This is a genomic window from Massilia sp. S19_KUP03_FR1 (assembly GCF_036688685.1).
GTDB lineage: Bacteria > Pseudomonadota > Gammaproteobacteria > Burkholderiales > Burkholderiaceae_D > JALYUM01.
In genome coordinates, this window is record NZ_JAQQPS010000004.1 from 1 (window position 1) to 326,390 (window position 326,390).

Here is a 326,390-nt window from a genome sequence, read left to right on the forward strand (position 1 = left end):
CGGACAGGCCAGAGTCCTTGATTTCCTGTCGGATTTTTGGCGTCGTGCGGGCTTGGGGATGAATGCGTGAGCTCATGAAATGAAGTTTATGCGATCTGCTGTAGCCGGTGGAACGACCGCGGCGGCAAGCCGGCGATCAACTCGTCAAGCACGGCTTTGGCGCGGAACAACGCCATGCTGCGACGAGGAATATGATCACACGAAACTAAACACATAGACAGCCATCAGCTTCTGCGCGGTTGAATGATCCATTTTTTCAGGAAATTTTCATCGTAGAGTCATTGAATTGATCCGATTAGCCAACGGCCCCTCCCGGACAAAATCGGCCGGCCGCTGCCAGGCCGGTTTCGACCCGACGCGCATTCAGCCGCACGCGTCAACATGTTGAAATTTTTGGGATAAGGTCCAGCCGCTTTTACCAGTTTTGTTTCGTACCTGTTTCCACCAAACCATCTTGGCGCCGCGGCCATCGACACCCGGCATACCGGCAAGGTTGTTTCCGCTTCGATACACCTTTCCCTCGTACCAAAAGAGGTAAGATCCTTCACCCACTGGTGCAAGCATGTACACCACGTCACCGGCACTGAGGGAAAGCTGTGGCTGGTCGCTTCCGTCAATATAGCCATCATGTAGTTCCCGGTTAATCGTGACGGCACCAGCCTTTTCCGTCACGACCGCACCGTTGATGCCATCGACAGCGTCGCCACGATGCAAGCGAAATATCACCGCTGATTTTTCGCTGCGGTCTTTATGTACCGGGACGTCTCCGAGGGCCGTCCACTCGCGATAGGTGCAGCATTCAAACGGACACACGCCCCAACTTTCATAATGACGCGGCGGTGCTTTCTGAGCGAAAGATGGTGCGTTGCTAAATAACAGCACCGCAAACATGACGAAGCTTTTGATAACGTTCCCCTTATTTATGGACTTTGTTAATAACTGGAAGTTCAGAAATACCAGATTTGCAGAACTGGCCTGGCACTTGCGCCACGCATTTCACCCAACTTACGGTGACTCGTTAGCAGATGCTGGTATGGGATTGAATTCCTGCGACGACACCACTCCCGCGATCTTCCAACCATCGGCTGCGCGAACGACCAGCTAGCTCTCCTTGCCCCACATTTTCTTGTAGCTACCATTGACGACGGCATAGTCGAACCATACCTGCCCGACGTCACCATCGCTTTCGATGCGTACGTTCGACACAATCTCGTCGACCTTTGCCTCGGCCTTGGCAATCGCAGTGATAAATTTACGTGGGGTGGTGGAGTAGAGCTTGGAAGGCCGCTTCATTTGCGGTTGGGGCCGGTTTGCATACAGCCTTTCAATACTGGCATCGGTGGTGACGCCAGCAAAGGTAACGTCCTCTTTTACGAAAAGTTTTAGAAATGCTTCTTCGTCCTTGTTGACGATGGCGGAACGGAAGTTTTCAATCACACGCTCAATTTGCGCCTTGCTGTCCGCGACCTGCGCCAGCGCATGGTGTGGCGCTATGGCCAATCCGCCCAGCATCAAAGCGACCGATAAAAATCGGCTCATATATTCCCTGAGTTCATTGATCGTGCCCTCGCGGGGCAGGTTTGGGGGAGGGCAGGGCAAATGCCCGCTTTTGGCCGAATACCGTCGCTCGGCTTAGCATAACAGCAAGCTAAGCGTAAATCCAGCGGCCGCTACGACAGGCCGGCAAAGACCCAAATCGGATTGTTTTTACAGCTGCACGATCTGCTGTCGGAGGAATGTAAAGCTTGTTTCGCCAGCTGTCGATTCAATAGATCGCGTCCGAAGTAAAGCAGGCCCGGCAGGCAGGAAGCAGTGACGACGGCGCTCGCGCTCAGCCTGCGCAAGGAGCTTTCGCTAGCATCGGGATGCAGGGTAGTCGCGCAATCCACCAACCGCCGCTGAAAAAGTGGCGTAGAAGCAACTCAAACGCTGCGCTGCGGCGTGCCTGTGAGCGGCGTCGCACACAATGGCGTAAAACTGGCGCAGCCGGATGTGCCGGCCTACCTTGACCGGCTGCGCCACCTTGAACGGCCACCTTCATAGGCGCGCGCGGCAGCGATCGACAGCGTGACACTGGTTCCTGCGCCGGCCGCGCTGGTCACTGCCAGCGTGGCGCCGATCGTTTTGGCGCGCTCGCGCATGCCCAGCAGCCCCCAATGGCCGCTGCGGTAACCCAGCCGGCGTACCTCGTCGTCAAGGCCCTTGCCGTCATCCACCACGGCAACCGTGAATGTGTCGGCGTAATCGATCCGCACTGCGATGTGGGTGGCCCCTGCATGAATGAAGGCATTGCGCAGCGCCTCGGCCGCGACCTGGCCCGCTTCCATCAGCACGGCCGGCGCGAGTGTGCGCGCCGTGCCACGCACTTCCATGGCATAGGCAACGTCCGGATAGCATTGGCGCAGCGGTCCGGCGCTGCGTGCCAGCAGGCGCTCCAGCGTCTCGGCGCTCGCGCCACCGGCGCGCAGTTGCTCGACCTGATCGCGGCCTTCGACCAGCGCGTTGCTGGCGTCGACCAGCACGGTTTCGAGCCGCGCCCGGGTCGCGCTGTCGCCAGGCAGCGACTGCGCCATGGTGCGCACCCGCAGCATCAGCGCATTGACACTTTGCAGATAGGTGTCGTGCAAGGTGCGCGCGATGCGCTCGCGTTCGCTGGCGCGCACCTGCAACTGCGCGGACAGGCGCGCCGTCAGCAGCGCGATCCGGTAGCGGTACAGCCCCACGCCTGCCAGCAGCAGTAACAGAGCGCACAGCGCTTTGAACCAGGCGCTTTGCACGAGCGTCGGGGCGATGACGATTGCCTGGCTGATTTCGGCGGCGCTCGCGACGCCATCTTCATTGGTGGCGCGCAGGTGGAACCGGTAACTGCCCGGGGCGACATGCGTGTAGCTGACGCTTCTGCGGGTGCCGCCATCGACCCAGCCGCGGTCGACGCCCTCCAGCCACCAGGCAAAGCGGAGCGCTTCCGGACGGCGCAGCGCCGGCGCGGTGAAGGCGATATTGAAGTCCTGCGCAGCGGGCGGCAGCTGCACCGGCGCGCCGGCCAGTAGCGGCCAGGTGGCGGCGCCGCTGCTCACTTGGGCGATCTGCACGACCGGCGCGACCGGATTGCGCTGCATGCCACGCGTGTCGAGCTGCACCACGCCCTCGGTTGCGCCGATCCATAGCTGGCCGCCGGGCGCCTGCACCAGCGACGGCAGGCGACTGGCGGTGCTGGCCTGGCCCGGGTAGCCGTCGCGCGCGTCGAGCAGGGTATAACGCAGCACCTCGCGCCCTTGCGCCAGTGCGCGCGCCCAGTCGGCCGCGCGCACGTGGACCAGCCCGGCCGCGCCGTTGAACCAGCGGTCGCCGTCCGGCGTGATGGCCATCCCGGAGATATTGCGCAACACATCGGGCCGGTCGGTTCGCAGCAGCCGCAGCGCGCCCTGTTGCAGTACGGCCAGGCCATGTTCGCCGGCCACCATCACCTGCGGGCCGGCGAACACGGCGCTGGCGATGCCGGCGACGAGCGCGTCGTACCGGGTCAGTTTGCCGTCGTCGTACAGCGACAGGCCACCATCGCCATCGGCCAGCCACAACTGGGCGCGCGCGCCCGCCGCCGAGATGACGATTTTCGCGGGCAGGTTGAAGGCGCTGCGCGGTCGCCACTGGCCGTCCACGTAACCCATCAGGCCGGTCTCGTAGGCCGCCATCCACAGTACCTTGCCGTCGTCGAGCAGGCCGAGCACGTGGAGGTCCGCCGCCTGGCCGTCGCGGCCCGGCGGCAGCGCGATCTGCGTGACCGCGCCGTGCAGGCGCCGTTCGATGCTGCGCTTGCCTGCCAGCAGCAGGGCGCCGTCTGTCGCCGTACCGACCACGCGGGCATAGCGTCCCGGCTGCAGGACCGGCGCGCCGCCGGCAGTCAGACGGAACAAGGCGCCGCTGCCCGCGAAGGCGGCCCACACCGCGCCGTCGGCATCGGCGGCCAGGCTGACCGGCCCGCCGTTGTCCGGCAGGCCGCTGTGGAGGAGGCGGTTGGCCTGGTAGCGATCCAGGCCACGATCAGTGGCGATCCAGACATTGCCCTCGCGGTCTTCCAGAACCTGCTCGGTGTTCGCACTGGAGATGTCCGGCGGCGCGGCAAGGTGCTGGCCGCGGCCGATCGTCTCGATCACGGCAGCTTGCGCGCTGGCCGCCGGCAGCACGCAAGCGCCGGTCGGGCAGTGCAGCTGCCATAGATTGCCGTGGCGGTCGAACTGGCCGCCCCAGCGCGCTTCGGACTGGTTGGCGCGCGGGGCGCGCGCGCGCACGGCACCGCTCGACACCTGCACCAGCGCGCCGGCCCGCGTGGCCCAGACGCGGCCGTCCGGCGACTGCAGCAGCGCGCCGGACACACCTGGCGGCGCCACGGCGGCAAAACGATTATTCTGGCGGTCGAGGCGCCACGTTTGTCCGGCAAACGTGGCCCACAGGGTACCGTCCTGGTCGCGCAGCAGGCTGCGCACACGCTCGACCGGCCAGGGGGCGCCATCGACCACGCGCTGCCAGGCGCCGTCGACCAGGTGAAACACGCCCACATTGCTGGCTGCCCACAGGCTGCCATCGCTGTCGCTGGCCATGGCGTTCACGGTGCCGACCGGAAGCTGGGTCGAGTCGGCGATATCGTCGAAGCGGCCGCCCGCGCGCAGTACCGACACGCCACCGAATACGTGGGCGATCCACAGCTCGCCGTTGTCGGCCACGTGCATGGTGTTGATCTGGCGCCGCGCCAGCATGCCGCGCGTCGGCATGGCCACGTGCTCGAACGCGACGCCGTCGAAGCGGTACAGGTCATCGGCTGTGCCCAGCCACAGCCAGCCGTCCGGGGTTTGCGCCAGCGCCGAGATCTGGGCCGGTAGCCCTTCGCTGGCGCCCCAGCTGGTGTGGCGATAATCGCGCAGCGGGGCGGCCCCTGCGCAGCCGACCGCCATCAGCAGCCCCAGCCCCGGCAGAACCAGTGCCAGCAGCCTGCGCAAGCGCGGGATGCTCACAGCGTGATGTACCCGCGCTGCACCGCAATGGCCACGGCGTGCGTGCGGTCGTTGGCGCCCAGCTTGGCCAGGATCGTGCTCATATGCGTCTTGACGGTCGCTTCGCGGATCGCCAGCGCGGCGCCGATGGCGCGGTTCGAGTGGCCGCACGCGGCCAGGCGCAGGACGTCCAGTTCACGGGCCGAGAGGGTGTCGCTGATGGCGTGTGCCGCCAGTTCGCGCGTGAGCGCCGGCGAGATGACCTGGCGGCCCGCGCAGACGGCACGGATGGTCGTCAGCAGTTCGGTGCCCAGCACATCCTTGAGCAGGTAGGCGGCTGCGCCGGCGCGCAGGGCGGCGCTGACGCGCGCATCGCCGCCGAAGGTGGTCAGCACGATGATGCGGGCGTCGGCCTGCAGCTTGCGAATGGCGCCGATCGCCGCGACGCCATCGCTGCCCGGCATTTGCAGGTCGAGCAGGCACAGGTCGGGGCGCTGCTGTGCATATTGCGCCACCGCCTCGATGCCGTCTGCGGCCAGGGCGACGACAGTGATGTCATCCTGGCTGGACACGAGTGCGGCGATGCCCTCGCGCATGAGCGGATGGTCGTCGGCGATCAGGACGCGGATGGCAGGTGCTGTCATTGAGGTGTGCATGGGCGAAAAGCGCAAGGATACCCGAATGGCGCGCACCGTGTCCAAGGGCCTTGCCAGCTATTTTCTGGACAAAAAAACGCCGCGTGAACCACCGCGGCGCAAGGCTTGGAGAGAGACAGGTTTTACAGCATGCTTATTTGCGCAGGAACGCCAGCAAGTCTTCGTTCAGCTGGTCCTTGTGCGTGGCCGGAATGGCGTGCGGCGCGCCCGGATAGACATGCAGGGTACCCTGGGGCAGGAAGGTCATCGCGCGCTCGCCGGCAGTCTTGATCGGCACGATCTGGTCGTCGTCGCCGTGCACCACGAGGGTGGGAATGGTCATCTTTTTCAGGTCGTCCGTGAAATCGGTCTCGGAGAACTGCTTGATGCAGGCATAGGCGCTGTGGATGCTGCACTGCATGCCTTGCAGCCAGAACGTTTCGCGCATGCCTTCCGAGATCTTGGCGCCGTCCCGGTTGTAGCCGAAGAACGGGATGGTCAGGTCACGGAAGAATTGCGCGCGGTCGGCCTTGACGCCGGCACGGATGCCGTCGAACACCGCCATCGGCAGGCCGTCCGGGTTGGTGGGCGATTGCACCATTTGCGGCGGCACAGCTGCCACCAGCACGGCCTTCGCGACGCGCCCCACGCCATGGCGGCCGATGTAGCGCGCCACTTCGCCGCCGCCGGTCGAGTGACCGACCAGCATGACGTCGTTCAGGTCAAGCGCCTCGAGCAACTGGCCCAGGTCGTCCGCGTAGGTGTCCATGTCATTGCCGTGCCAGGGTTTGCTGGACAGCCCGTGGCCGCGGCGGTCGTGCGCGATGACGCGGTAACCGTGCTGGGCCAGGAACATCATCTGGTCTTCCCAGGCGTCGCCCTGCAGCGGCCAGCCGTGGCTGAATACGACGGCGGGACCGTGGCCCCAGTCGGTGAAGTGGATCAGGGTGCCGTCGCGAACGGTAATGCTGTTGATGGTGTGGTTGCTCATGGGATTTCCTTTCAAGAAAAAAGTAAATGGCGGCGCGATGCCGCGTGAAGAGGCAAGCGATTCTCGCGCGCTCGCCTGGCCCGGCCTAGCTATACAAAAGGATACAACCTAGAACGCAAAGCAACTGCACCCGAGCGCGCCCCAGAAGCCGCCATGGCTGGCCACCGGCACGTTCGACTTGCGCGCCACGTCGTGCGCGTGCGCGTGCACGCCGCAGGCGCCCCGGCACTGGTGCGGCAGTCTGGCCAGCGCCTGGGGCGGGGCGGCCCGGTAGTGTCCCGGCACCTGGGCCACGGGCGACCAGTCGGGCAGCACGGGAATCGGCGGCGGTCCCAGCGAAGAAAACTCCGCCTGCCCGTACACCACCCTGCCGCCGACGATGGTCAGCACCGATTCGATGTCGCGGATGGCTTCTTCGGGAATGCTGAAAAAATCGGCCGACAGGACCGCGACATCGGCCAGCATGCCCTCGGCAATGCGGCCCTTTTTACCCTGCTCGCTGGAGAACCACGCGCTGCCGCTGGTCCACAGTTCGATGGCCGTCGCGCGTGACAGCCGGCCGGCTGCGTCAGCCAGGCGCAGACCGCCGACGGTCTTGCCGGATACCAGCCAGTACAGCGCCGTCCACGGGTTGTAGCTGGCCACGCGCGTGGCGTCGGTGCCGCCGCCCACCGGAATGCCGGCGTCGAGCATGCGTGCGATCGGCGGTGTGGCCTTGGCCGCCTCGGCGCCATAGCGGTCCACGAATGCTTCGCCCTGGAACGCCATCCGGTGCTGGATGGCGATGCCGCCGCCCAGCGCTTTTACCCGGTCGATGTTCTTGTGGGAGATTGTTTCGGCGTGGTCGAACATCCACGTCAGGCCATTGAACGGGATCTCGCGGTTGACCTTCTCGAACACGTTCAGCATGCGCTCGATCGACTCGTCGTAGGTGGCGTGCAGGCGGAACGGCCAGCGTTTTTCGACCAGGTGGCGCACCACTTTTTCCAGCTCGTCTTCCATGCCGGGCGCCAGGTCGGGACGCGGTTCGACGAAATCCTCGAAATCAGCCGCCGAGAACACCAGCATTTCGCCGGCCCCATTGTGGCGGTAGTAATCGCTGCCCTGGCCTGGCGTCACCATTGCCGTCCACTTTTTAAAATCGTCCAGTTCCTGGCCCTTGTTCTGGGTGAACAGGTTGTAGGCGATGCGGATGGTCAACTGGTCGTCGCGCGCCAGTTGATCGACGACGGCATAATCGTCCGGATAATTCTGAAAGCCGCCGCCGGCGTCGATGGCGCTGGTCAGGCCCAGGCGATTGAGTTCACGCATGAATTGCCGTGTCGAGTTCACCTGCAGCTCGCGCGGCAGGGTCGGGCCCTTGGCGAGCGTGGCATATAAAATCATCGCGTTCGGGCGGGCGATCAGCATGCCAGTCGGGTTGCCGGCGCTGTCGCGCACGATTTCGCCGCCCGGTGGATTGGGCGTGTCCTTGGTGTAGCCGATCACGCGCAATGCAGCGCGGTTGAGCAGGGCGCGGTCGTACAGGTGCAGCACGAAGACCGGGGTGTCGGGCGCCGCGCTGTTGAGGTCGTCGAGCGTGGGCATGCGCTTCTCGGCAAACTGGAAGCTGTTCCAGCCGCCCACCACGCGCACCCATTGCGGGTGCGGCGTGCGCTCGGCCTGGTGTTTCAGCATGCGCAGGGCGTCGGCCAGCGAGGGCACGCCTTCCCAGCGCAATTCGAGGTTGTACATCAGGCCGCCACGGATGACGTGAATGTGCGAGTCGTTCAGGCCAGGAATCACGGTGCGCCCGTTCAGGTCGATCACCCGGGTGGCCGGGCCGCGGTGGCGCATGACTTCGTCGGCGTCGCCGACGGCGGCAAACTTGCCGTCCCGGATGGCGAGCGCGGACGCTTGCGGATTGGTCCTGTCGACGGTGTGAAAGCAGCCGTTGATGAGGATCAGCTGCGCCGGGGGGATGGTGGATGGCTGCATGTTCTCTCCATTAGTAAGGGTGGACCAGGCCGCGCTTGACAGCCACGCTGGCGGCTTCGGTGCGGCACGAAACGTTCAGCTTCGAGAGGATGTTGTTGACGTGATACTTGACGGTGCCGACACCGATGCCGGCCACGCGGGCGATGACCTTGTTGCTCTTGCCGGCACTGAGGTAGTGCAAGATTTCCAGCTCGCGCGGCGACAGCTGGTTGCCTTTGATGCGCCCGGCCAATTTTGCCGCCAGCGCTGGCGGCAGGTAGTTGCGCCCGGAAACCACCTGCGCAATGCACATGGCAATCTGCTCGAAGTCGGCGGTTTTCAGCAGGTAGCCGGACGCGCCGGCCAGCAGCGCGCGGTACACATCTTCTTCGGCCTCGCTGGCGGTAATGACGATGATGCGGGCCGCGGGATGCAGGGCGCGCACGCGGGTGATCGCCTGCAGGCCGCCGCCGGGAATATGCAGGTCGACCAGCAGGATGGCGGGACGCAGCTGGTCAAAAGCGGCCAGTGCGCTGTCGGCGTCGACGGCCTGGCCGGCCAGCGCCAGCGAAGGTTCGGATTCGATCAGGGCGACCAGGCCGGCCAGGACCAGCGGGTGGTCGTCGACCACCAGCACCGAGATAGGAGTGTCGGGTGGATGCATGTGCAGCGCCTCATTTCCTTAAAAGTAGCAGAAATGGCCGAATGACGGACCAAAAGCATGCTGTCATTCTGCGCAGGCGCTGCGCTTGCGTCCAGCTATACAAACAGATACCGGGGCGCGCGTTACGCTTTCAGGAAGGCCAGCAGGTCGGCGTTGAGCTTGTCCTTGTGCGTGGCCGGCAAGCCGTGCGGCGCGCCCTCGTAGATAATCAATTTGGCGTTCTTGACGATCTTTGCCGACGTCCTGGCGGACGCGTCGATCGGTACGATCTGGTCATCGCTGCCGTGCACAATGAGGGTCGGCACGTCGATTTTCTTCAGGTCGGCCGTGAAATCGGTCTCGGAAAACTGTTTGATGCAGTCATACGCGTTTTTCAGGCCGCACTGCATGCCTTGCGCCCAGAAGGTGTCGATCAGGCCTTGCGACGGCTTGGCGCCGGCGCGGTTAAAGCCGTAAAACGGCACGGCCAGGTCGAGGAAAAACTGGCCGCGGTTGGCTTGCACGCCGGCGCGGATGCCGTCGAACACGCTCATCGGCAAGCCGTTCGGGTTGGTCGGCGATTTCACCATCTGCGGCGGGACGGCGCCCACCAGCACGGCCTTCGCCACGCGCCTGGTGCCATGGCGGCCGATGTAGCGCGCCACTTCGCCACCACCAGTCGAGTGGCCGACCAGCATGGCGTTCTTGATGTCGAGCGTGTTCAACAGCGTGGCCAGGTCGTCGGCGTAGGTATCCATGTCGTTGCCGTTCCAGGGCTGGCTGGACAGGCCGTGGCCGCGCCGGTCGTGCGCGATGACACGGTAGCCTTGCGAGGCCAGATAAAACATCTGGTCTTCCCAGGCGTCGGCCTGCAAGGGCCAGCCGTGGCTGAACACGACCGGCTGGCCGGCGCCCATGTCCTTGTAGTGGATGCGGGTGCCGTCGGCGACGACGACATAGCCGCCGCCGGTACCGACGACCGAGCCCTTGCCGGCCCTTGCCGGCACAGCTGCACTGGCGCTGGCCTGCACTGCGGCCAGGCCGGCGCCGGCGGCGCCGAGGGCGGTCTTGACGAGCATGCTGCGGCGCGAGGATGGTTGATCTTGACGGTTCATATTGCTACCTTTCGGGAGGAGGGTGGGGGAGGATTTCAACGCCAGCATAGGGGCCGGCGCGCCATCTGCCACTAGCCAAAAGGGAGGGGTCGAAGGTCCACAGATCCGTTAGCATCAAGGTTCACAAGGAGGCACCTATGGCAGCAAACCGCAGCCGCACGCAGGGCATCGCCCTGAGCTTTTTGGCGGGCTATGTCGATACGCTCGGGTTCATTGCCCTGTTCGGCCTGTTCACCGCCCACGTTACCGGCAACTTTATTTTGATCGGCGCAGCGATGGCCGATCCTGGCCACACATCGCTCCTGTTCAAATTCCTGGCGTTTCCGGCGTTTATTCTCGGCGTCGCCGTGATGCCCGTGCTGGTGGCGTGGACCAGGCGGCGCGCGGTGCGCGCCTTGCCGCTCGCTTACGGCTTGCAACTGCTCTTGCTGGCCTCGTTCATGCTGTTCGGCATGGCGGCGATGCCGCTGGGCGACGCGCCCTCGCACCTGGCGATGGCGGCCGGCCTGTGCGGCGCCGCGGCCATGGGCGTGCACAGCGGCACCAGCCGCCTGTTGCTCAGCGAGCTGGCGCCGACGTCGATGATGACCGGGAACGTCACGCAGGTCGTCATCGACACGGTCGACTACCTGCGCGGCGAACGCGGGCCTGGCATCGGGGCGCGCTGCGCCAAGTTCGTCTGGCCGGTGCTCGCGTTCGGCGTCGGCGCGATCATCGCGGCGTTTGCGTGGCACGCGATCGGCTTCATCGCCCTGGCGGCGCCGCTGCTCATCCTGGCGGTCCTGATCTGGAAGGAACTGGCGGCACCTGCCGTGGTCTCACCAGGATAAGCCTATACCTACGGATACTGGCGCCGTGACGGCGCCGCTTTTACCATGCATTTCATCCTCCACCATCACGAAAGGGAACTACCGTGAACAACCCGAAACTCGACGTGCTCACCCCCACCAATTGCCAGATGATTTTCATCGACCAGCAGCCGCAGATGGCCTTCGGCGTGCAGTCGATGGACCGCCAGGCGCTGAAAAACAATGTCGTGGGCCTGGCCAAGGCTGCCAAAGTTTTCAATATTCCGACCACCATCACGACCGTCGAATCCGAGAGCTTTTCCGGCTTCACCTATCCCGAACTGCTCGATGTATTCCCGGGTCAGGAAACCCTGGAACGCAGCTCGATGAATTCGTGGGACGACCAGAAGGTGCGCGATGCGCTGGCCAAAAACGGCAAGAAAAAAGTCGTCGTGTCCGGCCTCTGGACCGAAGTGTGCAACAACAGTTTTGCACTGTGCGCGATGGCAGAGGGCGACTACGAAATCTACATGGTGGCCGATGCCTCCGGCGGCACGTCAAAGGAAGCGCACGACTACGCCATGGCGCGCATGATCCAGGCCGGCGTGGTCCCGGTGACGTGGCAACAGGTGCTGCTCGAATGGCAGCGCGACTGGGCCAACAAGGACACCTACAACGCCGTCATGGCCATCGTGCGCGAACACTCCGGCGCCTACGGCATGGGCGTCGACTACGCCTACACGATGGTGCACAAGGCTGCCCAGCGCGCGGTCGGCGCGCACGCCATGCTGGCGCCGGTACCGGCGCCGCTGGCCTGATCATCCACCAGGCGCAAGGGGAGAACACATGAAGCTGTACATCGTATCGCTGGCCGCGGGCCTGCTGGTCGGCATCATCTATGCCTTGTTGCAGGTGCGCTCCCCGGCGCCGCCCGCGATCGCCCTGATCGGCTTGCTGGGCATCCTGGCGGGTGAACAGCTGGTCCCGATCGCAAAGCGCCTGATCGCCGGCGAGCCGGTTACCGTCGCCTGGCTGCGCCACGAGTGCGTCGCGAAGATCACCGGCGTGGACACTGCGCCGCCCGACCAGACGGGCAAGGAGAACGCGTGAATCTGGGCCTGGCCCTGGTTTGCGTGGTCGACGACGACGATGGCGTGCGTGACGGCATGTGTAATTTGCTGGCGTCGGCTGGCTACGACACGGTCGCCTTCGCATCGGCCGAGACATGCCTCGATTTCGCCCGCCTGGCGAACGTGAAGCTCGCCTTGTTCGACGTGCGCCTGCCGGGCATGGATGGCTTCGCACTGCATCACGCGCTGCTGCAGCGCGGCTTCCAGGTGGCCGTGCTGTTCGTCAGCGGCCATGCCGACGCCGACATGGCGACCCGCGCGCTGCAAGCCGGCGCCATCGCGCTGCTGCAAAAACCGGTCGATGCGGACACGCTGCTGTGCATCGTCGAGCGCGCACTGGGAACCGGCGCGGTATAGTGGCGCCACCATGCATCCCGTTCCCCTGGTTTTTGTCGTCGACGACGACGCCGCCGTGCGCGCCTCACTGGTCAGCCTGCTCGAGTCAGACGGCTACCAGGTGCAGGCGTTCGCCTGCGCGCGCGACTTTCTTGCCACGCCCTTGCCGCTGGCGCCCACCTGCCTGATCCTCGACATGCACATGCCGGCCCTGGACGGCATGGAGGTGGTGGCCGAACTGGCGCGTGTGGAGGCCGGTATCCCGGTCATCTTCCTCACCGGCTTCGGGTCGATTCCCATGTCGGTGCAGGCCATCAAGGCCGGCGCCACCGAATTTCTCACCAAGCCGGTCCAGCCCGAGCAACTACTCGATGCGGTGCGCATGGCCCTCGAGGCCGATCTGGCGGCGCTGGCGCAGCGCAGCGAACTGGCCGCCTTGCGCCAGCGCCACGCCAGCCTGACACCGCGCGAGCGCGAAACACTGGCGCTGGTCATCGGCGGCCTGCTCAACAAGCAGGTGGCCGACGCCATGGGCATCAGCGAAATCATGGCCAAGACACACAAGCGCAAGGTCATGGAGAAGATGGCGGCCCGCTCGCTGCCAGACCTGGTGCGTTCTTGCGAGCGGCTGCAAATTGTCAGCAGCCGGCACCGGTGAAGCCGTCGGCTAAAATGGTGCCATGACGAATCCCACACCCGCATTACCCAAGCTGCCGTTTCGCGCCACACTCGACGAAAGCTGTGCTTGGATGCTTGAACAAACCGGCTCGCCCTGGACGCTGGCGCGCCTGGTCGAGCATGACATCACCCCCTACGTCTGGCTTGACTACGACGCCGCCTTGCCGGAACTGTTCGGCGAAGCGAACGGCGGTTATGCCGCGCCGATCTTTTTTGAGGGCGATATCGCGCGCCTGCTGGCGGGCAGCGACGACGTGCTCATTACCATCACCAAGGATGCGTACAAGATCGTCGCGCGCCTGCCCGCGCCGGGTTTTACGCGCCAGCGGCATGAACTGCGCTTCCTCGGAAAAGAACTGGAACGCCTCGTGGGCCGCCTGAAACATGCGGCCGCGGCGCCGCCGCCGAAAGTGGCGACGGCGCAGGAATCGAAGGCAGGGATCAACGCCGCCCAGGTGATGACGGCGTTTGCGGGGCTGGTCAAGATCGACCTGCAACAGGCTTTGCTGGAAGCGTGCGGCGTGTTCGGCGACGAGGGCGCGCGCGTCAAAGCCAGCGTGAAGAAGGGTAAGGCAAATACGGTGTGGAATCCGATTACGCTGGCACTGGGACTGAATGATCTCTACCGCGTGCCGCTAGGGCGCCTGGCCCGGGCGTTTGTCGCGCATGACTTCCTGCACGAATGGAAGTACGAATGGGATCAAACGCTCGCCTTGCTCGGCAAGTAGTCAAGCGCGGTAGCGATTCTCAGGCGCAGTTTGCGCAGTCCGCGCGCGCATGGTTCAGTTGGCAGCGCCGCCGTACCGGTTCGCCTTGCCATCCTGCACCCAAAACACCACCAGCACGATCCAGCCGATGACCGGAATAAACCACAGCAGCTGCAGCCAGCCGCTGCGGTCCGTGTCATGCAGGCGGCGGCAGCCGACGGCAATGGCAGGCAGCATAATCGCCAGTGAAACGAGGAGGTTCAGGTTGCTGCCGAGCATGCGGGCAAGCAGGCTGACGATGACCTGAAACAGGAAAAACCACCAGAATTCGGACACGCTCGCAGTGCCATCGAAGGTGGCGTATTTTTTGAAACAGGTCGAAATCGAATCAGTGACCGTCATGGTTTAACCCTGGTGATGGCGCTGCTTGCGTTGGAATCGCGCGCATAGAGCCAGCGCGGAAAAAAAGAAAACTGCCGCGCAAACGGCGACCGCAATCGGGTGCAGATTTTGCTGCGTCAACACGCAAAAGCTCAGCGGAAAGAGAATACCGAAAACGACCGTGGCGGCCAGGGCAGCTACATATTTGTTCAGCATGGCGCGTCTCGGCGAGGGCGGTGTAAAGCGATATATTAGCGTTAGGAAACTTTTAAACGCAAGTTAAACTGTACCGGCAGTCGTTTTATGGGGAATTGCCGGCAGCGGGCGGCGCCAGTCGCCCTTGCCGATCTGCCAAGCTTGCACGGAACGTGGTTTAATCGCGTCTGGCGGGTCGTGCGCACCGCCGTTGAAGAATAACAGTATCGATTTCCGCTCAAGCGGGGACGACCATAACAGAGACAAGCATGAAAACCACCCTACGCACTTCCCTGGCGCTCGCCTGTGCAATCGCATTTCCTGCCTGCGCCGCCGCGGCGCCCGCCTGGCCCGCCATCCGCAGCACGATCCCGCACGACGCGGCGCACGACGCGGCGCTCGACGCGCGCGTGCGCGCCATCGTGGCGGGCATGACCCTGGCCCAGAAGATCGGCCAGATGACCCAGGCCGAAATCAAGAGCGTCACGCCGGACGACGTGCGCAAGTATTACCTCGGCTCGGTCCTGAACGGCGGCGGCAGCTGGCCAAACAATAACAAGCGCGCCAGCGCCGCCGACTGGGTCGCGCTGGCCGACCAGTATTACCACGCCTCGATGGCCACCGATATGACGGTCAAGGTGCCGGTGGTCTGGGGGATCGACGCCATCCACGGCCACAGCAATGTCTACGGCGCCACGCTGTACCCGCACAATATCGGCTTGGGCGCCGCGCGCGACCCGCAACTGGCGCACGCCATCGGCGCCGCCACCGCCAGGGCGGTACGCGCCACCGGCATCGCCTGGGTGTTCGGCCCGACCATCGCCGTGGTCCGCGACGACCGCTGGGGCCGCACCTACGAGAGCTTTTCGGAAAATCCGCTGCTGGTCGCATCCTATGCCGGCCCGTACGTCGCCGGCTTGCAGGGTAAGCTTGCCGGCGACGGGTTTGTGCTGGCCACCGCCAAGCACTTCATGGGCGATGGCGGTACCGACCAGGGCCGTGACCGCGGCGTAACGAAAGCGTCGCAGGCGCAGATGATGCAGATCCACGCGCAGGGTTATTACACGGCGCTGGGCGCGGGCGCGCAGACGGTCATGGCCTCATTTAATAGCTGGAACGATGTGGGCGCCGGCGTCGATTACGGCAAGGTGCACGGCAGCCGCGCCGTGCTGACCGACATCCTGAAAACCAGGCTGGGATTCGACGGCTTCGTGGTGAGCGACTGGAATGGCATCGGCGAAGTCCCCGGCTGCAAGGACGACAGCTGCGCGCAGGCCATCAACGCCGGCATCGACATGGCCATGGTGCCGGAGCAGTGGAAGTCCTTCATTGCCAACACCATCGCGCAGGTGGAAAGCGGCGACATTCCGATGGCGCGCATCGATGACGCGGTGAGCCGCATCGTGCGCGTCAAACTGCGCGCGGGCCTGTTCGACAAGCGGCCGTCGCAGAACGCCTGGGCCGGCCGCCAGGACGCGCTGGAGGACCGCGCGCTGGCGCGGCGCGCCGTGCGGGAATCGCTGGTGCTGCTGAAGAACCAGGGGCCGACCCTGCCGTTGAAAGCCGGCACGCGCATCCTGGTGGTCGGCAAAAGCGCGGCCAGTCTGTCGAACCAGACCGGCGGCTGGTCGCTGACCTGGCAGGGCACCGAGAATACGAATGCCGACTTTGCGCATGCCGACACGATTCTGGCCGGGATCGAACAGGCCGCCGGCGCGGGCAAGGTCACCTATAGCCTGGATGCGGCCGACGTCGACGTGCGCAACTACGACGTCGTGATCGCTATCGTCGGCGAGCGCCCCTACGCGGAAGGCGAGGGCGACATCGGCTTGATGGGCACCCTGCGCCACAGCAGCCGCTATCCCGAGGACCTGGCCGTGCTGCAGGCAGTCGCGGGCCGTGGCAAGCCGGTTATCACGGTGTTGGTCGCCGGCCGGCCGCTGTACGTCAACGATTTGCTGAATCTGTCGGACGTGTTTGTCGCCGCCTGGCTGCCCGGCACCGAAGGGCGCGGCGTGGCCGATTTGCTGCTGGCAGGTGGACAAGGCCATGGGTTTACCGGCAAACTGTCGTTCTCCTGGCCGGCGTCCGCCTGCCAGGCGAGCCTGAACGTGGGCGATGCCGGCTATGCGCCGCTGTTCGCCTACGGTTATGGCTTGTCCACGTCCACCCGATCGAAACTCGCGCAATTGACTACATCCTTCCCCGCTGCCGGCTGCGGCGCCAGCAATAGTTCATCCATCAACCATCCTGTCAGCCTGGTGCAGCCATGAGCGCACCACGCCTGCTGGCCGATATCGGCGGCACCAACGCGCGTTTCGCACTCCAGGTCGACGGTAATTTGCAGGCGATCGGCGTGCTGGCCTGCGCCGCCTATCCGACACTGGGGGCTGCCATCGATGCCTACCTGGCGTCGGCCGCCGCGCAGGGATACGCCACCGCGGCCATCCGCCACGCGGCCATTGCGATTGCCAATCCGGTCGAGGATGACCTGGTGCGCATGACCAACCACCACTGGAGTTTTTCGGTGGCGCGCTTGCGCATGGAGCGCGAGTTGCACACGCTGCTGGTGGTCAACGATTTCGCCGCGCTGGCCATGGCGCTGCCGTTTTTGCAGCCCGGGCAACGCGAACGGATCGGCACCGGCCCGGGCGGCGGCGCCGGCTTGTCGGGACGGCCGATCGGTTTGATCGGGCCGGGCACCGGGCTCGGTGTGGCCGGCGTGGTGCAGGCCGGCGCACGCTGGACCGCGCTGGCGGGCGAGGGCGGCCACGCCAGTTTTGCACCCGGCACCGACGACGAGATCGTTTTGCTGCAGGCCTTGCGGCGCGAGTTCGGCCACGTCTCGGCCGAACGCCTGCTGTCAGGCATGGGGCTCGAGCTGATCCACCGCACCCTGGCCGGCGAGTCCTTGCCGGCAGCGAGCATCAGCGGGCGGGCACTGGGCAGCAACGACGCCGCGTGCGTGCGCAGCATCGCCTGTTTTTGCGGGGTGCTGGGCAGCGTGGCCGGCAACGTCGCCCTGACGCTGGGCGCCACCGGCGGTATGTACATCGCTGGCGGCATCGTGCCGCGACTCGGCAAACTGTTTTTCCAGTCGTCGTTTCGCCAGCGCTTCGAAGACAAGGGCCGGCTGGCACCGTACCTGGCGCGCATTCCCACCTGGCTGATCACCGACCAACACCCGGCGCTGATCGGCGTGGCCGCCATGCTGGCCGAAAAAATCGACGGGGCCGCGTGAACACCACCGAGATCTTCCTGCTGGCGATGCTGCTGATCTTTGCGCTTCCTTACCTGATCTGGCGGCTGGGGAACCTCGATTATTGGGCGCCGCTGGTAGTGGTGCAGATTTTGACGGGCATCCTGCTCGGTCCCGGTGTGCTGGGGCGGGCCTATCCCGAGTACTACCAGTTCGTGTTCAACCCACCCGTCATCGGCGCCTTGAACGGCATCGCGTGGTGGGCGGTGATGCTGTTCGTGATGATCGCCGGGATCGAACTCGATTTGAAATCGGCCTGGCGGCACCGGCGCGAAAGCACCATCACGGCCTCGCTGGCACTGGGCGTACCGCTGCTGTTCGGCAGTGGCGCCGGCCTGGGCCTGCTGGGCTACGCCGGCTGGATGGGGCCGCAGGCGATGTCATGGCAATTCGTACTCGGCATCGGCATGGCCTGCGCCGTGACAGCGCTGCCGATCCTGGTGCTGCTGCTGGAAAAACTGGCCATCCTGCGCCAGCCGATCGGTCAGCGCATCCTGCGCTATGCCAGCCTGGACGACATCGCCATCTGGGCCGTGCTGGCGCTGATTCTGCTCGACTGGCAACGGGTCGGACGCCAGGCCGGCTTCCTGCTGGCGTTCGCCGTGGCCACCTGGCTGTTGCGGATCATGATGCGGCGCTTGCCGGCGCGCGACCGCTGGTACGTGGCGCTGATCTGGCTGGCCATGTGCGCCTTCGGCGCCGACTGGTCTGGCCTGCACTTCATGGTCGGGGCCTTCCTGGCCGGCGTGGTGATCGACGCCGAGTGGTTCGAGCAAGCGCAGATGGATCTGCTGCGCAGTCACGTGCTGCTGGCGCTGATGCCGGTGTTTTTCCTCTCCACCGGACTGCGCACAAAGTTTGGCATCGACGGCGCCGTGGGCGGCTACGCCGTGTTCGCGGCGGCCGGCGTCTTGCTGGTGGCGTCGGTCGGCGGCAAGCTGATCGGTGTGCAGATCGCCGGCAAGATTCTCAAGTGGGAACCTGGCGAAGCGGGCATCATTGGCTGGCTGCTGCAAACCAAGGCGCTGATCATGATCATCTTTGCCAACATCCTGTTGGACAAGCAGATCATCACGGCCGCAAGCTTCACGGCGCTGCTGTTGATGGCCGTGGCCAGCACCATGCTGACGGTGCCCATGGTGTATCCGCGCTTGCACCAACTGCGCGCGCTGTTGTGCAAAGCGGCCTGATGACGTGATATCCAGTATTGTCGGCGTTTCGTCTTCGCTGCTTGCGCATGGATGACGCGCAATTGCAGGGACGACAGGAAAGGCTGCGACTGTATTCCGCAATTAATAATGGCATCGCGCGTAAATCAGGCTGTGCTTAATCGGTGGAGTAAAATGCGAGAAGTAAGTCGCGCATGCGCCGCAGTGGATCGCCGTTGACGTGTCCTTGCAGTATTTGCTGCTCACTTATTTTTTGTAAAAGCGTGTAAAGGCCAGTCGCGCGGGCGCGCTGTTTTTTATCATCGTGGCAGGAAGTTGACGCGAGCATCGGTCAAAACTGCACTCGACTATCCGAATCGGGTATGATTCGCGCTATCGGGTTTCCCCTGTTTTTTTATTCACCGACGTTCAACTCTTTCTGAAGGCCTAACCATGCAAGACCTGTCAACTTATTCTCTTTCCAAATTGCGCGCCCTTGAGGTCCAGGTGGTCGAGGAGTTGAAAACGCGACATTTCCTGAGTGTCAGCAAAGCCCGCGAGCAAATTCTTCACATCGCGCAGGGCGCTGGCATTTCGGTTAAGGAATTGATGTCTGGCAAATCGGCACCACGCGCCAAATCGGCACCGGCGGGCGCCAAGTTCCGCAATCCAAACGATGCGTCGCAGGAATGGAGCGGCCGCGGCCGCCAGCCAAACTGGATCAAGGCCTGGACCGCGTCGGGAAAAAGTATTGACGACGCTAAAATTTGAGCCATAAAAACCATTGCAAGCCTGCTGGTTTGCAGTGAGTTGAATTGCCGTTGCGCGGGTTTCCCACGCAGCGGCTTTTTTTCGCCTTGCTATTTTGTTATCTCGGCGATATCGCTATTTCCGTTTTTCTATTTCACACCGGTTCGCGTTTTAGCAGCAGCGTCGCCTTCGCGCCATTGCCCTGGTCAATATGCGCAAACGCCGGTTTGACCACATCGCGGGTTTTGCTGGCTGCGGCCGACAGGATGAATACGCCCACCGCGTCGGACAATTGGATGGCCTGTTCCTGCATCGATCCAGCCGCCGCTGCCGCTTGTTCCGTCATGGCCGCATTGCGCTGAGTCGATTCATCCATTTCATTGACGCTGGCATTCAAGGTTTCCAGTCCGGTGCTCTGGTGCCGGCTCGACTCGCTGATTTCGCGAATCAGGCTGGTTACCTGCTGCACTGCACCGACCACTTCATTGATGGTTTTGCCGGCATCCTGCACCAGCGCAGAGCCGGTGGCAACCTTGTTGACCGAATCGACAATCAGACCCTTGATTTCTTTGGCTGCGCCGGCGCTGCGCTGGGCCAGGTTACGCACCTCGCTGGCGACGACGGCAAAGCCGCGCCCTTGTTCGCCGGCGCGGGCCGCTTCCACAGCCGCGTTCAGGGCCAGGATATTGGTCTGGAACGCGATGCCGTCGATCACGGCGATGATCTCCACGATCTTCCTGGCCGAGGCGCTGATGTCGTCCATGGTGCTGACCACCTGTCCGACCGCGGCGCCGCCGCGCACGGCCACGTCACAGGCGCGGTTGGCCTGGTCGGTGGCGTGGCGTGCGCTCTGGGCGTTTTGCTGGACCGCGCCGGTCATTTCCGTCATCGAGTGGGCGGCATGGCCCAGGTTCAGCGCCTGTGCTTCGGTGCGTGAGGACAGCTCCGCATTGCCGCTGGCAATTTCGGCCGACGCATGGCGGATTTCCTCGGCGGACATCTTGATCTCGCCGACGATGCCCTCCAGGCGCAGGCGCATCTCGGACAGGGCCGCGAGCAGGCTGTTCGGCTGACGCTGATCGAACACGATCTGCATCGACAGGTCGCCGGCGGCAACCGCACGTGCGATCCCGGCCGCATACTCGGGCTCACCGCCCAGTTGCTGCCAGATGGCGCGGATCACAAAGTGGGCGACGATGGCCAGCGCCAGGATCACCAGCACGGCTGCGCCAATACTGACCAGCTGCACCATGCGTACGCTGGCGGCGCTGGCACTGATGCCGGCGGCAAACTGCTGCTTGCCGGCAGCAATCGTGCGGTCCAGGTCGGCGGCGATGGTGTTGAATGTTTTTTGCATGCCGGCGATCTCGACGGCGGTGTCGCCGGTGTCGATTTCCAGCATGATGCGCGCGGTGCGTTTGCCTTGCACGGCATAGGCCTTGAAATCCCTGGCCAGAATGGCGCCGCTGTCCTGGTTGCCTGGCAGTGCGCTGAACAGCGCAAATTTGGCGTCCAGTTTGGCGACGTTGTCGTCGACGCTGTCGAGGCGCTTCTTGTCGCCTTCCATGACGGCGTTTTTGAGGTCGTCAGCCAGCGCCTGCACGTCGGTGCGCAGGATTTGCGACTGGGACAGTATGGCGTAGTCGACCTTGCCGGTGCGTTCGATGGTCGCCTGCGCCGTGTTGGCGAAGTAGGAGGACACGGCGATGCCAATGCCGAAAATGACGACGGATATAACTGGCAGCGACCAGATCCTGCTCTTGATGTTCATGATAACTTTCCTTGTGCTAAACGGGCGCGGGCGACAGCCTGCATGGCGGACCGGACTTCCGGCCCGCCATGCAGGCTGCTTTAGCGCGCTGTTACTTGATCGTCAGCAGTGGTTTGACGGTTGCGTCGAGGGCCGCCTTGTCGATGTAAGCGACCATGTTGGGATTGCTGGCCAGCTGCGCTTTCACGGCGGCGCTGTCGGCCACTGCTTTCGGTGGCTGCCCCTTGCCGGAAAAAATCTGCTTGGACCAGTAGGCCTTCAGCTGGGCGCCGCTCTTGCCGGCCGTTTTCTGGTAAAACTCGTCGCGAACTGCGGCGCCTTCGGCCTGGTCGATCGGAACCGCGGCGCCGGCGCCCGGCAGCGTGGTGCTGCGGCCCAGGAAGATGTCGGCAGCTTGCTCCTGGGTCAGGGCGGTGGCAGGGCTTTTGGCTGAGACGACGACGAGCACTTCAGCCGAGGCGGCCAGGCAAGCTGAGGCGAGCAATGCAACTGCCACTGTGGTGCGATAGAAGGTAAATGTGGGCATGGTGTCGTCTCTCAATTAGTAGATGAAGTCGAGGGCCAGGGTGGCGATATTGCCGCTGCTGCCGGCCAGGCCAGGCTTGGCGTTGACAAAGAATCCGGCGCTTTTTGCACCCAGCGCCACGTGCTCGAGCTGGAGCTTCAAGTCCATGTTTTTGTAGAAGTCCCAGCGCACGCCGGCTGCGGTGGTGCGCTGGGCGCGCGAGGCGGCCATGGTGCTGTTGCCGACCCGCGAGTACGCCAGGTAGGGCGTGAATGCGTTATAGCGATAGCCGCCGATGGCGTTGAACGCGCGCTCCGAGCCCGGCGGCATGCCGAACAGCGGCGCGGAAATCCAGCGCTTGAGCAGTGCCACTTCGCCCTGCACGAACCAGGTGCCGGGGTCGTAGATCGCGCCCAGGCTGTAGTTTTTATAGCCGATCAGCAGGTCGCTGCCGTAGCTGGCAGGCAGCTCGAAGACCAGTTGCGAAATGTGGGCGCTGGCGCGGATGGTCAGCGCGCCCTTTTCAACGGTATCCGAGATGCCGCGCATTTTGCGCATCGAGAACTCGGTGGTGGTGCCGCCGGCGCTCGGGGCCTTGATGCCCTTGGCGCGGCCGAACCAGGCCTGCACGGTATTGCGGAAGCCGCCAAACGACTGGCTCCATTTGCCGTCGATGCCGTCGGAATTGGTCAGGCCATACAGGCTGTAGGTTTCCTGTGGCGCGCGGGCCCAGGTATTGGCGTAACCGACCAGGCGGGTGTCAGACACCAGGAACGATGGCAGGGCGATGCGGCCGACGCGCACGCTCAGGTCCGGTGTGAACGCGTACTTGATGTTGGCCCATTCGATATGCGGCTCGAAGCTGTTTTCTGCCGTCATCGAACTGACCACCTGCAGCACGCCCGACCAGTGCTCGTCGATCTTCGCATCGACCTGCATGGCCGCCAGGGTGTCGGTGGTGGCCGACCATTGCTTTTTCGTGCCGGCGCCAGTGGGCTGGAATGGGTTGACGGCGAAGTCGCCATTGTCGAAGGACGACGTGTTCACGCCGAGCGTGCCGAAGCCGCCCACGGTAAAAATCTTGTTGCTGTCATCGGCCAGCGCGGCACCCGGCAGGGCGGCCAACGCAAGCGGCAGGGCGAGTTGGCGCAGACGGCGCGTGGTGCGGGGAAATTGGGCGTGCAAGGTGTTCATAATATTCCTGGTCAAATCAAAGAGATGTTGCAGTTAAAATTGCTTCCTATGCAACATCGGGGTTTCTATAACAGTTCATACGGCAGCGACCGATGCCAGTGAGTCTCGTTCAATCTGCGGTGCCCGCTCACTGCAATCATCACCAATACTCACATCACCAAAGCGAAAGCTGACGCCATCCGAGCGCAGTCGAACGAATCGTGGCGTGTGGTGCAAGGTAGGCGCAGTGCGGCGGAACGGTTTTGCAGCATGCTTGCGCATGCAGGCGGCACCTGTCCCTGCCTATGTCAGAGGCAGGCCTGGATATCACCGTTCAACTCCCCGGAAAGGGGGCGCGAAGGGAGGATAATTACTCTCAAGATAACTACTAGTCAGGCGATATCGAGAGTATATAGTTGATTCGCGACAATATACACACTTTGTTACAGCTTCGTTGTTTCCTTGCAACTTGTCTTGCTTTGAAGGTTGCAAGCGGAACACCTGCTGCGCTTGTGCCGGTGATGTCATGTGGGGGGCGGAAACGGTCGGATTGCGCATGGCGCGCAAAACGCGATGACAGATTCTTGATTTGATTGGTTCCCGGCTTCTCCTGCAAGTTCATCCTGGCGCTGGGCGCTGCGTACGCGCTGACGGCTGCTGGGCTCGCTTGGTTTGGGTGGCCTGCGCACGGTTGAGAAAATCATGGGCGTCGTATAGCCGGCAGGGATACGCCACCAAGCTGGAGGTGGCGATGGCCGGCTGCCGGTGCTCTACTTCAACGGCCAGAACCACGCCCCTTTACTTGTCCAGTAGCAGTCAGTCGTACACGCGAGTACGCCGCCGTACAGGGACGAGACAACGTCAATATAGCCGTGGTCATCAACGCCCGGGATCAGCCGAAAAAATGACACTACCCGGCTCCGCTGGCCGATCTGATCAGCCATCCCGCTACCGCCGAATTTCTCCGGCTTGCCCAGCATTAACGGCCGCGCCAGGATCAGCGACAGCCGGGCCTGTCCGGGCTCGATCAAGGACTCAGCCGGGGAAGAAGCTATAGCCAAAATTACGAACTAAACTATTTATATAAAATGCCTCAAATAGTTTGACACTTTCCGAACCTGCTGGCCCACAGCGACACGTATGGCAAATGGACTGAACAACGCGTCGATCTCGTGCACGGCGAAGCACGTCAGCATGTAAGGCTCCGCGCAAACATTCATGCCACATCTCTTCCCCGGGCATGAAGGAAGAGAAGCATCCGCCGAAAGTCACGCTGAAGCCGTTTTGGTGCCGTTGCCACCGGCGGGGAGCCGACCAGGCAGGACATCATCGACGCGCACGGCCGGCTTGCGCAGATGCAGATCGATCTGGATAACCGCGAGAAGGACTTGACTATGCGCGACGTAAAGTTCGACAAGGACCGCGCCGAGTTCGACGCCAAGGTAGCAGGCGCTGCTCGACGCAGCGCCATAAAACGGGGGCGCTAGTTACGCCTCCTTGGAACGGCGACGCGCCGCTACGAGTCCGAATGCACCCAAACCCAGGAGTGCCAGACTCGCCGGCTCGGGAATATCGCGATCTAAATTTGACGAACCAGCAATCTCAGGTATTCGAGTGTTGCTACCTGGAAGCGCGACGAACGTAATATTGTCAAGACGATCAGTATTGAAGAAAACCTGTGTTTCGGCGCCGTTCGAATAGAACGAGTAGCTTCCCATTTGGCTTGGATGAATATATCGATAACCTCTATCGATGCAGGACGCTTCTGTGCTGCAAAAAGGATTTAGATTGGATGTAATATATTGACTATCGGAAATTCCTCCGTAATTAATGTAGGAGTACGAGCCATCCAGTTCTGTATTTTCAGCAGCGTTAAACTTAATCAAGTACGCGACGCCTTCACCGAACAGGTTCGCTGCGATCGTCATGCCCGCTCCGCCTTTTACATACGCGCCTGCTTCATTCAAAGCAGCGATCGCATTGAAGTGAATTCCATAGTTGTAGCCGAGCGAGTAGCCAAGGCTGTCCGTCCCGCCGTTGTAGAAGTCGGCGACGTTTGCCGTGTTGCCGACACCCTGAAAAGTGATCACTGGGATCGCTTGAGCGGTGCCGGTTGCGCCAAGAGCAGCAAGCAAGACAGCGGCAAGGGTATCTTTAGTCATTCGTTTCTCATGGTTGTTTTTATGGAATTGACTTAAGAGCAATTGTTGTGCCAGAGTCGATTCGTTATAAAAATCAAAGGCTTAAAATTCCTGCGATCTCCCAGTGTAAAAAATTCTGACTAGCAATCACCCGTATTGCATAAGTTTCAGCGAATTATTAACGATATCTTCAAAGGCTCACACGATGATTACCCGATCCCGCATCACACTGCTCCTGGCCGCCGCGCTGCTGGCCGCCCGCGCAGCCGCAGCCGGCGCCATCACCGATGTGCGCTTCCAGAATACCGGCGCCGCCCAATTGAACGTGCCCGTCACCTTCGGCCAGATATTCGCCGCCGGCGACATGAAGAAGTCCGACGTCCTGGTCGGCAAGCTGGCCGGCGCCACCGTGCCGCTGCAGGTCGACGTCAAGGCCACGCACGCCGATGGCAGCGTGCGCCACGCGATCATTTCCGCCATCGTCCCGACGCTGGCCGCCGGTGCCACCGGCGCGATGACGCTGAACACTGGCGGCACGGCGGCGGCAAGCCGCGCCACGCCCGCCGATCTGCTGGCCGCTGGCTTCACCGCCTCTGCCGCCGCCACTATTGCCGGCGTCAAGTACACCGCATCGGCTGACCAGCTGCTGAAAGTCGGCGCCAAGGCCACCTAGCTGGCCGGCGCCGTCGCCAACGAATGGCAGGTTGTGGCGCCGCTGACCACCTCTGCTGGCGTGGCACACCCGCACCTTGCCGCGCGCTTTGCCGTGCGCTACTACAGCGCCATAAAAAAGGCCCGCGTCGACGTCACCATCGAAAACAACTGGGCCTACGAGCCGGGCCCGCAGAACTTCACCTATGACGCCGAGATCCTGGTGGGCGCCAGGTCCGTCTACAACAAAGCCGGCTTGAAACACTTGCACCACGCGCGCTGGCGCAAACTGTTCTGGTGGGGCGACGCGCCGGCCTTGAATGTGCAATCGAACGTGCCTTACTTGATTTCCCCCCGCGCGGTACCGAACTACGACCAGACGGTGATGCCATCCGAGGGTTTGCTGCAGTCGCTGGCGGCCCGGATGAACGGCAAGGGCGGCCCGATGCAAATCGGTCTGGCCGTGGCTTACATGCCGACAACCGGTGGCCGTGATGATATTGGCATTCTGCCGATGTGGTCTCCCGCCTACCTGCTCAGCATGGACAGTCGCGCGCGGGATGCAACGTTGGCGACCGCTGACGGTTCTGGTAGTTTCTCGATGCACTACCGCGACCGCGCCACAGATCGCCCGGTCAGCATCCTGGATCACCCCGCCATGACGCTGCTGGGCGCGAGACGGACACCAACAACCCATATACCGGGGTGAAAGAAGCCTTCCCCGCACTCGTGGTTGACGGTGCCACGCCTTACACGTCGGATACCGCGCACCAGGCTGGATTCGCGTATCTACCGTACCTGCTGACCGGCGATTTCTACTACCTCGAAGAGTTGCAATTCTGGGCAATGTACAACGCACTGATCGACAACCCGGGCTACCGCAAATACGAAAAGGGGCTGTTCCAGAACGACCAATTGCGCGGGCAGGGCTGGAGCATGCGCACGCTGGGTGAAGCGGCCTACATCACGCCGGACAACGACAAATTCAAGGCGCAGTTTCTCGGCTTCCTGAATGCAAACCTTGATTGGTACAACGCCACCTACACAAACGGCACGAATAACAACCTCGGCATGATCACAAATGGCTACGGCATCACTTATCAGAACAATACCGCTGGTGCGCCGTGGCAGGACGACCATTTCACGTCCGCTATCGGGCACGTCGCCGAACTCGGTTTCGCGAAGGCCGGGCCGCTACTGGCATGGAAGGCAAAGTTCCAGATTGGCCGCATGATGGACCCGGCGTTCTGCTGGATCGACGCCGCGCTGTACAACGTGAAAATCCGCGACGGGCTGTACGCGCCTTTTTACGCGACGCTGGGTCAGGTCTATTCAGCCACGGTTGACGCAAGAATTTCCGCGCAGAAGTGCAACACCCCCGAGCAGCTGGCGTTCCGCACGAGTGCCATTGTCGGCAGCGAGTTTGCGTCCACAGTCTTGGGCGATATGGTGGGCAACTCGAACAGCACAGTCGGCTACGCGTCGAACTTCCAGCCGGCGCACGCCCTGACCGTCGATTCTGGCGCGCCGGGCGGCGCCGCCGCATGGAAGAAGTTCATCGGTCGTGCCGTGAAGACCGACTACCGCAACGGTCCGCAGTTCGCCATCCTGCCGCGCGCGGCCGGATCCAAGGCGGCATGTGGCGCCCGTCGCCATCCCGATCGCCGGTGCGCCAACGGTTGCCGGCACCTGGAAGAAAGTCGCTGATGAGGGTCATGGCTTCACCGTCGGCGTCGGCGCCGGCGTCACCGTGCGTTATGGCGCAGGAAACGCCTGGATCTACAAGAAGTTCCCAGGCACTGCGTCCAATGCATGGTTCGGTAAAGATCCAGCCGTCAACGTCGTCAAGACAGTCGAGGCATTCACGCCTGCCGGAACCGCGCCAGTCGCCACCCCTCCTGTGAAGCTGCCGCCGGCCGCCGGCGGCGGAAAGGTCACGACGCCCGGCAACGCCAGGCTGAAAAAAGTGGTTGGCCTGACCCGCACGTTCTTCGATGCCGCGACGTTCACGCCAGTGTAAGTGCTGACCGGGCTGAACCCAAATGCTGCCGGCGCCATCCAAGGCGCGCGCGTCACCGATGCCAGCGGCAACCCGACCGGCAAGAGTCTGTCGCTGCTGGCCGAAAAAGGGTGGATCAATGCGGTCAGTGTGGCAGTCAACGGTGGCAAGCTGGGCCTGCTCGGCGGCGTGCCGCAAACGTCATAGCCCGCTCCCTCTGGTGCGTGCGGCAGCATAAAGAAGCCGCAGTCGTCTTTCGGTGGTGTGCGTTGTTGCGGTTCAACAGCTGGCGTACGCCAGCAGCAACTGGAAATTACAGAATTGCGGAACTCGCTGATAATTGCGGAACTTTTCACGCAGCGCGTTGTACGCTAACTCCTGTGTAAGTCCTTGATTTGATTGGTGCCCGGAACCGGAATCGAATTCACGAATGAAGAAGGCTAGGAAACTGGCCTAAATGGATGCAACCATGGACGCAAAATTCTGTGTGTCATCGGTTCGGTTCAGCATAGCGCCGCCCGCCCTTATGCCTTGCTGGCGAGTCGAGCATGAAATCTCACAACGAAAATATTTTTGGCTTGCAACATTAACCATCCCCCACCAAGGGGGGCGGGCGCGCTTTGCTTCAAATTATTTGCCAATTCTGCGATTTAAATTTTCCCGAAATCGGTGAGCAGACAACCTATCAGCTTGCGAAAAGCTTCAGCAGCGCAACAGCCGGGGTGGCAGCGCCAATCCTGCGATTTGCTTGCGCCGCTTCCAAAACCTCGACTAACTCATCATATTTGTCAGCTTGACGGTCGTTCAAATTGGTCATGTTCATACTCCAGCGTGGGAACGTACGATACTTGGCCGGCTCGTTGTAGAGGACTCGCGAATTTTTGTGTCGGGGGTCGAGTTCGATCTTGTTGTAGAGTTGGTCGAGCGTATCTGCGGGGCCTTCCAAAACTTGTAGGAACCACCCGCCGTTGTAAAACAGACTCCCAGTGACGTCGAGTGGAGCGTTGTTGGTCTTGGCCTTTGCTTGAATTTCGGCCAAATCTGCGGGAGACATCTTACGTGTTGCTTGACTAACGTACACCAGTTGATTGATTGACATATCAGTATTCTTTCTTTGTGGAAACCATTAAACTATAGCCATAAGGCAAAATTTTGTCGAGAAAATAGTTTCCTAAATACGCAAGTGTCTCAAGGAAGTAACACAGGTAGTTTTTATTGAAATTTAACCAATAGGGTGCGAGCCTGAATACATTCCGCTCGCCGCACCTACACTATTGAATGACCGGTGGTTGACGTTTGAGAATTAGATCGAGCCGCGCGCTGACTTCATCTTTCCCACCACGGGACGTTGACATAAGCTGGGCGGCTGCGCGAAGGTGTCGCTCGATGGCGTTCTCGACCGGGTCCGTTGGCTGGCGCTTGTTCACCACTATTTGCCGCCCACTAATCGCACACGTATTCGGCGTGCGGGCGCACCCGCCACGCGCGGCCGATCTTCACCGGCTGCGGATGGATGCGGCCGTCGCGGACCCATGCAATGAGCGTGTTGTAGTGGGGAGGGCGCGAGAACTGGCTGGCGGCCCACTCGTCGAGCGTGATGTAGCGTGGTAACGCCTTCGGACTGCTGGTGGTCGCTGGCGGCTCGGGTGGTTTCGGCTTTGGCTTCGGGGTGCGCCTTGCCCGGGCTGCCGGCGGCATATCGTCGGGATGAAGTTGCTTCACCCATTCTGCGAGCGACTGCTTTGGCTTGGGCGACGTGCTGAATTCGTCAGGTCCATCATGCGGCGGTAGCGGCGTGCGGGGACCGACAATACCCGCCTTCAAGTTGGCGAAATGGTCCGCCGGCGGCAATGGGATCGCCATCTTTTTACACATCGCACGCAGCCTGGTGGCGGTCTCATTGAGTCGGCGAGACAGAGCTCCCATAGGCTCTAGCCATACAGCAGCGTGCAGTTCTTGGCGCTTAAAAATTGGCATGAAGGCTTTCGGTGTTGAGGGCGACGGCGCCGCGGTGGCCGCGTTAGGTTGGGGCGCCAAGACGGCGTAGGAGCCTAGACGGCACCTATCCTAATCTCAAATCGACTCGATCAGCGCCTTAATTTCGTCGACACGCCACACCGTCACGCCCGGCGAAAGTTTGACGCCCGCAGGGTAGCGACCGGCTTTGACGCCGTTCCACCAAGCGCTGCGGCAGACCGGGATTAGTGGCGGGATGCCTGCCTTCTTGTCGCCGATGATCTGGCGGATTCGTAGGAACCCAGTCTCGGGAAGCTTGTTCATTCGATTTCCTTCGTGCTAGTGTTTTGCCGACGCTCCAGCAGCGCCTGCAGCTGCTTGATCTGCGTCCTGTCGATATGGGCGGAGAACTCGGCGACGATGACCTGGCGCCGAGCCTCCTTCAAACTGCACTCCAGTTCGATGATCCGCCAGCGCAGGCTGGCGCCTTCCTCGACAGATGGCCGGATCCAGACGGATGCCGGCGGCTGGGCCCGGCTGTAAATCGTGGGCTCGACCCGGCACGGCGGCGCGGTGGGCGCCAGTCCCGAGCGAAATGCTTGCATGATCGTTCGCATCATCAATTTTTCCTCTCTTCCCAATGCGGTGTTATGCCTGTCTGGCGCTGGCGCTCGATTTCCGCCATCACGATTTCATTGAACCGCGCCGACACCAGGTTTAGCGTTTCCGGTCCGGCCGCGCCGGCACATCTCATCAGGCCGGCCTGCAGTGCTTGAATCATCACTTCGCAGTCCTTCAAGCGCTGAGCATCATTGGTGGACATCGGCGGCTGCACAGCAGCTCGACGCTTGATGTGCAAGCGATCCAGCAGCGTGGCAACCCCGACAAGGACGCCGCCCATGCTGGCGCCAGCGGCGCAGTAGGCGACCAGCCCGGCCACTCCCTGCGACTCAGTGCACGCGAGAATGGCGATCATCGGTGCGCTAACCGCGCTGCCCATGATGAAGCCCTGGCCCGCAGCCCGCATGTTTGCGTACGGCGAAAGCGGGCTCATGCCAGCCGCTCCTCGTCGTAGCACGTTTGCCGCGGGGCGCCCGGTTCGAGCCGATCCAAATCGATCATTGCCACCAAGCTGCTGATGACGTCCATGGCAAAGTGGGCGACGTTCGTAATCCCAGTCGCATAACTGATCGCCTCCAGCTGCTCCAGCACGTCAATGACGTCACGGCAGGTTGGTGGCGCGGCTGCCGCCGTCAAAAGTTCCGGATACAGCGGCAAAAGGGACGGGTGAAGCTGGCCGCGCAGCTGGTGCAGCGCCTGGCTGTTGGCGGCGCTCATGCCTCCACCCCGAAGCCCGCGTGCGGTATCAGCCCATTGATGACGGAACTTGCGAGAGTGCAGGTCTGGCCCAGCACCGAGTCCGCGCCGGCGCCGTCACCGAGCACTTGCAGCCGTGCCAGCACTTCGGCGATGTCATCGACAGGAACCTTCGGCGCCATCGCGGAAAGCTCGACCCACTGCTTTTGATAAGCGACCTCTTTATCCCCGCCAGCGCCAGCCGAGAGAGTGCCCACCACCGCGACGATGCAATCCTCGACCGCTTCGTTGTATTGCCCCGCCTCCTCGATCAGCTCACCCCGCAGCGCGCCGACCAGCACGCGCGCCAGGCCGGCCGGCGTCGTCATCCAGTTATCGAGCGCCGCTGGCAGTGCGTTGATGGCCACTTGCTCATGGACCGCGTCCCACAGGTCGCCTGTCGCACAGCGCAGGTCGCCGGCGGCTTCAACGTGCTGAGGGCTTCCCATTGCTTCGAGCAGATCGCATGCGCGGCGCTGCCTTGTGACCAGCCTGGACATTTTCTCCGCCAACAGGCCGCTGTCGGGCGCGCCTACCTCTGGTGCTGCAGGTGATGCAGGTGATGCATGTGCGGTGGCCAGCCCCCAGGATTGGCTGGCGCTGGTTACCGCTTTAGCGGGGACTGCTGGCGCTGGAACGATCACCGCGTTGTCGCCTACCTCGCCGAGGTTTTCGTTCGCCACGTCACCGATGGAGATCCGGCGCACGCCGCGCGCACGCATTTCGTCGTATGGTTCGGTGAAGTCGAAATACCCGGCCACGAAGCATGAATGCGATTCGTGATCGTCACCTTCGAATTTGACCTTTTCTTTCGTCCAGTAGGCGTCAGTTTCGAATGTCGCGGTCCCCAGGAGCTTTTCCAACATCAGCATTTCGCATTGGCTTGGGAGGTCGCCGCCGGCAGCATTTAAGATCGCAAGCGCCTGTTCGCGGGTTACATCCTCGAGCCTCCCCGGCATCAGCATCAGGTCATAAACGACGCCGGTTTCAATATCGAGCACCGTGCCGGCCTTGCGCTCGCCGACGCGCATGGCTGGCCAGGACACATCGCTCAGCACCAGGCCGTGATTGCGATGCGCGGGGGTGGGCCGCTGGTAGCCGTCCTGCCATTCTGGAAGCGCCTCGATGACCGACATGCACATCGTCGTGACGCCGGTCTTGAACCCTGCGCGCATCCATTCCTGATTTTTGCTGATGTTGTTGCCGCCGTGCTGGTTGTCGATCAGCTCGTGAGCAATCTTGACCAGGCCGCCGGCGGTGATTGGCGCTGCAATTTTCATTTCGTTGTTCATGCTGATTCCTTCTCTGTGCGTTTTGTTGTGCGGCGCGCTGGCGCCGGTGTGGTAGTGGGTGCTGCAACGGCGTGGCGAGACTGGTCGACCTGGCCCGGGCCCACGCCGAAATAGCGTTCGATCCCGGCGCGCAGGCGGTGCTGGTCCTGCAGGTGAAACTGGTCGATGCGGAAGAGCGCCTGCTCGAGCGTCAACCCGAAGAAGCCGAACGGGCTGCGGACGTGCACCGTGACCGGTCCGAACTGGTCCAGGCCGTCATGGACGAGCCAGAACCGGGCGGCCGCCGAGGGCGTGGCGCTGGCGCGGCGGCGACGGATGACGATGTCGCCGGTCCAGTCCAGGCGCTCCATGAGCGTCTCGGCCTTCATCGCGGCGCCGGCGGCATCGACGCCGACCGCCAGGGCCTGGCCGTTCTGGTCGAAGATGTCGAACAGCTGGTCGGCGCCGATGGTGCGCGCGCTCACTTGGCGCCGCCTTTCTGTGCCTTCGCGGCGATGGCCTCCCGGTCGTGCATTTCGATGCGGGTATGCATGTCGCTCTGGACGTCGCTCAAATACTGCAATTCGACAGCGAGGTGCGTGATCAGGGTTCCCAGTGCGCCGACGGTGCGTCCGCCGAGCGGCCAGTCGGCGTTTGAGCCCGCCGAAAACATTGCTGCGCCGATCGCCTCAATACCGTCCAAGATGGTCTGCGTAGCATTGATCGCGTGTGTTTCGATGGCGTCCGCCTTATCGCGCTGTTCTTCGGTCATCTCATCGTGGCGCGCCGTCTGTGCGTTGAAATCTTTTAGCAGATTCGGCAGCTCGTAAGCTGGGCGCTCGATAAATTTGAGTGGCGGCTTTTTCATTTTTTCGTTCCTTTCGACGCAGCTGCTTCTGCTGCGTCAGCGGCGTCGCTGAGGCGGTCGATTTGATCTTCCGCGGCGATGTGCAGTGTTTCGAGCGAGAAGATCAGCAGCCCGACGAGGTAGTCGAGGTCGTTGCCGGACAAGAGTGGTGCGAGGCCGCTGTCAGGCGCCATCGCGTTTCTGCGAACGATGTTCGCGACGGTCATGCCGCCGAGTGCCACCGTTTTCGCGTCAGCGGCCAGACGAGCGTTTGCGTCAGTTGCAACGTTGTTTGAAAGCCACGAAAAAGATTGATGTATTGGCGGCAGGGTTATTGCGCTTGCCTGTTCATTGGTGGTACATTCACGATTCGCCATTTTCTTTCTCCAAAAGGTTGAGGGCGTAAGGGGTCATCCGGTGCGCTAACACCGGGTGGCCTTTGTTCTTTGTGCTGCTGGTTTACTGCAAGATGAGGGTGTGTTGTTGCGGCGGTGCGTGCTGCTGGGTACCAAGCAGTTCGCCGATCTTGGCGACACCGGCCGGGTTGTAGCGGAAGCTCGGCATTTGCTTATCTGAGGTCTGCGACTTGTCCATCATGAATTCGCCGTACTGCGCGATCTTCAGCCCGTGAGCGTTGGCTATTTTGCCGACGGCATTTTTGGTGATGCCGTAGAGTTTTCCAACTTCGGTTGCCGAGATCATCTTCTCAATCGTTGGCAGCGGCATTACCTCTTCGCCAGCCCCCTGGTTGACGAGCTTGGCAAAAATTGTTTGCTGAGCAGGTAAGCCAAGGCCGGGAAAACGAGCGCACAGCAATTCGGCAGTTTTCGTGTTTTCCTTGATGGCACGTGCGCGGCGCGCAGCCGACAGCGCCGGATCGACGCCAACATGGCGTGGTGCTGGCGCTGGAAGTGCACCAGATTCCAGCGCGGCCAGGCGGTCATAGACCTTCGTCTGGACGACGAGCGATTCGCTCATCACCATCAGCTCGCACTCGCGTTTCGGCAGGTAGTAGCACGGATAAGTGCGACCGCGGCTGTCTTTGTAATCTCCTAAAAATTTAGGAGATTGAATCCCTGGGTGCTTCTCGATCTTCGCCATGAAATTGTCGTGGCGGAGTTCGGCGCTGCCGGGCTCGCGGTCTTCGTTGATTACGTCGACCAGCTCGACGCTGGACATCGTGGGGGCTTCGGCGGCGAGGAGCAGCTCGTGTTTGACTCGATCATTCATTTGATTTCAACTCCTTCTTCAAACTTTCTTCCAGGCGCATCACCAACTCACTGTTGAGGCTGCGATGGTTATTTCTGGCCTGCTCAGTCAGCTGCTTTTTCAGCTCTTCCGGCATGCGGATCCCAAATGGGGCTATCGAACGAGTCATTGATTTATCTCCATGACTACATCGTGAAGCTATGGTTACACGGTGTAGCTATCGCGTCAAGAAATTTTTGATTACACTGTGTAGCTATGGCTACCAACAAAACTATTCGCCCTCCTACCGGGCACATCGCGCCGTTTGGACTTCGCCTCCAGCCGGATTTGAAAGCACAAGCCGAGCAGTCGGCAGCGCGCGCCGGACGCAGCCTGAATTCTGAAATTGTTCATGTACTGTCGGATCACTACCAGCGCCAAGCGATAAGCGATCGGCTGGTGGATTCGGAGCTCGGCTATCTTGGAGAAAATCCCAGCGCCGAATATGAATCCTCGTCCTCGCCGGAGCTGCCTGAGCTCAGGCTTACCCTTGACGCGGGCGATGAGCCTATCTGCTGGGATGAAATTCATGAGTACATCCGCGCAATTCGTAAGACTATGAACGTCAATGACGTTCGGCTCTCGATAACCGTGAACGCTGGCGCGCACGTTTCGAGCAATGAGCGCGAGTCGCAGACGGATACCCTTGCAAAAAAATTGCGAAGCAAGAAATTGCGCTGACCTTTGCAGAACATCCGGCTCAGCCAGCACGCGCAGTTTTTTGCACGCCACCGGCGGTTTGAAGGGGGCGCAAGATTTGCACCCCCTTGCAGTGACTGCGCATTGCCGTCGTAGAGTCGACGTAAGCCAGCGCGTCGCAGGCGTCTTTGCCGACTAACAGGGGTTCGCCGAGTTCGTCGATGACTACGCGAACCTGATGCTTGTCGAAGTTGAAGATAGTTGGAGCGGTGGTGCGGAGCGGTGCGTTCATCACATTTTCCTAAGCAGCGTCATCGAATGGCTCAATAATAGGTAAATCTATTAAGTGTGTCAATAGGTTTATCTATAATTTTGCCTGCATGGCTAAACTCTCCGATGCAGCGCTGGTTTAGGCTCATCGGAGTGGATGGATAGCTACATGATTGCTGAGACTGGAAAGTGTGTTAAGTGCGGCTAGCTGCCACATGACACAGAGAGGCCGCTTGACGTATGCCCCGGCCTGCTAAACGTGTTTTTTAACCCGCCAGGCGTACCCGTCAAGCCGCTAGACGTATATCATTTCTTGCGCAGCCATCCCGCGATGGTCCGCTGCGCGTTCTGCTCGGTGAGCACTGCACCTAGTTTTCGGCCGTGATCTATGACTGCATCTTTCAGCTCATGAGCTGCTCTGTTGGCCGAAGGCCATGCACCGGCCGCGTATTTTGCCCTGGTCCAGCTTTCAAGTTCCCGAAGTGGAGCCAGTTTTTTCGCCGCACCGGCTTTGCCAATTTTAGAAGCGTGCGCTTTGATCGCGCATGGGGCGCACATACCATCGAACAATTCTATTTTTGTCATGGATACCAGTACCCCGACAAGCCAGTTGCCGAGGCATAACGCGTCGATAATTTCAGTTTCATCTCTATTTCCTGAAATTATAAGATGCTGGAAATATGCCATCTCAAGGAAGCGTTCGGCATACTCCTTATTATCCAAATCGCGTAAGTCTGATCTAGATTCTTTCTCAAACCTTTTCAAAAATTTTTTCTGGACCTGTTCATCTCGAACATCTACATTTATTCGAAGGCCTGCTTGTATAAGCTTCTCTTGATACCATTCGGCCTGTGCGTCAAGGGTCTTTAGTCTTCGCTCCCTCTCAAATCTAGATGATATCGGCCACGATCGACCATCTCTACGCTTCGTCATCGGTATAAATCCCTTGTTTATCTTGGTATAATTGCAAATATTTTAGACTCACGGATAATTTCTGTACTAGGCAAAGTGAGTGAGTCCGCAGTTCTATTCAGTGGGTCATAGCACGTTTCCGAGTCTCTAATAAATCTAAGTCGAAAAATCCCGGCTCTGCCGTCCTTTAATTCCGAATAAACAATGTCGCCTGCCAAAGTTTTTGCATTAGGATTTATAATTAAGGTATCGCCGGAAAGTATTCTATCGCCAAATCCATCGCCTTTTATTTTTAAGAAATATGACTGATCGGGCAAGCCGAGGCCAGGAAATTCCGCGCTGATATTTTCTTGCATAATTTCAATCCAGCCGCTTACCGACGCTTGCACCACTTGTGTAAGAGGTGCTCCGGTGACCTCTGAACGTGCCCCGTCATAAGAGTCGTCTAAAGTAGGCGCCCCACGTCCCGTCTCCAACCACAATGGGCGCACCTTCAGCGCTGTAGCGATGCTGGCGATACGAGCAGTGCCCTTCGACTTGTCATTCTCAAGATCGCTAAGGGTTGCCTGTGTCAGTCCAACTTTCTGTGCGAGCTCGCTCTGCGATAGGCGTTGCGCTCTTCTTGACTCTTTGATGCGTTGTCCAATAGACATGTATTTCCCCCAAATAGGTTTATATAGGTATTCTTATATAGATCTTAATAGATTTACCTATTGACGCGCAACATAGATATACCTATAATTTTTCACATGGATATCCAACACATCGTGAAGTCGCTCATCGACAGCGGCATGACCCAATCGGAAATTGCACATGAAGTGCAGTGCAGCCAACCGACGATTTCTGGCATCGCCACTGGCCAGGTTGGCAAGACGAGGCCTTCTTACAAGGTTGTCACTGGCCTGAAGAGGTTGGCGGAGAGCCGGCAGATCCTTTGCCGATTATGAAGGCCGAGGCGCACTAAAACTATCGCATGCTTGGCGACCAGAACAGGTCGTCTGCGCAGGCCCCTTTACGCCCAAATTTTGGAGAGCACCATGCAAGAGATCGTAAATTACTTAATGACAGAGCGTCCGAAGTGCACTCGCTCAGTGTTTTTCGCTATGCGCCTGGGCGTACGCAGGCTGCACGCGAAACTCGAACAGGATTACGCGCAGATTCGCAGCCTGGGCCGGAAAAAAGCGATCCTTGCCTCTGGCGCGTCGCCGTTCAACCAAGACCGTATTGCCAAAATCGACAGTGAAATAGCTGATGTACGGGTGCACAGTACTGCGCTGCGCGATGTGCTGCGGGATGCAGGAAAAGTCTTGATCCAAGTGGGCGACCAGATCGACTCAGAGACGACGCTTGAACAGCGCTTCGAACTGATGAACTGCAACGTCGCAGACCGCCCGACCATCGACGACGAGCACAGCGGCATGGTCTACCTGATGGGCGTGTACTGCGTCGAGGACTCTGCCCAGCATCGCTGCGACCAGTTCAACGACCGTCCGCTGCACGCTGCAGTCAATGCGCACATCCACCACCAAATGTTCAGCACTCCGGAGGGGCGCAAGGTTGCCGACGAAATCTTTGACGAAATGTTGGCGCCTGGTGGCCTTCTCGAAAAAGTATCCACTTATACCCGGAGCAGCGATGGCCCGATGCATCGCAATCCTCCGCGGCTGGTCTGCGTGGAAGGCGGTGCCGCATGAAAAACCGCAACAAACGCAAGTTCGCGCGACAGTCTCAAATACCAGCCAAAACGGTATTTGGCACAAACGCCATGGCGGCCATGTACGCGCCAGTCGACCCGGACCGCTTCCTGGCGATGACGCAGGTGTTCAACGAGGGCGCCCTGGTGCCGATCAAGCCTCGCCCAGGCAAGGGCTGGCACCTGACCGATATTCCAATCAACCGCGCCATGATGGCGGTCTGCGGCGCCTGCAAAGAAGCGAACCTGCCTGACGGCGAATTCGAGGCCATCGTGACGCGCCTTATGCTGACAGCGCATATCGTTCAAGCCCGGCACATGTTCGGACACTACATTCGCAGCAGTGCCGATGGACTTTCTACCGAGCTGGGCGGCCCGTTGCTGAAGGCTGCCGCTGTGGCCAAAATCGAACTACATGGAGAGCATGACCGGTTCGACCTCGCTGATGTTCTTTTACATGCGCAACGCTTCGAATCCATCGAAGAGGCGGCGGGAAAATGAAGCGGCCGTCGTTCCAGTTTTACCCTGCCGACTTTCGCAATAATTCGAAGCTCCGCCGCTGCTCGCCGGCCGCCCGCGGCGCGTGGGTCGACATCATGTGCGTGCTGCACGATTCCGATGAATACGGTGTCTGCCGCTGGCCGCTGGTCGAGCTGGCGCAATCGGCCGGCGTGCCGATCAAGCTGGCGCGCGAGTTGTCGGCCAAGGACGTGCTCAAGGGCGCCGACCAGGCCGCGCTCGACTACGTATTCACCCCTCGACACGCGAACAAAGACGGCGATCCTGTCACCTTGGTAGTGGCTGGTGATGGTCCATGTTGGTACTGCAGCCGCTTCGTGCGGGACGAATACGTACGGCAGCGTCGTGGCCAAAGTACCCGATATACAAGCGACAATCAGCCACCAAAGCATGCACCTGATGGCGTACCAATGTCCTCACCAATGCCCCCCTTTGGTGAGCCGCAGGGTGACGGCGCTTCATCTCCATCTTCATCTACATCTAAAAGCAAAGGTCAACTGCCTATGTCGTCTGGCGACGACGTGCGGGAGTGCCCATACGGCACGTTGGCAAACCTGTACCACGACCTAATGCCACTGAACCCCAAGATGAAAGTGCTGAACGCTGCCCGCAAGAGCGCCATGAAGGCACGGTGGAACGAAGCAGCCAAGCTCGACTGCGAGCCGTTCGGCTACACCACGCAAGCCGCCGGTCTAGAGGCCTGGCGCCAGTTCTTCGCCGTTTGCTCCGAGTCCAAGTTCCTGACCGGCCTGGCGCCAGCTGCGCCCGGTAAGCCCGCCTTCGTGGCCGACATCGATTTTCTGTTCTCACCGAGCGGTTTCGCCAAGACGCTCGAAAACAAATACCACCGGGATGCACCATGACCGAAGCACCAACCGAAACACAAACGATGTCCATGCGCGCCGAACAGGCCGTGCTGGGTGGGCTCATCATCAGCAACGACGCCATGGACCGCATCGTCGATCTGGACGCTGGCCACTTCCAGCACCAGGATCACAAGCTGATCTTTAGCGAGATGCGTCGGCAGATCCTGGCGAATCAGACGGCGGATGCAATCACCGTTGCTGCGGCCCTGGGCTCGAAAGTCCCCGACTGCCTGCGGTACATCACCCAACTGCGTAGTTCGGCTGTCAGCGCGGTCAACATCCGGCGCCATGCCGACATGGTCATCGAGAAAGCGACAAAACGCGCGCTGCTGGCTTTGAGCATCGAGATGGGGGAGTTGGCAGGGTCGCCCCAGTCGGCGGCTTCCTGTGTCGATCTGGTGGCGTCCAAGCTCGATCTGCTGGCCCAGGCAAAGGTAACGCAGGAGCCCGAGCGAATCGAGGACATGATGGCCGACTATATCGCCGTTCTCGAGGCGCGCATGAGCGGCGCCATCAAGCCAGTGCGCACCGGCTATACCGACCTGGATGCGAAGCTCGACGGCGGGCTGGAGCGCGGCACGCTGACCGTGTTGGCGGCGCGCCCGGGCATGGGAAAGACCGCGTTCGGGCTGGGGGTCGCGCGCAACGCGTCATACGAGGGCGTGGGCATGTTTTTCTCGATGGAGATGTCGCGCATGCAGGTGGCCGACCGCAACACGTCGGCGATCGGCAAGATCCCGCTGAAGTGGCTGCGCAAGCCTACCGAATCCGACGGCGATGTTGTGCACTGGACGGCAATCACACACGCGATCGCCAAGACGCGTGAAATGAACCTGATCATCGATTCGCAGACCGGCCTGAACACGATCGAGATTCGCGCAAAGGCTCGCAAGGTGAAGCGCCAGGCTGGCGCGCTCGACGTCATTGTCATCGACCAGTTGAGCTTCATCACCGGCGGCCGCTCGGACAAATCGTATGAGGCAGTCGGCGAGCACACCCGCGCGCTGGTGGCGCTGGCCAAGGAGCTGGACTGCGCCGTCATCCTGCTGTGCCAGCTGAACCGCGAGTGCGAGAAGCGGCCCAATAAGCGCCCGATCATGGCCGACCTGGCGATGTCTGGATCGATCGAGCAGGACGCCGCCAACATCCTGTTCCTGTATCGCGACGAGGTCTACAACCCCGATACATCGGACCGCGGTATGTGCGAAGTCAACTGCGAGAAGCTGCGCCAAGGCGAGCCAGGGCCGGTGGCGCTCGCGTATATCGGCAACCAGACGCGCTTCGAGGATTTGGGGCATCGGTGGCAGCCGCACCAGGCCGAGAAGAAGGAACTGCCGCCGCGCCGCGGATTCGGAGTGCGGCCATGAAATCGCCAGTAAAACGTGTTTCGTGCGGCGCGAAAGTGGCGGTGACCTCCAAACGCAGCCCGTACCTACGACATCTGCAAATGATTAGTGATCATCGGTATGAGGCATGGCGACCATCACCGAGGCCCAGTCAAATGCTTGCATCGCGAGGCCTCGAGAACCTCGAATCGGGGGTGTCGAGCATACCGTCGAATAGGTGGTTAAGGTCTGAGGCCTGCAATGAAAATTCGACCAATTCGCTCAGCCTCCTCGAGCGGTCCATAGAGGTCGTTCGAGTAAAGATGGCTCTCCGAAATGAACAATGGAGGCTTGTTAGTTGTAAGGGCATCGCCCTCGAAGACCTTTGCGCAAGCCTCAACAACATCGCGGCGCCTTGTGTCCGCGTGGCGGAGAAATTTCGCGGTTACCCTCATTAAATATTTTCCATCGAGGAACCACGTATCACGGGTTATTCCATGTATGGAATTCATGTCTTAGCCAAGCTGTTCTGATTGTTTAGTATGCGCCGCCGTTTCTTGTTCTCGACGACTGTTGCGGAAATATTACAGAGAATTTTTGTGAGGGATTTTATGATCGAATACATCAACAAACGAATGATCGACTGGGCCACCTGGTGCAAGCGGCGCGACGACGGCGGCCTGGGCTACCCCGGCAAATCGAACTACTGCAGCCTGGTCCAGACGCATGGCGACCGCGCGGCCGGGCCCATCACCGAGTCGGCGCCGGCCATGGAAATCGAGGGCATCATCATCGCCATTCGTGCCAAGGCACCAGCCCAGTACGCGGTCGCCAACTGGTTCTACCTGAAGGGTTCGCACACCGTGAAGCGCATCGCGCAGGAACTGGGCTGCGGCGAAACGACGGCTTATACGCGGCTGCACGCGCTGCACCTAGCTGTCATGGACGCGCTGAACGAGATCGATATCGCGGCGCAGGATCGGGCATACGAAAATCGTGTTGCGGCTGAGGCGAAATCAAAATTAAGAGCTTGACGTAACCGGACCATATTGGTTATATTGTGCTACGCTTTTCCATTCGTACGGAAGAATAAAAACCCGCTCTGCAATGAGGCGGGTTTTTGCGTTCTGAACCGGACCAGTCAGTGGCAAAACGTAGGATAGCAGGCCTTGACGTCGCGCGCTTTGAGCGTACCTTCAACTAAGTCTCCCCCGGGTTGTTTGCTGCTTCCCGGTATCCGCCCGGTTACGAAATCGAGTGGTTTCCCCGCCGCTGGCGCATTGCGTTGGCGGTTTTTTTGTGAGCGAGACGCGCCGACGCCAGATCATCGAAGCCCGCACCGAAAGGTCAGCGGGCTTTTTTCATTGTTCATCGGAAATTTATCGACGAGTCTTCGCGAGCTTTGGCCTCTGCAGCAGCGACATACTTCGAAACTGGGTTCGCTAGATCCCAGGCCTTCCTGACATCTCGCGCCACTAAACTGTCGCTTTGAACAGCAGCTCTGATGCCAGCCGCATTAACGAATTTGTTCCACTGTACTTCCCTCAATACTAGAGCTACATCGTGCAAGGTATTGCCATAAACAAGCTCCATTGCTATCTCCGCTGTATAGTTTTTGTCACGCTATCACGATCTGAAGCTGGCTCGATTCATTGTGGAAAAAATATTCCGCGTTCCCGCTCTGCGCAAGCATCGGGATAGAGTCCTCGCAAGAGGCCTGTCCGGAAGATAGTCGCCGGGCTGACAGTAGTACGGGCCACTTGGCGCTGATGCGACCCGTCATCGAACGAGCCGACCATAACACGCATGAAGGATGCCTCGGCACTGGCCGGATCAGTCGAGCGAAAGCGCACGACGCCGGACGCTCTAACCGGACGCCTCACTGGCGCAACCAGTGCCACACGACAAGCGAATTATTCCCTTCACGCTGGACGCCACGCACCTGGGCCAGCCGCTTGTCGTGTGGACAAACGCGTGTCGTCGCGTAGGGTTGGGAGTTCTCGGCCGCCACAACAATCAAGGGTCGCCGTGAGCGAGCGAGCAGACCGTCGACACCAGGTTGCCAGGATGAAGAAAAAGCGCCGCATTCATTTGGACTGGTGGCGCGACCTCTCTGGATCGCCAGCCGATCTCGGCAAGGCTGTAAAGACGCCGCGCCCTTGCTCATGCTGGGCATGCGGTAACGAACGCAGGTACTTCGGCCTCGAACCGATTCAAGAGCGCCGACTGAAACAGGCGCTCGACTGAGTTCCCGCTCTGCGCAAGCATCGGGCTGAAGTCCTCGCAAGAGGCCTGCCCGGCAGATAGTTGCCGGGCTGACAGAAAGTGCATGGAACCGAAACCTGGACTGCAAAGAGGCGGGTTTTTCGTTTTACGGCAAGGTGATTTTCGATGCCGTGATAACTGCGTCGTCGACCCGAAGTTCTTCGATCAACTTCGCAACCGAGATTTCACCGAAAGCAAAGGTGGCCAATAATTCATTTTGTTCAGCGTTTGGGAACCCGCCCATCGCTATTATGTTTTCACTCCACCTTAAGCAAATCGCCCATCTTGCGGGGTCCACACCTTTCGGTGACGAGTCGGCAAGCCTCTCACAATCCTCAAGGAATTGTTGAGTCTGAAAATACGGAGTGGTTTTGGTCGGTTCCATACGATCTCCGAGGTGAATGATAGTGACATTGTACTTTGTCAACATTCGTCTTTCAAAGAAATCTGCAAGCTCCAGCGCCACTTCCCCGTGGCGCCTTCCCGCCGGCCTGTGCTGGCGGTCTTTTATTCCGAGGTCGATATGGTTACGGATGTCGCGCCAGAACAGATGGTGACGGCCTGGTCCTCATCGGATTGTGTGGACCGAATCGCGCTGCAAATGGCCCGCGACTGGGTCGCCTCCTGCGACGCGAGCCGGTCCTACGGGGCTAAGGCGCCTTCGCCGGCGAAGCTGATTGAGGCTTTAAAAAATCTTGAAGCCGCTCTATAGCATTCTCGATTGATTTCCTGTGCAATCCGGGCAGTGTGACCTCGTCATCACGCGGAAGGTGCAGCGTGAAGCTCATTGTGCTGCCGTCGGCGAAGCTGATGGTCCTGGTCACCACCGGGTGCATGTCCTTCAGTTCAATTTTCAGATCTGCCGAAGTAAATGTATTTGCCATAATTTTCTTTCGAAGTTGAGGGATGCGCCCGGCGCCGGGAAGCAATCGAGCGCATCCATTGTAAAGAGGTCCGCACTGCAAAGATGCGGACTTTTTTCATTTATGAGGTCTGCATGAAGCGTCGAAATTACCTGGCTCGGCTCTGGTTGAGCTACAAGGGCTGGCGCAAGTACCTGCCGCCTCTAGCCGCCCTGCGTGCCGCCCTACTGGTATCGGCATGAGAGAACACCTCTGGCGCGCCCATATCACCCGCGCCGTCCACAGCAACGACCCTGCCCAGATCAACGCGCTGGCATCGCGCCTCGCTGCTGACGAACGCCTGGCCATCGCACTGCAGGCGCACGGCTACCAACTGAACGGCCAGCCCATCGACGTGGTGGTATGCCGCGCACTGAACGTGAAGGCTTGCGATGAATAACGCTACCGCACTGGACTGCTTCCTGTGCGGCGCCCTGATTGGTGCTGGCATTCTCGCCACTGGCGGGCTGTGCTGGGCGCTGGCTTATCGGGGGCGCAAGCGGTGGAGTGCGGAGCGCCGCAATGGTTAAGCGTGTCGTACCCGCGCCACCGGCCCCACCACCGGGCCGCATTATCGGCGACGTTGGAATGTGTGGATTTTGCCCTGTATGCGGCAGCTCGACCGCTCGCCGCTTCTGGCTATTCGGCTGCCGTACCTGCATCCAGCCGGACTGCCCGACAAACCTCAAACTGATAAGGCATGACATGGATACCGCAACGAACGGCAGCAACAGCAAGCAATTCGCCGTCGATGAAGTCTGCAAACACTTCGGCGTCCGGCCGTGTGATCTGACAGGCGTGCCATCGCCTGCCTACAGCATCCTGCCGATGATCGAGCAGCGCATCCGTGCGTCGATCCGCGATGAGGTGGATCAAACGCGCAAGCATCTCGAATCAATGGTCGGCGCTGAGTTGGTGAAGCTCGGCTTCGGCGCCGAGCTCAACAAGTCATGGCAGTTCGCATCCGAAGTGGCGGCCGAGTATGGCGAGATGCTGGTACGTCGGCGCATCAATGCAATCGTGGATGGCCTGGTCAGCGAGAACCCGGCCAAGCCAGCCGACCCTGATGTGCGCAGCTACACCTACAGCAAGGCGCCCGCTGATGCGGCAGAGGCCCCGCCCAGCATCATCACCGTCAACATGCCGCCGAACATGACGCAAGAGCAGCGCGACAAGGTCATTGCAGACCTGAAGGCTCACCTGCCTGATGCGCACCTGGTGCCGGTGGTTGGTGGCGCACAGCTGGGCCGCATCTAGATCGATGGCCTGATGGCGCCGCGTCCAAAAACGATCTGCCGCAAGGCTGCCTGTGGTGCCCTGATCGATGCGCCGGGATACTGCGCCAAGCATGCGCAGTTAAAGGTGGGCTGGACAGCCTCGCACGAAGGCAAGACAGCAGCGCAACGAGGACTTGATTACGCTTGGCAGCAGCTCCGCAAGCGGATACTGAGTCGGGACGGTGGCCTTTGCCGCATCAAGGGCAGTGGATGCGAATACGTCGCACGCGAGGTCGATCACATCATCGGCAGAGCGAAGGCTAGTTCGATGGGATGGACCAGGGCGGAGATGGATGTGGAAACGAACCTCCAAAGTGCATGCAAACCGTGTCACAAGGCCAAATCCGATGCCGAAGCAGCCGCTGCAAGGGTAGGGGGAGGGTAATTCTTTGGGCCAATCACAATCTAGACCGTATGTCCAGCTTCATTTTTACATCCACAAATCAAACTTTGGAGTTCTGAATGCCAAAACCTCGCACACCCTCGGCAGTTCTTGAGGCGCGGGGAGCGTTCGCCCAAAATCCTGATCGCAAGCGCGAAGACTTTGAGTCCGGCGAATTCGATGCGGTTGCACCTGAATATTTCACGGCGGCGCAAACAGTTGTGTGGACTGAGCTGATCCGCCTTTTGCCTCCATCGGTTTTGCAGGCCACGGATCGCATGGCCGTGGAACTGGTCGCGCGGTTGGTCGCCCGGTTCCGCTCGATCGATGATGCCGATGTGACCATGGCCCAGGTTGCGCAAATCCGGACCGCGCTCGCGACGCTTGGCATGACTCCAGCGGATCGCTCTCGCGTCAGCGCCAAGAAGGTGGTCGCTGCCAATCCATTCTTGGCTCTGGTGGCGAAGACCAAGGCTTGACGTGTCGGCCGATTTTGTCGGCATTGCGCATGAGTATGCGCAGGCTGTAGTCGGTCGCAAGATCGTCGCATGCAAGTGGGTGCGGTTGGCTTGCAAGCGGCACCTTGACGATCTGAAAGCCGCGAAAAAACGGAAGGCGAAATACTATTTCGATGAGGCGGCAGCCAACAAGGTCTGCCAGTTCTTGTCGCTGATGCCGCACACGAAAGGCCAGTGGGCGCGCAAGCGTGAATTGATCGTGCTGCAGCCCTGGCAGTGCTTTGCATTCAGCACGCTGTTTGGCTGGAAGCAGACGAAGGACGACCGGCGTCGGTACCGGAAAGCCTACTTCGCGGTGCCGCGGAAGAACGGTAAATCGATCATCGGGTCCGGCATCGGCCTCTACATGTTCGCTGCTGACGGTGAATTCGGCGCCGAAGTATATGCCGGCGCTGGTACCGAAAAGCAGGCATGGGAAGTATTCCGCCCTGCAAAGCAGATGCTTGAGCGCACGCCTGAATTGCGCGAGGCGTTGGGCGCGGAGGTGATGGCGAAGTCGCTATTCAATCCTGATGACGGCTCGCGCTTCGAGCCAGTCATCGGAAAGCCTGGCGATGGGTCAAGTCCTTCCTGCGCAATCGTCGATGAGTACCACGAGCACGACACCAGCGACCTGGTCGACACGATGGAAACCGGCATGGGGTCGCGTGAGCAGCCCTTGATGCTGATGATCACTACGGCCGGATTCAATATCGCCGGGCCGTGCTACGACCAGGAGACCGAAGCCAAGAAGGTACTGGACGGCGTCCTTGATAACGACGAGCTGTTCGCGCTGATCTACACGATCGACGACAACGATAAGTGGAACGACCCGAAGGCGCTGTACAAGGCAAACCCGAACATGGGCGTGTCGGTCGACGAGGACTTCCTATTAAGTCAGCAGCGGCAGGCCGTCCAGAGTGCATCGAAACAGACTCGTTTCAAGACGAAGCACCTGAACATCTGGTGCTCAGCAAAATCGGCATGGCTGAATATCCTGGAATGGAACAAGTGCGCTGATGCGAAGTTGACGCCGGCGCAGTTTAAAGGCGAGCGCTGCTATGTAACGCTTGACCTGGCCAGCCGTTCCGACGTCTGCGTGATCATGCTGATGTTCGTCAAGGAGATCGAAGGCAAGCAGCATTTCTTTCTGTTCGGTAAGTATTACCTGCCGGAAGACGCCATCGAGAACGATCCGAAAAACAGCGGCGCGTACAAAAAATGGGTTATTGAAGGCTACCTGCAGCAGCACGATGGCGCCGAAATTGACTTCGATCTAATCGAAGAAGACGCCCTGGCGATGATCGCCGAGTACGGGCCCGACGAAACAGTGTTCGACCCGTACCGCGCTGCCCAGTTGGAGCAACGCCTGACCAAAAACGGAATCCTGGCGGTCGAGTTGGGGCAGACGGTCAAGAACCTGTCGCTGCCAATGAAAGAGTTTGAGAGCGCGGTGAAAGCGGGGCGTGTTCACCATGACGGCAATCCGGTGCTGACCTGGATGGCGTCGAACGTGGTGGCCAAGCTCGACGCGAAAGATAACATCTACCCACGCAAGGAAAAGCCTGAGCAAAAGATCGACGGCATCGTTGCCGGGATCATGGGTGTGGCGCGAGCCATCAGCGGCGCACCATCCGGCGACATCATGCAAGGTTTTGTGGAGATTTAATGGAAATATTTGACGCTCTTGCCGCAACCGAACACTGGCGGCAGGAATCGTCACGTCCACAGGTTTCTAATCAGTCGCAGTACAGCACGGATGTGATGGAAGCTTTTGGCGTGCAGACGTTCGGCACGACCGTGTCAGCGGCGTCGGCAATGCGCGTCGCCGCGGTGGCAGCGTGTGTGCAAAAGATCGCCGGTACGATCTCGACGCTGCGCCTGGACATTCTCAAGGTCGACGGCGAGGACGAGTCGAAGCTACCGCGCGACGACCTTTGGTATAAGTTGAACGAGTCGCCAAGTCCACAGTTCACCGCCACCAGCCATTGGGAGGGCGCTGTCGCGTGCCAGTTGCTGCGCGGCGACGGATTCTCGTGGATCCGCCGCAGCATGAACGGCACGATTCGTGAAATCCTGCCGTTGCCATGGGGATCCGTCAGCCCGATGCGCATGCCCGGCGGCGCGGTGCGCTACTACATCAATCTGCCAGAGCTGAATATCACCACTTGGCTGGAGCCATCCGAGGTGCTGCACTTCCCGGGCTTCGGTTTTGATGGAGTCCGGTCCATGAGCGTCATCCAGCACCACGCGCGCAACGCGATCGGAAACGCGCTGGCGATGGATGCCTACAGCGGCAAGTTCTTCGAAGGCGGCGCGCACCCTTCGATCATCCTTGCGTCCGATAAGGTCATGAGCCCAGAACAAATTACCGGGCTGCAGCGCGCCTTCGTGAACAAATACGCCGGTATGGCGAATGCTCATGCGCTGCCACTGGTGCTTACCGAGGGTCTAAAAGCACAGGAAATTAGCCTCACTGCCGCCGATGCGCAGCTGCTGGAGGGTCGCAAGTACCAGGTCACCGACATCGCGCGCGCGTTCGGCGTGCCCCCGCACATGATTGGCGAGACCTCCGGCGGCTCTGCAGTCGGCGCCGGGTACGAGCAGCAGGCGCGCGACTTCGTGATGCACACCCTGCGCCTACACCTAAAGCGAATGGAGCAGGAGCTGAACCGCAAGATGTACCCCCGCGAAACCGGCCGCTTCGTGCGGTTTGATCTTGGCGACCTGATCGAAGGCGACAGCAAGTCTCAGGCCGACTACAACCGCGCCGCGCTCGGCGGGCCCGGCACCGGCCCCGGCTGGAAAACCATCGATGAAGTCCGCAAGGAGAAGGGGCTCCCAGCCCTGGGCGGCGATGCCGCGAAAGTCTACGACCCGCGATCCATCGTACCCCCGACGGCAGCTCAACCAAACCCTGAAAGCACGCCTCCCGCATGAACAAAATCCTGCAGCTTCACTTCGACAACGCCAAGCGCGAGAAGAAGATTTTCAATATGGCGCGCAACGGCGCCGAGGCGACAATCTACATCTACGACATCATTGACCCATACTGGGGCGTGAGCGCGGCCGGCGTCATGGCTGACATTGCGGCCGCTGGAGACGCGGCGGTTCTGCATGTGCGCGTCAACTCCCCCGGTGGCGACGTATTTGAGTCGCGCGCCATCATCGAGGCGATCAAGCGCTTCGCCGGCAAGACCATCGCGCACATCGACAGCTTGGCCGCCAGCGCCGCCACCAGTATCTCGCTGGCCTGCGACGAGGTCGAGATGTCGGATGGTGGATTCTTCATGATCCACAACGCATCCGGCATTGCATGGGGCGACAAGGCCGACATGCGCAAGACCGCGGACCTGCTGGAAAAGGTGGAGGGCGTTATCGCCAGCGAGTATGCCGCCGAAACTGGCCAGGACATCACCCAGGTCGTCAGCTGGATGGACGATGAAACCTGGTTCACCTGCGCAGAAGCGATTGCCGCAGGCTTCGTCGACCGCAGCGCGACCGTGGTTGAAAAAACTTCGAATGCCTGGAACCTCGCCGCCTACTCCAAGGTGCCGAAGGAGCTGGCGAATGTCGCGCCGATGGTTGAGTCGGCACCTGTCGTGCCGCCACCTGCAGAGCCACCGGCCTCCGATCAGCCTCCCGTCGCCAATTCTATGACAACAGCGAATCGAAATCGCCTGACCCTCGCGCTCGCGCAGTAACTCCTTTCCGCAAACGCCTCTCGCGTAAGCCCGCCGAGGTCGGACACCTCAACCCAATAGGGCGCCATACGGCGCCTTTTTTCATTGAAAGAGCATAAATGGACACTATCCAAATCCTGCGCGAGAAGATCTCCAATTTCGCACGCCAAGCCAATCAACTGGTCGCCGACAAGGGTGATCAGGTCTGGACCCCGGAAGAGCAAGCCAAGTTCGACGGCTTCGCGAATGAAATCAATGGCGCCAAGGCCGCGATCAAGAACATCGAAACCATGCGCGAGCTGGAAGCCGACAAGTTCTTCAACGCCGCGCCTCCGAAGAAAGACGCGGATACCCCGATCGAATCCCTGGTCGCCGTCGCCCTGTATATGCGCTACGGCACGAACGTGAACGCCGATCAGGCGGCGGCCATCCACAATGCCATGTCCACCACGACCCCAGTCGAAGGCGGGTACACCGTACCGGCCGAAGTGGCCTCCATGGTCATCGACCGCCTCAAGGCTTTCGGCGGCATGCGCGACGTGGCCACGATCCTGACCACTGCAACCGGTCATGCGATGAACTTCCCGACCAGCGATGGCACGAGCGAAATCGGTGAAATCGTCGCGGAAAACATCGTCGCTACCGGTGGCGACATCACCTTTGGCACCGTAGGCTTGCCGGTGTTCAAGTATTCGTCGAAGCAAATTGCGCTCCCACTGGAATTGATCCAGGACAGCGCGATCGACGTGATTGCCTTCGTTGTCAACCGCCTGGCCACGCGTATCGCACGCATCCAAAACTTGCACTACACGGTCGGGACTGGTACTGCGCAGCCAACGGGCATCATCACTGCATCGACGGTGGGCAAGATCGGCGCAACCGGCTCGGTCGCATCCGTTGCATACATCGACCTGGTCGACCTGAAGCACTCGGTCAATCGCGCGTACCGCAGCAACGCTCAGTTCATGATGAACGACCTGACCGTCGCATCGCTGTCGAAGCTGGTTGATACCGTCGGCCGTCCGATCTGGATCCCGGCAATCACCGAAGGCGCGCCCGACCTGCTGCTGGGCAAACCAATCGCGGTCAACGACGATGTTGCCGTCATGGCTGCCAACGCCAAGTCGATCGCATTCGGCGACCTGTCGCAGTACAACATCCGGGACGTGTCCAACACTACCACGATGCGCCGCTTCGACGATTCAGCATTTGCGCTGAAAGGCCAGGTCGGTTTCTGCGGCTGGACTCGTTCTGGCGGCAACTTGCTCGACACCGCCGCCGTGCGCCTGTACCAGAACTCGGCGACCTAAGCCGATCCGCGGCGGGTTCGCGCCCGCCGCTTTCCTCGACTAAGAAAGAAAATCATGGCAAATGAAAAACATATCAAGGCCCGCGTACTGGTCGCATGCGATCTGGGCTCCCCGAATGACGTGATCGAGATCAACCCAGCCACAGCGAAGGCGCTGGCCGACAAGGTCGATGTCGACCCATCCGCCGTAAAATACGCAGAATCCCTGCAATAACCCCGAGCGCACACGATGACCACCCGATCCAGCATCACACTGCTCCTGGCCGCAGCTCTGCTGGCCGCCAGCGCAGCCGCCGCCGGCGCCATCACCGATGTGCGCTTCCAAATTACTGGCGCCACCCAGTCGAACGTGCCCGTCACCTTCGGCCAAGTGTTCGCCGCTGGCGACATGAAGAAGTCCGACGTCCTGGTCGGCAAGCTGGCTGGCGCCACCGTGCCGCTGCAGGTCGACGTCAAGGCCACCCATGCCGACGGCAGCGTGCGCCACGCGATCATTTCGGCCATCATCCCGAAGCTGGCGGCCGGCGCCACCGGCACGATGACGTTGAACGCAGGGGGTGTCGACGCAGCCTCGACACACCGCGCCACGCCCGCCGATCTGCTGGCTGCCGGCTTCACCGCCTCGGCCTCCGCGACCATTGCCGGCGTCAAGTACTCGGCATCCGCTGACCAGTTGCTGAAAGCCGGCGCCAAGGCAACCTGGCTGGCCGGCGCAGTGGTCAACGAATGGCAGGTTGTCGCGCCGCTGACTACCACTGCCGGGGTGGCACACCCGCACTTGACCGCGCGCTTCGCCGTCCGCTACTACAGCGCCCTGAATAAAGCCCGCGTCGACGTCACCATCGAAAACGCATGGGCATACGAGCCGGGCCCGCAAAACTTCACCTACGACGCCGAGATCCTGGTGGGTGGCAAGGCCGTCTATAGCAAGACCGGCCTGACGCACTATCACCACGCGCGCTGGCGTAAACTGTTCTGGTGGGGCGGCGACGCCCCTGCCGTGAACGTGCAGTCGAATGTGCAATACCTGATTTCCACGCGGGCCGTGCCGAACTACGACCAGGCGCCGGGTGTTTCGCCAAGCCTGCTCGCGTCCTACGCCAAAAACACCGCCGTGGCAGCCGAGCCGATGACGCTCGTCTACGCGTCGCCGTACATGCCGACGACTGGTGCGAATGAGGGCATCGGCCTGATGCCAGCGTGGGCCGCCGCCTACGTCCTTTCGATGGACAAAGCCGCGCGCGACGTGACACTCAGCACCGGTGACCTGGCCGGCAGCTACTCCATGCACTACCGCGACCGCGTGACGGATCGCCCGGTCAGCCTCGCCAACTACCCGTACATGACCACGGTTGGCCGCCCGACCGACACGTTCAACCCGACCACCAAGGCCTACGAGTCGTTTCCGGCCTGCGCTGGCGACTGCGCCACGCCATTCACGCACGACACGCCGCACCAGCCGAGCCTGGCCTACGTGCCATACCTGATGACCGGCGATTATTACTATCTGGAGGAGCTGCAGTTCTGGGCCGCCTACAACACGCTTTCGTCCAATCCCGGGTATCGCCAGTACGGCAAGGGCCTGTTCGCCTCCGACCAGGTGCGCGGCCAGTCTTGGTCGATGCGCACGCTGGCCGAGGTCGCTGCCATCACGCCGGACGCCGATCCGCTGAAATCTTCCTTCGTCTCGATCCTGAACAGCAACGTCGATTGGTACATCAGCACCTACGTTTCGCCGGGCGATCCTGCCTATGCCAACAAACTGGGCGTGATCACGAACGGTTACGCGCTCGGCTACCTCAACAACACCGCGCTCGCGCCGTGGCAGGACGACTTCTTCACGTCGGCAATCGGCCACATGGTCGATCTCGGCTTCGCGCAGGCCAAGCCGCTGCTTGACTGGAAATCGAAATTCCCGGTCGGCAGAATGACGGCTCCGGGCGTTTGCTGGATCGACGCGGTGGTGTACGCAATGGTCGTGCGCGACAAGGATTCAAGCCCGATTTACGACACCTACGCGAAGGCGCAAGCAGCCACGCGCGGCGCGGACTTCATGAAGATGCCGTGCGGCGGCGCGGCCATGGCCTCCTTCATTGGCGGGAAGATCGGTGACATGGGCGGCATTTCGAACGGCTACATGGGCTATCCGTCGAACATGCAGCCGGCATTAGCCTACTCGGTTGATGCTGGCCTGCCCGACGCCAAGCGCGCCTGGGACCTTTTCCAGAGCCGCACCGTCAAGCCTGATTGCAGCATGGGCCCGCAGTTCTGCGTGGTGCCGCGCAGCTACGCGGCCGCCACGGTCGCGCCGATTGTCGACAACACGCCACAGCAGACGTGGAAGCAGATCGGTAAAGAGGGTGACACCGTGACCGTCCCGGCCGGGACGACCGTGCGCTACGGCGCCAACGGGTACTACGTGACGAAGACTGTCGGCGGCGCTGTCACGGCAAGCAATGCCTTCTTCGGCAAAGACCCGGCTGTCAACGCGGCCAAGGTTCTGGAACAGCTGTCGACTGACGCTGCCGCGCCGGTTGTGGCACCACCAGCCGTCACGCCAGCACCTTCGCCAGCCGCCAAGCCAGGCAAGGTCACCACGCCTACCAACACGAAGCTCAAATCGCTCAAGGGCCTGACCGCCGCGTTCTTCGACCCTGCGAAGCTGGCCCAGGTCAAGGTATTCGCCGGCGCCACCTCCACATCGAAAGGCGCGCTCACGTTCACCGATGCAGCCCTGCTGCCGGGCGTGCCCTACGCAGTGATCGTCAGCGATGCCGGCGGCAAGGTGCTGGACGTGATGTACCCGATCAACGCCAACTGAAAAATTAATGACCACTCTTCTGCAAACATCTTTCGAATCGGACGCTACAGGCGCATTGCCAACCGGATGGGCTAGCATCAGCGGGACATGGGTCGTTGCCGCCGTTGATCCTGTCACGGGCGCAAATGGGATGGTATGCAGTACTAATGGCCTTGGGCATTTCCTTGTGTATAGCGGAACGGCGGTACAGGCATATCAGAAGCTGACCGTCTCGCAAAAATTGGTAGTTACGCCAAGTAGTTCCGTCGATAACTACAAGGGGTTTGCTGTACGCTGTGCCGCCAATGGCTCGTCTGGTTACTTGCTGCTGCCGAAGTCAACCGGCGCAGGAACCATTGGAATTCTAGCGTACAAGATCTCAGGTCCAGGGTCTTACACGCAGAATCCTGCCACAACAGCAACCGTCACCGGTTTTGCTTCCGGCGACGTGCTTATTCAAGAAATTATTGCCAACGGCACGACGATTGAATGCCGCATCTGGAAAAGCACGGGCGCACGACCAACGAGTCCGACCTTAACGTTTACCGACGCTTCATATGCGTCCGGCCATATCGGCGTGTATAACTCGCTCGCATCGTCAACAGCAGTAGGCGCATTTGATGATGTCGTATATGAAAACGATGCAACAGTAACGCCAGCCGCGAATATAACAATCACGGGCCCTTCGTCTGGAATGGCAGGCGCACCATCGAATAATTTCACGGTCGGGGCAGATGGCGCTATTTCGGGTACGGTCGTAGTAACGCCATCTGATTCCGGCGCCGGAGGAACCTTCTCTCCTACTAGTGCCAGCATCAGCTCAAGTTCGGCCACTGCCACATTCACCTATTTGGCATTGAGCGCCGGCGCAAAAAGCATTTCCGTCACCAACAATGCGGGGCTGGGAAACCCATCCTCGTTGGCATATACGGCAGCAAGTGCGGGCGCGGGCAGTTCGGTATTTCTCCCAACGAACGCCAATATCTTTTTCTCACCCTATAACTGGTACAGCGACGGCGCGGGCGCGCTGCAGGCCAACAATATCCGAGCATCCAGCACGGTGGTGTGGGCCAACATGCGTGGGGCCTACCTGAAATTCAAAGCGACCGGAACAACTGCGATTGCTTTGGCGATCAACACCGCCACGCTGGCCGCCGTGAACGCGGCTGGATGCCCACAAATTGCATGGAGCGTGAACGGCAGCGCTCCGCAATCCCAACTGCTGGCCAGTGGCGCGACCAGTTTGGCGCTCGCTGCTGGACTAACCTCCAGCCTGACCTATGAAGTTTTTGTATGGTTCCGGGGCGTGTACATCACGCAGGATGGCGACACAAGTGCCAACTACACCACGCCAAACAATCGGGTCCAGATCACATCGGTGAATCTGGACGCGGGTGGTACGCTGAGCATGCCGAACGTGAAGCCCTACCGGCAGGCATCGTTCGGCGACTCCATCACCGAGGGCGACCTGAGTAATGGAGGCCCGCGCAGTGCCACCAGCCAAGACGCAAACCTTGTATATCCATGGTATTTGGCAGAGGCCCTAAATGCAGAGGTGGGCATTATCGGGTTCTATGGCAAGACGTTCAGCTGGTTCACCAGTAGCTGGTCGAGCTATGCAAATGGCGTTTCGCGGCTTATCGGCGGCGCTCTGTCGCCCGCACCCGATTACATCACAATCAACTATGGTGAGAATGATGGCAATCCGGGGCCTGCATCCTCGACCGTGGCCTCTACACTGGCAGCGGTAAGCGCGGCTGCACCAACAGCCAAAATGTTCCTGTTTGTCCCATTCAGCGGCAAGGCGCGAACCAATCTGTCGGCGGCCTCGTTGCCATCGAACGCCCGCCTGATCGACTTGGCCCGGTATGAAATGACTCCTGGAAACACGCAGTGGAGTTATGACGGCCAGCACCCGAACGCAAAGGGCCATGCGAACTTGGGCGCGCTTGCCGCAGGCGCAATCGTTCCGCTGCTATCCGGGTTTGGAACGACACTCGCCGCGCGAACCGTGACCATGACGCTACGAGGCGCTGATGGCGCGCTGGCGGCCAACCTGAATGGAATTCAAGTCTCGGTAGTCGACAATCCGGCGCGCCCCGTTGGTGAGGTTGTCCGGTACCAGTCCACCACGGCGTCGACGAACAGTGCCGGCGTGCTGGCTTTTAACTATCCGTCGTCGCTGGCCTCTGGCGGAACGTGCGGAGTCGACATTGTCATACCATCCGACAAGCGCAACATGGCCGTATCCGTCGTGGTGGCGTAATGGCCGAATATTTCCTGCACCCGGAGAAGATCGGCAGCGATTTCTACCTTGCACCGATTGATGCGCCCACCGGCGGCGACACCACCGCGCCGACACTGACCGCCACCAGCGCCACGGCAACCGGACAGACAACCGCCACCGGCACCGTCACGACGAACGAGGCGGGCGGCACGCTGTACGGCACCGCAACAAGTAGCGCGACGGCGACCGCGACCCAAGTCCAAGCGGGAATTTCGAAAGCCGTGACGGCTGCTGGCGCGCAGTCGATGAGCTTCACCGGACTGGCAGCTGGCGCCACGCTTTACCCGCATTACGTGCATGTCGACGCCGCCGGCAATGTCTCCGCCGTTGCCAACGGCGCTAGCTTCACGACGCAGGCAGCAGGCGACACCACCGGACCGGTCATGCAGGGCGAACTCATCGCCAGCAAGACGTCGACCACGACCACGATCACGGTCCCGGTCGCAACGGACGCCAGCGGCATCGGCGAATACTTCTTTGCCTTTGATGGCGGCGCTCCGATCAGCAACGGCACCAGCCGCACGAAGACCTTCACCGGGCTGGCGCCGCTGACGCCGCATCTGTACGAGGTAACGGCAGCCGACACGCTGGGCAACCGCTCTGGCAACTCGCTGTCGATCACGGTCGTGACGGACGCGGCGGGTGATGATCCGGCGCTGGTGCAGAAAAACATCGTCGTGACGCTGAAAGGCCGGGATCTCTCCATTCGGGCGAATGCAGCAGGCATCAATTGGGAGTGGTCCGATGCGCGCGGAGTGGTTACGTCATCAGGAACCGGACTTGTCGGCAGCGCCACTGGCGTGCTGACCATTCCGATTCGAACGCGCCTGCTGTCGGATGGGGTAGGGCGACTCAGCCTGGACAACTATACCGGCGGCAACATCCTGACGTACCTCGCCACCCAGGTGTGGGTGCGGGTGCCGTGATCCGCGTGATCGTCGACCTGCAGCAGGACGGCGACGGCTTGATATTCGACGTTCCTGTACAGCCGGTCACATCGACGCCGCCCGGCAGCAGCCCACCGCGCGCAGCACCGCACCAGCAACGCCCCGAGCAGCAACTAGTACATCGAAACGAGGAATGCACATGCCGCACAAAGTAATCACACCGCCGGCGACCATGGCGGTATCGCTGGCTGCCGCCCGCACCGCCGCGCGCGTGAACGGCACGGCGCTGGACGACGAGATCAAAATCGCCGTCGGCAACGCCACGACCGAGGCCGAGCACTACACCGGCCGCGCGTTCATCAACCGCACCTACCAGATCACGCTGGACCGGTTCTGTGGCGACATCGAGATTCCGGCGTCGCCAGTGGTCAGCATCGTGAACTTCGTCTACACCGACGGCGACGGCGCGCCGCAGGAACTGAACCCGGCCGACTTCCGCTTCGACACCACGCGCGAGCCGGGCTTCATCGTGCCAGCGTTCGGCAAGGCCTGGCCAGCGACCGGCGGTGACATTGAATCGGTCAAGGTCGATGTGATCTGCGGCTACGGTCCGGACGACACGAAGGTCCCGGATGCGGTCAAGGCCTATGTCCTGGCGCGCGTGCGCGAGCAGTATGCGCCTCCGGGTACGCCGCAGTCGCCGTGGCTGCTGTCGGGCCTGCAAGCGCTCAAGGTGTATTGATGGCCGCGCCTTTCACCTGCGACGACCAGGTCAGCATCGAGTATTTGACCGGTACGAAGCACCCGATATACGGGACGGACACGGGCAAGACTTGGGTGCCACTTCACTCCTATTTCTGGGCGAATGTGCAGGACGTGCTGCCGAGTCGGGCCGAAGCGACCGGCAACGGCCTGGCCATCGGTACGCGGCGCGCGCGGCTCCGCATCCGTGACGCCGCCGGCACCGTCATGACGATGCGGGTCCGACTTCACAGCCGCGGCGACGAGGTGATGCAGATCGTGGCCGGCCCGGCGCGCGTCGAGGGCACCGACTATGACGAATTCGCAATCGAAAGCTATTCCAGTGATCGACCAACCTGAGGACAACATGAAAATCAAGATGACCGAAACAGTGCAGGGATCGCTCGACGGAGAGAGCGTGCAGGAGCTTACTAAGGGCCACAAGTACGACACGGTCGATTCGCCGCGCGGCGACCGCCTGGCGCAGTACCACATCGCCCAGGGCGTGGCGGTCGCTGTTGAAGCCGATCCGGTCGCCGCGACCGATGCGCCGGCGCCGAAGAAAGCCAAATAATGGATGGCGTCGCCGTCATGCGCGCGCTGCTGCTGGCGCACGAGCCATTGACCGCGCTGGTCGGTGACAACGTCGTAGCCGGCACGATCCCAGCCGACACCGCGCTGCCGGCTGTCGGCATCAAGGAAATCGGCCGGTATGGCATGGACACGGTGGCCCGCGCTGGCGCCACAACGCTCGTTACGGCGCGCATCCAAGTAACCGCCACCTCTGGCGACTATCCGCAAATGAAAGCGGTCCTGGCCGCCACGAAGCTCGGCGCAGGAACCTTCACCGGCATGACTGCCGGCGCGTACGTGTGCAGCGTGCTGGAGGATGGCGTTGGGCCCGAGCTGACGGACGACGCGCCAGGCCTCAACCAGCAATCGCGCGACTACAAGGTCACGTACCGCGAACCGAATTAGAACCATCCAATCCAGCGCGCCGCCTCGAGCGGCTTTTTTTACGCCCAAAGCTTTTATCAGCCCGCCCGTTTCGCATCCGCGAGCGGGCTTTTTTACAGGAGCCTCAAATGGCAACAGCAGCAAATGATTTCGACACCGTCGCGAACACGAAATTGTTCGTATCCGTCGCAGCACCTACCACCTTCGATGCAGCCGGCTATGGCGCGTTGACCTGGGTTGAGGTCGGCGTGATTACCAAATTCGGCAACGTCACTGGCCGCGAATACAACAAGGCCACGCTGGAAACCGTCAGCGACGCGCAGATCCGCAGCAAGAAGGGCAATTACTCGCTGCCGGATGTGGAAATGGAATGCGGCTGGGCCGAGACCGATGCGGGCCAGATCATCATCGCCGCCGCCTCGGAAGACTACTCGATCCCGTCGTTCAAGGTCGTCAAGCAAGGCGGCGCGCTGCGCTTTTTCACGGCGCAGGTAGCGAAGTTCGTGGAAAACCTGGGCACCTCGAACGACGCCGTCAAAGGCTCGTTCACCCTGCTGCGCCAGCGCAACACCGTCAAGGCTTAAACCCTCACGGCCATTCGGCCAAAACCGGCACCGGCGGGTCGCTGTCTCCTTTCGCGGGGAGCGGCGGCGCGCGCGGGCATTTATCTCACCGCGAATAGGAAAACACCATGGATAACCAAAACACCGCAGTAACCCCATTCAACATCGCCGACTTCGAAGCCAAAGACACCGCCTGGCTGGACGTGCAAAACATCAAGGACGACGGCCCGCTGCTGGTCAACGGCGGGGCAGTGCGCATCGAGCTGTCCAGCCCGGGCACGCGCGAATACCTGGGAGCCCAGCACGCCATTGCAACCGCAGAGCAGGCCAAAACCTTCGCCGCTCTGCGAAACAAGCCGATCAAAGAAACGGTCGAGACGCGCATCAAAGATGGCTCGATCAAGCCCATCGCCTGCACCCGCACCATCGAAAACTTCCCGGTCAGCGCGCAAGAGCTGTTCACCAATCCGAAACTGGGCTGGATCACCGCACAGGTCAACACCTTCCTGAGCGACTGGTCAAATTTTTAACCGCCGGCGGCGATAGCCTCGCCCTCTACGTTCGGCACCTGGCTTGGCTCAATGCAACGCCGGAGGTTGAGCAGAAGGGTGAGGCGAAACGCGAAACGAAGTCCCGCCAGAAGCAGCTAGCCGACGTGGACATCGAGCCGGAAATGCCGGATCTGGCGTGGGGCAGGCACCTCATTGATTACCTGCTGGAAGTCGGCCCCGTCATGGCAGCCGGCATGGGTAGCGCCCCAATCACGTTCACCGAATTGAGCAACTGGCAGGCGCAGCTCGGCCTGCGGCTCAGTCCATGGGAGGTACGCACGCTGCGCCGCCTATCCCTTGAATACAACTCCGAATCGCAGCTGGCCACCAAGCCGGACCGCGAGCCCCCATTCGCAACACTCGATGCCGTTCGGCTGCGCAACGCGCAAGTCGAAAGCGACCTCGACGAACTCCTGGATTGATATGGCAGACGACAGCGTTACAGGTATGGGCGACTTCCTGAAGTACTTGGCCGACGCTCCGGCTGAAATGGTGGCCGGCGCCGGCGTCGGCATCGCCGCCGGCGCCGCGCTGATCGAGGCAACGGCCAAGGCTAATTGCCCGGTCCACCTGGGCGAGCTGCAGTCGAGCATTCACGCCGTCGTCACCGAGAGCGCGAAGGGCGTCTATGCGTCGGTCAAGGCCGGCGGCGCCGCCCCCGACGGGACGGTCATCAATTACGCGCACTTGGTCGAGTTCAGTGGCGCGGCGCCGCACGTCATCAAGGCGAAGAACGGCAAGGACCTGGCGTTCGGCGGCCATGCCTACCCCGAAGTGCATCACCCCGGCATGAAGGCGCATCCGTTCCTGCGCCCGGCGCTGGACGCGAACGAGCTGGCCGCCGTTGGCCTGGTCGACCAAGCAATCGGCTCGCTGCTGAAATAATTTAAGGAAGCCATGGCGCACGCAATTGAAGTCCACCTGTCGGCAAACGTCGAAAAATTCAATCAGGGCATGGCCGCGGCCAAAAAAACGACCACGGAGAACGTCGGCTTCATCGCGTCCATTTTCAACACGGTGAAGTCGTATTTCGCTGGGATGTGGGATTCGGCGAAGTCGTTTTTCTCGAACCTGGGCGATAAGGCCGGCGCCGCATGGGGTTCGTTCAAAGACTCCGCATCTGGTGCGCTCGAAAAGGTTTTGAGCATGCTACCCGGGGTGGGCAAGGCGACAAAGGATATTGGCGATGAGGCCGAGCAGTCCGACAAGAAAACTGATAGCTGGCTGTCCAAGCTGGGCTCTGCGCTGACCGCCGTAATCGGTATCGCCGTGGCTGCCGCCGCTGCAATCGGTGCCCTGGCTGCCAAGGGGCTGCTGATCGACGCGGCATTCGCGAAAATCTCCGTCTCGACCGACATGGGCGCCGGCTCCCTGAGTAAGTTTCAGGACGCGGCGAAGCGGTCTGGCATGAGCGTGGGCGACCTTGGCACGTCAGTGAAGGCCTTTCAGGACGCCATGAAGGAAGCTGCAGCTGGCACCGGTGGCAAGGTCTTCGCAGATCTCGGCGTCAGTGTCAAAAACAGCGGCAACGAACTGCTGGCGACTGACTCGACGTTGATCGACTTCGCGCGCCACATTGCCGCCATGTCCTCCGAAACCGAGAAATACGACGCCGCAGCCAAGGCTGGCTTTGGCGGCAAAGTCCAGTTGCTCGAAGATATCGCGCACGCTGGCGCCCTTGTTTCTGGCACCACCGATGACCAAGCTGCAGCCGTAGTGCGTCTGCAAAAAATCTGGCACGAGGTTCTGCCTGGCGGCAAGTCGATGTGGGAGGACATCAGCACGTCGCTGTCGAACAAGTTGACGCCGGCGCTCACCACGGCATCGGTGTCGATCCTTGAAGCCAAGAACAAGATCATGGATGCGTTCGCCCAGATTTATGGCGGCGGTTCGCTGTTCGACAAGCTGACCGACAAAATCGCCGGATGGGCGAACAGCATGGCCGGTTATTTTTCAGACGTCGTCAAAAAAGCAACCGAAGCAGGCGTCGGGCTGGCTGGGTATATCGCCAAAGCAACCGGGCTGGGCGGCGCACTCAAGACCGCGCCATCAGCAGGTTACGTGCCCGGCGCAACGCCGCTCACCAGTGGCACGAAGGCAACCGTCACGGATGCGGCAATGCAAAAGCAGATCGACGCCTACAACGCCACCAGCTTGGCGATCAAGGCCCAGAACGACGCCACGCGAGAAGAAATCGCCACCGGCCAGGCGCTTACGGCCGCGCGCCGCGAGCAGATCGTACTTGCGGCTGGTGTGCGCGATGGCACGGTGAAGCTTTCGATGGCGCAATACTGGAATCGCATGGAGGAATTGGCGGGTCAAGATGCCTTGCAGAAAGCCGCCGCCGCAGCGAAGGATGCGCGATCGACGTCCGAAGCCGCTGCCAAGAAAGAGGCTGACCAGTATGCCGCGGTGAGCGCGGCTATCGCCAGCAAGATCGCCGAGAACAAACTCGAGCTGCTAACCGGCGCCGCCGTCACCGAGAGCCAGAAGCTGGCCATCAAGATTGACGCTGACCAGGCGTCAGGCAAGAAAGCGCTATCTGCTGCGCACTTGGCGACAGCAAAGGCGGCATTGGTTGAACTCGATGCGTCGGAAAAGCTCGTTGCCCAGGCCAAGGCGCAGAAGGAAGTAGCCAAGTACGTCGATGAAGGCACGACAGCGCGATCAGCTTCGCGAAACGCACTCGAGGCGGAGTACCAATCCTATGGCAAGAGCGCAGACGCTGTGGCGCGGCTCATGGTCGCCGTGAATGCCGAGACCGATATGCAGAAGGAATTGGACAAGTTGCGCCAGGCGAATCTGCCAATCTCAGGCCAGACCATTAAGCAACTCGAGGCCGAGCGCGACCTGCGCACGGAGGTTGGCCAGGCCACGCTCGGGCAAAGCAACGCGCTGAAATATGCAACCCAGCTCGCCGACGAAAACAAGAAATTCGCCGCTGAATCGATTTACGACGAGAAGGGCCGCGCTGCCGCGCTGCTGGCCATCGACGCCAAAATCTGGCAGGACCGCATCAAGCTGGCGGGCGACGGTACCGAGGCCCAGAAGGCGCTGAAAACTCAGTACGACATCTGGTACTCGAACCAGTCGCTGAAACCGCAGATCGACGAGCAGCGGAAAATGTGGGATTCGATCGAATCGACCGCCCACGACACCTTCGTCAGCATCTTCGACAGCGGCAAGTCGGCATTCGATCGACTGCGCGACACGCTAAAAAACGGCCTGCTCGACCTGTTGTACCAGATGGTCATCAAAAAGTGGGTACTGAACATCGGCGCGTCTGTCGGCTTGACGAGCGCGTCTGGCCTGGCCGAAGCTGCTGGCGCGGCCGGCGGCACCGGCACGACTGGCGCCACCGGCCTGATCGGCATCGCGCAGACCGCGTCGAATATGTACAAGGCAATCACCGGCGGCTTCGAAGCGCTGGGCGACGGTGTGGCCGGCTACGTACAGCAGGGGCTGAGCGCCGCCGGATACACGCCCACAGCAGCATCCGGCCTGTCGACCGCCGGCGGCCAGGCGCTCACGCCGTTCGCATCGCAAGTCGGTCAAGTTGCCGGCGCGGCCGCCGCATATGCCGCCGGCTCCGCGCTGAACAAGGCAATCTCGGGCCAGTACTCGACCGGCAGCGGCTTCATGACTGCGCAAAAGGTCGCCACCGCCGTGGCCAGCTACGTCAACCCGGTACTGGGCGTGGCCGTGGGCGCCATCTCGGGCCTGATCAACCGCGCCTTCGGCATGGGCAGCACAGAGGTGAAGTCGCAGGGCTTGAGTGGAACCCTGTCGGCCAGCGGCGTCAGCGGCAACACGTACCAGAACCTGCACCAGGATGGCGGCTGGTTCCGCAGCGACAAGAACTGGACCGACAAGACCGCGCTGACGCCAGAGGTAACAGCGCAGTTCACGCAGGGCTTCGAGGCGATCAAAACGGCGTCGGCCGGCTTCGCCACGTCGGTCGGCGCGTCGGTTGACAACCTTTCGGCGTACAGCAAGACGTTCGACATCAAGCTGACCAGCGACGCCACGGCAAACGAAAAAGCCATCAGCGACTTCTTCCTGGGCGTGGGCGACGAGATCGCGCTGCGCCTGGTGCCGGGCCTGGCCCAGTTCAACAAGTCCGGCGAGACGATGGCCACAACGCTGCAGCGCCTGGCTGGCGACTTCGACGCGACCAATCAGGTCGCCATGCTGCTGGGCAAAAACGGCACCAGCATGTTCGGCTCGCTGACGATCTCGTCTGCGGCGGCGCGCGAGCGCCTGATCGAGCTGGCCGGCGGCGTGTCCAACCTGACTTCGCAGGCCACGGCATTCGCACAAAACTACCTGACCGAGGCCGAGCGCCTGAAACCGGTTGCTGATGCAGTTGCCGCGGCAATGGCTTCGCTCGGGCTGGCCAGCGTCACCACGCGCGAGCAGTTCAAGACGGTGGTGCAAGGCCTGGACGTCACTACTGCCGCCGGCGCGCAGCAGTTCGCGTCGATGATGGCGCTGTCGGATGCGTTCGCCCAGGTCCACCCGGCCATTGAAGCGACGACCGCCGCGCTGCGCACCGAGGCTGACGTGCTGAACGAGCGCAAGGACCTGCAGAAGCAGTTGGACCAGTTGACCCTGACGTCGTTGCAGTTGCGCGCGAAAGAACGCACCGCGATCGACGCCAGCAACGTCGCCCTGTTCGACCAGATCACTGCGCTGCAAAACGCGGCCTCGCTTTCCGATACGCTGAAAACGTCGGTCACCAGCCTGGACGCATTCCGCAAGAGCATCAAGTCGTTCAGCGATTCGCAGCTGCTGGGCAGCCTGTCGCCCCTCACGGCGATGCAGAAGGATGCCGAGGCCAAGAGCCAGTACGAAGCGATGCTTGCCAAGGCCAAGGCCGGCGACGAGACTGCGCGATCCGGCATCACCGGGGCTGCCACGGCATTCCTGACTGCAGACCAGATCGTCAACGCCAGCAGCGCGGCATACATCGCCAATTTCGCTAAGGTGCAGTCCGACCTGGCGGCGCTGGACGCCATTGCCGGCGCGCAGATGACCGACGCGCAGCAGCAGCTTGCCGCCCTCGACCAGCAGGTCAGCCAGTTGGCGTCGCTGAATGCCACGGCCAGCAGCATCGAGGCAGCGCTGACGATGCCGACGCCGGTGCTGAACTGGAGCGAAGTCGGCACCACCAACATGGCGCCGCTGACTGAGGAAATCAAAGGCCTGCGCGCTGACAACGACGAACTGCGGGCCGACAACGCTGCGCTGCTCGCCGCCATCAACCGCCAGACTGATGCCGTGGTGCAAGCCACGCTGACGGCTGCAGCGAACAATGCCCAGGCAGTCACGGCCGGCGCCGAGCAAGCGCAGCGATCGGGCAACTGGGCGCAGAACCTGATCGCAGAAGTGACGGCGGCACGATGATCGATCTCATCTTCGACGCGCCGGCAGCAGACGCCGGCGTGGTTTTCGACGCCCAGACGCCTGCTGTCCCGATGCCGGTCATCGTGCCGATTTCGGATCCTGAATACGAGGCCTGGCTGTCGTCCCCCGACGCCATCCCGGTGACGCTGTTCGAATCCGACGTGCTGGTCGATGGTGCGGAAGTCACGCGCTACACGTGCAACGGCTCATTCCCCATCACCGGTCCGCTTGACTCGCCGGCGAACACGTTCTACGACCCGATCGCATCGGCTGGCGTGCAGTTCACTGAGCAAGTGTCGCTCACCAGCGCGGCGACGATGGCCGTCGGCGATGTTGAATTCGACAACGGCGACTTCGTGCGCGACGACTGGTATCTGGACGATATCTGGGCCAGCAGGGGGCAACGCGCGTACTTCGGCGATGCGCGCTGGGCGGCCAGCAACTTCCGCATGATCCTCAACGGCATGGCGTCCGGCATCGCGCGCAAAAGCCGGTTCTTGCTGGCCGTCAAGCTGCGGGACCAGTTGCAGCGCCTGGACACTCCGATTTCGGACCGTACCTTCGGCGGCACGTCGCTCATGGCCGGAACGTTGTACCCGTCGTGCTTTGGCGAGTGTTTCAACATCACACCAGTGTACGACCCCGGAACGGATCGGTACTACGTGCACTTCGGCCCGGTCGAATGGATCTTCGAAGTGCGCATGAATGGCATGGTGATCGACGAGTCGCTGTACACCGTGAACCACGCGGAAGGCTATTTCACTCTCGCCGTCGATGATTTCGGAACGGTCACATGCTCGGTTCAGGGCGACAAGTTCGGCGGCGTCTACCGCAACACGGTGGCCGCGCTGGTGCGGCGCATCGCCACCGGCTATGGCAAGGAGGACGGCCGCTACATCGATGCCGATCTCGACCTGGCGAATCTGGACGCGTTCGAGGCCTCGCACCCGCAGAAGGCCGGCATCTATATCACCGACAACACGACCGTCAAAAATGCGATCGACCAGCTGGCCAGCAGCCTGGGCGCACAGGCGATCCCGTCGCGGCTGGGCAAGCTGCGCCTGATCCAGATCGGCATCGCGGGCGCAAGCACATTCGATATCCGCGTGCACCACATGAAGAACGGCACGCTCGAGCCGGTGACCAGCATCCCGCCGGTGGCCGCCGCGTCGATCGGCTACGACAGGAACTGGACGAAGCAAGACAACCTTGTCACAGCCATTTCCGACGCGAATAAGCAGCTTTTCGTTGACGACTACCTCTACGCCACGACCACCAACGACGACGTTGCCGACGACTACAAGATGTCGACCGCCGTGACTGCCAAGCCGACGCTGCTGAAGATCAAAGCCGAGGCGCAGGCTGAAGCCGATCGCCTTGTTGACCTCGGCGCCGTGCCGCGCAGCATCTATAAATTTACCGGGACGCCTGAAATGCTTCAAATTGTGCTGGGCCAGCAGGTCACAATCTACCACCACGAAAACAGCATGGCCGCCGGCGTGCGCGCGCAGGTCATCATGCTGGCGCCCGAGTGGAAGCAGGGCAGTTGCGACGTCGGGGTGCTGGTTTGAGCGCCGTTGTCGGCGAGCGCGACCGGCTGCTTCGCGGGACGGTGCCGCGCAACATCAATCCGACCGCCGGGAAATCGCTGCTGCTCGACGTCGACCCGCCAGCGTTCCACCAGAATTCCGCCGGCACGCCCACGATCACGTCGGCGAAATTCACCGCGACGCCGGTCGGCTTCGCCGGCACGGTCATGTGGTCGATCACGTCCGGCGGCAAGCTGACCGGCACTACGCCGAACGAACGCACACTGCTGTTCTCGGACATGACCGCCGATACTGTCAAGGTGACTGTGACATTCGTCTATCAGGGTGAGGCGTTCATCCGTGTCCGAACGTTCTACAAAATCATCGACGGGGCGAGGGGTCAGGACGGCACGCCGGCGGATCTGTCGCCTGCGAACTTGGTTGCCGCCCTGGAGGGCCGCATCACCGATTCGATGCTATATACCGACCTGCGCACGCGTATTGACTTGGTTGATGGTCCCTCGTCCAACCCATCAACCGTGCAGGGGCGAATCAAGAAGGAAACGGACGCGCGCGTTATCGCTCTCGGGGCCGAGGCGCAAGCCCGCGCCGATGCCATCGACAAGGAAGTCGCAGACCGCATTGCTGCCGTGCTGGCCGAGGCTGGCGCGCGCGCCACGTACGTCCAGACTTACACGTTCAGCCAGCAGCAAATCAATTCTGCGCTGTCGATCCAAGCGACGCAGATCGCTGCCGCTTACACAGCATACGCTGACACTGCTCGCACTCAAGCTGTGACGACTGCCGACGCGAACATGCGGGCATACGGCTACTCGTTCGCCGACGCTAACGGGGCAATCGCCGCTGCCGAAAATAGGCTGCGCGCCGAGTTCGTGTCAAGTAGTGGCGCGACCGAGGCCTACGTTCAAGGCTGGTCTTTCAGCAAGGCAGACAGCTTGGCTGCAGAGGCAAATCAAACAAGCACCCTGACAGCAAGCCTACAAAGCTATGCTGACCAGAAAAAGTCTGAGGCAAAGGCGGATGCCGCCGCCGACGTGCGGAGCTATGCGCTTGGCAAGGTTGATGCCACCCAGGCGGAAGCAGCCCAGACGAACACGATCACGGCAAATTACAAAGGCTACGCAGACTCCGCGCGCGACCAAGCAGTCTCGACGTCAAACGCGTTCGTGCAAACCTACGCGTACGGCAAAACAACTATCGATAATTCGCTGAGTACGCTGGCCAACACACTGCGCTCGGAATTTGCCGCAACCAACGGCGTCACAACCGGCTACCTCAACCAGTATTACTACACCAGCGCGCAGACAAACACGGCGATCTCGAACGCCACGCAGACGCTCAGCACGACAGTCGGCCAGCACACGACGACGTTGCAAACGCAATCCCAGTCGCTCGATGGCTTGAGTGGCCAACTCACCTGGAAGATCGACAACAACGGCCACGTGAGCGGCTTCGGGCTGGCCAGTACCCCTATCAACGGAGTTCCCTACAGCACAATGATTTTCAACGTGGACGTGCTGGGGGTCGCACTGCCGGGCGGCGCTGGCAAGCCGATTTTCACCGTCGGGCAGGTCAACGGCCAGTCACAGGCGGTGTTCCGTTCAGATCTGTTTGTCGACGGCGCAATCACCGCGCGCATGCTCAAGATCGGCACCAGCGACAACATCATCCCCGACCCGGCATTCCGCGATCTGGCATGGTGGGGCCGGCTCGGATTTACGGTCGACGATTACTCCGCAGGCGGCACTTTCTGGAAATCCGGATACGCCCTGAAAATTCAGGCCGCGAATGGCAATGGCGCACCGCTTGACACCCTGACGGGATGGTTCCCAATGACGCCCGGCGCCACGTACTTGGTCGAGTTTCAGGCATTCGTGTCGGGCGACTTTGTCGGCAGCGTCACGCCTTTCTGGCACATTCCGAATGTCCAGTTTCATCTCATGGGCGGCCCGACGCGCGGTTACAACTGGGGCGATGGCCTGCCGGTCGGGTTTGACCAGAACTCGGCTAAGGGGCTGCAGTCCTTCACAGCCACGTACACCGTGCCGATCAACGGCTACACGTCCCGGTCACAGATTCGCATCAAGAGCCAGTGTTCGGCAGGGTCGTTGCAGCTTGGCGGGTTTAGCATCACGCGCGTCTCCGATAGCGTGCTCATTGCCGATGGCGCCGTCACCGCCAACAAGCTTAATGTCGGCCGTGTTGGCAACGTCGGCGCAGGGGTAGAAATTGACAAAGATGGCGAACGGGTTTATGACGCCAACAACCTCAAGCGATTCCAGTCGGGGAACCTTGACGTATGACTTATGGGATGCGCGCGTGGGACGCTCAAGGAAATCTCACATTTGATAGCACGGTCGATTTAACGCTATTTCCAAAAACGGAGCAGTTCATTTCCGGAAATAATCAAGTTGGGAGCGGCGCCGGCTTGACGCTCTCTTATCCGCAATTCCAGGGAAAGAAAATCATGCCATTCTTGACGTCGCCATATGGAGATTACGACCCTTACCCATCAGCAGTTTTGAGTTGCCGAGTTAGCTATCCGAATGGCACGCCGACAGTGCGAATTTTCGTTGATAACAATGCGGTCGGGCTGCCGATCTTGGATGGATATCTAGTCGTCATGCTGACCGGAGCCAATCAATGAGCTATGGCTTCAGGGCGATCAACGACAGTGGGATCGTATCGGTCGACGAGGACTCGTTCAGCTACGTCTACCTGGGCAAGTACTCGATCAACGTACTCCAGTCGGGAGGCGATATTTCCTTTCACTGTGTCGGCTATCCGCTGGTATTTTTCGGTCTGCCATATGGGACAGTCAACGGCAGTGAAAACGACGGATCAGGTCAGGGGCATGGGCTTCTCCAGTTGCGAGCGGGTGTTGTGATGTCCGGCCTCAGGCAAGCCCCGGGCGACCCCAATACATGGATTGCCAGCATCTTTTGCAACTTTGTCAACGGAGGTAACCCCGGGCCGCTTTATATCCGCGTCTTCGGGCTATTGCACCTGAACTTTCCCTATGGTGCAGGCCAGCAGTACGGCGCGCGCGCGTGGGATTCCCAAGGTCGATTGATTTTCGACACTGGCTGCCGGCAACTGCGGTTGGCCGGCAATACTTATGACGCCGAATTGGCATTGGCCAGCTCGTGGCCGACCGATAGCGAGCGCATAGACGCAAAGGACGCGTCAATCACCCTGCCTTTCAGCATGGCGGGTAAGTCGATCATGGCGAATAGCCGTGGCTCAGTCACTGTTCCGTATTACATCGGCTCCTATATCGACTTCGATACCGGTCAGACTATAGACCAGTACGACGACACGACAATCAGCAATATTTTCTGGTCCAACGGAAATACGCTTTACTCGCGCAAGTACGGCTACAGCGTCCGCGTAGACCGCAATGGCTTCTTCAGCGTGACCGACACGACGCAAGTGGTCTATACCCGCGTCGCCGTCATCGACAACAACCTCTACCCCTGAGGAATCAATGATTCAAATACCACTCACGACGGCAAATGGGCCGACGGATTTCCACGTTCTGAAAAATGTGGGATGCATGGAGCCTTTCGACTTGCTCATGCTTACGATTGACAGTTATGCCAATGCCGCGGTGTACCAGAACCGGGGCGGACTGATGATGCGGCACATGATTCCCATGCCATCGCCCGTCACGGCCGGGCACCTGATCGTCGATATCAAAGCATGGCTGGTCTCAGACGATACAAGCCCATTTCAAGGTGGGCAACTTGTTGATGTAAAGATTGAGCCTGACTCGCCGCAGCAGCCAGCACCTCTCGCATCTTAATAGGACTCGGTATGGCTAAATTCATCTTCAAGAACGTGGCACGGCTGGCGGTCATCGTCGCCTCGTCGACCGCGCTGGGCACGCAGGTGCCGTACATGCTCACCGACGTCAAGACGCAGGTGCACCGATCGGTCGGCACGTCGGCCAGCTACTCGCTCACGTTCGCCAGCCCGCAGCTGGTGGGCGGCGTGCACCGCCCATGGACGAACGAGTCGCCGACATCGACCATCCGGGTGCGCTGCTATTCAGACGCCGCCGGTACGGCGCTGGTCTACGACACCGGGACAGTTTTAGCGTGCCCGGCAAAAGCAATCGAACTGGCGCCGCCATGGACCGCAGCGCAGGCGGCCAGCGCGTATGCCTACGGTGGCGGTGCGCACTCGCGTGTGTGGTTCGATAACATCATGGTGCGTCGAATGGTGATCGACATCGTGGACACGGCCAACCTGCAGGGCTACATCGAAACCGGCCGCATCGTGGTGGGCACCCAGTGGTCGCCAGCCGAGACGGCAGACTACGGCGCGCCGGTGACACAGGAGGACGCCAGCACCTCGTACCGCGACGACGGCAGCAACTTGCGCCACTACCGCAGCTTCAAGAGCCGGAAGGCGTCCATCGACCTGTCGCACCTGACGGCGGCGGACCGCTACACCGTCGAGGCCGCGCGCGTGGCGAACGGCACAACTGAGCCGTTTATTTTCAGCCTGTACCCGGGCGACGCCGATCGCGAACTGGAGCGCTTCAATCAGGGCTGGTACTGCTTCACCGCGTCGGCCGCACTCAGCACGCCCGGGTTCGAACGGCACGCAACCACATTCGATATGGAGACGGTGTGATGGCCGCCGCCACGTGCGCCGGCTCGGCTCTCAGCATCCATGTGGCGCGGGTGCAACTATGAGCTGCGACGCCATGATCTTGGGATGCCGAATGCTCGAGCGCCCAGTTATACAAATTAAAACCGAGGAAACAATGACGCCACCACGTCCACCGCCAGCACCCGTAGTTGACCCTGTACCGAACCGCCGCCGCCTGATCGATGTTTCCATGCCCCTGCCATGGATCATTGGGATGTTTTTTTCCGTCGTCAGCGGCCTGTTCTACATAGGTTGGATGGCCGCAAACCAGAACAACAAGCTGACACAGATCGTGGAATCCCAGACGAAAATGGAAGCGAAGCAGGAAGCAATCTCGACGCGCGCCGACGTGATGCGCGACCAGTTTGCTGAACTGAAGCAGTCGCAGGCGATCCTGGCGATCCGCGTCGGCGCGCTTGAGCGAGATGGGGTGAAAAAATGACCCCTGAACTGCTACTGAAAACGGCCATCGTGCCAGCGCTGGCGTACCTTCACGAACGCGGCATCGAAGACAAGCTGCCAGCGCGCCGGTTGATGCTGGCCATCGCGCTGCAGGAATCCGGCCTGCGCCACCGGCGCCAGGTTGTATCGGACGGTAGCGAGTCCGGCCCGGCTTCATCGTTCTGGCAGTTCGAAGCCGGCGGCGGCTGCAATGGCATGCTGACGCATCGCACTTCTGCGCCGATCATGCGGCAGGCATGCGCTGACTTTAATGTCGCGCCGACGCCAGCCGGATTGTGGGAGGCGATGCGCTACAACGATGTTCTGGCGGCGATCGCCGCGCGGCTGATGATCTACGTGTTGCCGAGCATGCTGCCCGAACGGGTCGAGCTTGGCTACCAGCAGTACATCAACGCTTGGCGCCCGGGCAAACCGAAGCCTGCTACCTGGTCGGCCAACTGGTCGACTGCTGACAATCTCTTGAAAGGAGCCGCATAATGGCGCTCGACCCAGTAACAGCAATGCTCGACATCGGTGGCAAGGTCATCGACCGCCTGTTTCCAGATCCGTCCCAAGCGGCCACGGCCAAGCTCGAGCTGATCCGCTTGCAGCAGACCGGCGAACTGGCGCAGCTGTCGGCTGATCTGGATATGGCAAAAGGCCAGTTGGCGATCAATCAGGCCGAAGCGTCCAGCACAAGCCTGTTCGTCGCCGGTCCGCGCCCGTTCATCATGTGGGTGTGCGGCTTCGCCTTCGCTTACAAGTTCATCCTGGCGCCAGCCGCGGCATTCGCGCTGACTGCCGCTGGCCATCCGATTGCGCTGCCGGTGCTGGACTTCACGGAAATGTCGACGGTGCTGCTGGGCCTGCTTGGCTTGGGCGGCCTGCGCACGGTGGAGAAGATTAAGGGCGTGGCGTAGCCGGTAGCAGGGCTACGCCACGAAGCTGGAGGTGGTGGTGGCCGGCTGCCGGTGATCCTATTTGCGATGGGCTGGGGTGCTACTATTTCTGTCGGTCAAGTGCAGTGATCTATCCCCATCTTTCGACGCGGTCCATATCCATGGCGGTCCGTGCGGGTCCGTGTACTCCTCAAGAATTTCGATGCGGCCACAAAGCGTGCATTCGCGACGGTAGGTAGTCGCCTGCCACTTATGAGGAACAAATAAACTAGCGATGTAAGTCAGCATAGCGTCTCCAACGTTTTCATAAAAATAACACGAAGAGAAGCTCCCGGCGGAATTAATTGGCGACTCGATGCAACGTACATAAGCAGCTAAAAATTTGTGGTCGGTTTGCCGCTATACTGGCCACATGAAAGTCTCCGTCAAGCCCATCCGCCAGCACGGCGCGCGCCTCAAAGACCAGCAGATCGCCGTGGTTCCGACGACCGAAGGCTACCTGTCCTTCTACGGCGTCGGCACCACGCTGCAACTGAGCCTGTGAGTCAGGTATGCCGCCTTGGCGATCTGTACCCACTAGCGGCAAAATGCGCTTCTGAGAAAACTGCCTGGCTCTGCTTGCTCCGATACTTCGCCATACTGTTCAAAGTAATGGGTGCCGCCCACGGATTACAACTAGGTTATCCAACGCCGCTTACAAGCCCAACGCCACTGAGGTTAGATTGGCGCGTCCTGTTTTTAGGGCGCAGCATGAAGTGCGCTGGCAATCGCCCAAGCGACATTCACGTCGCGCACGTTGCCATGAGACGCAATAAATCGGCTGCTCTCTAGGTTATGAAACACCCCCGGGCTCAGTGTGTATGGCTGGCCGTTTGCTAGCATCTGCAGGCTCGCCGACTCGCCCTCCTGCATGTGCAGCGCGCCATTTGCTCCCAGTCCGCCGAACTGGTCATTTGGACCGCCGTCGATGGCCTTGGAATTAGTCCCCGACAGGCGCGATGCAATTGCATACGCTGTGCCAACCGCAGAATCGTGAGTGCTGAAGGTGACCATGATCGGCCCCTTAATTCGCTTAGCGCTGACCACATCCCGGAAATACCCGGTGATTTTGCCAACAGCAAACCCGTTATGTGAAAATGCGGCCTGCAGCAAGCTCATCGTGCTGAGCTTGCCCGTTTGCGTCCCCATCGCAGCCGCAGTGACCAGCCTCGCGCCAAAACTGTGCCCGATCAGGTGAACGCGTTTCAAACTAAGAGCTTCCGCCCAATGGTCAATGCAAGGCGCTAGGCCCGCCGCCCCCACGATAGAGGCCCGCTCTTTCATCGTGTAGTAGGAGCCAACATTGAGCAGGTTGGCAAATCCGCTTTCAATCTTGTTGAGCACATTGCCAATGCTCTTGGCAACGATACGGTCACCGTCGCCTCCGGCGCCGACTGTCTTGAGCGTGCGATCTATTGGTTGTTGGGCCTTTTCGTAAAGCAGGCCTTTGTCCTTGTTAAAAAAGGCTTTGGACCCATCGAGCTCAGACTGTTCCACGCCTGCCAGCAGATCCCGCAGCGCCCCTACCAGCAACACTCCCGCGTGGTTGTCGTCCAGTTTGCGGCTTTCTACGAGGGCCTGTATGGCGGATAGTTTGCCCTGATCGGCGGGCTTGTTGTATAAAGCAGAAAGCTGCTTCATCGCGTTGTCGACAACTGGCGAGGCTATGCTATTCGCGCTGGCAGCGCGCATAACACCATTCTCCACGCCACCCTTCGCGGCTTCCTTGTTATCGTAGCCCGATGGAGGCTGTCCGCGTCCGTCGAAGTCGAATTTCTTGGATGGCCAGTACACTCCGATTGCTGCGAAGGTGCGCCCGTTTGGTCCTCCTGCCGCCTCCAATGACGACGACAGGTTCGTTAGAAGCTCTTCGTAAAGGCCTGTTGCCTCGTCCGCATCATTGTTCCAGCCGTGCGAAATGATGATCAGATCCGTCACGTCTGGAGGCGAGGGCCGCGCTTCTTTCAGCTTGCCATCTTCATCAAAAATAACGGACTGAAAAGGAATGCTGCCATAGGTCGTCATGTTCCGCTCCTGGTTGGTGGCACAGGTGTCATACGGACTGGATGGCACGTAGAAGATCTAGCACGCCAGCACCCTGGAAAGACCGGTCCCGGCCAACGTCGGTCGCGGTCGAAGTGAAAATTTGTTTAACGCGTTCCGGCTCGCCGATAAACTCGTTCCGGATAGACAGGAAAGCAGCCACAGCGCCGCTCATATGAGGCGCTGCTTGGCTCGTCCCACTCTGCTCCATGTATGCAAAGACAGTTTTCCGTTCGTCTTGGTAATCATGCACAAGCTTGCTGTCGGCTGCCGCCGCTGACACGATCCGTTCGCCCGGGGCAAGCAGGTCCGGCTTGCTTCTGCCGTCGCCGGTCGGCCCCTTTGATGAAAAATACGACACACCATATTTGTGCGGCTGATCGCGATGAGTGGCGCCTACCGTGATGGCAAGCTCGGCGTTGCCGGGATCGTTGATGCTCATGTCAAGCGAGCCGTTGATACCGTCGGAATCGAGCAGCGAATTGATGACGCCATAGCCGCTGTTACCCGCAGCCACCACCACGACAACCCCGGACTTGACCATACGGTTCACTTCAACGCAAAGTGGGCTGTGGCCACAGGCAAACCACTCCGCATTAAAGCCGTGTCCAAGCGACAGATTAATCCCGTGAATTTTCAGGTTGCGCCCAAAACTATTAATTGTTTGAATGTGTTCGAGAGCTAACAGGACCCAGCTAGCTCGCCCTGCGCCATCCTTGTCCAGCACCCGCAAGCTGACAAGCTTGCACTTGGGCGCAATGCCGGCAATGGCGTCGAGCTTACGAGTGATGTTTTTGATTCGAAGTGAATCTAGATCGTTCAAGGGATCCAATTCGCGCGAGGCAGCCATCATCGTTGACTCCCTCGGGTAACGGATCGACTCCTCGGTGCTACGCTGCATACTGCTCTTGCTACCATCACCGTCCGAGGCTCGCCGCGTTGCAGGTTGCAGTTGCTGGCCGGCGATGATGCCGGCCACATGGGTACCGTGGCCGTACTCGTCAGAGAGGGCAGAGTTTGGTTCGCCTAGCTTTTGCTCCCTCGTAAAATCTTTGCAGTAACGCCCGTCGCGAATGATATTGTCGTGCATCTGGAAATGTGGGTGCTCCGCGTCTACCCCCGAGTCAAGCACCGCCCACCAGATGCCGTCGCCAAAGGCACTGAACGAGTTTTGCGCCGCATCTGCCTTGACAGTACGCAGTGAGCGATACACGCAGCTGCTAATCTCGAAGTCAGGCCATATCTGGTGAATCGCCAAGAAGTTTTCAGTGCTGACCGATTCGTCCTTTTGGCGCAGTCCCTTGTTTAAGTTCCGATCCTCCGCGCGGCTGGACACGCTTCGGGCGTCGTATTCGGCTTGTAGAGCGGCGCGCCTCCGGTCTAGCCGCAATAGCTCGATCAGCATCAAATAGTTCAGCTGAGCAAACACGTATTGGGAACTTGCCCGCGGTGCCCAATCAATGGTGGACTCAGTTTGGCGATCTACCGACTCCGCGATCGTCGCGTTGATATCTTCGATGATGTATCCCTTGGCCTCGTCGCGGGGATCGGGAATAATGCTGCGCGGACTTTGCGAATCATGTGTCGCGCGAGCTGGCCTGTATTTCAAGTTAACGTCGATAACGACATACCATAAGCGTGGCCACACTTTTTCGATAGGGTTTATCGTATCGAATGGAAAGCGTTGCAGAGCATCGAGCTCCGCATAGCTGAGCGTAAGCATAATCACGCTGGTCTTAATTGGCAAGGGAAAGGCAGGCAGCGCCGCAATCTTGCGATCCTTGTGAAGAGCCTCTAGCGCACCTTGGACCTTGTTCGCAGCCTTTCGGCGGCCGCCAGGGTAACCGGCTTTAAGGAATACGGCCTTAAGCCCTTGGGTGTCGCGTTTGTCCAACGTGTTCGCAAAGGCGCGGTCTTCAACTACCAGTTCTAGTAGCGGCTTAGCAATGGCCGACTTGAGCAGGTTGTCTGCCAAAGGCGTGGCGCCAACGGCACGAATATTTTGAAAAATCGGCATGATGCGGCTCATCGTTGCGCGGGCAAACGCGCCCGTATCTCACCTGGTTTTAACGTTCACATCACGAGATATCTTAGTCTTATAAGAAACGCCGATCCATCAAAATCCTGGTATTTGATAGATAAGATTACTGCGGGAAGCTAAGCTGTGATGTTAACGCAACAACAACGTTGTTCCAGCTTTCGGATACGTCCAATGCAGCCTCAGCGCGCGGATTATCTCCCAAAAACGGTTCTCGTCGGTTTGTTGTACTCTTAGCGTTCTGCCGAAATTCGAAAACGCCAAATAAGCTCTGGCCCTTCTGCGCGGCGCCGGTGAATGTATTAAGAGAAAGTTCCATCCACCTGGCGGCGTAAATCGCGGTATTACTCGATGACGATCTTGCAGGCGTCTTGCTACGCTTGCCTACTCGTGACCCTTGCCTCTTCGGCTCTGGTTTGGTTGTTATGGAGATCTTACTGGTTGCTTGGCGGATGTCTTGGCCCGCAGGCGGAGAGCTTGAGCTGGGCTCCCTTTGGGAATGTACGAAGCGAGACCGGCAACGTCGATGCGTCGCATGCGTGTCGCCAAATTGGTGTGACGCTGCACTTTTCTGAGAAATCCAAAATTCAGCCAGACGATGTATCAACTCGTCTGTCAGCCCGTTCCAGTCTTGGCTCGGAATTTTGTAGAGCGCGCTCATGGCCCTGAAAAGCCTCGGGCCTGAAGGTCCCCCGGCGCATCACGCGGAGTGATGTAAGCGTATGTATGAATGAAGACTAGGACGTTTGGATGTTGGGCTCTGCTGCGCTCGGACAGTAGATGCAACCACACGGCCTGAAGACTAGCCGTGAACGTACTCCAGCCGGGCTCGCTGATCTACCGTGCAGTACCGCTTGTGGCCAGCCACTCATCCGGGCGGCGGAGCAGGCGCAGAGAAAGATCGCTCGTGGGAGGAGAGAGTGCGGCGTCGATCATGTCGTTTCCTCCGCCCGAAAGAAGGACAGCGTCCCATTTTTTAGAATAAATACCGGTGAACCATTCGACAAAGACGGAATCGGTAATGCGCTCTGTCATGTGTTGCCAGGTCGTGCCAGGCCGGGCCCAGTTGACCGCTATGGACGACGCCTTCAGCGAAATCTGCTGGAGTGTATTTGACGCACCCCAGGGAGGGAATGATCCGATGGAAAACCAGGAAGCTCATTGGGCAAGGTAACGCTTGCTGAACTGGCTTAGATCTGGGCCTCCATCGACACGGCTCCGAAGAATATAGGGAGTAGTCAGTATAAGTTTTTGAATCCCACCCTCTGTATTTGCGAACAAATGACTTCGACACGCTTGCGCAGGAGATGACAAATATTACTCTCCCGAACGGGCGTCTCGTGAGGAGGTGTCGTCGTTGTAGCCATTACTATTGGCGGCGGCTGCAAGGCCGCGTTCGTCGAATCGGATCTGCTGCGGGCTATGCTCGGCGCCTAGCCGATCATCCAGCAGCCGGAGCGAATGCGCACAGGGCACGCCGTTATCTTCCAACAGCGCAGCAGCGAACGCTGCGCCGTGTCGGCGCTGTAGGAAGTACGCGGCCGCGAGAAGTTGAGGCGCCACGCCATTGATCATCGGCCAAATCATGAGCTCGATATTGACCTGGATCAGACTGCCAAGCGACGGACGTTGATCTTGCGCAAACACGTGGCCCAGACGTGCCGGGTTTCTCTATATGTGTCGTATAGGCTCGCGTAACTGACGCGGTGCTATCGTTGGCCATGACAAAACACACCAATGCGACAGTGACCTCTACCCCCGCCGCGATCTACCTGCGGATGTCGACCGAGAGCCAGAACTATTCCAACCATCACCAGCGAGCCGCAATCGCCCAGTACGCGCGCGAGAACGCGATGGAGATAGTTCGGGAATATGCGGATGACGGAAAGAGCGGTCTCGACATCAGGCGCCGCGCCGGTTTGAGTCAGTTGATCAGCGACGTGCAGGCCGGCGCCGCCGTCTTCAAGGTGATCATTGTTTATGACGTGAGCCGTTGGGGCCGCTTCCAGGATGTCGACGAGGCCGCATATCACGAGCATACCTGCCGGCGCGCAGGGATCGCTGTCGTGTACTGCGCGGAAGCGTTCCAGAACGATGGTAGTCCGCTGGCCTCGCTGTTGAAAAGCATTAAGCGCACGATGGCAGCGGAGTACAGCCGCGAGCTGTCCTCGAAGGTCTTCGGCGCGCAGTGTCGCTTCATTGGGCTTGGCTACAAACAGGGTGGCCACGCCGGCTATGGCTTGCGCCGAGTCTCACTAGCCGCTGACGGCACACCTCGGCGCGCGCTGCAGTACGGCGAAGCCAAAGGGACGCTCACCGATCGCGTTGTCTTTGCGCTGGGACCAGCCGATGAGATTGCCACGGTGCGTCGTATATATCGGCTCTACATTGAGCAGCGGGCCAGTGAACCTGAAATCGTCAGGCTACTGAACCGCGAAGGCATCGAGAGCGAATTTGGTCGGCCCTGGACGCACTGCATGATCAAGTCGATTCTCACTAACGTGAAGTATATCGGAACACTTGCCTATAACCGGCGCTCGGGGAAACTGTCTAATCCGCGGGAGCGTAACTTGGCGACAGAGTGGGTCGTCAAGGAGGGGGCGATACCGACGGTGGTTTCAAAGGCGCTTTTCAAAAAAGCCCAGGCCGAACGCGCGCGCCGAACCAGGAGATATGCGCCATCCGAACTTTTAGACTTGCTGAGGGACTGCTATGACCGACATGGCAAGGTCACGGCGCCGATCATCGCCGCCGATGTGATGCTGCCCGACCCTCAACTCTTTGTTCGCACGTTCGGTTCGCTGGTCAGCGCGTACGATGCGGCCGGGCTGTCAAGGACTAGTCTCAATGATTTCGTCGATGCCAAGCGGACTTTACGTAAGCTGCGTCAGATGCTGTTCAACGAAGTTTGCGCGCTAGCCAAAGAGGCCGGCGCATTGGTTGAAGTTGGGAGCTCACCCTGGACACTGATCATCAACGGAAAAATCGCGACGTGTGTGGATGTAGTGCCGTTTCGCCAGCCTGCGCGCGGACTGCCAAGTTGGCGGATTTGCCGGAAGGCAGAGGTGGATTTTGTTATCGCGGCACGACACAATCACGGCACGGACAATATTCTTGATTTCTTCCTACTACCCAAACAAGCGTTCTCCGGAAGACCTATTTTCATCAAAACGTGCACTGCAGTCCGATTCGACAGCATGCGATATCTCTCGGTACGTGAGATGTTTTTTGATGGCAATGTTTAGCTGACCCCGACCCCTTCGCTCCAACAATTTGGCTATCAATTTGCAGAAAACAGTAGCGAGTTTTTGATTGTAATTACGTCTTTAGCCGGTATAGGATCGAATTTCGCAAGCGCGCTTGCTATCCTAATTTCAATGGAGGAATCGATGAATGCATGGCCTCATCAAAGCGACGTTGATAAATTTTATGGAAATCCTCGCGGCATGGATGGAGAGCCTAGCGCCTCCTGGGAAGCTGAAAATATTGTACGAGTAATCCCTCCCTGGCCACTCGTTACATCATGGGATCATGCTCCGGTAACGAAAGGTGCTCGAATGCATCGAAAATGTGCCGAAAGCCTAGAGCGCGTCTTTGACCGTATTTGGTTGGCTGCCGGGAAACAGCCAGCCAAAATACAGGAATGGGGCATGCACCTCTACGGAGGCGGTTATAATTTTCGCTTGATGCGAGAAGGTGCCAGACTGTCGATGCACAGTTGGGGATGCGCAATTGACTTAGATACGGCTCGAAACGCTTTTGGAGATACTACTCCTAACTTTGCGCTTATCCCAGCCGTACTTGATGCTTTTCATGCGGAAAATTGGGTTTGGGGTGGAAGTTGGAACAAGCCAGACGGAATGCATTTTCAGGCAGCGATCATCTAGTACCAATCTGTCATTGGCACCTTAAAAACGTCACGATTTCTCCGACCGACTTGATTTTGCCAGGGGCCTCGATTCTTTCTGCCTAATTAGGAAGGGAGCACCAAAGGGAGCACAATGAGCGCTTTATTCTCCGTGCCCCTTCGATATATACGCGATCCCTTCAGGCGGTTGCCACCGGCAGGAACTACATCTAGGCGCCGCCCATGCTAAGCTCCGAGCACTCGATACCTATAGATTTTTTCAGTCGGGGCAGCAAGGTCAAGAGCGCTCCTTTGGTGAATGCAGCTCCGGTCGGTGGGATAAAGTAGAGCGCACTGCAGCGCGAAGCTGCATGTCGATAGCACCGAATTACCACCGCTTTTTTTTGGTATCGAGAATCTCCAGACAGACTTTCGCAAATTCGATCATGTCGGCTGGTTCCATTTCGTCGAACAGGAACGCTGTTTGCAAAGTCACCCCTAGTGGCGTCGGCGGTCCCACGACTGCATTCATGTTGCCGACCAGCTCGACGCGGTTTTTCTTCGACGTGAATCGCGCGAAATCCTGAGGCGTCCGAGAGTCATACAGCGGCATATTCGATGCGGTTTCCATTGCGGCTCCTTGGTGGTGAAGTCGTAATGATTGCGCTCCTGTTCGCCAGCGTATTGACGTGGATCAGACTACGGTGACGGCCTTGGTTGGGAGGAATATGGGCCATAAGCGCCGCTCTTGACGTGGCGGCGTCTCGGAGCTGATCAAGACCTGGCTACCAGCTCGTGCGCTCAACCCGTGAGCGCTCTGGACGGACTGAGCGGCGCGCCTCCCGCGCGGCATAGGTCTACCCTTGGTGCCGCGACGAAGCTGGAGGTGGGACGCTTAGCCGCTGGTGGCGTTTGGACTTGCAGTTGCAGTGAGGCCACGACCGCACGATGTTTTAATGCTGATATGTCTGTCGTGGCCAGTTTTTCCGTTAGCGCTGCGCGACAGATGAGGAAATCACTACCATTTCTGCAAACCGCGGGTCTGGCGCGTAACTCATCACCATTTCGTCCCCCATGTCGCCCCGGTTAAACTCCATGGTAACTCGTCCGTCTCTAGAGGAGAATTTATACGGCGATACCGCGAACAAGCGCATTGGTTTTTGCTTGTCGATTGTCGCCGCGATGGCATGCGATGACGGATTTACTTTTAGGCGCCATCCATTGGACAACGCGTACGTTCCGGCGATTTGTTGTGCCTGATCGTCGTAAATGCGAACCGGCTTTAGTGCCCCGGTGACACGTACAGTTGCGTCTGGTTCGGCGTCGGCTTGTGGATACGGCATGGATTGCGCCCCAGCACTGGACGCTAGTAAAAACAGTGCTGTTGGAAGCAAAACGGATGAGATACGCATGATATTTCCTTTAACGAAGCAGAGAGGTAACAGCCTGTTCGGCCCTCGCGCAAGATTGGCGTGATGCCGGACTGTAGGGATAGCGCTAACGAGTCAGGTGTCTGCCGTGAGCGAAATTTAGTGTAGGTTGGCGGCTTTTAACCGCAAGCGTAAATACCCAATGACGATTAAATTGGCTACCTGCGTCAGAAATTAGATCAATCCGAAATGACACATCCACGCAGACGTCGATCTGGTTTTCGTATCAAGTTGGTAGCTCTTTGGTTACCTACCTACGCGGAGGCCGTGGTACCAAACGGGTGCTGATAAATGTAGTTTGGAAACTCAGCGGGTATCAAGTTGATCGCCAGATTCGGATGCTCGAATCCATTAGTCAACTTCTAGAAAGGTCTCAAACTGAGTTTGTATGGGGGCGTCACCATCGTCAAGACACCGTAAAGCTGGTCGAGTCGGACCAAATACGAACCGCGCCCATGTAGCGTTTCGAACCCACATAAGTCGTTCTTAACTGATCCAGTAGGGACCCAGGCCAGCGTTTCTGCTTGCCGAGTTAGCACGGCAGCGGGGTGCCAGTAGGATTCTCAGAATCGCCATCCAAGAACAAGCGACGCGAGCGTTACAAATACCCAGATCATGGAAGCATGCCGATTGCATTGTGTAAAAGCAATTTTAACGCCAGCCTTGATTGAAAGATATCGAATATGACTGCGCTATGCGAAACGGGTTGAAATGCGTTGATGAAGATCAAAGACAGCAATAGCAACACTGGTATTCTGTTCATACCAATTGCCTAAGGAGGCTGCATGGACAGGGTGAGGGCAGTGATCCGCCAAGCAGAGAGAGATTCTCTGTTAGCTGATGCAGTAGTGCGCGCTCTCGCGACACTTCGGCTGATTCACCTAGGGCGCCTTGAAGTCGAGGAAAGTGGCTTCATAATCGATCTTCGCGCCGATATTCAGCGACTGGCCGCCGCACTAACTTTGCTCGGGTACCCGACCGACGAATGAGGTCCTCTACTACGATTCAGCGTTTCGGCTTCGTTTTCGTTTTCGTCTTCATTCGATACTCCTGAATAAATTTTTCCGGATCCGACACCTTAAGCTTTACCGTTGGCCTTCCGAAAGCAGCGCCGCGCATCGACGGCATCTGCACTTGCGTTTGGCGACATGCTTCGATGTGCGCCTGGATGTCCTGCCGATTGAAGCGAATGCAGCGGCGCCCGAAGCGCACGCAGGGGATCGGCCCCTTCGGCGCGGCCAGATCGTAGACGGCGCCGCGGCTGATGCCAAGCATTTCGGCGACCTCGTCTGCCGCGATCATCCGGGCCGTTTCGCCTTCGGTTCCTTGCCGTAGTTCAGCGCCGCGCGCGCCGGTTTTATTTGGTCCCATTTTTCTATCCACTCCTCAACGGCAGGAAGATTAATCCACAGACGGCCATCCACAATTTTGCACTGCACCCCGTCGATCCACTTCCCGACGTGGCGCCGCGATTGCACGGCGTCCACTGAATCCCCGGAAAGCTCCACGTATCGATCGAGCTTCACCCAGGTCAGCGGGTAAGTCTTTGACGCTGCTTTTGCCGCGCCAACCCGGGCGTTCTTCTCAATCGTTGCCACCAGCTTGGCGACCATGTCAATGTCATCCTGAGTCACGCCGTGGCTCGCTTCGTCTTGCCGGCCTCGCTACTTTTCAATTCCTGCAAATAGTCCGCCCAGCGCTGCATCATCACGCGCCGAGCCGGGAGATGCGCCGTACGATTGTAGGCCCGACCGTTCACATCTTTCACCTGGTGCGCCAGTTGGTGCTCAATCAGGTCGACGCGCTCGCCCAGGACCTCATCGAGTACCGTGCGCGCCATCGCCCTGAATCCGTGGCCTGTCATCACTTCCTTTGAATACCCCATGCTGCGCAGTGCTGCGTTGATTGTGTTCTCGGACATGCAGCGCTCGTCTGACCTGACGCTGGGGAAAACATATTTCCCGTGACCAGAAACGGGATGCAGCGCACGAAGCAGGTCGACCACTTGTGTTGCCAGCGGCACCAGGTGATCGTTTCGCATTTTCATCTTCGCGCCCGGGATGCGCCACTCGGCGGCGTCCAGGTCAACCTCGACCCACTCCATTGACCGGAGTTCGCCCGGGCGCTGGAACAGCATCGGCGACACTTTCAGCGCTGTCATGGCAAAAGGATGCCCTTGGTACACCTCAATCGAGCGCAGGAGCGCCGCAATCTGTTTTGGCTCAGTTATTGCCGCGAAGTGCGCTTCGGGCACTGCCGAGAGTGCGTTGCGTAAATCCGACGTCACGTCCCGCTCCGCCAGATCGGCCGCCACGGCATAGCGGAACACCTGGCCGCACAGCTGCTTTATTTTGTGGGCGGATTCGACCGCGCCGCGAGCCTCAATCTTCTGTAGGGCGGCCAGCACGTCCCGTGGCTTCAGTTCGGCGATCGGCACCGCCCCGATGACAGGGAAAATATTCCGCTCGAGCCAATTGGTATTCTTGCGCTGCGTCGACTCGGCGCGCTCGGCAGCCGTCTTGCTGAGCCATTCGCGCGCCACGGCTTCGAAGGTCTGCGCGGACGACGCATGACCTTTTGATTTAGCATCGCGCTTTGCCGCGCCAGGGTCTATTTCATCGGATAACAGCTTTCGCGCGGCGGCGCGCTGGGCCCGCGCATCGAGCAGCGACACCTCGGGATATGTCCCGAAGGTCAGCCGATTCGACTTACCGTTTTTCTGTCGGTATGCCAAGCGCCAAACCTTCAAGCCTGTCGGCGCCACCTCGAGATACATGCCACCACCATCGGCCATGGTGTACGTCTTCTCACGAGCTTTGGCCGCGCGGACCTTCGTGTCGGTGAGGGGAGTGGCGAGTCGCGGCATTTTGCATCCATGAAAAGGCACGTTTTAGAGCCATGGATGCAAGTATGGACGCAAGGGGATCGGATTGCAATGATCTGTATTGGACTGATACGGACAAGAATTTGCCGTTACGCAGAGGGGAGGGGTGTTGCTGGTGTACTGCTTTGAATCAATTTGAACTACTTAGTGGTGCCCGGAACCGGAATCGAACCGGTACGCCCTTGCGAGCACGAGATTTTAAGTCTCGGGTGTCTACCAGTTTCACCATCCGGGCAACGGCCCGAATTCTAGCACAGCGTCGGCCTTCTCAGGATCATCCTGGCAACATTTGTCGGGCGCGGCGTTTGGTGTAGCATGCTTGCCGGTGCGCCGCTGCCAGGCGTGCAACATTGCAAGGACACGTTTTGAATACTGCCAACATTACCATCAACGAGGAACTGCGTTCCTTCATCGATCCCCTCGCCGACATCGAATACGCCGCACTCGAGCGCAGCCTGCGCCTCGAAGGTTGCCGCGACGCGCTGGTGCTGTGGAACGATATCCTGATCGACGGCCATAACCGTTACGCCATTTGCCGCAAGCTCGGCATCCCTTTCAACACGGTGCAGAATACCTCGTTCTCGTCGATCGAAGACGTGCAGCTGTGGGTCATCGAAAACAATCTGGCCCGCCGCAGCGTGTCGGATTACCAGCGCGGCGTGCTGGCGCTGCGCAAGAAAGACATCGTCGCCGCCCGCAGCGCCCAGCGCGCCGGCGAACCCGACAAAGGCGCTGAAAACGACGAGGCTGCCGGCCCGCCATGGAGCACGCGCGAAGACGTGGCCAAGGCCGCGCGGGTGTCGTCGAACACCATCAGCCAGATCGAGCGCATCCAGCGCGCCGCCACCCCGCAACTGGTGGAAGCCGTGCGCGCCGGGACCATCTCGATCAATGCTGCCGCGAATGTCGCCTCGCTGCCGGAAGCGCAGCAGCGCGCGGCCGTCGCGGGCGGACGCAAGGAACTCCAGCAGGCCGCCAAGCAGGTGCGCGAACAGAAGGCAGCAGGGCGCCCGAAGCGCGAGGTGCTGGCCGACGCCGACGTGGAAGCGGCCGGCGACGACCTGGCCAAACTGCGCGCCCAGATCGGCGCGCTGAAAGACCGGGTCGCCTCGCTGACCACGGAGAACACAGTCCTGAAGCAGCGCATCGGCCGCCTCGACGGCAGCCTCACCGAGTAATCTTTTTAACACCACCGGAGCCACCGCATGCATCTGCCCCGCCTGATCGCGCCTTTCATCCTTGGCGCCGCGTGCTTTGTGGTCACGGCGCCGGCTAGCAGCGCGCCGGTGGCGAAGGCCGAGTTGAAACGCTGGCAAGCGACCGCCATGCGCGTCACGATTTTGCGCGACAAGTGGGGCATCCCGCACGTGTTCGGCAAATCCGACGCGGACGCCGTGTTCGGCTTGCTGTATGCACAGGCAGAGGACGATTTCAATCGCGTCGAACTGAACTACATTAATGCGCTCGGACGGCTCGCTGAAGTGGAAGGAGAGAAGGAAGTCTGGCGCGACCTGCGCATGAAACTGACGATCCAGCCGGCCGCCATGCAGGCGAAATACGCCGCCTCGCCCGCCTGGCTGCAAAAGCTGATGGTCGGTTTTGCCGACGGCCTGAATTTTTACCTGCACAGGCATCCAGGCGTGCGGCCAAAACTGATCACCCATTTCGAGCCGTGGATGGCGCTGGCGTTTTCCGAAGGCAGTATCGGCGGCGATATCGAAGACATCGACCTGAAAGCGCTGCAGGCGTTTTACGAACAGCCGACCCGGCCGCTGATTACCCCGTTGGCCAGCCGCCTGCAAGCCGACCTCGATGCCGAACCGCGCGGCTCGAACGGCATCGCCATCGCACCGAAGCTGACGCAGGCCGGCCATGCGCTGCTCCTGATCAACCCGCACACCTCGTTCTACTTCCGCCCCGAAGTGCACATGGTCAGTCAGGACGGCCTGAACGCGTATGGCGCCGTGACCTGGGGCCAGTTTTTCGTCTACCAGGGGTTTAATGAACGCGCCGGCTGGATGCACACCTCCGGTGGCGCCGACGTCATCGACTACTACCTGGAAACCGTCAAGGAACGCGACGGCACATTTTTTTACCAGTACGGCGGCGCCGAGCGGCCGCTGCGCGCCGTACCCATCACGGTGCCCTATAAAACCGCCACCGGCATGGCCAGTAAAACCATCACCGCTTACTTCAGTCACCGCGGCCCGGTGGTGCGCCACCAGGACGGCAAATGGGTGACGGTGCGCATGATGGACGAGCCGATCAAGGCGCTGATGCAGTCGTACGGGCGCACCAAGGCGAAAAATTACGCGGCCTTCCTTGACGTGCTGCAGCTGCGCACCAATTCGTCGAACAATACGGTGTACGCCGACGGCGACGGCAATATCGCCTACTTCCATGGCAACTTCGTGCCGAAGCGCGAACCGCGCTTCGATTTCACCCACCCGGTCGACGGCAGCAATCCGGACACCGACTGGCAAGGCTTGCACGAGGTGAAGGACACCATCACGCTGTTCAATCCGGCCAGCGGCTATATCGCCAACACCAACAACTGGCCTTTCAGCGGCTCCGGCGCCAGCAGTCCGCGCGTGGGCGATTACCCGAAATACATGTGGGCGCTGCCGGAGAATGCGCGCGGCGTCCACGCCGACCGCGTGCTGCGCGGGCAAAAAAACTGGACGCTGGACAGTCTGATTGCCGGCGCCTACGACCCCTTGCTGACGGCGTTCGAGCCGCTGGTGCCGCAACTGGTGCAGGCGTGGGACGCGCTGCCGGCATCCGATCCGCAGAAACCAGCACTGGCAGCGCAGGTGGCCGCCTTGCGCGGCTGGGACCTGCGCGCATCGACCGCGTCAACGCCGACGTCGCTGGCCATTTACTGGGCCCAGGACCTGGTGGCAGCGAACAAGGACAAGGCGAAGGCAGCGCAAGTGCCGGCGGTCGATTTCATCACCACGCGGCTGAGCCCTAGCGACTACCTCGACGCACTCGCGCGCGCGTCCTCAAAGCTCGACAACGACTTCGGCAACTGGCAAACCCCGTGGGGTGAGATCAACCGGTTTCAACGCCTGTCCGGCGCCGTCGAGCAGCAATATGACGACAGCGCGCCGAGCTACCCGGTCGGCTTCGCGTCGGCCAACTGGGGCGCGCTGGCGTCGTTCGGCATGGTGGCCAAGCAGACTACAAAACGCCTCTACGGCGACCGCGGCAACAGTTTTGTCGCGGTCGTCGAATTCGGACCGCGCCTGCGCGCAAAAAGCATCCTGGCCGGCGGCCAGAGCGCCGACCCGCGCTCCCCGCATTTCAACGACCAGGCCGCCATGTACAGTCGCGGCGAATTCAAGGATGTGCTGTTTTACAAGGAAGACATCCTGCGCCACCTGGAACGCACTTACCATCCGGGGCAATGATGCGGCGGCTGCTGGTCATTGCGCTGGTGGCGGCCTTGATGGCGCTGGCAGTTGGCTGGGTCCGCAAAGAGCTGGCCATCGACCGCTGCCTCGACCATGGCGGCCGCTGGAATGCGGCGCGGTCGGTATGCGAAGGGACCCACAGCGTATCGGGCGCCCTTGCTATAATCGCGGCCTTTCAAGCAAGACATTCGACCCCACGTGGCTAAACTTTATTTCCGCTATTCGGCCATGAACGCCGGCAAATCGACAGCCCTGTTGCAGGTCGCGCACAATTATGAAGAGCAGGGCCAGCACGTAAAATTATTTACGGCTGCCATCGACGACCGCTACGGCGTCGGCCAGGTGACCTCGCGCCTGGGGCCGCATCGCCAGGTCGACGTGTTCGACGCCAGCACCGATTTTCTGGCGATCAGCGCGCCCGATGGGACCAAGATCGCCTGCGTGCTGGTCGACGAAGCCCAGTTCCTGACCACGCTGCAGGTGCAGCAATTGCACCAGCTGGCGCAGGTGCGCGGCGTGCCGGTGATCTGTTACGGCCTGCGCAGCGACTTCCGCGGCGAACCGTTTCCCGGCTCGGCGTTTTTGCTGGCGCTGGCCGACGATATCGAAGAGATCAAGAACATCTGCAGTTGCGGCAAGAAGGCGACGATGAATATCCGCGTCGATGAAAACGGCAAGCGCATCCGCGAGGGCGAGCAGGTCAGCATCGGCGGCAACGAGCGCTATCGCCAGGCCTGCGGGCGCTGTTTTTACTCAGGCAACCACTAGCGGCCATGCCACAGTGCAGCGCGCTGTTTCCGGTCGTTCTGTGCGGACATGGTTCCGAGGCCGTTGCAATGGCGATCTACCTGGTGCCGGTGGCGGCGCTGGCGCTGCTGCTGCGCATTGCCACCAGCGCCCACCCGCTGTTTTTCCTGTTCACCGTGGCTGGCACGCTGTGCCACGAGCTGGCGCATTTCTTTGCCGGCCTGGTCACCAATGCGCGCCCGGTCGGCCTGACGGTGTTGCCGCGCTGGATAGGGCGCGGCAAGCCGAATACCGGCAACGGCCACTGGGAACTCGGCTCCGTCACCTTTGCCAACCTGCGCTGGTATAACGCGGCGCCAGCGGCGCTGGCGCCCTTGCTCATTCTCGCGATCCCCTTGGCCGTGGCATGGTGGCGCACGCATTCCGGCACGCGCTACGGTCCGCCCGACCTGGCACTGGCCTTCCTGCTGGCGCCGCAGTTGCTGTCGTTCTGGCCATCGCCGGTCGACTGGCGCCTGGCCGCGCGCTCGTGGCCGTGGCCGCTGATCGCCCTGGCATGCGGGCTGGTCTGGTGGGGCTGGCGCGCAAATTGGCCGGCGTACTGGCTCACTTTGTTAAATCCGTGACAAATCCGGCTTAGGGCAGGCTTATAGCAGGTGAGAAATCACGCGCGGCCAGAGATGTGCGCGTATGCTTCCTGTAGAATTACCCGATACTGAACCACCCGGAGACGCACGCATGAAGAAGCAGATGTTGATCGCCGCGCTGGCATGCACCATGTCGGCCCATCTGGCAGTTGCCCAGCCTGAAAAAGCTGTTGCAGTCGCCGCTCCCATTACCACGCCCCAGTTGAAACCCCTGGCCGCACAGACGCAGGCTGCGCTGTGGGCCTCGCGCGTGCTGGCGCGCTACCACTACAAGGCCACGCCGCTCGACGACGCACTGTCCGAAAAAATCTTCGACCGTTACTTCAAATCGCTCGACAGCGAAAAGCTGTACTTCGTGCAAAGCGACATCGACCAGTTCGCGCCGATGCGCTCGAAGCTGGACGACGCCATCAACAACGAAAACCTGACGCTGCCGTTCGCCGTCTACAACCTGTACACGCAGCGCTTCGGCGAACGCATGGCCTACGCCCGCCAGCTGTTGAAAGGTAAGTTCGACTTCACGTCCGACGAAACCGTCCAGCTCGATCGCGAAAAGGCCGAATGGCCGAAGACCGACGACGAGGTCAAGGACCTCTGGAGGAAGCGCGTCAAGAACGACTGGCTGCGTCTGAAACTGGCCGGCAAGGACGACAAGGCAATCCGCGAAACGCTCGATAAACGCTACGACAACTACGTCACCCGGATTCGCAAGCTGAACAACGAAGACGTGTTCCAGATGTTCATGAACGCGTACGCGATGGCCATCGAGCCGCACACCAATTACCTGGGCCCGCGTTCGGCCGAGAATTTCGATATCGCCATGCGCCTGTCGCTCGAAGGCATCGGCGCCACGCTGCAGTCGCGCGACGAATACACGGTGCTGCGCGAACTGGTGCCGGGCAGCCCGGCTGCCTTGTCGGGCAAGCTGAAGCCGGGCGACCGCGTGGTCGGCGTCGCGCAGGGCACCAGCGGACCGATGGTTGAAGTGCTGGGCTGGCGCATCGACGACGTGGTTGCGCTGATCCGCGGTGACAAGGATTCCACCGTGCGCCTCGACGTGCTGCCGGCTGACGCCGGCACCGATGGCAAGCACATCACGGTGGCGCTGGTGCGCAAGAAAATCAGCATGGAAGAGCAGTCTGCCAAGAAGTCGATCATCGAAGTCAAGGACAATGGCGTCAAGCGCCGCATCGGCGTCATCTCGCTGCCGACCTTCTATCAGGATTTCGAGGCGCGGCGCAAAGGCGACAAAGATTTCAAGAGTGCCACGCGCGACGTGGCCCGCATCCTGGCCGAGCTCAAGAAAGAGAAGGTCGACAATGTCCTGATCGACTTGCGCAACAACGGCGGCGGTTCGCTGACCGAGGCGGTTGAACTGACCGGCCTGTTCATCGACAAGGGCCCGGTGGTGCAGCAACGCACGGCCGACGGCAAGGTCGACGTCGAGAGCGACACCAATGCCGGCCTGGCCTGGGATGGCCCGGTGGGCGTGCTGATCAACCGTGGTTCGGCCTCGGCGTCGGAAATTTTCGCCGCCGCCATCCAGGATTACGGCCGCGGCCTGATCATCGGCGAGCCGAGCTTCGGCAAGGGCACCGTGCAGACCATGCTGGCGCTTGACCGCTTCGCGCCAAGCGAGAAGGTGCATTACGGCGAGCTGAAAATGACCATCGCCCAGTTCTTCCGCATCAATGGCGGCACCACCCAGTTGCGCGGCGTGACGCCCGACATCAAGCTGCCGGTCACGGCCGATACCGAGAACTTCGGCGAATCGAGCTACGACAATGCCTTGCCGTGGGTGTCGATCAAGGCGGCCAATTTTGTGCCGGCAGGCGACTTGAAGGAACTGTTTGCACCGCTGCAGAAGCGCCACGAGGCGCGCATCGCCAAGGACAAGGACTTCCAGTACTTGCAGGAAGATATTGCCGAAGTGACCAAGCTGCGCAAGGACAACATCATCTCGCTGAACGAAACCGTGCGGCGCAAGGAGCGCGATGCGCAGGATGCCCGTACCCGCCTGCGTGAAGCGAGAAATGTGCAGAACGACGACGGCATGGCGCCTGACAGCAAGGAAGCGCGCGGCAAGGTGCCGGCGCCGACGAAACCGGGCAAGACTGGCATCAACCTGAAATCGGCCGGCCGCAACCAGGATGACGGCCTGCAGGCGGACGAGCGCAACCTGGCATCGGAACTGGCGGCCGAAAAAGCGGCGAAAAATGCCAGGGATGTGTTGTTGCAGGAAACCGCGCACATCCTGGCTGACGAGACGGCACTGTTGAAAACCGACACACGCCTGGCAAGCCGCACGATGCCGTATATGGCGGTGGTGAAGCCGGCAGGAAACTGATCGATAAGTTTCCTTCTTGAAAACTTTAATGAAGTAAATTTATTGTTGTAAATCCAAGGCAACTGCAGTGTGGCGAACTGCAAGGTTCGGACAAAAAAGGGAGGTTCTCACAGGAGAGACCTCCCTTTTTTTTGTTCAAAGGGGTAGTCTTTGACGGCGTTCAATCGAACATGCTTGTTTTTATTATCATGCTAGGATTCAAGCATATTGTAAAAAAATTAACCAATATTGGGAGCGCCGCATGTCCACTCGTCACCTGATCGCCGCCGCAGCACTGTTGGCCACCACGTTCGCCGCCCAGGCCGACGTTGTCACGCTGTCGAGTTCGTCGACGCCGAGCGCCAACATGCCGATCGGCGACTTCGCCTCAAGCCTGTCAGGCGCCAGCCTCGCCGAGCAGTTGGCGGCGTCGAACAGTAGCGTCCAGCTGTACCTGGTGCGTGGCGTCGAAGGCCTGTACATGGTGGCGTCGCGCAGGATCAACGCGGCGGTGGACGCCGAACTGGATGACGTCCCGCTGCCAGGGCTGGGCGATGCTGCGCCGGACGTGCTCCCTGACACCCCGATCCCGACCGGAACCGTCCCGAGTGCCAATCTCGACGCTGATCCTGTCGTCAGCGCGGCTGAAGTGCCTGAGCCGTCCAGCATCGCTCTGCTGCTGGCAGGCATGCTGGGCGCGGTCGGTTTTACGCGCGGGCGCAAGCAGGGCTGATGCACTGTACTGATGGGAAGGCATGCGCGGATGGCCCCGGTTGAACCGGCGCCATCCGTGATACGTTTACGCGCGCGGATGCGGCGCCGATTTCGGGTACCATTCCCGGGTTCGTTCGAGCACCTTTTTTCACAGGGACAGGCATGAGGCAACACTGGTATTTCGAAGATTTCGTCCCGGGGCAAGAGATTGCCCTTGGCAGCTGCACGGTGACCGAAGAGGAGATTATTGCCTTCGCCACCCGCTTCGACCCGCAGCCGTTCCACGTCGACCCGCAAGCCGCGGCAGACTCGATTTATGGCGGCGTCATCGCCAGTGGCTGGCATACCTGCGCCATGATGATGCGCCTCGTCGTCGACGGCCTGATGTGCGACGCCTCGAGCATGGGTTCGCCCGGCGTGGATGCGGTGCGCTGGCTGCTGCCGGTGCGCGCCGGCGACACGCTGACCGTCAGCTACCGCACCACGGGCGTAAAAGCGTCCACTTCGAAGCCCGATCGGGGCGTCGTGCGCTCGATCTGGATCGCCACCAACCAGCACGGCCAGCAAGTGTGCACGATCGAAGGCATGGGCATGTTCGCCCGCCGTCCCAATGCGTGAGATCGCATCGCTCGATGCCTTGAAGGCGCTGGTGGGGCAGGAAGTGGCGGTTTCCGGCTGGTTCGGCATCCCCCAGGCGCGCATCGACCTGTTTGCCGAGGCCACCGACGACGACCAGTGGATCCACGTCGACGCCGAGCGCGCGCGCCGCGAATCGCCCTACGGCGACACAGTGGCCCACGGCTTTCTGACCTTGTCCCTGCTGCCGGCCATGCTGGCCAGCGCGCTGACGATGGTCGACATGAAGATGGGTGTCAACTACGGCCTGAACCGCGTGCGCTTTCCAGGGCCGGTGCCGGTCAATAGCCGGGTGCGCGGACGGTTGACCTTGTCGAGCGTGCAGGACCTGGCCGATGGCGGGGCGCAGCTCGTGTGGGATGTGGTGGTGGAGAGGGAGGGGAGCGATAAGCCTGTATGCGTCGCGGCGTTTTTAATGCGGCGGTACAGCTAGAGCGCCGTATGCAACTGCATTTCCCTCGGTGGTGAGTGTTCTTTTTTGGCGTGCCAACCTGCTATGCTCGGCGAAACAAGCGTGGAAGGTGCCATGCCGGATCCACCACATCGATGACGTGGTGCAAGTGGCTACATCATCTCCTTTTCCTGTTAGGGACACCGCATAAAGGAGATAGCGTCGCGGCGCTGGCTGATCTGGCGGGCGAGACTGGCGTTTGCCTTATCTGCACGACCCGCTCCTGGTACCTGGACACAACTGCGGTTTCTTTCGAGATCGCGTCAAGTGCTACTCACTTGGGTCTCGCAAACGATCAGGAATTTACCGAGTTCAGGTTCATCTTTACCGAGGTTGGTCTGCAGAATATGGCGATCGCCTCATTGGGTGCGTGCTGTGACTAGCGCCAAGCTCTGCGTTCCCACGCTGAAAAACTGCACCTAGAACAGTGCGTTATCGCCCTGGTCGGCCCAGCCGCCGAGCCACCCGCTCAGCTTGCAGGAAATGTTCTGCGTCATCGGATTGCGCAAGTCCAGGGTCTGATAACCAACGGCATGCTGCCCGAGGCCGGCAAACATTCTGGTGCCGCGATCGAACGGACCAGCCTGGGTGGAACGCACCCAGTTGCTGCCATAGTCCACCGATATGATCCGCTGCCAGTTGCCAGCTGAGCGCCCCCGGACACGTGCTAATCATGGTACAACAACGGGTTCGCACAACCTCGACCCGAGCCTCCCATGCATCTGCGCGATTTGCTTGTTGGTGCCCTGATGGGCGCCACCGGTCTGGCCTGCGCCCAGGCCGATCTTCAAACAGCTGGCGTGCATGACAACATGCCCGTGTTTGCGCCTGCACTCAAGGGCCGGCTGGCGTTTCCGATGGCATGGACACCGCAGGTGGCGGATCTGCCAGCGTGGCGCGCTGCGGGGCGTAAAAAAGTGTGGGAGCTGACCTTGCAGTCTGCCGACACGACGCCCTTTATGCCACGCGTGATCGCCGAACTCGACCGCGGCTCGTATGTTGCACGCAAGGTTGCCTTCAATCTCAGCGCCGACAGCCGGGTGCTGGGCCTGCTGCTGGTGCCGAAAGGGACAGGGCCGTTTCCGGCCGCGCTGATGTTGCACGATCACGGCGCCCGCTTCGACATCGGCAAGGAAAAACTGATCGAGCCCTGGGGTGACCCGGCCAGGCAGGCGACGGCACAGGCCTGGTCAAAAAAATATTTTTCCGGCCGCTTTCCCGGCGACGCGCTGGCGCAGCGCGGCTACGTCGTACTCGCCGTCGATGCGCTCGGCTGGGGCGACCGCGGGCCGCTGACGGCCGACGCCCAGCAGGCGCTGGCAGCGAACAGCTTGAATCTGGGCACTTCGCTGGCAGGCATCATGGCGCTGGAAGACACGCGCGCGGCAGAATTTCTGGCCGCGCAGCCGGAGGTGGCACCTGGCAAGGTGGCCGCGGTCGGCTTTTCGATGGGGGGCTTGCGTGCCTGGCAGGTGGCGGCGCTGTCGAACGCCATCTCGGCATTCGTGGTGGTGAACGCGATGGCGACGACGGACGGCTTGATGGTGGCCGGGAACAACCAGCTCAAGGGCAGCTCGGCGTGGCAGACGCTGCATCCGGGCCTGGTGCGTTACCTCGATTTCCCCGATGTGGCCAGTCTTGCAGCGCCCAAGCCGGCCTTGTTCTTTGCCGGCGAACAAGACCGCCTGTTTCCGGCAGCCTCTGCGCAGACCGCATTTGCCCGCATGGGCAAGGTGTGGGCGGCCTGGAAGGCGGCCGACCGTTTCGAGGCACGCATGCTGCCGGGCGGCCACGAGTTCACGCAGCCGGCCCAGGAAGCGGCCTACGACTGGCTGGACCGACAGCGCGGGCGTTAAGTGCAGCGGCCACGCCGACGCCCGCGTCGGCCTGGCGTCAGGCTTGCGCCAGTTCGCCGTCGCGCAGGCGCCACAGGCCGAGCGGATTGTCATCCTGCAGCGCCGCCGGCAACAAGAATGCCGGCAAATCCTGGTAGCTGACCGGGCGCAGGAAGCGCTCGATCGCGCCAGCGCCCACCGACGTGCTGCGGCTGTCGGACGTGGCCGGGAACGGCCCGCCATGCACCATCGCGTACGCCACTTCGACTCCGGTCGGAAAGCCGTTGATCAGGATGCGGCCGGCTTTTCGCTCGAGCACGGGCAGCAGGGCCAGCGCAGCGTCGCGGTCATTTTCCGTCAAGAACATGGTGGCGGTCAGCTGACCGTCGAGGTATTCGGCGATTTGCCTGAACTGGTCGAGGTCGCGGCAGGCGACGATCAGCGAGGCGGCGCCAAAAATCTCGTCTTCGAGTGCCGGGTTGGCAAGGAAGTGGGCGGCATCGGTCTGGAACAGGGCGGCCTGGCCGGCGCAGGCGGTGCTGCCGGCCTGACCGCGCGCGAGCAGCGTGACGCCGTTCTGCTTGCCGAGTTTTTCGACGCCATCGGTGAAGGCGCTGTGGATGCCGGGCGTGAGCATGGTGGTGCCGGTCTTGCCCTGCAGGGCGGTGACGGCGGCGGCGCGGAACTGCTCGAGCGCGGCGCCTTCGAGGGCGATCACCAGGCCGGGGTTGGTGCAGAACTGGCCGGCGCCGAGCGTGAGCGAATCGATGAAGCCGCTGCCGATCTTGGCGGCGCCTTGCGCGAGCGCGTCGGGCAGCAGGAACATCGGGTTGATGCTGCTCATTTCCGCATACACCGGGATCGGTTCGGCGCGCGCGGCGGCGGCACGCACCAGTGCCATGCCGCCCTGGCGCGAGCCGGTGAAGCCGACCGCCTTGATGGCCGCATGGCTGACCAGGGCCTGGCCGATGGTGCGGCCGTCGCCATGCAGCATCGAAAACACCCCTTCAGGCAAACCGCAGCTGGCCACTGCCGCCTGCACGGCACGGCCGACCAGTTCGGAGGTGCCGGGATGGGCGCCGTGGGCCTTGACCACCACCGGGCAGCCGGCCGCCAGCGCGGAGGCGGTGTCGCCACCGGCCACCGAAAACGCCAGCGGGAAATTGCTCGCGCCGAAAACGACGACCGGGCCAAGGGCGATTTTGCGCAGGCGCAGGTCGGGACGCGGGGGCGCGCGCTCGGGCAGGGCTGAATCGAGCGTGGCAGCGAGCCAGCGGCCGTCGCGCACGACCTTGGCGAACAGGCGCAGCTGGCCGACGGTGCGGCCGCGCTCGCCTTCGAGTCGCGCCTGCGGCAAGCCCGACTCGTGCATCGCGCGCTCAATCAGCACGGGGCCCAGATCGAGGATGTTCTGTGCGACCTGTTCGAGGAAGGCGGCGCGCACTTGCGGCGTGGTGTCGCGGTAGCTGTCGAAGGCCTGCTGCGCCAGCGTGCAGGCGCGCTCGACGTCGTCCAGCGTGGCGCTGCCGAAGGCTGGTTCAATGTGCGCGCCGGTGGCAGGGTCGATGGCTTTAAATGATGCGGCGCTGCCGAAGGGGGCGGTCGCGCCGATCAGCAGTTGGCCGTTGAGGGTCATGGTCAAAATAATTCTCCTGTTGCAGATATGAAGACGGCGCGCCGGCGAAATTGCCTGGCGCGCCGTGTTGAGGGCAGCTGAATTTATTGCGGGCCGAGCGACTTGATCAGCACATCGAGCTGCTCGCATTCCTGCTCGGTCAGGTCGATCAGCGGCGTGCGCACCGGTCCGGCGGTGTGGCCCACCAGGGTGGCGCCGGCCTTCACGATGCTCACGGCGTAGCCGGCTTTCTTGTTACGGATATCCAGGTAAGGCAGGAAGAAATCGTCGATCAGGCGGTTGGTCGTCGCGTGGTCGTCGGTGCGAATCGCTTCGTAAAATTCGATCGCGGTTTTTGGAATGAAGTTGAAGACAGCCGACGAATACACCGGCACGCCGAGCGCCTTGTAGGCGGCCGCATACACCTCCGCCGTTGGCAGGCCGCCCAGGTAGGTGAAGCGGTCGCCCAGTTTGCGGCGGATCGTGACCATGGTTTCGATCTCGCCCACGCCATCTTTAAAACCGATCAGGTTGGGGCAGCGGTCGGCCAGTTGCAGCAGCGAGGCGGCGTTGAGCTTGCAGACGTTGCGGTTGTAGATGACAACGCCGAACTGGACCGATTTGCAGACCGCGACGATATGCTCGACCAGGCCGTCCTGGCTTGCTTCGGTCAGGTAGTGCGGCATCAACAGGATGCCGTGGGCGCCGAGGCGTTCGGCTTCCTGGGCATACTTGATGGCCATGCGGGTCGGGCCACCGGCGCCGGCCAGGATCGGCACCTTGCCGCGGCAGGTTTCGACGGCCACCTTGACCACCTGGGTGTAATCCTCGGGCGTGAGCGAGAAGAACTCGCCGGTGCCGCCAGCGACGAACAGGGCGGTGGCGCCATAAGGGGCCAGCCACTCGAGGCGGTCGGCGTAGGTGCTGGCGACAAAATCACCCTGGGCATCGAAATCGGTGATCGGAAAGGACAGCAGGCCGGAGGAGAGGATCTGTTTCAGGTCTTGGGGCGTAAACATAGGAGCAGTCACCATTGGGTTGTGGGGGAGAGCGAAGGGGCCCAGTTGGTCACACCTCGCTGTTATCAGTCATCGTATAACATGGTATGCAGATACGCAAGTCTTACGGCGCTGCGTGCCCCATGCAGCCAAGCTGAATAAATTAAGATTGACCGATTGCTATTTCTAAAAACCGTCTTTATACTCGGCTCACACGTTGTAGGATGACCGATGACGATTGCGATCGTTTCTGTCTCACGCAGCGAAAAAATAAAAGCTCAACGGAGATAGACAAGATGAATCCTCAACAGATCGGCAAGTACCGATGGACAGTGTGCGCCATGCTGTTTTTTGCCACCACCGTCAACTACCTGGACCGACAGGTGCTCAGCCTGCTCGCACCGGACTTGTCCAAGCAATTTGGCTGGACCAACACCGACTACGCCAACATTACCGCAGTATTCCAGTTCGTCTACGCCATCTCGATGCTGTTCGCCGGCCGCATTGTTGACCGCCTCGGCACCAAGCAGGCTTTCATTCTGGCCATTTCGGTGTGGTCGGTGGGCGCCGTCCTGCATGCCTTCGCGATCCCGATGGGCGCCGGGCTGAATACCATACTCGGCGCCGTCGGCATCGCGGCGGTGCCGGTCTCGGTGGCCGGCTTCATGATTGCCCGCGCCATCCTGGCGATCGGCGAGGCGGGTAACTTCCCGGCCGCCATCAAGGCCACTGCCGAATACTTTCCGAAACGGGAGCGCTCTTTTGCCACCGGCATTTTCAATTCCGGCGCCAACGTCGGCGCCGTGCTGGCGCCGATCAGCGTGCCATGGATTGCCGCGCAGTGGGGCTGGCAAATGGCCTTCATCGCGATCGGTGCGATCGGCTTCGTCTGGATGGCGATGTGGCACTTCCTCTACGAAAAGCCGGAACAGCAAAAGCGCCTGAGCAGCGCCGAACTGGCCCACATCAACAGCGACGTCGTCGCGCCGCTGGCCTCCGAACAGGTCGCCGCGCAGTCGGCAAGGCGCCTGAGCTGGATCGAGCTGCTCGGTTATCGCCAGACCTGGGCCTTCGCTTTCGGCAAGTTCATGACCGACGGGGTCTGGTGGTTCTTCCTGTTCTGGCTGCCGAAGTACCTGTCCGCCCAATATGGCATGGAAAAAACCGCCATCATGGTGCCGCTGGCCGTGTTGTACAGCATGACCATGATCGGCAGCATCGGCGGCGGCTGGTTGCCAACCTGGTTCATCAACAAGGGCGCGAGTGCCTACGATGGCCGCATGAAGGCGATGCTGCTCATTGCCGTGTGCCCGCTGGTGGTGCTGCTGGCCCAGCCGCTCGGTTATATCAGCGTATGGGTGCCGGTGGTTCTGATCGGCATCGGTGCATCGGCCCACCAGGCCTGGTCGTGCAACCTGTTCACCACTGTGTCGGACATGTTCCCTAAAAATTCGGTCGCGTCGGTGGTGGGCATCGGTGGCATGGCAGGCGGCCTGGGCGGTGTGCTGATCTCGAAGACCGGCGGCTGGGTGTTTGACTATTATGGCGCGCTCGGCAAGATCCAGACTGGCTACACCATCATGTTCGCGGTGTGCGCGGTGGCCTACCTGGTGGCATGGTGCGTCATGAAAGCGCTGGTGCCGGCGCACGCGGAGATCCTGGCCCCGGGGCCACAATTGACGCTGCCTGCCGGCGCCCGGTAGACGGGCAGCCCCAGTGCGAAACAAGCCGTTCAGCGATTCGCTGAACGGCTTTTTTTTATTCTTTTTGCGCCTTTCTGGTTCGTTATTTGTAGCGGCTTGCGTTTGAAACGGGCCCTGCGCGCATTCGACGCTTTTCCCATCGCAGACTAAGTGCAAATGACGGATGGCTCGTGCTTGCGCTAACTGCAAATGAAATTACGCCTGCGCCGACAGACTGCTTCCAATGGGATGGACGCCCCCATCCGAAACGGCATCGATGTGCCAAAGTGGATGTGTCATACACCACTAACCGAGGATGGCGTCACCAATGGCGCCAGAGCGGTTATTTATGCAGCGCAGCGCAAACTTGCCAGTACAGGATGGCTAGCAAGTCTCTTGGCGCGACGCGACAAAAACGGCGTTGTGGTTGCGTTGGCGAACAAGAACGCGAGAACCGTGTGGGCACGCCTGGCACACGATCGAGAGTTCCGGTCTGATTACGCCAGGGCGTATTCAGACCGGTTAACACGAAACAAAAGGCAGGTAGCCAAAGTCGTTTCACCACCGATTGCTTAGGCAAACATGAAGTGATGGCAAGACAGGTAAGACCGTAGTCGGCAAAGCCCGTTTGCGTCGGAGCATGAAAAATGCGCGCCTTCGATTGGGACGTCGACTAGCAAATGCCATCAGGGACAGCGGCATCAAAGTCCGGATGATCAGTGCTGCGAGGTACCCTGATCCGGGTAAGCTTTGTCGATCGCCGCGATGATCGCCTCGTCTTCGACAGCCAGATTCTGCGCCCGCTCATAAAACTGCGGATTGGTCGCCATGTGCTTGAGCAATAGCTTGCCGCGGCTGCTGGTGAGCGCGCGGTAGCGGGTAGCAAGGCTATCGTCGTCTGCCGTGGCTTTCTCCGAGAAGTCAGTGAGGCGGCGGTGCTCACTAAGCCAACCTCCCGAAGACAGCGCCAGTTTCGGCGCCATGTATTCGTAGCGCTCGATGATCTGTTCGAGCAATGTGTCGTTCTCGATATTGGTCAACTTACCGGCTGATTTGAAGCCTTCGTACCGGCCTTGACGGACAACCAGGAAATTGTTGCTATTCAGGAGGGCCCACGCCTCCTCGAAAGTCTTTTCGTCAGGCGCAGCATTTTGATCGAGTGCGGCAACGGAAGCATAGCGCTGGTCGGCCGCATGATGAAAACGCACCACTTCCTTTAGTTGCGCGTGGTCCCGTTGCAAGTCGCTCTTAAGGCCCAGCAGGAAGCTACGGACCTGCGCCTGCTCATGGCGGTGTTCGCCCAGCGAGTGGAACCAGATGCTGATGCTAACGGCGAATACAATTATCAGCATCTCCAGCAGGATTTCACGCAGTTTGTGGACCCAGCTGTGGCTGCTGATCGCAGTCTTGAGCAGATTCTTCGTGTGTTTAGTTATTTCCTGTTCAGCCATAGTTCCCCACTGCGTCAGACGTTCTGATCAAACTTCTAAATATGGATTGCATCATTGATTTCTATAAATATCCTAGCAGCAATGCTATCACTGTGCGAAGAATATTTGTTGGCCTTCTTGCAATGTAAACTTCGGCGGATCGCTGTGTATGAAAAGATTGTGCACGCGCCGATAAAAGTTAACTCGTTGAGTGTGTCAATGGCCCCAGCTCTGCTGTACAAGATTGCGTGAATTGGGTATCTTGCTCGACGGCCGGGTTCGGCCAAAAGCGTCCGTTGAAATACAATTTGCTTCATCATGTACTTCTTATGACAATCTCAGACAGCGCCAGTGTAAGGGGCCTTGAGCGGGAGTTGGTGCAGATCTACTCCGTCCTCGATTACGCGATGCACGAGTTACCAGCCGGTGTGCTTTGGAGCCCGAACGCAGCGAGCGACTCGCAATGTGCAGAGTTACTGGTCAATTTAAACCGTTTTGAAGCGCTATCAAAACAACTGACTATTCCGACACAGGATTTCGTCGATGCTTGTCGTTGGCATCTGGACCACTACCCTCATTACCGTTCGAGACAGCGACACTTTGTCGACTACGCGTCGTACTGCACTGGTCGAGGCGGACCGTTGCGAGTGCCGTCACTCAACGCTGTTGAAAAATTCCCGCGGTAACGCCGGCTTCGGAGCTGAAGCGGCCTGTCGGCGTGGGCGTAATTTTACTTTCAGCTAGTCCGAGCACGCGCCGTCTTTCATTTGCAATTAATCTGAGCCGCGAAACGCGTCGAATGCGAACATGGTGGCGCGACTTTGCAACCCCATTCTGCGCCAATGCGCTGATCGTTTGCCGGCCACCGGCATGGCAAAAAAGGCTGTCACCGGCGCTGCGAAGAATAAGCTGAAACACCTGATTGACGGCGTTATCCGAACTTGCAGGCCCTTCGACGCAAAGTATTTAAGAAAAGGGATTGGAATCGAGGACGGTATTTGATTCTTACGCCCTTATTTTTGTGTCAAGCTGCGACACCCGGCGGGAACGGGAGCGGCCGATTTAAACAGCGCTTCCCTCAGATTCCCTTGAATGCCACCGTCAGCATGTGCTGCACGATGGCGTCGTCGCTCATCTTGCTGAATTTGCTCAGGAATTCCACGGCCGGATCGCAGGTGCGCGCATAATAGCTAAATAGGATAACGTCGCTGGGCAAAGCTGCGTTCAGGTCGCCATCCTTTTGCGCCTGCTTAACCAGCGCTTCCAGCTGGCGGTTCAGCTTTACCAGGCGCAGCATGTATTTTACGTTGCGCATCAACATGTCGCGCACATGCGGACTGGTCGACGGCAGGAACGGCAGGCCGCCCCCCAGCCGCACCCGCAACGCCCACGCCAGCAGCGCAGACAGTTTCTGCACGGGCGTCAACGCCGCATCCATCGCCGCCATCTGCTCGATGGCGCCATCGAGCAGTCGGATCAACGCCTCACCCACCAGTTCTTCCTTGGACTTGAAGTGCTTATACAAGCTGGGCTTGGAGATGCCAACCGCGCCGGCCACGTCGTCCATGGTCATCAGGTCATAGCCCTTGGTGCCCAGCACCGAGGTGGTCGCGTCCAGGATGGCGCTTTCGCGCAATTTGAAGGCCTGGTCCTTGAAACTGAATTTGGGAAGAATACTCATTGGTACGTTTCGCTACTAATTAGTAGCGTTTCTTATTTATTAGTAGTAATATTACCACATAGATACAAAAAACAGGCGCTCGGACGCTTGACGCAACCATGCAAACGCAACGCAAACAACGTATTGCCATCGTCGGCGCCGGTATTTCCGGTCTGGCCGCCGCTTACTTCCTGCAACGCCGCCATGACGTGGTGCTGTTTGAAGCAGGCAGCTATCTGGGCGGCCATGCCAATACGGTGGACATCGAGGTCGAAGGCCGGCACGCCGCGGTTGATACCGGTTTTCTGGTCTACAACGAAAAAACCTATCCCAACCTGATTGCGCTGCTCGATGAACTGGGCGTGGAGAGCATCGCCAGCGATATGTCGTTTGGCGTTTCCATGGACGACGGCGCGCTGGAATGGGCCGGCACCAATCTCGACACCGTGTTCGCCCAACGCCGCAACGTGCTCTCGCCGTCGTTCCTCGGCATGCTGCGCGACATACTGCATTTTAACGGACATGCAGAACAATTCCTGTTGCGTAGCGCGGCTGATGGCGCCACATTGGGCGATCTCATCATGCGTCAGGGCTACGGCCGCCTGTTCCGTGACGGCTACCTGATGCCGATGGCGGCCGCCATCTGGTCCAGCTCGCCAAGCGACATACTGGCTTTTCCGGCCGCTACCTTCCTGCGCTTTTGCCTGAATCATGCGCTATTGCAGGTCAACGGCCGGCCGCAATGGCGCACCGTGCGCGGCGGCTCGCGCAACTACGTGCAGGCGATTGCCGCCACGCTGGCCGATTACCGTCTGAACACGCCGGTGCAGTCGCTGCGCCGCAGCAATGGCCAGGTGATGCTCGACAGTGGCGCACAAACCGAAGTCTTCGACGCGGTGGTACTGGCCACCCATGCGCCGGCCACGCTGGCCATGCTGGCCGACGCCAGCGCCGACGAGCGCGCCATCCTCGGCGCAGTGCGCTATCAGCCCAACACCGCCTGGCTGCATACTGATGCGCGCCTGATGCCGAGGCGGCGCAAGGTCTGGTCGGCGTGGAACTACCTGTCGACGCAAGAGGCCAATGGCAGCCGCCCGGTCTGCGTCAGCTACTGGTTGAATCAGCTGCAAAGCCTGCCATTCACCACCCCGGTGGTGGTCACCCTCAATCCGCCAACGCCACCGGCGGCCGAGTCCGTTCTGGCGCGTTTTGAATACGATCATCCGATCATGGACCAGCCGGCCATCGACGCCCAGCAAGCGCTGACGCGCATCCAGGGCGTCAGTGGCCTGTGGTATGCCGGCGCCTGGACCGGTTACGGCTTCCATGAAGACGGCCTGAAGTCGGCGCTGCGCATCGCCGCCGCCTTCGATGCCGCACCGGCGTGGGCGACGCTGCCGTGAGCGCACCCGCGGCCCAGCTGGTCCACGCCAGCGTCATGCATGCGCGCTTGCGGCCGGTCTTTCATCGCTTTGTCTACCCGGTGTTCTATGTGCGGATCAATCTGGCAAGGCTCGATGACTGCCAGTGGCCATGGTTCGGCATCAACCGCCGCCGCCCACTGTCGATCCGCACCCGCGACTACGGCCCACGCGACGGCAGCGATCTGCAACAGTGGATGCGCGCGCTGCTGGCCACGCACGGCATCACGGCCGACGGCGAGATCTGGCTGCAGACGTTTCCCCGCGTATTCGGTTACGTGTTCAATCCGATTAGCTTCTGGCATTGCCATGACGCCAGCGGCCGCCTGTGTGCGGTGCTGGCCGAGGTCAACAATACCTTCGGCGAAACCCATCGCTATCTATTGCAACTGGACGGCAGCGCCCGCGCCGCCTGCCAGAAGCAGATGCATGTGTCGCCGTTCTGCGAGACCCGCGGCAGTTACCGCTTCCGCTTCCGCTTTCATTCCGGGCGGGCCCATACCGCCATCGACTACCACGACGCGCAGGGCCTGCTGATTCGCACCACGCTGTCGGGCCAGGCGCAGCCGATGAGCAGCGCCGCCGCGCTCGCCGCGCTGGTGCGCTATCCGCTGCTTGGACTGGGCATCGTTTTCCGCATTCATTGGCAAGCGCTGCGCCTGGCGCTAAAGGGCGTGCCTTTCTTCGGCAAGCCGCCGCGTTCCCTTCCCCATATTACCGTCCACGAGGAGCCGCTCCCATGAGCCAAACGCTGACGACCACCAAGCAGGCCGCTCCCGCCGCCGCGCGGGTGTTCCTGAACCTGCTGGGGCGCATTCGCCACGGCCACCTGGAGCTCATTACGCCCGATCACACCCGCATGGTGTTTGGCGACGCCCATGGCGGCCCCGGCGCCACGCTGGCCGTGCACGACTGGCGCGCCTGTGGCCGCATCCTGCGTTCTGGCGACATCGGCCTGGCCGAGGCGTGGGCTGCCGGCTGGGTCAGCAGCCCCGATCTGGTGGCCGTGCTGCGCCTGGCATTGCGCAACGAGGCAGCGCTGGAGCCGGCGCTGTTCGGCGGCGTGCTGGCGCGTTGCTGGTATCGCGTGCGACACTGGCTGCGGCCCAACACCCGCAGCGGCAGCCGTCGCAACATTCACAGCCATTACGATATCGGCAACGACTTTTACCAGCTTTGGCTCGATCCGAGCTGGACCTATTCAGCCGCCATCTTCGACGGCGACTACAAGCAGGCGCTTGAGCAAGCCCAGCACCGCAAGTACCAACGCATCATCGACACGCTGGGCCTGCGCGCCGGCGATCGGGTGCTGGAAGTCGGCTGCGGCTGGGGCGGCTTCGCAGAACAAGCGGCGCGCCAGGGCATCCATGTGCATGGCTTGACGATCTCGCCGTCGCAGCTGGCGATCGCGCGTCGCCGCATCGACGCCGCCGGCCTCGGCCAGCTGGCGCAGCTGGAACTGCGTGATTACCGCGACATCGACGGCACCTATGACGCGGTGGTGTCAATTGAGATGTTTGAAGCGGTGGGCGAACGCTACTGGCCGGAATATTTCACGACGCTGGCGGCGCGCCTGAAAGCGGGCGGGCAGGCAATGGTGCAGTCGATCACCATAGCCGAGCGCCACTTCGAGCGCTATCGCAGCACGGCCGACTTTATCCAGGAGTACATCTTCCCCGGCGGTATGCTGCCGAGCGTGGAGCGCTTTGAACGCCACGCCGCGGTCGCCGGTCTGCGTTGCTCGGAACATTTTGCCTTCGGCCCCGATTACGCCGAAACGCTGCGTCGCTGGCGCGCGGGCTTTCACGCCACCGACGCGCAAGCGAGCGCGCTCGGCCTCGATACCCATTTCATGCGCATCTGGGACCTGTATTTTGCCTACTGCGAAGCGGCATTCGACGAGGGCCGCACCGATGTCGTCCAATTCCATCTGCACAAGGCCTGAGCGCCGGCGCCTGATGGAACCCACACTATGAGAAACGCCGCCTACGGCCTGCTCGGCGCGCCGCTGGCCATGGCCGCGCTGCCACTGTTCGTGCAGCTGCCGGCCTACTACGCCACGCACCTCGGCATGGCGCTGGCGCCGCTGGGCGGCGTGCTGTTTATCGCGCGCCTGATCGATATGCTGCAAGACCCACTGCTCGGTCACCTGCTCGACCGCGCGCCCGAGCGCCGCCGGCGCGCGATGGCGCTCGGCGCCCTGGTACTGACGCTGGCGTTTGGCGCGCTGTGGCTGCCCCCGGCCGGCCTGCCGGCCGGGGCCTGGCTGGCGCTGATGCTGGTGATTGCCTATGGCGCGCACAGCCTGGTCAACATCGCCTATCTGGCCTGGGGCGCGCAATTGACCAGCGCGCTCGGCGCGGTGGCGTGGCGCGAAGGACTGGGGCTGGCCGGCATGCTGACCGCCAGCCTGGTGCCAGCCGCCATTCTGGCCGGCGACAGCGCCCAGATCCGCCCGCGCCTGGCGGCCTACAGCGTCGGCTTCGCGCTGCTGATTGGCCTGGCCATGCTGGCCCTGCTGCGCCATGCACCAGCCGCACCGCAACGCGTCGCCTCGACCGGCTGGCGCGACACCTGGCGCGCGTTGGCCGCCAACCGTCCGCTGCGCGCGCTGTTGCTGCCATATTTTCTCAACGCGCTGTCGGTGGCCATACCGGCAACGCTGGCATTGTTTTACATCGCCGATCAACTCGGGGCGCCACAACTATCGGGCATGTTCCTGGCCTGCTATTTCGGCGCCGCCGCCTGCGGCCTGCCGGCCTGGACCGCGTTGGCCCGCAAATGGGGACCGCTGCGCTGCTGGCGGCTGGGCATGCTGCTATCGGTGGCCGGATTCTGCGGCGCCGCCGTGCTCGGCAACGGCGACCTGATTCCCTACGCGGTGGTGTGCCTCGCCGCCGGCGCGGCGCTGGGCGCCGACCTGGCGCTGCCGCCGGTGCTGCTGGCGCAGGTGCTGGGCGAGCGCCTGGGCGCCGGCTTCGGGCTGTTCACCCTGGTCGGCAAACTGGCGCTGGCGCTCGCCGGGCTGACCTTGCCGTTGCTGGCATGGCTGGACTACCGCCCCGGCCAAGGCGGCGGCAGTGCCCTGGTGGTGGCGTACGCCGTCTTGCCCTGCCTGTTCAAACTGCTGGCCATGGCCACACTCGGCCGTTATAGCGCATCCCTCACCACCACCGAAAGCACAGCATGAAACGCACGATTCCAACCTTGCTGGCCATCCTGCTCGCAGGCTGCGCCGGTCGTGATGTTCAGCAATACCAGGCGAATACGCCGGTGCTCGACCCGGCCGAATACTTCACCGGCGTCACCGATGCATGGGGCATGTTCCAACAGCGCGACGGCAAGGTGACCAAGCGCTTCCACGTTGAAATTACCGGCAGCCAGCAGCAGGGCGCGCTGCTGCTGGATGAACGCTTCCGCTACGATGACGGCACCACGCAACAGCGGGTCTGGCGTCTGGTGCGCGATGGCAAGGATGACGGCGGCCAGCACTGGCGCGGCACCGCGGCCGACGTCAAGGGCGAGGCGCGCGGTAGCGCCGCCGGCAATGCGCTGCGCTGGCAATACACGCTGCTGCTGCCGGTCGACGGCACCACCTACGCCATGCAGTTTGACGACTGGATGTTCCTGGTCGACCGCTGCACCATGATCAACCGCGCCAGCATGCGCAAGTTTGGCATCGAGTTTGGCCAGGTGACGTTGACCTTCCGGAGGCGCGCATGCAGCCCTTGAACACCCCCATCCGCAACTGGGACGGCTTGCGTGTGTGGATCATTGGCGCTTCCAGCGGCATCGGCGCGGCGCTGGCCACCGAAGCGCTGCAAGCCGGCGCGCGCGTGGCGCTGTCCGCCCGCCGCGCAGAGCGCTTGCAGGCCGTCGCCGGCGCGCATCCGCAAGCGCTGGTGGTGCCGATCGACATTCTGGACCGGGATGCCTGGGGTGCGCGCCATGCGCACATCTGCGCTGCCTTCGGCGGTGTCGACCTGATCATCTTCTGCGCCGCCGACTATCGCCCGGAACGCAGCTGGGACGTCGACCCGGTGCGCGCCTCGCAGACGCTGGAAACCAATCTGGGCAGCGTGTATACCGGCCTGGCCACCGTCTTGCCGGCGATGCTGGCGCGCGGCAGCGGCGGCATTGCCCTGGTGGCAAGCGTGGCGGGCTATTTCGGTCTGCCCAACGCCAGCGTGTACGGCCCCACCAAGGCCGCGCTGATCAACCTGGCCGAGCTGCTGTATGTCGACCTGCGGCCGCGCGGGCTGAGCGTCTACCTGATCAATCCCGGCTTTGTGCAGACGCCGCTGACGGCGAAGAACGAATTTTCCATGCCGGCGCTGCAAACCCCGGCCGAAGCGGCGCGCGCGATCCGACATGGCATCAGCGCCGGACGCTTTGAGATCCACTTCCCGCGCCGCTTCACGCTGGCAATGAAGCTGGTGCGCTGGCTGCCTTACCGCTTGCGATTCGCGCTGATAGCGCGCCTGGTGCGCCCATGATCAGCCGACTGGAGCTGCTGCTCGCATGGTACGCCGCGCTGGCGCCGGATAACCTGCACCGGACGCGGGAGTTTTATGCGGTCGACGCCCACTTCCGCGACCCGTTCAATGACGTGCGCGGGGTGGCGTCGGTGGAAACGATCCTGCGCCATATGTTCGCCAATAGTGACAATCCGCACTTCCTGATCGGCGAACGCATCGTGCAGGCAGAGCGGGCTTTTGTGACGTGGACGTTTGTCTTCACGCTGCGCGGCAAAACCCATGAGATCGCCGGCGGCACGCACTTTCACTTCAATGCCCACGGCCTGGTCACGCTGCACCGCGACTATTGGGACGCCGCCGAAGAACTGCTACAGAAGTTGCCGCTGGTCGGTGGGCCGATCCGCTGGCTGCGGCGGCGCTTTGCCGCCAACGTAATTTAAGCCCAGCGGTCGGCCACGAACCAGCCGCCGGTCGCCGCGGCAGCACTCAAAAAGCCGCCCCAGGCGATATCGGCCAGCGACAAGCCCAGCGGCCAGGCCCTGAGGATCGCGTAATTGGTCAGGTCGTAGGTAGCGTAAGCCACCAGGCCCAGCACCAATCCGTGCAGCGCCGCTGTCTGCCAGCCGGACGCCCGCAGGCCGGGCGCCACCGCCAGGAACACCACGCCGGCAGCGTAGGCCAGGTAGAACACCGATGCCGCAGCAATGCGCGGCTGCGGCAGCATCAGCTCGCCCAGCGCCTCCTTGTAGGCGAGCGCCATGTACAGCCCAATCCATAACGCGTCGAGTACCAGCAGCGCCAACAACACGCCGCCATAAGCAAACAACCATTGCTGCACACTCAGTGCCTGAACTTGCGCGGATGCCGACATTGAAGATCCTCGGTGGTAGATGGATGAAGCCCATAGTAGCGGATACCAATCTCGGCGTTCCGTCTGCCAACACACCTTTCGGTGCCGTCAGCGCGAGCCCGGGTCCGCTCAGGCGACGGTCATGGCACGCAGCGCCGACGTGACGTCGTGCAAGCGCGCCACTTCGCAGGTCGGCCGCGCGTGGGTATCGTTCGTCAGCTTGCCGGGATTGAACCAGCAACTGTCGATCCCGAACCGGTTGGCGCCGAGTATGTCTGCATCGAGGCGGTCGCCGATGATGATGGTCTCCCCGGGCGAGAAGGCGCGCGCCAGCTTCACGGTGTAATCGAAAAAACGAACGTCCGGCTTGGCGTGGCCGGATGCCTCGGACGTGGCAACGAAGGACACGTGCGCGTGCAGTCCCGAGTTGGTGATGCGCCGGTGCTGGATCGATTCGATGCCGTTCGTGATGATGCCCACCTCGCCAATGGCGGCCAGGGTCGCGCACAGCTGCAGCGCACCGTCAATCAACACGACCGTATCCGGCAGTGACGCCTGGTACAGGTGGCTGGCGGCCTCCGGATCCAGCGCCAAGTGGTGCGAGGCAAACGTGCGCCGAAACCGTTCCACCTTCAAGAAATCTTTTGAGACGGTACCGTGCTCGAATGCCTTCCAGAGTGCGATGTTAATCGCCTGGTATTGCGTAAATAATCCCTCCGGAATCGCGTGCAGCCCGAGTTCACGCATCGTCATCGCGAACGACAGGCGTTCGGATGCCTTGAAGTCGAGAAGCGTGTCGTCCAGGTCGAGAAGGAAGAGTCTGTAATTCATTTCATCGGCGCCACCATGCGTGGCAATTGGCTGGACTTGAACGCAGTCCGGAACCAACGATCATACTCGACCATGGGTGAGCCTGGGGAGGTGAACAGCGCCATTGGCGACGAGAGGTCGCGTCTATCCCTTGACCAGCTGCACGACAAACAGCCGCCCACCCGGCGCGCGTGAAGCGAGCAGCTGCACGCCATCTTCCAGCTTGACCTTGCCGCCAATCGGAACCGCCTCCTTGCTGGCCGCGTTCAACAAATCCGGCATCGCTTCATTGATCAGGTACCACGCTTCCTGGTGCAGCAAAAAGTATCCCACGCGCTTTTTATTGGCGGCGTCCAGCCGCTCGTTCGGCACGATATTGCGGTCGATATGCCAGGCGAACAGCGACTGGCCCGAATACACCATCAGGCGATGCTGCTCGGGCCGGAAGCTGCCTTCCTGGCGCGACGAGTACAAATTCAATACCGGCAGCACGCCACGAAAACGGGTCGCACAAAACGGGCATACCGGTTTGGTGGTGTTGTCAAACACAAACCACTTCTGTTCGCATGCCGGGTTCTGGCACGGTTGCAGCAGGTCGACCGTCTTGACCAGCGCATTTTCCCATTCGTCGGCGGTCGGGCGCGCCTGCGGGTTGTGCAGGCCGTCGATGAAGGCGCGTTTGAACAGCTCCGCCAAGTAGGGGCCGGTGACGGTGTAGGGCAGCTTGTCGGTGTCCTTCCACGGCAGCTCGGACGCTTTCACGTTGACCAGCTTGATGCGGTTCGAAGCGTCGTCCGGATGCTCGACGAACAGCGCCTTTTCTCCCATCGACATTTCTTCGTCACGGCCCGGGTCGTCGAGGTCGTGCACCTTGTCGCCGCGCAGCGGGTGGCGCAGCAGCAAATACATATAGATCAGCACGGCCAGCGCGTGGCGGTCGGTGGCGATCGACGGCAATTTGCGGTTCGGGTCGGCGCGCGGCAGGTGCGCCGTGATCACGCATTCGGGTGCGATGAAGTCGGGCGTGCCGACCACGTCCGGCGGGAATTTGCCCGGCACCACCAGGCCATCGATGTCGATCAGGCAGGCGCGTCCCGTGGTCGGGTCGATCAGCACGTTCTTGTAGCTGAGGTCGGAGTGCGCCAGGCCGGCCGCGTGGATGCGGCGCACGGCGCGTGCGATCATCAGGCACAGTTGCACCTGGCGGCGCCAGTCGCCCAGTTCGCGCGGGTCGAGGTATTTGTTGCGGTTCGATGGCGAGGCGAACCATTTGCCTTCCTTGTCGCGGCCCTTGATACCCAGCATGTCATTGTTGCGCGAGCCGAATTCAAAAAAGAAATCGGCGTCGTAGAACGGCGCGACGATGCCAATGCGCCCTTCATGCTCGACGGTGGTGGTGGGCCAGCAAAACAGCTTTTTCCAGTAGTCTCCGCCGGCCTGGTTGAAAATGCGCTCGCGGTAGGTGCCGGTGATCATCGCTACCCGCTCGCGCGTGGCGGCGTTGTTGGCCTCGCCGCGAAAGAAACCGACCACGTAATCCTTGTTCGGCGAAAAATAGATATCTTTCATGCCGCCCGAGGCCTTGATCTCATCGACGAATTCGACCACGGAACCGTCCGCGCCGGTCAAGCGTACTGTCTTAGTCATGCGGACCCTGGGCTGGAGAGATGCGAGGCGTGATGAGAGCGATCGTGCGATCGTCGTGGTTGCCGGGCGACCAGAAATCGAGCCAGTCGAGCAGGCCCTGTTCCTTGCCGGGCACGGTATCGGCGAGGTGCAGCGTTTCTGCCAGTTCTGACCACAGCGCGTGCCAGTCGGCCGGGCGCGCCAGGCGCGCTTCGGTTTCGAAGCGCGGGTCGGAGACGCCGTCGGTCATCAATACCAGCGCCGTCATGTTGTTGCTGAGGACGAAGCGCGTGCGCCGCAGCAGCGCTTCCTGCGCCACTTCGGCCGCTTCCAGGAAGCGCGTCTGGCCGGAAAATTCGCCGCTGTCGACGTCGCCCAGCAGGGTGATGCCGTCCTCCACGCTATACACGCCCACTGCGCCATCGCCGACCCAGTAGGCGGCCGACAAGATGCCAAACGGGTAGCGCTTGCAGATGGCGATCAGGGCCGTACTGGCGTAATCGCGCGGCACCGCTTGCAGGGTATCCTTGACGGCGGCGCACTCGTCCATGATGCCCTTGGCGGCGTAGTAGGCGGCGTTGCCGACCACGCCGGACAACACGGTGCGCAGGGCCAGGGCCGCTTCTTCGCTGCGGTCCTGGTCATACGACGCCACCGCTTCGTCAAGCATGGCGCCGCGCTCGCCGGACAAGGCGGCCGTCAGGCGCGCCGTGGCTTGCTCGCAGATGATGGCCGCTCCCTGGCGCGAATATTTGGCGCTGCCAGCGCCGTCGGCCAGCACGGCGATTTGCCAGCCTGAGCCGGCCAGCTGGGCGATCCGGAAATCGTCGTCGCGAAAACTGCCGACGTGGGCATGCGAGCGCCCGCGCTTGCTGGCGGCGAGGATGCGGAAATGTTCGTCGGTCAACGCGGCGCAGTCGGTGTCGGTACGCGGGTAGGGCGCATCGACCGGGGGCGGCAGGTTCTGCCACATCTTTTTGGGATCGGGATTGACGGTCAGTTTCACGTTCGCAACCCGCAGCTGGCCCGGCTCGCTGGCGTAGTGATAGGTGACGCCAAGCAGCACCTCGCCGGGCGTCTGCGGCGTGCCGCTGACGATGCCGGACGCCGGCTCGACGGTCAGGCCGGTGTCGGGCGCCAGCGGCAGGAAGATGACTTTGTCTTCGGAGGGCGGGACGGCTTCGAGCGGCTGGCGGTAGGCGTCGCCGGCGCGGGCGTTGGGCAGGCGAAAGCCGATGTCGCGCAACAGCAGGGCCGGCGCCGGCGCCGGCGTGATGGCGGGCACCGGTGCGTCCGCTTCATCGGGCTGCGACAAGTCTTTCAGCGGTAAGGGAATCGGTTCGGCTGCGGCTGCTTGCGGCATGGGTGTCGGGTCCGGTGGGGTCGTAAAATCGTGCATCGTTTTCTCCAGACGCGCGTGAAACACGCCAATCAAGGCCCGAAATGGTGCGCTGTGCAGGAAGTCCTCGAGCTGCGCGCGGTCAGCTGCCGCAGAGGTTCCCAGCAGGTGGCGGCGCGCATAGGCGCGCAGGTTCTCGTCGATATCCATGCAGACGCTATCCGCGCGCACGTGCCACGTCGAAGCCGGGGCCGTCCCCGCCGACGAAATTGCACGGGTTGTGGCAGGTCGGGCAGGTGGCCGGGCCATCGCCCTTGATGCACATGAGGGCGCCGCACGAACACATGGCGAAGGCAATCGGGTTGCCGCAGTGCGGGCAGCCGGGGCTGCCGATCAGTGCATCGGTGTTCACCGTGCGGGCGATCGCGCGCGGGTCGGACAGTTCGTCGTAATCGGCTTCCAGCGCAAACACGCCACGCAGGTGGTACAGGTCGACGCGCATGTTGAGGGCTTGTTCGTCGAGGCCGTGGCGCACCTTTTCGTATTTCATCAGGTAGGGCAGGCGCAGATTCTGGCAGCGGCCGGTGACCACGACCAGGTCTTCGTCGACGGTGGTGGCCTGGGCCATGTCGCCGATTTTTGCCATGATGTCGTTGTCGAGCTTGGCCAGGCTGACGCGCCCGCCGGACGTGTCGGAGACGGCGCGGCTTTGTGCCACCACCGACATCGTCACCCAGTCGACGAAGCGTTTGAAATCCTGCTCGGTGGTGGCGTCCAGGGCCAGCACGTTCTCGGTAAAGCGCAGCAGCGCAGAGGTGGAGGCATGGGCGCCGATGGCAATGGCGACCAGCGTCACGCGCGCCGCGTACTGCGCCTGCCAGCGCGCGACCGCGGCATCGATGTCGTCGGTTGGTTTGCCGTCGGTCATCAGGTACACCACGGGGCGCCAGTCTCCCTTGCGCTCGGGCGTGCTGCCGACCACGTTGCGGTCGATCTCGTCCATCAGGTGGCCCATGCCGGCGCCCAGCGAGGTGCCCGAGCCGAGCGGCAGGCGCGGCGGATAAAAGCTGGCCAGTTCGGTCAGCGGCGCCAGCGTGCGCGCGCGGCCGGCAAAGGCGATGGCCGATAAAAACACCGATTCGAGCGCGTGCGGGTCGCGGCGCAGGCCGGCCACCAGGCGCTCGATGCCTTGCTGCAGCTGGCGCAGGCCGTCGCCGGCCATCGATTCGGACACGTCCAGCAGCAGGAAAATGGGCAGGCGGCGCATGCTTACAGTACCAGGTTGACTTCGGCCGGTGGCGGCGGCAGCGCCATGCCGGCCGCGCCCACGCTGGCGCTGCCGGCCGTCACGGCTGAACTGACCCACTGGAAGAAGCTGGCAAAGCCGCTGCTGTCCATGGTGTCCAGGCTGACCACGATATGGGTGAGCAGTTTCAGCTGGTCGGGCACGCTTTTCGGGCCGGCCGCGCAGGCGATGATGGCCGCGAACTGGGCCGCCTTCACGCGCGGAATCGCTTCCTCGAAGGCGAGCGTGTCGGACGGTTTGCCGTCGGTCATGATGAACAGCATCGGCCGCCAGTCGCCGCGTTCATCGGCGGTCGATTTGCGCACGTCGCGCGCGACCTTGTCGCAGATGTCGTGCAGGGCAGCGCCGAGGAAGGTGGGGCCGGATTCCGGGCAGACGATCTCGGGCAGGGTAACCTGGTCGAGTGGCGTCATGGGCAGCACTTCGATCACTTCGCGGTCGAAGGTGATCACGGACAGGCTCACGCTCTCCAGGGCGAATGGATTCTGGCGCAGCGAGGCGAGCAGAGCGTGCAGGCCGACATTGACGGCAGCGATCGGCTCGCCGCGCATCGAGCCGGAGGTGTCCAGGGCCAGGTAGACCGGCAAACGACGATTGCTCATGTGTGATTCTCTTTTACTTGGTATAGGCTTGCATCACTTCCACAAACCGGTCGGTCTGATGTGGCGTGCCGATTGCGTTGAAGGACCACGTGCCATTCGATCGTACCAGTTCCGCGAAGGTCAGCGAACACTGGCCATCGAGGGCGCTGTTGCCGCTGATGTTGTAGCGCGCGATTTCCTGGTTCTTGCCGTCGACGGCGCGGATGTAGGCATTCGCGACCTTGCCGAAATGCTGCTGCTTTTTCTTGCCTTCGTAGATCGAGACGACAAACAGGATGCGCGCGTACTGGCTGCCCACCTGGTCGAGTTTGACGATGATCTGCTCGTCGTCGCCGTCGCCTTCGCCGGTACGGTTGTCGCCGGTCAGCCAGATGGCCCCGCCCGGGTGCTGCTTGGCATTGTAGAAGATGGCGTCCTGCGGGCCGGTCATCTTTCCGTCCGCGCCCAGCACCAGGGCGATGGCGTCGAGGTCATATTCTTCTGGCTGCTTGCCGAACAGGCTGCCGAAGAAGCCGCCCTTGGCTTCGGCCACGTCCCAGCCCAGACCGATTGTCACCTGGCTCAAATCGTTGTCCGCCTTGCGCAGGCTGACGCCCTGGCCCTTGTTCAAACTGACTGCCATCGCTGTTCTCCTTGTTGGTTTTAGACGACTACATTGATTTCCGGCGGTGGCGGCGGCAGGTCGAGCAGGCCGGCCGCTTCTTTCTTGTTCAGGTCGACTTTCTGGCTGGTCGTGGCAATCGATGCGCTGACCCATTTGAAGAAGGCGCGGATGGTGTTGCTGTCGGTGGTGTCGAGTTTTACCACTGAATCGGTGATGCGCTGCAGTTCGGTGGTGTCGGCGGCCGGGCCGGCGGCGCAGGCGATCAGGGCGCCGATTTTGGCGGCCTTGATGGCGGCGATGCCGGCGCTCAAGTCGTCGGTCGACGCGCCGTCGGTCATCATGAACACGATCGGCTTCCAGTCGCCTTTCTGGTCAACCGTGGTCTTGGCGACTTCCTGCTGCACCCGCTCGGCCAGCAGCAGCAGGGCGGCGCCCATCGAGGTGGTGCCGGAGGCGTTCAGGGCCGGCATCTGGAATTGCGCCAGCTCGGTGAGCGGCACCACCTGGGCGGCGGTTTCGGCGAAGGTAATCACGGACAGGTAGGCTGATTCGAGCGCGTGCGGATCCTGGCGCAGGGCCGACACCAGCGTTTGAATGCCATTTCGCACCGCTTCGATCGGTTCGCCGTGCATCGAGCCGGAGGTGTCCAGCAAAAGGTAGACGGGCAGTTTTCTCATCACGCTTCCTCGCAAAAAAGTGGTCGTTCGGTTTATATTACACGCAAGCTTGCGGGAATTGAAACCGCCACTCATCAGCAATACCTCCGTGACACAATAACAGGAAAACCATGGCAATCACTTTGCAAAAAGGCGGCAATATCAGCCTGTCGAAAACCGATCCGAACCTGCGCGCCGTGCTGGTCGGCCTTGGCTGGGCCGCACGCTCGTCCGATGGCGCTGACTTCGACCTCGATGCCAGCCTGTTCATGGTGCAGGACAATGGCAAGGTGCGCGGCGACGCCGACTTCATTTTTTACAACCAGCTGACCTCGACCTGCGGCGCCATCACCCACACGGGCGACAATAAAACCGGCGCCGGCGACGGCGACGATGAAGCGCTGACCATCACGCTGGCGCAGGTGCCGGCCGCCATCACGCGCCTGGTCATTGCTGTCACCATCCACGGCGCCGCCGCGCGCAAGCAGAACTTCGGCATGGTGCAGGATGCGTTCGTGCGCATCGTCAACCTGGAAACCAATACCGAGATCGCCCGCTTCGACCTGTCGGAAGATTATTCGACCGAAACGGCGATGGTATTCGCCGAGGTGTACCGCCACCGCGACGAGTGGAAATTCAAGGCTGTCGGCCAGGGCTATGCGGGCGGGCTGGCCGCGCTGGCGACGCAGCATGGCGTGGAGGTGGCGTGACAACGGTCCAGCTGCTGCGCGGCCAGCGCCTGCCGCTGGCGCCAGACCTGTCGAGCGCGCCGCTGCAGGCCGGCCTGAGCGCGCAAGGCGTGGTGCTTGACGTGGTCTGCTTCGGTGTTGACGCGGCCGGCAAGCTGGCGGGCGAACCGTGGATGATATTCTTTAACCAGCCGGCGAGCCCGTGCGGCGGCATCAAGCTGGCCGCGCCGGGCAGCGACGGTCACGGCTTCGTGTTCGATCTGGCGCGCGTGGCGGCGCCGGTCGAGCGCATCGTGATCACGGCCAGCATCGATGGCGCGGGGACCATGGCCCAATTGGGTAGCGGCTACCTGCGCCTGTTCAACGGCGCGGGCGAGATCGCCCGCTTCTCGTTTGCCGGCCAGGATTTTACGACCGAAAAATCGCTGATGCTGGGTGAATTGTACCGGCGCGACGGTCAGTGGCGCTTCCTCGCCAACGGCCAGGGCTTCGGCGGCGGCCTCGATGCGCTGGTGCGCCATTTTGGCGCCGATGTGGCAAGCGTGGAGACGGCGCCGAAAATCGACCTGGAAAAACGCATCGCGAAGCAAGCACCGCAGCTGGTCAGCCTGGTCAAGTCGGCCGGCGTGTCGCTGGCAAAGGTAGGCCTGGCGACGCACCGTGCGCAGGTGTGCCTGGTGCTCGATATCTCCGCGTCGATGAGCAAGCTGTACCGCAGCGGCCAGGTGCAGGCCTTCGCCGAGCGCATCCTGGCGCTGGGCTGCAAATTCGACGACGACGGCCAGATCGACGTGTTCCTGTTCGGGCGCAAGGTGCACCACGTGCAGCCGATGGGACTGGCGAATCTGGCGGGATATGTCGACGGCCTGATCGCGCGCCATCCGCTCGAAGGCGACACCCGTTACGGGGCGGCCGTCGAAGCGGTGCGCCAGCATTACTTTCCTGACGGCGGGGGCGCGGCGCGCACGGCGCCGGTGAAAGCCGCGTTGCCGGTGTACGTGATGTTCGTGACCGACGGCGGCACGTCGGACCAGCCGTTCACCGAGCGCCAGTTACGCTGGGCCAGTCACGAGCCGATCTTCTGGCAATTCATGGGCATCGGCAAGGGCCGCAAATCGAAAGCGAAAGCGCTGGCGCGGTTTGCCGATTCCGATTTCCCCTTCCTCGAAAAACTTGATGAGCTTGACGGCCGCCTGGTCGACAACGCCAACTATTTTTCGGTGGCCACACCCGACGAGCATCCCGACCATGTGCTGTACGACTTGTTGATGGGAGAATATCCGGACTGGCTGAAACTGGCGCGGCAGCGCGGCATGCTCAATTGACCAGCGCATAAATGTCTGGCGTCCCGACCGGCGGCCATGGTTTAATAGTTTCCAAGAGGCATCAACCGAGGAGCAATCTGTGACGCGTTTTCGCACCAATACCGACCGGCTGCTGGAAGTGAACCTGCAAAACGAAAAGGTCTACGCCATCGCCGGCGCGATGGTCGCCTACACCGGGGCCATCAAGTTTGAAAAGTCGCTGCTGGGCGGCGAAGGCATCTTCGGCGCGCTCAAGCGCAAGGCCACCAATGAGGGCATGCAGATCATGCAGGCGTCCGGCACCGGCAATGTGTTCTTTGCCCACAACGCGGCCGAGATATCCGTGATTCCCCTGAACGGTGAAAAGCTGACCATTGAAAGCTCCAGCCTGCTGGCCTACGACACGGCGCTGAAAACCGGCACCAGCTTTTCGGGCCTGCGCGGCGCGGCGTCGGGCCAGGGTCTGTTCAGCACCACGGTCGAAGGGACCGGCAATATAGCCGTCATCTCGCGCGGCAATCTGATCATGCTGGAAGTGACGCCGAACACGCCGCTGCACGTCGACCCGGACGCCTTCGTCGGCTTCAAGGGCGCTATTCGCCAGGAATTCGTGTTCGACGTCAACTGGCGCACGATGGTCGGGGAAGCCTCCGGCGAATCGTACCAGCACAAATTCACGGGCCAGGGCGTGGTGTTCATCCAGCCTGCCGAGCGCTAACCGAGATCGAGGAATTCCATGCCCGTCTACCGGCAAATCAACGAAAAAATGATCGAGGTCGAACTCGTCAATGAAGAAGTGCTGGCCATGAAGGGCGCCATGATCGCCTACCAGGGCCAGGTCAATTTCAGTCGCGCCTTTCTGGCCGGCGAAGGCGTGCAGGGCCTGGCCATGCGCGCCGCCACCGGCGAAGGCCACACGCTGATGAAGGCGGCCGGCAGCGGCAAGGTCTGCTACGCGCATGCAGGGCATTTCGTGACCATCATCCCGGTCGCCGGCGACACGCTGTACGTGGAAGCGGACAACCTGCTGGCCTACGATGCGCGCCTCCAATCCGGCACCATGTTCCTGGGTAACCAGGGCGGCGTGTCGGGCGTGCTGCGTGGCGCCGTGTCGGGCCAGGGCCTGTTCACCACCACGCTCAGCGGCAAGGGCGAAGCGGCCATCCTGTCGGATGGTAACGCAATCGGCTTGCCGGTCACACCCGAGGTGCCGCTGTGCGTCGACCCGCAGGCCTATCTCGCGCATAGCGGCCAGTTGACGTCGACCATCGTCACCGACGTCAACTGGAAGACCTTCGTCGGCCAGGCATCCGGCGAGTCTTACCAGATCAAGTTCAGCGGCACCGGCACCGTCTACATCCAGGCCAGCGAAAGGTAAGCCCATGACCATCTACAATCCGGCTTCGCTGCCGAAGAACGACAATTTGAACCGCTTTTCCTTCGTGATCGATGTGCAGGAGCACATGTTCATTCGCAAGGGAAAGATGATCGCCTACTACGGCGCGCTGCGCTTCGAGGCGATGGGCCGCAGCCTGCTCGACATCCTCGTGCAGCACGCGTTCAACGCACCGAAATACATCCACGATTTTGTCGTGGTCAACGGCCAGGGCCAGCTGATTTTGGGCGACAACGGTTTTGATATTGCCTGCTACGACCTGGACAACGCGAATATGACGTTGCGCGTCGAAAACCTGCTGGGGTTTACCAAATCGGTGACCTTGCAGGAATCGACGTTGCCGGGGTTCGTGACCTTGCTGGGTACCGGCAAAGTGATCGCGTCGTCAAACGGCCCGGTGCACTTTCTGGACTTGCCATGCTGCGTCGATGAAGACGCGGTGCTGGGCTGGGCCGACTGCCCGACGCCATCCTACCGCTACGATTACGAGCACGTGAAAGGGTTTGTGGCGGCGGTCGGCGCACTGACAGGATTGACGTTGTCGGGCGAAGAAAAGCAGGTCAATTTCACGGGCGCCGGCACGGTGCTGGTGCAGTCGTCCGAACGCGGCATGGCGCGCGGTGGGGCGCTGCAACATTTGCTGGCCCAGTTACCGGGATTTTCGAAAAGCGAGCTGGCGCAACTCGGCTCAACCGCGCAACAACTGAGCCGCGACGGGCGCGGCTAAATCAAAAGACCCGGCGCAGCTGACGCGCGCCGGGTCTTTTTTAAAACCATCTCAGGTCGACGACGCTTCACCCTGGACCTGGCCTGCGCCTTGCTCCAGGAACGCGCGCAGCATCCACGCATTTTTTTCATGCACTTCCATGCGCGTCGAGAGCATGTCGGCAGTCGGGAAATCGTCGATCTGGTCGGCGATGCGCACGGCGGCGCGCGCGCTGCGGATGACCGCTTCCTGGCCTTCGACCAGCTGGCGGATCATTTCTTTTGCCTGTGGCACGTCGATTTCTTCAGTGATGCTCGACAGTTCGGCATAGCGCTTGTAGGTGCCCGGCGCGAAGTGCCCCAGCGCGCGGATGCGCTCGGCGATGTTGTCGAGCGCGTTCCACAGCTCCGTGTACTGCGTCTCGAACATCAGGTGCAGGGCCGAAAACATCGGGCCGGTCACGTTCCAGTGGAAGTTGTGGGTCTTCAGGTAGAGCATGTAGCTGTCCGCCAGGACAACTGAGAGCGACTCGACGATTTTTGCGCGGTCTTCGGTGCTGATGCCAATATCCATATTCATCGTAGGTTTCTCCGTTGGGTTCAGTGAGGTGCAGTGAGCTGCAAGGGTGTTGTCGCAATCGAGCTTAGCACTTTGGCGGCAAACGTGGCGGCGCGTGACCCGGTTCACGCTGACCCGCATGTGCAGCGTCGTGTCGGCAGCAGCTGCGCACGGTTGAGTAGTGCAAACGATGCCAAATTGGAAAGTACAGTACGATACTTCGGCATCGCGGCTGCCGCTATGGCCCGCGAATTTCCCACTGATCAGGAGTTACCGAAGATGAATTTGCGCAGCCTGCTTCCATCCATGTTGATTGGCGCCGTCGCCAGTGCCCGTTCCATGACGCCCATGGCCACGCTCGCTGCAGCCCGCGTCGCCGGGCGCGGCACGACCGGTGAACTGGTCCTGCTGGACCGTCCCTTGTTCAAATACGGGGCGCTCGCGATGGGTGTCGGGGAATTGTTTGGCGACAAGATGAAATCGGCGCCGGACCGCACGGTGTTCCTCGGTTTGCTGGCGCGCGTCGCGAGTGCTGGCATTGCCGGTGCCGCGCTGGCGCCAAAGGGTCGCGAAACGACCGGCGCAGCCGTGGCGGTGGCCACCGCCGTGCCGCTGGCCTACCTGACGCTGGCCGGCCGCAAGGAGGCTATGGCGAAAATAGGCCAGACCCGCAGCGGGCTGATTGAAGATGCGCTGGTGGTCGCCGCCGGTGCGGCGGTGGTCGCCTGGGCGACGCGCAACTAAGGCAACGACAAGTCAGCCGGCCAGGAAATGGGCCAGGCTGGCCAGATCGATATTCCCGCCGCTGATCAGGATCCCGACGCGCTTGCCGCGCAGTTGCTCCTGCATATTGCGCGCCGCCGCGAAACCCAGGCAGCCGGTTGGCTCGACCACGATTTTCATGCGCTCGGCAAAAAAGCGCATGGCTTGCACCAGGTCGTCGTCGCTGACAGTGAGGATGTCATCGACATCGCGCCGGATGATGGGAAAGGTCAGCTGGCCCAGGTGCTGGGTTTGGGCGCCGTCGGCAATCGTCACCGGGGTGTCGATGTGGACGATGGCGCCCGAGCGGAACGATTGCTGGCCGTCGTTGCCCGCGGCCGGTTCCACGCCGTACAGCTTGCAATCGGGCGCCAGCGCCCGCGTCGACAGCGCCGAACCGGCCAGCAGGCCGCCACCGCCCAGGCAGACAAAGAAGGCGTCCAGCGGCCCGGTTTCCTCGAACAGTTCCTTGGCCGCCGTGCCCTGGCCGGCGATGACATCCGGGTGGTCGTAGGGCGGGATCAAGGTCAGGCCGTGGCGTGCCGCCAGGTCGCGCCCGATCTGTTCGCGGTCCTCGGTGTAGCGGTCGTAACCGACTACCGTGGCGCCATAGCCCTTGGTGGCGGCCACTTTTGCGGCCGGGGCGTCATGCGGCATGACGATCGTGGCGGGCATCTCCAGCAAACGGGCCGCCAGGGCTATGGCCTGGGCATGGTTGCCCGAACTGAAAGCGACCACGCCGGCGCGGCGTTGTTCCGGCGTGAATTTGGACAAGGCGTTGCAGGCGCCGCGAAATTTGAAGGCGCCCATGCGTTGCAGGTTCTCGGCCTTGAAAAACAGCTCGGCGCCGAACAGTTCATTCGCGGTGCGCGAGGTCAGCACCGGCGTGCGGTTGGCCACGCCGGCGATGCGCGCGGCAGCTTGTACGACGTCGTCGTAGGTGGGCAAAACGAGGGTATTCATGCGGCTCCTTGCAGATAATTGTTTTTGACGCGCACGTAATGTTCGGCCGAATAGCGCAGCCATTCGATCTCGGCTGGCGTCAGGGCGCGGATTTTTTCGGCGGGCCGGCCCATATACAGAAAACCACTTTCCAGGGTTTTGCCGGGCGGGACCAGGCTGCCGGCGCCCAGCATGACGTGGTCCTGGACGACGACATCGTCCATCACGATGCTGCCCATGCCGATCAGGCAGTCGTTGCCGATGCTGCAGCCATGCAGCAGGACGCCGTGGCCGACCGTGACATAGTCGCCCACCGTCAAGGGCGAGCCGCCCGGTTTATCCGGCGTGCGATGGGCCACGTGGCCCATGGTCAGATCCTGGATATTGGTGCAGCGCCCGATGACGATGTCGTTGACGTCGCCGCGCAGAATGGCATTGCACCACACCGAGCTGTCTGCGCCGAGCGTGACGCTGCCGATGACTTGCGCGGACGGGTGCAGGTAGACGCCCCCGGCGAGCCGGGGGATTGCATCGAGGTAGGGGGAAAGCGGCATGTGGGCTCCGGTTGCAGTCTGTAGCCCACTAGTTTGACGGGCGATTGAACCAGACGCAAGCCATCCATGCCGCGCGCGCGTGATTTACCCTGCGATGAGCTTGCGGTTTGCCGCGCCAGGCAGCATGCGCAGCGTTTTGCCGACCACTGCCTTGTAGGTTTTCGCCTTGATGGTGTCGACGTAGCGGTACTCGGCGCGCGTTTCCGTTGGGGTGACGGTCAGCACGACGAAGCCGCGCGAGATCGTCTCCGCATACTGGAGCGGCCCGATCAGCTGTTCCATGCCGCCGGCGACAGTGGCCGGGGCGATGGTCGGGAAGTAGGTTTCGAAGCCGGGCGAGGTCACCGACGGCACGCCGATTTCCACGCCGACCGCCACGCCGTTGATGTCCTGCAGGTCGCTGGCCCAGGCATTGTGGGTGTCGCCGGCCAGCACCACCAGGTTCTTGTTGAGCGTGCGGGCCATGTCCAGCACGGTTTCACGCGCGGCCTGGTAGCCGTCCCAGGCGTCCAGGTTGTACGGGATCGGCGAGGCCGTCAATTGCTGCTGTTCGGTGGCGGTCAGCGCCGTGCCGGCCTGCAGCTTGGCCGCGATGCCGAAGTAGGTGGGGTAGCCGACCGTGCCAAGCACCATCGGGGCCGGCAGGTTCATGCGCGCCATCAGTACCTGCTGGCCGAGGATTTGCCAGGTGGCGCTCGACTTGCTCATCTGGCCCTGCAGCCAGGTGGTTTGCTCGGCGCCCATCAGCTGGCGCGTGGGCTTGTACGCGTCGGCGACGAAAGCGGCGGTGTTGAAGCCGCCCGCGCTGACGTAACTGGCGTAGGCCAGTTGCTTCTCGCGCCCGATCACGCGCGTGTCGAGCATGTGCAGCGAGAGCAGGTTGCCGAAGTCGAAAGAGCGGTAGATTTTATCCGGGCGGGTGGCGTCCGGCTGGCGGATCGGCATCCATTCGTGGTACGCCTGGATCGCCATCATGCGGCGCGCGGCCCACAGGCCTTCGGTGACCGGATCGTGGTTTTCCGCGCCGCCGGTCCAGGTGTCGTTCGACAGTTCATGGTCGTCCCAGACGGTGATGAACGGCAGGCGCGCGTGCAGGGCTTGCAGGTCGGGGTCGGTGCGGTATTGCTGGTAGCGGCGGCGGTAGTCGGTCAGCGTGATGATTTCGTTGGCCGGCAGCGAGACGCGGCCCAGGCTGGCGGCGTCCTGCGAGGCGTAGCCGCTGGCGGCGTATTCGTAGATGTAGTCGCCCAGGTGCAGTGCGGCGTCGATGTCGTCGAATTTGGCGGCGTCGTTATACACATTGAAAAAGCCGGTCGGGTAGTTGGTGCAGCTGAAGACGGCAAAGCGCGCACGCGAGACAGTGCCAGTCGGGAGCGTTTTGGTGCGGCCGGTAGGCGAGGTCACGCCGCGGCAGCTGAAACGGTAGTAATAGGCGCGGTTGGCGGCCAGGCCGGTGGCGTCGACCTTGACGGTGAAATCGGTGGCGGCGCCGATGCGCACGGTGCCGGACACCACGGTCTTGGTAAACGCGCTGTCGTCGGCCACCGTCCAGTCCACTTCCACATCTTCGGTGCCGAGCGCGGAGATGCGTGTCCACAGGATCACGCGGTCGGACAGCGGGTCGCCGCTGGCCACGCCGTGCGCGTAGTTGATCTGGCGGTCGGCCGCGCCTTCGCCGCCACAGGCGGTCAGGGGCAGGGTGGATACGGCGACGGTGCCGATGGAAAAGTTGCGGATGAAGCTGCGGCGTGAAGACGACTGGGTCATGAACTGTCCTGGTTGGAGTGTAAAAGTCGGTCCATAATAGACAGTGAGCGTGACCCGTTGATGACATCACCAGTAGCCGAGAACCTTCCACCAGGCACCGCCGACGACGGCAAATATCGCCAGTTCCAGCACGCACATCACGAAGCCGACGCGCCACCACAGTCCCATCGTCACGTAGCCGCTTCCGAAGATGATCGGCGAGGTGCCGGTGGCGTAGTGGGTCAGCGTCATCATGATCGAGGAGCCGGCCGTCATCATCAACAGGAACGGCACCAGCCAGGCGGCCGGCAGCAGCTGCGCGCCGACCAGTAAAAACGCCAGCATCATCGCGCTGATGTGGGCCGTGGTGCTGGCGAACAGGTAGTGCGAGAACACGAACGCCAGCAACAGCACGCTGCCCACGGCGAACCAGCCCATGCCACTGGCGACGATGGCGTCGTTCATGGCCAGCGAGGCCCACCCGATAACGCCCAGTTTGTTGAGCTGCTCGGCCAGCATCACCAGCGCGCCGAACCAGATCAGCGTGTCCCAGGCGCTCTTTTCCGAGAGGACGTCGTCCCAGTCCAGCGTGCCGGTAATGATCAGTACGAACAGGCCGATAAACGCCACCACGGTCGGGTCGAGCGTGAACGCGGGACCAAAGGCCAGCGCCGGCAGGTTGGCCCACAGCACCAGCAGCAAGCCGAAGGTGCCCAGCATGACTTTTTCTTTCGGCGCCAGCGGCCCCATACGTGCCAGTTCGGCTTTCGCGTAGTCGACCGCGTCCGGGGTGGCTTTCAGTTCAGGCGGCGCCAGCAGGTAGATCACCAGCGGCATCACCAGCAGGCAGACCAGGCCGGGCAGCACCATGCACAGCGCCCAGGTGGTCCAGCTCAGGTGTAAGGTTTGCCCGCTGGCCCGGGCCACGAAGTCGACCACCAGCGGATTGGGCGCGGTAGCGGTCAGGAACATGGCCGAGGTAATCGGATTGGCGTGGTAGTTCACCAGCGCCAGGTAGGTGCCGACCTTGCCCTCACTGTGGTCGGCCGGATCGGAGTGAAAGGCGTTGGCGATCGACTTCATGATCGGATGGACGATGCCGCCGCCGCGCGCGGTATTACTGGGCGTAAAAGGTGCGAGCACCAGCTCACACACGGCCAGGCCGTAGCCGATGCCGATCGTCCGTTTGCCCAGCCAGGCGATGAACAGCAGACCGATACGGTTACCCAGCCCGGTCTTTTTGAGACCGCGCGCAATCAGGATGGCGACCACGATCAGCCAGATCAGCGGGCTGGAAAAACTGCCCAGCGCATCGGCGATGGCGCCTTTCGACGAGGTGGCCGTGACTTGCGTCAGCGCCACGATGACGATCGCCATCATGGCCATGACCCCGATCGGCATCACTTTCAGGATGATGGCCACGATGGTGGTCAGGAAAATGGCGACCAGGGTCCATGCCTTGGGGGTGAGCCCGGCTGGACACGGTAGCAACAGCAGCACCAGTACGGCAGTGGTGATCAGCGCCGGGACGAGGCGAAACGGGACCGCGGCGTTGAAGTAGGCAAAGGCGGCGCGCAGTTTGGCGAAGATGGGCATCGGGTCAGTGACTGAAATTGACGCTGACGCACTGCGTGGTGGCGGCCGCGCCAAGCACGAAGCTGCGCACCTCGGCGCGGGCGCACGATTTGTCCGACCACAGCAGGAAGTGGGCGCCGCCGGTTGCCGTGAACAGCTTGACCTTGCCTGCACGGCGCAACGCGGCGATGTGGCGCAGCGCCGCCTCGTACGGCGTCTTGGCGTCCTGGGTGCCATGGATGACCAGCGTTGGTGGCAACTGCGCGGGCAGGCGGGCAAACCAGGCGTCGTGCGCGTACAGCGGAAACGGCGGGTCGACCAGGTAGCCAGGCAGGGGGCTGGCAAACAGCAGGCCGGCTTCCTCGCTGGCGACCTGCGGCGCCGTGCGGCCCGGCTGCAGGTTGTTTTCGCTGCCGCTGATCAGGATGACCAGCGGCAGCGACGGGGCCGATTGTGCAAACGTGCCGAACCCCGCCATTTCTTGCTGCACCGATGCGATCACGGCCTGCATGCGCGTTGCGCCGCCGGTGTCGAGTTCCTTGATCAGATATGGAATCTGCACGGCGGCGTCGGGCATGTCGAGCAAGGACCCGAAGAAGCGTTTGGGGTTCTTGCCCGGGACGGTATCGAACAGTTGCGGCTCGGTGGCGGCGCGCGCCAGCAGCTTGCGGTATAGCTGCTCGGTGGGCTCGCCCATGGCGCGGCTGCAGCGTGGGCTGGCGTCGCACCCGGCCAGGATGCGCCGTCCCACCGCGTCGACCAACAGCGAGCGCCGGCTCAGGTCGGCCGACGCGTCGTCCTGCAGCGGCACCAGCGAATCGAGGATGATGCCGTCGATGCCGGGCGTACCCAGCGCCACCGTGCGCAGCACCAGTTGGGTGCCGTACGAGACGCCGTAGACAAACGTCTTGCCCGCATGCGGCGCGCGCGCGAGCAAGGTTTGCAGGTCGTAGGCGGCATTGGTTTGCGAGAACTGGCGCGTGGTTGCCGGATTGGCGTTCAGGCTGGCGAAGCAGCTGCCCCATTCGGCGCCGGCCAGACTGGTGCCACCCGGCGAGGCGACGGCTTCTTCGGGCGCGCACATGCGGGTCGAGGCACCGGTGCCGCGGTGGTCGGGAATGACCAGGTCGAAGCCAGGGAAGGTGTCGCGCAAGTTGGGCAGCAGGCCGTAGAACGCCGCGCCCGATTCGCCGGGACCGCCGGCCACCAGCCAGACGCTGCCACGCCGCGTGCCGAGCGCCGGTAACATCCGGACGAATAGTGCGACCTCTCCCCTGGCGCCCGCCGGGCCGGACGGATTGGCCGCCACGATCTCGATCGCACAGCGGCTGCCGGCGAGGGCGGGATCGGTAGCGGCGTCACTGCATGGTGTGAAATCGGCCGCGTGGGCACTCGAAAGGATGGAGAACAGGGTGAAGGCGAGGGCGCAGGTGCGCAGTGTCATGGGGAAATCCTGGTCGGCGTGAAGCGTCCAGAGTAACTGCCCAGCAACTAATTGTCGATTAATAAAAACCAGCTGGCGCCGGTGTCGCGCGAACGACGCTTAGTCCGGCATCTTGTGGCGCGGCAGCGCGATGGTGAACACGCAGCCCTGGTGCGGCAGGTTGCGCACGGTGAGCGCGCCGCCATTCACGGCCACGCTCTGGCGCGCGATGGTCAGGCCCAGTCCCATGCCGCTGCGGTCGATGCCGGACTGTGCGAACGGCTTGAACATTGCCTGCACCACGCCATCGGCCAGACCGCCGCACTGGTCCTGCACATCGATGTGGATTTCGTCGCCGGCGGCGTAGGCGGTGAGCACGACTTCGGTGCCTGGGCGGGTGAATTTGAAGGCATTTTGCAGCAGGTTGGCCACGGCGGCGAGCAGCAGGTCGCGGTTGCCGGCCACGGCCAGGTCGGCATTTACCACGGGCAGGCGCAAGGTGCAGTTGTGCATTTTGGCCGAGAGCAGGGCGGCATGGTAGATTTCGGCGATGAACGCTGCCAGCGAAAAGCTGCCCAGCACGACATCGGTGTTGCCAAGCGCGCGCACGTCGTCGAGCGATGCCGCAATCAATTTTTCCAGGCCCGCCAGGCTGCGTTCCAAAATTGCCCCGGTGGCGCCGCCCAGGGGCAGATGGCCCGCCTTGACGGCCGCGAACGCGAGCGACGCGGTACCCAGCAAATTGCGCAGCTCATGGGCGAAATAGCCCATTTGTTCGCGCGCTGCGGAGGCACTCGCGTCGGCCGCCAGCGCGTCCTTCTGGAAGCTGAACTCGGTCACGGCGTCGGAAATGGCATTGTCCAGGCAGCGGTTCAGCGTGCGGAATTCGTCTACTTCAAACGGGGCGTTGCGTTCGACGGCAAGGTCGGTAATGGCCTGGCACAGGTCGCCATAGTCGTGCACGACCTGGTCGACACTCAGGCCCATGGCCAGCAAGTCTTTGCCATGCTGGGCCGCGGAAACGCTCAGTTCGGACAGGGCCGGGGCGCCGCCGGCCGGGCCGGAAATGCGGCGGCTGTCCATCGGCTGGTCGGTCTGCTCGATCTCGAGCGTGCGAATCAGCTGGCTCAGGAACAGCGGTACGCCGTTGGTCAGCTGGATTTCAGTGGCCGAGCGACCGGCACGGGCAGCGACCTTGATGCGGCAGCGGCGTTCCAGTTCAGCGCGATTCTCGGTCAAAAAAGTGTGCATCATAAAAAATCCGGGTAGCCATGCCGCCTTGGCGGGAAACACGCAGATGTGCTAAGCAATCTTGACGCCCCACCAGTCTACACCCTGCGATCCATCGTCTTGGGTTCGCTTCGGCAAAGCGTGGCCAGCCCGGTTCAGGCCGTGCTGTAGCCCGGCCAGGTGATTTCGAGTTCATAGCCGATCGAGCGCGCCAGGCCGTCCAGGTCGGGGAACAGTGTGGCGTGCGTGATGTTCATCCGGTACAGCGCCAGCATGGCTTCTTCGCGGATCGAGGGAGGCAGCACGATTTTTTTGAGCAGCGTGTTACCCGCTTCGTAGCAGCCGATGATGTCGTCGAGCGGCTTGTCGAGCACGCCCGGGACGACGAAGGTACCGGACTGGGCCACCAGGCGGCGGTCCATCTGCTCCGGCTCGCCCACCCACAGCAAGTCCTTGCTGTTGCTGGCGAAGTAACGCTCGAAGTTGCCCTTGATGCGCGGGTCGATCAGTTCGCGCCGCAGGGTCAGGTCGTTCGACGGCGCGGCGCGCCACAGCGTGGGTGTGTCCAGCGCGAAGACGGCCGAGCTGCGGGTGGTGCGGTACAGCGCGAAAAACGCGGCGACGAAGGGCGACTTGGTGAAGTCGAGCATGCGCGTGGGGGCGCCGTGGTGCTGCATCAGTGCCAGGCAGCGGATGTCATCGTCCAGTACGGCGGCGTCGAGCAGATAGTTATGCGCCTTGCGCCGGAAGATGCGCAAGGCGCGCTCTTCGCGCTGGCGCCAGGTCGACATGTCCGGCACAAAACTTTGCAGGTAGCGTGACAGGGAGCTGCGCAGCTGCCAGTCGGCGTCGGGCAGGCCGCGGAACGCCCAGCCGTTGTATTCGGAGGTGAGCGAAACGAAGGCGTTCCAGTTGGCGATGTGGATGGTTTCCATTGGGGGCAGATAGTTGACGGCCCCGCCAGTATCCCTCTTTATTGTTGCGCCGTCATGTCGGCACGCTGCATCAGGAACCGTGCCAGCGCATCGTCGAGTGTCGGCAGCAAGTTGGCGCGCCCGCTGTCGAGTGCGCTATTGGTCGGACGGGGCGCAATAAAATGGCAGTCGCCCGCGGTATTTTCTACCAGCCCGGCCGGATCGAGCCCGGCCCGCGTCGCCGCCAGGCGCGCCAGTTCGATCCACGATACGGCCGCGCCATTGGTGAGGTGCCAGACACCGCATTCGCCGTCGACGATCAGGTTCAGGCAGGTGTCGACCAGGTCGGGCACATACGTCGGCGTGATGATCAGGTCGCCGGGCGCGGCAAAGGCCTGGCCGGCGTCCAGCGCGCCGAGTGCATGGTGGACGAAGTTGTACTGATCCCACGGCCCGAAAAAACTGCTGGTACGGATCACCAGTGCATGCGACATGCGCCCCAGCACGGCCTGTTCGCCTTGCGCCTTGCTGCGCCCGTAGACGTTGATGGGCGAGACGTCGTCGGTCTCGACATACGGGCTGTCGGCGCGGCCATTGAAGACCAGGTCGCTGGAAAAGGTGGTGAGGTGGATACCATGGCGGGCGCAGGCCATGGCCAGCACTGCGGGACCGACACTGTTTTCGCGAAAGCACCGTTCGGCGTCCTGTTCGGCATCGTCGACGCGCACATACCCGCTGGCGTTGATCAGCGCCCACGGCTGCCAGGTGGCCAACGCGCGCTCGACCGAATCGGGATCGGTGATGTCCATCTCGGCGCGGCTTACCAGGCGATACGCCAGGTTGCGCTGGGCGCAGATGCGGGCGAAGGCGCGCCCGAGCGTGCCGCTGGCGCCGGAAATGAGCAGCGGCGGGCGCGCGCCATCCGCGCTGGGATCGGTGATGATGGTCGTTGGCTGGTCGGCGGCGCCGGGCGCCGCGTGGTAGCGCGTGGGGCGGCGCCACCAGCCATGTCCCAGGGCGGCGGGGTGCGCTTGTGCTTGCCCGGTTGCGATCTGGCGCAGCAGGCCGGCCACGGCCGTAGGGCGGGGGGTACCGCCGCGAATGTCGAAGGCGCCCGATTCGTAATGGCCGGCCTGGCGCGTGACCAGGCTGTCCCAGTCGAACGAGCCGAGCAGGGCCCAGGCCGTGACCGCGCGCACGTCGGCGCCCGCCGCGCGGGCAGCCTGGGCCGCGTCCCAGATTTCGGCCAGCCAGCGCAACTGGTCTTCGCGGCCGGCGTGGATATGCGCTTCGGTGACGGCAATCGGCAGTCGATAGCGCTCCCATACTTCCAGTAACAGCGGCGTCAGGCTGGTGGCCGGCGCCTCGGGCACCCGCGCCGATTCGGTGTCGATGCACGCGACGCCGCCCAGCAGGCCCGGCGTCAGGAAGGGATACTGGTCGACCCGGTGATCGAGCCAGCGTTCGCTGGTGACGTAATAATTCACGCCGACGATGTCGGGCGGGCACGGATGGTCGCGGAACCACAGCACCTCGTCGGCCTGCGCGCCATGCTCGAGCAGGTAGGTCCACAGGGCGTGGGTCGTGTCAACCTTGCCGCACAGCAGGTCCCAGGCCAGCCAGCGCCGTTCGTTGTAAAAGGCGGCCACGTGCGCCATCTCGGGTGTGCCCCAGGTTTTGCCCAGGTCGTCGGTTTGTACCAGCCTGGCTGCCGGGTTGTGCACCCGCACGGCCTGCATGGCCAGCACGGTGGCGCGGCACTGATTTAATACGGCAGCGACGAATGCGCGGTCGCTATGCTCGTGTGGGTACCAGAAACCATACAGGGCCGAAAAACGCGCCGTGGTCAGCGGTTCGTTGACCGGTGTGTAGTGTTCGATCCAGGGATAGCGTGCCGCCACCGCGCCGGCATACGCCGCCAGACCGGGCGCAAACGACGGCTCGACCAGGCTGGTGGTACGCGGTCCGCTGCCATGGTGCACCAGGCCGGCGATGACGGTAATGCCGCGCACGCGGCACTGCGCCAGCTGGGCATCGGCGACCCGCCAGTCGGCCTGCGCCAGGCCGTCGGGCGCGACGCGCTCCCACAGCACCGGATAACGCATGGTGCTCACGCCCAGCGACTGCAGCTGGCCGATGTCGTCGGGGCGCGATTCGTGACCGCTTTGCGTTGCTTGATTGAAGTACCGATCGCCGACGCGATTGACGGTGCACTCGATGCCGCCCCAGAGCGCGAGGGAGCCGGCGGGCGTGCTCGACGAATTTTGGCTCATGCGTGGTTTCTTTCGCAACAAGGAGATTAATGGTAACTGTTTGACCCGCATGTCGTGTCAGCGGGCCGCGCTTGATCAGGTAAGAGAACGCTTACGCGGGCAAGCAGATTTTGACTGAACATACGGCCTGAAAGTTCGCGAACGCCTATGACGCCCCACTCGCTTACGCAAATATCGCGGCGCCGGGAAGCGCCGAGTTGCAGCGCGGAATTGAAGACGAAAGGTTGCCGTCCTGTTACGATTGTTACAACTACTGCTGACGGAGAGTTGGTTGTGTCTACCTTTATCGAGGTGCACGGCCTGACGACGCGACAACATGTGACACTATAACCATGCCCCTCGGGCCGAAAGGATTACCCATGCCAGCGCCAACGATCGTCGTCTTTTGCCACCTGCGGTGGGACTTCGTGTTTCAACGACCGCAGCACCTGCTGACCAGGCTGGCGCGGCATTTCAATATCATCGTGGTCGAAGAGCCGGTGCGCCATGAAGGCGGCGACTATCTGAAGCGGACCATGGTGGCGGACAACATCACCATCTGCCAGCCGCACACCGCCTGTCCTGAATGGGGTTTCCACGACGACCAGATTTCGCACCTGCGCCCGCTGCTGGCTGACCTGGTGCCGGACGGCGTACGCCCGATCGTCTGGTTTTATACGCCGATGGCGCTGCCGCTGCTGCAGGGCCTGGACCCGTCGCTGATCGTCTACGACTGCATGGATGAATTGTCGGCCTTTAAAAATCCGCCCAAGCAATTACTCCAGCGCGAATCGGCATTGCTGGCCATGGCGGACGTGGTGTTCACCGGCGGCCCCAGCCTGTACGAAGCGAAGCGTACGCGCCACCACAATGCGTTCTGCTTTCCGAGCAGCGTCGACGCGGCGCACTTTGGCCAGGCGCTGGACCGCTCGATCAGCGCCGTGCAGCAAGCCAGCTTCAAGGGCCCGCGCCTTGGTTTCTATGGTGTCATCGATGAGCGCTTCGACATCGACATGCTGCGCGCGATGGCCGACGCCCGACCAGAATGGCAGCTGGTCATGGTTGGCCCGGTCGTCAAGATCGACCCCGCCCATTTGCCGCGCAACGAAAACATCCACTACATGGGCCAGGCCAGCTACGCCGAGTTGCCGCCTTACCTGGCTGGCTGGGATGTCTGCCTGATGCCGTTCGCCATGAACGAGTCGACCAAATTCATCAGCCCGACCAAGGTGCTGGAGTACATGGCGGCCGAACTGCCAATCGTCAGCACGCCGGTCAACGACGTCAAGGTGCCGTATGGCCACGTGGTGGCGATTGCCGACACGGCCGAAGCCTTCATCGCCGCCTGCGATGCTGCGCTGGCGATGACGCCTGCGCAAACCGCGCGCATGGTGCAGATCGAGCGCGACATCGTCGCCAATACCTCGTGGGACGCCACCGCCAGCGCGATGCAGGAGATCCTCCTGAGCACGAAGCGCGCCGGCAGTGGCAAGCGCCTTGCCGCCAACGAAACGCCGATCAACCTCGGCGCCGTGGTGAATGCCTTGCCGACGCATGTCGAGTTGCAGCCGGTGGCAGTGCCCGCGGGTGGCGTGTCGGCGGCGCAGTTGCAGTCGGCCGATAAAGTGAAGGTGCCGGCCAAGGCTTGATGGCGGAATTTGGTATCATCGGCATCCGTTTGACTGGATGCCCTGATGACTTCAACCCGCGAATTGCGCGCGCTTGCCCTTGACTGCCTGCTAGAAACTGACCCTGTCGTCAAGATGGCGGCGATTGCCGCCATGCGCGCGTGCGGCGCTGCCGATCCGCTGGCGCTGCTGACCGAGCAGGGTGCCATTCCCGGCCGTCCCGAGCGACCAGAACTGGTGCCCCCGCGCCTGGTCGGGCGCCGTTCGATGGTGACGGTGGAGGGCCGCGCGATGCTGGTCCACGCGCTGGCGCACATCGAATTCAATGCGGTGAACCTGGCGCTGGACGCGATCTGGCGCTTTCCCGGGCTGCCGCCCGATTACTACGCCGACTGGCTTGGCGTGGCCTTCGAAGAATCGACCCACTACACCATGCTGGCTGCGCACCTGCGCGTGCTGGGCTACGCGTATGGCGATTTCCCGGCCCACGACAGTTTATGGGAAATGGTCGCGAAAACCACCGGCGACGTGCTGGCCCGCATGGCGCTGGTGCCGCGCACCCTGGAGGCGCGCGGCCTCGATGCGATTCCACCGCTGCGCGCAAAGTTGGCGCAAGCCGGCGACATGGACGCTGCGCACATCCTCGACATCATCCTGCGCGACGAAGTCGGGCACGTCGAAATCGGCAATCGCTGGTACAACTATCTGTGCGAACAGCGCGCTCTGGAGCCGTACGAGACCTACGCCCTGCTGGCGCTGGAATACGCAGCGCCCGTGCTGCGCGGGCCATTCAACCTGGAGGCGCGCCGGCGCGCCGGCTTCACCGAGGCGGAACTGGCGGCGTTGCCGGGCTAGCGGCGCGCAGCAGCGGATACGGATTGATCGCGCCACCCACGTCATACACGCCGTAGTGCAGGTGCGGCGGGGTGCCTTTGGCGTTGCCGGTGTCACCCACGTAACCGAGTACCCGGCCTGCGGCGATGCGCATGCCCGCTTCCACGTCCGCGTGGCGTTCGAGGTGGGCGTAGTAGTGACGTTGCCCGCCCGGACCCATCACCCACACCACCAGGCCGCCCAGGCCGCTGCTGCCGACCTGCGTGACGATGCCTTCGGTGCTGGCGCGCACGGGGGTGTCGCGTTTGGCGAAGATGTCGATGCCTTCATGCTTGCGGCCCGCGCTGCGCGCGCCACCCCAGGTGTCGGCCAGGGCGCGCGCACGCACACCTTCAACCGGCACCGGCAGCGCCGCCGGCTTGTCCATGGCGACCAGGCGCGCCGCGTACAGCGCCCGTTCGATGGTCGGCTGCAGGAAGTACCAGGCCGCACAGAGGAGGACGGCGACCACAAGGGAGCGGAGCAGGATGCGCATGTCGGTAAGTGATGGCCAGTTGAATCGATCAGATGGGGGCGAAACGTCAAAATCCCAGACGCCGACAGCGCCGGTGCGCAATTCAAGGCGCGCGCTGCGTATTGCACAGCGAGCGAGCTGGCTTGCCTTTGTTGGGTGGCATCGAGAAGGTTCAGGAGCTGCAAGCGATTTTTGATCGCCTGCGGATCGCCGGCCTGTGCCGGCATATCGATCCAGGCATACGCTTGAACGTAGTCGAGCGGCACACCGTGCCCTTGCGCAAACAGCAAGCCGTATTCGTTCTGGGCTGACAGCAAGCCGGCTTCGGCTGCCTTGCGGTACCAGAGCGCAGCCTGCGCAACATCGGCGCCAACACCGTCTCCCTTTCGCAAGGACTGGGCCAGGTTGAACTGCGCTTGCGGGTCGCCCGCTTCTGCCGCCTTGACCATGTAATGCAGCGCTATCGTTGCATCTTTGGGTACGCCGTCGCCATGCGCATGCATTAGTGCCAGGTTGGCCAGCGCGGGCACATGGTTCGCCTCTGCCGCTTCGGTGAACAGTGCGGCTGCGCGCGCCCGGTCACGCTCGACGCCGTGGCCTTCGTAGTACAGGCTGGCGAGCATGTGCTTTGCCTCGGCGCTGCCTTGCCCGGCTGCGGCCGTAAACGCAGCCAGGGCTGCGCTGTAGTTCCCGTCGTTGTAGTACGCGATGCCTTCCTTGGTGGATGCGCATGCCGGAGACGACAACGCGATGGCAAGCAGGAGCGTGAAAGTTCGACGCATGGCGGCCCTTATCGCTCGGTGAGCTTGACGACGGTCGGCGCGGGGAACGCCAGGCCGATGCCGGCGCCTTCGAGCGCTGCAAAAATGCCGTGCAACAGTTCGGCACGCACGTCGTTGCTGGCGTCGCCATCCTGCAGCGCGATATACGCATTCGTCTCGATATTGAAGCCGCGTTCGGTAATATTCGCGAAACGTGCGCGCGCGCCGGCGGCGACATGCTGGTGACCCGTCAGCACGCCTTCGATCAAGCCGACCGCCTCCTGCAATTGTGCCGCCGTGACCGCGGGGCTGACCGGAATGACAGGATTGAACTGGAAGCGGTCGCGGTCTGTCAAATTTTCGATTTGCCGGGCCGAGAAGTCGCCGTTGGGAATGGTCACGATGGTGCGCTCGCCGGTGCGGATGCGGGTTGAGCGGATGCCGATGTCTTCCACCGTGCCGGTCACCGTGCCGACCTTGATCGCGTCACCAATCTGCGCTGGCCGGTCGGCGATGACCGTCACGCTGCCGACCAGGTTTTCCACGGTTTTCTGTGCACCGAGTGCCAGCGCGATGCCGCCCACGCCCAGCGCCGCAATCCCGGTGGTGACGTTGATGCCGAAGGTATCGAGAATGCCGACGGCGGAAAACGCCAGCAGCAGGACTTTGACGGTGCGCCGCAGCAGGGTCACCACCGAGATGACCTGGCGCCGCTGGCGCCGTTCCATGCGCGAGATGGCAAGATCGGAGATGGCGTCGACCAGGCGCAGGCCGAACCAGACAAAGGCGACGGCAGTGACCACGCCAGAGTAGCGCAGGAAGGTTTGCCGGGCGACGATGCCGACCGGCAGCTCCTCGACCCAGGCATAAAACACGCCGATCGCAAACAGCAGGCTGAACGGTGGCAGCGATGCCTGCAGGAACAGGTACAGGCCATTTGTTTCGGGATCGCGCACCAGCTTGCGCAGCGCCAGCAGCACGATGCTGGCCAGGAACCACAGGCCGGCAAAGCTGGCCGCCGCAAGACCGACCAGCAACAGCCAGTCCTGCACCGGAGCGCCCGCGAGCATGAAGCCCATGCCGGTGCCGCTGCCGGCCTTGGCCACGGTATCGGCATTGGCCAGCGCCAGCTGGCTGGCGGTCTCTCTGGCGATTTTCCAGATCGCCTGGTCACCGCTACCCGAGCGGGCCAGCAGCACCGGCACTTCCTTGCCCTGGATGGTGATCGAGCCGACGTCTTCGCGGTCGACATCGAGGTCGTCGTTGGTACGCCCCACGGGGTCGTTCGACAGGGCGACGAAGGGCTCCAGCGAGCCGCCGCGGTCGAGCAGCACCTGCAGGCGCCGCGCCAGTTCGGTGCCGGAGGTGCGCTGGCGGCCGCCGCGTTCGGCTGGCACGTCGATATAGTTGCCGGCCTGTTCGTAGTCGTGCCTGGCCAAGGCTTCGATCAGCGCGGTGATGGTCGAGCGCGGCGTCTGGCGGTCGAAGCGGTCGGCGACGGCCGCCGTGGCGGCAGGGACAGCCGCCGTGGCCTGGGCCGCCGCAGTCATGGCGAACGGGAGCGGCAAGGTGAGGGCGATCAACAACGCGCCCAGGTAATGTTTCATATGCTTCATGCTGCCCTTATTGCCAATGCATCAAACAGGCCGGCACCAGCATCGCCAGCGACAGCACCACGTAAATCAGTTGCAGCGGAATCATCCATTTGGCCCATGTTGCCCAGGGAATCCGGGCCAGCGCCAGTACGCCGATGGTGATGCCGGAGGTCGGCAGCATCGGCGTGGAAAACTCGCTGAACTGGTAAGCCAGAATGGCAGTCTGGCGCGTCACGCCTACCAGGTCGGCCAGCGGCGCCATGATCGGCATGGTCAGCGCGGCCTGGCCGGTGCCGGAGTGGATGAAGAAATTGATCACGCTCTGGATGCCGTACATTTTCCAGGCGGCGAAGATCGGGCTGGACGACTGCACCAGTGGCAGCAGGCTGTGCAGCATGGTGTCGATGATGTGGGCGTCGCGCGCCAGAATCACCGTGCCGCGCGCCAGCGCAATGACCAGCGCGGTATTGACCAGGTCCTTGGCGCCGCTCGAGAAGGCGAACACGAAGCGGTCGGCGTCGAGCCGGCCCACCAGGCCGATCACGATGGCCATCGACAGAAACAGCGCCGCGATTTCCGCCACGCCCCAGCCGCCATGCACCACGCCGAACACCATGCCGATCAGCGAGCCGGCGAAAATCGACAGGATCGCGATGTGGGTGCGTGTCATGCCCGTGAAGGCGGTCTCGCCCGGCTTGTGCGCCGCGCGCAATTCCTGGTCAAGCGCGAAGGTCGGGCTGCGCGTCGGGTCGGCTTTTACGCGCGCGGCGTACCACATCAGGAACAGCACGGTAGCCAGCGTCGCGATGGCCCAGCAAATGAGCCGGTAGCCAATGCCGGAAAACGGCTGTACCCCGGCGATCTTTTGCGCGATGCCGACATTGAACGGGTTCAGGAAGGCGGCGCCAAAGCCGACCTGCGAGCCGAGGAAGGGAATCGAGACGCCCGTGATCGAGTCGTAACCCAGCGCGAGCGCCAGCGGCACGAAGATCAGCACGAAGGGAATTGCTTCCTCACTCATGCCAAAGGTGGCACCACCGAGGGAAAACAGCGTCACAAACAAGGGGATCAGCGCGGCCCGCACGAACGCGGAGCGGGTGTGGGCGCGCGCGATGGTCTTGATCATCGATTCGACCGCCTCGGTGGCGGCCAGCACGGCGAACGCGCCGCCGACAATCAAAATGAAGCCGATGATCTCGGCCGCTTCCACGAAGCCCTTGATTGGCGCCATCATCAGCGCCACCAGTCCCTGCGGGTTGCTGGCAATATAGTGGAAGGTGGCCGGATCGACGACCGACTTGCCGCCCACTATTTGCATCTCGTACTTGCCGCCCGGGACCAGCCAGGTGGACACGGCAATCATGGCGAGGATGGCAAACAGCAAAACAAAGGTATTGGGGAGACGCAGTTTTCTCATGGCGGGTTGATCCGTGGAATGAATGGCGATCTTACACAATTGATATGGCTGTGCGGCAAAATACGGGTGCGGGCGGGAAAAATAGTCCGTTTCGGGTAAGCTTCGGCCTGATTTTTCGACATATGGATAACAAGATGACCTACCTGTTTCGCCCCTTGCTGTGCCTCGTCCTCACGCTCGTCACTCTGGGCGCACGCGCCGAAGGGTCGCTCGTCATTGTCGGCGGCGCGCTGCGGGCCGACAACGCTGCCGTGTGGCAGCGCATCGTCGACCTGGCTGGCGGCAAGGGTGCGCGCATCGCCGTCGTGCCGGCTGCAGCCGGGAATCCGACCGGCTCGGGCGGACGCGTGGTCCAGCACCTGAACCAGTACGGTGCGCAGGCCTTCCTGCTGCCGCTGGCGCCGCGCCTGCCGGGCGACGTGCACGTCGCCGCCAACGATCCCGCCAATGTCGCCGCGCTCCAGGCGTCGGGCGGCGTGTATTTCATTGGCGGCGACCAGGCCCGCATCACCGCTTCGCTGCGCAATGTCGATGGCGCCAACTCGAAAGTGCTGGACGCGATCTGGGCCTTGTACCACCGTGGCGGCGTGGTGGCCGGGGCCAGCGCCGGTGCGGCCATCATGAGCAGCACCATGTTCGACAATGCGGGCACCACCTTGTCCTTGCTGCAGAACGGCGTGAGCGACGGCACTGAACTGGCACCCGGCCTCGGTTTCATTGGCAAGGACGTGTTCGTCGACCAGCACCTGATCATCCGCGGCCGCTTCGCGCGCATGCTGCCGGCGATGCTGAAAAAATCGTACAAGCGCGGCCTGGGCATCGACGAGAACACCGCCGTGGTGGTGGGGCCTGGTCGCGACGCCGAAGTGATCGGCTACAAGGGCGCAATCTGGTTCGATCTGACCAACGCCACGGTCGACCCGAACCTGCAAGCCTTCAATATTGCCAACGCCAGCATCAGCTACCTCGACCACGGCGACCGCATCAATCTCGACACCGGCGCCATGACGCCCTCGGCCGACAAGGTCGGGGGCAAGGTCGATCCGGCCAAGCCCGGCAACCGCTCGCCACTGTTTTCGGCCGATATCCTCGGCAACACCACGCTGGTCGACCTGATGAGCAAACTGGTCGACAGTTCCCAGCCGCAGGCGACCGGCCTGGCGTTTGGCGGGCCCGATGCGAATCCGGCCTTGCCCGGGTTTTCGTTCCAGTTGCGCCGGACGGACGCTACCGTTGGTTACGAATCGGCGACCTCGGAAGCGTACTCGGTGTATCGCATGCGCCTTGACGTAAAACCGGTGAAAGTGCGCTGGCCCGCGATCGGCGAATACCGCAAGTAATTGCGTGCCACTGATGAACGGCAGGCATAAGAGCATGCCTTTCAACCGTGTTAATCGTCTTGCCAGAATCCTTTAAGATGCGTGCTGATTACATTGACACCGTCAGCCCATTGACCGACAAGGACTAAGCACATGAACGACACGAACCCACTGCGCCAGCTTGGCGACATCAAATTGACCAGGAGAGACGTGCTCATTGCCGGCGCCGTCTCGACTGCGGCCGCCTCGGTGCCGGGCCTGGCCACCGCCCAGACCGCCGCTTTGCCAACGCCGGCCGCTGCCGCGCAGCCACCCGTCATGGCAAAATTTTCGCTCAAAGTCAATGGCAAGACCCAGCAAATGGACGTCGACACGCGCACCACCTTGCTCGATGTGCTGCGCGAAAACCTGCACATGACTGGCACCAAGAAGGGTTGCGACCATGGTCAGTGCGGCGCCTGCACCGTCATCGTCGACGGCCGCCGCATCAATTCCTGCCTGTCGCTGGCCGTGATGCACGACGGCGCGTCGGTCACCACCATCGAAGGCCTCGGCACGCCCGATAAACTGCATCCGATGCAGGCAGCCTTCGTGAAACACGACGGTTTCCAGTGCGGATACTGCACGCCTGGCCAGATCTGTTCGGCCGTGGCCGCGCTCGACGAAATCAAGCAGGGCATCCCGAGCCACGTTACCGGCAGCCTGCTGGAGAAACCGCTGTTGTCGGTCGCCGAACTGCGCGAACGCATGAGCGGCAACATTTGCCGCTGCGGCGCTTACTCGAACATCATCGACGCCATTTCGGAAGTCGCCGGGAGCCGCGCATGAGAGCCTTTACTTACCAGAAAGCGAAGACGGTCGCCGAGGCCGCCACGCTGGTGGCGCGCACCCCGAACGCCAAATTCATCGCCGGCGGCACCAATCTGCTCGACCTGATGAAGCTGGAAATCGAAGCGCCAGTCGCGCTGATCGACGTGAATCACCTGGGCCTGAACAAGATCGAGGCCACGCAGGACGGCGGCTTGCGCATCGGCGCCATGGTCACCAATACCGACCTGGCGTCTGACGCCCGTGTGCGCAAGGACTACGGCGTGCTCGCGCGCGCCATCCTGTCCGGCGCCTCGGCCCAGCTGCGCAACAAGGCGACCACCGCCGGCAACCTGCTGCAGCGCACCCGTTGCCCGTACTTCTATGACACCAACATGGCGTGCAATAAGCGCGTCCCGGGCAGCGGCTGTTCGGCCATTGGCGGCTATACGCGCCAGCTCGCCGTCATCGGCGTGAGCGAATCGTGCATCGCCACCTATCCGGGCGACATGGCCGTGGCAATGCGCCTGCTCGACGCCTCAGTGGAAACCGTGGCATCGAACGGCGCCAAACGCGTGATTCCGATTGCCGACTTTCACCGCCTGCCGGGCAACACGCCGCACATCGAGACGGCGCTGGCCCCGGGCGAGTTGATCACGGCCGTGACCTTGCCGAAACCAATTGGCGGCGTGCACATCTACCAGAAGGTGCGCGACCGGTCGTCGTATGCGTTTGCGCTGGTATCGGTGGCGGCAGTGATCCAGAAAGACGGCAGCGGGCGCGTGGCCCTGGGTGGCATGTCCCACAAGCCGTGGCGCGTGGAAGCTGCCGAGGCGAATCTGCCGCGCGGCGCCAAGGCCGTCACCGACGTGTTGCTGGCCGGCGCCAAGCCGACCTCCGAGAATGCATTCAAGGTCATCCTGGCCCAGCGCACGCTGGCCGCTGTAATTGCCGAAGCATCGAGGAGCCAAGCATGAAATTCGATACCCCTGCTACCACCAATCCGATCGACCAGTTAAAGGTCATCGGCAAGCCGCTCGATCGCGTCGACGGCCCCCTCAAAACAGCCGGCCTGGCGCCGTATGCGTACGAACGCCACCTGGATGCGCCGAATGCCGCCTACGGTTACATCGTGCACGCCGCCATTGCGAAGGGCAAGATCACGGCGATTGACAGCGCCGCCGCGCGCGGCGCGCCCGGCGTGATTGCGATCGTTACCTACGAAAATGCTGGCAAGCTCGCCAAGGGCAATTTCAATACCGCGTGGCTGCTGGCTGGTCCGAACGTCGAGCACTACCACCAGGCGGTGGCGGTGGTGGTCGCCGAGACCTTCGAGCAGGCGCGCGCAGCCGCCAGCCTGGTCAAGGTGTCGTATGCGAAAGAGAAGGGTGCGTATGACCTGAAAGCGGCCAAAGCCTCGGCCATCAAGCCGGGCAAGGGCGAGAAACCCGATACCGCTGTGGGCGACTTCGCCAAAGGCTACGCCGGCGCGCCAGTCAAGCTCGACATGCAGTACACCACGCCCGACCACTCGCACGCCATGATGGAGCCGCATGCGTCGACCGCGTCGTGGCAAGGCGATAAATTAACGCTGTGGACCTCGAACCAGATGGTGGCGTGGGGCCATGGCGACGTCGCCAAAACGCTCGGCATCCCGAAGGAAAATGTGCATCTGATGTCGCCCTATCTGGGGGGCGGCTTCGGTGGCAAACTGTTCGTGCGTGCTGACGCCATCATGGCTGCCCTGGCAGCGAAAGAAGCAAAGCGTCCGGTGAAAGTGACGCTGGCGCGCCCGGTGGTGTTCAATAACACCACGCACCGCCCGGCTACCATCCAGCGCCTGCGCATCGGCGCCACGCGCGACGGCAAGATCAGCGCCATCGGTCATGAAAGCTGGTCGGGGGACTTGCCGGGCGGCTCGCTGGAAACAGCGGTATTGCAAACGCGCTTGTTGTACGCGGGCCCCAACCGCATGACGGCGATGCGCCTGGCGGTGCTGAACCTGCCTGAAGGCAATGCCATGCGCGCACCAGGCGAAGCGCCGGGTCTGATGGCGCTCGAAATGGCCATGGACGAGATGGCCGAAAAGCTGAAAATGGACCCGATCGCCTTCCGTGTCATCAACGATACCAAGGTCGACCCTGAAAAGCCGAACCGTCCCTTTTCGCAGCGCAAGCTGATCGAATGCATGCGCACCGGTGCCGACAAATTCGGCTGGAGCAAGCGCTCGGTCGAGCCGGGCAAGGTGCGCGACGGCCGCTGGCTGATCGGCATGGGCGTGGCTGCCGCGTTCCGTAACAACATGGTGATGAAGTCGGGCGCGCGCGTGCGCCTCGACAGCAAGGGCACCGTGACGGTTGAAACCGACATGACCGATATCGGTACCGGTTCCTACACCATCATCGCGCAGACCGCGGCCGAGATGATGGGCGTGACGATCGACAAGGTGGTGGTGAAACTGGGTGACTCCAGCTACCCGGTGTCGTCCGGTTCGGGCGGGCAGTGGGGCGCCAACAGTTCCACCGCCGGCGTCTATGCGGCGTGCGTGAAACTGCGCGAAGCAGTGGCGCAAAAGCTGAATCTGACCGGCGACGTGCAGTTCGTGGGCGGCATGGTGTCGGCCGGCTCGAATAAATTCGCGCTGGCCAAGGCCGCAGAGGGCGGTGAAGTGGTGGCGGAAGACACCATGGAATACGGCGAACTGGACAAGAAATACCAGGAATCGACCTTCGGCGCCCACTTCGTCGAAGTGGCGGTCGATGCAGCCACCGGCGAAACCCGCATCCGGCGCATGCTGGCCGTGTGCGCGGCCGGCCGGATCCTGAATCCGAAGACGGCGCGCAGCCAGGTCATCGGCGCGATGACGATGGGTGCCGGCGCTGCCTTGATGGAAGACCTGGCGGTCGATCACCGCCACGGCTTTTTCGTGAACCACGACCTGGCCGGGTACGAAGTGCCGGTGCATGCCGACATCCCGCACCAGGACGTCATCTTCCTCGATGAAACCGATCCGATCTCCTCGCCGATGAAGGCCAAGGGCGTGGGCGAGCTGGGCATCTGCGGCGTGGCAGCGGCGGTGGCCAATGCCATCTACAATGCCACCGGGGTGCGGGTGCGCGACTATCCGGTCACGCTCGACAAACTCCTTGCCAAGATGCCTGACTACGCATGAAAACCTGTGTTGCATTGATCGTGTCGCTGCTTGTGCTGGGGCAGTCCGCCCCTGTGCGGGCCGACGACGCGAATCCGGACCGGCCCGGCATTGCCGACGGCAGCAGTGTGGTTGGTGCCAGCCGGTTCCAGGTTGAATCCGGGCTGCAGCGCGAGTGGCGCCGTGACGGCGACGCGCGCGAACGCCTGAGCTATGTGCCGACCTTGCTGCGCTTCGGCCTCGACGCGCACTGGGAAGCGCGCATCGAGGGCAATGCCTTTGGCTGGCAGAAACAATCCGATGCGGTCAACGGCGTGTCGCACAGCGCCGGTGCGATGCCGGTGTCGCTGGGCGTGAAATACAATCTTCAGGCCAGTGACGACAGTGGCAAACCTGGCTATGGCGCCATCGTGCGGGTGTTTCCCCGTTCCGGTTCCGAGACATTCGGCACGCACCGCGTGACGGCCGATGCGCGCCTGGTGGCCGACTTTGCGCTCTCTCCGGCGTGGTCGCTGAACCCGAACATCGGCGTGGCGCGCGAGGAAGATGGTGACGGCCGCCAGTACAACACGGCCCTGTTTGCCGTGACGCTTGGCTTTGCGGCGAACCCGCAATGGAATGTGTTCGTCGACACCGGCATGCAGTCGCGCGAGCAGCGCCATGGCGGCGCCCAGGTCATCGTCGACACCGGCGTGGCCTATGCATTGACGCCCGATGTGCAGCTCGATGCGTCGGTCGGGCGCGCCGTGCACGGGCAAACCCCGCCGCATGCGTTCGCCTCGGCCGGCGTCAGCGTGCGCTTTTAGGCGCCGGGCCGTCCCATCTGCAACATCCGCTCGAGGGGTGGGCTGGCGTGCAAGCGCTGGCGCCACCACTTGAGCGTTTCTCCTTCTTCTCCGGTGCGCCAGGCCAGGTACAGCGTTTCATCCGGCTTCGGCTCTTCCACTGCCTTTTGCACCAGCCGCCCCGCGGCAATGTCCTCGCGCACCCACTGCGCCGGCAAGAAACCGAAGCCGATGCCCGAGCGCTGCATGCAATATTTGGTCTGCATGTCCGGCACCGCCAGGGTGTCCTGCCCGAACAGCAGGCCGATGGTGCGCGGCTGCAGCTGGCGCGCCGAGTCGGACACGGACACAGCCCGGTGCGCCACCAGGTCGGCCTTGCCGAGCGGGTGTGGCACGCCGGCGAGCGGGTGACCCGGCGCCACCACGAAGGTGAACGCCATCGTGCCGATCGGTTCGGCCGAATAACCGCCGCCGGACGGCCCGGCGCCGGCCGCGCCCACCAGCAAATCGGCGCGCCGGTCGAGCAGCGCTTCCCACGTGCCGGACAATTGCTCCTTCACGATGCGCAGCCGGGTCTGGTCGGCGGCGTCGTAGAACGCGGCGATATCCGGCGCCAGCGCCACTGGCGACAAGGCCGAATCGACGGCAATCGTGAATTCCGTCTCCCAACCCGACGCCACGCGCCGCACGCGCGACTCCAGGTCGGCCGCCGCTTTCAGCAGGTAGCGGCCTTCTTTCAATAGTTCGGCGCCGGCGTCGGTCAGGGTGACGCGCGGGCCGAAGCGTTCGAATAGCTGGACGCCCAGGTCTTCCTCCAGCTTCGAGACCGTGTACGAAATTGTCGATGGAACCCGGAACAATTCCTTGGCGGCGCCGGCAAACGAGCCGCGCCGGGCGATGGTGTCGACAGTGAGCAGGGCGTCGAGGCTGATTTTCAACATGCAGTTTTTTCGATCATGGTAGTGTAAACAATTCGTTTTTGTTCTTCTTGAATGGAGGAGATAATACGTGATCGAATCAACGGAGGCCTGCCATGCATCTCGAAAACCATCACGACGACCTGCCCGGCGACATCGACGTCGTCGTTGTTCCGCGCAGCCACGACCTCGGCGACAACTTCGTCGTCCGCCGCGCCCTGCCCAGCAAGGAGCGCCGCATGGTCGGCCCCTTCGTCTTCCTCGACGAAATGGGGCCGCACCGTTTTACGGAAGGCCGTGGCCTGGATGTGCGCCCGCACCCGCACATCGGCCTGGCCACCGTGACGTATCTGCTGGACGGCGAAATCATGCACCGCGACAGCCTCGGCACCGTGCAGGCGATCCGTCCCGGCGAGATCAACTGGATGACGGCCGGTAAAGGCATTGTCCACTCGGAGCGCACCGCGCCCGCCCTGCGCGCGACCGGGTCCGGCTTGTCCGGCCTGCAATGCTGGGTCGCGCTGCCGAAATCGATGGAAGAAAACGACCCGAGTTTCAGCCACACCAAGGCCGACCAGTTGCCGGTGATTGAGGGCGACGGCGCCAGCGCCCGCATCATCGTCGGTGACTTTTTCGGCCAGCGATCGCCCGTTAAAGCGGCCTCCGACATGTTTTATGCCGACTTGACGCTGCAACCCGGCGCGCGCCTGAGCATGCCGGCCCAGTACGACGAGCAGGCCATCTATGTCGTGCAGGGCGAGCTCGACCTGGGCCGCGACGGCAGCTTCCCGGCCGGCCAGCTGGTCGTACTCAAGCGCGGCGCGGCGGTGACGCTGGCCGGCAAAGGCCCGGGCGTGACGCGCGCCATGCTGCTCGGCGGCGAGCCGATGGATGGCCCGCGCTACCTGACCTGGAATTTCGTCTCCAGCTCGGTCGAACGCATCGAACAGGCCAAGCAAGACTGGCGCGAACAACGGTTCGCGCGCGTGCCCGACGAAACGGAATTCATTCCCTTGCCCGATCTGCCGGGGCGACCAGTGCAGTATCCATAAACTTTGCCATCAACTTCGCCATGCCCATCATCGTCCAACGCAACACCCTGCTGCCGATGGCGCAGACGGTGCAAATCCGCACCCACAGTTTTACCGCCGACAACGGCGTCGATGGTGGTGGCAGCGATGCCGGCCCGTCGCCGCACGATTTGTACGATGCGGCGCTGGCCAGCTGCAAGGCGCTGACGCTGACCTGGTACGCCAGCCGCAAGGGCTTGCCGCTCACCAGCGTGCGGGTCGAGTGCGAGCGCGACGCGAGCGAGGAGCGCCACGGCGTCTACAAACTCACGACGCGGCTGCATCTGGTGGGCGACTTGACGGATGCGCAGCGTCACGAACTGCTGGCGGTCGCCGAGAAATGCCCGATCCACAAGCTGATGAGCAGCGTGAAAACCGAGATTACAACGCTGCTGGCGCCAGCTTGAGGCGTTCTGTTGCCAGCCGCTGCGCAGTGGCCAGCGCATCGTCCGCCGCTACCTTGATCTCCGGCACCACGCCCGTGCCCTCCCAGCTGGTTTGCGTGATGGGATTGATGGCGCGGCCATTCGGGATGAAGGCGCCAAAATAAGGCGACAAGGGGCGCACCTGACCGGGATTGGCGCCGCCGCCGGTGGTTTCCCCCACCCGCGTGGCGCGTTTCAGCTGCTGCATGTCGTAGCTGAATTCTTCGCCGCCGGAAAAGGTACGCGGGCTGGTCAGCACATACAGCGGCTTGGTCTGGCCGTAGCGCTTGCCGGGGACCGTGGGCTCGGTCCAGAATTGCTCGGTTCTATTGCCTTCGCGCCAGGCCAGGTCGTTCAGGTGCGTGCGCTTGTCGAACAGGTAGCTGGCCAGCCAGGCGACGCAGGCCGGGTCGCCGCCGCCGTTCCAGCGCAGATCGATAATCAAGGCATCGGTGTCGGCCAACTGCGTCATCGCCGCGGTGATGGCGGGCGCGGCGAATTTTACCGGCGCGAAGCCGCGCAGGTCGAGGTAGCCAATGTTCCCGGCCAGAATGTCGGTCTTGAAGATGCCGAAGCCGGCCGCCGCCATCTGCTTGTGCATCGCGCTTTCCTGTCCGGGTGTCGGCTTGCCGTCCGGATTCATCGGCGGCAGCGGCGTGTCGGCGGCGAAGACACGCAGGTGCTTGTCGTGGCTGACCGCACGCAGGTCGTCCGTGAGCGTGCGTGCAAACGCTTTCGGCTCGGTGAGCGCGTCGTAGCCACCTTGCCCCAGTTTCACGCGCAGGGCCTGGCCCAGCTTGCGCGCGACGTCCGGGTAGACGTAGTAATCGTCGAGCTGTTTGGCGAGCGCGGCGATGAGCTCGCCGCGGGCAGCGGTGTCGAGTGGCGGCGCTGCTGCGTGGGCACTAGTGAGCAGGGTGCCGGCGACCAGCAAGGTTGCGGCAAAAACGCTCAATGGTTTCATCGATTTGCTTTCAGGTTAACAGGAAGGAAGCGGCGTGCGCGCGCCGGCAGGGGAGCGAGGATGGCGAGCACCAGCAAGGCCGGCATGCCCAGCGCCAGGCACGCAAGGCACCAGGCCAGGCGCGCGCCGGGCGCGATGCCGGCGCGCCTGGTCCACCAGGCGGCGCCGGCGCCGGCCAGCAGCATGGCGACGATGGCGGCGATCCACGCCGACGCCGGCCGGGGGAGGATCAGCGGCGCCAGCGCGCCGGCCCGGTCGTCCGGCAGGTTGCCGTGGTCGATCAGCAAATCCGGCAACGACACGATCGCATGCAGCACCGGCGAGGCCCACCACGCCCGGTGTTCGAACAGCGCCACATAATCGTGGGGCATGTCGCGCCGCGCCACTTCGCGTACGGCGCCATCGTGGGCGGCAAGGTAGACGATCTGGCGCGGCGGCGCAGCGCCGTCGTCGTGGCGGTAGCCGGACAGTACCGACACCAGCGTGCCATCCGCCACCTGCGCGGCATCGACCAGGGCCACATCGCCAAACGCCGCCGGCAGGGCGATGGCGCGCTCGATGGCCAGGCCGGCCCCGGCCGGTTTAAGCAGCAGCACGCGCCGGTTGGTCAGCAACAGGCGTTGCTGGCCGGCCCAGACGACGCCGCCGGCCAGCCATTCGCCCGGGTCGACTTGCAGCACCTTGCGCACGCTGGGCGCTGCATCGTCCAGCGCATACAGGGCATGCGCATCGACCAGCCACTTGCCGCCGTGCGTGTCGCCGCGCGCGATCGGCTGCGCGCTGAACCCGCCGACTGGACCGAACCAGCCGGCGCCATTCTGGGTGCGCATGTTGACGCCGCGATAGCGTAGCGCGTCGGCGCTGAAGGTCCACTTGGTTTCACCCAGGACGAACAGCACCTGGCCGAAGTTCGAGACCATGTCCGGTACCGGGATGGCACGGATGGCCGGACCGACGATTTGCGCGCTGGCGCCAGGCAGTGCGCTACGCCATGCGGCCGCTTCCGTGCTGCCTTGCAAGCCTGCCAGCACACGTTCCGGGGCGGTCAGGCGAAAGGTGGCGCGGTAGCCGTCGCCTGTCACCGGTACGGCCAGCCCTGGCAGCACCTGGCGCACCTGGTAGAGCACGCTGCCCGACCACAACAGCGCGAGATACATGCAGACGCTGAGTACGATGGCACCCGGCAGTGCGGCTGGCGCGCCCGCTGACGTGGCGCGGCTCGGGCTGAAGGCAGTGTAGAGCAACACCAGCAACATGGCATCGCACGCCAGCCACAGGCCCAGCGCAGTGCGCGCCGTCGCGAACTGGACACACAGGACGAGCGGAAAGAGCGCGACCAGGAAGGTCCAGCGGCTGCGGTGCAGCATGAACCAGCCGCCCGCCAGCCAGCCCGTCAGCGCCGCCAGCGCCAGGCAGGCCGCCCCCGCATAGTGGCGGGCATCGATCACGCGCGGGGTCAGCCTTGCCTGCCCGACCAGGACGATCATCATCGGCAGGGCCACGGCCAGCACGGTCATGGTCAGCGCCGCCAGCACCAGGGCGGCCAGGATGCGGGCCCGATGCAGGGGGCGATGCAACAGCCAGATCCAGCGGCTGGGATGACGGTAGCTGCCGAACTGGAATGCCGCAAATGCGCAGCCCGCCAGCGTGTAAAAGAACAGCAACACCAGGTGCATCGACTGCGGTCCCGTGGTGATCTCCACGAGCTGCTGGAGCAGTGCCAGGGCAAGCAGGTTGGCCGCGGCAAAGGCGGCTGCACTCTTTCGAAAACGGCGCAGTTCGGCGCTATACAGGTCGAGCATGGTGATCCTTTCAGGCGCTGCGAAGGGCGGCGGGAGCGGCATGGCCGTGCGCCAGAAATGCGTTGACGGCGCGGTCGAGACCAAGCGGCATGGCTTGCACCGTTTGCGCGCCGAGCAGTTTTAAACGCGCGCCGAAACTGTCGTCCTGGTCGAACACGGCGACGTGCTTGACGCCGTCGATGGTTTGCACTTGCAGCACGCCGGGCAAGACCCACAGATCGGGCGGCGTGAACGGAAAAGCGGCAGCCCACAGGCGGATACGTCCACAAAAATCTTCCGGGGCACTCATGCAGCGCATGCGGCCGCGTTCGAGGATGACGAGGTTGTCGGCCAGCCGTTCTACCTCATCCATCTGGTGCGAGCAGTAGACGATCGTGGCATCGGCATCATCATCGAGCGATTCCAGGACGGCTGCAAGAAACGCGCCCTTGGCCACCACATCAAGGCCCAGGGTCGGCTCGTCGAGGATCAGCAATTGCGGGCGCTGCGCCAGCGCCAGGGCGAGGTTCAGCCCGGCGCGTTCGCCGCGCGACAGTTCGCCGATGCGCTGGGTGGGCGCGACATGGAAGTGGTCCAGCACGGCGTGGTAGCGCGCCTCGATCCAGCGCGGGTACTGGCGCTGCTGCATGTGCTGCAGTTCGCTCACGCGCATCCAGGCCGGCAAGGTGTGCTCCTCGTTGACGAAGCCGATCAGCTGGCGCAGCGCCGGCGTGAGCTGCGCACAATCGTGGCCGAGCACGCGCGCGCTACCGCTGTCGGCGCGGGCGAAGCCGAGCAGGACGCGGAACAGCGTCGATTTGCCGGCGCCATTCGCGCCGATGAAGGCATGGATGCCGCCGCGCGGCAGGCGTAAGCTCAGGTTGTCGAGTGCAACCTTTTGTTGGTAGTTGAGGGTAACCGCATCGCAGTCGATGGCGTAATCGTTCATGCGCTCTTTCGCTTGGTGAAATGGGACAATTCATCGGCAACGCGTTCGACGACGACGCTGGGCGGGTAGTCGAGGCCGATGACGTCGCTGACAAACCGGTCGACGGCGGCGTCGAGCCGGCGTGCACGTTCATCGTTGGACAGTTGCTGGCGCTGCTCGGCCACGAACAGGCCCATGCCGGCACGTGCCAGCAGCCAGCCATCGGCGCTCAGCTCGGCGTAGGCCTTGGCGACCGTGTTGGCATTGATCGACAGTTGCTGCGCCAGCCCGCGCACGCTGGGCAGGGCATCGCCGGGCAGCAGGTCGCCGCTGGCGATCAGGCGCGTGATGCTGTCGCTGATCTGGCGTGTGATCGGGCGCGCATCGCCGGTGACGATGTGCAGCATGAGAGCGGGGCGGCGGGTCATACATCTCCTCTGTACTAGTACGTGGAGTACAGTAACATCGAAAAAACGACCGCGTCAAGCGGTCGTTGCCTCGGTCGTTGCCTGTTTGTTACTCGACCCGGCGCACTTTTGGCGAACTGTTGGTGCCCTCGACTTGCAGGAAGATCGTGCCGATAAAATTGCGCTTGATCGTGACTTTCGGATTGGTGGTCGGGGTCAGCGTGGCGTCGCTGCCGTCGACCACGCGCCAGACCTGGCCGTTGGCCAGCTTGAAGCGCGTGTTCGGTCCCCAGCCGGCAAACGGGCCGACGATGGTGCTCTCGACCGCGTCGATCTTTGCCGGCGCCTGCACGGCCATAGCGGCCGGCGCCAGGCCGAACGCTTGCTGCGGCGTCAAGGCCGGCGCGGCGGGTGCTGCCGGCATGGCCGACAGTTCGATCCTGTCGTAGCAGCTCAGGCGTGCGGACGTGTCGGTCATGGCGCGGCAGGCGCGCATGGCATTGTCGTCGGCCAGCGCGGCGCCGGACACCAGGAACAGTAATATGCATGCTTTCATCGGGCGCTCTCAATAAGGTGGACAGATGCACACGATTATAACGACACGGCGATATATCCTGGGCGCATGTTCTTATAGCCATTCCGTCCTTCACCTGCTGCTCCCGAGCATCTATAGTGTTCGGTCTTCTATCTGATGCTGGAGCCGCCATGACCGTTCGCCATATTGTATTGACAGGCGCCGCCACCCTGCTGGTCCCGCTGCTCGCCACTGCCGCTGCCCCGGTCGAGGTTGTCAAAATCGGCCACGTGGCCGCCACCTCCGGCGCCGTCGCCTATTTCGGAAAGGACAATGAAAACGGTGCGCGCATGGCCGTCGAGCTGCTCAATGCGCGCAAGACGCAAATCGGTGGCAAGCCGGTGCGCTTCGAACTGGTCGCCGAGGACGACGCGGGCGACCCGAAACAGGCCACGGCCGCCGCCCAAAAACTGGTCGATGCCAAAGTCAACGCCGTCATCGGCCACCAGACCTCGGGCACCACCATTCCCGCCTCGAAGATTTACTTTGACAGCGGCATTCCGCAGATTTCGCCATCCGCCACCAGCCCGCAATACACTGCGCAAGGTTTTAATACTGCCTTTCGGGTGGTCAGCAACGACAAGCAGCTGGGCCGCGCGTTGGGCCGTTACGCCGTCACCGGCATGCAGGGAAAGCGGGTGGCGGTCATTGACGACCGCACCGCGTTCGGCCAGGGCGTGGCGGTGGAATTCGTCAAGGGTCTGAAGGAAGCCGGCGGCACGGTCGTCGCCAAGGAATTTACCACCGACAAGGCGGTCGAATTTTCCGCCATTCTCACCAGCGTGCGCGCCGCCAAACCGGACGTGGTGTTTTTCGGTGGCATGAGTTCGGTTGCCGGCCCGATGCTGCACCAGATGAAGGCGCTGGGCCTGGGCCAGGTCAAGTTTATCGGCGGCGACGGCATCTGCTCGGATGAACTCGTCAAACTGGCGCAGGGCGCTGTTGCCGATGGCCAGGTGGTGTGCGCCGAGGCGGGCGGGGTGGCCACCTCCGGCAAGCCCGCCATGGACCAGTTCCGCGTCGACTACAAGAAACGCTTCGGTATTGAGGTGCAGATTTATTCGCCGTACACCTACGACGCGGTGCTGGCCGTGGCCGACGCCATGGTGAAAGCCGGTTCGGCCAGGCCAGCCGTCTACCGCCCGGTGCTGGCGAAAAATGCCTACAAGGGCATCACCGGCACCATTGCCTTCGACAAGCTGGGCGATATCCGCGACGGCACGCTGACGCTGTACACCTTCAAGGGCGGCAAGCGCACGCTGGTTGCCGTGACAAAATAAAGGATTACGCCAGGCGCGTGCCACGCGCCAGCATATGGTCCAGCACGGTGGCGCCCACGGCCGGGCTGAAATAATGGCCTTGCATCTGGTCGCAGTCGTGCTCGCGCAGGAAGTCGAGCTGGGCGCGCGTCTCCACCCCCTCGGCGATGACTTTCAGCTTCAGGTTGTGGCCGAGGGCGATGATGGCGCGGGTGATGATGGCGTCGCCGTCGCTGATGTCGGCCAGGAAGGACTTGTCGATCTTGATGAAGTCGACCGGAAAGCGCTGCAGGTAGGACAGGCTCGAGTAACCCGTGCCGAAATCGTCGATCGACAGCTGCACGCCCAGCGCCTTCAGGCTGGTGAGCGCGGCAATTGCCTGCGCCGGTTCATCCATCAACTGGCTTTCGGTCACTTCCAGCTCGAGCGTGGCGGGTGCGATGCCGTACTTCGCCAGCATCCCGGCCACACGCTCGGGGAAGGCGCGCTGGCGCAACTGGCGCGCGGACAGGTTGACCGAGATGACGAATTGGCGGAACCCGCGCCTGGCCAGGTGCGCCAGCTCGGCGCAGGCGGCATCGAGCACCCATTCACCCAGCGGCACGATCAGCCCGGTTTCTTCGGCGGCGCCGATAAACGCTGCCGGCATGATCAGGCCGCGCTCCGGATGTTGCCAGCGCACCAGCGCCTCGGCCCCCACCACTGCGCCGCTGCGCAGGTCGATCTTCGGCTGGAAGCCGAGGAACATCTCGTGGTTGCGCAGCGCGCGTGTCAGGCTCGCTTCCAGCAATAAATTGTCATGCACGACCTGGTTCAGTTCTGGCGTATAGAACTGGCAATTGTTCTTGCCCATGGTCTTGGCGTGGTACATGGCGGCGTCGGCGGCGCGCATGATCTGTTCGGCCACCACGCCGTTGTCGGGAAACAGCGCCACGCCGATGCTGGCGCTGGCGATGATTTCCTTGCCCACCGCGTGGATTGGCGCGCACAGCGACTGGCGCACGCGCTCGACCAGATCGGTCACGTGGCGGATGCTGGGCTGGTGATTGATCAGCAGCACGAATTCGTCGCCGCCCACGCGTGCCACCGTGTCGTCCTCGCGCAGGCTGTGGCGCAAGCGTTCGGCGATGCAGCGCAGCACGTCGTCACCGGCTTCATGGCCGAAGGTGTCGTTGATGTGCTTGAAGTTGTCGACGTCGAGAAACGCCAGCGCACCCAGCCTGCCGTGGTGCAGCGCGTCGTCGATACCCTGTTGCAGGCGGTCCTGCAACAGGCTGCGGTTGGCCAGGCCGGTGAGCGGGTCGTGGTGGGCCAGGTGCTGGAGGCGCCGCTCGTAGTGGCGCGCTTCGGTGATGTCGCTGATAACGCCGACGAAATGGGTGACGGCGCCATCGGCATCGACGACCGGGTCAATGTACAGGTCGTTCCAGAAAATTTCGCCGTTCTTGCGCAGGTTGCGCAGCACCGCGTGCACGCTTTCGTGGCGCGCCAGCGCGTCGTCGATGCGCTGCTGTTGCTCGACGTCGGTGCCGGCGATGTGCATGAAGCGCGGGTCGCGCCCCTTGATGTCATCGAGCCGGTAGCCGGTGATCTGTTCGAATGCGGGGTTGATGTACTCGATGGCGTTGGCCCCGCCCTGGCAGCAGGTGATGACGATGGCGTTCACGCTGGAAAACATGGCGCGCTCGCGCACCAGCAGCCCGAGTTCGTTTTTCTTGCGCGCCGAAATATCGAGTCCGGTGCCGAAGATGCAGGGCAGTGCGCCCAGGGTGGTGCGCACACAGTTGAACAGGCAGGCGGTGCGCTTCCCGTGTTTGCCGATCAGCTCGGCCTCGTGCGTCGAGTGCCCTTCTTCGAACGCCGCGCGGATATTTTCATGGGCGATCGGCTGCTCCTTGACGCTGAAAAAACTGTCGATCTCCGCCGCTTCGATCTCGTCGCTGGACATCTCGAGCGCCTGCTCGAGCTGGCGGTTCCAAAGGATCAGTTTGCCGCTGGCATCGATCACGTAGAACACGCACGGCAAGCCTTCGACGATGTCGGCCATCGGTAAGCCCTGCAGCATGGCGTAGCGGCGCGGCAAGTGGCTGGTGAGCGGCAGCACGATGACGCTGAAGGCGCTGGGCTGCATCGGATCGAGGTCCTGGCGCGCCACGGTAATGCGCACCGGGAGCTTGCTGCCGTCGAGGCACAGCAACTGGCCGGTGGCATCGGTATCGATGCAGTCGGAGAATGCCGGCATGGCGTCGGGCAGGATAGCGCGCGCGCTGCCAGCGGCCCCCGGGTGGTCGAAGGCGAGCAAACGGCCGATCGGACTGCCACGCAGATTGCGCGCGCCATATCTTGCCAGGTCGGCGCAGGCCTGGTTCCAGCTTTCAATGCTGCCTTGGGCATTGACGATAAATACGGCAACTGGCAACGGAGAATGGTTCACATGAACTCCTGCAGGGTGCACCTGTGTCGCCAGAATCGGTACGCCGGTGCGCGTGTTGCAATTCTAACCCTGCGGCGTCAATACGTATGCAACATCGGTGATTTTTGTGAGAATATTACATAGCGGAAAATCCAAGTCGCGTCGATGCGGACTGAAAATTCGCGTATATTGTCGGAACGCTGAGTTCGATTGGCGTTTCTTTATTTTTTCACACGGCCGGAGCCGGGATGTTCATGCAGTTATTTCCAAACACCTTGCGCAGCGTTGCCGCAACCGCCCTCGCGGCGGCGGTCTCGTGCGCCCAGGCGCAGGTGCCTGCGCCCAAACCCCACGTCCAGATTTTGCAGTTGAACAGTATCTGCAGCAGTGGCGCCACCTGGGAAGAAGCCGACACCGTCACGGTCAACTTTCCCAATGAAAACGTCACCCTGAGCGTGAACCGCTTCGACGACGCCTTGCACGTGAAGATCCGGATCGGCCAGGAAGAGCGCGAAATGATTCGGCTCGACAATGGACTGACCGCCGTGCGCGCCTCCAACGAACTGGGCCCGCCGCAGTTTGCCGGCGTCGATCTGCTGGCCAACGCCGCCTTGCATTATCTGCAGCAGGGTTTCAAGACGCCGTGTGCCGCGTCGAACGCGCACCATTTTTCGCTGGACATCCAGGATGGCCCGAAATCCGACGCCAATACGGTGCACATGGAAGGCGACATGGAGCAGACCGGCGAAGCGCTCGGCTATGGCATGATCGTCACCGAACGCGAAGGCCCGGCCAACGCCACCATCCTGAAAACCACCGGCAGCTGGGATTTTGCCGACCTGGGCGACATTCCCGACACCACCTCCATCGTTGGCTGGCGCGTCTACCGCAATGGCGAGCGGATGCGCATGGACGATACCGACCTGACCGTCATCGAAGACCTGAAACGGCTGGCGCGGCGCTGATGCCATTCGAGAGGATTTGCGTGGTCGGCGCGGGCGCCATCGGTACCCTGCTGGGCGCGCGCCTGGCCGGTGCGGGGCACGCCGTCAGCGCGCTGGCGCGCGGCGGGACCCTGGCCGCTCTGCAAACCCATGGCTGGCGCTTGCAGCAAGCCGGTGCGTTGCTGCAGCAGCCGGCGCGCGCGACCGACGATGCGCACGCGCTCGGCGTCCAGGACCTGGTGGTGATTGCCGTCAAGGGGCCGGCCATGGCCGCCGTGGTGCGCACCATCGCACCGCTGCTGGGACCGGCCACCGTCGTCCTGCCGGCCGTGAATGGCGTGCCATGGTGGTTCCTGCCCGGCGCGCCTTTGGCCTCGGTCGATCCGGGCGGGCGCATTCTGGCGGCCATCCCGCTGGCACACGTGGTCGGCTGCGTGGTGCACGCCAGCGCCGCAGTGCTGGCGCCGGGCCTGGTCGAGCATCGCATGGGACAGGGGCTGGTGATGGGCGAGCCGGCAGGCGCCGATTCGGCGCGGCTGCGCAGGCTGGCACAGTTGTTCGCGAGCGCAGGCTTCGATGTCACGCTGTCGGCGCAGATCCGCGCGGATGTCTGGTACAAGCTGTGGGGCAATCTGACGATGAACCCGGTGTCGGCCCTGACCGGCGCCACCATCGACCTGGTGCTGGACGACCCGCTGGTGCGCGCGTTCTGCTCGGCCGCGATGGATGAGGCGGCGGCGATCGGCGGGCTGATCGGTTGCCCACTGACGCAAACTGCCGAAGACCGCCACGCCGTCACGCGCAAGCTGGGCGCGTTCAGGACATCGATGTTGCAGGATGCGCAAGCCGGTCGCCCGCTCGAACTCGACACGATCGTCGGGGCGGTGCGCGAAATCGGCCAGCGCGTCGGCGTGGCCACGCCGAACATCGATGCGCTGCTGGGCCTGACGCGCCTGTTCGGTCGCGTACACGGACTGTATTGATCTACCTCAATATCTTATAATCCTCGCCGCAAGCCAACCTTATTTATTCTTACAGCGGCAGAGTCATTTGAAATTACGTCAGTTAGTTGCCGGTATCGCGGCAGTGGTCGCGATCGGGGCCGGTTTTGCCCAGTCGAACGGTGTCGAAGACTGGTTCCGCTCGGCGGTCTCCCATTACACCCATGCCGAACGCGAGCGCAATGCACCGGTCGCGAAGGCGCACAAGGAAGCCAAGGAGCGCGGCCGCGCCGGCGCGCTCAGCGAACGCGAAGCGTTGGCGTTATATTCCGCGGCCCAGCGCGAGCCGGGTTTCGATGCCTGCGTCGACCAGTTCCCGCAAGAGCAGCCGCTGGCGCTGGCGCTGGTGCCGGCGAGCATGAAGCCGCTGGCCCTGTGTTCCGACCAGTTTGCCGTGCTGTATTCGCAGACCAGCAAGACGCCGCTGGTGGTGGTGGAACGCCTCAACGCCAGCCGCCTGGCCCAGGCCAAGGGCGAGCAGCGCAGCGACAATTTTTATGCCGATCCGCGCATCGACCGCGCCGGACGGGCTGATCTGGCCGACTACCGCGGCCAGCATCCGGCGGTGGACCGCGGCCACCAGTCGCCGGCAGCCGACGCACCCACGCCACAGGCCATGGCCCAGTCGTTCTCGCTGTCGAACATGGTGCCGCAAGACCCGGTGAATAACCGCAAGGTGTGGAACAAGATCGAGCAGGACGTGCGCAAATTTGCGCGCCGTGCGCGCGGCGACGTGTTCGTCTTCACCGGCCCCCTGTTCGACAGCGGGCACGAGACGGTCGGGCGCGGCAAGGTGTGGGTGCCGACCCACCTGTTCAAGCTGGTCTATGACGTTTCGTCGGGACGCGCCTGGGCCTACGTGTTGCCGAATGCCGAGACCGAAATCCAGGCGCCGATGAATTACCAGGCCTTCGTCGCCCGCACCAAACTGCCGCTGCTGCACAACGCGCGCATCACCGGCGGAATTCTCTAGGACAGTCTGGCGTTGCTGAGCAGCGCCCAGGCCACCGTGATCACCACCATGCCGGTCAGCGTCACGCACGACCACGTAAAAAACCAGGCCGACAGCATGCCGGCCTGCAGCACCCGCTCGACCAGGCAGCCGAGGCCGAAGTCGAAGGCGGTGAGGAAGGACCAGCGCCGCAGGTAGACCGGCAGGTAGCGCGCCATGCGCGCATTGTGCACGCGCGCGGCGTGGTGCTCGAACAGGTTGCGCGCGGCCTGGACATCGGTGAACAGCCAGTCGAAAAACAGGAAACGGTACAGCAAGGTAAAAAATGGCAGTTCGGCCACGGCGGGCGGCAAGTCTTGCGGCGGCGGGCGTTCGATGTCCATGCTGGTCCTTGTGCATTTGGAAACGGCGCCAGGCGCGCGGCCGGCAGACCCTTTTCAACCATTCAACATAATCCCAAACCAAGGGGGGCGGCGCGCGTTTGCGGCCGGTCTGGCGTGGCTGGCTGCCCGGTTCTTCTTCTTGTTGACGTCGTCTGTCAGACGCGCGCGTTTAATCTGGCGCAAACGTGCTGCGGGTGCGCGGCATGACTTGGATCTCCCGGTCGGCTGTGCAGATCCGGCCGCGCGCTGCACTCAGGCCGACGGCGCGTCGTACAGGTCGGCGCCGTCCCAGCGCGGCAGTGCGCAAGCGCTGCGCAGCGGCACCGCCTTGTGCGCCAGGCCGAGCGCACGGGCAAGGCGCGGGAACACGCGGCAGTAGGTGAGGGCGACGCCGGCCAGCAAGGCCAGCTGGCGGTATTCGACGACGCTGCCGGACGGGACCCGCGCCAGCACGGCCGCGACGCGTGCGCGCCAGTCGTCCGGCCAGGACGGCAAGGTGTACGGCAGCAGCCGCACCGGGTCGCCCAGCGCCACCGGGCCGCCGCGCAGCACACGCGCCAGCATGCCACGCTGCGCGCCGATGCTGCCGGACAAGCGGTCCTGGCGCAGGTTCAGGCGCCCGCACGGCTCGCACGCGAAGGTCAGCTGGAACACCGCGCCGGCCCCGGCCGCGAGCAGCTGGCCCGATGCCAGGCCGGCGCTGTCGATGTCGAGCAGAACGTTCTCGCGCAAGGCATTGACGGGCAGGGCGAGGCGCGCATAAGCGCGCGTGCCGGCCAGCAGCAACTGGCGCGGCGACAGGGCATGGCGCTGGCTGTCGCCCTCTAGGCCCTGCCCGGCAATGGCCAGGACCTGCGTGACGGTCTCCGGCGCGGCGCCGGCTTGGCGGCGCAGGAACAGCCCCGCGACGTGGCCGCGTTGTTCGCCACCTTGTTCGCTGCCGTGCTTCAGGCGACACTCCCGGTCAGTGCCGCAGCAAGCGGGGCGCACGCCAGATCGGCCTGCGAGCGCTCAGCCCCAGGCACCAGTTGCGCTCCAGCCAGCGGGTCTGCAACCAAGTTCGGCGCCGTGGGTTCGTCGTGCGTGCGCCATTCGACACGGTTGCGCCCGCCCTTCTTCGCACGGTACAGCTGGACGTCGGCTGCCTCGAACATGGCGGCGGCGCTTTCGACGCCGCCGGCCACGCTGGTGGCGCCGCCGGCACTGACGGTCAGGATCGGCGCCACGATCGAGGCGGCGTGGGCGATTTCCAGTGCCGCGACCGTTTCGCAAATCGAGCGCACCAGCTCGCAGGCATCTTGCGCATTGGTGTCAGGCATCAGCAGCACCAGTTCTTCGCCGCCATAGCGGGCGGCCAGGTCGGCCGGCCTGCGCATGCAGGCGTTGGCGGTGCGGGCGATGGCACGCAGGGCGCGGTCGCCGGCCGGATGGCCATACTGGTCGTTGTATTGTTTGAAACAGTCGATGTCGATCCAGGCCAGCGACAAGGGCTTGCCACTGCGCCGCGCGCGCTGCCATTCGACTGCGTAGACGTCGTCGAAACGGCGCCGGTTGGCCAGTTCGGTCAGGACGTCGGCATGGGCCAGGCGCTCGAGGATGCGGCGCTGGCGCACCACTTCCAGGTGCAGCGCCACACGCGCCATCACCACGGTCGCATTGAAGGGCTTGGCGATGTAGTCGGCCGCACCCATTTTCAGGCCGTTCGCCTCGTCTTCCGGACGGTCCATGCCGGAGATGAAGATGACCGCGATATGCCTGGTGTGCGGGTCGGCGCGCAGGTGGCGCAGTACGTCGTAGCCGTCCATGTCGGGCATCATCACGTCGAGCAGGATCAGGTCCGGGGCGTGGCGCGCCGCCCGGGCCAGCGTCTGGGCGCCGTTTTTCGCTAGCACGACGGTGTACTCGGGTTTCAGCAGGTCGGCCAGCACCGTGCGATTGACCGCGTCGTCGTCGACGATCAGTACTTTTTGCGGTTCCACCAGCGTCATGCGTTTTCTCTGTCGTGGTTGGTTGTTGTCAGCGTCACGGACACGTCGAGTGCGCGCGCCAGCGCAGCGAGCGGCGTCATGGCTGCATCATATTCGATCTCGTCCACCGCACGCGAAATGGCGGCCAGGCGGGCATCGTGCACGCCGCCCGCCAACACCGTTTCCAGCTCCGCCAACGTGTCTTCCGCGCGGGCGTCATCCGCGCCCAGCAGGTCGGCCAGCTGCTGCAGCAGGCCCGCCACCCCGGCCGCATCGACCGTGCGGGCTTCGGCCTGCGCGATCACATCGGCCAGGCCGGCAAGCACGGCGTCCAGGGCCGCGACCAGCTCCCTGGCAAGTTGCCCGGCCTGGGCGGTGCGGCCGGCGCGCAACTCGTCTTCCAGCGTGCTCGCCAGCGCCGCCACGCCTTGCGCTCCCAGGTAGGCGGCATTCGACTTGAGGTTGTGCGCCATGGCCTGCAGCTGGTCCAGGCGCGCCCCCGCCAGCGCGGCGCCAACCTGGCCGGCGGCGTTGCCGTATTCGTTCAGGAAGCTGCGGATGCGCTTGTACAGCCGGGGCTGCTGACCGTCGACGCCGGCCAGCGCCACGGCCCAGTTGACCCCGAGAATTTCGGGCAGGGGCGCGCCGCGCCAGCGCCTGCGCATCGGCGTGAGCGCTTCTTGTGGCAGCGGGCGGCCCGTCAGGCGCGCCGGGGCGATCCATTTCAGCAGCGCTCCGAACAGCAGCGCCGGGTCGATCGGCTTGGTGATGTGGTCGTTCATGCCGGCAGCCAGACTTTTTTCCCGGTCGCCCATCATGGCGTGCGCCGTCATGGCCACGATCGGCAAGGCATCGTAGGTACCGAGCGCGCGGATGCGGCGGGTGGCGGTCAGCCCGTCCATCTCGTGCATTTGTATGTCCATCAGCACCAGATCGTAGTCGCCTGCCTGGACCATGGCGATGGCTTCGGCGCCATTCACAGCGGTATTCACGTGCACGCGCGCCGTCTCGAGGAAATCGCGCGCCACCTCGCGGTTGTTGGCATTGTCGTCGACCAGCAGGATGCGTGCGCCATGCAACTGTGCGAGATCGGGCGCCTGGCTTGCCTGCGCAGGACCGGCGTCGAGGGAGCGCGGGGCATCTGCCAGGTCCGGCTGTAACACCTGGAGCAGGCTATGATAAAGCAGCGCCGGCCCGACCGGTTTGGTGAGGAAGCCGTTGACCGGCAAGCGGCCTTCCTGCTCGACTACCGTTTCGCGGGAACACACGCTGACCATCAAAATGGCCGGCGGCGCGGCGAAGCGGCGGTCGGCGTGGATGCGGCGGATCGTCTCGACCCCGTCCCAGCCCTGCATCAGGTAATCCATCAGCACCACCTGGTAGGGCTGGCCGGCGGCCACGGCGCGCGCCATCATTGCCAGCGCCTGCTCGCCCGAAGCGACCGCGTGGGCGGTGACGCCGAACGAGCCGAGCATTTCGACCAGCGCCTCGCGCGCGCTCGGGCTGTCGTCGACCACCAGCGCGCGCACCTGGAACAGGGCGGCGGTGGGTGCGGCCACGGCGGTTTCGTTGACGTCGCCAATCCCGAGTGGCACCGTGAAACTGAAGCGGCTGCCCGCACCAGGCGTGCTGGTGGCGGCAATCGTGCCTGACATGAGCGCCACCAGTTGCTGGGAAATCGACAGCCCCAGGCCGGTGCCGCCGTATTTGCGCGTGATCGAGCCGTCGGCCTGGTTGAACGCTGTGAACAGGCGCGCCAACTGCTCGGGGTCCATGCCAATGCCGGTATCGGCCACCGAAAAGCGCAGCCGCACATCCTTGTCCTTGCTTTCTACGACTTGTACGGTGACGACAATCTCGCCCCGCTCGGTAAATTTGACGGCGTTGTCGGTCAGGTTGATCAGGATCTGGCCCAGCCGCAGCGGGTCGCCGATCAAGCGCGGCGGCACACCCCGTTCGACCCGGAACACCAGTTCGAGTTTCTTGACGTCGGTTTTAATCGCCATCAGGCTCGACAGGTGGCCGAGCATGTCATCCAGGTCGAACGGCACGTTTTCCAGCGTCAGCTTGCCTGCTTCGATCTTGGAAAAATCGAGGATGTCGTTCAGGATGCCGAGCAGGTGTTCGCCCGAACCGAGGATCTTGTTCAGGTAGTTCTGGATCTTCGGCTGCGGCTGGCCCATCAGCGCCAGGCGGCTCATGCCGATGATGGCGTTGAGCGGGGTGCGGATTTCGTGGCTCATGTTGGCGAGAAAATCGGATTTCATGCGGGTGGCCGCTTCGGCCCGCAGCAGCGCGTTTTGCATGGCCTTGGTGCGCAGCCCCAGGATGCGCATAAAAATCAGCATGTCGAGCACGTTGGCGAACTGCAGCGCGTGCATGCTCCAGAAAGTCGCATCGGCGGCGCCGCTGATGACGCGCGCGAGCAGGAGCGCCGCCAGGAAACCTGTCGCCCAGCCGATCAGAAAATACAGGCCGACCGGATCGCCCCGGCGCGCACGCGCAAAAGCGCCGGGCAAGCCGAGCAGCATCGGCATCACGCCCAGCGTGCCGACGATGTCGACCAGCACCTTGACGTCGAACCAGCCAAGACCGTAGCCGAAGGCGCTGAGCAGCGTCAGCGCTGCGCCGCTCTTCATCAGGATGCTGAAGATGCGGTCCTGGCCAGGGCGTGCCAGCGCCTGCTCGACGAACAGGTAGGCGCCGCAGGAGGCGAGCAGGGAAAACAGGCCGCCGGCGTGCAGGGTCATCCAGGGATGCAGGGGCCACAGGTATTGCTGGCCGAGCCCGAAGAATTCGACCGAGAACATGGTCGTGCCGCCCACCAGCAAGGCGAATTTGCCGAACAGCGGTTCGCGCAGGCTGATCCACTGGGCCAGGCTGTACAGCAACAGGCAGAGCGACAGGCCCAACAGCAAGCCCTGCAACATCTGTTCGTTGAGCGCATCGGTATGAAACTTTTCCGGCCGTGACAGCGTGATCGGGACGATCATCGCGCCTATGTTCTCGATGCGCAGCAGCAGCGTTGTTTCAGCGCCGGCCGGCAGTGCCAGCAGGGTGGCGGGAATGCGTCCGCCTGTCATGGCGCGCGCACCCATCTGCAGATTGCCCAGCGAGGTGTAGAGTTTGACGCCGCGTTCGTTGCCGACGTACACATCCACGCGATTGATGACGGCGTAGTCGAGCGCCAGCACCCAGCGGCCATCGACACCCGGCGCCAGTCGCACGGGGATGCGCAGCCAGACGACGCTGTTGCCCACGCCGAGTGTCGATCGCGCCGACCCGGGCCGCGCGAAGCGCTGCGGCGCAGCCAGCACCTGGTCGACAGTGAGCTTGCCGCCGGGGTCGTTCAACACCGTCAATGCCGGCCAGGCATCGACCGACTCGACAAGTTCGTCGAGCAGCAGCAGCGGCGCCGCGGCCGCACCCGCCAGCAGGGGCGCCAGCAGCGCCAGCAACGCCAGCAGCCGCGCCATCCGGCGCCAGATGCTCGTCACGCCCGCTCTCCCAGCGATGGTTGCGCCGGCAGGAACCGGCGTGGCAAGCAGGTGCTTACGGAATGCATGGGTGGCGCTTTTCTTTCATGGCTGTCAGTCGGTGGTATGGCGGGCAAGTCTGCTAAAACCGGTAAGCAAGGCGGGCGTTGAGGCTGCGCGGGTCGCTCGGCACCACCATCCCGAAACTGTCGATGGCGATCGGCCGCACGGCATTTTCCAGGTTGCGCACGCGCAGTTGCAGTTGCCACGGCGCGCGCGTGGCTTGCCAATGCAGCGACAGGTCGGTGCTGGTATGGCCGGCCACGCGGTAGGCGAGCAACTGGCTCGGCACACTGATCAGATAGGCGGCGCTGGCGCGGGTGGCAATGCCGGCCAGCAGTTCGCCGTGCGCCAGGCCGAAGCGGTGATCGTAGCCCAGAGTCAAGGTGCGGGCAGGGGAGCGGTCCAGCGGCTGGCCTGCCAGCGAATGGACGCCGTCCGGGACGTACGTAACGTAGTGGGCATCGAGCCATGTCAGGCCATACTGCAGGGTGCCATCGTTGCCGAGTTTCACTGCGCCGTCCGCTTCGACGCCGGTGACGCTGGCCTGGCCGGCATTCGAGGTGACGTAGCGCGGCGCCCCTTGCACCACGGCCACGCCGGACAACTGGAGATTGTCGTAGTGGTAGTGGAATGCGGTCAGGTTCAGCGTGGCGCGCCGGTCGAGGAAGCGGGTCTTGACGCCGGCTTCAAAGGCGGTCAGGGTCTCGGGACGGTAGACCAGGGTGCTTTCCGGCACCGCCTGTGCAGCCGGGCACTCGACCCCCAGCGCGCGCGTGCCGGCCAGGCAGCCGTCATTGAAACCACCCGCCTTGTAGCCGGTCGAGACGGCGCCGTAAAGCAGCGTGCCGGGGGCGAGATCATAGTCCAGGCCGGCCCGCCACGTGGTTTTGCTGGTTTCAATGGCGGCAGCATTGAGCAGGCGCAGGTCGGTGGCAGCGTTGAACGTGGCCGTCTGCTGAAAGTTGGTGGAGCCGACACGCGACTTGACGTCGTCCGTGTAGCGCGCCCCCAGCGTGGCGCGCAGCGCGTCGGCGACGCGCCACGTGCCCTGGCCGAATACGGCCTTGCTGCGTGCCACGTTCGGACCATGCGGGAACACATAATAGGGCGGCAAGCCGAGCGGTTCCAGGTCGCGGAAGCCGTACAACACGTCGGATTTTTCACGGAAATAATACAGGCCGGCCTGGCCGCTCAGCACGGCGCTGGCATCGCTCGCCAGGCGCAGTTCATGCGAATCCTGGGTGTAGGCGCCGGTGAAAGTTTCGCGCACGCCGAGGGCCAGCGTGGGCGCCACGCGGTAGTAATAATTGGTCAGGAAGTCGTCGTCGAAATGGCGCCGCGACCCCAGGTAGTAGAGCGTCGCGGTCCCCAGCTTCCAGCGCAGGTCGGCGCCGATCCCGCTGCTACGGCGTTCCCGGTAAGCTTGCTCGGGCAATCCATTTGGGGCGATAAAGGTGTTCGTCAGGCGCTGCGCCGTCGAGTGGTCAGTGGCGACCGGCTTGCCCGTCGCCACGCCCGTATAAAAATTGCCGTCCTGGACGGTGTTGTCGGGATTGTCGTGCTGGATGCCAAGGTCGTACCGCAGCACCAGGCTGGCGTCGGTGCCGAGGTCCAGTTTCGCGGACAGGCGCGCGGCGCGGTCGTCGCGGTCCAGTCCCAGCGTGTACGGCGTGCCCTGTCCGTTGGCCAGATAGCTGTCGTGGCGCCTGGCCGACAGGGCGGCACGCAGCGCCAGGCTGGCGTTCACGGGAACGTTCAGCATCGCGTCAAGGCGGCGGGCGTTGAAATTGCCGATCTCGGCGCCGGCGCTGCCTTCCAGAATGTGGGTCGGTACGCGCGAGACAATGTTCATCACGCCGGCGGTCGCATTGCGGCCGTACAGCGTCCCTTGCGGCCCGCGCAGAACTTCCACGCGTTCGATGTCGAACAAAGCGGCGTCCTGACTCTGCGGGCGCGCGATATAAATGCCGTCTTGCATCACAGCGGCGGACGGATCGCCCTTTTCCGTGGTATCGGCGCTGGTGACGCCGCGGATCGTGATTTTCAGGCCATCGGCGGCGCCGTCCATGCTGACGTTGGGCAAGCGCCGGGCCAGGTCGGCGGGCCGCTCGATGCCGTCACGTGTCAATTGCTCACCGGTGAGGACAGTCATCGCCACGGGAATGCGCGACGCCACCTCGGGCGTACGCAGGGCGCTCACGACGATTTCGGCAATCGGGGCGGGATCCGGGTCGATGCCGACGGCGTGCGCGCCGCCACAGAAGGTTGTTGCAGCTGCCGCCAGCAGAGTCAAAGGGGAGGGAACACGGTTAAACATGGTACATCCTGGTTGAAACGGCACTGCTGGTTCATGAAACTCGCACTGCGCACACCGATTTTGCTTATTGCGCTACATTGTTAACGCGCAATAAACTGAGAACTTGGCAGTTTAGCACTTCGTGTCTTTTGGGAACAGTCTTGTCAGATGACTGTTGGTTTGACGTACTTCAATTACAATTTTGATCATTTTCAAAAGGGAGGCTCATGGCCGCAACCGCACTGTTTCACCTGGCATTTCCCGTGCATGACCTGGCCAGCGCCCGCGATTTTTACGGCGCCGTGATCGGCTGCGCCGAGGGCCGCAGTTCTGACGCCTGGGTCGACTTCAATTTTTATGGCCACCAGCTGGTTGCCCACCTGGCGCCGCAGCTGTGCCAGCTGCCCGCAGCGCAGGCCTCGACCAACCCGGTCGACGGTCATGACGTGCCGGTGCGCCACTTCGGCGCCATCATCCCGCTGGGCGACTGGCAGCAACTCGCCGACCGCCTGCGCGATGCCGGGATCGATTTCATCATCGAGCCGCATATCCGTTTTCCTGGTCTGCCGGGCGAACAAGCCACCATGTTTTTCCTCGATCCCTCCGGCAATGCGCTCGAATTCAAGGCCTTCGCCGACCTGAAGCAGGTGTTCGCCAAATGAAAATTGATCTTTTGCAGGTCGGCGCCTATGCGCCCGCCCACCAGGCCCAGCTCGACGCCGAGTTTTCTTCGCACAGCCTGGAAGCCGTCGAGGCCGACCCGGCGCTGGCCGGCCGCATCCGTGGCCTCGTCACGCGCAGCAATGTCACGCTGGCGGCGGATGTACTGGCGCGCTTGCCGCAACTCGAAATCGTGGCGACCTTCGGGGTCGGCTACGACGGCTTGCCGCTGGCCGCCGCTGCGGCGCGCGGCATCGCGGTGACGAATACGCCCGAGGTCCTGAACACCGCCGTGGCCGAACTGTGCGTGGGCATGCTGCTGGGCCTGATGCGGCGCCTGCCCGCCGCCGACCGCTTCGTGCGTGACGGTCAGTGGATGAACGGCACCATGGCGCTGGGGACGAGCCTGTCCGGCAAGCGCGTCGGCGTCGTCGGCCTGGGCCGCATCGGCAAGGATATCGCGCGCCGCCTTGAGCCGTTCGGCGTCAGCCTGGCCTATCACGGCCGCAGCGACCAGCACCTCGCCTGGCGCTACGAGCCCGACCTGGTGCGGCTGGCGCAGGATAGCGACGTGCTGATCGTGGCGGCACCGGGCGGGCCGGCCACCCGCAAACTGATCGACCGGGCCGTCCTCGACGCCTTGGGGCCGCAGGGCGTGCTGGTCAATATTGCGCGCGGTTCGCTGGTCGACCAGGCGGCCCTGATCGAGGCGCTGGAGCAAAAGACGCTGGGCGGCGCGGCGCTCGATGTGTTCGAGCAGGAACCGTGCGCCGATGTGCGCCTGGCAGCGCTGGAGAATGTGTTGCTGGCCCCGCATCTGGGCAGCGCCACGGTGGAGACGCGCCAGGCCATGATGGACCTGGTGCTGGACAATTTACGCTGTCATTTCGCCGGCCAGGCGCTGCCCACGCCAGTCATCATGGAAGGTTAAATCGTGGCGCTGGTCCGTGAAGAGAGCAGTTTGCGCACCGCGCCGGCCAGTTCTTCGCGCGCGTATGGCTTGTTGAGCAGGGTGACGCCTTCATCGAGCTTGCCGTTGTTGGTTACGGCGTTCTCGGTATAGCCGGACGTGAACAGCACACGCAGGTCCGGGTGGCGCACCCGAGCCATCGCCGCCAGTTCCATGCAAGAAATTGCACCCGGCATAATCACATCGGTGAACAGCAAGTCGATCTTGCCCGAGCCGTCGAGCAAGGTGGCCGCCTCGTCCGCAGTGGAGGCGGTGATCACCCTATAGCCGAGTTCGCCAAGCAGGGCCGCGACGTTTTCCTGGATCTCTTTTTCGTCGTCCACCACCAGCACGGTTTCATTGCCGCCTTCGCTGCTGCCGACCAGGCCGGTTTTCTTCGGCGCGGCCGATTCTACCGTGCGCGGCAACAGAATGACGATGCTGGTGCCGGCGCCCAGCGTGCTGTCGATCTCGATATGGCCGCCGCTCTGTTTCACGAAACCATACGTCATCGACAGGCCCAGGCCGCTGCCTTTGCCGATCCCCTTGGTGGAAAAGAATGGCTCGAACGCGCGCTCCCTGACCGCTTCGCTCATGCCGTGGCCATTGTCGGCAAACGACAGGCGCACGCATTCGCGCGACTCGGCGCCGCTGGCGGCCTGCTCGCTGGGGCTGAGAATGACATTGCGCGCCGAGATGCGCAGTTCGCCACCCCGTTTCAGCGCATCGCCCGCATTCATGGCCAGGTTCAGCACCACGTTTTCAAGTTGCTGCGGGTCGACCTTGATGTTCCAGGCGCTGGGAGAGATGGCCAGGATGACGTCGACCTTTTCGCCCACCGCGCGCTTGATCAGCAAATCCATGTTCGCGAACACTTCGTCGAGTTTCACCGCGTTCGGTCGCAGGGGTTGCTTTCGGGCAAAACTGAGCAATTGCGACGACAGCTTGGCGCCGCGCTTGATGGCGCTCTGGGCCGACTGGCAGCGCGCGACGATTTTCTCGTTGGCCATCGAAAACATTTTAATCAGGTCGATATTGCCGCTGATAATGTGCAGCACGTTGTTGAAATCGTGGGCGACGCCACCGGTCAGCTTGCCGATCGCTTCCAGTTTTTGCGCATGCATCAGCGCGGCCTGGGTGTGCTCCAGCGAGGTCGAGCGCTGGCGCACCAGCGCTTCTAGCTGGGCCTGCTTGTGTTCGACTTCCCTCTGCGCCAGCACGCGCGCGGTCACGTCGCTGCCCTGGATATAGATGCCGCAGACGCTGCCGTCGGCATCGCGGTCGGGCTGGAACAGGACATCGATGAACATTTCATGGGTACTGCCATCGCTGCCGCGCAGCGCCAGGCGCATGCCCTGCGCGCTGTGGGCCTGGCCGCTGGCGGCCACCGTGTCGACCAGTGCGACATAGCCCTGGGCGCGCAATTCTGGCAGCGCCAGGTGCAAGTGGTGGCCGACCAGCTCGCGCTGCCCGGCCAGACGCAGGAATTGTGCATTGACGAACTGGAAGGTGTGGCGCGGGCCGCTGAGGAAGGCGACGAAGCCGGGCGCCTGGTCGAACAGGCGCAACAGGCGCGCATGCTCCCCTTGCAGGCGCAGATTGTCTTGTGCCAGCGTGCGCGCTTCCCTGGAGGCGGCCAGGTAATCGCGATTGATTTCCTTCAGGTACATGGTCAGGATCAAGAAGGCCGCCACCATCGTGTCGATCCGGCCGCCGTACCAGCCGACCGAGAAACGCGCGCCGCCCATCATGGTCACCAGGCTGTCGCATCCCAGTGCGACGATGGCCACTCCCAGCCAGGCGCTGATCGCGGTGGCGAAGCGGGTGGCGCGCCACAGGACCAGCAGCGCTGCGCCACTGAGGATCTGCAGCAGCGGCCCAATGGCGGCGCCCACGATGCCGCTGAACGCACCTGCCGCGTCGAGCCGCGGCAGGTAATCGTGCAAGACGGTTACCGCCAGCACGGCGGCCAGGGCCGCAGTCAAGGTCAGCAGCACGCAGGAGAGCAATGCCGCACCCCGGTCGGCAAGCTTGCGCCCTGGCGCCAGCCATTCTTCCAGCGCGTACGCCAGCAGCATGCCGGCCGCAGCCAGGTGCCACAGTATCCAGAGCCAGTCGGGCGTCTGGATGCCGCCCGTCACGCGTACGTCGGGTAACAGCGCACCTTCGACGGACAAGAACTGGACGAACAGCATGGTGGCAGTGAACACGCTGCCGCCGCACAGCCACAACAGCGCGCGCGTGCCAGTTCGGCGGAAATACCCGGACAGTACATATGCCGCGATGCAACAGGTGCCGATGGTGACGGTGTGATAGGCAGGCAGGAAGGCGGGGAAATCCGGCCACAGATGGCCTGCAAATGGCATCAGGCAGCATGAGAGCAGTGCAATGGCGATGGCACTCCAGCGCGCGCTTGCCTGGAATGGCGCCAGAGCGCGCGGCGCCGGCTGGACGTCGGCAGGCGTCGTGGACGGCTGGGAAGAGGATCGCGTCATTGTTGGGTTTTCGTCAAAGAAATACCAGCGCCCATGCCCGGCGCCTCCCTGCAGACCAGCCTACCACCAATCTCGCATTCTGATGCGGAATAATATTGTTGGGGAGGCAACGGGATGCTCCTACAATGTTGCGGAAGGTGCGCCTACACTCGGCGCAGCACAAGTGGCTAACATTTGCATACCAACGGATTTCATGCCAAATACATCATAGCAAGGGAGTGCACCATGACCACCGAGACCACAACCAGCGCCATTCCGCCTGCCCGCCAGCAGCAAGGCAAAATCGCCCGCACCGATGACCTGTTGGTCAGCGGGCCGGATGCCAAGGATGGCGCGCGCGGCTTCACCGGCAATGCCGATCCGCAAGCTTTGCAAACCGGTATGGAAGGCATCGCCGCCGCCTCCCATCCAAATCGACAGAGCGACAATGATCAACCAGCGCCAATCACGAAGACATTACCTGACAACCAGAGTCCAACACGTAACAAGTAAAAAAATGCAATGATCTTTTGCTGTTGAGCGATGCAAAAATGCAACATTCGTTTGTTCTGGATGCCATATTTGCTTGAACGGCCCGCGCTGGCGACAGCGCGGGCCGTTTCGCTTTCGGCCCCGGGTTTAATCGATAAACAGCGTGGCTGGGGTTTCCAGATAGGCACGGATGGTTTGGACGAACTGCGCCGCCACCATCCCGTCGATGACGCGGTGATCGAACGACGACGATAGATTCATCATCTTTCTGGCCACGATGGCGCCGTCGCGGATCATCGGCCGCTCCACCATCTTGTTGACGCCAATGATTGCCACCTCGGGGTGGTTGATCACCGGCGTCGTCACGATACCGCCCAGTGCGCCGAGGCTGGTGATGGTGATGGTGGACCCGCTCAGCTCGTCGCGCACGGCCTTGCCGGCGCGCGCCGCCTCCGCCAGTCGCGCCACTTCGAGCGCGCTCGACCACAGATCGTGCTTGTGCGCGTTGCGCACCACCGGCACCATCAGCCCGGCCGCCGTCTGCGTTGCCACGCCGATGTGGACCGCGTCGTACTGCGTCACAATGCCGGACTCGTCGTTAAAGCGCGCATTCGCCTGCGGGAACTGTTTCAGCGACAGCACAATGGCGCGCATCAGCAGCGGCAGCAGCGTGATGCGGCCGCGCTGGTTGCCGTGCTGCCCATTCAAGTGCGCGCGCAGCGCTTCCAGTTCGGTGACGTCGACTTCTTCGACATACGTGAAGTGCGGGATGCGGCGCTTGGCCTCCTGCATTTTTTGCGCGATTTTACGACGCATCCCGGTGACGGCAATGGTGCGTTCGGCGTCGGTCGGATCGGACGGCTTCGGCCCGCTCGGCGCCACCTTCACACGGCGCAGCAGTTGCGCGTCGAGGTCGGCGTGCGTGATGCGGCCTTCCGGACCGCTGCCTTCCAAAAATTCCAGCGCGATGCCCAGTTCCAGCGCGCGCTGGCGCACGGCCGGTGCGGCCAGACCACGTGCGCGCGGCGGCGCCGCCTTCAAGAGCGGCGCCTGTGCCGGTGCCGCTTTGGCCACCGGTGCCGGTGCTTCCTCCAGCTCCTCGGCACGTTCGCAGACGGTACTGACGGGCGAGCCGGGCAGGGTGGTGCCGGCCGTTGCCGTTGCCGTCGCTGGCGTCGCCGTTTTGCCATTCTGATTGCCGCTACCGGCCACTTCGAGTCGGATCAGTTCGGCACCGACAGCCAGCGATTCGCCGATCTCCCCGCCGAGTGCGATGACCGTGCCATTCACCGGCGACGGAATCTCGACCGTCGCCTTGTCCGTCATGACGTCGGCCAGCACCTGGTCTTCCTTCACGGTGTCGCCTGGCTTGACGCGCCATTCGACCACTTCGACTTCGGCAATGCCTTCGCCGAGGTCCGGCATTTTGATGATGTGGATACCCATTACGCCACTCCCATTGCGCGTTTGAGGGCCGCGCCGACGCGGTCGGGGCCCGGAAAGTATGCCCATTCCTGGGCGTGCGGGTACGGCGTGTCCCAGCCGGTGACGCGCTCGATGGGCGCTTCCAGCTGATAGAAACAGTGTTCCTGGACCAGCGCGGCCAGTTCGGCGCCGAAGCCGCTGGTGCGGGTCGCCTCGTGGACGATCACGCAGCGCCCGGTCTTTTTGACCGAGTTGACGATCGTTTCCAGGTCGAGCGGCCAGATCGAACGCAGGTCGATGATTTCGGCATCGATGCCGGTTTCGCGGGCGGCGGCGTCGGACACCCAGACCATGGTGCCATACGTGATGATGGTCAGGTCGTTACCTGGCCGGAACACCGAGGCCTTGTCGAGTGGCACGGTATAGTAACCCTCGGGCACTTCGCCCATCGGGTGCTTGCCCCAGGCCACGACCGGGCGGTCGTGGTGGCCGTCGAACGGTCCGTTGTAGAGGCGCTTCGGCTCCAGGAAAATGACAGGGTCGTCGTTTTCGATCGAGGCGATCAGCAAGCCTTTGGCATCGTAGGGATTCGATGGCATCACGGTGCGCAGGCCGCACACCTGGGTGAACATCGCTTCCGGGCTCTGGCTGTGGGTCTGGCCGCCGTAGATGCCGCCGCCGCAAGGCATGCGGATGGTCATGCTGGCGGTAAATTCGCCGGCCGAGCGGTAGCGCAGGCGCGCCGCTTCAGAGACGATCTGGTCGCTGGCCGGATAGAAATAATCGGCGAACTGGATTTCAACGACGGGGCGCAGGCCATAGGCGGCCATGCCGACCGCGGTGCCGACGATGCCGCCCTCGGAAATGGGCGCGTCGAACACGCGCGATTTGCCATATTTCACTTGCAGGCCGTCGGTGCAGCGGAACACGCCGCCAAAATAACCCACGTCCTGGCCGTAGATGACGACGTTGTTGTCGCGTTCCAGCATCACGTCCATGGCCGAGCGCAGCGCCTGGATCATGGTCATCGGGACGGTGGCGGTGCCGGTGTCGGGTTTGTCATCGCGCTTCATGCTTGTTCTCCTGCCTGGGCCAACTGCTCGGCTGCCAGTTGTGCACGCTGTACGCGCAAGTGCTCCGGCATGTCTTTGTAGACGTCCTCAAACATGGCGGCCACGTCCGGCACGGCGCCATCGGCCAGCGTGCCGTACTGTTCGGCTTCGCGCTGGGCAGCGACCACCTCCGCCTCGAGTTCCCCTTTCACGGCTTCATGTTCGTCATCGGACCACCAGCCCAGCTTGGTCAGGTGGCGTCGCATGCGTTCGATCGGGTCGCCCAGCGGGAAATGGCTGTAGTCGTCGGCCGGACGGTAGCGCGACGGATCGTCCGAGGTGGAGTGCGGGCCGGCGCGGTAGGTCACCCATTCGATCAGGGTTGGACCGAGATTGCTGCGGGCCCGTTCTGCCGCCCATTGCGAGGCGGCGTACACGGCCAGGAAATCGTTGCCGTCGACGCGCAGGGAGGCAATGCCGCTGCCGACGCCGCGTGCGGCAAAGGTCACGCTTTCGCCGCCGGCCAGCGCCTGGAACGACGAAATGGCCCACTGGTTATTGACCACGTTCAGGATCACTGGCGCACGGTAGACGTGGGCGAAGGTGAGCGCGGTATTGAAGTCGGATTCGGCGGTGGCGCCGTCGCCGATCCAGCCGGAGGCGATGCGGGTGTCGCCCTTGATGGCCGAGGCCATGCCCCAGCCGACCGCCTGCACGAACTGCGTGGCCAGGTTGCCGCTGATGGTGAAAAATCCGGCATCGCGCACCGAGTACATGACCGGCAACTGGCGGCCCTTCATGCGGTCCTTCTCGTTTGAAAATAACTGGCAGATCATGTCGACCAGCGGCACTTCGTAGGCGATCAGCAGGCTTTGCTGGCGGTAGGTAGGGAAATTCATGTCCCCTTCGCGCAAGGCCAGCCGATGGGCGGTGCCGACGGCCTCTTCGCCCAGACTCGTCATGTAGAACGAGGTTTTCTTCTGGCGCTGGGCGATGACCATGCGCGCGTCGAAAATGCGGGTCTTGAGCATGCTGCGCAGGCCGAAGCGCCACAGTTCGCGGTCCGGTTCAGGCGCCCACGGGCCGACGGCATTGCCCTCGTCGTCGAGCACCCGGATGAGGGTGTTGGCAATGTCAGCCGTGTCTGCGGCCAGAACATCGACAGCGGGACGCCTGACGGTGCCGGCTGCGGCCACGTGCAGGTAAGAAAAATCAGTGCTACAACCCGGGCGGCCGCTTGGCTCCGGAACGTGCAAGGACAGAGGATTGCTCTGGCTTATCATTTGTATTTCCCCTTGTGAGGTGTAATTGCAGGGGCATGATAAGGGTCGCACGTTACGTTCGGAAGAGCTCAGACGGGTATTTCGATGGTGCAGAGCAGCATTTCAGGTTTCAAAGGTTGAAATGTGAAGTAAACGTTTTATGTACGCCGGCCTGTTCAATACGATGAATGAATCGTCTCATCCTTGACTGCCGCGACCCGCTCCGGTGTCACCACAGCAGCGATCTTGCCGCGGTCTCCTCTCACAAGGTAACAATCGATCTTCAGGCGGCGTGTACGGTCGAACACCAATTCAATATCCGAGTCGGATCTCGGGTGGACGGTGATCGATTTGCTGGCGCCGGGAGCGAGGTCGCCGATTGCGTAGGCGTTGCCTGTGACGCGTACCGTGGCCGAATGCATGGTGACGGCACTCACATTCGAGAGCGTCAAGATCACGCCTGGCGCTTTTTGCTTTGGCAGCAGTGCGTAGGTTGCGCTCAGCGCCAGCACAGCGGTCAGGAACCGTTTCGCCGTTATTGCAATACGCGTGTCGCGTCGACCACATCGACGCCTTGCAGCATGCCCAGCCAGCTATCGAGCCATGGCTTGTGCGAGGCGCCGATGATGGACAGCACGCGTGCACCGGGACGCTCGCGGAAGGTCTCGCGGATATTCGCGACGATGCGCAAATTACGGGTTTCCCAGCCAGCGACCCACATCTGCGGGTACGCTTGCGCCGAGGTGCTTTGCATCGGACCTTTGACATTCGCCTCCGCAAAATTCCATAGCGCAGCGGGCGTGTTGATGAATTGGTAGAGCGGCAGCAAGTCGGCTTGCTTTGCCAGTTCGTTGGTGAGCTTGTTTTGCTGGCTCAGCGCCGCACCGCTTGCGGCCCATGCCGCTGTGAGTGGCACCATGAAGGCCTTGCGGTCAGAGATATCGAGGTTGTCGCCGGTGTGGTTGTCGACCTGGTGGACACGTTGCAAGCCGAGCCAGGCCGCCAGCCGCGCCGCGATCAAATAATTTTCGTTATTCGTCGTCGCGATCGCGGCAAGCTTTTGTACCAGCGCTTCGCTCAGGCCGTCACCGCTGTGCCGCTCGGCGCCACCGAGTTGCAGCCACTGTGTGTACGCGGACGCTGGCTCCGCCGCCGCAAAAAACAGCGCAGCCAGGTGACGTCGCTGTGCCGCCGTCGGCTGGGCCGGCCAAGCTTTCAGGGTGTTTGTTACTGCGGCCATGGCATCCGGAATGTCCAGCCCGGTAGTTAGTTTGGCATCGGCGGTAGAAGCGCAATAGTTCGCGCCATACCGGGCTGGCTGGCGCGCAGCCAGGTCGCACTCGTCGCCGGGTTCGGTTTCGATGGTGATGATGTCGGGTTTCCAGCCGGCCAGGCGGTTCAGCAGCTGATCGAGGGCGGCAGGATTAAAGTCCTTGGGCATCTGGTTCAAATGCGTCGTGGCGAGCACGAGTACCTGGGCGCGTGGGCCAGCCATATCACGGTCGAGTACCGTCAAATCGATTTGCGCATGGGCTTCCAAAGCAAGCATCAGGGGCAAAACTGCGATGGCATGAAAAATCAAGTGGATACGGTTGCGCATAAGATCGGTTTCATAACAATGACCACAGTCTATCTGTTTGTTTTCGGCAAATCACGAACAATCGGGTATGCATGTCCAGCTTGTCACGCCAGGCTAGTCTGGCCGGCGCGCCACCGCTACGCCTGTTCAGGCAAGGCGTCCTTCGTCATTCGTGAGGGACGCATCGATTCGCGATAAGTGACAATAAGTAATTGTCGTATTGCATAACTTTCATTTAATCCAATAACAACAATTATTTTTCGGTGAAATATTGTTATTTTCAGGAGGCCGAGGAAATGACAACACATTTAATATTTTCTGTTGAAATATTTGCAGTAGGATAGTAAGCTACGAAAAATCTGATTTATTCAGATTTGAAAGTCATAAAATGGGCAATGAGCAAGGCTAATTAACCAATGATTTGCATGCAAATATTTTAATATTTCATGAATGTTCAGCCTTTCGCATCATTGATTAAACCAGTTTCAGCCGGATACATATTTTCACCAGGCCTTATGAAACTGTCAAATTTAAAAAAACTGGAATTATATTATGCGGCTTGATGAATTTAATGTCCGGACACGCCTTGCATTCGGCTTCGGCATTGTACTATTAATTCTGATGATTATATCGTTTATGAGTATAACCAAGCTCGCCTCTTTGAATGATGCATTGACGGTTACCGTAGATTTCAATGCTCAGGAATCGAACATTATTTCTCAAGCATTAGGTGAGGCGCAAAAGGCGTCAGCCGCCATGAGAAATCTTATTGTTTTGAGCGATGCCCCACGAATGAAGGTTCAGAAGGAGATATTTGACAATAGTTTGATCGCATACGAAAAATATGCAGATGAGCTCGATAAACTATTTATGAGGGATCCGAATACCAGTCAAGAAGAAAAAAAATACCTGGTCAAATCTGCTGAAACAAAAAATGCCGCCATGCCATTAACTAAAAAGGCAGCCGAACTGGGATTGGCGAACGATCCGGGCGCGCCAGACGTATTGATGAATGAGACCGGTCCTGCGTTGGATAAATGGACAAATACACTCGCCGATTTCAGGGATTATGAAATAAAAACAAGCAATGTGACCGCCGGCGAAGCTCACAAGCAATACGAGCGAGACAGAAAGATAATCATCGCAATCTCCATTCTCGGCGTTTTGATGGCAGTTGCCGCCGGCTTCGCGATCACCAGCAGCGTTTTGAAACAACTGGGCGGCGAGCCAGCGTATGCGATGTCTGTCGCTAAAGATATTGCAAGCGGAAACCTGGATAATCACATCCTGGTTCAAGCGGGAGATACGACTAGTTTAATGTCTTCCATAAAGATAATGCGCGACCAGCTGGCAGAAATAGTGGGTCGGGTCAGGAGTGGCACTGAGACGATTGCGACTGCATCCAACCAGATTGCGGCCGGAAATCTGGACCTGTCTTCCCGCACGGAAGAGCAAGCCAGTTCGCTGGAAGAAACCGCCTCATCAATGGAAGAAATTACCAGTACGGTCAAGCAAAATGCAGACAATGCACGCCAGGCGAATCAGCTCGCTGTGTCGGCCTCGGAAGTGGCTGTAAAGGGTGGTGTGGTGGTGGCACAGGTTGTCGAGACGATGGCGTCGATTAACGAATCGTCCAGGAAAATTGTCGATATTATCGGCGTGATTGACAGCATTGCATTTCAGACCAATATCCTGGCGCTGAACGCTGCGGTAGAAGCGGCTCGCGCCGGCGAACAGGGTCGCGGCTTCGCGGTCGTTGCGACAGAAGTTCGTAACCTGGCACATCGTTCTGCGGCAGCCGCCAAAGAAATCAAGGGACTGATCGACGATTCCGTCAGCAAGGTCAACGCCGGCGGCAAGCTGGTAGACGATGCAGGCGTCACGATGGCCGATATTGTGCAGTCCATTACACGCGTGACCGATATCGTGAGTGAAATCGCCTCGGCAAGTATTGAACAAACCATCGGAATTGAGCAAATCAATTCGGCAATTTCGCAAATGGATGAAGTTACCCAGCAGAATGCTGCGCTGGTTGAAGAATCGGCGGCCGCCGCGGGCGCAATGCAAGAGCAGGCAGCGGAATTGTCCCGGATAGTCAGTGTGTTTAAAGTTGGTCAAGCCACCGTAACGAAAGCCAGTTCCACGCCGCTTGCGGTTGCACGCGTGAAAAAATCACCGGCGAGCACGCTTCGCGTCAGCGCCAATCAAGTCGCTGTTGCAAGACAGGAGCCGAAAGTTACCAAAGGCAGTGCGGATGAATGGGAGCAGTTTTAACGTCATTAATCCCAGCCGCGATCATCCTTTTCCTGCTCCGCCTTCACGTCGCGCGCGAACATTTCGTTCAGTTCCTCCCGCGCACGCTTGGCCATCGATTCGTATTGCTCTTGGTCCTGGTAGACAGGATACACGGCGTCGACGCTGGCCAGATTGTGCTGGCGGAATTTCAACGTGGCCTGGCGTGCGCGGTATGGGCCGTAACCAAGTTGCTCGAGCGCGCGCCGGCCCAGCATCAGCGCCGACTCGAACGTTTCGCGCTCGATGATGGTCACGCCGCGGTCCTGCAGGCGAAACAGGTGGGTGACGTTGCGCGCGCGGGCCAGGATTGGCAGGTCGGGATAGGCTTCGCGCACGGCGTCGACCAGCGCGATGCTGTCTTCGATGTCATCGATGGCCACCACCAGCGCCCGTGCCTTGGCGGCGCCGGCCGCATGCAGCAGGTCGATGCGGGTGGCGTCACCATAAAACACCTGGAAGCCAAAGCGACGCAGCGTTTCGATCTGGTCGGGATCGTGATCGAGCACCGTCAGCTTGACCTGGTTGGCGCGCAGCAGGCGCCCGACGATCTGGCCGAAGCGGCCGAAGCCGGCGATGATCACGTGGCCGTCTTTGGCCTCGATATCGTCGGCCGGGCGCTGGCCCAGATTGCGGAAGCGCGGTGCAATCACGCGGTCGTGCAGGATCAGCAGGAGCGGCGTTGCCATCATCGACAACGCCACCACAACCACCAGGATCGCCGCCACATTCTCCGAATACACCCTGGCGGTAGCGGCCGCACCGAACACGACGAACGCGAATTCGCCGCCCTGCGACAGGATGAAGGCGAACAGCGCCTGCTGCTCGCGCGGGATGCCGAACGCTTTTGCGAGAAAATACAGCACCCCGATCTTGATCAGCAGGAAGCCGGCTACCAGGCCGAGGATCAGCAGCGGCTGGGCCAGGAAGACGCCGAAGTCGACCGACATGCCCACCGCAATAAAGAATAAACCCAGCAACAGGCCCTTGAATGGCTCGATGTCGGTTTCCAGCGCGTGCCGGTATTCGGAGTCGGCCAGCAGCACGCCGGCCATGAAGGCGCCCAGCGCCATCGACATGCCGACCCACTGCATCAACAGCGCAATCGAGATCACCAGCAGCAGCGCGAATGCGGTAAAAATTTCGCGCAGTTCGGTCTTGGCGATGATGCGCAGGATCGGTGTGATCAGGTAGCGTCCGGCGACCACCAGTGCGGCCAGCACAGCGGCCACTTTCAGCGCGCCCAGCCAGCCATGGCCGCTGCCTTCATGGACCGCGATGCCCAGCACGGGCACCAGCGCGATCATCGGAATGGCGGCGATATCCTGGAACAACAGGATGGCAAAGCCGGCCTGGCCGGTGGGGGTGGACATGACGTTGCGCTCTTCCAGCGTGGTCAGCGCAATCGCCGTCGACGACAGCGACAGGCCGAGCGAGGCGATCAGCGCCACTTTCCACTCGACGCCGAAACCGATGGCAACCGCGCACAGCAACGCGGCCACGCCCAGCACCTGGGCCGAACCCCAGCCGAAGATGGGGCGGCGCAGTTCCAGCAGTTTTTTCGGCTCCAGTTCGAGGCCGATCACGAACAGCAGCAGCACCACGCCGAACTCGGAGAAATGCAGGATCACGTCGACTTCACTGATCAGGCCAAGACCCCAGGGGCCGATGGCGATTCCCGCCAGCAGGTAGCCGAGCACGGCGCCCAGACCCAGGCGTTTCGCGATCGGGACCGCGACCACGGCGGCGGCCAGGTAAATCAGGGCATTCGATAACAGGCCGTGTTCCATCAGCTGGGTTCTTTCGACAGACGTTCAATGAACAGGCGCACGTGCGCAGCAAGCTGCGCTTCGCTGGCGTGGTGGGCGCCGTGCAGCACCAGCGGGTCTTGCCAGCGCATGCCGCACAGGCGCGCGGTCTGCGCAAGCGGCGTCAAAAACGCCGCAAACGGGTGGCCGTGCACGCCTTCCTCGCTGTAGGAATCCGCCGTGCCGCCGGTGCTGACGGCCAGCAGGCAGGCCTTGTCCTTCAAACCGGTGGCGCCGTCGCCGTAGGCCCAGCCGGCCTCGAACACCACGTCGATCCATTCCTTCAGCAGCGACGGCATGGCATACCAGCGGATCGGGTGCAGCAGGACGAGCATGTCGGCGTCGGCGATCAGCGCCTGTTCGCGCGCGACATCGATATAGAAATCGGGGTAGGTCGCATACAGGTCGTGCACCACCACACCCGGCGTGGCGCGGGCGGCATCGGCCAGCTGGCGGTTCACGCGCGAGCGCTGCGGGTCGGCGTGGGCGTAGATGACGAGCACCCTGGTCGCGCTCAATGCAGTGACGTTTTCTCTGGCTGCACCAGCACGAACGGGTGGACGACGGCACTCCACAGGAAGGCTTCCGATTCGGTCCAGGTCTGCGCCTGCAGGTCGCTGGCCTTGGCCACCAGGCCGGCCGCCATCCAGCTGGCGATGCTGGCCTTGTCGTCGTGCGAAATACGCACTGCCACGTCGATCAGGTCGAGCTCGGCGCTGACGAAAATGACGTTGCCCTGCGCGAAATGGCGCACCAGTTCGGACCAGGCGATGCGCGCCGTTTCGCGGTTGATCTTGTCGTGCAGTTCGGTGTCTTTGTCTGGATTGGTTTGCATGGCGATGAAAAAAATTAAAGGGTTTCGACGAGCGGCTCGGGCGCGCCCGACCATGTTAAGCGATATGCATGCGCTTTGCGGACATTGCCCACCAGGGCCGGCCGGAAGCAGGCCAGGTTGGTGCCGCCGGCTTTGCGCACGCTGGGGAAAATCACCCCCATCGAGCCGGCGTCGAGCAGCGTATTGGCCAGTTGTTGCGAAGCGATATAGCTGGCCGGGTCGAGGCAGGCTTGATACGCGGCGTCGCCGCGCACGTCGTGGAACGCTGCGCCGAAATCGGCCAGCAGCGACTGGTACGTGACGCTGTCGTCGAAGCGATTGATTTCCTGGTACTCGACGGTTTTGTGGAACACGATTTCGGCCAGCGCGGTGGGCGCATCGAATGCGCAGTACCACGCGCCCCGGTCGCCGTCGTTAAAACGGCTGCCCTCGGGGCGGGCGTAGGTAAAGGCGGCGTTGATGATGCGGAAGTTGGACACGCCGAACACCAGCTCATCGACGCCGATGCCGGGCAACAGGCCATATTCGCCGCGCAGGCGTTCATTGGTGGCATTGTCGAGGTCGAACAGGTCGCGCAGCATGGCCTCATTGTCGGCCAGGGGTGCCAGCACCGAGTCTTCCAGGTCGGCGAAGCGGGACGGGATCAGGCGCACGGTGTCGAGCTGGCGCAGTGGCGTCAGCGGCGGGGTCAGCAAAGTCCTGGGCGCTTTTGCACTGCCGCCCATTTACAGCCCGCCGCGGCGCGCGTCGAGCAGCTTGCGCACGCTCTGCATGGCCAACAGACCGCCGCCAAGCATGTGCGCCAGCGGCGTGCGGCCATTGAAGATGGCGTTCGAATTGGGCAGCATGACCCATTCGTCAGCCAGCTTGTCGCCGTACAGGATGTGCAGCGCCTTATAAATGCCGAGCAGGTAGGAGATGCGCGTGATGCGGTCCACCTCCAGCACCCGCGTGGGCTGCTTCTTCCATTCGTACCAGGAAGACGACGACAAGCCGCCCAGCAGTTCGCGGGCGTCGTCGTCGCGCAGTTTCCAGGCGGCGGCCAGTTTGAAAAAACCCAGCAGCGCCGAGTGCGACAGGCGCTCGCGCTCGGCCTTGGCATTCAGGTCGACCAGCAGCGCCGGTTCGAAACGGCTTTTGGGGTAAGCGAAAGCAAGTTGCATGATTTTCTCCGGTTCTGGATTCTTTATACTCCAAAACCGGAAAGAAGGCAAGGCATGCCGGTCGTGCGCGGCTCAAGCCGGCTCGGCGTGCTCCACCAGCAATTGCACCTTGGTGACGCCGTTGTACTCATTCGCGTCGAGCCGGAACGCCACCCGCGCCCGCTCGCCCATGGCGTCGGTGTGCCCGAACCAGATCGCGTCGTAGCGCTTGCCGTTCTTTTCCAGCAGCAGCTTGAGATGCCGATCCTTCAAAATGCGCTGGCTGACCACCCGGAATTCGTCGCAGAACACGGGCGGCGCGAACCCTTGCCCCCAGACCTGGCCGGCCATCAGCTCGATAAAATCGTTGGTGTAGTAGGCGTCTTCCAGCGGGCCGTCGGTTTCCACGATGCGCTCCAGTTGCGCCTCGGTCAGCCACGCTTTGCCAACCGCCTCGAAGGCGGCCGCAAAGCTGTCGAACGCCTCGGCGCGCATGGTCAGGCCGGCTGCCATCGCGTGGCCGCCGAACTTGTCGATCAGGCCCGGCACCTGTTTCGACACCAGGTCGAGCGCGTCGCGCAGGTGAAAGCCCGGAATCGAGCGGCCCGAACCCTTGATCCAGCCATCCTGGCCCGGCGCGAACGTGATCGTCGGCCGGAAGAATTTTTCTTTCAGGCGCGAGGCGACGATGCCGATCACGCCCTGGTGCCAGCCGGCGTCGAACACGGCAATTGTGCTGCTGGCGGTCGGCTGGAAATCGTCCAGGTGCAGCAGGGCGGTGTCCTGCATCTCCGCCTCGATCTCGCGCCGCTTCAGATTGATCTCGTTGAGCTGCTGGGCAATGGCCCAGGCGCGCCCTTCGTCGTCGGTAACCAGGCATTCGATCCCCAGCGACATGTCGTCCAGCCGTCCGGCGGCGTTCAGGCGCGGGCCGAGTGCAAAGCCCAGGTCGAACGGTGACGCCGTACGCGACTCGCGTCCGGCCACCCGGAACAGGGCGGCCACGCCCGGGTGCATGCGGCCAGCGCGCATGCGCTTGATGCCCTGTGCAACCAGGATGCGGTTATTGGCGTCGAGTTTCACGACGTCGGCGACCGTTCCCAGCGCCACCAGGTCGAGCAAATGATCGAGTTTCGGCTGGGTGGCCGCATCGAACACGCCGCGTCGGCGCAATTCGGCGCGTAGGGCCAGCAGCACATAGAACACCACGCCGACCCCGGCCAGGTGTTTACTTGGAAAACCGCATTCGGGCTGGTTCGGGTTGACGATCACGCGCGCCGCCGGCAGGGTGGCGGCCGGCAAGTGATGGTCGGTGATGACGACGTCGATGCCACGCCGGTTCGCCTCCGCCACGCCGTCGATGCTGGCGATGCCATTGTCGACCGTGATGATGATGTCGGGGTTCTTCTCGCGCGCGGTCAGTTCGACGATCTCGGGCGTGAGGCCATAGCCATACTCAAAACGGTTCGGCACAATGAAGTCGACCTGCGCCCCCATTGCGCGCAGGCCGCGCAGGGCCACGGCGCAGGCGGTGGCGCCGTCGCAGTCGTAGTCGGCGACGATGGTCATCTTCTTGTGGGCGGCAATCGCGTCGGCCAGATACACGGCGGCCTGGTCGATGTGGCGCAGGCCGGCCGGGGCGATCAGCGCTGACAGCTCGGAAGACAATTCACGCACGTCGAGCAGGCCGCGCGAGGCGAAGACGCGCGCCAGCACGGGGTGCACGCCGCCTTGGCGCAGCATCTCGGTGGTGCGGACGGAACAGGGGCGAATACTGATACGGGTTTTCAAATGAGGCTGTCCAGGGTGATGCGGCGCCAGAATTTACGTTGCGCCATGGGGGTGGTGGTGAGGTCAAACAGGGCGGTCCGGCGCGACAGGACCAGGCGTACCGATTTGACCTTGGCGGCCGCCAGAAGTGCCAGGGTGGGCGCGAACAGCGTGTTTTCAAGCTGGTGCATGGCGTCCAGCCAGCTGGACCATTCGCCGGCCAGGCCCGGGCCGGTGAGGGCGCCGCACACCAGCAGGGCGTTGTCGTCGCCGGCGAGGATGGCGCCCGGATCGGTCAAGACCTGCTGCGCCATCGCCTGCAGCCAGCCCGGCACGCCGCATACCGTCATGGCTTTATTTGCCTGCGCACTGCCGCCGCCCCACGGCCAGATGGCGTTCACTGGCGCCAGCCCACGCTGCGCACGCGCCGTGTTGACCGGATGCTCGAACCACAGCATTTGCACTTCGTTCTGCAGGCGCCGGAACGCGCGCGCCTCGGCGCCGGCCGGCATCGCGTCGCCCAGGTTCATGCCCAGCACGGCGTCCGGCGACGAGGTGTCCAACTGATCCCAGCCGGCCGCACGCAGGAACCAGGTCTGTGCGTCGCCGTACAGGAGCGTGTGGCCGAGTTCCGTGAACAATGGCAGGGCGCAGTCGAACAGAGTACGGGCGTCAATGTCCTGCAATTGCAGCTTGCGCAAGTCGTGCAGCGCCAGGTGGCTGCGCGCGATTTCGATGTGGGCCGGATGCAGGATCAGCCAGCCACCGGCCGACGCATCGAGCCCGAAGCCGCGCATGGCGGCGGCCGCGAACGCCGCATGGGCGTTCGACAGCGCCAGTTCGCGCGCCAGCCACAGCTCGTGCGGGAGCGCGCGCGCATCGTCGTCGAAGGTGGTGCTGGCATGGGTGGCCGGGCGCGACAGCAGCGCCGCCAGCGCCGGCGCCTGCAGGGCGCGCACCAGGTCGGCGGCAAGTTCGGGAGGCGGGAGAGCAAACGGTAAAACGAGCGTCAATTGATTCATGCCGCCATTGTAAGTGAAATGGCACACCGTCCTGTTCATTCTATTCTGGCAACACTGTCAAGGTCGAGCGTTGTGTGGCACACTGCGGGGTCAGATTTTCTTCGCTTATTTTTTTGTTCCTGGAGCCCATGAGCATCATCGCAAAATTGCCGTATGAATGGCTGGTCGGCCTGCGCTACACGCGCGCCGGCAAGCGCAGCGGCCGCAATAGTTTTATATCGTTTATTTCGCTGATCTCCGTCTCCGGCATCGCGCTGGGGGTGGCCGCGCTGATCGTGGTGCTCTCGGTGATGAACGGTTTTCAGAAGGAAGTGACCGACCGCATGCTGTCGGTGCTGGCGCACATCGAAGTGTTCGACGCGAGCGGCGGCATGCCGAACTGGGAAGCGGCCGAGAAGGAAGCGTTCCAGAATCCGCAGGTGCGCGGCGCCGCCCCCTTCGTCGAAACCCAGGGTTTGTTATTGCGCGACGACGTGATGCGCCCGGCCATCGTGCGTGGCGTGCTGCCTGAAAAGGAAGCGGCCGTCTCCGATATCGGGCGCCAGGTCAAGCACGGTTCGTTCGCCTCGCTGCAGCCCGGCACCTTCAACATCATGCTCGGCTACGCGCTGGCCAATTCGCTCGGCGTGGGCATCGGCGACAAGGTCACCATGCTGCTCGCGCAAGGCCAGGCCACCCCGGCCGGCGTGCTGCCGCGCACCCGCACGTTTACCGTCTCGGCCATCTTCGAAGCGGGCCACTATGAATTCGATTCGGGGCTGGCCTTCATTGCACTCGAAGACGCCGAAAAACTCGAGCGCCTGACTGCGCCATCGGGCCTGCGCCTGCGCATCGCCGACATGCACCAGGCGCCGGAAGTGGCGCTGCAGCTGAAGAAAACCATGTCCGGTACATTGATCATGCGCGACTGGTCGAAGCTCAATGCGAACTGGTTCGCGGCCGTGCAGACCGAGAAAAAAATGATGTTCATCATCCTGACCCTGATCATTGCGGTGGCCGCGTTTAACCTGGTCTCGACGCTGGTCATGACCGTCACCGAAAAGCAGGCCGACATTGCCATCTTGCGCACCCTTGGTTCCTCGCCGCGCTCGATTCAAAAAATCTTCATGATCCAGGGCGCGCTGGTGGGGATCATGGGCACCATGCTGGGCGTCGGCTTCGGCGTGCTGGTGGCCCTGAACGTCGACGTCATCGTGCCGTTCATCGAACACCTGCTGGGCGTGCAGTTCCTGTCGAAAGATATTTACTTTATCAGCTCGGTGCCGTCCGACCTGCGCTGGCCCGATGTCTTCAAAATTGGCGGCCTGGCCGTGATCATGGCGTTTCTCGCCACCATTTATCCTAGTTACTCGGCGTCCCGCGTCAAACCGGCGGAGGCCCTGCGTTATGAATGACCTGTCCAAATCTCTGGTACTGACCTGCACGGGTCTCGGCAAAACCTTCCGCGAAGGCGACTACGCCGTGCAAGTGCTGGCGCAAGTGAACTTTGCCATTTCGCGCGGCGAAAGGGTCGCCATCGTCGGCGCCTCCGGCTCGGGCAAATCGACGCTGCTGCATTTGCTGGGCGGGCTCGATACGCCGAGCACCGGCAGCGTCACGCTGTTGGGCGAAGATTTTGCGACCTTGTCGGAGAAGCGCCGCGGCGACCTGCGCAACGCCTCGCTCGGCTTCGTCTACCAGTTCCACCACCTGCTGCCGGAATTCTCGGCGCTGGACAATGTCGCCATGCCGCTCCTGATCCGGCGCGTGGGACGCGAACAGGCCAATCTGCGCGCCGAAGCGATGCTCAAACGCGTGGGCCTGTCGCAGCGCGCGATTCACCGTCCGGGTGAACTGTCCGGCGGCGAACGCCAGCGCGTGGCCCTGGCGCGCGCGCTGGTCACGGAGCCGGCCTGCGTGCTGGCCGACGAACCGACCGGTAACCTCGACAGCGCCACGGCCCAGATCATTTTCGACCTGATGCTGGAATTGTCGCAGTCGCTCGGCACCGCCTTCGTCATCGTCACCCACGACATCGACCTGGCGCGCCGCTGCGACCGCGTGCTGCGGCTGACCGAACACGGTTTGCAGCCAGCCGAACTCGTATAAAACATGTGGATCGACACCCACTGCCACCTGGACGCGCACGAATTCGTCGGCGCTGACGGCGGGCCCTCCGGGGTAGGGCAGCGCGCCGCCGTGCAGGGCGTGTCGATGATCGTCATCCCCGCCGTCGAGCGCGGCAATTTTGCGGACGTGGCGCACATCGCCGCCAACACGCCGAACGCCTGCTACGCGCTCGGCATCCACCCGATGTGCGTGCCGCAGGCAACGGATGACGACCTCGACCTGCTGCGTGACCTGGCGCAGGCGTCCTTGTCCGATCCGCGTTTCGTGGCAATTGGTGAAGTGGGACTCGATTATTTCATCCCGCTGTTGTGCGAGCCGGACATGCGCGCCAAGCAGGAACGCTTTTTTCGGGCGCAGCTGCGTATCGCGCGCGACCTCGGCCTGCCGGTCCTGACCCACGTGCGCCGCTCGCAGGATCAGGTATTGAAACACCTGCGCCAGATCACGCCGCCGTCCGGCATCGCCCATGCCTTCAACGGCAGCTTCCAGCAGGCGCAAACGTTTATCGACCTGGGTTTTCACCTGGGCTTCGGCGGCGCCTTCACTTTTACGCGCGCCCTGCAAATCCGGCGCCTGGCCACCCAATTGCCGCTTGCGTCCATCGTCATGGAAACGGATGCGCCCGACATCTCTCCGGCCTGGGTGCATCCGGCGCGCAACAGCCCGGAGAACTTGCCGGCAATCGGCGTGGCGCTGGCCCAATTGCGTGACATCGACGCGCGCGAGGTGGCCGCCGTCTCGACCGCCAATGCCCTGGCCGCCATACCGCGCCTTGCGTCAATTACCCAGTAACATGAATCCGGCCCAGTAGAACGGGTGGCCCGCGATGCGCGCGCCCTGTGTGCCGAGCGGACGCAGGCCGCGTGTCCCGGCGCCGGCCCGGGCCGGGTTGCGGATCTGGTGCAACTGGGCCAGGCGCAGAGCGGCGCCGTGGTTCTCGCCACGCGCCAGCGCCTGGTAAAAATCGGTCATCAACGTGGCAGTCGAACGGTCCGACACCCGCCACAGGCTGGCCAGCACATGGCGCGCGCCGCGCTCGCGCGCCAGCCAGGCCAGGCTGGCCAGCTCGCGGCCGTTGGCGTCGACGCCGGCCGGGACGGCCGTTTCGCAGGCCGACAGCGTCAGCAGGTCAAGCCCGTCGAAGCGAAACCGCTCTTGCGCCAGATCGGTCAAGCTCAAACGTTCTCCATTGCCCAGCAGCAGATAAGAATCGTCGCCACGGCCTGAGCGCAGCACGAAGTGGCCGGCGATGTGGACCATGCTGGCCTGTTGCAGGCCCTGTGCCAGGTTCGCTGCCGTGAAACGGGCGTCCAGGTAGCTGCGGTGCGGGATGCGCCCGCTACCGGCCACTGCCAGCAATTCGCTGGCCACGTACGGCAAGGCCGGCAAGTCGCCACTGGCCTGGCTCTGGCCGAACAAGGCCAGCGAGAGCGGGCGCGCCGGCGCTACCTTGCCCGCGCCACTGGCCAGCTGGACCGGCAAGCGCTCCACCAGATAGCCGCGCCCGTCGTGCAGCATCGCGAACGGCACATAGCGCAGTGCGCCGCCGAGCGACAACGTCAGACTGCGCGCCTGTGCCAGTTCGGCCTGCACCGGCCCGACCAGCAATGTGTACAGGCGCCCGGCCGCTGCGCGCGGATCCTGGCCCGGGTCTTGCGCCGTGCGGCGCAGCAGCGCGATCTGGCGCACCAGCGCCGCTTCATCGATGGCGCGGCTCACCACGCGCACCGTTGCGCCCTGCTGGACCACGATGCGCAGGCGCCCGGCGCCGACCAAATAGGTCAAATGCAGCTGGCCGGGCGCCAGTGTGGTGCGGCGCGGCAGCGGCTTCGGCTCGGCTGCCGACGCTGCGACCGGCACGCTGGCGGCAAACAGCCCGGTGGCCTGGTCGATCAACGCGGCCAGGGTCGCTTGTGCCGACGCCACCAGGGCCGCACCGCCTGGCACGCCCCGGGCTTGCTGCGCGCGCGCGTCGGCCAGCGCCGCGGCGGCCGCTTGCAGGGCAAGCGTGCGCTCTGCGAGGCTGTGACGCGCTGATTCTTCGGCCTGCTCGAAGTCGATTTGCGCCACGCGGGCATCCTGTGCCGGGGCGCCATCGGCGCCGCGCAGCAGCTCGTGAAATTCGTTTTCCTCGACCAGCGCGAGCACGGTTTCGGCCTCGCCGATGCGGCGCCGGTCCAGCAACTGGTCGACCAGTTGCTGGTAGGCCGACTTCTGCAAGTGAATAAAACTGTGCTGCTGTTCGGTTGGCAAGCCAACGATGTTTTCACGCGCCGATTGCAGCGCATTGACGGCCTGCTTGCCGAAGAAGACCGCCTGCGCGCCGGCATCGAGCACGCTCAACTGGGCGCTGGCGCGCGCTTGCAGCAGCGTGGCGCGATTGGCCAGGGCGATGGCCAGCGCGCGCGCACTTTGCTGGCGCGCCAGCGTGGTATGTGAAGCGCGCGCGTTCAGGGCAGCGGTATCGAGCAAGGCGCTGGCGTAGTCCGGATGGGCGCGCCCGCGCTGCTGCGCCAGCGCTTCGGCCAGGGCGGCGCTTTCAGCGGCCAGGCTGGCCAGTTGCGCCGTGTCCTGGCCGGGCGCGTCGGCGCGCACGGCGAGCAAGGCAAGCTGGACTAAAAATAAACCATTCGTGACCGGTTCCGGCGTGGCGGCGACGCGCCGTTCAAGTGCCACCAGCGCGGTTTCTGCGTCCTGCTGGCGGCCCAGTGCGCGCAGGGCCTGGGCGGCGAGCATGCCGGCGGCCCGTTCGTCGCCGGGCATTTCGCCGTCGGTGGCGCGGGCTAGCGCGGCGGCTTGTTCGGCGTCCTGCAGCGCAGCGTCCGGCTGGCCCAGGGCCAGCAGGATGCGTGCATGATTGATCTGGTGTGTCACGCACGAGGCGGCGATGCGGCCCGGCATCGCGCGGCAGGCGGCCAGCGCAGCCTGGGATGCCTGTGCTGCGCGGCCGAGCCGGTTGTTGGCCAGCTGGGCCTGCGCCAGGTCTTGCCAGGCATTGATGGTTTGCGCATTCTGTTCGCCCAGGACGGCGCGCCGGATCGCCAGCACCTGCTCCGCCTCGGCGGCTGCCTGCCTTGCTTCACCCAGGCGCAGGTGGATGCTGCCCACCCCCGCCAGCGCGTAGCTGGCGGCGAGCGACTGGGCACCGTCGCGCCGCACGGCACTGGCCAGGCCGGCTTCGGCAAATGCCAGGGCGGAGACATCGTTGCCGGCCGCCGTGTGCCAGATCGCCAGATCCCTGGTGCTGGTCTGGGTTTCGGTGCGGTCCTGGCCAAAGGCGGCGAGACGGATCTGGTAAGCGCGCTCCAGGTAGACATGGCTTTCGGGCAGCTTGCCCTGTCTTAGCAGCAACATGCCCACGTCGCGCATGCCCCAGGCGTGGTCGGTACTGTCGGTACCGGACGTCTTTTCCCAGATATCCATGGCTTGCCGGGCGTAGACCAGCCCGCGCGCGTATTCGCGCGTCTGCAGGGCGATGCCGGACATGTTGGACAGGCTGGTGCCGTAGGAACTGGAGGTGGCGCCGGCCAGTTGCGCCTTGGCCTGCAGGGCGACATCGCCCCATTTCCAGGCCAGGTCGAAGCGGCTCGACGAGCGATATAGATACATCATCTCGGCCGGGTAATACATGCGCTCGCGCCCCGGGTCGCCGTCGGGCTGCGCACTGGCGTCGATGGCCTGGCGCAGCGCCCAGCCTTCCAGCAGCACTGCTTCGCTTTCGGGATAGCGGTGCAGGACGTCCAGCACCTTGCCATAGGCGAGCAGGCTGGCCGAGATGCCGCTCCGGTCGGCGGCGGCGCGGCACAGCGCCAGCGCCTGCTCGAACGGGGCCACGGCATCCTGGTAGCGTTCCTGCTCGACGGCAAGGTCGCCGCTGTCGATCAGCGCCGCCGCCGCCTGCAGGCAGGTGGCGTGCGCCAGGCCGGCCGCCATGGCCAGCGCCAGGAACAAGCTGCAGGCCGGGCCCCTCATGGCGTGCGCCCGACCACGCGCCAGCTGATGCGCGCCACCTGCGCCTGGTCGGCGTTGCGCCCCGATGCCAGCGCCGCCCCACGGTCGGCGGACGCATCGCGCAGGGCGTCGAACAGGGCGAAGCGGCGCGGCATGGCGCCGCTGGCAGCAGGTGCGGCGACCAGCACCAGCCATTCCGGGGCGTCGCCTGCACCGTGCGCGGTCAGCTCGAAGTCGCGCTCGAACGGGAGCGCTTGTGCAGGCATGCGGTTGCTGTCGCCTTCGAACGGCGGAAACACGCGCGTCGCCGGCCCGCGCAAGGGCAGGTGCACGATGCCCAGGTCGACCGAGCTTGCGCTGGCGTTGTCGACCAGCACGTGCAGGCGCGTGCCGGCCGGCAGGTCGCCCAGGTCGCGGTCAGTGAACGGCAGGCTCACGGCCGGGCGGCCCGGCCTGGCGATTTCGATGCGGGCCTGCAGCAGCGGCGGCGCCGCCGCGGTGGGCGGCAGCGCCAGCACCTGCGCGAGACTGGCGGCGCGGGTGCGCAGGCGCGCCAGTTCGGCGCCCGGCACGCGCAGCCGCAGCGCGCTGCGACCGGGCAGCAGTACGTTCACGGCACCGGCGCCGGCGCCAGTCACGACGGGGTCCTGCGGCGCGGCGATGCGGCTGGCCCAGCCATCGACCGGCTCGCTGCCGGCCGCTGCATCGAGCCGGGCTTCACCCCAGTTGACGGCAGCGACTTGCCAGACGGCGCCGCCGCGTACCAGGCGGTCGCCCACCCGCAAGCCATCGAGCCGCCCGTAGGGCAGCAACCAGCCGCGTGCATCGCGCTGCACCGGCCACACCAGCGCCGCATTCGCGGCACGCCACAACGGTTGGTCCAGCGCGCCGGCATACACCGGTGACGGGCGTGCGCTGGCCGGCAACTGTTGCGCGTCGAGGGCCTGCCGATAATACTGGTTGGCAGCGGCTGCCCACGCCATGTAGCTCGCTGGCTGGTCCTGCAGTCCGGCCACCATGGCGCGCGTAAAAATGCCGCGCGCCTGGCCGGGGTAGTCGCTGGCCAGCGCTTCGGCGCTGCGTTGCTGCGGCTCGGCGGCGTAGAAGCCCACGAACAGCGGGCGCGCGCCCGGCGCCGGGCCGGCCTGGCTGGGCTGGCGCGCGCTGTGCAGGGCCGGTGCGCGGGCTTCGCTGGCCATCCCGCGCCAGACCAGGCCGGCCTCGCCACGGGTGCCGCCGGCCGCATAACAACTGTCGAACAGGGCGACCACTTGCACGCCGCGCGCGGCCAGGGTGTCGATGGCCCGGCCGATATCGTTGCTGCCGACCGTGCCGGCGAGTTGCCGGGTGACCGGGTCGATGCGGGCGTCGCCGGCCAGCAGGCGCACCTGCTGGCCGGCCGGCGTTTGCCACAGGCCGGCTGGCCCGGGCATCAGCAAGCCGTGCCCGGACCAGTACAGCACCAGCACATCGCCCGCCTGCAGCGTGGCGCCGGCACGCGCCAGTTGCGCCAGGATGGCAGCGCGGCTCGGCGCCGCCGCGCCGGCCACACCATCGGCCAGGGTGACGACGTGCTCCGGCGCAAAGCCTTGCGCCAGCAGCGCAGCGCGCATCGCCGGAACATCGTGGCGCGGACCTTCGAGCCAGGCGCTGCGCGGCAATGCCGGCACGCTGGACACCCCGATCAACAAGGCGTGGCGCTCGGCGGCGCCGGCCACGGCGCCCACCAGCAAGAGTAGCAGCCAGGCGCGCCGCATCACGGCTGGACGGGCGCTGCCGGGCTGGCGTCGCGCACCACGGCGCTGGCACGCAACAATGGCAGTGCAGCCGCGGGATCGTCGGCCTGCACCAGGTAGGCATGGCGGCCCCCGGGACCCGCGACCAGGCGCGCGCCGGCCTGTGCCAGTACTGCCTCGACCTGGGCCAGCGTGGCGCCATCATGGAAGCGCACGCGCAGGTTGGCGGCCGGGGCGGCGACCGTAAAGGGGGCAGCGCGCCAGGCCACGGCTGGCGCCGCGGGGTGCGCCAGCATCCAGCCCTGCACGACACAGACGGCGGCCAGGCTGGCCATCGTGCCAAAGGCCAGCACCGGCGCGGCGCGCATGTCGAGCAGGCGGCGCCACCATGGCGCGCGCGGCGCAGGTGCGCTGGCGGCCATGCGGCGGCGCAGTTCGGCCAGCCCGTGCGCGCTGTCCATCGTGTCCATTTCATGTGCGACACCCTGGCGCAGGTCTGCCATGGCGGCGGCCTGCTGCTGCCACGTGCGATCGTTTTCCAGCAGAACGGCGATGTGGCGCCCATCTTCGCCCGTCACGTGGCCATTGAGGTAGTCGGGCAAGCGTTCGAGCAGGCGTTGTTGTTCATTCATGGCGGCCACCTTCCTGTACGAACCAGCGTTCGAGGCACTGGCGTAAATTGAGCCGCCCGTGAAACAGGCGGGTCTTGACGGTGCCTTCGGGGGCATCCTGGATACGGGCGATGTCGAGCACCGACAAGTCTTCCAGCGCCCACAGGGTCAGGCTTTCGCGCTGCAAGGGATTCTTCAGGCGGCGCAGGCAGTTCATCACCGCGGCACTGCGCTGCGCCTGTTCCTGCACCGCCTGCAGACTGGGCGCCGGCGCGATGTGCGCATCCTCATCGCCCAGCGGATCGTGCAGGCCGGCGCGCCTGGCGTGGCTGCGGATGTGCGAAACGGCCTTGTTGCGCGTGATCGTCAACAGCCAGGTGGCAAAGCTGACCCGGCCGTCGTAACTGAGCGGGGCGCGCCACACATCGTGAAACACATCGACCGTGATTTCATCGGCGATGGCGTCGGCATCGAGGCCGCAGCGTAGTAACTGGCTGCGCGCGAACAGGCGCACCTTGCGCGACCAGTCGCGGTACAGCGTGTCCATGGCGCGCTGATCGCCACCGGCCATGGCCGCCAGCAATTCGCTGGGCGCAACCGTTTGCCTGCTCATGTGGAAATTGTGTTCATTCCAAAGATTATAGCGTCGGGTAATGATGTCCAGAGAACAAAAAATGCCCAAAACGACAACATCGAAAATATTTTCTAAAAAACAAAAATAAATTGAACCTGACGCCCTCGACCTGCGAACAACATGGTGCAGGCTGCGCTGGCAGTCGACCAACTGAAGAGGAAAACATCGTCATGAAAAATCGCGGCAAGATTTTGCGGGATACCAACGCCGGCCCCGGGTTGCTGAGCATCGCGCTGGAGCAGTATCCGTTCACCCTCGAACACCACTGGAAATCGGATGTGCCGCCGAAGGTCGGCATGGTGGTCGAGGTGGCGCTCGATGCCAGCGGCGCCGTGCTGACGGCGACGCCGGTGGCCGAGTCGCAACTGGCCAAGGAACAGGCCGAGCAAGCCATGAAGGCGGCCAAAGCGCGCGGCGGCATACTGGCCGCAGGTCTGGTGGCGCGCTTCGGGGTGCCGACGCTGGCGGCAATGGCGGCCCTGGTGGTCGGCTGGTTTGTGCTCAACACGGTGTGGATCCAGGTCTCGTCCGGCTACGGCGTCGGCATGTCGTTCTGGGCCATCCTGGGCGTGGTCAATTCGCCCAACGGGACCATGGCCGCGCTCAACGGCGGCGGCGGCAGCAGTGGTCTGTATGGTTTTCTGTGCATCGTCGCGCTGCTGGCGCCGTTGACGCCGCAGGTCTGGTCGGATCGGCGCGCGCATCTGGGTGGCTTGCTGCCGCTGGCGTTCATGCTGCTGGTCGCCTACATGGTCTACCACGGCGTCAGCGACGGCATGCAACAGGCGCGCGGGCTGGCCGGCGGCCTCGGTGACGCCAGCACCCGGCGCATGGTCGACGAGATGGGCCAGGAAATGCTGCGCGCGGCGCTGCAAGCCATCTCGATTGGCGCCGGCGCCTACCTGGCGCTGCTTGCCAGCTTGTACCTGGCCGCAAAGGGTGTCATCAAATTTCTCGTCGCCAAAGCTTGAACTGGCCTTTCTATCTTTTATACAGGAACACTATGACCATCTCACCACGTCACTTTCCCGCTGCCGGCTTGCTGGCCCTCGCATTGCTGGCCGGCTGCGGCGATAAATCCAAGGCGCCGGACGCTGCCGCTGCGACGCCCAACCTGAACGACGCCGCCAGCCCCGAGCTCGCTGCCAGCAAGGTCAAGGAACAGGCCAAGGCTGCCTTGCCGAAGGGCGATCCGGCCACCCCGGCGTCGCGTTACCTCGATGTCGACAGCGGCAACCAGCTGATGTTCGCCTACCTGGGCGTGGCCGGCATGCCGATCGACTACAACGAAGTGGCAACCAGCTATTCGCGCGACTTTGCCGGCGCGTCCGACGAGTTCAAGAAAAACGATTTGCTCAAGGCGCTGAAAGTGAAGATCGACGCTGGCGTGGCGCAGGCGGCGCAGCAGCGTTACGTCAAGCTGGACATTGCCAGCCCGGTAGAGAAATACGATTTCGAGAAAAAGGGTTTTCCGCTCGATTCATCGGTCTGGGAAAAAGGCGCGTATCGCTATTTTGGCGACAACAGCAGCTACAAGATCGGTTTTAACAATGGCGCCGGCTTCCGCTACCTGAATGTACCGGACGAGGACAAGGCCCGCGTGATCGAGGCGATGCGCAGCAAGTATGAAGCGATGCACCTGGTGGTGTACGCCTACGTGCAGGATGCCGACGTCAGCAAGAAAGTGGTGCAGGCGCAAATTCTTAAAATTGAATTGGCCGACAAGCAAGGCAACGTGCTGGCCGCGCAATAAGGTCCCGACTGGTTTAACAACATCGACGAAGGTATTTCATGAATCAATATATGGTTACCGCAGCATTGGCATGTCTTGCCATTGCGACGGTCGCATGCAGCAAGAAGGACATGACGCCGGGTGAAGTTTCCAGGCAATTCCTGGTCGACTTATCGACGGCGGATATCGACGCTGCCCAATCACGACTCGGACCGGCACTCAGGTCGCGTTTCCTGGAAAAGCCCGCACTGGCAAAAAGCGCTGCAGCAGAGCGCAAATTGAGCGTCGAGAAATGCGGCGGGTACAAGGACATTACGCCCAGTTTTAACGTGACGCCGGAACAGACGACGGTGGAAGGCTACTCGTTGCTGGAATATAAAGGCGGTTGTCCTTCGGAAAAACAATATGTACGGTTGAACAAAAACGAGGGCAATTGGTTGATCGTCGAATTCGGTCCACTCGTCAAGCTGTGATTGCTCTCCCATGCGCGCTGATGGCCAGGATGCCATTGCGCTGGCTCGAACGATCATCGCGTAGCGACGGAACCTCCCGGAATCGCGCAGGTCACGTCCAAACCGGACCGTATTGCATTTGCCGCACGCGCGCAGCACGTCGTGTTGATCGACATTCAAACCGGCCCGAACCCGCAGCGCTGCGGCTTGCCGCGCTGGCGCACGACTGTGCCGCCGCAAAGTTGTACGTATCCACGGGTGCCACCATTCTCGCCACGTCATCGAGCCCACCGGCGCGGGAGAACAGAAGTGGACAGTGCGAGAGAATTGCTAGAAGTTTTGCGGCGCGAAAAATCACTGAGCACGGCCAACCGGCCGTTGCGCCTGCGCCTGCATCATCCCGAAGGCATCCTCGACGATGTGCTGCTGGCCCAGCGCATCACGGGCGATGAATCGATCTGCGGCGGCATCCACTACCGCGTGGCCTGCCTGGCCAGCACGCCATTGCTGGCATTGAAGGAACTCATCGCGCTGCCGGCGCAGATCGATTTCGTGACCGACCGCGGTCACTTGCGCAGCATCTGCGGCATCGTCACCGAAGCACGCGCGGGCGACTGCGACGGTGGCCTGGCCACCTACCACCTGGTGCTGCGCGATGCCATGGCCATCATGGAAAAGCGCATCAACAGCCGCATCTTCCGCTTTCAAAGCGAGCTCGATATCGTGCAGACGCTGTTCGACGAATGGCGTCGTGGCAACGCCGTGCTGGGCGGCGCGTTCGATTATGCCTTCGACCCCCTGTTCGACCGGCGCCTGTTCCCGCCGCGCGAGCAGACCATGCAGTACAACGAAAGCGACGCCCATTTCATTGCGCGCCTGCTGCGCCGGCGCGGCGTGTCGTGGTACGTGCGGCCCGGTAACAGCCGGCATGGCGCGTGCGCCGTGCCGGCCCACACCATCGTGCTGTTCACCGACGCGCGCCGCCTGCCGCAAAATGCCGCCGGTACCGTACGTTATCACCGCGACCACGCCACCGAACAGCGCGACACCATTACCTCCTGGAGCGCGGCGCGCGCGCTGCAGCCCGGCAGCGCCACGCGCCACAGCTGGGACTACAAGAATCCGCAGGCCGGCGCCTTCATGAGCGCCAGCGCGCGCAGCATGGGTGACCAGGGCGTGCGCGGCAACGAACTTGCGGCAAGCCTGGACGACTACCAGGTCGACATGCCGCACGTGGGCGTCGACGTCGACGACCATTGGCGCCTCGGCCAGCTGCGCATCAGCCGCCACGAATACCTGGCCAAGTGTTTTTATGGCGAAGGCAGCGTGCGCGATTTTTGCGCCGGCGAATATTTTACGCTGACCGGGCATCCGGAGATCGACCAGCATGCGCAGGACGCGCGCGAGTTCGTCATCACCGAGCTCCACATCGATGCGCGCAACAACCTGCCGCCTGAACTGCATGCGCGCGCCGAACGCCTGCTGCACGGCGAGAACGGCAACAGCGCGCCGATCGCCGGCGCCATGCGCGTCCACGTGACCTTCTCGGCGGTGCGGCGCGGCGTGCCGATCGTGCCCGCATTCGATCCCGCCACCGATCTGCCGCATCCGCAACTGCAAAGCGCGATCGTCGTCGGGCCCGCCAACGAGGAAGTCCATTGCGATGCGCTGGGCCGCATCAAGATCCGTTTTCCCGGCATGCGCGCCGTCGACCACGAGCACGCGCACGGCGCCGGCGCCTCGGGCACACCTTGCGATTCGGCCTGGGTGCGCGTTGCCTCCAACTGGGCCGGCAGCAGCAGCGGCATCCACCAGCAGGCCGGCAGCCTCAACCTGCCGCGCGTGGGCAGCGAAGTGCTGGTCGCCTTCCTTGGTGGCGACCCGGACAAGCCGATCGTACTATCCCAGCTGTTCAACGGCCACGCTGCGCCGCCGGCCCTCAGCGCGCTGGGCGGTTTGCCCGGTAACCGCTACCTGTCCGGCATGCGCAGCAAGGAGGTCGGCGGCGCGCGCGGCAGCCAGCTGCGCTTCGACGACACGCATGGCCAGATCGGCGTGCAGCTGGCCAGCGACCATGCCCGCTCCGAACTGAACCTGGGCTGGCTCGCGCACCCGCGCGCGGACGGCGCCGCCGACGCGCGCGGGCAGGGCGCCGAGCTGCGCAGCGACCAGGCAGTGGCCGTGCGCGGCGTACATGGCGTGTTGATCAGTGCCGAAGCGGCGAGTGAGGAACAGCTGGCGCGCCCGGGCCTGAGCGGCCTTGCCGACCTGATGCAGGGCGTGCTCGCCGAACTGGAACGCCAGGCCGTCGAACTGGCTGGCGACGAGCAGTGCAAGCCGCGCATGCAGGCGCTGGTCGACAAGCTGAAACGCTGGCAGGACGGTGCCGATTTGTCGCACAGCGAAGCGATCGTCGCTGCCAGCGCCCCGGCCGGGATGATCCTGGCCAGCCAGGACAATCTGGCCCTGGGCGCGGAAACCAAGATTGACGTCGTGTGCAGCGGCGACACCGAAGTGGCGGCGGGCCGGAATGTGTTTCTGCGCGCAGCCAGAGCGCTGAGCCTGTTCGCCTTCGAGCTGGGCATCAAGCTGGTGGCTGCACGCGGGGACGTGGTCGTCAAAACCCACCGCGGCAATGTCCAGATCCGGTCGTCCGGCAAGATCAGCCTGGTGGCGGCCGATGCCATCGAATTCCAGGCGCCCAGTGTCAAAGTGGTGGCGCAGGGCGTGCAGACCGACTGGGGTGACGGCGCCATCATCCAGCAGAGCAGTGGCAGGCACACCATCAGGGCGGCCCGGCTGGACCAGCTCGGCCCGGGCGGCGGCGCGCCGGTGGGCTTGCACCTGCCCGACACGAAACTCGAAACCGACGAGCGCATGGTGGCGATCGACCGCCAGACCGGCTTGCCCGCCAGAGGGCGGCGCTACACCGCGCGCCATGAGGACGGCACAACAATGGAGGGGGTGACCGATGAACAGGGTCGCACCGAAATTTTAACTGCGTATGCGTTCGGTGAGGTTGAATTCAGGCTGCATCCGGAAGACGGTAAAGGAGGCGCCGCATGAGCGAGCCTACCCGCCCGATACGCCAGCCGACCGTGGCGCCGGATGGCACGCTGGTCGCGCGCAGCGTCACCACACCGAAGGCTTTTACCACGCGCGCCCTGGTCACAGTCGGATCGCGCAAGGTGATTCCGGTCATTTTTGTGCCTGGGATTATGGGCAGCAATTTGAAGGCCGGTGGCACGCCGGCACCGCCAAAGGAAACCGGCATCAAGCCGGGCGAGCCGGTGTGGCATGCGCCGAATGGCAGTTACGCCGCCCTGGCGGCGGTGGGGAAATGGACCAACCGCGAGCCAGCACTGCGCCAGAAGATCCTGCGCGCCGAAACCTGCGAAGTTGATCCGGACGGCGAGCTGGCCGTCCCGGACTCGACGCGCGGCCCTGACGAAACGGGCGGCCAGGTGTATCTGTCCAAAGAAGAAATGCGCGAACGTGGCTGGGGCGAGGTCCATGCCGGCAGTTACGCGAAGCTGCTGATGGAACTCGAAAGTCACCTGAATACAACGTTTCGTATGGAGGCACCGAATAAACGCCGCCTGACTAACCACTGGAAGCGCGTCGTCGATTGCGATCGCAGCAAGTGGGGCGTGCGCAGCCTCGATCCGCTCACCGACGCCGAGCTGGAACACTACGCAGCGTATCAGTATCCGGTGTATGCAGTCGGATACAACTGGCTGGGATCCTGCAGCAAGTCGGCCGACCGCCTGCAGCGACGCATTGACGAAATTATTGCGTTCTGGGCGCAGCGCCAGCACGAATGCAGTCGGGTCATTTTAATTACCCATTCGATGGGCGGCCTGGTGGCGCGTGCCTGCGCCAGGCGTATTCCCGAGAAAATCGCCGGAGTCATCCACGGTGCGATGCCGGCGCTGGGCGCGCCGGTGGCGTATCGGCGTATCGCGTGTGGCGTTGAACCATCCAGTCCTGGCAGCGTCGACGGCAACAGTGTCGAAGCTGCGGCCTTTTCGCTGATGCTGGGCCGCACGACCAAAGAAACGACTGCGGCGATGGCAACCTCGCCCGGTGTGCTGGAGCTGTTGCCGAATCACCTTTATCCACGCCCGTGGCTGCATCTGCGCACGGTGCGCACGGAGGGCGGGAAGAAGATATGGCGTGACTGGGTCAATTTGCCGCGTGCGAGTTCGTATGAGATGTATCGCGACACGACGTCCTGGTACCGGTTGATTGATCCAGCGCTCGCCGATCCAGGCGGGCTGTATCGTGAAAGTGGTGTCAACAATGCGATTCGGACTGCACTTGACGATGCTGAGCGTTTCCACGTGGAGGAGCTGAACGACTACTACCATCCCAATACGTACGCTTATTACGGTGCTGACGTGACGCGGCGCACGTTCAGCCGCATCAGTTGGATTGCGGACGATACACCCGCTTGCGGACGCGTCGCGCTCAATCCGGGGGCGGTCGAGCATGGCAAACCGAAGTTACGTGTTCTTGACGGTGGCCGCGTGGTGGATGTCGGTGGGTGCATGTTGACCTTCGTCCCGGATGCACAAGACGCAGCGGGCGATGGTACGGTTCCTGAAGCATCCGGCAAGTGCACCGGCGGCGTACTGAAGCGGCTATTTGCGACACGGGGCTTTAGTCATCAAAAAAGCTACGACCCCGACTTCATGCTGCTGCTGACCCAGCATTTGGTCGTCAAGATCGTCCAGGATGTGAAATGAACGTATTTCAGCAGCGCACTCGTGCACTTGCAGGGCACGCTACCCTCAATTGGCACGCGCACGGCAAGTCGGGTCAGGCCTCATTGTCACCAGTAGAATTGTTTCATCTGTGGAATCATCTGCGATCAAGCCTGTCTGCTTGCGAGCCTGGATTCGACAAAAATAGCGTTTTGGCGCATCGGCGGGGATGCTGCTCTCCGGGCGTGAAATGAAGCAGCATCTAAGGCGTACAACTGTGCGCGTGGTGCTGATTGTTGCGTCGGCGTTCGGTGCGGTGTTGTGGACTGTCGATGCGGTCTGGAGCATGCAGGAACCTAAAAAGGTAACCGACATGAGCAAGCACATGAAAACAGTCTGCGTTGGCCGCTTCCTGGTCGACGTGCCGGCCAATGCGCAAGTATCGTTGAGCAGGGCGTCGGTCGAGGGATTTGATATTGTTAATTTGGGGGCAGAGTCACGGGAGAAATTCTCAGCACGTGTGGCAGCGCGGGAAGCGGAAATCAATGCGCGTAAAAATCGGGCAGGCAAGAAAAACATGGTGTCGGTACGCGATGTGCGCGATGAAGACGTTGACGGCAAGGTATTTGTGTTCGACTTTAGTTCCGGATATTTACTCGAAGATGGCGTCAAGGTGGTGTATTCAAGTGTGGCTGTTGACGGATTCGCACACGTCAATGACACCACGTTCCGATTTCACACCAACGCCTACAAGCCAGAGAATGCGGGCAAGCTGGAGCATCTGTTCAAAAAACTCAAGCCCATCGGCGCTGGCATCGTACCGGTGCACCCAGGTTTTTGCCTCGACGGGGCGCTGCTGCTTGATCCCCTTACAGCCGACCAGGGCGAAAGTATCGTCATGTTCGCTGGTTTGCCTGGCCACGAAGACCTGGGTATTGCGCTGGCGACAATCGCTGGCAAAACGCCTGGCCCCGGCTTGTTGGAGCGCAATGCGGCGAATCGGGCCGGACCTTACGCATTCCTGAATGCATTTCACTCGACGCTGCTCGACGGGCACCGTACGATCGATGGGATGGAAGGAGACGAACTCGCATTCAAGGTTCGCGAGCGCAATTTTTCAACTGGCTATACATTTGAATGGGAAACGCAGGGAACGGAGAACGACCCCCTGCATCCGTTTGTGTCGCTCGAACTGCAAACCGGCATCAGTCCGCGCGCGGGCGGGGAGCCGGTGCAGTCCACCGTGTCTGAGGAATCTCTGGGCGACTTGTGGCGCCGCATGTCGTCGAGCCTGCGCCTGCGTCCGGTCGAGCAGCCGCCCGCCGTGATGGACGCCGACCGGCAACTCGGGCTGGCGCTCGGTACCGTGGCATGGGCTGGCGCACCTTGCCGGCAAAGCGGGTGGTGGCAATGCGGCGAGGCGAGCGCCGACATCGGCGTGTTCGGGGGGGGGCGCCAGTTCCTGCGCGAGGGGGCGGTGATGCCGCAGGCACTGTTGCTGCCCAGACCCTCTATTTGGCAAAAGGTGCGCCGCCTGCAACCGAGTTATGAAACGAGTACACCCACGAGTTGGCGCCTGGCCGACAAGCGCAGGCAGCCAAGGCGCGCACCCGCGGCGGGACTGGTCCAGCCCACGCCCTCCATCGCTGTGCCTGACGAGGAAATGACAATCGTAGCGGTGGGCCGCATCGTACGCAGCGCAGAATCGTGTCCCGCCAGCGGCTGGTGGGGTTGCGTCGACGCCGACGCGCTCGATACAACCCGCTGGTTTGCGCGCGGTGTCGTGCTGCCGCCGGCGACTTACCGCTTGACCGGCGGCGGTCTGAAACCCCGTCCCGGCGACGAGCAATTGATCGTGCGTCAGGCCGGCTGGCAACTGATGCGACTGGCGCAGACGGTGCCGCAACATGCCGGCCCAGCCCCTGCTGGCGCTGGCGCGCTGGTCTGACTGCCGCCAGCGCATGCGTTGCGCCATCCTTGGATTCACCCTTGGCGCGACGCTGCTCCAAACGTGCGCGAGCTTGCCGAGCGCTAAAGTCGCGGCAGCGTTGACCGCCTGCGCGGCGCTGCTGCTGGCCTGGCGCCGCTTTCCCGTCGTGCAGTTCTTCAGCGGTGCCGGCTTCGGCCTGTGCTGGGCCGCGCTGCTGGCCAGCCTGGCGCTGGCGCCGCAACTGGCCCGGGTCGACGAAGGCCGCGACCTGACCCTGGTCGGCACCATCGACAGCCTGCCGTATGCGTTCGCGCAGGGCGTGCGCTTCAACTTTGCGGTCGAACGGGTCATCGGCGACGCTGCGCAGGTGCCACCGCGCGTCGCGCTGGGTTGGTATGCGGGCGTCGCCGGCCCGCCCGCCGACATCGAACCCGGCGCGCGCTGGCGCCTGACGGTGCGCCTGCAGCGCCCGCACGGCAACGCCAATCCCGGTGGATTCGACTACGAAGCCTGGCTGCTCGAACAGGGCGTGCGCGCCACCGGCTACGTGCGGCCCGCCGCCGGTGACCGCCGCCTCGACGCCTTCGTACCGCGGTTCGGCAGCGTCGTCGAACGCAGCCGTGCGCTGCTGCGCGCGCGCATCCTGCAGACGCTGGCCGGCAAGCCATATGCCGGCGTGATGGTGGCGCTGGTGATCGGTGACCAGCGCGGCATCGCGCAATCGGACTGGGACGTGTTCAACCGCACCGGGATCGGCCACCTGGTCTCGATCTCCGGCCTGCACATCACGATGGTGGCAGGTCTGGCGGCACTGGTGGCGTCGTTCCTGTGGCGCCGCTCGTTCTTCATGGCCGCCCAGCTGCCGCTGCTGCTGCCGGCCCAGAAAGTGGCGGCCCTGGCGGGTGCGGCCGTCGCCGTGCTGTACGTGCTGCTGGCCGGCTTCGGCATCCCGGCGCAGCGCACGCTGTACATGATCCTCGTGCTCGCCGTGGCGCTATGGAGCGGGCGCATCGCCGCTGTCAGCCACGTGCTCTGCGCCGCGCTCGGCGTGGTCGTGCTGCTCGACCCGTGGGCGCCACTGTGGCCAGGATTCTGGCTCTCGTTCGGTGCGGTTGCGGCGATCCTGTTCGCCGGCACCGGCCGCGTGCGCGCCGCTGGCGCCGGCTGGCGCGCGACCCTGCGCGCCGCAGCGCACACCCAGTACGTCGTGACGCTGGCGCTGGCGCCGCTGACCATGCTGCTGTTTGCCCAGGTGTCGCTGGCCAGTCCGCTGGCCAATGCGATCGCCATCCCGCTGGTCAGCTTTGTCGTGACGCCGCTGGCGCTACTCGGCAGCCTGGCGCCAGCGCCGCTGTCAACCGGCCTGCTGCTGTCCGCGCATGGGGTGGTGCAGGGCATGGCGGTTCTGCTGGAAGGGCTGAGCGGCTTGCGCTGGGCGGTCTGGCGTGCCCCGGCAGCCGGTCCATGGACCTGCGCGCTGGCCATCTTCGGGGTGCTGTGGATGCTGGCGCCGCGCGGCTGGCCGCTGCGCTGGAGCGGGCTGGTGGCGTGGCTGCCCCTGATGGCGCAACTGCCCACGCATCCGGCCACCGGCACCTTCACCGTCACCGCATTCGACGTCGGCCAGGGCATGGCGCTGCTGGTCGAAACGGCCGGCCACCGCCTGCTGTACGACACCGGGCCGGTGTATTCGCCGGACTCGAATGGCGGCAGCCGCGTGATTCTGCCCTACCTGCGCGCGCGCGGCATCGCTCATCTGGACGGCATCGTCATCTCGCACAGCGACACCGACCACGTCGGCGGCGCCCTGGCGCTGCTGCAGGCGGTGCGGGTCGACTGGGTGGCCTCGTCGCTGTGGCCGCAGCACCCGGTGGCGCAGGCGGCGCGCCGCCATGTGCATTGCGTTGCCGGGCAGCGCTGGCACTGGGATGGCATCGACTTCGCGATGCTGCACCCGCAGTCGGACAGCTACACCGACCCCGGCGTCAAGGCGAACGCGAAGAGTTGCGTGCTGCGCGTGTCGAACCGGACGCGTGCCATGCTGCTGGCCGGCGACATCGAGGCGCCGCAGGAGGCGCTGCTTCTGCTGGGTGACGCGCGCCTGGCCGCCGACGTCCTGCTGGCGCCGCACCACGGCAGCGGCACCTCGTCCACTGCGGCGTTCCTGCAGGCGGTCCATCCGCAGGTAGCCGTGTTCCAGGTTGGCTGGCGCAATCGTTACCGGCATCCGAAGCCGATTGTGTACGAACGCTACGGCGCGCTCGGCATCGACCGGATGCGCACCGACGAGGCAGGCGCCGTGAGGATCGAGTTCGGCGCGGCGGTCGAGGCTGCGTCGTGGCGCGCCGAGCACGCGCGCTACTGGCATGCCCTAGGGTACTAAATATTTGCGTGGCTTAACATTGCTAAAAATAAATAGTACTATCAGCAAGTTGAATGTTGATGACACTTGATTACTCAGGCAGAAAGCGAATTCGTGGCAAAAGACCATTGTGTGTATCACGCGGAAAAAGCCGCAAACTGGAATTGCGTTTCGTGCGGCACGCTGCTGTGCCAGGAATGCTTCCCGGCCGCGCCCGACCCCGCGCGCGCGCCGTACTGTGCCCTGTGCGGCGGGAATATGCACCATCTTGGCGTGGCCAACTCGCTGCCGCCGTTCTGGTCGCGCACGCCCCGTTTCTTTGCGTATCCGTTCGCCCCGAACGGCGCCATCTTTCTGGCCTTGCTGGCGGTCCTCACCATTGCATCGGCCAAGCTGTTCAGCACGTCGAGCCTGATAATCTTGTTGCCGATATTTATTACCGTGTCGCTGGTCATCCGGCAGGGCTTGCGGGTGATCGAATTTTGCAGCCAGGGCAGATCGCGCCCGCCCAGCATCGCCGAGTTATTCGACGGTAATCCGACCACGCTCAAAATGCTGGGCCTGATGCTCGCCTACGGCATGCTGGTGGGCGCGCTGGGCCGCTTCGGGTGGTTCGGGATCGGCGCGATCGTCTGTGTCTCGCTGCTGCTACCGGCCAGCATCATGCTGCTGGCGATCCACGGCACGCTGCGCGACGCGCTCGATCCGATCCAGCTCCTGCAACTGGCGGCGCGCACGGGCTGGTCGTATCTCGGCCTGGTGCTGTTGTTGATCGTCACCGCACAGGGGCCGCAGCAAGCCATTGCCCTGATCCCTGCCGCGACGCTCACCTATCTGGCGCAGCACAGTCCCCAGGTGCTGCTGGCGATGCTGGTCGTCAGTACCGCCTATTTCAATATGGTGATGGGGGCGATGATGGGCTACCTGCTGTTCCAGCATCACGAGGACCTGGGCATCCGGCCCGACGCCGAGCATGCCGCGGCGCCTGCCGACAAGGGCGCGCTGGAACTTGCGCGGGCGGTGATTCTGGTGCGCGAAGCGCGTTACGAGGATGCGTTGCGGCACATGGGCGGAATGGTGGCCGACTATCCGCACGATCTGCCGGTGCTGGCGTATCACCACAAGCTGCTGTGCGAAACTGGCGCCGAGACCGAGCGCGTGGTGCGCCACACGGAGCGCTATTTGCAGACCCTGCTCGACCAGCAGCGCAAGAGCCGCATGGTCGCCGTGCTGGAGGCTGCGCGCCGGGTCGTGTCGCACTACCAGCCGGCCAGTATCGTCCTGCGCCGCACACTGGCCGAGGAATATTTTTTGCAAAGGCAGTTCAAGCCCGCCATCGCGCTACTCGCCATGCTGCACAAGGAGGCGCCGGCCAGCCCTGACCTGCCGGCAGCCTGTTTTCTGCTGGCGCGCATCTACTCGGAAGGCCTGCGCGACGATGTCAAGGCGGTCATGATCCTCGACTACGTGCTGCAGCATTGTGCCGGCCACGCGATGGCCGACGAGATCGCGCATTACCGCAGCGTGATCCGGGCGCTTGGAAAGAGCGATCAGGCCGGGGCGTGCGCCGCCAGCTGACGGGCTTCTTCCGAATTGGGAAAACGCGCCTGTAACTGCGCCCGGTAGCGCTGCGCGGGGTCCGTCAACGCTGCTTTCGCCGCCAGGTTGGCGGCCGCCTGCAAGACGCGCGGCATGGCGGGGTGCCGGCATTCGAGCACCAGCAGGCGCTCGACCACGAAGCCGAGTGGCTTGATGTGCTCGACCCGCCCCAGGCGCTGCGCCAGCGCGAGCGCCACCGATTCCGTCAGCGCGGGCGCCGCGCCACCGATGCGCGTGTAGTCATGCGCCACTTCTTCGATCAAGGCCTGCAGCGCGGGGTCGCGCGCGGCGTGGCCGGACTGCTTGAACAGGCTGTGCACGACCTGGTGGTAGTCCCGGCTGGCAGGCGAAATCTTGACCACGCCATACCAGCTGCGCCAGGCCCGGGCAGCACGCGGATGGGCCGTCACCAGCGCTGCGGCCGCGTGGCGCGCCGCATCGAACTTCATCGCCACCACCAGTTCCTGGATCTGCGCCAGCGCCGCCTTGAACGGCGCATCGGCGTCGGTCTTCTCGACATAATTGCGGTCGACCTTGAGCCCGACGCGCATCCACAGGGCCAGCAGCACGAAGCCAAACAGCAGCCCGCCTGTATGGGCCCAATGCGCCACCCTGTCAGTGGCATAGTACGCCCCCACCAGTTCATAGCCGACCCAGACCGGAAACATGATCAACGCGGGCGCCCGTAGTTGTCCGGTGAAAAAAATCACGTTGTAGAAAAAGCTGATTTTTTTCACGCCGTACAAGGCGATGTACATGCCCATCAAGCCCGAGACGGCGCCGGACGCGCCCAATACGCTCTGGTCGTTGCCTAGCTCGGAGGCCCAATACAACAAGGTTCCACCCAGCCCGCTGCACACATAGAGCAGCAGGAAGGTGGCGCGCCCGATTGCAATTTCCAGGGCAAAGCCGAACAGGAACAGGAACACCATATTGCCCAGCAGGTGCATGGCGCTGCCATGCAAGAACATATTCGTGATCCACGTGACCGGCCTTGCCTCGCGCGCATTGAATGCATAGGCCCGAGCGCTGACCGTATTGACCAGTGTGTCGAAGTGGCTGCGCCTGGCGCGCCACGCCGGGTCGCCGTCCAGTTCCTTGTGCAAGGCGCGCGCGAAGGCCGGGTCGTAAGCGGCGTGCTGAAATTGCGCATTGCGTTCCCATGCCGCCTGGCGCGCTGGGGCAGGGTCGTCAAGGTCTTGCGCCAGGGAAGCGTCGATGCGCTGCAGGTACGTCAGAAACGGCGCGCGCTCGCGTGCGGCCAGGCCGGATTCTTCATACCAGCGGTAGGAATGTTCCAGCCGCTGCGGATCCTTGCCCTGATAGGCAAAGAAGACAAGCACGTTGATAAAGATGAGCAGAAGGGTGGCTAGCGGCGGATTTCTCCAATCCGGCCGGTTCTCCATGGGAACGATGAGCATCGGGTTTTCCTCAAGCGAAAGCCGCGATCCGCAGGCCAAGTCCGGTTCTTGCGGCGCATGTTTATTGTTTTCAGGCAATCAAAAGCAATCTTACATGCGTTTAGTAAATAAAGGGGGCATACCTACCTTGCACTATTGGTAAGCAGAGTACAGGTCAAGCGAGAAAATCGAACAAAAACAACATATCCGTGAAATTCGATAAATTCTCCTCTGAGGTTGTAAATACGCGTAATATTGGCACGGAAGTTCCGCTCGGAAATATAAGTTAATCAAAAAATAATCTGGCCGCATGGCCGCAAGGAGTAGAGATGCGCATAGCAGACTGGAAAATCGGTACCCGACTGGCGGCGGGCTACGCGCTGCTACTGCTGCTGTTGGCGGCGGTAGCGTTGATGGGAATGCAGGGGCTGCGACAGTCCAATGCGGCAATGCACCACGTGGTCGATGTGAATGCCAAAAAAATTAGCTTGCTGGAAGAGATGGCGTCAGCAATTCACGTGGTATCGCGCGTCGTGCGTACCGTGGCGCTGCTGCAGGACCCGGCCCAGGAGCGCATCGAGCACACAAAAATCGATGTCGCCCGACGCAAATACGATGCGGCCTTTGCTGACCTGGCTAAAATGCCGCTCGACCAGACTGGCAAGGCATTTGTGGCCGCCATCGCCGAGGACGCCAAACAGGCGCGTACCCTCAACGATCGCTATGCGGCACTGGCACACGGAGAGCGCAGCGTAGCGGTGCAGTTTCTGTTGCAGCAGGCTGCGCCTGCCACCGCCCGCTGGCAGGACGCGCTGCACGGCTTCATCGTACTGCAGGATAGAAAAAACCTGGAGGACGAAGCACGTGCCGGGGCTGCCTACGAGACGGCGATGACCTGGATGCTGACACTCAGTGGTGCCGCGCTTTTGCTCGGGTCCATGTGCGGCTGGATCATCACCCGCTCGATCACGCGGCCCATTGCGCGCGCCGTGCAGATCGCCCAAAGCGTCGCCTCCGGTGACCTGACCGTCGACATCGTGGTGGTGGCGTGCGACGAGACCGGGCAGCTACTGGCTGCCTTGAAGAGCATGACCGACAGCCTGGTGAATATTGTCGGCCAGGTCAGGGTCGGCACCGAGACGATTGCCCATGCGGCCGGCGAAATCGCCACCGGCAATCTTGATCTGTCCACGCGCACCGAACAGCAGGCGGCCTCGCTCGAAGAAACCGCCTCGGCGATGGAGGAACTGACCAGTACCGTCAAGCAAAATGCCGGTAATGCGAGCCAGGCCAATGCGCTGGCCGACAAGGCGACCGATGTGGCATCGCGCGGTGGCACGATCGTGCAGCAGGTGGTCAGCACCATGGGCTCGATTAACGACTCATCGCGCAAGATTGCCGACATCATCGGCGTCATCGATGGCATCGCTTTCCAGACCAACATCCTGGCACTCAATGCAGCCGTCGAGGCGGCCCGTGCCGGCGAGCAGGGTCGTGGCTTCGCCGTGGTCGCATCCGAAGTGCGCAACCTGTCGCACCGCTCGGCGGCGGCGGCAAAGGAGATCAAGGAACTGATCGCCGATTCGGTGGGCAAGGTCGATGCCGGCTCCAGGCTGGTGGGCGAAGCCGGTACGACGATGGATAGCGTGGTCGACAGCGTCAAGCGGGTGGCCACGATGGTGGCCGAGATCAGCGCCGCCAACGATGAGCAGTCGATCGGCATCGAACAGGTCAACGAGGCCATCATCCGGATTGACGAGACAACGCAACAGAACGCGGCGCTGGTAGAGCAGGCGGCCGCGGCGACGGCCTCGATGCAGGAGCAATCGGACCGACTGGTGCAATTAGTGAGCATCTTCAAATGTGCCACGCCGGCGCGGCTGGTCGCGCTGGCCGGCATCAGGCCAGCACGGCCGGCCTTGCAGTCTCTCTAAGCTGCGCTGCCCCTGTCCGACACCGGTATATCCGCACCACCTTAGCAATCAACTTACTGTCATGGAGCTAGCTTGAAAAATCGACTGCACCCCTTTTTTGCCCTTACACTTTGCCTGGCTGGCAGCGTGGGCAGCGCCGCCACGCCGGACCACCATGCGCACTGGGCCTATCAAGGCAAGGCCGGCGCGTCGCACTGGTCTGAACTCGATCAGGTGAACGTCGCCTGCACCCTCAGCAAAGAGCAGTCACCGATCAATATCGATACAGCGCGGGCCCACAAAATGCCGCTGGCGCCACTGGCGTTCAGCTATCGGGCCGGCACGGCGCAGGTGAGCAACAACGGCCACACGATTCAAATCACACCGGAGCCCGGCAACGTGTTCAAGGCCGGCGACGAGAGCGCCGAACTGCTGCAGTTTCACTTTCATACACCGAGCGAAGAAAAGGTCGACGGCAAACGCTATGCGCTGGTGGCGCACTTCGTGCACAAAAACGCGGCCGCCGAATTGTCGGTGGTGGCGGTGCTGTTCAGGGTCGGCAAGGCCAATCTCGCGCTGGCCCCGATTTTCGCGTCCTTGCCGCGTGAGGGTACGCAGCGTGCACTGGCCAGCTTCAACCCGGCCGATGTGCTCCCGGCAGATCATGCCTATTTCAAGTTCCGCGGCTCGCTGACCACCCCGCCATGTACGGATGGGGTGCGCTGGCAAGTGCTGCGCGAGCCGGTCGAGATCTCGCGCGCACAACTGGCGGCCTTTCGCAAACTCTACCGGATGAACGCGCGCCCCGAGCAGCCCTTGAACGGCCGGGTTGTCGAGGTCAGCGAATAGCGGAATCGACGCTTATCCTGCCACTGGCAAGCTGAGCGTTACTGCCAGCCCGCCACCGGCCCGGTTCTCGACCTCGATCGCACCGTCATGCGCATCGACGACCCGGCGCGCAATGGCCAGTCCGAGGCCGTGGCCGTCAACGCTGTTGGCGGCGCCGTCGACTTGCTGGCAGCGGAAGAAAGGTTGAAACAGCGACGCCAGGTCGTCCGGATGCACCCCCGGGCCGCGGTCGCAAACGGCGATATTGACCCGCGAAGCGGCCCGCGTGACGCCAATCTCGACCACGCCAGCGCCGTGTTTGATGGCGTTGCGCACGACGTTTTCGACTGCACGCCAAAGCAAATCAGGGTCGCCGCTGACGGTGATGCCGTCGACGGCAGCGACCACGATACTGGCGCCGCTATTGGACGATTCGAAGCGCGCGTCGTCGGCGATTTGCCCGACCATTTCACCGATGTCGATCGGTTCCCGATGTTCGATGCGCTGGTTCGCTTCCAGCCGCGAGAGCGTCAACAATTCGCCCACCAGCTTATCCATGCGCACGCTCTCACGCTCGATCCGGTCGAGCGACGAGGCCAGTTTGTCCGGCTGCTGGTGGGCCAGGCCAATGGCTGCCTGCAAGCGCGCCAGCGGCGAGCGTAATTCGTGCGACACGTCGTGCAGCAGGCGGCGCTGGCCATCGATCAGGTTGCGCAGCTGTTCGGTCATGCGATCGAAGTCGCGCCCGAGGTCACGAAATTCATCGCTGCCGCCGGCCTGGTCGAAGCGCGGCGCCAGATCCCCTTTTGAGGCGGCATCAAAAGCGCTGCGCAAGGCGCGAATCGGGCGCGAAAAATACCATGCCAGCAGCACCGCGAACAGCAGGCTGGCCAGGGTCGCACCGATCAGCGGGAAGATACGGCCGACCCGGTAGCCAAAGAACATCGGGCCACCCGGCGGCCCGCGCATGGCGTCACCCGGGCCCGGCCCGCCCAGCGCGCCGCCCATCATCGGGCCGCCAAACGGATCGGGCGGACCACCGGGCGCTCGCTCGCGTTGCTGCCCCGCCTTGCTCACCAGCGGGCCCACGCCCGCTTCGGTGCGCATGTCGAAGCGCGGCACGAAGGCCAGATAGCGCTGGCCGTCGGGCGCCAGCAGCGAGCGCACGGCCGCACGCGGGCTGGCTTGTTTGAGCTGGGCGGCGGCACTGGCGCGCAGTTCGGCCGGCACGCTGCGCCCCAACAGTTCGGCACCATCGGCATCGAGCAGGTAGACCGTGTGGCGGCGCATTGCCTGCACCATTTCGCGCAGCGCCGGCACCCCGCCGTGTTTCAGCGTCAGGCCGGCCGCGTCCAGCAGGAACTGGGCCTGCATGCCGGTATCGAGTTCGGCCGCCTCCACCCGATGGCGGGCCTGATCACGCAGCCAGAAAGCGCCGCCGATGCCGACCGTCGCCGCAACTTGCGCCAGCAGGATCGACAGGAAGAACTTCCAGAACAGGCGGCCCATCAGTTGCGTCCCATGCTTACTCGCGAATCAGCTGGTAGCCCAGGCGGTACACCGTTTGCAGGCACGAGCGGCCGTCCGAGAGCAAGCCCAGTTTATGGCGCAGGCTCGACAGGTGGACATCGATATTCCGGTCGAAGCGCGCCAGCGGACGGCCCAGGCCCTGTTCCGACAAATCGTTCTTGCTGACCGGGCGCCCGGCATTCCGGGCCAGCACTTCGAGCAGATTGAATTCGGTGCTGGTCAGTTCCAGCGGCACGCCGTCCCAGCTGGCGCGGCGCTGCTCGGGCAGCATCGTCAGTTTGCCGACCGACAGCGTGATGCCGCCGGCTTCATCGTGGGGCAGGGCGTTGGTGCGGCGCAGGATGGCGCGCACGCGCGCCGTCAATTCGCGCGGGGTGCAGGGTTTGGTGACGTAGTCGTCGGCGCCCAGTTCCAGGCCGAGGATGCGATCGGCGTCGTCGCCGCGGCCGGTAAGCATGAGCACCGGGATACGGCTGCGCATGCGGATGCGGCGCAGCGTTTCGATGCCGTTCAGGTGCGGCATCATCACGTCGAGCACCGCGATGGCGTATTTGCCTGTGAGCGCTTCGCGGGTGCCGTTCACGCCATCGTGGGCGCAGGTGACGGAAAAGCCTTCCTGTTGCAGGTATTCCTGGAACATTCCGACCAGTTCGACGTCGTCGTCAATTAAGAGTACATGGTTCATGCGGCCATCATAGCAAAGGGGGTGTGGCCAGCGTGTCCCGCTTTACGTCGATTTACACCCGGCTAACAGCGCTTTACATGGTGGCGCGTGACAATTGGTGCTTGTTCAGAAGAGGAAGCCCCATGAAAGCATTCACCTTGTTGGTCCCCGTTTTGCTCGCCGCCAGCCTGGCCACCGCCTCGCTCGCGCAAGCACAAGCCTTCCCGCCGCCGCCGCCAATGGGCGAACGCGGCCCCGATCGTGACGACGGGCCCGGCCCCGGCCGCGGTCCCGGCATGCTTCCCCACGGCGTGAAGCTGAGCGAAGCCCAGCAGGACAAGCTGTTCGCACTGCACTACGCCGCCGAGCCGGCCCGGCGCGAGCGCGAGAAAGCCATCCGCCGTGCCCACGACGCCCTGCGCGCGATGGGCGAAAGCGGCAAGGTCGACGAGGCAAAAGCCGCCATGTTGGCGCAAACCCTGGGCCAGTCCATCGCCGCCCAAGAACTCGACCACGTCCGCGAGCAGGCGCAGTTCATGGCGCTGCTCACGCCCGAGCAGCGCGCCGCGATGCAGCAAGACCGTGACAACAAGCCGGGCAAGCGCGGTCCGGGAGCACGTCCTTGAACCAGACCATGCAAGCACACCAGGAGCCCGGCATGGACCACGCTCACCACACCTTGTTTGAGGATGTCGCGAAAATGCTGACGCTGGGGACGGACCGGCGCCAGTCGATGCGCTGGCTGCTGGCCGGGGCGGCGTCGCTGCAAGGCTGCGGCGCTGGCGGGAGCAGCGGCAGCACCGCCGCCACCCTCGGCACCACCACCACGACGACGACCACTACCACCGCCAGCAGCGCCTGTGCCGTGATCCCGGAGGAGACCGGCGGTCCGTACCCGGCCGACGGCACCAACAGCGCCGCCGGCGGCGTGGCCAACGCGCTGATCCTCGCCGGCATCGTGCGCAGCGATATCCGCACCAGCGTCGCCACTGCCAGCGGCACGGCGCCGGGCGTGCCCTTGACCATCAAGCTGAAAGTGGTGAATGTCGGGGCCAGCTGCGCCAGCGCGGCCGGCGTCACGGTCTACCTGTGGCACTGCGACCGCGACGGAAATTACTCTCTGTATTCGAGCGGCATCACCGGCGAAAACTACCTGCGCGGCTTGCAGGAAGCCGACAGCGACGGCAATGTGACCTTCACCACGATTTTCCCGGGCTGCTACAGCGGGCGCATGCCGCACGTGCACTTCGAGGTGTACCCGTCGTTGGCCAAAAGCACGCTGGCCGCGAACCGCATCAAGACCTCGCAGTTCACGTTTCCGGCGGCCATCATGAGCGAGGCGTACGCGGCCACCGGCTACAGCGCCAGCGTGCGCAACCTGGCCAACATCACGCTGGCGACCGACAATGTGTTCAGCGACGGCGTGTCGCTCCAGAGCGCGTCGGTCACCGGTTCGGTGGCGCTCGGTTACGTCGCCACGCTGCAGGTAGGCGTTTCCCTCTAAAGTCGGCGCGCCAGGGGCACGAGGGCCGGATTACAATCGGCCATCACTTTGACCCGGCGCGCCATGACCAAACCCCTGCTGCACTTCACCCACGGGAACAGCTACCCGGCCGGCACCTACCGCCAGTTGCTGGCCGCGCTGGCCGTCGACTTCGACGTGCGCAGTGTCGACATGCATGGCCATAATCCGGCTTACCCGGTAACCGACAACTGGCGCCTGCTGGTCGACGAACTGATTCATCGACTGGAAAGCTACGGCCAGCCGGCGATTCTGGTCGGCCATTCGCTCGGTGGCATGCTGTCGATGATGGCGGCGCGCCAGCGGCCCGAGCTGGTGCGCTGCGTGGTGATGGTCGACTCGCCCGTGGTGGCGGGTTGGCGCGCCTGGCTGTTGCGCCTGTTCAAGCAGGGCGGCTGGACCGACCGTTTCTCACCGGCCAGATTTTCCGCCAGGCGGCGCCACATTTTTCCCAACCGGCAAGCCGCATACGAGCACTTTAACGCCAAGCCGATCTTTGCTGCGTGGGCGCCGGGTGTACTGGACGACTACCTCGATCACGGCTTGCAGCCACACCCGGAGGGCGTGCAGCTGCGCTTTTCGCGCGACGTCGAAAGCGAAATCTACCGCACGCTGCCGCACACGATGGGGCGCGCGCTGGACGGCAAGTATCCGGTGCCGATCGGCTTCATCGGCGGCCGCACGTCGGCCGAGTTGCGCCAGGCCGGCGCTGCGGCAACGCGCAAGCTGGTGGGCGACAGGCTGGTGATGGTCGACGGCGGCCACCTGTTCCCGCTGGAGGCCCCGCAAGCGACCGCAGCAGAGATCAGGCAGATGATTGCCCGCCTGCTGGCCTGATAACGCTCGGCGGGGCGGTGGATTTCGCGTAAAATCGCCGCATTTTCCAAGCAACTATTTAGGTAAAGCTATGACAATCAAAAGCGACGCATGGATCCGCCGGATGGCCGAATCGACCGGCATGATCGAACCCTTCTCGCCGACCCAAGTGCGCGAGCAGGACGGCAACCGGATCATCTCCTGGGGCACCTCCTCGTACGGCTACGACATCCGCTGCGCCGACGAATTCAAGATTTTCACGAACATCAACAGCACCATCGTCGACCCGAAGAATTTCGATTCGAATTCCTTCGTCGATGTGAAGAGCGATGTCTGCATCATCCCGCCGAACTCGTTCGCGCTGGCGCGCACCATCGAGTACTTCCGCATTCCGCGCAATGTGCTGACCGTCTGCCTCGGCAAATCGACCTACGCGCGCTGCGGCATCATCGTCAACGTGACGCCGTTCGAGCCAGAGTGGGAAGGTTACGTGACGCTGGAGTTTTCCAACACCACGCCGCTGCCGGCCAAGATCTACGCCGGCGAAGGCTGTGCGCAGGTGCTGTTCTTTGAAAGCGATGAAGTGTGCGAAGTGTCGTACAAGGACCGCGGCGGCAAGTACCAGGGGCAGGTGGGTGTGACCTTACCGAAGGCGTAAAAACGCGCAATAAAAAAAGGGCCGGTAGCGCTTGTGCGCTACCGGCCCTTTCTGTTTCTTCTGCAGTCTTTTTATGGATTCTTCACGCAGTCGACGAAATACCCCATTTTTCCATCCACTTCACGCTTGACCAGCCCGTGCACATCGGTCTCGAAGCCGGGGAACTGCTCGTTGAAATCGCGTGCGAAGCGCAGGTAGTCGACGATGATCTGGTTGAAGCGCTCGCCCGGGATCAGCAGCGGAATGCCCGGCGGGTAAGGCGTCAGCAGGATCGCCGTGATGCGTCCTTCCAGGTTCTCGATCGATACGCGCTCAATCTCGCGGTGCGCCATCTTGGCGAACGCGTCCGACGGCTTCATGGCCGGTACCATGTCCGACAAGTACATCTCGGTGGTCAGGCGGGCCACGTCGCGCGACTTGTAGAAATCGTGGATCGACTGGCACAGGTCGCGCAGGCCGCGGCCTTCGTAGCGCGGGTTGGCGGCCGCGAAGTCGGGCATGATGCGCCACATCGGCTGGTTCTTGTCGTAGTCGTCCTTGAACTGCTGCAGCGCCGTGACCAGGGTGTTCCAGCGGCCCTTGGTGATCCCGATGGTAAACATGATGAAGAACGAATACAGCCCGCACTTCTCGATGATCACGCCGTGTTCGGCCAGGTACTTGGTGACGATCGAGGCCGGAATGCCGGATTCGCCGAACACGCCGTCCAGGGTCAGGCCGGGTGTGACGACGGTCGCCTTGATCGGATCGAGCATGTTGAATCCCGGCGCCAGCGGGCCGAAACCGTGCCAGTCGTCTTCGGCGCGGATCATCCAGTCGTCCTGGGTGCCGATGCCTTCTTCACTGAAGGTGTTCGGGCCCCATACCTTGAACCACCAGTCGAGGCCGAATTCTGCATCGACCTTTTTCATGGCACGGCGGAAGTCCAGCGCTTCGAAGATCGATTCTTCTACCAGCGCGGTACCACCCGGCGCTTCCATCATGGCCGCGGCCACGTCGCACGAGGCGATGATGGAATACTGCGGCGAGGTCGAGGTGTGCATCAGGTAAGCCTCGTTGAAGGCATCCTGGTCCAGTTTCACCGACTCGGATTCACGCACCAGCACCTGCGACGCCTGCGACAGGCCGGCCAGCAGTTTGTGGGTCGACTGGGTCGAGAAGATCATCGACTCTTTCGCGCGCGGGCGGTCGCGCCCGATGGCGTGCATGTTCTTGTAAAAATCGTGGAAGGTGGCGTGCGGCAGCCAGGCTTCGTCGAAGTGCAGGGTGTCGATTTTGCCGTCCAACATTTCGCGCAGCGTTTCGACGTTGTACACCACGCCGTCGTAGGTCGACTGCGTGATGGTCAGAATGCGCGGCTTCTTGTTGACCGCTTCACGGGCGAACGGATTGGCTTCGATCTTGCGGGCGATCGATTCGGGCGTGAATTCTTCCAGCGGAATCGGGCCGATGATGCCGAGGTGGTTGCGGGTAGGCATCAGGAACACGGGGATCGCGCCGCACATGATGATCGAGTGCAGGATCGATTTATGGCAGTTGCGGTCGACCACGACGATGTCGCCCGGCGCCACGGTGGAGTGCCAGACCATCTTGTTCGAGGTCGAGGTGCCGTTGGTGACGAAATAGCAGTGGTCGGCGCCGTAGATGCGGGCGGCGTTGCGCTCCGACTTGGCGACCGGACCGGTGTGGTCCAATAATTGTCCGAGTTCTTCGACGGCGTTGCAGACGTCGGCGCGCAGCATGTTTTCGCCAAAGAACTGGTGGAACATCTGGCCGATCGGGGATTTCAGGAACGCCACGCCGCCCGAGTGGCCGGGGCAGTGCCACGAGTAGGAGCCGTCGTTGGCGTAGTTGACCAGCGCGCGGAAGAACGGCGGCGCCAGGCCATCGAGGTAGGATTTTGCCTCGCGGATGATGTGACGCGCGACGAATTCCGGGGTATCTTCAAACATGTGGATGAAGCCGTGCAGTTCCTTGAGCACGTCGTTCGGGATGTGGCGGCTGGTGCGGGTTTCGCCGTAGATGTAGATCGGGATGTCCGCATTCTTGTGGCGGATTTCCTTCACGAACGCGCGCAGGGCGGTGAGTGCGAAGTTGGTCTCTTCCAGGCTGCCGCCGCCGAATTCCTCGTCGTCGATCGACAGCACGAAGGCCGAGGCGCGCGACTGCTGCTGCGCGAACTGGGACAGGTCGCCGTAACTGGTTACGCCGAGCACTTCCATGCCTTCTTTTTCCATCGCGTCAGCGAGCGCACGAATGCCTAAACCCGAGGTGTTCTCGGAACGGAAATCTTCATCGATGATGACGATTGGAAAACGAAATTTCATGGACAGCTCCAAAGCGCAGCGCCGTGGAAGCGGCCAGCCGGTCTGGCTGGCCGCCGCGCACGGCAGCAATAAAAAGAGTGGCGGATTTTCTCAGAAATCGCCGCGTACTGGGGTAAAACTTGTGAAAAACTTTATCGAGCTTAGCCAGTTCGGACCGATCCTGTAGCACGCTAGTGTGCAGCAGCGTGCGTCGGTGCGCCGTGTTGCCCGCCCATGGCCAGCGGATCGACGTGGAACCACGCAAAAGCGCCCAGCGCGAAGCCGACCAGCGCAACGGCATAGGTCACGCCCAGCAGCCATTTGCGGCGCGTGAGCAGCGTGATGGCGGCCAGCGAAATGGCGATCTGTTCGGCCGTGGTGGCAATCGCCCACTGGTGGTGATTGTGCATGGCGGCCTCGGACTTGTCGTTCCAGGCCTGCGATTTGGCTTCCCACGCGGTGGCTTCCTCGTTAATGGTTTTTTTCTGCGCCTCGTAACGCAGCGCTTCTTCCTGATAGTGCTTGCGGTCGACGCCGGGAATGGTCATGGCCAGTTCGGCCAGGTTCTGCCGGCTCGACTTGGCCTGGTAGTAGTTCCACTTGTTGGCCGCTTCGGTCTTGTCGATGGCCGCGTTGTTCTTGAATAGCGCCGCATCGTTTTGGGTGGCGCCGCCGAGATAGCCGAACAGCGCACCGACCGTGGCCAGAATCGCGGTCATGACGGCGATCCGGTTGGAAAAGCCGTCGGCGTGGCCGCCAGCGACGTGTTCGACTGCGTGGTCATGCGGGCCGTGCACGTGAAAACCTTCTGAAGACATGGTATTACTTTCGCTGGTAGGTGACGAAGGCGTAATCGTAACCGCTCGCGTCGGCGTGGTGGGCCTCGCGTGCGGTTTCAAGCCAGACTGCCGGGTCGATGGCGGGAAAGAAGGTGTCGCAGGTGAAGACCTGTGCTATTTGCGTCACGATCATCTGGTCGGCCATGGCCAGTGCTTCGGCAAAGATCTGGGCGCCGCCGATGATGCTGGCGCGTTCGCCGGCCAGCAGCGCGAGCGCGGCTTCCAGCGAGCCTGCCGTCTCCACGCCAGCGTGCGACCAGGCGGCATTGCGGGTGACGACGATATTGCGCCGTCCGGGCAGGGCGCGGCCGATCGAATCGAAGGTCTTGCGGCCCATAACGATCGGACGGCCCAGCGTCACGCGCTTGAAGTGCGCCAGGTCTTCCGGCAAATGCCAGGGCAATTTGTTGTCGATGCCGATGCCGTGGTTGGCGTCGATTGCGACGACCAGGGTCAGGTGCGCCATCAGACGGCCACCGGGGCTTTGATACCCGGGTGCGGGTCGTAGCCGACAATCTCGAAGTCCTCGAAACGGTAGTCGAAGATCGAAGCGGGTGTGCGCTTGATGCGCAGCTGGGGCAGCGGTTTCAAATCGCGCGCCAGCTGCGTGTCGACCTGCTCCATGTGGTTCGAATACAGGTGGCAATCGCCGCCGGTCCAGATGAAGTCGCCGACCTCGAGGCCGGCCTGCTGCGCCATCATGTGGGTCAGCAGCGCATATGACGCGATATTGAAGGGCACACCGAGAAAAATGTCGGCGCTGCGCTGGTACAGCTGGCACGACAGCTTGCCGTCGGCGACATAAAACTGGAACAGCGCGTGACACGGCGGCAGCTTCATGCGCGGGATGTCGGCCACGTTCCAGGCCGAGACGATCAGGCGGCGCGAATCCGGGTTGAACTTGATCTGGTCCATCACCTGACTGATCTGGTCGATGTGACTGCCATCGGGCGCCGGCCAGCTGCGCCACTGGTAACCGTAGATGGGACCGAGCTCGCCGTCGGCGTCGGCCCAGTCGTCCCAGATCGAGACGCCGTTCTCGACCAGATAATCGATATTCGTCGAGCCGTTGAGGAACCAGATCAGTTCATGGATGATCGATTTCAGGTGCAGCTTCTTGCTGGTGACCAGCGGGAAGCCGTCCTGCAAATTAAAACGCATCTGGTGGCCGAAGACCGAGCGCGTGCCGGTGCCGGTGCGGTCGGTTTTGATGGTGCCATGGTGTTTCACATGGCGCATGAGGTCGAGGTATTGTTGCATGGTTTTTATGGTGCGAAGAATGCCGCGATTGTAGCAGGCCAGCGCCGCGCTGCAGTGGGTGAGGGCGTTTGGCTGGCGCCGTGATCGGATCGATCCGATACGCAATTGCCCCCGTTGCCAGTTGCTACATGGTAGGCTCGGGCTGCCGCGTCGTTGATGAGTCTGCCTCGTCAGGTTTGGCGGTTGATCCAGGACCGCCAGAATCGGTCAACGGACTGCGCGCAAACGAGAATGGACTGGCATTAATGACAAGTACGCCCACTTATCGCGCGTTCAGAGCGCGTCTGGTCGCCGGCTTCGCGCTGCTGGTCGTGCTGCTGGCGGTCCTGCTGTATTCGAAAATTCAGGCGGGCTATGACGCGGCGCGCGCAGCCGCGTACACCCAAACCAAAAGCTTTGCCAATGCAATGAGTGCGCACGTGGCCAGCGAAATGCGATTGGTCGACTTGTCCCTGATCAGGTCCGCCGAAGCGCTCGGCGTGCTCGACCAAGCGAAGTTGACGAATGGCGCGCAGGTACGCCGGGTGTTGGCGTTGTCGGCCAGTGTCGTCGATGCCAATTTCTGGATTGACTTCGTGGACCTGCAAGGACTGGGCGTGGCCGCATCGAATGCGCTGCCGGTTGCCGGCGTCTCTTACGCTGACAGGGCCTATTTCCAGGCCAGTGCAGGCCGATGCGATGCAGGCCTGCATGTGGGCACGCCCGACATCGGGAGAGTATCGAAGCGCAAGCTGTTTTTTCTGAGCCGGCCAGTGTGCACGCCCGGCGGCGTGCTGCTCGGCGTGGTGGTCGCCTCGGTCGACGCCAGGGTGATCTCTACCGTCTTTGACAGCGCATTGATTCAGCCGACGCTATCGATCACCTTGCTGCACGGCAGCGGCCGCGTGATTGCGCGCGCACCACTGTTCGAGCGCGCGTTTGGGCAAGATATTCGCACGGCCGACTTTTACCGGAACTGGCAGCTGGCGCCCGCCGGAAGCTACAAGAGCCGCAGTGTCGTGGACGGCCAGATCCGGGTGGTCTCTTACCAGGCGGTCGGCCGGTTCCCGCTTGCCGTTGCAGTCGGCGTCGCCACCGATTCATGGATGGCGGCCATCCGCAACGATCTCGCGTTCGCGCTCGGCGCGCTGGCGGTGATCGCGGCCGCCCTGGTATTCAGCAGCCGATCCTTGTTGCGTTCGTTCAGGCGGGTGGAACGCAGCGACGCCGGTCAGCGCAGCGTCAACGCCGAGCTCAGAGCGACCCGCGACGATATGGCGCGGGTGGCGAAGCGCTTGCGCATGATCGCCGACAGTCTGCCGGCGCTGGTGTCGTACATCGACGCCCAGCAGCGCTACGTGTTTCACAACTCCTTTTATCATAACGTGCCGGGCGTGGATGTCGGGCGCATGATCGGACGCACGATGCGCGAGGTGCTGGGCCCCGAGATCTATTCGGCGATCGACGATCAGGTCAGGGAAGTGCTCACTGGCACGCAGGTGAAGTTCGGGCGCGCCATGAAGGTGGGGACGCTGGAGCGCTGGGTCGAGTATCACTTTACGCCCGATATCGACGCGTCCGGCGCGGTGCTGGGCTTTTACAGCATGGTGCTGGACGTCTCGCACACCAAGGAGGTCGAGGCGCGCCTGTCCGCGCTGGCGCGCATCGACAAGCTGACCGGGCTGCCCAACCGAAATCATTTGTATGAGCGCCTTGGCGAGGCGCTGGCGCGTTCGCGCCGCGGCGGGCGCCCTTGCGCTTGCCTGTATCTGGATATCGATCATTTCAAGGCGATCAATGACAGCCTGGGGCATGCCGGCGGCGACCAGGTGCTGGTGGAATTCGCACAAAGGCTGCGCGCGAGCGTGCGCGAGACGGATCTGGTGGCGCGCCTGGGTGGCGATGAGTTTGTCATTGTCATGGAGGGTGCCGATGAAGCGGGCGGGGCGCTGCTGGTCGCGGCCAACATCATTGCGGCGATGCGCGCGCCATGGATGATCGAAGGGGCACTGCGCACCATCTCCACCAGCATCGGGATCGCCATCTCGAAGACGCAAGACGACGTCGATGCGGTACTCAAAAATGCCGACCTGGCACTGTACGAGGCCAAGCGCGCCGGCCGTGGCGGTTTCGCGCTGGCCGGCCGCGCTTAGCCCGCCACGCAGGAAGCTGCGTCGGTGCCGCGCCGGGCTGAGAAAATGAACAGGGCGCCATCCACGTTGCGGGCCAGACTGCAGCATGGCGCCACAACAATCATTCAACAGAAAGGCAGCAGAACATGGAAAGTTTCGCCCTATGGCAGGCGCGGGTGGCGGAGGCCGGCCAGGCACACCTGTCTACGCTTGCACGGTTTGCGGCGGAAAATCCAAGCGTTATCAGGGCATGTACTGCTGCGGCAAGAAACGTGTTCCCAGCAGGTGAGCATTGCAGCGTCAGCGATCCCGTCATTGGCGCGATCGTATCAGCCAAGCGCCTCGGCGAACAGCGACAGCGCCCGCTTGACCAGCGCGTCGGGCATGTCCAGCAGGTTGTCGCCCACATATAGTTCGATGTAGCTGGTGTCCGGCAGCGCCGCGTGCGACGCGCGCGTGAACAGCCAGATTTTGTGCTCGGCGGCGATGGCATTGCGGATCGCCAGCGCGTGCGCGCGTGACACCGGCAGATGCAGGTGCAGCAGGTTCGCCTGCGGCTGCGCGGGGTTCACTCGCAGGACGGGGAAGTCCTTGAGCACCTCGGCCAGCCACAAGGTGCGGGTGTAGTACGCCGGCATGGCCGCCAGGCGCTGGTCGAACTGCATGGCGGCGGCCACCACATACGGCGAGCGATGGATCACATTGCCGCCCTCGCGGCGGAACCACTCGGCGGCACGGTCGACGAAGTCGCGGCTGCCGGCCAGCATCGCACCGCCGAGGCCGCCGATGCCCTTGTAAAGCGACACGTACACCGAGTCGAAGCCGGCAGTGATCTCGCTGACCGTCTTGCCGTAGCCCGCCGCCGCTTCCCATAGCCGCGCGCCATCCATGTGCAGGTGCGCACCACGCCCGCGCACGTGCGCTTTCAAGGCCTCGAGCTCGTCCCACGGCGTGCTCTGGCCGCCGATTTCACGCATCGGGATTTCAATGCCGACGGCGCCGAGCCGGTCCGGTACCGCGGCCAGATCGGCCACCGTCCACGGGCGATAGCGTTCGCCCACCGGCAACGCGCTGAAATGGTTCAGCAACTGGTAGTTGGATTTTTCGTGGACAAAGATGTGCGAGGTCGGATGCAGGGCGACCAGCGCGCGCTGGCGGTCGGCGCAGGCCAGGCGCAGCGCCGTCACCTGCGCCATCGTGCCGCTGATGCAGAATACGGCGGCCTCGAAGCCGAGGGTGGCGGCGATTTTCTGTTCGAATGCCCCGATCAGTGCGCCGGCGCCGTAGATGTCGTGGGCGTTGACGTCGTTGGCCTCGCACCAGGCCGCCATCGCGCGGAACATCTCGGCCGGCGGACGGGCGCGGTGGCCGGGGAAGACAAGGGTGGATTGCTGTTGCAGTTCGGCGTCGGTCACGTGGCGGCTCCTGGTGGGAGCGCCAGTTTAACCGAGCTTAATGCGAAATGGCGAGCCGACTGGTGGGCGCCGCGAGACGGCTGTCGGCCCGATTCTCGGCCAGCTTGAACAAACGCACCGACTGCGCCAGTTCGGCCGCCTGTTCCTGTAGCGCTTCGGCCGCGGCACTGGCTTGTTCCACCAGGGCCGCGTTCTGCTGGGTCACTTCATCCATCTTGCCGATCGACTTGTTGACGTGCTCGATGCCGCCGGTCTGCTCGATGCTGGCGGCGCTGATCTCGGCCATGATGTCGGTCACGCGCGAGACGCTGGCCAGCACTTCATCCATCGTCGCGCCGGCGCCGGCCACCAGTTTGCTGCCGGCGTCGACCTGGTCGACCGAGGCGCCGATGAGCTGCTTGATTTCCTTGGCGGCCGCAGCGCTGCGCTGGGCCAGGTTGCGCACCTCGGACGCGACCACGGCAAAGCCGCGGCCCTGTTCGCCGGCCCGGGCTGCTTCGACCGCCGCGTTCAGCGCCAGGATGTTGGTCTGGAAGGCGATGCCGTCGATGACGGATATGATGTCGACGATCTTGCGCGACGACTGGTTGATCGATGCCATCGTGTCGACCACTTTGGCCACCATCGCGCCGCCTTGCTGGGCGACTGCCGACGCGGACAGCGCCATCTGGTTGGCCTGGCGGGCATTGTCGGCATTCTGGCGCACGGTGACGGTCAATTCTTCCATCGACGAGGCGGTGGCGGCCAGGTTGGCGGCCTGGTCTTCGGTGCGGCTGCACAGGTCCTGGTTGCCGCTGGCGATTTCCTGCGAGGCGATGGCAATTTGCTCGGCACCGTCGCGCACATCGCCGACCACCATGGAGAGTTTGCGGCTGATGCCGTTCATGGCGGCGGCCAGGCGGCCGATTTCATCCTGCTGGCCGGCGTCCATCGAGACGGTCAGGTCGCCATCGGCGATCAGCATGGCCGAATCGCGCGCCCGGGTCAGCGGCCGGGTGACGGTGGCGCGCACCAGCAGGAACAGCAGCACGGCGAAGACCACCAGTGCCACCAGGCCGAACGTGATGTAGCGGTTGCGCAGTTGCGTCGATTCAGCCGTGATTTCGTCGACGTAGCTGCCGCCGACGATCACCCAGTTCCACGGCGCGAACGGCACGTAGCTGACGCGCTTGTCGCGCGGGTGGGTGTCGCCCAGTTCGGCGTTTTGCCATGGGTAGACAATGGTGCCGGTTTTCTTTTCCAGGATCTCGCGGATGTAGGTGTGCCCGTTGGCGTCCTTGTTGTCGATGATATTGCTGTCCTGCTTGAGCGGGTGCACCACCAGGTTGCCGAGCGCCTTGCCGGGTGCCGAATTGAGCACGAAGTAGTAGCCGGTCGTGCCCACTTTCAGGGACTTGATCTTGTCCTTCAGGGCCGTGATGTCCTTGGTGATGTCGACGCCGACGAACAGGATGCCGATCACTTTGCCGGAGGCGTCCTTGATCGGGTCGTATTGCGTCATGTACTGCTTGCCGAACAGCGTCAGCAGGCCGGAGAACGGCTGGCCGTCGCGCATGCGTGCGTAGGCGGCGCTGGTGCGGTCGAGCACCGTGCCGACGGCGCGCTCGCCTTTTTCGTTTTTGAGCGAGGTCGAGACGCGCACGAAGTCGTCGCCACTGGCCGCGAAGACGGTGGCGCTGCCGCCGGTCATTTTGGTGAACTGGTCAGGAACGCTGAAATCGAGGTTGACCGGCTTGCCGCCGTGCGCCAGGGTCGGCACCGATTTGCCGGCCACGTCGACCATCGCGGCCGGATCGAGCGTGAACGCGCCCGAAAACTCGCTGGCCAGCAGGTTGGCAAACGAGGTCGCTTCGCTGCTGACGGTGAGATGGAACATGCCAACCATGTTCTGCACGCCGCGCAGCTCGCTTTGCACGTTCTCCTCGCTGCGGGTGGTGAGCATGGTGGCGGTGGTGTGGCTGATCATCCAGATCAGGCCGCCAAGTATCACCCCGACCAGTGCGAATGTAAATGCCGTGATCTTGGTGCCGACGCCCCATGTCGACATGTTGGTTGCCTTCTTGAACATACTAATCCTGTATTGAGTTGCGTAATTAGGCACAAGATACAGGAGCTTGGCCACACGTTATAGTAAAGAAACTAATTGGAGTGCAAATAGTCACGAATTGTTGCACTTGGGTATCATTTTAATGTCGCGATGCCAATATCGACATTATGGAATTGCAATGCGGCCAGGTTGGCGTAAATGCCACCAAGCGCTACCAGCGACTTGTGGGTGCCGGTTTCAACGATGCGCCCGTCGTCCATCACGACGATCCGGTCGGCGCGCTGCACCGTCGCCAGGCGGTGCGCGATGATGACCGTGGTGCGCCCGACCATGGCCGCTTCCAGGGCGCTTTGCACCAGCCGTTCGGATTCGGCGTCGAGTGCGCTGGTGGCTTCGTCGAGCAGCAGCAGCGGCGGGTTTTTCAGCAGCGCCCGTGCAATCGCGATGCGCTGCCGCTGGCCACCCGACAGGCGCACGCCGCGCTCGCCCAGGAATGACTGGTAGCCCTCGGGCAGGCGCTCGATGAATTCATGCGCGGCGGCCAGGCGCGCCGCCGCGATCACTTCGGTGTCGGTCGCATCAAAGCGGCCGTAGCGGATGTTTTCCATCGCATTCGCCGAAAAGATGATCGTATCCTGCGGCACGATGCCCACCGCATCGCGCAAGGTGTGCAGCGCCAGGTCGCGGATGTCGACGCCGTCGAGCGTGATGGCGCCCGATTGCGGATCGTAAAAGCGCAGGAATAGCTGGAACAGGGTGGTCTTGCCGGCGCCGGATGGGCCTACCACAGCCACCGTTTCGCCGGGCGCAATGGCCAGCGACAGGTGGCCCAGGGCGGCGGTCTCAGGACGGGATGGATACGAAAACGTCACGTCGTGCAGCGCCAGCGCAGCGCCGCCAGCAGTCCGTTGTGGCAGCATTTTCGGCGCCGCCGGGTCCTGGATCGGCGACTGCACCGCCAGCAGTTCCAGCAGGCGCTCGGTGGCGCCGGCGGCGCGCTGCGCTTCGCCCAGCACCTCGGACAGCGCGCCGATAGCCCCCGCCACGATCGAGGCGTACAGAATGAACTGGCCGAGGTCGCCGCCGGTCATGGCGCCTTCGAGCACCGCGTGCGCGCCCAGCCACAGCACGAACACGATGGTGCCGAATACCAGCACGATCGCCAGCATCGTCAGAAAGGCGCGCGCCTTGATGCGCTGCATGGCGGTGTGGAAGGCGCTTTCGACCGAGCTTGAGAAGCGCGTCGATTCGATGTGCTCGTGCGTAAACGCCTGCACGGTCGGCATGGCATTGAGAATTTCGCCGGCCATGGCCGAGGCGTCGGCGATGCGGTCCTGCGAATCGCGCGAGAGCGTGCGCACGCGCCGTCCGAACAGCACGATCGGCACGATCACCAGCACCAGCAGGGCCAGGATGATCGACGAGAGCTTCACGCTGGTCACGAACAGCATCACCAGGCCGCCGCTGAACAACAGCGTATTGCGCAGCGCCAGCGAGATGCTGGTGCCGACCACCGACTGGATCAGCGTGGTATCGGTGGTGATGCGCGAGAGGACTTCGCCGGTCTGCGTGGTTTCGAAAAATTCCGGACTCTGGTTGACGACGTGGCGGTAGACCGCGGCGCGGATGTCGGCCGTGACGCGCTCGCCCAGCCACGACACCATGTAAAAGCGCGCCGCGGTCGCCAGGGCCAGCACCGTCGCCACGCCGAACAGGGCGAGGAAGGTGGCGTCGACGTGGCGAATGCTGCGCACCCCGGCCGAGGCGCCGAAACCGAGGTCGATCATCTGTTTGAAGGCATACGGAATGGCCAGCGTGGCGCAGGCGGCCACCACCAGCGCGATGCCGGCGAAGACGAACTGGCGCCGGTACGGGGCCAGGAACGGCAGCAGGCCGCGCAGGGCGGAGAGGGCGCCTTTGCGGTCGGCGTCGGTGGTGTCGGCTTTGGAATCAGTATTGCGGTTACGCTGGGTCATCGGTCAGGGTTCTTGTTCTGTGGTTCAAATGGGATTACAGCTTGATTGCCTGGAGGTAGCCAGTGAGCTCGAGGTAGCCGTGACCAGCCGGGACGCCATCGCGCTCGACCTTGATCGCGCCTTCCCAATAGACGGCGCCGGTGGAACGGCGCGAATCGAGTTCCTGGTCCGGCTGCAGCGGCGTGATGCGCCACTGCGTCGCGCCGGTGGTCAGAACGGTCGCCACCGGATACACGGCTTCGGTACGGGGCGACTGCCAGTGCTGGAACGGTTCAAAGCGAACCTGGTCGGGTGTGAATTGCGTCACCTTGCCAGAGCGGTCGCGCAAGGTCGCGTGCGCCCATATTTTACTCCCTTGCCTGTTGCGCACCTGGAAAGCCATCAGCGCGCCGCCGTCGTCGAGATTCGCGCCGATCCAGTCCCAGCCCGAAGCGTCTGGCTGCAGGGCTTCGCTCGACCATTCGTGGTCCATCCAGGCGCTGCCGGTGACTGTCTGCGCGGGGCCGTTCGTGTGCGCAACCTTGCCGGTGACCGTCAGTTGCGGCTCGCTGTAGTAATAGCTGGCGTGCTGCGCGGCCGCGCCTTTTTGCGAGTAGCCGTTCACGCCCTGCAGCAACACAGGCTGGGACGGGGTGAGCGTCAGGTCGAACGTCATCTGGCTGGAACGCACCTGCACCGTGTAGCGGCCGTCGGCGCCGCGCACCATGTGCCAGTCATCGAGTTTCACGTCCAGGTTGCCGGTGCGCGCATACGCGAGGCCAAAACCGGCGCGCGCGCTGCGCTGGTCGTGCAGCAGATGGCCCACAGCGGGATCGGACAAGGCTGCGTGGCCGATGATGAGTTGCTTTGCCGCGAAGGCACTGGGATTGGCCTGATCGACCCCAGTCCGGCTGCGGAAGAACGTCACCTGGAAGCCGAGCGGCTTGCCATCGGCGGTTTTCAGCCAGCCGGTGACGTACCACCACTCGGTGCGGTAGTCGGGATGCGCGCCAAAGTCGGCCGGAAAGGCCAGCGTGCGCTGGGGCGTGACCGGTGTGTAGATTGGTGGAGCGGCAGTGGCCGCCTGCATCACGCACAACCACAGGATCAACAAGATGCGCATTACCAGTCCTCCCTGACGGCGCGAATCGGCCCACCGGACAAGGCGTAGCGGCCTGACACCAGCGCCGTGGCCACCGAGGCACCCACCAGCACTGCCGCCACGCTGGCCAGTAGCGGCCACGGCATGTGCAGCTGCATGGTCCAGTGGAACGATTGCGGGTTGACGACATACACCAGGATCAGGCTGATGATCAGGCCGAGAATGAAACCGCAGGCCACGCCCAGCAGCGTCAGCGCGCCGCCTTCGATGGCCAGCATGCGCAGGATTTGCGCGCGTGTGACGCCCACGTGGCGCAGCATGCCGAATTCGCGCGCGCGCGCCAGCGTCTGCGCCGAGAAGGTCGCGGCCACGCCGGACAGGCCGATGGCAATCGCGATCGCTTCCAGTAGATAGGTGACAGCGAAGCTGCGGTCGAAGATCTGCAGGCTCATGGCGCGAATCGTCCCCGGCAGCGCCAGTTGCAGGGCCGGGCCGAAGGGCAGGGTGCGCAGGCGCTGCTGCAGCTGTTCGGCCGTGGCGCCGGGCGCGGCCCACAGCGCGGCGTCGCTGACCTCGTTGTCGCCGGTGAAGGCGCGGTAGTCGGACAGGCGGATCTGGATCGACCCCGATTGGGTGCTGTAGTCGCGCCAGACGCCGGCAATGAACAAGGTCCGCAGCGCGCCGCCCAGCGGCAACGCCAGGGTGGCGCCGACACGGGTGCGGTACAGGTCGACCATGGCCTCCGATACCCAGACCGGTTGCGCGCCGGCCGGAATGGCGGCGCTTGGGCCGACCAGGACCAGCAGCTTGCCCGGATCCTGCGCATCGATGTCGCGTGCGATCAGCGTCACGGCTGGCCGACTGGGGTCGAGCTGGATCGGCCGGCTGCGCAGGAACTGCACGCGGGCGACACCTGCAACGGCTGCGATGGCGGCCTGCTCGCGCGGCCCCAGTGCAGCACTATTGCCGCTACTGCCGCTGCGCAGATACAGGTCGGCCGGCAAAATGTGCCCCATCCAGTCGTCCACCGAGACCCTGAAACTCGACACCATGATGCCCATCGCGACCATCAGGCTGAAACTGGCCAGCACGCCCCCGAGCGCAATCGCGGCCTGGCCGGATGCGTTGGCCAGGCGCGCCATCGTCAGCGCCAGCACCGGCGCCGGCAAGGTCTGGCGCTGAACCATCAGATTGCATGACTTGAAGACGGTGGCGGCAAGGCGCGGCATCAGCCCGATGCCGCCGACCAGCAGCAGCGCGATGGCGAGATAGCCGAAGACCGGTAATTCAAAAATGGGCGGGAGGCGTGCCAGCAGGGCGGCCACGGCCAGGCAGACCAGCGACGGCCAGACCCGCGACAGGCGCGCCAGTGCGGCTTCGTCGCTGCCCGATTTGAGGGCGATGGCCGGCCGCGCACGGGCCGCTTCCAGCGCCGGCGTGACGCACCCGAGCAAGGCCACGCCGAGTCCCAGCCCGAAGAACACCAGCGCGGCGACCGGCGTGAACGCCACCTGCGGACGCACGCCGGCAAAGTAGCCGGCGCCAAGGTCGCCCCCGAACCAGTACAGCGCGGCGGCAGCCAGGCCATAGCCGGCCGCAATGCCCAGGCCCGCACCGACCACGCCCAGGGCCGCGCCTTCATGCAGCACCTGGCGCAGCAGGGCGCCGCGCTCCATGCCCAGCACGCGCAGCAGCGCGAACTGGGAGCGCCGCCGCATGACCGATAAGGCCTGGGTCGAGAACACCAGGAAGGCGCCGGTGAACAAGGCCACCAGCGCCAGTACCGTCAGGTTGACACGGTAGGCGCGGCTGAGGCTATTGTTGCGGCTGTCCTGGTCGTCGTCGTTCGGCTGCGCGACCGTGAAGCGGCCGGGATAGTCGCGTTCGAGGGTGGCCGCGAGCGTGCGCACGAAGGTGGCGCGGTCGACGCCGTCACGCAGTTTCAGGTCGACCCGCGACAGTTTGCCGAGCCGGTTGAAGCGCCATTGCAGCGCCCCGATGTCCATCACGGCCATCCGCTGGCCGGCGCGCGCATGCTGCATGGTGCCGGCCACGCGCAGGGGCAGGTCGGCGCTGCCGGCGCGCAGCAGCACGCTCGAGCCGGGACTGGCATTGAGCCAGGCCATTGCGGCGGGCGACAGGAACAGCGCGTCGTCGGCCAGCACGTCGCTGGCGGCGCCGCTGGCGGGCACGCCCAGCAGGTCCGGGGAAACCAGGCCGGCGCGGAATGCATCGATGCCGACAATGTTCAGCGCGCCGCCGGTCCCCAGTGCCGCGCCCGGCAGCGCCGCCGCAATGTTCAGCACCGGCGACGCGACCACCACGCCATCGACTTGCGCCAGGCGCGGATAGATGGCTTCGTCGAACAGCGTTTCGCGGCCGCTCACCTGGACGTCGGCCTGGCCCGATAAACTCTGGATCGCGCTGCTGAATTCATTGAATGCGGCGGCATTGATCAGGTGGATGGCAAAGCCCATCGCCACGCCGACTGCGATGGCGAGGATGGCGAGCAAGGCGCGTACCGGGTGGGTGCGCCATTCCCCCAACAAGAGCCAGCGTGACAGGGTATTCAGCTGGGACACTCCAGCGCCATGGCCTGGGCCTGGCGGCGGGCCTTGCGTTCAAACGCCGCGCTGGTGTTTTTACTGGCGCTGCGCACATCTTCGCGGGCCCATTGCTGGCGCAGGCGCAGGCGGTCGCATTTGATTTTCTGGCCAGCTGCGGCGCGCCGGGCACGCTGCTGTTCCTGCCGCTCGGCGGCGTCGGCGAGGACGTCGCGCAGCGTCAATTGCTGCGCCAGCGCGTGCTGGCGCGCCAGGCGGGCGGCGGTTTCGGGATCGGCGGCCGGGGTGGGTGCGATGGCCAGTTCGCTGGCGACACCGCTGGTGCACGGACGGTCGCCATACGAGGGCTTGCCGTCCACCATACATTTATGCATCGTTTGCGCCGAGGCCGAGGCCAGCACCGCGCACGCCGCTATCGCAGGCAATAATTTGTTCATGGTATCGCTCCCTGGGGTCACAGAATTTTTCCAGGGTTCATAATGCCGAGCGGGTCGATGGCGGCTTTGATGGCACGCATCATGTTCAGTTCAACCGGCGCTTTGTAGTGCGCCAGGTCGGCGCGTTTCAACGCGCCGATGCCGTGCTCGGCCGAGATCGAGCCGTGCATCGCCACCACGTTGTCGTTGACGATGCGGTTGATCGCCAGCTGGTTGGCCAGGAAGGCGTCGTGGCCGCTGCCGTCTTCTGGCGCCACGTTGTAGTGCAGATTGCCGTCGCCGAGGTGGCCGAAGCAGATTACCTGCGCATCGGGAAACGCGGTGGCAAGCGCCGCATCGGTTTGCACAATGAAGTCGGCAATGCGCGAGATGGGGAGAGAAATGTCGTGCTTGATGTTCTTGCCGGCCGCGGCCTGCGCCAACGGAATGTGCTCGCGTAAATGCCACAGACCGCGCGACTGCGCCAGCGACGTGGCGACCACGGCGTCCTCGGCCAGGCCCTGTTCGAGCGCCTGGCCGATGGCCGTTTCCAGCAGGCGCACCGCGTGTGCTTCCGACTCGCTGCTGGAGAGTTCCAGCAGCACATATTGTGCATGGCGCGCACGAAATGGCTGCGGCAATTGCGGGAACTGCTCGGCCACCAGTTGCAGGCAGACTGCCGACATCAGCTCGAAGCCGGTCAGCGCCGCGCCGCAGGCATCCTGCGCCAGGCTCAGCAGGTCGAGCGCGCTGCGCGCCGAGCCGAGCGCCACCAGCGCCGTGATCGACGCTTTTGGTTGCGCAAACAGCTTCATGACGGCGCCGGTGATGATGCCGAGTGTCCCCTCTGCGCCGATGATCAGGTCGCGCAGGTCGTAACCGGTATTGTCCTTGCGCAGGGCACGCAAGCCATGCCAAATCTCGCCTTGCGGGGTGACCACTTCCAGACCCAGGCACAGCTCGCGCGTATTCCCATAGCGCAGGACTGCGGTGCCGCCGGCATTCGTGGAGAGATTGCCGCCAATGGTGCAACTGCCTTCGGCGGCCAGCGACAGGGGGAACAGCAGCTGGTGGGCGGCGGCCGCTTCCTGCACGGCTTGCAGGATCACGCCGGCGTCGACGGTGATGGTGCGGTTGACCGCGTCGACGCTGCGCACCTGGTTCATTCTTGCCAGCGAGAGCACCACGGCGCGGCCGGAGTCGTCCGGGACGCTGCCCAGCACCAGGCCGGTTTTGCCGCCCTGCGGGACGACGGGGACGCGCTGCGCGGCGCAGGCTTGCACCAGCAGCGCAACCTGCGCCGTATCCTGCGGGCGCAGTACGGCGCGTGCCCGGCCGGTGAAACGGCCGCGCCAGTCGGTGAGGAAGGGCGCCATGTCGTCCGGCTGGTCGAGCACGAAATCGGCGCCGACGATGGCGCGGCAGGTGTTCAGGAACGGGTCGGAATGCGCATCAGTCATGTGACACTTTGACCTTGTCCAGCAATTCCTTGGCGATGCGCTTGGCGGCCTTCTTGTAGGGCCGCAGGTAGAGCAGGGCGCAGGCGAAGAACACGCACACCAGCGCGATTTCGCCATACGCCATCATGCGCGACAGCGGCGCCGTATCGCTCCAGGCCCGCACCACCCCTTCGATAAAATACAGCAGGATCACCATGGCCGACCACTGCAGCGTGTAGATGTCGCGTCGTACCACGCCGCGCAAGGGGATCAACAGCGGCAGCGCCTTGGCCACCAGCAGCGAGCCGCCCGGATGCAGTGGCGCGATGACCATTTCCCACGCGATCAGCCAGGCAATCAGGAGCACCAGGCTGGCAATCGCCCCGCCGTGAAAGATGCGGTCGCTGGTGACCATCAGCGGCCTCCGTGCAGTTGAAGAGCGGTGGATGCCAGCCGTTTGCCGAGGGCGATCGCGAGGCGTTTTTCGTCGTCGCTGATGGCTTTGTCGCCGTCGATGCCGGACCAGTGCGTGGCGCCGTACGGGCTGCCGCCGCTGGACGTGGTCATCAGCTCCGGGTGGGCATATGGCAAGCCGATGATCATCATGCCGTGGTGCAGCAGCGGGATCATCATCGACAACAGCGTGCTTTCCTGGCCACCATGCAGGCTGCCGGTGGACGTGAAGACGGCGGCCGGCTTGCCGGTCAGGGTGCCCGCCAGCCAGTCGGCCGCGGTGCCATCAAGAAAATACTTCAATGCAGAAGCCATGTTTCCGAACCTCGTAGGCGAGCCGAGCGCGAGGCCCGCGCAGTCGGCCAGATCCTGCAATTCGACGTAGGGCGCGCCGGCGGCCGGAATCTCGGGGGCGGTCGCTTCGGTCACGGTCGAAATGGCAGGCACGGTACGCAAACGGGCATCGATGCCGGGCACGCTTTCGATGCCTTGCGCAATCAGTTCAGCCAGCTTGCGCGTCGCGCCATGGCGCGAATAATACAAAACAAGAATAATCGGATTGGTTCGGTTCATCGTTGGTATTATAGGACGCTTTCCCGGGCGGTAAGCCCCTTAGGCGGCATTTTTCGCGGCACGACGTATTTAAAAGATGCTTTCCAAAACAGTAAATTCAATCTCCCGCTCCACCAGCGATATGTTCAGCGACAGCGTCGACATGGTGCGCGGCCTGACCTGGGTCGAGACCGGCGATTTGCTGCGCTTCGCCAGGCAACGCCTGACCGAAGAAAAGCTGCCGCAAGTTGCCGGCAGCCTGACCTTCACCACCACGCTGGCCCTGGTGCCCTTGCTGACCATCGTGCTGGCCATCTTCACGACCTTTCCCATTTTTAGCAGCTTTCGCACGGCCCTCGACAATTATTTTGTCCAGAGCCTGATGCCGCGCACCATTTCGAATACGGTCTTTTCGAATCTGACGCAATTTGCCAACAAGGCGAAGAGCCTGTCAGCTGTAGGCGCGGTCGCCTTGCTGTTCACCTCGAGTGCGATGATGGGCATGATCGAGCGCGTCCTGAACCAGATCTGGGGCGTGCGCCAGTCGCGTCCGCTGTTGCAGCGTGTGATGGTGTACTGGGCGCTGGTGACACTCGGCCCGATCCTGTTCGGGCTGTCGCTGACGGTGACTTCGCAATTGTTTTTGGCCACCAGCGGCCTGGCCGAAGCGGCGCCGTTTTTCAGCGCGCTGTTCTATACGGTGGTGTCGGTCGGGCTGACCACCGGCGCCTATACCTTGCTGTACACGGCCGTGCCGAACCGCTACGTCGACTGGCGCGATGCTGCCTGGGGCGCCCTGGTGGCAGCGCTGGCGTTTGAAATCGCCAAGCGCGGCTTCGGCGTGTTCATTCGCCAGTTCCCCACCTACACGCTGATCTACGGCGCACTGGCTGCGTTACCGCTGTTTTTGGTCTGGATTTATGTCTCGTGGATGATTACGCTGGTCGGCGCCGTGCTGGCGGCCGCGCTGCCGATCATCAAGTATGAACGCTGGTGGCACCAGCCGGTGCCCGGCTCGGCGTTTGTCGACGCGATGGCGCTGTTGACGGTCCTCGAGGGTAGCGCCCGCGCGACCGGGTCGGCTCTGGTCACCAGCGCCGCGATCCGTACCAAAACCCGCATCGGCTTCGAAGAAATGACGACCTTGCTCGACCAGATGGTGGCGTCGGGCTGGGTGGGCCGCGTGCAAGCGGACATCCCGGCGACGACACGCTGGGGCCGTGGCGCGCGCGAGGGACTGGACAACTGGGTGCTGCTGATCGACCCGGACAAGCTGAAACTGGCGGACGTGTACCGCATGTTCGTGTTCGGCGGGGTGACGGCGTCGCCGCAGGAAGACGACGACCAGGCGGTCGATGCGGCGATGCTGGCGCGCAAGGTGGAAGACGCGGTGGAAAGCGGGCTGGACCAGACGCTGGCCCAGCACGTGAAGACTACTTAGCGAAGGCGAACAGCGCGTCGAGTACTGCGTCCGGCGCCTCGGCCATCATCTGGTGACCGGCGTCGACCGTGATCACCCTGCCGTGCGCGATGGTGCTTGTGAGCAGTTTGGTGGACCGTGCCGGCGTCATCATGTCCTTGGCGCCAAACAGGAACAGCGTCTTGCAGGTCACCGAGGCCGCCGCCGCTGCGCCGTTCGCATAATTGTTACAAGCCGAAAAATCGGTGAAGAACAGCTGGTGCGGATTGAGGGCGGACATGCGCTGCATCAGCCGGCGCGCGCCGTTCATTACATAAAACCCGGGCCCCGGCGCGGACGGCTTTTGGGCAATGCCCGAATGCGACCAGAGATTGACCATGTCAATCGCGCGCGCTTCATCGTCGCGGCTGGTCGCCAGCAAAGCATCTGCCACCTTCATCGGGTAAGTGGTGCCGACCAGCGCCAGGGCAGTGACGCGGCCTGGCGCCTGGAATGCCGTCTCGAGCGCAACGAGCGAACCCATGCTGTGGCCGATCAGCAGCGCATGCTGCACGCCGGCAGCATCGAGCACGCCGAGCAACCACGTGGCCATCGCCTCGATCGTCGTCAAGGCAGCGCCCTTGCTGCGCCCGTGTCCCGGCAAGTCGACTGCCAGCACGCCAAAGCCATGGTGGGCAAAATAGCGCGTCTGCAGCGCCCATACCGTGTGGTCGTTCTGCGCGCCGTGGATGAACACCACGGTCGGCAGCCCGGCATCGAATACCTTGCCGCCGGTATAGCAATACGCGTCGGTCAGCATCATGACGTGCCCTTCATGGCGACTTTCAAGGCCCGTGCCAGGTCGTCGATCAGGTCGCCCGCGTCTTCCAGTCCCACCGACAGGCGCATTGTGCCTTCCGTGATGCCGGCTGCGGCCAGCTGCCCGGTCGGTACCCGGAAATGGGTGGTCGAGGCCGGGTGGATCACCAGCGAGCGCGCATCGCCCACGTTGGCCAGGTGCGAGAACACCGAGAGGGCGTCGACGAAACGGCGCCCGGCCGCCCGGTCGCCCTTCAGGTTGAACGTGAACACGGCGCCGCAACCTTTGGGCAGCAGGGTTTTCGCCAGCGCGTAGTCGGGGTGGGTATCGAGTTCCGGGTAGGCCACCGACGCCACGGCCGGGTGGCTGAGCAGAAAATCGATGACCTTGCGGGTGTTGGCGACATGGCGCTCCATGCGCAGGCCCAGGGTTTCGACGCCCTGCAGAATGGCGAACGCATTGTGCGGGCTCATCGCCGCACCGAAGTCGCGCAGGCCTTCGCGCCGTGCGCGCAGGGCGAACGGCGCCACCGTCGACTCTTCTGCAAACACCATGCCGTGAAAGCCGTCGTACGGCGCACAGAGTTCATCGAAGCGTCCGGTCGCGTCGTAGGCGGCCTGCCAGTCGAACGTGCCGCCATCGACCAGCAGACCGCCGATCGCGGTGCCATGGCCGCACAGGAATTTGGTGGCCGAGTGAAACACCAGGTCGGCGCCATGCTCGAACGGGCGCAACAGGTACGGCGTGGTGAAGGTTGAATCGAGCATCAGCGGCAGCTGCTGTTCGTGCGCCATTGCGGCCACGCTGGCCACGTCCAGCACGTCGAGGCCGGGGTTGCCCAGCGTTTCACCGAACAGGACTTTGGTATTCGGGCGGATGGCAGCGCGCCAGGCGTCGAGGTCGCGCCCGTCGACAAAGGTCGTCTCGATCCCGAAACGTTTCAGCGTGTAGGCCAGCAGGTTGTGCGAGCCGCCATACAGCGCGCGGCTGCTGACGATGTGGGACCCGGCGCCGGCAATGGTCGCCAGGCCCAGATGCATGGCGGCCATGCCGCTGGCGGTGGCGATGCCCGCCACGCCGCCTTCGAGCGCCGCGATGCGCTCTTCCAGCACGGCGTTGGTCGGGTTCGAAATGCGCGAATAGACGTGCCCGGCGCGCTCCATATTGAACAGCGCCGCCGCGTCGTCGGAACTTTTGAAGGCGAACGACGAGGTGAAATAGACCGGCGTTGCGCGCGCGCCGGTGGCCGGGTCGGGGGCGGCGCCGGCGTGCAGGGCCAGGGTGTCGAAACCGGGGTAGGCGGGACCGCTCATGTTGGACTCATCGGGTGACAGGATGGCCCGCATCGTAGCACTTTCACCATCTTTGGCAAGCGCCGCGCATCATCCCGGTGCGGCGCATAGAATGGTCTGGATTTTTGCGCACCGTTACGTTACATTCCCATATGGCCTATCCAGAAACAATGCAATCCAAACAAGTAACTGACTCACATCTCCCACGTAAGGTGACCAACATGAAAGTATCCGAGATCCTTCAGGTGAAAGGCAACATCCTCTATACGGTGACGCCCGACACCGACCTGGCCGACGCTGTCAATACCATGGCCGAGAAGGATATCGGCTCGCTGGTGGTGATGGAGTATGGCGACCTGGTGGGCATGCTGACTTTCCGCGAAGTCATCAAGGCGCTGCACGGCAACCACGGTTCGGTGCAAGCCGGGACGGTGCGCCGCCACATGGACGACAGCCCGATCACCGTGACGCCCGACACCGAAGTCAATGAAGTACGCCGCATCATGCTTGAGCGCCATGCGCGCTATCTGCCGGTGATGAATGCCAGAACGCTGCTGGGCGTGATCTCGTTTTACGATGTCGCGCGCGCCGTCCTCGAAGCGCAGAGTTTCGAGAACCGCATGCTCAAGGCCTACATCCGCGACTGGCCGGCCGAATCCGCAGTCGACGACTGATCACGCGGCCTGGTGCAGGCGACCGTCGCCCAGCCAGGCCATCAAATCCGGGGTCGACAGCGGTACCGAAAACAGGAAGCCCTGCGCCAGCGGGCAGCCGAGCGCCTGCAGCACCTGCGCCTGGCGCTCGTTTTCGACACCCTCGGCCACGATCGACAAGCCCAGGTTTTCACCCAGCTGGATCACCATTTCGGCGATGCTGCTGCCGCGCGCCGAGTTGGTGATTTCGGTGACGAAGGCACGATCGATCTTGAGACGGTCCACGTGCAGGCGCTGCAGGTGCGACAGCGACGAAAAGCCGGTACCGAAGTCATCCACGGCAATGCAGACGCCCGTGCGTTTGATGTCGATCAGCATGGCGGCCAGCTGGTCCGGCTCTTCCATGGCCATCGATTCGGTGATTTCCAGTTCGACGTGGCGGGCCGGCGCACCGGTATCGCGCAGTGCCGCTTCCAGCATTGGCAAAAATTGCGGGTGCTTGAACTGCACCAGCGAGACGTTCACGGAGATCGTGAAATCGGTGTGGCCGGCCGCGTGGATGCGCACCAGTTCCGCGCACGCTTCGCGCAGCACCCACTCGCCGATCTGCACGATCAGGCCGGAATATTCGGCGATCGGAATGAAACGGTCCGGCATCACTTTCTGGCCGTCCCTAGTGGTCCAGCGCAGCAGCGCTTCGGCGCCGATCGGGCGACGGCTGAGCAACTCCACCTGCGGCTGGTACATCAATGACAGCTCGCCGTGCTGGAAACCGAGGCGCAGCGCATGCATCATGCGCACCCGCTCGCGGATCTCGACGCCCATATTGCGGGTGAAATAAAAATGGCCGGCGCGCTGCTGTGACTTGGCGCGCTTGAGGGCGATATCGGCGTCTTTCAGTGCGTCGGCGCTGTGGCCGTCATGCTCGGACAGGCGCACCAGGCCGATCGTCGCCGACAGTTGCACGTGCTGGCCGTCGATGGTGTAAGGCACATCAAACAATTGTTGGAGCAAGTCCGGGCTGACCGCGGCGGCCGGGCCGAGCACGCCGAAAATATCCGGACCGACCCGGGCCACACTCATGCCCGGGTGCTGGCCGAAGATCAGCAGCGAGGCCAGGCGTTGCGAGACAGCCACGAGCAGCAGGTCGCCGAACTGGTGACCGAGCGCATCGTTGGTTTCCGAGAAATGGTCGATGTCGATCAGGGCCAGCGTGGTGTCGCTGCGCCGTTTGTCGCACAGGGCAGTGGCGACCAGTTCGACCAGGCGGCTGCGGTTGGGCAGGCCGGTGAGCTTGTCGTGGAAGGCGGAGTCGTGCAAGTGCGCCACCAGGCGCGCATTTTCCAGGCACACCGTGACCTGGGCGCCAAACACCGCCAGCACGTCGTGGTAGACCGGGTCGAGCGGCTGCTCGAGCGGCATCCAGGCGGCGAAGTCGCAACCGGATTTGCCGGGGAAGAACAGGGCGATGCTGTCGGCGCTGACCTTGGTGGCGCGCGCCTGGGTCGCCGCCCGCATGTCCAGTTCGGCCGTCCCGCCCGGCACGAAACTGCCGCCGGCACTGGCCAGCACTTCGACCACGCCATCTTGCACCGCGGACAGCACGCCGGCGCGCGGCTGGCGCACCAGCAAGGCCAGCTGCTCGAGCACGCCGGCACTGACGGCGCGCACGCCGTGCAGCCCCAGCAGCGCGGCACTGGACGCGATCACGCGCGCCAGGGCGTTGCGGCCCATGCCAAGTTCGCGGATCTGTTCGTACGAGCGCAGCGCGGCGGTAACGGCCGTGCACAGCTTGGTGCGGGTCAGTTCCGACTTGGTGCGGTAATCGTTGATGTCGTAGCCGTTGATGGCATCCATTTCTGGCGCATAGCCAGGCTGGCCGGTGCGCAGGATGATGCGCACGTCGCGCATGTCGAGATCGCTGCGGATATGGCGCACCAGGTGCAGCCCGGCGTCGGCCTGTTCCATGACGACGTCAAGCAGGATGACGGCAATGTCGCGTTCGCGCGCCAGCAACAGGCGTGCTTCGGCCGCCGAATGGGCATGCAGGAAGCATAGTGGACGGCCGTGCAGTTCCAGCCCGCCAAGGGCAAAGGTGGTGCTGGAGTGGACATCCACGTCATCGTCCACGATCAGCACCCGCCATGCGGGGCGGGGGTCGTTGCGGGCCGCGTCTTGCGATTCGTCGAAAAATACGAGTTCGTCGCGATCGTCCGGCTTACCGGCAAGGGGCAGGCCGGCTGTAGGCGGACTCGGAAAAGCCATGTCAGATTTCTCCATGCTGAGCAGGAAAGTAGGTGGGGACGAGTATAGCGGCAAACCGTCATGTCGCCAGGCCTGGACGCTGTAGATTCGTTACTTTTCGGCAAATGTGTAGCTTTTACGGAAGTCTGGCCGGGTAGTATGGGTACAAAGGATGCATGTTGGGTAGAATGTCCAGTGCAGGTCGCCGCGCTGGTAGAATGGCCGTTCCGACCACCTTTTCTTCCTGATCCATGTCTGGCAATACTTTCGGCAAATTATTTACGGTCACCACCTTCGGTGAATCGCACGGCCCGGCCATCGGCTGCATCATCGATGGTTGCCCGCCAGGCCTGGCCCTGTGCGTCGACGACATCCAGCCCGAGCTCGACCGCAGGAAACCCGGCACCTCGCGCCATGTCACGCAGCGCCAGGAATCGGACACGGTGCAGATCCTGTCCGGCGTCTACCAGGGCGTCACCACCGGCACCCCGATCGCGCTGCTGATCCCTAATGAAGACCAGCGCAGCAAGGACTACGGCAATATCGCCGAGACCTTCCGGCCCGGCCATGCCGATTACACCTACTGGCACAAATACGGCGTGCGCGACCCGCGCGGCGGCGGCCGTTCGTCGGCGCGCCTGACGGCGCCGGTCGTGGGTGCGGCGGCCATCGCAAAAAAATGGCTCAAGCAGCAGTACGGCACCGTCTTTCTGGGTTGCATGCGCAGCCTGGGCGACATTGATGTGCCGTTCCAGGCGTGGGAACACGTGGCCAACAATCCGTTTTTTGCCGCCACCGGCGACACGGCGCTGCTTGCCCGCATGGAAGCGGCGATGGATGCCTTGCGCCGCGACGGCGACTCGATCGGTGCGCGCATCGACGTGGTTGCGCAAAACGTGCCGGTGGGCTGGGGCCAGCCGATCTACGACAAGCTCGACGCCGACATCGCCTACGCCATGATGGGTATCAACGCGGTGAAAGGCGTGGAGATTGGCGCCGGGTTTGCGTCGGTGGCCCAGCGCGGCTCCGAGCATGGCGACGAGCTGACACCTGGCGGCTTCATTGGTAACAATGCGGGCGGCGTGCTGGGCGGTATTTCGACCGGCCAGGACATCACGGTGTCGATTGCCATCAAGCCGACCTCGTCGATCCGCACGCCGCGCCGTTCGATCGACAAGGATGGCCAGCCGGCAAGCGTGGAAACCTTTGGCCGCCACGACCCTTGCGTCGGCATCCGCGCCACCCCGATCGCCGAAGCCATGCTGGCCCTGGTGTTGATCGACCATGCGTTGATGCAGCGCGCCCAGTGCGGCGACGTCAAGGTCGCCACCCCGAAGCTCGCTTAAGAACCGATACCCGGCCGGCGTTACGCCTTGATGGTCGCAGCGCTGTCGACCACCGGCCGCTCCAGGTTGCGCACCACGATGCCGCGCAAATCGTTGAGCAGCGCGAATTCTGCCTGGCTCAGCTGGACTGGCGGCATATCGGCGCTCCACTCGCCGTAAATAAAGCCCGCGGGCTGGCCATGCCTGCACAGCGGCAGGATCACGAAGCAGCGGGCATCGGCCAGGTTGGCCAGCCACCAGTTCGGCAACTTGCTCATGAATTTTGGTTCGTGGGCATTCTCGATGAAGATCACGCGGTCCGAATTGAGTGCCGCGTGGAACACGTCGGGCGCGCCGCTATCGTCGAAGGCGAGCTTGGGCAGGATCGCCTTGGCGTCCGTGCCGATGCCCAGCCTGGCAATGTAGCGGCGCTCGCGCCGGTTGTACAGGAAGGCAAACGCGCGCGAGAACACCAGGCCCTGCTGCACCGTTTCCAGCGCCATCGATACCATCTGGCCGGGATTGAGGGTGCTGGCCGCTTCGCGCATATCGGCCACGCCTTCGACCAGCAACTGGGCGCCGGCGGCGCGCTGGCGCGTGGCGGCGAGGATGCGTTCCTGCTTTTCCAGTGGTTTCGAGAGCGGCGCGACCGTCAATTCGGCCGCGGCGTTGACGCGGGCCCGCTCCACTGCCTCCAGGATGCGGCTGCCATCGATGTCCAGCAGCGGCGCGAAGCCGGCTGCCAGTTGTTCCACGCGGGCCGCGCCGGCCTCATCGTCGTTCCACAAGGCATCGGCGCATTGTGCGGCCATGGTCGACAAGGCGGCCAACCAGTCGCCGTGACTGGCGAGTTCGTCCTGCGTGCCGGGTTCGATGGTGCGCATGCCCGCCACCAGGTTCTTCGGTAAACCCCAGTGCTCGGCGGTGGCGCGGCCGATGTCTTCCAGCGACAAACCGAGCAGCGCGGGGGCCGCGGCTTGCGCGCCGCCATCTCCGCCGGTCACGCGCAGTTGCTGCCAGTGCTCCGGCAAATAGAACGTCACCATCATCCGGCCCAGCGTGTGCAGGATCGAGCAGACCACCGCTTCTTCGGCGTCCACGTTGCGCAGGCCGCCGGCCACTTGCTGGGCCACCATGCCGGCCAGCACGGCCTTTTCCATTTCGACCTGCGCGCCGAGGTCGTCCGGTGTCGAATTCTTCAATTCCTCGACCAGTTTCAGGCCCAGCGCCAGGTGGCCGATGGCTTCGGTGCCGAGCACCATCACGGCTTTCGACACCGTGTTGACACGCTGGCCGAAGGCGGCGTACATGCCGCTATTGGCCAGGCGCAGCACTTTTTGTGTGAGTACCGGATCGCTCAGCACGGTCTGCGTCATCGAAAACTCGCGCTCGTCCTCGCCGCGCATGGCGCCGAGGATGGCGGTGATGGCCTTGGTAAAACCCGGCATGTCGCCGCGCCGGCGCACCCGCTCCCACAGCAGTTCGAGCGTGGCGCCGGCCTGGTAGGGGCGTTCGCTGTAGGGGACGGTCGTCACGAGAGCACGCCGCTGCGCTCGCCATGCGGCGCCAGTCCCGGAAAGACGTTGTCGTACAGTTTGCCGGAGAGCGTCGCCTGGGCGACGTGGGCCGGCATCGGTTTGCCGGTCAGGTAACCCTGGATGTAGTGGCAGCCGCGCGGCGCCAGCCAGGCCAGTTGCGCCTCGGTCTCGACGCCCTCAGCCACCACCGACAGGCCCATGTGCTTGGCCAGGTCGAGCACGGCGTTGCAGATCGCCACGTCCTTGCTCGAGTCGGGCAAATCCTTGATGAAGGCGCGGTCGACTTTCAGGACCGAAATCGGAAAGCGTTTCAGGTAAGCCAGCGAGGAATAGCCGGTGCCGAAGTCGTCGATGGCAATGCGGGCGCCCCGTTCGGCCATTCTGGACAGGATGGTTTCGGCGTGGACCGGGTCAACCATCAGCGTGCCCTCGGTGATTTCCAGCAGCAGGCGGCTGCCGTCGATGCCGGAAAAGCTGATGGCCTGGTCGAGTACCTCGAGGAATTTGTCGCTGCGAAACTGGCGCGGGCTGATATTGACCGACATATACAAGGGGCGCCCGGCCGCCTGCTCGAACTGGACCAGTTGCACGCAGGCCGCCTTCAAGGCCCAGGCCCCGAGCAGGTTGATCAGGCCGTTCGCTTCGGCGATCGGGATGAAGCGCGCCGGCGGCACCATGCCCAGGGTTGGGTGGTTCCAGCGCATCAGCGTCTCGAAACCCTGGATCCGGCGCGTGGCCGCATCGACGATTGGCTGGTAGTACAGCAGGAACTCGCCTTCGCGCACGGCCTGGAACATGGCCGCTTCGAGTGAAATATCATGCTCGGACGGTGCTTCGGCGCGCGGGTTGTAGACCACGCAGCGCGCTTTGCCGGTCTGCTTGGCGTGCGACATGGCCGTATCGGCCAGTGCCAGCAGGCGCACCTCGTCTTCGGCGTGATGCGGGTAAATGGCCACGCCGATCGACGAGCCCAGGTAAATCACGTGGCTGTCGACTTCAAACGGCGACTGCAAGGTGGCCAGCAGGCGCCCGGTGACGAGTTTCACCTGTTCGGCCGTGGCGGTGCCCGGCAGTACCACCACGAATTCATCGCCCCCGACGCGCGCCAGCGTATCGCTGTCGCGCAGCGTTTTGCGCAGCCGCACGGCGGCCTGGCGCAGCACGGCGTCACCGATCGGATGGCCCAGCGCGTCGTTGACTTTTTTGAAACCGTCCAGGCCGATGGTGGCCACGGCGAACGGCTGGCCGGCGCGGCGCGCGGCGGAAATGGTCATGCGGATGCGGTCGGACAGGAGTAGTCGGTTCGGCAATTCGGTGAGCGTATCGTGCGTGGCCATGTGGCGCAGGCGCTGCTCCGTGGCGTGCTGGACCGACATATCTCGCCCGATCACCAGCAGGCGGGCCACGTCGCCAGGGGGTGAGCAGAGTGCCAGGCGCAGTTCGAACCAGGTCTCGCCGGCGCTGGTGCGCAGGCGCGCCTGGACCAGCACCGGATCCACGCCGGCGAGCGCATCGACCACGCCGTTGTGCAGCGCGGCCTGGTCGCCTTCGACCGCCAGCGTCGCCAGGCGCGTACCGGCCAGTGCGCGCCCGCCCGGTGCCAGGTGTGCGCTACGGCGACTGCTGGTGACGATACGGCCGGCGCCGTCCAGGCACAGCACGGCATCGCCAGCAGCCTCCATGAAGCCATCCAGCACGTGCGGTGGTGTATCTTGATTCGGCGCGGCTGGAAGGGGGTGGCCCATTGCTGAAGATCTGCCTCGTAGTGGCTGGCGCAGTGGGGCGCCGAAGTTAAATAACGGTATCAAGACCAGCCTAGACTGTAACATCGAATGATGCTTTTGGGCATTAAGATGTTGGTGTAAATGCTGTTCTGAAAGCAAAATTTGCGCAGCCTCATTCAGGTGGCGGCGCTTGCGGGAGCAGGCGCTTTGGGCTGGCCTGAGTCGGGCGCACGATCAAGTCAGTCGGCATAATCTTGTGCGATCAAGCCATGCATTGTGCATATTCGCGCTTCGATACGCACGCCGTCTTCAATCAGGCGCGAGCGTTTTCGGACATTCATATCTGTGCGACTGCGACTGCGACGCGGCCTTGCGCTGCAGGCAGCGCTGCTGGTTCGGTGTGCGCCTGTCTCTATAAGTGCCGCGTTGGTGGTGTCGCGCATTGCACGCGAGGCGGGCGGCGCATATGGCCGTCTCGATGGTGCGCTCGACTGCGCGGCGATCCTGGCGCGCCCCCGGCAAACCTGGTTGCCGTCCTGGACATATTTATTTGACAAAACCGGGACAAACCAGCATCGGGCTGGGATAATGCAGGCATTCTGTTCATCCAGCCTCTACAAAATAGCCATCCATGCCGACCATGATCCAAGACCCGCGCTTCCCGAACCTGTTCATCCTGAGCCACCCGCTGATTCAGCACAAGCTGTCGCACATGCGCGAACACGACACCTCGACGCGCACCTTCCGCGAGCTGCTCAAGGAAATCACGCTGCTGATGGGTTATGAAATCACCCGCGACCTGCCGTTGACCACCCGCTCGATCACCACGCCGCTGGTCACCATCGACGCCCCGGTCATTGCCGGCAAAAAGCTGGCGATCGTCCCGATCCTGCGTGCCGGCATCGGCATGAGCGACGGCTTGCTGGAACTGGTGCCGTCGGCGCGCGTGGGTCACATCGGCGTATACCGCGACCCGACCACGCACATGCCGGTGGAATACCTGGTGCGCCTGCCGGACACGTCCGAACGCACCTTTATCCTGTGCGACCCGATGGTCGCCACCGGAAACTCGGCGGTGTATGCGGTCGATGTCCTGAAAAAACGCGGCGTGCAGGATGAGCAGATCATTTTCCTGGCGTTGGTGGCGGCGCCCGAAGGCATCACCGTATTCCAGGCGGCGCACCCGAACGTCAAGGTCTACGTCGCGTCGCTCGACTCGCACCTGAACGATCACGCCTACATCGTGCCGGGCCTGGGCGATGCCGGCGACCGCATTTTCGGCACCAAATAAAAGGGCAGTGCGGTGATGCCGACCTTATCCGCGCCCGACGCTGCCTTCTTTGCGCGCCTGCGTGTGCAGGACGCCGCCTTCAGTGCCGGGCTGCCGGCCATGCTCGACGAGCTGGCCACGTTGCAGGATCCGCCCGCACTCCAGCACCAGCTCAATACACTGGCCGGCTGCGCCACCACCTTCGGCTACCGTCGCCTGGGTCGTGAAGCGCGCACGCTCGAGCAACGCCTGCGCGTCCTGTGTGCCTTCGATGCGGTGCCGGCCATCGACTGGGCCGACTGGTTCAGCCAGTTGGCGGCCCTGGTCGCGTGGGCCCGGCTCGATCCGCGCGCCGGCGCTGCACTATAACTGCCTTAGTGAAATAGCCAGAGCGCAACGGGACGGTGCGCGGAATTTGATTTTCCGCAAACTTCTGGCGCTTCGATGGCTTATATTCTCCTTACCACCGAAGCAAAAAGCAGCCGTAAAAGTCGCTCGACGGAAGGTTTTTTTGGGCTCCGTACGATTCTTTTGCAGAATGCGTGTAATTTTTGTTTTATTCGGTATAATGCGGGATCGTTGGATTCGAGGTAGTAGTGCAGTCTGTCTGTCATTTCTTTCTTGCTTCTTCAAACGATCGAAAACGGGTGAAAGCCCACTTAACTGAAATAGGAAATTGTAATGGCAACTGGCATCGTAAAATGGTTCAATGATTCGAAGGGCTTCGGCTTTATCACCCCTGACGAAGGCGGCGAAGATCTGTTCGCTCACTTCTCGGCTATCCAGTCGGCAGGCTTCAAATCGTTGCAAGAGAACCAGCGCGTCTCTTTCGAAGTGACTTCGGGCCCTAAAGGCAAGCAAGCTTCGAACATTCAGCCTATCTAATCGCTGAGTCAACGACCAAAAAAACCTCGGCTTGCTGAGGTTTTTTTTGGTCACGACGATCCTCGGGTTTCCGGGGATTTTTTTCGTCTCAACATTTTATCTGCGGCGCCAGTACGCCGGCGGCGCGTAGGCGCGGCGCAGGAAGTCGACGAACGCGCGGATGCGCAGCGGCAGGTGGCGGCGCTGACCGAACACGGCGTGGATCTCGCTGTCCGGCGCGGCGAAGTCGTCCAGCACGGTGACCAGGCGGCCGGCGTCGAGCTGCGCGCCCACTTCCCACATCGAGCGCCACGCCAGGCCCTTGCCGGCCAGTGCCCAGTCGTGCAATACCTCGCCGTCGTTGCAGACCATATTCCCGGCCACTTTGATTGTCATCAGTTTCCCTTGGTCGCGGAAGGTCCAGCCACGCTGACTGCCTTCGCTGCTGATTGCCAGGCAATTATGCTGCGCCAGGTCGGCCGGTTTCACAGGCGTACCGTGGCGTTTCAGGTAGGCGGGCGCGGCCACCAGTACGCGCTGGTTGTCGGCCAGTTTCACGCCCACCAGGTTTGAGTCGAGCAGGGTGGCGATGCGCACCGCCACATCGACACCTTCACCGATCACGTCGACGATGCGGTCATTCAAATTCAGGTTGACGCTGAGGTCGCGGTGCTCGGCCAGGAACGAGGGCAGCAGGGGCGCCACGTGCTGACGACCGAAGCCCGCGGGCGCCGACACCAGCAAATGGCCGCTGGCCCGTGCGCTGCGCGCCGACACCGCCGTCTCGGCTTCCTCGAGTTCACCCAGGATACGCTGACAATCTTCGAGGAATGCAGCCCCTTCGTCGGTCAACACCAGCTTGCGGGTGGTTCTCTGCAATAGTTTCACGCCCAGGCGTGCTTCCAGCGCATCGAGGCGGCGCCCGATCATGGCCGGCGCGATACCCTCGTTACGGGCCGATGCGGACAGGCTGCCGCGCGCAACCACGTCGACGAAGGTGGAGATCTGGCGGAACTGGGACATACGGCCTTTCATTTGTGACAAAAACGCATAGATGCATGTATTAATTGTCTCGTTTAGCTATGTGAAGGTGAATATACTGGATGACATCGGTATCGACCAATTTTTATCTCACTGGAGCACACCATGACCATCGCCTTGCCCGCAGGACTGACCATATCGGCCGAGATTACCCCGGCTTACGAGACCATCCTGACGCCCGTCGCGCTCGACCTGGTCGTGAAGCTGACGCGCGCCTTCGAGCCACGCCGCCAGGCATTGCTGGCTGCCCGCGTGACGCGCGCGGCGCGACTCGATGCCGGCGAACGTCCGGACTTTCTGCCCGAGACCGCCCACATTCGTGATGGCGACTGGGCCATTGCGCCAATTCCACCCGCGCTGGCATGCCGCCGCGTGGAAATCACCGGCCCGGTCGAGCGCAAGATGGTCATCAACGCTTTTAATAGCGGCGCCGACAGCTATATGACCGACTTCGAAGACTCGAACACGCCCAACTGGCACAACCAGCTGACCGGTCAAGTAAACATGCGCGACGCCGTGCGCCGCACCATCTCGCTCGAGCAGAGCGGCAAAAGCTACAAATTGAATGACAAGATCGCCACGCTGGTGGTGCGCCCCCGCGGCTGGCATCTCGACGAGAAGCACGTGCTGGTCGACGGCCAGCGCATCTCGGGCGGCATTTTCGATTTCGCGCTGTTCATGGTGCACAACGCCAAAGAACAACTGGCGCGCGGCGCCGGCCCGTATTTCTACCTGCCGAAGCTCGAATCGCACCTGGAAGCGCGCCTGTGGAACGATATCTTCGTCATGACGCAAAACGAGTTGGGGCTGGCGCAGGGCACGATTAAGGCAACCGTGCTGATCGAAACCATCCTGGCCGCATTCGAGATGGATGAAATCCTCTACGAACTGCGCGAACACAGCGCCGGCTTGAACGCGGGCCGCTGGGATTACATTTTTTCGTGCATCAAAAAATTCAAGCTCGACAAGGATTTTTGCCTGGCCGATCGCCCGAAAGTGGGCATGACGTCGCCGTTCATGCGCGCCTACGCGCTGCTCCTGCTCAAAACCTGTCACAAGCGCAACGCACCGGCCATCGGCGGCATGGCAGCACTGATCCCGATCAAGAACGATCCCGAGAAAAACGACATCGCCATGGCCGGTGTGCGCAGCGACAAGGCGCGCGATGCGACCGATGGCTATGACGGCGGCTGGGTTGCGCACCCGGGCCTGGTCGAACTGGCCATGGGTGAATTCAAAAAGGTGCTGGGCGATAAGCCGAACCAGATCGACAAGCAGCGCCCCGACGTGCATGTCACGGCGGCTGAATTGCTCGACTTCCGTCCGGAAGCGCCGATCACTGAAGACGGTTTGCGCTACAACATCAATGTCGGCATCCACTATTTGGGCGCCTGGCTGGCAGGCAACGGTTGCGTGCCGATCCACAACCTGATGGAGGATGCGGCGACGGCCGAGATCAGCCGCTCGCAGGTGTGGCAATGGATCCGCTCACCGAAGGGCGTGTTGGAAGATGGCCGGAAAGTCACCGCCGAGATGGTGCGCGCGATGATTCCGGAAGAGCTGGCGAAAGCGAAGCAGGCCGCGCCAAATGGCGACAGCCCGACCTATGCCCGCGCCGCGGTGATTTTCGAGGAAATGTCGACGTCGGAACACTTTGCGGAATTCCTGACGCTGGCTTTGTACGAAGAAATCTAAAAGACGTTCTTCCACGCGCGCAGTGCCGTAAACAGTTCGACCGGACCTGCATCCGGTTGGACGCGTCCGGTTGCCACAAGGCTGGCGACGATGCCGGCACTGGTGGCGCGCAGGAAGGGGTTGGTGGCCTGCTCCAATTCAATGGTCGAGGGAATGGTCGGCACATTGTCGGCGCGCTTGCCCGCCTCCGACACCAGCCTCAACTGCAGCGCCTGGTTGTCCGGTTCGACCGCGGCGGCGAAGCGCAAATTTGCCATGGTGTATTCATGCGCGCAGTAGACCTTCGTGGCGCCCGGCAGGGCAGCCAGCTTGGCCAGCGATGCCATCATCTGCGCCGGCGTGCCTTCAAATAGCCGGCCGCAACCGCCGGCGAACAGTGTGTCGCCGCAAAACAGCCAATTTTCTTCCTGCCCTTCTGTTACATAGGCGATGTGCCCGCGCGTATGCCCCGGCACGTCCAGTACCGTTACGTCCAGTTTGATGCCGGGCACCCTGAAGCGCGCACCTTCGGTCAGCGGCTGCGTCACCGCGGCAATGTTCTCGCCAGCCGGACCAAACACTGGCACTTGCGCAACTGCAAGCAACTCAGGCACGCCGCCGATATGGTCAGCATGATGATGGGTGAGTAAAATGGCGGTAAGCACCAGGCCATGCTGGCCCAGCGCCGCCAGGACAGGTGCGGCGGCGCCGGGGTCGACCACAGCGGCGTGGACGCCGTCGTGAATCAGCCACAGGTAGTTATCCTGGAAGGCCGGCAGCGCGAGGACGGTGAGAGCGGGATGGGTAGCAGGCATAGTCGTTTTCAGGAAACAGGAGTGGCATGGATAACGCAGCATCGGAGAAATCCATTATAGCCCTCGACCGTTGGCTGCAAACGCCCGCGGGTGCCTACGTGCGCGCGTGGGAGCAGGCCCGCCTGGACGCGTTGACGGCGGATATTTTCGGTTTCAATGCCGTGCAAATCGGTGTGCCGCAGATCGATGCGCTGGCCGCCAGCCGCATGCCCAATAAATGGCAGGCGGCCACGCGCCTGTCGCGCCGCGACGAATTGCTGCTCGCCTCGGGCAGTCGCCAGATCGCGGTGGCGCTCGACTTCGAAGAGCTGCCGTTCGCGTCGCTAAGCGTGGACCTGATTGTCTTGCCGCACGTACTGGAATTTGCCGCCGAGCCGCACCAGGTGCTGCGCGAAGTCGAGCGCGTCCTCATTCCCGAAGGTCAATTGATCATTTGCGGCTTCAACCCGGCCAGCCTGTGGGGTGTGCGCCAGGGGCTGGGACGCATCGTGCGCAGCGATTTCCTGCCGTCAGCGGGGGAATTCATTTCTATGCCACGCCTGAAAGACTGGTTAAAATTGCTGAACCTGGGCGAAACGCGCAGCCATTTTGGTTGTTACGCGCCGCCTTGCCGCACCAGCGCCTGGCTGGAGCGCTTCAGCATGCTGGAAAACGCCGGCGAGCGCTGGTGGCCCTACCTGGGCGCCGTCTACATGGTGCATGCCATCAAGCGGGTGAAGGGCATGCGCATCATCGGGCCGGGCTGGAACAAGCGGTCGCAGAAGTCGACGCAGGCGGTGCCCGCCACGAACCGAAAACACCGATCAATTCAAGAGGATTAACAAGCAGCATGAGCAAAGTAGAAATTTTCACCGATGGCGCTTGTAAAGGAAACCCGGGAACGGGCGGCTGGGGCGCCTTGTTGGTGGCGGATGGCCACGAGAAGGAAATCTTCGGCGGCCAGTTAAACACCACGAATAACCGCATGGAGTTGCAAGCCGTCATCGAAGCGCTGCGCACGCTGACGCGCCCGTGTGAAGTCGTGCTGCACACCGACAGCCAGTACGTGCAGAAGGGTATTTCGGAATGGATCCATGGCTGGAAAGCGCGCGGCTGGAAAACCGCCGCCAAAGAACCGGTCAAAAATGAAGACTTGTGGAAAGCGCTGGACCTGGCCCAGGCCGAACACAAGGTCGACTGGCGCTGGGTGCGCGGCCACAATGGCCACCCAGGCAACGAACGCGCCGACGTGCTGGCCAACCGCGGTGTGCTGACCGTCCGTCCCTGATCTTCACCTTTTAGATTGTTCCACTATGCGTCAAATCGTTCTCGATACTGAAACCACCGGCCTGAATCCCCGCACCGGCGACCGCGTCATTGAAGTCGGCTGCGTCGAACTGGTCAACCGTATGCTGACCGGTAATAATTTTCACGTGTACATCAACCCGGAGCGCGACTCGGAAGAGGGCGCATTGGCGGTCCACGGCCTGACCACCGAATTCCTCAGCGACAAGCCGCGCTTCCACGAAATCGCCGAAGACCTGCGCGCCTACATCCAGGGCGCCGAAGTCATCATCCACAACGCGCCGTTCGATCTGGGTTTTCTGAACCACGAATTTGCGCGCCTCGGCTTACCCAGCTTCACCGAACACTGCGGCAGCGTGATCGACACGCTGGTCAACGCCAAGGAAATGCGTCCGGGCAAGCGCAATTCGCTGGACGCCCTGTGTGACCACTACGGTGTTTCGAACGCCCACCGCAAGCTGCACGGCGCGCTGCTTGATGCCGAGTTGCTGGCTGACGTTTATCTGTCGATGACGCGTGGCCAGAATTCGCTGTCGATGGATGTTGAAGTGGAAGTGTCGAGCGACGGCGCGGTGCTGGAAGCCGTGCCGCTGGGCGAGGTGATCGTTCTTGTTGCCGACGAATCGGAATCCGGCGCCCACGAGGCCTTGCTCAGTGGCCTCGACAAGGCAGTGAAGGGAACCTGCGTCTGGCACAGTTACGTCGTCGCAGCCTGAAGAGCGCGATTAAGACGTGACGTAGCGCAAACAATATGGCATAATACGCCCCGTCGGGAGGTTAGCTCAGGGGTAGAGCATTGCATTCACACTGCAAGGGTCGGCAGTTCGAAACTGCCACTTCCCACCAGGAATACGTTGGAAAATAAGCTAGTTAGAATAAAGCCGGAGCGCGTAGCTTCCGGCTTTTTTTCTTGTGTGATCGTTTGATGTTATTCATCAGCAGGCCTCGTTCCCTCGCATGGACTGCCGGGAGTATTGGGCGATCTCCGCCCAAAGCATGAGCGACGTCGCATTAAGCTGTGGCAACTGAGTTAGCCAATATGTGTCGAACAACGCCTGAGGCTACCGTTAGCAGATCGCCAGCGAACTTCATTGCGTGAGCGCCGGCCAAAACACATTAATCCCTCCCAGAAAGATTTTGGTTGGAAGCAGGAACTCTGGCTACGCTCCGATAGCGCTACATGAATGCTCTACAGGCAGCCAGTTTATGATAATTCTCAAACAAGTCGAAGCTGACAACCGGCTATTTGCCTTGAGCCACGTGCATCGTATCAGTCTTGCCACCTTTTACAAGAGACGTGCCAAATACAGCGGCCTTGTTGCCTGCAGGCGCACATCGTCTTGAATATGTGGACGTGTATGGCCTACACCACGGCGCAGACGCCCAACGTCAATGGTGGCAGGGTGATGAGCTAATCACCGACGAATAAAACTGTTGCCCTGTATGACTATTGTATTGGTAAATAAGGTGAAATGAACCAAATGGCGCGGTAGCCTGGTTTGTCAAGCGGCTTTTTGTTCTCAATTTTTTGGAGCAAAAGCCATGCGGTTGACGATTTTGTCAGCCTTGGGACCCTGAATACCCGGTCACCGTCCTTGTCCCGTTCCGCCTGTACGTTGTCCAAAACTGGGGTGCATCCTTTTTTTATTTCAGCGACCAGATCATTGAATTGTTTCGTTGCCTGGTTTAACGATGGCGTCTCCTGGAATTCTATGGTGGCAAAACCAGAACCGCTTCCATCTGCCATGAATTCCGCCACCGCGTCCGGTATGGAAAGGTTCAGACTGTAGACGCCGCGTCCAGAATCTCCCAAGGTAAACTGGGGTTCGCCGAGCAGCGATTTGAAGCGGTCCGATGCAGCACTGCCGATACGAATCAACGCTTGAAGGACCGGCGTTTTCATTTCCGAAGCATCGGTGCATGACAATGTTTTGGGGATATCGCCGATATACTTTGCCTGTACCATCGCTTCGTCGTATAAAGGTCCCAGCCATATGAATGGCGTGCCGCCACTTTGTGTATATGGAAACTGTATCTTCGATGAAATTTTGACTTCCTCACCCGGCCCGACGTCGGCACCCGCGATGACTGCATCGACAAAAATCAATGTATCCGTTTGCGGTGTTTTGATGGGCGGCTTGAAACCGCTGATGCCAATAAAAGAATAATGTACCGGCCTTTTTCCAAAGTTCTTTATAGTACTGACATTTGACTGGATCATTTTTATGGTGCCATATCCCTCCATACTGCTCGAGTTATCCGAAACGTACAAATCCTTCAAGGCAGCCCCACCTTGGCGGGTAATGTGCCGGCAGATATCAGTAAAGCTTTCTTCGCGTTTTTGATCCTTGTTGAGCGTGAAACGAACGGAATAGGCGTTAAGCTGTTTATACGGTAACTTCTCATTGCCCATTCGTGGTTCACTCCACTCCGCGGTAGCGCGAGACTGACCGAAGTGAATGGCAAGCAAGCGCTGCGTTTTAGTGAGGTGGTCGTGCGCATTCTGGTCCTGTGCCGCCGTCCCAGGCAGGTTTGCCGGCACTAAATACAGCTGACTGCTCGCAGCCAATTGTTTTGTCAGAGCCTCGATAGTATCAGGCTCGGTATGATCAAGAATGCCTTGGGTCATCCGATACGATGCCATAGTGTCGGCGACACATTCATTGAGCATTCGCGGTTGGATGGTTCCATCCTCGTGAGAAAATTGATGTAAATGCCAAAGTTCATGCAGCAGCGTAAATTTCAGCAAGATTTCGGCAAGCGTCTGATCGATGTTGCTTCGAATTTTTTCCAGAAAGCCGGTTCCTATATTGATCACACCAGCTTTCTCTGCATAGGCGCCGCTCCCCGGATAAGTGCGCACACTGGGTCGATCGATCGCCCAAAGTTTGGCATTAGACTGAAGAAATTCTTGTTCATCCGCGCTGATTGGTTGTATTTCCGGTGCAGTTGCTGGCAATCCAGCGCATGGCAAGGCAACACACAAAAACAAGGCAATGAACACGGATTTGTACTTGCGATTCATGATTGAATTACTCCTGTCCAATTGTTCCGGATCTGTCTGCAAGCCGCTGCCTCGTCGTCGTGCGCTTTGCGCGGGCGGCATCGGCGAGCGCCACGAGCAGGCTGGCCAGGAACACCCACGACGACATATAGCTCGACGAAATCAACATGAAACGCCGATGCAATAAGGCGGAGGGGAATGCCTCTTCGGTCAGGCCGCCAATTTCAAGCAATACTTGTTCACACGAGTCATCTTTGATCACGCCCACCACCAACCGAACGCTGTCGGTGTACTGGCATGTCCATTGCAACTGAAGATAAAAATACGTCGTTACGCTTAGTAAAAAACAAACGAAACAGACAAACGCCAGAAGTAGCAACTGGTGCGTGCGCGGCGCGGGCCGGAATAACTTGGGCATTACCGTGAGGAACCCACAAATAATGGCAATCAGCGGTACCGTCGCGCCGGTGACAAATTGATGAATGGTTGATACTGAGGAAAGGCGAATCGGAAAATTAAGAAAAGCGGCCGAGGATGTCCCGATCCATACCGCAGCGGCGAAAATTGGCGCCCAAAAATTCTGAATGGAAATCATGGTTTTGGCTCATCAAAATATAAGGTTTTTGTCTCGCTGAGTTCTCCTTTAGCGCCGACATCGTACTCATCTTCAAATAACTTTTGGTCTTGCGAGACCCGAAACAGATAGCGTCCGGGAGGCAAATTTCGTACAGCATCATTGGTGGGCCCTGAAAATCGAAATAGCCAGCGCGCCTTACGCGCAAAAGCAACCGGCGAAGCGATAACCTGATATCCCGTGAGCTCACGGGATGTCCCTCGTTGAAAAAGATTCACACGCACTCGTACTCCCAAGCTTGCACGTTCTCCCGAAATCCCGGCACGCTTTGACAGATACCCGTTCTTGATCGCAACATCGTGCGTCATTGCGTCGATATCATGCGATGCATTTACATTTTTCAGTGCATCTGCGGTGCGAGGTATTAAGTCAGCATAGCCGATGATTACTTCACGTAAATCGGCGTCGGTGCTGACTGTGCCTTTGTTTAGTAAGGCTTCGAGTAATTCGAGCTGGGCTTGAAGTCGCTGCAAGGCAACCATATTTTCGGATGCGGCGCTACCGGCGTTTTCGAGCGTTGTGACCACCGTTGCGATTGTGCCACCCAACAACGCAGTGCCTTCTCTCTGTGGCTCTGCATTGATGTTGATGCAGTAACATACAATCAAAACTGCGGTGATCCACTGCAAGAATTCGATTCGACGCAGTTCGTAGAAAATGTGATATATTTTTTGCGACATATTGCCCTCCAAAATGCACAGCAGTTGGCTTTGCTCGGCCTTAGCCTCGATTTTCACCCCTAAGTTTATAGTAGCAAGTAAGGATTTTTTTGCAATCCGATTATTTGTTGTACAACTTGACCAAGGGAGACAGCATGGCCGAACTGATTGGGAACCAGAAAGCGTTCCGCTCGATCAATAATTACCTGCTGTTGCTCTTTTTGGGATGGCATTTGCCAGGGATCGCAAATGAGCCCGGGCGACTGCTTGCGCCATTGTTGGGCTTGCCCGACACGTCGATCTCCGCCATGGCGTCGTCGGCCAGGCAACTTCCCGATACGCCCGGAAATGCATATTTCGAGCAAATTCGAAACGAAGCACGGGCGCTACTGGACGCCGGCGCATCGGACCGGAATGACGTATTGATCAGGGAGTGTCGCGCTGCGATTGCTGCGTCATATCTCACATCGGCGGCCGCCCTCGACATTTCGCGCGCAAACGATGTGAAGGACCGCGATCAGTTTTTTAGCAGACTCAACTCCGGCATTGCACATGCACTCAATGCAAACCCACGGATTGAATTCGTCAGGAATGCCAGGCACCTTAACTTGCCCGAGGCGATCGCCGGTCCAGCGCCTCCGCCCGAGTCCCCGGTAACGTTTTATCCATGGTTCGACACTTCAGTCAATTTTTTGATGGTGTCAGCCGGCAGCGCACTGGCACGGCGCGACGCGTCAAACTTAGATAATATTCCGTTAGATGTTTTGATCGACAAGCAGGATTCAAACGAGAAATTTTCGGCATGGTCATCGCGGGTTTGCCGCCGGTTCATGTTTATTGACGGTGAGTATGTAGATTATATTCGTGTAAAAACAGATATTCACGAAGGTGGAGCCGGCGTGAATAAAGTTGCGGAGATTAAATTTCATATTTCCAACACCGCCAATCGACATTTGAAAGGCAGTCTTTTAATGGCTGTGCTTGGCTTGGACAATACGGTAGATAAAAGTTCTTACGATGTGCAGTTTGCCCGCATTATCCCATTTGACCTTAAACCCGGCGAGAAAGTACCGCTAGCTGAAAAATTTCCCTATAGCGTGCCGCAGGGGCACGGAATCCAGCTCATGTTGGGAACGGACATTGGCGAAGGACCCATCGAGGTGGGCGCATCGGGCCCTGAGCAGCCGACTGAGAGCTGTGCAGAAAAAATACTGAAAAATTCACCAGAGGATGTTTTTGGAACGTCGCTCGCCGCGTACGCGATGGATTCAGTCAACGATTACATCAATTCGGTCAGTGAAACAGTCGGCGATGCAATGTTTCCTGTGAATGAAGGGAAGCATCCTATACCTGGCTCGTCCAGGGTCGTCATTTTTCGGGGGGGGCCTGCTGCGATGGTCAATATAGCGGTAGGCGGACCCACCACACTTGCGAATGCCTCTGCGCAATTTGATCGCACGGTCGCAGCCGTTCGGAAACGGTGCGGACGAAATCAGGGACAGGTGACCGAAACCCAACCCAAAGGATCATTTGTCAGGGATTTCGACTACAAGATGTTCTCGCCCCGGGCGGGACTACGGGTCTCCGTGTCGCTCGTGGAAGGCAAACAAAACGAAAAAAAATCCACGAAGAAATATTCGACGAGTATCGTTATCGATCGGCATATAAGACTGTTCCCGTAGCAATCCTGTACGAGGGATGAGTTTGTTTGCATGCAGGTTACGCGGCGCTCGCCGACTGCCGGACAGGCTGGCAAGGCCAAGCTGGTCGACAAATACATCGACCACCCTGACCTGGTTGTCTTCGTCGACATGGTCGTCCAGTCGCTAGGGAGCATCGTAGACTGACCTCGGTCTGCACCTTCGATAAAGCGCTTCATTTCGCACCCCAAGTGATGAGATACTGGTTCACGTTTACCGGTCAGGTTTCGTTTACGTCGACTTACGTTTTTTTGCACAGCCTGGGTCATTTCCAGCCGTTTCCGTGTGCACCGTACAGCGAACCTCGTTCGCGCCACTGCCGCGCTTGCACGCACTGGTCGCGTCGTGCAGCGCGGTCCCAACGGGATGATGCTGCAGGCGCGCAGGTAGTCAGCGACGAAGTGGGAACTTGTCTAGTGCCTGATGCTGCCGGGAATTTCGGCACAGATCCTCACCGTTCAGCGCCTGGTGATCGGAATTGTCTGGATCGTCCTGGTGCCGGCGTAAATCCTGTGCTTGTAGGCGGGGCTGGAATATTGCACACTTGTTTGCGCAACCGGCTCATCAGTTCGGAATGTATGGTGGCCGCTCATCCTGATCGTAGTGCCAATGCACCGGACGGAAGCACAAGGAAATCGCACCATACGCCGGCGTGCATCGCGCACCGGGACCGATCCTTATTCAATTGTGTTCATTTCGCTCTCGTCCTCGGTATATCGCACGGGCGCGAGTTCATTGCTGGTGATTAATTCCGTTACGCTCGCGTGGGTCGCCGCGTTTGTGACACGGGAAATCGATTCATGTTCCAGGATGTGATCGACGATCTGCACATCGGTGCAACGGTAAGCCGTCGCAAATTCCAATGGTTCGGGGTTGTTTCGATACCAGACGCTGTAACTCGGCATGCCATGCTCCTCAGGTTGGGCGCTCCAGTATGCCAGTCATTTCTTCGTGCACCCGTTCGTGCGCCAGTCCACGGCAAGCCAGCCACGACGCTGCGGTAAAATTGGCATCTTGTTCATGGACCAAGGTGCAACAATGAAGAGACGGGAAACAGCGGCCGCGACATCGCCACGGATCGACCCACAGCGGCGCCTGGCGCTGCAGGCCACGCTGGCGGCCGCGTTGCCCTTGCTCCTGCCGGCGCGGGCGCTCGCGCAGGCGGTCCCGGACGGCGCCGGGGCGGCCTTGGCGCCTTGGCAGCCGGGCTGGCTCGACATCCACCATCTCGCCATCGGACGCGGCAACGCGACGCTGGTAATTTTCCCGGACGGCACCAGCCTATTGATCGACGCCGGGGCCGCATCCGGCGGCGCGGACGTGTCCGCAGCAACGCGGCCTGACGCCACGCGCCGCGCCGGCGAGTGGGTCGGCCGCTACGTCCAGCGTCACCTGCGCGGCGCGCATCTGGCCGCGCTCGACTACCTGCTGGCCACGCACCTGCACCCCGACCACGTGGGCGACGTCTCGGCGCAGACGCCCGCGGCGCCCGGCGGCGCCTACAAGCTGACCGGGATCGCGGATGTGACGCAGATGGTCAAGGTAGGCACCCTGATTGACCGCGGCTTTCCGCACTATGACTACCCCAGCGTCCTGATTGCGCCCTTCGCTGAAAATTACCGCGCCTTCATCAAGGCGCGTGTCGCCGCCGGGGAGCGCGTCGAACAGTTCAGGGTGGGTAGTAGCGGCCAGATCGCTGCGCGCGGCCACCGCGCGGGCACGCTACCCTTCGAGGTGCGCAATGTTGCCGCCAACGGGAAGGTGTGGACCGGGCAGGGCGGCGCGGCGACCGATCACTTTCCACCCTTGTCCAGCCTGCCCGCCGCCGACCTGCCCACCGAAAACGGCTGTTCCACCGCGATTCGCATCGGCTACGGAAAATTCGGCTATTTCACCGGTGGCGACCTGACCAGTTACACGGACGACGGCGCCCTGCAGTGGCGCGACGTGCTCGGTCCCGCAGCGCAGGTGGCCGGCCCGGTGAGCGTGGCAACGGCCGACCACCACGGCATGTTCGACGGTTTGAATGGCGACGTCGTGCGCAGCCTGCGTCCGCGCGCATGGGTGGTGCAAGCCTGGCACCTGGCGCATCCGGACATGTTGCAGATGGAGCGCATGCTCAGCGAGCGCCTGTATCCCGGCGCGCGCGACGTCTTCGCCACCAATCTGATGCCGGAAAATTTTCTGGCCAACGAGCGGCTGGCGCGGCGCATGGCCAGCCGGGAGGGGCACGTGGTGGTGCGGGTGCCGCCGGGCGGGTCGCACTTCTATGTCGCTGTCACTGACCACCGCGACGAGGCGGATCGCGTCAAATCGGTGACGCCACTGTATCCGGCCTGAGTACCCGCCAAGCAGCAGCTTGTCGAGCCGGCGCTACCGTCCGCGGCCCGCGGCAATGTAGCGGTCGATAACGGTCGGCAGCACCGCCAGCGGCACGCCGGCGCTGGCAACGAGCGCATCGTTGAAACCGGCCAGGTCGAATTGTTTGCCCAGTGCGGTGCGGGCGCGATCGCGCTGCTTGAGAATTTCGATGTGCCCCATCTTGTAGCCGCAGGCCTGGCCGGGAGAGACGATGTAGCGGTCCACTTCGCTGGTGGCGCCGGCCACCACGCTGCCGGCATTCGCGACCATGAAGTCGATCGCCTGCTGACGCGGCCACTGCAGCGCATGCAGGCCGGTGTCGACCACCAGCCGGCAGGCGCGGAACAGCTGGCCCTGCAGATAGCCGACCTGGCTGAACGGGTCGTCGGCGTACAGGCCGAATTCATCGACCAGCTGCTCGGCGTACAGCGCCCAGCCCTCGATGAAGGCGTTGTAGCCGGTCAGCGAGGCGATCAGGGGCAGCTCCGCCTGGTGCTCGGCGATGTAGGCGCCTTGCCACGCATGGCCGGGGATGCCTTCGTGCGCGGTGAGCGTCGACAGATTGGTGCGCGGCCAGTAGCCGGTCGACTTCAGGTTGATGTAATAGATCGCCGGGCGCTTGCCGTCGAGCGACGCGAAATTCATGTAACCGAGCGCCGCGCCCGCTTCGATGTCGCTCGGCACCCGCTTGATCTCCAGCGGGGCTTTTAATGTCAGATGCGAGATCTTCGGCATGATGGCGCGGATGGCGTCGACCCGGCTGTTGCAGAACGCGATGATCTGGGCGCGGCCGGCGTCCGTATCCGGATACAGCATGCTCGGGTCGCGCGCCAGCGCGGCGATGCGCTCGCCCACCGTGCCCTGGGTTTTGCCCTGCGCGCGCAGGATGCCATCGATGCGCCCCTGTAGTTGTTTCACTTGCGCCAGGCCCACCGCGTGGATCTCGGCTGGGGTGTAGTCGGTGGTGGTGCCGAGTTTTAAGGCCCACGCATAATATGCCGCGCCGTTCGGCAGTTTATGCACGCCGGCCACGTCGCTGGCTTTGGCGGTGGCCTGGCTGAACGCGGCGATCTGACGGTCAAGGGCCGGGTAGACGATGTCGGTCACCAGCTTCAGGGCGCGCACTTCCCAGTCGCCCGGGATGCCGAGCGTGGCGGTGCGCGACGCCACCGAGGTGACCAGTTTTTGTTCAGCGGCCGGCGTGGCCCTGAACGCTTTTAGTTGTTTCAAGGTGGTGGCGGCGATGAAGGCAGGCGGGATCACGCCGTCTGCCGCCTGGGCGGTGATGCGCGCGCTCTCCTGGTCGAGCACGCGGCCCAGCGCGACCAGGCGCGCCAGATACGCTTCAGCATCGGCCGCATTGGCAATGCTGTGCTGCGAATCAAGGAACTCGGGCACGCTGACCAGTGCGCCGCCCTGTTGCGTGACCGGGTAGGGTGAAGTGCCGCCAAAGAAACCCGAGGCGGCGCCGCCGAACGCGAAGCGCTCGCCGGCAATGCCGGCCCTGGTCGAATACAGCACGGTGTCGTAGCGGATTTGGGAGGCCGGCGACAGGCGCTTGCGCTCGAGTGCCGCCAACCTTTTGGCCATCGCATGGACCTGGGCCGACCAGGCGGCGTCGCCGGCCGGCGAAGCGTCTTCCAGTTGCGATTTCAATGCGCTGCGGGCGCCATCGTCCTTGCCCAGGCTAGTGGCAGTGGTCGGCACCAGCACCAGGATTTCCTCTGCGAAGTCGGCCAGCAGTTTGGCGAAGCGGGTGTCGGTGCTGCTCGCTGCGGCGTGCGCCAGCGGCGCCAGGGCGGCCATCGTGCCACCGGCCAGCAGCAGCGTCAACAGGTCACGGCGCGACACGCCGGCGTGGGTGGTGTCGGAAATACCAGTGCGAGCGAACGATGTGCGCATGTTGTCCTTGAAAGTATTTGCAAAAAGTATAGAAAGAGCGTGACTGATATTATTTCTTATATGTAAAGCCGTCAAAGTTATTTTTCTTGACAACTTGCTTCTCTGGCAACGGCACAAGTACACTGGGCGGTCCGGTAGCGCTGCGCCTGCGCCGGGCACCTCACAATCTTTCAAAGGGAGCACCATGAAGTATGCAGTTCAAGCCGTGCTGGGCCTCGCGCTGGTCTTCGTCAACCCGGCGTTTGCGGCGTCCGCCGCGCCAGTCTCAACTGTCGCGCCAGCCCACGTGCAGGCCGTGCAGGACCTGCTGGCCGCCATGCAGGTCGAAAAAGTCCTCAATGGCGTCGCCGCGCGCAGCCGTTACGCCAACGAGGCGCAGCGCCAGGCCGTGTACGCCAAAATCGACAAGACGCCGCCCGCCGACATTTACCGCCGCCTCGCGGCGCCGCTGACGCCGGTGATCTCCGTCGACACGGCGCTCGAAATGACGCGCTTCTATCGCACCCCCTACGGCAAGCAGGTCATCCACAAGCGCTACAACAGCGGCGCGCAGATCCAGTTGCCCGGCATGCGTGCCGGCGTGGCGGCGGAAGAGCAGAAGGAGCGCAAGCGCCCGGCCTATGTCCAGGCGAGCAAGGCGCTGACGGAAGCGGAGCCGGCGATCGACCGCGAAGCATTCAAGTTGCTACAGCAGATCGACAAGGAAAAACGCTGACCCTTGCGCGCGTCTTCAACACAATCGACATGAAGCATTCTTCGAACAGCAATCTGGTGTATTCCACCGAGGGCGGGCGCGCGTGTCCCGCATGCCGGCAGCCGCTCGCTCAGTGCGCGTGCCAGGCGAAAGCGCTGGTGCAAGGCGATGGGGTGGTGCGCGTGTCGCGCCAGTTGAAAGGGCGGGGTGGCAAAACCGTCACCCTGGTCAAGGGACTGGCGCTCGACGCCACCGAACTGGCCCTGCTCGGCAAGCAGTTGCGCACAGCCTGCGGTGCGGGCGGCACGGTCAAGGATGGCGTGATCGAGGTGCAGGGCGACCACTGCGAGGCGATCATGGCGGCGCTGCGCAAGCATGGACACCGGCCGCAGCAAGCCGGCGGCTGAAGGCGCCGTCTCAGGTCATCATCAAGGCCCGCATCGCCACCCGGCAAGCCTCGACCAGATTGGCGCGGTCGAGGCCAGGGTCCTGCAGGGTGCGCAGCGGCAGCCCATTGAACATCGCGATCATGGCGCTGGTGCGGCCTTCGACCGTTCGCGCGTCGGCCGCAAGGGCGCGTTGTTCGCGCCCTTGTTTGATCAGCGCGTGCAAGCGGATGCGCGCATCTGCGTCGGCCGCCTGCAGCGCCGCGGCGATCACCGGATTGCGCGACGCTTCTGCGTACATTTCCAGCGACATGCCCCAGATCGCGGTATCGAGCTGCTCGTCGACGATTTCGACGATTTCCTCAACCATGTATTCGAGCGGGTCGGCCTGCTGGCTGACGTTGAGCAGCTTGTCGTTGACGTGCTCCATGCGCATGGCCACGAACGCCATGATGATCGCATCCTTGTTGTCGAAATAATTGTAGATATGGCCGGCGCTCATGCCGGCCTGCTTTGAAATTTCGGCCATGCTGGCGCCGTGAAAGCCGCTGCGGGCAAAGCAGACGGCGGCCGCGTCGAGGACCTGGGCACGCCGATGTCGGGCGCGCTCAGGGTCGGTATGGCGTTTGACGATGGTGCTCATGCTGTCCCTACTGTTGTTTTTATCTGCCGCGCAGGCGCGCGAACTGTATTGTCGCATTGCGCCTGCCGATGCTGCAAACGGTGCGGCGCAACGTGCCGTACGCTGCGCATCCGTGCTGGTTTAACCACCCTGACGCACGCGCTCCGGCTGCCAGCCGCCGCCCAGTACCTTGTACAGCGTGACCGCATTGCTCGAACGTGCCAGGCGCGTCGTGATCATGCCTTGCTGCGCGGCGTACAGCGTGCGCTGCGCGATCAGCGCGTTCAGGTAGGTATCTGCGCCCAGCTTGTAGCGCGCTTCATAGATGCGGTAGCTTTTCGTCGCCGCCTCCACCAGCGCCAGTTGCGCGTTCATGCGCGCGTCGATGGTGCCGCGCGTGGCCAGTGCGTCGGACACTTCGCCGAACGCCGTCTGGATCGCCTTTTCGTACTGCGCCACGGCGATCTGGTCGTCCACCTTGGCGATGGCCAGGTTGGCGCGGTTCACGCCACCGTCGAAAATGGGCAGATTGATCGACGGCGCAAAGCTCCACGCTCCCGAGCCGCCCTTGAACAGGCCGGACAAGCTGCTGCTCTGGCTGCCGCCGGATGCGGTCAGCGAGATACTCGGGAAGAACGCGGCGCGCGCCACGCCGATGTTGGCGTTGGCGGCACGCAGCAGACGTTCGGCTTGCAGGATGTCCGGGCGCGCTTCGAGCAAACTGGAAGGCAGGCCGGCCGGAATGGCGGCCATCGTCGTGACATTCTCGAATTCACCCTGTGGTATCAAGCCCTCTGGCAGGGCGCTGCCCACCAGCAGCGTCAAGGCATTCACGTCGATCGCCACTTGCGCCGTGTACACCGCCAGGTCGCTCTTCGCGGTTGCCACCGAGGTCTGGGCATTGTAGACGTCCACACCCGAGGTGGCGCCGGCGGCCAGGCGTTTTGTGCTCAGGTCAAAACTGGTCTGCTGGCTGGCCACCGTCTCTGCGGCCAGCTTCAGGCGCTGCTGGTCGGCGCTCAGGGTGGCGTAGGCAATAGCCACTTGCGACACCAGCGCGATCTGCTGCGCGCGGCGTGCATCTTCTGTGCCCAGGTAGGTTTGCAGGCCCGCTTCCGACAGGTTGCGCAGTTTGCCGAAAAAATCGAGTTCGTACGAGGCCAGCGCCAGGCCACCCGAATAGGTGTGGCTGACCGTGGCCTGGTTGCCGGTGACGCTGCCCGGTGTGCGGCTTGCCGTTTCCGACAGATTGGCCGACAGCGACGGCAGCAGGGCGGCGCGATCGATGTCGTACTGGGCGCGCGCCGCTTCGATGTTCAGGCTCGACACCCGCAGGTCGCGGTTGTTGGCCAGGGCCAGCGCGATCAGCTGGCGCAATGCGGCGTCGGCGAAATAATCGCGCCAGGCGATTTGCGCGACCGGAGTCGCGTCGGCCGCGGCCACCGGCACGCCCTGGTAGGCGGCGCCGGTCGGGAAGGCTGGCGCCACCGTGGCGGCCGGGCGTTCATACACCGGCGCCAGGCTGCAGCCGGTCAGCAGAGACATCACTGCCATCGTCAAGATCGTGTGCTTCATGCTTTTACCTCATCAGATTTTTTTTGCGCTGTGGTTTTGCTGAATCGGGCGCGCACCAGTACGAAGAACACCGGCACGAAGAAAATGCCCAGGATGGTCGAGGTCAGCATCCCGCCCAGCACGCCGATACCGATGGCGTTCTGGCTACCCGACCCGGCGCCGCTGGAAATGGCCAGCGGCAGCACGCCCAGGCCGAACGCGATCGAGGTCATCAAAATCGGACGCAAGCGCATGTGCACCGCCTGCAGCGTGGCGTCGACCAGTTCGACACCGGTTTCCTGCAGGTCCTTGGCAAACTCCACGATCAAGATCGCATTTTTCGCCGCCAGTCCCACCACCGTGAGCAGGCCCACCTGGAAGTAGACGTCGTTCGACAGGCCGAAAATGGACGTCGCCAGCACCGTACCGAGAATCCCGATCGGCACCACCAGCAACACCGAGAATGGAATCGACCAGCTTTCATACAGCGCGGCCAGACACAGGAACACGATCAGCAGCGAGATGCTGTAGAGCTGGACGGTCTGGTTGCCCGAGGCGCGCTCTTCGATCGACAGGCCGGTCCACTCGTAGCCGATGCCCGGCGGCAGTTTGGCCATCAGTTTTTCCATCTCCGCCATCGCGGCGCCGGAACTCTGGCCCGGGGCCGGGCTGCCCTGGATGTTGGCCGAGGACAGGCCGTTGTAGCGTTCCAGTCGTGGTGAGGCATAAATCCACTTGCCCGAGGCGAAGGCGGAGAAGGGCACCATCGCGCCGGCGCTGTTACGCACCGACCATTTATCGAGGTCTTCCGGCGCCATGCGGTCGGCCGGCTCGCCCTGGATGTACACCTTCTTGACGCGGCCGCGGTCGACGAAGTCGTTGATGTAGGCGCTACCCCAGCCGGTCGACAGCACCGCGTTCACGTCGGCCACCGTCAGGCCCAGCGCAGTGGCTTTCTGCTGGTCGATGGTGATCTTGTACTGCGGCGTGTCTTCCATGCCGTTCGGGCGCACCGCCATCACGATCTTGCTTTGCGCGGCCATGCCGAGCAGCTGGTTACGGGCGTTCATCAAGGCCTCGTGGCCGAGCGCGCCCTGGTCCTGCAACTGCAAATCGAAGCCGCTGGCGTTACCCAGTTCCAGCACGGCTGGCGGCGCGAAGGCGAACACCTGGCCATCCTTGATACTCTGGAAGAAGCCCATGGCGCGGCCGACGATGGCGTTCACCTTGGCGTCCTTGCCTTTGCGCTCGGACCAGTCCTTCATGCGCACAAAGGCGATGCCGCTGTTCTGGCCATTGCCCGAGAAGCTGAAACCGGCCACCGCGAACACCGAGGCGACATTGGCTTTTTCAGACTGCAGATAATGCTGTTCGACCTGCTCGATCACTTTCAGGGTGCGCTCCTGGGTCGCGCCGGTGGGCAATTGAACCTGGGTGAACATGACGCCCTGGTCTTCTTCCGGCAGGAACGAGGTGGGCAGGCGCATGAACACGAAGGCCAGCACGCCGACCAGCACGGCGAACACGATCATCACGCGGCCGCCACGTTTCAGGAGGGTGCCGACCAGGCCCTGATATTTGGTGGTGCCCTTGTCGAAATTGCGGTTGAACCAGCCAAAGAAACCGGTCGATCTGGCCTTGTGGCCTTTTGCGACGGGTTTCAGCAAGGTCGCGCACAGGGCCGGCGTGAACACCATCGCGACGATCACCGACAGCACCATCGCGGACACGATCGTGATCGAGAACTGGCGGTAAATCACGCCGGTCGAGCCGCCGAAGAAGGCCATCGGCACGAACACGGCCGACAGCACCAGCGCGATACCGACCAGCGCACCGGTAATTTCTCCCATCGATTTGCGGGTCGCGTCCAGCGGCGACAGGCCTTCTTCGCTCATGATGCGCTCGACGTTTTCCACCACCACGATGGCGTCATCGACCAGCAGGCCAATGGCCAGCACGACGGCGAACATGGTCAGCGTGTTGATGGAGTAGCCCAGTGCCGACAGGATGCCGAAGGTCCCCAGCAGCACGACCGGCACGGCCATGGTCGGGATGATGGTGGCGCGCAGATTTTGCAGGAACAGATACATCACCAGGAACACCAGCACGATCGCCTCGATCAGCGTTTTCACCACTTCTTCGATCGACAGCGTGACGAAGGGCGTGGTGTCGAAGGCAGTCACGGCTTTCAGGCCGGGCGGGAATTGTTTGCTCATCTGGGCGATGCGGGCGTTGACAGCTTTGGCGGTATCGAGCGCATTCGCGCCGGTGGCCAGCTTGATGGCCAAACCGCTGGCGGGCTTCCCATTGAACCTGGCCAGCACGCGGTAGCTTTCGCTGCCCAGTTCCATGCGGGCGACGTCGCGCAGATACGTGGTGGCGCCGTTGGCACTGGTTTTCAGCCTGATTGCGCCGAACTGTTCGACCGTTTGCAGGCGGCTCTGGGCGGTGATGGTGGCATTGAGTTGCTGGCCTTTGACGGCTGGCAGGCCGCCCAGTTCACCGGCCGATACTTCGGTATTTTGCGCGCTGACGGCCGCGATGACGTCGGCTGGCGTGAGCTGGAAGCTGCGCAGCTTGACCGGGTCGAGCCAGATCCGCATCGCGTATTGCGAGCCGAAGTTCTGGACGTCGCCCACGCCTTCGACGCGCGAAATCGGGTCGAGGACGCTGGCAGTGACGTAGTCGCCGATGTCGGCCTGCTTCATGCTGCCGTCTTCGGATACAAAGCCGAGCACCATCAGGAAGTTCTTGGTGGCTTTCGCGACCACCAGGCCCTGCTGCGTGACTTCGTTCGGCAGCAAGGGCGTGGCCAGCTGCAGCTTGTTCTGCACCTGCACCTGCGCGATGTCGGGATTGGTGCCGCTCTTGAACGTCAAGGTCAAGCTGATGCCGCCGGCCGAGTCGGACGAGGACGACATATAGCTCAGCCCGTCGATCCCCTTCATCTTTTGTTCGATGACCTGGGTGACGGCGTCTTCCACCGTCTTGGCGGAAGCGCCCGGATAGGTGCCGGAAATGGAAATCGATGGCGGCGCGATGGCCGGGTACTGCGCAATCGGCAGGCTCATGATCGCCAGGACACCGGCGAGCATGATGACGATGGCGACCACCCAGGCAAAGATGGGGCGGTCGATGAAAAAGCGTGACAACATAAGAGAGGGCTCCTGGATTGGGTGGGATTTAAGGAGCGCTCTTGGCGGCTGCTGGTGCGATCCTGGCAGGGCTGCCCGGCTTGATCTTTTGCAGACCCTCGACGATGACGAGGTCGTCGGCAACCAGTCCGGAGGTGACCAGCCACTTGTCGCCGTAGGTGCCGCCGGTGGTCAGAATCTTCTGGGCCACCTTGCCGTCTTTGCCCAGCACCATGGCGGTCGCTTCGCCCTTGGCATTGCGGCTTACGCCCACTTGCGGCACCAGCATGGCGTCGTTCTTGACGCCGGATTCGACCACCGCGCGGACGAACATGCCCGGCAGCAGATTCTGTTTCGGGTTTGGAAACAGGGCGCGCAGCGTGACGTTGCCGGTGCTGGTGTCGACGCTCACGTCGGCAAATTGCAGCTTGCCGGTTGCACCGTAGGCGGTGCCGTCCGACAGCATCAGGGTAACGTTGGCCTGCTTGCCGGCCGACGTCAGGTCGCCGCTGTCGAGGTCGCGTTTCAGCTTCAACAGCGCATCGCTGGACTGGGTCACGTCGACGTAGATCGGGTCGAGTTGCTGGACGGTGGTGAGCGCGGTTTCCTGGGCGGCTGTGACCAATGCACCGGGGGTAACGGTGGACCTGCCGATGCGGCCGCTGATCGGCGCGTAGACGTGGGTGTATTGCAGGTTGATCTGCGCAGTGGCGAGCGCGGCCCTGGCGGTTTCGACATCGGCCTTGGCCTGGGCGTCGGCAGCCACCGAATTTTCGTAGTCGGCGCGGCTGACGCCTTCGATATCGAGCAATTCCTTGTTGCGCCTGGCGGCCGGGCCGCTGCTGAGCAAGCTGGCCTGGGCGCGCACCAGCGCCGCCTTGGCCGAGTTCACCGACGCCTGGTAGGTGGCCGGGTCGATCTGGTACAGCGCGGTACCGGCTTTCACGTCCGCCCCCTCGGTGAATAGGCGCTTCTGGATCAGTCCGCTCACCTGCGGGCGCACGTCGGCGACCTGGAAGGCGTTGGTGCGGCCCGGCAACTCGGTACTCATCTTCAGCGGTGCGACCACCACTTTGTAGACTTGTACTTCCGGGATTTGCGGCGGTGGCGCTGCTTGCTCCTTCTTCCCGCAGGCGGTCAGGATCAAGGTGGCGCACGCCAGAGCGATGGCGCTGGCAGTGCGTAGGGCGGGCGTGTAAAAAGGAGAGGTCATACGGGAGCTTTCTGCGAGGAAATAATGTGGACTTTTCTTAGAATGAACGATCATTCTAATTAAGTCAAGCACATCCCAGCGTCCCTGATGGCGCCTTAAGAGTTCTTTACGGCAAGTCGTTTGGGATTACCAACCGCAAGATTGCATTCACCCGCTGGGTGAGTTCGGCGTCCGCCAAGGGCGCGGCAATGCCGAGGGCCAGCTTGCGTTGGCGTTCGGACGCAACCATGGTCAGCACGAATTCCGCGGTCAAACCCGGGTCAGCGATGGTCAGGAATTTTTTTCTGTCCATGCGTTGCAGCCAGCTCGCCAGCTTGTCGAAGCCGTGCGCCATGCGCGCGCTGTGATACGCCGCGCCGATGGCCGGATAACGGCTGCGCTCGCGAATTGCCAGCACCAGGATGCCGACTGCACTCGGGCCGCAGGCCAGGCCGGCCCACAGTGTCAGGAAGCGCGCCAGGACGGCGACGGCCTGGCCGGGCGACGCCACCGGGTCGTCGAGCATGGCGGTGACGGTCTCGACATCGCGCCGGATCACCAGGGCCAGCAACGCTTCTTTACTGGAAATGGCGGTGTACACCGTGCGCTTCGACACTTTGGCCCGTGCGGCAATCTGCGCCACGCTCAGGTCGGCGTCTGCACCTTGCTCGGCCAGCAGGTCGCTGGTCGCCTGCACCAGCCGGTCGATCAATTGTGCTGGCGTGTAGACAGCTGGCCTGCCTACCTTCGGTTTTGCTTCCATATACAGCTTTCGGTTTCAGATGATCTGGTTCTGAAAGAATTATACGATAATTAAGAAACCAATCGGTTTACAAATTGTTTTTGTGGGTCTACCATAAGCCGATACCAACACATTTTGGATAACCATGTCTACTTCCTCCAGGTCCGGGCCGCTACTGGCCATCACCGGTTCGATCTTCATCTTCCTCGGCCTCGCCCTCGGCGGCGGCGGCGTGTATCTGGCCACACTCGGTGGCTCGCTGTACTACCTCGTGGCAGGCCTTGGCCTGGCCGCAACCGGCTTGCTGGTGTTCAAGGGACGCCGCGCCGCGCTCGGGCTGCTGGCCGCTTTGCTGCTCGCCACCGTCGCCTGGTCGCTGGTCGAGGTACGTTTCGACTGGTGGCAGTTGCTGCCGCGCCTCGATATCTGGCTTGCGGCCGCTGTCTGGCTGCTGCTGCCATTCGTGAGCCGCCGCCTGGCCCCGGCCTCCGGCAGCGACACCGGCAGGGCCGCCTTGTTCGCGTCGGTGGCCGTCACCGTGCTCGTTGGCGTGGTTGCGCTGTTCCAGGATTACCATGATCTGCATGGTGAAGTGCCTGCCGCAAACATGACGGCGACCGCGCCGCACGACGCCGCCGGCGTCGCACCCAACGACTGGTCCGCCTACGGCCGCTCGGGTTACGGCGACCGCTACGCGCCGGCCGCGCAGATCACGCCGGCCAATGCCGACCAGCTGAAACAGGTGTGGAGCTATCACACGGGCGACTTCAAGGGGCCCAACGATCCGGGCGAGATTGCCAACGAAGTCACGCCGATCAAGGTGAATGGCATGTTATACATGTGCACCCCGCACAATATCGTCATCGCGCTCAATCCCGACACCGGCAAGGAAATCTGGAAACACGATCCGAAGATCAACCGCGATGCCTCGTCGTACCAGCACATGATCTGCCGCGGCGTGTCGTACTGGGATGCGAATGCTGCATCGTTGGCCGGTCCCGCCACGCCGCCCAAAAATCCGGCCGCTGCCACACCAGGCGCGGACACGGAATGCCCACGCCGCATCTTTGCACCCACCATGGACGCCACCCTGATTGCCCTGAACGCCGACACCGGCGTGCCCTGCAAAACCTTCGGCGACAACGGGGTCGTGGGCCTGACGCACGGCATGGCCATGAAAAAACGCGGCTTCCTGATGCCAACCTCGCCACCGACGGTCTCGCGCCACATGCTGGTGATGGCGGCCAGCGTGACCGACAACGATTCGACCGATGAACCGTCCGGCGTGATCCGCGGCTTCGATCCGGTGACCGGCAAGCTTCTGTGGAACTGGGACGCTGCACGTCCTGACGAAACCGCGCCGATCGGCACCGGCCAGACCTACGTGAACAATTCGCCCAATTCGTGGGGCGTGTCCAGCGTCGATGAAAAACTCGGCATGGTGTATATCCCGATGGGTAATGAAACCCCGGATACCTGGGGCGGGCGGCGCAACCAGAACGGCGAGCGCTTCAACAGCGCCATCGTCGCGCTCGACCTGGCCACGGGTAAATTAAAATGGGTCTACCAGACCGTGCACCACGATATCTGGGATATGGATATCGGCGGCCAGCCGACACTGGTCGACATCGATACCCCGAAAGGCAAAGTGCCGTCGCTGGTGGCCACCACCAAGCGAGGCGACATCTATGTGATCGACCGCCGCGACGGTTCGCTGGTGGTCCCGGCGCCGGAAAAGCCGGTACCGACCGGGAACGTCGCCGCCGGCGACCATGTCTCGCCAACCCAGCCGTTCTCGATGCTGACCTTCCTGCCCGAGAAAAACATCAGCGAGACCGATATGTGGGGCACCACCCCATTCGACCAGCTGGCCTGCCGCGTGACCTTCAGGGAGCATCGCTACGAGGGCCCGTTTACCCCGCAAACGGGCGGCCGCGGCGCGATTATCTCGCCCGGCCCGCTGGGTATTTTTGAATGGGGCGGCGCGACCGTTGACCCGGTGCGCCAGCTGTTGATCGTCAATCCCGACTTCATGGGCTTCCTGGAACGCCTGGTGCCGCGCGCACAAGCGAACGTCAAGGGCGGTTCCGGCACCGAAATGGGCTTGCAGCCGCAGACCGGCACCCCGTTCGCCGTCGAAATCAGGCCCTTCCTGTCGCCCCTGGGCTTCCCCTGCCAGGCGCCGCCATGGGGTTATGTGGCCGCGGTCGACCTGAAGACGATGAAAAAAGTCTGGATGCACAAGAACGGCACCACGCGCGACAGCGCACCGGTCCCGATCGCGCTGCCGTTGGGCGTGCCGAGCCTGGGTGGCATGGCCACCACTGGCGGCGGGGTCGCATTTCTGTCCAGCGCCCTGGATTATTACATCCGCGGCTATGACGTCAGCAACGGCAAGGTGGTGTGGAAAGCGCGCCTGCCAGCCGGCGGCCAGGCCACGCCGATGAGTTATGTGTCCGACAAATCCGGCAAGCAGTACGTTGTCGTGATGGCTGGCGGGCACGGTTCGCTGGGCACGAAGATGGGCGACGAGATGGTGGCGTTTGCGCTGCCGGACGGTGTCGCCGCAAAAGCGAAGTAAGCATCCGGGTGGCACGCGCCTGATCGAGAATGCGCTGATCGTGGGTTGACATCCTGCCCATTCTGATCAGCATTGTGCCACCAGTGAGACAGTGATTCTCACCGAAACTAACCCTTTTGGACGAAGTTTCTTGCTAGACTGCAATCCAATCCCGTGCGACGCCGGTGCCGAAAGCCATGGCATCACGCCATCGACCAGGGTCTTGCGCAATATCGTCCACCTACAGAAGGAAATACATGAAAACCAAATTGCTGATCGCCGCACTGCTGAGCGCAACCGTGTCGATGGCCGCCAACGCCGCCGAGTCGACTTACATGCTGGACCCGACCCACACCTACCCAAGTTTCGAAACCGACCACTTCGGTGGCATTTCGGTCTGGCGCGGCAAGTTCAACAAGAGCAGCGGCAGCTTCACGATCGACACGGCCGCCAAAAAAGGCACGCTGAACGTGACCATCGACATGACCTCGGCCGCGATCGGCAACGATACCCTGGACGCTGAACTGAAAGGCGAAAAATTCTTCGACGCCGCCAAGTTCCCGACCGCCACCTACAAAGGTACCTCGGTCAAGTTCAAGGGCGCCGTGCCATCGGAAGTCATGGGCGAACTGACGCTGCATGGCGTCACCAAGCCAGTCACGCTGAAAATCCTGTCGTACAAGTGCTTCACCAACCCGATGCTGAAGAAAGAAGTGTGCGGTACCGACGCAACCGCCACCTTCAACCGTGCCGATTTCGGTATCGCCTACGGCAAGGACTACGGTTTCACGATGCCAGTCACGCTGCGCATCCAGGCCGAAGGCGTCAAGCAGTAATTCAGGCCTGCGCTGCTTGCACTTTAATACTGCCCGGTTCGCCGGGCAGTATTTGTTTACACGCTGCGTTCGACCACCACCTCGCTGACCTGCTGTACCGACACGATGTCGGTGAAATTGGCGACGTCGGCAGCAAATTCGGCGCCATGCGGGACTGCCCCGGCCATCAGCGCCTCGACCGATGCGCAATACAGGTGGCACAACGCCACATACGTCGGCATGCTGCCTGGGGTCAGGCCACCGAGGCCTTTCTCAATGCTGTAATACAGCAGGTGCTGCCCCATGCGCTCGGCCAGCATCGGCAAGTGCACATCGCGGTAGTAAGTGTGGTCGAAGCGGGCATCCGGCGTGTAAGGGTACATGACGCTGAGTTTGATCATGGGGTCTTTCGATAGTGGGTGAGGGAAAGGTTCCATGGTATCCTTCGGCACCGCCATACGCAGATTCTGCACGCATTCGCACCACCCAAAGGCTCGCAACGCCTGTTGCCGGCCTTTTTTATTTGGATATCACAGCATGAGCACTTTGACCTACGAAGCCTTCCTCGACGAAGTCACCACCATCCTCACCGAACGTTACGACCTCGACGACGCCGCCGCCATCAAGCTGGTGGTCGACGCCCAGGCTGCCGATTTCTTCACCGTCCACGACGACCGCGAAGAAATGCGCACCGTCGAACAGGCCGACAAGGATGCCGTCACCCTGTACGAGCAAAAACAGAACCGCATCAAGACGCAGGAAAAGCAGCAGCAGCGCGTGCGCCAGAAGAAATAAGCACATCAAGATTTTCGCCCCATGACCATTACCGCTCTCATCTTTCTGGCCCTGGCCATGTCCACCGACGCCTTCGCTGCCGCCCTCGGCAAGGGCGCGGCCATGCCCAAGCCGCGTTTTTTTCAAGCCTTGCGCATCGGCCTGCTGTTCGGCTGCATCGAGGCCATCACCCCCGTCATCGGCTGGCTGCTGGGCTCGTTTGCCAGCAAATGGATTTCCGAATGGGACCACTGGGTCGCGTTCTTCCTGCTGCTGGGCTTGGGCGGGCACATGGTCTGGGTCGGCCTGCATGACGAGCCCGAGGACGAGGCCGGCGCGCCGGCCGGGCAGGGCGTGATCGCCCTGGCGCTCACCGCCGTGGCCACCAGCATCGACGCCATGGCCGTTGGCGTCGGCCTGGCCTTCATCGACGTCAAGATCCAGTACGCCGCCCTGGCGATCGGCCTGGCGACCACGATCATGGTCACCATCGGCGTTCTGCTGGGACGCCTGCTGGGCGCTGCGATCGGCAAAAAGGCCGAGATCATCGGCGGCGTGATACTGGTCCTGGTTGGCGCCACCATCCTGTACGAACACCTGAGTGCAGAGACGGCTGCCGCTGCGCTGTGGCGGCCGACCGAACTGCGTGCCGCGCCAGTTTCTGCCAGCTAGTCAGATGTGTTAAGCTGGGGAGTATGGTGCGCCAGGGGCGCGTCGATCGCAGCCCGTACCACTCCACGAAAGCAGTATTGAACACTCCAGGATCCCAGTCCGGCGGCACCCCGCTGGATGCCGACGCCCCCGCGATTTTCGTCGCCCCGCCGACACTGCTCAACTGCGCCGACGAGCCGATCCACATTCCCGGTACGGTCCAGGCGCATGGCGCGATGCTGGTGTTCGATGCCGACGGTTTGCTCGAAGCCTGGAGCGAGAATGTGCCGGCGATGCTGCAACTGCACCCCGCACTCGGCCAGACCGTCAGGCAGGTGTCGCTGCCGGCGCCGGTGCTGGCGATGGTGGAAAGCTGCCTGGTTGCGATCGAAGGCGGCGACGCATTCCCGCTCTCGCGTGAAGTCGATTTTGGCGTCAATCTGTTCGACTGTATCGTGCACGCCCATGGCGGTCGCGTGCTGGTCGAATTCGAACAGCGCGAAATGGGACTGGAAGCGCTGGGCGTGTTTGCGCTCAAGGCCCACAATGCGCTGGACCGGCTGAAACGGCAAAAAAGCCTGGCCGCTCTGCTGCAGATGGCGACCGAGCAGGTCCGCGACATCACCGGTTTCGACCGCGTGATGGGCTATCGCTTCCGCCAGGACGGCAGCGGCGACGTGGTCGCCGAAGCGCGCAGCATGGCACTCACCCCCTTCCTCGGCTTGCGCTATCCGGCCAGCGATATCCCGGCCCAGGCGCGGCGCCTGTATGTCATGAATTCCCTGCGCCTGATTCCCGACCTCGGCGCGCCCGCCGTCGCGCTGGTCGGGCGCGAGGGCGCTGCGGCCGTGGACATGAGCCATTCGGTGCTGCGCAGCGTCTCGCCGGTGCATATCGAATACCTGCAGAACATGGGCGTGGCCGCCTCGATGAGCATCTCGATCGTCGTCGACGGCCAGCTGTGGGGCTTGATCGCCTGTCATCACCGCAGCCCGAAACAGGTGCCGTACTCGATCCGCATGACGACCGACGTGATCGCCCAGATCCTGGCGGCCAGCGTGCAGACGCTCGAAGCGCACGCGCGCACGGTGCTGATCGAACGCGCCGCCAATGTGCGCACCGCCTTGATGCAAACGCTGTTGCTGGGCGAGGATACCCTGCGCGAAGTGGCGCGCCACGCCGCGTTCATTTGTGCGGCGCTCGATGCATCGGCGCTGATTGTGGTGCAGTCCGGGCGCCACCTGGTGCACGGGGGCGTCGATGCCGCCACCGCACAGGCCATCGTGAAGGCCTTGCCGGCTGCCGGCGAAACGCTGCGTGAGCGGGTCCGCGTCGAGGACTGGCCGCTCGAGGTGCGCGAACAGATCAAGCGCTGGCCAGGCATGCTGGCCATGTGTTTCGATCCGAGCAACGACGGCTGGGTGCTGGCCTTGCGCCCGGAACAGGTGGCCGCCGTGCGCTGGGGTGGCCGCCCCGACAAGATCGTGGCGGTCGGGCCGCTGGGCGCGCGCCTGACGCCGCGCGGCTCGTTCGAAGAGTGGCGCGAGACAGTGCGCGGCAGCGCCGAGGCGTGGTCCCCCACACACCTGCTGATCGCCGGCCAGATGCAGGATGAACTGCATCGCGCCAGCATTGCGCGCCACGGCGAAACCGACCGTGCCCGCGCGCACCTGATGGCCATGCTGGGCCACGACCTGCGCGACCCGCTCCACACCATCCAGATGGCGGCGGCGGTGATGGAGCGCTCGAGCAGCGGACCCGCGCCGCTGGTGCGGCGCATCCAGTCGTCCAGCGACCGCATGAGCCGCCTGATAGGCCAGGTACTCGACGTGAGCAAGATCGAGTCCACCGTTGGCCTGGGCATTGCCCGTACCCGGCTCGACCTGGCGCACGTCGTCAACGACGTCGTCGACGAGGCCCGCCATGGCTACCCGGAGCTGGACTTTCATTTGTCGATCGTTGGCCCGGCCATCATCGACGGCGATGCCGACCGGATGGCGCAAGTGGTGGCGAATTTGCTGGGCAATGCACGCGCCCACGGCCAGATGGGTGAGCCGATCCGCATCTCGCTGCGCCAGCTGGCCGACCAGGTGGTGCTGGTCGTCAACAACGTGGCCGGGCCGCTCGGCGACGACGCCATCCGCCAGTTGTACACGCCGTTCAAGGAGGCGTCCCAGGCGCAGTCGCGCAACCGCGGCGGGATGGGATTGGGCCTGTATATCGTCGACCGCATCGTGGCCGGCCACGACGGGACCATCGTTTACTCTCACGCCGAGGGTCGCGTCAATTTCACCGTGTCCCTCGCCAGTGCGCGACCGGCCTGATTTTTCGCTCTGACCGTCGGCGGCCTGACTGACAGGACCGGCGGCAGTCGATTCAGTCGGCGTACCGCGCCAGCCTCTGCGGCGCTTCGCAGGTACAATGCCGTTCGATTTTCCCGACGACCGTTACAACGATACGATTTTGGATGCTGATGGCTGATTTCAGCGGCGCTTTCGCCCACACCCTTGGCAGCTCCGCTGTGGCCGCCGAGATTCTCGCCCACGACTGGGCGCGCAGCGCTTTCGGACCGCTGGAAGTGTGGCCGCGCTGGCAGAAGGCGGCGTTGGCCATGGTGATGCGCAGCCCCACGCCGATGGCCCTGCTATTCGGCGCCGACGGCCTGCTGTTGTACAACGACGGTTACCGGGTCGTGCTGGGCGACCGTCATCCGGCCGTGCTGGGCAGCAGCGTGCGCGCCGCCTGGCCGGAAGCGGCGTCGTTCAACGACGACGTCGTCAAGCAGGTGCTCGGCGGCGCTTCCTTGTGCTATCGCGACCAGCCCTTTCGCATCGCCCGCGGCGGCGCCATCGACGAGCGCTGGTTCGATCTCGATTATTCCCCGCTGTTCGACGACCACGGCCAGCCCGCAGCAGTGCTGGCCGTGGTGATCGAACAAACCGCCCTGAAACACGCCAACGCCGCGCTGCGCGAGTCGCAGCAGCGGCTCGACCATGCGCAGGCGGCCGGCCGGGTCGGCACCTTCACGCTGGAACTGGGCACCGGCACGCTGTTCACCACCAGCGGTTTCAACCGCATCTTCGGCCTGCCGGATCAGCCATCCGTCGACGTCGCCACGGTCGAAGCGCTGATCATGCCGGATGACGGCGAAGCGCCGTCGAACGCCGCCAACCGCGCCGACCAGTCCTCGCCGCTGCAGGTGGAATACCGGATCCGCCGGCCCGACGACGGCGCGCTGCGCTGGATCCTGCGCCGCGCCGGCTACGAGCACGACAGCGCAGGCGTGGCCGACCGCATGGTCGGCGTGGTCCAGGATGTCACGGAGCGAAAAGCGGGCGAACTGGCGCTGGCCGAAAGCGCCGCGCAGTTCCAGACGCTCACGCAGGCCTTGCCGAACCTGGTCTGGAGCGCCAATCCCCAGGGCGACATCGACTGGATGAATGCGCGTGCGTGCGAGTACAGCGGGCTGGCGCCAGGCGTGCTGATGGGCGGCGGCTTGATCGGCATCGTGCAGCCGGACGACGCCCCTGAGGCGGCGCGCGCATGGCGCAATTGTGTTGCCTCGGGGGCCTTGTACGAAACCGAATACCGCATCCGCCGCGCCGACGGCCAGTACCGCTGGCACCTGGTGCGCGCCTTGCCGCAGCGTGGGCCGAACGGGCGCATCGACCGCTGGATCGGCACCTCGACCGACATTGATGAGCGCAAGCGCCTCGAAACCCACAACAAGCGCGCCCTGAACCGCATCTGGGGCCTGTCGCAGGAGCTGATGCTGATCTGCGACTTCAGCGGCGCGATCGCTGCCGTGAACCCGTCGGCCGCGCGCCTGCTGGGCTGGAGCGAGGAGCAGATGATCGGCAAGTACCTGGCCGATTTCGTCCATCCGGACGACCTGGCCAGCACCGCGGCCGAAGTGGCGAAATTGAGCGAAGGCGTGACCACGCTGGCGTTCGAGAACCGCTACCGCGCCAGCGACGGCAGTTACCGCCTGCTGGACTGGACGGCGGTGCCGGACAACGGCATGATCCACGCGGTCGGGCGCGACGTAACGCGCGAACGCGTGGCCGAAGAAGCGCTGCGCCAGTCGCAAAAGCTCGAAGCGATCGGCATGCTCACCGGCGGCGTGGCGCATGATTTCAACAACGTGCTGGCGGTGGTGCGCACCTCGATCGACCTGCTGCGCCTGGTGCCGCTCGACGTGGAACGGCGCAAGCGTTATATGGACGCGATCTCGGACGCGGTGACGCGCGCGGCCAGGCTGACCGGCCAGCTGCTGGCCTTTGCGCGGCGCCAGTCGCTGCAGCCGGAAGTGTTCGACGCCGGCCGGAATGTGCAGATGGTCAGCGAAATGATCGGCAGCCTGACCGGGGCGCGCATCCGCATGGACTACCAGGTGGCCCCCGACGCCTGTTTCGTCGACGCCGATCCGAGCCAGTTCGACACGGCCATCGTCAACCTGGCGGTCAACGCGCGCGATGCGATGGACGGCAGCGGCAAACTCACCATCAGCGTGGGCCAGAGCGCCATGATTCCGGCGGTACGAGGGCAGGCAGCCGTGCACGGCCCGTTCGTCGCGGTGGCCGTCAGGGACACCGGCAAGGGCATTCCGCCTGAAATGCTGAGCCAGATTTTCGAGCCGTTTTTTACCACCAAGGGCAGCGGCCACGGCACCGGCCTGGGCCTGTCGCAGGTGTTCGGCTTCGCCAAGCAGTCGGGCGGCGAGATCGTCGTCAACAGCAGCGTCGGCGTCGGCACCGAGTTCACGCTGTACCTGCCGCGCGCCGCTGACCCGGGCGCGGGCGTGCAAGCCCCGACTCAGGCGCAGGGCCTGGTGCGCGGCGACGGCCGTTGCATCCTGGTGGTCGAGGACAACCAGGACCTCGGCGTCATCGTGCGCCAGAGTCTCGAGGAGCTCGACTACACCACCGTGATGACCACCAGCGCCGAACAGGCCCTGGAGGAACTGGCCGCCGATGCGGGGCGCTTCGCGGCCGTGTTCTCCGACGTCGTCATGAACGGCATGGGCGGCTTCGCGCTGGGCCAGCAACTGCGGCGCATGTATCCGGCACTGCCGTTGGTCCTGTCGAGCGGTTACAGCGCCGTGCTGGCCAGTGAGCACAAGCACGGCTTCCAGCTGCTGCCCAAGCCGTATTCGCTGGCAGAGCTGGCGCAGACGCTGCACCAGGCCATTGCCGGCACTGGCGCGGCAGCCCGTGCTGCGCCAGTGCCGCCGCCCGCCGTCGGGCTGGCCGGGCGCGACCAGGAGTTGTTCCGTCTCGCCGAGCTCGATCGTTTGCAGATCCTCGATACGAAGCCCGAAGGCGCCTTCGACGCCCTGACGCGCCTCGCGGCCGAACGGTTCGACGTGCCGATCGCGCTCATCTCGCTGGTCGACGACCGGCGCCAGTGGTTCAAGTCGCGGCTTGGCGTGGATGCCAGCGAAACGGCGCGCGAACACGCGTTCTGCGCCCACACGATCCGCACGCCCGGCGAGGTCATGCTGGTGCCCGATGCGACCCGGGATGCGCGTTTCGCCGCCAACCCGCTCGTCACGAGCGAGCCCGGCATCCGGTTTTATGCCGGCGCGCCGCTGGTCACCTCCGCCGGCCATGCGCTGGGCACCCTGTGCGTCATCGACCGCAAGCCGCGCACTCTGACCCCGGATCAAGTGACGCAGCTGCGCGCGCTGGCCGACCAGGTCGTCGGCCTGATCGAAGCGCGCGGGCGCGCTGCGGAAAAAATGGCGCCGTGAGACGGGTCCACGGCGGGTCAGTTGCGTGTCAGCTTGCCATGCTTGCCCCTGCTGTAATCTCCGTCCTACCTGATCACAGGATGGCTACTGCTTCTTGGCTTCTATTAACTTTTGCATAATGACCGTATTGTCCAACTGGACGAACTTTCATGACTGTATCTTTATGAAACCTGCATTCCTCGACCACTACCTGCAACCGGCGCCGCTGACGGCGCCGCCAGCCCATGAGCGCGCTGCGGCGCGCGATCTGTATTTCGAGCTGTACAACAACCCGGATCAGGCGCAAGCCGCCGCCCAGGCTTTTCTCGCGCACCAGATCGGCGCGGTGCAGGCCATACCGTCCGACCTGCCGGCCAGCCTCGACGCGTTACATGCCTGGATGCTGGAACGCACCGAAGCAGTCGGCGCCGCCTACCGCGATTACCTGGCCGCGCGCAAGACCGGCGCCGCGCGCCGCTACTTCAGTAACCGCGCCCACGCGCTGTATTTCATCAAGGCAGTTGCACCGACCAAGCTGGTGGATGGCTCGTGGCTGTTCGGTTTGTTGCGCCATTGGGACAATCCCGATTTTCATCCGCTCATCAAAACCTATCTCGAAGAGCTCGGTGACGGCGCCCCCGACAAGAATCACGTCACGATTTTCCGCAAACTCATCGCTACCCACGGCTGCGACGGCTGGCAGCAGCTCGACGACAGCCACTTCGTGCAAGGCGCGATCCAGCTCGCCCTGGCGCACAATGCCGAAGACTATCTGGCGGAAGTGATCGGCTTCAATCTCGGTTACGAGCAGTTGCCACTGCACCTGCTGATCACCTCGTATGAACTCAATGAACTGGGCATCGATCCGTATTACTTTACGCTGCACGTGACGGTCGACAATGCCGCCAACGGGCACGCCGCGAAAGCCGTCGATGCCCTGAAAAACCTGATGCCGCGCGTGGGTGACAGTGCAGATTTTTACCGGCGCGTCATTGACGGCTACCGTCTTAATGAGCTGGGTGCGTCGACCAATTCGACCATCGCGTCGTTCGACCTCGACGCGGAGCTGATCGGCATCATGGCCGCAAAAAGCGTCACCGGTAAAAACATGCACTCGGACTATTGCCGCGTGGCGGGCAAGTCCATCAACGACTGGCTCGCCAGCCCCGATAATGTGCCGGCCTTCATGCTTGCACTGGAAACGGCGGGCTGGATCACGCGCGGCGCAGACCCCGAGCAAAGCCGCTTCTGGAGCCTGATTCAGGGCGACAAGGCCGAGATGTTTGGCGTGTTCAGTCCCTACGAGCAGCAAGTGTTGCGCGACTGGATTGCCAGCCCGCGTGCGGCTGTCGAGGACGCAGCCAACGATCGCAGCGGCGCTGCTGTAGAAGAACAACAGCCAATAGTGTTGAGCCATCGGGCCCGACAGCGTATGCTGGCGAATGTTGGTCAATTGTCACGTGACGGGGAGCATCCGTTGCGTGGCTTGATCCGGCGCCGTCCTGACCAGATGGGGTCGGGCGTGTCGGAGCTGCATTTGCTGGAAGAACAAATTGCAGCCCTGCCTGGCAAGCAGCAGGCGATGGCCTTGTTGGCCAGTTTGATGGGGCCGGCAAGCCACCACAGCGCCGTCGGGCTGATGGCCACCCGGATGTACTCGCAGTTGCTCGATCACTGAGTGGTATCGATCGGGGCAGCGGCGGGACCCGCTGCCCCGATTTGCGGTCGCAATAATAATTATTAGAAGGAAAGCAAGTGCGTATCCTCGAACAACGTTTTCTGCGTGGTCCCAACCTGCACGCAGATACACCCTGCCTGTTGTCCGTCCTCGATCTCGGGTCCTTGTACGGCGTTTCGTCGAAAGACATCCCCGGTTTTGCTGACGCCTTGCTCGCGCTGATGCCGACCCTTGAGGGCTACACCTTGCCGACCGGCCAGCTGGGCGGCTTTGGCCAGCGCCTGCGCGAGGGCACCTACATGGCGCGCATCGTCGAGCAGGTCACGCTTGACTTGCAATGCCAGGCGGGCGCGCCGGCCAGCTACGGCCGCACCCGGCCCGTCACCGGCCATTCAGGTCAATTCCGCGTGGTGTGCGCGTATGCGCTGGAAAACGTGGTGGCGCCGGCCTTTCGGATTGCCGTCGAGCTGGTGGTGGCCTTGAGCCGCAACGAAACGTTCGACCTGGCCGCGCGCCTGGCGCAGTTGCGCGCCACTGCCTTGCAGTTTGCCGTCGACCCCAGCACGGCAGCCATCCTGTCGGCCGCCCATGAGCGCGGCATTCCCACCCAGCGCCTGTCCGAAGAGGCGAACCTGTTCCAGCTCGGCTGGGGCAGCAAGCAGCAGCGCTTGCAGGACACCTTGACGGGCGCCGCCAGCCATGTCGCCGTGCAGATTGCAGGCGACCGGCGCCTGTCGATGGCCCTCCTGCGCGAGGCCGGCATCCCGGTGCCACCCGGTGAAGCGGCGACCACGCGCGAGAGCGCCCTGGGCGCGGCGCGCCGGCTCGGTCTCCCGGTCACCATCAAACCGTTGCGCGCCAGCCCGAGTGACGTGGCCATCGAATGCGCCACCCTGGCCGAGGTCGAAGCGGCATTCCTGCCGGACGGCATCATCGTCGAGCAATCGGTGGCCGGCAAATCGTTCCGCGTGCTGGTCGCGGGCGGCCGGATTGCCGCCGCGGCGTGGCGCCGCCCGGCCCAGGTGACGGGCGATGGCGTGCACAGCATCCGTGATCTGGTGGCGCGCGAAAACCGCAATCCGCTACGCAGCGCCGACCATGTGAATATCCTCTCGGCGCTGCGGCTCGATGCGCACGCCGACGCCGTGCTGGCGCGCCAGGGCTTCACGGTCGACAGCATTGCGCCATCTGGCCAGCCGGTGCGCCTGCGCGCGCGCGCCAACCTGGCCACCGGCGGCACCGTGGAAGACGTCACCGACCGGCTGCCCAGTTCCACCCGGCGCCTGTGCGTGCGCACGGCCGCCACCATCGGCCTGGACGTGGTCGGCATCGACATCGTCTGCGCCGATATTGGCCTGCCTCTGAAGGGGCAGGGTGGAGCGATCGTCGCGGTGACCGCCATGCCGGACGTGCGCATGCATGAACACCCGACCGTCGGCATGGCGCGCGACGCCGGTGACGCCATCGTTGACAGTTTATTGGGCGACTCGGACGGCCGCATCCCGCTGATCGCCGTCACCGGCACCAACGGCAAGACCACCACCGCACTGATTGTGGCCCACTGCGCCGCCATGGCCGGCTTGCTGACCGGCGTGACCACCACCGAGGGCGTGTTCATCGACGGCGAGCGCGTGGCTACCGGCGACTGCACCGGCTACTGGTCGGCGCGCACCGTGCTGGCCGACTCCGAGGTCGAACTGGCGGTACTGGAAACGGCCCGGGGCGGCATCCTGAAACGGGGGCTGGCGTTCGACCGCTGCGACGTCGGCATCGTGCTCAACGTGACGGCCGACCACCTGGGCCTCGATGGCGTCGATACGCTGGAAGACCTGGCGCAAGTGAAAGCCGTGGTGGCGTCGTCGGCGTCGCACGCGGTGGTGCTCAATGCCGAAGACCGCCTGTGCGTGGCAATGGGCAGGCGCGTGCGCCCTGGCGTGGAAATCGTGTATTTTTCGATGGAAGCGGACAACCCGGTGTTGCTGCAGCACCTGGACCGGTCCGGGCGCGCCGTGTATTTGCAGGACAATGCCGTCATCATCGCCGACGGCACCCGCCGCCACGAACTGCTGCGCGTGGAAGCCATGCCGTGCGCGCTCAATGGCATCGCGCGCTACAACATCGCCAACGCCATTGCGGCGGCGGCAGGGTTGATGGCGGCCGGCTTCGACCAGCACCAGATCGCCGACGGCCTGTCGACCTTTGTCTCCGACGGCAAAACCAACCCGCTGCGCGCCAACGTTTTCGACGTGCGCGGCGTGACGGTAATCGTCGACTACGCCCACAACGCTGCGGCATACATGGCGCTGGCCGAGATGGCGCGTGCCATGCTGCCGGGCCAATTGATCGGCGTGGTGACCGCGCCGGGCGACCGCCGCGACGCCGAGTTGCTCGACATCGGCCGCACCTGCGGCGCCCGGTTCGACGAGCTGGTGGTGTACGAAGCCGAGCAGCGCGTGCGCGCGCCCGGCGCCACCGCCGACCTGATCCTGGCGGGCGCGCGCACGCAGGCGGGCCTGTCGGACACGCTGCACCGCGAACTCGACGCAGCCGCTGCCGTGCGCCTCGGGCTGGCACTGTGCGCACCCGGCGACGTGCTGGTTTTTGCCTGCGGCACCACGCTGCAAGTGCTGGTCGACGCGGTCCGCGCTACCGATCCAGAGGTGGCCGACCGTATTGCTGGCGAGATCGAAACCTAGCTTCAGGTACACTAAGTCGCATTACCATTGCGCAACCTTGCCGCAGCGGTCGCCGTATCTAGCGAGAAATCTGCTAAGATACCGCCCCTTCTACAGAAAGGTCTCCATGGCAAATGCGTGCGGCGTCGACTTCGGTACGTCCAATTCCACAGCCGGCTGGGTTCAGCCAGGCAAGTCGTCCCTGCTTGCGCTGGAAGATGGCAAAGCCACCTTGCCGTCCGTGGTGTTTTTTAATGCCGACGACGACGAGGTCAGCTACGGCCGTGCGGCTCTGGCGAATTACCTGGAAGGCTATGAAGGGCGCCTGATGCGCTCGCTCAAAAGCTTATTGGGCACCAGCCTGATCGACGGCCAGACCGAAGTGGCGGGCCGCGCGTTGCCGTTCCGCATGCTGCTGGCCCAGTTCATCGGTGAAGTCAAACGCCGCGCCGAAGAACAGGCGGGCGAAGCGTTTACGCACGCCGTGTTCGGGCGCCCGGTGTTTTTTATCGACGGCAACCCGGCCGCCGACAAGGAAGCGGAAGACACCTTGTCGGACATCGCCCGGTCGGTTGGCTTTCGCCAGGTCAGTTTCCAGTTTGAACCGATTGCCGCTGCCTTCGACTATGAATCGCAGATCGACCGCGAAGAACTGGTCCTGATCGCCGACATCGGCGGCGGCACCTCCGACTTTTCTTTGGTGCGCCTGTCGCCCCAGCGCGCCACGCGGGTCGACCGCCGCAACGACATCCTTGCCACCGGCGGCGTGCACATCGGCGGGACCGATTTCGACAAATACCTCAGCCTCGCCTCGGTCATGCCGCTGCTCGGCTATGGCAGCGCGCTCACCAGCGGCGCCCAGATCCCGTCCAGCTATTATTTTAATCTTGCCACCTGGCACACCATCAACCAGGCCTACACCAGGAAGAGCATCACGCAGCTGGCCGACCTGGTGCGCGACGCGCGTGAGCGCAGCAAGCTCGAGCGCCTGCAAACGCTGATCGACGAGCGCGCCGGCCACTGGCTGGCGATGCAGGTGGAAGAGGGCAAGATCGCCCTGTCGGCCAGCCCCAGCGCGACCATGGAGCTGAACCGCTTCTCGCCGCCGGCCTCGCTGGTCATCCACCGGTCCGACTTTGAAAACGCGATTTTGCCGCTGGTCGATACGGTCGACCGCACCGTGCTGCAACTGCTGACTGACGCGGGTGTCAGCGTCGACCAGGTCGATACCGTGTTCTTTACCGGCGGCTCGAGCGGGGTCGGCCTGCTGCGCCAGCGCATTGCGGCGCTGGTGCCGAACGCGCGCAAGGTCGAGGGCGACCTGTTCGGCAGCATCGGCGCCGGTCTCGCGCTCGATGCCCAGCGCAAGTTCGGCTAGGCAATCGTCATGAGCGTGTTTGCCCGCCCCATCGTCATGCTCGACTTCGAGACCACCGGCCTGTCGCCCGCGTTCGGCGACCGCATCACCGAGGTGGCCGCCGTGCGCATCGTGGAAGGACGCATTACCGAGCGCTACGTGTCGCTGGTCAACACCGGCGCGCGGATTCCATCCTTTATCACGTCGCTCACTGGCATCACGCAGGCGATGGTCGATGGCGCCCCGCCGGCGACCCGGGTGGTGCCCGAGCTGCTCGACTTCATCGGTACCGACACGCTGTCGGCCCATAACGCATCGTTCGATGAAAAATTCCTGCTGGCCGAGAGCGAACGCCTGGGCCAGCGCTGCGGTCACGCCAACCTGGTGTGTTCCCTGAAACTGTCGCGCCGGGTGTTTCCCGGTATGGTCAGCTACAAGCTCGGCGAGCTGTCGCGCCAACTCGGCATCGGCTTTCGCAGCGCCGCCCACCGGGCCGAGGCCGATGCCGAAGTGGCAGCCGAAGTACTGATCCATATTGCGCGCCACCTCGGCAGAAAATATGAACTGCAGCAATTGCCGGCCGATTTGCTGGTGGCGCTGAACCGGCTCGCCGCCGCGAAAGTACCGGCTTACCTGGGCAAGTACGCGCAACAGGCCGCGCCAAAGTAAGCGCCGCAGCGCACACGATTGTGCTTGCACAAATCCGGTGCAGTCATGGCTCATTATTATTTTGGCAATGCGCTCATTTGTTCGGGCGACCAGCCGAAAGCCGCCAATGCCTCGCCATCCCTCCGCCGCTCAGGACGACCAGACTTTCGCCTGGTTCCTCGCCGCGGCCAGGCGTGGCAACCCCTACGCCCAATTCAACCTCGGCATGCTGTACAAAAATGGCAGCGGCGTGGCGCGCAACGACGCCGCCGCCGTGGCCTGGTTGCGCCGTGCCGCCGAGCAGGGACTCGCGTTTGCCCAGAACCAGCTCGGGGCCATGCTGTATAACGGTCAGGCCCAGTCGGGCGACCGCGCGCGCGACGATTGCCAGGCCGCGCACTGGCTGCGCTGCGCGGCCGAGCAGGGTGACGCCTCGGCCCAGCAAAACCTGGGACTGCTGCATGGCGAGGGGCGCGGCGTTGCGCAGGATGCCGAGGCGGCGGTAGGCTGGTTTTACCGGGCCGCAGAGCAGGGCGTGGCCCGGGCCCAGGCCCTGCTGGCCGAATGCTATCTGTATGGGCGGGGCGTGCCCGTCAACTACCCGCTGGCCGCGGCGTGGTTGCGCAAGGCGGCGGCGCAGGGCGATGCAGCAGCCCAGTTCAACCTGGGCCTGATGCACGCCACCGGCCAGGGTGTCGCGGTCGACCCGGTGCGCGCCGGACGCTGGTACGCGCTGGCGGCCGCGCAGGGCGACGCCAGCGCCCAAAACAACCTGGCCGTGCTGTACGCCAACGGCGAGGGCATGGCGCGCGACGACCTGCTGGCGGTGCACTGGTATCGCGCTGCCGCCGGGCAGGGTCATGTGCTGGCCCAGTACAACCTGTCCGGTATGCTCGCCAGCGGGCGCGGCTGCGCGCCGGACGCCGTGCGGGCGCATATGTGGATGCTGCTTGCCGCCAGCAGCGGCGATGCGACGGCCTGCAGCAGCGTCGAGGCCGCCCGGCTGCGGCTCACAGCGCACCAACTGGCGCGCGCCGAGGAAATGGCCAGCGCCTGGCAGCGCGCGCGGCGCCAGCCCTGACCTGTGCAGCCAGTTGTTTTCACGCTATCATCGAAGTCGGCATCTGCCATTTTTCCTCCTGCGAGAAAACCCATGCACATGAAAAAAGCGGCTGTGGCCGTTGCGGTACTGTCCGCGCTTGGCGCCAATACCCTGGCCCAAACCTGCCCCGACTACGGCCCCGCACTGACCTACCCGGTCACCAAGAAAAGCGCCCAGAGCGACAACTACCACGGCACCACCATCGCCGACCCGTATCGTTGGCTGGAAGACGCCAACAGCAGCGAGACGCAAGCCTGGGTCGAAGCCCAGAACAAGGTCACGCAAGGCTACCTGGCCACCATCCCGCAGCGCGACGCAATCCGCCAGCGCCTGACCAAACTGTGGAACTACGAGCGCTATTCGGTGCCGTACAAGGAAGGCGGGCGCTATTTCTACAGCCGCAACGACGGGCTGCAAAACCAGGCCGTGCTGTACACCATGGCCGAACTGTCCGACACGCCGCGCGTGCTGCTCGACCCGAACAAGCTGGCCGCGGACGGTACCGTGGCACTGGCCGGGATCGCCGTCAGCCCGAACGGTTCCTTGCTGGCCTACGGCACCGCCGCGTCCGGTTCCGACTGGAACGAGTGGAAGGTGCGCGACATCGCCACTGGCAAGGATCTGGCCGACCACCTCAAGTGGGTGAAATTTTCCGCGACCGCCTGGACGCGCGATGGCAAGGGCTTCTTTTACAGCCGCTACGACGAGCCGAAGGAAGCCACCAAGCTGGCCGACGTCAATTATTTCCAGAAACTGTACTACCACAAGATCGGCACACCCCAGTTGGCCGACACGCTGGTCTACGACCGCCCGGACGAAAAAGAATGGGGTTTCCGCGCCCACACCACCGACGATGGCCACTACCTGGTCATTACCGCCACCAAGGGCACCGCGCACAAATACCGCGTGTTCTACAAGGACCTGACCAAGCCGGGTGCGAAGGTGCTGCCGCTGATCGACAACTTCGACGCCGCATACGATTTCATCGACAACGTCGGCCCGGTGTTTTATTTCAACACCGACCGCAAGGCGCCGCGCCAGCGCATCGTCGCCATCGACACCCGCAAACCTGGCGAGGCCAACTGGAAAACCATCGTGCCGGAACAGACCGAGACCCTGGTCGCCGCCCAGATGCTGAACCAGCAACTGGTCATCGAATACCTGGCCGACGCGCGTAGCGCAGTCAAAGTGGTTGATTTGACGGGCAAGCCGGTGCGCGACATCGGTTTGCCCGGCATTGGCTCGGTGGCGGGATTCTCGGGCAAGCGCGGCGATGCCGAGACGTTTTACTCGTTCACGGGGTACACCAACCCGACCACGATTTACCGCCTCGACATGGCCAGTGGCAAGAGCGAAGTGTTCCGCCAGCCGAAGGTCGACTTCGACCCGGCCCAGTATGAAACGCGCCAGCAATTCTTCACTAGCCGCGATGGCACCAAAGTACCGATGTTCATCGTCTCGAAGAAGGGCATCAAGCTCGATGGCAGCAATCCAACTTACCTGTATGGCTACGGCGGCTTCAATATCTCGATGACGCCGGCCTTCTCGCCAGCCAACCTGGCGTGGATGGAAATGGGCGGCGTCTACGTGTCGGTGAACCTGCGCGGCGGTGGCGAATATGGCGAGGCGTGGCACGAAGCCGGCACCAAGCTGCGCAAGCAAAACGTGTTCGACGATTTTATTGGCGCGGCCGAATGGCTCATCGCCAACAGGGTGACGTCGCCGGCGAAGCTGGCCATTGGCGGCGGCAGCAACGGCGGCTTGCTGGTCGGCGCGGCGCTGACGCAGCGTCCGGAACTGTTCGGCGCGGCGATCCCGCAAGTGGGCGTGATGGACATGCTGCGCTTCCACAAGTTCACCATCGGCTGGGCCTGGACGTCCGATTACGGTTCGTCGGAAAACCCGGAAGAGTTCAAGGCGCTGGTCAAATACTCGCCGCTGCACAACCTGAAACCGGGTACCTGCTATCCGGCGACGATGGTCACCACGGCCGACCACGACGACCGCGTGGTGCCGGCGCACAGCTTTAAATTTGCCGCCACCGAGCAGGCGGCGCAGGGCGGCAGCGCCCCGGTCATCATCCGCATCGACACCAAGGCCGGCCATGGCGCGGGCAAGCCGACCACCAAGCAGATCGAGGAAGTGGCCGATCGCTGGGGTTTCCTGGTCAAAAGCCTGAAGATGTAAACAAGGCATTCGCATGAGAACCCGGGGCCGCGCAGGCGCCCCGGGTTTTTTTACGTTTACCTGTGCACGACCACCAGCAGCGCCTTCGCCTCCGTTTTGCCAGTATTTCTCAGCACGTGATTCTGGTCGGCGCCGTAGCGCGCCGTGCCGCCTGTTTTGAGCTTGCGCTTCGACGTTCCCACCTCGATTTCAACCGACCCGTGCAGCACCGTCAGGTGTTCGTTTGTGCCCGGATCGTGGGCCTGCGAGGCCAGTTCGCCGCCGGGCGCCAGCGTCAATTCATACCACTCGTATTTACCGGCCAGCTCCATCGGCCCCAGGATGCGCAGCACGTAACCCGCGTGGTTGCCCGGCAGCGTCGGTGTTTCGTGCGCATCGAGTACGCGGATGGCCTCCACCTCGCGCGGCTCGGACGAAAGCAATTCGCCGATCTGCACACCCAGCGCATTGGCCAGGCGCCAGGTAATGGCAATGGTCGGATTGGCCTTCTCGCGCTCGATTTGGGACAGCATCGATTTCGAAACGCCGGCAATGCGCGACAGGTCTTCCAGCGTCAGGCCGCGCGCCAGGCGCATGCGCTGCAGGGTGGCGCCGACTTCGGGCGGGGCGTTGGTGGCGGGCGAGGTGATCATCATGAAGGGTTGCTTAACGTTAAGGGTGCGCCTTGCCAAGTTCAGTCAGCACGGGTAATATCCATTATATTGAATTTAAGTTCGAGATACAGGAAAACGTATGAAGCAGTACGCTCCCATCGAACCGGTGCAAAATACAGCATAGCGCACTTGCCGGCCCGGCCGGCATCAACTTTGACGAGGACACCATGAGCGATCAAGCGAAAAACGCCTTTTACAGCGGCCTGCAACACAATCTCGAGACCCTGCGCGAGCAAGGGCTGTACAAGCCGGAGCGCGTACTGGCCTCGCGCCAGGGCGCCGAAGTGGTGTCAATTGACGGCCGCACCCTCATCAATATGTGCGCGAATAACTACCTCGGCCTGTCGGGCGACCTGCAAACCCAGGAAGCGTCGATCGAAGCGACCAAAAAATACGGCTACGGCCTGTCCTCGGTGCGCTTCATTTGCGGCACCCAGACCGTGCACAAGGAACTCGAAGCAGCGCTGTCGACCTTCCTCGGCACCGACGACACCATTCTTTATGCGGCCGCCTTTGACGCCAACGGCGGCGTGTTCGAGCCGCTGTTCGACGAGAACGACGCCATCATCTCCGACGCCCTGAACCACGCCTCGCTGATCGACGGCATCCGCCTTTGCAAGGCTGCGCGCTACCGCTACGCCAACAACGACATGGTTGACCTGGAAGCGCAACTGCAGGCCGCCACCGCAGCCGGCAAGCGTCATAAAGTCATCGTCACCGATGGCGTGTTCTCGATGGACGGCACCATTGCCCACCTCGATAAAATTGTCGAACTGGCCGAGAAATACGGCGCGCTGACCCTGATCGACGAGTCGCATGCATCCGGCTTCATGGGCAAGACCGGGCGCGGCACGCACGAGCACCACAATGTCATGGGCCGCATCGACATCATCACCGGCACGCTGGGCAAAGCCCTGGGCGGCGCGATGGGCGGTTTTACCTCGGGCCGCAAGGAAGTCATCGACACGCTGCGCCAGAAGTCGCGGCCTTACCTGTTCTCGAACACGCTGGCGCCAATGATTGCCGGGGCCTCGCTGTCGGTGCTGAAGCGCCTGGAAAAATCGACCGAACTGCGCGACCGACTGCATGAAAATACCGCATTCTTCCGCGCCGAAATTGAGCGCATCGGCTTCACCATCAAGCCGGGCACACACCCGGTGGTGCCGGTGATGCTGTTCGAAGCGCCCATTGCACAGAAGTTCGCGGCGCGCATGTTTGAGCTGGGCGTGTTGTTGTCCGGGTTCTTTTACCCTGTGGTGCCGATGGGGCAGGCGCGCGTGCGTGTGCAGCTTTCCGCAGCCCACACCCGCGAGCAGCTCGAATTCGTGCTCAAGGCCTTCGAGCAGGCCGGCCGTGAACTCGGCATCCTCAAGACGATTTAATTCATACCATTTACACAGTTTAGGAAATTCATGGAACGCATCCTCATCATCGGCGCCAACGGGCAAATCGGCAGTGAACTGGTGGAGGCGCTGGCCGCCCGCCACGGTAGCAGCAACGTCATCGCTTCCGACATCAGCCCGACCAATCTCTACGGCGCGGCGCGCTATGTGCGCCTGGATGTGATGGACAAGGCGGGCCTGGCCCAGCTCGTGGCCGACGAGTCGATCACCCAGGTGTACCAGCTGGCGGCGCTGTTGTCGGCCACCGGCGAACAGGCGCCCCTGAAAGCCTGGAGCCTGAACATGGATGGCCTGTTGAATATCCTGGAAGTGGCGCGCGAGCGCGGTGCAGCAGGCACGCCGCTGCGCGTGTTCTGGCCATCGTCGATCGCCGCCTTCGGCCCGAACACCCCGTCCGAGAACACCCCGCAGTACACGGTGATGGATCCGACCACGATCTACGGCATCAGCAAACTGGCCGGCGAGCGCCTGTGCGAGTACTACTTCACGAAATACGGCGTGGATGTGCGCTCGATCCGCTATCCGGGCATCATCAGCTACAAGTCGCCTCCGGGCGGCGGCACCACCGATTACGCCATCGCGATCTTCCACGCTGCCTTGAAAGGCGAAGACTACAGCTGCTTCCTGGGCCCGGAGACCACGCTGCCGATGATCTACATGCCCGACGCAATCCGCGCCACCATCGAATTGATGGAAGCGCCGCTTGCGAACGTGGTGATCCGCTCGTCGTACAACGTGGCTGGCGTGTCGTTCAACCCGCGCGAACTGGCCGCCGCCATTGTGCGCAAGCTGCCGGCATTTATCATTTCGTATGCGCCGGACAGCCGCCAGGCGATTGCCGATACCTGGCCGAAAAGCCTGGACGACAGCCGCGCCACGCAGGACTGGGGCTGGAAAGCGGCGGTTGGTACGGAACAGATGGTGGCCGACATGCTGGCCAACGTCAAAGTGGACGTCCGCACCGCCGTCGCTGCCTGAGCCACGCATAAAAAAATAACGGAGACTGGCGATGGACATGAGTGTGTTTGATCTTTTCAAGATCGGTATCGGGCCGTCGAGTTCGCACACGGTGGGGCCGATGGTGGCGGCGCGCCGCTTCCTGCTCGAATGCGGCGAGGCTGCGCTGGCTGCGGCAAGCGGGGTGGAAGCGCACCTGTACGGCTCGCTTGCGCTGACCGGCATCGGCCATGCGACCGACAAGGCGGTCATTCTCGGCCTGATGGGCGAGACGCCGATGGATGTCGACCCGCTGACAGTCGACGACCGCCTGGCCGAAGTGGAACTCGATGGCGTCTTGAAATTGCTGGGTTTGAAAGAGATTTCGTTCACGGCACGCACCGGCCTGGTCTGGCACAAGGCGTCGAGCCTGCCTGAGCATCCGAACGGCATGAAGTTCGTCCTGCAACTGGCGGACGGCAGTGTCATCGAGCGCATCTTTTATTCGGTGGGCGGCGGCTTCATCACGGCCGCCGGCGACAGCCAGGTGCGCGCAGAAGCAGGCGGCACAAATGCAGTCGCGTACCCATTCGACACCATGCGCCATCTGCTCGACCACGGCCAGCGCACCGGCCTGTCCATCCCCGCCATGCTGCGCGCCAACGAATGCCAGCGCATGGAGAATACCGCCCTCGACGCCGGCATCGACCGCATCTGGGGCGTGATGCGCGATTGCATCGCACAGGGTCTGGTTACCGGGGGCCAATTGCCCGGTGGCCTGAATGTGAAACGCCGCGCGGCCAAGCTGTGGTCGCAGTCGCAGCAAACCCTGCACGTCGACAACCGCAGTAATGTCCTGCCGCACGATGCGGTGCACCAGGTCAGCCTGTATGCGATGGCGGTCAATGAAGAGAATGCCGCCGGTGGCCGCGTGGTCACGGCGCCGACGAATGGCGCGGCCGGTATTATTCCCGCGGTCTTGCGCTACTACGCCGAGGATTGTCGCCCGAGCGACCCGGTGCGTGGCATCCGCGAATTCCTGTTGACGGCAGCCGCAATCGGCATGCTGTGCAAAAAAAACGCCTCGATTTCGGGTGCCGAAATCGGTTGCCAGGGAGAAGTCGGCGTCGCCTGCGCGATGGCTGCCGCCGGCCTGGTGGCGGCGCTGGGTGGTAGCAACGAGCAAATCGAAAACGCCGCCGAGATCGGCATCGAGCACCACCTCGGCATGACCTGCGACCCGATTGGCGGCCTGGTCCAGATCCCCTGCATCGAGCGCAACGGCATGGGCGCCATCAAGGCCATCACGGCGGCCTCGCTGGCCTTGAAAGGAGACGGCACCCATTTCGTCAGCCTCGACCAGGCCATCGAAACCATGCGCCAGACCGGCGCCGACATGCAAGTCAAATACAAGGAAACCTCCCTGGGCGGCCTCGCCATCCACGTCGTCACGGTCAACCACGCCGCTTGCTAAAAATCCATTACCCAACAATGAGGGTCAGAGTAGATTAAATGTGCAATTTTCCAAAGTTTCCAATCAATTCTACTCTGACCCTCATTGCGCTTTTCACGGGGCAATTGCTCGATAATTAGGGTCAGAGTCGATTTATTGAGCAAGACACAAAAATGCCAAATAATTCGACACTGACCCTACCGTGGCGTGGTGACGGATGGCAAGTCGGCAATATCGGGGCGGGGGCACTATAATTGGTGGTCGCCACCTGATTTTTACGGATTTGAACAGCATGCATTACGTGTCCACCCGCGCCACCAGCGCCTCCGCTTCCCGCAATCCCCAGGAATTTTCGAATATTTTGTTGGCGGGACTCGCGCCGGATGGCGGCCTGTATTTGCCAGCCGAGTATCCGCAGGTGTCCAGTGCCGAGCTCGATACGTGGCGCACGCTGTCGTATGCGGATCTGGCGTTTGAAATCCTGCGCAAGTTTGCCACCGATATTCCGGAGGCCGACCTGAAGATTCTGGTGAGCAAGACCTACACGCCGCAGGTGTATAAAAACGCCCGTGCCGGCGATGCCGCGGCCGACATCACGCCGCTGCGCGTGCTCGAAGAGGCGGATGGCAAGACCTTGATCTTGCAGGCGCTGTCGAACGGACCGACACTGGCCTTCAAGGACATGGCGATGCAGTTGCTGGGCAATCTGTTCGAGTACACGCTGGCCAAGGACGAGGCGCAGCTGAATATCTTTGGCGCGACCTCGGGCGACACCGGCAGTGCCGCCGAATATGCCATGCGCGGCAAGCGCGGCGTGAAGGTGTTCATGCTCTCGCCGCACAACAAGATGAGCCAGTTCCAGACCGCGCAGATGTTCAGTTTGCAGGACGCGAATATCTACAATATCGCCGTCGAAGGCGTGTTCGACGATTGCCAGGACATGGTGAAAGCCGTCTCGAACGACCTGGCCTTCAAGGCGCGCCACCGGATTGGCACCGTTAATTCGATCAACTGGGCCCGCGTCGTCGCCCAGGTGGTGTATTACTTCCGCGGCTACCTCGCCGCCACCAGCGATAACAGCCAGAAGGTGTCGTTCACGGTCCCGTCCGGGAATTTCGGCAATATCTGCGCCGGCCACATCGCGCGCATGATGGGTCTTCCAATCGACAAACTGGTCGCCGCCACCAATGAAAACGACGTGCTCGACGAATTCTTCCGCACCGGCGTCTACCGCGTGCGCAAGTCGGCCGAAACGTACCACACCAGCAGCCCGTCGATGGACATCTCGAAAGCGTCGAACTTCGAGCGCTTCATCTACGACCTGGTTGGCCGCGACGCCGCCCGTACCCACGCCCTGTTCACCAAGGTGGAAACGCACGGCGGCTTCGATCTGTCCGGCGCGCCCGGCAGCGATGGCGACGAATTCAAACTGGTGCGAAAGTATGGCTTCCAGTCGGGACGCTCGACGCACCAGGACCGCCTCGCCACCATCCGCGACGTCGAAGACGATTACGGCATCACGATCGATCCGCACACCGCCGACGGCATCAAGGTCGCGCGCGAGCACCAGGTCGCCGGCGTGCCGATGATCGTGCTGGAAACCGCGCTGGCGGCGAAATTCAACGAGATCATCCTCGATGCGCTGGGCATGGACGCGGTCCGCCCGGCCGGCTTCGAAAACATCGAAGCGCTGCCACAAAAATTCATCGTGATGGGCGCCGATGTCGCCGCTATGAAGTCGTACATCGCGAAAAATACGGCGCTCTGAGAATGACAGCTGCCCCTTACCGTAAACCCATGCTGACCGTGCGCGCGGCACTCGACCATCTGCTGGCCGCGGTGCGTCCGCTGACGGCGACGGAATCGATCGCGACGCTGTCCGCCAATGGCCGCGTCCTCGCAGCAGCGCAGGCGGCCACGATCAACGTGCCATCCGCCGACAACACCCAGATGGATGGCTACGCCGTGCGCGCCGCCGACTGCGCCAGCGGCGACGCGGTACTCAAGGTCACCCAGCGCATCCCGGCCGGCCACGTCGGCCAGCCGCTGGCGGCCGGTACCGCCGCGCGTATCTTCACCGGCGCAATGATTCCAGAAGGCGCCGATGCGGTCGTCATGCAGGAACAGTGCGAAGCGGGCGAGGGCGTCGTCACCGTGCGCCATGCGCCACAAGCCGGCGAATGGATCCGCCGCAGCGGCGAAGATATCCACGCCGGCGCCACCATCCTCAGCGCCGGCACGCGCCTGCGCGCCCAGGAACTCGGCCTGGCAGCATCGGTCGGCCTGGCGAGCCTGCCGGTGGTGCGCCGCGTGCGCGTCGCCGTCTTCTTCACCGGCGACGAATTGACGATGCCGGGCGAAGCACCCGGCGGCCAGCTGGCGCCCGGCGCCATCTACAACTCGAACCGTTTTACTTTGCGCGCACTGCTGGAAAACCTTGGCTGTGAGATCACCGACTACGGCATTGTGCCGGACACGCTGGACGCCACCCGCGCCACCTTGCGCCTGGCCGCCCAGGAGCACGACCTGATTGTGACCTCGGGCGGCGTGTCGGTCGGCGAAGAAGACCATATCAAACCGGCCGTCGAAGCAGAAGGGCGGCTCGACATGTGGCAGATCGCCGTGAAACCCGGCAAGCCGCTCGCCTTCGGTGAAGTCCAGCAGGCCTTCTTCCTCGGCCTGCCCGGCAATCCGGTCTCGAGCTTCGTGACCTTTTTGTTGTTCGTGCGCCCGTTCATCCTGCGCCTGCAAGGTGTCGCCGGCGCCGTGGAACCGCGCGCCTACACGATGCGCGCCGATTTCGACTGGCCCAAAGGCGACCGCCGCAATGAATTCCTGCGCGCCCACATCAACGACGCCGGCGGCCTGGCACTGTTCCCGAACCAGGGTTCCGGCGTGCTCACGTCCACCGTCTGGGGCGACGGCTTGATCGACAACCCGCCGGGGCAGGCGATCGCCTGCGGCGATATGGTGCGGTTCATTTCCTTTGTCGACCTCCAACACTGACCCCATCATGCAAATCAACCTACGATTTTTCGCCAGCGTGCGCGAGCTGCTCGGCACCGCAAACGAAGCACTCACCGTCGCCGGCGATGTCACTACCGTTGGTGCCGTGCGCACCTTGCTGGCCGCGCGCGGCGGCGCCTGGGCCGAGGCACTGGGGGAGGGGCGCGCACTGCGCATGGCCTTCAACCAGGTGATGTGCCCGGCCACCACGCCGCTGCAGGAGGGCTGCGAAGTGGCCTTCTTCCCACCGGTGACCGGCGGCTAGTCGAGCGCGCGCGCTACCCATCCTGCGATGCCGGGAAGGGTCTGAAAATCGGCCACCGAGCGACACGCAATGTGCGGATGGCGCGCCTGCAGCATGCGCGCCAATGCAGCGCCGGGTCCAAGTTCCAGCGCCACCGTGATGCCAGCTTCCGAACACGCGTCCATGCACGCGCTCCATTCGATCGTCTCGGCCAGCTGGCGCGACAGCCGGTCGATGGCAACCTCACGGCGCAGCACCCGGCCCGCGTCGATACCCGCCAATACGGGGACCCGCGGCGCCGTCAATGTCGACTGTTCCAGCAGCGCGCCAAAAGGGGCGACGGCAGCCTGCATCAGCGCCGTGTGCGACGCCACGCCCACCGGCAGGCGTTGGATGCGTGCGCCAGGCCAACGGTCGGACATGGCGTCGAGCCGGGCCAGTACCCCCCCGACGATACAAGTGTCATGGCCCGTCACAATGGCCACCCCCGCACCCACCTGTCCGACGTCGACGCCGCTGACTGCAGCCAGGCCTTGCGCGACGCCGGCGGCGGCGGCATCCATCAATGCCGCGCGCGCGCGGGCAAGGCCCACCGCTTGTTCCAACGGCAGCGCACCCGCAACGCCATACGCGGCGAGCTCGCCGACGCTGTAGCCGGTTATCAGCGCCGGCGCCGGCAACGTATCCCGCAGCGCCAGCCACATCGCCAGCGTGGCGGCCACGATGGCCGGCTGTGCCACGCGGTTGTCAAACAGCGCTTGTGGATCGTCCGGCAGCGCACAGTGTTCCAGAAAAGCGCGCGCGCCTGCGTGAGCGCGGGCCAGGTCGAACATGTGCGCGTGCTGGCCACCCTGGCCAGGACAGAGCAACAGCAGGCGCCCGCTCACGGCGCCCCGCGCGTGCAGGCGCTATGCACGAAGCAGGTTGCGGCCAGCAGATCGGCCGCGCCACCGGGCGACAGGCGCGCGCCGATGAAGTTATGGTGCAGCGCGACGGCGCGCTCCATCCAGTCCGCCTGCGCGGTGCCGCCGGCATCGACGAATGCGCGCGCGCCTGCGCGGACCGTGCGCGCGCCCGCCAGGCCCCCGCGATGGACGACATTCGTGTCGTCGATCTGCGCCATCAGCGCGAACAGCGCATCCACACGGGCATGGCGCATGCTGCGACCGGCTGCCAGCGTGGCCTGCAGCGCAGGCACGCCGACGTCAAAGACGGACGGCAAGCCGAGCGCGCCTTCTTCGCGGGCGCCACGGGCGCCGTGTGCGTGCCCGGCCAGCGCTTCACCCCAGCAGATCAGCAAGACGGCGCGCAAGGCCGCCGGTGTCATCTGCAAGCCCTGGCTTGATGCGCGCCCGACCGCGGCGCACAGCAAACCGAGGCTGAAGATGGCGCCGCGGTGGGTGTTGATGCCGCTGGTGGCAAGCATCATGCGCCGTTCGGCGTCGATGCCGAGTGTGCGCAGGCGGGCAAAAGGTGCATCGTCGCGGCCAGCCTGGAACACGTGGCCAAAATAATGCCGCAAGGTGAACAGACTGCGCATGAAGGTGGCGGCCTGCATGTCGCTGTGGCTGCCGTTGTCGACCAGCGATACAAGGCCCGGCTTCGGGTACAGCACCAGTTCCGCATACAGGCTGCCGACAGCGATGCGCGCGATGTCCGCCGCCAGCGCCGTGTCGACGGGCGTGTCCGTGCGCATCATGCTGGCAGCGAACTGAAAAGCTGGGCCGGATCGGCCAGGCGCACCGTGTGCAAGGATTTCACCAGCACGCGAGCATGGTCGCGCCGCGCCGCGATCCACTCCTTCCAGGCCACTGCGTCGCCCGACGGGAACACGATCTCGCCGTCCAGCGGCAGCACCTGCGCGTGTTCTTCCAGCAGCGCCACGGCGGCGGCAAACTCACTGCGAGTCGTGGGCCGCGCCAGCAGGTCGATGTCGGAACCGGCGCGCAGGTAGGGTAAACCGGTGATGCTGGCCATGGCGAGCGAGCCGTAGACGCGCACGTCGAGCGCTTCAGCGGCACGCTGCAGCGCCACCAGGCCAGCCAGCCACTGTGGTGGTGCAGCGGCGATGGCGTCCGCCAGCGTCAGCGGCGGCGCGCTGCGCGCGATGTGTCTTGCGTCGACGACCAGCGCCACGCGCTGGCGTTCCGGCAGCGGTATGCCGAGGCAGACGGCGTCGGCACCGACACCCGCGTCACGGCGCCGCACGATCGCGGGCCAGTCCTGTTTTCGCCATTCGGTCAGCGCCGGCGCGGTGTCCCAGCCGGCCGGCGTCAGCCAGACCAGGTCATGGCGCGAGAACATCTTGTCCCGCCACGATCGCGTCGACCACGCGCTGCGCCAGACCGCGCCCGCCGCGCGCCAGGCCGAGCGCACTGCGCACGTCGCCGTAGCTGGTCAGCTGCAGCGCTTCCTCCAGGGCCACGCCGAGGTCGCCGCGCCAGATTGCCTGAATGCCGCCCATGCGCAGGTAGTTCTCCGGCCCCGGCGCAAACACCGGATTGTCGACAGCCAGTTCGGTCAGGCGTTCTTCCGGCACCTTGGTGATGCGTGCCATGGCCGGCAGGCCCATGACCCGGATGGTGGCATCCGGCAGAGCGTAGCAGGCATCTGCCATCAGGCCGCTGGTAATGAAGCCGCCCGACAGCGCCTGATCGTACACCAGGGCCATGATGCGGTGCCCGCTGCGGCGCGCCAGTTCAACGCATTTGCCCAGGTGCGCCATATAGCCGTTGATACCCAACATTTCATCGCGGTGGCGCAGGCGCTGGCCTTGGGTGTCGACCAGGATCAGGATCGGCCGACCGGGATGTTCGCGCACTGTCTGTAAAATGAAGCGCGCCTGCGCCAGCGCGGTTTCGACGCCTATCGGGACATGGCCGGTGGTGCCGACCACGGCCACCGTCGCGCCTGCCGCCGTGCCTTCGCCAGTCAATACCTGGTGCGATTCCGTGATGTTTGCGCCTTGCGGGAACAGCGCTGCCGTCAGTGTTTGCCAGTCCATCAGCGTGCTCCCAGTCGTACCGCGTCGACACGTTCGACAAACACGTCCGCTTCCAGCAACGGCAGGTCTTCCGGATCGGTCACGCCGATCGCCCGCCACAGTTCCATTGGTTCGCGTACGTGGCCGAAGCGTTCGTACCGATCCGTCAATAAGGCCTGCTCCGCTTCGAGCGCGGCCAGGGTCAGCGGCACCGGCCTGGTGGATGCCGCATCGATCTGCGCCAGCGCCGCGGCGCGAAACGCGTCGACCGAATCGGCCACCAGCGCCTGCACCTCGCCAAGCAAATATCGATGCTTGCCGCCGGTGGTGCGCCACACCAGCGCCCGATCGCGCGCATCGAATTCCTCCACCCCGGACGCGGTCTCGATCACCTCGGGGCCGGACATGGCAAGCCGGCCTTCTTCCGACATGACGATCGCATTCGTGCAGCGCGCCACGATGCCCATGCCGCCGAAGCAGCCATTCGATCCGCCGACCAAGGCGATGACCGGGATGCCGGCTGCGCGCACATCGAGCACGGCGCGCATCACTTCGGACACCGCAATCAGGCCGGCGTTCGCTTCATGCAGACGCACGCCGCCGGTTTCGAGCAGCAGCAGGACGGCAGCCGGCGCGTCGAGGATGGCGCGGCGCAGCATGCCGACCAGTTTGGCGCCGTGCACTTCGCCGACCGCGCCACCCATGAAGCCGCCTTCCTGCGCAGCGACGAACACCTGGCGCCCGTCCAGCTGCGCGCGGCCGACCGCGACGCCATCGTCAAACGCCACCGGCGCGTTCAACTGGCCCAGGTGGGGGCTGACCACGCGCGCCGAGGGCGGCAAAAATTCCTGGAAACTGCCAGGGTCGAACAGGCGCTGCAGGCGTTCGCGCGCGGTCGCTTCGAGATAGCTGCTCATCGCCCCTCCAGCATGGTTTCCACCGCCTGGTCCAGGCGCAGACTGACCACGGCGGGCGTCGCGCCCATGTCGTTGATCGCGATGCGAGTGTCCATTAACTGCCAGCGCGCCTGAAAGTCAGTCATGACCGCCTGCCAGATCGCGCCGAATCCCTCCGCCGCGGTGGCAACGGTGATGCTGCAGTCGCCGTTCAATGGCGCCGCTTCGATCAGCACCTCCAGGTTGCCGGAGCCGACCACGCCGACCACCTCGGCCTGGCGCACCAGCGGGCGCGTGCCGCCCTTGAAAACATACGTCAAATGTTCCATCGCTTTGATCTCACCAGTTCCTGAAGCGCTTCGGCGGCGCATACAGGCCGCCCGACGCACGTACCAGGTCTTTCATGTTTTTTGCTGCCAGCAGGTCGCGCGTGGCCAGCCGCTTGTCGATGCCGAGGTCTTCGGCGCGCCGGATCACACCGCGCGCGCGCAGCGCTTCCACCATCGGCTTGTCGCGCGCCAGCCCCACCGGCGTGTAGCCGGCCACACCCCGGATCGCCTGTTCGCGCTCCTGCGGACTGCGGCACAGCAGCAGGTTGGCGATGCCTTCTTCGGTCAGGATGTGCGTCACGTCGTCGCCGTAGATCATCACGGGCGGGATGTCGAAGCCAGCCTGCTCGGCCAGTTCCCACGCATCGAGCTTGTCGACGAAGGCCGGCTGCATGTGCTCGCGGAAGGTCTCGACGATCTGCACCACCAGCTTCTGGCCGCGCGGGATCGTGTCGATGCCGGCGCGCGCTTCGCGCCCGGCTTTCAGCCATGCCGGACTGGCGTGGCGCCGCCCGCGGGCGTCGGCGCCCATGTTCGGCGCGCCGCCGAAGCCGGCAATGCGGCCCAGCGTCGCGGTCGATGAATTACCCTGCAAATCGATCTGCAGGGTCGAGCCGATGAACATGTCGCAGGCGTAGTGGCCAGCCGCCTGGCACATGGCGCGGTTGCTGCGCATACTGCCGTCGGGCCCCACCGAAAACACGTCGGGGCGCGCGCGGATATAGTCTTCCATGCCGAGCTCCGAGCCGAACGAATACACCGATTCGGCAAACCCTGCTTCGATGGCGGGAATCAGGGCCGGATGCGGATTCAAGGCCCAGTGGCGCGCAATCTTGCCCTTCAAACCCAGCTGCGCCGCGTAGGTCGGCAGCAGCAGTTCGATGGCGGCCGTGTCGAAGCCGATGCCGTGGTTCAGGCGCTCGACCGCGTACTCGGCGTAGATGCCCTTGATGGCCATCATCGCCATCAGCACCTGGATGTCCGAGATTTGCGCCGGGTCGCGCGTGAACAGCGGCTCGATGTAGTACGGCTGCGGCGACTGCACCACGAAATCGACCCAGTCACCCGGGATGTCCACGCGCGGCAGCGTGTCGACGATGTTGTTGACCTGGACGATCACGATACCGTTTTTAAAAGCGGTCGCTTCGACGATGGCCGGCGTGTCTTCCGTGTTCGGGCCGGTGTACAGGTTGCCGTGACGGTCCGCCGCTTCGGCTGCCACCAGGCAGACGCGTGGCGGCAGGTCCATCATGTAGCGGCCGAACAGCTCGAGGTAGGTGTGAATGGCGCCGATGTGCAGCTGACCGGTGGACACCAGCTTGGCCACGCGCCCGGCTTGCGGCCCGCTGAACGAAAAGTCCAGTTTCGCGGCCACGCCGCGCTCGAACACGTCGAGGTGTTCGGGCAGGGCCAGCACCGACTGCAGCATGTGCAGGTCGTGGATCCGGGCCGGGTCGAGGTTGGCCAGCGCGCGCGCCAGAAAATCGGCTTGCTTCTGGTTGTTCCCTTCGAGGCAAACCCGGTCGCCGCTTTCGAGCGCAGCGTACAGCAGGTCGTCGACACGCCCGGCATCGACGACCTTGCCCTGCAAGCCGCTGCCAAGTAGCGCACCAACCCGGGCCAGGCGCGCGGCGCGGTTCACTTGCAGCGTGTTCCAGACTTTCATTACTTGGCCCCCATCAGCATGTCCGGCAAGGCCGTCGCGATCGACGGGAACAGGCACAGCAGAATCACGGCGATGAACATCAACCCGACGAATGGCATCACGCCCCAGATAACGTCCTTGAGCGGGATGTCGGGCGCGATGTTTTTAATGACGAAGATGTTCAGTCCCACCGGCGGGTGGATCAGGCCCATCTCCATCACAATGGTCATGGCGATACCGAACCAGATCAGATCGAAACCAGCAGCCTTCAGCGGCGGCAGGATGATCGGCGCCGTCATCAGGATGATCGACACCGGCGGCAGGAAGAAGCCAAACACGATGACCATGCCAAGGATCACCGCCAGCAGCAGCCAGCGCGACAAATGCATGTCGACGACGAACTGCGCTGCCGACTGGCTGATGTGCAGGTAGCTCATCACGTACGAGTAGAACAGCGACATCCCGATGATCAGCAAGAGCATGGTCGACTCCTTGATCGTCGAAGACAGGATCGGCGCCAGATCTTTCGGGCGCCAGACGCCATATACGACGGCGATCAGCACCAGCGCCAGCAGCGAGCCCAGGCCGGCCGTCTCGGATGGCGTGGCAAAGCCGCCGTACAGCGCAACCATCACGCCGATCAGCAGAATCAGGAAGGGCAGCACGCGCGGCAGCATTTCGACTTTCTGGCCGAGCGTGAAGTGTTCAGTGTCGAGGTAAGCCGACTTGACGCCGCCTCCTTCATACACCGTTTTCGCCATTGCATACTCTTTGCGGGCGCGGTAGACGGCGTAGCCCGCAAACAGGCCGACCAGCAGCACGCCGGGGCCGATCCCGGCCAGGAACAGGCGTCCCAGCGATTGTTCGGCGGCCACCGCGTACAGGATCATGGTGATCGACGGCGGCAGCAGGATGCCGAGCGTGCCACCGGCGGCGATGATGCCGGCCGCGAAACCGGGAGAGTAGCCACGCTTGCGCATTTCGGGAATGCCGGCCGAGCCGATGGCCGAGCAGGTGGCGGGCGACGAACCGGCCATGGCTGCGAACAGGGCGCAGGCAAACACGTTGGCGATGCCAAGACCGCCCGGCACCTTGTGCAGCCAGGCGTGGATGGCGCCATACAGATCGCGCCCAGCCGGCGACTTGCCGATGGCCGACCCTTTCAGGATGAACAGGGGAATCGACAGCAGCGTGATCGACGCCATCTCTTCATACACGTTCTGGGTGATCGTGTCGAGCGAGGTCGATGGCATGAAAAAGAACATGAAGCCGGTCGCCACGACGCCCAGGGCGAAGGCGATCGGCATCCCGGAAAACATGACAATCAGGGTGACGATCCCGTACAGGGCGCCTAAAGTAAGATCGCTCATGCCGGATTCCTCAAAGTACCACGCACGCCAACGAAGTGGGTAAGAACCTGCACCAGGATTTGCAGCGCCAGGATGCTCATCCCGGCCGCCATCATCCCGTACGGTATCCACAAGGGCGGGCCGAAGGTCGACGAGGTGGTCTGGCCGTCGACCCAGGCTTCATGGAACAGCGACCAGGATTTCCAGGAGAAGAAGGCGCAGAAGGCGAACGAGATGACGTCCACCATGAACAGCCGCACCGCATTCACACGCGGCGACAGCAGGGAACTCAAGGCTTCGATACCGATATGACCGCGCTGTCCTTGCACCCAGGCCGTGCAGAAGAAGGTCACGCCGACCAGCAGAAACACGGAGGCTTCATCCTGCCAGTCGGTGGGCGACTTGAAAAAATAGCGCGACACCACCGAATACGTCAGGATCAGGGCGGTCAGGATCAGTGCCCCCATCGACAGACGCATGAGGAAGGTATTGAAGCGCGCCAGCGCGACCGTCACGCCGGCCAGTGCCGCATTGTCGGGCAAGGCCAGCGACTTGGCTGGTTCGAGATCGAAGCCGTGGCTCACAGCGTTTTCTCCGCCAGGGCGAGCAGCTTGGCGCAGCTTGGACTGCGGCCGGCGTAGTCTTTCCACGCGGTGGCGCGGGCGATGGTCTGCCACTTTTTCAGCGCGGCCGGGTTCAGGTCGACCACCTTGGCGTTGACCTTCTGATACACGGCAGCGACGGCGGCATCGTCTTCCTGCGCCGATTTGCGGGCGAAGGTTTCGAGTTCCGCGCCGACGGCCATGATGGCGGCCTGCTGGTCTTTCGGCAGCTTGTCGAAGATCGGTTTCGAGATCATCAAGGGTTCCAGCATGAACCAGTACGCGCCGGCGCGGCCGGTGGTCAGGGCTTTCGAGACTTCCTCGAGACGGAACGAAATGAGCGAAGTCGACGACGTCAGGGCCGCATCCATCGCGCCGGTTTGCATGGCGGCGTAGATTTCATTGGATGGCAGGTTGATGACGGCAGCGCCGGCTTCCTTGAGCATCAGGTCCATTTCACGCGAACCGCCACGCACCTTCAGGCCCTTGGCATCTTCCGGATCGACGATGGGCTTGGAGCGCGAGGCCACGCCACCGGCTTGCCAGATCCAGCTGACGATGATGATGCCTTTTTCAGCCAATATGCGGGCCAACTCTTTCCCCACTTCGGCGTTCTTCCAGCCGTAGCTCTGGTCGTAGGAGGTCACCAGGCCAGGCATCAGGCCGATGTTCACTTCGGGCACTTCACCGCCGGCGTAGGACAGCGGCACCAGCGACAGGTCGAGCGCACCCTTGCGCATACTGGAGAACTGGGCATTCGTCTTCATCAGCGAGGAGCCGGGATAGATCGAGAATTTCAGTGCGCCCTTGGTGCGTTTTTCAACTTCGGCGGCGAACATGCGGCACAGGCGGTCGCGGAAGTCGCCTTCTGCCATATTGCCGCCGGGGAATTGGTGCGAGATTTTGAGCGTGGTGCCTTGGGCCCAGGCGGACGCCTGGAGCCAGAGTGGGGTGGTCGCGAGTGCTTTCACCAAGGTCCTGCGTGTCATGACGGACATGTACGTCTCCAAGTAATTGTCAACCGAACTATCGGATATTCATCTAACGTCGAATCGTGCTGGTATGCATCGTCCGATTTTGTGTATACAAGAATAAACTTTAAAAATACGTTGTCAAGCACTGAGCAGCTTTTATAATGAAAAACTGTCTACCCGAGTTATGCAAAAACCAAGATGAAAAGTCGTTCCGAAACCCTGCGCGACGCGATCGAAGAAATGATTGCGGTTGGTATCTACGCGCCGGGTCAGCATCTCGACGAGACCGATCTTGCTGCACGCTTTGGCGTGTCGCGTACGCCCATCCGCGAGACCCTGATCGGACTCGCATCGCGCGGGCTGGTGGTGATCCGCCCGCGCCGCGGCGCGGTGGTGGCCGAGTTCGGGCCGCAGCAACTGGTCGAGATGTTTGAAGTGATGTCGGAGCTGGAAGCGAGCTGCAGCCGGCTGGCCGCGCGGCGCATGACGGCGCTGGACCAGGCGGCGCTGGTGGCCGCCCATGCCGCCTGCAATGCCGCGCGCGATGCGGTTGACGAAGACGAGTATTACTACAAGAACGAGGCCTTCCACGAAGCCATTTATACAGGCAGTCATAACCAGTTCCTGATCGAGCAGACGCGCGCCTTGTACCGACGCCTGCGGCCGTATCGGCGCTTGCAGCTGCGCGTGCGCGACCGGATCGCGAATTCGTATGCGGAGCACGATGCAGTCGTCGCGGCCATCCTCAACGGCGACGGCGAGACTGCGGCAAAGCTCACGCGCGAGCACGTGATGATCCAGGGGCAGCGGTTTGCGGATTTGATGGCGTCGTTGCCGCAGTTAAGAGCCACGCCGCGCGAAGGCGCAGAACCGAGGCATGCAAGCGCGAGTCACCAGGCGACGTGACGTTGGCGGCTCGATTCGGGTTCCCGCCTGCGCGATGGCAGTTGCGCAAAACGATATAAATGATTTGCAAGATGGCGACAATTTAAAGCGTCATCTCCGCCAAGGCCATCAAACGGGCGCAGTTTGCATTCTTGCTCGCATAATCTACCCACGCCGTCTCGCGCGCGATCGCCTGCCATTTCTTCAAGCTGGCTGGATTCAGGTCGACAATGCGCGCATTTGCACGCTGGTAGACGGCCGCCACCGCCGCATCGTCTTCCTGTGCTGCGCGCAGCGCGAAGGCTTCGACCTGCGCGCCGGCGGCCATCACGGCAGCCTGCTGTTCGCGCGTCAGCTTGTCGTAGACCGCCTTCGACATCAGCAGCGGCTCGAACATGAACCAGTAGGCGCCGCCGCGCGCTGTGGTGAGCGATTTCGATACATCGTGCAGCGCGAACGACATCAGCGACGTCGACGATGTCAGTGCCGCGTCGAGCGCACCGCTGCGCATCGCCGCATGGATATCGTTCGACGGCAGGTCGACCACTGTCGCACCGGCGGCCTGCAGCACCACGTTCATCAGGTGCGAGCCGCCGCGCACGCGCAGGCCTTTCACATCGTCCGGCTCGACCACCGCACGGCTGCGCGAGGCCATGCCGCCGGCCTGCCAGATCCAGCTGACGACCACGATCCCATTCTCGAACAGGATGCGGGTGAGCTCCTTGCCAACCGGCGCATTTTTCCAGCCATAGCCTTGCGCGTAGGACGTCACCAGCCCCGGCATCAGGCCGATGTCCACTTCGGGCAGCTCCGGGCCGCCATACGACAGCGGCACCAGCGCCAGGTCGAGCGCGCCGCGCCGCAGCGCGCCGAACTGGGCCGGCGCTTTGGAAAGCTCGGCACCCGGATAGATGGAAAAGCGCAGGGTGCCGCGCGTGCGCCGCTCGACATCGGCGGCAAACTTGCGGCACAGGCGGTCGCGGAAGTCGCCCTCGGCCACGTTACCACGCGGGAATTGGTGGGAAATTTTAAGGCTGGTCGACTGGGCCCAGGCGCCCTGTTGCAACCAGAGTGGGCTGGTGGCGAGCGCCCCCAGCACAGTCCTGCGTGTGGTCAACGACATGCACATCCTCCAAGATGTTGATCGATCGCTTGTGGCAGCTCGCGGCACATCGTCTCCCTCTACGGGGAGGAGGTCGTGCGCTATTGATCGAGCCGTCGTCCCACTATATACAAAGCATTATACAAATCAACAACTAAAAAACGTGCGTGCCATATCGACTACAAGCCCTGTAAATAAGCGCGCAGCATGGTATTGACCCGTTGCGGCTGGTCGAACATCACGAAGTGCCGTGCATCCGGCACCGGCAGCACCTGCAGGTGGGGGGCACCGGCCAGCAGGGATTGGTACCAGGCCGCTTTTGCCTCTGGCGTGGCGCGCCCATACATTGGGTTCTGGTCGAACCATGGCGCCAGCACCAGGACAGGCGCCGTGATCTGCCCGAGGCCCGGGCGCAGGTCGAGGGCGAGGAGCTCGGCCATGTAGACGCCGGTGGCGGCCGGGTCGCTGCGTGCGCTCAGCAGCGCCAACTGGTCGGCCTGGGCCATGTCGCGCACCCCGATGGTGCGCATATAGGCTTGTTGCTGGCTGGCGAACAGGGCGGGATCGACCGCGGCCATGCGCGCCTTCATGTTCGCGGCCATGGCGGCGCGCTCGGCCGGTGGCATCGCTTCGGTGCCCGGAAAGACCGGCAAGCCATCGATGGCAACGACGCCGCCGACCGCCTGCGGCGCGGCCTCGGCCACGGCAAAGGCCAGGGTCGCCCCGAGGCTGTGGCCGATCAACACCGGCCGGTCGAGCTTGCGCGCCTTGATCAGTTCGAGCAGGCCTGCGCGGGCGGCGTCGAGGCCGGCGCCCGGCGGGAACGCTCGGCCATCGAAACCGGGCAGGGTGACGACATACAGCGTGTAATCGGGCGCCAGGTCGCGCAGCACGCTTTGCCAGGCCCAGGCGCCGCTGGCAAGGCCCGGTACCAGGATCAAGGGCCGGCCCTTGTTGCCGTGGCGTTCAACTGACAGCACCCCGCTGTCGAAGCGTTCGACCGGTGCGATGGTGGCGGCGTAGCGGTTGGCGACGGGTTGAGTGGCAAAAGCGGGCGTGGCGAGGGCAAGCAGGGCAGCAAACAGCAAGGTGGTTTTCATGTTGGTTCCTGGTCGGGTGTGAAGATGGATTCGATGGATTGCTTGAAAAGCCGGGAGATCGTGAAGGCGAGCGGGAGGCTGGGGTCGTAACGACCGGTTTCGATCGCATTCACCGTCTGGCGCGACACGTTGAGCAGGTCGGCCAGGTGGGCCTGGCTCCAGCCGAGCTCGCCGCGCAGCTGACGGATGGTGTTGCTCATCGTTTCAGCACGCAGCGGGCGAGGCAGACGGTGGCCCAGGCGCCGCACATGATGATCCAGACGGCAAACATCGAGATTTTCGGGAAGCCGGCGGTTTCCAGAAAGCCGTATGAAAACGTGAAGGCAGCCGTCAGCGCGGCGGCCAGGGCCCACGTTTCGAGCAGGAATTGGCGCTGGTATTCATCGATGCCGCGCACATGCCGGGCAATCGCCCAGATGGCGCCGAGAAAGCCGAGCATGGGCGATGCCAGCATGGTCGTACGCAGCAGGCTGTCGGGCATCGGGCGAGCGAATTTGATCGAACACCCCAGCAAGACAATGTAGAGCACGAGCGACAGCATCATCTCGCGTTTGTAGCGTGAAACCACTTGTTTCTGATTCATTTGGCACCCCATGTAAAGTATGCTTTACATCGTATGGCAGTCGATTTCCGATGTCAAGCTACCTTTACATTTTTTCTCAAGGAGCTTCTCGACTACAATTGCGCTCCTTCATTTGCGCCTGCGCCCATGCCACCTTCCATTCCCTATCGTGTCGCCGTCATTGGCGGCGGCCCCGCCGGCCTGATGGCGGCCGAGACCCTCGCAGCGGCCGGCGTGCAGGTCGATCTGTATGACGCGATGGCGTCTGTCGGCCGCAAATTCCTGTTGGCGGGCAAGGGCGGCATGAATATCACGCACGCCGAGCCGTACCCCGAGTTCGTCCAGCGCTACGGCCAGCGCAGCAGCCAGGTGCAAGCTTGGCTCGAGGCGTTCGACCCCACGGCGCTGCGTGCCTGGATCCACGCCCTCGGCGTCGACACCTTTGTCGGCACCTCCGGCCGCGTCTTTCCGGCCGATATGAAGGCGGCGCCCTTGCTGCGGGCCTGGCTGGCCCGGCTGCGCGGCGCCGGTGTGCGCTTCCACATGCGCCATCGCTGGCTCGGCTGGCGCGGTGATGCGCTGCACTTTGCCACACCCGACGGCGCCGTCGACATTGCGTGCGATGCCGTGATCCTGGCGCTGGGCGGAGGAAGTTGGGCGCGGCTGGGCTCGGATGGCGCCTGGGTGCCGCTGCTGGCAGCACGCGGGGTGCAGGTGGCGCCGCTGCTGCCCTCGAACTGCGGCTTCGACACCGACTGGAGCAGCCATTTCAGCAGCCGTTTCGCCGGCGCGCCTTTGACGACCGTGGCGATCAGCTGGGTTGACGCGCGGGGCCTGCTGGTCAAGCGCCAGGGCCAGTGCATCGTGACCGCGAGCGGGATCGAAGGCAGCCTGATTTACGCCTTGTCGGGCCCGGTACGCGACCAGTTGCTGACACATGGCAGCGCCACCATCTGGCTCGACCTGCTGCCCGACCTCGACGGCGCGCGCGTGACAGCGGAAATCATGCGCGGCCGCGGCAGCCGCTCGATGGCGAGCCACCTGCAGAGCCGGCTCGGCATCAAGGGTGTTAAGGCGGGTTTGCTGCGCGAATGCCTGGGCGCCACGGCCTATGCCGATCCGGTGCAGTTGGCGCAGGCGCTCAAGCACTTGCCGGTGGTCTTGCAGCGCACGCGCCCGATTGACGAAGCCATCAGCAGCGCCGGCGGTGTCACCTTCGAAGCGATGTCAGGTGCAATGATCACCGCGCTGCCCGGCCTGTTTGTTGCTGGAGAAATGGTCGACTGGGAAGCGCCGACCGGTGGCTACCTGCTGACCGCCTGCTTCGCCAGCGGCCGCGCCGCCGCCACCGATGCACTGGACTGGCTGACACGAGGGTCAGAGTAGATTAAATCGGCAATTCTGAACAATTGCTCAATAATTCGACTCTGACCCTCATTGATTGCATGCGAGCGCGACGGCACCACCAACGAGGGTCAGAGTCGAATTATTCGGCAATTCACAAAATTGCCAATTAATTCGACTCTGACCCTAATTGATGGGTAATTGTTTGCAGGATAGGGTGGTTCAATCGCGGAAGGTGACGTCGCCGCTGCCGGTGCGGGCCACGCTTTGGACGCGCGGGCCGCCGCGCACCCGCACGTCGCCACTGCCGCTCATGTCGATTGCCACCGTTTCGCGCGCCAGGATCACGCTGTCGCCGGAACCGGTCTGGCGCAGCGTGACCGCGTCGGCGCGCAGGTGGCGGGCGTCGAGTTCACCCGACCCCTCTTTTTTGATGGCCAGCTTGTGGGTACTGCCCAGTGCCGTGATGTTGCCCGAGCTTTCCTGCAACAAGGTGACGTCGTCGCTGTTGCCGATGTTCAGTTCCAGGTCGCCGCTGCCGCGCAGCGCGGCATCCACGCGCTGGTAACGACCGTTGAAGCGAACGCTGCCCGAACCGCTCGCCATCAAACTGATGGCGTCGCCGGACAGGCCAGAAATCACGCTGTCACCACTGCCGTCGACGATCAGGCGAGACAGCGCCGGCAGCACCAGCACTGCCTGCAGCGGTTGCCGATGGCGCAACACCATGCCCTTGGTGCCGATATGCAGGACGTTTTCGTGCTGGAAGGAGTCGATGTTCGGCAGCAGGCGCTCCTCGCCCTTGACGGTCAGGGAGGCGGTGGTGCCATAGCGCAGGGTCAGGTCGATCGGACCGGACAGTTCGACCACTTCGATTCCGCGTGCCAGCACCCGCGTTTCGCTGGCCAGCGCCCGCCGCTCGGCCCGGCTGCCGGTTTGCACACCCTCGGCGCGCAGCATGCTGTAGGACACGCCGATCAGGATCAAGGCCAGTATCAGCAGGCTGAAGGCCACTTTAAAAAGAGAACGCATCAGTGCCCCCGCAGCAGCGACAAATTCATCTGCAAATAACGTTGCAGGCCAAGCAGCGTGTAGCGGGTGGCCACCAGCCCGAGCAGGAACAGGATGATGCCGCCCATAACCATCGCCAGGCCAAGCAGGGCCTGCGTGGTCCGTGACGATTCGTCCAGGTCGGTCGAAATGTGCAAGCCGCGTCCGGCCACGGCCTCCGCGCCGCGCACCACTCGCGGCGTGGCGGCCGGATCGCTGTCCGGCGTGTCGACCTCGCCGGCCACCTCAGGTGTTTTTTCCTGACCCACCTGGATGCCGGTTTCCGTGATCGAAATCCGGGTCCGGTTGGCGTCGTCGATGCCGAACGCACGCAGCGGCGCGCGCAACACCAGTTCGTTGGCGCCGGCCAGGCCGCTGGCGGTAATTGCGATACCGCTGACATACAAGGTCATGGCGCCGAGGTAGACACACAGCAGCAGCGCCCCGACCACCGCCGCCGGCGCTACCATAAACAGATTGAAAATGCCCAGGCCGAGCGCCGACAGCAGCGTGCGCAGCACGCCGGCCGGCCGGTTGAGGCCAGGTGCAAGGGGCGCAGGGCGCGCAATGGCCGCCTCGTGCGCGCTGGCGCGCAAGGTCATGGCGATGCGCGACGGCTCGTCCAGCTCGCGTGCAATGTCCTGCTCGCTGAGCCCGAGCGCGACGCCATCGACGAAACGCTGTTCGTAATAGGCCAGCGTCCGGGCCTGGAGCGCTGGCGGCAGGCCGGGCATGGCCCGTTTCAGGGCATCGAGAAAATCTGTTTTACCCATTTTGAATAGACTTTATGTGTACTGCGCCGTGTTCTGCGCGTGAGGCGGACTGGTTGCAACGATTCCACTGTATCGGGATGGTGACAAGCGTGCGGCGTCGACGCGACAGGCTGCACGAATTGCGGTTTGAAGTGCTGCCGGCGCCGATTTACAGTAACTTGGCGGCAGCCAGGCCGCTGCGCACGGCGGACTCCAGGGTGGCGGGATAGTCACTTGCGGTGTAGTCGCCCGCCAGCACCAGGCCCGGAACGCCAATCTGGTTGCCCGGGCGCTGCAAGCCTGCGCTGCAGGCAAACGTCGCGCGTTTTTCGGCGATCACCCGGGTCCACGCCGGTTGCTGCAAGGCGGGCAGTTGCAGCGCCGCGGCCAGCTGGCCAGCGACGGCCTCGGCAAGCATCCCCTGGTCGAGTCGCGTCGCTGCCGTGGCCGCGCTGACGACCACCGACAGCAAGCCCGCCTGCGCCGCGTCCAGTTGGCCCCGGTCGAACACGAACTGCCCCCAGTGGCCGACGGCCGCATCGTCGAGCAGGGCGTACATGGGCCGCGCGAGACGCAAGGCCGCATCGTATTGCAGGTAGACGGTGACGATGGGCTCGTAAGTAAACGCATCGAGTTGTGCCACCGTCGCCGCAGCGCCAGGGATGTCGCGCAGCAAGTGCGCGCTTTGGCCCGGCGGCGTGGCCAGCACCACCGCATCAAACGCTTGGGCGCCATGCACGTGCCACTGGCCGTCGAAGGCCAGCTGGTTGACGTTGGCGCCCAGCCGCACCGTGCCGCCGTGCTGTTCCACATAGCGGCCTGCCGCGACCGGAAACAGCGTGCCCAGGTCGACCCGTGGCAGCAACATGTCGGACGCCTTGCGCCGCGCCCCCAGGCTGTCGCGCAGCACGGCCAGAAAGACCTTGGCCGAGGCCTGTTCCAGCGGCGTGTTCAGCGCCGCCAGGCAGAGCGGGCGCCACATTAGCCGAATCAGATTGTCGGTCTGATCAAAGCGCGCCAGCAGTTCGGCGACACTGCAATCGACGTGCAGGGTCCAGCCCATCCAGCGCGCACTGGTGTTAAAGCGCGCCAGCGACAGCTTGTCGGCCCGGCTCAAGCCGGTCGCGCGCAGCAGCGCGACGCCGACGTGCAGCGGCGCCGGCAAGCGCGCCGCAATAAAATCCATGCCGCCGCTGCCGGGCGGATAGCGCATCTGCAGCGGCAGGCGCAGCAGGGCCGAGCGGGCATCGACGCCGACCCGCTTCATGATTGCCAGCGTCTGGCTGTAGGCGCCCAGCAGGATATGCTGGCCGTTGTCGAGCACCTGGCTGTTGAACTCGAAGGCACGGGCGCGCCCGCCCAGCGTGCGGCTCGCTTCGAACAGCGTCACCGTGTGGCCACGCCGTGCCAGTTCGACGGCGGCCGTGCAGCCGGCCCAGCCGGCGCCGACCACGGCGACGGTTCTAGTTGCGCACATAAGTCTTCCACGCCAGCCACAGCTTGCGCACCGGCGTGAGCGAGATGCGCTGTGTCAGGACGTGGAAGTGATCGTTTTCGATTTCGCTGAGCAGGGTACGGTAGATCGCCGCCATCATCAGGCCGGGCCTTTGACTACGCCGGTCCTGTTTCGGCAGCAGCGCAAACGCTTCGTCGTAGACCGTTTGCGCGCGCGCGACCTGGAACGCCATCAGTGCTTCGAATTTGTCGGAATGGCGCGCATTGAGCAAATCCGCAGCGGTCACGCCAAACTGTTGTAACTCATTGACCGGCAAATAAATCCGGCCCTTTCTCGCATCTTCGCCGACGTCGCGGATGATATTCGTCAGCTGGAACGCCAGCCCCAGTTTCTCGGCGTATTCCAGCGTTTTCGGATCGGTCACGCCGAAGATACTGGCCGATAAAATGCCGACCACGCTGGCCACGTGCCAGCAGTAATTCTGCATCGCCTTGTAATCGAGATAGCGGGTCTGGTTCAAGTCCATTTCCATGCCGTCGATAATGGCTTGCAGGTGTTCTTCCTTCAGATTGTAGACGGCCAGGTGCGGCTGCAAGGCCAGCATCACCGGGTGGGTCGGCGTCGCCTTGTAGGTGGTCGACACTTCCGTGCGCCACCATGCCAGCTTGATGCGGGCAATCGATTCGTCGGTGCATTCGTCGACGGTGTCGTCGACTTCGCGGCAAAAGGCATATAGCGCCGTGATGGCGCGGCGCCGTTCCGGCGGCAGGAACAGGAAGCTGTAATAAAAGCTGGAACCGCTCTGGACGGTTTTTTGTTGGCAGTATTCGTCGGGAGACATAGTTCGTAAAGGTAGGCGGAGCCGAATTCGCTATCTTAGCAGTTGGCGACCTGCCAAGGCTACATCCGGCAAGCCTTGATGACGATCGCAATCCAGTCGCGCTTGCCCAGCTTAGGGCGCTGGCCGAATACGTCATAGCCGACCCGGTCGAGGCGCTCGAGAATGCGCAGGCCGCCTTGCACCATCATCCGCAATTCCCAGCCGATGCGCCCCGGCAGACGCTTTGCCAGCGGCGCGCCGGACAGCATCAGTGCGCGCGCCCGCGCCACTTCGAATTGCATCAGCGCCTGGAATGGCTGGCCCGCGGCGCTGGCAGCAATATCTTCTTCGCGCACGCCAAAGCGCGCCATATCGTCCTGGGGAATATAGATGCGCTGTTTTTTCCAGTCGATCGCCACGTCCTGCCAAAAATTAATCAGTTGCAGCGCACTGCAAATGGCGTCCGAATCGCGCACGTTGCGCGCATCGGCAGCGCCGTACAGCGACAGCATCAGCACGCCCACCGGATTGGCCGAGCGCGCGCAATAATCGAGCAGGGCCGGATAATCGGCATAGCGGGTGGTGACGATATCCTGGCGAAACGCCGACAATAAATCGCGCATCGGCTGCAGCGGCAAATCAAACTGGCGCACGATCTGGCCGAGCCGATCGAACAGCGGCGAGGGCGCCAGCGCGCCTGCGCCAATGGCATCGAGTCCGGCATCGTACGCGGCCAGCGCCGCCAGCCGTTCGGCCGGCGTCGCATCGCCCTCGTCGGCAATATCGTCGGCACTGCGGGCAAAGGCATAAATGGCTTCGACTGCCGGTGCCAGTCGGCGCGGCAACAGGATCGATGCGACCGGAAAATTTTCGTAATGATCGACAGCCATGTGGAATTGAACCGTGTTGAAAGAGTGCGCATGGTAACAGCGACGTGCATCGGTCTGGCACGGCAGCCAAAAAACGTCCATGCTGTCAGAAAATCCAGTAAAATACCGGGTTGAAGTTGGAGCCCACAAACAAAAGAAGTGCAGGGTGGCCGATCCGGGTGTTGAATCTGGAAACCGGACACCCTTTGTTTTTGTGTAGAAAATGCACTCTGCGCGAGGATGGCGAAATTGGTAGACGCACCAGGTTTAGGTCCTGACGCCCTCATCGGTGTGGGGGTTCGAGTCCCCCTCCTCGCACCACGAACAATTTAATTTTTTGGACGATCTTTATAATGGCAACTGCAGTCGAAACCCTTGGCAAACTCGAACGTCGCCTGACGATCTCTTTTCCGCTGACTGACGTCCGTACGGAAGTTGAAAAGCGCCTCAAAAAGCAGGCCAAGACGGCCAAGGCGCCGGGCTTCCGTCCAGGCAAAGTGCCGATCAAGATGGTCGCCGCCCAGTACGGTTACCAGATCGAATCGGACGTGTTGAACGACCGCGTCGGCCGCGCCTTCAATCAGGCTGCGAACGAAAACCAGCTGCGCGTTGCCGGCTTCCCGAAAATCGAGCCAAAAGATGCAGCCGATGAAGGCATGCTGAGCTTTGAAGCCACGTTTGAAGTGTTCCCTGAGTTCACCATCAGCGAGCTGTCCGGCGTCGACATCGAAACCGTGCAAGCCGAGGTGTCGGATGCCGAAATCGACAAGACCATCGACATCCTGCGCAAACAGCGCGTGCACTACCACGCCAAGGGCGTAGCAGGCGAGCACGGCGATGGCGGCGAGCCAGTCGCAGCCGCCGGCGACCGCGTCACCGTTGACTTCACCGGCGCCATCGACGGCGTTGAATTCCCAGGCGGAAAAGCAGACGATTACCAGTTCGTGCTGGGCGAAGGCCGCATGCTGCCGGAATTCGAAGCCGCAACCCTGGGCTTGAAAGTTGGCGAAAGCAAGACTTTCCCACTGGCTTTCCCAGAGGACTACCACGGTAAAGATGTGGCCGGCAAGACCGCCGACTTCACCATCACCCTGAAACAACTCGAGTGGGCGCACCTGCCAGAAGTTGACGCAGAATTCGCCAAATCGCTGGGCATCGAAGACGGCGACGCGACCAAAATGCGCGCTGACATCAAGGTCAACCTGGAACGCGAAGTTGCCGGCCGTGTCAAAGCGCGCAACAAGGAAGCCGTCATGGACGCCCTGGTTGCCGCCACCGAAATGGACGTGCCACAAGTCATGATCGAGCAGGATTCGGAACGCCTGGCCGAGCAGACCCGTGCCGACATGTCGCAGCGCGGCATGGATGTGTCGAGCATGCCTTTCCCGAAAGAGCTGTTCGCCACCAAGGCCGAACGCCGCGTGCGCCTGGGCCTGATTCTGTCGCAACTGGTCGGTGAAAACAATCTGCAAGCCACCAGCGAGCAGGTCAAAGCCCAGATCGAAGATTTCGCGCAGAGCTACGAAGACCCGAAAGAAGTCCTGAAGTACTACTACAGCGACCGTAATCGCCTCGGTGAGATCGAAGCCCTTGTATTGGAAGAAAACGTCGTTAACTATGTTCTCGGTAAAGCGAAGGTCACGACCAAAGCGGTCGCCTTCGATGAATTGATGGGCAACAACGCACAGGCTTAAACGCTTATCCGGCTCCGGCCGGGTAGTCGTCCAGGCTCTTCTAGACACACATGAAAGAGACATATGAACCATAATCCGGCATTGGATACCCAAGCACTCGGCCTCGTGCCGATGGTCGTCGAGCAGAGCGGTCGTGGCGAACGCGCCTACGACATCTACTCGCGCCTGCTGAAGGAGCGTGTGATTTTCATGGTGGGCCCGGTCAACGACCAGATGGCCAACCTGATCGTTGCGCAGCTGTTGTTCCTGGAAAGCGAAAATCCGGACAAGGACATTTCGCTGTACATCAACTCGCCTGGCGGGTCGGTGTCGGCGGGTCTGGCGATTTTCGACACGATGAATTTCATCAAGCCAGATGTGTCGACCTTGTGCACGGGCCTGGCTGCCTCGATGGGCGCCTTCCTGCTCGCCGCCGGCACCAAGGGCAAGCGGTTTTCGCTGCCGAACTCGCGTGTCATGATTCACCAGCCGTCCGGTGGATCGCAGGGCATGGCGTCGGACATTGAAATCCAGGCCAAGGAAATCCTGTACCTGCGCGAGCGCCTGAATAAAATCATGTCCGAGCGCACCGGCCAGACCATCGAACAGATCCACAAGGATACCGACCGCGACCGCTTCATGTCCGCTGACGAAGCCGTCGAATACGGCCTGATCGACCAGGTTCTGACCACTCGCGCTTGATGCATGCAATCTGGTTGATCGATGCATCGACCGGGATGCATGCATCCCCTAAAAAACGCCCGGACGCAGTACGTTCGGGCGTTTCTTTTTTATTTCGGTTAGCATGAGGTCCTGTCTCGCCTTGCGCGTACCCGATCAGCGTTGTATCCACAGTAATTAAAGAAACCTGCCCATGTCCGACAAAAAATCCTCCAGCGGCGAAAAGCTCTTGTACTGCTCGTTCTGCGGCAAGAGTCAACACGAGGTCAAGAAACTCATCGCCGGTCCGTCCGTGTTCATTTGCGACGAGTGTATCGACCTCTGCAATGACATCATCCGCGACGAAACGTCCGCAGTCGACACCGTGGCCGGCGCCAAGTCCGACTTGCCGACGCCGCACGAAATCGCCGAACTGCTGAACCAGTACGTGATCGGCCAGCAGACTGCCAAGCGCATCCTGTCGGTGGCCGTGTACAACCACTACAAGCGCCTCAAGCACTTGGGCAAGAAGGACGAAGTCGAACTGGCCAAGAGCAACATCTTGCTGGTTGGCCCGACCGGCTCGGGTAAAACCCTGCTGGCCCAGACCCTGGCGCGCATGCTCAACGTGCCGTTCGTCATCGCCGACGCCACCACGCTGACGGAAGCCGGCTACGTGGGTGAAGACGTCGAAAACATCATCCAGAAGCTGCTGCAAAGCTGCAACTACGACGTGGAAAAGGCCCAGCGTGGCATTGTCTACATCGATGAAATCGACAAAATCTCGCGTAAATCGGACAATCCTTCGATCACGCGCGACGTGTCCGGAGAAGGCGTCCAGCAAGCGCTGCTGAAACTCATCGAGGGCACCATGGCCTCGGTGCCGCCGCAGGGCGGGCGCAAGCATCCGAACCAGGATTTCATCCAGATCGACACGACCAACATCATGTTCATCTGCGGCGGCGCATTTGACGGCCTGGTCAAAATCATCCAGAACCGGTCCGAAAAAAGTGGCATTGGTTTTGGTGCAACGGTGAAAAGTCAGAGCCAGCGTTCCAACAGCGATGTGCTGCTGGAAGCGGAACCGGAAGACCTGATTAAATTCGGCCTGATTCCGGAACTGGTCGGTCGTTTGCCGGTTGTTGCAACATTGGCAGAATTGACTGAAGAAGCGCTGATTCAAATTCTGGTCGAGCCAAAAAATGCGTTGATCAAGCAATATTCGAAATTGCTGGAAATGGAAGGCGCGGAATTGGAAATTCGCCCGGCCGCAATGCACGCGATTGCCCGCAAAGCGCTGGCGCGCAAGACCGGCGCACGTGGTTTGCGCTCGATTCTGGAGCATGCTTTGCTGGACGTGATGTACGATTTGCCGAACCAGCAAAATGTGGTGAAGGTTGTGATTGATGAGAATACGATCACGAACGGTGCCAAACCGTTATTGATTTATAGCGAACCGGCAAAAGCTTCAGGCGAAAACTGATAAATATGCCGTGCGCACGCAACAAAAAGGCTGGAAATTTTAATTCTTGGCGGTACAATTTACCTCAATAAGAGAAATCGGCTTCACTCGAAAAGCCACTCGCAGCGTAAGCTGCGCAGTGGCTTTTTTCTTTGATGCCTTTTTAACTTGTTCTTTATGATGGTATTTGAAACAAGTTAATGAACGCCAGGTAGTTCGCTACCGGGCACTTTGTTTTAACTTGTAGAAATATTTTTGCGGTGGCCTTGTGAAGCGCAGCGCCGCTCCCAATATCATCAACACGCTCTCTATAAGGTATGCCATGACAACTTCCAAATTAACCGAGCAAACGACTCTGCCTCTCTTGCCGTTACGCGACGTGGTCGTGTTCCCGCATATGGTGATCCCACTGTTTGTCGGCCGTCCAAAATCGATCAAGGCCCTCGAAGCCGCGATGGAGCAGGGCAAGAGCATCATGCTGGCGGCCCAGAAGGCCGCCGCCAAGGACGAGCCGTCCGCGGACGATATCTATGAGATCGGTTGCGTCGCCAACATCCTGCAAATGCTGAAACTGCCTGACGGTACCGTCAAGGTTCTGGTTGAAGGCGCCCAGCGTGCGCGCATCAACAAGATCAGCGATTCGGACACCCACTTCGTGGCCGAGCTCACGCCTGTGAATTCCGAAGTCGGCGACGACTCCGAAGTCGAAGCCATGCGGCGCGCGATCGTGCAGCAGTTCGACCAGTACGTCAAGCTCAACAAAAAAATTCCACCGGAAATCCTGGCGTCGCTGGCCGGTATCGATGACGCCGGTCGCCTGGCCGATACCGTGGCCGCGCACCTGCCGCTCAAGCTCGAGCAGAAGCAAGTGATCCTGGAAATTTTCAACGTCGCCAAGCGCCTCGAGCACCTGCTCGGCCAGCTTGAAGGCGAGCTCGACATCCTGCAAGTTGAAAAACGTATCCGCGGCCGCGTCAAGCGCCAGATGGAAAAATCGCAGCGCGAGTACTACCTGAACGAGCAGGTCAAGGCCATCCAGAAAGAACTGGGCGAAGGCGAAGACGGCGCCGATATCGACGAACTCGAAAAGAAAGTCGTTGCCGCCAAGATGCCGAAGGAAGCCCTCGACAAGGCCACCGCCGAGCTGAAAAAACTCAAGCTGATGTCGCCGATGTCGGCCGAAGCCACCGTCGTGCGCAACTACATCGACACCCTGGTCGGTTTGCCATGGAAGAAGAAATCCAAGGTCAACAACGATCTGGCGAATGCCGAAAAAGTGCTCGATGACGACCACTTTGGCCTCGACAAGGTCAAGGAACGCATCATGGAGTACCTCGCGGTGCAACAGCGCGTGGATAAACTGAAAGCGCCGATCCTGTGCTTCGTCGGTCCTCCTGGCGTCGGCAAGACCTCGCTGGGCCAGTCGATTGCCAAGGCGACCAACCGCAAGTTCGTGCGCATGGCCTTGGGTGGCGTGCGGGACGAGGCCGAGATCCGCGGTCACCGTCGTACGTATATCGGTTCGATGCCGGGCAAGGTGCTGCAATCGCTGGCCAAAGTCGGCGTGCGCAACCCGCTGTTCCTGTTGGATGAAATCGACAAGATGGGCGCGGATTTCCGCGGCGATCCATCGTCCGCCCTGCTCGAAGTGCTGGACCCGGAACAGAACCACACGTTCTCGGACCACTACATCGAAGTCGATTTCGACCTGTCCGATGTGATGTTCGTGGCGACGTCGAACTCGTTCAACATTCCACCGGCGCTGCTCGACCGCATGGAAGTGATTCGCCTGTCGGGTTACACCGAAGACGAAAAGACCAGCATCGCGCAGCGTTATCTGTTGCCGAAGCAAATCAAGGCGAATGGTCTGAAGGAAGGCGAAATCGCCGTCGACGAATCGGCACTGCGCGACATCATCCGTTACTACACCCGGGAAGCCGGCGTGCGCTCGCTGGAACGCGAAGTGTCGAAAATCTGCCGCAAGGTCGTCAAGATGCTCCTGCTGACCAAGACCGAGAAAAAGGTCACGGTCGACGGCAAGAACCTGGATAAATTCCTGGGCGTGCGCCGTTACGATTTCGGCGTGGCCGAGAAAGAAAACCAGGTTGGCCAGGTGGTCGGTCTGGCATGGACCGAAGTCGGCGGCGATTTGCTGACGATCGAGGCCGTGCAGGTGCCAGGTAAAGGTGTGGTGATTCGCACCGGTACGCTGGGCGACGTGATGAAGGAATCGATCGATGCCGCCCGCACGGTGGTGCGTAGCCGCGCGGCGCGCCTGGGTATCAAGAACGAGGTGTTCGAGAAAACCGACATTCACATCCATGTGCCGGAAGGTGCGACGCCGAAAGACGGACCTTCGGCGGGTGCCGCGATGACAGTGGCGATGGTGTCGGCGCTGACTGGCATTCCGGTGCGCGGCGACGTGGCCATGACCGGCGAGATCACGCTGCGCGGCGAAGTGTTGCCGATCGGCGGCTTGAAGGAAAAACTGCTGGCGGCGCATCGCGGCGGCATCAAGACCGTGCTGATCCCTGAGCAGAATGTGAAGGACCTGGCCGAGATTCCTGACAACGTCAAGAACAAGCTCGAGATCGTCCCGGTGCGCTGGATCGACAAGGTCCTTGAGATTGCCCTGGAACGCATGCCTGAGCCAGTTGTAGAGGCCTTGCCGGTGGTTGCGGCGGCAGCGCAGCCGGCGGTGGCGGATGTGGTCAAACACTAAGCTGGTTTGATGTGATGAACAGGCGCCCGCTGTGGCGCCTGTTTTTTTGTGCACGCGGCTAACGCAAGCGGCTTATGGGTCCCGGCCTGCGCCGGGAAGACGGTCTTGCGGCCAGTGGCCGCGCGCAGCGTAGACGCCACGCTCGGTTGAACTTTCTTGACAGAAATCACCCCCGCTTGTTTAATACGCCCTTGAGTTTTTACAATGTTGGCGTTCGCGCCATCGAATTATTGAACGAGGACAAGAGTGAACAAGGCAGAACTAATTGAAGAAATCGCGAAGTCGGCGGATATTACCAAGGCTTCCGCGACACGCGCACTCGACGCCATGCTCCACGCCGTGACGACGACCCTGAAAAACAATGACAGCGTCACCCTGGTCGGTTTCGGCACCTTCACGGTCGGCGACCGCGCCGAGCGTACCGGCCGCGATCCGCGCACCAAGGAAGCGATCAAGATTAAAGCTGCCCGCGTCCCGAAATTTAAGGCTGGTAAAGCGCTTAAAGATGCTGTAAACTAATTGCCTTCGGTGCGGTGACAAGCATCGGAAGCATGACTGGCAATTGATCGCCGTTATGTCGTTGTTGTGTTTCGGGGAGTGGTAGTTCAGTTGGTTAGAATGCCGGCCTGTCACGTCGGAGGTCGCGGGTTCGAGTCCCGTCCGCTCCGCCA

Annotated in this window: 305 protein-coding genes, 4 tRNA genes and 1 pseudogene; 159 read left to right on the top strand and 151 right to left on the bottom strand. The window is 62.9% G+C overall.

Features of this window, described 5'->3' with window-relative positions; genetic code table 11:
- Nucleotides 1–363: 363 nt before the first annotated feature.
- The 8 genes from V6M87_RS04970 to V6M87_RS05005 form a co-directional block, all read right to left on the bottom strand.
- Nucleotides 364–891, bottom strand: a complete 528-nt coding sequence (locus V6M87_RS04970; RefSeq protein ID WP_332848643.1) for a hypothetical protein — start codon at nucleotides 889–891, stop codon at nucleotides 364–366.
- Nucleotides 892–1,101: 210 nt separating this feature from the next.
- The gene (locus V6M87_RS04975) at nucleotides 1,102–1,539 is read right to left on the bottom strand and encodes a hypothetical protein (protein WP_332848644.1); all 438 of its coding nucleotides are present in this window, start codon (nucleotides 1,537–1,539) and stop codon (nucleotides 1,102–1,104) included.
- Between the two features lie 461 nt (nucleotides 1,540–2,000).
- Nucleotides 2,001–5,009, bottom strand: coding sequence for a sensor histidine kinase (locus V6M87_RS04980; RefSeq protein WP_332848645.1), 3,009 nt, complete (start codon nucleotides 5,007–5,009; stop codon nucleotides 2,001–2,003).
- Nucleotides 5,006–5,632 (bottom strand): response regulator transcription factor, encoded by a 627-nt coding sequence (locus V6M87_RS04985; protein WP_332848646.1) that lies wholly within the window; start codon nucleotides 5,630–5,632, stop codon nucleotides 5,006–5,008. Before V6M87_RS04985 ends, V6M87_RS04980 begins: the two co-directional genes overlap by 4 nt.
- Nucleotides 5,633–5,777: 145 nt before the next feature.
- Nucleotides 5,778–6,599 (bottom strand): alpha/beta fold hydrolase, encoded by an 822-nt coding sequence (locus V6M87_RS04990; protein ID WP_442920554.1) that lies wholly within the window; start codon nucleotides 6,597–6,599, stop codon nucleotides 5,778–5,780.
- A gap of 123 nt (nucleotides 6,600–6,722) precedes the next feature.
- Nucleotides 6,723–8,591 (bottom strand): amidohydrolase, encoded by a 1,869-nt coding sequence (locus V6M87_RS04995; RefSeq protein WP_332848648.1) that lies wholly within the window; start codon nucleotides 8,589–8,591, stop codon nucleotides 6,723–6,725.
- A 10-nt stretch (nucleotides 8,592–8,601) separates the two neighbouring features.
- Nucleotides 8,602–9,234 (bottom strand): response regulator transcription factor, encoded by a 633-nt coding sequence (locus tag V6M87_RS05000; RefSeq protein ID WP_332848649.1) that lies wholly within the window; start codon nucleotides 9,232–9,234, stop codon nucleotides 8,602–8,604.
- Nucleotides 9,235–9,356: 122 nt separating this feature from the next.
- On the bottom strand, nucleotides 9,357–10,328 hold the full coding sequence (locus V6M87_RS05005) for an alpha/beta fold hydrolase (protein WP_332848650.1): 972 nt from the start codon (nucleotides 10,326–10,328) through the stop codon (nucleotides 9,357–9,359).
- Between the two features lie 137 nt (nucleotides 10,329–10,465).
- Here V6M87_RS05005 and V6M87_RS05010 point away from each other — a divergent pair, with 137 nt between their 5' ends.
- The 6 genes from V6M87_RS05010 (at nucleotide 10,466) to V6M87_RS05035 (ending at nucleotide 13,988) form a co-directional block, all read left to right on the top strand.
- Nucleotides 10,466–11,158 (top strand): YoaK family protein, encoded by a 693-nt coding sequence (locus V6M87_RS05010; protein ID WP_332848651.1) that lies wholly within the window; start codon nucleotides 10,466–10,468, stop codon nucleotides 11,156–11,158.
- Between the two features lie 83 nt (nucleotides 11,159–11,241).
- Nucleotides 11,242–11,934: a hydrolase gene (locus V6M87_RS05015; protein WP_332848652.1), complete on the top strand. Its 693-nt coding sequence runs from the start codon at nucleotides 11,242–11,244 to the stop codon at nucleotides 11,932–11,934.
- A gap of 28 nt (nucleotides 11,935–11,962) precedes the next feature.
- Complete coding sequence (locus tag V6M87_RS05020; protein ID WP_332848653.1) at nucleotides 11,963–12,226, top strand: XapX domain-containing protein; 264 nt, start codon at nucleotides 11,963–11,965, stop codon at nucleotides 12,224–12,226.
- Complete coding sequence (locus V6M87_RS05025; protein ID WP_332848654.1) at nucleotides 12,223–12,603, top strand: response regulator transcription factor; 381 nt, start codon at nucleotides 12,223–12,225, stop codon at nucleotides 12,601–12,603. Before V6M87_RS05020 ends, V6M87_RS05025 begins: the two co-directional genes overlap by 4 nt.
- 10 nt (nucleotides 12,604–12,613) lie before the next feature.
- On the top strand, nucleotides 12,614–13,240 hold the full coding sequence (locus tag V6M87_RS05030) for a response regulator transcription factor (RefSeq protein WP_332848655.1): 627 nt from the start codon (nucleotides 12,614–12,616) through the stop codon (nucleotides 13,238–13,240).
- Nucleotides 13,241–13,331: 91 nt separating this feature from the next.
- Nucleotides 13,332–13,988 (top strand): hypothetical protein, encoded by a 657-nt coding sequence (locus V6M87_RS05035; RefSeq protein WP_332848656.1) that lies wholly within the window; start codon nucleotides 13,332–13,334, stop codon nucleotides 13,986–13,988.
- 54 nt (nucleotides 13,989–14,042) lie between these two features.
- Here V6M87_RS05035 and V6M87_RS05040 read toward each other — a convergent pair whose 3' ends face one another.
- Nucleotides 14,043–14,369 (bottom strand): DUF805 domain-containing protein, encoded by a 327-nt coding sequence (locus tag V6M87_RS05040; protein WP_332848657.1) that lies wholly within the window; start codon nucleotides 14,367–14,369, stop codon nucleotides 14,043–14,045.
- 3 nt (nucleotides 14,370–14,372) lie between these two features.
- On the bottom strand, nucleotides 14,373–14,564 hold the full coding sequence (locus V6M87_RS05045) for a hypothetical protein (RefSeq protein WP_332848658.1): 192 nt from the start codon (nucleotides 14,562–14,564) through the stop codon (nucleotides 14,373–14,375).
- A 248-nt stretch (nucleotides 14,565–14,812) separates the two neighbouring features.
- Between V6M87_RS05045 and V6M87_RS05050 the strand changes: the two genes are divergently transcribed.
- From V6M87_RS05050 to V6M87_RS05065, 4 genes are all read left to right on the top strand, one after another.
- Nucleotides 14,813–16,816, top strand: a complete 2,004-nt coding sequence (locus tag V6M87_RS05050; RefSeq protein WP_332848659.1) for a glycoside hydrolase family 3 protein — start codon at nucleotides 14,813–14,815, stop codon at nucleotides 16,814–16,816.
- On the top strand, nucleotides 16,813–17,784 hold the full coding sequence (gene glk / locus V6M87_RS05055; protein ID WP_332848660.1) for a glucokinase: 972 nt from the start codon (nucleotides 16,813–16,815) through the stop codon (nucleotides 17,782–17,784). Before V6M87_RS05050 ends, glk begins: the two co-directional genes overlap by 4 nt.
- On the top strand, nucleotides 17,781–18,992 hold the full coding sequence (locus tag V6M87_RS05060) for a cation:proton antiporter (protein ID WP_332848661.1): 1,212 nt from the start codon (nucleotides 17,781–17,783) through the stop codon (nucleotides 18,990–18,992). The genes glk and V6M87_RS05060 overlap by 4 nt, the downstream gene beginning before the upstream one ends.
- A gap of 411 nt (nucleotides 18,993–19,403) precedes the next feature.
- On the top strand, nucleotides 19,404–19,721 hold the full coding sequence (locus tag V6M87_RS05065) for an H-NS histone family protein (protein WP_332848662.1): 318 nt from the start codon (nucleotides 19,404–19,406) through the stop codon (nucleotides 19,719–19,721).
- Nucleotides 19,722–19,854: 133 nt separating this feature from the next.
- Here the strand turns inward: V6M87_RS05065 and V6M87_RS05070 are convergent, their stop codons facing one another.
- The 4 genes from V6M87_RS05070 to V6M87_RS05085 all read right to left on the bottom strand — a co-directional run bounded on the left by V6M87_RS05070 (nucleotide 19,855) and on the right by V6M87_RS05085 (nucleotide 24,180).
- Nucleotides 19,855–21,471 carry a methyl-accepting chemotaxis protein gene (locus V6M87_RS05070; RefSeq protein WP_332848663.1) on the bottom strand — a complete coding sequence of 539 codons (1,617 nt, stop codon included), beginning with the start codon at nucleotides 21,469–21,471 and terminating at the stop codon, nucleotides 19,855–19,857.
- A 91-nt stretch (nucleotides 21,472–21,562) separates the two neighbouring features.
- Nucleotides 21,563–21,997 (bottom strand): phosphate ABC transporter substrate-binding protein, encoded by a 435-nt coding sequence (locus V6M87_RS05075; protein ID WP_332848664.1) that lies wholly within the window; start codon nucleotides 21,995–21,997, stop codon nucleotides 21,563–21,565.
- A 15-nt stretch (nucleotides 21,998–22,012) separates the two neighbouring features.
- Entirely contained in the window at nucleotides 22,013–23,170 is a 1,158-nt protein-coding gene (locus V6M87_RS05080) for a hypothetical protein (RefSeq protein WP_332848665.1), read from the bottom strand.
- A 749-nt stretch (nucleotides 23,171–23,919) separates the two neighbouring features.
- Nucleotides 23,920–24,180, bottom strand: a complete 261-nt coding sequence (locus V6M87_RS05085) for a hypothetical protein (protein WP_332848666.1) — start codon at nucleotides 24,178–24,180, stop codon at nucleotides 23,920–23,922.
- A gap of 324 nt (nucleotides 24,181–24,504) precedes the next feature.
- Between V6M87_RS05085 and V6M87_RS05090 the strand changes: the two genes are divergently transcribed.
- Entirely contained in the window at nucleotides 24,505–24,636 is a 132-nt protein-coding gene (locus V6M87_RS05090) for a hypothetical protein (protein WP_332848667.1), read from the top strand.
- Here the strand turns inward: V6M87_RS05090 and V6M87_RS05095 are convergent, their stop codons facing one another.
- The gene (locus V6M87_RS05095; RefSeq protein WP_332848668.1) at nucleotides 24,637–25,311 is read right to left on the bottom strand and encodes a PEP-CTERM sorting domain-containing protein; all 675 of its coding nucleotides are present in this window, start codon (nucleotides 25,309–25,311) and stop codon (nucleotides 24,637–24,639) included.
- A 184-nt stretch (nucleotides 25,312–25,495) separates the two neighbouring features.
- On the opposite strand from V6M87_RS05095, the gene V6M87_RS05100 reads away from it, so the two are divergent.
- From V6M87_RS05100 to V6M87_RS05120, 5 genes are read left to right on the top strand one after another with little or no spacing between them, the layout of a single operon-like run.
- Complete coding sequence (locus tag V6M87_RS05100) at nucleotides 25,496–25,963, top strand: hypothetical protein (protein ID WP_332848669.1); 468 nt, start codon at nucleotides 25,496–25,498, stop codon at nucleotides 25,961–25,963.
- Nucleotides 25,964–25,996: 33 nt separating this feature from the next.
- On the top strand, nucleotides 25,997–26,650 hold the full coding sequence (locus V6M87_RS05105; RefSeq protein WP_332848670.1) for a hypothetical protein: 654 nt from the start codon (nucleotides 25,997–25,999) through the stop codon (nucleotides 26,648–26,650).
- Nucleotides 26,647–27,648 carry a hypothetical protein gene (locus V6M87_RS05110; protein WP_332848671.1) on the top strand — a complete coding sequence of 334 codons (1,002 nt, stop codon included), beginning with the start codon at nucleotides 26,647–26,649 and terminating at the stop codon, nucleotides 27,646–27,648. The genes V6M87_RS05105 and V6M87_RS05110 overlap by 4 nt, the downstream gene beginning before the upstream one ends.
- Nucleotides 27,581–27,961 (top strand): hypothetical protein, encoded by a 381-nt coding sequence (locus V6M87_RS05115; protein WP_332848672.1) that lies wholly within the window; start codon nucleotides 27,581–27,583, stop codon nucleotides 27,959–27,961. The genes V6M87_RS05110 and V6M87_RS05115 overlap by 68 nt, the downstream gene beginning before the upstream one ends.
- A complete protein-coding gene (locus tag V6M87_RS05120) occupies nucleotides 27,962–28,147 on the top strand; it encodes a hypothetical protein (RefSeq protein WP_332848673.1) in 186 nt (61 codons plus the stop codon).
- A 478-nt stretch (nucleotides 28,148–28,625) separates the two neighbouring features.
- On the opposite strand, the gene V6M87_RS05125 is transcribed toward V6M87_RS05120, so the two are convergent.
- From V6M87_RS05125 to V6M87_RS05180, 12 genes are all read right to left on the bottom strand, one after another.
- Entirely contained in the window at nucleotides 28,626–29,039 is a 414-nt protein-coding gene (locus V6M87_RS05125) for a BLUF domain-containing protein (protein WP_332848674.1), read from the bottom strand.
- A gap of 344 nt (nucleotides 29,040–29,383) precedes the next feature.
- A complete protein-coding gene (locus V6M87_RS05130; protein WP_332848675.1) occupies nucleotides 29,384–29,662 on the bottom strand; it encodes an excisionase in 279 nt (92 codons plus the stop codon).
- 351 nt (nucleotides 29,663–30,013) lie between these two features.
- Nucleotides 30,014–30,220, bottom strand: coding sequence for a helix-turn-helix transcriptional regulator (locus V6M87_RS05135; RefSeq protein WP_332848676.1), 207 nt, complete (start codon nucleotides 30,218–30,220; stop codon nucleotides 30,014–30,016).
- A complete protein-coding gene (locus tag V6M87_RS05140) occupies nucleotides 30,217–30,516 on the bottom strand; it encodes a hypothetical protein (RefSeq protein ID WP_332848677.1) in 300 nt (99 codons plus the stop codon). Before V6M87_RS05140 ends, V6M87_RS05135 begins: the two co-directional genes overlap by 4 nt.
- Entirely contained in the window at nucleotides 30,516–30,950 is a 435-nt protein-coding gene (locus V6M87_RS05145; protein ID WP_332848678.1) for a hypothetical protein, read from the bottom strand. The genes V6M87_RS05140 and V6M87_RS05145 overlap by 1 nt, the downstream gene beginning before the upstream one ends.
- Entirely contained in the window at nucleotides 30,947–31,234 is a 288-nt protein-coding gene (locus V6M87_RS05150; RefSeq protein ID WP_332848679.1) for a hypothetical protein, read from the bottom strand. Before V6M87_RS05150 ends, V6M87_RS05145 begins: the two co-directional genes overlap by 4 nt.
- On the bottom strand, nucleotides 31,231–32,544 hold the full coding sequence (locus V6M87_RS05155) for a hypothetical protein (protein ID WP_332848680.1): 1,314 nt from the start codon (nucleotides 32,542–32,544) through the stop codon (nucleotides 31,231–31,233). Before V6M87_RS05155 ends, V6M87_RS05150 begins: the two co-directional genes overlap by 4 nt.
- Complete coding sequence (locus V6M87_RS05160; protein ID WP_332848681.1) at nucleotides 32,541–33,008, bottom strand: hypothetical protein; 468 nt, start codon at nucleotides 33,006–33,008, stop codon at nucleotides 32,541–32,543. The genes V6M87_RS05155 and V6M87_RS05160 overlap by 4 nt, the downstream gene beginning before the upstream one ends.
- Nucleotides 33,005–33,391: a hypothetical protein gene (locus V6M87_RS05165; RefSeq protein ID WP_332848682.1), complete on the bottom strand. Its 387-nt coding sequence runs from the start codon at nucleotides 33,389–33,391 to the stop codon at nucleotides 33,005–33,007. Before V6M87_RS05165 ends, V6M87_RS05160 begins: the two co-directional genes overlap by 4 nt.
- A complete protein-coding gene (locus V6M87_RS05170) occupies nucleotides 33,388–33,747 on the bottom strand; it encodes a hypothetical protein (protein WP_332848683.1) in 360 nt (119 codons plus the stop codon). Before V6M87_RS05170 ends, V6M87_RS05165 begins: the two co-directional genes overlap by 4 nt.
- Nucleotides 33,748–33,829: 82 nt before the next feature.
- On the bottom strand, nucleotides 33,830–34,600 hold the full coding sequence (locus tag V6M87_RS05175) for a hypothetical protein (protein ID WP_332848684.1): 771 nt from the start codon (nucleotides 34,598–34,600) through the stop codon (nucleotides 33,830–33,832).
- A complete protein-coding gene (locus V6M87_RS05180) occupies nucleotides 34,593–34,748 on the bottom strand; it encodes an Arc family DNA-binding protein (protein ID WP_332848685.1) in 156 nt (51 codons plus the stop codon). Before V6M87_RS05180 ends, V6M87_RS05175 begins: the two co-directional genes overlap by 8 nt.
- An 86-nt stretch (nucleotides 34,749–34,834) precedes the next feature.
- Between V6M87_RS05180 and V6M87_RS05185 the strand changes: the two genes are divergently transcribed.
- Nucleotides 34,835–35,299, top strand: coding sequence for a hypothetical protein (locus tag V6M87_RS05185; protein ID WP_332848686.1), 465 nt, complete (start codon nucleotides 34,835–34,837; stop codon nucleotides 35,297–35,299).
- 19 nt (nucleotides 35,300–35,318) lie between these two features.
- Here the strand turns inward: V6M87_RS05185 and V6M87_RS05190 are convergent, their stop codons facing one another.
- The 3 genes from V6M87_RS05190 to V6M87_RS05200 all read right to left on the bottom strand — a co-directional run bounded on the left by V6M87_RS05190 (nucleotide 35,319) and on the right by V6M87_RS05200 (nucleotide 37,092).
- Nucleotides 35,319–35,549, bottom strand: a complete 231-nt coding sequence (locus tag V6M87_RS05190; protein WP_332848687.1) for a BRO-N domain-containing protein — start codon at nucleotides 35,547–35,549, stop codon at nucleotides 35,319–35,321.
- A 284-nt stretch (nucleotides 35,550–35,833) separates the two neighbouring features.
- Nucleotides 35,834–36,460, bottom strand: a complete 627-nt coding sequence (locus V6M87_RS05195) for a hypothetical protein (protein ID WP_332848688.1) — start codon at nucleotides 36,458–36,460, stop codon at nucleotides 35,834–35,836.
- Nucleotides 36,461–36,477: 17 nt separating this feature from the next.
- A complete protein-coding gene (locus tag V6M87_RS05200; RefSeq protein WP_332848689.1) occupies nucleotides 36,478–37,092 on the bottom strand; it encodes a helix-turn-helix domain-containing protein in 615 nt (204 codons plus the stop codon).
- A 96-nt stretch (nucleotides 37,093–37,188) separates the two neighbouring features.
- Here V6M87_RS05200 and V6M87_RS05205 point away from each other — a divergent pair, with 96 nt between their 5' ends.
- The 6 genes from V6M87_RS05205 (at nucleotide 37,189) to V6M87_RS05230 (ending at nucleotide 41,876) form a co-directional block, all read left to right on the top strand.
- Nucleotides 37,189–37,386: a helix-turn-helix domain-containing protein gene (locus tag V6M87_RS05205; protein ID WP_332848690.1), complete on the top strand. Its 198-nt coding sequence runs from the start codon at nucleotides 37,189–37,191 to the stop codon at nucleotides 37,384–37,386.
- A gap of 90 nt (nucleotides 37,387–37,476) precedes the next feature.
- Nucleotides 37,477–38,133 (top strand): hypothetical protein, encoded by a 657-nt coding sequence (locus V6M87_RS05210; RefSeq protein WP_332848691.1) that lies wholly within the window; start codon nucleotides 37,477–37,479, stop codon nucleotides 38,131–38,133.
- On the top strand, nucleotides 38,130–38,633 hold the full coding sequence (locus V6M87_RS05215; protein WP_332848692.1) for a hypothetical protein: 504 nt from the start codon (nucleotides 38,130–38,132) through the stop codon (nucleotides 38,631–38,633). The genes V6M87_RS05210 and V6M87_RS05215 overlap by 4 nt, the downstream gene beginning before the upstream one ends.
- The gene (locus V6M87_RS05220; protein WP_332848693.1) at nucleotides 38,630–39,514 is read left to right on the top strand and encodes a hypothetical protein; all 885 of its coding nucleotides are present in this window, start codon (nucleotides 38,630–38,632) and stop codon (nucleotides 39,512–39,514) included. The genes V6M87_RS05215 and V6M87_RS05220 overlap by 4 nt, the downstream gene beginning before the upstream one ends.
- Nucleotides 39,511–40,884 (top strand): replicative DNA helicase, encoded by a 1,374-nt coding sequence (locus V6M87_RS05225; RefSeq protein ID WP_332848694.1) that lies wholly within the window; start codon nucleotides 39,511–39,513, stop codon nucleotides 40,882–40,884. The genes V6M87_RS05220 and V6M87_RS05225 overlap by 4 nt, the downstream gene beginning before the upstream one ends.
- A 500-nt stretch (nucleotides 40,885–41,384) precedes the next feature.
- On the top strand, nucleotides 41,385–41,876 hold the full coding sequence (locus tag V6M87_RS05230) for a hypothetical protein (protein WP_332848695.1): 492 nt from the start codon (nucleotides 41,385–41,387) through the stop codon (nucleotides 41,874–41,876).
- Nucleotides 41,877–43,213: 1,337 nt separating this feature from the next.
- Here V6M87_RS05230 and V6M87_RS05235 read toward each other — a convergent pair.
- Complete coding sequence (locus V6M87_RS05235; RefSeq protein WP_332848696.1) at nucleotides 43,214–43,492, bottom strand: hypothetical protein; 279 nt, start codon at nucleotides 43,490–43,492, stop codon at nucleotides 43,214–43,216.
- 265 nt (nucleotides 43,493–43,757) lie between these two features.
- Complete coding sequence (locus tag V6M87_RS05240) at nucleotides 43,758–43,991, bottom strand: hypothetical protein (protein ID WP_332848697.1); 234 nt, start codon at nucleotides 43,989–43,991, stop codon at nucleotides 43,758–43,760.
- Nucleotides 43,992–44,208: 217 nt separating this feature from the next.
- Here V6M87_RS05240 and V6M87_RS05245 point away from each other — a divergent pair, with 217 nt between their 5' ends.
- From V6M87_RS05245 to V6M87_RS05395, 31 genes are all read left to right on the top strand, one after another.
- Complete coding sequence (locus V6M87_RS05245) at nucleotides 44,209–44,409, top strand: hypothetical protein (protein ID WP_332848698.1); 201 nt, start codon at nucleotides 44,209–44,211, stop codon at nucleotides 44,407–44,409.
- Nucleotides 44,410–44,531: 122 nt separating this feature from the next.
- Nucleotides 44,532–45,266 carry a hypothetical protein gene (locus V6M87_RS05250; protein ID WP_332848699.1) on the top strand — a complete coding sequence of 245 codons (735 nt, stop codon included), beginning with the start codon at nucleotides 44,532–44,534 and terminating at the stop codon, nucleotides 45,264–45,266.
- Between the two features lie 12 nt (nucleotides 45,267–45,278).
- Nucleotides 45,279–45,671 (top strand): HNH endonuclease, encoded by a 393-nt coding sequence (locus V6M87_RS05255; protein WP_332848700.1) that lies wholly within the window; start codon nucleotides 45,279–45,281, stop codon nucleotides 45,669–45,671.
- A gap of 77 nt (nucleotides 45,672–45,748) precedes the next feature.
- On the top strand, nucleotides 45,749–46,147 hold the full coding sequence (locus tag V6M87_RS05260; protein WP_332848701.1) for a hypothetical protein: 399 nt from the start codon (nucleotides 45,749–45,751) through the stop codon (nucleotides 46,145–46,147).
- 1 nt (nucleotide 46,148) lies between these two features.
- Entirely contained in the window at nucleotides 46,149–47,834 is a 1,686-nt protein-coding gene (locus V6M87_RS05265; protein ID WP_332848702.1) for a terminase large subunit, read from the top strand.
- Entirely contained in the window at nucleotides 47,834–49,105 is a 1,272-nt protein-coding gene (locus V6M87_RS05270) for a phage portal protein (protein ID WP_332848703.1), read from the top strand. Before V6M87_RS05265 ends, V6M87_RS05270 begins: the two co-directional genes overlap by 1 nt.
- Complete coding sequence (locus V6M87_RS05275) at nucleotides 49,102–49,869, top strand: head maturation protease, ClpP-related (protein ID WP_332848704.1); 768 nt, start codon at nucleotides 49,102–49,104, stop codon at nucleotides 49,867–49,869. Before V6M87_RS05270 ends, V6M87_RS05275 begins: the two co-directional genes overlap by 4 nt.
- Before the next feature lie 98 nt (nucleotides 49,870–49,967).
- The gene (locus tag V6M87_RS05280; protein WP_332848705.1) at nucleotides 49,968–51,158 is read left to right on the top strand and encodes a phage major capsid protein; all 1,191 of its coding nucleotides are present in this window, start codon (nucleotides 49,968–49,970) and stop codon (nucleotides 51,156–51,158) included.
- A gap of 54 nt (nucleotides 51,159–51,212) precedes the next feature.
- Complete coding sequence (locus V6M87_RS05285) at nucleotides 51,213–51,371, top strand: hypothetical protein (protein WP_332848706.1); 159 nt, start codon at nucleotides 51,213–51,215, stop codon at nucleotides 51,369–51,371.
- A gap of 15 nt (nucleotides 51,372–51,386) precedes the next feature.
- Nucleotides 51,387–53,978, top strand: coding sequence for a hypothetical protein (locus tag V6M87_RS05290; protein WP_332848707.1), 2,592 nt, complete (start codon nucleotides 51,387–51,389; stop codon nucleotides 53,976–53,978).
- 7 nt (nucleotides 53,979–53,985) lie between these two features.
- The gene (locus V6M87_RS05295) at nucleotides 53,986–56,223 is read left to right on the top strand and encodes an SGNH/GDSL hydrolase family protein (protein ID WP_332848708.1); all 2,238 of its coding nucleotides are present in this window, start codon (nucleotides 53,986–53,988) and stop codon (nucleotides 56,221–56,223) included.
- On the top strand, nucleotides 56,223–57,170 hold the full coding sequence (locus V6M87_RS05300) for a hypothetical protein (RefSeq protein ID WP_332848709.1): 948 nt from the start codon (nucleotides 56,223–56,225) through the stop codon (nucleotides 57,168–57,170). The genes V6M87_RS05295 and V6M87_RS05300 overlap by 1 nt, the downstream gene beginning before the upstream one ends.
- Nucleotides 57,171–57,330: 160 nt before the next feature.
- On the top strand, nucleotides 57,331–57,873 hold the full coding sequence (locus tag V6M87_RS05305; protein WP_332848710.1) for a head-tail connector protein: 543 nt from the start codon (nucleotides 57,331–57,333) through the stop codon (nucleotides 57,871–57,873).
- Nucleotides 57,873–58,232 carry a head-tail adaptor protein gene (locus V6M87_RS05310; RefSeq protein ID WP_332848711.1) on the top strand — a complete coding sequence of 120 codons (360 nt, stop codon included), beginning with the start codon at nucleotides 57,873–57,875 and terminating at the stop codon, nucleotides 58,230–58,232. Before V6M87_RS05305 ends, V6M87_RS05310 begins: the two co-directional genes overlap by 1 nt.
- Nucleotides 58,233–58,239: 7 nt before the next feature.
- Nucleotides 58,240–58,446 (top strand): hypothetical protein, encoded by a 207-nt coding sequence (locus V6M87_RS05315; protein WP_332848712.1) that lies wholly within the window; start codon nucleotides 58,240–58,242, stop codon nucleotides 58,444–58,446.
- Nucleotides 58,446–58,850, top strand: a complete 405-nt coding sequence (gene gp17, locus V6M87_RS05320) for a tail completion protein gp17 (RefSeq protein WP_332848713.1) — start codon at nucleotides 58,446–58,448, stop codon at nucleotides 58,848–58,850. The genes V6M87_RS05315 and gp17 overlap by 1 nt, the downstream gene beginning before the upstream one ends.
- 107 nt (nucleotides 58,851–58,957) lie before the next feature.
- Nucleotides 58,958–59,413, top strand: a complete 456-nt coding sequence (locus V6M87_RS05325) for a hypothetical protein (RefSeq protein WP_332848714.1) — start codon at nucleotides 58,958–58,960, stop codon at nucleotides 59,411–59,413.
- A gap of 107 nt (nucleotides 59,414–59,520) precedes the next feature.
- Entirely contained in the window at nucleotides 59,521–59,922 is a 402-nt protein-coding gene (locus tag V6M87_RS05330) for a hypothetical protein (protein WP_332848715.1), read from the top strand.
- 125 nt (nucleotides 59,923–60,047) lie between these two features.
- The gene (locus tag V6M87_RS05335; protein ID WP_332848716.1) at nucleotides 60,048–60,365 is read left to right on the top strand and encodes a hypothetical protein; all 318 of its coding nucleotides are present in this window, start codon (nucleotides 60,048–60,050) and stop codon (nucleotides 60,363–60,365) included.
- Nucleotide 60,366: 1 nt separating this feature from the next.
- Complete coding sequence (locus tag V6M87_RS05340; protein ID WP_332848717.1) at nucleotides 60,367–60,828, top strand: HK97-gp10 family putative phage morphogenesis protein; 462 nt, start codon at nucleotides 60,367–60,369, stop codon at nucleotides 60,826–60,828.
- A 12-nt stretch (nucleotides 60,829–60,840) separates the two neighbouring features.
- Nucleotides 60,841–65,349 carry a hypothetical protein gene (locus V6M87_RS05345; RefSeq protein ID WP_332848718.1) on the top strand — a complete coding sequence of 1,503 codons (4,509 nt, stop codon included), beginning with the start codon at nucleotides 60,841–60,843 and terminating at the stop codon, nucleotides 65,347–65,349.
- Nucleotides 65,346–66,920, top strand: a complete 1,575-nt coding sequence (locus V6M87_RS05350; RefSeq protein WP_332848719.1) for a hypothetical protein — start codon at nucleotides 65,346–65,348, stop codon at nucleotides 66,918–66,920. The genes V6M87_RS05345 and V6M87_RS05350 overlap by 4 nt, the downstream gene beginning before the upstream one ends.
- Nucleotides 66,917–69,202: a hypothetical protein gene (locus V6M87_RS05355; RefSeq protein WP_332848720.1), complete on the top strand. Its 2,286-nt coding sequence runs from the start codon at nucleotides 66,917–66,919 to the stop codon at nucleotides 69,200–69,202. Before V6M87_RS05350 ends, V6M87_RS05355 begins: the two co-directional genes overlap by 4 nt.
- Nucleotides 69,199–69,546, top strand: a complete 348-nt coding sequence (locus V6M87_RS05360) for a hypothetical protein (RefSeq protein ID WP_332848721.1) — start codon at nucleotides 69,199–69,201, stop codon at nucleotides 69,544–69,546. Before V6M87_RS05355 ends, V6M87_RS05360 begins: the two co-directional genes overlap by 4 nt.
- On the top strand, nucleotides 69,543–70,379 hold the full coding sequence (locus V6M87_RS05365; RefSeq protein ID WP_332848722.1) for a hypothetical protein: 837 nt from the start codon (nucleotides 69,543–69,545) through the stop codon (nucleotides 70,377–70,379). The genes V6M87_RS05360 and V6M87_RS05365 overlap by 4 nt, the downstream gene beginning before the upstream one ends.
- Nucleotides 70,380–70,386: 7 nt before the next feature.
- Nucleotides 70,387–70,704: a hypothetical protein gene (locus V6M87_RS05370; protein ID WP_332848723.1), complete on the top strand. Its 318-nt coding sequence runs from the start codon at nucleotides 70,387–70,389 to the stop codon at nucleotides 70,702–70,704.
- 11 nt (nucleotides 70,705–70,715) lie between these two features.
- A complete protein-coding gene (locus tag V6M87_RS05375; RefSeq protein ID WP_332848724.1) occupies nucleotides 70,716–71,540 on the top strand; it encodes a hypothetical protein in 825 nt (274 codons plus the stop codon).
- Between the two features lie 91 nt (nucleotides 71,541–71,631).
- Nucleotides 71,632–72,000: a hypothetical protein gene (locus tag V6M87_RS05380; RefSeq protein ID WP_332848725.1), complete on the top strand. Its 369-nt coding sequence runs from the start codon at nucleotides 71,632–71,634 to the stop codon at nucleotides 71,998–72,000.
- A complete protein-coding gene (locus V6M87_RS05385; protein ID WP_332848726.1) occupies nucleotides 71,997–72,497 on the top strand; it encodes a hypothetical protein in 501 nt (166 codons plus the stop codon). Before V6M87_RS05380 ends, V6M87_RS05385 begins: the two co-directional genes overlap by 4 nt.
- On the top strand, nucleotides 72,497–72,919 hold the full coding sequence (locus V6M87_RS05390; RefSeq protein ID WP_332848727.1) for a 3TM-type holin: 423 nt from the start codon (nucleotides 72,497–72,499) through the stop codon (nucleotides 72,917–72,919). Before V6M87_RS05385 ends, V6M87_RS05390 begins: the two co-directional genes overlap by 1 nt.
- A 391-nt stretch (nucleotides 72,920–73,310) precedes the next feature.
- Nucleotides 73,311–73,442: a hypothetical protein gene (locus tag V6M87_RS05395; RefSeq protein ID WP_332848728.1), complete on the top strand. Its 132-nt coding sequence runs from the start codon at nucleotides 73,311–73,313 to the stop codon at nucleotides 73,440–73,442.
- 194 nt (nucleotides 73,443–73,636) lie between these two features.
- Here V6M87_RS05395 and V6M87_RS05400 read toward each other — a convergent pair whose 3' ends face one another.
- The 4 genes from V6M87_RS05400 to V6M87_RS05415 form a co-directional block, all read right to left on the bottom strand.
- On the bottom strand, nucleotides 73,637–74,962 hold the full coding sequence (locus V6M87_RS05400) for an alpha/beta fold hydrolase (RefSeq protein WP_332848729.1): 1,326 nt from the start codon (nucleotides 74,960–74,962) through the stop codon (nucleotides 73,637–73,639).
- A 28-nt stretch (nucleotides 74,963–74,990) separates the two neighbouring features.
- Nucleotides 74,991–76,997 carry a S8 family peptidase gene (locus tag V6M87_RS05405; protein WP_332848730.1) on the bottom strand — a complete coding sequence of 669 codons (2,007 nt, stop codon included), beginning with the start codon at nucleotides 76,995–76,997 and terminating at the stop codon, nucleotides 74,991–74,993.
- Between the two features lie 858 nt (nucleotides 76,998–77,855).
- Nucleotides 77,856–78,053, bottom strand: a complete 198-nt coding sequence (locus V6M87_RS05410) for a hypothetical protein (RefSeq protein WP_332848731.1) — start codon at nucleotides 78,051–78,053, stop codon at nucleotides 77,856–77,858.
- Between the two features lie 282 nt (nucleotides 78,054–78,335).
- Nucleotides 78,336–78,665, bottom strand: coding sequence for a hypothetical protein (locus tag V6M87_RS05415; protein ID WP_332848732.1), 330 nt, complete (start codon nucleotides 78,663–78,665; stop codon nucleotides 78,336–78,338).
- 74 nt (nucleotides 78,666–78,739) lie between these two features.
- Between V6M87_RS05415 and V6M87_RS05420 the strand changes: the two genes are divergently transcribed.
- Together V6M87_RS05420 and V6M87_RS05425 are read left to right on the top strand one after the other, a co-directional pair.
- Nucleotides 78,740–80,263, top strand: a complete 1,524-nt coding sequence (locus V6M87_RS05420) for a recombinase family protein (protein ID WP_332848733.1) — start codon at nucleotides 78,740–78,742, stop codon at nucleotides 80,261–80,263.
- A 144-nt stretch (nucleotides 80,264–80,407) separates the two neighbouring features.
- Nucleotides 80,408–80,905, top strand: coding sequence for a M15 family metallopeptidase (locus tag V6M87_RS05425; RefSeq protein WP_332848734.1), 498 nt, complete (start codon nucleotides 80,408–80,410; stop codon nucleotides 80,903–80,905).
- Between the two features lie 348 nt (nucleotides 80,906–81,253).
- Here the strand turns inward: V6M87_RS05425 and V6M87_RS05430 are convergent, their stop codons facing one another.
- From V6M87_RS05430 to V6M87_RS05455, 6 genes are all read right to left on the bottom strand, one after another.
- Entirely contained in the window at nucleotides 81,254–81,496 is a 243-nt protein-coding gene (locus V6M87_RS05430) for a hypothetical protein (RefSeq protein ID WP_332848735.1), read from the bottom strand.
- 358 nt (nucleotides 81,497–81,854) lie between these two features.
- A complete protein-coding gene (locus tag V6M87_RS05435) occupies nucleotides 81,855–82,277 on the bottom strand; it encodes a hypothetical protein (protein ID WP_332848736.1) in 423 nt (140 codons plus the stop codon).
- Between the two features lie 1,023 nt (nucleotides 82,278–83,300).
- Entirely contained in the window at nucleotides 83,301–83,597 is a 297-nt protein-coding gene (locus V6M87_RS05440; protein ID WP_332848737.1) for a helix-turn-helix domain-containing protein, read from the bottom strand.
- The gene (locus V6M87_RS05445) at nucleotides 83,594–83,908 is read right to left on the bottom strand and encodes an excisionase (RefSeq protein ID WP_332848738.1); all 315 of its coding nucleotides are present in this window, start codon (nucleotides 83,906–83,908) and stop codon (nucleotides 83,594–83,596) included. The genes V6M87_RS05440 and V6M87_RS05445 overlap by 4 nt, the downstream gene beginning before the upstream one ends.
- A 17-nt stretch (nucleotides 83,909–83,925) precedes the next feature.
- Nucleotides 83,926–85,161 (bottom strand): tyrosine-type recombinase/integrase, encoded by a 1,236-nt coding sequence (locus tag V6M87_RS05450; RefSeq protein WP_332848739.1) that lies wholly within the window; start codon nucleotides 85,159–85,161, stop codon nucleotides 83,926–83,928.
- 166 nt (nucleotides 85,162–85,327) lie between these two features.
- A tRNA-Leu gene (locus tag V6M87_RS05455) sits at nucleotides 85,328–85,414 on the bottom strand.
- Nucleotides 85,415–85,544: 130 nt separating this feature from the next.
- On the opposite strand from V6M87_RS05455, the gene V6M87_RS05460 reads away from it, so the two are divergent.
- The 8 genes from V6M87_RS05460 (at nucleotide 85,545) to V6M87_RS05495 (ending at nucleotide 94,098) form a co-directional block, all read left to right on the top strand.
- Nucleotides 85,545–86,357, top strand: coding sequence for a hypothetical protein (locus tag V6M87_RS05460; protein ID WP_332848740.1), 813 nt, complete (start codon nucleotides 85,545–85,547; stop codon nucleotides 86,355–86,357).
- A gap of 27 nt (nucleotides 86,358–86,384) precedes the next feature.
- Complete coding sequence (locus tag V6M87_RS05465) at nucleotides 86,385–88,592, top strand: penicillin acylase family protein (RefSeq protein ID WP_332848741.1); 2,208 nt, start codon at nucleotides 86,385–86,387, stop codon at nucleotides 88,590–88,592.
- A 201-nt stretch (nucleotides 88,593–88,793) separates the two neighbouring features.
- Entirely contained in the window at nucleotides 88,794–89,363 is a 570-nt protein-coding gene (locus V6M87_RS05470; RefSeq protein ID WP_332848742.1) for a thymidine kinase, read from the top strand.
- 68 nt (nucleotides 89,364–89,431) lie between these two features.
- The gene (locus V6M87_RS05475; RefSeq protein WP_332848743.1) at nucleotides 89,432–89,968 is read left to right on the top strand and encodes a hypothetical protein; all 537 of its coding nucleotides are present in this window, start codon (nucleotides 89,432–89,434) and stop codon (nucleotides 89,966–89,968) included.
- Between the two features lie 112 nt (nucleotides 89,969–90,080).
- On the top strand, nucleotides 90,081–92,336 hold the full coding sequence (locus V6M87_RS05480) for a carboxy terminal-processing peptidase (RefSeq protein WP_332848744.1): 2,256 nt from the start codon (nucleotides 90,081–90,083) through the stop codon (nucleotides 92,334–92,336).
- Nucleotides 92,337–92,577: 241 nt separating this feature from the next.
- A complete protein-coding gene (locus V6M87_RS05485) occupies nucleotides 92,578–93,048 on the top strand; it encodes a PEP-CTERM sorting domain-containing protein (RefSeq protein WP_332848745.1) in 471 nt (156 codons plus the stop codon).
- A 143-nt stretch (nucleotides 93,049–93,191) separates the two neighbouring features.
- Nucleotides 93,192–93,647: a MaoC family dehydratase gene (locus tag V6M87_RS05490; protein WP_332848746.1), complete on the top strand. Its 456-nt coding sequence runs from the start codon at nucleotides 93,192–93,194 to the stop codon at nucleotides 93,645–93,647.
- Nucleotides 93,640–94,098, top strand: coding sequence for a MaoC family dehydratase (locus V6M87_RS05495; RefSeq protein ID WP_332848747.1), 459 nt, complete (start codon nucleotides 93,640–93,642; stop codon nucleotides 94,096–94,098). Before V6M87_RS05490 ends, V6M87_RS05495 begins: the two co-directional genes overlap by 8 nt.
- A gap of 437 nt (nucleotides 94,099–94,535) precedes the next feature.
- Here V6M87_RS05495 and V6M87_RS05500 read toward each other — a convergent pair whose 3' ends face one another.
- Nucleotides 94,536–94,736 carry a hypothetical protein gene (locus tag V6M87_RS05500; RefSeq protein ID WP_332848748.1) on the bottom strand — a complete coding sequence of 67 codons (201 nt, stop codon included), beginning with the start codon at nucleotides 94,734–94,736 and terminating at the stop codon, nucleotides 94,536–94,538.
- Between the two features lie 96 nt (nucleotides 94,737–94,832).
- Here V6M87_RS05500 and V6M87_RS05505 point away from each other — a divergent pair, with 96 nt between their 5' ends.
- Nucleotides 94,833–95,972: a dienelactone hydrolase family protein gene (locus V6M87_RS05505; RefSeq protein WP_332848749.1), complete on the top strand. Its 1,140-nt coding sequence runs from the start codon at nucleotides 94,833–94,835 to the stop codon at nucleotides 95,970–95,972.
- Nucleotides 95,973–96,009: 37 nt separating this feature from the next.
- On the opposite strand, the gene V6M87_RS05510 is transcribed toward V6M87_RS05505, so the two are convergent.
- Nucleotides 96,010–97,587 carry an aldehyde dehydrogenase (NADP(+)) gene (locus V6M87_RS05510; protein ID WP_332875780.1) on the bottom strand — a complete coding sequence of 526 codons (1,578 nt, stop codon included), beginning with the start codon at nucleotides 97,585–97,587 and terminating at the stop codon, nucleotides 96,010–96,012.
- Nucleotides 97,588–97,670: 83 nt separating this feature from the next.
- On the bottom strand, nucleotides 97,671–98,585 hold the full coding sequence (gene kdgD, locus V6M87_RS05515; RefSeq protein WP_332848750.1) for a 5-dehydro-4-deoxyglucarate dehydratase: 915 nt from the start codon (nucleotides 98,583–98,585) through the stop codon (nucleotides 97,671–97,673).
- A 275-nt stretch (nucleotides 98,586–98,860) separates the two neighbouring features.
- Between kdgD and V6M87_RS05520 the strand changes: the two genes are divergently transcribed.
- Nucleotides 98,861–100,267, top strand: coding sequence for an MFS transporter (locus V6M87_RS05520; protein ID WP_332848751.1), 1,407 nt, complete (start codon nucleotides 98,861–98,863; stop codon nucleotides 100,265–100,267).
- Nucleotides 100,268–100,962: 695 nt separating this feature from the next.
- Here the strand turns inward: V6M87_RS05520 and V6M87_RS05525 are convergent.
- Nucleotides 100,963–101,697: a hypothetical protein gene (locus V6M87_RS05525; protein ID WP_332848752.1), complete on the bottom strand. Its 735-nt coding sequence runs from the start codon at nucleotides 101,695–101,697 to the stop codon at nucleotides 100,963–100,965.
- A gap of 1,057 nt (nucleotides 101,698–102,754) precedes the next feature.
- Nucleotides 102,755–103,357: a TetR/AcrR family transcriptional regulator gene (locus V6M87_RS05530; protein WP_332848753.1), complete on the bottom strand. Its 603-nt coding sequence runs from the start codon at nucleotides 103,355–103,357 to the stop codon at nucleotides 102,755–102,757.
- 98 nt (nucleotides 103,358–103,455) lie between these two features.
- Here V6M87_RS05530 and V6M87_RS05535 point away from each other — a divergent pair, with 98 nt between their 5' ends.
- From V6M87_RS05535 to V6M87_RS05565, 7 genes are read left to right on the top strand one after another with little or no spacing between them, the layout of a single operon-like run.
- Nucleotides 103,456–104,739: an NAD(P)/FAD-dependent oxidoreductase gene (locus tag V6M87_RS05535; protein ID WP_332848754.1), complete on the top strand. Its 1,284-nt coding sequence runs from the start codon at nucleotides 103,456–103,458 to the stop codon at nucleotides 104,737–104,739.
- On the top strand, nucleotides 104,736–105,500 hold the full coding sequence (locus tag V6M87_RS05540; protein WP_332848755.1) for a DUF1365 domain-containing protein: 765 nt from the start codon (nucleotides 104,736–104,738) through the stop codon (nucleotides 105,498–105,500). The genes V6M87_RS05535 and V6M87_RS05540 overlap by 4 nt, the downstream gene beginning before the upstream one ends.
- On the top strand, nucleotides 105,497–106,702 hold the full coding sequence (locus V6M87_RS05545) for a cyclopropane-fatty-acyl-phospholipid synthase family protein (RefSeq protein WP_332848756.1): 1,206 nt from the start codon (nucleotides 105,497–105,499) through the stop codon (nucleotides 106,700–106,702). The genes V6M87_RS05540 and V6M87_RS05545 overlap by 4 nt, the downstream gene beginning before the upstream one ends.
- A gap of 27 nt (nucleotides 106,703–106,729) precedes the next feature.
- On the top strand, nucleotides 106,730–107,947 hold the full coding sequence (locus tag V6M87_RS05550; protein ID WP_332848757.1) for an MFS transporter: 1,218 nt from the start codon (nucleotides 106,730–106,732) through the stop codon (nucleotides 107,945–107,947).
- Entirely contained in the window at nucleotides 107,944–108,489 is a 546-nt protein-coding gene (locus tag V6M87_RS05555) for a DUF3833 domain-containing protein (RefSeq protein WP_332848758.1), read from the top strand. Before V6M87_RS05550 ends, V6M87_RS05555 begins: the two co-directional genes overlap by 4 nt.
- The gene (locus V6M87_RS05560) at nucleotides 108,477–109,253 is read left to right on the top strand and encodes an SDR family NAD(P)-dependent oxidoreductase (RefSeq protein WP_332848759.1); all 777 of its coding nucleotides are present in this window, start codon (nucleotides 108,477–108,479) and stop codon (nucleotides 109,251–109,253) included. The genes V6M87_RS05555 and V6M87_RS05560 overlap by 13 nt, the downstream gene beginning before the upstream one ends.
- A complete protein-coding gene (locus V6M87_RS05565; RefSeq protein WP_332848760.1) occupies nucleotides 109,250–109,675 on the top strand; it encodes a nuclear transport factor 2 family protein in 426 nt (141 codons plus the stop codon). The genes V6M87_RS05560 and V6M87_RS05565 overlap by 4 nt, the downstream gene beginning before the upstream one ends.
- On the opposite strand, the gene V6M87_RS05570 is transcribed toward V6M87_RS05565, so the two are convergent.
- From V6M87_RS05570 to V6M87_RS05605, 8 genes are all read right to left on the bottom strand, one after another.
- Nucleotides 109,672–110,106, bottom strand: a complete 435-nt coding sequence (locus tag V6M87_RS05570; RefSeq protein ID WP_332848761.1) for a DUF2177 family protein — start codon at nucleotides 110,104–110,106, stop codon at nucleotides 109,672–109,674. The two genes, V6M87_RS05565 and V6M87_RS05570, sit on opposite strands and share 4 nt — an antisense overlap.
- Before the next feature lie 108 nt (nucleotides 110,107–110,214).
- A complete protein-coding gene (locus V6M87_RS05575; RefSeq protein ID WP_332848762.1) occupies nucleotides 110,215–110,916 on the bottom strand; it encodes a YjjG family noncanonical pyrimidine nucleotidase in 702 nt (233 codons plus the stop codon).
- A gap of 123 nt (nucleotides 110,917–111,039) precedes the next feature.
- Nucleotides 111,040–112,542, bottom strand: a complete 1,503-nt coding sequence (locus V6M87_RS05580; RefSeq protein ID WP_332848763.1) for a helix-hairpin-helix domain-containing protein — start codon at nucleotides 112,540–112,542, stop codon at nucleotides 111,040–111,042.
- Nucleotides 112,535–114,070 carry a PP2C family serine/threonine-protein phosphatase gene (locus V6M87_RS05585; RefSeq protein ID WP_332848764.1) on the bottom strand — a complete coding sequence of 512 codons (1,536 nt, stop codon included), beginning with the start codon at nucleotides 114,068–114,070 and terminating at the stop codon, nucleotides 112,535–112,537. The genes V6M87_RS05580 and V6M87_RS05585 overlap by 8 nt, the downstream gene beginning before the upstream one ends.
- 7 nt (nucleotides 114,071–114,077) lie before the next feature.
- Entirely contained in the window at nucleotides 114,078–115,127 is a 1,050-nt protein-coding gene (locus tag V6M87_RS05590; protein WP_332848765.1) for a TerY-C metal binding domain-containing protein, read from the bottom strand.
- 2 nt (nucleotides 115,128–115,129) lie between these two features.
- Nucleotides 115,130–115,768, bottom strand: coding sequence for a vWA domain-containing protein (locus tag V6M87_RS05595; protein WP_332848766.1), 639 nt, complete (start codon nucleotides 115,766–115,768; stop codon nucleotides 115,130–115,132).
- A gap of 13 nt (nucleotides 115,769–115,781) precedes the next feature.
- Nucleotides 115,782–116,390, bottom strand: coding sequence for a TerD family protein (locus V6M87_RS05600; RefSeq protein WP_332848767.1), 609 nt, complete (start codon nucleotides 116,388–116,390; stop codon nucleotides 115,782–115,784).
- A 20-nt stretch (nucleotides 116,391–116,410) separates the two neighbouring features.
- Complete coding sequence (locus tag V6M87_RS05605) at nucleotides 116,411–117,049, bottom strand: vWA domain-containing protein (RefSeq protein WP_332848768.1); 639 nt, start codon at nucleotides 117,047–117,049, stop codon at nucleotides 116,411–116,413.
- Nucleotides 117,050–117,159: 110 nt separating this feature from the next.
- Here V6M87_RS05605 and V6M87_RS05610 point away from each other — a divergent pair, with 110 nt between their 5' ends.
- From V6M87_RS05610 to V6M87_RS05630, 5 genes are all read left to right on the top strand, one after another.
- Complete coding sequence (locus tag V6M87_RS05610) at nucleotides 117,160–117,738, top strand: TerD family protein (protein WP_332848769.1); 579 nt, start codon at nucleotides 117,160–117,162, stop codon at nucleotides 117,736–117,738.
- The gene (locus tag V6M87_RS05615; protein ID WP_332848770.1) at nucleotides 117,735–119,042 is read left to right on the top strand and encodes a VWA domain-containing protein; all 1,308 of its coding nucleotides are present in this window, start codon (nucleotides 117,735–117,737) and stop codon (nucleotides 119,040–119,042) included. Before V6M87_RS05610 ends, V6M87_RS05615 begins: the two co-directional genes overlap by 4 nt.
- A 79-nt stretch (nucleotides 119,043–119,121) precedes the next feature.
- Entirely contained in the window at nucleotides 119,122–119,739 is a 618-nt protein-coding gene (locus V6M87_RS05620) for an AIM24 family protein (protein WP_332848771.1), read from the top strand.
- An 18-nt stretch (nucleotides 119,740–119,757) separates the two neighbouring features.
- Nucleotides 119,758–120,399, top strand: a complete 642-nt coding sequence (locus V6M87_RS05625; protein ID WP_332848772.1) for an AIM24 family protein — start codon at nucleotides 119,758–119,760, stop codon at nucleotides 120,397–120,399.
- A gap of 4 nt (nucleotides 120,400–120,403) precedes the next feature.
- Entirely contained in the window at nucleotides 120,404–121,144 is a 741-nt protein-coding gene (locus V6M87_RS05630) for an AIM24 family protein (protein ID WP_332848773.1), read from the top strand.
- A gap of 51 nt (nucleotides 121,145–121,195) precedes the next feature.
- Here V6M87_RS05630 and V6M87_RS05635 read toward each other — a convergent pair whose 3' ends face one another.
- Nucleotides 121,196–121,702, bottom strand: coding sequence for a Dps family protein (locus tag V6M87_RS05635; protein ID WP_332848774.1), 507 nt, complete (start codon nucleotides 121,700–121,702; stop codon nucleotides 121,196–121,198).
- Between the two features lie 258 nt (nucleotides 121,703–121,960).
- Between V6M87_RS05635 and V6M87_RS05640 the strand changes: the two genes are divergently transcribed.
- The gene (locus tag V6M87_RS05640; protein ID WP_332848775.1) at nucleotides 121,961–122,425 is read left to right on the top strand and encodes a hypothetical protein; all 465 of its coding nucleotides are present in this window, start codon (nucleotides 121,961–121,963) and stop codon (nucleotides 122,423–122,425) included.
- Nucleotides 122,426–122,437: 12 nt separating this feature from the next.
- On the opposite strand, the gene V6M87_RS05645 is transcribed toward V6M87_RS05640, so the two are convergent.
- From V6M87_RS05645 to V6M87_RS05680, 8 genes are all read right to left on the bottom strand, one after another.
- The gene (locus V6M87_RS05645; protein ID WP_332848776.1) at nucleotides 122,438–123,406 is read right to left on the bottom strand and encodes a threo-3-hydroxy-L-aspartate ammonia-lyase; all 969 of its coding nucleotides are present in this window, start codon (nucleotides 123,404–123,406) and stop codon (nucleotides 122,438–122,440) included.
- On the bottom strand, nucleotides 123,403–123,939 hold the full coding sequence (locus V6M87_RS05650) for a gamma carbonic anhydrase family protein (protein WP_332848777.1): 537 nt from the start codon (nucleotides 123,937–123,939) through the stop codon (nucleotides 123,403–123,405). The genes V6M87_RS05645 and V6M87_RS05650 overlap by 4 nt, the downstream gene beginning before the upstream one ends.
- Before the next feature lie 84 nt (nucleotides 123,940–124,023).
- Nucleotides 124,024–125,706, bottom strand: a complete 1,683-nt coding sequence (locus tag V6M87_RS05655; protein ID WP_332848778.1) for an alkaline phosphatase D family protein — start codon at nucleotides 125,704–125,706, stop codon at nucleotides 124,024–124,026.
- 66 nt (nucleotides 125,707–125,772) lie between these two features.
- A complete protein-coding gene (locus tag V6M87_RS05660) occupies nucleotides 125,773–127,281 on the bottom strand; it encodes a DASS family sodium-coupled anion symporter (RefSeq protein WP_442920553.1) in 1,509 nt (502 codons plus the stop codon).
- Nucleotides 127,282–127,285: 4 nt separating this feature from the next.
- Nucleotides 127,286–128,704 (bottom strand): alpha/beta fold hydrolase, encoded by a 1,419-nt coding sequence (locus V6M87_RS05665; protein WP_332848779.1) that lies wholly within the window; start codon nucleotides 128,702–128,704, stop codon nucleotides 127,286–127,288.
- A 99-nt stretch (nucleotides 128,705–128,803) separates the two neighbouring features.
- Nucleotides 128,804–129,937, bottom strand: a complete 1,134-nt coding sequence (locus V6M87_RS05670) for a sensor histidine kinase (protein WP_332848780.1) — start codon at nucleotides 129,935–129,937, stop codon at nucleotides 128,804–128,806.
- Between the two features lie 131 nt (nucleotides 129,938–130,068).
- Nucleotides 130,069–130,848: an FRG domain-containing protein gene (locus V6M87_RS05675; RefSeq protein WP_332848781.1), complete on the bottom strand. Its 780-nt coding sequence runs from the start codon at nucleotides 130,846–130,848 to the stop codon at nucleotides 130,069–130,071.
- 38 nt (nucleotides 130,849–130,886) lie between these two features.
- Nucleotides 130,887–133,100, bottom strand: a complete 2,214-nt coding sequence (locus tag V6M87_RS05680) for a family 1 glycosylhydrolase (RefSeq protein WP_332848782.1) — start codon at nucleotides 133,098–133,100, stop codon at nucleotides 130,887–130,889.
- 359 nt (nucleotides 133,101–133,459) lie between these two features.
- Here V6M87_RS05680 and V6M87_RS05685 point away from each other — a divergent pair, with 359 nt between their 5' ends.
- Together V6M87_RS05685 and V6M87_RS05690 are read left to right on the top strand one after the other, a co-directional pair.
- Complete coding sequence (locus V6M87_RS05685) at nucleotides 133,460–134,728, top strand: glycosyltransferase (RefSeq protein ID WP_332848783.1); 1,269 nt, start codon at nucleotides 133,460–133,462, stop codon at nucleotides 134,726–134,728.
- 45 nt (nucleotides 134,729–134,773) lie between these two features.
- The gene (locus V6M87_RS05690) at nucleotides 134,774–135,562 is read left to right on the top strand and encodes a ferritin-like domain-containing protein (RefSeq protein WP_332848784.1); all 789 of its coding nucleotides are present in this window, start codon (nucleotides 134,774–134,776) and stop codon (nucleotides 135,560–135,562) included.
- On the opposite strand, the gene V6M87_RS05695 is transcribed toward V6M87_RS05690, so the two are convergent.
- Nucleotides 135,528–136,076, bottom strand: a complete 549-nt coding sequence (locus V6M87_RS05695) for a M23 family metallopeptidase (protein WP_332848785.1) — start codon at nucleotides 136,074–136,076, stop codon at nucleotides 135,528–135,530. The two genes, V6M87_RS05690 and V6M87_RS05695, sit on opposite strands and share 35 nt — an antisense overlap.
- A 131-nt stretch (nucleotides 136,077–136,207) precedes the next feature.
- Here V6M87_RS05695 and V6M87_RS05700 point away from each other — a divergent pair, with 131 nt between their 5' ends.
- Complete coding sequence (locus tag V6M87_RS05700; RefSeq protein ID WP_332848786.1) at nucleotides 136,208–136,366, top strand: hypothetical protein; 159 nt, start codon at nucleotides 136,208–136,210, stop codon at nucleotides 136,364–136,366.
- Here the strand turns inward: V6M87_RS05700 and V6M87_RS27220 are convergent.
- The 3 genes and pseudogenes from V6M87_RS27220 to V6M87_RS05710 form a co-directional block, all read right to left on the bottom strand.
- Nucleotides 136,322–136,837: pseudogene (locus tag V6M87_RS27220) on the bottom strand (tetratricopeptide repeat protein); the annotation flags it as partial. The gene V6M87_RS05700 and the pseudogene V6M87_RS27220 overlap by 45 nt on opposite strands.
- A gap of 8 nt (nucleotides 136,838–136,845) precedes the next feature.
- Nucleotides 136,846–138,432: a mechanosensitive ion channel family protein gene (locus tag V6M87_RS05705; protein ID WP_332848787.1), complete on the bottom strand. Its 1,587-nt coding sequence runs from the start codon at nucleotides 138,430–138,432 to the stop codon at nucleotides 136,846–136,848.
- 7 nt (nucleotides 138,433–138,439) lie between these two features.
- The gene (locus tag V6M87_RS05710) at nucleotides 138,440–139,828 is read right to left on the bottom strand and encodes a YfcC family protein (protein WP_332848788.1); all 1,389 of its coding nucleotides are present in this window, start codon (nucleotides 139,826–139,828) and stop codon (nucleotides 138,440–138,442) included.
- Nucleotides 139,829–139,962: 134 nt separating this feature from the next.
- Here V6M87_RS05710 and V6M87_RS05715 point away from each other — a divergent pair, with 134 nt between their 5' ends.
- From V6M87_RS05715 to V6M87_RS05735, 5 genes are all read left to right on the top strand, one after another.
- Nucleotides 139,963–141,168, top strand: a complete 1,206-nt coding sequence (locus tag V6M87_RS05715) for a cyanophycinase (RefSeq protein ID WP_332848789.1) — start codon at nucleotides 139,963–139,965, stop codon at nucleotides 141,166–141,168.
- 132 nt (nucleotides 141,169–141,300) lie between these two features.
- Complete coding sequence (paoA, locus tag V6M87_RS05720; RefSeq protein WP_332848790.1) at nucleotides 141,301–141,975, top strand: aldehyde dehydrogenase iron-sulfur subunit PaoA; 675 nt, start codon at nucleotides 141,301–141,303, stop codon at nucleotides 141,973–141,975.
- A complete protein-coding gene (locus tag V6M87_RS05725) occupies nucleotides 141,972–142,931 on the top strand; it encodes an FAD binding domain-containing protein (RefSeq protein WP_332848791.1) in 960 nt (319 codons plus the stop codon). Before paoA ends, V6M87_RS05725 begins: the two co-directional genes overlap by 4 nt.
- Nucleotides 142,928–145,126 (top strand): aldehyde oxidoreductase molybdenum-binding subunit PaoC, encoded by a 2,199-nt coding sequence (paoC, locus tag V6M87_RS05730; RefSeq protein ID WP_332848792.1) that lies wholly within the window; start codon nucleotides 142,928–142,930, stop codon nucleotides 145,124–145,126. The genes V6M87_RS05725 and paoC overlap by 4 nt, the downstream gene beginning before the upstream one ends.
- On the top strand, nucleotides 145,123–145,911 hold the full coding sequence (locus V6M87_RS05735) for a transporter (RefSeq protein WP_332848793.1): 789 nt from the start codon (nucleotides 145,123–145,125) through the stop codon (nucleotides 145,909–145,911). The genes paoC and V6M87_RS05735 overlap by 4 nt, the downstream gene beginning before the upstream one ends.
- Here the strand turns inward: V6M87_RS05735 and V6M87_RS05740 are convergent.
- Complete coding sequence (locus V6M87_RS05740) at nucleotides 145,908–146,831, bottom strand: LysR substrate-binding domain-containing protein (RefSeq protein ID WP_332848794.1); 924 nt, start codon at nucleotides 146,829–146,831, stop codon at nucleotides 145,908–145,910. The genes V6M87_RS05735 and V6M87_RS05740 overlap by 4 nt on opposite strands.
- A 92-nt stretch (nucleotides 146,832–146,923) precedes the next feature.
- Here V6M87_RS05740 and V6M87_RS05745 point away from each other — a divergent pair, with 92 nt between their 5' ends.
- Together V6M87_RS05745 and V6M87_RS05750 are read left to right on the top strand one after the other, a co-directional pair.
- A complete protein-coding gene (locus V6M87_RS05745) occupies nucleotides 146,924–147,859 on the top strand; it encodes a pirin family protein (protein ID WP_332848795.1) in 936 nt (311 codons plus the stop codon).
- Between the two features lie 20 nt (nucleotides 147,860–147,879).
- Nucleotides 147,880–148,284 carry an OsmC family protein gene (locus V6M87_RS05750; RefSeq protein WP_332848796.1) on the top strand — a complete coding sequence of 135 codons (405 nt, stop codon included), beginning with the start codon at nucleotides 147,880–147,882 and terminating at the stop codon, nucleotides 148,282–148,284.
- Here the strand turns inward: V6M87_RS05750 and V6M87_RS05755 are convergent.
- The 5 genes from V6M87_RS05755 to V6M87_RS05775 all read right to left on the bottom strand — a co-directional run bounded on the left by V6M87_RS05755 (nucleotide 148,259) and on the right by V6M87_RS05775 (nucleotide 152,938).
- Nucleotides 148,259–149,266 carry a S41 family peptidase gene (locus tag V6M87_RS05755; protein ID WP_332848797.1) on the bottom strand — a complete coding sequence of 336 codons (1,008 nt, stop codon included), beginning with the start codon at nucleotides 149,264–149,266 and terminating at the stop codon, nucleotides 148,259–148,261. The two genes, V6M87_RS05750 and V6M87_RS05755, sit on opposite strands and share 26 nt — an antisense overlap.
- Nucleotides 149,263–151,068 carry a hypothetical protein gene (locus V6M87_RS05760; protein ID WP_332848798.1) on the bottom strand — a complete coding sequence of 602 codons (1,806 nt, stop codon included), beginning with the start codon at nucleotides 151,066–151,068 and terminating at the stop codon, nucleotides 149,263–149,265. The genes V6M87_RS05755 and V6M87_RS05760 overlap by 4 nt, the downstream gene beginning before the upstream one ends.
- 10 nt (nucleotides 151,069–151,078) lie before the next feature.
- Nucleotides 151,079–151,996, bottom strand: a complete 918-nt coding sequence (locus tag V6M87_RS05765; protein WP_332848799.1) for an ABC transporter ATP-binding protein — start codon at nucleotides 151,994–151,996, stop codon at nucleotides 151,079–151,081.
- Nucleotides 151,993–152,403 carry a GntR family transcriptional regulator gene (locus tag V6M87_RS05770; protein ID WP_332848800.1) on the bottom strand — a complete coding sequence of 137 codons (411 nt, stop codon included), beginning with the start codon at nucleotides 152,401–152,403 and terminating at the stop codon, nucleotides 151,993–151,995. The genes V6M87_RS05765 and V6M87_RS05770 overlap by 4 nt, the downstream gene beginning before the upstream one ends.
- A gap of 88 nt (nucleotides 152,404–152,491) precedes the next feature.
- Nucleotides 152,492–152,938 carry a hypothetical protein gene (locus V6M87_RS05775; protein ID WP_332848801.1) on the bottom strand — a complete coding sequence of 149 codons (447 nt, stop codon included), beginning with the start codon at nucleotides 152,936–152,938 and terminating at the stop codon, nucleotides 152,492–152,494.
- A 149-nt stretch (nucleotides 152,939–153,087) separates the two neighbouring features.
- Here V6M87_RS05775 and V6M87_RS05780 point away from each other — a divergent pair, with 149 nt between their 5' ends.
- Nucleotides 153,088–154,236, top strand: a complete 1,149-nt coding sequence (locus V6M87_RS05780; protein ID WP_332848802.1) for a branched-chain amino acid ABC transporter substrate-binding protein — start codon at nucleotides 153,088–153,090, stop codon at nucleotides 154,234–154,236.
- A gap of 4 nt (nucleotides 154,237–154,240) precedes the next feature.
- On the opposite strand, the gene V6M87_RS05785 is transcribed toward V6M87_RS05780, so the two are convergent.
- Nucleotides 154,241–156,649 (bottom strand): sensor domain-containing protein, encoded by a 2,409-nt coding sequence (locus tag V6M87_RS05785; RefSeq protein ID WP_332848803.1) that lies wholly within the window; start codon nucleotides 156,647–156,649, stop codon nucleotides 154,241–154,243.
- A gap of 233 nt (nucleotides 156,650–156,882) precedes the next feature.
- Here V6M87_RS05785 and V6M87_RS05790 point away from each other — a divergent pair, with 233 nt between their 5' ends.
- The 3 genes from V6M87_RS05790 to V6M87_RS05800 all read left to right on the top strand — a co-directional run bounded on the left by V6M87_RS05790 (nucleotide 156,883) and on the right by V6M87_RS05800 (nucleotide 159,546).
- On the top strand, nucleotides 156,883–157,593 hold the full coding sequence (locus V6M87_RS05790; RefSeq protein WP_332848804.1) for a hypothetical protein: 711 nt from the start codon (nucleotides 156,883–156,885) through the stop codon (nucleotides 157,591–157,593).
- Entirely contained in the window at nucleotides 157,593–158,555 is a 963-nt protein-coding gene (locus V6M87_RS05795; RefSeq protein ID WP_332848805.1) for a 2-dehydropantoate 2-reductase, read from the top strand. The genes V6M87_RS05790 and V6M87_RS05795 overlap by 1 nt, the downstream gene beginning before the upstream one ends.
- 67 nt (nucleotides 158,556–158,622) lie before the next feature.
- On the top strand, nucleotides 158,623–159,546 hold the full coding sequence (locus tag V6M87_RS05800) for a DNA/RNA non-specific endonuclease (protein WP_332848806.1): 924 nt from the start codon (nucleotides 158,623–158,625) through the stop codon (nucleotides 159,544–159,546).
- Here the strand turns inward: V6M87_RS05800 and V6M87_RS05805 are convergent.
- The 5 genes from V6M87_RS05805 to V6M87_RS05825 form a co-directional block, all read right to left on the bottom strand.
- Nucleotides 159,543–159,908, bottom strand: coding sequence for a hypothetical protein (locus V6M87_RS05805; protein WP_332848807.1), 366 nt, complete (start codon nucleotides 159,906–159,908; stop codon nucleotides 159,543–159,545). The genes V6M87_RS05800 and V6M87_RS05805 overlap by 4 nt on opposite strands.
- Nucleotides 159,909–160,160: 252 nt before the next feature.
- Nucleotides 160,161–160,898, bottom strand: a complete 738-nt coding sequence (locus V6M87_RS05810; RefSeq protein ID WP_332848808.1) for an MOSC domain-containing protein — start codon at nucleotides 160,896–160,898, stop codon at nucleotides 160,161–160,163.
- On the bottom strand, nucleotides 160,856–161,896 hold the full coding sequence (locus V6M87_RS05815) for a diguanylate cyclase (protein WP_332848809.1): 1,041 nt from the start codon (nucleotides 161,894–161,896) through the stop codon (nucleotides 160,856–160,858). The genes V6M87_RS05810 and V6M87_RS05815 overlap by 43 nt, the downstream gene beginning before the upstream one ends.
- Nucleotides 161,893–165,372, bottom strand: coding sequence for a hybrid sensor histidine kinase/response regulator (locus tag V6M87_RS05820; protein ID WP_332848810.1), 3,480 nt, complete (start codon nucleotides 165,370–165,372; stop codon nucleotides 161,893–161,895). The genes V6M87_RS05815 and V6M87_RS05820 overlap by 4 nt, the downstream gene beginning before the upstream one ends.
- 121 nt (nucleotides 165,373–165,493) lie before the next feature.
- A complete protein-coding gene (locus tag V6M87_RS05825) occupies nucleotides 165,494–167,731 on the bottom strand; it encodes a TonB-dependent receptor (protein WP_332848811.1) in 2,238 nt (745 codons plus the stop codon).
- Between the two features lie 206 nt (nucleotides 167,732–167,937).
- On the opposite strand from V6M87_RS05825, the gene V6M87_RS05830 reads away from it, so the two are divergent.
- Both V6M87_RS05830 and V6M87_RS05835 read left to right on the top strand, forming a co-directional pair.
- Complete coding sequence (locus V6M87_RS05830; RefSeq protein WP_332848812.1) at nucleotides 167,938–168,372, top strand: VOC family protein; 435 nt, start codon at nucleotides 167,938–167,940, stop codon at nucleotides 168,370–168,372.
- Nucleotides 168,369–169,301, top strand: coding sequence for a 2-hydroxyacid dehydrogenase (locus V6M87_RS05835; RefSeq protein ID WP_332848813.1), 933 nt, complete (start codon nucleotides 168,369–168,371; stop codon nucleotides 169,299–169,301). The genes V6M87_RS05830 and V6M87_RS05835 overlap by 4 nt, the downstream gene beginning before the upstream one ends.
- Here the strand turns inward: V6M87_RS05835 and V6M87_RS05840 are convergent.
- Complete coding sequence (locus V6M87_RS05840) at nucleotides 169,298–171,814, bottom strand: MASE4 domain-containing protein (RefSeq protein WP_332848814.1); 2,517 nt, start codon at nucleotides 171,812–171,814, stop codon at nucleotides 169,298–169,300. The two genes, V6M87_RS05835 and V6M87_RS05840, sit on opposite strands and share 4 nt — an antisense overlap.
- A gap of 225 nt (nucleotides 171,815–172,039) precedes the next feature.
- Here V6M87_RS05840 and V6M87_RS05845 point away from each other — a divergent pair, with 225 nt between their 5' ends.
- On the top strand, nucleotides 172,040–172,306 hold the full coding sequence (locus V6M87_RS05845; RefSeq protein ID WP_332848815.1) for a hypothetical protein: 267 nt from the start codon (nucleotides 172,040–172,042) through the stop codon (nucleotides 172,304–172,306).
- A gap of 126 nt (nucleotides 172,307–172,432) precedes the next feature.
- On the opposite strand, the gene V6M87_RS05850 is transcribed toward V6M87_RS05845, so the two are convergent.
- The 5 genes from V6M87_RS05850 to V6M87_RS05870 all read right to left on the bottom strand — a co-directional run bounded on the left by V6M87_RS05850 (nucleotide 172,433) and on the right by V6M87_RS05870 (nucleotide 177,624).
- Complete coding sequence (locus tag V6M87_RS05850) at nucleotides 172,433–173,731, bottom strand: dihydrolipoamide acetyltransferase family protein (RefSeq protein ID WP_332848816.1); 1,299 nt, start codon at nucleotides 173,729–173,731, stop codon at nucleotides 172,433–172,435.
- Nucleotides 173,731–174,783 (bottom strand): alpha-ketoacid dehydrogenase subunit beta, encoded by a 1,053-nt coding sequence (locus V6M87_RS05855; protein ID WP_332848817.1) that lies wholly within the window; start codon nucleotides 174,781–174,783, stop codon nucleotides 173,731–173,733. The genes V6M87_RS05850 and V6M87_RS05855 overlap by 1 nt, the downstream gene beginning before the upstream one ends.
- Nucleotides 174,780–176,042, bottom strand: a complete 1,263-nt coding sequence (locus tag V6M87_RS05860; RefSeq protein WP_332875782.1) for a 3-methyl-2-oxobutanoate dehydrogenase (2-methylpropanoyl-transferring) subunit alpha — start codon at nucleotides 176,040–176,042, stop codon at nucleotides 174,780–174,782. Before V6M87_RS05860 ends, V6M87_RS05855 begins: the two co-directional genes overlap by 4 nt.
- 158 nt (nucleotides 176,043–176,200) lie before the next feature.
- The gene (locus V6M87_RS05865) at nucleotides 176,201–176,536 is read right to left on the bottom strand and encodes a hypothetical protein (protein ID WP_332848818.1); all 336 of its coding nucleotides are present in this window, start codon (nucleotides 176,534–176,536) and stop codon (nucleotides 176,201–176,203) included.
- A 23-nt stretch (nucleotides 176,537–176,559) separates the two neighbouring features.
- A complete protein-coding gene (locus tag V6M87_RS05870) occupies nucleotides 176,560–177,624 on the bottom strand; it encodes a DUF5694 domain-containing protein (RefSeq protein ID WP_332848819.1) in 1,065 nt (354 codons plus the stop codon).
- Between the two features lie 531 nt (nucleotides 177,625–178,155).
- Between V6M87_RS05870 and V6M87_RS05875 the strand changes: the two genes are divergently transcribed.
- Nucleotides 178,156–179,877: a methyl-accepting chemotaxis protein gene (locus V6M87_RS05875; protein WP_332848820.1), complete on the top strand. Its 1,722-nt coding sequence runs from the start codon at nucleotides 178,156–178,158 to the stop codon at nucleotides 179,875–179,877.
- Between the two features lie 5 nt (nucleotides 179,878–179,882).
- Here the strand turns inward: V6M87_RS05875 and kefC are convergent, their stop codons facing one another.
- The 7 genes from kefC to V6M87_RS05910 form a co-directional block, all read right to left on the bottom strand.
- A complete protein-coding gene (kefC, locus tag V6M87_RS05880) occupies nucleotides 179,883–181,685 on the bottom strand; it encodes a glutathione-regulated potassium-efflux system protein KefC (RefSeq protein ID WP_332848821.1) in 1,803 nt (600 codons plus the stop codon).
- A complete protein-coding gene (gene kefF, locus V6M87_RS05885) occupies nucleotides 181,685–182,221 on the bottom strand; it encodes a glutathione-regulated potassium-efflux system oxidoreductase KefF (RefSeq protein ID WP_332848822.1) in 537 nt (178 codons plus the stop codon). Before kefF ends, kefC begins: the two co-directional genes overlap by 1 nt.
- Nucleotides 182,218–182,538, bottom strand: coding sequence for a DUF2288 domain-containing protein (locus V6M87_RS05890; RefSeq protein WP_332848823.1), 321 nt, complete (start codon nucleotides 182,536–182,538; stop codon nucleotides 182,218–182,220). Before V6M87_RS05890 ends, kefF begins: the two co-directional genes overlap by 4 nt.
- Before the next feature lie 14 nt (nucleotides 182,539–182,552).
- The gene (locus V6M87_RS05895) at nucleotides 182,553–183,263 is read right to left on the bottom strand and encodes an RES family NAD+ phosphorylase (protein WP_332848824.1); all 711 of its coding nucleotides are present in this window, start codon (nucleotides 183,261–183,263) and stop codon (nucleotides 182,553–182,555) included.
- A complete protein-coding gene (locus V6M87_RS05900) occupies nucleotides 183,264–183,701 on the bottom strand; it encodes an antitoxin Xre/MbcA/ParS toxin-binding domain-containing protein (RefSeq protein WP_332848825.1) in 438 nt (145 codons plus the stop codon). It lies immediately after the preceding gene.
- A gap of 72 nt (nucleotides 183,702–183,773) precedes the next feature.
- Nucleotides 183,774–185,423: a single-stranded-DNA-specific exonuclease RecJ gene (recJ, locus tag V6M87_RS05905; RefSeq protein WP_332875783.1), complete on the bottom strand. Its 1,650-nt coding sequence runs from the start codon at nucleotides 185,421–185,423 to the stop codon at nucleotides 183,774–183,776.
- A gap of 44 nt (nucleotides 185,424–185,467) precedes the next feature.
- Nucleotides 185,468–186,472: a hypothetical protein gene (locus V6M87_RS05910; protein ID WP_332875667.1), complete on the bottom strand. Its 1,005-nt coding sequence runs from the start codon at nucleotides 186,470–186,472 to the stop codon at nucleotides 185,468–185,470.
- Nucleotides 186,473–186,600: 128 nt separating this feature from the next.
- On the opposite strand from V6M87_RS05910, the gene V6M87_RS05915 reads away from it, so the two are divergent.
- The 3 genes from V6M87_RS05915 to V6M87_RS05925 are packed head-to-tail and all read left to right on the top strand — an operon-like array spanning nucleotide 186,601 to nucleotide 189,373.
- A complete protein-coding gene (locus tag V6M87_RS05915; RefSeq protein WP_332875668.1) occupies nucleotides 186,601–187,866 on the top strand; it encodes a lipoprotein-releasing ABC transporter permease subunit in 1,266 nt (421 codons plus the stop codon).
- Nucleotides 187,859–188,560 (top strand): lipoprotein-releasing ABC transporter ATP-binding protein LolD, encoded by a 702-nt coding sequence (gene lolD, locus V6M87_RS05920; protein WP_332875669.1) that lies wholly within the window; start codon nucleotides 187,859–187,861, stop codon nucleotides 188,558–188,560. Before V6M87_RS05915 ends, lolD begins: the two co-directional genes overlap by 8 nt.
- Before the next feature lie 3 nt (nucleotides 188,561–188,563).
- Entirely contained in the window at nucleotides 188,564–189,373 is an 810-nt protein-coding gene (locus V6M87_RS05925) for a TatD family hydrolase (RefSeq protein WP_332875670.1), read from the top strand.
- Here the strand turns inward: V6M87_RS05925 and V6M87_RS05930 are convergent.
- Genes V6M87_RS05930 through V6M87_RS05945 form a run of 4 tightly spaced genes read right to left on the bottom strand, consistent with a single transcriptional unit; the run spans nucleotide 189,359 to nucleotide 195,492 of the window.
- Nucleotides 189,359–192,553, bottom strand: a complete 3,195-nt coding sequence (locus V6M87_RS05930; RefSeq protein WP_332875671.1) for a CHAT domain-containing tetratricopeptide repeat protein — start codon at nucleotides 192,551–192,553, stop codon at nucleotides 189,359–189,361. The two genes, V6M87_RS05925 and V6M87_RS05930, sit on opposite strands and share 15 nt — an antisense overlap.
- Nucleotides 192,550–194,289 carry a caspase family protein gene (locus tag V6M87_RS05935; RefSeq protein ID WP_332875672.1) on the bottom strand — a complete coding sequence of 580 codons (1,740 nt, stop codon included), beginning with the start codon at nucleotides 194,287–194,289 and terminating at the stop codon, nucleotides 192,550–192,552. The genes V6M87_RS05930 and V6M87_RS05935 overlap by 4 nt, the downstream gene beginning before the upstream one ends.
- Complete coding sequence (locus V6M87_RS05940; protein WP_332875673.1) at nucleotides 194,289–194,900, bottom strand: hypothetical protein; 612 nt, start codon at nucleotides 194,898–194,900, stop codon at nucleotides 194,289–194,291. Before V6M87_RS05940 ends, V6M87_RS05935 begins: the two co-directional genes overlap by 1 nt.
- On the bottom strand, nucleotides 194,893–195,492 hold the full coding sequence (locus V6M87_RS05945; protein WP_332875674.1) for an RNA polymerase sigma factor: 600 nt from the start codon (nucleotides 195,490–195,492) through the stop codon (nucleotides 194,893–194,895). Before V6M87_RS05945 ends, V6M87_RS05940 begins: the two co-directional genes overlap by 8 nt.
- Before the next feature lie 191 nt (nucleotides 195,493–195,683).
- Here V6M87_RS05945 and V6M87_RS05950 point away from each other — a divergent pair, with 191 nt between their 5' ends.
- From V6M87_RS05950 to V6M87_RS05985, 8 genes are all read left to right on the top strand, one after another.
- Nucleotides 195,684–196,484, top strand: a complete 801-nt coding sequence (locus tag V6M87_RS05950; RefSeq protein WP_332875675.1) for a hypothetical protein — start codon at nucleotides 195,684–195,686, stop codon at nucleotides 196,482–196,484.
- A gap of 32 nt (nucleotides 196,485–196,516) precedes the next feature.
- Nucleotides 196,517–197,266 carry a hypothetical protein gene (locus V6M87_RS05955; RefSeq protein ID WP_332875676.1) on the top strand — a complete coding sequence of 250 codons (750 nt, stop codon included), beginning with the start codon at nucleotides 196,517–196,519 and terminating at the stop codon, nucleotides 197,264–197,266.
- Between the two features lie 38 nt (nucleotides 197,267–197,304).
- The gene (locus V6M87_RS05960; RefSeq protein ID WP_332875677.1) at nucleotides 197,305–197,718 is read left to right on the top strand and encodes a hypothetical protein; all 414 of its coding nucleotides are present in this window, start codon (nucleotides 197,305–197,307) and stop codon (nucleotides 197,716–197,718) included.
- Nucleotides 197,719–198,024: 306 nt separating this feature from the next.
- On the top strand, nucleotides 198,025–200,763 hold the full coding sequence (locus V6M87_RS05965; protein WP_332875678.1) for a type VI secretion system Vgr family protein: 2,739 nt from the start codon (nucleotides 198,025–198,027) through the stop codon (nucleotides 200,761–200,763).
- Complete coding sequence (locus V6M87_RS05970; protein WP_332875679.1) at nucleotides 200,760–202,445, top strand: esterase/lipase family protein; 1,686 nt, start codon at nucleotides 200,760–200,762, stop codon at nucleotides 202,443–202,445. The genes V6M87_RS05965 and V6M87_RS05970 overlap by 4 nt, the downstream gene beginning before the upstream one ends.
- Before the next feature lie 187 nt (nucleotides 202,446–202,632).
- Nucleotides 202,633–204,351: a T6SS immunity protein Tli4 family protein gene (locus V6M87_RS05975; RefSeq protein WP_332875680.1), complete on the top strand. Its 1,719-nt coding sequence runs from the start codon at nucleotides 202,633–202,635 to the stop codon at nucleotides 204,349–204,351.
- A gap of 13 nt (nucleotides 204,352–204,364) precedes the next feature.
- Nucleotides 204,365–206,716 (top strand): DNA internalization-related competence protein ComEC/Rec2, encoded by a 2,352-nt coding sequence (locus tag V6M87_RS05980; RefSeq protein WP_332875784.1) that lies wholly within the window; start codon nucleotides 204,365–204,367, stop codon nucleotides 206,714–206,716.
- A gap of 93 nt (nucleotides 206,717–206,809) precedes the next feature.
- Nucleotides 206,810–208,273: a B-box zinc finger protein gene (locus V6M87_RS05985; protein ID WP_332875681.1), complete on the top strand. Its 1,464-nt coding sequence runs from the start codon at nucleotides 206,810–206,812 to the stop codon at nucleotides 208,271–208,273.
- Here the strand turns inward: V6M87_RS05985 and V6M87_RS05990 are convergent.
- On the bottom strand, nucleotides 208,246–209,715 hold the full coding sequence (locus V6M87_RS05990; protein WP_332875682.1) for a rhomboid family intramembrane serine protease: 1,470 nt from the start codon (nucleotides 209,713–209,715) through the stop codon (nucleotides 208,246–208,248). The genes V6M87_RS05985 and V6M87_RS05990 overlap by 28 nt on opposite strands.
- A gap of 308 nt (nucleotides 209,716–210,023) precedes the next feature.
- Between V6M87_RS05990 and V6M87_RS05995 the strand changes: the two genes are divergently transcribed.
- Nucleotides 210,024–211,628 carry a methyl-accepting chemotaxis protein gene (locus tag V6M87_RS05995; protein WP_332875683.1) on the top strand — a complete coding sequence of 535 codons (1,605 nt, stop codon included), beginning with the start codon at nucleotides 210,024–210,026 and terminating at the stop codon, nucleotides 211,626–211,628.
- Nucleotides 211,629–211,700: 72 nt separating this feature from the next.
- Nucleotides 211,701–212,456: a carbonic anhydrase gene (locus tag V6M87_RS06000; protein WP_332875684.1), complete on the top strand. Its 756-nt coding sequence runs from the start codon at nucleotides 211,701–211,703 to the stop codon at nucleotides 212,454–212,456.
- A 12-nt stretch (nucleotides 212,457–212,468) separates the two neighbouring features.
- Here V6M87_RS06000 and V6M87_RS06005 read toward each other — a convergent pair whose 3' ends face one another.
- On the bottom strand, nucleotides 212,469–213,944 hold the full coding sequence (locus V6M87_RS06005) for an ATP-binding protein (RefSeq protein WP_332875685.1): 1,476 nt from the start codon (nucleotides 213,942–213,944) through the stop codon (nucleotides 212,469–212,471).
- A gap of 16 nt (nucleotides 213,945–213,960) precedes the next feature.
- The gene (locus tag V6M87_RS06010; RefSeq protein ID WP_332875686.1) at nucleotides 213,961–214,650 is read right to left on the bottom strand and encodes a response regulator transcription factor; all 690 of its coding nucleotides are present in this window, start codon (nucleotides 214,648–214,650) and stop codon (nucleotides 213,961–213,963) included.
- A 122-nt stretch (nucleotides 214,651–214,772) separates the two neighbouring features.
- On the opposite strand from V6M87_RS06010, the gene V6M87_RS06015 reads away from it, so the two are divergent.
- The 4 genes from V6M87_RS06015 (at nucleotide 214,773) to dcd (ending at nucleotide 217,625) form a co-directional block, all read left to right on the top strand.
- Nucleotides 214,773–215,255, top strand: coding sequence for a Spy/CpxP family protein refolding chaperone (locus V6M87_RS06015; RefSeq protein ID WP_332875687.1), 483 nt, complete (start codon nucleotides 214,773–214,775; stop codon nucleotides 215,253–215,255).
- 32 nt (nucleotides 215,256–215,287) lie between these two features.
- Nucleotides 215,288–216,133 carry a dioxygenase family protein gene (locus V6M87_RS06020; protein WP_332875688.1) on the top strand — a complete coding sequence of 282 codons (846 nt, stop codon included), beginning with the start codon at nucleotides 215,288–215,290 and terminating at the stop codon, nucleotides 216,131–216,133.
- A 63-nt stretch (nucleotides 216,134–216,196) separates the two neighbouring features.
- Nucleotides 216,197–216,988 carry an alpha/beta fold hydrolase gene (locus V6M87_RS06025; protein ID WP_332875689.1) on the top strand — a complete coding sequence of 264 codons (792 nt, stop codon included), beginning with the start codon at nucleotides 216,197–216,199 and terminating at the stop codon, nucleotides 216,986–216,988.
- A gap of 70 nt (nucleotides 216,989–217,058) precedes the next feature.
- Nucleotides 217,059–217,625 (top strand): dCTP deaminase, encoded by a 567-nt coding sequence (dcd, locus tag V6M87_RS06030; protein ID WP_332875690.1) that lies wholly within the window; start codon nucleotides 217,059–217,061, stop codon nucleotides 217,623–217,625.
- 71 nt (nucleotides 217,626–217,696) lie between these two features.
- Here the strand turns inward: dcd and V6M87_RS06035 are convergent, their stop codons facing one another.
- Nucleotides 217,697–219,952, bottom strand: a complete 2,256-nt coding sequence (locus V6M87_RS06035) for an arginine/lysine/ornithine decarboxylase (protein ID WP_332875691.1) — start codon at nucleotides 219,950–219,952, stop codon at nucleotides 217,697–217,699.
- Between V6M87_RS06035 and V6M87_RS06040 the strand changes: the two genes are divergently transcribed.
- Nucleotides 219,951–220,118, top strand: a complete 168-nt coding sequence (locus V6M87_RS06040; protein WP_332875692.1) for a hypothetical protein — start codon at nucleotides 219,951–219,953, stop codon at nucleotides 220,116–220,118. The two genes, V6M87_RS06035 and V6M87_RS06040, sit on opposite strands and share 2 nt — an antisense overlap.
- Before the next feature lie 4 nt (nucleotides 220,119–220,122).
- Here the strand turns inward: V6M87_RS06040 and V6M87_RS06045 are convergent, their stop codons facing one another.
- The 3 genes from V6M87_RS06045 to V6M87_RS06055 are packed head-to-tail and all read right to left on the bottom strand — an operon-like array spanning nucleotide 220,123 to nucleotide 222,030.
- Nucleotides 220,123–220,749 (bottom strand): DUF4337 domain-containing protein, encoded by a 627-nt coding sequence (locus tag V6M87_RS06045; RefSeq protein ID WP_332875693.1) that lies wholly within the window; start codon nucleotides 220,747–220,749, stop codon nucleotides 220,123–220,125.
- A gap of 4 nt (nucleotides 220,750–220,753) precedes the next feature.
- On the bottom strand, nucleotides 220,754–221,236 hold the full coding sequence (locus V6M87_RS06050) for a dihydrofolate reductase (RefSeq protein WP_332875694.1): 483 nt from the start codon (nucleotides 221,234–221,236) through the stop codon (nucleotides 220,754–220,756).
- Nucleotides 221,236–222,030, bottom strand: coding sequence for a thymidylate synthase (locus tag V6M87_RS06055; RefSeq protein WP_332875695.1), 795 nt, complete (start codon nucleotides 222,028–222,030; stop codon nucleotides 221,236–221,238). Before V6M87_RS06055 ends, V6M87_RS06050 begins: the two co-directional genes overlap by 1 nt.
- A gap of 245 nt (nucleotides 222,031–222,275) precedes the next feature.
- On the opposite strand from V6M87_RS06055, the gene V6M87_RS06060 reads away from it, so the two are divergent.
- Entirely contained in the window at nucleotides 222,276–224,162 is a 1,887-nt protein-coding gene (locus V6M87_RS06060; protein ID WP_332875696.1) for a sensor domain-containing diguanylate cyclase, read from the top strand.
- Nucleotides 224,163–224,470: 308 nt separating this feature from the next.
- On the opposite strand, the gene V6M87_RS06065 is transcribed toward V6M87_RS06060, so the two are convergent.
- The 9 genes from V6M87_RS06065 to wrbA all read right to left on the bottom strand — a co-directional run bounded on the left by V6M87_RS06065 (nucleotide 224,471) and on the right by wrbA (nucleotide 236,105).
- Complete coding sequence (locus tag V6M87_RS06065; protein WP_332875697.1) at nucleotides 224,471–225,556, bottom strand: threonine aldolase family protein; 1,086 nt, start codon at nucleotides 225,554–225,556, stop codon at nucleotides 224,471–224,473.
- A gap of 37 nt (nucleotides 225,557–225,593) precedes the next feature.
- The gene (locus V6M87_RS06070) at nucleotides 225,594–227,624 is read right to left on the bottom strand and encodes a methyl-accepting chemotaxis protein (RefSeq protein WP_332875698.1); all 2,031 of its coding nucleotides are present in this window, start codon (nucleotides 227,622–227,624) and stop codon (nucleotides 225,594–225,596) included.
- A 113-nt stretch (nucleotides 227,625–227,737) separates the two neighbouring features.
- Complete coding sequence (locus V6M87_RS06075; RefSeq protein ID WP_332875699.1) at nucleotides 227,738–229,579, bottom strand: ABC transporter transmembrane domain-containing protein; 1,842 nt, start codon at nucleotides 229,577–229,579, stop codon at nucleotides 227,738–227,740.
- 34 nt (nucleotides 229,580–229,613) lie between these two features.
- Nucleotides 229,614–230,681 (bottom strand): lipocalin-like domain-containing protein, encoded by a 1,068-nt coding sequence (locus V6M87_RS06080; RefSeq protein WP_332875700.1) that lies wholly within the window; start codon nucleotides 230,679–230,681, stop codon nucleotides 229,614–229,616.
- Entirely contained in the window at nucleotides 230,681–233,242 is a 2,562-nt protein-coding gene (locus tag V6M87_RS06085; protein ID WP_332875701.1) for an ABC transporter permease, read from the bottom strand. The genes V6M87_RS06080 and V6M87_RS06085 overlap by 1 nt, the downstream gene beginning before the upstream one ends.
- Nucleotides 233,230–233,661, bottom strand: coding sequence for a DUF4124 domain-containing protein (locus tag V6M87_RS06090; protein WP_332875702.1), 432 nt, complete (start codon nucleotides 233,659–233,661; stop codon nucleotides 233,230–233,232). The genes V6M87_RS06085 and V6M87_RS06090 overlap by 13 nt, the downstream gene beginning before the upstream one ends.
- A 17-nt stretch (nucleotides 233,662–233,678) precedes the next feature.
- Nucleotides 233,679–235,100, bottom strand: a complete 1,422-nt coding sequence (locus V6M87_RS06095; protein ID WP_332875703.1) for an FAD-binding oxidoreductase — start codon at nucleotides 235,098–235,100, stop codon at nucleotides 233,679–233,681.
- Entirely contained in the window at nucleotides 235,093–235,494 is a 402-nt protein-coding gene (locus V6M87_RS06100; RefSeq protein WP_332875704.1) for a DUF2069 domain-containing protein, read from the bottom strand. Before V6M87_RS06100 ends, V6M87_RS06095 begins: the two co-directional genes overlap by 8 nt.
- Nucleotides 235,494–236,105, bottom strand: coding sequence for an NAD(P)H:quinone oxidoreductase (gene wrbA, locus V6M87_RS06105; protein WP_332875705.1), 612 nt, complete (start codon nucleotides 236,103–236,105; stop codon nucleotides 235,494–235,496). The genes V6M87_RS06100 and wrbA overlap by 1 nt, the downstream gene beginning before the upstream one ends.
- Before the next feature lie 121 nt (nucleotides 236,106–236,226).
- Between wrbA and V6M87_RS06110 the strand changes: the two genes are divergently transcribed.
- Nucleotides 236,227–237,525 carry a YihY family inner membrane protein gene (locus V6M87_RS06110; protein ID WP_332875706.1) on the top strand — a complete coding sequence of 433 codons (1,299 nt, stop codon included), beginning with the start codon at nucleotides 236,227–236,229 and terminating at the stop codon, nucleotides 237,523–237,525.
- On the opposite strand, the gene V6M87_RS06115 is transcribed toward V6M87_RS06110, so the two are convergent.
- Both V6M87_RS06115 and V6M87_RS06120 read right to left on the bottom strand, forming a co-directional pair.
- Complete coding sequence (locus tag V6M87_RS06115) at nucleotides 237,518–238,306, bottom strand: alpha/beta fold hydrolase (protein WP_332875707.1); 789 nt, start codon at nucleotides 238,304–238,306, stop codon at nucleotides 237,518–237,520. The genes V6M87_RS06110 and V6M87_RS06115 overlap by 8 nt on opposite strands.
- Nucleotides 238,303–239,616, bottom strand: coding sequence for an O-acetylhomoserine aminocarboxypropyltransferase (locus V6M87_RS06120; RefSeq protein WP_332875708.1), 1,314 nt, complete (start codon nucleotides 239,614–239,616; stop codon nucleotides 238,303–238,305). The genes V6M87_RS06115 and V6M87_RS06120 overlap by 4 nt, the downstream gene beginning before the upstream one ends.
- Before the next feature lie 200 nt (nucleotides 239,617–239,816).
- Here V6M87_RS06120 and V6M87_RS06125 point away from each other — a divergent pair, with 200 nt between their 5' ends.
- Nucleotides 239,817–240,269 carry a CBS domain-containing protein gene (locus V6M87_RS06125; RefSeq protein WP_332875709.1) on the top strand — a complete coding sequence of 151 codons (453 nt, stop codon included), beginning with the start codon at nucleotides 239,817–239,819 and terminating at the stop codon, nucleotides 240,267–240,269.
- Here V6M87_RS06125 and V6M87_RS06130 read toward each other — a convergent pair whose 3' ends face one another.
- Nucleotides 240,270–242,513, bottom strand: coding sequence for a putative bifunctional diguanylate cyclase/phosphodiesterase (locus V6M87_RS06130; protein ID WP_332875710.1), 2,244 nt, complete (start codon nucleotides 242,511–242,513; stop codon nucleotides 240,270–240,272). It abuts the gene before it with no gap.
- 230 nt (nucleotides 242,514–242,743) lie between these two features.
- Here V6M87_RS06130 and aroC point away from each other — a divergent pair, with 230 nt between their 5' ends.
- The gene (gene aroC, locus V6M87_RS06135; protein WP_332875711.1) at nucleotides 242,744–243,838 is read left to right on the top strand and encodes a chorismate synthase; all 1,095 of its coding nucleotides are present in this window, start codon (nucleotides 242,744–242,746) and stop codon (nucleotides 243,836–243,838) included.
- 20 nt (nucleotides 243,839–243,858) lie between these two features.
- Here the strand turns inward: aroC and V6M87_RS06140 are convergent, their stop codons facing one another.
- Both V6M87_RS06140 and V6M87_RS06145 read right to left on the bottom strand, forming a co-directional pair.
- On the bottom strand, nucleotides 243,859–245,352 hold the full coding sequence (locus V6M87_RS06140; protein ID WP_332875712.1) for an HDOD domain-containing protein: 1,494 nt from the start codon (nucleotides 245,350–245,352) through the stop codon (nucleotides 243,859–243,861).
- Nucleotides 245,349–247,037 (bottom strand): putative bifunctional diguanylate cyclase/phosphodiesterase, encoded by a 1,689-nt coding sequence (locus V6M87_RS06145; protein WP_332875713.1) that lies wholly within the window; start codon nucleotides 247,035–247,037, stop codon nucleotides 245,349–245,351. Before V6M87_RS06145 ends, V6M87_RS06140 begins: the two co-directional genes overlap by 4 nt.
- Before the next feature lie 682 nt (nucleotides 247,038–247,719).
- On the opposite strand from V6M87_RS06145, the gene upp reads away from it, so the two are divergent.
- The 3 genes from upp (at nucleotide 247,720) to V6M87_RS06160 (ending at nucleotide 249,234) form a co-directional block, all read left to right on the top strand.
- Complete coding sequence (upp, locus tag V6M87_RS06150) at nucleotides 247,720–248,370, top strand: uracil phosphoribosyltransferase (protein WP_332875785.1); 651 nt, start codon at nucleotides 247,720–247,722, stop codon at nucleotides 248,368–248,370.
- A 15-nt stretch (nucleotides 248,371–248,385) separates the two neighbouring features.
- On the top strand, nucleotides 248,386–248,718 hold the full coding sequence (locus V6M87_RS06155) for an Hpt domain-containing protein (RefSeq protein ID WP_332875714.1): 333 nt from the start codon (nucleotides 248,386–248,388) through the stop codon (nucleotides 248,716–248,718).
- A gap of 312 nt (nucleotides 248,719–249,030) precedes the next feature.
- Nucleotides 249,031–249,234 (top strand): cold-shock protein, encoded by a 204-nt coding sequence (locus V6M87_RS06160; RefSeq protein ID WP_332875715.1) that lies wholly within the window; start codon nucleotides 249,031–249,033, stop codon nucleotides 249,232–249,234.
- A 96-nt stretch (nucleotides 249,235–249,330) separates the two neighbouring features.
- Here the strand turns inward: V6M87_RS06160 and V6M87_RS06165 are convergent, their stop codons facing one another.
- A complete protein-coding gene (locus V6M87_RS06165) occupies nucleotides 249,331–250,236 on the bottom strand; it encodes a LysR family transcriptional regulator (RefSeq protein WP_332875716.1) in 906 nt (301 codons plus the stop codon).
- Between the two features lie 123 nt (nucleotides 250,237–250,359).
- Between V6M87_RS06165 and aceB the strand changes: the two genes are divergently transcribed.
- The gene (gene aceB, locus V6M87_RS06170) at nucleotides 250,360–251,949 is read left to right on the top strand and encodes a malate synthase A (RefSeq protein WP_332875717.1); all 1,590 of its coding nucleotides are present in this window, start codon (nucleotides 250,360–250,362) and stop codon (nucleotides 251,947–251,949) included.
- Here the strand turns inward: aceB and gloB are convergent.
- On the bottom strand, nucleotides 251,946–252,743 hold the full coding sequence (gloB, locus tag V6M87_RS06175) for a hydroxyacylglutathione hydrolase (RefSeq protein ID WP_332875718.1): 798 nt from the start codon (nucleotides 252,741–252,743) through the stop codon (nucleotides 251,946–251,948). The genes aceB and gloB overlap by 4 nt on opposite strands.
- Before the next feature lie 26 nt (nucleotides 252,744–252,769).
- Here gloB and V6M87_RS06180 point away from each other — a divergent pair, with 26 nt between their 5' ends.
- The 4 genes from V6M87_RS06180 (at nucleotide 252,770) to V6M87_RS06195 (ending at nucleotide 254,873) form a co-directional block, all read left to right on the top strand.
- On the top strand, nucleotides 252,770–253,564 hold the full coding sequence (locus V6M87_RS06180; RefSeq protein WP_332875719.1) for a class I SAM-dependent methyltransferase: 795 nt from the start codon (nucleotides 252,770–252,772) through the stop codon (nucleotides 253,562–253,564).
- Nucleotides 253,565–253,572: 8 nt separating this feature from the next.
- A complete protein-coding gene (gene rnhA / locus V6M87_RS06185) occupies nucleotides 253,573–254,010 on the top strand; it encodes a ribonuclease HI (protein ID WP_332875720.1) in 438 nt (145 codons plus the stop codon).
- Between the two features lie 25 nt (nucleotides 254,011–254,035).
- On the top strand, nucleotides 254,036–254,743 hold the full coding sequence (dnaQ, locus tag V6M87_RS06190) for a DNA polymerase III subunit epsilon (protein WP_332875721.1): 708 nt from the start codon (nucleotides 254,036–254,038) through the stop codon (nucleotides 254,741–254,743).
- A 55-nt stretch (nucleotides 254,744–254,798) separates the two neighbouring features.
- A tRNA-Val gene (locus V6M87_RS06195) sits at nucleotides 254,799–254,873 on the top strand.
- 601 nt (nucleotides 254,874–255,474) lie between these two features.
- On the opposite strand, the gene V6M87_RS06200 is transcribed toward V6M87_RS06195, so the two are convergent.
- Genes V6M87_RS06200 through V6M87_RS06210 form a run of 3 tightly spaced genes read right to left on the bottom strand, consistent with a single transcriptional unit; the run spans nucleotide 255,475 to nucleotide 258,402 of the window.
- Nucleotides 255,475–257,052 carry a hypothetical protein gene (locus V6M87_RS06200; RefSeq protein ID WP_332875722.1) on the bottom strand — a complete coding sequence of 526 codons (1,578 nt, stop codon included), beginning with the start codon at nucleotides 257,050–257,052 and terminating at the stop codon, nucleotides 255,475–255,477.
- Nucleotides 257,053–257,059: 7 nt separating this feature from the next.
- Complete coding sequence (locus V6M87_RS06205; protein ID WP_332875723.1) at nucleotides 257,060–257,626, bottom strand: hypothetical protein; 567 nt, start codon at nucleotides 257,624–257,626, stop codon at nucleotides 257,060–257,062.
- A complete protein-coding gene (locus tag V6M87_RS06210; protein WP_332875724.1) occupies nucleotides 257,623–258,402 on the bottom strand; it encodes a hypothetical protein in 780 nt (259 codons plus the stop codon). Before V6M87_RS06210 ends, V6M87_RS06205 begins: the two co-directional genes overlap by 4 nt.
- Before the next feature lie 77 nt (nucleotides 258,403–258,479).
- Here V6M87_RS06210 and V6M87_RS06215 point away from each other — a divergent pair, with 77 nt between their 5' ends.
- Both V6M87_RS06215 and V6M87_RS27225 read left to right on the top strand, forming a co-directional pair.
- Nucleotides 258,480–260,006, top strand: coding sequence for a hypothetical protein (locus tag V6M87_RS06215; protein WP_332875725.1), 1,527 nt, complete (start codon nucleotides 258,480–258,482; stop codon nucleotides 260,004–260,006).
- Between the two features lie 30 nt (nucleotides 260,007–260,036).
- Complete coding sequence (locus V6M87_RS27225) at nucleotides 260,037–260,171, top strand: hypothetical protein (RefSeq protein ID WP_442920556.1); 135 nt, start codon at nucleotides 260,037–260,039, stop codon at nucleotides 260,169–260,171.
- A 530-nt stretch (nucleotides 260,172–260,701) separates the two neighbouring features.
- Here the strand turns inward: V6M87_RS27225 and V6M87_RS06225 are convergent.
- The gene (locus tag V6M87_RS06225) at nucleotides 260,702–260,929 is read right to left on the bottom strand and encodes a hypothetical protein (protein WP_332875726.1); all 228 of its coding nucleotides are present in this window, start codon (nucleotides 260,927–260,929) and stop codon (nucleotides 260,702–260,704) included.
- Nucleotides 260,930–261,062: 133 nt separating this feature from the next.
- Between V6M87_RS06225 and V6M87_RS06230 the strand changes: the two genes are divergently transcribed.
- Nucleotides 261,063–262,364 carry a ComEC/Rec2 family competence protein gene (locus V6M87_RS06230; protein ID WP_332875727.1) on the top strand — a complete coding sequence of 434 codons (1,302 nt, stop codon included), beginning with the start codon at nucleotides 261,063–261,065 and terminating at the stop codon, nucleotides 262,362–262,364.
- 33 nt (nucleotides 262,365–262,397) lie between these two features.
- Here V6M87_RS06230 and V6M87_RS06235 read toward each other — a convergent pair whose 3' ends face one another.
- Complete coding sequence (locus V6M87_RS06235) at nucleotides 262,398–264,287, bottom strand: DUF885 domain-containing protein (protein WP_332875728.1); 1,890 nt, start codon at nucleotides 264,285–264,287, stop codon at nucleotides 262,398–262,400.
- A 184-nt stretch (nucleotides 264,288–264,471) separates the two neighbouring features.
- Here V6M87_RS06235 and V6M87_RS06240 point away from each other — a divergent pair, with 184 nt between their 5' ends.
- The gene (locus tag V6M87_RS06240) at nucleotides 264,472–265,002 is read left to right on the top strand and encodes a hypothetical protein (RefSeq protein WP_332875729.1); all 531 of its coding nucleotides are present in this window, start codon (nucleotides 264,472–264,474) and stop codon (nucleotides 265,000–265,002) included.
- A gap of 29 nt (nucleotides 265,003–265,031) precedes the next feature.
- Nucleotides 265,032–265,388: a translation initiation factor Sui1 gene (locus V6M87_RS06245; RefSeq protein WP_332875730.1), complete on the top strand. Its 357-nt coding sequence runs from the start codon at nucleotides 265,032–265,034 to the stop codon at nucleotides 265,386–265,388.
- Between the two features lie 10 nt (nucleotides 265,389–265,398).
- Here V6M87_RS06245 and V6M87_RS06250 read toward each other — a convergent pair whose 3' ends face one another.
- The 5 genes from V6M87_RS06250 to V6M87_RS06270 all read right to left on the bottom strand — a co-directional run bounded on the left by V6M87_RS06250 (nucleotide 265,399) and on the right by V6M87_RS06270 (nucleotide 272,632).
- Nucleotides 265,399–266,010, bottom strand: coding sequence for a TetR/AcrR family transcriptional regulator (locus tag V6M87_RS06250; protein WP_332875731.1), 612 nt, complete (start codon nucleotides 266,008–266,010; stop codon nucleotides 265,399–265,401).
- 120 nt (nucleotides 266,011–266,130) lie between these two features.
- On the bottom strand, nucleotides 266,131–267,564 hold the full coding sequence (locus tag V6M87_RS06255; RefSeq protein ID WP_332875732.1) for an efflux transporter outer membrane subunit: 1,434 nt from the start codon (nucleotides 267,562–267,564) through the stop codon (nucleotides 266,131–266,133).
- The gene (locus V6M87_RS06260; RefSeq protein ID WP_332875786.1) at nucleotides 267,561–270,695 is read right to left on the bottom strand and encodes an efflux RND transporter permease subunit; all 3,135 of its coding nucleotides are present in this window, start codon (nucleotides 270,693–270,695) and stop codon (nucleotides 267,561–267,563) included. Before V6M87_RS06260 ends, V6M87_RS06255 begins: the two co-directional genes overlap by 4 nt.
- A 31-nt stretch (nucleotides 270,696–270,726) precedes the next feature.
- Complete coding sequence (locus tag V6M87_RS06265) at nucleotides 270,727–271,890, bottom strand: efflux RND transporter periplasmic adaptor subunit (protein WP_332875733.1); 1,164 nt, start codon at nucleotides 271,888–271,890, stop codon at nucleotides 270,727–270,729.
- Nucleotides 271,891–271,996: 106 nt separating this feature from the next.
- Entirely contained in the window at nucleotides 271,997–272,632 is a 636-nt protein-coding gene (locus V6M87_RS06270) for a TetR/AcrR family transcriptional regulator (RefSeq protein WP_332875734.1), read from the bottom strand.
- Nucleotides 272,633–272,756: 124 nt separating this feature from the next.
- Between V6M87_RS06270 and V6M87_RS06275 the strand changes: the two genes are divergently transcribed.
- Together V6M87_RS06275 and V6M87_RS06280 are read left to right on the top strand one after the other, a co-directional pair.
- On the top strand, nucleotides 272,757–275,192 hold the full coding sequence (locus V6M87_RS06275; protein ID WP_332875735.1) for a membrane-bound PQQ-dependent dehydrogenase, glucose/quinate/shikimate family: 2,436 nt from the start codon (nucleotides 272,757–272,759) through the stop codon (nucleotides 275,190–275,192).
- 236 nt (nucleotides 275,193–275,428) lie between these two features.
- Nucleotides 275,429–276,007, top strand: coding sequence for a YceI family protein (locus V6M87_RS06280; RefSeq protein WP_332875736.1), 579 nt, complete (start codon nucleotides 275,429–275,431; stop codon nucleotides 276,005–276,007).
- A gap of 56 nt (nucleotides 276,008–276,063) precedes the next feature.
- On the opposite strand, the gene V6M87_RS06285 is transcribed toward V6M87_RS06280, so the two are convergent.
- Nucleotides 276,064–276,387, bottom strand: coding sequence for an EthD family reductase (locus V6M87_RS06285; RefSeq protein ID WP_332875737.1), 324 nt, complete (start codon nucleotides 276,385–276,387; stop codon nucleotides 276,064–276,066).
- A gap of 136 nt (nucleotides 276,388–276,523) precedes the next feature.
- Here V6M87_RS06285 and V6M87_RS06290 point away from each other — a divergent pair, with 136 nt between their 5' ends.
- From V6M87_RS06290 to V6M87_RS06335, 10 genes are all read left to right on the top strand, one after another.
- On the top strand, nucleotides 276,524–276,781 hold the full coding sequence (locus V6M87_RS06290) for a hypothetical protein (RefSeq protein WP_332875738.1): 258 nt from the start codon (nucleotides 276,524–276,526) through the stop codon (nucleotides 276,779–276,781).
- A 21-nt stretch (nucleotides 276,782–276,802) separates the two neighbouring features.
- On the top strand, nucleotides 276,803–277,432 hold the full coding sequence (locus V6M87_RS06295; protein ID WP_332875739.1) for a manganese efflux pump MntP: 630 nt from the start codon (nucleotides 276,803–276,805) through the stop codon (nucleotides 277,430–277,432).
- A gap of 77 nt (nucleotides 277,433–277,509) precedes the next feature.
- Nucleotides 277,510–279,735, top strand: coding sequence for an ATP-binding protein (locus tag V6M87_RS06300; RefSeq protein ID WP_332875740.1), 2,226 nt, complete (start codon nucleotides 277,510–277,512; stop codon nucleotides 279,733–279,735).
- 149 nt (nucleotides 279,736–279,884) lie between these two features.
- Entirely contained in the window at nucleotides 279,885–283,163 is a 3,279-nt protein-coding gene (locus V6M87_RS06305; RefSeq protein ID WP_332875741.1) for a PAS domain-containing protein, read from the top strand.
- A gap of 163 nt (nucleotides 283,164–283,326) precedes the next feature.
- On the top strand, nucleotides 283,327–284,820 hold the full coding sequence (locus tag V6M87_RS06310; protein ID WP_332875742.1) for an iron-containing redox enzyme family protein: 1,494 nt from the start codon (nucleotides 283,327–283,329) through the stop codon (nucleotides 284,818–284,820).
- 77 nt (nucleotides 284,821–284,897) lie between these two features.
- The gene (gene cphA / locus V6M87_RS06315; protein ID WP_332875743.1) at nucleotides 284,898–287,516 is read left to right on the top strand and encodes a cyanophycin synthetase; all 2,619 of its coding nucleotides are present in this window, start codon (nucleotides 284,898–284,900) and stop codon (nucleotides 287,514–287,516) included.
- 106 nt (nucleotides 287,517–287,622) lie between these two features.
- On the top strand, nucleotides 287,623–288,873 hold the full coding sequence (locus V6M87_RS06320; RefSeq protein ID WP_332875744.1) for an Hsp70 family protein: 1,251 nt from the start codon (nucleotides 287,623–287,625) through the stop codon (nucleotides 288,871–288,873).
- A gap of 9 nt (nucleotides 288,874–288,882) precedes the next feature.
- Nucleotides 288,883–289,521 carry a 3'-5' exonuclease gene (locus tag V6M87_RS06325; protein WP_332875745.1) on the top strand — a complete coding sequence of 213 codons (639 nt, stop codon included), beginning with the start codon at nucleotides 288,883–288,885 and terminating at the stop codon, nucleotides 289,519–289,521.
- A 106-nt stretch (nucleotides 289,522–289,627) separates the two neighbouring features.
- Nucleotides 289,628–290,581: an SEL1-like repeat protein gene (locus V6M87_RS06330; RefSeq protein WP_332875746.1), complete on the top strand. Its 954-nt coding sequence runs from the start codon at nucleotides 289,628–289,630 to the stop codon at nucleotides 290,579–290,581.
- 72 nt (nucleotides 290,582–290,653) lie between these two features.
- On the top strand, nucleotides 290,654–292,789 hold the full coding sequence (locus tag V6M87_RS06335; RefSeq protein ID WP_332875747.1) for a prolyl oligopeptidase family serine peptidase: 2,136 nt from the start codon (nucleotides 290,654–290,656) through the stop codon (nucleotides 292,787–292,789).
- Between the two features lie 56 nt (nucleotides 292,790–292,845).
- Here the strand turns inward: V6M87_RS06335 and V6M87_RS06340 are convergent, their stop codons facing one another.
- The gene (locus V6M87_RS06340; RefSeq protein ID WP_332875787.1) at nucleotides 292,846–293,421 is read right to left on the bottom strand and encodes a helix-turn-helix domain-containing protein; all 576 of its coding nucleotides are present in this window, start codon (nucleotides 293,419–293,421) and stop codon (nucleotides 292,846–292,848) included.
- A 188-nt stretch (nucleotides 293,422–293,609) separates the two neighbouring features.
- Here V6M87_RS06340 and V6M87_RS06345 point away from each other — a divergent pair, with 188 nt between their 5' ends.
- The 6 genes from V6M87_RS06345 to moaD all read left to right on the top strand — a co-directional run bounded on the left by V6M87_RS06345 (nucleotide 293,610) and on the right by moaD (nucleotide 300,505).
- Nucleotides 293,610–294,824, top strand: a complete 1,215-nt coding sequence (locus V6M87_RS06345; protein WP_332875748.1) for a glycine C-acetyltransferase — start codon at nucleotides 293,610–293,612, stop codon at nucleotides 294,822–294,824.
- A gap of 30 nt (nucleotides 294,825–294,854) precedes the next feature.
- On the top strand, nucleotides 294,855–295,823 hold the full coding sequence (locus tag V6M87_RS06350) for an NAD-dependent epimerase/dehydratase family protein (protein ID WP_332875749.1): 969 nt from the start codon (nucleotides 294,855–294,857) through the stop codon (nucleotides 295,821–295,823).
- A gap of 31 nt (nucleotides 295,824–295,854) precedes the next feature.
- On the top strand, nucleotides 295,855–297,255 hold the full coding sequence (locus V6M87_RS06355; RefSeq protein ID WP_332875750.1) for an L-serine ammonia-lyase: 1,401 nt from the start codon (nucleotides 295,855–295,857) through the stop codon (nucleotides 297,253–297,255).
- A 271-nt stretch (nucleotides 297,256–297,526) separates the two neighbouring features.
- Complete coding sequence (gene thrC / locus V6M87_RS06360; RefSeq protein WP_332875751.1) at nucleotides 297,527–299,002, top strand: threonine synthase; 1,476 nt, start codon at nucleotides 297,527–297,529, stop codon at nucleotides 299,000–299,002.
- A gap of 29 nt (nucleotides 299,003–299,031) precedes the next feature.
- Complete coding sequence (locus V6M87_RS06365; protein ID WP_442920555.1) at nucleotides 299,032–300,240, top strand: molybdopterin molybdotransferase MoeA; 1,209 nt, start codon at nucleotides 299,032–299,034, stop codon at nucleotides 300,238–300,240.
- Between the two features lie 7 nt (nucleotides 300,241–300,247).
- Nucleotides 300,248–300,505, top strand: a complete 258-nt coding sequence (gene moaD, locus V6M87_RS06370) for a molybdopterin converting factor subunit 1 (RefSeq protein WP_332875753.1) — start codon at nucleotides 300,248–300,250, stop codon at nucleotides 300,503–300,505.
- On the opposite strand, the gene V6M87_RS06375 is transcribed toward moaD, so the two are convergent.
- From V6M87_RS06375 to dctP (V6M87_RS06420), 10 genes are read right to left on the bottom strand one after another with little or no spacing between them, the layout of a single operon-like run.
- A complete protein-coding gene (locus tag V6M87_RS06375) occupies nucleotides 300,502–301,371 on the bottom strand; it encodes an ACP S-malonyltransferase (RefSeq protein ID WP_332875754.1) in 870 nt (289 codons plus the stop codon). The two genes, moaD and V6M87_RS06375, sit on opposite strands and share 4 nt — an antisense overlap.
- On the bottom strand, nucleotides 301,368–302,183 hold the full coding sequence (locus V6M87_RS06380; protein WP_332875755.1) for a triphosphoribosyl-dephospho-CoA synthase MdcB: 816 nt from the start codon (nucleotides 302,181–302,183) through the stop codon (nucleotides 301,368–301,370). Before V6M87_RS06380 ends, V6M87_RS06375 begins: the two co-directional genes overlap by 4 nt.
- Nucleotides 302,180–302,788: a malonate decarboxylase holo-[acyl-carrier-protein] synthase gene (gene mdcG / locus V6M87_RS06385; protein ID WP_332875756.1), complete on the bottom strand. Its 609-nt coding sequence runs from the start codon at nucleotides 302,786–302,788 to the stop codon at nucleotides 302,180–302,182. The genes V6M87_RS06380 and mdcG overlap by 4 nt, the downstream gene beginning before the upstream one ends.
- A complete protein-coding gene (locus V6M87_RS06390) occupies nucleotides 302,772–303,488 on the bottom strand; it encodes a biotin-independent malonate decarboxylase subunit gamma (protein WP_332875757.1) in 717 nt (238 codons plus the stop codon). Before V6M87_RS06390 ends, mdcG begins: the two co-directional genes overlap by 17 nt.
- Nucleotides 303,488–304,384: a biotin-independent malonate decarboxylase subunit beta gene (locus tag V6M87_RS06395; RefSeq protein ID WP_332875758.1), complete on the bottom strand. Its 897-nt coding sequence runs from the start codon at nucleotides 304,382–304,384 to the stop codon at nucleotides 303,488–303,490. Before V6M87_RS06395 ends, V6M87_RS06390 begins: the two co-directional genes overlap by 1 nt.
- Nucleotides 304,381–304,692, bottom strand: coding sequence for a malonate decarboxylase acyl carrier protein (mdcC, locus tag V6M87_RS06400; protein ID WP_332875759.1), 312 nt, complete (start codon nucleotides 304,690–304,692; stop codon nucleotides 304,381–304,383). Before mdcC ends, V6M87_RS06395 begins: the two co-directional genes overlap by 4 nt.
- Before the next feature lie 10 nt (nucleotides 304,693–304,702).
- Complete coding sequence (gene mdcA / locus V6M87_RS06405) at nucleotides 304,703–306,358, bottom strand: malonate decarboxylase subunit alpha (RefSeq protein WP_332875760.1); 1,656 nt, start codon at nucleotides 306,356–306,358, stop codon at nucleotides 304,703–304,705.
- Entirely contained in the window at nucleotides 306,358–307,707 is a 1,350-nt protein-coding gene (locus tag V6M87_RS06410; RefSeq protein WP_332875761.1) for a TRAP transporter large permease, read from the bottom strand. The genes mdcA and V6M87_RS06410 overlap by 1 nt, the downstream gene beginning before the upstream one ends.
- Nucleotides 307,704–308,270, bottom strand: coding sequence for a TRAP transporter small permease subunit (locus V6M87_RS06415; protein ID WP_332875762.1), 567 nt, complete (start codon nucleotides 308,268–308,270; stop codon nucleotides 307,704–307,706). Before V6M87_RS06415 ends, V6M87_RS06410 begins: the two co-directional genes overlap by 4 nt.
- Nucleotides 308,267–309,286, bottom strand: a complete 1,020-nt coding sequence (dctP, locus tag V6M87_RS06420; RefSeq protein ID WP_332875763.1) for a TRAP transporter substrate-binding protein DctP — start codon at nucleotides 309,284–309,286, stop codon at nucleotides 308,267–308,269. Before dctP (V6M87_RS06420) ends, V6M87_RS06415 begins: the two co-directional genes overlap by 4 nt.
- A 174-nt stretch (nucleotides 309,287–309,460) precedes the next feature.
- Between dctP (V6M87_RS06420) and V6M87_RS06425 the strand changes: the two genes are divergently transcribed.
- On the top strand, nucleotides 309,461–310,168 hold the full coding sequence (locus V6M87_RS06425) for a GntR family transcriptional regulator (RefSeq protein ID WP_332875764.1): 708 nt from the start codon (nucleotides 309,461–309,463) through the stop codon (nucleotides 310,166–310,168).
- 82 nt (nucleotides 310,169–310,250) lie between these two features.
- On the opposite strand, the gene dctP (V6M87_RS06430) is transcribed toward V6M87_RS06425, so the two are convergent.
- From dctP (V6M87_RS06430) to V6M87_RS06445, 4 genes are all read right to left on the bottom strand, one after another.
- On the bottom strand, nucleotides 310,251–311,270 hold the full coding sequence (gene dctP, locus V6M87_RS06430; protein ID WP_332875765.1) for a TRAP transporter substrate-binding protein DctP: 1,020 nt from the start codon (nucleotides 311,268–311,270) through the stop codon (nucleotides 310,251–310,253).
- 158 nt (nucleotides 311,271–311,428) lie between these two features.
- Complete coding sequence (locus V6M87_RS06435; protein WP_332875766.1) at nucleotides 311,429–312,349, bottom strand: alpha/beta fold hydrolase; 921 nt, start codon at nucleotides 312,347–312,349, stop codon at nucleotides 311,429–311,431.
- Nucleotides 312,346–312,549 (bottom strand): helix-turn-helix transcriptional regulator, encoded by a 204-nt coding sequence (locus V6M87_RS06440; protein WP_332875767.1) that lies wholly within the window; start codon nucleotides 312,547–312,549, stop codon nucleotides 312,346–312,348. The genes V6M87_RS06435 and V6M87_RS06440 overlap by 4 nt, the downstream gene beginning before the upstream one ends.
- Nucleotides 312,546–312,932, bottom strand: coding sequence for a hypothetical protein (locus V6M87_RS06445; protein ID WP_332875768.1), 387 nt, complete (start codon nucleotides 312,930–312,932; stop codon nucleotides 312,546–312,548). The genes V6M87_RS06440 and V6M87_RS06445 overlap by 4 nt, the downstream gene beginning before the upstream one ends.
- Nucleotides 312,933–313,058: 126 nt before the next feature.
- Between V6M87_RS06445 and V6M87_RS06450 the strand changes: the two genes are divergently transcribed.
- Nucleotides 313,059–314,297 (top strand): TIGR03862 family flavoprotein, encoded by a 1,239-nt coding sequence (locus tag V6M87_RS06450; protein ID WP_332875769.1) that lies wholly within the window; start codon nucleotides 313,059–313,061, stop codon nucleotides 314,295–314,297.
- A gap of 180 nt (nucleotides 314,298–314,477) precedes the next feature.
- On the opposite strand, the gene V6M87_RS06455 is transcribed toward V6M87_RS06450, so the two are convergent.
- From V6M87_RS06455 to hpnC, 5 genes are all read right to left on the bottom strand, one after another.
- Nucleotides 314,478–315,287 carry a GIN domain-containing protein gene (locus tag V6M87_RS06455; protein WP_332875770.1) on the bottom strand — a complete coding sequence of 270 codons (810 nt, stop codon included), beginning with the start codon at nucleotides 315,285–315,287 and terminating at the stop codon, nucleotides 314,478–314,480.
- Complete coding sequence (locus V6M87_RS06460; RefSeq protein WP_332875771.1) at nucleotides 315,287–316,078, bottom strand: DUF1700 domain-containing protein; 792 nt, start codon at nucleotides 316,076–316,078, stop codon at nucleotides 315,287–315,289. Before V6M87_RS06460 ends, V6M87_RS06455 begins: the two co-directional genes overlap by 1 nt.
- 148 nt (nucleotides 316,079–316,226) lie before the next feature.
- Entirely contained in the window at nucleotides 316,227–317,534 is a 1,308-nt protein-coding gene (hpnE, locus tag V6M87_RS06465; protein WP_332875772.1) for a hydroxysqualene dehydroxylase HpnE, read from the bottom strand.
- Nucleotides 317,521–318,354: a presqualene diphosphate synthase HpnD gene (gene hpnD / locus V6M87_RS06470; RefSeq protein ID WP_332875773.1), complete on the bottom strand. Its 834-nt coding sequence runs from the start codon at nucleotides 318,352–318,354 to the stop codon at nucleotides 317,521–317,523. The genes hpnE and hpnD overlap by 14 nt, the downstream gene beginning before the upstream one ends.
- Nucleotides 318,355–318,413: 59 nt before the next feature.
- The gene (gene hpnC, locus V6M87_RS06475) at nucleotides 318,414–319,223 is read right to left on the bottom strand and encodes a squalene synthase HpnC (RefSeq protein WP_332875774.1); all 810 of its coding nucleotides are present in this window, start codon (nucleotides 319,221–319,223) and stop codon (nucleotides 318,414–318,416) included.
- Nucleotides 319,224–319,436: 213 nt separating this feature from the next.
- On the opposite strand from hpnC, the gene V6M87_RS06480 reads away from it, so the two are divergent.
- The 7 genes from V6M87_RS06480 to V6M87_RS06510 all read left to right on the top strand — a co-directional run bounded on the left by V6M87_RS06480 (nucleotide 319,437) and on the right by V6M87_RS06510 (nucleotide 326,390).
- A tRNA-Leu gene (locus V6M87_RS06480) sits at nucleotides 319,437–319,523 on the top strand.
- 32 nt (nucleotides 319,524–319,555) lie between these two features.
- Nucleotides 319,556–320,896 carry a trigger factor gene (tig, locus tag V6M87_RS06485; RefSeq protein ID WP_332875775.1) on the top strand — a complete coding sequence of 447 codons (1,341 nt, stop codon included), beginning with the start codon at nucleotides 319,556–319,558 and terminating at the stop codon, nucleotides 320,894–320,896.
- Between the two features lie 63 nt (nucleotides 320,897–320,959).
- Complete coding sequence (gene clpP / locus V6M87_RS06490; RefSeq protein WP_332875776.1) at nucleotides 320,960–321,577, top strand: ATP-dependent Clp endopeptidase proteolytic subunit ClpP; 618 nt, start codon at nucleotides 320,960–320,962, stop codon at nucleotides 321,575–321,577.
- 172 nt (nucleotides 321,578–321,749) lie between these two features.
- A complete protein-coding gene (clpX, locus tag V6M87_RS06495; protein ID WP_332875777.1) occupies nucleotides 321,750–323,018 on the top strand; it encodes an ATP-dependent Clp protease ATP-binding subunit ClpX in 1,269 nt (422 codons plus the stop codon).
- Between the two features lie 301 nt (nucleotides 323,019–323,319).
- Nucleotides 323,320–325,719, top strand: coding sequence for an endopeptidase La (lon, locus tag V6M87_RS06500; protein WP_332875778.1), 2,400 nt, complete (start codon nucleotides 323,320–323,322; stop codon nucleotides 325,717–325,719).
- Nucleotides 325,720–325,965: 246 nt separating this feature from the next.
- Entirely contained in the window at nucleotides 325,966–326,238 is a 273-nt protein-coding gene (locus V6M87_RS06505; RefSeq protein WP_332875779.1) for an HU family DNA-binding protein, read from the top strand.
- Nucleotides 326,239–326,313: 75 nt separating this feature from the next.
- Nucleotides 326,314–326,390 (top strand) — tRNA-Asp (locus V6M87_RS06510).

Excerpts from the sequence above, each read along its gene's own strand:
- V6M87_RS04970 (WP_332848643.1), bottom strand. The coding sequence starts at position 891 with ATGTTTGCGGTGCTGTTATTTAGCAACGCACCATCTTTCGCTCAGAAA.
- V6M87_RS04975 (WP_332848644.1), bottom strand. The coding sequence starts at position 1,539 with ATGAGCCGATTTTTATCGGTCGCTTTGATGCTGGGCGGATTGGCCATA.
- V6M87_RS04985 (WP_332848646.1), bottom strand. The coding sequence starts at position 5,632 with ATGACAGCACCTGCCATCCGCGTCCTGATCGCCGACGACCATCCGCTC.
- V6M87_RS04995 (WP_332848648.1), bottom strand. The coding sequence starts at position 8,591 with ATGCAGCCATCCACCATCCCCCCGGCGCAGCTGATCCTCATCAACGGC.
- V6M87_RS05000 (WP_332848649.1), bottom strand. The coding sequence starts at position 9,234 with ATGCATCCACCCGACACTCCTATCTCGGTGCTGGTGGTCGACGACCAC.
- V6M87_RS05005 (WP_332848650.1), bottom strand. The coding sequence starts at position 10,328 with ATGAACCGTCAAGATCAACCATCCTCGCGCCGCAGCATGCTCGTCAAG.
- V6M87_RS05010 (WP_332848651.1), top strand. The coding sequence starts at position 10,466 with ATGGCAGCAAACCGCAGCCGCACGCAGGGCATCGCCCTGAGCTTTTTG.
- V6M87_RS05020 (WP_332848653.1), top strand. The coding sequence starts at position 11,963 with ATGAAGCTGTACATCGTATCGCTGGCCGCGGGCCTGCTGGTCGGCATC.
- V6M87_RS05030 (WP_332848655.1), top strand. The coding sequence starts at position 12,614 with ATGCATCCCGTTCCCCTGGTTTTTGTCGTCGACGACGACGCCGCCGTG.
- V6M87_RS05035 (WP_332848656.1), top strand. The coding sequence starts at position 13,332 with ATGCTTGAACAAACCGGCTCGCCCTGGACGCTGGCGCGCCTGGTCGAG.
- V6M87_RS05040 (WP_332848657.1), bottom strand. The coding sequence starts at position 14,369 with ATGACGGTCACTGATTCGATTTCGACCTGTTTCAAAAAATACGCCACC.
- V6M87_RS05045 (WP_332848658.1), bottom strand. The coding sequence starts at position 14,564 with ATGCTGAACAAATATGTAGCTGCCCTGGCCGCCACGGTCGTTTTCGGT.
- V6M87_RS05050 (WP_332848659.1), top strand. The coding sequence starts at position 14,813 with ATGAAAACCACCCTACGCACTTCCCTGGCGCTCGCCTGTGCAATCGCA.
- glk (WP_332848660.1), top strand. The coding sequence starts at position 16,813 with ATGAGCGCACCACGCCTGCTGGCCGATATCGGCGGCACCAACGCGCGT.
- V6M87_RS05065 (WP_332848662.1), top strand. The coding sequence starts at position 19,404 with ATGCAAGACCTGTCAACTTATTCTCTTTCCAAATTGCGCGCCCTTGAG.
- V6M87_RS05070 (WP_332848663.1), bottom strand. The coding sequence starts at position 21,471 with ATGAACATCAAGAGCAGGATCTGGTCGCTGCCAGTTATATCCGTCGTC.
- V6M87_RS05075 (WP_332848664.1), bottom strand. The coding sequence starts at position 21,997 with ATGCCCACATTTACCTTCTATCGCACCACAGTGGCAGTTGCATTGCTC.
- V6M87_RS05080 (WP_332848665.1), bottom strand. The coding sequence starts at position 23,170 with ATGAACACCTTGCACGCCCAATTTCCCCGCACCACGCGCCGTCTGCGC.
- V6M87_RS05090 (WP_332848667.1), top strand. The coding sequence starts at position 24,505 with ATGCAGATCGATCTGGATAACCGCGAGAAGGACTTGACTATGCGCGAC.
- V6M87_RS05095 (WP_332848668.1), bottom strand. The coding sequence starts at position 25,311 with ATGACTAAAGATACCCTTGCCGCTGTCTTGCTTGCTGCTCTTGGCGCA.
- V6M87_RS05100 (WP_332848669.1), top strand. The coding sequence starts at position 25,496 with ATGATTACCCGATCCCGCATCACACTGCTCCTGGCCGCCGCGCTGCTG.
- V6M87_RS05125 (WP_332848674.1), bottom strand. The coding sequence starts at position 29,039 with ATGTCAATCAATCAACTGGTGTACGTTAGTCAAGCAACACGTAAGATG.
- V6M87_RS05135 (WP_332848676.1), bottom strand. The coding sequence starts at position 30,220 with ATGAACAAGCTTCCCGAGACTGGGTTCCTACGAATCCGCCAGATCATC.
- V6M87_RS05140 (WP_332848677.1), bottom strand. The coding sequence starts at position 30,516 with ATGATGCGAACGATCATGCAAGCATTTCGCTCGGGACTGGCGCCCACC.
- V6M87_RS05145 (WP_332848678.1), bottom strand. The coding sequence starts at position 30,950 with ATGAGCCCGCTTTCGCCGTACGCAAACATGCGGGCTGCGGGCCAGGGC.
- V6M87_RS05150 (WP_332848679.1), bottom strand. The coding sequence starts at position 31,234 with ATGAGCGCCGCCAACAGCCAGGCGCTGCACCAGCTGCGCGGCCAGCTT.
- V6M87_RS05155 (WP_332848680.1), bottom strand. The coding sequence starts at position 32,544 with ATGAACAACGAAATGAAAATTGCAGCGCCAATCACCGCCGGCGGCCTG.
- V6M87_RS05165 (WP_332848682.1), bottom strand. The coding sequence starts at position 33,391 with ATGAAAAAGCCGCCACTCAAATTTATCGAGCGCCCAGCTTACGAGCTG.
- V6M87_RS05170 (WP_332848683.1), bottom strand. The coding sequence starts at position 33,747 with ATGGCGAATCGTGAATGTACCACCAATGAACAGGCAAGCGCAATAACC.
- V6M87_RS05175 (WP_332848684.1), bottom strand. The coding sequence starts at position 34,600 with ATGAATGATCGAGTCAAACACGAGCTGCTCCTCGCCGCCGAAGCCCCC.
- V6M87_RS05180 (WP_332848685.1), bottom strand. The coding sequence starts at position 34,748 with ATGACTCGTTCGATAGCCCCATTTGGGATCCGCATGCCGGAAGAGCTG.
- V6M87_RS05185 (WP_332848686.1), top strand. The coding sequence starts at position 34,835 with ATGGCTACCAACAAAACTATTCGCCCTCCTACCGGGCACATCGCGCCG.
- V6M87_RS05190 (WP_332848687.1), bottom strand. The coding sequence starts at position 35,549 with ATGAACGCACCGCTCCGCACCACCGCTCCAACTATCTTCAACTTCGAC.
- V6M87_RS05195 (WP_332848688.1), bottom strand. The coding sequence starts at position 36,460 with ATGACGAAGCGTAGAGATGGTCGATCGTGGCCGATATCATCTAGATTT.
- V6M87_RS05200 (WP_332848689.1), bottom strand. The coding sequence starts at position 37,092 with ATGTCTATTGGACAACGCATCAAAGAGTCAAGAAGAGCGCAACGCCTA.
- V6M87_RS05205 (WP_332848690.1), top strand. The coding sequence starts at position 37,189 with ATGGATATCCAACACATCGTGAAGTCGCTCATCGACAGCGGCATGACC.
- V6M87_RS05210 (WP_332848691.1), top strand. The coding sequence starts at position 37,477 with ATGCAAGAGATCGTAAATTACTTAATGACAGAGCGTCCGAAGTGCACT.
- V6M87_RS05215 (WP_332848692.1), top strand. The coding sequence starts at position 38,130 with ATGAAAAACCGCAACAAACGCAAGTTCGCGCGACAGTCTCAAATACCA.
- V6M87_RS05220 (WP_332848693.1), top strand. The coding sequence starts at position 38,630 with ATGAAGCGGCCGTCGTTCCAGTTTTACCCTGCCGACTTTCGCAATAAT.
- V6M87_RS05225 (WP_332848694.1), top strand. The coding sequence starts at position 39,511 with ATGACCGAAGCACCAACCGAAACACAAACGATGTCCATGCGCGCCGAA.
- V6M87_RS05230 (WP_332848695.1), top strand. The coding sequence starts at position 41,385 with ATGCGCCGCCGTTTCTTGTTCTCGACGACTGTTGCGGAAATATTACAG.
- V6M87_RS05235 (WP_332848696.1), bottom strand. The coding sequence starts at position 43,492 with ATGGAACCGACCAAAACCACTCCGTATTTTCAGACTCAACAATTCCTT.
- V6M87_RS05240 (WP_332848697.1), bottom strand. The coding sequence starts at position 43,991 with ATGGCAAATACATTTACTTCGGCAGATCTGAAAATTGAACTGAAGGAC.
- V6M87_RS05245 (WP_332848698.1), top strand. The coding sequence starts at position 44,209 with ATGAGAGAACACCTCTGGCGCGCCCATATCACCCGCGCCGTCCACAGC.
- V6M87_RS05250 (WP_332848699.1), top strand. The coding sequence starts at position 44,532 with ATGGTTAAGCGTGTCGTACCCGCGCCACCGGCCCCACCACCGGGCCGC.
- V6M87_RS05255 (WP_332848700.1), top strand. The coding sequence starts at position 45,279 with ATGGCGCCGCGTCCAAAAACGATCTGCCGCAAGGCTGCCTGTGGTGCC.
- V6M87_RS05260 (WP_332848701.1), top strand. The coding sequence starts at position 45,749 with ATGCCAAAACCTCGCACACCCTCGGCAGTTCTTGAGGCGCGGGGAGCG.
- V6M87_RS05270 (WP_332848703.1), top strand. The coding sequence starts at position 47,834 with ATGGAAATATTTGACGCTCTTGCCGCAACCGAACACTGGCGGCAGGAA.
- V6M87_RS05275 (WP_332848704.1), top strand. The coding sequence starts at position 49,102 with ATGAACAAAATCCTGCAGCTTCACTTCGACAACGCCAAGCGCGAGAAG.
- V6M87_RS05280 (WP_332848705.1), top strand. The coding sequence starts at position 49,968 with ATGGACACTATCCAAATCCTGCGCGAGAAGATCTCCAATTTCGCACGC.
- V6M87_RS05285 (WP_332848706.1), top strand. The coding sequence starts at position 51,213 with ATGGCAAATGAAAAACATATCAAGGCCCGCGTACTGGTCGCATGCGAT.
- V6M87_RS05290 (WP_332848707.1), top strand. The coding sequence starts at position 51,387 with ATGACCACCCGATCCAGCATCACACTGCTCCTGGCCGCAGCTCTGCTG.
- V6M87_RS05295 (WP_332848708.1), top strand. The coding sequence starts at position 53,986 with ATGACCACTCTTCTGCAAACATCTTTCGAATCGGACGCTACAGGCGCA.
- V6M87_RS05300 (WP_332848709.1), top strand. The coding sequence starts at position 56,223 with ATGGCCGAATATTTCCTGCACCCGGAGAAGATCGGCAGCGATTTCTAC.
- V6M87_RS05305 (WP_332848710.1), top strand. The coding sequence starts at position 57,331 with ATGCCGCACAAAGTAATCACACCGCCGGCGACCATGGCGGTATCGCTG.
- V6M87_RS05310 (WP_332848711.1), top strand. The coding sequence starts at position 57,873 with ATGGCCGCGCCTTTCACCTGCGACGACCAGGTCAGCATCGAGTATTTG.
- V6M87_RS05315 (WP_332848712.1), top strand. The coding sequence starts at position 58,240 with ATGAAAATCAAGATGACCGAAACAGTGCAGGGATCGCTCGACGGAGAG.
- gp17 (WP_332848713.1), top strand. The coding sequence starts at position 58,446 with ATGGATGGCGTCGCCGTCATGCGCGCGCTGCTGCTGGCGCACGAGCCA.
- V6M87_RS05325 (WP_332848714.1), top strand. The coding sequence starts at position 58,958 with ATGGCAACAGCAGCAAATGATTTCGACACCGTCGCGAACACGAAATTG.
- V6M87_RS05330 (WP_332848715.1), top strand. The coding sequence starts at position 59,521 with ATGGATAACCAAAACACCGCAGTAACCCCATTCAACATCGCCGACTTC.
- V6M87_RS05340 (WP_332848717.1), top strand. The coding sequence starts at position 60,367 with ATGGCAGACGACAGCGTTACAGGTATGGGCGACTTCCTGAAGTACTTG.
- V6M87_RS05345 (WP_332848718.1), top strand. The coding sequence starts at position 60,841 with ATGGCGCACGCAATTGAAGTCCACCTGTCGGCAAACGTCGAAAAATTC.
- V6M87_RS05350 (WP_332848719.1), top strand. The coding sequence starts at position 65,346 with ATGATCGATCTCATCTTCGACGCGCCGGCAGCAGACGCCGGCGTGGTT.
- V6M87_RS05360 (WP_332848721.1), top strand. The coding sequence starts at position 69,199 with ATGACTTATGGGATGCGCGCGTGGGACGCTCAAGGAAATCTCACATTT.
- V6M87_RS05365 (WP_332848722.1), top strand. The coding sequence starts at position 69,543 with ATGAGCTATGGCTTCAGGGCGATCAACGACAGTGGGATCGTATCGGTC.
- V6M87_RS05370 (WP_332848723.1), top strand. The coding sequence starts at position 70,387 with ATGATTCAAATACCACTCACGACGGCAAATGGGCCGACGGATTTCCAC.
- V6M87_RS05375 (WP_332848724.1), top strand. The coding sequence starts at position 70,716 with ATGGCTAAATTCATCTTCAAGAACGTGGCACGGCTGGCGGTCATCGTC.
- V6M87_RS05380 (WP_332848725.1), top strand. The coding sequence starts at position 71,632 with ATGCTCGAGCGCCCAGTTATACAAATTAAAACCGAGGAAACAATGACG.
- V6M87_RS05385 (WP_332848726.1), top strand. The coding sequence starts at position 71,997 with ATGACCCCTGAACTGCTACTGAAAACGGCCATCGTGCCAGCGCTGGCG.
- V6M87_RS05390 (WP_332848727.1), top strand. The coding sequence starts at position 72,497 with ATGGCGCTCGACCCAGTAACAGCAATGCTCGACATCGGTGGCAAGGTC.
- V6M87_RS05395 (WP_332848728.1), top strand. The coding sequence starts at position 73,311 with ATGAAAGTCTCCGTCAAGCCCATCCGCCAGCACGGCGCGCGCCTCAAA.
- V6M87_RS05400 (WP_332848729.1), bottom strand. The coding sequence starts at position 74,962 with ATGACGACCTATGGCAGCATTCCTTTTCAGTCCGTTATTTTTGATGAA.
- V6M87_RS05405 (WP_332848730.1), bottom strand. The coding sequence starts at position 76,997 with ATGCCGATTTTTCAAAATATTCGTGCCGTTGGCGCCACGCCTTTGGCA.
- V6M87_RS05410 (WP_332848731.1), bottom strand. The coding sequence starts at position 78,053 with ATGACAGAGCGCATTACCGATTCCGTCTTTGTCGAATGGTTCACCGGT.
- V6M87_RS05420 (WP_332848733.1), top strand. The coding sequence starts at position 78,740 with ATGACAAAACACACCAATGCGACAGTGACCTCTACCCCCGCCGCGATC.
- V6M87_RS05425 (WP_332848734.1), top strand. The coding sequence starts at position 80,408 with ATGAATGCATGGCCTCATCAAAGCGACGTTGATAAATTTTATGGAAAT.
- V6M87_RS05430 (WP_332848735.1), bottom strand. The coding sequence starts at position 81,496 with ATGGAAACCGCATCGAATATGCCGCTGTATGACTCTCGGACGCCTCAG.
- V6M87_RS05435 (WP_332848736.1), bottom strand. The coding sequence starts at position 82,277 with ATGCGTATCTCATCCGTTTTGCTTCCAACAGCACTGTTTTTACTAGCG.
- V6M87_RS05440 (WP_332848737.1), bottom strand. The coding sequence starts at position 83,597 with ATGATCGCGGCAGACGAGGTCGCCGAAATGCTTGGCATCAGCCGCGGC.
- V6M87_RS05445 (WP_332848738.1), bottom strand. The coding sequence starts at position 83,908 with ATGGTCGCCAAGCTGGTGGCAACGATTGAGAAGAACGCCCGGGTTGGC.
- V6M87_RS05450 (WP_332848739.1), bottom strand. The coding sequence starts at position 85,161 with ATGCCGCGACTCGCCACTCCCCTCACCGACACGAAGGTCCGCGCGGCC.
- V6M87_RS05465 (WP_332848741.1), top strand. The coding sequence starts at position 86,385 with ATGCATCTGCCCCGCCTGATCGCGCCTTTCATCCTTGGCGCCGCGTGC.
- V6M87_RS05475 (WP_332848743.1), top strand. The coding sequence starts at position 89,432 with ATGGCGATCTACCTGGTGCCGGTGGCGGCGCTGGCGCTGCTGCTGCGC.
- V6M87_RS05480 (WP_332848744.1), top strand. The coding sequence starts at position 90,081 with ATGAAGAAGCAGATGTTGATCGCCGCGCTGGCATGCACCATGTCGGCC.
- V6M87_RS05485 (WP_332848745.1), top strand. The coding sequence starts at position 92,578 with ATGTCCACTCGTCACCTGATCGCCGCCGCAGCACTGTTGGCCACCACG.
- V6M87_RS05490 (WP_332848746.1), top strand. The coding sequence starts at position 93,192 with ATGAGGCAACACTGGTATTTCGAAGATTTCGTCCCGGGGCAAGAGATT.
- V6M87_RS05495 (WP_332848747.1), top strand. The coding sequence starts at position 93,640 with ATGCGTGAGATCGCATCGCTCGATGCCTTGAAGGCGCTGGTGGGGCAG.
- V6M87_RS05505 (WP_332848749.1), top strand. The coding sequence starts at position 94,833 with ATGCATCTGCGCGATTTGCTTGTTGGTGCCCTGATGGGCGCCACCGGT.
- V6M87_RS05510 (WP_332875780.1), bottom strand. The coding sequence starts at position 97,587 with ATGACCCTCAACGGCCAACTGCTGATCGGCGCGACCGCCCCCTTCGGC.
- kdgD (WP_332848750.1), bottom strand. The coding sequence starts at position 98,585 with ATGTTTACGCCCCAAGACCTGAAACAGATCCTCTCCTCCGGCCTGCTG.
- V6M87_RS05520 (WP_332848751.1), top strand. The coding sequence starts at position 98,861 with ATGAATCCTCAACAGATCGGCAAGTACCGATGGACAGTGTGCGCCATG.
- V6M87_RS05525 (WP_332848752.1), bottom strand. The coding sequence starts at position 101,697 with ATGGCTGAACAGGAAATAACTAAACACACGAAGAATCTGCTCAAGACT.
- V6M87_RS05530 (WP_332848753.1), bottom strand. The coding sequence starts at position 103,357 with ATGAGTATTCTTCCCAAATTCAGTTTCAAGGACCAGGCCTTCAAATTG.
- V6M87_RS05535 (WP_332848754.1), top strand. The coding sequence starts at position 103,456 with ATGCAAACGCAACGCAAACAACGTATTGCCATCGTCGGCGCCGGTATT.
- V6M87_RS05545 (WP_332848756.1), top strand. The coding sequence starts at position 105,497 with ATGAGCCAAACGCTGACGACCACCAAGCAGGCCGCTCCCGCCGCCGCG.
- V6M87_RS05550 (WP_332848757.1), top strand. The coding sequence starts at position 106,730 with ATGAGAAACGCCGCCTACGGCCTGCTCGGCGCGCCGCTGGCCATGGCC.
- V6M87_RS05555 (WP_332848758.1), top strand. The coding sequence starts at position 107,944 with ATGAAACGCACGATTCCAACCTTGCTGGCCATCCTGCTCGCAGGCTGC.
- V6M87_RS05560 (WP_332848759.1), top strand. The coding sequence starts at position 108,477 with ATGCAGCCCTTGAACACCCCCATCCGCAACTGGGACGGCTTGCGTGTG.
- V6M87_RS05565 (WP_332848760.1), top strand. The coding sequence starts at position 109,250 with ATGATCAGCCGACTGGAGCTGCTGCTCGCATGGTACGCCGCGCTGGCG.
- V6M87_RS05570 (WP_332848761.1), bottom strand. The coding sequence starts at position 110,106 with ATGTCGGCATCCGCGCAAGTTCAGGCACTGAGTGTGCAGCAATGGTTG.
- V6M87_RS05575 (WP_332848762.1), bottom strand. The coding sequence starts at position 110,916 with ATGAATTACAGACTCTTCCTTCTCGACCTGGACGACACGCTTCTCGAC.
- V6M87_RS05580 (WP_332848763.1), bottom strand. The coding sequence starts at position 112,542 with ATGACTAAGACAGTACGCTTGACCGGCGCGGACGGTTCCGTGGTCGAA.
- V6M87_RS05585 (WP_332848764.1), bottom strand. The coding sequence starts at position 114,070 with ATGGATATCGACGAGAACCTGCGCGCCTATGCGCGCCGCCACCTGCTG.
- V6M87_RS05590 (WP_332848765.1), bottom strand. The coding sequence starts at position 115,127 with ATGCGCCGCCTGCCCATTTTCCTGCTGCTGGACGTGTCCGAATCGATG.
- V6M87_RS05595 (WP_332848766.1), bottom strand. The coding sequence starts at position 115,768 with ATGAGCAATCGTCGTTTGCCGGTCTACCTGGCCCTGGACACCTCCGGC.
- V6M87_RS05600 (WP_332848767.1), bottom strand. The coding sequence starts at position 116,390 with ATGGCAGTCAGTTTGAACAAGGGCCAGGGCGTCAGCCTGCGCAAGGCG.
- V6M87_RS05605 (WP_332848768.1), bottom strand. The coding sequence starts at position 117,049 with ATGAGAAAACTGCCCGTCTACCTTTTGCTGGACACCTCCGGCTCGATG.
- V6M87_RS05610 (WP_332848769.1), top strand. The coding sequence starts at position 117,160 with ATGGCAATCACTTTGCAAAAAGGCGGCAATATCAGCCTGTCGAAAACC.
- V6M87_RS05625 (WP_332848772.1), top strand. The coding sequence starts at position 119,758 with ATGCCCGTCTACCGGCAAATCAACGAAAAAATGATCGAGGTCGAACTC.
- V6M87_RS05630 (WP_332848773.1), top strand. The coding sequence starts at position 120,404 with ATGACCATCTACAATCCGGCTTCGCTGCCGAAGAACGACAATTTGAAC.
- V6M87_RS05635 (WP_332848774.1), bottom strand. The coding sequence starts at position 121,702 with ATGAATATGGATATTGGCATCAGCACCGAAGACCGCGCAAAAATCGTC.
- V6M87_RS05640 (WP_332848775.1), top strand. The coding sequence starts at position 121,961 with ATGAATTTGCGCAGCCTGCTTCCATCCATGTTGATTGGCGCCGTCGCC.
- V6M87_RS05645 (WP_332848776.1), bottom strand. The coding sequence starts at position 123,406 with ATGAATACCCTCGTTTTGCCCACCTACGACGACGTCGTACAAGCTGCC.
- V6M87_RS05650 (WP_332848777.1), bottom strand. The coding sequence starts at position 123,939 with ATGCCGCTTTCCCCCTACCTCGATGCAATCCCCCGGCTCGCCGGGGGC.
- V6M87_RS05655 (WP_332848778.1), bottom strand. The coding sequence starts at position 125,706 with ATGACCCAGTCGTCTTCACGCCGCAGCTTCATCCGCAACTTTTCCATC.
- V6M87_RS05660 (WP_442920553.1), bottom strand. The coding sequence starts at position 127,281 with ATGCCCATCTTCGCCAAACTGCGCGCCGCCTTTGCCTACTTCAACGCC.
- V6M87_RS05665 (WP_332848779.1), bottom strand. The coding sequence starts at position 128,704 with ATGACACTGCGCACCTGCGCCCTCGCCTTCACCCTGTTCTCCATCCTT.
- V6M87_RS05670 (WP_332848780.1), bottom strand. The coding sequence starts at position 129,937 with ATGATGCACACTTTTTTGACCGAGAATCGCGCTGAACTGGAACGCCGC.
- V6M87_RS05675 (WP_332848781.1), bottom strand. The coding sequence starts at position 130,848 with ATGGAAACCATCCACATCGCCAACTGGAACGCCTTCGTTTCGCTCACC.
- V6M87_RS05680 (WP_332848782.1), bottom strand. The coding sequence starts at position 133,100 with ATGAGCCAAAATTCGTCGAGCACGCCCGCCGGCTCCCTCGCGCTCTGG.
- V6M87_RS05685 (WP_332848783.1), top strand. The coding sequence starts at position 133,460 with ATGCCAGCGCCAACGATCGTCGTCTTTTGCCACCTGCGGTGGGACTTC.
- V6M87_RS05690 (WP_332848784.1), top strand. The coding sequence starts at position 134,774 with ATGACTTCAACCCGCGAATTGCGCGCGCTTGCCCTTGACTGCCTGCTA.
- V6M87_RS05695 (WP_332848785.1), bottom strand. The coding sequence starts at position 136,076 with ATGCGCATCCTGCTCCGCTCCCTTGTGGTCGCCGTCCTCCTCTGTGCG.
- V6M87_RS05705 (WP_332848787.1), bottom strand. The coding sequence starts at position 138,432 with ATGAAGCATATGAAACATTACCTGGGCGCGTTGTTGATCGCCCTCACC.
- V6M87_RS05710 (WP_332848788.1), bottom strand. The coding sequence starts at position 139,828 with ATGAGAAAACTGCGTCTCCCCAATACCTTTGTTTTGCTGTTTGCCATC.
- V6M87_RS05715 (WP_332848789.1), top strand. The coding sequence starts at position 139,963 with ATGACCTACCTGTTTCGCCCCTTGCTGTGCCTCGTCCTCACGCTCGTC.
- paoA (WP_332848790.1), top strand. The coding sequence starts at position 141,301 with ATGAACGACACGAACCCACTGCGCCAGCTTGGCGACATCAAATTGACC.
- V6M87_RS05725 (WP_332848791.1), top strand. The coding sequence starts at position 141,972 with ATGAGAGCCTTTACTTACCAGAAAGCGAAGACGGTCGCCGAGGCCGCC.
- paoC (WP_332848792.1), top strand. The coding sequence starts at position 142,928 with ATGAAATTCGATACCCCTGCTACCACCAATCCGATCGACCAGTTAAAG.
- V6M87_RS05735 (WP_332848793.1), top strand. The coding sequence starts at position 145,123 with ATGAAAACCTGTGTTGCATTGATCGTGTCGCTGCTTGTGCTGGGGCAG.
- V6M87_RS05740 (WP_332848794.1), bottom strand. The coding sequence starts at position 146,831 with ATGTTGAAAATCAGCCTCGACGCCCTGCTCACTGTCGACACCATCGCC.
- V6M87_RS05745 (WP_332848795.1), top strand. The coding sequence starts at position 146,924 with ATGCATCTCGAAAACCATCACGACGACCTGCCCGGCGACATCGACGTC.
- V6M87_RS05750 (WP_332848796.1), top strand. The coding sequence starts at position 147,880 with ATGCCCATCATCGTCCAACGCAACACCCTGCTGCCGATGGCGCAGACG.
- V6M87_RS05755 (WP_332848797.1), bottom strand. The coding sequence starts at position 149,266 with ATGAAACCATTGAGCGTTTTTGCCGCAACCTTGCTGGTCGCCGGCACC.
- V6M87_RS05760 (WP_332848798.1), bottom strand. The coding sequence starts at position 151,068 with ATGCTCGACCTGTATAGCGCCGAACTGCGCCGTTTTCGAAAGAGTGCA.
- V6M87_RS05765 (WP_332848799.1), bottom strand. The coding sequence starts at position 151,996 with ATGAACGATTACGCCATCGACTGCGATGCGGTTACCCTCAACTACCAA.
- V6M87_RS05770 (WP_332848800.1), bottom strand. The coding sequence starts at position 152,403 with ATGACCCGCCGCCCCGCTCTCATGCTGCACATCGTCACCGGCGATGCG.
- V6M87_RS05775 (WP_332848801.1), bottom strand. The coding sequence starts at position 152,938 with ATGAAAGCATGCATATTACTGTTCCTGGTGTCCGGCGCCGCGCTGGCC.
- V6M87_RS05780 (WP_332848802.1), top strand. The coding sequence starts at position 153,088 with ATGACCGTTCGCCATATTGTATTGACAGGCGCCGCCACCCTGCTGGTC.
- V6M87_RS05790 (WP_332848804.1), top strand. The coding sequence starts at position 156,883 with ATGCAGTTATTTCCAAACACCTTGCGCAGCGTTGCCGCAACCGCCCTC.
- V6M87_RS05795 (WP_332848805.1), top strand. The coding sequence starts at position 157,593 with ATGCCATTCGAGAGGATTTGCGTGGTCGGCGCGGGCGCCATCGGTACC.
- V6M87_RS05805 (WP_332848807.1), bottom strand. The coding sequence starts at position 159,908 with ATGGACATCGAACGCCCGCCGCCGCAAGACTTGCCGCCCGCCGTGGCC.
- V6M87_RS05815 (WP_332848809.1), bottom strand. The coding sequence starts at position 161,896 with ATGACGCTGGTGGAACCGCAAAAAGTACTGATCGTCGACGACGACGCG.
- V6M87_RS05825 (WP_332848811.1), bottom strand. The coding sequence starts at position 167,731 with ATGTTTAACCGTGTTCCCTCCCCTTTGACTCTGCTGGCGGCAGCTGCA.
- V6M87_RS05830 (WP_332848812.1), top strand. The coding sequence starts at position 167,938 with ATGGCCGCAACCGCACTGTTTCACCTGGCATTTCCCGTGCATGACCTG.
- V6M87_RS05835 (WP_332848813.1), top strand. The coding sequence starts at position 168,369 with ATGAAAATTGATCTTTTGCAGGTCGGCGCCTATGCGCCCGCCCACCAG.
- V6M87_RS05840 (WP_332848814.1), bottom strand. The coding sequence starts at position 171,814 with ATGACGCGATCCTCTTCCCAGCCGTCCACGACGCCTGCCGACGTCCAG.
- V6M87_RS05845 (WP_332848815.1), top strand. The coding sequence starts at position 172,040 with ATGACCACCGAGACCACAACCAGCGCCATTCCGCCTGCCCGCCAGCAG.
- V6M87_RS05850 (WP_332848816.1), bottom strand. The coding sequence starts at position 173,731 with ATGGGTATCCACATCATCAAAATGCCGGACCTCGGCGAAGGCATTGCC.
- V6M87_RS05855 (WP_332848817.1), bottom strand. The coding sequence starts at position 174,783 with ATGAAGCGCGATGACAAACCCGACACCGGCACCGCCACCGTCCCGATG.
- V6M87_RS05870 (WP_332848819.1), bottom strand. The coding sequence starts at position 177,624 with ATGCGCAACCGTATCCACTTGATTTTTCATGCCATCGCAGTTTTGCCC.
- V6M87_RS05875 (WP_332848820.1), top strand. The coding sequence starts at position 178,156 with ATGCGGCTTGATGAATTTAATGTCCGGACACGCCTTGCATTCGGCTTC.
- kefC (WP_332848821.1), bottom strand. The coding sequence starts at position 181,685 with ATGGAACACGGCCTGTTATCGAATGCCCTGATTTACCTGGCCGCCGCC.
- V6M87_RS05890 (WP_332848823.1), bottom strand. The coding sequence starts at position 182,538 with ATGCAAACCAATCCAGACAAAGACACCGAACTGCACGACAAGATCAAC.
- V6M87_RS05895 (WP_332848824.1), bottom strand. The coding sequence starts at position 183,263 with ATGGGCGGCAGTGCAAAAGCGCCCAGGACTTTGCTGACCCCGCCGCTG.
- V6M87_RS05900 (WP_332848825.1), bottom strand. The coding sequence starts at position 183,701 with ATGCAACTTGCTTTCGCTTACCCCAAAAGCCGTTTCGAACCGGCGCTG.
- recJ (WP_332875783.1), bottom strand. The coding sequence starts at position 185,423 with ATGCTGCGCCAAGGCGGCGTGCACCCCGTGCTGGCGCGCGTCTTCGCC.
- V6M87_RS05910 (WP_332875667.1), bottom strand. The coding sequence starts at position 186,472 with ATGAATCAATTGACGCTCGTTTTACCGTTTGCTCTCCCGCCTCCCGAA.
- V6M87_RS05915 (WP_332875668.1), top strand. The coding sequence starts at position 186,601 with ATGAGCATCATCGCAAAATTGCCGTATGAATGGCTGGTCGGCCTGCGC.
- lolD (WP_332875669.1), top strand. The coding sequence starts at position 187,859 with ATGAATGACCTGTCCAAATCTCTGGTACTGACCTGCACGGGTCTCGGC.
- V6M87_RS05925 (WP_332875670.1), top strand. The coding sequence starts at position 188,564 with ATGTGGATCGACACCCACTGCCACCTGGACGCGCACGAATTCGTCGGC.
- V6M87_RS05930 (WP_332875671.1), bottom strand. The coding sequence starts at position 192,553 with ATGAGGGGCCCGGCCTGCAGCTTGTTCCTGGCGCTGGCCATGGCGGCC.
- V6M87_RS05935 (WP_332875672.1), bottom strand. The coding sequence starts at position 194,289 with ATGCGGCGCGCCTGGCTGCTACTCTTGCTGGTGGGCGCCGTGGCCGGC.
- V6M87_RS05940 (WP_332875673.1), bottom strand. The coding sequence starts at position 194,900 with ATGAATGAACAACAACGCCTGCTCGAACGCTTGCCCGACTACCTCAAT.
- V6M87_RS05945 (WP_332875674.1), bottom strand. The coding sequence starts at position 195,492 with ATGAGCAGGCAAACGGTTGCGCCCAGCGAATTGCTGGCGGCCATGGCC.
- V6M87_RS05950 (WP_332875675.1), top strand. The coding sequence starts at position 195,684 with ATGAAAAATCGCGGCAAGATTTTGCGGGATACCAACGCCGGCCCCGGG.
- V6M87_RS05955 (WP_332875676.1), top strand. The coding sequence starts at position 196,517 with ATGACCATCTCACCACGTCACTTTCCCGCTGCCGGCTTGCTGGCCCTC.
- V6M87_RS05960 (WP_332875677.1), top strand. The coding sequence starts at position 197,305 with ATGAATCAATATATGGTTACCGCAGCATTGGCATGTCTTGCCATTGCG.
- V6M87_RS05970 (WP_332875679.1), top strand. The coding sequence starts at position 200,760 with ATGAGCGAGCCTACCCGCCCGATACGCCAGCCGACCGTGGCGCCGGAT.
- V6M87_RS05975 (WP_332875680.1), top strand. The coding sequence starts at position 202,633 with ATGCTGCTCTCCGGGCGTGAAATGAAGCAGCATCTAAGGCGTACAACT.
- V6M87_RS05980 (WP_332875784.1), top strand. The coding sequence starts at position 204,365 with ATGCGTTGCGCCATCCTTGGATTCACCCTTGGCGCGACGCTGCTCCAA.
- V6M87_RS05990 (WP_332875682.1), bottom strand. The coding sequence starts at position 209,715 with ATGCTCATCGTTCCCATGGAGAACCGGCCGGATTGGAGAAATCCGCCG.
- V6M87_RS05995 (WP_332875683.1), top strand. The coding sequence starts at position 210,024 with ATGCGCATAGCAGACTGGAAAATCGGTACCCGACTGGCGGCGGGCTAC.
- V6M87_RS06005 (WP_332875685.1), bottom strand. The coding sequence starts at position 213,944 with ATGGGCCGCCTGTTCTGGAAGTTCTTCCTGTCGATCCTGCTGGCGCAA.
- V6M87_RS06010 (WP_332875686.1), bottom strand. The coding sequence starts at position 214,650 with ATGAACCATGTACTCTTAATTGACGACGACGTCGAACTGGTCGGAATG.
- V6M87_RS06015 (WP_332875687.1), top strand. The coding sequence starts at position 214,773 with ATGAAAGCATTCACCTTGTTGGTCCCCGTTTTGCTCGCCGCCAGCCTG.
- V6M87_RS06020 (WP_332875688.1), top strand. The coding sequence starts at position 215,288 with ATGGACCACGCTCACCACACCTTGTTTGAGGATGTCGCGAAAATGCTG.
- V6M87_RS06025 (WP_332875689.1), top strand. The coding sequence starts at position 216,197 with ATGACCAAACCCCTGCTGCACTTCACCCACGGGAACAGCTACCCGGCC.
- dcd (WP_332875690.1), top strand. The coding sequence starts at position 217,059 with ATGACAATCAAAAGCGACGCATGGATCCGCCGGATGGCCGAATCGACC.
- V6M87_RS06040 (WP_332875692.1), top strand. The coding sequence starts at position 219,951 with ATGGACAGCTCCAAAGCGCAGCGCCGTGGAAGCGGCCAGCCGGTCTGG.
- V6M87_RS06035 (WP_332875691.1), bottom strand. The coding sequence starts at position 219,952 with ATGAAATTTCGTTTTCCAATCGTCATCATCGATGAAGATTTCCGTTCC.
- V6M87_RS06045 (WP_332875693.1), bottom strand. The coding sequence starts at position 220,749 with ATGTCTTCAGAAGGTTTTCACGTGCACGGCCCGCATGACCACGCAGTC.
- V6M87_RS06050 (WP_332875694.1), bottom strand. The coding sequence starts at position 221,236 with ATGGCGCACCTGACCCTGGTCGTCGCAATCGACGCCAACCACGGCATC.
- V6M87_RS06055 (WP_332875695.1), bottom strand. The coding sequence starts at position 222,030 with ATGCAACAATACCTCGACCTCATGCGCCATGTGAAACACCATGGCACC.
- V6M87_RS06060 (WP_332875696.1), top strand. The coding sequence starts at position 222,276 with ATGACAAGTACGCCCACTTATCGCGCGTTCAGAGCGCGTCTGGTCGCC.
- V6M87_RS06070 (WP_332875698.1), bottom strand. The coding sequence starts at position 227,624 with ATGTTCAAGAAGGCAACCAACATGTCGACATGGGGCGTCGGCACCAAG.
- V6M87_RS06075 (WP_332875699.1), bottom strand. The coding sequence starts at position 229,579 with ATGACCCAGCGTAACCGCAATACTGATTCCAAAGCCGACACCACCGAC.
- V6M87_RS06080 (WP_332875700.1), bottom strand. The coding sequence starts at position 230,681 with ATGCGCATCTTGTTGATCCTGTGGTTGTGCGTGATGCAGGCGGCCACT.
- V6M87_RS06090 (WP_332875702.1), bottom strand. The coding sequence starts at position 233,661 with ATGAACAAATTATTGCCTGCGATAGCGGCGTGCGCGGTGCTGGCCTCG.
- V6M87_RS06095 (WP_332875703.1), bottom strand. The coding sequence starts at position 235,100 with ATGACTGATGCGCATTCCGACCCGTTCCTGAACACCTGCCGCGCCATC.
- V6M87_RS06100 (WP_332875704.1), bottom strand. The coding sequence starts at position 235,494 with ATGGTCACCAGCGACCGCATCTTTCACGGCGGGGCGATTGCCAGCCTG.
- wrbA (WP_332875705.1), bottom strand. The coding sequence starts at position 236,105 with ATGAACCGAACCAATCCGATTATTCTTGTTTTGTATTATTCGCGCCAT.
- V6M87_RS06110 (WP_332875706.1), top strand. The coding sequence starts at position 236,227 with ATGTTCAGCGACAGCGTCGACATGGTGCGCGGCCTGACCTGGGTCGAG.
- V6M87_RS06115 (WP_332875707.1), bottom strand. The coding sequence starts at position 238,306 with ATGATGCTGACCGACGCGTATTGCTATACCGGCGGCAAGGTATTCGAT.
- V6M87_RS06120 (WP_332875708.1), bottom strand. The coding sequence starts at position 239,616 with ATGAGCGGTCCCGCCTACCCCGGTTTCGACACCCTGGCCCTGCACGCC.
- V6M87_RS06125 (WP_332875709.1), top strand. The coding sequence starts at position 239,817 with ATGAAAGTATCCGAGATCCTTCAGGTGAAAGGCAACATCCTCTATACG.
- V6M87_RS06130 (WP_332875710.1), bottom strand. The coding sequence starts at position 242,513 with ATGGCTTTTCCGAGTCCGCCTACAGCCGGCCTGCCCCTTGCCGGTAAG.
- aroC (WP_332875711.1), top strand. The coding sequence starts at position 242,744 with ATGTCTGGCAATACTTTCGGCAAATTATTTACGGTCACCACCTTCGGT.
- V6M87_RS06145 (WP_332875713.1), bottom strand. The coding sequence starts at position 247,037 with ATGGAGGCTGCTGGCGATGCCGTGCTGTGCCTGGACGGCGCCGGCCGT.
- upp (WP_332875785.1), top strand. The coding sequence starts at position 247,720 with ATGATCCAAGACCCGCGCTTCCCGAACCTGTTCATCCTGAGCCACCCG.
- V6M87_RS06155 (WP_332875714.1), top strand. The coding sequence starts at position 248,386 with ATGCCGACCTTATCCGCGCCCGACGCTGCCTTCTTTGCGCGCCTGCGT.
- V6M87_RS06160 (WP_332875715.1), top strand. The coding sequence starts at position 249,031 with ATGGCAACTGGCATCGTAAAATGGTTCAATGATTCGAAGGGCTTCGGC.
- V6M87_RS06165 (WP_332875716.1), bottom strand. The coding sequence starts at position 250,236 with ATGTCCCAGTTCCGCCAGATCTCCACCTTCGTCGACGTGGTTGCGCGC.
- aceB (WP_332875717.1), top strand. The coding sequence starts at position 250,360 with ATGACCATCGCCTTGCCCGCAGGACTGACCATATCGGCCGAGATTACC.
- gloB (WP_332875718.1), bottom strand. The coding sequence starts at position 252,743 with ATGCCTGCTACCCATCCCGCTCTCACCGTCCTCGCGCTGCCGGCCTTC.
- V6M87_RS06180 (WP_332875719.1), top strand. The coding sequence starts at position 252,770 with ATGGATAACGCAGCATCGGAGAAATCCATTATAGCCCTCGACCGTTGG.
- rnhA (WP_332875720.1), top strand. The coding sequence starts at position 253,573 with ATGAGCAAAGTAGAAATTTTCACCGATGGCGCTTGTAAAGGAAACCCG.
- dnaQ (WP_332875721.1), top strand. The coding sequence starts at position 254,036 with ATGCGTCAAATCGTTCTCGATACTGAAACCACCGGCCTGAATCCCCGC.
- V6M87_RS06200 (WP_332875722.1), bottom strand. The coding sequence starts at position 257,052 with ATGAATCGCAAGTACAAATCCGTGTTCATTGCCTTGTTTTTGTGTGTT.
- V6M87_RS06205 (WP_332875723.1), bottom strand. The coding sequence starts at position 257,626 with ATGATTTCCATTCAGAATTTTTGGGCGCCAATTTTCGCCGCTGCGGTA.
- V6M87_RS06215 (WP_332875725.1), top strand. The coding sequence starts at position 258,480 with ATGGCCGAACTGATTGGGAACCAGAAAGCGTTCCGCTCGATCAATAAT.
- V6M87_RS27225 (WP_442920556.1), top strand. The coding sequence starts at position 260,037 with ATGCAGGTTACGCGGCGCTCGCCGACTGCCGGACAGGCTGGCAAGGCC.
- V6M87_RS06225 (WP_332875726.1), bottom strand. The coding sequence starts at position 260,929 with ATGCCGAGTTACAGCGTCTGGTATCGAAACAACCCCGAACCATTGGAA.
- V6M87_RS06230 (WP_332875727.1), top strand. The coding sequence starts at position 261,063 with ATGAAGAGACGGGAAACAGCGGCCGCGACATCGCCACGGATCGACCCA.
- V6M87_RS06235 (WP_332875728.1), bottom strand. The coding sequence starts at position 264,287 with ATGCGCACATCGTTCGCTCGCACTGGTATTTCCGACACCACCCACGCC.
- V6M87_RS06240 (WP_332875729.1), top strand. The coding sequence starts at position 264,472 with ATGAAGTATGCAGTTCAAGCCGTGCTGGGCCTCGCGCTGGTCTTCGTC.
- V6M87_RS06245 (WP_332875730.1), top strand. The coding sequence starts at position 265,032 with ATGAAGCATTCTTCGAACAGCAATCTGGTGTATTCCACCGAGGGCGGG.
- V6M87_RS06250 (WP_332875731.1), bottom strand. The coding sequence starts at position 266,010 with ATGAGCACCATCGTCAAACGCCATACCGACCCTGAGCGCGCCCGACAT.
- V6M87_RS06255 (WP_332875732.1), bottom strand. The coding sequence starts at position 267,564 with ATGAAGCACACGATCTTGACGATGGCAGTGATGTCTCTGCTGACCGGC.
- V6M87_RS06265 (WP_332875733.1), bottom strand. The coding sequence starts at position 271,890 with ATGACCTCTCCTTTTTACACGCCCGCCCTACGCACTGCCAGCGCCATC.
- V6M87_RS06270 (WP_332875734.1), bottom strand. The coding sequence starts at position 272,632 with ATGGAAGCAAAACCGAAGGTAGGCAGGCCAGCTGTCTACACGCCAGCA.
- V6M87_RS06275 (WP_332875735.1), top strand. The coding sequence starts at position 272,757 with ATGTCTACTTCCTCCAGGTCCGGGCCGCTACTGGCCATCACCGGTTCG.
- V6M87_RS06280 (WP_332875736.1), top strand. The coding sequence starts at position 275,429 with ATGAAAACCAAATTGCTGATCGCCGCACTGCTGAGCGCAACCGTGTCG.
- V6M87_RS06285 (WP_332875737.1), bottom strand. The coding sequence starts at position 276,387 with ATGATCAAACTCAGCGTCATGTACCCTTACACGCCGGATGCCCGCTTC.
- V6M87_RS06290 (WP_332875738.1), top strand. The coding sequence starts at position 276,524 with ATGAGCACTTTGACCTACGAAGCCTTCCTCGACGAAGTCACCACCATC.
- V6M87_RS06295 (WP_332875739.1), top strand. The coding sequence starts at position 276,803 with ATGACCATTACCGCTCTCATCTTTCTGGCCCTGGCCATGTCCACCGAC.
- V6M87_RS06305 (WP_332875741.1), top strand. The coding sequence starts at position 279,885 with ATGGCTGATTTCAGCGGCGCTTTCGCCCACACCCTTGGCAGCTCCGCT.
- V6M87_RS06310 (WP_332875742.1), top strand. The coding sequence starts at position 283,327 with ATGAAACCTGCATTCCTCGACCACTACCTGCAACCGGCGCCGCTGACG.
- V6M87_RS06320 (WP_332875744.1), top strand. The coding sequence starts at position 287,623 with ATGGCAAATGCGTGCGGCGTCGACTTCGGTACGTCCAATTCCACAGCC.
- V6M87_RS06325 (WP_332875745.1), top strand. The coding sequence starts at position 288,883 with ATGAGCGTGTTTGCCCGCCCCATCGTCATGCTCGACTTCGAGACCACC.
- V6M87_RS06330 (WP_332875746.1), top strand. The coding sequence starts at position 289,628 with ATGCCTCGCCATCCCTCCGCCGCTCAGGACGACCAGACTTTCGCCTGG.
- V6M87_RS06335 (WP_332875747.1), top strand. The coding sequence starts at position 290,654 with ATGCACATGAAAAAAGCGGCTGTGGCCGTTGCGGTACTGTCCGCGCTT.
- V6M87_RS06340 (WP_332875787.1), bottom strand. The coding sequence starts at position 293,421 with ATGATCACCTCGCCCGCCACCAACGCCCCGCCCGAAGTCGGCGCCACC.
- V6M87_RS06345 (WP_332875748.1), top strand. The coding sequence starts at position 293,610 with ATGAGCGATCAAGCGAAAAACGCCTTTTACAGCGGCCTGCAACACAAT.
- V6M87_RS06350 (WP_332875749.1), top strand. The coding sequence starts at position 294,855 with ATGGAACGCATCCTCATCATCGGCGCCAACGGGCAAATCGGCAGTGAA.
- V6M87_RS06355 (WP_332875750.1), top strand. The coding sequence starts at position 295,855 with ATGGACATGAGTGTGTTTGATCTTTTCAAGATCGGTATCGGGCCGTCG.
- thrC (WP_332875751.1), top strand. The coding sequence starts at position 297,527 with ATGCATTACGTGTCCACCCGCGCCACCAGCGCCTCCGCTTCCCGCAAT.
- V6M87_RS06365 (WP_442920555.1), top strand. The coding sequence starts at position 299,032 with ATGCTGACCGTGCGCGCGGCACTCGACCATCTGCTGGCCGCGGTGCGT.
- moaD (WP_332875753.1), top strand. The coding sequence starts at position 300,248 with ATGCAAATCAACCTACGATTTTTCGCCAGCGTGCGCGAGCTGCTCGGC.
- V6M87_RS06380 (WP_332875755.1), bottom strand. The coding sequence starts at position 302,183 with ATGATGCGCACGGACACGCCCGTCGACACGGCGCTGGCGGCGGACATC.
- mdcG (WP_332875756.1), bottom strand. The coding sequence starts at position 302,788 with ATGTTCTCGCGCCATGACCTGGTCTGGCTGACGCCGGCCGGCTGGGAC.
- V6M87_RS06390 (WP_332875757.1), bottom strand. The coding sequence starts at position 303,488 with ATGGACTGGCAAACACTGACGGCAGCGCTGTTCCCGCAAGGCGCAAAC.
- V6M87_RS06395 (WP_332875758.1), bottom strand. The coding sequence starts at position 304,384 with ATGAGCAGCTATCTCGAAGCGACCGCGCGCGAACGCCTGCAGCGCCTG.
- mdcC (WP_332875759.1), bottom strand. The coding sequence starts at position 304,692 with ATGGAACATTTGACGTATGTTTTCAAGGGCGGCACGCGCCCGCTGGTG.
- mdcA (WP_332875760.1), bottom strand. The coding sequence starts at position 306,358 with ATGAAAGTCTGGAACACGCTGCAAGTGAACCGCGCCGCGCGCCTGGCC.
- V6M87_RS06410 (WP_332875761.1), bottom strand. The coding sequence starts at position 307,707 with ATGAGCGATCTTACTTTAGGCGCCCTGTACGGGATCGTCACCCTGATT.
- dctP (WP_332875763.1), bottom strand. The coding sequence starts at position 309,286 with ATGTCCGTCATGACACGCAGGACCTTGGTGAAAGCACTCGCGACCACC.
- V6M87_RS06425 (WP_332875764.1), top strand. The coding sequence starts at position 309,461 with ATGAAAAGTCGTTCCGAAACCCTGCGCGACGCGATCGAAGAAATGATT.
- dctP (WP_332875765.1), bottom strand. The coding sequence starts at position 311,270 with ATGTCGTTGACCACACGCAGGACTGTGCTGGGGGCGCTCGCCACCAGC.
- V6M87_RS06435 (WP_332875766.1), bottom strand. The coding sequence starts at position 312,349 with ATGAAAACCACCTTGCTGTTTGCTGCCCTGCTTGCCCTCGCCACGCCC.
- V6M87_RS06440 (WP_332875767.1), bottom strand. The coding sequence starts at position 312,549 with ATGAGCAACACCATCCGTCAGCTGCGCGGCGAGCTCGGCTGGAGCCAG.
- V6M87_RS06445 (WP_332875768.1), bottom strand. The coding sequence starts at position 312,932 with ATGAATCAGAAACAAGTGGTTTCACGCTACAAACGCGAGATGATGCTG.
- V6M87_RS06450 (WP_332875769.1), top strand. The coding sequence starts at position 313,059 with ATGCCACCTTCCATTCCCTATCGTGTCGCCGTCATTGGCGGCGGCCCC.
- V6M87_RS06455 (WP_332875770.1), bottom strand. The coding sequence starts at position 315,287 with ATGCGTTCTCTTTTTAAAGTGGCCTTCAGCCTGCTGATACTGGCCTTG.
- V6M87_RS06460 (WP_332875771.1), bottom strand. The coding sequence starts at position 316,078 with ATGGGTAAAACAGATTTTCTCGATGCCCTGAAACGGGCCATGCCCGGC.
- hpnE (WP_332875772.1), bottom strand. The coding sequence starts at position 317,534 with ATGTGCGCAACTAGAACCGTCGCCGTGGTCGGCGCCGGCTGGGCCGGC.
- hpnD (WP_332875773.1), bottom strand. The coding sequence starts at position 318,354 with ATGTCTCCCGACGAATACTGCCAACAAAAAACCGTCCAGAGCGGTTCC.
- hpnC (WP_332875774.1), bottom strand. The coding sequence starts at position 319,223 with ATGGCTGTCGATCATTACGAAAATTTTCCGGTCGCATCGATCCTGTTG.
- tig (WP_332875775.1), top strand. The coding sequence starts at position 319,556 with ATGGCAACTGCAGTCGAAACCCTTGGCAAACTCGAACGTCGCCTGACG.
- clpP (WP_332875776.1), top strand. The coding sequence starts at position 320,960 with ATGAACCATAATCCGGCATTGGATACCCAAGCACTCGGCCTCGTGCCG.
- clpX (WP_332875777.1), top strand. The coding sequence starts at position 321,750 with ATGTCCGACAAAAAATCCTCCAGCGGCGAAAAGCTCTTGTACTGCTCG.
- lon (WP_332875778.1), top strand. The coding sequence starts at position 323,320 with ATGACAACTTCCAAATTAACCGAGCAAACGACTCTGCCTCTCTTGCCG.